At 71.3% G+C, this 451202-nt stretch carries 419 protein-coding genes, 3 tRNA genes, 1 pseudogene and 1 riboswitch (2 of these 424 running past the window's edge); of the genes and pseudogenes, 157 read left to right on the top strand and 266 right to left on the bottom strand.

Annotated features, from left to right (window positions below; all coding sequences use genetic code 11):
• The 3 genes from ACIQOE_RS18625 to ACIQOE_RS18615 form a co-directional block, all read right to left on the bottom strand.
• On the bottom strand, positions 1 to 667 hold the start of the coding sequence (locus ACIQOE_RS18625) for an ATP-binding protein (protein WP_401412408.1). The gene continues 1853 nt to the left of window position 1, outside the view; 667 of the gene's 2520 nt are visible here — the first part of the coding sequence; it begins with the start codon at positions 665 to 667; the stop codon falls past the left edge of the window.
• A gap of 320 nt (positions 668 to 987) precedes the next feature.
• Positions 988 to 1311 (bottom strand): STAS domain-containing protein, encoded by a 324-nt coding sequence (locus ACIQOE_RS18620; protein ID WP_007499006.1) that lies wholly within the window; start codon positions 1309 to 1311, stop codon positions 988 to 990.
• A gap of 161 nt (positions 1312 to 1472) precedes the next feature.
• Positions 1473 to 2321 (bottom strand): 3-hydroxyacyl-CoA dehydrogenase family protein, encoded by an 849-nt coding sequence (locus ACIQOE_RS18615; RefSeq protein ID WP_351321981.1) that lies wholly within the window; start codon positions 2319 to 2321, stop codon positions 1473 to 1475.
• A 281-nt stretch (positions 2322 to 2602) separates the two neighbouring features.
• Between ACIQOE_RS18615 and ACIQOE_RS18610 the strand changes: the two genes are divergently transcribed.
• Positions 2603 to 3175 (top strand): cob(I)yrinic acid a,c-diamide adenosyltransferase, encoded by a 573-nt coding sequence (locus ACIQOE_RS18610; RefSeq protein ID WP_351936886.1) that lies wholly within the window; start codon positions 2603 to 2605, stop codon positions 3173 to 3175.
• A 32-nt stretch (positions 3176 to 3207) separates the two neighbouring features.
• Here ACIQOE_RS18610 and ACIQOE_RS18605 read toward each other — a convergent pair whose 3' ends face one another.
• Genes ACIQOE_RS18605 through ACIQOE_RS18590 form a run of 4 tightly spaced genes read right to left on the bottom strand, consistent with a single transcriptional unit; the run spans position 3208 to position 6019 of the window.
• Positions 3208 to 3408 (bottom strand): hypothetical protein, encoded by a 201-nt coding sequence (locus tag ACIQOE_RS18605; protein WP_351936887.1) that lies wholly within the window; start codon positions 3406 to 3408, stop codon positions 3208 to 3210.
• Positions 3408 to 3809 (bottom strand): hypothetical protein, encoded by a 402-nt coding sequence (locus tag ACIQOE_RS18600; protein WP_365556430.1) that lies wholly within the window; start codon positions 3807 to 3809, stop codon positions 3408 to 3410. The genes ACIQOE_RS18605 and ACIQOE_RS18600 overlap by 1 nt, the downstream gene beginning before the upstream one ends.
• Positions 3810 to 3860: 51 nt before the next feature.
• Positions 3861 to 5327: a HAMP domain-containing sensor histidine kinase gene (locus ACIQOE_RS18595; protein WP_365556432.1), complete on the bottom strand. Its 1467-nt coding sequence runs from the start codon at positions 5325 to 5327 to the stop codon at positions 3861 to 3863.
• Entirely contained in the window at positions 5324 to 6019 is a 696-nt protein-coding gene (locus tag ACIQOE_RS18590) for a response regulator transcription factor (RefSeq protein WP_365556434.1), read from the bottom strand. The genes ACIQOE_RS18595 and ACIQOE_RS18590 overlap by 4 nt, the downstream gene beginning before the upstream one ends.
• A 202-nt stretch (positions 6020 to 6221) precedes the next feature.
• On the opposite strand from ACIQOE_RS18590, the gene ACIQOE_RS18585 reads away from it, so the two are divergent.
• Positions 6222 to 8045, top strand: coding sequence for a glycoside hydrolase family 18 chitinase (locus ACIQOE_RS18585; protein ID WP_351321969.1), 1824 nt, complete (start codon positions 6222 to 6224; stop codon positions 8043 to 8045).
• 59 nt (positions 8046 to 8104) lie between these two features.
• Here the strand turns inward: ACIQOE_RS18585 and ACIQOE_RS18580 are convergent, their stop codons facing one another.
• The 26 genes from ACIQOE_RS18580 to ACIQOE_RS18455 form a co-directional block, all read right to left on the bottom strand.
• On the bottom strand, positions 8105 to 8551 hold the full coding sequence (locus tag ACIQOE_RS18580) for a DUF2550 domain-containing protein (protein ID WP_351321967.1): 447 nt from the start codon (positions 8549 to 8551) through the stop codon (positions 8105 to 8107).
• A gap of 129 nt (positions 8552 to 8680) precedes the next feature.
• The gene (locus tag ACIQOE_RS18575; protein WP_351321965.1) at positions 8681 to 9055 is read right to left on the bottom strand and encodes a F0F1 ATP synthase subunit epsilon; all 375 of its coding nucleotides are present in this window, start codon (positions 9053 to 9055) and stop codon (positions 8681 to 8683) included.
• Between the two features lie 114 nt (positions 9056 to 9169).
• Complete coding sequence (gene atpD / locus ACIQOE_RS18570; RefSeq protein WP_351321963.1) at positions 9170 to 10606, bottom strand: F0F1 ATP synthase subunit beta; 1437 nt, start codon at positions 10604 to 10606, stop codon at positions 9170 to 9172.
• Positions 10606 to 11526 carry a F0F1 ATP synthase subunit gamma gene (locus ACIQOE_RS18565; protein ID WP_351321961.1) on the bottom strand — a complete coding sequence of 307 codons (921 nt, stop codon included), beginning with the start codon at positions 11524 to 11526 and terminating at the stop codon, positions 10606 to 10608. Before ACIQOE_RS18565 ends, atpD begins: the two co-directional genes overlap by 1 nt.
• Before the next feature lie 21 nt (positions 11527 to 11547).
• On the bottom strand, positions 11548 to 13137 hold the full coding sequence (gene atpA, locus ACIQOE_RS18560) for a F0F1 ATP synthase subunit alpha (protein ID WP_351321959.1): 1590 nt from the start codon (positions 13135 to 13137) through the stop codon (positions 11548 to 11550).
• Positions 13138 to 13270: 133 nt separating this feature from the next.
• A complete protein-coding gene (locus ACIQOE_RS18555; protein WP_351321957.1) occupies positions 13271 to 14086 on the bottom strand; it encodes a F0F1 ATP synthase subunit delta in 816 nt (271 codons plus the stop codon).
• Entirely contained in the window at positions 14083 to 14628 is a 546-nt protein-coding gene (locus ACIQOE_RS18550) for a F0F1 ATP synthase subunit B (RefSeq protein WP_351321956.1), read from the bottom strand. Before ACIQOE_RS18550 ends, ACIQOE_RS18555 begins: the two co-directional genes overlap by 4 nt.
• A gap of 37 nt (positions 14629 to 14665) precedes the next feature.
• Positions 14666 to 14914, bottom strand: coding sequence for a F0F1 ATP synthase subunit C (locus tag ACIQOE_RS18545; RefSeq protein ID WP_067003022.1), 249 nt, complete (start codon positions 14912 to 14914; stop codon positions 14666 to 14668).
• A gap of 73 nt (positions 14915 to 14987) precedes the next feature.
• Positions 14988 to 15824 carry a F0F1 ATP synthase subunit A gene (gene atpB, locus ACIQOE_RS18540; protein WP_351321953.1) on the bottom strand — a complete coding sequence of 279 codons (837 nt, stop codon included), beginning with the start codon at positions 15822 to 15824 and terminating at the stop codon, positions 14988 to 14990.
• A gap of 210 nt (positions 15825 to 16034) precedes the next feature.
• On the bottom strand, positions 16035 to 16448 hold the full coding sequence (locus ACIQOE_RS18535) for a hypothetical protein (protein WP_362645279.1): 414 nt from the start codon (positions 16446 to 16448) through the stop codon (positions 16035 to 16037).
• Between the two features lie 324 nt (positions 16449 to 16772).
• Positions 16773 to 18137 carry an MraY family glycosyltransferase gene (locus ACIQOE_RS18530; protein WP_351321948.1) on the bottom strand — a complete coding sequence of 455 codons (1365 nt, stop codon included), beginning with the start codon at positions 18135 to 18137 and terminating at the stop codon, positions 16773 to 16775.
• Between the two features lie 124 nt (positions 18138 to 18261).
• Positions 18262 to 19530 (bottom strand): serine hydroxymethyltransferase, encoded by a 1269-nt coding sequence (glyA, locus tag ACIQOE_RS18525; protein WP_401412401.1) that lies wholly within the window; start codon positions 19528 to 19530, stop codon positions 18262 to 18264.
• Positions 19531 to 19614: 84 nt separating this feature from the next.
• Entirely contained in the window at positions 19615 to 20298 is a 684-nt protein-coding gene (locus ACIQOE_RS18520) for a protein-tyrosine-phosphatase (RefSeq protein ID WP_351321944.1), read from the bottom strand.
• Positions 20295 to 20942, bottom strand: a complete 648-nt coding sequence (locus tag ACIQOE_RS18515) for an L-threonylcarbamoyladenylate synthase (protein ID WP_351936900.1) — start codon at positions 20940 to 20942, stop codon at positions 20295 to 20297. The genes ACIQOE_RS18520 and ACIQOE_RS18515 overlap by 4 nt, the downstream gene beginning before the upstream one ends.
• Before the next feature lie 79 nt (positions 20943 to 21021).
• Entirely contained in the window at positions 21022 to 21861 is an 840-nt protein-coding gene (gene prmC, locus ACIQOE_RS18510; protein WP_351321940.1) for a peptide chain release factor N(5)-glutamine methyltransferase, read from the bottom strand.
• Between the two features lie 72 nt (positions 21862 to 21933).
• On the bottom strand, positions 21934 to 23010 hold the full coding sequence (gene prfA, locus ACIQOE_RS18505; RefSeq protein ID WP_362645272.1) for a peptide chain release factor 1: 1077 nt from the start codon (positions 23008 to 23010) through the stop codon (positions 21934 to 21936).
• A gap of 108 nt (positions 23011 to 23118) precedes the next feature.
• Positions 23119 to 23343 carry a 50S ribosomal protein L31 gene (gene rpmE, locus ACIQOE_RS18500; protein ID WP_030672379.1) on the bottom strand — a complete coding sequence of 75 codons (225 nt, stop codon included), beginning with the start codon at positions 23341 to 23343 and terminating at the stop codon, positions 23119 to 23121.
• Between the two features lie 203 nt (positions 23344 to 23546).
• Positions 23547 to 24683: an LCP family protein gene (locus ACIQOE_RS18495; RefSeq protein WP_365556442.1), complete on the bottom strand. Its 1137-nt coding sequence runs from the start codon at positions 24681 to 24683 to the stop codon at positions 23547 to 23549.
• Positions 24684 to 24900: 217 nt separating this feature from the next.
• Positions 24901 to 26712, bottom strand: a complete 1812-nt coding sequence (locus ACIQOE_RS18490; protein ID WP_401412397.1) for a trypsin-like serine protease — start codon at positions 26710 to 26712, stop codon at positions 24901 to 24903.
• A gap of 136 nt (positions 26713 to 26848) precedes the next feature.
• The gene (gene rho, locus ACIQOE_RS18485) at positions 26849 to 28870 is read right to left on the bottom strand and encodes a transcription termination factor Rho (protein ID WP_351321931.1); all 2022 of its coding nucleotides are present in this window, start codon (positions 28868 to 28870) and stop codon (positions 26849 to 26851) included.
• A 404-nt stretch (positions 28871 to 29274) separates the two neighbouring features.
• Positions 29275 to 30204: a homoserine kinase gene (gene thrB, locus ACIQOE_RS18480; protein ID WP_351321929.1), complete on the bottom strand. Its 930-nt coding sequence runs from the start codon at positions 30202 to 30204 to the stop codon at positions 29275 to 29277.
• A 333-nt stretch (positions 30205 to 30537) separates the two neighbouring features.
• Positions 30538 to 31596 (bottom strand): threonine synthase, encoded by a 1059-nt coding sequence (thrC, locus tag ACIQOE_RS18475; RefSeq protein WP_351321927.1) that lies wholly within the window; start codon positions 31594 to 31596, stop codon positions 30538 to 30540.
• A gap of 6 nt (positions 31597 to 31602) precedes the next feature.
• On the bottom strand, positions 31603 to 32895 hold the full coding sequence (locus ACIQOE_RS18470) for a homoserine dehydrogenase (protein ID WP_351321925.1): 1293 nt from the start codon (positions 32893 to 32895) through the stop codon (positions 31603 to 31605).
• A gap of 180 nt (positions 32896 to 33075) precedes the next feature.
• Complete coding sequence (lysA, locus tag ACIQOE_RS18465) at positions 33076 to 34467, bottom strand: diaminopimelate decarboxylase (protein ID WP_401412394.1); 1392 nt, start codon at positions 34465 to 34467, stop codon at positions 33076 to 33078.
• Between the two features lie 16 nt (positions 34468 to 34483).
• Positions 34484 to 35470: an ArgS-related anticodon-binding protein NrtL gene (nrtL, locus tag ACIQOE_RS18460; protein ID WP_351321921.1), complete on the bottom strand. Its 987-nt coding sequence runs from the start codon at positions 35468 to 35470 to the stop codon at positions 34484 to 34486.
• 420 nt (positions 35471 to 35890) lie between these two features.
• On the bottom strand, positions 35891 to 36478 hold the full coding sequence (locus tag ACIQOE_RS18455; protein WP_351321919.1) for a response regulator: 588 nt from the start codon (positions 36476 to 36478) through the stop codon (positions 35891 to 35893).
• A 98-nt stretch (positions 36479 to 36576) separates the two neighbouring features.
• On the opposite strand from ACIQOE_RS18455, the gene ACIQOE_RS18450 reads away from it, so the two are divergent.
• Positions 36577 to 36648: transfer RNA gene (locus tag ACIQOE_RS18450), tRNA-Arg, on the top strand.
• A 213-nt stretch (positions 36649 to 36861) separates the two neighbouring features.
• Here ACIQOE_RS18450 and ACIQOE_RS18445 read toward each other — a convergent pair.
• The 14 genes from ACIQOE_RS18445 to ACIQOE_RS18380 all read right to left on the bottom strand — a co-directional run bounded on the left by ACIQOE_RS18445 (position 36862) and on the right by ACIQOE_RS18380 (position 45549).
• Positions 36862 to 37206 carry a hypothetical protein gene (locus ACIQOE_RS18445; protein ID WP_401412391.1) on the bottom strand — a complete coding sequence of 115 codons (345 nt, stop codon included), beginning with the start codon at positions 37204 to 37206 and terminating at the stop codon, positions 36862 to 36864.
• A gap of 112 nt (positions 37207 to 37318) precedes the next feature.
• Positions 37319 to 38206, bottom strand: a complete 888-nt coding sequence (locus ACIQOE_RS18440) for a nuclease-related domain-containing protein (RefSeq protein WP_401412389.1) — start codon at positions 38204 to 38206, stop codon at positions 37319 to 37321.
• 107 nt (positions 38207 to 38313) lie between these two features.
• Entirely contained in the window at positions 38314 to 39687 is a 1374-nt protein-coding gene (locus ACIQOE_RS18435) for a tyrosine-type recombinase/integrase (protein WP_401412387.1), read from the bottom strand.
• A complete protein-coding gene (locus ACIQOE_RS18430) occupies positions 39684 to 39854 on the bottom strand; it encodes a helix-turn-helix transcriptional regulator (RefSeq protein WP_384489325.1) in 171 nt (56 codons plus the stop codon). The genes ACIQOE_RS18435 and ACIQOE_RS18430 overlap by 4 nt, the downstream gene beginning before the upstream one ends.
• A 16-nt stretch (positions 39855 to 39870) precedes the next feature.
• Positions 39871 to 41235, bottom strand: a complete 1365-nt coding sequence (gene repSA, locus ACIQOE_RS18425; RefSeq protein ID WP_401412385.1) for a replication initiator protein RepSA — start codon at positions 41233 to 41235, stop codon at positions 39871 to 39873.
• The gene (locus ACIQOE_RS18420) at positions 41228 to 41413 is read right to left on the bottom strand and encodes a hypothetical protein (RefSeq protein WP_401412383.1); all 186 of its coding nucleotides are present in this window, start codon (positions 41411 to 41413) and stop codon (positions 41228 to 41230) included. The genes repSA and ACIQOE_RS18420 overlap by 8 nt, the downstream gene beginning before the upstream one ends.
• A 90-nt stretch (positions 41414 to 41503) precedes the next feature.
• Positions 41504 to 42064: a GGDEF domain-containing protein gene (locus ACIQOE_RS18415; protein ID WP_401412381.1), complete on the bottom strand. Its 561-nt coding sequence runs from the start codon at positions 42062 to 42064 to the stop codon at positions 41504 to 41506.
• A 92-nt stretch (positions 42065 to 42156) separates the two neighbouring features.
• Positions 42157 to 42483, bottom strand: a complete 327-nt coding sequence (locus ACIQOE_RS18410) for a SpdD-like protein (protein WP_401412379.1) — start codon at positions 42481 to 42483, stop codon at positions 42157 to 42159.
• Positions 42484 to 42507: 24 nt separating this feature from the next.
• Positions 42508 to 42663 carry a hypothetical protein gene (locus ACIQOE_RS18405; protein ID WP_401412377.1) on the bottom strand — a complete coding sequence of 52 codons (156 nt, stop codon included), beginning with the start codon at positions 42661 to 42663 and terminating at the stop codon, positions 42508 to 42510.
• Between the two features lie 11 nt (positions 42664 to 42674).
• Positions 42675 to 42866, bottom strand: a complete 192-nt coding sequence (locus ACIQOE_RS18400; RefSeq protein WP_069764280.1) for a mobile element transfer protein — start codon at positions 42864 to 42866, stop codon at positions 42675 to 42677.
• Between the two features lie 19 nt (positions 42867 to 42885).
• Entirely contained in the window at positions 42886 to 43569 is a 684-nt protein-coding gene (locus ACIQOE_RS18395; RefSeq protein ID WP_401412375.1) for a DUF2637 domain-containing protein, read from the bottom strand.
• On the bottom strand, positions 43569 to 43754 hold the full coding sequence (locus ACIQOE_RS18390; protein WP_401412373.1) for a hypothetical protein: 186 nt from the start codon (positions 43752 to 43754) through the stop codon (positions 43569 to 43571). Before ACIQOE_RS18390 ends, ACIQOE_RS18395 begins: the two co-directional genes overlap by 1 nt.
• An 83-nt stretch (positions 43755 to 43837) precedes the next feature.
• Positions 43838 to 45193, bottom strand: a complete 1356-nt coding sequence (locus ACIQOE_RS18385; RefSeq protein ID WP_401412370.1) for an FtsK/SpoIIIE domain-containing protein — start codon at positions 45191 to 45193, stop codon at positions 43838 to 43840.
• Between the two features lie 2 nt (positions 45194 to 45195).
• Entirely contained in the window at positions 45196 to 45549 is a 354-nt protein-coding gene (locus ACIQOE_RS18380; RefSeq protein ID WP_401412368.1) for a hypothetical protein, read from the bottom strand.
• Positions 45550 to 45761: 212 nt separating this feature from the next.
• Here ACIQOE_RS18380 and ACIQOE_RS18375 point away from each other — a divergent pair, with 212 nt between their 5' ends.
• Together ACIQOE_RS18375 and ACIQOE_RS18370 are read left to right on the top strand one after the other, a co-directional pair.
• Positions 45762 to 46436: an XRE family transcriptional regulator gene (locus ACIQOE_RS18375; RefSeq protein ID WP_401412366.1), complete on the top strand. Its 675-nt coding sequence runs from the start codon at positions 45762 to 45764 to the stop codon at positions 46434 to 46436.
• A gap of 34 nt (positions 46437 to 46470) precedes the next feature.
• Positions 46471 to 46941, top strand: coding sequence for an NUDIX hydrolase (locus ACIQOE_RS18370; RefSeq protein ID WP_401412364.1), 471 nt, complete (start codon positions 46471 to 46473; stop codon positions 46939 to 46941).
• On the opposite strand, the gene ACIQOE_RS18365 is transcribed toward ACIQOE_RS18370, so the two are convergent.
• Entirely contained in the window at positions 46929 to 47489 is a 561-nt protein-coding gene (locus ACIQOE_RS18365) for an HD domain-containing protein (RefSeq protein ID WP_401412362.1), read from the bottom strand. The two genes, ACIQOE_RS18370 and ACIQOE_RS18365, sit on opposite strands and share 13 nt — an antisense overlap.
• A 629-nt stretch (positions 47490 to 48118) precedes the next feature.
• Between ACIQOE_RS18365 and ACIQOE_RS18360 the strand changes: the two genes are divergently transcribed.
• The 7 genes from ACIQOE_RS18360 to ACIQOE_RS18330 all read left to right on the top strand — a co-directional run bounded on the left by ACIQOE_RS18360 (position 48119) and on the right by ACIQOE_RS18330 (position 56373).
• Complete coding sequence (locus tag ACIQOE_RS18360; RefSeq protein WP_401412360.1) at positions 48119 to 50092, top strand: hypothetical protein; 1974 nt, start codon at positions 48119 to 48121, stop codon at positions 50090 to 50092.
• Complete coding sequence (locus ACIQOE_RS18355; RefSeq protein WP_401412358.1) at positions 50089 to 50688, top strand: hypothetical protein; 600 nt, start codon at positions 50089 to 50091, stop codon at positions 50686 to 50688. The genes ACIQOE_RS18360 and ACIQOE_RS18355 overlap by 4 nt, the downstream gene beginning before the upstream one ends.
• A gap of 159 nt (positions 50689 to 50847) precedes the next feature.
• The gene (locus ACIQOE_RS18350; protein ID WP_401412356.1) at positions 50848 to 51792 is read left to right on the top strand and encodes a hypothetical protein; all 945 of its coding nucleotides are present in this window, start codon (positions 50848 to 50850) and stop codon (positions 51790 to 51792) included.
• Between the two features lie 75 nt (positions 51793 to 51867).
• Positions 51868 to 53205, top strand: coding sequence for a hypothetical protein (locus tag ACIQOE_RS18345; RefSeq protein WP_401412354.1), 1338 nt, complete (start codon positions 51868 to 51870; stop codon positions 53203 to 53205).
• Between the two features lie 498 nt (positions 53206 to 53703).
• On the top strand, positions 53704 to 54513 hold the full coding sequence (locus ACIQOE_RS18340) for a hypothetical protein (RefSeq protein WP_401412352.1): 810 nt from the start codon (positions 53704 to 53706) through the stop codon (positions 54511 to 54513).
• Positions 54485 to 55339 carry a hypothetical protein gene (locus tag ACIQOE_RS18335; RefSeq protein ID WP_401412350.1) on the top strand — a complete coding sequence of 285 codons (855 nt, stop codon included), beginning with the start codon at positions 54485 to 54487 and terminating at the stop codon, positions 55337 to 55339. Before ACIQOE_RS18340 ends, ACIQOE_RS18335 begins: the two co-directional genes overlap by 29 nt.
• Before the next feature lie 224 nt (positions 55340 to 55563).
• Positions 55564 to 56373, top strand: a complete 810-nt coding sequence (locus ACIQOE_RS18330) for an IS5 family transposase (RefSeq protein WP_401412348.1) — start codon at positions 55564 to 55566, stop codon at positions 56371 to 56373.
• Positions 56374 to 57070: 697 nt separating this feature from the next.
• Here the strand turns inward: ACIQOE_RS18330 and ACIQOE_RS18325 are convergent.
• The 10 genes from ACIQOE_RS18325 to ACIQOE_RS18280 all read right to left on the bottom strand — a co-directional run bounded on the left by ACIQOE_RS18325 (position 57071) and on the right by ACIQOE_RS18280 (position 64285).
• On the bottom strand, positions 57071 to 58453 hold the full coding sequence (locus ACIQOE_RS18325) for a PIN-like domain-containing protein (protein WP_401412346.1): 1383 nt from the start codon (positions 58451 to 58453) through the stop codon (positions 57071 to 57073).
• 254 nt (positions 58454 to 58707) lie between these two features.
• Positions 58708 to 59517, bottom strand: coding sequence for a transposase family protein (locus ACIQOE_RS18320; RefSeq protein ID WP_401412344.1), 810 nt, complete (start codon positions 59515 to 59517; stop codon positions 58708 to 58710).
• 150 nt (positions 59518 to 59667) lie between these two features.
• Positions 59668 to 60153, bottom strand: a complete 486-nt coding sequence (locus tag ACIQOE_RS18315; protein ID WP_366498736.1) for a hypothetical protein — start codon at positions 60151 to 60153, stop codon at positions 59668 to 59670.
• 298 nt (positions 60154 to 60451) lie between these two features.
• Positions 60452 to 60721: a hypothetical protein gene (locus ACIQOE_RS18310; protein ID WP_401412342.1), complete on the bottom strand. Its 270-nt coding sequence runs from the start codon at positions 60719 to 60721 to the stop codon at positions 60452 to 60454.
• Positions 60722 to 60997: 276 nt separating this feature from the next.
• Entirely contained in the window at positions 60998 to 61501 is a 504-nt protein-coding gene (locus ACIQOE_RS18305; RefSeq protein ID WP_401412340.1) for a hypothetical protein, read from the bottom strand.
• Entirely contained in the window at positions 61489 to 61779 is a 291-nt protein-coding gene (locus ACIQOE_RS18300; protein WP_401412338.1) for an Ada metal-binding domain-containing protein, read from the bottom strand. Before ACIQOE_RS18300 ends, ACIQOE_RS18305 begins: the two co-directional genes overlap by 13 nt.
• Positions 61776 to 62519, bottom strand: coding sequence for a 2OG-Fe(II) oxygenase (locus ACIQOE_RS18295; RefSeq protein WP_401412336.1), 744 nt, complete (start codon positions 62517 to 62519; stop codon positions 61776 to 61778). Before ACIQOE_RS18295 ends, ACIQOE_RS18300 begins: the two co-directional genes overlap by 4 nt.
• Positions 62516 to 63232, bottom strand: a complete 717-nt coding sequence (locus tag ACIQOE_RS18290) for a methylated-DNA--[protein]-cysteine S-methyltransferase (protein ID WP_399012115.1) — start codon at positions 63230 to 63232, stop codon at positions 62516 to 62518. Before ACIQOE_RS18290 ends, ACIQOE_RS18295 begins: the two co-directional genes overlap by 4 nt.
• Positions 63229 to 63720 carry an RNA polymerase sigma factor gene (locus ACIQOE_RS18285; protein WP_401412334.1) on the bottom strand — a complete coding sequence of 164 codons (492 nt, stop codon included), beginning with the start codon at positions 63718 to 63720 and terminating at the stop codon, positions 63229 to 63231. The genes ACIQOE_RS18290 and ACIQOE_RS18285 overlap by 4 nt, the downstream gene beginning before the upstream one ends.
• Before the next feature lie 49 nt (positions 63721 to 63769).
• On the bottom strand, positions 63770 to 64285 hold the full coding sequence (locus ACIQOE_RS18280) for a methylated-DNA--[protein]-cysteine S-methyltransferase (RefSeq protein ID WP_365556500.1): 516 nt from the start codon (positions 64283 to 64285) through the stop codon (positions 63770 to 63772).
• Between the two features lie 235 nt (positions 64286 to 64520).
• On the opposite strand from ACIQOE_RS18280, the gene ACIQOE_RS18275 reads away from it, so the two are divergent.
• The 6 genes from ACIQOE_RS18275 (at position 64521) to ACIQOE_RS18250 (ending at position 70608) form a co-directional block, all read left to right on the top strand.
• Positions 64521 to 65714: an FAD-dependent oxidoreductase gene (locus tag ACIQOE_RS18275; RefSeq protein ID WP_365556502.1), complete on the top strand. Its 1194-nt coding sequence runs from the start codon at positions 64521 to 64523 to the stop codon at positions 65712 to 65714.
• Between the two features lie 10 nt (positions 65715 to 65724).
• Positions 65725 to 66027: a (2Fe-2S)-binding protein gene (locus tag ACIQOE_RS18270; protein WP_401412331.1), complete on the top strand. Its 303-nt coding sequence runs from the start codon at positions 65725 to 65727 to the stop codon at positions 66025 to 66027.
• A complete protein-coding gene (locus ACIQOE_RS18265; RefSeq protein ID WP_401412329.1) occupies positions 66017 to 67474 on the top strand; it encodes an FAD-dependent oxidoreductase in 1458 nt (485 codons plus the stop codon). Before ACIQOE_RS18270 ends, ACIQOE_RS18265 begins: the two co-directional genes overlap by 11 nt.
• 174 nt (positions 67475 to 67648) lie before the next feature.
• Positions 67649 to 68557: a dihydrodipicolinate synthase family protein gene (locus ACIQOE_RS18260; protein WP_401412327.1), complete on the top strand. Its 909-nt coding sequence runs from the start codon at positions 67649 to 67651 to the stop codon at positions 68555 to 68557.
• Positions 68558 to 68687: 130 nt separating this feature from the next.
• A complete protein-coding gene (locus tag ACIQOE_RS18255) occupies positions 68688 to 69689 on the top strand; it encodes a proline racemase family protein (RefSeq protein ID WP_363014121.1) in 1002 nt (333 codons plus the stop codon).
• A gap of 187 nt (positions 69690 to 69876) precedes the next feature.
• Positions 69877 to 70608 (top strand): GntR family transcriptional regulator, encoded by a 732-nt coding sequence (locus ACIQOE_RS18250; protein ID WP_401412325.1) that lies wholly within the window; start codon positions 69877 to 69879, stop codon positions 70606 to 70608.
• Between the two features lie 98 nt (positions 70609 to 70706).
• Here ACIQOE_RS18250 and ACIQOE_RS18245 read toward each other — a convergent pair whose 3' ends face one another.
• Positions 70707 to 71702: a Ku protein gene (locus ACIQOE_RS18245; protein WP_401412323.1), complete on the bottom strand. Its 996-nt coding sequence runs from the start codon at positions 71700 to 71702 to the stop codon at positions 70707 to 70709.
• A 75-nt stretch (positions 71703 to 71777) separates the two neighbouring features.
• On the opposite strand from ACIQOE_RS18245, the gene ligD reads away from it, so the two are divergent.
• Positions 71778 to 72659 carry a non-homologous end-joining DNA ligase gene (gene ligD / locus ACIQOE_RS18240; protein ID WP_362646505.1) on the top strand — a complete coding sequence of 294 codons (882 nt, stop codon included), beginning with the start codon at positions 71778 to 71780 and terminating at the stop codon, positions 72657 to 72659.
• Between the two features lie 35 nt (positions 72660 to 72694).
• Here ligD and ACIQOE_RS18235 read toward each other — a convergent pair whose 3' ends face one another.
• Complete coding sequence (locus tag ACIQOE_RS18235; protein WP_401412320.1) at positions 72695 to 73498, bottom strand: nuclease-related domain-containing protein; 804 nt, start codon at positions 73496 to 73498, stop codon at positions 72695 to 72697.
• Between the two features lie 176 nt (positions 73499 to 73674).
• Between ACIQOE_RS18235 and ACIQOE_RS18230 the strand changes: the two genes are divergently transcribed.
• The 9 genes from ACIQOE_RS18230 (at position 73675) to ACIQOE_RS18190 (ending at position 82742) form a co-directional block, all read left to right on the top strand.
• On the top strand, positions 73675 to 74106 hold the full coding sequence (locus ACIQOE_RS18230; protein WP_390632281.1) for a protein phosphatase: 432 nt from the start codon (positions 73675 to 73677) through the stop codon (positions 74104 to 74106).
• Positions 74107 to 74217: 111 nt separating this feature from the next.
• Positions 74218 to 74940 carry a hypothetical protein gene (locus ACIQOE_RS18225; protein ID WP_362646500.1) on the top strand — a complete coding sequence of 241 codons (723 nt, stop codon included), beginning with the start codon at positions 74218 to 74220 and terminating at the stop codon, positions 74938 to 74940.
• Positions 74937 to 76166, top strand: a complete 1230-nt coding sequence (locus tag ACIQOE_RS18220) for an ATP-binding protein (RefSeq protein WP_365574009.1) — start codon at positions 74937 to 74939, stop codon at positions 76164 to 76166. The genes ACIQOE_RS18225 and ACIQOE_RS18220 overlap by 4 nt, the downstream gene beginning before the upstream one ends.
• A 328-nt stretch (positions 76167 to 76494) precedes the next feature.
• Entirely contained in the window at positions 76495 to 77856 is a 1362-nt protein-coding gene (locus ACIQOE_RS18215; RefSeq protein ID WP_351321852.1) for an FtsW/RodA/SpoVE family cell cycle protein, read from the top strand.
• A 26-nt stretch (positions 77857 to 77882) separates the two neighbouring features.
• The gene (locus ACIQOE_RS18210; protein ID WP_401412551.1) at positions 77883 to 79340 is read left to right on the top strand and encodes a penicillin-binding transpeptidase domain-containing protein; all 1458 of its coding nucleotides are present in this window, start codon (positions 77883 to 77885) and stop codon (positions 79338 to 79340) included.
• A 113-nt stretch (positions 79341 to 79453) separates the two neighbouring features.
• Entirely contained in the window at positions 79454 to 80392 is a 939-nt protein-coding gene (locus tag ACIQOE_RS18205; protein WP_351936608.1) for a diiron oxygenase, read from the top strand.
• Positions 80393 to 80556: 164 nt separating this feature from the next.
• The gene (locus tag ACIQOE_RS18200; protein ID WP_365556523.1) at positions 80557 to 81210 is read left to right on the top strand and encodes a TetR/AcrR family transcriptional regulator; all 654 of its coding nucleotides are present in this window, start codon (positions 80557 to 80559) and stop codon (positions 81208 to 81210) included.
• A gap of 10 nt (positions 81211 to 81220) precedes the next feature.
• Complete coding sequence (locus ACIQOE_RS18195) at positions 81221 to 81505, top strand: hypothetical protein (protein ID WP_351321844.1); 285 nt, start codon at positions 81221 to 81223, stop codon at positions 81503 to 81505.
• Positions 81506 to 81608: 103 nt separating this feature from the next.
• Positions 81609 to 82742 (top strand): NlpC/P60 family protein, encoded by a 1134-nt coding sequence (locus tag ACIQOE_RS18190; RefSeq protein WP_401412315.1) that lies wholly within the window; start codon positions 81609 to 81611, stop codon positions 82740 to 82742.
• 112 nt (positions 82743 to 82854) lie between these two features.
• Here ACIQOE_RS18190 and ACIQOE_RS18185 read toward each other — a convergent pair whose 3' ends face one another.
• The 6 genes from ACIQOE_RS18185 to ACIQOE_RS18160 form a co-directional block, all read right to left on the bottom strand.
• Complete coding sequence (locus ACIQOE_RS18185; protein ID WP_365574000.1) at positions 82855 to 83100, bottom strand: hypothetical protein; 246 nt, start codon at positions 83098 to 83100, stop codon at positions 82855 to 82857.
• A gap of 90 nt (positions 83101 to 83190) precedes the next feature.
• Positions 83191 to 84444 (bottom strand): styrene monooxygenase/indole monooxygenase family protein, encoded by a 1254-nt coding sequence (locus tag ACIQOE_RS18180; RefSeq protein WP_365556527.1) that lies wholly within the window; start codon positions 84442 to 84444, stop codon positions 83191 to 83193.
• 15 nt (positions 84445 to 84459) lie between these two features.
• The gene (locus tag ACIQOE_RS18175) at positions 84460 to 85095 is read right to left on the bottom strand and encodes an ATP/GTP-binding protein (protein ID WP_351321836.1); all 636 of its coding nucleotides are present in this window, start codon (positions 85093 to 85095) and stop codon (positions 84460 to 84462) included.
• The gene (locus ACIQOE_RS18170; protein ID WP_399012144.1) at positions 85076 to 85498 is read right to left on the bottom strand and encodes a DUF742 domain-containing protein; all 423 of its coding nucleotides are present in this window, start codon (positions 85496 to 85498) and stop codon (positions 85076 to 85078) included. Before ACIQOE_RS18170 ends, ACIQOE_RS18175 begins: the two co-directional genes overlap by 20 nt.
• Positions 85495 to 85998, bottom strand: a complete 504-nt coding sequence (locus ACIQOE_RS18165; RefSeq protein WP_351321832.1) for a roadblock/LC7 domain-containing protein — start codon at positions 85996 to 85998, stop codon at positions 85495 to 85497. The genes ACIQOE_RS18170 and ACIQOE_RS18165 overlap by 4 nt, the downstream gene beginning before the upstream one ends.
• Positions 85995 to 88895, bottom strand: coding sequence for a nitrate- and nitrite sensing domain-containing protein (locus ACIQOE_RS18160; RefSeq protein ID WP_401412312.1), 2901 nt, complete (start codon positions 88893 to 88895; stop codon positions 85995 to 85997). The genes ACIQOE_RS18165 and ACIQOE_RS18160 overlap by 4 nt, the downstream gene beginning before the upstream one ends.
• Positions 88896 to 89301: 406 nt before the next feature.
• Between ACIQOE_RS18160 and ACIQOE_RS18155 the strand changes: the two genes are divergently transcribed.
• The gene (locus ACIQOE_RS18155) at positions 89302 to 90090 is read left to right on the top strand and encodes a hypothetical protein (protein WP_365556531.1); all 789 of its coding nucleotides are present in this window, start codon (positions 89302 to 89304) and stop codon (positions 90088 to 90090) included.
• A gap of 11 nt (positions 90091 to 90101) precedes the next feature.
• On the opposite strand, the gene ACIQOE_RS18150 is transcribed toward ACIQOE_RS18155, so the two are convergent.
• Positions 90102 to 90593 carry a MarR family transcriptional regulator gene (locus ACIQOE_RS18150; RefSeq protein WP_363014144.1) on the bottom strand — a complete coding sequence of 164 codons (492 nt, stop codon included), beginning with the start codon at positions 90591 to 90593 and terminating at the stop codon, positions 90102 to 90104.
• A 277-nt stretch (positions 90594 to 90870) separates the two neighbouring features.
• On the opposite strand from ACIQOE_RS18150, the gene ACIQOE_RS18145 reads away from it, so the two are divergent.
• A complete protein-coding gene (locus ACIQOE_RS18145) occupies positions 90871 to 91677 on the top strand; it encodes a lysozyme (protein WP_401412308.1) in 807 nt (268 codons plus the stop codon).
• 70 nt (positions 91678 to 91747) lie between these two features.
• On the opposite strand, the gene lon is transcribed toward ACIQOE_RS18145, so the two are convergent.
• Positions 91748 to 94171 carry an endopeptidase La gene (lon, locus tag ACIQOE_RS18140; protein WP_351321823.1) on the bottom strand — a complete coding sequence of 808 codons (2424 nt, stop codon included), beginning with the start codon at positions 94169 to 94171 and terminating at the stop codon, positions 91748 to 91750.
• 256 nt (positions 94172 to 94427) lie between these two features.
• The gene (locus ACIQOE_RS18135) at positions 94428 to 95261 is read right to left on the bottom strand and encodes a rhomboid-like protein (RefSeq protein ID WP_401412306.1); all 834 of its coding nucleotides are present in this window, start codon (positions 95259 to 95261) and stop codon (positions 94428 to 94430) included.
• A gap of 257 nt (positions 95262 to 95518) precedes the next feature.
• Here ACIQOE_RS18135 and ACIQOE_RS18130 point away from each other — a divergent pair, with 257 nt between their 5' ends.
• The 4 genes from ACIQOE_RS18130 to ACIQOE_RS18115 all read left to right on the top strand — a co-directional run bounded on the left by ACIQOE_RS18130 (position 95519) and on the right by ACIQOE_RS18115 (position 102333).
• Positions 95519 to 96217, top strand: a complete 699-nt coding sequence (locus tag ACIQOE_RS18130) for a spermidine synthase (protein ID WP_351321819.1) — start codon at positions 95519 to 95521, stop codon at positions 96215 to 96217.
• A gap of 110 nt (positions 96218 to 96327) precedes the next feature.
• Positions 96328 to 97068 carry a response regulator transcription factor gene (locus tag ACIQOE_RS18125; protein WP_351321817.1) on the top strand — a complete coding sequence of 247 codons (741 nt, stop codon included), beginning with the start codon at positions 96328 to 96330 and terminating at the stop codon, positions 97066 to 97068.
• Entirely contained in the window at positions 97065 to 98171 is a 1107-nt protein-coding gene (locus tag ACIQOE_RS18120) for a HAMP domain-containing sensor histidine kinase (protein WP_351321815.1), read from the top strand. The genes ACIQOE_RS18125 and ACIQOE_RS18120 overlap by 4 nt, the downstream gene beginning before the upstream one ends.
• A gap of 325 nt (positions 98172 to 98496) precedes the next feature.
• Positions 98497 to 102333, top strand: a complete 3837-nt coding sequence (locus ACIQOE_RS18115; RefSeq protein ID WP_365556535.1) for a multifunctional oxoglutarate decarboxylase/oxoglutarate dehydrogenase thiamine pyrophosphate-binding subunit/dihydrolipoyllysine-residue succinyltransferase subunit — start codon at positions 98497 to 98499, stop codon at positions 102331 to 102333.
• A gap of 70 nt (positions 102334 to 102403) precedes the next feature.
• Here the strand turns inward: ACIQOE_RS18115 and fxsT are convergent, their stop codons facing one another.
• The 7 genes and pseudogenes from fxsT to ACIQOE_RS18080 all read right to left on the bottom strand — a co-directional run bounded on the left by fxsT (position 102404) and on the right by ACIQOE_RS18080 (position 115266).
• On the bottom strand, positions 102404 to 105364 hold the full coding sequence (gene fxsT, locus ACIQOE_RS18110; RefSeq protein WP_351321811.1) for an FxSxx-COOH system tetratricopeptide repeat protein: 2961 nt from the start codon (positions 105362 to 105364) through the stop codon (positions 102404 to 102406).
• 97 nt (positions 105365 to 105461) lie between these two features.
• Positions 105462 to 106109 (bottom strand): aKG-HExxH-type peptide beta-hydroxylase, encoded by a 648-nt coding sequence (locus tag ACIQOE_RS18105; protein WP_401412549.1) that lies wholly within the window; start codon positions 106107 to 106109, stop codon positions 105462 to 105464.
• Between the two features lie 876 nt (positions 106110 to 106985).
• A pseudogene (locus ACIQOE_RS18100) lies at positions 106986 to 108146 on the bottom strand (FxsB family cyclophane-forming radical SAM/SPASM peptide maturase); the annotation flags it as partial.
• Between the two features lie 184 nt (positions 108147 to 108330).
• Positions 108331 to 108543, bottom strand: coding sequence for an FxSxx-COOH cyclophane-containing RiPP peptide (gene fxsA / locus ACIQOE_RS18095; protein ID WP_399012159.1), 213 nt, complete (start codon positions 108541 to 108543; stop codon positions 108331 to 108333).
• Positions 108544 to 108572: 29 nt separating this feature from the next.
• The gene (locus tag ACIQOE_RS18090) at positions 108573 to 111980 is read right to left on the bottom strand and encodes an SAV_2336 N-terminal domain-related protein (protein WP_401412303.1); all 3408 of its coding nucleotides are present in this window, start codon (positions 111978 to 111980) and stop codon (positions 108573 to 108575) included.
• 7 nt (positions 111981 to 111987) lie between these two features.
• On the bottom strand, positions 111988 to 113010 hold the full coding sequence (locus ACIQOE_RS18085) for an AAA family ATPase (protein WP_399012164.1): 1023 nt from the start codon (positions 113008 to 113010) through the stop codon (positions 111988 to 111990).
• Positions 113011 to 113121: 111 nt separating this feature from the next.
• Entirely contained in the window at positions 113122 to 115266 is a 2145-nt protein-coding gene (locus ACIQOE_RS18080) for a trypsin-like peptidase domain-containing protein (RefSeq protein WP_401412301.1), read from the bottom strand.
• Between the two features lie 262 nt (positions 115267 to 115528).
• Here ACIQOE_RS18080 and ACIQOE_RS18075 point away from each other — a divergent pair, with 262 nt between their 5' ends.
• A complete protein-coding gene (locus tag ACIQOE_RS18075; RefSeq protein WP_351321803.1) occupies positions 115529 to 115708 on the top strand; it encodes a DUF6104 family protein in 180 nt (59 codons plus the stop codon).
• Between the two features lie 37 nt (positions 115709 to 115745).
• Here the strand turns inward: ACIQOE_RS18075 and ACIQOE_RS18070 are convergent, their stop codons facing one another.
• The gene (locus ACIQOE_RS18070) at positions 115746 to 115988 is read right to left on the bottom strand and encodes a hypothetical protein (RefSeq protein WP_401412299.1); all 243 of its coding nucleotides are present in this window, start codon (positions 115986 to 115988) and stop codon (positions 115746 to 115748) included.
• Between the two features lie 244 nt (positions 115989 to 116232).
• Here ACIQOE_RS18070 and ACIQOE_RS18065 point away from each other — a divergent pair, with 244 nt between their 5' ends.
• Together ACIQOE_RS18065 and ACIQOE_RS18060 are read left to right on the top strand one after the other, a co-directional pair.
• Positions 116233 to 117084, top strand: coding sequence for a DUF4097 family beta strand repeat-containing protein (locus ACIQOE_RS18065; protein WP_401412297.1), 852 nt, complete (start codon positions 116233 to 116235; stop codon positions 117082 to 117084).
• Between the two features lies 1 nt (position 117085).
• A complete protein-coding gene (locus ACIQOE_RS18060) occupies positions 117086 to 118159 on the top strand; it encodes a helix-turn-helix transcriptional regulator (RefSeq protein ID WP_351321797.1) in 1074 nt (357 codons plus the stop codon).
• A gap of 91 nt (positions 118160 to 118250) precedes the next feature.
• Here the strand turns inward: ACIQOE_RS18060 and ACIQOE_RS18055 are convergent, their stop codons facing one another.
• Entirely contained in the window at positions 118251 to 119216 is a 966-nt protein-coding gene (locus tag ACIQOE_RS18055) for a zinc-binding dehydrogenase (protein WP_401412294.1), read from the bottom strand.
• Positions 119217 to 119476: 260 nt separating this feature from the next.
• Positions 119477 to 120709 (bottom strand): NADP-dependent malic enzyme, encoded by a 1233-nt coding sequence (locus tag ACIQOE_RS18050; RefSeq protein WP_351321793.1) that lies wholly within the window; start codon positions 120707 to 120709, stop codon positions 119477 to 119479.
• 584 nt (positions 120710 to 121293) lie between these two features.
• On the opposite strand from ACIQOE_RS18050, the gene ACIQOE_RS18045 reads away from it, so the two are divergent.
• Genes ACIQOE_RS18045 through ACIQOE_RS18035 form a run of 3 tightly spaced genes read left to right on the top strand, consistent with a single transcriptional unit; the run spans position 121294 to position 124008 of the window.
• Positions 121294 to 122250, top strand: coding sequence for an ABC transporter substrate-binding protein (locus ACIQOE_RS18045; RefSeq protein WP_401412292.1), 957 nt, complete (start codon positions 121294 to 121296; stop codon positions 122248 to 122250).
• A gap of 31 nt (positions 122251 to 122281) precedes the next feature.
• A complete protein-coding gene (locus ACIQOE_RS18040) occupies positions 122282 to 123211 on the top strand; it encodes an amino acid ABC transporter permease (RefSeq protein ID WP_362643819.1) in 930 nt (309 codons plus the stop codon).
• Positions 123208 to 124008, top strand: coding sequence for an amino acid ABC transporter ATP-binding protein (locus ACIQOE_RS18035; RefSeq protein ID WP_351321787.1), 801 nt, complete (start codon positions 123208 to 123210; stop codon positions 124006 to 124008). Before ACIQOE_RS18040 ends, ACIQOE_RS18035 begins: the two co-directional genes overlap by 4 nt.
• A 62-nt stretch (positions 124009 to 124070) precedes the next feature.
• On the opposite strand, the gene ACIQOE_RS18030 is transcribed toward ACIQOE_RS18035, so the two are convergent.
• Positions 124071 to 124841, bottom strand: coding sequence for a class I SAM-dependent methyltransferase (locus ACIQOE_RS18030; RefSeq protein ID WP_401412289.1), 771 nt, complete (start codon positions 124839 to 124841; stop codon positions 124071 to 124073).
• 100 nt (positions 124842 to 124941) lie between these two features.
• Between ACIQOE_RS18030 and ACIQOE_RS18025 the strand changes: the two genes are divergently transcribed.
• Complete coding sequence (locus ACIQOE_RS18025) at positions 124942 to 125589, top strand: CGNR zinc finger domain-containing protein (RefSeq protein WP_351321783.1); 648 nt, start codon at positions 124942 to 124944, stop codon at positions 125587 to 125589.
• Here ACIQOE_RS18025 and sodX read toward each other — a convergent pair.
• The gene (gene sodX / locus ACIQOE_RS18020) at positions 125475 to 125927 is read right to left on the bottom strand and encodes a nickel-type superoxide dismutase maturation protease (RefSeq protein WP_365574222.1); all 453 of its coding nucleotides are present in this window, start codon (positions 125925 to 125927) and stop codon (positions 125475 to 125477) included. The two genes, ACIQOE_RS18025 and sodX, sit on opposite strands and share 115 nt — an antisense overlap.
• A gap of 145 nt (positions 125928 to 126072) precedes the next feature.
• Between sodX and sodN the strand changes: the two genes are divergently transcribed.
• Entirely contained in the window at positions 126073 to 126468 is a 396-nt protein-coding gene (gene sodN / locus ACIQOE_RS18015) for a superoxide dismutase, Ni (protein ID WP_055634112.1), read from the top strand.
• A 77-nt stretch (positions 126469 to 126545) separates the two neighbouring features.
• On the opposite strand, the gene ppk2 is transcribed toward sodN, so the two are convergent.
• Genes ppk2 through ACIQOE_RS18000 form a run of 3 tightly spaced genes read right to left on the bottom strand, consistent with a single transcriptional unit; the run spans position 126546 to position 128875 of the window.
• A complete protein-coding gene (ppk2, locus tag ACIQOE_RS18010; RefSeq protein ID WP_362643820.1) occupies positions 126546 to 127442 on the bottom strand; it encodes a polyphosphate kinase 2 in 897 nt (298 codons plus the stop codon).
• A 33-nt stretch (positions 127443 to 127475) separates the two neighbouring features.
• Positions 127476 to 127706, bottom strand: coding sequence for a hypothetical protein (locus tag ACIQOE_RS18005; RefSeq protein ID WP_351321779.1), 231 nt, complete (start codon positions 127704 to 127706; stop codon positions 127476 to 127478).
• A gap of 14 nt (positions 127707 to 127720) precedes the next feature.
• Positions 127721 to 128875, bottom strand: a complete 1155-nt coding sequence (locus ACIQOE_RS18000; protein ID WP_351321777.1) for an inorganic phosphate transporter — start codon at positions 128873 to 128875, stop codon at positions 127721 to 127723.
• A gap of 103 nt (positions 128876 to 128978) precedes the next feature.
• On the opposite strand from ACIQOE_RS18000, the gene ACIQOE_RS17995 reads away from it, so the two are divergent.
• From ACIQOE_RS17995 to ACIQOE_RS17970, 6 genes are all read left to right on the top strand, one after another.
• Positions 128979 to 129377, top strand: a complete 399-nt coding sequence (locus ACIQOE_RS17995; RefSeq protein WP_351321775.1) for a helix-turn-helix transcriptional regulator — start codon at positions 128979 to 128981, stop codon at positions 129375 to 129377.
• A gap of 113 nt (positions 129378 to 129490) precedes the next feature.
• Entirely contained in the window at positions 129491 to 129859 is a 369-nt protein-coding gene (locus ACIQOE_RS17990; RefSeq protein WP_390632113.1) for a hypothetical protein, read from the top strand.
• Position 129860: 1 nt separating this feature from the next.
• Positions 129861 to 131174, top strand: coding sequence for a tetratricopeptide repeat protein (locus ACIQOE_RS17985; protein ID WP_401412284.1), 1314 nt, complete (start codon positions 129861 to 129863; stop codon positions 131172 to 131174).
• The gene (locus tag ACIQOE_RS17980; RefSeq protein WP_351321769.1) at positions 131155 to 131673 is read left to right on the top strand and encodes a Clp protease N-terminal domain-containing protein; all 519 of its coding nucleotides are present in this window, start codon (positions 131155 to 131157) and stop codon (positions 131671 to 131673) included. Before ACIQOE_RS17985 ends, ACIQOE_RS17980 begins: the two co-directional genes overlap by 20 nt.
• 50 nt (positions 131674 to 131723) lie before the next feature.
• On the top strand, positions 131724 to 132140 hold the full coding sequence (locus ACIQOE_RS17975) for a VOC family protein (protein WP_351321767.1): 417 nt from the start codon (positions 131724 to 131726) through the stop codon (positions 132138 to 132140).
• A 32-nt stretch (positions 132141 to 132172) separates the two neighbouring features.
• Positions 132173 to 132913 carry a VOC family protein gene (locus ACIQOE_RS17970; protein WP_365556555.1) on the top strand — a complete coding sequence of 247 codons (741 nt, stop codon included), beginning with the start codon at positions 132173 to 132175 and terminating at the stop codon, positions 132911 to 132913.
• On the opposite strand, the gene ACIQOE_RS17965 is transcribed toward ACIQOE_RS17970, so the two are convergent.
• From ACIQOE_RS17965 to ACIQOE_RS17950, 4 genes are all read right to left on the bottom strand, one after another.
• Positions 132910 to 133263, bottom strand: a complete 354-nt coding sequence (locus ACIQOE_RS17965; protein WP_362643825.1) for a DUF952 domain-containing protein — start codon at positions 133261 to 133263, stop codon at positions 132910 to 132912. The genes ACIQOE_RS17970 and ACIQOE_RS17965 overlap by 4 nt on opposite strands.
• A gap of 10 nt (positions 133264 to 133273) precedes the next feature.
• Positions 133274 to 133486, bottom strand: coding sequence for a hypothetical protein (locus ACIQOE_RS17960; protein ID WP_399012183.1), 213 nt, complete (start codon positions 133484 to 133486; stop codon positions 133274 to 133276).
• 192 nt (positions 133487 to 133678) lie between these two features.
• Positions 133679 to 134782, bottom strand: coding sequence for a family 2 encapsulin nanocompartment cargo protein polyprenyl transferase (locus ACIQOE_RS17955; RefSeq protein ID WP_401412281.1), 1104 nt, complete (start codon positions 134780 to 134782; stop codon positions 133679 to 133681).
• 113 nt (positions 134783 to 134895) lie between these two features.
• Positions 134896 to 136302, bottom strand: coding sequence for a family 2B encapsulin nanocompartment shell protein (locus ACIQOE_RS17950; RefSeq protein WP_351321759.1), 1407 nt, complete (start codon positions 136300 to 136302; stop codon positions 134896 to 134898).
• 347 nt (positions 136303 to 136649) lie between these two features.
• On the opposite strand from ACIQOE_RS17950, the gene ACIQOE_RS17945 reads away from it, so the two are divergent.
• Complete coding sequence (locus ACIQOE_RS17945; protein ID WP_401412278.1) at positions 136650 to 137240, top strand: N-acetylmuramoyl-L-alanine amidase; 591 nt, start codon at positions 136650 to 136652, stop codon at positions 137238 to 137240.
• A 33-nt stretch (positions 137241 to 137273) separates the two neighbouring features.
• Positions 137274 to 138155, top strand: coding sequence for a pyridoxal-phosphate dependent enzyme (locus tag ACIQOE_RS17940; protein WP_365556561.1), 882 nt, complete (start codon positions 137274 to 137276; stop codon positions 138153 to 138155).
• A gap of 22 nt (positions 138156 to 138177) precedes the next feature.
• On the opposite strand, the gene ACIQOE_RS17935 is transcribed toward ACIQOE_RS17940, so the two are convergent.
• Positions 138178 to 139773, bottom strand: a complete 1596-nt coding sequence (locus ACIQOE_RS17935; protein WP_365556563.1) for a Na+/H+ antiporter — start codon at positions 139771 to 139773, stop codon at positions 138178 to 138180.
• A gap of 61 nt (positions 139774 to 139834) precedes the next feature.
• Here ACIQOE_RS17935 and ACIQOE_RS17930 point away from each other — a divergent pair, with 61 nt between their 5' ends.
• From ACIQOE_RS17930 to ACIQOE_RS17920, 3 genes are all read left to right on the top strand, one after another.
• A complete protein-coding gene (locus tag ACIQOE_RS17930) occupies positions 139835 to 140095 on the top strand; it encodes a UBP-type zinc finger domain-containing protein (RefSeq protein ID WP_351321751.1) in 261 nt (86 codons plus the stop codon).
• 271 nt (positions 140096 to 140366) lie between these two features.
• Positions 140367 to 140780: an anti-sigma factor gene (locus tag ACIQOE_RS17925; protein WP_006136266.1), complete on the top strand. Its 414-nt coding sequence runs from the start codon at positions 140367 to 140369 to the stop codon at positions 140778 to 140780.
• A 17-nt stretch (positions 140781 to 140797) separates the two neighbouring features.
• On the top strand, positions 140798 to 141871 hold the full coding sequence (locus tag ACIQOE_RS17920) for an RNA polymerase sigma factor SigF (protein ID WP_351321748.1): 1074 nt from the start codon (positions 140798 to 140800) through the stop codon (positions 141869 to 141871).
• Between the two features lie 21 nt (positions 141872 to 141892).
• On the opposite strand, the gene ACIQOE_RS17915 is transcribed toward ACIQOE_RS17920, so the two are convergent.
• Positions 141893 to 142270 carry a hypothetical protein gene (locus tag ACIQOE_RS17915; RefSeq protein WP_351322209.1) on the bottom strand — a complete coding sequence of 126 codons (378 nt, stop codon included), beginning with the start codon at positions 142268 to 142270 and terminating at the stop codon, positions 141893 to 141895.
• A 198-nt stretch (positions 142271 to 142468) separates the two neighbouring features.
• Between ACIQOE_RS17915 and ACIQOE_RS17910 the strand changes: the two genes are divergently transcribed.
• Together ACIQOE_RS17910 and ACIQOE_RS17905 are read left to right on the top strand one after the other, a co-directional pair.
• Positions 142469 to 143437 carry a diacylglycerol kinase family protein gene (locus ACIQOE_RS17910; protein WP_351321746.1) on the top strand — a complete coding sequence of 323 codons (969 nt, stop codon included), beginning with the start codon at positions 142469 to 142471 and terminating at the stop codon, positions 143435 to 143437.
• 320 nt (positions 143438 to 143757) lie between these two features.
• Positions 143758 to 144015, top strand: coding sequence for a WhiB family transcriptional regulator (locus ACIQOE_RS17905; RefSeq protein ID WP_010353616.1), 258 nt, complete (start codon positions 143758 to 143760; stop codon positions 144013 to 144015).
• 187 nt (positions 144016 to 144202) lie between these two features.
• Here the strand turns inward: ACIQOE_RS17905 and ACIQOE_RS17900 are convergent, their stop codons facing one another.
• Positions 144203 to 145669 carry a PAS domain-containing sensor histidine kinase gene (locus ACIQOE_RS17900; protein ID WP_351322207.1) on the bottom strand — a complete coding sequence of 489 codons (1467 nt, stop codon included), beginning with the start codon at positions 145667 to 145669 and terminating at the stop codon, positions 144203 to 144205.
• Between the two features lie 572 nt (positions 145670 to 146241).
• Here ACIQOE_RS17900 and nagB point away from each other — a divergent pair.
• Complete coding sequence (gene nagB / locus ACIQOE_RS17895) at positions 146242 to 147027, top strand: glucosamine-6-phosphate deaminase (RefSeq protein WP_401412273.1); 786 nt, start codon at positions 146242 to 146244, stop codon at positions 147025 to 147027.
• Positions 147028 to 147115: 88 nt separating this feature from the next.
• Here the strand turns inward: nagB and ACIQOE_RS17890 are convergent, their stop codons facing one another.
• The 4 genes from ACIQOE_RS17890 to ACIQOE_RS17875 form a co-directional block, all read right to left on the bottom strand.
• A complete protein-coding gene (locus ACIQOE_RS17890; protein ID WP_399012194.1) occupies positions 147116 to 148600 on the bottom strand; it encodes a glycoside hydrolase family 3 protein in 1485 nt (494 codons plus the stop codon).
• Positions 148601 to 148609: 9 nt separating this feature from the next.
• Complete coding sequence (locus ACIQOE_RS17885) at positions 148610 to 149446, bottom strand: carbohydrate ABC transporter permease (protein WP_351321740.1); 837 nt, start codon at positions 149444 to 149446, stop codon at positions 148610 to 148612.
• Positions 149443 to 150417: a sugar ABC transporter permease gene (locus ACIQOE_RS17880; protein WP_351321738.1), complete on the bottom strand. Its 975-nt coding sequence runs from the start codon at positions 150415 to 150417 to the stop codon at positions 149443 to 149445. Before ACIQOE_RS17880 ends, ACIQOE_RS17885 begins: the two co-directional genes overlap by 4 nt.
• A 176-nt stretch (positions 150418 to 150593) precedes the next feature.
• Complete coding sequence (locus ACIQOE_RS17875) at positions 150594 to 151880, bottom strand: extracellular solute-binding protein (protein ID WP_351321735.1); 1287 nt, start codon at positions 151878 to 151880, stop codon at positions 150594 to 150596.
• A gap of 358 nt (positions 151881 to 152238) precedes the next feature.
• Between ACIQOE_RS17875 and ACIQOE_RS17870 the strand changes: the two genes are divergently transcribed.
• From ACIQOE_RS17870 to ACIQOE_RS17845, 6 genes are all read left to right on the top strand, one after another.
• Positions 152239 to 153003, top strand: coding sequence for a GntR family transcriptional regulator (locus ACIQOE_RS17870; RefSeq protein ID WP_351321733.1), 765 nt, complete (start codon positions 152239 to 152241; stop codon positions 153001 to 153003).
• A 123-nt stretch (positions 153004 to 153126) separates the two neighbouring features.
• Positions 153127 to 153399, top strand: coding sequence for a DUF3311 domain-containing protein (locus ACIQOE_RS17865; protein ID WP_351321731.1), 273 nt, complete (start codon positions 153127 to 153129; stop codon positions 153397 to 153399).
• The gene (gene mctP / locus ACIQOE_RS17860) at positions 153396 to 155024 is read left to right on the top strand and encodes a monocarboxylate uptake permease MctP (protein WP_351321729.1); all 1629 of its coding nucleotides are present in this window, start codon (positions 153396 to 153398) and stop codon (positions 155022 to 155024) included. The genes ACIQOE_RS17865 and mctP overlap by 4 nt, the downstream gene beginning before the upstream one ends.
• A gap of 104 nt (positions 155025 to 155128) precedes the next feature.
• Positions 155129 to 155635 (top strand): GNAT family N-acetyltransferase, encoded by a 507-nt coding sequence (locus tag ACIQOE_RS17855; RefSeq protein WP_362643839.1) that lies wholly within the window; start codon positions 155129 to 155131, stop codon positions 155633 to 155635.
• A gap of 45 nt (positions 155636 to 155680) precedes the next feature.
• A riboswitch (cobalamin riboswitch) is annotated at positions 155681 to 155813 on the top strand.
• Between the two features lie 126 nt (positions 155814 to 155939).
• Positions 155940 to 158306: a ribonucleoside-diphosphate reductase subunit alpha gene (locus tag ACIQOE_RS17850; RefSeq protein WP_365556572.1), complete on the top strand. Its 2367-nt coding sequence runs from the start codon at positions 155940 to 155942 to the stop codon at positions 158304 to 158306.
• Entirely contained in the window at positions 158306 to 159319 is a 1014-nt protein-coding gene (locus ACIQOE_RS17845; RefSeq protein WP_351321723.1) for a ribonucleotide-diphosphate reductase subunit beta, read from the top strand. The genes ACIQOE_RS17850 and ACIQOE_RS17845 overlap by 1 nt, the downstream gene beginning before the upstream one ends.
• Here ACIQOE_RS17845 and ACIQOE_RS17840 read toward each other — a convergent pair.
• Positions 159232 to 159492 carry a hypothetical protein gene (locus tag ACIQOE_RS17840; RefSeq protein ID WP_351936660.1) on the bottom strand — a complete coding sequence of 87 codons (261 nt, stop codon included), beginning with the start codon at positions 159490 to 159492 and terminating at the stop codon, positions 159232 to 159234. The genes ACIQOE_RS17845 and ACIQOE_RS17840 overlap by 88 nt on opposite strands.
• A 93-nt stretch (positions 159493 to 159585) precedes the next feature.
• Here ACIQOE_RS17840 and ACIQOE_RS17835 point away from each other — a divergent pair, with 93 nt between their 5' ends.
• Complete coding sequence (locus ACIQOE_RS17835; RefSeq protein ID WP_362179087.1) at positions 159586 to 160551, top strand: helix-turn-helix domain-containing protein; 966 nt, start codon at positions 159586 to 159588, stop codon at positions 160549 to 160551.
• 37 nt (positions 160552 to 160588) lie between these two features.
• Here ACIQOE_RS17835 and ACIQOE_RS17830 read toward each other — a convergent pair whose 3' ends face one another.
• The 10 genes from ACIQOE_RS17830 to ACIQOE_RS17785 all read right to left on the bottom strand — a co-directional run bounded on the left by ACIQOE_RS17830 (position 160589) and on the right by ACIQOE_RS17785 (position 170768).
• Positions 160589 to 161968: a cytochrome P450 gene (locus tag ACIQOE_RS17830; protein ID WP_351321717.1), complete on the bottom strand. Its 1380-nt coding sequence runs from the start codon at positions 161966 to 161968 to the stop codon at positions 160589 to 160591.
• Positions 161965 to 163050, bottom strand: coding sequence for an epi-isozizaene synthase (gene cyc1 / locus ACIQOE_RS17825; RefSeq protein ID WP_351936663.1), 1086 nt, complete (start codon positions 163048 to 163050; stop codon positions 161965 to 161967). The genes ACIQOE_RS17830 and cyc1 overlap by 4 nt, the downstream gene beginning before the upstream one ends.
• Positions 163051 to 163344: 294 nt before the next feature.
• Positions 163345 to 163995 carry a peptide deformylase gene (gene def / locus ACIQOE_RS17820; protein WP_351321715.1) on the bottom strand — a complete coding sequence of 217 codons (651 nt, stop codon included), beginning with the start codon at positions 163993 to 163995 and terminating at the stop codon, positions 163345 to 163347.
• Positions 163996 to 164147: 152 nt separating this feature from the next.
• Complete coding sequence (locus tag ACIQOE_RS17815) at positions 164148 to 165128, bottom strand: hypothetical protein (protein WP_351322203.1); 981 nt, start codon at positions 165126 to 165128, stop codon at positions 164148 to 164150.
• Positions 165129 to 165242: 114 nt separating this feature from the next.
• Complete coding sequence (locus tag ACIQOE_RS17810; protein WP_399012458.1) at positions 165243 to 166658, bottom strand: HD-GYP domain-containing protein; 1416 nt, start codon at positions 166656 to 166658, stop codon at positions 165243 to 165245.
• Entirely contained in the window at positions 166559 to 167878 is a 1320-nt protein-coding gene (locus tag ACIQOE_RS17805) for an HD-GYP domain-containing protein (RefSeq protein WP_399012206.1), read from the bottom strand. The genes ACIQOE_RS17810 and ACIQOE_RS17805 overlap by 100 nt, the downstream gene beginning before the upstream one ends.
• Positions 167879 to 168023: 145 nt before the next feature.
• The gene (rsrA, locus tag ACIQOE_RS17800; protein ID WP_351321709.1) at positions 168024 to 168344 is read right to left on the bottom strand and encodes a mycothiol system anti-sigma-R factor; all 321 of its coding nucleotides are present in this window, start codon (positions 168342 to 168344) and stop codon (positions 168024 to 168026) included.
• A complete protein-coding gene (gene sigR, locus ACIQOE_RS17795) occupies positions 168341 to 169024 on the bottom strand; it encodes an RNA polymerase sigma factor SigR (protein WP_351936678.1) in 684 nt (227 codons plus the stop codon). The genes rsrA and sigR overlap by 4 nt, the downstream gene beginning before the upstream one ends.
• Positions 169025 to 169280: 256 nt before the next feature.
• Positions 169281 to 169913 (bottom strand): alpha/beta family hydrolase, encoded by a 633-nt coding sequence (locus tag ACIQOE_RS17790; RefSeq protein ID WP_399012209.1) that lies wholly within the window; start codon positions 169911 to 169913, stop codon positions 169281 to 169283.
• 39 nt (positions 169914 to 169952) lie between these two features.
• Entirely contained in the window at positions 169953 to 170768 is an 816-nt protein-coding gene (locus ACIQOE_RS17785) for an SOS response-associated peptidase (protein ID WP_365556582.1), read from the bottom strand.
• Positions 170769 to 170971: 203 nt separating this feature from the next.
• On the opposite strand from ACIQOE_RS17785, the gene ACIQOE_RS17780 reads away from it, so the two are divergent.
• From ACIQOE_RS17780 to ACIQOE_RS17765, 4 genes are all read left to right on the top strand, one after another.
• On the top strand, positions 170972 to 171685 hold the full coding sequence (locus tag ACIQOE_RS17780; protein WP_351321701.1) for a M50 family metallopeptidase: 714 nt from the start codon (positions 170972 to 170974) through the stop codon (positions 171683 to 171685).
• Positions 171686 to 171852: 167 nt separating this feature from the next.
• Positions 171853 to 173205 carry a 3-phosphoshikimate 1-carboxyvinyltransferase gene (aroA, locus tag ACIQOE_RS17775; RefSeq protein WP_362643848.1) on the top strand — a complete coding sequence of 451 codons (1353 nt, stop codon included), beginning with the start codon at positions 171853 to 171855 and terminating at the stop codon, positions 173203 to 173205.
• Positions 173206 to 173216: 11 nt separating this feature from the next.
• Positions 173217 to 174227 carry a ribosome small subunit-dependent GTPase A gene (rsgA, locus tag ACIQOE_RS17770; protein ID WP_351321697.1) on the top strand — a complete coding sequence of 337 codons (1011 nt, stop codon included), beginning with the start codon at positions 173217 to 173219 and terminating at the stop codon, positions 174225 to 174227.
• A gap of 76 nt (positions 174228 to 174303) precedes the next feature.
• A complete protein-coding gene (locus ACIQOE_RS17765) occupies positions 174304 to 174627 on the top strand; it encodes a multidrug efflux SMR transporter (RefSeq protein WP_351321695.1) in 324 nt (107 codons plus the stop codon).
• Between the two features lie 112 nt (positions 174628 to 174739).
• Here the strand turns inward: ACIQOE_RS17765 and ACIQOE_RS17760 are convergent, their stop codons facing one another.
• Positions 174740 to 175345 (bottom strand): helix-turn-helix domain-containing protein, encoded by a 606-nt coding sequence (locus ACIQOE_RS17760; protein ID WP_351321693.1) that lies wholly within the window; start codon positions 175343 to 175345, stop codon positions 174740 to 174742.
• Between the two features lie 251 nt (positions 175346 to 175596).
• Here ACIQOE_RS17760 and hisN point away from each other — a divergent pair, with 251 nt between their 5' ends.
• From hisN to ACIQOE_RS17745, 3 genes are all read left to right on the top strand, one after another.
• Complete coding sequence (hisN, locus tag ACIQOE_RS17755) at positions 175597 to 176397, top strand: histidinol-phosphatase (RefSeq protein ID WP_362643850.1); 801 nt, start codon at positions 175597 to 175599, stop codon at positions 176395 to 176397.
• 182 nt (positions 176398 to 176579) lie between these two features.
• Positions 176580 to 176972: a cyclic nucleotide-binding/CBS domain-containing protein gene (locus ACIQOE_RS17750; RefSeq protein WP_401412263.1), complete on the top strand. Its 393-nt coding sequence runs from the start codon at positions 176580 to 176582 to the stop codon at positions 176970 to 176972.
• A 117-nt stretch (positions 176973 to 177089) separates the two neighbouring features.
• On the top strand, positions 177090 to 177509 hold the full coding sequence (locus ACIQOE_RS17745) for a Fur family transcriptional regulator (protein ID WP_351321687.1): 420 nt from the start codon (positions 177090 to 177092) through the stop codon (positions 177507 to 177509).
• 180 nt (positions 177510 to 177689) lie between these two features.
• Here the strand turns inward: ACIQOE_RS17745 and ACIQOE_RS17740 are convergent.
• The 4 genes from ACIQOE_RS17740 to ACIQOE_RS17725 all read right to left on the bottom strand — a co-directional run bounded on the left by ACIQOE_RS17740 (position 177690) and on the right by ACIQOE_RS17725 (position 183024).
• A tRNA-Met gene (locus tag ACIQOE_RS17740) sits at positions 177690 to 177763 on the bottom strand.
• An 84-nt stretch (positions 177764 to 177847) separates the two neighbouring features.
• Entirely contained in the window at positions 177848 to 179674 is a 1827-nt protein-coding gene (locus ACIQOE_RS17735; protein WP_365556588.1) for a tetratricopeptide repeat protein, read from the bottom strand.
• A gap of 259 nt (positions 179675 to 179933) precedes the next feature.
• A tRNA-Met gene (locus ACIQOE_RS17730) sits at positions 179934 to 180007 on the bottom strand.
• Between the two features lie 41 nt (positions 180008 to 180048).
• Positions 180049 to 183024 carry a UPF0182 family protein gene (locus ACIQOE_RS17725; RefSeq protein WP_401412545.1) on the bottom strand — a complete coding sequence of 992 codons (2976 nt, stop codon included), beginning with the start codon at positions 183022 to 183024 and terminating at the stop codon, positions 180049 to 180051.
• Between the two features lie 169 nt (positions 183025 to 183193).
• Between ACIQOE_RS17725 and ACIQOE_RS17720 the strand changes: the two genes are divergently transcribed.
• A complete protein-coding gene (locus ACIQOE_RS17720) occupies positions 183194 to 183742 on the top strand; it encodes a PPA1309 family protein (RefSeq protein ID WP_351321683.1) in 549 nt (182 codons plus the stop codon).
• A gap of 106 nt (positions 183743 to 183848) precedes the next feature.
• Here ACIQOE_RS17720 and ACIQOE_RS17715 read toward each other — a convergent pair whose 3' ends face one another.
• From ACIQOE_RS17715 to ACIQOE_RS17700, 4 genes are all read right to left on the bottom strand, one after another.
• The gene (locus ACIQOE_RS17715; protein WP_362643854.1) at positions 183849 to 184946 is read right to left on the bottom strand and encodes a PDZ domain-containing protein; all 1098 of its coding nucleotides are present in this window, start codon (positions 184944 to 184946) and stop codon (positions 183849 to 183851) included.
• Positions 184947 to 185006: 60 nt separating this feature from the next.
• Positions 185007 to 185171: a hypothetical protein gene (locus ACIQOE_RS17710; RefSeq protein ID WP_351321679.1), complete on the bottom strand. Its 165-nt coding sequence runs from the start codon at positions 185169 to 185171 to the stop codon at positions 185007 to 185009.
• A gap of 117 nt (positions 185172 to 185288) precedes the next feature.
• Positions 185289 to 185750 carry a molybdenum cofactor biosynthesis protein MoaE gene (locus ACIQOE_RS17705; RefSeq protein ID WP_351321677.1) on the bottom strand — a complete coding sequence of 154 codons (462 nt, stop codon included), beginning with the start codon at positions 185748 to 185750 and terminating at the stop codon, positions 185289 to 185291.
• Between the two features lie 109 nt (positions 185751 to 185859).
• Complete coding sequence (locus tag ACIQOE_RS17700) at positions 185860 to 186972, bottom strand: SDR family oxidoreductase (protein ID WP_351321675.1); 1113 nt, start codon at positions 186970 to 186972, stop codon at positions 185860 to 185862.
• A gap of 193 nt (positions 186973 to 187165) precedes the next feature.
• Between ACIQOE_RS17700 and ACIQOE_RS17695 the strand changes: the two genes are divergently transcribed.
• A complete protein-coding gene (locus tag ACIQOE_RS17695) occupies positions 187166 to 188608 on the top strand; it encodes a zinc-dependent metalloprotease (RefSeq protein WP_351321673.1) in 1443 nt (480 codons plus the stop codon).
• Positions 188605 to 189126, top strand: a complete 522-nt coding sequence (locus ACIQOE_RS17690) for an NUDIX hydrolase (RefSeq protein WP_365573931.1) — start codon at positions 188605 to 188607, stop codon at positions 189124 to 189126. Before ACIQOE_RS17695 ends, ACIQOE_RS17690 begins: the two co-directional genes overlap by 4 nt.
• Before the next feature lie 63 nt (positions 189127 to 189189).
• On the opposite strand, the gene ACIQOE_RS17685 is transcribed toward ACIQOE_RS17690, so the two are convergent.
• From ACIQOE_RS17685 to ACIQOE_RS17670, 4 genes are all read right to left on the bottom strand, one after another.
• Positions 189190 to 189945: an AIM24 family protein gene (locus ACIQOE_RS17685; protein ID WP_365556595.1), complete on the bottom strand. Its 756-nt coding sequence runs from the start codon at positions 189943 to 189945 to the stop codon at positions 189190 to 189192.
• A 17-nt stretch (positions 189946 to 189962) separates the two neighbouring features.
• Complete coding sequence (locus ACIQOE_RS17680) at positions 189963 to 190643, bottom strand: AIM24 family protein (RefSeq protein WP_351321667.1); 681 nt, start codon at positions 190641 to 190643, stop codon at positions 189963 to 189965.
• A gap of 11 nt (positions 190644 to 190654) precedes the next feature.
• Positions 190655 to 192307, bottom strand: a complete 1653-nt coding sequence (locus ACIQOE_RS17675; protein WP_362643857.1) for a TerD family protein — start codon at positions 192305 to 192307, stop codon at positions 190655 to 190657.
• A gap of 135 nt (positions 192308 to 192442) precedes the next feature.
• The gene (locus ACIQOE_RS17670; protein WP_351321663.1) at positions 192443 to 193039 is read right to left on the bottom strand and encodes a M48 family metallopeptidase; all 597 of its coding nucleotides are present in this window, start codon (positions 193037 to 193039) and stop codon (positions 192443 to 192445) included.
• A gap of 226 nt (positions 193040 to 193265) precedes the next feature.
• Here ACIQOE_RS17670 and ACIQOE_RS17665 point away from each other — a divergent pair, with 226 nt between their 5' ends.
• Both ACIQOE_RS17665 and ACIQOE_RS17660 read left to right on the top strand, forming a co-directional pair.
• Positions 193266 to 194471 (top strand): TOMM precursor leader peptide-binding protein, encoded by a 1206-nt coding sequence (locus ACIQOE_RS17665; RefSeq protein ID WP_401412256.1) that lies wholly within the window; start codon positions 193266 to 193268, stop codon positions 194469 to 194471.
• Positions 194464 to 195900 (top strand): ABC1 kinase family protein, encoded by a 1437-nt coding sequence (locus ACIQOE_RS17660; RefSeq protein ID WP_401412254.1) that lies wholly within the window; start codon positions 194464 to 194466, stop codon positions 195898 to 195900. The genes ACIQOE_RS17665 and ACIQOE_RS17660 overlap by 8 nt, the downstream gene beginning before the upstream one ends.
• Positions 195901 to 196060: 160 nt before the next feature.
• Here the strand turns inward: ACIQOE_RS17660 and ACIQOE_RS17655 are convergent, their stop codons facing one another.
• From ACIQOE_RS17655 to ACIQOE_RS17640, 4 genes are all read right to left on the bottom strand, one after another.
• Positions 196061 to 196387: a hypothetical protein gene (locus ACIQOE_RS17655; RefSeq protein WP_351321657.1), complete on the bottom strand. Its 327-nt coding sequence runs from the start codon at positions 196385 to 196387 to the stop codon at positions 196061 to 196063.
• Positions 196384 to 196752, bottom strand: a complete 369-nt coding sequence (locus tag ACIQOE_RS17650) for a WhiB family transcriptional regulator (protein WP_351321655.1) — start codon at positions 196750 to 196752, stop codon at positions 196384 to 196386. The genes ACIQOE_RS17655 and ACIQOE_RS17650 overlap by 4 nt, the downstream gene beginning before the upstream one ends.
• Positions 196753 to 196925: 173 nt before the next feature.
• A complete protein-coding gene (locus ACIQOE_RS17645; protein ID WP_351321653.1) occupies positions 196926 to 197246 on the bottom strand; it encodes a hypothetical protein in 321 nt (106 codons plus the stop codon).
• Between the two features lie 165 nt (positions 197247 to 197411).
• Positions 197412 to 199607 (bottom strand): ATP-dependent DNA helicase UvrD2, encoded by a 2196-nt coding sequence (locus tag ACIQOE_RS17640; RefSeq protein WP_401412251.1) that lies wholly within the window; start codon positions 199605 to 199607, stop codon positions 197412 to 197414.
• 180 nt (positions 199608 to 199787) lie between these two features.
• Here ACIQOE_RS17640 and ACIQOE_RS17635 point away from each other — a divergent pair, with 180 nt between their 5' ends.
• Positions 199788 to 200030 (top strand): mycoredoxin, encoded by a 243-nt coding sequence (locus tag ACIQOE_RS17635; RefSeq protein ID WP_351939913.1) that lies wholly within the window; start codon positions 199788 to 199790, stop codon positions 200028 to 200030.
• 60 nt (positions 200031 to 200090) lie between these two features.
• Here the strand turns inward: ACIQOE_RS17635 and ACIQOE_RS17630 are convergent, their stop codons facing one another.
• From ACIQOE_RS17630 to ACIQOE_RS17605, 6 genes are all read right to left on the bottom strand, one after another.
• A complete protein-coding gene (locus ACIQOE_RS17630; RefSeq protein ID WP_401412248.1) occupies positions 200091 to 200726 on the bottom strand; it encodes a class I SAM-dependent methyltransferase in 636 nt (211 codons plus the stop codon).
• Between the two features lie 16 nt (positions 200727 to 200742).
• Positions 200743 to 201687, bottom strand: coding sequence for an NAD(+) diphosphatase (gene nudC, locus ACIQOE_RS17625; protein ID WP_362643862.1), 945 nt, complete (start codon positions 201685 to 201687; stop codon positions 200743 to 200745).
• A gap of 155 nt (positions 201688 to 201842) precedes the next feature.
• Complete coding sequence (locus tag ACIQOE_RS17620; RefSeq protein WP_401412246.1) at positions 201843 to 203246, bottom strand: dipeptidase; 1404 nt, start codon at positions 203244 to 203246, stop codon at positions 201843 to 201845.
• Positions 203247 to 203256: 10 nt separating this feature from the next.
• A complete protein-coding gene (locus ACIQOE_RS17615; RefSeq protein WP_401412244.1) occupies positions 203257 to 206760 on the bottom strand; it encodes a UvrD-helicase domain-containing protein in 3504 nt (1167 codons plus the stop codon).
• Between the two features lie 46 nt (positions 206761 to 206806).
• Entirely contained in the window at positions 206807 to 210100 is a 3294-nt protein-coding gene (locus ACIQOE_RS17610) for an ATP-dependent helicase (protein WP_401412242.1), read from the bottom strand.
• Positions 210101 to 210393: 293 nt separating this feature from the next.
• Entirely contained in the window at positions 210394 to 210780 is a 387-nt protein-coding gene (locus ACIQOE_RS17605; protein WP_365556608.1) for an MGMT family protein, read from the bottom strand.
• A 162-nt stretch (positions 210781 to 210942) separates the two neighbouring features.
• Between ACIQOE_RS17605 and ACIQOE_RS17600 the strand changes: the two genes are divergently transcribed.
• The 3 genes from ACIQOE_RS17600 to ACIQOE_RS17590 all read left to right on the top strand — a co-directional run bounded on the left by ACIQOE_RS17600 (position 210943) and on the right by ACIQOE_RS17590 (position 217278).
• Positions 210943 to 213738 carry a lysylphosphatidylglycerol synthase domain-containing protein gene (locus tag ACIQOE_RS17600; RefSeq protein WP_365573911.1) on the top strand — a complete coding sequence of 932 codons (2796 nt, stop codon included), beginning with the start codon at positions 210943 to 210945 and terminating at the stop codon, positions 213736 to 213738.
• A 317-nt stretch (positions 213739 to 214055) separates the two neighbouring features.
• Entirely contained in the window at positions 214056 to 215597 is a 1542-nt protein-coding gene (locus ACIQOE_RS17595; protein WP_351321615.1) for an alpha/beta hydrolase, read from the top strand.
• A 133-nt stretch (positions 215598 to 215730) separates the two neighbouring features.
• The gene (locus ACIQOE_RS17590) at positions 215731 to 217278 is read left to right on the top strand and encodes an alpha/beta hydrolase (RefSeq protein WP_401412239.1); all 1548 of its coding nucleotides are present in this window, start codon (positions 215731 to 215733) and stop codon (positions 217276 to 217278) included.
• A 59-nt stretch (positions 217279 to 217337) separates the two neighbouring features.
• Here the strand turns inward: ACIQOE_RS17590 and moeZ are convergent, their stop codons facing one another.
• From moeZ to ACIQOE_RS17530, 12 genes are all read right to left on the bottom strand, one after another.
• On the bottom strand, positions 217338 to 218516 hold the full coding sequence (gene moeZ, locus ACIQOE_RS17585) for an adenylyltransferase/sulfurtransferase MoeZ (protein WP_351321611.1): 1179 nt from the start codon (positions 218514 to 218516) through the stop codon (positions 217338 to 217340).
• Between the two features lie 63 nt (positions 218517 to 218579).
• Entirely contained in the window at positions 218580 to 219329 is a 750-nt protein-coding gene (locus tag ACIQOE_RS17580; protein ID WP_401412237.1) for a spherulation-specific family 4 protein, read from the bottom strand.
• A complete protein-coding gene (locus ACIQOE_RS17575) occupies positions 219317 to 220276 on the bottom strand; it encodes an NAD-dependent epimerase/dehydratase family protein (protein ID WP_351321607.1) in 960 nt (319 codons plus the stop codon). The genes ACIQOE_RS17580 and ACIQOE_RS17575 overlap by 13 nt, the downstream gene beginning before the upstream one ends.
• 178 nt (positions 220277 to 220454) lie before the next feature.
• Positions 220455 to 221780, bottom strand: a complete 1326-nt coding sequence (locus ACIQOE_RS17570) for a hypothetical protein (protein ID WP_401412234.1) — start codon at positions 221778 to 221780, stop codon at positions 220455 to 220457.
• Positions 221777 to 223507, bottom strand: a complete 1731-nt coding sequence (locus ACIQOE_RS17565; protein ID WP_365573901.1) for a glycosyltransferase — start codon at positions 223505 to 223507, stop codon at positions 221777 to 221779. Before ACIQOE_RS17565 ends, ACIQOE_RS17570 begins: the two co-directional genes overlap by 4 nt.
• 268 nt (positions 223508 to 223775) lie before the next feature.
• Positions 223776 to 225368 (bottom strand): dipeptide ABC transporter ATP-binding protein, encoded by a 1593-nt coding sequence (locus tag ACIQOE_RS17560; protein WP_401412232.1) that lies wholly within the window; start codon positions 225366 to 225368, stop codon positions 223776 to 223778.
• Positions 225365 to 226363, bottom strand: a complete 999-nt coding sequence (locus tag ACIQOE_RS17555) for an ABC transporter permease (protein ID WP_365556621.1) — start codon at positions 226361 to 226363, stop codon at positions 225365 to 225367. Before ACIQOE_RS17555 ends, ACIQOE_RS17560 begins: the two co-directional genes overlap by 4 nt.
• A complete protein-coding gene (locus ACIQOE_RS17550) occupies positions 226360 to 227397 on the bottom strand; it encodes an ABC transporter permease (RefSeq protein ID WP_401412230.1) in 1038 nt (345 codons plus the stop codon). Before ACIQOE_RS17550 ends, ACIQOE_RS17555 begins: the two co-directional genes overlap by 4 nt.
• A gap of 4 nt (positions 227398 to 227401) precedes the next feature.
• The gene (locus ACIQOE_RS17545) at positions 227402 to 229120 is read right to left on the bottom strand and encodes an ABC transporter substrate-binding protein (RefSeq protein ID WP_401412228.1); all 1719 of its coding nucleotides are present in this window, start codon (positions 229118 to 229120) and stop codon (positions 227402 to 227404) included.
• A gap of 165 nt (positions 229121 to 229285) precedes the next feature.
• Complete coding sequence (locus ACIQOE_RS17540; protein ID WP_351321593.1) at positions 229286 to 229378, bottom strand: Ms4533A family Cys-rich leader peptide; 93 nt, start codon at positions 229376 to 229378, stop codon at positions 229286 to 229288.
• A gap of 56 nt (positions 229379 to 229434) precedes the next feature.
• A complete protein-coding gene (locus ACIQOE_RS17535) occupies positions 229435 to 230916 on the bottom strand; it encodes a DUF3152 domain-containing protein (RefSeq protein WP_401412226.1) in 1482 nt (493 codons plus the stop codon).
• A 7-nt stretch (positions 230917 to 230923) separates the two neighbouring features.
• Positions 230924 to 231916 carry an alpha/beta hydrolase gene (locus ACIQOE_RS17530; RefSeq protein WP_351321589.1) on the bottom strand — a complete coding sequence of 331 codons (993 nt, stop codon included), beginning with the start codon at positions 231914 to 231916 and terminating at the stop codon, positions 230924 to 230926.
• Positions 231917 to 232152: 236 nt separating this feature from the next.
• On the opposite strand from ACIQOE_RS17530, the gene ACIQOE_RS17525 reads away from it, so the two are divergent.
• The 4 genes from ACIQOE_RS17525 to ACIQOE_RS17510 all read left to right on the top strand — a co-directional run bounded on the left by ACIQOE_RS17525 (position 232153) and on the right by ACIQOE_RS17510 (position 234017).
• Positions 232153 to 232383: a hypothetical protein gene (locus ACIQOE_RS17525; protein WP_351321587.1), complete on the top strand. Its 231-nt coding sequence runs from the start codon at positions 232153 to 232155 to the stop codon at positions 232381 to 232383.
• Between the two features lie 166 nt (positions 232384 to 232549).
• Positions 232550 to 233191, top strand: coding sequence for a TetR/AcrR family transcriptional regulator (locus ACIQOE_RS17520; protein ID WP_351321585.1), 642 nt, complete (start codon positions 232550 to 232552; stop codon positions 233189 to 233191).
• Positions 233192 to 233343: 152 nt separating this feature from the next.
• Positions 233344 to 233571: a DUF3107 domain-containing protein gene (locus ACIQOE_RS17515; protein ID WP_046730492.1), complete on the top strand. Its 228-nt coding sequence runs from the start codon at positions 233344 to 233346 to the stop codon at positions 233569 to 233571.
• A 173-nt stretch (positions 233572 to 233744) separates the two neighbouring features.
• Positions 233745 to 234017, top strand: a complete 273-nt coding sequence (locus ACIQOE_RS17510) for a hypothetical protein (protein ID WP_351321583.1) — start codon at positions 233745 to 233747, stop codon at positions 234015 to 234017.
• 92 nt (positions 234018 to 234109) lie between these two features.
• Here the strand turns inward: ACIQOE_RS17510 and ACIQOE_RS17505 are convergent, their stop codons facing one another.
• On the bottom strand, positions 234110 to 234856 hold the full coding sequence (locus tag ACIQOE_RS17505; RefSeq protein WP_351321581.1) for a ferritin-like fold-containing protein: 747 nt from the start codon (positions 234854 to 234856) through the stop codon (positions 234110 to 234112).
• A gap of 548 nt (positions 234857 to 235404) precedes the next feature.
• On the opposite strand from ACIQOE_RS17505, the gene ACIQOE_RS17500 reads away from it, so the two are divergent.
• Positions 235405 to 237894: a DEAD/DEAH box helicase gene (locus ACIQOE_RS17500; protein ID WP_401412223.1), complete on the top strand. Its 2490-nt coding sequence runs from the start codon at positions 235405 to 235407 to the stop codon at positions 237892 to 237894.
• 98 nt (positions 237895 to 237992) lie between these two features.
• Entirely contained in the window at positions 237993 to 238889 is an 897-nt protein-coding gene (locus tag ACIQOE_RS17495) for an alpha/beta fold hydrolase (protein WP_401412221.1), read from the top strand.
• Positions 238890 to 239013: 124 nt separating this feature from the next.
• On the opposite strand, the gene ACIQOE_RS17490 is transcribed toward ACIQOE_RS17495, so the two are convergent.
• The 3 genes from ACIQOE_RS17490 to ACIQOE_RS17480 are packed head-to-tail and all read right to left on the bottom strand — an operon-like array spanning position 239014 to position 241742.
• Positions 239014 to 239475 (bottom strand): VOC family protein, encoded by a 462-nt coding sequence (locus ACIQOE_RS17490; RefSeq protein ID WP_365556635.1) that lies wholly within the window; start codon positions 239473 to 239475, stop codon positions 239014 to 239016.
• Positions 239472 to 240158 carry a CatB-related O-acetyltransferase gene (locus tag ACIQOE_RS17485; RefSeq protein WP_365556637.1) on the bottom strand — a complete coding sequence of 229 codons (687 nt, stop codon included), beginning with the start codon at positions 240156 to 240158 and terminating at the stop codon, positions 239472 to 239474. Before ACIQOE_RS17485 ends, ACIQOE_RS17490 begins: the two co-directional genes overlap by 4 nt.
• Before the next feature lie 27 nt (positions 240159 to 240185).
• Positions 240186 to 241742, bottom strand: coding sequence for an FAD-dependent monooxygenase (locus tag ACIQOE_RS17480; protein WP_365573880.1), 1557 nt, complete (start codon positions 241740 to 241742; stop codon positions 240186 to 240188).
• A 124-nt stretch (positions 241743 to 241866) separates the two neighbouring features.
• Between ACIQOE_RS17480 and ACIQOE_RS17475 the strand changes: the two genes are divergently transcribed.
• The gene (locus ACIQOE_RS17475; protein WP_365556641.1) at positions 241867 to 242436 is read left to right on the top strand and encodes a TetR/AcrR family transcriptional regulator; all 570 of its coding nucleotides are present in this window, start codon (positions 241867 to 241869) and stop codon (positions 242434 to 242436) included.
• On the opposite strand, the gene ACIQOE_RS17470 is transcribed toward ACIQOE_RS17475, so the two are convergent.
• Positions 242433 to 243335, bottom strand: a complete 903-nt coding sequence (locus ACIQOE_RS17470) for an NYN domain-containing protein (RefSeq protein WP_351322195.1) — start codon at positions 243333 to 243335, stop codon at positions 242433 to 242435. The genes ACIQOE_RS17475 and ACIQOE_RS17470 overlap by 4 nt on opposite strands.
• A gap of 161 nt (positions 243336 to 243496) precedes the next feature.
• Here ACIQOE_RS17470 and ACIQOE_RS17465 point away from each other — a divergent pair, with 161 nt between their 5' ends.
• Positions 243497 to 243649: a hypothetical protein gene (locus ACIQOE_RS17465; RefSeq protein WP_351321575.1), complete on the top strand. Its 153-nt coding sequence runs from the start codon at positions 243497 to 243499 to the stop codon at positions 243647 to 243649.
• A 127-nt stretch (positions 243650 to 243776) separates the two neighbouring features.
• Here ACIQOE_RS17465 and ACIQOE_RS17460 read toward each other — a convergent pair whose 3' ends face one another.
• From ACIQOE_RS17460 to ACIQOE_RS17450, 3 genes are all read right to left on the bottom strand, one after another.
• A complete protein-coding gene (locus ACIQOE_RS17460) occupies positions 243777 to 244382 on the bottom strand; it encodes a MarC family protein (protein ID WP_401412217.1) in 606 nt (201 codons plus the stop codon).
• Positions 244383 to 244523: 141 nt separating this feature from the next.
• Entirely contained in the window at positions 244524 to 245381 is an 858-nt protein-coding gene (locus tag ACIQOE_RS17455; protein WP_362643881.1) for a PHP domain-containing protein, read from the bottom strand.
• A 206-nt stretch (positions 245382 to 245587) separates the two neighbouring features.
• Positions 245588 to 246229, bottom strand: a complete 642-nt coding sequence (locus ACIQOE_RS17450) for a DUF6758 family protein (RefSeq protein WP_351321569.1) — start codon at positions 246227 to 246229, stop codon at positions 245588 to 245590.
• Positions 246230 to 246411: 182 nt separating this feature from the next.
• Between ACIQOE_RS17450 and ACIQOE_RS17445 the strand changes: the two genes are divergently transcribed.
• The gene (locus ACIQOE_RS17445; protein ID WP_401412214.1) at positions 246412 to 247647 is read left to right on the top strand and encodes an MFS transporter; all 1236 of its coding nucleotides are present in this window, start codon (positions 246412 to 246414) and stop codon (positions 247645 to 247647) included.
• Between the two features lie 43 nt (positions 247648 to 247690).
• Here the strand turns inward: ACIQOE_RS17445 and ACIQOE_RS17440 are convergent, their stop codons facing one another.
• A complete protein-coding gene (locus ACIQOE_RS17440; RefSeq protein WP_351321564.1) occupies positions 247691 to 248287 on the bottom strand; it encodes a suppressor of fused domain protein in 597 nt (198 codons plus the stop codon).
• A 491-nt stretch (positions 248288 to 248778) separates the two neighbouring features.
• Between ACIQOE_RS17440 and ACIQOE_RS17435 the strand changes: the two genes are divergently transcribed.
• Together ACIQOE_RS17435 and ACIQOE_RS17430 are read left to right on the top strand one after the other, a co-directional pair.
• Entirely contained in the window at positions 248779 to 249909 is a 1131-nt protein-coding gene (locus ACIQOE_RS17435; RefSeq protein WP_351937402.1) for a magnesium and cobalt transport protein CorA, read from the top strand.
• 9 nt (positions 249910 to 249918) lie between these two features.
• Positions 249919 to 250431 (top strand): hypothetical protein, encoded by a 513-nt coding sequence (locus tag ACIQOE_RS17430; protein ID WP_351321560.1) that lies wholly within the window; start codon positions 249919 to 249921, stop codon positions 250429 to 250431.
• 18 nt (positions 250432 to 250449) lie between these two features.
• On the opposite strand, the gene ACIQOE_RS17425 is transcribed toward ACIQOE_RS17430, so the two are convergent.
• Positions 250450 to 251181: a hypothetical protein gene (locus ACIQOE_RS17425; RefSeq protein WP_351321558.1), complete on the bottom strand. Its 732-nt coding sequence runs from the start codon at positions 251179 to 251181 to the stop codon at positions 250450 to 250452.
• Positions 251182 to 251380: 199 nt separating this feature from the next.
• Between ACIQOE_RS17425 and ACIQOE_RS17420 the strand changes: the two genes are divergently transcribed.
• Genes ACIQOE_RS17420 through ACIQOE_RS17410 form a run of 3 tightly spaced genes read left to right on the top strand, consistent with a single transcriptional unit; the run spans position 251381 to position 254445 of the window.
• Positions 251381 to 252682 carry a magnesium transporter MgtE N-terminal domain-containing protein gene (locus ACIQOE_RS17420; RefSeq protein ID WP_363016309.1) on the top strand — a complete coding sequence of 434 codons (1302 nt, stop codon included), beginning with the start codon at positions 251381 to 251383 and terminating at the stop codon, positions 252680 to 252682.
• Positions 252672 to 253268 carry a DUF1003 domain-containing protein gene (locus ACIQOE_RS17415; RefSeq protein WP_362643886.1) on the top strand — a complete coding sequence of 199 codons (597 nt, stop codon included), beginning with the start codon at positions 252672 to 252674 and terminating at the stop codon, positions 253266 to 253268. Before ACIQOE_RS17420 ends, ACIQOE_RS17415 begins: the two co-directional genes overlap by 11 nt.
• 43 nt (positions 253269 to 253311) lie before the next feature.
• Positions 253312 to 254445 (top strand): Mrp/NBP35 family ATP-binding protein, encoded by a 1134-nt coding sequence (locus ACIQOE_RS17410; RefSeq protein WP_365556653.1) that lies wholly within the window; start codon positions 253312 to 253314, stop codon positions 254443 to 254445.
• A 114-nt stretch (positions 254446 to 254559) separates the two neighbouring features.
• On the opposite strand, the gene ACIQOE_RS17405 is transcribed toward ACIQOE_RS17410, so the two are convergent.
• The 4 genes from ACIQOE_RS17405 to sigE all read right to left on the bottom strand — a co-directional run bounded on the left by ACIQOE_RS17405 (position 254560) and on the right by sigE (position 257794).
• Positions 254560 to 255231 carry a hypothetical protein gene (locus ACIQOE_RS17405; protein ID WP_351321550.1) on the bottom strand — a complete coding sequence of 224 codons (672 nt, stop codon included), beginning with the start codon at positions 255229 to 255231 and terminating at the stop codon, positions 254560 to 254562.
• 224 nt (positions 255232 to 255455) lie between these two features.
• Positions 255456 to 255908, bottom strand: a complete 453-nt coding sequence (locus ACIQOE_RS17400) for a sec-independent translocase (protein ID WP_351321548.1) — start codon at positions 255906 to 255908, stop codon at positions 255456 to 255458.
• Positions 255909 to 256130: 222 nt separating this feature from the next.
• Positions 256131 to 257081, bottom strand: a complete 951-nt coding sequence (locus ACIQOE_RS17395; protein WP_351321546.1) for an anti-sigma factor — start codon at positions 257079 to 257081, stop codon at positions 256131 to 256133.
• Complete coding sequence (gene sigE / locus ACIQOE_RS17390) at positions 257078 to 257794, bottom strand: RNA polymerase sigma factor SigE (RefSeq protein WP_351321544.1); 717 nt, start codon at positions 257792 to 257794, stop codon at positions 257078 to 257080. The genes ACIQOE_RS17395 and sigE overlap by 4 nt, the downstream gene beginning before the upstream one ends.
• A 235-nt stretch (positions 257795 to 258029) precedes the next feature.
• Here sigE and ACIQOE_RS17385 point away from each other — a divergent pair, with 235 nt between their 5' ends.
• A complete protein-coding gene (locus tag ACIQOE_RS17385) occupies positions 258030 to 258728 on the top strand; it encodes an O-methyltransferase (protein WP_351322193.1) in 699 nt (232 codons plus the stop codon).
• Between the two features lie 87 nt (positions 258729 to 258815).
• Here ACIQOE_RS17385 and ACIQOE_RS17380 read toward each other — a convergent pair whose 3' ends face one another.
• A complete protein-coding gene (locus ACIQOE_RS17380) occupies positions 258816 to 258983 on the bottom strand; it encodes a DUF3117 domain-containing protein (protein WP_004950282.1) in 168 nt (55 codons plus the stop codon).
• Positions 258984 to 259362: 379 nt separating this feature from the next.
• On the opposite strand from ACIQOE_RS17380, the gene ACIQOE_RS17375 reads away from it, so the two are divergent.
• Complete coding sequence (locus tag ACIQOE_RS17375; protein ID WP_401412209.1) at positions 259363 to 260166, top strand: enoyl-CoA hydratase/isomerase family protein; 804 nt, start codon at positions 259363 to 259365, stop codon at positions 260164 to 260166.
• A 51-nt stretch (positions 260167 to 260217) separates the two neighbouring features.
• On the opposite strand, the gene ACIQOE_RS17370 is transcribed toward ACIQOE_RS17375, so the two are convergent.
• Positions 260218 to 260847, bottom strand: a complete 630-nt coding sequence (locus ACIQOE_RS17370; protein ID WP_401412207.1) for a DNA-3-methyladenine glycosylase I — start codon at positions 260845 to 260847, stop codon at positions 260218 to 260220.
• A complete protein-coding gene (locus ACIQOE_RS17365; RefSeq protein ID WP_351321539.1) occupies positions 260844 to 261203 on the bottom strand; it encodes a DivIVA domain-containing protein in 360 nt (119 codons plus the stop codon). The genes ACIQOE_RS17370 and ACIQOE_RS17365 overlap by 4 nt, the downstream gene beginning before the upstream one ends.
• A gap of 165 nt (positions 261204 to 261368) precedes the next feature.
• Here ACIQOE_RS17365 and folP point away from each other — a divergent pair, with 165 nt between their 5' ends.
• Complete coding sequence (gene folP, locus ACIQOE_RS17360; RefSeq protein ID WP_351321535.1) at positions 261369 to 262229, top strand: dihydropteroate synthase; 861 nt, start codon at positions 261369 to 261371, stop codon at positions 262227 to 262229.
• Between the two features lie 72 nt (positions 262230 to 262301).
• Here folP and ACIQOE_RS17355 read toward each other — a convergent pair whose 3' ends face one another.
• Positions 262302 to 263060 carry a TIGR00730 family Rossman fold protein gene (locus tag ACIQOE_RS17355; protein WP_365556662.1) on the bottom strand — a complete coding sequence of 253 codons (759 nt, stop codon included), beginning with the start codon at positions 263058 to 263060 and terminating at the stop codon, positions 262302 to 262304.
• A 104-nt stretch (positions 263061 to 263164) separates the two neighbouring features.
• Positions 263165 to 264244: a succinyl-diaminopimelate desuccinylase gene (dapE, locus tag ACIQOE_RS17350; RefSeq protein WP_401412204.1), complete on the bottom strand. Its 1080-nt coding sequence runs from the start codon at positions 264242 to 264244 to the stop codon at positions 263165 to 263167.
• Positions 264245 to 264390: 146 nt separating this feature from the next.
• On the opposite strand from dapE, the gene ACIQOE_RS17345 reads away from it, so the two are divergent.
• Positions 264391 to 265338, top strand: coding sequence for a heavy metal transporter (locus ACIQOE_RS17345; protein ID WP_365556666.1), 948 nt, complete (start codon positions 264391 to 264393; stop codon positions 265336 to 265338).
• A gap of 282 nt (positions 265339 to 265620) precedes the next feature.
• Complete coding sequence (locus ACIQOE_RS17340) at positions 265621 to 266118, top strand: ATP-binding protein (RefSeq protein WP_362643895.1); 498 nt, start codon at positions 265621 to 265623, stop codon at positions 266116 to 266118.
• 250 nt (positions 266119 to 266368) lie between these two features.
• Here the strand turns inward: ACIQOE_RS17340 and ACIQOE_RS17335 are convergent, their stop codons facing one another.
• Together ACIQOE_RS17335 and fdxA are read right to left on the bottom strand one after the other, a co-directional pair.
• On the bottom strand, positions 266369 to 267463 hold the full coding sequence (locus tag ACIQOE_RS17335) for a bifunctional succinyldiaminopimelate transaminase/glutamate-prephenate aminotransferase (protein ID WP_401412542.1): 1095 nt from the start codon (positions 267461 to 267463) through the stop codon (positions 266369 to 266371).
• A 138-nt stretch (positions 267464 to 267601) separates the two neighbouring features.
• Positions 267602 to 267922 carry a ferredoxin gene (gene fdxA, locus ACIQOE_RS17330; protein WP_007495984.1) on the bottom strand — a complete coding sequence of 107 codons (321 nt, stop codon included), beginning with the start codon at positions 267920 to 267922 and terminating at the stop codon, positions 267602 to 267604.
• A gap of 140 nt (positions 267923 to 268062) precedes the next feature.
• On the opposite strand from fdxA, the gene ACIQOE_RS17325 reads away from it, so the two are divergent.
• Together ACIQOE_RS17325 and ACIQOE_RS17320 are read left to right on the top strand one after the other, a co-directional pair.
• On the top strand, positions 268063 to 269067 hold the full coding sequence (locus ACIQOE_RS17325; RefSeq protein WP_401412201.1) for a GNAT family N-acetyltransferase: 1005 nt from the start codon (positions 268063 to 268065) through the stop codon (positions 269065 to 269067).
• Positions 269068 to 269110: 43 nt separating this feature from the next.
• On the top strand, positions 269111 to 269998 hold the full coding sequence (locus ACIQOE_RS17320) for a transglutaminase-like domain-containing protein (protein WP_351318962.1): 888 nt from the start codon (positions 269111 to 269113) through the stop codon (positions 269996 to 269998).
• A 40-nt stretch (positions 269999 to 270038) separates the two neighbouring features.
• Here the strand turns inward: ACIQOE_RS17320 and ACIQOE_RS17315 are convergent, their stop codons facing one another.
• From ACIQOE_RS17315 to ACIQOE_RS17280, 8 genes are all read right to left on the bottom strand, one after another.
• The gene (locus ACIQOE_RS17315) at positions 270039 to 270653 is read right to left on the bottom strand and encodes a response regulator transcription factor (protein ID WP_351318960.1); all 615 of its coding nucleotides are present in this window, start codon (positions 270651 to 270653) and stop codon (positions 270039 to 270041) included.
• Positions 270650 to 271849 (bottom strand): histidine kinase, encoded by a 1200-nt coding sequence (locus ACIQOE_RS17310; protein ID WP_365565290.1) that lies wholly within the window; start codon positions 271847 to 271849, stop codon positions 270650 to 270652. The genes ACIQOE_RS17315 and ACIQOE_RS17310 overlap by 4 nt, the downstream gene beginning before the upstream one ends.
• Before the next feature lie 5 nt (positions 271850 to 271854).
• Positions 271855 to 272595 carry an ABC transporter permease gene (locus tag ACIQOE_RS17305; RefSeq protein ID WP_351318958.1) on the bottom strand — a complete coding sequence of 247 codons (741 nt, stop codon included), beginning with the start codon at positions 272593 to 272595 and terminating at the stop codon, positions 271855 to 271857.
• Positions 272592 to 273536, bottom strand: coding sequence for an ABC transporter ATP-binding protein (locus ACIQOE_RS17300; RefSeq protein ID WP_365573853.1), 945 nt, complete (start codon positions 273534 to 273536; stop codon positions 272592 to 272594). The genes ACIQOE_RS17305 and ACIQOE_RS17300 overlap by 4 nt, the downstream gene beginning before the upstream one ends.
• Before the next feature lie 141 nt (positions 273537 to 273677).
• Positions 273678 to 275981 carry a hypothetical protein gene (locus ACIQOE_RS17295; RefSeq protein WP_401412198.1) on the bottom strand — a complete coding sequence of 768 codons (2304 nt, stop codon included), beginning with the start codon at positions 275979 to 275981 and terminating at the stop codon, positions 273678 to 273680.
• Between the two features lie 156 nt (positions 275982 to 276137).
• A complete protein-coding gene (locus ACIQOE_RS17290; RefSeq protein ID WP_351318952.1) occupies positions 276138 to 276554 on the bottom strand; it encodes a DUF6113 family protein in 417 nt (138 codons plus the stop codon).
• Positions 276551 to 277444 (bottom strand): N-acetyl-1-D-myo-inositol-2-amino-2-deoxy-alpha-D-glucopyranoside deacetylase, encoded by an 894-nt coding sequence (mshB, locus tag ACIQOE_RS17285; protein ID WP_401412195.1) that lies wholly within the window; start codon positions 277442 to 277444, stop codon positions 276551 to 276553. Before mshB ends, ACIQOE_RS17290 begins: the two co-directional genes overlap by 4 nt.
• Before the next feature lie 80 nt (positions 277445 to 277524).
• Entirely contained in the window at positions 277525 to 277719 is a 195-nt protein-coding gene (locus ACIQOE_RS17280; protein WP_351318948.1) for a hypothetical protein, read from the bottom strand.
• A gap of 189 nt (positions 277720 to 277908) precedes the next feature.
• On the opposite strand from ACIQOE_RS17280, the gene ACIQOE_RS17275 reads away from it, so the two are divergent.
• Positions 277909 to 280029: a prolyl oligopeptidase family serine peptidase gene (locus ACIQOE_RS17275; RefSeq protein WP_401412193.1), complete on the top strand. Its 2121-nt coding sequence runs from the start codon at positions 277909 to 277911 to the stop codon at positions 280027 to 280029.
• A 245-nt stretch (positions 280030 to 280274) separates the two neighbouring features.
• Here the strand turns inward: ACIQOE_RS17275 and ACIQOE_RS17270 are convergent, their stop codons facing one another.
• Genes ACIQOE_RS17270 through ACIQOE_RS17250 form a run of 5 tightly spaced genes read right to left on the bottom strand, consistent with a single transcriptional unit; the run spans position 280275 to position 285870 of the window.
• On the bottom strand, positions 280275 to 281360 hold the full coding sequence (locus tag ACIQOE_RS17270; RefSeq protein WP_365565247.1) for a dipeptide ABC transporter ATP-binding protein: 1086 nt from the start codon (positions 281358 to 281360) through the stop codon (positions 280275 to 280277).
• Positions 281341 to 282327 (bottom strand): ABC transporter ATP-binding protein, encoded by a 987-nt coding sequence (locus tag ACIQOE_RS17265; protein ID WP_401412191.1) that lies wholly within the window; start codon positions 282325 to 282327, stop codon positions 281341 to 281343. Before ACIQOE_RS17265 ends, ACIQOE_RS17270 begins: the two co-directional genes overlap by 20 nt.
• 8 nt (positions 282328 to 282335) lie before the next feature.
• Positions 282336 to 283316 (bottom strand): ABC transporter permease, encoded by a 981-nt coding sequence (locus ACIQOE_RS17260; protein ID WP_399012288.1) that lies wholly within the window; start codon positions 283314 to 283316, stop codon positions 282336 to 282338.
• Complete coding sequence (locus tag ACIQOE_RS17255; protein ID WP_351318938.1) at positions 283309 to 284232, bottom strand: ABC transporter permease; 924 nt, start codon at positions 284230 to 284232, stop codon at positions 283309 to 283311. Before ACIQOE_RS17255 ends, ACIQOE_RS17260 begins: the two co-directional genes overlap by 8 nt.
• A gap of 6 nt (positions 284233 to 284238) precedes the next feature.
• The gene (locus ACIQOE_RS17250) at positions 284239 to 285870 is read right to left on the bottom strand and encodes an ABC transporter substrate-binding protein (RefSeq protein WP_365573838.1); all 1632 of its coding nucleotides are present in this window, start codon (positions 285868 to 285870) and stop codon (positions 284239 to 284241) included.
• Between the two features lie 543 nt (positions 285871 to 286413).
• On the opposite strand from ACIQOE_RS17250, the gene ACIQOE_RS17245 reads away from it, so the two are divergent.
• The 5 genes from ACIQOE_RS17245 (at position 286414) to ACIQOE_RS17225 (ending at position 292480) form a co-directional block, all read left to right on the top strand.
• Positions 286414 to 287403, top strand: a complete 990-nt coding sequence (locus ACIQOE_RS17245) for an ABC transporter permease (RefSeq protein ID WP_399012290.1) — start codon at positions 286414 to 286416, stop codon at positions 287401 to 287403.
• Positions 287404 to 287485: 82 nt separating this feature from the next.
• Entirely contained in the window at positions 287486 to 289243 is a 1758-nt protein-coding gene (locus ACIQOE_RS17240) for an ABC transporter substrate-binding protein (RefSeq protein WP_365565256.1), read from the top strand.
• A gap of 100 nt (positions 289244 to 289343) precedes the next feature.
• Positions 289344 to 290324, top strand: a complete 981-nt coding sequence (locus tag ACIQOE_RS17235) for an ABC transporter permease (RefSeq protein WP_351318930.1) — start codon at positions 289344 to 289346, stop codon at positions 290322 to 290324.
• A gap of 48 nt (positions 290325 to 290372) precedes the next feature.
• Positions 290373 to 291410: an ABC transporter ATP-binding protein gene (locus tag ACIQOE_RS17230; RefSeq protein ID WP_351318928.1), complete on the top strand. Its 1038-nt coding sequence runs from the start codon at positions 290373 to 290375 to the stop codon at positions 291408 to 291410.
• A gap of 26 nt (positions 291411 to 291436) precedes the next feature.
• Entirely contained in the window at positions 291437 to 292480 is a 1044-nt protein-coding gene (locus ACIQOE_RS17225) for a dipeptide ABC transporter ATP-binding protein (RefSeq protein ID WP_351318926.1), read from the top strand.
• A gap of 139 nt (positions 292481 to 292619) precedes the next feature.
• Here ACIQOE_RS17225 and ACIQOE_RS17220 read toward each other — a convergent pair whose 3' ends face one another.
• On the bottom strand, positions 292620 to 293516 hold the full coding sequence (locus ACIQOE_RS17220; protein ID WP_401412540.1) for a hypothetical protein: 897 nt from the start codon (positions 293514 to 293516) through the stop codon (positions 292620 to 292622).
• Entirely contained in the window at positions 293516 to 293923 is a 408-nt protein-coding gene (locus ACIQOE_RS17215; protein ID WP_401412185.1) for an ATP-binding protein, read from the bottom strand. The genes ACIQOE_RS17220 and ACIQOE_RS17215 overlap by 1 nt, the downstream gene beginning before the upstream one ends.
• A gap of 197 nt (positions 293924 to 294120) precedes the next feature.
• Here ACIQOE_RS17215 and ACIQOE_RS17210 point away from each other — a divergent pair, with 197 nt between their 5' ends.
• From ACIQOE_RS17210 to ACIQOE_RS17200, 3 genes are all read left to right on the top strand, one after another.
• Positions 294121 to 294972: a helix-turn-helix domain-containing protein gene (locus ACIQOE_RS17210; RefSeq protein ID WP_401412183.1), complete on the top strand. Its 852-nt coding sequence runs from the start codon at positions 294121 to 294123 to the stop codon at positions 294970 to 294972.
• 7 nt (positions 294973 to 294979) lie between these two features.
• Positions 294980 to 295183 carry a DUF397 domain-containing protein gene (locus ACIQOE_RS17205; protein WP_401412181.1) on the top strand — a complete coding sequence of 68 codons (204 nt, stop codon included), beginning with the start codon at positions 294980 to 294982 and terminating at the stop codon, positions 295181 to 295183.
• A 63-nt stretch (positions 295184 to 295246) separates the two neighbouring features.
• Complete coding sequence (locus ACIQOE_RS17200; RefSeq protein WP_401412179.1) at positions 295247 to 295987, top strand: class I SAM-dependent methyltransferase; 741 nt, start codon at positions 295247 to 295249, stop codon at positions 295985 to 295987.
• Here ACIQOE_RS17200 and ACIQOE_RS17195 read toward each other — a convergent pair.
• The 7 genes from ACIQOE_RS17195 to ACIQOE_RS17165 form a co-directional block, all read right to left on the bottom strand.
• Positions 295984 to 297093 carry an oligopeptide/dipeptide ABC transporter ATP-binding protein gene (locus ACIQOE_RS17195; protein WP_365565265.1) on the bottom strand — a complete coding sequence of 370 codons (1110 nt, stop codon included), beginning with the start codon at positions 297091 to 297093 and terminating at the stop codon, positions 295984 to 295986. The genes ACIQOE_RS17200 and ACIQOE_RS17195 overlap by 4 nt on opposite strands.
• Before the next feature lie 13 nt (positions 297094 to 297106).
• Positions 297107 to 298168 (bottom strand): ABC transporter ATP-binding protein, encoded by a 1062-nt coding sequence (locus ACIQOE_RS17190; RefSeq protein ID WP_351318918.1) that lies wholly within the window; start codon positions 298166 to 298168, stop codon positions 297107 to 297109.
• 21 nt (positions 298169 to 298189) lie between these two features.
• Positions 298190 to 299170 carry an ABC transporter permease gene (locus ACIQOE_RS17185; protein ID WP_399012460.1) on the bottom strand — a complete coding sequence of 327 codons (981 nt, stop codon included), beginning with the start codon at positions 299168 to 299170 and terminating at the stop codon, positions 298190 to 298192.
• Positions 299171 to 299271: 101 nt separating this feature from the next.
• Positions 299272 to 301083 carry an ABC transporter substrate-binding protein gene (locus ACIQOE_RS17180; protein WP_365565268.1) on the bottom strand — a complete coding sequence of 604 codons (1812 nt, stop codon included), beginning with the start codon at positions 301081 to 301083 and terminating at the stop codon, positions 299272 to 299274.
• An 89-nt stretch (positions 301084 to 301172) separates the two neighbouring features.
• Positions 301173 to 302207, bottom strand: a complete 1035-nt coding sequence (locus ACIQOE_RS17175) for an ABC transporter permease (protein ID WP_351318914.1) — start codon at positions 302205 to 302207, stop codon at positions 301173 to 301175.
• A 663-nt stretch (positions 302208 to 302870) separates the two neighbouring features.
• Positions 302871 to 304778 carry a translational GTPase TypA gene (gene typA / locus ACIQOE_RS17170; RefSeq protein WP_351318912.1) on the bottom strand — a complete coding sequence of 636 codons (1908 nt, stop codon included), beginning with the start codon at positions 304776 to 304778 and terminating at the stop codon, positions 302871 to 302873.
• A 158-nt stretch (positions 304779 to 304936) separates the two neighbouring features.
• The gene (locus ACIQOE_RS17165) at positions 304937 to 307111 is read right to left on the bottom strand and encodes an ABC transporter family substrate-binding protein (protein WP_401412176.1); all 2175 of its coding nucleotides are present in this window, start codon (positions 307109 to 307111) and stop codon (positions 304937 to 304939) included.
• 375 nt (positions 307112 to 307486) lie between these two features.
• Here ACIQOE_RS17165 and ACIQOE_RS17160 point away from each other — a divergent pair, with 375 nt between their 5' ends.
• The 4 genes from ACIQOE_RS17160 to ACIQOE_RS17145 all read left to right on the top strand — a co-directional run bounded on the left by ACIQOE_RS17160 (position 307487) and on the right by ACIQOE_RS17145 (position 311390).
• A complete protein-coding gene (locus ACIQOE_RS17160) occupies positions 307487 to 307777 on the top strand; it encodes a hypothetical protein (RefSeq protein WP_351318908.1) in 291 nt (96 codons plus the stop codon).
• 70 nt (positions 307778 to 307847) lie between these two features.
• Positions 307848 to 308669, top strand: coding sequence for a hypothetical protein (locus ACIQOE_RS17155; protein ID WP_362643918.1), 822 nt, complete (start codon positions 307848 to 307850; stop codon positions 308667 to 308669).
• A gap of 16 nt (positions 308670 to 308685) precedes the next feature.
• On the top strand, positions 308686 to 310617 hold the full coding sequence (locus ACIQOE_RS17150; RefSeq protein ID WP_365573814.1) for a fumarate reductase/succinate dehydrogenase flavoprotein subunit: 1932 nt from the start codon (positions 308686 to 308688) through the stop codon (positions 310615 to 310617).
• Positions 310614 to 311390 carry a succinate dehydrogenase/fumarate reductase iron-sulfur subunit gene (locus ACIQOE_RS17145; protein ID WP_365565279.1) on the top strand — a complete coding sequence of 259 codons (777 nt, stop codon included), beginning with the start codon at positions 310614 to 310616 and terminating at the stop codon, positions 311388 to 311390. The genes ACIQOE_RS17150 and ACIQOE_RS17145 overlap by 4 nt, the downstream gene beginning before the upstream one ends.
• Here ACIQOE_RS17145 and ACIQOE_RS17140 read toward each other — a convergent pair.
• Entirely contained in the window at positions 311365 to 312354 is a 990-nt protein-coding gene (locus ACIQOE_RS17140) for a phosphotransferase family protein (RefSeq protein WP_401412173.1), read from the bottom strand. The genes ACIQOE_RS17145 and ACIQOE_RS17140 overlap by 26 nt on opposite strands.
• On the bottom strand, positions 312351 to 313439 hold the full coding sequence (locus ACIQOE_RS17135) for a glycoside hydrolase family 18 protein (RefSeq protein ID WP_401412171.1): 1089 nt from the start codon (positions 313437 to 313439) through the stop codon (positions 312351 to 312353). Before ACIQOE_RS17135 ends, ACIQOE_RS17140 begins: the two co-directional genes overlap by 4 nt.
• 79 nt (positions 313440 to 313518) lie before the next feature.
• Here ACIQOE_RS17135 and ACIQOE_RS17130 point away from each other — a divergent pair, with 79 nt between their 5' ends.
• Positions 313519 to 314997 (top strand): hypothetical protein, encoded by a 1479-nt coding sequence (locus tag ACIQOE_RS17130; protein WP_401412169.1) that lies wholly within the window; start codon positions 313519 to 313521, stop codon positions 314995 to 314997.
• A gap of 369 nt (positions 314998 to 315366) precedes the next feature.
• On the opposite strand, the gene ACIQOE_RS17125 is transcribed toward ACIQOE_RS17130, so the two are convergent.
• The 6 genes from ACIQOE_RS17125 to ACIQOE_RS17100 all read right to left on the bottom strand — a co-directional run bounded on the left by ACIQOE_RS17125 (position 315367) and on the right by ACIQOE_RS17100 (position 321910).
• Complete coding sequence (locus tag ACIQOE_RS17125) at positions 315367 to 317955, bottom strand: SpoIIE family protein phosphatase (RefSeq protein ID WP_365563171.1); 2589 nt, start codon at positions 317953 to 317955, stop codon at positions 315367 to 315369.
• Between the two features lie 250 nt (positions 317956 to 318205).
• Positions 318206 to 318619, bottom strand: coding sequence for an ATP-binding protein (locus tag ACIQOE_RS17120; RefSeq protein WP_351318892.1), 414 nt, complete (start codon positions 318617 to 318619; stop codon positions 318206 to 318208).
• 203 nt (positions 318620 to 318822) lie between these two features.
• Entirely contained in the window at positions 318823 to 319242 is a 420-nt protein-coding gene (locus tag ACIQOE_RS17115; protein WP_365563173.1) for a (deoxy)nucleoside triphosphate pyrophosphohydrolase, read from the bottom strand.
• A 32-nt stretch (positions 319243 to 319274) separates the two neighbouring features.
• Positions 319275 to 319475 (bottom strand): SPOR domain-containing protein, encoded by a 201-nt coding sequence (locus ACIQOE_RS17110; protein WP_351318888.1) that lies wholly within the window; start codon positions 319473 to 319475, stop codon positions 319275 to 319277.
• Between the two features lie 302 nt (positions 319476 to 319777).
• Positions 319778 to 320530, bottom strand: coding sequence for a GntR family transcriptional regulator (locus tag ACIQOE_RS17105; protein ID WP_351318887.1), 753 nt, complete (start codon positions 320528 to 320530; stop codon positions 319778 to 319780).
• A gap of 147 nt (positions 320531 to 320677) precedes the next feature.
• Positions 320678 to 321910, bottom strand: a complete 1233-nt coding sequence (locus tag ACIQOE_RS17100) for a DUF4190 domain-containing protein (RefSeq protein ID WP_401412165.1) — start codon at positions 321908 to 321910, stop codon at positions 320678 to 320680.
• Between the two features lie 185 nt (positions 321911 to 322095).
• Here ACIQOE_RS17100 and ACIQOE_RS17095 point away from each other — a divergent pair, with 185 nt between their 5' ends.
• Positions 322096 to 323268 (top strand): serpin family protein, encoded by a 1173-nt coding sequence (locus ACIQOE_RS17095; RefSeq protein ID WP_399012297.1) that lies wholly within the window; start codon positions 322096 to 322098, stop codon positions 323266 to 323268.
• A 55-nt stretch (positions 323269 to 323323) separates the two neighbouring features.
• Here ACIQOE_RS17095 and ACIQOE_RS17090 read toward each other — a convergent pair whose 3' ends face one another.
• Genes ACIQOE_RS17090 through ACIQOE_RS17070 form a run of 5 tightly spaced genes read right to left on the bottom strand, consistent with a single transcriptional unit; the run spans position 323324 to position 332254 of the window.
• A complete protein-coding gene (locus ACIQOE_RS17090; protein WP_401412162.1) occupies positions 323324 to 326320 on the bottom strand; it encodes a glycoside hydrolase family 2 TIM barrel-domain containing protein in 2997 nt (998 codons plus the stop codon).
• Between the two features lie 37 nt (positions 326321 to 326357).
• Complete coding sequence (locus ACIQOE_RS17085) at positions 326358 to 329084, bottom strand: alpha-mannosidase (RefSeq protein WP_401412160.1); 2727 nt, start codon at positions 329082 to 329084, stop codon at positions 326358 to 326360.
• A 23-nt stretch (positions 329085 to 329107) separates the two neighbouring features.
• Positions 329108 to 329914, bottom strand: a complete 807-nt coding sequence (locus ACIQOE_RS17080) for a carbohydrate ABC transporter permease (protein ID WP_401412538.1) — start codon at positions 329912 to 329914, stop codon at positions 329108 to 329110.
• 50 nt (positions 329915 to 329964) lie between these two features.
• The gene (locus tag ACIQOE_RS17075; RefSeq protein WP_401412158.1) at positions 329965 to 330912 is read right to left on the bottom strand and encodes a carbohydrate ABC transporter permease; all 948 of its coding nucleotides are present in this window, start codon (positions 330910 to 330912) and stop codon (positions 329965 to 329967) included.
• Between the two features lie 7 nt (positions 330913 to 330919).
• The gene (locus tag ACIQOE_RS17070; RefSeq protein WP_351318875.1) at positions 330920 to 332254 is read right to left on the bottom strand and encodes an ABC transporter substrate-binding protein; all 1335 of its coding nucleotides are present in this window, start codon (positions 332252 to 332254) and stop codon (positions 330920 to 330922) included.
• A gap of 247 nt (positions 332255 to 332501) precedes the next feature.
• On the opposite strand from ACIQOE_RS17070, the gene ACIQOE_RS17065 reads away from it, so the two are divergent.
• Positions 332502 to 333503: a LacI family DNA-binding transcriptional regulator gene (locus tag ACIQOE_RS17065; protein ID WP_351318873.1), complete on the top strand. Its 1002-nt coding sequence runs from the start codon at positions 332502 to 332504 to the stop codon at positions 333501 to 333503.
• A gap of 180 nt (positions 333504 to 333683) precedes the next feature.
• Here ACIQOE_RS17065 and ACIQOE_RS17060 read toward each other — a convergent pair whose 3' ends face one another.
• Positions 333684 to 334907 carry a hypothetical protein gene (locus tag ACIQOE_RS17060; RefSeq protein ID WP_365570996.1) on the bottom strand — a complete coding sequence of 408 codons (1224 nt, stop codon included), beginning with the start codon at positions 334905 to 334907 and terminating at the stop codon, positions 333684 to 333686.
• On the bottom strand, positions 334904 to 336064 hold the full coding sequence (locus tag ACIQOE_RS17055) for a ThiF family adenylyltransferase (protein WP_351318869.1): 1161 nt from the start codon (positions 336062 to 336064) through the stop codon (positions 334904 to 334906). The genes ACIQOE_RS17060 and ACIQOE_RS17055 overlap by 4 nt, the downstream gene beginning before the upstream one ends.
• Positions 336065 to 336274: 210 nt before the next feature.
• On the opposite strand from ACIQOE_RS17055, the gene ACIQOE_RS17050 reads away from it, so the two are divergent.
• The gene (locus ACIQOE_RS17050; RefSeq protein WP_365570990.1) at positions 336275 to 337594 is read left to right on the top strand and encodes a M14 family zinc carboxypeptidase; all 1320 of its coding nucleotides are present in this window, start codon (positions 336275 to 336277) and stop codon (positions 337592 to 337594) included.
• 112 nt (positions 337595 to 337706) lie between these two features.
• On the opposite strand, the gene ACIQOE_RS17045 is transcribed toward ACIQOE_RS17050, so the two are convergent.
• From ACIQOE_RS17045 to ACIQOE_RS16980, 14 genes are all read right to left on the bottom strand, one after another.
• A complete protein-coding gene (locus ACIQOE_RS17045) occupies positions 337707 to 338537 on the bottom strand; it encodes an enoyl-CoA hydratase/isomerase family protein (protein ID WP_351318865.1) in 831 nt (276 codons plus the stop codon).
• A complete protein-coding gene (locus tag ACIQOE_RS17040; protein ID WP_351318863.1) occupies positions 338534 to 339781 on the bottom strand; it encodes a cytochrome P450 in 1248 nt (415 codons plus the stop codon). The genes ACIQOE_RS17045 and ACIQOE_RS17040 overlap by 4 nt, the downstream gene beginning before the upstream one ends.
• A gap of 89 nt (positions 339782 to 339870) precedes the next feature.
• On the bottom strand, positions 339871 to 341244 hold the full coding sequence (locus tag ACIQOE_RS17035) for a cytochrome P450 (protein ID WP_351318861.1): 1374 nt from the start codon (positions 341242 to 341244) through the stop codon (positions 339871 to 339873).
• Positions 341245 to 341252: 8 nt separating this feature from the next.
• Complete coding sequence (locus tag ACIQOE_RS17030) at positions 341253 to 341813, bottom strand: ATP/GTP-binding protein (RefSeq protein WP_351318859.1); 561 nt, start codon at positions 341811 to 341813, stop codon at positions 341253 to 341255.
• Between the two features lie 5 nt (positions 341814 to 341818).
• Positions 341819 to 342208, bottom strand: coding sequence for a DUF742 domain-containing protein (locus ACIQOE_RS17025; protein ID WP_351318857.1), 390 nt, complete (start codon positions 342206 to 342208; stop codon positions 341819 to 341821).
• On the bottom strand, positions 342201 to 343028 hold the full coding sequence (locus tag ACIQOE_RS17020) for a roadblock/LC7 domain-containing protein (RefSeq protein WP_365571051.1): 828 nt from the start codon (positions 343026 to 343028) through the stop codon (positions 342201 to 342203). The genes ACIQOE_RS17025 and ACIQOE_RS17020 overlap by 8 nt, the downstream gene beginning before the upstream one ends.
• Positions 343029 to 343048: 20 nt before the next feature.
• Positions 343049 to 344146, bottom strand: a complete 1098-nt coding sequence (locus tag ACIQOE_RS17015; RefSeq protein ID WP_401412153.1) for an ATP-binding protein — start codon at positions 344144 to 344146, stop codon at positions 343049 to 343051.
• A 689-nt stretch (positions 344147 to 344835) separates the two neighbouring features.
• A complete protein-coding gene (locus ACIQOE_RS17010) occupies positions 344836 to 347016 on the bottom strand; it encodes a DEAD/DEAH box helicase (protein ID WP_401412151.1) in 2181 nt (726 codons plus the stop codon).
• 63 nt (positions 347017 to 347079) lie between these two features.
• On the bottom strand, positions 347080 to 347694 hold the full coding sequence (locus ACIQOE_RS17005) for a hypothetical protein (RefSeq protein WP_399012303.1): 615 nt from the start codon (positions 347692 to 347694) through the stop codon (positions 347080 to 347082).
• Complete coding sequence (locus ACIQOE_RS17000; protein WP_399012304.1) at positions 347691 to 348353, bottom strand: hypothetical protein; 663 nt, start codon at positions 348351 to 348353, stop codon at positions 347691 to 347693. The genes ACIQOE_RS17005 and ACIQOE_RS17000 overlap by 4 nt, the downstream gene beginning before the upstream one ends.
• Before the next feature lie 33 nt (positions 348354 to 348386).
• Positions 348387 to 349742 (bottom strand): hypothetical protein, encoded by a 1356-nt coding sequence (locus ACIQOE_RS16995; RefSeq protein ID WP_399012305.1) that lies wholly within the window; start codon positions 349740 to 349742, stop codon positions 348387 to 348389.
• A 33-nt stretch (positions 349743 to 349775) separates the two neighbouring features.
• Positions 349776 to 350093: a hypothetical protein gene (locus ACIQOE_RS16990; RefSeq protein WP_401412148.1), complete on the bottom strand. Its 318-nt coding sequence runs from the start codon at positions 350091 to 350093 to the stop codon at positions 349776 to 349778.
• Positions 350094 to 350328: 235 nt separating this feature from the next.
• Positions 350329 to 350742 carry a DNA-binding protein gene (locus ACIQOE_RS16985; protein WP_401412146.1) on the bottom strand — a complete coding sequence of 138 codons (414 nt, stop codon included), beginning with the start codon at positions 350740 to 350742 and terminating at the stop codon, positions 350329 to 350331.
• The gene (locus ACIQOE_RS16980) at positions 350724 to 351008 is read right to left on the bottom strand and encodes a hypothetical protein (protein WP_399012308.1); all 285 of its coding nucleotides are present in this window, start codon (positions 351006 to 351008) and stop codon (positions 350724 to 350726) included. The genes ACIQOE_RS16985 and ACIQOE_RS16980 overlap by 19 nt, the downstream gene beginning before the upstream one ends.
• Positions 351009 to 351338: 330 nt before the next feature.
• Here ACIQOE_RS16980 and ACIQOE_RS16975 point away from each other — a divergent pair, with 330 nt between their 5' ends.
• Positions 351339 to 351920 carry a Uma2 family endonuclease gene (locus ACIQOE_RS16975; RefSeq protein ID WP_401412144.1) on the top strand — a complete coding sequence of 194 codons (582 nt, stop codon included), beginning with the start codon at positions 351339 to 351341 and terminating at the stop codon, positions 351918 to 351920.
• 87 nt (positions 351921 to 352007) lie between these two features.
• Here the strand turns inward: ACIQOE_RS16975 and ychF are convergent, their stop codons facing one another.
• Entirely contained in the window at positions 352008 to 353096 is a 1089-nt protein-coding gene (ychF, locus tag ACIQOE_RS16970; protein WP_351318849.1) for a redox-regulated ATPase YchF, read from the bottom strand.
• 334 nt (positions 353097 to 353430) lie between these two features.
• On the opposite strand from ychF, the gene ACIQOE_RS16965 reads away from it, so the two are divergent.
• Positions 353431 to 353820 (top strand): DUF6542 domain-containing protein, encoded by a 390-nt coding sequence (locus ACIQOE_RS16965; protein ID WP_401412142.1) that lies wholly within the window; start codon positions 353431 to 353433, stop codon positions 353818 to 353820.
• Between the two features lie 51 nt (positions 353821 to 353871).
• Here the strand turns inward: ACIQOE_RS16965 and ppgK are convergent, their stop codons facing one another.
• Both ppgK and ACIQOE_RS16955 read right to left on the bottom strand, forming a co-directional pair.
• Positions 353872 to 354621 carry a polyphosphate--glucose phosphotransferase gene (gene ppgK / locus ACIQOE_RS16960; protein WP_351318844.1) on the bottom strand — a complete coding sequence of 250 codons (750 nt, stop codon included), beginning with the start codon at positions 354619 to 354621 and terminating at the stop codon, positions 353872 to 353874.
• 76 nt (positions 354622 to 354697) lie between these two features.
• On the bottom strand, positions 354698 to 355711 hold the full coding sequence (locus ACIQOE_RS16955; RefSeq protein ID WP_401412140.1) for a 4-hydroxy-3-methylbut-2-enyl diphosphate reductase: 1014 nt from the start codon (positions 355709 to 355711) through the stop codon (positions 354698 to 354700).
• Positions 355712 to 355816: 105 nt separating this feature from the next.
• Here ACIQOE_RS16955 and ACIQOE_RS16950 point away from each other — a divergent pair, with 105 nt between their 5' ends.
• From ACIQOE_RS16950 to ACIQOE_RS16935, 4 genes are all read left to right on the top strand, one after another.
• The gene (locus ACIQOE_RS16950; protein ID WP_401412138.1) at positions 355817 to 357187 is read left to right on the top strand and encodes an APC family permease; all 1371 of its coding nucleotides are present in this window, start codon (positions 355817 to 355819) and stop codon (positions 357185 to 357187) included.
• Positions 357188 to 357221: 34 nt separating this feature from the next.
• Positions 357222 to 358430: an exodeoxyribonuclease VII large subunit gene (gene xseA, locus ACIQOE_RS16945; RefSeq protein ID WP_351318838.1), complete on the top strand. Its 1209-nt coding sequence runs from the start codon at positions 357222 to 357224 to the stop codon at positions 358428 to 358430.
• A gap of 37 nt (positions 358431 to 358467) precedes the next feature.
• The gene (locus ACIQOE_RS16940; protein WP_351318836.1) at positions 358468 to 358707 is read left to right on the top strand and encodes an exodeoxyribonuclease VII small subunit; all 240 of its coding nucleotides are present in this window, start codon (positions 358468 to 358470) and stop codon (positions 358705 to 358707) included.
• Positions 358708 to 358862: 155 nt separating this feature from the next.
• A complete protein-coding gene (locus tag ACIQOE_RS16935) occupies positions 358863 to 359453 on the top strand; it encodes a malonic semialdehyde reductase (protein ID WP_401412135.1) in 591 nt (196 codons plus the stop codon).
• A 70-nt stretch (positions 359454 to 359523) separates the two neighbouring features.
• Here the strand turns inward: ACIQOE_RS16935 and ACIQOE_RS16930 are convergent, their stop codons facing one another.
• The gene (locus ACIQOE_RS16930; RefSeq protein ID WP_401412133.1) at positions 359524 to 360048 is read right to left on the bottom strand and encodes a DUF4245 domain-containing protein; all 525 of its coding nucleotides are present in this window, start codon (positions 360046 to 360048) and stop codon (positions 359524 to 359526) included.
• A gap of 125 nt (positions 360049 to 360173) precedes the next feature.
• On the opposite strand from ACIQOE_RS16930, the gene glpX reads away from it, so the two are divergent.
• Positions 360174 to 361208, top strand: a complete 1035-nt coding sequence (glpX, locus tag ACIQOE_RS16925) for a class II fructose-bisphosphatase (RefSeq protein ID WP_351318830.1) — start codon at positions 360174 to 360176, stop codon at positions 361206 to 361208.
• 84 nt (positions 361209 to 361292) lie between these two features.
• Here the strand turns inward: glpX and ACIQOE_RS16920 are convergent, their stop codons facing one another.
• A complete protein-coding gene (locus ACIQOE_RS16920; RefSeq protein ID WP_350781383.1) occupies positions 361293 to 361676 on the bottom strand; it encodes a WhiB family transcriptional regulator in 384 nt (127 codons plus the stop codon).
• A gap of 152 nt (positions 361677 to 361828) precedes the next feature.
• Entirely contained in the window at positions 361829 to 362530 is a 702-nt protein-coding gene (locus tag ACIQOE_RS16915) for a DUF1707 domain-containing protein (RefSeq protein WP_362644011.1), read from the bottom strand.
• Positions 362531 to 362874: 344 nt separating this feature from the next.
• Between ACIQOE_RS16915 and ACIQOE_RS16910 the strand changes: the two genes are divergently transcribed.
• Positions 362875 to 364545: a fumarate hydratase gene (locus tag ACIQOE_RS16910; RefSeq protein ID WP_351318826.1), complete on the top strand. Its 1671-nt coding sequence runs from the start codon at positions 362875 to 362877 to the stop codon at positions 364543 to 364545.
• Between the two features lie 70 nt (positions 364546 to 364615).
• Here the strand turns inward: ACIQOE_RS16910 and ACIQOE_RS16905 are convergent, their stop codons facing one another.
• Positions 364616 to 364993 carry a hypothetical protein gene (locus ACIQOE_RS16905; RefSeq protein WP_401412130.1) on the bottom strand — a complete coding sequence of 126 codons (378 nt, stop codon included), beginning with the start codon at positions 364991 to 364993 and terminating at the stop codon, positions 364616 to 364618.
• Positions 364994 to 365174: 181 nt separating this feature from the next.
• On the opposite strand from ACIQOE_RS16905, the gene ACIQOE_RS16900 reads away from it, so the two are divergent.
• The 3 genes from ACIQOE_RS16900 to ACIQOE_RS16890 all read left to right on the top strand — a co-directional run bounded on the left by ACIQOE_RS16900 (position 365175) and on the right by ACIQOE_RS16890 (position 369747).
• Positions 365175 to 366560 carry a class II fumarate hydratase gene (locus ACIQOE_RS16900; protein ID WP_351934409.1) on the top strand — a complete coding sequence of 462 codons (1386 nt, stop codon included), beginning with the start codon at positions 365175 to 365177 and terminating at the stop codon, positions 366558 to 366560.
• 84 nt (positions 366561 to 366644) lie between these two features.
• Positions 366645 to 367358: a DUF402 domain-containing protein gene (locus ACIQOE_RS16895; protein ID WP_351318820.1), complete on the top strand. Its 714-nt coding sequence runs from the start codon at positions 366645 to 366647 to the stop codon at positions 367356 to 367358.
• Positions 367359 to 367662: 304 nt separating this feature from the next.
• Positions 367663 to 369747: a SpoIIE family protein phosphatase gene (locus tag ACIQOE_RS16890; protein WP_351318818.1), complete on the top strand. Its 2085-nt coding sequence runs from the start codon at positions 367663 to 367665 to the stop codon at positions 369745 to 369747.
• A 95-nt stretch (positions 369748 to 369842) separates the two neighbouring features.
• On the opposite strand, the gene ACIQOE_RS16885 is transcribed toward ACIQOE_RS16890, so the two are convergent.
• Positions 369843 to 372263, bottom strand: coding sequence for a transglycosylase domain-containing protein (locus ACIQOE_RS16885; RefSeq protein WP_401412127.1), 2421 nt, complete (start codon positions 372261 to 372263; stop codon positions 369843 to 369845).
• A 276-nt stretch (positions 372264 to 372539) separates the two neighbouring features.
• Between ACIQOE_RS16885 and ACIQOE_RS16880 the strand changes: the two genes are divergently transcribed.
• The 5 genes from ACIQOE_RS16880 (at position 372540) to ACIQOE_RS16860 (ending at position 377423) form a co-directional block, all read left to right on the top strand.
• Positions 372540 to 373457 carry an SPFH domain-containing protein gene (locus ACIQOE_RS16880; protein ID WP_351318814.1) on the top strand — a complete coding sequence of 306 codons (918 nt, stop codon included), beginning with the start codon at positions 372540 to 372542 and terminating at the stop codon, positions 373455 to 373457.
• Positions 373454 to 373708, top strand: coding sequence for a hypothetical protein (locus ACIQOE_RS16875; protein WP_351318812.1), 255 nt, complete (start codon positions 373454 to 373456; stop codon positions 373706 to 373708). Before ACIQOE_RS16880 ends, ACIQOE_RS16875 begins: the two co-directional genes overlap by 4 nt.
• 162 nt (positions 373709 to 373870) lie before the next feature.
• Entirely contained in the window at positions 373871 to 374395 is a 525-nt protein-coding gene (locus tag ACIQOE_RS16870; protein ID WP_351318810.1) for a PadR family transcriptional regulator, read from the top strand.
• A complete protein-coding gene (locus tag ACIQOE_RS16865; protein ID WP_351318808.1) occupies positions 374392 to 375081 on the top strand; it encodes an ABC transporter ATP-binding protein in 690 nt (229 codons plus the stop codon). The genes ACIQOE_RS16870 and ACIQOE_RS16865 overlap by 4 nt, the downstream gene beginning before the upstream one ends.
• Positions 375078 to 377423, top strand: a complete 2346-nt coding sequence (locus tag ACIQOE_RS16860; RefSeq protein ID WP_401412124.1) for an ABC transporter permease — start codon at positions 375078 to 375080, stop codon at positions 377421 to 377423. Before ACIQOE_RS16865 ends, ACIQOE_RS16860 begins: the two co-directional genes overlap by 4 nt.
• Positions 377424 to 377435: 12 nt before the next feature.
• On the opposite strand, the gene ACIQOE_RS16855 is transcribed toward ACIQOE_RS16860, so the two are convergent.
• Positions 377436 to 378431, bottom strand: coding sequence for a LysR substrate-binding domain-containing protein (locus ACIQOE_RS16855; protein WP_365563235.1), 996 nt, complete (start codon positions 378429 to 378431; stop codon positions 377436 to 377438).
• Between the two features lie 172 nt (positions 378432 to 378603).
• Here ACIQOE_RS16855 and ACIQOE_RS16850 point away from each other — a divergent pair, with 172 nt between their 5' ends.
• On the top strand, positions 378604 to 379155 hold the full coding sequence (locus ACIQOE_RS16850; protein WP_351318802.1) for a peroxiredoxin: 552 nt from the start codon (positions 378604 to 378606) through the stop codon (positions 379153 to 379155).
• A gap of 1 nt (position 379156) precedes the next feature.
• Entirely contained in the window at positions 379157 to 379696 is a 540-nt protein-coding gene (locus ACIQOE_RS16845) for an alkyl hydroperoxide reductase (RefSeq protein WP_401412121.1), read from the top strand.
• A 24-nt stretch (positions 379697 to 379720) separates the two neighbouring features.
• On the opposite strand, the gene ACIQOE_RS16840 is transcribed toward ACIQOE_RS16845, so the two are convergent.
• From ACIQOE_RS16840 to ACIQOE_RS16820, 5 genes are all read right to left on the bottom strand, one after another.
• Positions 379721 to 381082 carry an AI-2E family transporter gene (locus tag ACIQOE_RS16840; RefSeq protein ID WP_401412119.1) on the bottom strand — a complete coding sequence of 454 codons (1362 nt, stop codon included), beginning with the start codon at positions 381080 to 381082 and terminating at the stop codon, positions 379721 to 379723.
• Between the two features lie 139 nt (positions 381083 to 381221).
• Positions 381222 to 381905 carry a transglycosylase SLT domain-containing protein gene (locus ACIQOE_RS16835; RefSeq protein WP_351318796.1) on the bottom strand — a complete coding sequence of 228 codons (684 nt, stop codon included), beginning with the start codon at positions 381903 to 381905 and terminating at the stop codon, positions 381222 to 381224.
• Between the two features lie 456 nt (positions 381906 to 382361).
• On the bottom strand, positions 382362 to 383687 hold the full coding sequence (locus tag ACIQOE_RS16830; RefSeq protein ID WP_351318794.1) for a PhoH family protein: 1326 nt from the start codon (positions 383685 to 383687) through the stop codon (positions 382362 to 382364).
• A 409-nt stretch (positions 383688 to 384096) separates the two neighbouring features.
• Complete coding sequence (locus tag ACIQOE_RS16825) at positions 384097 to 384870, bottom strand: isoprenyl transferase (protein WP_351318792.1); 774 nt, start codon at positions 384868 to 384870, stop codon at positions 384097 to 384099.
• An 877-nt stretch (positions 384871 to 385747) separates the two neighbouring features.
• Positions 385748 to 386575: a class I SAM-dependent methyltransferase gene (locus ACIQOE_RS16820; RefSeq protein ID WP_401412116.1), complete on the bottom strand. Its 828-nt coding sequence runs from the start codon at positions 386573 to 386575 to the stop codon at positions 385748 to 385750.
• 52 nt (positions 386576 to 386627) lie between these two features.
• Here ACIQOE_RS16820 and ACIQOE_RS16815 point away from each other — a divergent pair, with 52 nt between their 5' ends.
• Entirely contained in the window at positions 386628 to 387149 is a 522-nt protein-coding gene (locus tag ACIQOE_RS16815; RefSeq protein ID WP_365563248.1) for a DinB family protein, read from the top strand.
• Positions 387150 to 387158: 9 nt separating this feature from the next.
• On the opposite strand, the gene ACIQOE_RS16810 is transcribed toward ACIQOE_RS16815, so the two are convergent.
• The 5 genes from ACIQOE_RS16810 to ACIQOE_RS16790 are packed head-to-tail and all read right to left on the bottom strand — an operon-like array spanning position 387159 to position 390952.
• A complete protein-coding gene (locus tag ACIQOE_RS16810; RefSeq protein ID WP_362643998.1) occupies positions 387159 to 388037 on the bottom strand; it encodes an LLM class flavin-dependent oxidoreductase in 879 nt (292 codons plus the stop codon).
• 57 nt (positions 388038 to 388094) lie between these two features.
• On the bottom strand, positions 388095 to 388751 hold the full coding sequence (locus ACIQOE_RS16805; RefSeq protein WP_401412114.1) for a hypothetical protein: 657 nt from the start codon (positions 388749 to 388751) through the stop codon (positions 388095 to 388097).
• 1 nt (position 388752) lies between these two features.
• Positions 388753 to 389382 carry a hypothetical protein gene (locus tag ACIQOE_RS16800; RefSeq protein WP_401412112.1) on the bottom strand — a complete coding sequence of 210 codons (630 nt, stop codon included), beginning with the start codon at positions 389380 to 389382 and terminating at the stop codon, positions 388753 to 388755.
• Positions 389379 to 390644: a hypothetical protein gene (locus tag ACIQOE_RS16795; protein WP_401412110.1), complete on the bottom strand. Its 1266-nt coding sequence runs from the start codon at positions 390642 to 390644 to the stop codon at positions 389379 to 389381. The genes ACIQOE_RS16800 and ACIQOE_RS16795 overlap by 4 nt, the downstream gene beginning before the upstream one ends.
• The gene (locus tag ACIQOE_RS16790) at positions 390641 to 390952 is read right to left on the bottom strand and encodes a hypothetical protein (RefSeq protein ID WP_351318778.1); all 312 of its coding nucleotides are present in this window, start codon (positions 390950 to 390952) and stop codon (positions 390641 to 390643) included. The genes ACIQOE_RS16795 and ACIQOE_RS16790 overlap by 4 nt, the downstream gene beginning before the upstream one ends.
• A gap of 138 nt (positions 390953 to 391090) precedes the next feature.
• Between ACIQOE_RS16790 and ACIQOE_RS16785 the strand changes: the two genes are divergently transcribed.
• Positions 391091 to 391453, top strand: coding sequence for a DUF192 domain-containing protein (locus ACIQOE_RS16785; RefSeq protein WP_401412108.1), 363 nt, complete (start codon positions 391091 to 391093; stop codon positions 391451 to 391453).
• 21 nt (positions 391454 to 391474) lie between these two features.
• Here ACIQOE_RS16785 and ACIQOE_RS16780 read toward each other — a convergent pair whose 3' ends face one another.
• The 14 genes from ACIQOE_RS16780 to ACIQOE_RS16715 all read right to left on the bottom strand — a co-directional run bounded on the left by ACIQOE_RS16780 (position 391475) and on the right by ACIQOE_RS16715 (position 402748).
• Positions 391475 to 392104: an OmpA family protein gene (locus ACIQOE_RS16780; protein ID WP_351318774.1), complete on the bottom strand. Its 630-nt coding sequence runs from the start codon at positions 392102 to 392104 to the stop codon at positions 391475 to 391477.
• Between the two features lie 7 nt (positions 392105 to 392111).
• The gene (locus tag ACIQOE_RS16775) at positions 392112 to 392696 is read right to left on the bottom strand and encodes a hypothetical protein (RefSeq protein ID WP_365563265.1); all 585 of its coding nucleotides are present in this window, start codon (positions 392694 to 392696) and stop codon (positions 392112 to 392114) included.
• 35 nt (positions 392697 to 392731) lie between these two features.
• Positions 392732 to 393379, bottom strand: coding sequence for a pilus assembly protein TadG-related protein (locus ACIQOE_RS16770; RefSeq protein ID WP_365563267.1), 648 nt, complete (start codon positions 393377 to 393379; stop codon positions 392732 to 392734).
• Complete coding sequence (locus ACIQOE_RS16765) at positions 393379 to 393564, bottom strand: hypothetical protein (RefSeq protein WP_351318768.1); 186 nt, start codon at positions 393562 to 393564, stop codon at positions 393379 to 393381. The genes ACIQOE_RS16770 and ACIQOE_RS16765 overlap by 1 nt, the downstream gene beginning before the upstream one ends.
• A gap of 102 nt (positions 393565 to 393666) precedes the next feature.
• Positions 393667 to 394422, bottom strand: coding sequence for a response regulator (locus tag ACIQOE_RS16760; protein WP_401412102.1), 756 nt, complete (start codon positions 394420 to 394422; stop codon positions 393667 to 393669).
• 23 nt (positions 394423 to 394445) lie between these two features.
• Entirely contained in the window at positions 394446 to 395654 is a 1209-nt protein-coding gene (locus ACIQOE_RS16755) for a sensor histidine kinase (protein ID WP_401412099.1), read from the bottom strand.
• A gap of 21 nt (positions 395655 to 395675) precedes the next feature.
• The gene (locus ACIQOE_RS16750) at positions 395676 to 396563 is read right to left on the bottom strand and encodes a DUF5936 domain-containing protein (RefSeq protein WP_401412097.1); all 888 of its coding nucleotides are present in this window, start codon (positions 396561 to 396563) and stop codon (positions 395676 to 395678) included.
• 12 nt (positions 396564 to 396575) lie between these two features.
• Positions 396576 to 397520: a type II secretion system F family protein gene (locus ACIQOE_RS16745; protein ID WP_351318760.1), complete on the bottom strand. Its 945-nt coding sequence runs from the start codon at positions 397518 to 397520 to the stop codon at positions 396576 to 396578.
• A gap of 3 nt (positions 397521 to 397523) precedes the next feature.
• Entirely contained in the window at positions 397524 to 398861 is a 1338-nt protein-coding gene (locus tag ACIQOE_RS16740; protein WP_401412095.1) for a CpaF family protein, read from the bottom strand.
• 18 nt (positions 398862 to 398879) lie between these two features.
• Positions 398880 to 399218, bottom strand: coding sequence for a TadE/TadG family type IV pilus assembly protein (locus ACIQOE_RS16735; RefSeq protein WP_401412093.1), 339 nt, complete (start codon positions 399216 to 399218; stop codon positions 398880 to 398882).
• The gene (locus tag ACIQOE_RS16730; RefSeq protein ID WP_351318754.1) at positions 399215 to 399544 is read right to left on the bottom strand and encodes a pilus assembly protein; all 330 of its coding nucleotides are present in this window, start codon (positions 399542 to 399544) and stop codon (positions 399215 to 399217) included. The genes ACIQOE_RS16735 and ACIQOE_RS16730 overlap by 4 nt, the downstream gene beginning before the upstream one ends.
• Before the next feature lie 230 nt (positions 399545 to 399774).
• Positions 399775 to 401037: an AAA family ATPase gene (locus tag ACIQOE_RS16725; RefSeq protein ID WP_351318752.1), complete on the bottom strand. Its 1263-nt coding sequence runs from the start codon at positions 401035 to 401037 to the stop codon at positions 399775 to 399777.
• 12 nt (positions 401038 to 401049) lie between these two features.
• On the bottom strand, positions 401050 to 401754 hold the full coding sequence (gene cpaB, locus ACIQOE_RS16720; RefSeq protein ID WP_351318750.1) for a Flp pilus assembly protein CpaB: 705 nt from the start codon (positions 401752 to 401754) through the stop codon (positions 401050 to 401052).
• 61 nt (positions 401755 to 401815) lie between these two features.
• Positions 401816 to 402748: a hypothetical protein gene (locus ACIQOE_RS16715; RefSeq protein WP_362643987.1), complete on the bottom strand. Its 933-nt coding sequence runs from the start codon at positions 402746 to 402748 to the stop codon at positions 401816 to 401818.
• 202 nt (positions 402749 to 402950) lie between these two features.
• Here ACIQOE_RS16715 and ACIQOE_RS16710 point away from each other — a divergent pair, with 202 nt between their 5' ends.
• The gene (locus ACIQOE_RS16710; protein WP_351318748.1) at positions 402951 to 404675 is read left to right on the top strand and encodes a glycoside hydrolase family 18 protein; all 1725 of its coding nucleotides are present in this window, start codon (positions 402951 to 402953) and stop codon (positions 404673 to 404675) included.
• A gap of 129 nt (positions 404676 to 404804) precedes the next feature.
• Here the strand turns inward: ACIQOE_RS16710 and ACIQOE_RS16705 are convergent, their stop codons facing one another.
• Positions 404805 to 405725, bottom strand: coding sequence for an MEDS domain-containing protein (locus ACIQOE_RS16705; RefSeq protein WP_365563281.1), 921 nt, complete (start codon positions 405723 to 405725; stop codon positions 404805 to 404807).
• Between the two features lie 383 nt (positions 405726 to 406108).
• Here ACIQOE_RS16705 and ACIQOE_RS16700 point away from each other — a divergent pair, with 383 nt between their 5' ends.
• Positions 406109 to 407458 carry a M14 family metallopeptidase gene (locus ACIQOE_RS16700; protein WP_399012323.1) on the top strand — a complete coding sequence of 450 codons (1350 nt, stop codon included), beginning with the start codon at positions 406109 to 406111 and terminating at the stop codon, positions 407456 to 407458.
• 219 nt (positions 407459 to 407677) lie between these two features.
• On the opposite strand, the gene ACIQOE_RS16695 is transcribed toward ACIQOE_RS16700, so the two are convergent.
• The 5 genes from ACIQOE_RS16695 to ACIQOE_RS16675 all read right to left on the bottom strand — a co-directional run bounded on the left by ACIQOE_RS16695 (position 407678) and on the right by ACIQOE_RS16675 (position 412333).
• On the bottom strand, positions 407678 to 408331 hold the full coding sequence (locus ACIQOE_RS16695; protein ID WP_401412089.1) for a hypothetical protein: 654 nt from the start codon (positions 408329 to 408331) through the stop codon (positions 407678 to 407680).
• A 64-nt stretch (positions 408332 to 408395) separates the two neighbouring features.
• Positions 408396 to 409874: a gluconate:H+ symporter gene (locus tag ACIQOE_RS16690; protein ID WP_351318740.1), complete on the bottom strand. Its 1479-nt coding sequence runs from the start codon at positions 409872 to 409874 to the stop codon at positions 408396 to 408398.
• 123 nt (positions 409875 to 409997) lie between these two features.
• Positions 409998 to 410411: a RidA family protein gene (locus tag ACIQOE_RS16685; RefSeq protein WP_351934484.1), complete on the bottom strand. Its 414-nt coding sequence runs from the start codon at positions 410409 to 410411 to the stop codon at positions 409998 to 410000.
• Positions 410412 to 410423: 12 nt separating this feature from the next.
• Positions 410424 to 411185: an IclR family transcriptional regulator gene (locus tag ACIQOE_RS16680; protein ID WP_351318736.1), complete on the bottom strand. Its 762-nt coding sequence runs from the start codon at positions 411183 to 411185 to the stop codon at positions 410424 to 410426.
• Positions 411182 to 412333, bottom strand: coding sequence for a sugar kinase (locus tag ACIQOE_RS16675; protein ID WP_401412536.1), 1152 nt, complete (start codon positions 412331 to 412333; stop codon positions 411182 to 411184). Before ACIQOE_RS16675 ends, ACIQOE_RS16680 begins: the two co-directional genes overlap by 4 nt.
• Positions 412334 to 412515: 182 nt before the next feature.
• Between ACIQOE_RS16675 and ACIQOE_RS16670 the strand changes: the two genes are divergently transcribed.
• Both ACIQOE_RS16670 and ACIQOE_RS16665 read left to right on the top strand, forming a co-directional pair.
• Positions 412516 to 413841 (top strand): alanine racemase, encoded by a 1326-nt coding sequence (locus tag ACIQOE_RS16670; RefSeq protein ID WP_401412085.1) that lies wholly within the window; start codon positions 412516 to 412518, stop codon positions 413839 to 413841.
• 8 nt (positions 413842 to 413849) lie between these two features.
• Entirely contained in the window at positions 413850 to 415457 is a 1608-nt protein-coding gene (locus ACIQOE_RS16665; RefSeq protein ID WP_351318730.1) for a D-aminoacylase, read from the top strand.
• A gap of 16 nt (positions 415458 to 415473) precedes the next feature.
• Here the strand turns inward: ACIQOE_RS16665 and ACIQOE_RS16660 are convergent, their stop codons facing one another.
• Positions 415474 to 416325: a serine protease gene (locus ACIQOE_RS16660; protein WP_365563298.1), complete on the bottom strand. Its 852-nt coding sequence runs from the start codon at positions 416323 to 416325 to the stop codon at positions 415474 to 415476.
• 221 nt (positions 416326 to 416546) lie between these two features.
• The gene (locus ACIQOE_RS16655) at positions 416547 to 417227 is read right to left on the bottom strand and encodes a hypothetical protein (RefSeq protein ID WP_401412082.1); all 681 of its coding nucleotides are present in this window, start codon (positions 417225 to 417227) and stop codon (positions 416547 to 416549) included.
• Positions 417228 to 417374: 147 nt separating this feature from the next.
• Here ACIQOE_RS16655 and ACIQOE_RS16650 point away from each other — a divergent pair, with 147 nt between their 5' ends.
• The 6 genes from ACIQOE_RS16650 to ACIQOE_RS16625 all read left to right on the top strand — a co-directional run bounded on the left by ACIQOE_RS16650 (position 417375) and on the right by ACIQOE_RS16625 (position 423700).
• Entirely contained in the window at positions 417375 to 418586 is a 1212-nt protein-coding gene (locus ACIQOE_RS16650) for a pyridoxal phosphate-dependent aminotransferase (RefSeq protein WP_351318724.1), read from the top strand.
• A gap of 84 nt (positions 418587 to 418670) precedes the next feature.
• Entirely contained in the window at positions 418671 to 419078 is a 408-nt protein-coding gene (locus ACIQOE_RS16645) for a hypothetical protein (protein WP_365563303.1), read from the top strand.
• Between the two features lie 188 nt (positions 419079 to 419266).
• Positions 419267 to 420343, top strand: coding sequence for a hypothetical protein (locus ACIQOE_RS16640; RefSeq protein ID WP_351318720.1), 1077 nt, complete (start codon positions 419267 to 419269; stop codon positions 420341 to 420343).
• A gap of 30 nt (positions 420344 to 420373) precedes the next feature.
• Positions 420374 to 421573 carry a toxic anion resistance protein gene (locus tag ACIQOE_RS16635; protein ID WP_365563409.1) on the top strand — a complete coding sequence of 400 codons (1200 nt, stop codon included), beginning with the start codon at positions 420374 to 420376 and terminating at the stop codon, positions 421571 to 421573.
• Entirely contained in the window at positions 421570 to 423111 is a 1542-nt protein-coding gene (locus ACIQOE_RS16630) for a substrate-binding domain-containing protein (protein WP_401412079.1), read from the top strand. The genes ACIQOE_RS16635 and ACIQOE_RS16630 overlap by 4 nt, the downstream gene beginning before the upstream one ends.
• Positions 423098 to 423700: a hypothetical protein gene (locus tag ACIQOE_RS16625; RefSeq protein WP_365570909.1), complete on the top strand. Its 603-nt coding sequence runs from the start codon at positions 423098 to 423100 to the stop codon at positions 423698 to 423700. The genes ACIQOE_RS16630 and ACIQOE_RS16625 overlap by 14 nt, the downstream gene beginning before the upstream one ends.
• A gap of 281 nt (positions 423701 to 423981) precedes the next feature.
• Here the strand turns inward: ACIQOE_RS16625 and ACIQOE_RS16620 are convergent, their stop codons facing one another.
• Positions 423982 to 425826, bottom strand: a complete 1845-nt coding sequence (locus tag ACIQOE_RS16620; protein ID WP_401412077.1) for a phosphoenolpyruvate carboxykinase (GTP) — start codon at positions 425824 to 425826, stop codon at positions 423982 to 423984.
• A gap of 354 nt (positions 425827 to 426180) precedes the next feature.
• On the opposite strand from ACIQOE_RS16620, the gene ACIQOE_RS16615 reads away from it, so the two are divergent.
• The 4 genes from ACIQOE_RS16615 (at position 426181) to ACIQOE_RS16600 (ending at position 429985) form a co-directional block, all read left to right on the top strand.
• The gene (locus ACIQOE_RS16615; RefSeq protein WP_351318712.1) at positions 426181 to 426897 is read left to right on the top strand and encodes a hemolysin III family protein; all 717 of its coding nucleotides are present in this window, start codon (positions 426181 to 426183) and stop codon (positions 426895 to 426897) included.
• A gap of 113 nt (positions 426898 to 427010) precedes the next feature.
• The gene (locus tag ACIQOE_RS16610; protein WP_401412075.1) at positions 427011 to 428591 is read left to right on the top strand and encodes an MFS transporter; all 1581 of its coding nucleotides are present in this window, start codon (positions 427011 to 427013) and stop codon (positions 428589 to 428591) included.
• Entirely contained in the window at positions 428588 to 429229 is a 642-nt protein-coding gene (locus ACIQOE_RS16605; RefSeq protein WP_351318708.1) for a TetR family transcriptional regulator, read from the top strand. Before ACIQOE_RS16610 ends, ACIQOE_RS16605 begins: the two co-directional genes overlap by 4 nt.
• A 33-nt stretch (positions 429230 to 429262) precedes the next feature.
• Positions 429263 to 429985, top strand: coding sequence for a Mut7-C RNAse domain-containing protein (locus tag ACIQOE_RS16600; RefSeq protein WP_365563313.1), 723 nt, complete (start codon positions 429263 to 429265; stop codon positions 429983 to 429985).
• Between the two features lie 13 nt (positions 429986 to 429998).
• Here ACIQOE_RS16600 and ACIQOE_RS16595 read toward each other — a convergent pair whose 3' ends face one another.
• From ACIQOE_RS16595 to ACIQOE_RS16570, 6 genes are all read right to left on the bottom strand, one after another.
• Positions 429999 to 431342, bottom strand: a complete 1344-nt coding sequence (locus tag ACIQOE_RS16595; RefSeq protein WP_365570900.1) for a UDP-glucose/GDP-mannose dehydrogenase family protein — start codon at positions 431340 to 431342, stop codon at positions 429999 to 430001.
• A 115-nt stretch (positions 431343 to 431457) separates the two neighbouring features.
• Positions 431458 to 432699, bottom strand: a complete 1242-nt coding sequence (locus ACIQOE_RS16590) for a nitrous oxide reductase family maturation protein NosD (RefSeq protein WP_401412072.1) — start codon at positions 432697 to 432699, stop codon at positions 431458 to 431460.
• Positions 432696 to 434630 (bottom strand): right-handed parallel beta-helix repeat-containing protein, encoded by a 1935-nt coding sequence (locus ACIQOE_RS16585; protein WP_401412070.1) that lies wholly within the window; start codon positions 434628 to 434630, stop codon positions 432696 to 432698. Before ACIQOE_RS16585 ends, ACIQOE_RS16590 begins: the two co-directional genes overlap by 4 nt.
• A gap of 4 nt (positions 434631 to 434634) precedes the next feature.
• Positions 434635 to 435921, bottom strand: coding sequence for a glycosyltransferase family 2 protein (locus ACIQOE_RS16580; RefSeq protein WP_351318698.1), 1287 nt, complete (start codon positions 435919 to 435921; stop codon positions 434635 to 434637).
• Between the two features lie 328 nt (positions 435922 to 436249).
• Positions 436250 to 438295, bottom strand: a complete 2046-nt coding sequence (locus ACIQOE_RS16575; RefSeq protein WP_365570891.1) for a thioredoxin domain-containing protein — start codon at positions 438293 to 438295, stop codon at positions 436250 to 436252.
• Positions 438296 to 438458: 163 nt separating this feature from the next.
• On the bottom strand, positions 438459 to 440495 hold the full coding sequence (locus tag ACIQOE_RS16570) for an N-6 DNA methylase (protein ID WP_401412067.1): 2037 nt from the start codon (positions 440493 to 440495) through the stop codon (positions 438459 to 438461).
• A gap of 521 nt (positions 440496 to 441016) precedes the next feature.
• Here ACIQOE_RS16570 and ACIQOE_RS16565 point away from each other — a divergent pair.
• From ACIQOE_RS16565 to ACIQOE_RS16550, 4 genes are all read left to right on the top strand, one after another.
• Positions 441017 to 441289 (top strand): hypothetical protein, encoded by a 273-nt coding sequence (locus tag ACIQOE_RS16565; protein WP_362643965.1) that lies wholly within the window; start codon positions 441017 to 441019, stop codon positions 441287 to 441289.
• Positions 441286 to 441693, top strand: coding sequence for a PIN domain-containing protein (locus ACIQOE_RS16560; protein WP_401412065.1), 408 nt, complete (start codon positions 441286 to 441288; stop codon positions 441691 to 441693). The genes ACIQOE_RS16565 and ACIQOE_RS16560 overlap by 4 nt, the downstream gene beginning before the upstream one ends.
• A 245-nt stretch (positions 441694 to 441938) precedes the next feature.
• Positions 441939 to 442337, top strand: a complete 399-nt coding sequence (locus tag ACIQOE_RS16555) for a hypothetical protein (protein ID WP_351934519.1) — start codon at positions 441939 to 441941, stop codon at positions 442335 to 442337.
• A gap of 93 nt (positions 442338 to 442430) precedes the next feature.
• Positions 442431 to 445631: a tetratricopeptide repeat protein gene (locus ACIQOE_RS16550; protein WP_365563328.1), complete on the top strand. Its 3201-nt coding sequence runs from the start codon at positions 442431 to 442433 to the stop codon at positions 445629 to 445631.
• 6 nt (positions 445632 to 445637) lie between these two features.
• Here the strand turns inward: ACIQOE_RS16550 and ACIQOE_RS16545 are convergent, their stop codons facing one another.
• Positions 445638 to 445877 (bottom strand): hypothetical protein, encoded by a 240-nt coding sequence (locus tag ACIQOE_RS16545; RefSeq protein WP_365563330.1) that lies wholly within the window; start codon positions 445875 to 445877, stop codon positions 445638 to 445640.
• The gene (mca, locus tag ACIQOE_RS16540) at positions 445870 to 446751 is read right to left on the bottom strand and encodes a mycothiol conjugate amidase Mca (protein WP_351318682.1); all 882 of its coding nucleotides are present in this window, start codon (positions 446749 to 446751) and stop codon (positions 445870 to 445872) included. The genes ACIQOE_RS16545 and mca overlap by 8 nt, the downstream gene beginning before the upstream one ends.
• Positions 446752 to 446889: 138 nt before the next feature.
• Between mca and ACIQOE_RS16535 the strand changes: the two genes are divergently transcribed.
• Together ACIQOE_RS16535 and greA are read left to right on the top strand one after the other, a co-directional pair.
• Positions 446890 to 447288 carry a DUF4307 domain-containing protein gene (locus ACIQOE_RS16535; RefSeq protein ID WP_351318680.1) on the top strand — a complete coding sequence of 133 codons (399 nt, stop codon included), beginning with the start codon at positions 446890 to 446892 and terminating at the stop codon, positions 447286 to 447288.
• A gap of 169 nt (positions 447289 to 447457) precedes the next feature.
• Positions 447458 to 447958, top strand: a complete 501-nt coding sequence (greA, locus tag ACIQOE_RS16530; protein ID WP_351318678.1) for a transcription elongation factor GreA — start codon at positions 447458 to 447460, stop codon at positions 447956 to 447958.
• 58 nt (positions 447959 to 448016) lie between these two features.
• Here greA and ACIQOE_RS16525 read toward each other — a convergent pair whose 3' ends face one another.
• The 3 genes from ACIQOE_RS16525 to ilvA form a co-directional block, all read right to left on the bottom strand.
• Entirely contained in the window at positions 448017 to 448796 is a 780-nt protein-coding gene (locus ACIQOE_RS16525) for an ABC transporter permease (protein WP_399012464.1), read from the bottom strand.
• A gap of 68 nt (positions 448797 to 448864) precedes the next feature.
• Positions 448865 to 449878, bottom strand: a complete 1014-nt coding sequence (locus ACIQOE_RS16520) for an ATP-binding cassette domain-containing protein (RefSeq protein ID WP_362643959.1) — start codon at positions 449876 to 449878, stop codon at positions 448865 to 448867.
• Between the two features lie 329 nt (positions 449879 to 450207).
• Positions 450208 to 451202, bottom strand: the 3' portion of a protein-coding gene (gene ilvA / locus ACIQOE_RS16515; protein WP_365563338.1) for a threonine ammonia-lyase. 235 nt of this gene lie beyond the right edge of the window; 995 of the gene's 1230 nt are visible here — the last part of the coding sequence; the start codon falls outside the window, past its right edge — the gene reads right to left on this strand; it ends in the stop codon at positions 450208 to 450210.

Below are 451202 nucleotides of genomic sequence, written 5' to 3'. Positions count from 1 at the left end.
ACGCGCACTCCGGGGTGGCGTCGACGAGTTCGTCGAGCCCCGCGCCGCCGAACTCGATGTCGTCGAGGACGACGACCGCGCCGATCTCCTGGACCAGGTCGAGGAGCTCCTCGTGGCCGGGGCGGTGCGCGGGGGCCTTGTAGACGGCGTGGAAGAGGTCGTGGAGCAGGTCCTCGGGCGTGCGGTGGAAGCCGTTGAGCCGGACCACGCCGTCGGGGGCGAGGTCCGAGCAGTCGTCGGCGACCAGGTCGAGGAGCGCGGTGCGGCCGGAGCCCGCGGGGCCGGTGAGGCGTACGGACCGGCCGCGGGCGAGGAGCCGTACCAGGCGTTCGCGGTCGTCCTGGCGCTCCAGGAGCGGCACCTCGGGGCGGGCCGGGCCCGGCGGCACCGGCGGCCGGGCGGCGCGCTCGTACTCGGCGCGCTCGGCGGCGGTGCGCTTCCGCGGCCGGGCGGGGCGTTCGGTCGGCGGGCAGGGTTCTATCTCGCTGCCGTCGACCGGGTTCACGGTCAGCAGGAAGTCGCCGGAGACCAGCCGTGCCGTGCGGACGAGCGGCGGCGTGCTCTGGCCGAAGTCGTTGGTGAGGGATTCCCTCGGCGGGCGCTGGCGCGGCGCATGGCCGTCGCCTTCCTGACCGTACGCCTCGGGTCCCGGGTTGATCGGGTCCATAGGTTCCTAGCCCCCCAAAAGCGTGGTGTGCCGTGAATGCGGGCCCCTCCCGGCCTGTTGCACACTGCGCTGTCGCTTCTGGTCCGGGCCCGCGCTCGAAGGGTGGCAAGGCAGCGGGCGACCGAACCCTAAACCTTCGCACAGTATCTACGACAGACCGGGGTACCGCGCCGTCCAAGACATCACGGTCTCGTGAGGATTGCGCCTGACATGCGCTTGTGCGCGGTCCGTCCGGGTCTCCCCCGCCGCCCGGTCCACGCCCTGTCCCACCCGTTCGCCGCCGCACACTCGGGTCCGGCCGCACCGCCCCTGTTCCGGTGTCACACCCGGGGCAGCGACTCCACCCCGATGCCCCCCTCGATCGCCAGGATCCGGTGCAGGCGGGTGGCCACCAGCAGGCGCTGCATCTGCGGCGGCACGTCGCGCAGTACCAGGCGGCGGCCGCAGCGGCCGGCCCGCCGGTGCGCCCCCATGATCACCCCGAGTCCGGTGGCGTCCCAGGAGTCCAGCTCGGACAGGTCCAGCACGAGATCGCCGACTCCGTCGTCGACGGCCGAGTGCAGGACCGTGCGGGCGTCCGCCGCGCTGCGTACGTCGAGGCGGCCCCCGACGACCAGCTCGGCGTGGTCGCCCCTGATGTGCATATGCGCTCCCCGAGAGTGCGTGCCCTACTCCGTGAAAAGTGATGTCCGGTGATGCAACCTCTGACTGCTTTCGACGGTCAGAGGTTGCCATCTGTAAGCGAACCGATACCGAATTCACCCCCGAGAGTGAAACTCCCGGGATGTGTGCGTTTCCGGAACGGTCAGTACGTGTAAAAGCCCTGCCCGCTCTTGCGTCCGATGTCACCGGCGTCAACCATCCGGCGCATCAGCTCCGGCGGCGCGAACTTCTCGTCCTGCGACTCGGTGTAGATGTTGCCGGTGGCGTGCAGCAGGATGTCGACGCCGGTGAGGTCCGCGGTGGCCAGCGGGCCCATGGCGTGGCCGAAGCCCAGCTTGCAGGCGAGGTCGATGTCCTCGGCGGTGGCGACGCCCGACTCGTACAGCTTGGTGGCCTCGACGACGAGCGCCGAGATCAGCCGGGTCGTCACGAAGCCGGCCACGTCGCGGTTGACGACGATGCAGGTCTTGCCGGTGGACTCCGCGAACTCCCGCGCGGTGGCGAGGGTTTCGTCGCTGGTCTTGTAGCCCCGGACCAGCTCGACGAGCTGCATCATCGGCACCGGCGAGAAGAAGTGGACGCCGACGACCCGCTCGGGGTGCTCGGTGGCCGCCGCGATCTTGGTGATCGGGATGGCGGAGGTGTTGGAGGCGAGCACGGCGTCCGGGCGCACGATCTTGTCGAGCGCGCGGAAGATCTCGTGCTTGACCTCCAGCTTCTCGAAGACGGCCTCGACGACGATGTCGGCGTCGGCGACCGCATCGAGGTCGGTGGTGGTCGTGATCCGGGCCAGGGCCGCGTCGGCGTCGTGCGCCTCCAGCTTCCCCTTGCTCACGAACTTGTCGTACGAGGCCTGGATGCCTCCGACGGCACGGTCCAGCGCCTCGTCCGTGACGTCCCGCAGGACGACGTCCCAGCCGGCCTGTGCGGCGACCTGGGCGATGCCGGAACCCATCAAGCCGGCACCGATGACGGCAAGTTTCCGTGCCACTCCGCTCCCCTTACACGCTGTTGAGGTATGCCTCTTGGGCGGGACCCTAGCGCTCGTGAGGGGCCGGGAAACCCGGTAAGTAATGCGTGTCACGGTCTCAGGGCGTGAGACAACCGTCACGTCCGGTCAGCCGTGCCCCACGGCGGGGTCCGTTCCCGGCCGGGTACGGGCCGGTGGGGCGACATCTCGGGGCACTTCACTCGCAGTCGGTCCCGCGACACCTCTCGTGACGGTGGGCACACGCGTGTTCCCGGCCGCCGCCGCGTAACTACGCTGGCCGTATGGTCAATCTGACGCGCATCTACACCAGGACCGGCGACCAGGGCTCCACCGCTCTCGGGGACATGAGCCGGGTCGCCAAGACCGATCTGCGGATCTCGGCGTACGCCGACGCCAACGAGGCGAACGCGGCCATCGGCACGGCGATCGCGCTGGGCGGGCTGGACGAGGAGGTCGTCACGGTGCTCACCCGGGTGCAGAACGACCTGTTCGACGTCGGCGCGGACCTGTGCACGCCCGTGGCCGAGAACCCGGAGTTCCCGCCGCTGCGGGTCGAGCAGTTCTACGTCGACAAGCTGGAGGCGGACTGCGACCGCTTCAACGAGCGTCTGGAGAAGCTCCGTTCGTTCATCCTGCCCGGCGGCACCCCCGGCGCGGCCCTGCTCCACCAGGCCTGCACGGTGGTGCGGCGGGCCGAGCGGTCGACGTGGGCCGCGCTGGAGGTGCACGGGGAGGTCATGAACCCGCTGACCGCGACCTACCTGAACCGGCTGTCGGACCTGCTGTTCATCCTGGCCCGGACGGCCAACAAGGACGTCGGGGACGTGCTGTGGGTGCCGGGCGGGGAGCGCTGAGTCCGCGCGGTCCCCGCCCGGCCCCGGGCCGCTCAGCGGCCGGTGTCGTCCTGGGCCGCGTCCTTGTCCGCCTGCGCGACCGCGGACTCGGCCGCGGCGACCTTCTGCTGCATCTCGGAGTAGCCCGAGGGGGTCGCGGGAGCCTGCTGCGCGCTCCCGCCCCCGCCGTGGCCGCAGCCGACGCAGAGCGCCGCCAGGAGGGCGACCGCGGCGGCCGCCGTGCGCGGACGCATCAACTCGCCCCCGCCTTGTCGTCCCGGCACCAGGTCCGGACGTCGGCCAGGTCGCTCTTCCGCTTCTGGAGCGTGGGGACCAGGGACTTGCGGAAGGTCAGCCGGTCCTGGAGGTAGGTCGCGACCTCGCTCTGCCCGGCGGTCTTCGCGTCGTCCACCCGCTTCTGCAGGCGGGCGATCGAACCGCGCCGGTCCGCGCCGGCGTTCAGCCGCTTCAGCGCGCGGTCGATGCGCCGGTCGATCTTCGGGGCCCGCTTGCACAGGGCCTGCGCGCCGTCGCCGGCCGGTGTGGCCGCCGGGGACGGCGTGCCGTCGGCCGCCGCCACGCCGGTGCCGGTCGCCAGCAGTGCCGTCGCGGCCAGCCCCACGAGGAGGGTGCGCCGCTTTCGTCGTACGTCCATGTCTGCCTCCGTTCCCCGGGCGGTCCCGTGGCCCGCCCGACGCGACGGAGGCTAGGGACCGTCTTTGGGGAAACTCTGTGACCGGTTTGTCCCGGCTGTGTGGATCAGCCAGTCGCGGTGTGCGGGCAGGTCGCCGCCGGTCCTGGGCATCCGTATCCGAAAGCGCGCGCCGGTGCCGTCCGGGCCGTCGGTGACCGTGGCCCCGCCCCCGTGCAGTGCCGCCTGCTGGGCGACCAGGGTGAGGCCGAGCCCCGAGCCGGTGCTGGCGGGTCCGCGCCGGAACCGTTCGAAGACCCGGCCCCGCTCCTCGGCCGGCACGCCGGGCCCGTGGTCGTCGACGGTGATCACGACCTCTGCCCCCGTGTCCCGCAGGCCGACCGCCACGCGCGCCCGGCCGTCCGCGTCCCGGCCGTGGGCCAGCGCGTTGGCCAGCAGGTTGTCGAAGAGCAGCCGCAGGCCCGGTTCCCAGCCGTGGACCGTGAGCCCGGCGGGCGCGTCGACGGTGATCAGCGCGTCCGGGGTGCGCCGCCTGGCCTCGGCCGCCGCCGCGTCGGCGACCTCGGTGAGGTCCACGGTCCGCAGTGCGTCCGCCTCCACCAGGTCGCCGCGCCCCAGTTCGCGGAGCATCACCAGCAGCCCGAGCAGCCGGGCGTGCTCGTGGCGCAGGTCGGTGACGACCTCGGTGCGGTCCGGCTCGGCGAGGCCGGGGTGCGCGGCGAGGATGTCGAGGTTGGTGCCCATGCTCATCAGCGGGGTGCGCAGTTCGTGGGCGGCGGCCGCGGAGAAGGAGCGGGCGGTGTCCAGGGCCTCGGCGGTGCGCGCGGTCTGTTCGTCGTAGCGGGCGAGGACCGTGTGGAGGGTGGCGGCCAGGTCGTCGACCTCGGTGACGCCGGACGGTTCGTGGCGCAGCCGGGTGGCGCTGGTGCGCGGGTCGAGACCGGCGGTACGGCGGCGGAGCCGGCGCAGCGGGCCGGTGGCGCCGGTGGCGACGGCCCAGGCGAGCAGGCCGGAGACGGGCGCGGCGAGCAGGGTGGTGGCGAGCACGCGGCGCCGGACGAGGCGGAGCTGGGCCTGGTCGGCGGCGTTGGGCGCGAACACCCACAGGGTGCCCGTGCCGCGGGCGGTGGTGAGCGGCCGGGCCAGGGCGCGCCAGCTGGTGGCGCCGTCCCGGACGGTGACCGGGGCAAGGGCCGCCCGGTCCGGCAGCCGGACCGAGGCGTCCGGCTGCGGGCCGCCGCTGAAGGTGCCGTCCGGCCCGACGACGCGGACGCCGACGTCCAGGGCCGAGCTGAACAGCTGCCGTTCCCTGGTGTCGGCCGCCTTGGGCCGGCCGCCCGCGCTGGCCCGCAGCAGGGCGCGGGCGTCCGGGGCCACGGCGGCGGCCCGGGAGCGGAGGTGGTCGTCCTCGGCGCGGTGCAGGTCGTGGTCGACGAGCCGGAGCAGCAGCCAGCCGGAGGCAAGCACCAGCAGCGGCACGGTCACCCCGACGGCGAGTCCGATGCGGGTGGAGAGCCTCATGCCTCCTCCCGCAGTACGAAGCCGACGCCGCGCACGGTGTGCACCAGCCGGGGCCGGCCGTCCGCCTCCAGTTTGCGGCGCAGGTAGCTGACGAAGGTGTCGACGGTGTCGGTGCGCACGTCGAAGTCGTAGCCCCACACCCGGTCCAGGAGCTGGTCCCGGGTCAGGACGAGGCCCGCGTTGCGGGCCAGCACCTCCAGGAGTTCGAACTCGCGGCGGGTCAGGTCCAGCGGCCGCCCGTCCCGGGCCGCGGTGCGGGCCGCCGGGTCGATCACCAGACCGGCCACCCGCAGCGTCTCCCGTCCGGTGGGCGGCCGGCGGCGCAGCAGGGCGTGCAGGCGCAGCACGAGTTCCTGCAGGGCGAACGGCTTGACCAGGTAGTCGTCGCCGCCCGCCTGGAGGCCGGCTATCCGGTCGGCGGTCTCGTCGAGCGCGGAGAGCATCAGGACGGGCAGGTCCCGGCCGTCGGCGCGGAGCCGTTCGCAGACCTCGATGCCGCTCATGCCGGGCATGGAGACGTCGAGGACGAGCACGTCCGGCGGGGCGTCCCGGATCTCGGCCAGGGCTCCCGGGCCGTCGTCCGCCGTGCGCACGGCGAAGCCGCTCAGCCGCAGGCCGCGTTCCAGGGAACGCCGGATTGCCGCGTCGTCGTCCACCACCAGCACGGCTCCCGGACGGTCCGCCTCGCCCATGCCCGCCTCCCTCGCTCGGTGCGGGCCAGCGTACGGTCCCGGTCCGCGCGGGCCGCCGGCCGGGCGGGCGGCGGCGACTTCACGCCCACTTCTCCAGGAGTGGTCCAGACCTATTGACCGGTGGTCCAGACCTTTCTATTCTCGCGGCACTGTGGGTGCGAAGGCTCAGTCGCGCCCCCCAACTCCCCATAGGAGGCGCAGGATGCGCTTCAGACACAGAGCCGCGGCCGGGTTCGCGACCCTGTTGCTCCCGCTGGCCGGCCTCGTCGGTCTCGCGGGCCCCGCCCAGGCCGCGACGACCGCCACCGCGACCTACACCAAGACCCAGGACTGGGGTACCGGCTTCGGCGGTCAGTGGACCGTCAAGAACACCGGCAGCACGTCCATCAGTTCCTGGACCGTCGAGTGGGACTACCCCTCCGGCACCTCGGTCACCTCCGCCTGGGACGCCGACGTGACGTCCTCGGGCACCCACTGGACCGCCAAGAACAAGTCCTACAACGGCACCCTCGCCCCGGGCGCCTCGGTCTCCTTCGGCTTCAACGGCGCGGGCTCCGGCTCCCCGAGCAACTGTCAGCTCAACGGCGCCAGTTGTGACGGCGGCACCACGGTACCCGGGGACTCGGCGCCGTCCGCGCCCGGCACCCCGACGGCCTCCGGCGTCACCGACACCTCGGTGAAGCTGAGCTGGTCGGCCGCCACCGACGACAAGGGCGTCAAGAACTACGACGTGCTGCGCGACGGCAAGGTCGTCTCCACGGTGACCACCACGTCGTACACCGACACCGGTCTCACCGCCGGCACCGACTACTCCTACACCGTGCAGGCCCGCGACACCGCGAACCAGACCGGACCGGCCAGCGGCGCGGTCGCCGTGCACACCACGGGCGGCACGACCACTCCCCCGCCCACCGGCAACAAGGTCAAGCTCGGCTACTTCACCGAGTGGGGCATCTACGGCCGCAACTACAACGTCAAGAACCTGGTGACGTCCGGCTCGGCCGCCAAGATCACGCACATCAACTACGCCTTCGGCAACGTGACGAACGGCCAGTGCGCGATCGGCGACTCCTACGCCGACTACGACAAGGCGTTCACCGCCGACCAGTCGGTCAGCGGCGTGGCCGACACCTGGGACCAGCCGCTGCGCGGCAACTTCAACCAGCTGCGCGAGCTGAAGGCCAAGTACCCGAACATCAAGATCCTGTGGTCCTTCGGCGGCTGGACCTGGTCCGGCGGCTTCGCCCAGGCCGCGGCCAACCCGACCGCCTTCGCCAACTCCTGCTACAACCTGGTCGAGGACCCGCGCTGGGCCGACGTCTTCGACGGCATCGACATCGACTGGGAGTACCCGAACGCCTGCGGTCTCTCCTGTGACACCAGCGGTGCCGCGGCCTACAAGAACCTGATGCAGGCCCTGCGCGCCAAGTTCGGCTCCAACAACCTGGTCACCGCGGCCACCACCGCGGACGGCACCTCCGGCGGCAAGATCGACGCCGCTGACTACGCGGGCGCCGCCCAGTACGTCGACTGGTACAACGTGATGTCGTACGACTTCTTCGGCGCCTTCAACGCCCAGGGTCCGACCGCCCCGCACTCCCCGCTCACCACCTACACCGGCATCCCGACCCCCGGCTTCACCACGGCGGACGCGATCGCCAAGTTCAAGTCCAAGGGCGTCCCGGCGAGCAAGCTGCTGATCGGCATCGGCTTCTACGGCCGCGGCTGGACCGGCGTCACGCAGGCGGCACCGGGCGGCTCGGCGACCGGTCCGGCGCCGGGCACCTACGAGCAGGGCATCGAGGACTACAAGGTCCTCAAGACGTCCTGCCCGGCCACCGGCACCGTCGCGGGCACGGCGTACGCCTACTGCGGCACCAACTGGTGGTCCTACGACACTCCCGCCACGATCGCCGGGAAGATGAGCTGGGCCAAGTCCCAGGGACTCGGCGGCGCGTTCTTCTGGGAGTTCAGCGGTGACACGAGCGACGGCGAACTGGTGAGCGCCATCAACTCGAACCTGTAGAGAAAGCCCGGAGGGACTTCACCCTCTCCCGGACGACGTCCGGGAGAGGGTGAACGCGGTTACGCCACATTCACCCTCTGTCCGGGCGGGGCCGCTTCCAGCCACGCGAGGAATCCGGTCAGCGCGTCTTCGCTCATGGCGAGTTCCAGGCGGGTGCCCCGGTGGACGCAGGTGAGGATCACCGCGTCCGAGAGCAGCGCCAGTTCCTCCTCGCCCTCCGGGAGCCGGCGGCCGGCCACCTCGATGCGGTCCCGCTCCAGGACCCGGCGCGGACGGTAGGCGTAGGAGAAGACCCGGTACCACTCGACGCTGTCGCCGTTGTAGCGCGCGACGCCGTAGCTCCAGCCCTTGCCGCCGGTGTCCGCCTTCTCGGGTACGTCCCAGCGCAGCGAACAGTCGAAGGTCCCGCCGGAGCGCTGGATCAGCCGGCGCCGCAGCCCGAACAGGAAGAGTCCCACCACCACGAGCGCGACCACGATTCCGCACACAGTCAGAGCGAGGACCATCGGCACCGACCTCCTCGTCTCCTAGGTAATGGAACGTAAAAAGACCCAGATCTACCTCAGCCGCGGCTGGGACCGGATGGCTCCGGTCCCAGCCGCGGCTGAGTCAGTTCAACGCATACGCGCAGTGTGTCAGCGCGACGTCGCCGCCCGCAGACGGACGTCGGCGCGTCGCTCGGCGGTGGCGTCGCCTTCCGCCTTCGCGCGCTCCAGCTCCCGCTCCACGCGCTGGACGTCGATCTCGTCCGACAGCTCGGCGATCTCGGCCAGCAGCGACAGCTTGTTGTCCGCGAAGGAGATGAAACCGCCGTGCACCGCGGCGACGACCGTCCCACCTTCACTCGTACGGATGGTCACCGGGCCCGACTCCAGCACACCCAGCAGCGGCTGGTGACCGGGCATGACGCCGATGTCGCCGGACGTGGTGCGCGCGACGACCAGGGTGGCCTCGCCGGACCAGACCTGACGGTCGGCGGCGACCAGCTCGACATGCAGCTCAGCAGCCAAAGGTGGCTCCTCGGGTCACCACCCGGTGGGATCACCGGGTGTTGGATACAAGTCTAATGGGCGTGGGTGAGGGGGCGGGACGCGCCCGCCCCCTCACACGAACTCAGAGCGAGTTCAGGAGACGCCCAGCTCCTTGGCGTTGGCCTTGAGGTCCTCAATGCCACCGCAGAGGAAGAACGCCTGCTCCGGGAAGTGGTCGTACTCGCCGTCGATGATCGCGTTGAACGCGGCGATCGACTCGTCCAGCGGCACGTCCGACCCGTCGACGCCGGTGAACTGCTTGGCGACGTGGGTGTTCTGGGACAGGAAGCGCTCCACGCGACGGGCACGGTGGACGACGAGCTTGTCCTCCTCGCCGAGCTCGTCGATACCGAGGATCGCGATGATGTCCTGGAGGTCCTTGTACTTCTGGAGGACCGTCTTCACCCGCATGGCGGTGTTGTAGTGGTCCGCCGCGATGTAACGCGGGTCCAGGATCCGGGACGTGGAGTCCAGCGGGTCCACGGCCGGGTAGATGCCCTTCTCGGAGATCGGACGGGAGAGAACCGTCGTCGCGTCGAGGTGGGCGAAGGTGGTGGCCGGGGCCGGGTCGGTCAGGTCGTCCGCGGGGACGTAGATCGCCTGCATCGAGGTGATCGAGTGACCACGGGTCGAGGTGATGCGCTCCTGGAGGAGACCCATCTCGTCGGCCAGGTTCGGCTGGTAACCCACCGCGGAGGGCATCCGGCCGAGCAGGGTCGACACCTCGGAACCGGCCTGCGTGAAGCGGAAGATGTTGTCGATGAAGAACAGCACGTCCTGCTTCTGCACATCGCGGAAGTACTCCGCCATGGTCAGACCCGCGAGGGCCACGCGCAGACGGGTGCCCGGGGGCTCGTCCATCTGGCCGAAGACGAGGGCGGTCTTGTCGATGACGCCCGAGTCCGCCATCTCCTCGATGAGGTCGTTGCCCTCACGCGTGCGCTCGCCGACACCGGCGAACACGGAGACACCGTCGTGGTTGTTGGCGACGCGGTAGATCATCTCCTGGATGAGCACCGTCTTGCCGACGCCGGCACCACCGAACAGACCGATCTTTCCACCCTTGACGTACGGGGTGAGAAGGTCGATGACCTTGACGCCGGTCTCGAACATCTCGGTCTTCGACTCGAGCTCGTCGAAGTTCGGCGCCTTGCGGTGGATGGACCAGCGCTCGCCGTCGTACTGCTCGTCGACGTTCAGCACCTCGCCGAGGGTGTTGAACACCTTGCCCTTGGTGAAGTCGCCGACCGGGACGGTGATGCCGTCGCCGGTGTCGGTCACCGGGGCCTGGCGGACCAGACCGTCGGTGGGCTGCATGGAGATCGTGCGGACCAGGCCGTCACCCAGGTGCTGGGCGACCTCCAGGGTCAGCGTCTTCTTCTCGCCGGCGTTGGCCGGGTCGGACACCTCGACGTGCAGGGCGTTGTAGATGTCCGGCATCGCGTCGACGGGGAACTCCACGTCGACGACCGGGCCGATGACCCGGGCGACGCGGCCCGTGGCCGTCGCGGTCTCAACAGTGGTGGTCATTAGCGGTCACTCCCCGCGGTCGCGTCGGCCAGGGCGCTGGCGCCACCGACGATCTCGCTGATTTCCTGGGTGATTTCGGCCTGGCGGGCCGCGTTGGCAAGCCGGGAGAGCGTGTTGATCAGCTCGCCCGCGTTGTCGGTCGCCGACTTCATCGCGCGCCGCGTGGCGGCGTGCTTCGAAGCTGCCGACTGGAGAAGCGCGTTGTAGATGCGGCTCTCCACGTAGCGCGGCAGCAGGGCGTCGAGGACGTCCTCCGCCGAGGGCTCGAAGTCGTACAGCGGAAGGATCTCGTCGCCCTTGGCGGCGCCCTCCTCCGCGACCTCTTCGAGGCTGAGCGGCAGCAGCCGGTCGCCGAGCGCCGTCTGCGTCATCATCGACACGAACTCGGTGAAGACGATGTGGAGTTCATCCACGCCGCCGTCCGCCGTCTCGGTCTCGATGGCCTCGATCAGCGGCGCCGCAACCTTCTTGGCGTCCGCGTACGAGGGCTCGTCGGTGAAGCCCGACCACGACTCCGCGACCTTGCGCTCGCGGAAGGTGTAGTGGGCCAGACCGCGGCGGCCGACGATGTACGTGTCGACCTCCTTGCCCTCGGCCCGCAGCCGCTCGGTCAGCTGCTCGGCGGCCTTGATGGCGTTGGAGTTGAAGGCGCCGGCCAGACCGCGGTCGCTCGTGAGGAGCAGGACCGCGGCGCGGGTCGGGGTCTCCGCCTCGGTGGTCAGCGGGTGCTTGGTGTTCGAACCCGTGCCGACCGCCGTGACCGCGCGGGTGAGCTCGGTCGCGTACGGCGCGGAGGCCCGCACCTTGCGCTGCGCCTTGACCACACGCGAGGCGGCGATCATCTCCATCGCCTTGGTGATCTTCTTGGTCGCGGTGACGGATCGGATGCGACGCTTGTAGACCCGGAGCTGGGCTCCCATGAGTCAGGTCCCTTCCTTACGTCACTTGGCCGAGGCCGGGGCGTCCTCGCCGAGAAGCTTGCCGTCCGAGGTCTCGAACTGCTTCTTGAACTCGGCGATGGCGTCGGCGACAGCGGTGAGGGTGTCGTCCGACATCTTGCCGCCCTCCTTGATGGAGGTCATGAGGCCCTGCTCCTTGCGGTGCAGGTGCTCAAGGAGCTCCTTCTCGAAGCGGCGGATGTCGGAGACCGGGACGTCGTCCATCTTGCCGGTGGTACCGGCCCACACGGAGACGACCTGGTCCTCGGTCGGCATCGGCTGGTACTGAGCCTGCTTCAGCAGCTCGACCAGGCGGGAACCACGCTCCAGCTGCGACTTCGACGCGGCGTCCAGGTCGGAACCGAAGGCGGCGAACGCCTCCAGCTCGCGGTACTGGGCCAGGTCCAGACGCAGACGGCCGGAGACCTGCTTCATCGCCTTGTGCTGCGCGGAACCACCGACTCGGGAGACGGAGATACCGACGTTCAGCGCGGGGCGCTGACCGGCGTTGAACAGGTCCGACTCCAGGAAGCACTGGCCGTCGGTGATGGAGATGACGTTGGTCGGGATGAACGCCGAGACGTCGTTGGCCTTGGTCTCGACGATCGGCAGACCGGTCATCGAACCGGCGCCCATCTCGTCGGACAGCTTGGCGCAGCGCTCCAGCAGACGGGAGTGCAGGTAGAAGACGTCACCCGGGTAGGCCTCACGGCCCGGCGGGCGGCGCAGCAGCAGGGACACGGCGCGGTAGGCGTCGGCCTGCTTCGAGAGGTCGTCGAAGATGATGAGGACGTGCTTGCCGTCGTACATCCAGTGCTGGCCGATGGCCGAACCGGTGTACGGCGCCAGGTACTTGAAGCCGGCCGGGTCGGACGCCGGGGCGGCGACGATGGTCGTGTACTCCAGCGCGCCGGCCTCTTCCAGGGCGCCACGCACGGAGGCGATGGTCGAGCCCTTCTGGCCGATGGCGACGTAGACGCAGCGGACCTGCTTCTTCGGGTCGCCCGAGCGCCAGTTGTCGCGCTGGTTGATGATCGTGTCGACGGCCAGGGCGGTCTTGCCGGTCTGGCGGTCGCCGATGATCAGCTGACGCTGGCCGCGGCCGACCGGGGTCATCGCGTCGACGGCCTTGTAGCCGGTCTCCATCGGCTCGTGCACCGACTTACGGGCCATGACGCCGGGAGCCTGCAGCTCCAGGGCGCGGCGGCCGGACGTCTCGATCTCGCCGAGGCCGTCGATCGGGTTGCCGAGCGGGTCGACGACGCGGCCGAGGTAGCCCTCGCCGACCGCGACGGAGAGGACCTCACCGGTGCGCTGCACCGGCTGACCCTCCTCGATGCCGCTGAACTCACCGAGGACGATGGCGCCGATCTCGCGCTCTTCCAGGTTGAGCGCGAGGCCGAGGGTGCCGTCCTCGAACTTCAGCAGTTCGTTGGCCATGGCCGAGGGCAGGCCCTCGACCTTCGCGATGCCGTCGCCGGCAAGGGTGACCGTACCGACCTCCTCGCGCGAGGCCGCGTCCGGCTTGTACGACTGGACGAAGTTCTCCAGCGCGTCCCGGATCTCCTCCGGCCGGATCGTGAGCTCCGCCATCTGGGTTCCCTGCTCTCCTTGTTGGGCCCGAAGTTTCACTTGGGGGGTCTGGGGGCGACCCCCAGGATTCTTCATGTACGGCCCAACCCGGGCCGCCGTAAGTACGTACTGCTTGTTCTCGACTACCGAGGTGCTAGCTCGCCATGCGGCGGGCCGCGTCCTCCAGCCGGTCCGCGATGGAACCGTTGATGACCTCGTCACCGACCTGCACCCGGATCCCGCCGACGACCTCGGGGTCGACGTCGAGGTTGAGGTGCATCGTGCGGCCGTAGAGCTTCGCGAGGGCGGCGCCCAGGCGTCGCTTCTGCGGTTCGCTCAGCGGCACCGCCGAGGTGACGACGGCGACGACGCGGCTGCGGCGCTCCGCGGCCAGCTTGGAGAGGGCCTCCAGGCCCGCTTCCAGGCTACGTCCCCGCGGCGCGGTCACAAGGCGCGTGACCAGACGCTCGGTGGCGGGCTTGGCACGTCCGCCGAGCAGCCGGTGCACCAGCTCGGTCTTGGCCGCAGCGCCGGCCTTGCGGTCGGTGAGGGCGGCGCGCAGCTCGGTGCTGGAGGAGACGATCCGGCCGAACCGGAACAGCTCGTCCTCCACGTCGTCCAGCGTGCCCGACTTCTCCGCGGCCGTCAGATCGGCGACGGACGCCAGCTCCTCCAGCGCGTCCACCAGGTCGCGGGGCTGCGACCAGCGGGACCGGACCATGCCGGTGACCACGTCGGCCGTGTTCGCGCCGACCTGGCCGCCGATCAGGCGCCGGACCAGCTCGGCCTTGGCCTCGCCGGACTGCGCCGGGTCGGTGAGGACCCGACGCAGGCCACCCTCGCGGTCGAGCAGCGTGGTGACGGCCGCCAGCTCGTCCGCGAGCCGCGTCGCGTTCACGGACGGCGAGTCCGTCAGCGCGTCGAGACGCTCCCGTGCGGCTGCCAGTGCCTCGCGGCTCGCTCCGTTCATCGGGCCGCCTCGGCCTTCTCCTCAAGCTCGTCGAGGAAGCGGTCGATCACGCGGCTCTGCCGGGCGTGGTCCTCGAGGGACTCGCCGACGAGCTTGCCGGCCAGATCGGTGGCCAGGTGGCCCACGTCCTGGCGCAGCGACTGCGCGGCGGACTTGCGGTCGGCCTCGATCTGGGCGTGACCGGCGGCGACGATCTCCTCACGCTGACGCTGGCCCTCGGCCCGCATCTCGGCGATGAGCGTGGCGCCCTGCTCCTGAGCCTCCTGGCGCAGGCGCGCGGCCTCGTGCCGGGCCTCGGCCAGCTGCGCCTTGTACTGCTCAAGGACGCTCTGGGCCTCGGTCTGCGCGGCCTCGGCCTTCTCGATACCGCCCTCGATCGCCTCGCGGCGCTGCTCCAGAACCTTGTTGATGTTCGGAAGGAGCTTCTTGGCGAGGAAGCCGAAGACGATGACGAAGGCGATGAGGCCGATGACGAGCTCTGGGATCGGCGGGATGAGGGGGTTTTCGGCCTCCTCCGCCGCCAGCTGAACCAGGGGGCTCATATCTGTGCCTTTCGTCTAAACGTGCGCTGCGGTCGGGTCAGGAGGCCGGGTAGACGAACGGCATGACCAGACCGATCAGGGCGAGCGCCTCACAGAAGGCGAAGCCGAGGATCTGGTTGGCGCGGATCAGGCCGGCCGCCTCGGGCTGGCGGGCGAGGGCCTGGGTGCCGTTACCGAAGATGATGCCGACGCCGACGCCCGGGCCGATCGCGGCGAGGCCGTAACCGATGGAGCCGAGGTTGCCCTTGATCTGGACAGCGGCCAGGGTCTCGTGCAGAACGGACATGCCGGTTCTTCCTTCTCTTTCAATGACCGGTGGGGGTTGGCCACCGGATGTCATGGGCGGACAGACAGGGCGCTCAGTGGGACTCGGCGAGCGCACCCTGGATGAAGCTGCAGGTCAGCAGTACGAAGACGTAGGCCTGAACAGCCTGGATGAAGAGCTCGAAGGCGGTCATCACGATGACCATCACGAACGACACCGCGGAGTAGGCGATGCCGATGCCGTTCAGCATGTACCAGCTGGCGATCGTGAAGAGCAGCAGCAGGGTGTGGCCGGCGAACATGTTCGCGAAGAGTCGGACGGCGTGGGTGAAGGGCCGCACGAGCAGGTTCGAGAAGAGCTCGATCGTCATCGACAGCGGCAGCACCGCGCCGAGCGACTTGTCGTAGCCGGTGAAGTTCTTGAACGCCCCGACGAAACCGTGCCTCTTGAAGGTCAGCGAGACCCAGGTGATGTACACCAGGCCGGCCAGGACGGCGGGGTAGGAAATGATCGCGGTGACGGGGAACTGGGCGAGCGGAACGATCGACCAGAGGTTCATCACCCAGACGAAGAAGAACAGCGAGACGACGAACGGAACGTACTTCTCGCCTTCCTTCTTGCCGATGGTCTCGTAGACGACACCCCGCCGGACGAAGTCGTAGCCGGCCTCGGCGACCATCTGGAGCTTGCCCGGGACGACCTTCGGGCGGGCGAAGGCGGCCCAGAAGAAGGCCACGATGATGATCGACCCGAGCAGCGCCAGCAGCATCGTCTTGTTGAAGTACACGTTGCTGTCGCCGTCGCCGAAGAGCGGCTTGAACAGGAACGAGTGCAGGCCCGGAGCCGGGAAGCCACACCCGTCGAACAGGTGGCAGCTCGTGTCGAAAGCGAGCGTCTGCGTCGGGTCAGCACTCACCGCGGGCTCCTTCATCGTGGCGCATGGGTACGGCAACCTCGTTGTGTCGGCGCGGCGCACGGCCGCGGTTCGGCACGGGACTGGTGTTACGGATGTGGGGGCGGCTGGGGGGCATCTCGCCTCGCGATTGAGCAGGCGTCAGCTCAGATGCCCGCGCCCGCGATGCCGCAGTTGGCACCGGACGATAGCAGCATCTCCCGTGCGGCTTTATCCCGGGCCTACCTCTCACGACGGCTGCCCGGTCTTGTCGGGCTCGACGTAGAGGATCTTGGCCTTCATGTGGGCGCGGGTCTGGGCTGCGATCCAGGTGAGTGTGGCGATCACGAGCACGAGGGCGAAGGCCCGGGGATTGAACAGCGTCGTGTTCTTGAACGCGGCCATGAAGACGACCATCAGCAGCAGCTGGGCCGCGTAGAGCATCAGGCCCATCATCATGAAGAGCTGCGGAGCCGATTTGGCGGTGCGCTCCAGAACGAAGAGACCGAGCCCCATGAAGAAGGTCACGAGCACCGTCGCGACGACCGCCCCGATCGCTCCCTTGCCGCCCGCGACGATCGCGCTGACGACGGCAGCGAGCACGCCGACGGCGGCCGTGGGTACGGCGGCCTGGGCCAGATTCCGGGCGTCATTGGACGGCATGGCGGCAACTCCGCTTTCACAGGGGGGCAGGTGTCGTCATGGACGAGCGTAGTCCCGGCCGGAGGGTCGAAGTCCTCACGCCAATGGACCATCGCACTCGGGTCCTTCGGCTCTGTCCGGGGTTCTCGTGAACCGTATCACAAACTATTTGATGAGGTCTTTACCTGGTAGGTGTGCTCGCTGTCACACATGAGAGTGAACATGCCCGTCTGAGCGAAAACCGAGCCGTTGTGTCTGGTATTAGGGGCCTTTGCACCCCCACGGCTTGGCAATGCTCTAGTCAGATTCTTACCTTGCGAGGGTCTGCGTAAGGTCTGCGCGGGGTCAACGCGAGGTTTCGGACGTGTGCCGGGCAGGCATGCGCGAGCGGTGTCCCAGGGCGGTCGCGCCGTTGACCCGGGCGGCACCCGCGGGCACCGGAGCGCGGTGCTCCTCGCACGGTTCCCCGTCCTTCGCCGGCGCACCGGTGACGTCCTCCTCGGCGCCCTCCGCCGTCGCCTCGGCGGCCTCCGGGGCGGCCCCGCGGCGCCGGTAGCGCGGCGGCACGAACCGCTGGGCCCACACCGGCACCCGCGGCGTGAACCGCGGCAGCAGGAGCAGCCCCAGACCGATCGCGCTGAGGAAGACCACCCCGAGCACGATCCACATGGACGCGGAGTTCACCGAGTACGCCAGCGCCCCGAAGCCGATCAGCGCCGACCAGAAGTACATGATCAGCACGGCCCTGCTGTGCGAGTGGCCGATCTCCAGGAGCCGGTGGTGCAGGTGCCCGCGGTCGGCCGCGAACGGCGACTGGCCGCGCCAGGTGCGCCGCACGATCGCCAGCACCAGGTCGGCGGCCGGCACCGCGATGATGGTCAGCGGCAGCAGCAGCGGGATGTAGACCGGCACCATCTGGTGGACGGCGTTGCGCTCGGAACCGGCGAACAGGTTCATCACGTCCGGGTCGACCTGGCCCGTGACCGAGATCGCGCCGGCCGCCAGCACCAGGCCGATCAGCATCGAGCCGGAGTCGCCCATGAAGATCCGGGCCGGATGGAGGTTGTGCGGCAGGAAGCCCAGGCACATGCCCATCAGGATCGCCGAGAACAGCGTCGCCGGGGCGGCGGCCTCGATGCCGTACGAGTACCAGATCCGGTAGGCGTACATGAAGAACGCCGCGGCCGCGATGCACACCATGCCGGAGGCCAGGCCGTCCAGACCGTCGACGAAGTTGACCGCGTTGATGGTGATGACGACGAGCGCCACCGTCAGCAGGGTGCCCTGCCACGGGGTCAGGGCGACCGTGCCGACGCCCGGGATGGGCAGCCACAGGATGGTCAGACCCTGCATGACCATGACGCCCGCGGCGATCATCTGACCGCCCAGCTTGATCAGGGCGTCGATCTCGAACTTGTCGTCGAGCACGCCGATCAGCCAGATCAGGGCCGCGCCGGAGAGCAGCGCCCGCGGCTCGTTCGACTTCTCGAAGACCTCGTTCAGGTTGGTCATGTGGTCGGCGACCAGCAGACCCGCGCACAGCCCGAAGAACATCGCGATCCCGCCGAGCCGCGGAGTGGGCTCCCGGTGCACGTCACGCGCCCGGATCTCCGGCATGGCCCCGGCCACGATCGCGAACTTCCGCACCGGCCCTGTCAGCAGATACGTCACCGCGGCCGTGATGCAGAGCGTCAGCAGGTATTCACGCACAGGCTTCCCCACAGGTCTCGCTGGCCATCACAGCCCACACCCTAGCGACGCTCGCATATGTATGGGGACTTCCGGGTAGCGACGATGGTTGCACGTGTGCCTGTAAGGCGGGCGTACAACGGCTCTACGACGCTGCGCCTACCCCGTCCCCACCGGGGTACGGCGGAAATCTACCTGTGAGCTCCCGCACCTCCTCACGCACCCTCCCCCCGTCCTGCGCACCGCGCAGCACGTCCGCCAGCAGCACCGCGATCCGCTCCATCTCCGCCGCCCGCATGCCCTGCGTGGTCACGGCGGCGGTGCCGAGCCGCAGGCCCCGCGCGTCCCCGTGCGGCAGGGCGCAGCTGTCCAGCACCAGGCCCGCGGCGGCCAGCCAGCCCCGTGCGGTACGCCCGTCGACGCCCAGCGGGGCCGGGTCGGCGGTGATCAGATGGGTGTCGGTGCCGCCGGTGGTGACCGTCAGCCCCTGCTCCGCGAGCGCGGCCGCGAGGACCCGCGCGTTGGCGACCACCTGGTGGGCGTAGACGGCGAAGGCCGGTGTCGCCGCCTCACCGAACGCGACCGCCTTGGCGGCGATGGTGTTCATCTGCGCGCCGCCCTGTGTGAAAGGAAACACAGCGCGGTCCAGGCGCTCGGCCAGCTCGGGCGCCCCGCACAGGAGCATCCCGCCGCGCGGCCCGCGCAGCACCTTGTGCGTGGTCGCGCACACCACGTCGGCGTAGGGCACCGGGTTGGGCGCCGCGCCTCCCGCGACGAGCCCGATGGGATGGGCGGCGTCGGCGATCAGGTAGGCCCCGACCTCGTCGGCGACCTCGCGGAAGAAGGCGTAGTCGATGTGGCGGGGATAGGCGATGGAACCGCACACGATCGCCTTGGGCCGCCGGCCGCGGGCCAGCGCCCGCACCTGGTCGTGGTCGATGAACCCGCTCTCCGGGTCGACCCCGTACCCGACGAAGTCGAACCAGCGCCCGGAGAAGTTGGCCGGTGAGCCGTGCGTGAGGTGGCCGCCGTGCGGCAGGCCGAGCGCGAGGACGGTGTCCCCGGGACGCAGCAGCGCGGCGTAGGCGGCCAGCACCGCGGACGATCCCGAGTGCGACTGGACGTTGGCGTGCGCGGCGCCGAACAGGGCCTTGGCGCGGTCGACGGCGAGCCGTTCGGCGACGTCCACGATCTCGCAGCCGCCGTGGTGCCGGGCGCCCGGGTACCCCTCGGCGTACTTGTTCGCGAGCGGCGAGCCGAGCGCGGCCAGCACGGCCCGGGAGGAGAAGTTCTCGGCGGCGATCAGCTGCAGCGACGTCGACTGCCGGGCCAGCTCCCCGAGCAGGATCTCCGCCAGCTCCGGGTCCTGCCGCCGCAGCGGATCGGCCTCGACGAGGGTAGGGCTGACCGGCATGGCGGGCTCCGGGCGGTCGACGGTGACGTACGTCCAATGTAGGCCCGGGGTGAGCGGGGTGCGCGGTGTGTTCGGCGCCTCGGGCTACATCCGCGCGGGGACGCCGGTCAGCGCCGTGACCACGGGGTCCAGCGCCTCGTGTATCTCGTCGCCGATGGAGCGGAAGAACGGCAGCGGGGCGCCGTACGGGTCGTGGACCTCGTCCGCCTCGGCGGTGGGGGCCAGCAGCCAGCCGCGCAGCGCGGCCGCCGCACGGACCAGCGCACGGGCGCGGACGACCACGCCCTCGTGCAGCGGGGGCAGCGTCGCCGGGTCGATCGCGCGGACCAGGCGCGTGAACTCCTTCAGCGTGAAGGTGCGCAGGCCCGCCGAGTGGCCCATGGAGATGACCTGCGCGCGGTGGTCGCGGGTGGCGGTCAGCACCAGGTCGGCGCGGATGACGTGCTCGTCGAGCAGCTCCCGTCCGGTGAACCCGGTCGCGTCCGCGCCGAAGTCGGCGAGGACCGCTTCCGCGTTGGCCTCCATGGGGGCGCCCTCGTGCCCCCAGGTGCCCGCGCTCTCCACGATCAGCCCGCCGCCCAGGAAGGTGCCGAGCCGGTCCGTCACGAGATGGCGGGTCAGCCGCTCGGTGATCGGCGAGCGGCACACGTTGCCGGTGCTGACGTGGAGGATGCGGAAGCTGTCCCGCGGAAGCCCCACGAACGTGGTCGTGATCTCCGCCGCGCGCTCCCCGTTGCCTATGCCACGCCCCGCGTCAGGGGCTGTCAATTCGCCACCTCGAGGTCGGGTACGACCTTGCGCAGCTCCTCCGCCGAGATCGCGCCGGCACGCAGCAGCAGCGGCACGTCACGGGTGACGTCGACGATCGACGAGGGCACGTTGCCCGGGGTGGGGCCGCCGTCGAGGTACACGGAGACGGAGTCGCCGAGCATGTCCTGCGCCGCGTCACAGGTCTCCGGGGAGGGGTGGCCGGTGAGGTTGGCGGAGGAGACGGCCATCGGGCCGACCTCGGTGAGCAGTTCGATGGCGACCGGGTGCAGCGGCATGCGCACGGCGACCGTGCCCCGGGTGTCGCCGAGGTCCCACTGCAGGGACGGCTGGTGCCTGGCGACCAGCGTGAGGGCGCCCGGCCAGAACGCGTCGACCAGTTCCCAGGCCAGCTCGGAGAAGTCGGTGACGAGCCCGTGCAGCGTGTTCGGGGAGCCGATCAGCACCGGAGTGGGCATGTTGCGGCCCCGGCCCTTGGCGTCGAGCAGGTCGGAGACCGCCTCCGCGGTGAACGCGTCGGCGCCGATGCCGTAGACCGTGTCCGTGGGCAGCACCACCAGTTCGCCCCGGCGGACGGCGGACGCGGCCTCGCGCAGACCCGTCACGCGGTCGGTCGCGTCATTGGTGTCGTATCGCCGTGCCATGTCTAGCGGGCCTCCTCGTACACGAAGTACACGTGCTTCCGGGACTCCCGGGGCTTCCGGGAGGGGGTCTGGCGGGTGCTCACGGCAGCGCCTTGCGGGCGGTCGCGAAGCGGGGGCGGTTGTTGAGGTCCGGGTGGTCGGCCGCGTCGGCCCAGCCCCGCTCCTCGGTGAAGATCCACGGCACCTGGCCGCCCTGGGTGTCGGCGTGCTCGATGACGACGACACCGCCGGGGCGCAGCAGCCGGTGCGCGGTGCGTTCGATGCCCCGGATCAGGTCGAGGCCGTCCTCGCCGGAGAAGAGGGCCAGCTCCGGGTCGTAGTCGCGGGCCTCGGGAGCGACGTACTCCCACTCGGTGAGCGGGATGTACGGCGGGTTGGAGATGACCAGGTCGACCTGGCCGTCGAGGTCGTGGAAGGCGTCCAGGGCGTCTCCCTGGCGCAGGTCGACCCTGGAGCCCGCCACGTTCTTGCGGGTCCACTGGAGCGCCTCCTCGGACAGCTCCACGGCGTGCACGCGCGAGCGCGGGACCTCCTGGGCGAGGGCGAGCGCGATGGCGCCGGAGCCGGTGCACAGGTCGACGATGCACGGCTCGACGACGTCCATGGCGCGCACGGCGTCTATGGCCCAGCCGACCACCGACTCGGTCTCCGGGCGGGGCACGAAGACGCCCGGCCCCACCTGGAGTTCGAGGTAGCGGAAGTAGGCGCGCCCGGTGATGTGCTGGAGCGGCTCGCGCTGCTCGCGCCGGGCGATGACCTCCCAGTAGCGGGCGTCGAAGTCGGCGTCCTTCACGGAGTGCAGCGCGCCCCGCTTCACGCCGTGCACGAACGCGGCGAGCTCCTCCGCGTCGTTGCGCGGCGAGGGCACGCCGGCGTCGGCCAGCCGCTGGGTGGCCTGGGCCACCTCGGCGAGCAGCACGCTCCGGGGGCTTGGGGGTCGCCCCCCAAAATCTTGCTGCACGCTGGTCCTCCGTGTAGTAACTGGTACCTCTTACGCAGCGGCCAGCTTCGCGGCCGAGTCCGCGTCGACGCAGGCCTGGATCACGGCGTCGAGGTCGCCGTCCAGGACCTGGTCCAAGTTGTACGCCTTGAAGCCGACCCGGTGGTCCGAGATGCGATTCTCCGGGAAGTTGTACGTGCGGATCTTCTCGGAGCGGTCGACCGTGCGGACCTGGCTGCGCCGGGCGTCGGCGGCTTCCCTCTCCGCCTCCTCCTGCGCCGCGGCGAGCAGCCTGGAGCGCAGGATACGCAAGGCCTGCTCCTTGTTCTGCAGCTGGCTCTTCTCGTTCTGGCAGGAGGCGACGACTCCGGTGGGCAGGTGCGTGATGCGCACCGCGGAGTCGGTGGTGTTGACCGACTGGCCGCCGGGTCCTGAGGACCGGTAGACGTCGATCCGCAGGTCGTTCGGGTTGATCTCGACGTCGACCTCCTCGGCCTCCGGGGTCACGAGGACACCCGCCGCCGAGGTGTGGATACGGCCCTGCGACTCGGTCGCCGGCACGCGCTGCACGCGGTGCACGCCGCCCTCGTACTTCAGCCGCGCCCAGACGCCCTGGCCGGGCTCGGTCGCGCCGTTGCCGCCCTTGGTCTTCACGGCGACCTGGACGTCCTTGTAGCCGCCCAGCTCGGACTCGGTGGAGTCGATGATCTCGGTCTTCCAGCCGACGCGCTCGGCGTACCGCAGGTACATCCGCAGCAGGTCGCCGGCGAAGAGCGCGGACTCGTCGCCGCCGGCGCCGGCCTTGATCTCCAGGATCACGTCCTTGTCGTCGGACGGGTCCCGGGGCACCAGCAGCAGCCGCAGCTTCTCGGTCAGCTCGTCGCGCTGCTTGTCCAGCTCCTTGACCTCGGCGGCGAAGTCGGGGTCGTCGGCGGCCAGTTCACGCGCGGTCTCGATGTCGTCGCCGGTCTGCTTCCAGGAGCGGTACGTGCCGACGATCGGGGTGAGTTCGGCGTAGCGCTTGTTCAGCTTGCGCGCGTTGGCCTGGTCGGCGTGGACCGACGGGTCGGCGAGCTTCTTCTCCAGGTCGGCGTGCTCGACGACGAGTTCCTCGACGGCCTCGAACATTTTTGGGCTCCTGATACTGCGGGCGGAAGGGAAGGCGGGCGACCAAAAACGCCGGTCCCGGGCGCGCCCCCGGAGGGACACGGCCGTGGACCGGCGAAATGGGGCTCGCTACTTCTTGGAGCCGGCGGCAGCCTTGCCGAAGCGGGCCTCGAAGCGGGCCACACGGCCACCGGTGTCGAGGATCTTCTGCTTGCCCGTGTAGAACGGGTGGCACTCGGAGCAGACCTCAGCCCGGATGGTGCCGGACTGGATGGTGCTACGGGTGGTGAACGACGCGCCACAGGTGCAGCTGACCTGCGTCTCGACGTACTCGGGGTGGATGTCGCGCTTCAAGGTGTCTCCTAGATTTCGGGAGGGCACCGGGTCGCCGCCGCGGGATGCGGAGCGTGAACCGGGGCCGACGTACCAGTCTGCCAGGGCTGGCCGTATCTCCCAAAACCGGGGGGCTTGGATCTTTATTCCGGGGGGCGGGGCGGGGGTGCGCCCAAGGGGCGGGGACGGATGCGTCGTACGCGAGTGCGGGCGGCGCCGCGCCCTCACGACGACGTGACGACCCCCTTGGCCTCTCCCGTCGCCGTGCCCTTCGTCGCGCTCGCCGGGATCGGCCGGTCCTTCTTCAGGGCCGTCCAGACCTGCTTGGCCTTCGCCTCGGCCACGATCACCCGGTTCGGGTCCGACGGGTCGTACTCGACCGGCATCGTGACCATGTGCATGTTCTTGGAGTCGATGGACTTCAGGCCGTTCGCGAAGTCGACCAGGGAGTTCACCGAGCCCAGGTCGGAGTCGGTGGTGACCGTCTTCGTCGCGGTGTCCGCCAGGTCGAACAGCTTCTTGGGGCTGGTGAAGACGCCCACCTGCTTGACCTGCTCCATCAGCGCCTTCACGAAGGCCTGCTGGAGCTGGATGCGGCCCAGGTCGGAGCCGTCGCCGACGCCGTGCCGGGTACGGACCAGGCCGAGCGCCTGCTCACCGTCGAGGGAGTGCTTGCCGGCCTTGAGGTCGAGGTGGCTCTGCGGGTCGTCGATGGCCTTCGTCGTGGTGACCTCGACGCCGCCCAGCTCGTCGACGAGCTTCTGGAAGCCGGAGAAGTCGACCTCCAGGTAGTGGTCCATACGGACACCGGTCATGGCCTCGACGGTCCTGACCGCGCAGGTCGCGCCGCCGGTGGAGTACGCCGAGTTGAACATCACGCCGGTGGCGGCGGAGTGGCTGGTGCCCTGCGCGTCCTTGCAGGCGGGACGGTCGATCAGGGTGTCCCGCGGGATGGAGACCACGCTGGCCCGCTGGTGCCCCTTGTACACATGGACGATCATCGCCGTGTCGGACCGTGCGCTGCCGTCGTCGGTGCCGCCGCCGAGCTTCTTGTTGCCGCCGGAACGGGTGTCCGAGCCGAGGACCAGGATGTTCTCGGAGCCGTTGTCGGCCTTGGCGGGCCGGTCGGCGCCCAGCGCCTGGTTGATGTCGACGCTCTTGATGTTGCCGTTGAGCTTGAAGTACAGGTAGCCGAAGCCGGTGCCGCCGAGCACGAGGACGCCGGCCGCCGTCCAGGCCGTGACGAGCAGCGCCTTGCGCCCCCGTCCCGGAGGCTTGCGACGGCGCCCCTTGCCGCTGCGGCCGGGGACGTTCGGGCCGGTCCCGGGTATGCCGGGTTCCGATGTGCTCTCGGCGGACATGTGCTCCTCTGCTCTCCTACGACCGTTCGCGTACCCCCTGCTGTCAGGGTCAGGCCCGGCGTACCGGGAAATCAGTACGTACCGGACCATCGTCGCTCCGCCTGGTCAGACGGCGAAACTCGGGACAGGGTTGCACAACGCAGTGTGCCCACCGCGTCGGGCGATGGGCACACTGCGTAATCGGGCACGGTGAGCGAACCGTCGCTCACCAGGCGTTTCAGCCGAAGATGTCGTACTGCTGGAATCCGGTGCCGAGCGACTTCCTTGTGCCGAAGATCTCACTGGTCGCCTTGCCGGTACCCGGGTAGAGGTACAGCGTGCCGGCGGTCGTGCGGGCGACCAGGTCGGCCCTGCCGTCGCCGGTCATGTCGCCGACCGCGGCGAGGGTGTTGAAGCCGGTCCAGCCGGAACGGACCTTCACCCGGGCCGAGAAGAGGCCGGTGCCGGACTTGCCGGTGCCCTTGTACAGGTAGAGGTCGCCGCCGCTGCTCTTCCGGGCCAGCAGGTCGGCCTTGCCGTCGCCGTTGAAGTCGCCGACGCCGCGCAGCTGGTTGTACTGGCTCCAGCCGCCGCCGACGCGGACACGGGCGGCGAAGGTGCCGTTGCCCTTGCCCGGGTACAGCCACAGGACGCCGGAGGAGTCCTCGGAGAGCACGTCGGGCAGGTAGTCCCCGGTGAGGTCACCGGGGATGACGGTGGCCTTGCGGGTCTTCCAGTTGGTGAAGAGCTTCGTCTTGACCCACGAGCCGTCGGTCTGGGCGCTGTTCAGTGCGAAGTGGTACCAGTAGACGTCGCCGGTGGAGGCCATCCGGTAGACGAGGTCCTGGAAGCCGTCCCGGTTGAGGTCGGCCTGGAGCACGAGGTTGGCGCCGGTGAAGTCGCCGCGGGCCGTCCGGGTGGCGAGCGAGGTGCCCTTGGAGTCCAGCTCGTAGCCGACGCGGGTCGACGACTTGCGCGCGAACAGGTCGGCCTTGCCGTCGGTGTAGCTCAGGTTGGAGTCGGCGATCTGCGCGTAGGCGGCACCGGCGTAGGTGCTGACCTTCGTGAAGACGGGGTAGGCGCCCTTGGCGACACAGTCCTCGACGCCCCAGGAGACGACGCCGACGACGCGGCCCGCGACGACCAGCGGACCACCGGAGTCGCCGTTGCAGGTGGTGGTCGTGCCGGTGTCGGAGCCGGTGGCGGCCTTGCCGACGCAGACCATGTGGCCCTTGACGAAGTCGGTGCTGCCGTAGACGCCGTTGCAGGTGGTGTCGGACTGGACCGGCAGTGTGGCCGTCTTCAGCGTCCCGGAGATGTCGTCCGTGGTGGAGGTGGTGCGGCCCCACCCGTAGACCTTGGCGCTGGTGTTGGTCTTGTAGGAGGTCGTGTCGGTGTTGGTCGTCATCCGGATCGGCGTGGCCTTGACCGGGGCGGCCAGGGTGAGCACGGCGATGTCGTTGTTGGGAGCGCCGTGGGCCGACACGGTGTACGACGGGTGGTTCCACTGCCGCAGCACACCGGAGACGGTGCCGCCGTGCAGGTTGGCGCTGCCGTCGGCGTTGGTGGTGGGCAGCGACGCGGTGCCGGTGACCACCGCGGAGTCGGTGGTGCTCCACTTGAAACCCTTGACGCAGTGCGCGGCCGTCAGGATCTTCGTGGGCGAGATGACCGAGCCGCCGCAGAAGAAGCCGACGTCGTCACTGGTGCTGGCAGTGCCCTTGTCGTCGTAGTACCAGAGCTGGGCCATCCACGGCGCCGAGGCGATGGTGGCCGTACCGCCACCGATGATCTTCGGCGAGACGGCCGAACCGCTCGCGGTGGCGGTGTGCTTCTTCGTGGTCTTGCTGTCGGCGGTGACCGCACGGGCGATCCGCTTGTTCAGGGCTGCCTGCGACGGCGCGCTGACCGGCGGTCCCCCCGTGACCGCCGGCCCGGTGTCCGCGCTCGCGGACGTCGAGATCAGTGCCGCGACCGCCGCCGCGGCGACGGGCAGCGCGAACCGTATCCGGCGTCTGTGCCGACCGCTCCCGGACGTGGGTGTACCCACTTAAGTCCCCCCTCGGGATCAGGAATTCGAAATTCGATCAACAGACCGAAGGGCGAGATCGTACACCGGGCCGGACAACGCCAGAAGCCGTCCCCCAGCGGGGGACGGCTTCCGTTTATGGAGATCTGCGAAGGCGTCAGTCGCCGTTGCCCGGCGTCGGGGTCGTCTTCTGGATCTGCATCAGGAACTCGACGTTCGACTTCGTCTGCTTCATCTTGTCGAGCAGCAGCTCGATCGCCTGCTGCTGGTCGAGCGCGTGCAGCACCCGGCGCAGCTTCCAGACGACCGCGAGCTCCTCGTTGCCGAGCAGGATCTCTTCCTTACGGGTGCCGGACGCGTCGACGTCCACCGCCGGGAAGATGCGCTTGTCGGCGAGCTTCCGGTCGAGCTTGAGCTCCATGTTGCCGGTGCCCTTGAACTCCTCGAAGATCACCTCGTCCATGCGGGACCCGGTGTCCACCAGGGCGGTGGCGAGGATCGTCAGCGAACCGCCGTCCTCGATGTTGCGGGCCGCACCGAAGAAGCGCTTCGGCGGGTACAGGGCCGTCGAGTCGACACCACCGGACAGGATGCGGCCGGAGGCCGGGGCGGCGAGGTTGTACGCACGGCCCAGACGCGTGATCGAGTCGAGCAGCACGACGACGTCGTGGCCCAGCTCCACCAGACGCTTGGCGCGCTCGATGGCGAGCTCGGCGACCGTGGTGTGGTCCTCGGCCGGACGGTCGAAGGTCGAGGAGATGACCTCGCCCTTGACCGACCGCTGCATGTCGGTGACCTCTTCCGGACGCTCGTCGACCAGGACGACCATCAGGTGGCACTCGGGGTTGTTGTGCGTGATCGCGTTGGCGATCGCCTGCATGATCATGGTCTTGCCGGTCTTCGGCGGGGCCACGATCAGACCGCGCTGGCCCTTGCCGATCGGCGACACGAGGTCGATGATCCGCGTGGTCAGCACGCCCGGGTCGGTCTCCAGACGGAGCCGGTCCTGCGGGTAGAGCGGCGTCAGCTTGTTGAACTCCGGTCGGCCGCGGCCGTGTTCGGGCGCCATGCCGTTGACGGAGTCGAGGCGGACCAGCGCGTTGAACTTCTCGCGGCGCTCGCCCTCCTTCGGCTGGCGGACCGCACCGGTGACGTGGTCGCCCTTGCGCAGGCCGTTCTTGCGGACCTGGGCGAGGGAGACGTACACGTCGTTGGGACCCGGCAGGTAGCCGGAGGTCCGGATGAACGCGTAGTTGTCGAGGATGTCGAGGATGCCCGCGACGGGGATCAGGACGTCGTCGTCGGCCACCTGCGGCTCGGCGCCGCCCATCTCGTCACGGCCGCGACGGCCACGGCGGTCGCGGTAGCGGCCGCGACGGCCACGGCGGCCGCCGTCGAAGTCGTCGTCGTCCTGCGGGCCGGTGTTGCGGTCCTGACGGCCGCCGCCCTGCTGCTGCGGCTGCTGCCGGTCGCGGTCCTGACGGTCCCGGCCGCCGCCCTGGCCGCCCTGGCCGCCGCCCTGCTGGTCGTCGCCCTTGCCGCGCCGGTCGCGGTCCCGGCCGCGGTCACGGCGGTCCCGGCGGCCACGGCCCTCGCCGTCGGCGTCGCCCTGCGGCTGCGCGGCGGACGTCTCGCCCTTCGCCTCGCCCTTCGCCTCGGCGACGACGGTCTCGGCACCGCTCGCGGTGGGGCTGCCGGCCTCCGCGGTGGCCCGGCGACGGCGGCGCTCGGCCGGCGCGTCGTCGGCGCCGCGCTCGGCGTCGCCCGTGCGGCCGGCGGGCTGGCCGGGGATCTCGATCTGCTGCTGGGCCACGGCCTGCTCGGCCGGGGCCGCGGCCTGCTCCGCCTTCTTCTCGGCGCCCTCGTCACCCGTACGGGCCTTGGAGGTCGCCCGGCGCTTCGGCTTGGTCTCGGCAGCGCTCTCGGCGGCCTTGGGGGCGCCGCCACCGGCCTGCGCCTCCTTGATGACCTCGATCAGCTGGCTCTTGCGCATCCGCGCCGTGCCCCTGATGCCGAGGCCGGATGCGACCTGCTGAAGCTCGGCCAGCACCATGCCCTCGAGGCCGGTACCGCGGCGCCGCCGGGAGCCGGCACCGGCGGCAGGCGCGGAGGCGTCCGTGGCGGGCGCGGCAGCGGTCTCCTCGACACGTGCGCCCATCAGATCGGTGGTGTCGCTCACGAAGGGTCCTTCCCTGGAGCGGACGTCGGCCTGTCTGGCTCGGCGACCGGTTGTGCTGTCCGGCTGCGGTCCTTGCTGTGTGGACCGTGCCGGGGCGGTGGTCCGCCTAAGCGGCGGAGAGAATTTCTGATGACGGCGCTTCCTCAGCCGTGGCACCCGGTGTCACGAGGCGTGGTAGCACCAATTCCGGAGCGTGCCCAGCGGCCCGCTCAGTGTCCGCGTACGACGTACTGCCCAGGTACGGCATTCGAGACGCTGAGTGGCTTGGGAGACTCCCGGAAGAATGTCTGTCCCGGACGGGGACACGAAGCACCTCGCCATGGTGAGGTCGGGTGCAGACTTGAGGTTAACACTACCGGATCCAACAAACATTCCCCCTCTCCAAATCCGGCAACCGTGTGCGGTCACATGTCACTGGCGGGCGCGAGCGGCAGCACGCTCGCTCCCTGGACGTCGAGGTTCAGCCGGTTGGCGGCCCAGTCCGCGCCCGCCAGGGCCTCGACCTTGTCGGCGCTCGCGGCGTCGACCAGTGCCATGACGGTGGGTCCCGCGCCGGAGATCACGGCCGGGATCCCGTCGGCGCGCAGCCGCTCCACCAGTGCCGCGCTCTCCGGCATGGCCGGGGCGCGGTACTCCTGGTGCAGCCGGTCCTCGGTGGCCGGCAGCAGCAGCTCGGGGCGCCTGGTGAGGGCCTCGACGAGCAGCGCGGCACGGCCCGCGTTGGCGGCGGCGTCGACGTGCGGCACGGTGCGCGGGAGCAGTCCGCGCGCGGTCTCCGTCAGCACCGGCTTCCCGGGCACGAAAACCACCGGAACGATGGAATCGGCGGGCTGCATCCTGATCGCCCGGGCGGCGCCGGACTCCATCCAGGAGAGCGTGAAGCCGCCCAGCAGACAGGCCGCGACGTTGTCGGGGTGGCCCTCGATCTCGGTGGCGAGTTCGAGGAGCGCGGCGTCGTCGAGCCGGGCCTCTCCGCCTATGGTCACGGCTCGCGCGGCGACGATGCCCGCGCAGATGGCGGCGGAGGAGGAGCCCAGGCCGCGGCCGTGCGGAATGCGGTTGGCGCACACGATCTCCAGGCCGCGGGGCTGTCCGCCGAGCAGGTCGAAGGCGGTGCGCAGGGAGCGTACGAGCAGGTGGCTCTCGTCACGCGGCAGCGTCTCGCTGCCCTCACCCGCGATGTCGATGTGCAGCCCGGAGTCGGCCACCCGGACGACCACGTCGTCGTAGAGCCCCAGCGCGAGGCCCAGGGCGTCGAAGCCCGGACCGAGGTTGGCGCTGGTGGCAGGGGTGCGCACCCGGACGGCGGCGGCGCGGAACGCTGGACCGGCCATCGCTCGATGACTCTCCTTGAGCTGCGTGATGGTCGAATGACACTCGATAGGTACCGGAGGGAACCTCGGGCCGCGCGGAGGCGGCACGGCACCGCGCCGTATGCGCAGGCATATGCAGCGGGCGGTTTCGGTACAGCCTATCGAAGGAAGGTTCTGTGGCGACATAGGGCGCACAGGAGGCGCACGATGCGTGTCGTAAGCCCCTCGTGCCCCCTCCCTAGGGACTCCGCCGTTTAGGACGCCCCGGTCCGTCCACCGGTTGCCCGGCGAGGGCGGGGCGAGGGTTGCCCGAGCGCCGCTCAAGCGGTTCCCGGGCAACCCTCCAGCGGTTCTCTAGCCGAGCCCGAGCCGTTCGGCGGCGGCGGCCGCGTCGACGGGGACGGTGACCGGCTGCGGAGCGCCGGCGACGGCCCAGTCGGGGTCCTTCAGGCCGTTGCCGGTGACCGTGCAGACGATGCGCTGGCCCGGGTCGACCTTGCCCTGTTCGGCGGCCTTGAGCAGACCGGCCACGGAGGCGGCCGAGGCGGGCTCCACGAAGACGCCCTCCTGCGCGGCCAACAGCCGGTAGGCGCGCAGGATCTCACGGTCCGTCACCTCGTCGATGAACCCCTCGGACTCGTCCCGGGCCGCGAGCGCGAACTGCCAGGAGGCGGGGTTGCCGATCCGGATCGCGGTGGCGATGGTCGAGGGGTCCTTGACGATCTCGCCGCGGACGATCGGGGCGCTGCCGGAGGCCTGGAAACCCCACATCCGCGGGGTCCGCGCGCAGACGCCGTCGGCGGCGTACTCCTTGTACCCCTTCCAGTACGCCGTGATGTTGCCCGCGTTGCCGACCGGCAGGACGTGGATGTCGGGCGCGTCGCCGAGCATGTCGACGATCTCGAAGGCGGCCGTCTTCTGCCCCTCGATGCGTACCGGGTTCACCGAATTGACCAGCGCCACCGGGTAGTTCTCGCTCAGCTTGCGGGCGAGGGTGAGGCAGTCGTCGAAGTTGCCGTCGACCTGGAGGATCTTGGCGCCGTGCACGAGGGCCTGGCCCATCTTGCCGAGCGCGATCTTGCCCTGCGGGACGAGCACGGCCGAGACCATGCCCGCGCGCACGGCGTAGGCGGCCGCGGAGGCGGAGGTGTTGCCGGTGGAGGCGCAGATGACCGCCTGCGCGCCCTCCTCCTTGGCCTTGCTGATCGCCATGGTCATGCCGCGGTCCTTGAAGGACCCGGTCGGGTTCGCGCCCTCCACCTTCAGGTGGACCTCGCACCCCGTGCGCTCGGAGAGCACCTGCGCGGGCACGAGAGGCGTGCCGCCCTCGCGGAGCGTCACGACCGGCGTGGTGTCGGAGACGGGCAGCCGGTCCCGGTACTCCTCGATGATTCCGCGCCACTGGTGGGTCATTGCTGGTTACTCTCCTTCAACCCGCATGATGCTGGCGACACCCCGCACGGTGTCGAGCTTGCGCAGCGCCTCGACGGTCCCGGACAGGGAGGCGTCGGAGGCCCGGTGGGTGACGACGACGAGGGAGGCCTCGCCGTCCTTGCCGGTCTGGCGAACCGTATCGATGGAAACCCCGTGCTCGGAGAACACGGTGGCGACCTGGGCAAGAACACCCGGTTTGTCGGCGACGTCGAGGCTGATGTGGTAGCGCGTGACGACATCGCCCATCGGCGACACGGGCAGGGCGGCGTACGCCGACTCGCCGGGCCCCGTCGCCCCGCTGAGCCGGTTGCGGCAGACGGCGACCAGGTCGCCGAGGACCGCGGAGGCGGTCGGGGCGCCGCCGGCGCCGGGACCGTAGAACATCAGCTGACCGGCCGCGTCCGACTCCACGAACACCGCGTTGTAGGCGCCGCGCACGGACGCGAGCGGATGGGTCAGCGGAATCATGGCGGGGTGCACGCGGGCCGTCACCGAGCCGCCGTCCCGGGCCCGCTCGCAGATGGCGAGCAGTTTGATGGTGCAGCCCATGTTCTTGGCGGAGGCGAAGTCCGAGGCGGTGACCTCGGTCATGCCCTCGCGGTAGACGTCGTCCAGGCGCACCCGCGAGTGGAAGGCGATACCGGCGAGGATGGCGGCCTTGGCGGCCGCGTCGAAGCCCTCGACGTCGGCGGTGGGGTCGGCTTCCGCGTAGCCGAGGGCGGTGGCCTCGTCGAGGGCCTCCTGGTAGCCGGCGCCCGTCGAGTCCATCTTGTCGAGGATGAAGTTGGTCGTGCCGTTGACGATCCCCAGCACCCGGTTGACCTTGTCGCCGGCGAGGGACTCGCGCAGCGGCCGGATCAGCGGGATGGCACCGGCGACGGCGGCCTCGTAGTAGAGGTCCCTGCCGTGCTGCTCGGCGGCCGCGTGCAGGGCGGCGCCGTCCTGGGCGAGCAGCGCCTTGTTGGCGGAGACCACCGAGGCGCCGTGCTCGAAGGCGGTGGTGATGAGGGCGCGGGCGGGCTCGATGCCGCCGATGACCTCGACGACGACGTCGATGTCGCCCCGCTTGACCAGGGCGGTCGCGTCCGTGGTGACCAGCGCCGGGTCGATGCCCTCACGCACCTTGGAGGGCCGTCGTACAGCGACACCGGCCAGCTCGACGGGGGCACCGATGCGCTGGGCGAGGTCGTCGGCGTGCGTCGTCATGATGCGCGCCACCTCTGAGCCGACTACCCCACAGCCCAGCAGCGCCACCTTCAGCGGACGCGTACGCATCATCCGACCTCGTTTCCTCATACCGTCTACGGTTGGACCAGTCTCACTCACCGGACGGGAGTTTCTACCCTTCGTCCGGATCGTGAGACATCTATTTCATTGTGCGGCGGCACCGGACAGGAGATCTTCCGCCGGTATCCCGGCGGCATCCCGCGGGTATCCCCGCCGGTCCCTCCGGCCGTGTCAGCCGACGTCGAGACGGAGGAGGTCGTCCTCCGTCTCGCGGCGGACGATGACCCGCGACTCGCCGTCGCGCACCGCGACCACCGGCGGCCGCAGCACGTGGTTGTAGTTGCTCGCCATGGACCGGCAGTACGCGCCGGTGGCCGGTACGGCGATCAGGTCACCCGGTGCCAGGTCGCCCGGCAGGAACGCGTCCTTGACGACGATGTCCCCGCTCTCGCAGTGCTTGCCCACCACCCGGGCGAGCATCGGCTCGGCGTCGCTGGTCCGGGACACCAGCGCGACGCTGTACTCGGCGTCGTACAGCGCGGTCCTGATGTTGTCGGACATGCCGCCGTCGACGGAGACGTACGTGCGCAGCCCGTCCAGGGGCTTGACGGTGCCGACCTCGTAGAGCGTGAAGGCGGTCGGACCGACGATGGCCCGCCCCGGCTCCACGGAGATCCGCGGGGTGCGCAGCCTGGCGGCCTCGCACTCGCGCGTCACGATCTCGGTGAGGGCCTTGGCGATCTCGTGCGGCTCCCGCGGATCGTCGTCGCTCGTGTACGCGATGCCGAGCCCGCCGCCCAGGTCGATCTCGGGCAGTTCGACGCCGTGCTCGTCACGGATGTCCTTCAGCAGCCCCACGACCCGGTGCGCGGCGACCTCGAAGCCGGACATGTCGAAGATCTGCGACCCGATGTGCGAGTGGATCCCGATGACGTCGAGCCCGTCGAGCTGCAGCGCCCGCCGCACCGCCTCGGCGGCCTGCCCGCCGGCCAGCGGGATGCCGAACTTCTGGTCCTCGTGGGCGGTGGCGATGAACTCGTGCGTGTGGGCCTCGACGCCGACGGTGACACGGATCTGCACGCGCTGGCGCTTGCCCCGGGACTGGGCGATGTGGGCGACCCGCACGATCTCCTGGAAGGAGTCGAGGACGATCCGCCCGACGCCGGCCTCGACCGCCCGCTCGATCTCCCGCGTCGACTTGTTGTTGCCGTGGAAGGCGATCCGGTCGGCGGGCATCCCGGCGGACAGGGCGGTGGCCAGCTCGCCGCCGGAGCACACGTCGAGGTTGAGCCCCTCCTCGTGCAGCCAGCGCACGACGGCCCGGGACAGGAAGGCCTTGCCGGCGTAGAAGACGTCGGCGTCCGGACCGAAGGCGGTGCGCCAGGCACGCGCCCGGGCACGGAAGTCGTCCTCGTCGAGGACGTAGGCGGGGGTGCCGATCTGCTCGGCGAGGGTCTTCACGTCGACACCGCCGACGGTGACGACCCCGTCGGCGTCCCGCCCGACGGTCTGGGCCCACACCTTGGGGTCGAGCGAGTTCAGGTCGGCGGGCGGAGCGGCGTAGTGCCCCTCGGGCAGGACGTCGGCGTGACGGGGCCCGGCGGGGTGCGCGGAACGGCTCATTGCTCTTTGGGCTCTCTCAGAGGTGATCGGGTGCGTCGATGCCGAGCAGGGACAGGCCGCCGGCCAGCACCGTCCCGGTGGCTTCGGCGAGGGCGAGCCGGGCACGGTGGGCGACCGAGGGTTTCTCGTCGCCGCGGGGCAGCACGGTCGGCAGGAACGGCAGGGCGGCATCGGCGACGGTGACGAGATGCCGGGCCAGCCGGTCGGGAGCGCGGTGGGTGGCCGCGGCGGTGAGGATGCGCGGGTAGTCGGCGAGGGCGGTGACGAGGGCACCGCAGGCGCCGGGCGCGGCGGGCACGTCACCTGGTTCGGCGCCGAAGCCGAGCCGTCCCGCACCGCGGCCGACGGCCCGTGTCCTGGCGTGGGCGTAGCGCACCCGGAAGAGCGGGTTGCTCTCGCGCTGCACCAGGTGGTCGGCGGTGATCCTGGGCCGGTCGTGGGCGGCGGGGTGCAACAGGGCCCACTGGGCGGCGTCGGGCCCGAGCGGCGCCGGGTCCTCGGGCGCGGGCACGGGGCGCAGGCTGACGGGCTCGCCGTGCCCGACCTCACCGCGCCCGCCCTGGGTCGCGACGATCCGTACGACGGCGTCGGCGACGACCTCGGCCCGGACGTCGTACGGCACCCGCAGCGCGACCACCTGCCCGGCGAGGGCGTCACCGTGGCCGTAGCCGGACCCGAGGGCGCGGATCTCCGCGACCAGGGTCGCGGTGGGGGACGCGGCGGGGCTGAGGCTGATGTTGAGGAACCCGGGCCCGGTGACGACCACGTCGGCGACTCCGTCGGCCGCCACGAGACGCGGCGCCAGGATCTCGGCGACGCGCAACGGCGACTGCCCGGCCGGGCGGGCCAGCTGCAGCGCGATGTTGGTGGCGTAGTCCCCGCACCCACCGGGCCCCGGCACCGTCACCACGGCCCGCTCCGGCACCCTCACACTCAGCTCCCCCTCATCGACGGCACACCGCACCGCGCACAGCACGGTACGGGAGAGCTCGACGGGGGTCACGGGACAAGCGTAGGGGAGGAGGGGGTGGGGCGGTCGACCTGATTTGGGGGCTTGTCCGGGATGTGGACGGTGGGGGGGTGGGGGCTTTGGTTGGGGAGGGTGGCGGTGGGGGTGGGGTGGGTTCGTGTGCGGGTTGGCGGAGGGGTTCGCGGAGGGGGCTGGGGGGCTGGGGGGGGCTGACTCGGTGAAGACCGCCGCGGGATTTCAGCGCGGGCACGCGGACAGGCAGGCACGCGGATACGCGGGCGGACTCGCTTCGGCCCCGGAGGCAGATTCAGCGGGAACCCACCGGCGAGTCACCTCGGGCTCAGGGGTGGGGTCATCCGGAACCGAACCTACGGAGCGATTCGCCTCGGACCCATGGGACCCATCGGACCCATCGGACACACCGGGCTCATCGAACTCACGAGGGGGGCTGATTCAGTGCGGGCTCACGGGCTGATGCGGCGGCCGAACGGAACCGCCCCCCGCCCGCTCCCCCGACACCCCGACGTCATCGCTGCCGCCACCGTCTCCCCGGCGCGCCCGCCCCTCGGCCTCCGCGTCTGCCTCCCTGTCCGAGTCCGACTCGGCCGGCCGCCTGAGCTCCATCAACTCCCGGACGAGCCGTACAAGTTCCGAGGGCTCGAAGGGCTTGGCGAGGAAGGCGTCGACACCGGCGTCGAGGCCGCTCTCGACCTCGTACTGAGTGCAGGCGCTGACGATGGCGAGCGGAAGGTCCTGGGTGCGAGGGTCGGCCCGGAGCAGAGCGGCGGTCCGCAGACCGTCGAGACGGGGCATGACGACGTCGAGGGTGATCACATCGGGCTGCACCTGATGAACGACATCCAGACACTCGGCACCATCGGCCGCGGTCACGACCTCGAGACCCTCCAGTTCGAGATTGACCCTGATCAGCTGGCGGATGACCTTGTTGTCGTCCACAACAAGCACCCGACCCGACGCCCCTGGCACAACTCGAGAGTAGGTCCGGACCGGCCACCGCGTCCGGGTTTTCCCGACTTCCACCCCACGCGGGCGCCCACCCCGGCAAACCCGTTCCTGATCACCCCGACCGAGCTGGTAGTGTTCTACCCGTCGCCGCGAGCAACAGCTCAACGCCAGACGCCCCCGTAGCTCAGGGGATAGAGCAACGGCCTCCGGAGCCGTGTGCGCAGGTTCGAATCCTGCCGGGGGCACCCCTTATGAGGTGCCCAAAGACCCCGTCACCAGCGGAAACGCTGAGGCCGGGGTCTTCTTGCATGTGCAGGCGTATGCGGCCTGAAGCGGCCGTATGTCGGGGTCCGTGGACGAGGCGTGGACGGGATCTTGGAGCATCGCCGCAGGTGAGCCTGCGAAACGGCGAGGCCCCCCAGGCAGTTCACCACCGGATCTCGTACGCGACTCAGCGATCACCCTTGGGTCTCGCGAACCAGGGTGCCGTCCCCTTCGTAGAGCTCCAGGGAGTACCTCAGACCGCAGCGGCGGAGTACGCCGTCGAGCTCGTCAAAACGCTGCGGGTCGACAACACCGTTCAGCAGAACGTCCGGGCCATCAATCGGGGCGATCTCTAGCTGGCACCAGCTGGTTTCGACCTCGCAGTCGTGCCAGGAAGACGACCTGGAATCCCACCCCGCCTTCACGAAGTGCTGGGCCACCGCAGAGGCATCCCGGCAGCTGCGCAGAACCCCGCATACGTTGTTGCCGACCTCCGCCCACTCCGGATCGAGCTTCTGGCCATCGTCGGATATGTCCATGCCGGAAGTATGGAGCCCCGGGCCGCGTGCGATCACTTGTATTCGCGCGGCAGTTCCTCGATACGCCGGTTGGCGACGTCCTGCCGTCCGTCGAGGCACTTCGCGTAGCGGGTCAGCTCCTTCGTGTCGCAGCCGGCGGGAACTGGCTCCAGGCCTGGCGATGGCGAGCAACGCTGTACACCTGCTCGACCCGCTCGGCCGTCAGCACCCCTGAAAGCGGCGCCAGTGCCGCTACCTCGCGCTCCCGGTACACGCGCACGCTGAGCTGCGTGGCGACCACCTTCAAGTCGGTCACGCCGACGAAGACGAGCATCGGTTCCACCGGTACAGGAAAGCCGCAATAGCGCTCAAGCACTCGGGCTACCCGCTTGGCCTCCGCCCGGCTCTTGCGCGCGTAGGGCGCCGGCTTTCCACGATCGACCTTCACGGAGTCGTCGCCGACCCATACAGCCCTTTTGTGATGGTGCTTCGTATTGATGCTGAACACGCCACCGGGCCCGATCAGCAAGTGATCGACATCCACCTTGTCGGCCAGGGGAATGGAGTGCAGGACCCGCCACCCGTGACGCGCCAGGCGGTTCAGCTCGGCTCCCACCCTCTGCTCCCCCGCCAGTCCCTTCCGCCAGGAGTCCCACTCGGTGGGGCGTCGCAGGAGCTGTGCGACCACTTGCTCGATCAGGCTTGGCCCGGACTTGTCGAGCAGGTCTCGGAGAGACTCGCCGGGGCGGTTGGCGGACAGGTCGTCGGCCGTCGTCAGAGGCGGTAGCGGCGGCAGCCGCTCAGCCTCGGGCGTCCTGGGCGTCTTCTGTGGCGGAGCCGGTTCGGAGTTGTTCTGTAAGTGGTCTGTCAGTACGGCGATCACGTCGTCGCGGTACTCGGCGACCAGGACCGTGATGTCCCCCGTCTTCGCATCCGCCCAGCCGACCGCCGCACCGTCAGGCAAGTTGGCATACAGGCGATCATATCCGTACCGCTTCCAGCGCGTGACTTTCAGCTCCACGAGTCCCCCCTCGTCCGCTCTCGACTCGAAGCGTCGCAGCAGGTAGGGCGCAAAACGAGAGAGGCCCCGGACAAGTTGCCCGGGGCCTCGATGGGGTGCAGCGTGTCTCACTCGTACTCGCGAAGCAGGTCCTCAATCCGCCGGTTGCCGACGTCCTGCCGTCCGTCGAGGCACTTCGCGTAGCGGGTCAGCAGGACCTCGACGCTGTTGCCGGCACGCTCGGCCACCTCAGTCGGGTCGACACCGGCGTTGAGCCACGTCGACAGCGCTGAGTGCCGAAGGTCGTACGGCCGACTCGCGAGCGGCGAGGAGGCGGCGGACGGCGGGAGCGCGAGGAGCCGGGCTTCCTGCCAGACGCGGTAGTACGTCGAGGAGGGGACGACCGAACCCTTCTCGCTGAAGAAGAGCCGTCCGTCTTCCGCCGTGCCGAAGGTCTCCAAGTGCTCGCGGAGTGCGGCGACGAGATGGGGCGGGATCGGCACCCGCCTGACGTCCTCGCTCGGCCGGTTCTTCAAACCGCGATCGTCGTGGGTCTCCCCCGAGTCGGTCCACTGCTTGCCGACCGACGGACGAGTCCGGTGGAGCAACGCCGATCCCCAACCCTGTTCGGGGAGGTTCAGGTCCGTCTCGACGAGGCCGATCGCTTCAGCCGGCCGGAGACCGCCGAAGTACATCGCAGCGAAGAGTCCCACCAGGCGCCGACCACGGGCTCGCCGGTAGCCACCCACGTAGGAGACGGCCGCCAGGAGATTCCGAGCCTGCTCGGGGTTGGCGACAACACGAGGGTCGACCTGGTTGGAGACCTTCGGCTTCTGCCAGCGGACCGCCGTGATCGGGTTCTCGCGCAGCTCCCCCAGGTCGACCGCGTAGTTGGCAGCGTTGACGAGAGTCCGCCGCTTGCGCCGCACGGTCTCGGCTGCCGCGGCCGTGCCGTCGAGCTTGAGTTTCAGTGAGTCCAGCACCGCACGCGCCGTAGCCGGTTCAGCGAGATCTGCGAGCGGTCGCGACGCCTTCGACACCCAGTGAAGGACATTCCGTACGTCGTCCGGGACGTCTCGGTCGTCAGGCCCCGGCAAGACGAAGGCCCAGCTGCGGAGCGCCTGGCGGATGGCCTGATCGGACGGCCGCCCAGCCCGCTCGCCAAGGAGTTCCACGGTCACACTGGTGAGCGATTCGTTGATGCCGTTGCGCGTATTGGGGGCTGCATGAGGCCATTTCATGGCGAGGTACCGGAGGGCGAAGTCGTACCAGGTCACAGCCGACTTCTTCGGTTCCATCGAGTCCGGAAGCCCGGATGTCTTGTCGAATTCCTCGCCGTCGCGCATCGCCCGCATGAGCTTCGCGCGATAGTGATCAGCGAGTGCCTTCGTGCGGAATGAGTCGGAGAAGACGTTGCCCGCAACAGACCATCGGACGCCATATGAGGGCGTTTTCGTATCACGCTTTCGTACAGCCCAGACCTTCACGTCGAGAGACTTCACGCAGCGGCCTCCAGCTGCCGCAGCCACGTGGCGAAGTCACTCCGCCACACTCGCAGCTCCCCGTTGGGCAGCTTGAACGCGGCCGGCCCGTACCCCAGCTCACGCCAGCGGTAGAACGTCCGTCGAGACACTCCGCCAAGCTCGCTAAGGATCTGCGGGACGGTCATCAGCTCGTCTTTCACGTCAGGCTCCTTCCAGAGCGGAGAGTTCTTCGCGGGCGGTTTCACGGTTGTGTTGGAGGTCGCGGGCGATGGTGGCGGCGAGGGCGGATTCGCCGGGGGTGTGGCCGTGGCCGGCGTACTCCCAGTCGGCGAGGACGAGGACGGTGTCCGGCTCGCGGTCGTCCAGGCCGAGGGCTTGGCGTTCCTGTGCGGCGCGGAAGTCGGCGCGGGCCTGGCGGAGCTCCCCGAGGGTGGTGGAGTAGCGGCGGGACTTCGAGGAGAAGTGGCCGCGGAAGCCGAGCATGTGAGCCCACGCCCACAGGCGCCGTTCCGGGTAGAGCGGATCGAGCTGCTTGCACGCTTCGATGAGGCGGCGGGTGTGGTCGGGGATCTGGTGGCGGTCGAGTTCGGCGAGTTCGCCGATGCGGCGGTCCAGCGTGCCGGTGTTCTCGGCCGCCTTGGTGGCGTACTTGGCGACGTAGGAGGCCACGGCCTGTTCGGTGATGTCGGAGCCGTCGCCGAAGGCCATCACGGGGCGGACGTCGAGCTGGGTGCCCCACCGGAAGGTGCGCGCCGGCTGCGTGTCGGCGGCCGGGGCGGAGACCGAGGTGTAGGAGTGCTCGGCGGCCGCGCGGATGGCGTCGGAGAGAAGGCCGACGCTCGCCCAGGACGGCGGCAGGGTGTCTGGGCCGTCCGCTCCGTCGATGCGGATCACGGCGTGGAAGTGCAAGGCGCCACGCTTTTGGAACTCGGCGACCTTCCCGTAAGAGAGCCGGGCCGACTCCTTCAACTCCCGCTGCGACAGGCCGGCGCGGGCAGCGATCTCACGGCGGAGCCGATTGGTGAAGCGCTGCCACAGGTCGCCCACGTGGTTGTTGAACAGAATGGCGCCCGCGTAGTCGTACGTCTCCGGATCGAGGGCCGTGCCAAGCGCGGGGTCGGCAGCGGGGTGACGGGTGCCGCAACGGCAGACGCCTCGGTCGGGGCGATTGTGCACGGGGCCGAAAGACGGGGCGGTGAGGGTGGCGAAGACCCGGGGGTGATCGCGGACCGCGGACGGAATGTCGCGGCGGTCGTCTCCGGCGAGGCCCGCGCGGATGAGGTGGTACGTGTCGCCCGCATACGTCCAAGCGCAGGAGGGACAACGGGAGGCCCGCCGGTTACCGCACGCGACCCGCAGCCGTCCGCCCGGCTCACTCTCGGTCGAGTAGTGGTGGAGTGTCTGGCCGGTGGTCTTGTCCTTGCTGAGGGTCCACCCGGTGAGGTGGACGGGGTCGGCGCAGCCGCCCGTGCGGCGGATCTGCTCGTGCCAGCGGTCAAAGTCATCGGCTGAAGCCACCCTCAGCAGGTCGCCGAGGGTGGTCGGGTCGAGGAGCGCGTCAGACACGAGCACCCTCCCGGGCGGGCGAGCGGCGAGCGGTTCCGGTGCCGTGGCAGGCGGGGCAGTAGGCCGTGATGGTCCGCAGGTGGCCGTTCAGGTCGCGGCCGCCGAGGGTGATGGCGGCAGAGCCGAAGCCGTCGCAGTTCGGGCAGATCCGGGACGGCGGGCGGGTGCGGTGCGTCATGCTGGTGGTTCCTTTCGATTGCGGTTGGAAGGGGCCGGACCGTCCGGGCGGCGGCGATGCTTGGCGGCTTGTGCGCCGCCCGGAGGCCGGTCAGTGAGAGGTGGGGCGGGCTCCGCGACGGCCGGGGTGCCCCTTGGCCGCGTACATGGCGGCATCAGCGGCCGTGAGCGCTTCCGGCAGCGCAGGGCGGGGCAGGTCGGCCAGGTGGCAGACGCCGACCGACGCGGCCAGGGGAAGGATCTGGCCGTGATGTGTGAACGGGCGGTTCAGGTCTTGGATCAGCTCACCCATGCCGGGCTCGCCGTGCCGGCGGGTGGCGACGGCCACGAACTCGTCTCCTCCGAAGCGGCCGGCGACACCATGACGCCCGCACCAGTCGGTAAGGCGGGACGCGGCTACGACGAGGGCGGCGTCACCGGCGGCGTGGCCATGGGTGTCGTTGAGGGACTTGAAGTCGTCCAGGTCGATCAGGAGAACCAAGGCGTCGCGGTGCCGGCGGATGGTGCGCTGAGCACGGGCAGTCCATCCAGCGCGGGTATGCAGACCTGTCAGCGGGTCGCGACGGGCGGTGGCCAGGCGTTGGGTCAGCAGCCCGGAGTGGGCGGCCCAGCCGATCAATGGCAGGGCTAAGGCGAGCGCGTGCGTGTCCACGGGGTATCTCCTCTGCTGCGGTTGGAGGTTGAGCGGACCGTCCGGTCAGCGGCGGTGCTTGGCGGCTTGTGCACTGCCGGAAGGCGTGCCTTTCAGCGGCGTGTCTGTCCGGTGCTGAGCGAGCGGATGACCAGGGCGCAGATGGCGACGGACGCGGCCGTGATGGCGATCGCGAGGAGCATCGAGACCAGGACGGCGCCAACGACCAGGACCACGGCGGTTCCGCTGCCGACGAGGGCGATGACGGCTCCGGGGGTGAGCTGCACGGCTGGCCGCGTCGGGACCGGAGCCGGAGAGATGATCGGGGCGGGCGTGAAGTGCTGCGGGGTCTGCTGGATGACGGCGGTCGGCTCGACGACCGCGGGCGGGGTGATGTGGCCGGTGGGCTGGGGCATGGTCGGAACCTTGGGGCGGAACATGGCGGGGTCTCCCTTCGCGGGTGGTTACTTGATGGCGCTGTCGATGACGGGGGCGAGCAGGCTGTCGGCGAGGAGGTATCCGCCGAGGAGGAGGACGGCGACGAGCCACCAGGGCGGGCGGACGAGCTTGACGCCGAGCCAGCCGACGACGATCAGGGCGAGCCAGAGCGGGACCTGCACGGGGTGTCTCCTCAGCGGGCGGTGCAGCGGTGGGTGCGGGCGGCGAGCTGGGCGGCGGACTGGCTGGAGTAGTCGGCGGACCATCCGCAGCGGTCGTTGGTGCACACGGCGGCGTGTTTGGTGTGGCCGTGGCGGTCGCGGTGGGTGCCGATCTGCACGGGGCCGATCCGCATCACGGAGTGGAAGTGGTCGCGGGCAGGCACGACGGGCTCTCCTTTCAGGTCAGGTGAGTTGGGCGGCGATGGCGTCGGCGAGGTGGGGCGGGACGCCGAGGCGGGCGCGGAGGGTGTCGGTGTCGATCGGGGAACCGGTGCGGGTGTGGTGGTCGGCGGCGAGCCTGCGGGCGTGGTCGACCAGCGCGGCCGGGACCGGCGGACCGGACGACACCGCGGACAGGGCCGGGGGTGCGAGGGCGGGGGCGTCTTCGGCAGGGGTGGCGATGGGAGCGGGCTCCAGCCGCGGTGCGGGGACGGGTTCCGCCGTGACCTCTGCTGCGGAAGCCGGGGCGTCGGGTCCCGGCCCGACCGGCTCCGCGGCGTCGGCGGTGTGGGAGTGGGCGAGGAGGGTGCCGCCGAGGAAGGCGAGGGCGGGCCATCCGGCGATGCCGAACCGCAGCCAGGCCGGCGGGTGGGCGAGGTCGAGGAATCCGGCGGTGGCGACGTTGGCGCCGAGCGAGGCGAACAGGGCGATCAGGAACCAGCACCAGGCCAGCCGGGACGGCCCGTCGCTCCGGAGCCGCCGCCAGGCAGCGACCAGGAGCAGGTCCACGGAGACGGGGTAGGCCCAGCCCTTCCAGCCGGTCTGTCCGGCGGCGTCGGCGAGTTCGTGGAGGTGGGCGAAGGAGAGGGCTCCGGCGATGACGGCCTGGACGAGGACGGCGTCCACGCGGAACGCGGGGCGGGCCATCACGCGCCGCCGGCGGGGTCGTAGCCGGGCGGGAACATGCCCGGCGGCGGCTCGGGCAGCGACGCCGCAAGCGACGGGCCGATGGTGTCGATGAACAGGTCGTCGGCGCCGGGCATGTCCGCGTAGAGGGCCAGGGCGCCGAGCATCAGCACGGTGCGGTGGAAGTCCTCGATGTGCTCACACATGGGAGTCGATCTCCCTTCTTTGGAGGCATGGAGGGGGTAGGGACCTGGCACGAGAAGGTCGCGCCCACCAAGGGCGGGAGGACTCAGACGGTCGCGGGAGCGGCCTTGGCCAGCGGCTCGCAATCCGGTGCCGGGATGCCGACGACGGGCCGGAACGGCGCCAGCGCGGGCAGGTCCGGGGTACGGTCTGCGTGCTTGTTGCAGAGGTTCACGGCCTGGCGCAGCGTGGTGTGCGGGGCGCGGATACGGGTCCAGCCGCCGGAAGAGTCGCCGGTCACGGCGATGCCGGGGGTCTCGGTCGGGATCTGGATCGCGGCCAGGACCGCGTCCGGGGCGATGTCACCGAAGGCCATGTTCGCGGAGGATTCGTCGTTGACGCGGTGCGCGGTGCGGCCGGTGAGTTGGGCCCGCAGCATCGTGATGCCCTTGCCGAGTTCGGAGCCGAAGCGCTGCCCGCAGATCTCCAGATAGATGCCGGCGGCCCGGCCGAGCTGGGCGAGCCGCACCAGGGCGGTGATGATCCGGTCCCGGCGCTTCTCCTCGTCCTTCGTGGCGAAGAGGGCGAGTTCGGCGACCTCGTCCACCAGGACCACGATCGGCACCGGGCGCAGGTGGTCGGGGAGGTCCCAGATGTCGGCGGCGATCTCCGCATCCGGCACGTTCACCGTGATCCGCTGCTCAGCCCGGATCACCTGGTAGACGTCCGCCATGTGGGAGACGAGGGCTTCGAGGAGATCAAGGGCGGCGTCCGGGTTGTCGGCGAGCGCCGAGAACCGGCGGGCCAGCGGGAAGAGTTCCACACCCTGCTTGCAGTCGATGCCGACGAGTGCGACGTCCATCGGGGCGAGGCCGGCGACCAGGTTGCGCTGGTAGACGGACTTCCCCGACTCCGTGGCACCAAGGGTCAGCCCGTGCGGGACGGCACGGTAGTCGCGGTAGTACACGGCACCGTCCTCGCGCAGGGCGACCGGAACCCGCATCGGCGTCGGATCGGTCCTCGCGGGCATCTGGACCCGCTTGAGGACGTCGTAGCCGGTCATCCGCACCTCCACCACTCCCGAGCGCAGCTCACGGGAGGTGACGCCGTACATCGCGAAGGAGTGGCGGAGCCGGTCACAGGAGGCGGACACGTCGAAGGCGTCCTGCCCGGGACGGAGCTTGAGACGCAGCACCAGGCCGGTCCGGGTGGGCCGCAGGCGCAGGATGCGCGGGGCACGAGACTCGGGGACGGGCCGGTTGGCGAGACGAGCCATGGCCAGCCGCCAGCGCGACGGCGGCACCGTAAGCCCGCACGCGTCCATCACGGAGGTGTACTGGAACAGGACCCGCACCGCGGCGAAGACAGCACCGAAGGCCAGCCAGTACCAGGCGGGGCGCCGCCACCGCAGGATCACTGCGGCAGCGACGACCAGCACCAGGGCGACCGTTAACGCGGTCATGATCAGGCCGCCTTCGACGTCGAGCCGGCGGCGGCGAGCGAGGTGACGGCGACCGCGCGGAACGCGATGCCGTGGCGCTTCTGCCCGTTGAAGTCGTTCTCCCACGCCGAGGCGACCAGGCCCGTCAGGGCAACCGGGGTGCCCATGGTCAGGTCCTCGGAGACGCCCGGCTGCGGAACGGTGAGCTTGAGGATCTCCACTTCGTCGGGCGTGGAGAACATGACCTCCACCGTCATCAGCGTGACGCCGTCCTTGTCGAGCGCGATCTCACCGGTCCGGCGGTCCTTGACCTTCGGCTGCGGAGCCTTGGCGACCATCACGGTCGCGTTCGTGGTGTCCACGGGAATCTGACGCATCGTCTTGTCCTCTGCTGTAGGCGCCTGTTGACCGACTCCGGTCGGTGAGATCAGGAGACAGCGAAAGGAGGTGGACACATCACGGCCCGCGTGGACGTTCAGGGACGTCTGAGCTATCGTCAAAACGTCCCTAGAACGTCCGAGAGAGGGCAACCATGGCGAACGAGCGACTGCGTGCAGCGATTTCAGCGAAGGGCGAGACAATCCAGTCCATGGCTCAGCACGTCGAGGTCGACCCCAAGAGCGTGGAACGGTGGATCACAACCAACCGCACACCCCACCGTGGACACCGCTGGAAGGCCGCGAAATTCCTCGGCGTCGATGAGGTCTATCTCTGGCCCAGCGTCGAGAAGCAGGCCGAGACAGCGAGCACGTCCGAGCTGATCACGTACTACCCGCACCGGGGCGCGGTGCCGGCCGCACTGTGGTCATCACTCATCGGGAAGGCGACGGACCAGGTGGACATCCTCGTGTACGCCGGATTGTTCCTCTTCGACAACCACCCGGACCTGCCGTACGAGCTGGCCGATAAGGCGAAGGCCGGCGCGCAGGTTCGGGTTCTCCTCGGGGATCCGGACTCGGAGATGGTCCGCCAGCGCGGGGAGGAGGAGGGCATAGGCGATGACTTGGCGGCACGCGCCCGGATCACGCGGCGGTACCTCGAACCGGCGATGAAGACGCCGGGCGTCGAGGTCCGACTGCACGACACGATCCTCTACAACTCGATCTACCGGTTCGACGAGGACGTATTGGTGAACCCGCACGTGCTCGGAGCGCCCGCCGGGCAGAACCCGGTACTGCACTTCCGCTACATCCCGGGCGCCCGCACGTTCCGGCACTACATGAGGAGCTTCGACTACACCTGGGAGCGCAGCCGGACCGCATAGCTCAATGACGCGCCCGCCGTGCAAGGCTGGAGTCATGGCCCGCATCGACTACATCAACGATCCGAACGCCCCGAAGGCGAACAACATCGTCCCCTCCGTCACCGCCGTGGCGCGCAACAAGGCTGGAGAGGTCCTGCTCATCCACAAGACCGACAACAACCTGTGGGCCCTGCCAGGCGGCGGCGTCGACGTCGGCGAGTCGGTCGCTGACGCCGCGGTGCGGGAGACCAAGGAAGAGACCGGCTTCGACGTCGAAGTGACGGGCTTGGTCGGTCTCTACACCGACCCCGGCCACGTCATGGCCTACGACGACGGCGAAGTCCGGCAGCAGTTCTCGATCTGCTTCACGGCCCGGATCACCGGGGGCGCGTTGCGCACCAGTAGCGAGAGCAAGGAGGTGGCGTTCGTTGACCCGAGCAGGCTGGACGAGCTGAACATCCACCCGTCCATGCGGATGCGGATCGAACACGGGTTGGCCGGCCACGCAAAGCCCTACATCGGCTGATGAACCAGCCGGGCACGAGTCCGCTCGACGGCACCCTTGAGGTATGGCTGCGCCTTGCTGATCGCGTTGTGTACTTCGCTGCCCGGTTCGTAGCGGACGAGGATCTCGTCAATGCGGGTGTCGAAGGCGAAGGGCTGCCCAGCCGGGCCCGTCGTCATGTCTGCCGTGATCAACGCGTCCAGCACCGGCGAGTCTTCCCGCTCGTAGACAGCCAGCTCCGCGGTGAGTCCCCGTTGCTCCGCCTCGTACACGGCACCGGAATGATGGGCCACAAGCCGTACGAGGCGTGTGGGCGCACCCAACCTTTCCAGATAGCGCGCGCCATCGATGGGGTGAAAGCCGGTGTCGCGCAGCTCGGGGGCGTAGCCAATGTCGTGCAGCCACGCGGCTGCGACGAGGAGATCCCGATCGTCCTCAGTCACAGCCCCCGCGACGTCTTGCGCCCGAGCGGCCACGGCCTGGGTGTGCAGCCAACGATTCCCGAGCGGAGGGAGTAGGGACTCAGCGAGATCTGCTGCCCCTTGGGGTGTGTCCAGCGCAGAAGGCATAAATGGAACGGTAGCCGAGACGAGTACGGCGCCGACAGGCCACGGCCCCCGGTTCATGATCGCGGCGCGGTAGAACTTTCCCTACTTCATCAAGCCCGCGCACGGCGCGGGTGCGCGCCGCCTGTACGGCGGGGCCGCCGCCCTGTCTTCGCCAGCGGCGGCCCCGCCCGGCGGCGCGCTGGCGGCAGCGGGCATGAAGTGGGGACACCCTCTGTGGCCGGGGCGGCCGGCTCCACGGCTTTAGGCAGCCACTTCGGGGCGAGCCTCGAAGATCATGGCCCCAACGTCGTGCTTTAACGGGCAGGTCCACAGACTGCCCGACGCGCCGGAAGCTTACGGGGCCATGATCACTCGCCCCAAAGCAGCTCCAGCCCAAAGCCGTTCCACCGACCGCTCGGCAAGCTGCAGCAGCGTTGCCGGTTCCCCCCTCGGCTCAGGGCGTACCACCAACTGGTGTACGACCTCGCCGTTTCACCCCCCATCAGCAGTGGGAAGGGCAGTACCGTCTACACGTCCCAACGGCGCAGTGCCGCCCCACAGTTGCCATGATGGGACAGACACGCACCAGGCCCCGGACACGGCAAGCTGACCGACATGGCACGGCTCTACAGGAAATAATGAGGGAGATCATGAGCGGAAAGAGGTATCTACCGGCTATCGAGCATATCGAGATCAGGGACCTTTCCCTGTACAAAAATAAACCGGTCGTGAATACAGAGGTAAGCAACGGCGTTTTCTGTCTAGCGGGAGCCAATGGACTAGGGAAGTCGTCATTCTTGGCAGCAGTTAGCTTTGGACTTACAGGAATCGTCGCCGAACCCGGGCGGAAGTTTACCCTCACTCAAGATTTCCATCAAGAAAACCTGCAATACTCGAGTAAGTACTTCAGTGGGCGCGTGGATGAACTGCAGCGAAGCACTGCCGAGATCACACTTACGTTCTCAGTCGGCACCAACCGCTATGAAATCACTAGAAACCTTTTTGAGCCGGAAGCTCTCGCCCAGCTTTCCATTTTGACCGCAGAGGGTCAGCAGGTTGCGCAGGAATGTACGGACGACAAAGCGAGGCATCTAGCCTACGCAAAACAGCTAACAGCCGACTGTCGACTCGGATCATTCGATCAGTTCGTCTTCCTCCAGCACTTCATTTTGACTTTTGATGAACGTCGAGAGCTGCTGTTCTGGAACAGTGCCGCTATCAATCCTGCACTCTACCTAGCTTTTGGGCTTGACCCAAATGACGAGATTCGCGCGTCTGAGCTTGGAAGTCTCATCAGTAAAGCGGACTCAAACGCCCGAAACGCTCAGTGGCAATCGACTAACGCCCGCAAAAGGCTCGAAGAACTCGGTGGAGGGGAGATCGAAGAAGACCTCGAATACGTCAGCCTCCTCCAGGAACATCAACAACTTGTTTCAGATCTGAATAAGAAGAGTGACACTCTAAGTCAATTGCAGGACGAAGAGAATGACGCACGCATCCGCTTGGCAGAGTTGAGTGCTACGCATCATGAGCTAAGGACCCGTTACGACGAGGAATTTACAAACCGATTGACCGACCATGCGGATGTACGCATGCACCCCACTGTCCGAAGCACCCTCACTACAGGCACATGCTCCGTATGCGGCAGTTCCGGGCATAGCGTCATGGCAGAGATAGAGCGAAAGATAAAGTCACATAGCTGCCCCTTGTGTAGTTCCGACCTACCGACAGGGAAGCCGAGCAGTGCCTCGATGGAGAAGCTAAAGGAGCTGGATGATCTACTGAACGAAAACCAAGAGAAGATCGATGGTCATCGATCACGAATCAATCGTCTCCGCGATGAAGTCCAAACCGCTGCTGAAGCATTTCAGGTTGCCAGGACAGCTGCCGAAGCATTCGAGCGCGAAAACGATCGCATCTTGCCTAAGGCGCCCTCGCCCGGTAATGAGGGGCTGGAAGAACAGCGTCGTGTGATTGAAGCCGAGCGTCAAGCAGCCATCCGGCGACGGGACGAATCACGCAGCCGTCGTGACGCCTACCGAGCACAGCTGGCTCCAATTCAGGGCGCCATGACGCGCGCCTGGAGCGATGCGGAACTCAAGTTTGTACCTCTCTTCAGGGACCTCGCTAAACAGTTCCTGGGCCTTGACTTGGACGTCTTCCTGGAGAAGACGTCGCCAACCCGGCACGGGCTAGGCCTCGTGGTCCAGAACGAGCGTCGCCGACGCACGACCGAGCTGTCAGAAAGCCAGCGGTTCTTCCTCGACATCGCGCTGAGGATGGCTTTGGTCCAGCACATGACCGAGCCTGACTCAAGAGCAACCATCTACGTCGACACCCCGGAGGGTTCGCTTGACATCGCTTACGAAGCGCGGGCCGGCAAGATGTTTGGTGAGTTCGCGATTCGTGGCTTCAACATCATCATGACCGCAAACATCAATGCCAGTCAGCTACTGGTCAGGCTGGCTGAAGTCTGTACGGCTGAGTACATGAAGCTAGTACGGATGACTGATTGGGCGCCTCTCACTGAGGTGCAAGCAGACGAGGAGATCCTGTTCGACAAGGCATACAGCGCAATCGAGCAAACGTTGGCTGCCAGCCAGACAGGAGCGCGGACACCGTGACCAACATTCATCCTGAGGCAGCCTTCGACTCCCTGACCATATGTAGTGAGCTGCAGCAAGTCACAAAAGGCGCGACAGAGAATGAGATACATCTCTTTGCCTATCTTTCCTGCCTGCTGTTCGTCTACAAGGGATCTCCGCCTAGTGAGTGGCGCTACCAGTTCATAGCAACGCCCTCCGTAGCGCCCTTCAGTGTCGATATATCGGCTGCTATTACCGAGCTTTGCCGTATCGGTTACCTGGAAGAGGGGACACAAGGGATTCAAATAACGGACCTGGGAAGGGATGAGCTCGAGTCCTTTTCTGGATTGTCCATTCTCGCACGGCGAACACCATACCTCGAGGGTGCTTGCGGAAGTACACTCGTCCTACCGCTACCCTCGGTGACTGAATCCATTTCTGCGGAACCACAGTTGCACAAAGCGCTCGAACTCTCTAGCACACGTCCGCTACTGGACGAGATAGGCAGAGAGGCCATTCTGGACCACTTTGAGGCACTGAGTAGGGCAGTTCCCGAAGCCAGCGACCTCATGGTGCCGGCAGTCGTATGGCTTGAATATCTCGCCTCGACTATTGCGCCCGCAGCAGAGCGTTGATTCAACCGTAGAGTTTCGCAGGGGTGGGAGAAAGACATGCGAGTTGACATCGATGCGATGTCAGATTTCGCCGAACGAGCTTACGTTGTTCACATCACTAGGGAGCTGGGTCGCCCAGGAGCCATAGCTCTACGCCGCACACTGCAAACCGTTCGGCAGGTGCACGATGCCATCTCGTCTGAACGTCTAACCGCGGGCCTAACCGTGATCTCCCCGATTGGAGAGTTCAGCTCACCCAGAGTCGACCTAGCACGAATCTTCGCAGATGCACGTGAACTGACGGGCTGGCATACCAATCGAGCACTGACGGTGCTAGACACGCAAGACGGCTCCCTAATGGCTTGGCCCGAACCAATCAGCATCGGCGATATAGCAGGATCGTACGTCGCTTACAGATACTCGGGATACCAGCAAGAGGAGTTGGTGACGCCAAAGCAGCGTCACCCCGTCACGCCGTACGCGAACTTCGCTAGCACCTTCGCCATTCCCTACTTCCTGGACCTGCGTGAAGCTCTGACGCAATATGGATATATGTGCATCAAAGAGGCCCAGTGTGACACTTTTTCTCAAACATGGAGAAGCGGGGCTCGGATATCCTTCAAACCCAAACCGGAAATGCACATGCGTCGCTCGCTTCAGCGACATCTACGAGCCTCTCTAAGGGATCACCGTTCTGTCGAAGTGATGCCTGAGCAGAACGTCAATGAGACGCGTCCAGTCGATATCAAAGTTCACTGGGCCTCTTCTAATCGCATCGCATTGATTGAAATCAAATGGCTAGGCGTCAGTTACGAGGACGGGAAGCCTAGACCCACTCAGTACTTTCCCGAATCTCGGGCTGTCGAGGGTGCCGAGCAGCTCGCTACGTATCTGGATCTCTATCACAAAGAATCGCCCGAACATGAAGCACGCGGCTATTTGACCGTCGTCGACGGCCGCAGGCGACGAGTGCGGGAGGACACTCAATCCATAAACAGGGAAAACGGATTCCACTATCAGTATGCGGAGATCACTTACCCTCCCGATGTACTGGCTAGACCCGATTTCGCACCTCCCGTCCGGCTATTCTGTGAACCTGTCATCACCGCAGATGACGACCAATAGAGCTTCTGACAGAGTGTGATAAAATCCGGTGTTGACTTTCAGGAAAACCGCTTGACTCGCATAAAGGTGGAACCGATGGCATTGGCCGGTGCGGTCGAAACGCATTACAAGCAGCTGGAGCAGGCTTGGCGTGTCTCCGACCGGTCAGATGTCTACGATCGCCTCGTCGTACCTAACGGTAATAGCGCCGAACCGTTCCATCGTTGGTTCCACCTGAAGGAAGCCTTCTCAGCGCGCCTGCTGGGCCAAGTAATTAGTGACACCAGCCTCACACAACGGGACTCACTGCGGATCCTCGACTGCTTCTCGGGATCAGGGACGACAGTGGTTAGTGCTAGCGCGCTCGCACAGGACTATTCCGAAGGCATTCACGTCGAGGCTATCGAGCATAACCCTTTCTTGCACCTCGTATCCGAAGCCAAGGCCGCCGCCTGTTTGGCCGACACAGTGACTGCAGAAAAGCTCAGCAGAGCTTCGGAACAAATAATTCGGTCGGCCTCTCACATCACTGATGATCTACGGTTGCCAGGTCTATCAACCTTCTCGCGTGAGGGATACTTTGAGCCTGCTGACCTGCGCCAGCTTGTATCGTTGCGTGATGCGGTAGCGAGTCTCGAACCAGGTCTGATCAGGAATTTGGCACTGCTTGCCGCTGCAGCTTGCGTTGAGCCGGCGAGCAGGCTGCGGCGAGATGGTCGAGCCCTGCGTTTCTCGCCTAATAGAAATCCCCGCAGCCCGCGCGAAGAGTTCCAGCGCAGAATCTCCATGATGGTGGAGGACATTAAGGGGGCACCGTTTCTAAACGCGTCTTCATATGTCCATCGAGGCGACGGCCGAAGGCCGCTCGACTACACCACGAGTCGCGAGTTTGACTTGGTTATTTTTTCGCCGCCATACCCAAATAATATTGACTATACCGAAGTCTATAAAATGGAGGCCTGGTATCTGGAACTCTTCACAGATGAGAGTTCCTTTCGACAGCATCGCTTGACTACTGTGCGCAGCCACCCGAGTGTCAAATTTGCCGAAGAGTACGAGTACATGACCGATAATCACTCGGTTGCGGTGGAGGAATTGCTTGCACCTCTTTTGGCCGCCATTCCATCGGATCGATATGCAACAGGCAGGAAGCAGATAGTTCGGGGGTATGCCGACGATATGTTGCAGGTCCTGAGCCAATCACGCTCTCTTATTCATGACGAAGGCAAGCTCGCATTCATTGTCGGAAATTCCGTACACGGTAACGGGGAATCGAGTTTTGTAATCGCTGCGGACTTGATAATGTCTCGTTTGGCCGAACTAGCTGGCTGGCGCGTTGACGAAATCAAGATCGCACGTAAGCTACTCCGCCGAGGAGTTGCATCCCCGTTTCTAAGAGAAAGTGTCGTCGTGCTCTCGCCTGACCTTCGCTAGTTGAGCGCTCTGGCAGCACAGCGTGGGCGCCCTCCTGTGCTCACCATGAAGTCGCGCACAAACCGCCAGTGGACTATCCATGGACGGGGCCACGTTCCGCCGGGCGTCGACGGGCCGGTGACCTGCGAATACGTCCGAGACTGAAGCCCCCTCCGGAGCCGTGTGCGCAGGTTCGAATCCTGCCGGGGGCACTCCAGCTTAGACAGCGTGATCTAGGCGCTGATCAGCAAGAGTGCCAAACACGAAGACCCGGACTCAGTCCCACTGAGTCCGGGTATTCGTCGTTGTGTGTCACTGATCGCGAGTGAGTGGCGAGTGAGGGCCGGAGGGCCCCAGCGCCCATCGCGCGCCCGGACCCCCGCCCCGTGCAACCAACGCTGACTGCACGGCCCGAGATCGGGCGACAGGGAGCCGCTGTGTCAGGCGCCAGCGTGGGGCACACTGTGGTCCGATCCGCACCTACGCATCACGCCACGGGACTCGAATGCTCTTCGCGAAATGACTGACCAGATCACACATCAGTTTGAGGCTTTCCTTCAGCGCATCACACTTTCAGACAGCGAGAAACGAAACGCCCTAGAACAGGGACAGCGTCTCTCACGAAGAATCGAGCAGCGCTCCGAGGTTCGAGAGTGTCTGATCACGGGATCGATGGTCAGATCTACAGCCATTCGAAAATTCTCGGATGTCGACATCCTGGCTGTCATCGAACCCAAAGATCAACTTGCCCATTCAGAACCCTCCGCACTGGTCTCCGCCGTCGCACAGATGCTGCGAGGTATGGGGCCGGACGTGCAGGTATCCGAGAACGCTGTCCGCGTCACGCATATTGACGGCGGAGTCGTCGATGTCCTCGCCTCAGTGCACCTCGGAGTCAACAGCGAGGGTGACGAAGAGTATCGGATCCCAACCGCTCGCCAGGAAGGTTGGGAAATATATGCACCTGAAGCGCAGAACAGAAGAATCCGGGAGGCCACCAAGCTCCTCGGGGAGGATTTCAAGCGACTGATCCGCCTGTGCAAGTGGTGGAGCAAAACACACGGCCAGCCGATTGCGTCTCACGAGATCGAACTTGCCGCCTACAGGACGTTCCCCCAGGCGATTCCAGAACTCTCGCGGGCAGTAGTCGAGTTTTCCGATTCCATCAGACATCAGACCGACGGAAGCTCACTAACGCAGGCAGCATTGCTGAACTTCAACAGGCTAGCTCGAGATGCCTACGGCAAGCAGACCTCGGGCGATATCCAGAAATCGAGCGAGCTATGGGGGAGAGTGTTCGGTGACGGATTCACAGCTGTCATCACTTGAGGTCATCGGCCTGGCAGATGACCAGCTCGTCAAGGCAAACAAATACTACAAGTGGAGCCGCAGACTACCTATCGCCACCTTCGCCTTGAGTGTAGTTTCCATCTTTATTTCCAACCCATACACCTACATCCCTGCACTGCTGGCTCTTGCCGTACAGGTCAGCTCGTGGCTGGCCCGAGACAAGGCGGGCAGTCTCCACAGTGCTGGCGAAGAGGGGAGGACCCACGGACTCTCCCTAAATGCACTTGGCACACCAGCAGAACGGCTTGAGCTCAACAAATGGCTCAGCCGCGTCACCCCCAGAATGCCCAGTCAAGCAACAGAGCCAGCCACATCAGACTACTACGCAAGCAACGCACCGGTTGGACTGCGAAGACTCTGTGACAACATCCAAGAAAATGCCTTCTGGAACATGCATCAATACCAGAAGACGGCGGCCCATTACACTCGACTCCTTTGGGTATTTTCCGGGGCAACGCTTGCCATGATTCTTATCGCGATCCCACTCACCTCTGGGGATGGCAACCTCGTTCTCGCCCGGATCCTGGTGGCTGTTCTAGCGTCCGGTGCAGCACTGACTCAATTCGGCGAAGTTCGGTCCTGGAAATCTGCCGAGGCCAAAAGCGAGCGTCTCGACATTCGCCTCGACTCCCTAGCCTCACTCTCCGAGGAGGAACTGAGGGAGGGAAAGCTCGGTACGATCCTTGCCATCTACGGTGACTATCGAGTCACCACGGCTGGCGCGCCTCCAATTCCCAAATGGATGTACGACCGCGAAAGGGATCGCCTAAACGACCTCTGGGCTAGGCGGGCAGACTCCACATAGCAGAAGAGGGAGATGATGGCGACCACCCAAGGGAACTCGAAATCTAGAGGGTCGCCATTATCCAACTATTTACACTCGCTCGGCCCATCCCATAGCTCGTTCAATTTTCTCATTGTTGACTTCTTCATGGCCGTCGATGCAGCCCTCGTAGAGCTCGTAACACGATCTTGCTGAGGTGTGCTGGTCGGGCGTGACCAGCGGGCCTATTCCGCCGTTCGTGGGGTGTGGGGAACCGGCCGTGGATCGTGGACGAGGCACTGTGGGCACTGATCGAGCCGTTGCTGCCGCCCTGGCCGACGAAGGCCCCCGGGCCGAAGCCTGTCGATGACCGGCTGTGCCTGCAGGGCATCCTGTACGTGCTCTACAACGATGTCAGCTGGCAACTGCTGCCACTGGAGCTGGGCTTCGGCTCTGGCCAGACCTGCTGGCGCCGGCTGAGCCGGTGGCGCGAGGCCGGTGTCTTCGAGAAGCCGCACCATCTCCTGCTCGCCGAGCTGAACGCGGCCGACGCCCTCGACTGGACCCGGGCCTGCGTGGATGCCTCCCACATCCGCGCGAAAAAAGGAGGCGAGGCCACCGGCCCGTCGCCGGTCGACCGCGGGAAGACGGGTAGTAAGCACCACCTGATCTGCGACGGCCATGGCACCCCGTTCAAGGTGATCACCACCGCGGCCAACGTCAATGACGTCACGCAGACTATGGCCCTGGTCGACGGCGTCCCGCCGGTCGCTGGGAAGCCCGGTCGACCCCGCCGCCGGCCCGACGCCTTGCTCGGCGACAAGGGATATGACAGCAACCCCAACCGGCGCGAGCTGCACAGTCGCCGGATCCTGCCAGTGATCTCCCGCAAGGGTGCCCCGAACATCAAGGGCCTGGGCAAGCTCCGCTACGTCGCCGAACAGACCTTCTCACCCCTGCACCACTTCAAACGCCTGGCCGTGCGCTGGGAACGACGCCTCGACCTGCACGACGCCTTCGCCTCCCTTGTCTGCGGCCTCATCTGCTGTAGGCGCCTCAAGAAGACCCGTCGATGATCACGATGCGGGCCTACACGCCCCAGCCGTGAACCCGCCATCGAATCTTCAGGCGGGCGATCATCCACCCTGACCGCCCAAAGCGTGTCGTCGTAGCTGCAGGAAGCATCCAGGCCGAACTCCGCCTCCCCCAACGCCTCAGCCCCCGATTCGTCGTGGAGGACCGCAGGCAAAGGCGCGTTGAGGAGAAGCTTCTGGCGGCGGATGTCAGCAAGGCTCCTGTCCTGGCAGAGGAGGATTCGACCGATGCCATCCCGCAGAGCGAAATCGGCCCAGATGCGAGGTAGGGAGACCTCAGCGACGTACGAGATGACCGCTCCGCTCTCGCCATCCCTGTGAAGCCGCCCGCAGTTGCCACAGACGTACAGCGACGAGAACGACGCTTCCACGGCACGCTGCCGCTCCTGAGTGTCGAGATCGGCAGGAGCAGGCCAGGCGATCTGGTCGAAGAGCTCGTCAGGGACGAGCCGGAACTGCTGACCTGGGTTGTGGGAACCGCTGAAGATGTTGCCGCATCCACACTTGAAGCCGCCCAAGTTCCTCCCCTTCGAAGCGTTTCTACCAGGTCGACAGCGAGTTCGGGACGGAAGCCTCCCCGTGGCCGTTTGGCCGGCATCTGCTCAATCACCGCCTACAAGTCATGGTCCACGATCACATCTGGCTGCCCAGGGCCCCGACAAGATCGTGTTACGAGCTCTTAGGACTTGCCGAAACTTTCGCTCCTAGCTTCTCCGCTGTCTCGGGTCTGCCACAGGTCTCCTCCCTCGTACATGCTCCGGAGCAGGGGAATCACCCCGCTGGGAATGCGGAACCCCTTCGCCCAGGAAGGGTCGACGGCGTGGCCGTAGACGGTGGTGAGCAGGAACGGCTCTCCTCCTGTCAGCACACCCATCGCTTGTAGATCCCTGGACAGGGTGCCGATCGGTTGGGTGAAGCCGCGGAGTCTGCGTGTCTCGTCGTAGCCGGCAAGCTCGTACACTGTCTCCCGGTCTACAAAACCGCCGTTTGCCGCAGCTGCAACGATTGCTTTGACTCGGGATGGGTAGCGCCTCATCAGCTCGTCCATGAACGTTGCCAGCGACTCCGCCGTCCAGGCTTCATCTTCGGAGTCTTTGTCAGTCGATGCCTCGCCCAGTTGCTCCAGGTCGCGGACGGAGCCCTCGTCCACGTTCAGTTCGAGGAGTTCTTTGGCCCAGCGGAGCAGTTCGCTTGGAGTGAGCATGTAGAGTCCCACCCCGGCCTGCTCCTTCAGTTCCTGGAGGAGTTCGGCACGGGGACGAGGCGGGATGTCGTATCCGCGGTTGGTCCACCAGTCCTTCTTCACGTCCCCCGTGACCAGTAGAACGTCGCACCCGCGGTCCCGGGCCTCCGCCATGAGCTGTACCCACACAAGGTAGTCACCGGCAGCTAGCTCGGGTTCCTTGGTGCGGAAGTCCTCGTGCCCCGGCGGTATCCCCTCGTCGGCGCGCTCCTGCGCCTCTTTCACGGCCTTGTCGTATTCGTCGGGCCGCAGCGGCTCGCCGACCCGGCCGTGCAGAAGCGGTTCAAGAGCGTTGAGAACCGGGTCAGTGTGAGTGGTGGCAGTCTCCTTGAGTGCGTCACACTCGGCCTGAGCCCGGATGAACTTTTTGAGGCTGTCGGCCGCTTTGGCGAGCTCGCTCAGGTCTCGGTCAGTCCGCTCTCCAGCCTCTTCGTTGTCCTTGAGTTGGACGGCGGTCAACCAAGTGGTCACTGCTGTCCGGGCCGCGTTGACTGCCTTATCGAGCGTGGCGCTCGCCTCATTGGCCTTGGTCGCGTGGTGATGGCGTATTGTCGGCGACTCGCGGTTACGCCAGAACTCCGTGAGCACCTGGTGTGGAATCCACAGGCGCTCGCGAAGCCTGACGAGGGCGGCAAGGGTGTCTCGGCGGGTGCTCTCGTTCGAGCGGTAGAGGTTAAGCAGCACATTGGTGTCAAGCACGACCAGACCGGAATCGAAGATCCTCTTGTAGTCGGCGCGGAGTGGGCTGCGATGGGCCTCGTCGCAGTCGAAGACGCCCCGGACTTGAGGCTGGTCGGACGTGGTGTGCACTGCTGCCATGAAACGCTCCCCTGAGGTCCTAGGGCGCATCAGCCCTCCCCGGCTGGGTGCGCGGGGGAAAGTCTAGGACCGGATCGAGCCACTGCGTCCGAGGAATCAGCAGCGGTTCCGACACACCGGACGTCTGCCGATCACCGAGCGTCAAGGCTAGTCATCCGACACGGTCCACAGCGAAGTACCTATGGGACCGAGCAGCGTCCAACCGACCTGTCAGGCAAGGCCATCAGGAGTGACTGAGGTCTTCTCAACGGTGATCATTTCCAAATTCCGTTGAGGACGAGGGCTGCTCGGGCGATGTCGCCGATTCGACTAGGGCTGAGCGTCACGTACTGCAGGGTGCGCCAACGCTGCTTGAGCTCGGCTGCAGTGCGCTCTCCAAGGGCCCGGACGTGCCGCAGCAGGGCGTTGAACATGCGGGTATCGACATGAAGTGCCTTTTCAGACTTGCCTCTTGGGTGACGGACCGGGATGCGGATGCCGATGCCCGCGCCGATGTAGCCCTTGTCCGCCAGCGTCGGCAAGCCCTCGGTCGCCGCCTTGTAGAGGGCCGGCAGGGCATGCATACGGGCGGCGGTGATGTCCGGTATGGAGCCGGGTTCGACGTCGGAAACCCACAGCGGGGTGCCGTCCGGGGCGGACAGGAACTGGATGTTGCCGCCGAACGCCTTGTGCTTCTGGCTGAACCACAGGCCGTTGCCGTTCTCGCGAACGCCGGCGAGCCGGTCCGACTCGATCAGGGTGCCGTCCAGGATCACGTGCGCCATGCCCTCGCGCTGGCAGCGGGTCAGGACCTCGTGCAGGTCGGGGGCCTGGTCGGCGAGGACGGTTATGCCCTCGTGCAGGTAGCGGTAGCCGGTGGCCTGGGAGACACCCGCGTCGCGGGCCAGGCAGTGCACGCACCCGCGCTCGCGGAACCAGCGCAGCACCAGCACCGCCTGCCGGAACGGGCCCAGCGCCCGCGACCTGCGCGGCGTGCCGATCCGGTGGCGGTGGGCGGCGAGCAGGCGGGCGAGGTACTCGACGATGTGGCGCGGGACGTCAAGCGTGGCAGCATAGGTGACCAACGTGAGGCCTCTGGTTGAGCGTAAATGATCTTGTAGTGGACCTGTCCTACCAGGGGCTTCACGTCTACTCGCCGCCGGGTGATGCCCAGACGACCCGTCAGAACCATCCGGGATCAAGCCGCTTCACGCAGATCAATTCGTTGAGAAACCTCACTGGGCGGTTTGAGCTGATCCCGGCAGGGAGAGCGGTCCTGCACTGATCGCACCCTGGTGCGAAACGTTGAGCTGTCGGAACACCCGCGTTGCGGCTCCCACCCACTGCGGGACCGGCACGCCCGCTGCAGTCGCCTGCCGGGCGGTCTCCTCAGCCACAGCAGTGCTGAGGTCTCGGTACCAGATCAACTTGTCAGACAGCGATGCGGCAAGGTCGGACTGATCCACCACCTTCCGGGCCAGAACCCGGTCAACCCTGACCAGGAATTCGAGAAACACGCCCAGGTGCTGATGCTCATTGAGCAACCCGAATGTCTCCCCGGCATAGTAATCGGCGTCTCCGGGATACCAGAACCCACCAGCAAGGGCCGCCGCAGTGACGGTGCCGTCCTCCAATTTGCGCCTGGTCTTCGAGACCGAGACCCGATGTTCCATGAAGGAAGCCGACAGGAACTCTTCCACGAGGGCCTGGGTCAGCGCCATGCGCTGAGTCTGACGAGTCGTCCATAATGAGACGAGAAATCCCGCTATCCCACCGAGTAGCGCTCCCAGGAGCGTCGAAAGAAACGCCGCCACGTCAGCCTCCTTACTGAAGCGAGAAGGGGGCGAGCGAGCCTACAGCCGGTGCGTGAGGAGTGACGTGGACTCCCTCGCTGTCGCACTGTACGGGAGGACCGGCGATCGGTTGAAGGTCTCGCTGCAACTGGCCCCCTGGCGGCCCGCGGCGGGCTTGGAGCGACAGCGTCGGCGCAGAACGGCTACTGCCACCGGCCACACCGGCTCAAGTTACGGAGGCCTCCGCACGCAGGAACTCCAGGGCGGTCTCGGTGTTCCGCGACAGCTTGAACACGCTGTCCAGCACCAACCGCTCCTCGGCCCACGAAGCGAACACCTTCCGCCGCGGCTCGACCTCGTCCCACGTCGGTTCCCGGGAGCCCTCGATCCCCCGGGACCGGCCCTCCACCCGCACCAGGAACACCCTGATCAGAGACCTGCGCGCACTCGGCGAGCGCACCGCCGCCGAACTGAAGGAACGCTGGCGCGCCCTCAAGCACGTCACCCTCAGCCCCAGCCGCATCGGCGACATCGCCCGAGCCGCACTCGTACTCAACAGCCAATGGAAAAGATCACCGCTGAGAAAACCTCACTCACCTCATTGTGTTAGCCGTTCTTAACCCAACGACGCTGCCAGGCATGGAGTTACAACTTTCTCTACTGGTTCAAGCTGGCTCCGCTGCGCGCTGCGCTCCTGCCTTCGGCCCGGTCTGCGCGCGCTACGCATGGGACCGCCTGTGTGGGGTGGCGGACGGTCAGTCAGCCGGCCGGTTTAGGTGTGTATGAGGACGTCGTTCGTCACCTTCCACCTGGTGCCGTCGGCAGCTGCTCCTGTCAGGCCGTTCAAGTAAGGGAGGCCTACGAGGGTCAGGGTGTGGGGGGCGGCGAGGGCGGCGGTTGCGAGGGTGTGGGTGGGGGGCCATGGGGTCGACCACAGGAGCCGTCTGGTCATCTGGGCCCAGCCGGTCGCGGGGCCGGTCATCACCCAGAGGTCCGGGGCGGGGGCGACGAAGCGGGTCGCCTGGCGGAGCCAGGAGGCGGCCGTCTCCGGCCAGGTGATCGTGGCCAGGGTGATGCCGCCGGCGCGGGTCCAGGTGGAGTCGATTCTGCGCGCGGTCGCCAGGGCGTGCGGGGTGCGGCCGGAGCCGATCACCAGGGTGCGGGCGCGGCGGGCGTGGGCCAGTGCGATGACGGCGGCGATCTCGGCGGGCGTGGCCATCGGGTCCGGGTCGTGGGTTGCCGGGGTCGGGAGGAGGGGGCTGGTCAGGGAGTCCATCGTTCGCCGTTCTCCTGTGCGGTCTTCCATGCCCGGTAGCGGTCCTTGCAGCAGGCCCCGCAGGGGCGGAAGCCCGCGGCGACCGCCGTGGCCTCGTCGGCGAAGAAGACCCGCTGGTGCGCGTAGCCGCTGCGGGCGAGGGCGCGCAGCGCGGTGGGGCAGTCCAGCCGGCCGTAGATCCTGGAGCCGCGGTGGCCGCCCCAGAGACCTTTCGTCGGGGACCGGTACGGCCGGCCGGTCGCGTCCAGCAGGGTGTACGTCTTCGCCGGGGCGGTCATGCGGCGTCGTGGAAGACGAGGGCGAGGGTGTGCCGTTCGCCGGAGCGGATGGCGGAGACGCCGTGCCGGACCGGCGCGGCGGACCATCCGCGGGTGGACCTGACGGGGCGGTCGCGGGTGGTGAAGAGGTAGCCGTGGCCGTGCGGCAGCAGGGTGGCGGTGCCCCGGGACTGGGCGCGTGGGCGCTGTTCCAGCAGCAGGAACTCGCCGCCCGTGTGGTCCACTCCGGGCTCGTTGAGGTTGATCACGACCTGCAACGGGAACACGAGGTCGCCGTACAGGTCGCGGTGCAGGGCGTTCCAGTCCTTCTCGCCGTAGTGGAGCAGGATCGCCGTGGACTTCGTCTGGCCGGCGTCGTGGCACATCCGCAGCCACTCGTCGAGCGAGTCCGGCCACGGCGCGGGCCTGCCGAGTCTGTTCCACCAGTCTCGGGCGATGGGCAGCAGCCGCGGGTACAGGGCCTGCTTGAGGCGTTCGACCGGTTCCGGGTACGGCGTGTCGAAGTACCGGTACCGGCCCTCGCCGAAGCGGTGGCGGGCCATGTCGACCGTGCTGCGGAACGGGCCGTCCTGCTCGTACAGACCCCTGATCTCGACGGTCTCCTCCGGGGTCAGGAGTTGTGGCAGGAGGGCGCCGCCGTACTCGTCGATCTCCGCGGTGATCGCCTGCCAGTCGGTGGACTCGACCCGGTCGTGCCAGCGGTCCGTGCCGCTTGCCGCGGGCGTCTTCTCGGTGTTCATGCCGTCGCCTCCAGGTTCAGCAGCGCGGTCTTGGCTTCCAGTCCGCCGACGTAACCGCCGGGTGTGCCGTCGGTGCGCAGGACGCGGTGGCACGGGACGACGATCGGCAGCGGGTTGGTCGCGCAGGCGGTGCCCACCGCGCGTACCGCCTTGGGGTTGCCGACCAGCTCGGCCATGTCCCGGTAGCTGCGGGTCTGGCCGTACCCGATCTCGGGCAGACGGGTCTGTACGAGGCGCCGGAAGCCGCGGGAGAGGGAGAGGTCCAGCGTGAGGTCGAACGCCTGGCGGTGGCCGGCGAAGTACTCGTCGATCTCTCGTGCCGCCTCGTCCAGGCGGCCGGGGACGCGCAGGATGCGCGGGCTGAGCTTCTGGCCGAGGGTCTCCAGGACCCGGTCGTGGTCCTCCCTGGCGTACGCCACGCGGACCAGGCCCTGCGGGGTGGCGGCCAGCAGCAGCTTGCCGACCGGCGAGTCGACGGTGGTGTAGGCGACGTCCACGAGGTCGGCGCGCTCGGCCGCCCGCTCCAGGCGGCGGTGGAGCCGGCCGAGCGTGTCGGCGTCCACGTGCGTCGACAGCAGCGAGGTCATGTCCTCGTCGTCGCGGACCGCACGGGCAGCTTCTTCGGGGCGGGCAGCTTCTTCGGGGCGGGTGGCGGCATCGGGGCGAGCGACGTCCTCGGGGCTACGGCCGTCGGCGGCGTGAATGGCGTTCATGATGGCGCTCCTTTCGTGATCGCGGCCGGGTAGTTCTTCCTGAGGTTCCTGAGGCCGTCCGCGGCGGCTCTGCGGGCCGCGTCGGTGGTGCCGCCGAGGATCTCCGCGATCTCGGCGTACGCGAGTCCCGCCACGTAGCGGTAGGCGACGGCCTGGCGCTGTTTGGCCGGGAGGCCTTTCACCGCGGTCCACAGGTCGGCGTCTGCGGACTCCGGGATGCCCTGTCCCGTCGGCTCCTCCGGGACCTCGTCGACCGGCAGCGGGTTCCTCTTGCCGACGCGCAGCACGTCGATCGCCTTGCGGTGCGCGATCGTCACCAGCCAGGCCTCGACGTTCGCGGTCTCCGGCAGGCCGGGATAGGCTCGCAGGGCGGACAGGAAGGTCTCCGACCACGCGTCGTCCGCGTCGTGCGGGCCGAGGACGACCCGGCAGACGCGCAGCACGGTCGCTCCGTGCTCCGCGACCACACTCTCGAACGGTTGTTTCATGTCCATCCCAGGGAAGACGTGCCGGTGGTGGCGGACGCGCGCGGCGGTGTCAGAACAGCCGCCCGGCGCCGGCCGCGGACGGTTCTTCGAGCTCCAGCAGCGCCCGTTTGTGCTCCAGGCCGCCCGCGTACCCGGTGAGGGAGCCGTCGGAGCCGACGACGCGGTGGCACGGTACGAGGATGCACAGCGGGTTGGCGCCCACGGCCTGGCCGACGCGTTGCGCGAGGGCGCGGTCTCCGAGCTGCTCGGCGATGCGGCCGTAGGTGGTCGTGTCGCCGCACTGGATGCTCTTCACGATCTCCCAGACCGCGAGCTGGAACGAGTCGCCCTCGGCGGCGAGCGGCAGGTCGAACCGCCTGCGCCGTCCCGCCAGGTAGTCGAGGAGCTGGCGTGCCGCCTCGTTCAGCAGCGGGTCCGTCGCGTCGGTCACCTCGGGGCCGAACGTCTCCCGCGCGGGGCGGCGGGCGTGCCGCCTGAAGTACACGCCGGTGATCGTCTCGCCTTCGGCGACGAGCGTGACCGGCCCGAGGCGGGTCTCGATCACGAGGTGTCGCGTGCTGCTCATCCCACGTCTCCCATCTCCTGTCCCCCGTCTTCTGACCGGTAGACGCGGGCGGCCCGTGGAACGTGAGATCCGCGGCCGTCCTTCCTGGCGCGCGCTTCGAGGGCGCCGCCCCGGATCCTCGCCCGGTGGTGCCGCGATGGCCCGGCGTCGGCCCGTGCGTGCGGCGTGTTCGCGCGGTGCGCGCGGTACGTGCGGTGCCATTCCCCAGGAGTGGGATATGTGACATAGTACTGGCGTGAGCAAGCGACTGACCTGCGATGTCGTGGTCGTCGGCGCCGGGATGGTGGGGGCCGCCTGTGCTCTGTACGCGGCACGGGCCGGTCTCGACGTGGTGGTCGTGGACCGCGGACCCGTGGCCGGCGGGACCACCGGAGCCGGCGAGGGGAACCTCCTCGTCTCCGACAAGGAGCCCGGTCCCGAGCTGGACCTCGCCCTGCTGTCCGCGCGGCTGTGGGCCGAACTGGCCGAGGAGTTCGGGACGGCCGTCGAGTACGAGGCCAAGGGCGGGCTGGTCGTCGCCTCCTCGGCGGACGGACTCGCCGCCCTCGAACGGTTCGCCGACGCGCAGCGCGCCTCCGGCGTCCTCGCCGCACCCGTCGGCGCCGACGAGCTGTACGGCCTCGAACCCCGGCTCGCCCCAGGCCTGCCCGGCGCCGTGCGCTATCCGCAGGACGCCCAGGTGATGCCCGCCCTGGCCGCCGCCCGGCTGCTGCGCGCCTCGGGTGCCCGGGTCCTCACCGGCCGTACCGTGACCGCCGTACCGCGCACCGCGGACGGCGCGGTGCGCGGAGTCCGTACCGACCGGGGCGACGTCGACGCGCCCGCGGTCGTCAACGCGGCCGGTACCTGGGGTGCCGACATCGCCGCGCTGGCGGGCACCCGGCTCCCGGTCCTCCCGCGCCGCGGCTTCGTCCTCGTCACCGAGCCCCTGCCGCGCCTGATCCGCCACAAGGTGTACGCCGCCGACTACGTGGCCGACGTGGCCAGCGACTCGGCCGCCCTGCAGACCTCGCCGGTCGTGGAGGGTACGGCCGCGGGCCCGGTGCTGATCGGCGCGAGCCGCGAACGGACCGGTTTCGACCGGACGTTCTCGCTGCCGGTCGTACGGGCGCTGGCGGCGGGCGCGACCCGGCTGTTCCCGTTCCTCGCGGACGTCCGCGCCACCCGCGCCTACCTCGGTTTCCGCCCGTACCTGCCCGACCATCTGCCCGCCATCGGCCCCGACCCGCGCGTCCCCGGCCTGCACCACGCCTGCGGCCACGAGGGCGCCGGCATCGGGCTCGCCACCGGCACCGGTCACCTGATCACCCGGGCGCTGACCCGCGACGACCCGTACGAGGAGCGGGAGTTCGCGGCCTTCCGTCCGGACCGCTTCGCCTCCGGCGACACCGATCACCGTCCCGCACCAGGACCCCGACCAGCCGACTAGAGGAGACCGCGTGCGCTCACCCCTGGAACTCGCCGACGCCCAGCCGGGTCCGGCGTTCACGGTCACCTTCGACGGGCGGGAGATCCCGGCCTGGCCGGGCCAGACCGTCGCCGCCGCGCTCTGGGCGGCCGGGGTCACCTCCTGGCGCAGCACCCGGAGCGAGGGCCGCCCCCGCGGTGTCTTCTGCGGCATCGGCGTCTGCTTCGACTGCCTGGTGACCCTCAACGACCGCCCGAACCAGCGGGCTTGCCTGGTGCCCCTGCGGCCCGGGGACGCGATCCGCACCCAGGAGGGCACGGTTCATGGCGGCTGACCGGCCGCGTCTCGCCGTGATCGGCGCCGGGCCGGCCGGGCTCGCGGCCGCGATCGCCGCCGCCCGCGGCGGGGTCCGGGTCACGCTCGTCGACGCTGCGGCGGAGGCCGGCGGCCAGTTCTACCGGCGGCCCGCCGGCGAGTTGCGTGCCCGGCGGCCGCAGGCGCTGCACCACCAGTGGCGGACCTGGGTACGGCTCCGGGACGCCCTGCGGGACGAGGTACGGGCCGGGACCATACGACATGTGACGGATCATCATGTCTGGCTGGTGGAAAGGCTGGACGACGGGTTCGCCGTGCACGCGCTGCTCGGGCCGGCGCAGGAGGAGGGCGTCTCCGTGCGCGCCGACGGCGTCCTGCTGGCCACCGGCGGTTACGAGCGGGTGCTGCCCTTCCCCGGCTGGACCCTCCCCGGAGTCGTCACCGCGGGCGGCGCCCAGGCCATGCTCAAGGGCTCCCTCGTGGTTCCCGGGCGCACCGCCGTCGTCGCCGGTACCGGCCCGCTGCTGCTGCCCGTCGCGACCGGCCTGGCCGCGGCCGGCGTCGAGGTGGCCGCGCTGGTCGAGTCGGCCGGTCCGGGAGGGGCGGTGCGGCAGGCACGCGCGCTGGCCGTCCAGCCCGGCAAGGTCGTCGAGGCCGCGATGTACGGCGCCCGGTTGCTGCGGCACCGGGTGCGCACGCTCGTCCGGCACACCGTCGTCGAGGCGCACGGCACCGGCCGGGTGGAGGCGGTCACCGTGGCCGCACTGGACGGCGCCGGGCGGGTCAGGCCCGGTAGCGGACGCCGGATCGGCTGCGACACCCTCGCCGTCGGCCACGGCATGCTCCCGCACACGGACCTCGCCGAGACGCTGGGCTGCGCCCTCGACGGCACGGCGGTCCGCGTCGACGCCGAGCAGCGCACCGACGTCCCCGGCGTCTGGGCGGCGGGCGAGACCACCGGTGTCGGCGGCGCCGCCCTCTCCCTCGCCGAGGGCCGGATCGCGGGCCGGTCCGCGGCGGCCCGGCTGCGCGGCACCGAACCGGATCCGCGGACCATGACCACGGCCGCCCGGAGCCGGGACCGCTCGCGGGAGTTCGCCGCCGCGCTCGACACCGCGTACGGCCCGCCCGCCCGCTGGACCGAGCTGGTCACCGACGACACCGTGGTCTGCCGGTGCGAGGAGGTGACCGCGGGCGCGGTCCGCGAGGCGGTCGGAGAACTCGGCGCCGGTGACGTGCGGACGGTGAAGCTGCTGACGCGGGCCGGGATGGGCTGGTGCCAGGGGCGGGTGTGCGGGCCCGCGGTCGCCGGGCTCGCCGGGTGCGCACCCACGCCCTCCCGGCGGCCGTTCGCCAGACCGGTGCCTCTCGGAGTACTGGCGGCCACCGGCGAACCTTCCGACGCCGGAGGCCGGTATCCGGACGACGACGGCTACGGAGACGAAGACGGCGACGGCGACGGTTGAGCCGCCGGCACCGCTCGTGGCGCGCACGACCACCGGATGCGGGACGGCGGGAGCGGCCCGCACACCGCGATCCCACACCGACCCCACCCCGGTCCGCAGCCCCGCCGGCAATGCAATGTCACACCCTATTCACCCTCGCCCCCTCGACTTCACCCTCGACGAAAAGGGACCCACATGACCGCCCCGCAGAACACCGGTACCGCCCGGCCCTGGCACGGCGTCCTCGTCGCCACCGCCCTCCCCCTCCGCGCCGACCTGTCCGTGGATCACGGCCGGTACGCCGAGCACTGCGCCTGGCTGGTGGCGAACGGCTGCGACGGTGTCGTACCGAACGGCTCGCTCGGCGAGTACCAGACGCTCACCGCCGAGGAGCGCGCCAGGGTCGTGGAGACGGCCGTGGCCGCCGTCGGCGGGGAGCGGGTGATGCCCGGTGTCGCGGCCTACGGCTCGGCCGAGGCCCGTCGCTGGGCCGAGCAGGCGCGGGACGCCGGCTGCGCGGCCGTCATGCTGCTGCCGCCCAACTCCTACCGTGCCGACGAGCGTTCGGTGCTCGCCCACTACGCCGAGGTCGCGCAGGCGGGCGTCCCGGTCGTCGCGTACAACAACCCCGTCGACACCAAGGTCGATCTGGTGCCGGAGCTGCTCGCCCGGCTGCACGGCGAGGGGTACGTCCACGCCGTCAAGGAGTTCTCCGGCGACGTCCGCCGCGCCTACCGGATCGCCGAACTCGCCCCGGACCTTGATCTGTTGATCGGTGCCGACGACGTCCTCCTGGAGCTGGCGATCGCCGGGGCCAAGGGATGGGTGGCCGGCTACCCGAACGCGTTGCCGCGCGCGTGCGTCGAGCTGTACCGGGCGGCCGTCGACGGCGACCTCGGGACCGCCAAGAAGCTGTACGAGCAGCTGCACCCGCTGCTGCGCTGGGACTCCCAGGTGGAGTTCGTGCAGGCCATCAAGGTGTCCATGGACATCGTCGGGCGGTCGGGGGGACCGGTCCGGCCGCCGCGGATGCCGCTGCTGCCCGCGCAGGAGGCCGCCGTGCGCGCCGCCACCGAACGGGCCGTGGCCGCCGGACTCGCCTAACCGCCCGACCCGGCGGGCCACTTGGCCACGCGACCGCGCGAGCACGCGACCACGCCGATCCCCCCGCCCACGCCGACCAAACCCACGAGCCCGACCAGGCCGACCAGGCCGATCCACCAGGAGCATCGTCATGCGCAGCACACTCGTCCTGCACGCCGTCGACTCGCACACCGAGGGCATGCCCACCCGCGTGATCACCGGCGGGATCGGCACCCTGCCCGGCGCGACCATGAACGAGCGGCGGCTGTACTTCCGTGAACACCGCGACGACATCAAGCAGTTGCTGATGAACGAGCCGCGCGGGCACGCGGCGATGAGCGGCGCGGTCCTGCAGCCGCCGACCCGGCCGGACTGCGACTGGGGAGTCGTCTACATCGAGGTCTCCGGCTATCTGCCGATGTGCGGGCACGGCACGATCGGCGTGGCCACCGTGCTGGTGGAGACCGGCATGGTCGAGGTCGTCGAACCGGTCACGACGATCCGGCTGGACACCCCGGCGGGTCTCGTCGTCGCCGAGGTGGCGGTGGAGAACGGGGCGGCCCGGCACGTCACCCTCGCCAACGTGCCGTCCTTCGCGGTGGGCCTCGACCGCGAGATCACCCTCGCCGACGGGCGGACGGTGACGTACGACCTGGCGTACGGCGGCAACTTCTACGCCATCCTGCCGCTGGACGCGTTCGGCCTGCCCTTCGACCGGTCCCGCAAGGAGGACATCCTCCGGGCCGGCCTCTCCCTGATGGAGGCGATCAACGCGAAGGAGGAGCCCGTCCATCCGGAGGACCCGTCCATCCGCGGCTGCCACCACGTCCATCTCGTCGCGCCCGGCGCCACCGCCCGGCACTCCCGGCACGCGATGGCCATCCATCCCGGCTGGTTCGACCGCTCCCCGTGCGGCACCGGTACGAGTGCGCGCATGGCCCAGCTGCACGCGCGCGGCGAACTCCCGCTCCGCACCGAGTTCGTGAACGAGTCCTTCATCGGGACCCGGTTCACCGGCCGGCTCCTCGGCACCACCGAGGTCGCCGGCCGTCCCGCCGTGCTGCCGAGCTTCACCGGCCGCGCCTGGATCACCGGTACCGCCCAGTACCTGCTCGACCCGACCGACCCGTTCCCGACCGGCTTCGTCCTCTGACGCCGGTCCGGACCGGGAACGAGGACGGGCCCGGCGGCAGGGTCCTGAGCGGCGTCCGGGCGGGGGATACTGGTGGTGCGTGACATTGCACAGTGCGCCGACAAGCCGCCCGTGCGCCTCCCCCACCGCGGACCCCGCCGCACCCACCGTCCGAGGAGGCCGCCCGTGCCGTACGAGGAGACACCCCATGCCCGCCGCCCAGCACCGCTCGTCCGCCGCCGTACCGGCGCTGCCGACCCTCGGGGGCAAGAAGAGCAGCTACCGGGAGCGGGTCGCCGACGCCCTGCGGGCCGCGCTGATCGCCGGTGAGCTGCGGCCGGGCGAGGTGTACTCCGCGCCGACGCTCGCCGCCCGCTTCGGCGTCTCGGCGACGCCGGTGCGCGAGGCCATGCTGGACCTGGTCAAGGAGGGCCTGGTCGACACCGTCCCCAACAAGGGGTTCCGGGTCACCGATGTGTCCGAGAAACAGCTGGACGAGTACACCCACGTCCGTGCGCTCGTCGAGATCCCGACCGTGGTGGAGCTGGCCAGGACCGCCGACCCGGTCTCGCTGGAGGCGCTGCGCCCGGCCGCCCGGGAGATCGTCCGGGCCGCCGTCGCCGGTGACCTGGTCGCCTACGTCGACGCCGACACCCGCTTCCACCTCGGCCTGCTGGCGCTCGCGGGCAACGCCCACCTCGTCGAGGTGGTCGGGGACCTGCGGGGGCGCTCCCGTCTGTATGGCCTCACCGCGCTGCTGGAGGCGGGCCGCCTGCTGGCCTCCGCCGAGGAGCACCTCGAACTGCTGGACGCGCTCGTGGCCCGCGACGAGGAGGCGGTACGCGAGGTCATGACCCGCCACATCGGACACGTCCGCGGCCTCTGGGCCGCCCGGCAGCCCCGTCCCGACGCCCAGGAGAGCCGTCCCGACGCCCGGTAGACCCGTCCCGACGCCACCGGGACGGCGGCGGCCCACGCCGACGACCCACGCCGACGACTCACGCCGACGGCCGCGCGGAGCGTCACGCGATGGACGCGTCACGCGGTGCGTTTGCGGGGCGCGGTCTTGCGCGCGGTCGTCTTCTTCGCGGTCCCCTTGGCGGTCGCCACCGTCTTCTTCGCGGCCGTCTTCCCGGCCGCGGCCGTCTTCCCGTTCGCCGTGGTCTTCTTCGCCGCCGTCTTCTTGGCCGGTGCCTTCTTCGCCGCCGTCTTCTTCGCGGCCGCCCGCCGGGGCATCGGCGTGACCTCGGCGTCCTCGCCCCGCGACTCCTTCGCCGCGCGCACGCTCTTCTCCAGGGCCGCCATCAGGTCCAGGACCTTGCCGCCCGTCGCCGGTTCGGGAGTCTCCGGCGGGGCCTCGCCGGCCGCCTTCGCGGCGATGACCTCCTCCAGGGCCGTCCGGTACTCGTCGTGCAGGTCCGCCAGGTCGACCTCGCCGAGGGTGTCCATCAGGGCGTCCGCGAGGTCCAGCTCCTTGTCGCGGACGGTGACGTCGACGTCGGGGGCGACGCCCTCCGGGGCGCGGACCTCGTCCGGCCAGAGCAGGCCGTGCATGGCGATGGCGTCGCCGACCACCCGGAGCATGCCGAGCCGCTCCCGGCCGCGCAGCGCGTACTTGGCGATGGCCACCTTGTGGCTGCGCTTGAGGGCCTCGCGCAGGAGGGTGTAGGGCTTGGCGGCCGGTGCGCCGCTCGCCGCGAGGTAGTAGGCCGCGTCCATCTGGAGCGGGTCGATCCGGTCGGCCGGGACGAAGGCCACGATCTCGATCGTGCGGGCGGTGGGCAGGGGCAGGTGGGAGAGGTCGTCGTCGGTGATCGGGATGATCGTGCCGTCGGCGTCCTCGTACCCCTTGCCGATCTCGGACTGGGTGACCTCGCGGTCCTCCAGCTCGCAGAACTTCCGGTAGCGGATCCGGCCGTTGTCCTCGGCATGGACCTGCCGGAAGGAGATCGCGTGGCTCTCCGTGGCGTTCACCAGCTTGATCGGGATGCTGACGAGCCCGAAGGAGATCGCGCCGTTCCAAATGGATCGCACCTGCGGATTCCTTCCGTCCGGCGGCCGTCCGAAGACCTTCGCTTGCGTGAGCGGTTTGTATGAGATTGTCATCGTATGACGCCGATCACGGAGGTGGACGGGCGGAGGGTCGCGCTCAGCAATCTGGAGAAGGTGCTGTATCCCGCGACCGGGTTCACCAAGGGCGAGCTGCTGCACTACTACGCGACGGTCGCCGAGGTCATGCTGCCGCATCTGCGCGGCCGGCCGGTGTCCTTCCTGCGCTATCCGGACGGGCCGGACGGGCAGGTCTTCTTCACGAAGAACGTGCCGCCGGGTACGCCCGACTGGGTCACCACCACCGAGGTCCGCCGGTCGGACGGGGCGGCCCGGATGGTGCTGGTGCAGGACCTGGCGAGCCTGATGTGGGCGGCGAACCTGGTCGCCGAGTTCCACACGCACCAGTGGCGGGCGGACACGCCGGACGAGGCGGACCGGATCGTCCTCGACCTGGATCCCGGGGCTCCGGCGACGGTGGTGGAGTGCTGCGAGGCCGCGCTGTGGCTGCGAGACCGGCTGGCCGCGGACGGGATCGAGGCGTACCCGAAGACGGCCGGGTCGAAGGGGCTGCACCTGCTGGCGGCGGTGCGCGGGGCGTCGAGCGAGCGGGTCAGCGAGTACGCCAAGGAGCTGGCCGTGGCGGCGGAGCGGGCGCTGCCGCACCTGGTGGTGAGCCGGATGACGCGGAGCCTGCGGCCGGGGAAGGTGTTCGTGGACTGGAGCCAGAACGCGGGGCGGAAGACGACGGCGACGCCGTACACCGCGCGGGCGCGGCGGGAACCGGCGGTCTCCACGCCCGTGACCTGGGAGGAGGTCGCGGGGTGCGGGCGCGCGGCGGACCTGGTGTTCCTGGCCGGGGACGTCCCGGCCCGCGTCGAGCGGCACGGCGACCTGCTGGCACCGCTGCTGGACCCGGCGCGCGCGGCCTCACTTCCGTGAGGACGAGGCACCGCCGGAGGGAGGCGGGCCGGTGGTCACAGCCTGGCCCAGGTGGAGCGGTCGCGGGCCGTCGCGTGCAGGGCCTCGACGTCGGCCGGCTTGAGGACTCCGCCCAGCCGGGACAGGTCCTGGAGGTCCTGGTCGCGCAGGACGCGGACCTCGCGGGGCGGGGCCGTGAACCGGACGTCCGCCGGTTCGGTCAGCGCCAGCACCGGGCGGACCTCGGCCGTCAGGGCGTACGAGGCCCGGTCGGCGGCCGAGCGCAGGACGCGCAGCAGCGGCCGGGGATCGCGGCGGCCCAGCGTGACCATCGGGTCGGCGATCAGGACCCGCTGCTTGCGGGCGTGCAGCGCGTGCACGCAGAAGAGGCCGCCGGGGCCGATCAGCAGGTGGTGAAGGCGGTCGCCGCCGGGCAGCGGGACGGAGTGCAGGACGTGCCAGCCGGCGCCGTCCAGGCGGTCGAGGGCGTCGCCGACGGTCTGCTCGGCGGCCAGGGCGCGGCGGCGCGGGTCGGGGCGCAGCCGGTGGGCCGGGCCGGGATCCCGGTCGAGGGCGACCAGCAGCGCCTCGCCGGGGCGGTTGGGCGCGAGGTCGTCGTCGGGGTGCAGGCTCAGGCGCGCGAGTTCGGCGGGCGTCGGCACGGGCGGCGGGCCGACCGTGACCGGGCCGGTCAGGAACGGCCGGAGGGTTTCGAGCACGTCGTCCCGGCGCTCCTCGCTGAGCAGGTTGACCCGGGCCGCCTCCCGGTCGTACCAGGCGACGTTCCGTCCGTCCGGATGGCAGACGTACAGCCGCTCCCGGCCGTGGCGCCAGGTCGGCACGACGCGCAGTCCGCTCATTGCGACATCACCCCTCGACCATGGGAACAGGCGGGGTGCTCCGCGGGCAAGAACCCGGCTACCTTTGACGAGGGGTTGGCGCGCGCAGCGGGGAGGCGCCGGTGCGGATACGCAGTGGGCGGTACGACGTCCCGGTCCCGGACAGTCCGTGGAGCGAGGTGCTGCCGGGGCTGTGGATGGGCGGTCACGAGTTCCGGGGGCAGGCCGGGGAGCCGGAGCCCGTCGTCGTACGGGACGAGTTCGATCTGGTGCAGAGTCTGCTGCGGCTGCCCGGGCACGGTCCGGACGCCGGGGTGGAGCACCAGGTGTGGCCGATTCCCGACGGGCCGCTGGACGGGACCCAGCTGGCGGGTGTGATGCGGCTCGCCACGGCGGCCAGTGAGGCCCTGGACGCGGGGCGGTCGGTGCTGGTGCGCTGCTGGAGCGGGTACAACCGGTCGGGGCTGGTGGTCGCCCAGGCGCTGGTGCACCGGGGGCGCACGGCCGAGGAGGCGATACGGCTGGTCCGGGACCGGCGCTCGCCCTGGGCGCTGCACAACGAGCTGTTCGTCGCCTACCTGCGCGCCGGTCTGTCGACCGCCCGGCTGCTGGAGGAACTGGCCGAGTAGCCTCTCCCCTGCACCGGCCGTCCCAGCCGCAAAAAGGACTTCCATACGAATCTGCTAATAAGGTGTACGGGGCCTCGATACCCGCAAATCCCCCAACCGCCCAGGAGCAGCGTGCCCACCCGTCGTCCCTTGCGTACCGCCCTCGCCGCGGCCGCCGTCGCCCTGCTGGCCACGGCGGCCGCCGGCTGCGGCGACTCCGGCGGACTCCAGGAGGCCGGAGCCACCCCGACCGCGGTCAGCCCGGTGAAGCTCTGGCCCGACCTGCGGCCGGCGTCCAGTCCTGCCTGGCCCTACGACGAGGGCAGCGCACGGACCGTGAAAGGCGTCACGGTCCCCGGCGACGACATCCGCGAGGTCGACCCGGTGGCCGTCGTACGGGCGGAGATCGCCGCGAAGACGGCGGACTACGGGTCCAAGGGCGCCTACCACGAGACGGTGAACCGGATCCAGCAGTGCACGGCCGGGGGCGGCGGGACGGGGTGTCCGCTGCTCACGCCGTACTACCGGGATCTGACCGGGGACGGGCGGGACGAGCTGACGCTCGGCTTCCGGCTGTACCCGACCAACCAGACCGCGCTGCGCGTGTACACCGTCGAGAACCACCGCCTGGTGCAGGTGCTGGAGGACGACGACGCGATCATCGGCGTCGAGCTGGCCGGGCGCGCGGTCATCGTGCGGTCGCCGGCCGGGATCAGCGGGTACGAGTACCGGACCACCTGGGAGTGGGACCAGGAGCGGAAGGCGATGGTGTTCTCCCGGGACGAGTTCCTGCGCACCGGCAAGGCGCGGCACAGCCACGCGCCGGTGCCCTCGGCGTCCGCGGGCGCGCGATGAGGCTGCCGCGCCGGGCCGGGACGCTGGCGGTGAAGTCCGCCGCGTTCATCACGGTGATGTGCTGTGCGCTGGCCGCGCTGCTGGGCGGGCTCGTGCACGTGTCGGTCACCGATCAGACCGTCGCGCAGGCCCGCGACCAGGCGCTGTCCCGGCTGGCGGACGCGACGACCGCGTACGAGGCGGGCGACGCGCTGGTGCCGGGCTCGGCGATCGATCCGGCGGGGCTGCCGTCGCGGCTGCGGACGCTGGCGGCGGCCGGAAAGCGCGGCACGATGGTCGCCAAGGACGACGGCCGCCCCACGATGTGGGCGGCGGGCCCCGCGGACCACGGCCGGGCGCTCGCGGTGGCCGTCGACTACTCGCAGCAGGCCCGTACGATCGCGGGCCTCGACCGCTCCATCCTCTGGTCGTCGGTGCTCGCCATCGGGGCGACGCTGCTGGTCGGCGCGTTCGCGGTGACCCGGGTGACCCGGCGGCTGCACGGCACCGCGCGGGTGGCGCGGCGGATCAGCGCCGGGGACCTGGACGCGCGGGTGCACGATCCGCGGACCAAGGATCCGACCCGGCCGCAGGACGAGGTGGCCGCGGTCGCCGCGGCGCTGGACGGCATGGCCGCGTCGCTGCAGAGCAAGCTGCTGAGCGAGCAGCGTTTCACCGCGGACGTGGCGCACGAGCTGCGGACGCCGCTGACCGGGCTGCACGCGGCGGCGGAACTGCTGCCCGAGGGCCGGCCGACGGAACTGGTGCGGGACCGGGTCGCCGCGCTGCGCACGCTCACCGAGGACCTGCTGGAGATCTCCCGCCTGGACACCGGCCGGGAGCTGCTGGAGACCGACACGGAGGCGCTGGGCGCGCTGGCCGAGCGGGTGGTGCGGGCCTCGGGGACGGAGACCGAGGTGAAGGTCGTGCGGGACGTGTGGGTGGAGACGGACCGGCGGCGGCTGGAACGGGTGCTGGGCAACCTGGTCGCCAACGCGCACCGGCACGGGCGGGCGCCGGTGGTGCTGACGGTGGAGGGCAAGGAGGTCACCGTCCGGGACCACGGGGGCGGTTTCCCCGCGTACCTGGTGGCGCACGGGCCCCAGCGGTTCCGCACGGAGGGCGGGAGCAAGGGGCACGGGCTGGGGCTGACGATCGCGGCCGGGCAGGCGGAGGTACTGGGCGCGCGCCTGTCGTTCGGAAACGCGATCGACGGCGGCGCGGTGGCGGTACTGACGCTCCCCTAGGGGTGGCACGGGGACACGTTCGCGGCCGCGAGCCCGCGGGGGCCGTTCGCGCAGTTCCCCGCGCCCCTAACACCCTGAAGGACCGCGGGGAACTGCACGCCAACCCCCTCCCGCCCTGAAGGGGCGCGGGGAACTGCGCGACAAGCCCCCACCGGCCGGCGCATCCCACACCTCCCCGACCATCCCCCACCCTGAAGGGGCGCGAGGAACTGCGCGACAAGCCCCCACCGGCGGGTGCGCGCCACACCTCCCCGGCCGCCCCACCCCACGCCACGCTGGCGCAAGCCAACACAGCACGCATCTCGCACGATGTGGGTAAGTTCCGGACATGACCAAGGCCGGAACCACCCTCACGGCACCCGCGGCCCCGGCCGCCGCCGTACGTCTCCCCCGGCGCCGCGGCATCGAACTCGCCCTGATCGTGCTGGCCGTCCTGCTCTCCGTGTACGGATACTGCGCGGTCGGCCTGGCCAGGACCGGCACCGTCCCGCCCGGTGCCGCGGGCTACGGCGCCGGTCTCGGCGTCCTCGCCCTCGTCGCCCACCTCGCCGTACGTTTCCGCGCGCCCTACGCCGACCCGCTGCCGCTGCCCATCGGCGTCCTGCTCAACGGACTCGGCCTGGTCCTCATCTACCGGCTGGACCTGCAGACACCCGGCGACCGGGCGGCCCCGGCCCAACTCGTCTGGTCCACCCTGGGCGTCGGCCTGTTCATCATGGTCGTGCTGATGCTGCGCGACCACCGCCTCCTCCAGCGCTACTCCTACGTCTGCGTGGCCGCCGCGCTCGTCCTGCTGCTGCTCCCGATCTTCTTCCCGGCCGTCAACGGCGCCCGGATCTGGATCAGGATCGCCGGATTCTCCATCCAGCCGAGCGAGTTCGCGAAGGTGCTGCTCGCGGTGTTCTTCGCCGCCTATCTCGCCGCCAACCGCAACGCCCTCGCCTACGCCGGCCGCCGGCTGTGGTTCATGCAGTTCCCGACCGGGCGGGTGCTCGGGCCGATCGTCACCATCTGGCTGGTGAGCGTCGGTGTCCTGATCCTCGAACGCGACCTGGGCACCTCGCTGCTCTTCTTCGGCCTCTTCGTCGTCATGCTCTACGTGGCCACCGGGCGCACCGGCTGGATCGCGGTGGGGCTGGTGCTCGCGGTGCTCGGCGCGGTCGCCGTCGGCCATCTGGAGCCGCACGTGCACGGCCGGATCGAGGACTGGCTGCACCCCTTCGCGTCGATCGACGCCGGGCAGGGCCCGAACCAACTCGCCCAGTCGCTCTTCGCGTTCGCGGCCGGCGGGATGATCGGCACCGGCCTCGGCCTCGGCCACTCGATCCTGATCGGCTTCGCCACCAAGTCGGACTTCATCCTGGCCACCGCGGGCGAGGAACTCGGCCTGGCCGGACTGTCGGCGATCTTCCTCCTGTACGGGCTGCTCGTCGAGCGCGGCTACCGGGCCGGCCTCGCCCTGCGCGAGCCCTTCGGCCGGCTGCTCGCGGTCGGCCTGGCCTCGATCGTCGCGCTCCAGGTCTTCGTCATCGCGGGCGGGGTGACCGGCCTGATCCCGCTGACCGGCATGGCGATGCCGTTCCTCGCCCAGGGCGGCTCGTCGGTGGTCACCAACTGGGCGATCGTGGCGCTGCTGATCCGGGTGAGCGACTCGGCGCGCCGCCACTACGACGGGCGGGTGGCCCCGTGAGCCGGCGCGACCGCCAGAACACCGGCATGGCCAAGTACATCCGGCGGGCCCGTGCCTTCTGCGCCCTGCTGCTCCTCGCCCTGCTCGTCAACGCGGCCCGCGTCCAGGTGGTCCGCGCGCACGCCTACGACGAGAACCCGGCCAACCGCCGGACCAGCATCGCCCGTTACGGCCTGCCGCGCGGCGACATCCTGGTCGGCGGCGAACCGGTCACCGGCTCCCGGGACAGCCGGGAGCAGCTCCGTTACGAACGCACCTACCCGCAGGGCCCGTTGTACGCGCCGGTCACCGGCTTCGCCTCCCAGCTGTACGGCACCACCTTCCTGGAGCACGCCGAGGACGCCCTGCTCTCCGGCACCGACCCGATGCTGGCGCCGTTCCCGCTGTGGAACGACACCAGCAGGAAGCAGTACCCGGGCGGGAACGTCGTCACCACCCTGAACCGGTACGCCCAGGAGGCCGCCTACCGGGGCCTGGGCTCCCGCAAGGGCGCGGTGGCCGCGATCGAGCCGTCGACCGGCCGGATCCTGGCCCTGGTCTCCACCCCGTCGTACGACCCCGCGGAGCTGTCCGGCAACGGTGCGGCGGTGACCGCGGCCTGGGCGCGCCTGAACGGCGACCCGGAGAAGCCGATGCTCAACCGTGCGGTGCGGCAGACGTATCCGCCGGGGTCGACGTTCAAGGTGGTCACCGCGGCGGCGGCGCTGGACACGGGCGTGATCACCGACCTGGACGCGCCGACCGACTCCCCCGACCCCTACCGGCTGCCGGGCACCACGACCCGGCTGACCAACGAGGCGGAGGGCTGCGCGGACGCCTCGCTGCGGGTGGCGTTCGCGTGGTCCTGCAACACGGTCTTCGCCAAGCTGGGTGTGGACGTGGGGGTCGCGGGCATGACGGCGACGGCCCAGGCGTTCGGCTTCAACGACCAGGGTCTGCGGGTCCCGTTCGCCGCGGTGCCGAGCACCTTCGACACGAGCGTGGACCGGGCGCAGCTGGCGCTGTCGTCCATCGGGCAGTACAACACCCGCGCCACTCCGCTGCAGATGGCGATGGTCGCGGCGGCGGTGGCCAACGGCGGGATGGCCCGGCCGCCGTACCTGGTGGAGCGGACCCTGCGGCGGACCGGCGAGACGGTCGCCACCGGCGGTGCCGGGTCGGTCCGGCAGGTGATGAGTCCCGCCACGGCCGTCCGGATGAAGGAGCTGATGACGGACGTGGTCCAGGAGGGCACCGGTGCCAACGCGGCGATCCGGGGCGCCACGGTCGGCGGCAAGACCGGGACCGCGCAGCACGGCGTCGGCAACACCGGGCTGCCGTACGCCTGGTTCGTGTCCTGGGCGCAGGCGGACACCGACGTGGAACCGAAGGTCGCGGTGGCGGTCGTGGTGGAGGACGCGGCGGCCGACCGGGCCGACATCAGCGGCGGCGGGGACGCGGCACCGATCGCGCGGGCGGTGATGCGGGCGGTGCTGGGGCTCTGAACCGGGGTAGACGCGGAGTCAACAAGTCGTGCGCGGGGGATTGACCGTCTTGCTGACAAGCGGTCTTATAAGAACGGACGACGACACACCCCCGGTGACGAGGTGAGGGAGCCATGACGACCCTGACGGATGCGGACGCGGTCGACGGACTGCGCGACGCGCTCGGCCTGCTCAAGGACCGCGAGCAGGTGGCCGAACGGCTGCTCGTCTCCTCCGCGAAGCACTCCTTCGACCCGGACAAGGAGCTGGACTGGGACGCGCCCTTCGAGGAGGGCAAGTGGTTCTGGCCGCCGGAGCTGGTGTCGCTCTACGACACCCCGATGTGGAAGCGGATGTCCGAGGAGCAGCGGATCCTGCTCTCCCAGCACGAGGCCGCGGCCCTCGCCTCCCTCGGCATCTGGTTCGAGCTGATCCTGATGCAGCTGCTGGTACGGCACATCTACGACAAGTCGGCGACCAGCGCGCACGTGCGCTACGCGCTCACCGAGATCGAGGACGAGTGCCGGCACTCGAAGATGTTCGCGCGCCTGATCGCCCGCGGTGACGCACCCTGGTACCCGGTCGGCCGGGCCCACCTGAACCTGGGCCGCCTGTTCAAGACGATCTCGACCACGCCCGGCTCCTTCACGGCCACGCTGCTCGGCGAGGAGGTCCTGGACTGGATGCAGCGGCTGACCTTCCCCGACGAGCGGGTGCAGACGCTGGTCCGCGGGGTCACGCGGATCCACGTGGTCGAGGAGGCCCGGCACGTGCGGTACGCCCGCGAGGAGCTGCGCCACCAGATGCTGACGGCACCCCGCTGGTCCCAGGAGTTCACCCGGCTCACCTCCGGCGAGTTCGCTCGGGTGTTCTCGGTGGCCTTCGTGAATCCCGAGGTCTACACGAACGTGGGTCTTGACCGGCGGGAGGCGGTGGCGCAGGTCCGGGCGAGCGGGCACCGGCGGGAGGTCATGCAGAACGGCGCGCGGAAGCTGACGGACTTCCTGGACGACATCGGCGTCCTGCGCGGAGCCGGCCGGCGGCTGTGGAAGAGCTCCGGGCTGCTGGCCTGAGCGCGCGGCACGGCCGGGCGGCGCCGCCCGCGAGCACCCGCACCCCTCGGGCCACCGCACCGGCCCGCCCGGAGGGGTGCGGGCCCGCTGCCACCGCCGCCGGCCGCGCACCCGGCCGACGACGCACCGGCCGGCGCCTCCCGCACACCGGCTACCCTGCGACCATGACCCCGTCGGCCGCCACCCCCGCCTACCGCCGGCTGTCCGTCGAGGAGCGGCGCAGCCAGCTCCTCGAAGCGGCCCTCTCCCTCTTCGCCCACCGCGTCCCCGAGGACGTCTCCCTGGACGACGTGGCGGAGGCGGCCGGAGTCTCCCGCCCCCTGGTGTACCGGTACTTCCCGGGCGGCAAGCAGCAGCTCTACGAGGCCGCCCTGCGCTCGGCCGCCGAGGAGCTGGAGCACTGCTTCGACGAACCCCGCGAGGGCCCGCTGGTGCCCCGCCTCTCCCGCGCCCTGGACCGCTACCTCGCCTTCGTCGACCAGCACGACGCCGGCTTCAGCGCCCTGCTCCAGGGCGGCAGCGTGGTGGAGACCTCACGGACCACGGCCATCGTGGACGGCGTACGGCGGGCCGCCGCGCGGCACATCCTCAGCCACCTCGGCGTCGCCGACCCCGGGCCGCGGCTGCGGATGACGGTCCGCATGTGGATCACCGCCGTCGAGGCGGCGTCCCTGATCTGGCTCGACGAGGACAAGCAGCCGCCCGCCGGCGAACTGCGGGACTGGCTGGTGGACCAGTTCGTCGCCGTCCTGAGCGTGACCGCGCGCCGCGACCCGCAGACGGCCGCCCTCGTCGACGCCCTCGCGGCGGATGACTGAGACTGGTGGCGTGAAGAGTCAGGACACCCCCTTCGAGGGCGGCCCCATGGACGGGCGCGTGCTCCCGGTGCTGCTCGGTATGACCGGCCACCCCCCGAAGACGTACCGCATCCCGGTCCCGGACCCGGACGGCGGCCCGCCCACCGTGCTGGTCTACCGGCGCGTCCCGCGCGGGCACGGCAAGCGCCTGGGCCTGGCCCAGGGCTGGAAGTACGCGTACGACCCGACCGGCAAGGGCGGCGCCTCGGGTCCGAAGTGGCCGTGGTCGAAGAAGCCGTACGACACGGAAGGGTGAATCGGCTGGTCCGATGAGCCCACCGGCACTGCACAGATCAAGCCGACATGTCTGATTATCACGACGCGGAACGGACGGACCGTCCCGTGTCGGAGGTGATGACGTGTCAGGAAGGTTCCTGCGCCTGGCCTGTACGGCAGCGGTGGCGGCCCAGGCCGTCCTCGCACCCGCGCCGGTGGCCGCCGCACCCGCGGTGCCCGTCCCCGAGCGGCCCGTGGCCGAGCTGCTGACCGACCTCCAGCAGCGGTACCGGCAGGCGGAAGCGGCCACCGAGACCTACAACGCGACCGAGGAGCGGCTGAAGCGCCAGCGCGCCGAGGTGGACCGGCTGGACGACGAACTGGCCGGGTCCCGGCGCTCCCTGCACACCAGCGAGGCCGCCGCCGGCCGGCTGGCCCGGCAGCAGTACCAGAGCGCCACCGGGCTCTCCCCGTACCTGCGGCTGCTCCTGGCCCGCGACCCGCAGCACGCGCTCGACGAGGGCCACGTCATCGGACAGCTGGCGCGCGAGCGGGCCAGGACGGTGGACCGGCTGGCGGACGACGAGAGGAAGCGCTCCGAGCTGACCCGGCGGGCCCGCACCGCGCTGGACACCCGGCTCGCGCTCGCCGCACGGCAGAAGGAGCAGCGCGACGAGGTGCGGGCCCGGCTCGCGGACGTGGAACGGATGCTGGCCGCCCTCACCCCGGACCAGCTCACCGCCGTGGCCGGCCTGGAGCAGGCGGGCGTCACCGCGGCCCAGCGCCGGCTGACGACGTCCGGTGCGCTCGCCGCCACCACACCGCCGCCCTCCCGGGAAGGCGACCGCGCGGTGCGCTACGCGGTGGACCAGCTGGGCAAGCCCTACCGGTGGGGCACGGCGGGACCGCTGTCGTACGACTGCTCGGGGCTCACGCAGCAGGCCTGGGACCACGCGGGCACGGCCATCCCGCGGACCAGCCAGGAACAGTGGTCCGGCCTGCCGCACATCCCGCTGGCCGACCTGCGCCCGGGCGACCTGGTCGTCTACTTCCCCGAGGCCACCCACGTCGCCCTCTACCTCGGCGACGGCAAGGTGGTCCAGGCCCCCCGCCCCGGCGCGCGGATCAAGGTCTCCCCCATCGCGGCCAACCCCATCCTGGGCGCGGTCCGCCCGGACCCGAGGGCACGCCCCCTGGCCCGCTACACACCCCCGAAACTCCCGCCGTCGGCCGCCCGGGGCCCGGACGACGGCTACCGCCCCACATCGAACCTCTGATCGCGGGCGGCGTCGGCCGGGGAGGCCTTCCGGACTCACGTCAGGGAAGGCCCGGGGCCGGCCACCGGGAGACGCCCGTAAAGTCCACCGCGCGAAGCACGCGGGTCCGGAGCTACCGCCCCAGGGTCCGGGACTCCTTCGCCTCGGCCTTCGCCCGCAGTGCGAGCGCCTTGGGGGAGTCCCCGTAGAACCACCACGTGTACCAGGTGATCGCGGCGAACAGCGCGGCGAAACCGACCGCCCACGGCACGATCCCGGCCGGCGAAGTACCCAGGACCATCCAGAACACGACAAGTCCGCAGACCGAGGCGGCGCCTCTGGCCGCGGCGACAAGGGTGCGTCTCAAACGATTCGACATGCGGCGCACTGTACGACCCCCGCCGATCAAGCGACCGAGCCGGCCCTGCGCCGACGGGGGACGACGGCCGGAACACCGACCGGAAGCCGGTCAGGCCCCCGAGATCGACGCCAGGTAGGCGTTCGTCTTCTCCGGTTCGTAGAAGAAGTTCTCGAAGTCGGCCGGGTCGTTGAAGGCGTTGGCGAAGCGGTCGGCGGCGGGCTGGAGCTGGCCGGCGGCGCCGATCAGGTTGAGGATGTGCTCCGGCGGCGGGGCGAGCATCGCGTTCGTCCACTTGGTGACGTGCTGGGCGGTGTCCCAGTAGCGGTCGAAGGTCTGCCGCATCCAGGGCTCGTCGAACTCCTTCTCGCCGTGTTCGAGGATCGAGGCGAGATAGGCGGCGGCGCACTTGGACGCCGAGTTGGAGCCCTGGCCGGTGATCGGGTCGTTGGCGACGACGACGTCCGCGACGCCGAGGACCAGGCCGCCGCCGGGGAGGCGGCCGACCGGGTTGCGGACGGTGGGCGCGTAGCGGCCGGCCAGCGTGGCGCCGGCGTCGGTCAGTTCGGCCTTGGTGGCCCGCGCGTACTCCCAGGGGGTGTAGCGCTCCATGAGACCGAGGGTCAGGGAGAGGTGCTCCGAGGGGTCCTTGACGCCGTTGAAGACGTCCAGCGGGCCGCCGGGTACGCCCTCCCAGAAGAGGATGTCGGCCGGTCCCGAGGTGGTCAGGGTCGGCATGACGAAGAGTTCGCCGACACCGGGGACCAGGTTGCAGCGGACCGCGTGGAAGTCCGGGTGCTCGGGGCGCGGGGCGAGGCCGTGCACGTAGGCGACGGCGAGGGCCCGCTGCGGCTCCGTGTACGGCGAGCGGGAGGCGTCCCTGCCGAACATCTGGACCAGTTCGCCCTTGCCGGCCGAGACCAGCACCAGGTCGTAGGCGCGGGCGAAGTAGTCGAGGTCGCCGACCGCCGCGCCGTGGATGACCAGCTGGCCGCCGCGCTGGGCGAAGGTCTCCATCCAGCCGGCCATCTTCACCCGCTGGTCCACCGACTGCGCGTACCCGTCGAGCCTGCCCACCCAGTCGATCGCGCGGGCCGCGGGGCCCTCGCCCCAGGAGCCGGGGGCGGCGACCGAGACGCCGAGTCCTTCGATCTTCGGGGCCTGGGACTCCCAGAAGTTCAGCTGGAGATCGCGCTCGTGCTGCAGTGCCGTGTGGAACATGCACTGCGTCGACATGACCCGGCCGGAGCGGATCTCGTCCGCGGTCCGGTTCGACATCAGGGTGACCTCGTAGCCGTGCGACTGGAGGCCAAGGGCGAGCTGGAGGCCGGACTGTCCGGCCCCCACGACGAGTATCTTCCGCATACGGGGACCGTTCTCCTACTCGGGTGTTTCTTCCAGCGCGTGGGCGACCAGGGACAGCAGCGTCTCGATCACCGGGACACGGCGGCGGGCATCCATGATCATTACAGGTATGTTCGACGGGATCGTCAATGCCTCGCGCACGTCGTCGGGTTCGAAGCGCTCGCTGCCGTCGAAGTGGTTGACCGCGACGACGTACGGCAGCCCGCAGCTCTCGAAGTAGTCCAGCGCCGGGAAGCAGTCCTTCAGCCGCCGGGTGTCCGCGAGGACGACGGCCCCGATCGCGCCGCGCACCAGGTCGTCCCACATGAACCAGAACCGCTGCTGGCCCGGCGTGCCGAACAGGTAGAGCACCAGGTCGTCGTCGAGCGTGATGCGGCCGAAGTCCATCGCCACGGTGGTGGTGAGCTTGCCGGGCGTGGCGGTGAGGTCGTCGGTCTCCGCGCTGGCCTCGGTCATCAGCGCCTCGGTCTGCAGGGGCGTGATCTCCGAGACGGCGGTGACCATGGTGGTCTTGCCGACGCCGAAACCGCCCGCCACGACGATCTTCGTGGCGATGGGGGCGCGGCTGCGGTCCGTCTGCCAGGACCGCTCTTGCTCCTCCCCGTCGAGGAGCGGGGCGACGCCGGAGGCGTCAGAGACGGCGTAGTCCACTCAGCACCCTTTCCAGCAGAGCGCGGTCCGGACGGCCCACGCCGTGCCCGGTCCCCGTTCCGTACACACGGATCTTTCCCTGGTCCGCGAGGTCACTGAGCAGGACCCGGACCACACCGAGCGGCATCTTCAGCAGCGCGGCGATCTCGGCCACCGTACGCATCCGGCGGCACAGTTCGACGATGGCCCGCATCTCCGGCATGACCCGGGTGTTGAGGGAACCGTTCGTCAGTTCCTTGCGCTCCTCGGGGGCCTCCAGCGCGGCCACGAAGGTCTCCACGAGGAGCACGTGGCCGAAGCGGGTACGGCCGCCGGTGAGCGAGTAGGGGCGGACGCGGGCGGGCTTGCGTTCGCCGCCGCGCACCGGGAGGTTCTGCCTGCGGTTCTTCGGCGCGCTGCTCATCGGCCGCTCCTCGTCGCGTCTGCCTCCAGGGACTTCCTCAGCTCACTGCGGAGTTCGGGGGTCAGGACGTGACCGGCGCGGCCGACGAACAGCGCCATGTGGTACGCCACGACGCTCATGTCGCACTCCGCGGAGCCGTGGACGCCGAGCAGCGAGCCGTCGCTGATGGACATCACGAAGAGGCTGCCCTCGTCCATCGCGACCATCGTGTGCTTGACGCCGCCGAAGTCCATCAGCCGGGCGGCGCCGATGGTCAGGCTGCCGATGCCGGAGACGACGGTGGCGAGGTCGGCGGCGGAGCCGCGCGGGCCGGTGCGGGCGGCCCCGCGGGCCTCCCTGGCCTCCTCGTTGCGGCCGGGGTCGGAGGAGAGCAGGAGCAGACCGTCCGAGGAGACGACGGCGACCGACTGGATGCCGGACACCTCTTCCACCAGGTTGCTCAGCAGCCAGTGCAGGTTACGGGCCTCACTGCTCAGTCCGAAGGTACTGGGCGCGGTCAACTGCTTGCCTCCTCGACTGTGCCCCCCGTTGCTTCACCGGATGCGGGTGATCCGGGTACGGCTGATGCGGTGCGCGGCACCTGGTTCTGGCCGGTCTGTTCGGCGATCTCCGCCTCGACGTCCCGGCGGCCGGCGTCGGCGCCGCTGCGGAAGCCGCCGAGCCTGCGGCGCAGGGCGTCGGCGTCGACACCGGTACCGCGCTGGCGGGGGGCCGGAGCGGTTGCGGTGATCTTGGGGGTGCGCTTGGGCAGGCCCTTGCTGGTGACCTGGTCCTCGTCCTCGCCGCCGTCGCCGGGGGCACCGTCCGTGCGGGACTCGGTGCCGGGGGCGGGCAGCGGACGGGAGTGCTCCTCGGCTCCGCCGGCGTCGTTCCAGGCCGCGGGTGCCGCGGGTGCCGCCGGGACGGCGGGCTCGCCGGCGGCGGGCGCGGGGATCGGCCGGGCCGGGGCCTCGGTGTCGGCGGGGTGCGACCGGTGGTCCTCGGCCGCGGCCGGCCGGGGCTGCTCCCGGTCCGCCGCGGGCGCCGGGCCCTCCAGGTCGGGGAGCAGCAGCTCCATCGTCGTCTCGGCGGGGGTCTCGGCCGGGGCCTTCGGGCGGGCCGCCGATTCCGGGGCCGCCGCCGTCGAGGCGTCCGCCTGCTCGTGGGCGGGGTGCTCGTCGGCGTCGCGTACGGCCTGCTCCGCCAGCAGCACCAGGGGGTCGCCGGACTTCGGGCGGGCCGGCAGGACGTTGGAGTTGGCCTCCGCGTCGGCGCCGGGGAGAGAGAAGTGGTGCGGGCCGCCGGGCGCCGTCGTGGCCGGGGGGACCGCCGTCGCGGGGGCCGCGGCCAGCAGCGGCTGGGGCAGCACCACGACCGCCGCCACCCCGCCCTGCTTCTGCTCGCGCAGCTGCACCCGGACGCCGTGCCGGTGGGCCAGGCGCGCCACGACGTAGAGGCCGAGGCCGAGACCGTCGGCGCCCTCCTGGTCGTAGGGCGACTCCGGGTCGAAGTCGGCGAGGCGGCCGTTGAGGCGGACCAGGCGGTCGGCGGTCATGCCGATGCCCTCGTCCTGCACGGAGAGCATGACCTCGCCGCTCTCCAGCAGCCAGCCGGAGATCTCCACGGGTACGTCGGGCGGCGAGAACGAGGAGGCGTTCTCCATGAGTTCGGCCAGCAGGTGGCTGAGGTCGTCGGCGGCGAAGCCGGCCACGTGCGCGTGCGGGGGCAGCGCCGAGATGCGGACCCGCTCGTAGCGCTCGATCTCGCTGACCGCCGCGCGCACGACGTCCACCAGCGGGATCGGGCCCGCGTGCTGCTGGACGTGCTCGGTTCCCGCGAGGACCAGCAGGTTCTCGCTGTGCCGGCGCATGACGGTGGCGAAGTGGTCGAGCTTGAAGAGGGTGGCCAGCCGGTCGGGGTCCTGCTCGCGCTCCTCCAGGCCCTCGATGACGGCGAGCTGCCGCTCGACCAGGCCGAGGGTGCGCAGCGCGAGGTTGACGAAGGTGCCGCCGATGCTGGTGCGCAGCCGCTCCAGCTGGTCGCCGGCGTCGGTCAGCTCGGCGCGCAGTTCCTCGCGGGCGTCGGCCATCTTCTGGCGCTGGCCGACCAGGTGCTTGCGGTCGGTCTCCAGGGTGGCGATGCGGTCGTACAGCTCCACGGAGTGGGCGTGCAGGGCGTTGACCGAGCGGACGACCTGGGCGAACTCGTCGTTGCGGCCCGTGAAGGTGATCGGTTCCGCGGTGCGCGGGTCCTCGGCCTCGGCCAGCCGTGCCGAGCCGCGGCGGAGCACGGACAGCGGGCGGGTGAGGGTGCGGGCCATGGCCGTGGCGATGCCCACCGCCACCAGCATCAGGGCGCCGACCACCGCGACCCGGATCTCCAGCGCGGTGACGTCGTCGTCGCGGAGCGCCGCGAGGTCCTTGGTGCGGCGGTCGTAGAGGGCGGACTCGGTGCCCCGCATCAGGTCGACCCGGGCGGACAGCGCCGCGTCCAGCTTCTTGGTGCCGGTGGCGAGGTCGTCGTCGGAGAGGGTCGGCTGGTCGGTGAGGGCGGCCAGGTACTTGTCCGCGCTGTTGACGTCGTTGCCGGTGACCGTGGAGTCGTAGGACTCGACCGCTGCCTCGGGCGCGGTGTCGCGGAAGTCGGCGAGGGCGGCGTCGGCGCGCAGCCTGGCCTGCTGCGCGGCCGCGGTGAGGGCGTCGCGCTGCTTGCGGTCGGCGTCGGAGGTGGTGGTGCTGGTGGCGGGCAGACCGGTGAGCGGGTCGATCGTGGTCTGGGTGGAGCTGGGGATGTTCAGGGCCGCGAGCAGGAGGCCGCGGGCGGCGGCGGACTGCTGGACGGCCGAGTCCAGCTCGGCGAGCGCGTAGGCGCCGGAGCCGGCCCGCGGGGGCGTCTGCTCGGCGAGTTCGCCGGCGAGGCGGTGGAGTTCGGTGATGGTCCGGGTGTAGGCCTCGTGCGCCTGCAGGGCCGTGCTGCGGCCGGTGAGCGCGGACCGGCGGACGGCCGCGATGCCGTCGAGGTCGGTGCGCAGCCAGCCCGGGATGCCGGTGTCCGCCCGCAGGTCCTCGACCTGGCGGTCGACCCGCGCGCCGCGGTCCTGCGAGGGCGCCTTGGACTTGGGCCGGCCCGCCGCGACGTAGGAGGTGACCTCGTCACGTTCGTCGGCGAGCGAGTGGGCCAGGGCCAGCGCGTCCTGGGTGCGCCCGGCGAGGGTCACCAGGTCCTGCGAGTCGCTCAGCTGCCCGGAGGCGGTCAGCAGGGCCGGGGCGCCGGCTCCCGCGATCGCCGCGGCGACCACCGCCACGGCCACGATCAGCCGGGTGCGGACGTGCTTGCGGCGGCCGGTGCCGACGGGAGCGACGGCGCCCGTGTCGGAGGCCGTCTTCTTGCCTGTGCGCCGAGGCCGCGTCTTCTGCACCGGTGCTCGCACTCCTGAACTCGTGTACCAAGGGGCCGGGTGGCACTCCGTCATAATCCCCGGCATGTCGGTGCCAAGTGGTGCGCGTACCCGGTACTGCACCCGTTATGTAGGTCCCCGACCCTCCCAGCGCCGGTGGGCGGCGGTTCGGCATCGCCTCAGTCGCCACCCGAAGGAGTGAACATCGGAGGGGAGTTGGCGGGCAAGTTCCGCCGGACTGTGCCGGGGCCTTTTCCGGCGGGCCGGTTGGACGCGGAGGTCAGGCTTTGGCAGTATTCGCCGACACGCCTTCCCGGAGTACGCCATTCCTGCCCAAAGCAGGCGGCTGACCTGCGGTGCTGCGTGAATTCCCGGACGGTTGCCAGCCTTTGGCGAAGATCGTGAAGGGGTCGTGCAGACTGGCCGGATGCGTACGGAAGTCGTTTCGGAGCCAGGCACCCCCGACCGCCCCAACGAGGACTTCGCCGGTGTCGGAGTTCCCGCCTCGGGACAGGGGGGTTGCCTGATCGTCCTGGACGGCGTCACCCCGCCGGTGGGCGGCACCGGGTGTCTGCATTCCGTCCCCTGGTTCACCGCGCGGCTCGGCGGTGCGCTGACCGAACTGACCGTTTCGGCAGCAGATCTGACACTGCGGGACATCCTCGGGCGGGCGATCCGGCGCACCGCGGACGCCCACGGTGACACCTGTGACCTTTCTCACCCGCGCACGCCCCAGGCGACGGTCGTCCTGGCCCGCTGGACCGCGCAGGCCCTGGAGTACCTCGTCCTGTCTGACTCCGCGCTGCTCCTGCGCTCCCCGGACGGCGCGGTCACCGCGGTCCTGGACGACCGGCTCGACCGCCTCCCGCGCTCCTCGCTGGCCTCGGACGCGATCGCCGACGCCACGGTCCGCAACAAGGAGGGCGGCTTCTTCACGGCCGCCGCCGATCCCTCGGTGGCGGCCCGTGCGGTGACCGGGAGCCTGCCCCGGGACCGGGTCGGCGCGCTCGCCGCCCTCACCGACGGGGCGACCCGCTGGACGGAGAAGTTCCGCGAGGGCGACTGGGCCGCCCTCTTCGAGGTCGTGGCCGAGCGGGGCGCGCGGGCGCTGGTCGACCGGGTGCGGGAGCTGGAGGCGGCGGACCGGCAGGAGCGGGCGTTCCTGCGGCGGAGCAAGACGCACGACGACGCGACGGTGGTGTACGTCGAGTTCTGACGCGCCGGCGGCTACTTCTCCATCACACCGTTGAGCTGGTGGAGCAGCCGGGCCAGTTCGGCGACCTCCCGGCGCGGCCAGTGGGCGAGCTGGCTGACGTACCGGCCGCGGCGGGCCTCGCGGACCGTGCCGACCCGGCGCCGGCCCTCGTCGGTGAGGGCGACCAGCCAGGCGCGGCCGTCGGCCGGATCGGGTGCGCGGGTGATCAGCCCGAGCTCCTCCAGGGCCCGCAGCTGGCGGGACATGGTGGCCTTGCCGACGCCGATGTAGGCGGCCAGTTCGGTGGCGCGCTGGCCGCCGCACTCGTCGAGCCGGACCAGCAGGCCGTAGGCGGCGGTCTCCAGGTCGGGATGGACCTCGCGGGCCATCTCTCCCTGGTTGGCGCGGGCCCGGCGCAGCAGCACGGTCAACTCGCGTTCCAGGGTGAGGAATTCCTGGTCCGCACCGGTCGGCGTCAGCCCGGTGGCGGCGCGCAGTCCGTCGCCCTTTTCGTCGTCGTGCACGTCAGCACCCCTGATCGGTTTCGCAGTCCTGAAAGTTTCCGTCAAACCCCGTCGTCGCCGCAGCTCGCCAAGTATTCCGCAGGCGTAGACCAACGGCAGCCGCCGGACCCCCTTCCCCGGCGTCCGCGGCCTGCGTAGCGTCTCCGGCAGGCAAAAAGATGGCATGCCCACGCCACCGGCCCGCGTCACGCCGTGTGACCCCGCGTCGTGTCGCGCCCCTCGCACCGGCCGTCTCTGGCATATCTGGGAACCCCACCTCACCCCACGGAGGCACGTCATGCCCGTGCACAGACCCGCCCCCACTCTCCTCACCGGACTGCTCGCGCTCCTGGTCGCGGCGGTCTCCCCGATCCCGGCCCACGCCGACTCGGCCGCCCCCGCGCGCGGTTCGGCGTACATGGGCATGGGCGTCCTGGCCCACGACGGCCAGGGCGGCACGCCCAAGAGCAGCGACGCCGCCCAGACCGAGGGCGTCGACGTCTCCGGCCACCAGGGCAACGTCGCCTGGCCGACCCTGCTGAACAGCGGGGTCAAATGGGCGTACACCAAGGCGACCGAAGGCACGTACTACACGAACCCCTACTTCGCCCAGCAGTACGACGGCTCCTACGACGTGGGCATGATCCGCGGCGCGTACCACTTCGCGACCCCGGACACCACGAGCGGCGCCGCCCAGGCGAACTACTTCGTCGACCACGGCGGCGGCTGGTCCAAGGACGGCAGGACCCTGCCCGGCGCCCTCGACATCGAGTGGAACCCGTACGGCGCCGCCTGCTACGGCAAGTCCACCGGCGCGATGGTCAGCTGGATCTCCGACTTCCTCAAGACCTACCGGAAGCGCACCGGCCGGGACGCCGTGATCTACACGGCCACCAGCTGGTGGAAGGACTGCACCGGCAACTACGGCGGTTTCGCCGCCGCCCACCCCCTGTGGATCGCCCGGTACGCCTCGGACGTGGGCACGCTGCCCGCCGGCTGGTCCTACTACACGGCGTGGCAGTACACGTCGTCAGGACCGACCGTCGGGGACCACGACAAGTTCAACGGGGCCCTCGACCGGGTGGTCGCGCTCGCCAACGGCTGACGCCGCCCGGCAGCCCGAAGGCCCGGGCCTCCTCGCGGGGACCCGGGCCCTCCTCCTCCGGCAGCGTCCGTCACGCCGCTGCCGGAACCTCCGGCGCCGCGCCCTGCGTGGCGGGCGCGAGCGCCAGCTCCAGGACCTGCCGGACGTCGGTGACGGCGTGGACGTCGAGCTTGTCCAGCACCTCCGCCGGGACGTCGTCCAGGTCGGCCTCGTTGCGCTTGGGGATGATGACGGTCTTCACCCCGGCGCGCTGGGCGGCGAGCAGCTTCTGCTTCACGCCGCCGATGGGCAGCACCCGGCCGGTCAGCGAGACCTCGCCGGTCATGGCCACGTCCGTGCGGACCAGGCGTCCCGACAGGAGGGACGCGAGGGCCGTCGTCATGGTGACGCCGGCGCTCGGGCCGTCCTTGGGCACCGCGCCCGCCGGGAAGTGGATGTGCACGCCCCGCTCCTTCAGGTCGCCGACCGGGAGTTCCAGTTCGGCGCCGTGCGAGCGGAGGAAGGACAGGGCGATCTGCGCGCTCTCCTTCATCACGTCACCCAGCTGACCGGTGAGGGTCAGACCCGCCGCGCCCGTCTCCGGGTCGGCCAGCGACGCCTCCACGAAGAGGACGTCGCCGCCCGCTCCGGTGACCGCGAGACCGGTCGCCACGCCCGGGACCGCCGTACGGCGCTCGGCCGGGTCCTGGGCGGACTCGGGCACGTGGTGCGGACGGCCGATCAGGCCCCGCAGGTCCGCGTCCGTGATCGTGAACGGCAGCTCCCGCTCCCCCAGTTCGTGCTGGGCCGCGACCTTGCGCAGCAGCCGGGCGATCGACCGCTCCAGGGTGCGCACGCCCGCCTCCCGGGTGTACTCCCCGGCGAGCTTGCGCAGCGCGCTCTCGTCGAGGGCCACCTCGTCCGTGCCGAGTCCGGCCCGCTCCAGCTGGCGCGGGAGCAGGTGGTCCCGGGCGATGACGACCTTCTCGTCCTCGGTGTAGCCGTCCAGGCGGACCAGCTCCATCCGGTCGAGCAGCGCCTCCGGGATGGCCTCCAGGACGTTGGCGGTGGCCAGGAAGACGACGTCCGAGAGGTCGAGTTCGACCTCCAGGTAGTGGTCGCGGAAGGTGTGGTTCTGCGCCGGGTCGAGGACTTCGAGCAGGGCGGCCGCCGGGTCGCCCCGGAAGTCGGACCCCACCTTGTCGATCTCGTCCAGCAGGACGACCGGGTTCATCGAACCGGCCTCCTTGACCGCACGGACGATCCGGCCGGGCAGCGCGCCGACGTAGGTACGGCGGTGACCGCGGATCTCGGCCTCGTCCCGGACACCGCCGAGGGCGACCCGGACGAACTTCCGGCCCATCGCGTGCGCGACGGACTCACCGAGCGAGGTCTTGCCGACACCGGGCGGGCCGACGAGCGCCAGCACGGCACCGCCGCGCCGCCCGCCGATGACCCCGAGCCCCCGGTCGCTGCGGCGCTTGCGCACCGCCAGGTACTCGGTGATCCGCGCCTTCACGTCCTCCAGGCCGGCGTGCTCGGCGTCCAGGACCGCCTTGGCGCCCTGGATGTCGTACGCGTCCTCGGTCCTCTCGTTCCACGGCAGTTCCAGGACCGTGTCCAGCCAGGTCCGGATCCACGAGCCCTCGGGCGACTGGTCGCTGGACCGCTCCAGCTTGTCGACCTCCTTGAGGGCGGCCTCGCGGACCTTCTCCGGCAGGTCGGCGGCCTCCACCCGGGAGCGGTAGTCGTCGGACTCCTCGGCCGAATCCTTGGAGTTCTCGCCGTTCAGCTCGCGCAGCTCCTTGCGGACCGCTTCGAGCTGGCGGCGCAGCAGGAACTCGCGCTGCTGCTTGTCGACGCCCTCCTGGACGTCCTTGGCGATCGTCTCGGCCACGTCCTGCTCGGCGAGGTGGTCGCGCAGCTGCTGGGTGGCGAGCTTCAGCCGGGCCACCGGGTCGGGGGTCTCCAGCAGTTCGATCTTCTGGTCGGTGGTCAGGAACGGCGAGTAGCCGGAGTTGTCGGCGAGCGCCGAGACGTCGTCGATGGCCTGCACCCGGTCCACGACCTGCCAGGCGGCGCGCTTGCGCAGCCAGGCGGTGGCGAGGGCCTTGTACTCCTTGACCAGTTCGGTGACGTGACCGGGCACCGGATCCGGGACGTTCTCCTCCACGCGGGTGCCCTCGACCCACAGGGCGGCACCCGGGCCGGTGGTGCCGGCGCCGATGCGGACGCGGTACCGGCCGCGGATCAGCGCGCCGGGGTCGCCGTCGGCCAGCCGGCCGACCTGCTCCACGGTGCCGAGCACACCGGTGCCCGGGTAGGTGCCGTCGACCCGCGGGACCAGCAGCACCCTGGGCTTGCCGGGCTCGTTGCGGGCGGCGGCCTGGGCGGCCTCCACGGCGGCACGTACATCGGGGTCCTTGAGGTCCAGCGGGACCACCATCCCGGGCAGCACGACCTCGTCGTCGAGCGGCAGCACAGGGAGGGTGAGTGATGCGGACGTCGAAGCCATGATCTCCCCTTCGGCATTGAACTTGAGCTATGCCGACTCAATGCATGTGAGCCACTGAATGTTCCCGGGGGTGCGTTCGCTGTGAGCGATCGCCCGCTGACCTGCCGACACCGCCAGAACACCGACCGCCGCACCCTGATTCCGCGCCGGCCCACGGCGCCCCCGAAGGGGCGCGGGGAATCGCGCGACACGCCACGGTGGCGCGGCACGGTCCATGCCGGCCGAGTCCGCACCGCCCCGGCAAGGGCACCGGCGGTCAGGAACCGGCGGCGCGCCCGGCCCCGGAGACGTCGGCCGCCAAGGACTCCGCGTGTTCGCGGTGCCAGCGGCGCACCACGGGCCACAGGGCCGTCCCGATGGACAGCGAGATCAGGTGCCCCCAGTTGGTCATCGGGTCCTGGAAGGCGACCAGGTCCATGACGAGGCTGTAGCCGACCAGGGCCAGCAGCGGCCGCCCCAGCCAGGGGGTGAGCAGGCCGCACAGGGCGCCGACCCCGGCGGCCACGCCGTAGCTGATGCCGTAGTCGAGGCGGTGCAGGGAGGTGCCGGGGAGGTGGCCGGCCAGGACGGCCAGGCCCACCGGGACCTCGGTGGCGAGGGTGGCCAGCACGTGGCCCGCCAGGAAGACGAGGATCGCCCGGGCCCCGCCGATCCGCCGTTCCAGCGCGGTCAGCACGAGCACGAAGGCGAGCGCGTACGGGGACAGCAGGCCGCCCGCGACCCACAGCGCGCTGGCCAGCAGGACGAAGACCGGGGTGCGTGACAGGTGGGCGACGTCGGTGCTGGAGTCCTGGTAGACGGCGTGCAGCAGGCCGGGGCCCGCGTACTCGGCGAAGAGCGAGGTGAGGGCCAGGAGCAGCGTGTAGAAGAAGGTGACCGGCGTGCCGGCGGGCGTGGGCAGCAGCCGCCAGGGCCGCAGTGCCGGGACGGCGCGCGGGATCGCCACCGCCGGGAGGGCGAGGAGCGGGCCGCGCTGCCGCGGCACCCCGTCCAGCAGGACGGCGGCCTCCGCGGCGGGCACCGGTGGGGGCGCGCCCGCGGGAACGGGCTGCGGCACGGGCGGCGACGCGGCCCCGGCGGTCCGTTCCACGGTCGGGTGCTCCTTCCGTCTCACCTCGCCAGCCTTCGCCGTCCCCCGAGCGGCTGTCTATGACCGAAGCCACCCGGCGAGCGATTCACAGGATTTTCTGAAGAACCGTGCGGCGTTGCGAGGAACCATACGAGCCGCCCGCGGCCGCCCACGGGCGCGAAGCGCCGGGCGGCCCCTCGAACGAGTGACACCCGGGCGACCGTCCGACACCCGTAATTCGCGTGGCCGCAAAGCCGCGTTGGGGCAGGATGGCCGGCATGGCGGACATCATCGACAGGACCTCCGCGGACGACGGCCCACCCGTGGTCCTGGACCGGCGCGAGGGGCCGTACGGCGAGGTGGTGCTGCGCAGGCACGGCCGGCTGCTGCAGATCATCGCCAACGGCTGCTTCCTGATGGACACCTCCGACGGCCGCTCGGAGCGGCTGCTCGTGGACGCGGCCCGGGACGCGCTGGACGGACGCGCCGAACCGGCCGTGCTGATCGGCGGGCTGGGCGTCGGGTTCTCGCTGGCGCACGCCGCGCGGGATCCCCGCTGGGGCCGGATCACGGTGGTGGAACGGGAGCCGGCCGTCGTCGGCTGGCACCGGGACGGCCCGCTGTCCCCGCTGTCCGCGGGCGCGTTGGCGGACGCGCGCACGGAGATCGTCGAGGACGATCTCGTCACGTACGTCAATGAGACTTCCGACACATTCGACGCGCTGTGCCTGGACATCGACAACGGACCGGGCTGGACGGTCGACGAGGACAACGAGGGCCTGTACTCACCGGTCGGACTCGCAAGCTGTGCAAGGGTGTTGGAGCCGGGCGGGGTGCTCGCCGTGTGGTCCGCCCAGCCCTGTGCCGCGTTCGAGGAAACCTTGCGGAATGCCGGGTTCAAACAGGTGCGTACCGAAGAGATCCCGGTTGCCCGGGGCGTTCCGGACGTCGTTCACCTCGCCGTCCGCCCTGGATAGCGGGTGCGCCGCCTGTCCCCGTAGGGTGCATCCCTGACGCGGATCATTCAAGCGTCAATCGCAGTCATGGGATCACCCCACTGGTTCCGGAAAGCACACAGGGGCGGGCGATGGAGCAGACACACACCTCCCACAACGGCACGGCGACGGCTTCTCCGGGCGCCCAGCGCCGGGTTCTGGTCGTCGAGGACGATGCCACGATCGTCGACGCCATCGCGGCCCGCCTGCGCGCCGAGGGATTTCTCGTGCAAACCGCGGGCGACGGCCCGGCGGCCGTCGACACCGCCGAGGCCTGGCAGCCCGACCTGCTGATCCTCGACATCATGCTGCCCGGCTTCGACGGCCTGGAGGTCTGCCGCCGTGTGCAGGCCCAGCGGCCGGTGCCGGTGCTGATGCTCACCGCGCGCGACGACGAGACCGACATGCTGGTGGGCCTCGGGGTCGGCGCCGACGACTACATGACCAAGCCGTTCTCCATGCGGGAGCTGGCGGCCCGGGTGCACGTCCTGCTGCGCCGGGTGGAGCGGGCGGCCGTCGCGGCCTCCACGCCCCGGTCCGGCATCCTGCGCCTCGGCGAGCTGGAGATCGACCACGCGCAGCGCCGGGTGCGGGTGCGCAGCGAGGACGTGCACCTCACGCCGACCGAGTTCGACCTGCTGGTGTGCCTGGCCAACACCCCGCGCGCGGTGCTCTCCCGCGAGCAGCTGCTCGCGGAGGTCTGGGACTGGGCGGACGCCTCGGGCACCCGCACGGTCGACAGCCACATCAAGGCGCTCCGCCGGAAGATCGGCGCCGAGCGGATCCGCACCGTGCACGGTGTGGGCTACGCACTGGAGACACCGACGCCATGACCGCCGGGCCGGCCGGACCGAGAGGTCCCGGGGAGGAACCCTGGGGCACCGTGCGCCCGTTCTCGATCAAGACCAAGCTCGGCGCCCTGGTCGTCGTCTCGGTCCTGATCACCACGGGCCTGTCGATGATCGCGGTGCACACCAAGACGGAGCTGCGCTTCATCACGGTCTTCTCGATGATCGCCACCCTGCTGATCACGCAGTTCGTGGCGCACTCGCTCACCGCGCCGCTGGACGACATGAACGCGGTGGCCCGGTCCATCTCGCAGGGCGACTACACGCGCCGGGTGCGCGAGCACCGCCGGGACGAGCTGGGCGATCTGGCCGAGACGATCAACGTCATGGCCGACGAGCTGGAGGCCCAGGACCGTCAGCGCAAGGAGCTGGTGGCGAACGTCTCGCACGAGCTGCGCACGCCCATCGCGGGCCTGCGGGCCGTCCTGGAGAACGTCGTCGACGGGATCGCCGAGCCGGACACCGAGACCATGCGCACAGCCCTCAAGCAGACCGAGCGCCTCGGACGGCTGGTGGAGACCCTGCTGGACCTCTCCCGCCTGGACAACGGCGTCGTACCGCTGCGGCAGCGCCGCTTCGAGGTGTGGCCGTACCTGTCGGGCGTGCTCAAGGAGGCCAACATGGTCGCCGGGGCGCGCGGCCTGGCCTCGAACTCCGGCAGCCACACCCGTACCGACGTCCATCTGCACCTGGACGTCTCGCCTCCGGAGCTGACGGCGCACGCCGACCCGGAGCGCATCCACCAGGTGGTGGCGAATCTCATCGACAACGCGGTCAAGCACAGCCCGCCGCACGGCCGCGTGACCCTGAAGGCACGGCGCGGCCGTCAGCCCGAGTCGCTGGAACTGGAGGTCCTGGACGAGGGCCCCGGGATCCCGCGCTCGGAGTGGCACCGCGTCTTCGAGCGCTTCAACCGGGGGGCCGTACGACGGCCGCACGGGCCCGGCAGCGACGGCGGCACGGGGCTCGGGCTGGCGATCGCCCGGTGGGCGGTGGATCTGCACGGCGGCCGGATCGGCGTGGCCGAATCCGAGCGGGGCTGCAGGATCATCGTCACCCTCCCAGGGCTTTCCTCCGTGCCAAGTTGACGTAAAGTTCGATCCGGAGCCTCAAGATCGATCTGTGGTCCGGCGGCCGTCCGCTCAGCGGGGCCGGTGTGAGCAGGCGCGGTCTCCGCGCACGTCGTGGCAGGTACCGGCGCGAGGCGATCTCGGGCACGGCTGAGCCATGCCCGTTTCTGTCCTCTCCTAGCGGAACCACGCTTGTTTCCCGCCATTTCAAGCCCCGAAACACGCTTTCCGGTGTGACTTACACGACGATGAACGGGCCCGACCTGACCTTCACGGTCTTGGAGGCGTAGCCTTTATTCCCGCTGTCCATCACCTTGTGAAGCGGAAGAGGGCGGTTGCCGCCGTGTCGCCACAGTCCCCCAGTAACTCGAGCATCTCGACCGACGCAGACCAAGCGGGCAAGAACCCCGCAGCCGCGTTCGGACCGAACGAGTGGCTCGTCGACGAGATCTATCAGCAGTACCTCCAGGACCCGAATTCGGTAGACCGTGCCTGGTGGGACTTCTTCGCCGACTACAAGCCGGGGGCGCCCGCCGCCTCGGCTCCGGCGGGTACCGCGGCCGCGGGGGCCGCGGGCACCACGACGCCCGCGCAACCGCAGGCGCAGCAGGCGGCGGCTCCGGCCGCGCCGGCTCCCACCACGCCCGCGCCCGCCGCTCAGGCTCCCGCCGCGCCCGCCCAGGCCGCTCCGGCCGCGCAGGCCGCGCCCCCGGCCGCAGCGCCCGCTCCGGCGCCCGCGAAGCCCGCAGCCGCGGCTCCTGCCGCCGCGAAGCCGGCCGCCGCGAAGGCCGCGCCCGCCGCCGCGGCGCCCGAGGGTCCCGAGCTGGTCACCCTGCGTGGCCCGGCCGCGGCCGTCGCGAAGAACATGAACGCCTCGCTGGAGCTGCCGACGGCCACCTCGGTCCGCGCGGTCCCGGTGAAGCTGCTGTTCGACAACCGGATCGTCATCAACAACCACCTCAAGCGCGCCCGGGGCGGGAAGATCTCCTTCACGCACCTGATCGGCTTCGCGATGGTGCAGGCGATCAAGGCCATGCCGTCGATGAACCACTCGTTCGGCGAGAAGGACGGCAAGCCGACCCTGGTCAAGCCGGCCCACGTCAACCTGGGCCTGGCCATCGACCTGGTGAAGCCCAACGGCGACCGCCAGCTGGTCGTCGCGGCCATCAAGAAGGCCGAGACGCTGAACTTCTTCGAGTTCTGGCAGGCCTACGAGGACATCGTCCGTCGCGCCCGCGACAACAAGCTGACGATGGACGACTTCACCGGCGTCACGGTCTCCCTGACCAACCCCGGCGGCCTCGGCACCGTCCACTCGGTCCCGCGTCTGATGCCCGGCCAGTCGGTCATCATGGGCGTCGGCTCCATGGACTACCCGGCGGAGTTCCAGGGCACCAGCCAGGACACCCTGAACAAGCTCGGCATCTCGAAGGTCATGACGCTCACGTCGACCTACGACCACCGGGTCATCCAGGGCGCCGCCTCCGGAGAGTTCCTGCGCCAGGTCGCGAACCTCCTCCTCGGCGAGAACGGCTTCTACGACGACATCTTCGAGGCCCTGCGCATCCCCTACGAGCCGGTCCGCTGGCTCAAGGACATCGACGCCTCGCACGACGACGACGTCACCAAGGCCGCCCGTGTCTTCGAGCTGATCCACTCCTACCGGGTCCGCGGCCACGTCATGGCCGACACCGACCCGCTGGAGTACAAGCAGCGCAAGCACCCCGACCTGGACATCATCGAGCACGGCCTCACCCTGTGGGACCTGGAGCGCGACTTCGCCGTCGGCGGCTTCGCCGGCAAGTCGATGATGAAGCTGCGCGACATCCTCGGCGTGCTGCGCGACTCGTACTGCCGCACCACCGGCATCGAGTTCATGCACATCCAGGACCCCAAGCAGCGCAAGTGGATCCAGGACCGCGTGGAGCGCCCGCACTCCAAGATGGAGCGCGAGGAGCAGCTGCGGATCCTGCGCCGCCTGAACGCGGCGGAGGCCTTCGAGACCTTCCTGCAGACGAAGTACGTCGGCCAGAAGCGCTTCTCCCTGGAGGGCGGCGAGTCCGTCATCCCGCTGCTCGACGCGGTGATCGACTCCGCGGCCGAGTCGCGTCTCGACGAGGTCATCATCGGCATGGCCCACCGCGGCCGCCTGAACATCCTCGCGAACATCGTCGGCAAGTCGTACGCGCAGATCTTCCGCGAGTTCGAGGGCAACCTCGACCCGAAGTCGATGCACGGCTCCGGCGACGTGAAGTACCACCTGGGCGCCGAGGGCACCTTCACCGGCCTGGACGGCGAGCAGATCAAGGTCTCGCTGGCCGCCAACCCGTCCCACCTGGAGACGGTCGACCCGGTCATCGAGGGCATCGCCCGCGCCAAGCAGGACGTCATCAACAAGGGCGGCACGGACTTCACCGTGCTGCCGGTGGCGATCCACGGCGACGCGGCCTTCGCGGGCCAGGGCGTGGTGGCCGAGACCCTGAACATGTCGCAGCTGCGCGGCTACCGCACCGGCGGCACGGTCCACGTCGTCATCAACAACCAGGTCGGCTTCACCGCGGCCCCCGAGTCCTCGCGCTCCTCCATGTACGCCACCGACGTGGCCCGCATGATCGAGGCCCCGATCTTCCACGTGAACGGCGACGACCCGGAGGCCGTGGTGCGCGTCGCGCGCCTCGCCTTCGAGTTCCGCCAGGCGTTCAACAAGGACGTGGTGATCGACCTCATCTGCTACCGCCGCCGCGGTCACAACGAGTCGGACAACCCGGCCTTCACCCAGCCGCTGATGTACGACCTGATCGACAAGAAGCGCTCGGTGCGCAAGCTCTACACCGAGTCCCTCATCGGTCGCGGCGACATCACCCTGGAAGAGGCCGAGCAGGCCCTGCAGGACTACCAGGGCCAGCTGGAGAAGGTCTTCACGGAGGTCCGCGAGGCCACCTCGCAGCCGGCCGCCTCGGACGCGCAGGCGCCGCAGGACGGCTTCCCGATCGCCGTTCCGACGGCCATCTCCACGGAGGTCCTCAAGCGGATCGCCGAGTCCCAGGTCAACATCCCGGACTACTTCACCGTCCACCCGCGTCTGCTGCCGCAGCTGCAGCGCCGGGCGGCGATGATCGAGGACGGCACGATCGACTGGGGCATGGGCGAGACCCTCGCCATCGGCTCGCTGCTGATGGAAGGCACCCCGGTCCGGCTCTCCGGCCAGGACTCCCAGCGCGGCACCTTCGGCCAGCGGCACGCGGTCCTCATCGACCGCGAGACCGGCGCCGACTACACGCCGCTGCTGTACCTGTCCGAGGACCAGGCCCGCTACAACGTCTACAACTCGCTGCTCTCCGAGTACGCGGTGATGGGCTTCGAGTACGGCTACTCGCTCGCCCGTCCGGACGCGCTGGTGATGTGGGAGGCCCAGTTCGGCGACTTCGCCAACGGCGCCCAGTCGGTCATCGACGAGTACATCTCGGCGGCCGAGCAGAAGTGGGGCCAGACCTCCGGCGTCACGCTGCTGCTCCCGCACGGCTACGAGGGCCAGGGCCCGGACCACTCCTCGGCCCGCATCGAGCGCTACCTCCAGCTGTGCGCGCAGAACAACATGACGGTGGCCATGCCCACCCTGCCGTCGAACTACTTCCACCTGCTGCGCTGGCAGGTGCACAACCCGCACCACAAGCCGCTGATCGTCTTCACGCCGAAGTCGATGCTGCGTCTGAAGGCGGCGGCCTCCAAGGCGGAGGAGTTCACCAGCGGGCAGTTCCGCCCGGTCATCGGCGACGACTCGGTGGATGCGGCCGCGGTCCGCAAGGTCGTCTTCTGCACCGGCAAGGTCTACTACGACCTGGAGGCCGAGCGGCAGAAGCGTGGCGTCACGGACACCGCGATCATCCGCCTGGAGCGGCTGTACCCGCTGCCGGGTGCGGAGATCCAGGCCGAGGTCAACAAGTACCCGAACGCCGAGAAGTACCTGTGGGCCCAGGAGGAGCCGGCGAACCAGGGTGCCTGGCCGTTCATCGCGCTCAACCTGATCGACCACCTGGACCTGGCGGTCGGCGCGGACGTCCCGGCCGGCGAGCGGCTGCGCCGCATCTCCCGCCCGCACAGCTCCTCCCCGGCCGTCGGTTCCGCGAAGCGGCACCAGGCGGAGCAGGAGCAGCTGGTGCGCGAGGTGTTCGACGCCTGAGCCGTCGGCACGACACCGAAGGGCCCGGCCCCCGTCACGGGGGCCGGGCCCTTCGGCCTTCCGGCCCGCCTCAGCTGGCCTGCGGTTCGAAGTCCCAGTAGGGGCGGTTGCGGGAGCGGGCGGAGACGGTGTGGACGTGGTGGCTGCCCAGTGTCTCCTCCAGGTCCGCCAGGGCGTCCCGCTCCGTCTTCTCGGCCTCCGGCCGGGAACCCAGTGCACGCAGGTCGGCCGCGTAGGCGACCCGGGCGGAGAGGGTGAGCGGGTGGGTGCGGCCGAGGGATCCGACGGCCCGCTCGATGGTGTACCGGCTGAGTTCGGCGGCGGACTCCGCATCGCCCACGAGGCTGCGCGTCGCCGCGGCGTTGATGGCGCAGCCCAGTGTGTAGGGATGGCTCTCGCCGACGGCCGCGGTCATGTCGGCCAGGGCCTGTTCGATCAGGTCGTGCGCTTGGTCGCGCTCTCCCACCGCCCGCAGGACCAGGGCCTTGTTGGCGCGGGCTCCGACGATGAACGGGTGCCCCTCCGGGAGCAGTTGCCCGTAGCGCTCCAGGACGGAGTCGCCGGTCTCGCGGGCCAGGTCGATGTTGCCGTGCTCACGGTGGAAACAGCTGTGGCTGACGCCCGCGGCGAGCGTGAGGAGGTTCCAGTCGCCCAGCTTGCGTTCGAAGCCCACCAGGACCTTCGCGAGGAGTGTTCCGGCCGCCGCGCGATCTCCGGCACGCAGCTTGCAGAGGGCCAGGTTGTGCTCGGCGCGCAGGGTGTCCTGGTGGGTCTCGCCCACGACCAGCCGGTACTCGCGCACGTTCCTGGCCTGGATGGACTCGGCCTCCGTGTAGCGGCCCAGCAGCCTCAGCCCGATCGAGTACGACACCTCGGAGAACAGCGTCCACAGGTGACGGCCCTTCAGCACGATCCGGCGCTGCTCCAGCGTCCACCGGTCGATGTCCACGGCCTCCTGGTACCGGCCCACCAGGCGCAGGGCGAAACCCAGGTTGTTCAGCGCGCTGAGGGTCCGGGCGTCCTCCTCGCCAAGGAGGTCGCGGTAGGTGGAGAAGAGCTGCTGGTTCAGGGCCAGGGCCTCGCCGTAACGGCCCTGGCCGCCCAGGTCGGCGGCGAGTCCGCTCAGGACACGCAGGTAGTCGAGGTCCTGTTCGCCCCGCTCCTGGCGCAGCCGCTCGGCCGCGGCCCGTTCGAAGTCCTCCGCCTCCCGCAGACTCCCGGTCGCCCGCAGCAGGTTGGCGTACTGGTGGGTCAGGTCCCAGATCCGCGGATGTGATCCGCCCAGCAGCTCGCCCCAGGAGTCGAGGGCCAGCCGGGCGAGTGTCCGGCCGGCCTTGTACTCGCCCGCGAAGTACATATAGCTCAGGCAGTTGAGGACGAGGTTCTGCACCTTGCGGTCCGTGCTGCCGAAGACGTCGGCGTACCTCAGGTGCGGGACGAGTTCCGCGTAGGCCTCCCAGTTGCGGGTGTCGGTCGGACGGCCCGGGTCGGCCTCGGCCAGCGCTCGCCGCACCACGTCGAGGAACTCCCGCCGGTCCTCCTCCGGCATGTCCCTGCCGACGACCTGGTGCACCATCCTGTGCAGGTACACCGACTCGCCGGCCGACGGCGCCACGTCCGTGCCGACCTCGTGGGACTCCAGACGGACCACGGAGTACTGGCGCAGCTGGTTGATCGCCTTGTTCCACAGCAGCGGATCGTCCAGCAGCCCGGTCAGCTGTTCCGGCAGGTCGTCGTGGGACATCTCGCGCAACAGCCGCACGGGGACGTAGCCCGGCGCGAAGAACGTGCACAGGCGCAGCAGGTCGACGGATTCCGGGACCGTCTCCCGCAGCTTGTTCAGCAGGATCGACCACGTGGTCTGGAAGGCCATCGGGAAGTCGGCGGACACCCGGACCACGTCGTTGTCGACGCCGTCCTCCAGGAGTGCGATGTACTCCTCGACGGACAGGTCCGAGTCGTTCAGCCAGCCGGCCGTCTGGTCGAGCAGCAGCGGCAGGTCCTCCAAGGCGGCGGCCAGCCGGTCGGCGTCCGGTTCCGACAGCCGCGGGGCGCGGCGCCGGATGAAGGCGATCGACTCCTCCCGGTCGTAGACACCCACGGGCAGCAGATTGCTGTTGTGCTCTCCCCATTCCGGGTTGAGGGAGGTGATGACGACATGGCCGGGCCCGCCCGGGACCAGGTCCCAGATCTGTTCCGGCTCGTCAGTGCCGTCCAGGATCAGCAGCCAGCGGGAGAAGGGGGTGCCCCGGCGCAGCGAGTCCCGGACCGCGCGCAGCCGCTCGCCGTACGCGTCGCCCGTGGACAGACCCAGTTTCGGGGCGAGTTCGGCCAGCAGGCGGCGGAAGGAGACCCTACTCTCCGCGTCGACCCACCAGACCACGTCGTACTCGGAGGCGAAGCGGTAGACGTACTCCGCGGCCAGCTGGGTCTTGCCCACCCCTGACATGCCGTACAGCGTCAGCACGCCCGCGCCCGGCTCGCTGTCCTGGAGGAGCTGGTACGCCTCGTTCAGCAGTGCCTCGCGGCCGGTGAAGCGGGTGTTGCGGCGTGGCACTCCGCCCCATACGTCGGGCATCGCGGCGGGGAAGCGGGGGCCGTGGCGGCCCTCGTCCGGCGGACGGCCCTCGTCCGGCAGGTCCAGCCGGTCCAGCAGCCGCCGTTCCGCCTCGTCGGCACCCATGTTGGTCAGGTCGGCCGGCGCCAGCGCGGCGACGGCGGTGGGGACGGGCGTGCCGCTGACGGAGACCGCGGCGAACTTGTCGGCGTTCGGTACGACGACCTCGCGCAGTGCGGCGACCCACTCCGCGGGGGTGAAGGGACCGAGCTGGAAGTAGTGCTCGCTCACCAGGATGAGGACTCGTCCCGGCGCGAGCGTGAGGCCGCGCAGGAGGTCGGCCGGGGTCTCCTGTGCAGCGGAGTCCCAGCGCACATAGACGACCCGGACACCCCGCCGCTCCAGCCTGTCCCCGATCCACGCCGCCCAGGCCCGGTTGAACGGGGCGAAGCTGATCGTGATCGTCTGCCTCACGAGCCCCCTCTCGGTCGCCCCCGGATCGCGAGAAATCGTAGGGCCTCCACGCGGTTCTCCGATAGGCCGCCGACGCGGACGGTCGACGGGCCCGTCCTCAGTCCCGCGGGTGCCCGGGCACCGGACCGTGCCGCCGCGTCCACAGGTCGCGCGCCGCCGCCACGGACGCTTCCGCCCGCACGGTGTGTCCGCGGGGCGCCGGGAACTCGTCCATCCGCTCGTGGGTGGCGACGAGCTGGTCCACGAACCGGCGTCCCGCCTCGGTGAGATCGGGGGATCCGACCAGCGCCGGCAGTGCGGCCGCCACCTGCGCGCGGTAGCGCGCGTGCTGCGACCAGGCGGTCTCGCGGTGGCCCGGGCGCTCGGCCCGGAGCGCGCAGCGCTGGAAGAAGTCTGCCAGCGCCAGATGCGAGTACACGCCCTGCAACAGGCCGTCGTACGGCCGTGGATCCGGGCGCCAGGGTGCGAAATGGCGTTCCCGCGGCCCGGCGTGGTGCAGCTGCAGCAGGTCGCTGAGCGCGGAGAGCTTGGTGTGCTGGAGTTCGTGCACGATGGTCGCGGCGAACGTCGCCGGAGTCGGCGGGGTACTGCTGAGCAGCGCGCCGAACGCCTCCCGGCGGGTGCCGCTGCACGTTCCGATGCTCTCGGCGTCCGGCCTGGACCGCGGCGGTTCGGTGAGAGGTACCAGGCAGCGCAGCAGGGTGACGGCTTCGGCCGTCCGGTGGCCGCCGCCCAGGCGCAGCATGTCGGCGGTTCCCGACCAGGCCTCCCACCAGCTCTTCCGGCCCGCCTCGTCGAGCGCCGTCGGGTAGCTCAGTTCGTGGTGGCGCGGGTCACCGTGCAGGGCGCGGTAGGGGTCGAGGTCGTCCAGTGGCATGGGCGGCCCGTCGGGCAGCAGGCCGGGCAGCGCATACGCGGGTGTCCAGCCCGGCGCCACGGACCAGGCGCCGATGCCGTCCTCGACCTGGACCGCGACCTCCGCGGCGCCTTTCTGACGCAGGGTCATCCGACCGTCCGCGCACGCCACGTCGACCGGGTCCGCTCCCGCTCCGGCCGTGCGCAGCGCCCCCAGCGACGGCAGCACCAGCACTCCGTCGCGGGGCGTCAGCCGTACGGCGAAGGAGACCCCGGCACGGGCGGCGGCCGCGGCGGCCAGGGCGCCGAAGTGGGCGAGCTCGCGGCCGAGTCCTCGGACGCGCCGCTCGTTGACCGGCCCGGCCTCCGGTCCCAGAGCACGCAGGCACTCGCGGATCCAGGGGCCTACCAGGGGATGGAGGAGACGGGCGCGGGCGGGGGTCGTCGCGTAGGCCGGCGACGGGTTCACCCGGTCTCCGGCCGGGAGCGCACGGTCGGCCTCCTCCAGCAGCTGCCAGTCCTCCCGCATCCGCTCCCGGGCGCCGGCCGGGAGCACCGACGCGTCCGCTCCCTCGACCGTGTCGAGCAGCGCGCGCAGCAGGAGCAGGCGGCGGGTGTCCTGGTCGCGCACCAGCAACGCCAGGGTCTCGGCATCGCCTTCGGTGCGGCCGAGCGCGGCCAGGGAGCGGTCCGGAAGTTCGGGGAACAGCACGGGCAGGGCCCTCTCCTCGGACGGCGACACCACCGGGACGGGTGCCGGGGGGACGGGGGCCGTCGCGGCGGCCCCGGCGAGCCGTTGGTGCACATGCCGGATGAAGCGCTGCAGGTCGGCGCAGTACACGGAGGGGTTCGTGAAGCCGTGCCCGGCCCGGTAGCGGTGGGCGTAGTGGCCGCCGCCGCAGACGTCGAGCAGAGGGCAGGCCCGGCACTGTGCGCAGAGCGTCGCCGCGCCCGCCTGCCGGGCCGCCACCCCGGGGTGCCGCAGCGCGTCGTCGAAACCGTGCCGGAACACGTCGAGGCCGGTGGCGGCGGCTCCCTCGTAGGCGGACTTCAAAGAGTCGACCTGTTCGATGGACCCGTCGGTCTCCACCACGACCGCGTCGAACGGGGCGAGCCCCAGCGACTCGGTGGCGGCCGGCAGACCCAGCAGCAGTGCGATGCATTCCTCGAACAGCCGTACCCGTACGTCCCGGCGGCCGGATCGCCACCAGCGGTCGAAGACCGCGCAGAGCCAGTCGCCGTAGCGTGTGGCCTCCAGGTGCGGCGGCGGCGCGGACCAGTTGCCGTGGGGCAGGAGCAGGTCGAGGGCGGGCGGGCGCAGGGCGAGCAGGGACTCGTACGTCTCCACCGGGTCGAGGGCTGGATCGACGACCATGAGGATCCCCGCGTAGGCGTCGGGGAAGGAGTCGGCGACGAGCCGCGCCCCGCGCGAGGCGGCCGGCCAGGAAGGGCGCCCAGCATGGTCGACGCGGCGGGCGTTGTGCGCGGCGAGCCCGCCATCCAGGCTGATGCCGACCTTGATGCCGTGCCGGGCCAGTGCCGTCATCCGTTCCACGGTGAGGAGGGTGGCGTTGGTCTGGACGGTGGCGTGGACCGCGCAACCGGACGGAACGCGCTCGCGTACGAGACCGGTGAAGCGGACCAGCGTGCCGACCCCGGCCAGCAGGGGTTCGCCGCCGTGCAGGACGAGCGAGAGGGCTGTCAGGGCGTGGTCGCGGGCGTGCTCGGCGATCCGGTCGGCCGTGCGGTCGAGAACCGTGGCCGGTGCCGCCGCCGGGCGTTCGCGCCAGGTGTGGTCGGGACCTTCGTACAGGTAGCAGTAGCGGCAGGCCAGATTGCAGCGGCCGTGCACCTTGACGATGAACTGCCGGAACGGGGAGGGCCCGTTGCCGCCCTCCCCGCCGCCGGTGACAGCCTCCGCGGACAACGCCGGTCACCCCCCGCCCGCCCGGCCGGACCCGTCGTCCGGCTGAGCACACGACACTCCCTTCCCAACGGGCCGCGGACCACAAACACCGGGCGTCGCCGACGTGCGTCTCCTGGTGGCCGGTCCGGCGGCCCCACGGGTGAGGCGACGTCGGCTCCCCGTGGTCCGGTCCGCCGGACCGGTTCTAGAACGCGTTGTTGAACCCCCACAGCATTTCGGTCGGCCGAACCGCGCGTTGCGTCAGCTCCGCGAGCACCTGGCGCAGCACCGGATGGTCCACCCTTTTCAGTTCCCCGAGGTCCAGGTCCAGCAGGTCCGGCAGCGGCTCCGTCGCCCCGGCCGGTTCGGCCGGGTCTGCCGGCTCGGCCTCCGGCAGGGACCGGTTCCGTGCATCCACCCCAGGCTCCTCTCACATCGTGCTGTCGCTCAGCCCCGCTCCAGATCGGCCAGTCGCTGTGCCGTCTGTCGCGCGGTGGGTTCATCGGTGCCCACCCAGCCGTCGGGCAGCCGAGACCACTCCGTGCGGGCTGACCGATAAGCGTCGCGGGCGGCCCGGGGGCGGGCGGCCGCCTCGTAGGACATACCCTGCCAGTGATGCGCCTGCGCCCTCAGTTCCAGGGCTTCCTGGCGCGCGCGGACCGATCCGGCGTCCGCCTCCGCGGTGCGCGCCGCCTCGGCGGCGAAGCGGAACGCGGTGACCGCCTCGTCGAGGCGGGAGGCGCGCTCCAGGATCCGGTGCGCCTCGAACCGGACACGGCCCAGTTCGAGCCAGTACCGTGCGGACAGCAGCGGGTCCTCGGCCTCGGCGGCCGCCAGCCCCAGCAGGTGTTCCGCCTCCCGGAGATCCACACGGTCGCCCTCGACCCGGAAACGGAGCATCAGGGCCCGGCCGAGCAGGAATCGGCGGGGCGCGAGTTCGATGCTGCCCGAGGGTGTCTCCGCACAGCACTCGCGCAGCACCTGGATCCCCCGGACCAGCGGCGGGAGGGAGAGCCGACCCGTCTCCGCGGCCGTCTGCCGGAGCAGGGCCTCGCCCCACTCCGCGAGGATGCCCGCATGCGCCGGCGCGTCCCTTGGCACTCCGCCGGCCGCCTGCGCGAAGCTTTCGGCCGCCGCCCGCAGTTCCCGCTGCTCCCCGGACCCGGCATGGCGTGCCGTCGCGATCCGTCCCGCCCTGATCCGCAGCTCCGCGCGTGTCTCCCGCCGGTGGGTGAGGGCCAGGCCTTCCTCGACGCGCTGTCCGGCCTCGTCCAGATCACCGCCCGAGATGAGCAGCGCGTCGACCAGGTCGAGCAGGGCCCGGACGCGGTCCTCGCCGGATCCGAGCCCCACGCCGGCCGTGCCGCCGTCCGTCTCGCTCTCCACCGCGGTGCGCAGCAGGCGGGCACCGCGGTCCGCGTAGGCGCGGGCCTGTTCGCGGTCGCTCGTCGCGCCGGACAGCCGCAGCAGCAGACGGCCGTGGGCCAGCGGTAGTTCGGGCGGCCGACGCCGACGGTCCGGCCAGGCGTCGTCGAAGCTCTCCAGGATGCCGACCGCGCTCTGCAGCAGCGCGCTGTCGCCGCCCAGTCTCCACTGCGCCTCCAGCGCGCCGACCCGCTCCAGCGTCAGCCGCAGCGCCTCCCCCTCGTCGAGCCCGGGTGCGCCGCAGGCGACGCGGTACTCCCGGTCGACGCGGCGCAGCAGGTCGAGCGCGCCCGCCCGGTCGCCGCGCCGCCCGTGGTCGGTGGCGGCGGCGCGCAGCACCCGGGCCAGGACGGCCCTCTCGCGCCGGGCGTGCGGGTCGAGCACGGCGCGCCGCGCCGCGGCTTCGGCCTCGCGGAGCAGGGCGGCGCCGCCCTGCACCTCCCACAGGCGCAGGGCGCAGTTGGCGTACTCGGCCCACAGTTCGGGGTCCGCCGCCGTCGGCGCCTCGTGCTCGGCCGCCCCGCGCAGCAGTCGTACGGCGTCGATGAGGTCCTGCACCATGCCGTCGGCGTCGAACCGGGCCACCAGGTCGCGGGCCCGGCTCACGGCCCGGTGGACGGGGCGTTCGCCGCGGTGCGTGGCGGTGTCCCGGCCGTAGGAGCGGAACTGTTCGGGCAACGGCATGAAGCGTTCCAGGACCCGGGCGGCGACCTCGGCGAAGGGCTGCGGGACCAGAACCGCCTCGCCGTCGCCGGACCCCACCGGGCCTCCCCCGGTGTCCGGCGGCCTGTACGGCGAGCCGGTGCCCCGGCCGCCGCTCTCGCCGCCGAGTTGGACGAGGGCGAGGGCCGGGAAGTTGACGCCGCCCCTGCGGAAGCGCTGCTCGACGTACTCCGAGCAGTGTTTGAGGACGAGGGCTGCCTCGTCGCGGCCGAGCAGGGCGAGCAGGGCCCGCTGCACCTCGGGGGCCATCTCGTACCACTGGGCACCGTCCATGCCCTGGCGACCGGGGTCCACGCGGACGCTGGTCACCAGGCCGTTGAGCAGTACCTCAGCGAGGTCGGAGGGGCCGGAGTCCGGCAGCATGGCCCGCTGCACCAGTTGCATCACCGGCAGGCAGAGCGGGGCGGCGGCCAGGTAGACGGCGAGCCGCCCGGCGCGCGGCGAGGCGGTGGCGCGGAACCTGCCGATCAGCTCGGCCGGCGGCAGGGCGGGACCCTGACGGGACGGCGGTCCGGCCGGCTGGTCGGCGCGCACCCAGCCCACCGCGCCGCGGACCGGTCCGCCGATGCCGGACAGCAGTCTCGCCCACGACCCGAGGGCCACCGGCTCCGGCGGCAGCACCGGTACCGGTACCGTGCCCGGGCCGCCCGTGAGAATCCCGTCCGAGGTGCGCACCCGCAGCACGCCGGCCCCGCCGATCGTCTCGCCCCGGCTCAGCTCGCCGAACCTCACCTGCAGCCGGGTGCGCTTCCACATCCGCTGCGGCAGCGGCTGGAGCACGGCGACCGGGCCCTGCCGGGACAGGTGGTGCAGCAGCCGGTGGGCACAGCCGCTGCGCCACACCGGTCCCACACAGTCGCTGACCAGTACGGTGATCCGGCGGCCTGTCGGGTCGCTGAGCCGGTCGGTGTGGTGCAGCGGGGCCGCGTGTGGGTCCGCGCTGCGGCTGACCACGGCCGTGCCGTCGGGCCCGGTGTGCAGATGGCTGACCTGGATGTCGCCGAAGGCGCCCAGTTGGCCGAAGACCTGGACGAGTTCGTCGAACATCCGGTCCCAGACCCGCATGGAGGTGGAGGCCTCCATGACGAGCTGGAGCTGGGCGTCGCCTCGGGTCACCGCGCGGTACACGGGCAGGATGAGGCCGCCTGCCCGGGCGCTGCGCTCGGCGGTCGCCGTCTCGTCCAGTTCCGCGCGCAGCGGTGGCGCCGCGCTGCGGTAGGCCTGCAACGGCCTGAGCGCGCGCTGGAGTTCGAGTGGCGCGGGCAGGGCGGGCGCGGCGGGCACCCGGAGCGGCGTTCCGGCGATCCGTCCGCTGCCCCGGCCGTTTCCCGCGTCGTGCCGCTGCGGAACAGGGTGCAGCGACAGCCGGCGGTCGGCACCGGCGGGCACCGCCGGCCGGGCCGCGTCGCCTGCGTTCGGGGGCGCGACGGCCGCGTGCGGGCCCTGCTGGGCCGTCCCGGACCCTTCGGCCACCGCTCTCGGCGGACCGGGGCGCGCCGTGGCGCCCGGTCCCGGAGGACCGCCCGGCCCCGCCCCGGCCGCGGGGCGGGCCCACCGGGCCAGCCAGAGGGCGTCGCCCAGCCCCTCCGGCCCAGGGTCGAGCCCGGCCTCCCGCAGCCTGCGGACGAGTTCGGTCAGGGGCCCCTCGGAGCCGGGCGGGTCCGGGTCGGCCGGGGCGGGGCCGTGGCGGGAGGTCGCGTCCGGCATCAGCAGCTCACCTCGGGCGGTCGAGGCGCTGGATGAGCAGGTCGGCGAGGCGGTCGCGGCCGGGCGGGGCGGCCGAGTCGGTGAGGTAGATGGCGTTCAGCAGCTGGTCGGTGGCAAGGAGTTCGCTGCGGGAGCGCTCCAGGAAGCTGTTGATCAGGTCGTCGCCGGTCCTGGCCGCCTCCTCGCCGAGGTGGGCGCGGACGAAGGTGGCGAGGCGGGCGTGGTCCGGGCGGCCCAGCTCGAGGTGGATGCAGCGGCGCAGCAGCGGGGCCGGGAACTCCCGTTCGCCGTTGCTGGTCAGGACGACGAACGGGAAGGCACGGCAGCGCACCCGGCCGTCCCGGACCTCGGCCTTGGTGCCGTCCGCGGTGAGCACATCGGCCGCGCCGTCCGGCAGCCGGTCGACGATCCGCTGCAGCTCGGGTATCGCGAACTCGCCTTCCTCCAGCACGTTCAGGAGGTCGTTGGGCAGGTCGATGTCGCTCTTGTCGAGTTCGTCGATCAGCAGCACGCGCGGGGTGTCGGCGGGGAGCAGCGCGGTACCGAGCGGGCCGAGGCGGATGTAGCTGCCGACCGCCTCGGTGGCACCCGGACCGCCGCCGGCCGCACCGTACCCGCCCTGCGCCGCGATCTGGACGTCCTGCAGGCGGGCGATGGCGTCGTAGTGGTACAGGCCGTCCTGCAGGGTGGAGCGGCTGACGATGTTCCAGCGCAGCACCTCCCCCAGCCCCAGTTCGTACGCGACCGAGTGGGCGAGGGTGCTCTTGCCGGTGCCGGGACTGCCGGTGACCAGGAGCGGGCGGCGCAGGTAGAGCGCTGCGTTGATCATCTCCAGCTCCTCGGCGCCGGGCCGGTGGAGTTCGGCCAGATGCCGGTGCGCGCCGAGTCTGCGGTCCTGGGATCCGTCGCCGTCGTCCGGCGTGTCCCGGCCGGAGAAGTCCCGCCAGGGGGGCGGCGGAGGCAGGCGGTTCATCCCGTCGTGGGGTTCGCCCGCGCCACGGTAGATGAGCCACTCACTGGATTCGGTCATGTCCGGCCCTCGTCGTCACTCGTCCGTCCCGTCCCCAGGGCAGCCGTCGAACCTGCTTCACGTTATAGACCCTCGGCAGCCCGGGTAAGGGCCTCATCTCGGTGCGGGAGTTCACGGCGCCTCCAGCAAGTCGTCGGTACCTGGCAGGGGTTGGTCCGGATCGTCGTAGAGCAGAGCGACGCCTCTGGCCCAGGACGACTCCGTCGGTCCCCGGCCCATCCGCTCGCGCAGACCGTGCATCAGTGCGGGCAGTTCGGCGGCACCGTCCGCCTCGTCGACGGTCGTCCGTGCTCCGCGGTGGAACTCGCCGCACGGGATGTCGGACGGCCGTCTGCGGCGGCGCCACAGCACCACGCCGTATCCCGCCCGGATGATCCGGCTCAGTGCGGAGCCGTCCTCCTCGTCGTACCGGTCGTCCTCGCGGCACAGCACCGGGACGACGGCGGCCGGGAGGCTCCGCAGCACCGACAAGGGCGGCACCGGCCGGTGCCCGGAGTCCCCGGAGTCCAGGATCTCGGCGCGGGCCCCGCCCCGGCCGTGCGCGTCGTGCAGCCGGCGCCAGCGTTCGCGCCGTGCGAAGTCCTCGTCGTAGGGGAATCCGGCGCCGTGGCCGTCGTCCTCGCCGGGCAACTGGTCGCGGTCCGCGCAGCGGACCAGCACCGGCCGTTCGCCGCCCAGCGGATCGGCGCCGGGCCGCAGCCGCCACTCGTCCACCGGCAGGTCGAGCAGATGCTGCGGCAGTGCGGCGTACAGGGCGACGGGCCGGCCGGGCTCGTCGCAGCGTCGGAACGCCTCGGCGAGCGGCCCGGCGAGACGGGCGGCCAGGTCGGCGAGTCCGGCCCCTTGCCCCTCGTCGAGCCGGGTCACCTCGCCGTCCGGTCGCACCGTCGCGATCGACCAGTCGCAGTGTTCGGGGTCCCAGGCCAGATGGTCGATCTGGAGCTGGACGGAGAGCCGGGTGGCGAACCGGCCCGGTTCTCCCGCCGGGCCGCCGGTCCGGTACCCGGCGCCCGGTTCGCCTCCGCGCAGCCGGTCGTCCAGGTGGCGGGCGCGTCTTCGGGCGAGTTCGCCGCGCGGGCCGCTGCCCAGCGGAGCAGCGGCCCGCATGATCCACTCCCACAGGGCCTGTTCGGCGTCGAGCGTGTGGGGCGTCGCGCGGCGCTCGGCGGTCATCACCCGCATCGCGTACTCGACGACCAGCGGGAGCGTGCCGCCGTGCCGCACGTTCTCGTAGAGCGCGCCGAGGCCGTCGCGCCAGCCGCGCGGGGCGGGCGACAGCGCGGGCAGCCGGAAGTCCGGCAGCGACTGGAGGATGTCGAGCAGACCACGGGTGCTGTCCGGTGGTGACAGGTCGGCGAGCCGGCCGAGCAGGTCGACCCGCTCGTGCGGGCTCAGCACCCGGCCGGGCCGGGCGCCCAGTTCGGCCTGTACGTCGGTCCACGTGGGCCGCTCGGAGGCACCGGGCAGCTGGCGGTCGCGGTGGTAGCGGTCGTGGGCGTGGCAGACGGTCTGGTAGAGGTCGTCCGGGTCGGGGCCGGAGCGGTTCGGGTCGTCCCGGTGCGGATCGTACGGCGGGGCGCCGGCCGCCACGGGAAGGGTGCGCAGCCGCTCGATGCCGATCGCGGTGCCGTCAGCCCCCTGCTCCGCGCCCGTCCTCAGTACGCCGACGACCTCGCCGCGCACCGGGTCGATCACGGGCGCGCCGGAGACGCCGCGCGGGAGCTCGTCGCCGCCGAGCCGCAGTCGGGCGCCGGCCGACCAGCCTCCGACGGTGCCGTGCACCGGCAGGAATCCGTCGATCGGCCGCGGCTGTCCTCCGACGGTGCCCCATCCGGCGTAGTACACCCGCCCCTCGGCGTAGTGCGGCACCGGTCGTTCGGAGACGTAGAGACACTGGTGCTCCACCGGCTCCCGCAGCCGGACGAGCGCCAGGTCCGGGTCGGGCCAGTCGTCGGGCCCGGCGTGGGCGGCACGTTCCGGAAGGGTCGCCGCCACCCGGCCGGGTACGGCGTACGGCCCTCCGAGGCGACCGGCCGGGCAGACCACGGTGACCTCGCCCCCCTCCCCGCCGCGGATGACATGGGCACAGGTCAGCACCCAGTTCGGCGCGATGAAGAAGCCGCTGCCGAGGAACTCCTGCCGGGCATACCCGGCACCTGCGCGGTGGATGCGTACGGTGGCCGCCCTCGCGAGGTCGCGCAGGGCGTGCGTCGCAGCCCGCCCGCCGGCCCTGCTCCCGTCACCCGGGCCCGTCACTCCGGGCCCCCGCTGCCCGCCCTCCGGCCTCCGCCGGGCCCCGAGAGCCACGTGGTGTCCTGTGCCATACGTGCCCCGCCCCCTTCGCCGCCCCTCACGAACGGGAAGACGTCGTCGTCCCCGTCCGCCCCAGCCACGGGAAAGGAGTCCTTCCCCCGCCGGCCGAGCCCTACCCGTCGCCGACGGCACCCTTTGCCGTCCGCCTAGGCTGGTAGACGCCCATCACCGGGCACACACCCATGCAGGCAGCAGGAGAGCACCCATGTACTTCACCGACCGAGGCATCGAGGAACTGGAGAAGCGGCGCGGCGAGCAGGAGGTCACCTTCGAGTGGCTCGCGGAGCAGCTCCGCACGTTCGTCGACCTGAACCCCGACTTCGAGGTCCCGGTGGAGCGCCTGGCCACGTGGCTGGCGCGGCTGGACGACGAGGACGAGGAGTAGGACACCGGGGGCGGCCCTCCCCGCCCCCGCACCGCGGTCAGTCCCGCGGGAAGACCGTCTCGTACGACAGCTCCAGCACCCCGTGCACCATCAGCACCGCCCCGGCGGCGGTCCAGCCCAGGCTGCGCCGCCGTGCTCCCCAGGCGGCGGCCGGCAGCCCCACCGCCATCTCGGCCAGCGCCAGCCGACGGGCCCTCGGCATGCCGTCCTCGCCCGTCCGGGTCCGCGCGCCCGCCTCTGGAGGCCATGAGCGGGCGCCCCGGTGTTCCTCGGTCGCCATGGAGACACGGTAAGCACTCCGGCCCCTCGGCGCCCGACATGCGGCTCATGGCGCCCGATACGGGCTTTCGCGCGGCCCCGCCCGCCCTCCCCGCGGTCAACCGCACGCCCGGCCGGTGACACGAAAGGGTGTCTTGACTTCCGGCGGCCACGATATATCGTGTTTACGGAAGACGCGATATGGCGCGAACCGTGCCGGCGTGTTCGTATCCAGCCGCCATGCCCGACCGAGGGAGGCCCGCACCATGTCCGAGTGGTCCGTCGCTGAGCCCAGGAAGCTCAACTTCGACACGCCCGTGCACGACCTGCACGTGCGCATCGTCAACGGAACAGTCAACGTCGTGGGCACCGACGAGGGTTCCGCCCGCCTGGAGGTCTCCGAGATCGAAGGCCCGCCCCTGATCGTCACGCACCAGGACGGCACCCTCACGGTGGCCTACGACGACCTGCCCTGGAAGGGCTTCCTGAAGTGGCTCGACCGCAAGGGCTGGCGGCGCAGCGCGGTCGTCTCGCTGACCGTGCCGGCCGGCACCCGGGTGGAGGTGGGCGTGGTCGGCGCCGCCGCCGTCGTCTCCGGGATCAACGGCCCGTCGGTGGTCAAGGGCGTCACCGGCGACACCACCCTGGTCGGACTCGCGGGCGAGGTCCGCGCCGACACCGTCTCCGGGAACCTGGAGGCCCAGGCCGTCACCGGCGACCTGCGGTTCAACTCCGTCTCCGGGGACCTGACCGTCGTCGAGGGCTCGGGCTCGGCCGTGCGCGCCGACTCGGTCAGCGGCTCCATGATCGTCGACCTGGATCCGGACGGCCCGACGGACGTCCGGCTGACCAGCGTCTCGGGCGAGATCGCCATCCGGCTGCCGCACCCGGCCGACGCCGAGGTCGAGGCCAACACCGCGAGCGGCACGATCTCCAACGCGTTCGACGGACTGCGGGTGCACGGCCAGTGGGGCGCCCACAAGATCACCGGCCGCCTCGGCGCGGGCAACGGCAAGCTCCGCGCCACCACGGTCTCCGGCTCCATCGCCCTGCTGCGCCGCCCGCCCAAGGAGGACGACGAGACGGCCGGCGGCGCAACCGACAAGAAGGTGCTCTGACATGCCTCCCGTCTTCGCTCACGGCCGTCTCCGTCTCTACCTGCTCAAGCTGCTGGACGAGGCCCCGCGCCACGGCTACGAGGTGATCCGCCTCCTCGAAGAGCGCTTCCAGGGCCTGTACGCACCCTCGGCCGGCACCGTCTACCCCCGCCTGTCCAAGCTGGAGGCCGAGGGCCTGGTCACCCACACCACCGAGGGCGGCCGCAAGGTCTACGCCATCACCGACGCCGGCCGGGCCGAACTGGCCGACCGCAGCGGTGAGCTGGCCGACCTGGAGCTGGAGATCCGTGAATCCGTGGCCGAACTGGCCGCCGAGATAAGGGCCGACGTCCGCGGCGCGGCCGGTGATCTGCGCCGCGAGGTGCGCGCGGCGGCCTCGGAGGCCCGGCGCGGCGGCACGACCGGGAGCGGCGCCGGGGCCGGGGAGTTCGGCGATCTCGGCGACAAGGAGTCCTGGCGGGCCGCCAAGGAGGAGATGCGGCGCGTCAAGCAGGAGTGGAAGGAACAGGCCCGCCGCGCCAAGGACGAGAGCCGCCGGGCACGTGACGAGGCCCAGCGGGCCCGCCGCGCCGCCCAGGAGGCGCAGACCCGGGCCCGCGCCCAGGCCCAGGAGGAGATGCAGCGCATCGCCCACCGGGTGCAGGAACACGTCCAGGACCACTTCGCACGCGGTGACTGGCCGACCGGGGTCCGCGAGGGCCTGACCGAACTCGCCAAGGAGTTCGGCGAGTTCGGCAAGGACTACGGCAAGGGGTTCGGCAAGGACTTCGGCTTCGGCGGCCGCACCGAACCGCAGCCGGGAGCCGGCCCGGACCTCCGCAAGGAGGCACCGGCACCGGAGTACGCGCAGACCCCGGAGGACTTCCCGGCGCAGTACGTCCCCGAGTGGGCGCACGGCGAGGGCACCGGCGATCCGGCCCGCGATCTGGACCGGCTCCTGGACCGCTTCCGCGACGACATCCGGGACGCGGCCCGCGACCACGGCGTCACCGCGGAGCAGCTCGACGACACCCGTCGCCACCTGTCGACGGCGGCGGCCCGCATCGGAGCGCTGCTGCGCGGCCCCAAGCCCTGAGGAAGCCCTGAAGAAGGCCTGCGGAAGCCCTGAAGAAGGCCCGAGGAAGGCCCGAGGGGAGCCGGAGTGCCGGCTCCCCGTTCCTCCCGGCTCAGGAAGCGGTCAGGACGATCTTCCCGAACTGGTCGCCGGACTCCAGCCGCTGGAAGCCCTCCCGGGCCCGGTCCAGCGGGAGCAGCTCGTCGATGACGGGGCGCACTCCGGTGGCGGCGCAGAAGGCGAGCAGGTCCTCCAGCTCGTCCTTGGTCCCCATGGTCGAGCCCACGACCTTCAGTTCGAGGAAGAAGATCCGGGTCAGCTCGGCGTGCGAGGGCCTATCGCCGCTGGTGGCGCCGGAGATGACGATCGTGCCGCCGGGCCGCAGCGACTTCACCGAGTGGGACCAGGTCGCGGCGCCGACGGTCTCGATCACCGCGTCCACCCGCTGCGGCAGCCGGGCGCCCGGTTCCACCGCCTCGACGGCGCCGAGTTCCAGGGCCCGCTTGCGCTTGGCCTCGTCCCGGCTGGTGGCGAAGACCCGCAGACCCGCGGCCTTGCCGAGCACGATGGCCGCGGTGGCGACCCCGCCGCCCGCGCCCTGCACGAGGACCGAGTCACCGGGACGGACGCCCGCGTTGGTGAACAGCATCCGGTACGCCGTCAGCCAGGCGGTGGGCAGACAGGCGGCCTCCGCGAAGGACAGCTCCCGGGGCTTGGGCAGGATGTTCCAGGTGGGGACGGCGACCCGTTCGGCGAAGGTGCCCTGGTAGCGCTCGGTGAGGATGGAGCGGGGTTCGTGCGGCCCGACCCCGTGGCCGCTCTGCCCGATCACGGAGTGCAGGACGACCTCGTTGCCGTCCGCGTCGACACCCGCGGCGTCACAGCCGAGGATCATCGGCAGCCGGTCCTCCGGGAGGCCGACGCCGCGCAGGGACCAGAGGTCGTGATGGTTGAGGGAGGCTGCCCGGACGTCGACGGTGCTCCAGCCGGGCCGGGCCACGGGGGCGGGACGTTCCCCCAACTCAAGGCCCAAGAGCGGCTGGTCGCGGTCGATTCGGGCGGCGTAGACGGCGAACATGGGACCGACGATAGGTTCCCGGGGCCGAGGGCGAAACCGGGGGCCGCTGTGACACATCCCCTCTTGCGCACCGCGCCCCGCAGGGACGTGGGGAACTGCGCGCTCCCCCGTCCGCCGGCGGCCGCCGGCGGCTCGCCGTCCCGGTGCGGGGAGCCCGCGGGCGGCAGCGCCCGGGGCACCACGGCGACCTCGCGGTCACCCGCACGGGTGGCGGGTGGACAGGGAAATGGCCCCGCCCCGGAAGGGCGAGGCCATTCGGGTCATCGCCGGGCGACTCCTTCGGCCCGTGCCGCCGCGGCCACCGCCGCGGTCACCGCCGGGGCGACCCGCTCGTCGAACGGCGACGGGATGACGTAGTCGGCGGCGAGATCGTCACCGACGACCGAGGCCAGCGCCTCCGCCGCGGCGATCTTCATCCCCTCGGTGATCCGGGAGGCCCGCACCTGGAGCGCGCCCGCGAAGATCCCGGGGAACGCCAGCACGTTGTTGATCTGGTTCGGGAAGTCCGACCGCCCGGTGGCGACGACCGCCGCGTACTTGTGGGCGACGTCGGGGTGCACCTCCGGGTTCGGGTTGGCCATGGCGAACACGAAGGCGCCCTCGGCCATGGAGGCGACGGCCTCCTCCGGGACCGTACCGCCGGAGACGCCGATGAAGACGTCGGCGCCGGCCAGCGCGTCCTCCAGGGTGCCCTTGAGCCCGGCCTTGTTGGTGAACCCGGCGACCTCGCGCTTGACGGCGGTCAGGTCGTCCCGGTCCACCGAGATGACGCCCTTGCGGTCGGCCAGAGCGACGTCCCCGATACCGGCCTCGACCAGCATCTTGGCGATGGCGACCCCGGCCGCGCCGGCTCCCGAGATCACCGCCCGCAGCTGGCCGATCTCCCGGCGGCTGAGCCGCGCCGCGTTGCGCAGCGCCGCCAGCGTCACGACGGCCGTGCCGTGCTGGTCGTCGTGGAAGACCGGGATGTCGAGCCGCTCCTGGAGCTTGCGCTCGACCTCGAAGCACCGCGGTGCCGAGATGTCCTCCAGGTTGACTCCGCCGAACGAGGGAGCGAGCCGGACGACGGTCTCCACGATCTCGTCGACGTCGGTGCAGGCGAGGGCGATCGGGACCGCGTCCACGCCGCCGAACTGCTTGAAGAGGATGGCCTTGCCCTCCATCACGGGGAGGGAGGCCTCGGGACCGATGTCCCCGAGTCCGAGCACGGCCGTGCCGTCGGTGACGACGGCCACGACGGACGACTTCCACGTGTAGTCGTTGACCAGCTCGGGCTGTTCCGCGATCGCGGTGCACACGCGCGCGACTCCGGGCGTGTACGCGAGGGAAAGGTCGTCCTTGTCACGGATCGGCACGGTGGCCTGCACGGCCATCTTGCCGCCGCGGTGGAGCGCGAACGCCGGATCGAAGGAATCGAGGGGCTCGGCCCCTGCGTCCTGGTCCGAACTGCCCGGCGTGTTGTCGCTGCGAGGATTGACGATCTCCGCTGCCACTTGTCTTACCCCTTAGGTATGCATGGTTGAGGGTCGGCCGCTCCCGGTGAGGGAGCGGACGGGCACCGCGCAGGGCCCGATGACTGATACGCACGAGTGGCACGTACGAGCACCTGCGCGACGGGCGCGCCGCACACGCGCCCTGGAGCCCCGGATGAGGGGTGTAAAGAACCTTCTTACCGGACGGATGCCACCCGCGACGAGTCGAATAGGCGCAAGGTCACATCACGGATGTCGTAGGTACCCGACAGATGAGCGGCGCGAGCGACCGGCAGGCGACCGTGGAGCGGGGTCCGGGATGAACCGGCGGTGAACCGAAGATCTTCCGGCCGAAGGGCCGGCTTCCCGCAGATGTGCGGGGCGGTGGGTCGGGGAAGGTCCTGCCCGACGCGTTCCGGGGGTCACCCGTTATCCGATTTTGACATCGTGACACACCTGTATGGAGCAATCCCAATGGCAGGATGCCGTAAACCCACGAGGTCGCGACACCCGATGGTGTGTGTTTCCGTCGACCCATCGGCATATCGACATATCAGGCACATCGGTATATCGGCTTGTTCAACCCACCGCCGGAGGAACCCACCATGACCGCTAGCTCCACCCGTCGTACCACTGTCGCGCGCTCCAGGACCGCAGCGGTCGGTGCGATCGCGGTCGCAGGCGCCCTGATCCTCACCGGCTGCGGTGACCAGACGGACAAGGGCAGCGACTCCGGTTCCTCCTCGTCCTCGGCCCCGCTGGCGAGCAAGCTGCCGGACAGCATCCGCAAGGCCGGTGTGATCAAGGTGGGTTCGGACATCGCCTACCCGCCGGTCGAGTACATGGAGGGCGGCAAGGCCGTCGGTGTCGACCCCGACATCGCCGACGCGCTGGGCAAGCAGCTGGGCGTGAAGTTCGACTTCCAGAACGGCAAGTTCGCCCAGCTGATCGTGGGTCTGCAGTCCAAGCGGTTCGACATGGTGATGTCGGCGATGAACGACACCAAGGACCGTCAGAACGGCATCGACTCCGACACCGGCAAGAAGGTCGGCAACGGCGTCGACTTCGTCGACTACTTCACCGCCGGCACCTCGATCCTCGTGCAGAAGGGCAACCCGAAGGGCATCAAGACCCTGGACGACCTGTGCGGCAAGGTCGTCGCCCTGCAGCAGGGCACCACCTCCGAGGGCATCGCCAAGGCGCAGAGCACGAAGTGTACGAAGGACGGCAAGAAGGCCATCACCCTGCAGACCTTCGACACCGACCCCGAGGCGCTGCTCCGGCTGAAGCAGGGCGCGTCCGTCGCCGACCTGAACGACTTCCCGGTCGCGGCCTACAACGCCAAGACCTCGGGCGGCGGCAAGGACTTCGAGGTCGTCGGCGACCAGATCGAGGCCGGCCCCTACGGCATCGCCGTCACCAAGGAGAACACCCAGCTGCGTGACGCCCTGCAGGCCGCCCTCGACGCCATCGTCAAGAACGGCGAGTACGCCAAGATCCTGGCGAAGTGGAACGTCACGCAGGGCGGGGTCACCGAGTCGAAGATCAACGGCGGCTCCTGAGCACCCCGGGCAAGACTGAAGGGCTGACCCTGTGACTGACACGGTCGACAAGACTCCGGCGCCGTCGGTGCCGCCGGAGCAGATCAAGGCCATCCCGGTGCGCCACTACGGCCGCTGGGTGGCCGGCGCCGCCGTCATCGCCGTCCTGGTGCTGATCGGCATCGCGTTCTCCAACGCGAACATCAACTACGGCATCATCCCGGACTATCTGACGGACGGGACCATCCTGTCCGGCGTCTGGCACACGCTGTACATCTCGGTGCTGGCGATGGTCCTGGGCCTGGTGCTCGGCATCATCCTCGCGGTGATGCGGATGTCCTCGAACCCGGTCACCAGCACCGTGGGCTGGCTGTACGTCTGGTTCTTCCGCGGCACTCCGGTGCTGGTGCAGCTGCTGCTCTGGTACAACCTGTCCCTCGTGTTCCCCATCCTCAACCTGGGGTTCTACAAGGACGAGATGAACCAGGTGATGACGCCGTTCCTCGCGGCGCTGCTGGGTCTCGGCCTGAACGAGGCCGCGTACATGTCGGAGATCGTCCGGGCCGGCATCCAGTCGGTCGACGAGGGCCAGACCGAGGCCTCGCACGCGCTGGGCATGACCGGCGGCCAGACGCTGCGCCGGGTGGTCCTGCCGCAGGCGATGCGGGTGATCGTGCCGCCGACCGGCAACGAGTTCATCAACATGCTCAAGACCTCGTCGCTGGCGTACGCGGTGCAGTTCAACGAACTGATCAAGCGCGCCCAGGACATCTCCAGCACCTCGCTGGCGGTCGTGGAGATGTACTTCGTCGCGTCGATCTGGTACCTGATCCTCACCAGCGTCTTCAGCGTCGGCCAGTACTACCTGGAGCGCCGTTACGCCCGCGGTTCGACGCGTAACCTGCCGCCGACGCCGTTCCAGCGGCTGCGCAAGAACCTCCGACTGTTCGGTTCGTTCCGCCGCCCGGAGGTGGCCCGATGACCGGTCTCGCCAAGGACATCACCCCGCCGAGCAGCGGCGCCCCGATGGTCAAGGCCGAGGGCGTGCACAAGTCCTTCGGTCTCGCGCACATCCTCAAGGGCATCGACCTGGAGGTGCTGCCGCGCGAGGTGTTCTGCCTGATCGGCCCGTCCGGCTCCGGCAAGTCCACGTTCCTCAGGTGCATCAACCACCTGGAGAAGATCAGCGCCGGCCGGCTGTACGTGGATGGCCAGCTGGTCGGCTACCGCCAGCAGGGCGACAAGCTCTACGAGCTGAAGGAGAAGGAGGTCGCGGCGCAGCGGCGGGACATCGGCATGGTGTTCCAGCGCTTCAACCTCTTCCCGCACATGACGGCGCTGGAGAACGTCATGGAGGCGCCGGTCCAGGTCAAGCGCGAGGCCAAGGCCGTGGCCCGGGAGCGCGCGGAGCGGCTGCTGGACCGGGTGGGTCTCGGCGACCGCAAGGGCCACTACCCGGCGCAGCTCTCCGGCGGCCAGCAGCAGCGCGTCGCGATCGCCCGCGCGCTCGCCATGCAGCCGAAGCTGATGCTCTTCGACGAGCCGACCTCCGCGCTCGACCCGGAGCTGGTCGGCGAGGTGCTGGACGTGATGCGGGACCTGGCCGAGGACGGCATGACGATGATCGTCGTCACCCACGAGATGGGGTTCGCCCGTGAGGTCGGCGACAGCCTGGTCTTCATGGACGACGGCGTGGTGGTCGAGTCCGGCCACCCGCGTGACGTGCTGACCGACCCGCAGCACGACCGCACGAAGTCGTTCCTGTCGAAGGTGCTGTAGCGCGCACGACGCGGAAGGGGCGGTACGAGGATGCTCGTACCGCCCCTTCCGCGTTCACGCGTTCACCGGACCGCGAGCAGCAGCGTGTCCGAGGGCGAGCACCACACCGGCCTGGCCTCCGCGAAGCCCTTCTCCCGCAGCACCCGCGCGTGCCAGGCGGGCGGCGGCACGTCGCCGTCGGCGTGCTCGCCGTAGATCTCGAACCGGCGGGCGGTCGGCCCGGCCAGTACCGGGTCCTGCGCGGCCAGTTGCCACCACTGGGCCCAGTCGAGCGCCCCCGCCGCCTTGGCCTGATCCATCCGCAGGTGACGCTGCGCCCGTTCCGCCGCGTTGATCCGGGGCGTGCTGTCGTCGATCATGTGGTCCGCGTTCATGAAGACACCGCCGTCGCGGACGAGTTCCGCGATCTGACCGTAGAGGGCCGCGAGGGGTTCGCTGTGCAGCCAGTGCAGGGCCGTGGCGGTCAGGACCGCGTCGTACGAGTCGTACGGCAGCTTCGTGCGCCAGCCCGGGTCCTTGAGGTCGGCGGTGACGAACGTGGCCCGCTCGTCGCCCGCGAAGGTGCCCTCGGCGATGGTGAGGAGGGCCGGGTCGAGGTCGACGCCGACGCTCACCGCCGCCGGGAAGCGGGCGAGCAGCCGGGCGGTGATGGTGCCGGTGCCGCACGCGAGGTCGAGGATCCGCGGGGCCGTGCCGACGAGCGCCTCGACCATGTCGAGCATGATCCGGAAGCGATCCTCCCGGTCCGGCATGTACCACTCCTGCTGCCGGTCCCAGCTCTCCTGCCAGGCCCGCCAGTCCGCCCCGGTCGTGGCCGTCTGCGCGTCCGTCATGGCAACCCTCCGCCGCATGAGTCACGTAATACCCTGGATGCACGACCGGCTGTTACCCGACCGCACCACTGACCGTAGAACACCCCCGTAAGGACTACAAGTGGAACTGGCCTATTACTCGGATTACGCCGTCCGACTCGTCAACAGCGAGGAACCGGTCCGGGGCAAGGACTCCCTGACCTCGGTCGAGGCCGTCCGCGACCTCTTCGGGGTCAACGCGTCGGCGGCCCGCCGCGCCACCGACGCCGACGTCACCCGCTTCCGCTCGGTACGGGGCCGGCTGCGCGCCGTCTTCGAGGCGGCCGACCAGGGCGACGAGACGCTCGCCGTCGACCTGCTGAACTCGCTCCTGCTCGAATTCCCGGTCTCGCCGCAGATCTCCGGCCACGACCACCGGGACGAGGACGACCGCCCGCTGTGGCACATGCACCTGGCCGACCACCCCTCCAACGTCACCGCGGGCTACGCGGCGATCGCGGCGATGGGCCTGGCGTTCCACCTCACCGAGTACGGCGTCGACCGGCTCGGCCTGTGCGAGGCGCCGCCGTGCCGCAACGCCTACCTCGACACCTCCACCAACCGCTCCCGGCGCTACTGCTCGGACCGCTGCGCGACCCGCGCCAACGTGGCCGCCTACCGGGCCCGCAAACGCCTGGAGGCGGACCGGCCCGAGCGGCTCGAACGGTCGGCGAGCACCGGACGGGCCGCCGAGAGCGCCCAGCGCGCCAGCGCCAGCGGCGACCGCTGACCGGCCCTGAGCGGCCGCCAGCGGAACAGGGCACGGCCGAGGATCAGCTCCTGGGGCACGGTCCCGTAGTCCGTGCTGTCGCCGCCCGCGAACGCGTTGTCCCCGAGCACCCACCAGCCGCCCTCGCGCGGCTCCACGGCCCGCTTGACGACCAGCAGATCCTGCTGGAAGGGGTGGCGCAGGACGACCACGTCACCGGCCCTGACCCGGGCCCCGTACCGGACCAGGAGCTGATCCCCCTGGTACAGCGTGGGCACCATCGACGGGCCGGTCACCACGGCCAGTCCGAAGGGCGCGGCGCCCCTCCCCCGCTCGGTCTCCTGCGACAGCTCCGGCATCGCCGGCACCTCCCCGGTCCGTTCCTCCACCAGTCTCAGTCTGACCCTGGACTTTTGTCCTAAGCCCATGGGGGCACTCGCGAAATCAGGCTTCCCAGGGAGTAATGTCCCACCTGAGAAGACGATCACGAGGAAGGAATGCTCCATGCTTTCCCGCCTGTTTGCCCCCAAGGTCAAGGTCAGCGCGCACTGCGACCTGCCCTGCGGCGTGTACGACCCGGCCCAGGCCCGCATCGAGGCGGAGTCGGTGAAGGCCGTGCAGGAGAAGATGGCCGCCAACGACGACCCGCACTTCCAGGCGCGCGCCACCGTCATCAAGGAGCAGCGTGCCGAGCTCGCCAAGCACCACGTCTCGGTGCTCTGGAGCGACTACTTCAAGCCCCCGCACTTCGAGAAGTACCCCCAGCTGCACGTGCTGGTGAACGACACCCTGAAGGCCCTGTCCGCCGCCAAGGCGTCCACGGACCCGAAGACCGGCGAGAAGGCCCTGGAGCTCATCGCCGAGATCGACAAGATCTTCTGGGAGACCAAGAAGGCCTGACCTTCTCCGCTCCCCGAAGGGGCCGGCCGGATCTCCGGCCGGCCCCTTCGCGGTCCGGCGGCCCCTTCGCGGTTCGGCTAGCGGTGGTCGTCCTCGCCGGCCTCCAGGAGGCCCGCCGCCGCGCCCACGATCCGCGGGTCCGGGCTGCCGACGACCTCCTCGTCCTTGTTGGCGTAGTCGAAGCGGGCCAGGACGCTGCGCATGGCCTCCACGCGCGCCCGCTTCTTGTCGTTGCTCTTGACCACCGTCCAGGGGGCGTACTCGGTGTCCGTCTCCCGGAACATCGTGACCTTCGCGGCCGTGTAGTCGTCCCAGCGGTCCAGCGAGGCCAGGTCCATCGGGCTGAGCTTCCACTGCCGTACCGGGTCGACCTGGCGGATGGTGAACCGGGTCCGCTGCTCGCCCTGCGAGACGGAGAACCAGAACTTCACCAGGTCCACCCCGTCGTCCACCAGCATCCGTTCGAACAGCGGGGTCTGGCGCATGAAGCGCCGGTACTCGTCGTCCGAGCAGAAGCCCATGACCCGCTCGACGCCGGCCCGGTTGTACCAGGACCGGTCGAAGAGGACGATCTCACCGGCCGTCGGCAGGTGCTGGACGTAGCGCTGGAAGTACCACTGGCCGCTCTCGCGCTCGGTGGGCTTCTCCAGCGCCACCACGCGCGCCCCACGGGGGTTCAGGTGCTCCGTGAAGCGCTTGATGGTGCCGCCCTTGCCGGCCGCGTCCCGTCCCTCGAAGACGATGACGATCCGGCGGCCGGTCTCCTTGATCCAGGTCTGCAGCTTCAGCAGTTCGATCTGCTGGAGCCGCTTGTGCCACTCGTACTCCTTGCGCTCCATGCGCTGCGGGTACGGGTAGTTCTCCCGCCAGGTGTCGATCGGGGATCCGTCCGGGCGGATGAGCACGGGGTCGTCCGGGTCGCTGTAGTCGACCTTCAGGTCGGCCAGGTCGGACAGCAGGTCCGGCGTCGTCATCCAGTCCTCCTCAGCGGTGTGGGGGTCGGCGGGTCAGTGGAACTGCGGGACGATCAGGTAGATGCCGTACGCCACCACGGCCGCGCAGGCCAGGAAGCACAGCCCCGCCTGGGCGGCGCCCACGGTGCTGGTGCCGCCCCGCTCCTTGGCTCCCTCGTGGCGGGCGAGCCCGAGGACGCCGAAGGCGAAGACGACCACCACTGCGAATGTAACTCCGATGCTCACCGCGGTGACCTCGCCGAGTGCGGTCCAGTCGATGTTCACGGGTACTCCCTCGGTCAGGCGGCGGTGCCGACGTTGGACGGGGGCGTCGTGCGGACGGCGACCTCGTGGCTGTCGTTGACGTTCTTCGCGTCGATCGGGTTGCGGCGCGACAGCAGGACGATGCCGGTCGCGAGCGCGGCGCCGACCAGCGCCACCACGACCGTGCCGAAGTTGCCGCCGTGCTTGACCGCGGCCGCGGAGACGCCGCCGACCAGCGCGGCGCACGGCAGGGTGACCAGCCACGCGGCCACCATCCGGCCCGCGATGCCCCAGCGGACCTCCGCGAGCCGCCGACCGAGGCCCGCGCCCAGGATGGATCCGGAGGCGACCTGCGTGGTGGACAGGGCGAAGCCCATGTGGGCCGAGGTCAGGATGACGGCCGTGGAGGCGGTCTCCGCCGCGAAGCCCTGCGGGGACTCGATCTCGGTCAGGCCCTTGCCCATGGTGCGGATGATCCGCCAGCCGCCGATGTAGGTGCCGAGCGCGATGGCGAGACCGGCGCAGAAGATCACCCAGACCGGCGGGCCCGCGTCGCCCGGGAGCGCGCCGACGGAGATCAGGGTCAGGGTGATGATGCCCATGGTCTTCTGGGCGTCGTTGGTGCCGTGCGCGAGCGAGACCAGCGAGGCGGAGCCGATCTGTCCGAGCCGGAAGCCCCTGGTCACCGATCCCTCGCGGCCGCGGGCGGTGAGTCGGTACGCGCAGTACGTCGCGATCAGCGCGGCGACGCCCGCCACCACCGGCGAGGCGAACGCCGGGATGATGATCTTCTCGAGGACCTTGTCGAAGTGGACCGCGCCGGAGCCGGCGCCGACCCACACGGCGCCGATCAGACCGCCGAACAGGGCGTGCGAGGAACTGGAGGGCAGTCCGACCAACCAGGTGAGGAGATTCCACAGGATCGCCCCGACCAGCCCCGCGAAAATCATCGCCGGGGTCACCTTCGCGTCGTTCACGATGCCGCCGGAGATCGTCTTGGCGACCTCCGTGGAGAGGAAGGCCCCGGCCAGGTTCAGCACACCACTGATCAGGACGGCCGTCTTCGGTCTGAGCGCACCGGTGGCGATGGACGTCGCCATCGCGTTCGCCGTGTCATGGAACCCATTGGTGAAGTCGAAAGCCAGTGCAGTGACGATCACGACCGCCACGAGGAACGTGATGTGGTCCATTCCTCAATGCAAACAAGCGCGGGCCAATGGCGCGCGAACCGGAGGCAAACGACGGTTCAAGAACACCGGTCCGGGTGCGGGACGTGCATGCGATGCTGAGGCCATGACCCTGGAGGACCTGCGGCGGCTGCGCCGGGCGCGCGACCGCATGGACCGCGAGTACGCCGAACCGCTCGACATGACCGAGCTGGCACGGACCGCCCTCATGTCCCCGGGGCACTTCCAGCGCAGCTTCCGCAAGGCCTTCGGCGAGACGCCGTACAGCTACCTCATGACCCGGCGGGTGGAACGGGCCAAGGCGCTGCTGCGGCGCGGCGACCTCACGGTGACGGAGGTGTGCATGACCGTCGGCTGCACCTCGCTCGGCTCCTTCAGCTCGCGCTTCACCGAACTGGTCGGGGAGACGCCGAGCGCCTACCGGGCGCGGGACCACGAGGAGAGCACGGCGATCCCGTCCTGCGTGGCCCGCACCTTCACCCGGCCCCGTCGCCGTCCGTACTGACCGGGTCACGTTCCGCCGCCACCGCCCTAGACTGACCGTCACGGCCGACAGCGCCGCCCGGCGCGTGCCCGTGCGCGCGCCGGGCGGCGTCCGTGCACGCATCGGGGGAAATCGTGGCAACTGCAATCATCTGCGTCCTGGGTCCCGCACCGGTCGCGGACGCCGAGTCGCTGGCCGACTGGCTGCGCGGCGAACCCGCGCTCGCCGGCCGGGTCCGGCTGAGCGGTGCCGCCCCGGCCGAGGGCCACCTGGGCGCGCCGCTCGACACGGTGTCCGTCCTGCTGGGCGCGGGCGGCCCGCTCACCGTGCTCGCCTCCTGCCTGCGCGCCTGGATCACCCAGCCGCGCCGCAGCGACGTGAGACTGACCGTCCGGCACGAGCACGGCCCGGCCGTGGAGATCGACGCCCGGCGGGTCGGCCGCGAGGACGTGGCCGAGATCCTGCGCCAGGCCCTGGAGGAGCGGCCGGAACGGGACGGCTGAGGTGAGCCTGCCCGACCCGCACCGCTCCCGGGTCGTCCTGATCGGCGCGAGCCGCTACTCGGACCCGGCCCTGCCCGACCTGCCGGTCGTCGCGCGCACCGTCACCGATCTCGCCGCGCTGCTCACCGAACCCCGCTACCGGCTCGTCCCCGAGAGCCACTGCACGGTGCTGCTCGACGACGGCGACCTGCGCACGGTCGGCGACCGGCTGCGCGCCGCCGTCGCCGGCGCCGAGGACCTGCTGCTGGTCCACTACGCCGGTCACGGCCTGGTCGCGGGCCGCCGCCACACCCTGTACCTGGCGCTGCCCGACAGCCGCTGGGAGGCACCCGAGTTCAACTCCCTTGAGTACGACAAGCTGCGCGACGCCGTCCTCGACTCGCCCGCCAGGACCAAGGTGGTGGTCCTGGACTGCTGCTTCTCCGGCCGGGCCGTCGGCGACCCGCTCAGCGGCGGCGGGCGGATCGACCGGCTGGAGGTGGCCGGCACCTACGTGCTGACCTCCGCCCAGCGCGACCAGGTGGCCCTCGTCCTGCCCGGCGAGGAACACACCGCGTTCTCGGGCCGGTTGATCCGGCTGCTGCGCGAAGGAGTCGTCGGCGGGCCCGAGTTGCTGACGGTCGACGACCTCTTCCGCCGGCTGAGCGCGGTCATGGCCGCCGAGGGCCTGCCCACTCCGCTCAACCGGGGCGCGGGCACCGCCGGTTCGGCCGTCCTGGGCGTCAACCGCGCGTTCGGCGCCACCGCCGGACCCGCACTGCGCCGCCGCCACGCGGCCGCCGTCGAGCGGGGCCGGGCCGGGGACTGGACCGGAGCCGCCGCGCTGCTGCGGGACGTCGTCGAGGAGCAGACCCGGATCCTGGGCGCCGAGCACGAGGACACCCTGCGCGGCCGCCAGTCCCACGCGCACAGCACCGGCGGCGCCGGAAGTCCCGCGGAGGCGGCCGGGCTGCTGCGCCCGCTCCTCGCCGACCAGCTGCGGCTGCTCGGCCCCGACCACCCGGACACCCTGCGCACCCGGCAGTTCCTCGCCGTGAACCTGGGCGAGGCCGGGCACCGGGAGGAGGCGGTCGGACTGCTCCGGGCGCTGCTCGCGGACCGGGGGCGGGTGCTGGGCACGGACCACCCGCACACCCTGCGGACCCTGCACCTGCTGGCCCGCAACCTGGCGTTCGCGGGCGAGCGTGCGCAGGCCCTGGTGCTGCTGCGGGAGGTGGTGACGGCCCGGGAGCGGCTACTCGGCCCGGACCACCCGCACACCCTGCGGGCCGCCGCGGACCTGACGGAGGTGAGCCGTGTACGAGAGGTTCAGTGACCGGGCGCGGGACGTCGCCGACCTGGCCCGCCGGCGGGCACGGGCGCTCCGGCACTGGTACGTCGAGCCCGGCCACGTCCTGCTGGCGCTGCTCGACGACGGCGACGCCGAGGTCCTGCGCCAGCTCGGCGCACCCGCCGAGGCGCTGCGCGCGGCAGTGACCGAGGCCCTGGGCGACGGCACCGTCGAACCCGGCGAGCACCTGCCCCTGAGCGGTGCGGCCGGCGGCGTGTTCGAACGGGCGCCGCGGGAGGCCGACCGGCTCGGCCACCGGCTCGTGCAGCCCTTCCACCTCCTGCTCGCCCTGCTGGCCACCGCGGACCCTCTGCTGACGGACGTCCTCGCCAGGACCCGGGCCGACCCCGGATGCCCGGCCGCGTCCCGCACCGCCCCGGCCGCGCACGTCGCCGAGCCCCTCGCCACCACCGCGGACCTCCGCCCTCCCGGCCCGCCGGTACCGCCCGCCGGGCACGACCCCTACGTCTGGGCGATGAGCTGAGGGCGTCAACCGGTGGGGCACGACCGGTCGTTTCCTCCTAGCCTGACCTCATGGACGTAAAACTCGCGCAGTGTTTCATCGCCGTCGACGACCATGACAAGGCCCTGGCCTTCTACCGGGACGTCCTCGGTCTGGAGGTCCACAACGACGTGTCGTTCGAGGGGATGCGCTGGGTGACCGTCGGCTCGCCGCAGCAGCCGGGCGTGGAGATCGTGCTGGAGCCGCCCGGCGCCAACCCGGACGCCTCCCCCGCCGACCGGCAGGCCATGGCCGAGCTGCTCGCCAAGGGCATGCTCCGCGGGGTCATCTTCTCCACCACCGACTGCGACGCGCTCTACGAGCGGGTGCGGGAGCACGGCGGTGACGTGATCCAGGAGCCGACCGACCAGCACTGGGGTGTACGGGACTGCGCGTTCCGGGACCCGGCGGGCAACCTGCTGCGCTTCACCGAACACCGGGACCGGTAAGCCCCGAAGGCAGCCCCTCTACGATCCCCTCCATGACCATCCGCTGGACGTACGCCTTCGCCGACCGGCCCGCCGCGCACCTCGCCGCCGCCCACGCCTTCTGGACGGCCGTCACCGGCACCTTCCTGTCCGCGCCCCGCGGGGAGGACGACGAGTTCGTGACGCTGCTGCCGGCCAACGGCGTCGACGCCTGCGTCAAGGTCCAGGGCGTCGACGCGGGCCCCGGCGGAGCCCACCTGGACCTGTGCGCCGAGGACGTACCGGGCCTGGTGAAGCGGGCCCGGGAGCTGGGTGCCGAGCCGGTCGCCGAGCACGAGGGCTGGGCCGTCCTGCGCTCGCCCGGCGGCCAGGCGTGGTGCGCGGTGCCCTGGCAGGGCGAGTCGGTACGGCCGCCGGTCGTCGCGGGCAGCCGTCTCGACCAGGTCAGCCTCGACATCCCGCCGTCCGCGTACGAGGCGGAGACCGCATTCTGGTCGGAGCTGACCGGCTGGGACCTGCTGACCGGTTCGCTGCCGGAGTTCCGGGTGCTCAGGCCGCCGGCCGGGCTGCCCGTACGGATCCTGCTCCAGCGGCTCGCCGAGGAGCGGCCCGCCACCGCCCACCTCGACCTGGCCTGCGCGGACATCGCGGCGACCCGCGCCCGGCACGAGGAACTCGGCGCGGTGCACGTGGCCGACGGCCGCCACTGGACGGTGCTGCGCGACCCGGCGGGCGGCCTCTACTGCCTGACCGGCCGGGACCCGGAGACGGGCGGCCTGCCGGCCGGGACCTAGGGCTGGTCCGGCTCGGCCCGGGGCCAGGGTTCCACGGCCACGACGGCCGGGACCGGGATCGGTCCGTACACGTGCGGGAACTCCTCGCCGTCCGGGTCCACCGCCTCCCACTTCACCGGCACGCCGACCCGCGCCGGGTCCACCACCAGCACCACGAGGTCGTCGGGTCCGTCGTAGGAGCCGTACAGGAACGCGGCGATGCGCGGGAGCTGGTCGCGGGTGGAGCAGTGGATGAAGCCCTCCTCCTGGAGGGTGCGGCCGCGGGTGGACAGCTCGTAGCGGCCCCGCGCGCGGGCGTCCTCCCACAGGGAGCGCTCGGTGATGTGCAGGATGTTCGGAAGTGCGGTCATGCCGTCCACGCTAGGGCGTCGGCGGCTCCGTGCCGTCCTGGGACTCGGGTGCCGGGGGCGGGGCCGGCGGCCGCTGCTCCTGGCGTCGGTTCCCGGCGCAGTCCGGGTGGCGGCAGGGGCCCGGTCCCCAGACGGGGACCCACGCTCCCAGCGTCTTGTGCCGGTGCACCACTGCCTCGACGGTCCGCCCGCACACGGGACAGACCCGGTCCTGGCCGTCCATGTCTCCAGCCTAGGCCGAACCGGCGGGATCCGGCGGGGGCCCGGTGCCGGGCGGCCCGGTGCCGGGCGGCCAGGTGCCGGGCGGAAAACGGCGGGCCCCGCACGTCGTGGGGATGTGCGGGACCCGTTGAGCCGGAGCCCCCGGGAGCCGTGCGGGGTCAGGAGCCGCGCGGTTCCGGGGGTTCCGGGGTCTTCACCTGCTGCGCCGGGTCACGAACTCGGCGAGCGCGAGCAGGCCGCCGGCCGACTCGGGGTCGGGGACGGCACGGGCGAGTTCCTGCATCGCGCGGGCCATCCGGTCGGCGGCCTCGGCCTGCGCCCAGTCCCGGCCGCCCGCCCGCTCCACGGCCAGCGCGGTGCGGGCGATCTCGTCGGCGTCGGCCGGGACCCGCGGCCCGGCGTAGAGACCGGCGAGTCCCTCGGCGGCCGGGTGGCCGGAGGTGAGCGCCGCGACGACCGGCAGGGACTTCTTGCGGGCCGCGAGGTCCGCGCCGGCCGGCTTGCCGGTGCGCCGTGGATCACCCCATATCCCGATGACGTCGTCGATCAGCTGGAAGGCGAGCCCGGCCTGCCGGCCGAACGCGTCGAGCGAGGCCACCTCGTCCGCCGCCGCCCCCGCGTACAGCGCGCCCAGGGCGCAGGCGGAGCCGAGCAGCGCGCCGGTCTTGGCCTCGGCCATGACGAGCACCTCGTCGAGGGTGACCTCGCCGGGGGCCCGGTCCTCCATGGCCGTGTCCGCGTGCTGGCCGGCGCAGAGTTCGAGGACGCACTGCGCGAGCCGGACGGCGGCGGGGCCGGACGCCGGGTGCGGGTCCTCGGCGAGGAGCCGCAGGGCCAGCGCCTGCAGGGCGTCCCCGGCGAGGATCGCGCCGGGGACGCCGAACACGGTCCACGCGGTGGGCCGGTGCCTGCGGGAGGTGTCCCGGTCCATGACGTCGTCGTGCAGCAGCGTGAAGTTGTGCACCAGTTCCACCGCGGCGGCGGCCCGGACGGCCCGCGTGTGGGCCCCCGGTCCGCCGAGCGCGTCGGCGGCGGCGAGGACGAGCGCGGGCCGGACGGCCTTGCCCGCGTCGCCGTCCGCCGGCGAACCGTCCGCGTGCTCCCACCCGAAGTGGTAGCGCACGATCCGCCGGATCGCACCGGGCAACGAGTCGACCGCCGCGTGCAGTTCGGGGTCGACGGACGCCCGTGCACGCTCCAGTACGGCCGCCGCCTCGGCTCCGTCCGATGACTCGGCCCGCTCCGGTGCCGCCTCCGTCGCATGCTGTTCCTGGCGCTCCGTCACGAACTCGGCCATGGCCTCCCCCTCGCGGAGTGCGCACGCGGTGGCGTCTGCGCCCCGGCTTCGCACGTACCCCGAGGGTGTACCCGCCCCGGAGGGCGGGGACACGGCCGCGAAGTGCGGAAACGTCACCTCCAGCGGCCGATCTCGACGTTCTCCAGTACGCCGAGCGCGTCGGGGACCAGGACGGCCGCCGAGTAGTAGGCCGTGACCAGGTAGTTGATGATGGCCTGCTCGTTGATGCCCATGAAGCGCACCGACAGGCTCGGCTCGATCTCGTCCGGGAGACCGGACTGGCGCAGGCCGATGACGCCCTGGTCGTCCTCGCCCGTACGCATGGCGATGATCGAGGTGGTCCTGGCGTCGGAGACCGGGATCTTGTTGCACGGGTAGATCGGGACGCCGCGCCAGGTCGGGATGCGGTTGCCGCCGACCTCGACGGACTCGGGGACCAGTCCGCGCTTGTTGAGCTCACGGCCGAAGGCGGCGATCGCGCGCGGGTGGGCGAGCAAGAGCTTGGTGCCGCGGCGGCGGCTGAGCAGCTCGTCCATGTCGTCGGGGCTGGGCACGCCGTCGTGCGGCTGCAGCCGCTGGTCGTACTGGCAGTTGCTGAGCAGGCCGAACTCCGGGTTGTTGATCAGCTCGTGCTCCTGGCGCTCCTTCAACGCCTCGACGGTCAGCCGCAGCTGGTGCTCGGTCTGGTTCATCGGCTGGTTGTAGAGGTCGGCGACCCGGGTGTGGATGCGCAGCACGGTCTGGGCGATGCTCAGCTCGTACTCGCGCGGCCGTGCCTCGTAGTCGACGAAGGTGTGCGGGATCTCGGGCTCGCCGCTGTGGCCGGCCGCGAGGGCGACCTCCTTCTCGCCGAACTTGTTGGTGCGCTGCTCGGGGATCGCGCGCAGCTGCTGCAGGTGCTCGCGCAGCGAGTCGGCGCGCTCCGCGACCTGTTCGAAGTCCTGCCGGGACAGGGTCAGCACGGTGCAGGCCGTGTCCGCGCGGGCGGTGTACTCCCAGATGGCGTCCGGGTCGATCAGGCCCTGTTCGCCGAAGTGCGCGCCGTCGGCGAGGACGCCGAGCACCGCGTCGTCGCCGTACGGGCCGGTGCCGATCTTCTCGACCCGGCCGTGGGCCAGCAGGTAGACCTCCTCCGCCTGGCTGCCGAACGAGGCGATGACCTCGCCCGCGGCGAAGTCGCGCTGCCGGCAGCGCTGTGCCAGCTCCCCCAGCACCTCCTGGTCCTCGTACGACCGCAGGACGGGCAGTTCGCCCAGCTCCGCGGGGATGACCTCGACCCGGTCCCCGGTCTTCAGGAACGTGATACGGCCGTCGCCGACCGTGTAGGTGAGCCGCCGGTTCACTCGGTACGTGCCGCCCTGGACGTCCACCCAGGGCAGTGTCCGCAGCAGCCAGCGGGAGCTGATCTCCTGCATCTGGGGTGCGGACTTGGTCGTGGTGGCCAGGTTCCGCGCGGCCGCGGTGTCCAGGGACTGCTGCGGCTTGCCCTGGTCCGTGCGGACCTCTTCGCCTACCGACATAAGGAAATGCCCTCCCATACCTGCACGGACGCCGAACTGCCCGCGCATCGGTCTCGTCGGCCACCCTGTCATCACGGAACGTGCCGGGACCATTACCCGAAAGAGCGGGAATAGATCATCGAACAAGTGGGCATGCCGGGCGAATAGTCACACGGCAGACCCGCGATATGGCGACTTGTCCGGATCGGCTCGCACGCGATCCGAACAGCCGCGAGGGAGCGGGCCCGGCCCCGCGGACCGGGTAGGAGGTCCGGCACGAGGCCGGCACGAGCAGGCACGAGCAGGCACGAGCGGGCACGAGCAGGCAGGGACGAACACCGGCAGGCACGGAAGCGAAGGAGGCGGTCATGGCCCCACCCATGTCCGCGGACGCCTTCCTCGACGCGTTGCGGAGCGAGGGCGTCACGGTCGTCGAGGTCGGCGACTGGAGGGAACACAACCGGAACCACAAGGGGCCCTGGGGCCCGGTCCACGGCGTCATGATCCACCACACGGCGACCCGCGGCACCGCGCACACGGTCCGGATCTGCCGCGACGGCCGCCCCGGCCTCCCCGGCCCGCTCTGCCACGGCGTCATCGCCAAGGACGGCACGGTCCACCTCGTCGGCCACGGCCGCGCCAACCACGCGGGAGCGGGCGACGACGACGTGCTGCGCGCCGTGATCGCCGAGAAGGCGCTGCCCCCGGACGACGAGGCGAACACCGACGGCAACCGGCACTTCTACGGCTTCGAGTGCGAGAACCTGGGCGACGGCGAGGACCCGTGGCCCGAGGCCCAGCTGGAGGCGGTCGAGAAGGTGGCCGCGGCGGTGTGCCGGCACCACGGCTGGACCGAGCGGTCGGTGATCGGCCACCGGGAGTGGCAGCCGGGGAAGGTGGACCCCCGCGGTTTCACGATGGACTGGCTGCGCGGCCGTATCCGGGACCGGCTGAAGTGACCGCGCGCCCGCGCTCCGGGCGACAATGACGGCGTGACCAGCGCCGACATACTCGCTCCCCGGCTCCCGTCCCCGCTCCAGGAGGTGGCGGACGACCGGTTCGCCCGCCGCGGCGTCCGGCTCCTGCTCAAGCGGGACGACCTGATCCATCCGGAGCTGATCGGCAACAAGTGGCGCAAGCTGGTGCCGAACATCGAGGCGGCGGCCGGGCGGCCGGTGCTCACCTTCGGCGGGGCGTACTCCAACCACCTGCGGGCGACGGCGGCGGCCGGACGCCTGCTCGGCTTCCCTGCGGTGGGCGTGGTCCGGGGCGAGGAACTCGCCGGCCGGCCGCTGAATCCCTCGCTGGCCCGGTGCGCGGCCGACGGCATGCGTCTGCACTTCGTCGACAGGTCGACGTATCGGCGCAAGAGCGAGCCGGAGGTGCTGGCCGCGCTCGCCCGCGCGGCCGGGGCGGCGGACGCGTACGTGGTGCCCGAGGGAGGCAGCAACGCGGCCGCGGTGCGCGGGTGCCGGGCGCTGGGCGAGGAGCTGCGCGGACGGGCGGACGTGGTGGCGGTCGCGTGCGGGACCGGCGGCACGCTGGCCGGGCTCGCCGCCGGGCTGGACGCGGGGCAGCGGGCGCTGGGGGTGCCGGTGCTGCGGGGCGGGTTCCTGGCCGCGGAGACGGAGCGGCTGCAACGGGACGCGTTCGGGTCGCGGCGCGGGCACTGGTCGCTCGACGAGCGGTTCCACTTCGGCGGGTACGCGCGCACGACGCCCGAACTGGACCGCTTCGCGCGGGACTTCGAGGACCGGCACGGGCTGGCGGTGGAGCGGCTGTATGTCGCCAAATTGCTGTATGGCCTTGTCGAGCTGGCCGCTGCGGGCCGGTGGCCGCGCGGCACCCGGCTGGCGGCGGTGATCACCGCCTGACCGGGGTCTTCGTCGCGGATCCTCAGGCGGTCTCCCGGTAGGCGGCCGCCTCCTCCAGGTCCAGCCTGCGCAGCAGGGTGCGGAGCATCTCGTCGTCGATGTAGCGGTGGTCGCGGAGGCGGACGAAGACCTCGCGCTCGGCACTGATCATGTCGCGGGACAGCCGGCGGTAGGTGTCGTCGACCGACTCGCCGGTGACCGGGTTGGTCTGGCCGAGGCGTTCCCAGACGGCGTTGCGGCGGCGTTCCAGGACCGCGCGCAGCCGGTCGGCGAGCGGCGGCGGCAGTTCGTTGCTCTCGTCGGACAGGAGTTCGTCGAGGCGGCTCTCGGCCGCGCGGGACGCCTGCGCCTGGGCGTTGGCCTCGGCGAGGGTCTCGGCCTGGACGTCCCGGGCCGGGAACTTCATCAGCCGGATCAGCGGGGCCAGGCTGAGGCCCTGCACCACCAGGGTGCCGATGACGGTGGTGAAGGTGAGGAACAGGATCAGGTTGCGCTGCGGGAAGGGGCTGCCGTCGTGCAGGGTGAGCGGGATCGAGAAGGCGATGGCCAGCGAGACGACGCCGCGCATGGCGGCCCAGCCCTCGACGACGGGCGTTCTCCAGGTGAAGTCCCCCTCCCGCTCGCGGATCCGCCGGAACAGCAGACGCGGCACGACGGCCGCCGGGTAGATCCACACGAACCGGGCCGCGACCACGACGAGGAAGAGGGCGAACGCGTACCAGCCGGCGTCGATGCCCCGATAGGCGCCGAGCCCCTTCAGGACGACGGGCAGTTGCAGTCCGATCAGCGCGAAGACCGCCGACTCCAGCAGGAACGCGACCATCCGCCACACCGCGTCCTCCTGGAGACGGGTGGCGAAGTCGACCTCCCAGGCGCGGTGGCCCAGGTAGAGGGCGACCACCACGACCGCGAGCACGCCGGAGGCGTGGACCTGCTCGGCGACGCCGTAGGCGACGAACGGGATCAGCAGCGAGAGCGTGTTCTGGAGGAGGGGCTCCTTGAGGTGGGTGCGCAGCCAGTGGATCGGCACCATCAGCACCAGCCCGACGAGCACACCGCCGATCGCGGCCACCAGGAACTCGCCGACCCCGTGCAGCCAGGAGGCGCCCTCGCCGATGGCGGCCGCGACGGCCACCCGGTAGGCGGTGATCGCGGTGGCGTCGTTCAGCAGGGACTCGCCCTGGAGGATCGTGGTGAGCCGGGACGGCAGGCCGACCCGGCGGGCGATGGCGGCGGCCGCGACGGCGTCCGTGGGCGCCAGCACCGCGCCCAGCGCCAGTGCCGCGGGCAGCGGCAGGCCGGGCACGATCACGTAGGCGGCCCAGCCGACCACGAAGGTCGCGAAGAGCACGTACCCGACCGACAGCAGCGCCACGGGACGCATGTTGGCCCGCAGGTCGAGATAGGAGCTCTCGGTGCCCTCCTTGTACAGCAGCGGCGGCAGCACCAGCGGCAGCACGATCTCCGGGTCGAGCGTGTAGTCGGGAACCCCGGGAATGTACGAGAGGGCGAGTCCCACGGCGACCAGCAGCAGGGGCGCGGGCACCGGGGTGCGCCGCGCCGCTCCGGCGACCGTCGCGCTTCCCGCCACCAGCAACAGCAGTGGCAACACGTCCATGATCCTCGCCCGCCCTCATTTTTCGCGCGGCCACCCGCACACCCGTCGTAATCTGGCAATCATGAAACAGTGCACGCATGCCGGCGCGCTGCCGCACCCCGAACCCCGACCGCTGGACGAGACCTGCCCGGAGTGCCTCTCGCAGGGCTGGCACCCCGTTCAGCTGCGGCTCTGTCTGACCTGTGGCCATGTCGGCTGCTGCGACTCGTCACCGGGAAGACATGCGACAGGGCACCACGAGTCGTCCGGTCATCCCGTGATGCGGACCTTCGAGCCCGGCGAGGACTGGCGCTGGTGCTTCGTGGACCACGTCCTCGTGTGAGACTGCACTACGGCCGCTGAAGACGGCCGTGGCGACGGTTCGACGGTTCGACGCCGGGGTACGTCAACCCGGCGCGCGCTCTTCCCAATTGGGCGAGCCGGACCCCTAGACACGGAGCGTATCCACAGGTTTACTGTGAGTGACGCCAGGGGGTTGGGGTCCCGGGACAGAAAAGTTCGGAGCGCGGTAGCGTCACCGCTGAACCACGTTGTGCGTTACCCCGGGGGGCGACCCTCGGCCCCGAAATGCTTGTACCACCATGGAGGTGAGGGTGTCCCAGATCGCAGGCGAGCCCGCGACCCAGGACTTCGTGGAAGTCCGGCTGCCGGCTGCGGGTGCCTACCTGTCGGTGCTGCGCACGGCCACGGCCGGTCTCGCCGCCCGCTTGGACTTCACCCTGGACGAGATCGAGGACCTGCGCATCGCGGTGGACGAGGCCTGCGCGATCCTGCTCCAGCAGGCCGTTCCCGGCTCGGTGCTCAGCTGTGTCTTCCGCCTCGTCGACGACTCGCTGGAGGTCACGGTCTCCGCCCCGACCACGGACGGCCACGCCCCTTCGCGCGACACCTTCGCCTGGACCGTGCTGTCGGCCCTCGCGGGCAAGGTCTCGTCGGCCGTCGACGAGGACAGGACCGTGTCGATCAGCCTCTACAAACAGCGCGGCGCGGGACCCGGGCCGGCGTGAGGAACGGGGACGGGCCGGTGCGGGACGAAGAGCGCGGCACACGGGAGATGCCGGCCGGGGGCGAGGACCCCGAGGCCGGCTCCCGCCGCATGGCTGACGGCATCGACGGCATCCCGGAACAGGCCAGGCCGCATCCGGAGGAACCCTCCGCGCGCGCCGGGCTGGACGGTGCCGTGCAGAGCGCGCCCCCGGCCGGACGGAACGGGGCCCCGGCTCCTGACCGGGCCGGGGCGAAGGCTCGCGGAAGGGCGACGGGCGGGACGATGAGCGAGCACGAGCGATACGCCGAGGACGAGGCGCTGGCCGCCGAGGTCGTACAGGCGACCCAGCACGGCCCTCAGGACCGCAGCGGGGCGCGCGCCATGTTCATCGAGCTGCGCAAGATGAACGACGGCAGCCCGGAGTACGCGGAGCTGCGCAACAAGCTGGTCCGGATGCACCTGCCGCTCGTGGAGCATCTCGCGCGCCGGTTCCGCAACCGCGGCGAGCCGCTGGACGACCTCACCCAGGTCGCCACGATCGGCCTGATCAAGTCGGTCGACCGGTTCGACCCGGAGCGGGGCGTGGAGTTCTCCACGTACGCCACCCCGACCGTGGTCGGCGAGATCAAGCGGCACTTCCGCGACAAGGGCTGGGCGGTGCGCGTGCCGCGCCGGCTGCAGGAGCTGCGCCTCGCGCTCACCACCGCCACGGCGGAGCTGTCCCAGCAGCACGGCCGCTCCCCGACCGTCCACGAACTGGCCGAGAAGCTCGCGATCTCGGAGGAGGAGGTCCTGGAGGGCCTGGAGTCGGCCAACGCCTACTCCACGCTGTCCCTGGACGTCCCCGACACCGACGACGAGTCCCCGGCGGTGGCCGACACGCTCGGCGCCGAGGACGAGGCGCTGGAGGGCGTCGAGTACCGCGAGTCCCTCAAGCCGCTGCTGGAGGACCTGCCGCCCCGCGAGAAGCGGATCCTTCTCCTCCGCTTCTTCGGCAACATGACGCAGTCCCAGATCGCCCAGGAGGTCGGCATCAGCCAGATGCACGTCTCCCGCCTGCTGGCCAGGACCCTGGCCCAGCTCCGCGAGAAGCTGCTCGTCGAGGAGTAGCCTCCGGCGTCCGGGGCCCGATCAGCCGCTGCGCCCCGGTCCCTTGATCCCCAGGGCCCGGGTCGTGGCCGAGTTGACCAGCAGCACCAGCGACGTCACGGCCACCACGGCCAGCACGATCCCCGCCGGGATGGCCACGCTGTCGGCCTGCAGCAGGTTGTAGGCCACCGGCAGCGCCATGATCTGCGTGATCACGGCGGGGCCCCGGCTCCAGCTCCTGCGCAGCAGCAGCCCCCGCGCGGCCAGGAGCGGCAGCAGCGCCAGCACGAGCACGGTGATGCCCCCGGTGACGGCCTGCCCCCGGTCGTCCGGCGACCCGGTGAACCCGAGGACGAGCATCCACACCCCGCCGACCGCCAGCGCGAGCCCCTCCAGCCCGCTCAGCGCGGCCGCGTACATCAGCCGCCTCGGACGGGGTTCCTCGGTCACGTCGGTCTTCTCAGCCGCAGGCGCATCACTCACGGCAGAAGGGTAGCCCTCGCCCGAAAACACCGGCCCCGCCCCGCGGGGTCACGTGTTCAGGCTCACGCCCCTTTCTCTTACCGGATCCCTAACACGGCCTGGGCCGGGTACTTCCCAGTAGGTACGCTGCAATCCATGCGTGCACTTCTCGTGGTCAATCCGGCGGCAACCACCACAAGCGCACGTAGGCGCGACGTCCTGATCCACGCGCTCGCGAGCGAGGTCGAACTGGAGGCCGTCACCACCGAGTACCGCGGCCACGCCCGTGACCTGGGCCGGCAGGCCGCGGAGAGCGAGGACATCGACCTGGTCGTGGCCCTCGGCGGCGACGGCACGGTCAACGAGGTGGTCAACGGCCTGCTCCACGCGGGCCCCGACCCGGACCGGCTGCCCGGACTCGCGGTCGTGCCCGGCGGCTCCACCAACGTCTTCGCCCGCGCCCTCGGCCTGCCGAACGACCCGGTCGAGGCCACCGGCGCCCTGCTCGCCGCGCTGCGCGAGAAACAGGAGCGGCTCGTCGGCCTCGGCCTCACGGCGGGCACCCCCGGCACCGCCGACGAGGCGGTACCGCCCCGCTGGTTCACCTTCAACGCGGGCCTGGGCTTCGACGCCGGCGTGGTCGGCCGGGTCGAGCAGCAGCGCGAGCTGGGCAAGAAGTCGACGCACGCACTGTATGTACGACAGGTCGTACGGCAGTTCTTCGGTGAGCAGCACCGCCGGCAGGGCACCATCACCCTCGACCGGCCCGGCGCCGACCCGGTCACCGATCTCGTGGTGGCGATAGTCTCGAACACCTCGCCCTGGACGTATCTCGGCAATCGCCCGATGTACACGTCGCCTAAGGCCTCGTTCGATAAAGGCATCGACGTACTCGGTCTCAGCCGCCTGTCGACCGCCGCGGTTGCCCGGTATGGCACCCAGTTGCTCACTTCGTCCCCCGAGCGCGGACCGCACGGCAAGCACGCCGTCTCCCTGCACGACCTGGACCAGTTCACCTTGCATTCGAAGGTCCCCCTCCCCCTTCAGATGGACGGCGACCACCTAGGACTGCGTACGAGCGTGACGTTCACAGGCGTACGCCGCGCACTGCGTGTGATTGTGTGAGCGGAACGGGCCAAAGTCCTTTCACTCGAACGTTTAGGCCAGGATCCACCCCATGGAAGTACGGCTGTGACCCAGTCGACACCGAGGAATCAAAAAAAACTTTCCGGAAGGGGTTGTATCCGTCGCTGAGGTTTGCGAGGCTCTACGTGGCGGTCGGGACAGCCCGCAACACCGGCGTCCGCTGATCACCGGAATCCCCCTTCAACTCACAGGACCCCTGCCAGGGAACCTGGCGGTCGGCCCTTCACTTGTTGAGGGATTCGTGAAAGCGTTCACATTCACAAGCAACGTGCATGTAATACCAAGGAGAGGTAGCAGCCATGGACTGGCGTCACAACGCCGTTTGCCGCGAGGAAGACCCCGAGCTCTTCTTCCCCATCGGCAACACCGGTCCTGCGCTGCTGCAGATCGAGGAAGCCAAGGCCGTCTGCCGTCGCTGTCCTGTCATGGACCAGTGTCTGCAGTGGGCGCTCGAGTCCGGCCAGGACTCCGGCGTCTGGGGTGGTCTCAGCGAGGACGAGCGTCGCGCGATGAAGCGCCGTGCCGCCCGCAACCGGGCCCGTCAGGCCACCGCCTGACAGTCCCACCCCTGGTGACAGCCTGAGCTTGGCGGCGCGTACAGCGAGTACGCATCTCCCGCCCCCGAGCCGCAGCGCGCAGTACCCACGATGCGCTTAGTACGAGCAGCAACGAGCGAACGGCCCCGGACCCACCAGGTCCGGGGCTCTTTGCTGTGCCCGGCGGGCCCAAGTGCCCTGGGCCGCCCTACTTCTGCGGCTGCACCGGCACGTCGAGGATCACCCGGGTGCCCCGCTCCGGCGCCGGCACCATGTCGAACGTGCCGCCCAACTCGCCCTCCACCAGCGTTCGTACGATCTGCAGACCGAGGTTGCCCGAGCGGTGCGGGTCGAAGCCCTCGGGCAGACCGACGCCGTCGTCCTGGACGGTGACGAGGAGCCGCGCCTCCTTGGTGGTGCCGCCGCGGACCGCCGAGACCTCGACGGTCCCGGTCTCCCCCTCGCGGAAGCCGTGTTCGAGGGCGTTCTGCAGGATCTCGGTGAGGACCATCGACAGCGGGGTGGCCACCTCGGCGTCGAGTATGCCGAAGCGTCCGGTGCGCCGGCCGGTGACCTTGCCCGGCGAGATCTCCGCGACCATCGCCAGCACGCGGTCGGCGATCTCGTCGAACTCCACACGCTCGTCCAGGTTCTGGGACAGCGTCTCATGGACGATCGCGATCGAGCCGACCCGCCGGACGGCCTCCTCCAGGGCCTCCCGGCCGCGCTCGGACTCGATCCGGCGGGCCTGCAGGCGCAGCAGCGCGGCCACCGTCTGGAGGTTGTTCTTCACCCGGTGGTGGATCTCCCGGATGGTCGCGTCCTTGGTGATCAACTCGCGCTCTCGCCGCCGGAGTTCGGTGACGTCGCGGAGGAGCACCAGGGAACCGATGCGGGTGCCCTTGGGCTTGAGCGGGATCGCCCGGAACTGGATCGCGCCGTCGCTGGACTCGATCTCGAACTCGCGCGGCGCCCAGCCGCTGGCGACCTTGGCGAGCGCCTCGTCCACCGGGCCGCGGGTCGGGGCGAGTTCGGCCGTGGTGCGGCCCAGGTGGTGGCCGAGCAGGTCGGAGGCGAGCCCGAGGCGGTGGTAGGCGGAGAGGGCGTTCGGGGAGGCGTACTGCACGATGCCGTCGGCGTCGAGGCGGATCAGTCCGTCGCCGACCCGTGGCGAGGCGTCCATGTCGACCTGCTGGTTCGGGAAGGGAAACGATCCGGCAGCGATCATCTGCGCGAGGTCGGAGGCGCTCTGGAGGTAGGTCAGCTCCAGCCGGCTCGGGGTGCGCACGGTGAGCAGGTTGGTGTTGCGGGCGATGACCCCGAGGACCCGGCCCTCACGCCGTACCGGGATGGACTCGACCCGTACGGGGACCTCCTCCCGCCACTCCGGGTCGCCCTCGCGGACGATCCGGCCCTCGTCCAGGGCGATGTCCAGCATCGGGCGGCGGCCCCGCGGGACCAGGTGGCCGATCATGTCGTCCTGGTAGGAGGTGGGACCGGTGTTGGGGCGCATCTGCGCCACCGAGACGTAACGGGTGCCGTCCTCGGTGGGGACCCACAGGACCAGGTCGGCGAAGGAGAGGTCGGAGAGCAGTTGCCACTCCGACACCAGCAGATGGAGCCACTCGAGGTCGGAGTCGTCGAGGGCGGTGTGCTGGCGGACCAGTTCGTTCATGGAGGGCACTCTGCGAGCGTACCCGCGGGTCTGTTGATGGCCTAAAAGCGCCCGGAGACACCCGCGGGCCGCGGCGCCTGGGAGGGACCCTCAACCCTCCCGGCACCGCAGCCCGGAGCAGCAACGGCCACGGGGTGTGCGGTCCCGATCGGCCGAAGGTGAGGACCCGGGGCAGTCAGGGCAGAGAGCTCCGGTTCCTCGGTCCGTCCTCCTGTGCGGGGAAGACGGAAGAGTGCGACTGCGTCGTACGGTCCCGCCGTACTCCTTCAGTCCTCGTACGCAATTGTGGACTAGACCACGGTGTGTGTCCATGCGTTGGAGACTGTTCACAGTCGATGCGATCGCAGCGTAGCCCGCCGGAGGCGGCCGTGGGGCCCGATGGGGCGTGGCATTTTCCGACACCCCGGCATACAGGCGGGATTTTTCCTTGATTCACCCGTTCTGACGTATTCGCGTAACCTCACACTTGTCCCCTTTTCCCTGCGCACGCTCCCCGGGTGACGGGGGCGGGTTCTGTTAGATTGGTCCCATCGGATTGGTCTAAACCACATAGACAGAACGGCAGGCCCAGCGTGGAAGTTGTCATCGTTCCGGACGCCGCCGCGGGTGGCGAGCTCATCGCCGAGGCCATGGCCCAGCTGCTCCGCCGCACACCGGACGCGCTGCTCGGGGTGGCCACGGGCTCGACCCCGCTGCCCATCTACCAGGCGCTCGCGGCCAAGGTGCGGTCCGGTGCCGCGGACACCTCGCGGGCCCGCATAGCCCAGCTCGACGAGTACGTGGGGCTGCCGGCCGAGCATCCGGAGTCGTACCGGTCGGTGCTGCGGCGCGAGGTGCTGGAGCCGCTCGGGATCGGGATGGACGCGTTCCTCGGCCCGGACGGCGCCGCCGAGGACGTGCAGGCCGCCTGCAAGGCGTACGACAAGGCGCTGGCGCAGGCGGGCGGCGTGGACCTGCAGCTGCTCGGGATCGGGACCGACGGGCACATCGGCTTCAACGAGCCGTGCTCGTCACTGGCCTCGCGGACCCGGATCAAGACGCTCACCGAGCAGACCCGGGTGGACAACGCACGCTTCTTCGAGGGGGACATCACGCAGGTCCCGCACCACGTGATCACCCAGGGGATCGGGACGATCCTGGAGGCGCGGCACCTGGTGCTGCTCGCGACGGGCGAGGGCAAGGCCGACGCGGTCGCGGCGACCGTGGAAGGACCGGTCGCCGCGGTGTGCCCCGCGTCGGCGCTGCAGTTGCATCCGCACGCCACGGTGGTGGTGGACGAGGCGGCCGCGTCCAAGCTGAAGCTCGCGGACTACTTCCGGCACACGTTCTCCAACAAGCCCGCCTGGCAGGGGATCTGACGGACCCGCCCGGCCGGTGCGGTGCGCCGCGGACCGGCCGTCGCGCGGTTCCTCCCCCGGCCTCCGGCCGGGGGTACCCCCAGCGCCCCTAACGGGGCGCGATCACCTCGGCCGCCGCCGTGCCGCACACCCGCGCCGCACCGTGGGTCGCGATGTGCAGGGCGCCTCGGGCCGGGGCCTGAGGGACGCCCATCTCCACCACGATCGTGTCGGGGCGGGATCCCAGGAGCACGTCCAGGGCCGCGGTCATCCAGGGGTGGCGGTGCTCGTCACGGAGCACCGCCACGATCCTGCGGTCGCCCGCCGCCGCCAGGGCCTCCTGGCCCGCGTGGTCGCCCGTGAAGCCGGCCGTCTCCGTGCCGGGCAGGCGCTGGGCCAGTTCCGCGGCCACGCCCCACGGGGTCTCGGTGCCCACCGCGATGTTCGACACCGGGGTGAACACGGCCACGAAGGGGGCCTCGGCCAGCGGCGGGCAGGGGTCGACGCGCGTCACGTCGAGCGCGCGGCGGGCCGCGACGAGGCCGATGTCCGTGGCCGCGGCGCCGGAGCCGGTCCGGTGGGTCGTCGCCGTCCAGCGCGCCAGTGACCGCACCCGGTCCGCCGCCTGCGCGAGGCGTTCCTCGGGGAGTTCACCGGAGCGGACCGCCTCGACCAGGGCGTCGCGCAGCCGTCGTACCGTCTCCTCGTCGGCGAGGCCGCCGCCCACGCAGATCGCGTCGGCTCCGGCGGCGATGGCCAGCACGCTGCCGTGTTCGATGCCGTAGGTCGCGGAGATGGCCTGCATCTCCATGCCGTCGGTGACGATCAGACCCTCGTAGCCGAGTTCGCCGCGCAGGAGGTCGGTGAGGACGGTGCGGGAGAGCGTGGCAGGCCGGGCCGGGTCCAGGGCCGGGACCAGGATGTGCGCGCTCATCACGGCACGGGTGCCGGCGGCGATGGCGGCCCGGAACGGGGCCAGCTCCCGGGCGTGCAGGACGTCGGCGGCGGCGTCGATGCGGGGCAGCGCGAGGTGCGAGTCGACGGCGGTGTCGCCGTGCCCGGGGAAGTGCTTGGTGCACGCCGCGACTCCGGCCGACTGCAGGCCGGTGACGTAGGCCGCCGTGTGGCGGGCGACCAGGTCCGGGTCGGCGCCGAAGGAGCGGACGCCGATGACCGGGTTGGCCGGGTTGGAGTTGACGTCGGCGGACGGCGCCCAGTTGAAGTTCACCCCGCAGGCCGCCAGCCGGCGGCCCAGTTCGAGGGCGACCTCGCGGGTCAGCTCCGTGTCGTCGACGGCGCCGAGGGCGTGGTTGCCGGGGAAGGAGGAGCCGGTGTGCACCTCCAGCCGGGTGACGTCGCCTCCCTCCTCGTCGATCGCCACCAGGACGTCGTCCCGCTCGGTGCGCAACTGCGCGGTGAGGGCGGCGAGTTGTTCGGGCGAGGTGATGTTGCGGCCGAACAGGCCCACGGCGGCCAGGCCTTCGCCGAGCCGGCGCAGCAGCCAGTCGGGGGCGGTGGTGCCGGTGAAGCCGGGCTGGAGGACCGTCAGCGCGTCGCGCGTGAGTGTGTCCGTACCGCTGGCGAGTGTCGTCATCGGGTGGCGTTATCCCTTCACGGCGCCCGCGGTCAGGCCCGCGGCCATCTTGCGCTGGACGAGGAGGAAGAGGACGACGATCGGCACGGCCATCATCGTGGAGCCGGCCATCATCGGGGCGTATTCGGTGCCGTGCTTGGTGGTGAAGTTGGCGAGCCAGACGGTCGCGGTCTGGTGGTCCTGGCTGAGCAGCATCAGGGCGTAGAGGTACTCGTTCCAGGCTTGGATGAAGCCGTAGACCGAGGTGGCGACCAGGCCGGGGGCCAGCAGCGGGAAGACCACGCGGACGAAGGCGCCGGTGCGCGAGCAGCCGTCGACCATCGCGGCCTCCTCCAGCTCCTTCGGGATGTTGACGATGAACCCGCGCATGGTCCACACCGTGAACGGCAGGATGAAGGTCAGGTAGGTGATGATCAGGCCGCTGAGCTTGTCGTACTGGTCCAGGTCGTTCAGGAGCAGGAAGACCGGGATGATCATGGCGACCAGCGGGACCATCTGGACCGCGAGGATGCCGACGATCACGACCTTGCGGCCGCGGAAGGCGAACCGGGAGATGGCCAGGGCGGCCAGCAGGCCGATGACCATGCCGATCGCGACGACGGACAGCGAGACGATGAGGCTGCGGCCCACCGGGCCCCAGAAGTCGGCGATGTCCAGGGCGCGGCGGAAGTTGGACAGGGTCAGGCCCGTGGGCAGCAGGCTCGGGTCCGGGTCGATGGCGTCCTTGGCCGGCTTGAACGCCGTGTTCAGCATCCAGTAGACGGGGAAGCCGATGACGACGAAGACGAGCAGGCCGAGGACGTTCCAGCCCAGGCGCGGGCCCCTGCGGGTGGCTGCGGTGCTCATTCGACCTCTCCGATCTTCAGCATCTGGCGCATGTACACGGCGACGACGCCGAGCAGGAGGAGCACGGTGAGCAGGGCGATCGCGGAGCCCTGTCCGTAGTTGTTGACCACGAAGGCGCGGTCGTAGGAGTACGTCGTCAGGAGCTGGAACTCGGGCTCGGGGTGGCCGCCGCGCATCACGAAGACCTGCGGGAAGACGCCCATGTCCCAGATGACCGAGAGGGTCGTCAGCATCACGATGATCGGCTTGAGGATCGGGAGCGTGACGTAGCGGAAGACGCCCCAGGCGCCCGCGCCGTCCAGGCGGGCGGCCTCCTCCAGCTCCGCCGGGACCTGGGTCAGACCGGCGCTGAGCGTGATGACCACGAAGGGCACCGCTCCCCAGACCACCAGGAGCATGATCACCGCGAGTCCCTCGGGACCGCTGGCGAACCAGTTGTGGCCGATCAGCTCGACTCCGGGGATCTTGCTGAGCAGGGCGTTGAGGATGCCGTAGTCGGAGTCGAAGAGCCACTTGAAGAGCGTGGTGGCGACGATGACCGGCATGCCCCAGCTGGCCACCAGCACGATGTTGACCAGGGTCTTCACCCAGCCGGAGACCCGCTGCAGCAGAAGGGCGATGAGCATACCGACGACCATGGTGAAGACCACGCTGCCGACGGCGAAGATGATCGTGCGGAGCACGACCTGCCAGAACTCGGTGTCGCCGAGCACGTCGGAGAAGTTCCCGAACCCGACCCACTCGGCGGACTTGAAGCCCCACAGCTGGGACTGCCCGAACTCCTGGAAGGAGAGGGTGACCAGCCGGTAGAGGGGGTAGCCGAGCACCAGCCCGAGGATCGCGAGACAGGGCGCGAGCAGCAGCCAGGGGACGGCGGGCCCGCCGGAGCGCCGGTCCGTACGTGGTCGGTGCGGGGAGTCCGGTGGAGGTGCCGGCACCTTGGCGGGTGTGGTCGTGTCTACGGCACTCATCGCGTGCTCCTCAGCAGTTCAAGAAACGTCGGGTGGCGCGCCCCCGTGGGGGCGCGGGGAACTGCGCCAACAGCCCCGCGCACCCGCGGCGGCCGCGCAGCCCAACGCGGCACTCTCTTGGTGGAACTCACCCGCCGGGCCTGACCCCCCGTCGACCAGGCCCGGCCGGATGGCGACTACTTGGTGTTGATGACCTTGTCGATCGCGGCGTCCGCGGTCTTCGCGGCGGCCTCCACCGACTGCTTGCCGGTACCGATGTTCTGCAGCATGGTCTGCAGGACCTGGGCCTTCTCGACCTGGCCCCAGCCCGGCGCCATCGGGACGAACCAGTTGGACTCGGCCGCGGTGGCCGGCACCTCGGTCGCCGGGTCGCTCTTCAGCGTCGCGAGGTCGGTCTTGTTGTTGGGCAGGTTGCCCTTGGCCATCAGGCCCTTCTGGCCGGAGGGACCGGTGAACGCGTTGATCCACTCGGCCGCGACGCCCTGCGCCTTGGACTTCACCGGGATGGCGAGGTCGGAACCGCCGAGGAAGACCGGCATGTTCTTGCCGGACGGGCCGGGCATCACGAAGTTGACCAGGTTGTCCTTCAGCTTGCCGCCCGTCTTGTCGTTCTTCGGGTCGGCCGCGGTGGCGCCTTCCCACGCGGCACCGAAGATCATGGACGACTTGCCCTGGCCGTAGACGATGTACCGGTCGGACTCGTCCTTGGTCTTGTCACCGTGCATGTACTTGTCGATGACGTTCTTGAACTCGTTGAGGCCCTTGAGGGACTCGGGCGAGGAGAGGTTGCCCTTCCACTGGCCGCCGGACTCCGCGGCGATGGAGCCGCCGGCGTCGTAGACGAAGGACATGGCCGCGTACCAGTCACGGGTGGGCTGGTACCAGGCGCTGAACTTGTCGCCTTCCTTCTTCTGGATCTTGTCCAGGTCGGCGGTCAGCTCGGTGTAGGTCTTCGGCGTGGTCTTGATGCCGGCCGAGGCGGCGATGTCCTTGCGCCAGTTGGCGACGCGGCCACCGGCGTAGTACGGCACGCCGTAGGTCTTGCCGTCGTAGGTGACCGAGGCCTTGAGGCCGTCGAGCCACTGGCCGGAGTTGGTGAACTGGGAGGCCTCGACGGGAGCGAAGGCGCCCTTCACCATGTAGCCGAGCATCTCGGTGTTGCCCATCTCGACCACGTCGGGGGCCTTGTCGGTGGCGAGGACGGCGTCGAGCTTGGTGTTCTTGTCCGGCCAGCCGTAGTACTCGTGCTTGATCTTGATGCCGGGGTGCTTCTTCTGCACGGCGGCGTCGGCGGCCTTCACCAGGTCGGGCCAGTTGTTCTGGGCGTCCACGGTGAGCCAGACGGTCAGCGCCTTGGCGTCCGCCCCCTGCGCCTTGTTGTCGTCCTTGTTGTCACTGCCACACGCCGCGATGGAGACGACCATGCCCGCGATACCAATCGCGGCTATCAGCTTGCGCTTCACGCCACCCTCCTCAGGGATGCCACAAACCCCCCTGCCTCCCCGCACGAGCGTTGGGCCGGGACCTGGACCAATGGTGTAGACCAGTGCGGGAAGCTTGGCCCAGACCAGCAGGCCTGTCAAGGGTGGTCGAATGGGCTCCGACCAGCCGTTATGCGACCTACATATGCAGGAACCTTTAAGTAAGAAGCCCTCGAAAATCCCCGGGGCGGACGAGACAATTCCGGTAGACCACTCACGTGGTGGACTAGACCAAAAGAGCCCGCGGAGGTATACAGAGGGGATCACGCAGCGTGCAGGGGGTGTCCCGGTACGCTGCCGTGCCACGAAGTGGCCGGATCAGGAGCCGGGAAGGCGGAGCATGAGCACCGACGTCAGCAGTGCGGAGAACGAGAGCGGGACAGCCGTCCGTACCGCGCGCGTGCCCAAGTACTACCGCCTGAAGAAACACCTCCTCGAGATGACGGAGACACAGGCCCCCGGCACCCCGGTCCCGCCCGAGCGCACGCTGGCCGCCGAGTTCGACACCTCCCGCACCACCGTCCGCCAGGCCCTGCAGGAACTCGTGGTCGAGGGCCGCCTCGAACGCATCCAGGGCAAGGGCACCTTCGTGGCCAAGCCGAAGGTCTCCCAGGCGCTCCAGCTCACCTCCTACACCGAGGACATGCGCGCCCAGGGCCTGGAGCCGACCTCGCAGCTGCTGGACATCGGCTACATCACCGCCGACGACCGCCTCGCGGGACTGCTCGACATCACGGCCGGCGGACGCGTGCTGCGCATCGAGCGGCTGCGCATGGCCAACGGCGAGCCCATGGCCATAGAGACCACCCACCTGAGCGCCAAGCGCTTCCCGGCGCTGCGCCGCTCCCTCGTCAAGTACACGTCCCTCTACACCGCCCTCGCAGAGGTGTACGACGTCCACCTCGCCGAGGCCGAGGAGATCATCGAGACCTCGCTGGCCACACCGCGCGAGGCCGGCCTGCTCGGCACCGACGTGGGCCTGCCGATGCTGATGCTCTCCCGGCACTCGCTGGACCGCGACGGCCAGCCGGTGGAGTGGGTGCGCTCGGTGTACCGCGGCGACCGCTACAAGTTCGTGGCCCGCCTCAAGCGCCCGCAGGACTGACAGCGGGCGCCCTTCACAGAATCGACATACCGATAGCCGGACGGCTACTTCCGCTCCGGTGACGCCGTGACCTAGATTGCCTGCGCGTTACACAGGCGAACGGTGAGGGGACGGAGCCGCGGTATGTCGGATGTACCTGAAGTGAGTCAGCCGGTGGTGACACCGATACGCGTGGTCATCACCGTCTGCCTCGTCGCGCCCTTCGTGGCGATGCTGTGGGTGGGCTCCTACGCGAAGACGGACCCGACGTTCATCGGGATCCCGTTCTTCTACTGGTACCAGATGCTCTGGGTGCTGATCTCCACCGCGCTCACGATGACCGCGTACCAGCTGTGGCAGCGCGAGCAGCGCGCCCGCAAGGCGGCCGCCGGTACGGACGGGGGTGCGCAGCGGTGAAGGACGGTGTGAACGGCGTCGCGCTCGGCGTCTTCATCTTCTTCTTCCTGGCCGTCACGGTCATGGGATTCATGGCCGCGCGCTGGCGCAAGGCCGAGAACGAGCACTCGCTCGACGAATGGGGCCTGGGCGGCCGGTCGTTCGGCACCTGGGTGACCTGGTTCCTGCTCGGCGGCGACCTGTACACGGCGTACACCTTCGTCGCCGTACCGGCGGCGATCTACGCGGCGGGCGCGGCCGGCTTCTTCGCGGTGCCCTACACGATCCTCGTCTACCCGCTGATCTTCACGTTCCTGCCCCGTCTGTGGTCGGTCTCCCACCGGCACGGCTACGTGACGACCTCGGACTTCGTGCGCGGGCGCTTCGGCTCCAAGGGACTCTCGCTGGCCGTCGCCCTGACCGGCATCCTGGCGACGATGCCCTACATCGCGCTCCAGCTGGTCGGCATCCAGGCGGTCCTCGACGTGATGGGCGTCGGCGGCGGCGACGGCACCAACTGGTTCGTGAAGGACCTCCCGCTGCTCATCGCCTTCGGCGTGCTGGCGGCCTACACCTACTCCTCGGGCCTGCGGGCGCCCGCGCTCATCGCGTTCGTGAAGGACGGGCTGATCTACCTCGTCATCGCGGTGGCGATCATCTACATCCCGATCAAGCTGGGCGGCTTCGACGACATCTTCGCCAAGGCCGGACACGCCTTCGCGCAGGTCAATCCGGCCACCGGCAAGCCACGCGGCGCGCTCGCGCCACCCGAGGCCGGCCAGTGGACCTACGCCACCCTGGCCCTGGGCTCCGCGCTCGCGCTGTTCATGTACCCGCACTCGATCACCGCGACGCTCTCCTCCCGGAGCCGGGACGTGATCCGCCGCAACACCACGATCCTGCCGCTGTACTCCCTGATGCTGGGCCTGCTCGCGCTGCTCGGCTTCATGGCCATCGCGGCGGGCATCAAGGTCACCAACGGCCAGCTGGCCATCCCCCAGCTGTTCGAGGACATGTTCCCGGACTGGTTCGCGGGCGTGGCCTTCGCGGCGATCGGCATCGGCGCCCTGGTCCCGGCGGCCATCATGTCCATCGCGGCCGCGAACCTCTTCACCCGCAACATCTACCGGGACTTCATCAAGCCGGACGCCACGCCGAAGCAGGAGGCCAAGGTCTCCAAGCTCGTCTCGCTGCTGGTGAAGGTCGGCGCGCTGGTCTTCGTCCTCACCATGGACAAGACGGTCGCCATCAACTTCCAGCTGCTGGGCGGCATCTGGATCCTGCAGACCTTCCCGGCCCTGGTCGGCGGCCTGTTCACCCGCTGGTTCCACCGCTGGGCGCTGCTGGCGGGCTGGGCGGTGGGCATGGTCTACGGCACGGCCGCGGCCTACGGCGTGGCCTCCCCCACCCAGAAGCACTTCGGGGGCTCGGCCAAGGAGATCCCCGGCATCGGCGAGATCGGCTACATCGGCCTGACGGCGTTCGTGATGAACGTGGTGGTCACGGTGGTCCTGACGTTCGTCCTGAAGGCCCTGAAGGCCCCCGAGGGCATCGACGAGACGACGCCGGGGGACTACACGGCCGACGCCGGCGACCCGGGCGTGGAGAAGGAACTCCCGCCGGCCGTCGCGGAGGGCGCCCACTAGGACGCGCCCTCCAAGGGGCGCGGGGAACGCCACCGCGCACGACCCGCAGCGGGCCGCCGAAAAGACGTCACGTCGGCGGCCCGCCGTCGTACACACTCCTGCGCATGACGATCCGCATCCGCGAAGCGCGGCCCGCCGAATACGGCGTCCTCGGCGAACTGACGGCCCAGGCCTACCTCAAGGACGGCCTCCTCGACTTCGGCGAGAGCGACTCCTACCTGACCGAACTGAGGGACGTGGCGAAACGGGCGGCCGCGGCCACCGTTCTCGTCGCCGTGGCCGACGACGTCCTCCTGGGCGGCGTGACCTTCGTCCCGGGGCCCGGCCCGATGGCCGACCTCGCCGCCGCGGACGAGGCGGAGATCCGCATGCTCGCCGTCGACGGCGCCGCCCGCGGCCGGGGCGCCGGCGCCGCGCTCGTCCGCGCCTGCGTCGAGCGCGCACGCGCCCTCGAAGGCTGCGGGAGGATCGTGCTGTCGACGCAGCGCACCATGGAGTCCGCCCACCGGATCTACGCACGCCTCGGCTTCGTCCGCACACCCGAGCGGGACTGGAATCCCTTGCCGCAGCTGGACGGCATCACTCTCCTCACCTATGAGCTGACACTCTGACACCTCCGCGACACAACATGTGGGGGTGCTACCGCGACCCGGCACTAGATGTATGCTCATGCTCGCTGTCGCCGCAGGGGAATCCGGTGCGAATCCGGAACTGTCCCGCAACGGTGTACTTGCGCACATCTGTGCGCGAGCGTCAGTCCGAGGACCTGCCGACAGCCGACGCCCGGCCGTCCGGCCCGGGTGTTCCGACGTCCGGGCCTCGTGGAGTGGGCCGGGGACGCGACACGCGTGCGTGCGCCCGTGTGCTGCCCCCTGCCCTCCGCCAGGCCCCGAGCCGAGCGAGGGAGAGCCCCACGTGACCATCGCGCCAGCCGAACCGGCTTCAGCGACCACCTCTGTGGACGAGGACGGTCCCGGCACCGCGTTGCTGCGGACCCTGACCGGGCTGACCGCCGACCTCCCCGACGCCGACCCCGGCCGGGTCGCCGCCGCCGCGCTGCGCGGCCGCTCGGCGCGGGCCGACGAGGCGGAGCTGCGCGAGCTGGCCACCGAGGCGGCCGCCGGTCTCATCTCGGAGGACCCCGCCTACTCCCGGCTCGCCGCCCGGCTGCTGACGATCTCCATCCGCGCCGAAGCCGCCTCGCAGGGCGTGACGACCTTCACCGAGTCCGTCGCCGTCGGCCACCGCGAGGGCCTCATCGCGGACCGCACCGCCGACTTCGCGCGCCTGCACGCGGCCCGCCTGGACGCCCTGGTCGACCCGGCCGCCGACGACCGCTTCGGCTACTTCGGCCTGCGCACCCTGCACAGCCGCTACCTGCTCCGGCACCCGATCACCCGCAAGGTCGTCGAGACCCCGCAGCACTTCATGCTCCGCGTCGCCGCCGGCCTCGCCGAGGACGACACGGCCCGCGCCCTGGACGAAGTCGCCGCGCTCTACGGGCTCATGAGCCGCCTCGACTACCTGCCCTCCTCCCCCACCCTCTTCAACTCCGGCACCCGGCACCCCCAGATGTCGTCCTGCTACCTCCTGGACTCCCCCAAGGACGAGCTGGACTCCATCTACGACCGCTACCACCAGGTGGCCCGGCTCTCCAAGCACGCAGGCGGCATCGGCCTCTCCTACAGCCGCATCCGCTCCCGGGGTTCGCTGATCCGCGGCACCAACGGGCACTCCAACGGCATCGTGCCGTTCCTCAAGACGCTCGACGCCTCGGTCGCCGCGGTGAACCAGGGCGGCCGGCGCAAGGGCGCGGCCGCGGTCTACCTGGAGACCTGGCACTCCGACATCGAGGAGTTCCTGGAGCTGCGCGACAACACCGGTGAGGACGCCCGGCGCACGCACAACCTGAACCTCGCGCACTGGATCCCGGACGAGTTCATGCGCCGGGTCAACGCCGACGGGCAGTGGTCCCTGTTCTCCCCCGCCGACGTGCCCGAGCTGGTGGACCTGTGGGGCGACGAGTTCGACGCGGCCTACCGCGCGGCGGAGAGCCGGGGCCTGGCGCGCAAGACCATCCCGGCCCGGGACCTGTACGGCCGGATGATGCGCACCCTCGCGCAGACCGGCAACGGCTGGATGACGTTCAAGGACGCGGCCAACCGCACCGCCAACCAGACCGCCACCCCCGGTCACGTCGTCCACTCCTCGAACCTCTGCACGGAGATCCTGGAGGTCACCGACGACGGCGAGACGGCGGTCTGCAACCTGGGGTCGGTGAACCTCGGCGCGTTCGTCGACACCGCGAGCGGTGACATCGACTGGGAGCGGCTGGACGAGACCGTGCGCACCGCGGTCACCTTCCTCGACCGGGTCGTCGACATCAACTTCTACCCGACCGAGCAGGCCGGCCGTTCCAACGCCAAGTGGCGTCCCGTGGGCCTGGGCGCCATGGGTCTCCAGGACGTCTTCTTCAAGCTGCGGCTGCCGTTCGACTCCGCCGAGGCCAAGGCGCTCTCCACCCGGATCGCCGAGCGGATCATGCTCGCCGCGTACGAGGCCTCCGCCGACCTCGCCGAGCGCGGCGGCCCGCTGCCGGCCTGGGAGAAGACCCGTACCGCGCGGGGTGTGCTGCACCCGGACCACTTCGGTGTCGAGTTCACCTGGCCGGAGCGCTGGGCGGCGCTGCGTGCGCGGATCGCGACGACCGGGCTGCGCAACAGCCTGCTGCTGGCGATCGCGCCCACCGCCACCATCGCTTCGATCGCGGGTGTCTACGAGTGCATCGAGCCGCAGGTCTCGAACCTCTTCAAGCGCGAGACGCTGTCCGGCGAGTTCCTCCAGGTCAACTCCTACCTGGTGCGGGAGCTCAAGGACCTCGGCGTCTGGGACGCCCGCACCCGTGAGGCGCTGCGCGAGGCCAACGGCTCGGTGCAGGACTTCGCGTGGATCCCGGCCGACGTGCGGGCGCTGTACCGCACGGCCTGGGAGATCCCGCAGCGCGGTCTGATCGACATGGCCGCGGCCCGCACGCCATACCTGGACCAGGCCCAGTCCCTGAACCTGTTCCTGGAGACGCCGACCATCGGCAAGCTCTCCTCGATGTACGCGTACGCCTGGAAGTCGGGCCTGAAGACGACGTACTACCTGCGTTCGCGCCCGGCGACCCGGATCGCCCGCGCCGCGCAGGCCCAAGCCACCGTTCCCGCCCAGCAGACGGCCGTCGAAGACGCGGTCGCCTGCTCCCTGGAAAACCCCGAGTCCTGCGAGGCCTGCCAGTAATGACCACCCAGAAGAAGAACCTGCTCGACCCGGGCTTCGAGCTGACTCTGCGCCCGATGCGCTACCCCGACTTCTACGAGCGCTACCGGGACGCCATCAAGAACACCTGGACCGTCGAGGAGGTCGACCTCCACTCGGACGTCGCCGACCTCGCCAAGCTCAGCCCCTCCGAGCAGCACCTGATCGGCCGGCTGGTGGCGTTCTTCGCGACCGGTGACTCGATCGTGGCGAACAACCTGGTGCTGACGCTGTACAAGCACATCAACTCCCCCGAGGCGCGGCTCTACCTGAGCCGTCAGCTGTTCGAGGAGGCCGTGCACGTCCAGTTCTACCTGACGCTGCTGGACACCTATCTGCCCGACCCGGAGGACCGCACGGCCGCGTTCGCCGCGGTGGAGAACATCCCCTCCATCCGCGAGAAGGCCGAGTTCTGCTTCCGGTGGATGGACTCGGTGGAGAACCTGGACCGGCTGGAGTCCCGGGCCGACCGCCGCCGCTTCCTGCTCAACCTGATCTGCTTCGCCGCGTGCATCGAGGGCCTGTTCTTCTACGGCGCCTTCGCGTACGTCTACTGGTTCCGCAGCCGGGGTCTGCTGCACGGTCTCGCCACGGGCACCAACTGGGTGTTCCGCGACGAGACGATGCACATGAGCTTCGCGTTCGACGTGGTCGACACGGTCCGCAAGGAGGAGCCGGACCTGTTCGACGACGAACTCCGCCAGCAGGTCACCGACATGCTGCGGGAGGCCGTCGAGGCCGAGCTGCAGTTCGCCCGTGACCTGTGCGGCGACGGCCTGCCCGGCATGAACACGGACTCGATGCGCCAGTACCTGGAGTGCGTCGCCGACCAGCGGCTCGGCCGCCTCGGCTTCGCTCCGGTGTACGGCTCGGAGAACCCGTTCTCCTTCATGGAGCTGCAGGGCGTTCAGGAGCTGACGAACTTCTTCGAGCGGCGGCCGTCCGCGTACCAGGTCGCGGTGGAGGGCACCGTGGACCTGGACGAGGACTTCTGAGCCTTCTGAGCCATCGGGGTCTCCCGCTCTCCGCGGTCCTCGTGGGCCTCCCTGATCTGCCGGTCGATGCGCCTGTCGCGCAGGACGCCGAGCACGGACGGGAGGGCCATGAGGACCAGGATCCCGAGGACCAGGACCATTCCGACGAGACCTTCGATCTGGTTTCCGTTCATGGACACCACTGTCCCGCCGGATGCTCCTTACCGTGAGTGGCAGCACTGCCACACACCCTCGAATTACTGCCATCGGCGAGGCACACTGGCAGCATGCTGACGAACGTGGCCGCGGTGCTCCTGGACGGTGTGCATCCCTTCGAGCTCGGAGTGGTGTGCGAGGTCTTCGGCCTCGACCGCTCCGACGAGGGGCTGCCGGTGTACGACTTCGCGGTGGTCTCGGCGGAGGGGCCGTCGCTCGCCACGCATGTGCCGGGCCTGACGGTCGCCACGCCCTTCGGCCTGGACCGGCTGGAGGAGGCGGACCTGATCGCGGTGCCGGCGGCCGACTCCAACGTCGACCGGGAGTACCCGCCCGAGCTGCTCGACGCGCTGCGCCGGGCCGTGGACCGGGGCGCCCGGGTGCTCAGCGTCTGCTCCGGCGTCTTCGTGCTGGGCGCGGCCGGACTGCTGGAGGGCCGCCGGTGCGCCGTGCACTGGCGGCACGCCCGGCTGCTGGCCCGCCGTTACCCGCGCACCCGGGTCGAACCGGACGTGCTGTACGTCGACGAGGACCCGGTGATCACCTCGGCGGGCACCGCGGCCGGCATCGACGCCTGCCTGCACATCGTCCGCAAGGAACAGGGCCCCGAGGTCGCCCGGAAGATCGCCCGGCGGATGGTGGTGCCCCCGCACCGGGACGGCGGACAGGCCCAGTACATCGAGCGCCCGCTGCCCGAGGGCCCCTGCGACACCGTCGGCGAGGTGCTGGCCTGGATGGCGGAGCACCTCGACGAGGAGGTCACCGTCGAGCAGCTGGCCGCCCGCGCCCTGATGGCCCCGCGCACCTTCGCCCGACGCTTCCAGCAGGAGACCGGCACCACGCCATACCGCTGGATCCTGCGGCAACGGGTGCTGCTGGCGCAGGAGTTGCTGGAGGGCACCGACGAGACGATGGACGCCGTCGCGGGCCGCGCGGGCTTCGGCACGGCGGCCGCGCTGCGGCACCAGTTCGTGAAGGAGCTGGGCACCACGCCGAACGCCTACCGGCGCGCGTTCCGGGGCCCGCAGGCCGCCTGAGCGCGCGCCGGTATCAGGACTCGCCGCCGGGGGCAGGTCACCAGGGCACGGGCGTGAGCAGCAGCCGCTGCGGGCGCAGGGTGATGCCCACCCGGGTGGAGTCATCGGACCCGGGGACCTGTTCGAAGCGGTACCGGGCGCACAACGCCGCTGTGATGAGGCTCAGTTGGGTCATGGAGAAGTGGTCGCTCGGGCACTTGCGGTTGCCGACGCTGAAGGGGCTCATGGCGTACTTCGGCACGTCCTGGGCCCGCTCCGGAAGCCAGCGGTCCGGGTCGAAGTCGAGGTGCGCGTCGTAGGAGCGGGCGTCGCGCTGGATGGCGTAGGGGCTGTAGACGATGTCGGCGCCCGCCGGAATGCGATAGCCGCCCAGCTCGGTGTCGGCCTTGGCGCGGCGCGTCAATATCCATACGGCGGGCCGCAAACGCATCGCTTCGACGACGACATTGTTGGTGTGCGCGAGCCGCCGAACGTGCTCGAATCCAACCGGTCGACCTCCTGTCACGGATTCGACCTCGGCGCGCACCTTCTCGGCCTGTTCCGGGTGTTCGGCGAGGACCTGGAGCAGCCACATGATCGTGGAAGCCACAGTTTCGCTGCCGGGTGTCAGTATCGCGACGACCTGGTCGTGGATCTCCTGTTCCCCGATGGGCTCGCCATTCTCGTCCTTCGCCGCGAGCAATGCTGTCAGCAAATCGTCCGGCTTTTGACCAGATGCCCGGCGCTCGGCGACGATCTCGTCGACGAGGAGATGCAAATCGGCCAGGGCCCGGTTGAATTCGCGGTTGGCCGGCAACGGCAGCCGGTACAGCGGACCGAGTGGTACGACCATCCGCCGGTACATACCGCGGAAGACGCTCGAGAGGTCGACGCTCAGCCGCTCCGCGCGCTCGTCCATGTACTCGCCGCGCAGCAGGCACCGGGCGGCGATGCGGACCGCGACCCGGAAGGACTCCGAGGTGCAGTCGACGGTGTCGCCGGGCTGCCAGCGCCCGGTCAGCGCGTGCGCCTCCTCCTCCATGATCGGGCCGTAGTCGGGGATCGCGGCGAGGTTGAACGCGGGCTGGATGGTGCGGCGCTGGCGGCGGTGGCGGGGCCCGTTGGCGGTGGCCACGCCCTCCTTGCCGAGCAGTCCCTCCAGGGACTCCCAGAGCGGGCCGGCGATGATGAAGTCGGGGTTGAGGGCGAGGGCCCCGGTGAGCGCCGGGGTGGTGACGGCGTACACCTCCTTGGGGCCGAGGCGCAGGCGCACCAGGTCGCCGTCGGCGCGCAGCCGGGACATGAAGGCCAGCGGGTCGCGGGCCAGCCGCCAGCCGTGGCCGAGCATCGGGACACCGCCGCCGGCGAGGGGCGGTTCGCGCAGTTCACCGTGTTCGGAAGCCTCCGCGGTCGCGGGCTTCACGGACTCGACGGTCATTTCTCACCTGCCGCTTCGTTGTTGACGTACGGGGGCGTGGACCGGTCGTCCCAGCTGTCGACCATGTACCGGCCGGATTCGTGGTGGAACCAGTAGACGGAGCTGAACCAGTTCCGCATATTGGCCACGCAGGCCAGGACCGCGGCACCGAGTTCCTTTCCGCGCACGGTGCCGTCGTCGAGCTGTTCGGCGAATCGGTGAGCGGTCCGCTCGGCGGCCAGGAATTCGGTGATGCATTCCTCGACGCGTCGCCTGACTTCTTCGACCGCCTTTTCAAGGCTCATTCCCTCGTGGGTGACGAGGGAGATTCCGAGATTGTGCACCTCGTCGCCCGCTATTTCCTTCGGAAGCGAGCAGAGGTCGTTGTACCAGGCGGCGAATTCCTGGCTGAGCAGGGCCGGCCTGCGGTATGCCGGATTCTTGCGCACGGCGTCCGGGAGTTCGGTCCCCGCGCTCGGCTCCAGGAGGTCCGTCCATATCCAGTGGGCGAAGGTGAGGCGCCGCAGCGCGAGGTATTCCTCGACCTGCGGGACGTATCCCGTGGTGCGGTTGCGGTACTCGCGGTCGTAGGCCTCGATCACCTCGTGGAAATGCCGGGCGAACCGCTGGTTCCAGGTGTCCGGCAGAAACGCGTACAGCCGCGCCACGCTGTCCGCGAACCCCGCGACCAGGGTGTCCGGGTGGTGCAGGTGGTGCAGCGGAGCATCGAGGGCCGTGTGCAGGCGGAACCGCAGCCTTCGCCAGTCGGCCGCCCGGCCGTGCACGACGTCACGGTCGTGCCGGTCGTCCCAGACGAAGAACCAGGCGCTGTAGTCGCATATCGCCTGGATCACCTCGTCGGAGGCGCCCAGGTAGTACCCGGCCATGAGGTCCGTGTAGCAAAGGCCGTCGGCATATTCACGCACCTTGTCGGCAGGCATCAAGCGTTTTTCCAGCAGCCAGAGGCGGGTCTTCTCCTGGAGCTGTGGCCAATACGGATGCAGGCGCCGAGGAAACCCGTCCTCGATCACGGGCAGGGCGAGTTGTGGTGGAACCGCGATCGCCGTCGGCGTCGATGTGGTGCTGTGTGAGAAAGCGTGCACGAACATACCCCTCTCAGCCGCCAGGTACGCACACCCCTCCCGCTGTGCCGGGCGTGCGCCGTTGCGTATCCCCGCACTTCCCATTCAGCACCACAACTGACCGATCTGGGAACGGATTTGCTTCTTTCACTACCCCCCAGTGCCGAGAATCTCCCCTTGTGTGACTGATTAGGGTTCGCTAGGGGCGCACAAAGGATCGAATGTACGACGGACAGGCGAACGAGTCCGACCGGACATGACGAACGCCTGGCCGGAGACCCTCCCGACCAGGCGTCACCACTGCCCTCGTCCGTCTCAGTCGTTGGCGACCACGGGGTAGCGGGGCTCGTTCTCGGCCATCTGCCGCAGCGCGTCCTTGCGCTCACGCTTGGAGAGCCGGTCGATGTAGAGGTACCCGTACAGGTGGTCCGTCTCGTGCTGCAAACACCGAGCGAAGTAGCCGGTGCCGCGCACCTTGATCGGGTTGCCCTGCTCGTCCTGGCCGGTGACCTCGGCGTAGTCGGGGCGGGCGAGCTGCGCGTAGGCGGTGGGCACCGACAGGCAGCCCTCGTTGCTGTCGTCCAGGCGCCGCTTGTCCGCCGGCAGGTCGACCAGCTTCGGGTTGCACACCACACCGACGTGCCGGGCGCCCTCGTCGTCCTGGCAGTCGTAGACGAAGACCTTCAGGTCGACGCCGATCTGGTTGGCGGCGAGGCCGACGCCCTCGGCGGTCCGCTGGCTGGCGAACATGTCGGCGACCAGCTGCGCCAGCTCGTCGCCGAACTCGGTGACGTCCTTGCACTCCTTGTGCAGCACCGGGTTGCCGACGACGGTGATGGGCCGCGAGGTCCCCCGCGCACGCCAGGCGTTCTCGCGCTCCTCGGTTCCCTCGGTGTCGACGACGAACCCGTCGTCGTCCACGGGGAGCACGCCCGCGTGCTGCTGATCGGTGTCCTGCTGCGCCATGACCGACGTAAGCCTTCCTGGATGTAACAAGGGGGATGTTGCTGATACAGGGTACGGGGAGCGCCCCGCCAGGGGCGCGGGACTGCATCTGATGTCGGCTGCCGCCGCGTGGGCGCGATCAGCCCCCACCCGGGCGTACCCGGAAGGCGGCCTCAGCAGACCTCTTCAAGGTCCCGCCAGTCCCGGGAGTCCGGGCTGTCCGCGACCCACCCGTCCAGCAACCCCCTGACCAGCGGGGCCGGCGCGGCCACTCCGCACTCCCGCTCCGGCACCCACAGCTGCCCGTCCGTCCGGTGGCCGAGCGGTCCCGGATGCCCCGGCTCGCTGTGGTCGTGGGGGTCGAGGTGCACTCCGTCGCCCTCGTCGGACGGCATCCGCGACTCGGAGCACATCCGGCACAGCAGCCGCACCGAGGAGGACCAGTCCTCCGCGGCGAACCCGGCGTCCCCGGCCAGCTGCTCCAGCGCGTCCCGGTCCGCCTCGGTCGCCGCCTCCAGCAGCACCACCCAGGTCGGCACCGGCGACGGCGCCCACAGCTCGATCTCGTCGAAGACGGGGTACGCGTGCCCGGTCGCCGTGGTCCGCTCGCCGTGCGGGACCCCGTCGTGCAGTACGACCTCGCCCCAGCGCCGCCCGGACGACGGCAGCGGGATCGACTGCACCTCGATGCGGGCCGGGTCAAGGCGCCGGCCCCAGACCACCTCGGCCTCCCCTTCCGGGGACAGCCGTACGGCGGCGCTGCCCAGGTCCATGCCGTCCGGCTCGCCGGAGACGGTGGCACCGCCGGGCACCCGCAGCCCGTAGGCCTGCCAGGCCCGCCGGGCCAGCGGCCAGTCCTGGAGGGCGGTCGCGGCGATCCCGACGTTCCACCAGTCCGGCGCCCCGGCCTCCCGGTCCAGGAGCGCCACCGCCCGCAGTCCGGCGGCCCGCGCCTGCTCCCAGTCGTGCCGGAACTTGTGCAGCAGGGCGAGGTTGAACCAGGACTCGGAGAGCCAGGGTTCCAGGTCGGCGGCGCGTGTCAGCAGTTCGCCCGCGTCCTCGTACCGGCCGTCGCCGATCAGCGTGAACGCACGGTCGGTGGCCTGCCGCCAGGAGGCGGAGGGCCGGTGCCGTCCCTTGCCGAAGATCCTCACGATTCCCGCCTGCCAGTTCCATTTCCGCACAGTGGGCTGGCTTGTGCCCCCGGACATCACCCTCTCCCTCGCATCCAACCACGGACGGGTGGAGGGCCGCTCATTACCCATGGGTTACCCAGCCGCGCGCAGGGTCAGACAGTCTCTGGAGAGCACGCGCGCCAAGGACTCCACGACCTCGGGAGCGTAGTCCCCCGCGGTGGCCAGCCGTAACTCCTCGAGCGCCGTCAACGGCCCGCCGGGCCCCGAGTCCCGGGCCTTCTCCTCGTACGCGTTGACGACCCGGACGATGCGCGCGGCGAGCGGCTGCTCCCGGTAGGGGTCGGCCTGCCGCTCCACGACCACGGCGACCGCCCCGGCCACTCCGGTCTGCCGCACGACGGCTCCGCCGAGCAGGGCGATCCGGCGCTGCTCGGCCGGCGGCAGGACGGCCGTGGCCCCGGCCGGCACCGGGTCGACCAGGCTCAGCTGGCCGATGTCGTGCATCAGCGCCGCGTACTCCAGCACGGTGAGCTCGGCGCCGGACAGTCCCAGGTCACGCCCGACGGCCCGGCTCAGCACGGCCACCCGCCGGGCATGGCCGGCCGGGGTGTACCCCGCGATCTCGGTGGCCCGGGCCAGGGAGGCGATGGTCTGCCGGTAGGTGGTCCGCACGGCCGCGTACCGGCGCAGCGCGAGCTGGGTGAGCAGGAGGGGCAGGCAGAAGACGGGCAGCGCCCACAGGCCGACGACGGCCACGGCCAGGGCCATGACCGCGCCGGTGGCGCAGACGGCGGACCCGATGCCGAGCAGTCCGCGCAGTTCGTCGCGGAGCAGCGGCCCGAAAGGCCAGCCGGTCCGCGAGCGCGCCTGCGCGGCGGCGAGCACGGCGTCGCACAGCGCGGTGAGCACCAGCAGCGCGATCAGCAGCAGCGCATACGCCGGTCCGCTCCAGTGCTTCAACACGCCCCTGCTGTAGAGGGGTTGGAAGCAGACGGCGGCGAAGCCGACGGTGAGCGCGCGGCGGGCGAGACGGTCGAGCGTGGGCCGGCGGCCGTCGGCGATGTGGGACACGCTGCCGAGCAGCGAGGCCGCGCAGACCACGGTGACGACCTGGAAGGCCCCGTCGTGCGTGGCGGCCCCGCCGTCGGCGCCCAGCAGCGCGTAGGCGAGTCCTCCTGCGGCCGCGAGCGGGGCGTCCTCCCGGGCCGCGACGCCGGTGCGCCGGCTCAGCTCGCCGACGGCGACGAGTCCTCCGAAGGCGAGCGCGATCCGCCGGTCGGCCAGCCCCTCCCAGAGGGTGCCGGCGAGGCAGCCGAGGGCGAGCAGGAGCGCGGCGGCCCGGATGCCGGCGAGGACGGCGGGGACCCGCTCCGGCTCCCGGAGGTCCGGGAGCGCTCCGGTGGTCCCGGCGGCGGTCCGCGCCGGGGCGAGCGAGGGGTCGTGGGTCGTCATGGGGTGCCCCGGCCGACGCTCTGGGCCGCGCCGTGCGGACGGCGGACGGCGGACGGGCCGGCCGCGGGGTCGTCGGCGGTCACCGCGGGGTGCCAGCCCTGTCTGGCCAGCGCGCGGTCCAGCGCGTCGACGGCCTCGGTGTCGAACTGGCGGCCCGCGCAGCGCCGTAGCTCCCGCACCGCCGCCGCGACCGGCCGGGCGCGGCTGTAGGAGCGGGTCGAGGTCATCGCGTCGAAGGCGTCGGCGACGGCCACCACGCGGGCGGACTGCGGGATCTGACTGCCGGCCAGGCCGTAGGGGTAGCCGCTGCCGTCGATGCGCTCGTGGTGGTGGAGGATCGCCGCCCGTGCCTCGCCGAGGAAGGAGATCCCGCGCACCATCTCGTGGCCGTACTCGGGGTGGAGCTGGATGATCCGCCGTTCCTCGGGGGTGAGCGGTCCGTCCTTGCGCAGCAGCCGGGTCGGGACGCCGAGCTTCCCCACGTCGTGCAGGATCCCGGCGAAGCGGAGCACCTCCACCCGCTCGTCGTCCAGGCCCAGCTCGCGCGCGATCATCACGGAGGCCTGCCCGACGCGTTCGCTGTGCCCGCGGGTGTAGCCGTCCTTGATGTCGACGGCCTGCACGAGCGCGCGGATGGTGGCCTGGTGGGCGGCCCGTTCCCGGTGGTACTGGGCGAAGGCCCACCAGGAGACGCACATCGGCAGGAGCACGAGCAGCGCGGCGACGGGACCGAAGGGGCTGCGCCACAGCACGGCCATCATCAGGCCGGCCAGCCCGTGCACCCCGATCGGCGCGAGGGAGCGGGAGAGCAGCCCCCGCCAGGCCCGGCGTGCCGGTACGCGCTCGGCGAGGGCGAGGATCCCGCCGTCCAGCAGGGCGAGGACCCCGCAGAACGCCAGCACCGCCGCCGCGCACGGCAGCAGCGCGTAGGGAAAGTCGCACCCCGCCACGGAGTCCCGGCCGCCCAGGGCCCGGTGGACCTGTCCCGCGCTCCACACGGCGAGAGTCAGTTCGGCGGCCCGCCAGATCCGCCGGAGGGTGCGCGGGCGCTGCTCGACGTGCGAGAGGAGCGCGCCCGGCAGGGCCACCAGCGCGGCGGCGGACGGCGGCAGCAGGAACGCGCCGGCGAGCAGCACCGGGTAGAACGTGCCGTCGAACCGCCGTCGTACGACGTGCTCGCAGGACGCGTACAGCGCGGCCAGCAGGGCCACCGCCCACCACGTCGTCCGCAGGCCGGGCAGCGGGAGCAGGCAGCACACGGCGCCGAGGGCGGCGCACGTCACGTACGCGCGCGCCCGTGCCGGTACCGCCTCCATCGCGCCCTCCCCCGACCATGCCTGTCCAGGCTCCGGAGCCTAGGCGGCGGCCGGAGGGTCCGGGGGTGATGAGCGGAGGATTAGCACATTCGGGTGACGGACCACCGGTGGCGGAACCGTCCGGCGAGGCGCGCCGGGTGCGCGCTCAGCGCTCCTGCGGGGCGACCGGAGCGGGCTCGGCGGCCGTGACGTCGTGCTCCGGGACGGCCTGGCCTGAGCGGATCAGGTCCAGCCGGCCCAGGACCTTGGCCCGCAGGTCGGTGGGCACGTCGTCATGGCCGCAGCACCGCTTGACCAGCTTCTTCACGGCCTCCTCCAGCCCGTACTTCTCCAGGCAGGGGGAGCACTCGTCGAAGTGCTGCTTGAACTTGACGCGATCGACGTCCGGCACCTCGCTGTCGAGGAACTCGTACAGATGATCGAGTACCTCACTGCAGTCCGTCTCGTGCGGCTCTCCGCAGCTCATGAGCCCGAGCCTTTCGCTTCGTTCGACTCTCCGGCGCCGGCCGGGACGAGTCCGCGCTCACGCGCGTAGTCCTCCAGCATGCCGCGCAGTTGACGGCGGCCCCGGTGCAGCCGGGACATCACCGTACCGATGGGTGTCCCCATGATGTCCGCGATCTCCTTGTACGCAAAGCCCTCTACGTCGGCGAGGTAGACGGCGATGCGGAATTCCTCGGGGATCGCCTGCAGCGCTTCCTTCACGTCCGAGTCGGGCAGGTGGTCGAGCGCCTGCGACTCCGCGGAGCGCAGACCGGTCGACATGTGCGACTCGGCACGGGCGAGCTGCCAGTCCTCGATCTCCTCGGCCGCGGAGCGCTGGGGTTCGCGCTGCTTCTTGCGGTACGAGTTGATGAAGGTGTTGGTGAGAATGCGGTACAGCCACGCCTTGAGGTTGGTGCCCTCACGGAACTGGTGGAAGGACGCGTACGCCTTGGCGTAGGTCTCCTGCACCAGGTCCTCGGCGTCGGCCGGGTTGCGTGTCATGCGCAGCGCGGCCGAGTACATCTGGTCGAGGAACTCCAGCGCGTCCCGCTCGAAGCGCGCGGTGCGCTCCGAGGTCGACTCCGCGCTCGTGCCCTGGCCCTCGGGCAGCTCCGCCTGGCCGTCGTCGGTCCCTGCGTCGGTACCGGTGACCGGACCCACCTCCTCAAGATCCAGGGCGGGACCGAAACCGATCCCACTCGACTCGGAGGATAGAACACGACCCGTGCCTGCCGCCGCTCGAATGGGAGCGGTCTTGGCCGCGTGCAGCACTGTCCAGTCCAGGTCAGCGCTGCTGCTGCGGCTCGGGCATACGGTCGAACCCATGCGGCGGACTTCCTCTCCTTCGGCGTCGGCGCTGGTGCCCCAGCACTTCTGTCCGCCTCAACAGTGGTCCGCCGCGCAACATTCCCGGGCGTCACCCGAGTGACGCGGCCCATGCGACGACCGCGTCCGTGATGATGGTCACTGCCCCTTCCGGCGTGATGTCTGCCCTTTTGGGCACGGCGAAGCCGTGATCGGCGTCCGGCACCTCGACGAGGGTGTATCCGCCGTCCGGGAACTCGGCCGGCTTCCCGAACGGGTCCTTCCCGCCCTGCACGACGAGCGTGGGCACCCCGGCCCCCAGCAGTTCCTCCGCCCGTGACTTCTCGGGCCTGCCGGGCGGGTGCAGCGGGAAGCTCAGCGCGAGGACGGCCGCTGCGCCCAGCTCCCGCGCGGTACGGCAGGCGACCCGGGCGCCGGCGCTGCGGCCGCCCGACACCACCGGCAGGCCCGGTGCGGCGAGCGCGGGCCACACGCCCCGCCAGCCCGCATCGAGCGTCCTGGGCGCCGGGGCGACCTTCCGGCCGGCCACCCGCCAGGGCTGTTCGACGAGGGCCACGCTCACGCCGTGGCCGGGCAGGGCCGCGGCGAGCGCCCGGAGGTCCCGCGCCTCGACTCCGCCGCCCGCCCCGTGGCCCAGCGCGAGCACCAGCCGGGCCCGCCGAGCCTCGTGCCAGGTGACGCGGGCGTCCCCCGCCTCCGTACCGACGATCTTCGAATGGGTCACGGGAGAAGGGTAGAAGCCGCGGGGCCGGAAGCGGGCGGGCTAGAAGAGCGTGCTCTCCTCGGGCGCGGCCAGTTCCGTCAGCAGCTCGGGGCCGTTGTTGCGGACGTTGCTGACGGCCGTGGCGACCGGATAGGCGCGCATCAGGCCCTCCGGCGGCGGGGCGAGCAGCGAGCGCAGGTCCTCGGCGTCGGTGCGGGCCGGGTCGAGCCAGGCGTCCCAGCGGTCCGGGGTGAGCATCAGCGGCATCCGGGGGTGGATGTCGGACAGCGACCGCGGGCCCTCGGCGGGCGCCACCGCCAGCGGCGAGGTCTCCGCCTCCGTGGTGATCACCGAGCAGGTGACCCACCAGGCCAGCGGGTGCTCGTCGGGCAGCGTCCGGTCGCGCCAGAACTCGTACAGTCCGGCCATGGCGAACACCGAGCCGTCGGCGGGGAGCACGAAGTACGGCTGCTTGCGCGGCCGCTTCTTCTTTCCCTCCACTTCGAGCTCCCGCTCGTCCTTGGCGGTGACCCACTCGTAGTAGCCGTCGGCGGGCAGGATGCAGCGGCGGGTGGCGAAGGCGCGGCGGTACGACGGCTTCTCGTGCACGGTCTCGGCACGCGCGTTGATCATCCGGGCGCCGCCCTCGGGCGACTTGGCCCAGGACGGCACCAACCCCCACTTGAGCCTGCGCAGCTGACGGACCGGCCGCCTGTCGTCGGCGTCCTTGAGCGGCCGGTCGAGGACGGCGTAGACCTCCTTGGTGGGGGCCACGTTGTAGTCGGGCTCCAGAGTCTCCTCGGGCTCCCACTTCTCGACCTCGAAGATCTGGGCCAGGTCCTCGGGCCCACGACTCGACGCGTACCGTCCGCACATCTTCACAACCCTACATTTCACTCCCAGGACTGAAGCCGGGACGGCGGAACAGGACTGAGGACGGGACGGCTGGACCCGCGCCGGACCGCCGGCCGGGCCGGTGCCGGGGACGGCGGCCCGTTCCCGTCCGTTGTCATCCCGTCCGCACATGCATACGTGCCACACTGCCGACTCCGTACGACGAGAGGGAACGACCGCAGACCATGGACACCAGCACAGCGACCTCTCTCTGGGACGAGCTGACCGGCTCCCAGCCCGACCCGGACCTGTGGGTGGTGGTCGCCACGCTCGCCGCCGCGGCCGCCGTGGTGGTCCCGCACTCCGTGTGGCGGATAGCCCGCAACACGATCACGATCGCCCACGAGGGCGGCCACGGCCTGGTCGCCCTGCTCACCGGCCGCCGGCTGACCGGCATCCGGCTGCACTCCGACACCAGCGGCCTGACGGTCAGCCGGGGCAAGCCGCACGGCCTGGGCATGATCCTCACCGCGGCGGCCGGCTACACCGCGCCGCCGCTCCTGGGCCTGGGCGGCGCGGCCCTGCTCGGCGCCGGCCGCATCACCCTGCTCCTGTGGGTCGCGACGGCCCTGCTCATCGCGATGCTGGTGATGATCCGCAACGCGTACGGCGTCCTGACGGTGTTCCTGACGGGCGGCCTGTTCCTGCTGGTGTCCTGGCTGGCGGGGCCGCAGGTGCAGGCGGCCTTCGCCTACGCGGTGGTCTGGTTCCTGCTGCTCGGCGGGGTGCGCCCCGCCTTCGAACTCCAGGCGAAGCGCTCCCGCGGCGGTGCCGGCGACTCGGACGCGGACCAGCTGGCGCGGCTGACCCATCTCCCGGCGGGCGTCTGGCTGTTCCTCTTCCACACGGTCTCGCTGTGCTCGCTGATCGGCGGCGGCCGCTGGCTGCTCGGCGTGTGAGCGGAGCGGCTCGGCGCACACCGGCCGGGCCGGCCCGGCAGGCCCCGGGGCGGTGCCGGCCCGCAGCCGTGCCGAGCGGACCCGGCGAACCCTCCACCGTCCCGCACCCGCCGGGCGGCCCGTCCCGCGGAGCGCCCGGCACCCCGGCCGCGCACTAAAGTGACCCCATGGCCGCAAACCCCACCGCACCTACCGCCCTCTGGCCCGCCCCGCACGCGCGCGGAGCCGTCGACGCGACGGTTCACGTGCCCGGGTCCAAGTCGGTCACCAACCGCGCCCTGGTCCTCGCCGCCCTCGCCTCCGAACCCGGCTGGCTGCGCCGCCCGCTCCGTTCCCGCGACACCCTGCTGATGGCCGGCGCCCTGCGCGCGATGGGCGTCGGCATCGAGGAGACGGTGTCCTCCAGTTCCTCCGGCGCGGGCGGCACCGAGGGCTGCGGCGAGGCCTGGCGGGTGATCCCCGCGGGGCTCCGCGGGCCCGCCACCGTCGACGTCGGCAACGCGGGCACGGTGATGCGTTTCCTCCCGCCCGTCGCCACCCTCGCGGCCGGCGACATCCGCTTCGACGGCGACCCCCGTTCCTACGAGCGCCCCCTGCACGGCGTGATCGACGCCCTGCGCGTCCTCGGCGCCCGGATCGACGACGACGGCCGGGGCGCGCTCCCGCTGACGGTGCACGGCGGCGGCGCCCTGGAGGGCGGTCCGGTGTCGATCGACGCCTCGTCCTCCTCGCAGTTCGTGTCGGCCCTGCTGCTCTCCGGGCCGCGGTTCAACCAGGGCGTGGAGGTCCGCCACGTCGGTGCCTCGCTCCCCTCGCTGCCGCACATCCGGATGACCGTCGACATGCTGCGCGCGGTCGGCGCCCAGGTGGACACCCCGGAGTCGGGCGGTGAGCCGAACGTCTGGCGGGTCACCCCGGGCGCCCTGCTCGGCCGGGACCTGACCGTCGAGCCGGACCTCTCCAACGCCCAGCCGTTCCTGGCCGCGGCGCTGGTGACGGGCGGCAGGGTGCTGATCCCGGACTGGCCGTCGCGCACCACCCAGCCGGGTGACCGGCTGCGCGAGATCTTCACCGAGATGGGCGGTTCCTGCGAACTGACCGACCACGGCCTGGAGTTCAGCGGTTCCGGCCGGATCCACGGCATCGACGTCGACCTCGGTGACGTCGGCGAGCTGACTCCGGGCATCGCGGCGGTCGCCGCGCTCGCCGACTCCCCCTCGACCCTGCGGGGCGTGTCCCATCTCCGCCTCCACGAGACGGACCGGCTGGCCGCGCTCACCAAGGAGATCAACGAGCTGGGCGGCGACGTCACCGAGACCGCCGACGGCCTGCACATCCGCCCGCGCGCGCTGCACGGCGGCGTCTTCCACACCTACGAGGACCACCGCATGGCCACCGCCGGTGCGATCATCGGCCTGGCCGTGGAGGACGTGCGGATCGAGAACGTGGCGACCACGGCGAAGACCCTGCCGGACTTCCCCGACCTGTGGACCGGGATGCTCGGGAGCGACGGGGCCTAGGGGCGTACGACATGCGCCGCTACGGCAAGCACACCGACGAGGACGACATCCGCCAGCGTCCCAACCGCAAGGGCACCCGGCCGCGTACCCACATCCGCCCGGCCCACGAGGACGCGGCGGAGGGCATGGTCCTCACCGTCGACCGGGGCCGGCTGACCTGCCTGGTCGAGGACCGGACGGTCCTGGCGATGAAGGCCCGCGAGCTGGGCCGCAAGGCCGCGGTGGTGGGCGACCGGGTGGCCCTGGTCGGTGACCTGTCCGGCAAGAAGGACACCCTGGCCCGGATCGTGCGCATCGAGAGCAGGACGTCGGTGCTGCGCCGCACCGCCGACGACGACGATCCGTTCGAGCGGGTGGTCGTCGCCAACGCCGACCAGCTGGCGATCGTCACGGCCCTGGCCGACCCGGAGCCGCGCCCGCGCCTCATCGACCGCTGCCTGGTGGCGGCCTTCGACGGCGGTCTCACGCCGCTGCTGGTCATGACCAAGTCGGACCTGGCCCCGCCGGACAAGCTCCTCGAACTCTACGGCGACCTGCAGATCCCCTACGTGGTCACGAGCCGCGAGGAACTGGAGACGGGGGACGCGGCCCGGGTGGTCCAGGAACACCTGGACGGCAAGGTCACGGCGTTCGTCGGCCACTCCGGCGTCGGCAAGACGACCCTGGTGAACGCCCTCGTCCCCGAGGACCTGCGGCGCACCACGGGTCATGTGAACGCGGTGACCGGCCGCGGCCGCCACACCACGACCTCGGCCCTGGCCCTGCCGCTCACCGGCGACGACGGCTGGGTCGTCGACACCCCGGGCGTCCGCTCCTTCGGGCTGGCGCACATCGACCCGTCCCGGGTGATCCACGCCTTCCCGGACCTGGAGCCCGGCACCGAGAACTGCCCGCGCGCGTGCAGTCACGACGAGCCGGACTGCGCACTGGACGCGTGGGTCGCCGACGGTCACGCGGACCCCGCCCGCCTGTACTCCCTGCGCCGTCTCCTGGCGACACGCGAGCGCAAGGAAGGCGACTGACCACCGCGTTGTTTGTGCTGACCCGAGTTCGGTAAGTGCATAATCGCACCGAGCTGGACTTACGGGAGGACGGCACATGGCGTGGCTGCTGGTGATCGTGGCCGGAATTCTGGAGACCGGCTTCGCCGTCTGCCTCAAGCTCTCCCACGGCTTCACGCGCCTGTGGCCGACGATCGCGTTCGCGTCCTTCGCCCTGGGCAGCTTCGGCCTGCTGACCCTGTCCCTGAAGAAGCTGGACGTGGGCCCGGCGTACGCGGTGTGGACCGGCATCGGAGCGGCCGGCACGGCGATCTACGGCATGATCTTCCTGGGCGACCTGGTGTCCACCCTGAAGATCATCTCCATCAGCCTGGTGATCGCGGGCGTGATCGGCCTCCAGCTGTCGGGCTCCGCCCACTGACCCGCCTCCGGAGAAGAGCGCACCGCACCGGCTGACCCCGCCTCCGGAGAGGGTGCACCGCACCGGCTGACCCCGCCTCCGGAGAAGGTGCACCGCACCGGCCGCCGTGAGCTCACACCGGCTGTCGCGAAAGCACCCCCCGCACCAGCTCCGCCACCCCGCCCTCGCCCGGTGGCGCGGCCACGCACGACAGCGCCAGCCGGACCACCAGTTCGCAGGACCGGGCCAGCTCGCCGTTCCCCCGCGCCGCGCCGCCGCCCGCCAGCACGACCACCGCGCGGTCCCGCACGAGCTGCACGAAGTCCCCCGGGGAGGGCAACGGGCCGTCCGCCCTCCGCTGCGCCGGCACCGCCGAGGAGGACGGCACCGCGGTCAGCGCCGGCGTCGGCAGCCGCTCGCTCCAGCAGCCCGTCAGCATCGCCCGTACCAGCACGTTCTCCCGTGCCGCCGCGGCCGTCCACTCGGCCGTCGCCGTCAGCCGCTCGCGTGCCTCGGTGTGGCTGACCAGCGCCCGCTCCACCCCCGCGAGGTACCCGTCGGCCTCCCGGCGCACCAGCGCCCTGGCCAGGCCTTCCTTGCTGCCGAACTCGTTGTACAGCGTCTGCCGGGACACCCCGGCCGCCGCGGCCACGTCGACCATCCGCACGGCGGCCCACGGGCGTCGGGCGAGCGCCGTGTAGGCGGCGTCCAGCAGGGATTCCCGGGCTGCAGGCATCATCGCCTCCTGGGGCGGACGGCTCTGCGCTCAGATTTGACGCGTACGAACCCACTGTCAAGGGTTCGCGAAGGTGCCGGGGGGCGCCCTTCGGCCAACACGCGCGGGCGCCCCCGGGCCGCCACGCGCGCGTCCCGGACGCCCCGCTCCCCCGCCCGGACACCCGCCGTGTCCGCGGCCTCCCCGCGACATCCCCCGTATCCGCCCCGTCCCCGTGTAGCCCCGCGCCCGCCCCGGCAGATAGCGTTCGTCACATGCCGGACTACCACGATGACCTGCGGCTCGCCCACGTGCTCGCGGACGCCGCCGACGCCGCCACCATGGACCGCTTCAAGGCCCTCGACCTCAAGGTCGAGACCAAGCCGGACATGACCCCGGTGACCGAGGCGGACAAGGCGGCCGAGGAGCTGATCCGCGGTCAGCTGCAGCGGGCCCGTCCGCGGGACGCGGTCCTGGGCGAGGAGTACGGCATCGAGGGCACCGGCCCGCGCCGCTGGGTGATCGACCCGATCGACGGCACCAAGAACTACGTCCGCGGGGTGCCCGTCTGGGCGACCCTGATCTCCCTGATGGAGGCGGCCGAGGGCGGCTACCGGCCGGTCGTCGGCGTGGTCTCCGCGCCCGCGCTGGGCCGCCGCTGGTGGGCGGCGCTGGGGCACGGCGCCTACACCGGCCGCAGCCTCTCCTCCGCCACCCGCCTGCAGGTCTCCAAGGTCTCGAGGCTGTCCGACGCCTCCTTCGCCTACTCCTCGCTGGGCGGCTGGGAGGAGCGCGGCCAGCTCAACGGCTTCCTGGACCTGACCCGTGACGTGTGGCGCACGCGCGCGTACGGCGACTTCTGGCCGTACATGATGGTCGCCGAGGGGTCGGTGGACCTCTGCGCCGAGCCGGAGCTGTCCCTGTGGGACATGGCGGCCACCGCGATCGTCGTCACGGAGGCCGGCGGCACCTTCACCGGTCTGGACGGGCGTCCCGGCCCGCACAGCGGCAACGCGGCCGCGTCCAACGGCCTGCTCCACGACGAGCTGCTGTCGTACCTCACCCAGCGTTACTGAAACGGTCTTCTGAGGCAGAACGGGGCAGACGCGCCAGCACATATGAGCGCGTGCGCCCTCAATTGGCTACCCGCACCCCCTTGTTGACTCCTGCTTTACCTGCCACCCTGTGAGAACCCCCACTTTGTGAACTTGTGAATCGCTGAACTATCTCCGCGGTTCCCTAGGAGGTGGCACCTTCCATGCTCGTCCGTGACGCCATGAGTACGGTGGTCCTCACCGTCGGCCCGGCCCACACGCTCCGCCAGGCGGCCGTCCTGATGTCCGCGCGCCGCGTGGGCGCGGCGATCGTCCACGACCCGGACGCCGGCGGCATCGGCATCCTCACCGAACGCGACATCCTGGACTCCGTCGGCCTGGGCCAGAACCCGGACACGGAACCCATCCACGCCCACACCACCAACGACGTCGTGTTCGCCGCCCCGACCTGGACCCTGGAGGAGGCGGCGCGGGCGATGGCCCACGGCGGCTTCCGCCACCTGATCGTGCTGGACGGCGGCGAACCGGCCGGCATCGTCTCGGTCCGCGACATCATCCGCTGCTGGGTCGGTGCCCGCGCGCCGCAACCCGCCTGACACCCCCGCCGCCGCCCGTCCATCAGCCGCTCCGGTATTGGACTCAGTCCAATTCGAGCCCCACTCCAAAGTCACACCCGTTCGGGAAATGGTCGGCCTGCTGTTAGGCTGGATGCCATGAGTGACCTTCTGGATCGGCTGCGTGGACGCGGATGGCGGATGACCGCGCAGCGACGCGTCGTGGCCGAGGTCCTCGACGGCGAACACGTCCACCTGACGGCCGACGAGGTCCACGCCAGGGCCGTCGTCAAGCTGCCGGAGATCTCCCGGGCGACCGTCTACAACACGCTGGGCGAGCTGGTCTCGCTGGGCGAGGTCCTGGAAGTCTCGACGGACAGGCGCGCCAAGCGGTACGACCCGAACGCGCACCAGCCGCACCACCACCTGGTCTGCGCGCGCTGCGGCTCGATCCGGGACGTCCACCCGACCGGCAACCCGATGGCCGACCTTCCCGCCTCGGAGCGCTTCGGCTTCACGGTCTCCGACGTCGAGGTGACGTACCGCGGCCTGTGCCCGGACTGCGCGGCCAGCGCCTGAGAAACGTTCCCGAAGGCCCCGGCACCCTCGTGGTGCCGGGGCCTTCGTGTCGGCTCTCGCTGCCGTGGCCCCCTGCCGGGAAGAGCCCCTGCCGGGAAGAGCCATGTCCGGGAAACACGCCATGTCCGGGAAACACCGAGGGCCGGAACCCGTTTCCGGATTCCGGCCCTCGGCCTTCAGTAGCGGGGACAGGATTTGAACCTGCGACCTCTGGGTTATGAGCCCAGCGAGCTACCGAGCTGCTCCACCCCGCGTCGATGAACAGAACATTACGTGAGGCACGCGAGAAGAAGCAAATCCATTACCGGCACCCCGCCTGGCCTGCGAAAAGAGGCGGGTCAGGCGGACAGCTCCTCGCGCAGCGCGTCCCGCAGCCGCCCGGCCCGCTCACTGACCTCGGCCGGTCCCAGCGCCACCGCCCGGTCCGCCCACCGCTGCCCCTCGGCCAGCTCGCCACGACGCGCGTAGACCAGGGCCAGCCGCAACGCCGCCCGCCCGTGCCCCGCGTCGGCGGCCCGCTGCCACCACACGGCGGCCTCGGGCTCGCTGCCCTCCCGGGCCAGCAGCAGCCCCAGGTTGAACGCGCCGTTGCGCGACCCGGCCTCGGCCGCCGTCCGGTACCACCGCGCGGCCTCCACCACGTCCCCGCGGCCGGCGGCGAGCATCCCGACTCGCACCTGGGCGCGCCGGTGCCCCTGCGAGGCGGCCCGCTCGTACCACTCCTCGCACTCGCTCTTGGTGTGCACCGACGGCTCGCCCAGCTCGTGCTCGGAGACCTTCGGCCGCCGCGCGTCGAGCACGGCCGCGAGCCGGTAGGCGCCCTCGGCGCTGCCGCCGCCCGCGGCGCACCGCAGGTGCCGCTCGGCGGCCGCCTCGTCGCCCTCCCGCAGCCGGGCGATGCCGACCTGGAGTGCGGCCTCGGTGTGCCCGGCGGCGGCCGCCTGCTCGTAGCAGCGCAGCGCCACGCGGTCCTCGCCCCGCCCCGCGTACAGGATCCCGAGGTTGAACGCGGCGTCCACGCTGCCGGCCTCGGCGGCCTTGGAGAACCACGGCTCGGCACCGGCGGTGTCGCCGACCTGGAGCAGCAGGACGGCGAGCGCGTTGGCCGCCTCCCGGTGTCCGGCGTAGGCGGCCCGGCGGTACCACTGCTCGGCCTGCGCAGTCCGCCCCTGCTCGGCGCAGAGCAGGGCGAGGTTGTACGCCCCGTTGTCGTCGCCCGCGTCCATCGCCGCCCGGTACCAGCGCTCGGCGGTCTGTGTCTCGCCGCGCTCGGCGTGCAGCGCGCCCAGGGCGTTGGCGGCGTTGCCGTCGCCGTCCTGGGCGGCCCGCAGCCACCACACGGCGGCGCTCTCGGTGTCCCCGGCGTCGCGCAGCAGGAAGCCGAGCGCGCAGGCGGCGCGGGCCTCGCCGTCCTTGGCGGAGGTCAGGTACCAGCGTCCGGCCTCCTTCAGGTCGCCGCGCCGCTCCAGGATCGCCCCGAGGTGCAGCGCGGCCCGCCGGTGGCCGCGGGCGGCGGCCTGCCGGTACCACTGCTCGGCCTCGGCGGCCGCGGCGGCGCTCTCGGCGCCGGTACCGGCCTCGGCCCCGCTCTCCCCGTCGCCCGCGCCGCGGTCCAGCGCCCGCGCCAGCCGGTAGGCGGCCTCGCGGTGCCCGCGCTCGGCGGCGGCCCGCATCCAGTGGCCGGCGTGCGCGTCGCCGCGGTGCTCCAGCAGGTCGGCGAGCGCGTAGGCGCCGAGCGGGTGGCCCTGCTCGGCGGACTGGCGCAGCCAGTACTCGGCGGCGGGTTCGTCCCCGCGCTCGCGGTGGTGGCGGCCGAGCGCGTGGGCGGCCGGCGCGGAACCGGCCACGGCGGCGATCCGCCACCACCCGGCGGCCTCGTCGGGATAGCCGCGCTGGTGCAGCAGGACACCCAGGTTGTTGGCGGCGGCCCGGTCGCCGGCGGCCGTGGCGGCACGCAACTGCGGCTCGGCCCCGTCGAGGTCGCCGCGGCGCAGCAGCAGCGCGCCGAGGACACTCATCGACTCCACGTCACCGGCTTCGGCGTGGAGCCGGTGACGTGCCTCCTCAGCGGCCTCAACGGCCTCGTCGCGGGTCGGCTCCTCGCCCGAAGGCTGCACAAATCGCCCTGTCTCGAACAGAGTTGCCTTGTCCCCCATAACGTCCATCGTCGCACCACCTGCAACCTGGGTACATCCGGTATAGCGCAACCCGTGAGGTCACTTCAGCGTTTTGTCGACATGCCCACAGAACGACAAGTCAAACACATCCGGCCCAACTCCCCACCGCGGCGCGGCGGTCGCGCGCACCGGTACATGCGTTCGCCGCCCGTCCGGTCACCGGCAACCGCGGGACCGGGCGCGGCCTACCGCGCGTCCGCACACCACGAAGGCCCGGATCCAAAAGGATCCGGGCCTTCGACTTCAGTAGCGGGGACAGGATTTGAACCTGCGACCTCTGGGTTATGAGCCCAGCGAGCTACCGAGCTGCTCCACCCCGCGCCGTTGTGGTGAAACCGTACCACGGCGCGGGGCGGTCCTGATCATCCGCCCGGTCCTGAGCCACCGCTCGGGGTCGGGCTCGCGTCGGCACCCGGGCTCGGGCTGCCGCTCGGCGAGGCGCCGCCGCCGGTCCCGCCCGCCTTGGACTGCGCCTCCTCGGCGCGCCTGAGCGCGTCCTGGAGCTGGTCCTGCGCCTTGCCGTACGCCGTCCAGTCGCCCTTCTTCATGGCCTCCTGGCCCGCCTCGAAGGCCTTCTGGGCGTCGTCGAGCGCCTGCCGGACCGTCGGGTTGGAGGACTCCGGCGGACTGGTCGTCCCGGTGTCGGAGGATCCGGTGTCGGAGGATCCGGTGTCCGAGGACCCGGTGTCGGTGCCGCCCGACCCGAAGACCTTGTCGAGGGCCTCCCCGAGGGTGTTCTCGAAGACGGTCTTGCCCTCGTAGGTGACCAGCACCTTGCGCAGCAAGGGGTACTTGACGCCGGCACCGCGGACGTAGACCGGCTCCGCGTAGAGCAGGCCCCCGTCCAGCGGCACGGTCAGCAGATTGCCGTACTCGACCTCGGAGTCGCCGCCCTTCAGGAGTTTGATGGCGGCCGCGATCTCCTGTTCGGAGTTGAACTTGCTCTGGACCTGTTTGGGTCCGTCGACCGTCGTACTCGTCGGCAGTTTCAGGATTCTGATCTTGCCGTAGTCCTTCGAACCGGCCTCGGAGTCCACCGACATGAACGCGCTGAGGTTGTCCCGGCCGTTGGGCGTGAACGTGGTCGAGAGCGAGAACGTCTGCGCGCTCTGGTCCGGCATCTTCATGCTCAGGTAGTACGGCGGCACCGCGTCGCCCGACTTGTTGGTCGGGTCGTCGGGCACCTGCCACACCTCGCTGCCGGTCAGGAACGTCTGGGCGTCCGTCACGTGGTAGCGGGTGAGCAGTTCGCGCTGCACCTTGAACAGGTCCTGCGGGTACCGGAGGTGGTCCATCAGGTCCTGCGAGATGGCGTTCCTGGGCTGCACGGTGCCCGGGAAGGCCTTCATCCAGGTCTTCAGCACCGGGTCCTCGGTGTCCCACTGGTAGAGCTTGACCTGGCCGGAGTACGCGTCCACGGTCGCCTTCACCGAGTTGCGGATGTAGTTGACCTGGTTCTGCTGGGCCACCACCGCCCGCGAGTTGTTGGTCGCGGTCAGCGAGTCGGCGGTGGTGTCGCCGAGGGTCGTGCGCGAGGCGTAGGGATAGCCGTTGGACGTCGTGTAGGCGTCGACGATCCACTGGATGCGGCCGTCCACCACCGCCGGGTAGGCGTCGCCGTCGATGGTCAGCCACGGGGCGACCGCCTCGACCCGCTCCTTGGGCGTGCGGTTGTACAGGATCCGCGAGCCCTCGCCGATCGCGCCCGAGTACAGGATCTGCGGCTCGTTGAACGCCACCGCGTACGCGGCCCGGTTGATCGGGCTGGAGAGACTGACCCCGCTCTTGCCCGCGTAGCTGGTGAGCTTCTCACCGTTGTCGTCGGAGTAGTCGATCTCCTTCTGGGGACCGCCGACGATCGAGTAGGTGTTGGTCTTCTCGCCGTAGTAGACGCGCTGTTCGTACGTGCCCAGGTCGCCCTGGGACGGCAGGTCGGACTCGGTGAAGACCGGCTGGCCCTGGTCGTCGGCCTCGGTGCCCTTGGCGGCGACCACGCCGTAGCCGTGGGTGTAGCGGAAGTGGTCGTTGATCCAGTTGTTCTTCGGGATGCCGGCCAGGTTCAGCTCACGCAGACCGATGACGGTGTCCTGGACCTTGCCGTCCTTGGTGTAGCGGTCCACGTCCAGATTGGTGGGGAACGCGTAGTAGTTCCGCATCTGCTGGAGTTGCTGGAACGTCGGCGACACGATGTTCGGGTCCATGATCCGGATGCTCGCCGTGCTGTCGACGTCGTCCCGGAGCTTGGTCTTGTCCGTCGTCGTGCTGGTGCCCTTGTACTCGGTGACCTTGGTGTCGTCGATGCCGTACGCCTCGCGGGTCGCCTTGAGGTTCTTCTGGACGTACGGGGCTTCCTTGGCCTGCTCGTTGGGCTGGACCTGGAACTTCTGGACGATCGCCGGATAGAGGCCGCCGATGAGGATCGCCGACAGGACCATCAGGCCGAAGCCGATGACGGGCAGTTGCCAGGTGCGCCGCCACAGGGTGGCGAAGAACAGCAGCGCGCAGATGACGGCGATGCAGAACAGGATCGTCTTGGCCGGCAGGTACGCGTTCGCGTCGACGTACCTGAGGCCCGTCCAGTTGCCGGTGGCCTTGAAGTCGCTGGACTTCACCGCCAGTCCGTAGCGGTCGAGCCAGTAGGCGACCGCCTTGAGCGCGACGAAGAGGCCGAGCAGCACCGAGAGGTGACCGGTCGCGGCACCGGTGGCGCGCGCGCCGGGGCTGGTGACCCGAAGCCCGCCGTACAGGTAGTGGGTGAGCGCGGCGGCGATCAGCGAGAGGATCGCGGTGGCGAAGCCGAAGCCCAGCAGGAACCGGTACCAGGGCAGGTCGAAGGCGTAGAAGGAGACGTCGAGGTGGAACTGCGGGTCCTTCTGGTGGAAGGGCACGCCGTTGACCCACATCAGCCAGGTACGCCACTGACCGGCCGCGGAGGCACCGGCGATCAGCCCGACCAGTGCGGTGACCGCGAGCAGCAGCCAGCGCTTGTACGGCGCGATGCCCATCCGGTAGCGGTCCAGGCTCTGCTGCTCCATCGACATGGCGCTCAGCGGCGGCCTGAGCCGGTGCGCGAGCCAGATGTTGAAGCCCACCGCGGCGGCCATCAGCAGCCCGAAGACGAAGAACAGGCCGATCTTCGTCCACAGGGTGGTGGTGAACACCGAGGAGTAGTGCACCGACCGGTACCAGAGCCAGTCCGTCCAGAAGCCCGCGAACATGGTGAACGCCATGCCGAGCACGGCAAGGACGCCCAGGGTCATGAGCAGGGTCCGGACGCGCCGGGACGGGCGGCCCGCTCTCATCCGCGGCCCCGTCGGGCCTCCGCCGCGGTCCGGCATCTGGAAAGCCAAGGTGCGCACCTCGAAGTTCGCTGTTTGTCCGCTGTTGTCGCGTCAGGCCCCCTTGTCCGCGGACCCGACGTGGCCCCCCGTGATCGTGGGGGCACACCTATGCAACTTACTCACGACTTACTCGGTTCCCGATTCCGGCCATGAACGAGGCAGGATTGTGACCATGTCCAACACTCCCATGGCAGCGAACCCGCTCACCCGGGCCGTACTCGAGATCGACGAGTACGCCTCCGGCCTCGGCTGGGACCAGCCCGCTCGCCTCTTCGCCCTCGTCGACACCGCGCGGCTGCGCACCCAGGAACCGGCTCTGGCCGCCCAGCTCGGTCTGGAGGACGAGTCCGCGACCACCGGCCTGACCCCGATCGAGCAGGACGAGGTGCCGACGGACAAGGCGCTGGACGAGTTCCTGGGCACCATCGCCTGGCCGGACGCGGTGGTCGGCTGCGCGCTCACGGTGGAGCGGCTGATGCTGCCGCCGTCCGCCGAGAAGCAGGTCCCGGAGGGGCTGAGCGAGGGCAGGCTGGCCTCGTGGGTGGCCCAGCACCCCGACCGCCAGGAGGTCCGGATGACGGTCGCCGTGCTGCGGGACGGCTCCCGCGACGCGGCGGTCCGGCTGCGCGAGAAGGACTCGCCGACCGAGGTCCTCACCGGACCCGACCTGGTTCCGGGTCTGGCGGAGGCGCTGAGGGCCACGTTCGCGGACTGAGCCGCCGTACGCGGCCCGCGCACGACGCCGGGGGCGCCCCGCACGACGCCGGGGGCGCCCCTCGTCAGGAGGGGCGCCCCCGGGTCCTCAGGGCCTCTTTGCGGCGTCAGCCCTTGGCGCTGCACTTCGGCAGGGCGCCGGTGTCCCCGGCGCGGATGTCCTTGAGGGCGCCGAGGGCGTCGTCGATCGTCTTGACCTTGACCAGGGTGAGCCCGCTCGGCGTGTCCTTGGCCGCCTCGGCGCAGTTGTCGGCCGGGGTCAGGAAGTACTGCGCGCCCTTGTCACGGGCCCCGATGGTCTTCAGGGAGATGCCGCCGATCGGGCCGACCGTCCCGTCGTCGGCGATGGTGCCGGTGCCGGCGACGAACTTGCCGCCGGTGAGGCTGCCCGGGGTGAGCTTGTCGTAGATGCCGAGCGCGAACATCAGGCCGGCGCTCGGTCCGCCGACGTCGGCGAGCTTGATGTCGACGGAGAACGGGAACGTGTGGTCGGTCCCGGCCGAGATCCCGACGATGGCCCGCTTCTCGCCGGCGTCGGTGGAGGCGGTCGTCCGCACGGTGATCTTCTCGGTCCTGGTGGCCGTCTTCTTCGCCTTCTCGGCGGCGGCCTGCTCCTTGGCGGGTACGACCGTGAAGACGACGTCCTCGCCGGGCTTGTGCTTGGTCACCAGCGTGGCGACGTCGGCGGGCTGCTTCACCGCCGTGCCGTCGACGTCCTCGATGACGTCACCGGCGTGCAGCCTGCCCTCGGCGGGCGAGTCCTTGAGGACCGTCGAGACGATGACCCAGGACTTCACCGGGACGCCCAGTTCCTTCAGGGCGGCGACCTTCGCGCTCTCCTGGGACTCGCTGAACTCCTCGGCGTTCTCCTGGGTGGACTGCTGCTCGGTCTTGCCGTCCGGGTAGAGCGTGTCGTGCGGCACGACCTTGGTGTCGTGGGAGAGCCAGCCGTAGACGGCCTCCACGAGGTTCATCTTGTAGTCGGCACTGGTCACCCGCACCGTCGTCATGTTCAGGTGCCCGGAGGTCGCGTAGGTCTTGTGACCGGAGATCTGCAGCACCGGCTCGCCGCCGTGGTCCCCGAGCGTGTTCACGGTCGGGCCGGGGGACATCTCCGAGTACGGCACGTTGATGAGCACTCCGGCGCACAGGAGCGCGATCAGCATCAGAGTGGAGGCGAGCATCGTCGCGGTGCGGCGTGGCATGCAAAGACAGTACGGGACGCGTCTGTCAGCGCACCGTCAGGGCCACCCGTCGAGGCCGGCTCAGCCGCCGGAGTGGGACCGCTCCATCGCCTCGCGGAACCGCGCGTACCCGTCGAGTTCGGGCCCGTCGCTCCGCGTCCTCCTGGTCCGGTTGGCCCAGCTTCCCCACAGACCGGCCACGACCGCGGCGACAAGCGGAATCAGCAGCCAGACAAGCGCCCCCATGCCGACCTCCCAACCCCTATGACCGTCCGCGACTGACTGATCAGCAGATTAATCATCCGCTCTGACAACGCTCACGCGGGGGGTACGGTTACGCAACCGGAGCCCGGACAGGTGTTCTCAGCAGGCGCCGACCCATTCCTCCGTGCCGTCCGAGAACGTCTGGTGCTTCCAGATGGGCACTTCGTGCTTGATGTCGTCGATCAGCTTCCGACAGGCTTCGAAGGCATCCCCGCGATGCGGACACGACACGCCGACGACCACGGCGAGATCACCCACCCGCAGGTCGCCCACCCGGTGGACCGCGGCCAGCGCCCGCACCGGATACTCGGCGACGACCTTCTCGGCGATCCGCCGCATCTCGCTCTCGGCACTGGGATGACACGAATAGCCGAGCGCGTCCACGTCGGCGCCCCCGTCGTGGTTGCGCACGGTCCCCACGAAGAGCGCGACGCCGCCGGCCGCGTCGTCCCCGACGGCCGCGAAGACCTCGTCCACGGACAGCGCGCTCTCCCGGATCCCGATCAGCTTGACGGGATCGTCGGCACCCAGTTCACCGGGATGATCGTTCACAGCAGCCATACCCCCATCGTGCCGCACGCGCGGGACGACACGGAATGCGCCCGACCAACGGCACGCGCGCGGGTGCGTTTGGAGACTCCTACGACTGAGGGCCCCCGGCGGGCCGGGGTCAGATCCGCCGCCGGGCCTTCCTGGCCCGCCGCACCACGGCCGCCGCGCCCAGCAGCGCGACCGTCGCGCCCGCCGCGCCCGCGGCCGTCGCGTCCTTGCGGCCGAGTCGCCGGCCGGCCACCGTGTGCCGCCCGGCCGCCTCCTCCAGCAGCTCGGCGAGCACCTCCTCGTTCGTCCACGCCGGCCGCCAGCCGGCGTCGTGCAGCCTGCTGCCGCTCACCACCCACGGGTACATCGTGTAGGCGAGGTCACCCGCGGGCGACGGCGTCAGCCCGATCCGGTGCAGCCGGGCCGCGGCGCCGAGCGCCACCGCCGACGGCAGCTCCATCCGCCGGATCCCGCTGAGCTCCTCGACCTCCTCCTGCTCCAGCCAGCCGTCGCAGCCGACCGCGAGTTCCCCGTCGACCTGCTCCAGCACGGCGCACTCCAGCGCGCTGCACAGGTCCTCGACGTGGCAGAACTGCCAGGCCGGCCGCGAACCGGCGACGACGAGCAGGCGGGGCGACTCGAAGTACCTGGTCAGCGCGGTGTCGGTGCCTCCGACGAGCACCGCGGGGCGCACGACGGTCACATTGAGGCCGGGGTGCGCGCGGGGCGCCCGGCGCGCGAGCCGCTCGATCTCCAGGAGGTCGCCGACGCCGGTGGCCTCCGCGGTGGCGCGCAGCTCCGCGTCCTCCGCCAGCGGCAGCTCGTTGTCCGGGAGCGCGCCGTAGACCATCGCGGAGGTGCAGAGCACCACGCGGTGCACCCCGGCGGCGGCGGCCGCGGTGAGCACGGTCTGCGTCCCCCGCACGTTGTAGGCCGTTCGGGCGGCGGGATCCGTCTCCAGATCCAGGTCGAGTGCGAGATGCACCACCACGTCGGCCCCGCGGAGCTTGTCCGCGATGGCCGGATCCCGTACGTCGAGGATGTGCCACTGGGCGTCCGCGCACTCCCCGCGCCGCTCGTCGATGGCGATGACCTGCTTGATCTCCCCGGACGCGGCCAGCCGCTCGGTGAGCAGCGCGCCGACCCCGGTCGCGGCGCCGGTGACGGCGACGACGGGCCCGCGCACGGCGGCAGGGGTTGACGGGTTTCGCGCTGCGCGAACCTGCGGATCTGGGGAACTCACCGGGCGTCTCCAGCGGTTGTCTTCAGTACGAGCGTGAGTGACGCGTACGTACCAGGTGGCATCCATCCTGCCGCAGGCCGACTGTCGGCGAAGCACCGAGGCCCGATCGGGCCGGGGTGTCTACGCTGGGTGGTGTTGTCGGGCAGCCGCGCCGCCGGGAGAGAACCGGTGGCCTTACCAGCCGAGGATTCCCGTGAGTGACACCCCATTCGGTTTCGGCCTTCCGCCGGAGGAGCCGGAAGACGGCGACGAGGGCAAGAAGAAGGACCAGCAGAGCGGTGGTGGGCTGGGACCGGCCAACCCGTTCGGTTTCGGCACACCGGGGGCCGGCGGCCCCGGCGCCCCGGGCGCCGACAATCCGTTCGCCGCCATGTTCGGTTCGCTGAACCCCACCGACCTGGGCGCGGCCTTCCAGCAGCTGGGCCAGATGCTCTCGTACGAGGGCGGCCCGGTGAACTGGGACATGGCCAAGCAGATCGCCCGCCAGACGGTCTCCCAGGGCACCTCCGACGGTGTCAAGGACGCGAGCGTGGGCCCCTCGGACCGCACGGCGGTCGAGGAGGCGGTCCGCCTCGCCGACCTGTGGCTGGACGACGCGACGTCGCTGCCGTCGGGGTCCGGCTCGGCCGTGGCGTGGTCGCGCGCGGAGTGGGTCGAGGCGACGCTGCCCGCCTGGCAGGAGCTGGTCGACCCGGTCGCCGAGCGGGTCGGCGCCGCGATGGGCGACGTGCTGCCGGAGGAGATGCAGGCCATGGCCGGCCCGCTGATCGGCATGATGCGCTCGATGGGCGGCGCCATGTTCGGCACGCAGATCGGCCAGGCCGTCGGCGTGCTCGCTGGCGAGGTCGTCGGCTCCACCGACATCGGCCTGCCGCTCGGCCCGGTCGGCCGGGCCGCGCTGCTCCCGGCGAACATCGAGGCGTTTGGCAAGGACCTCGGCGTGCCCAAGGAGGAGGTGCGGCTGTATCTCGCGCTGCGCGAGGCGGCCCACCAGCGCCTGTTCGCGCACGTGCCGTGGCTGCGCTCGCACCTGTTCGGCGCGGTCGACGGGTACGCGCGCGGGATCAAGGTCGACACGGCCAAGCTGGAGGACGTGGTCGGCCAGTTCGACCCGCAGAACCCCGAGCAGCTGCAGGACGCGCTCCAGCAGGGCATGTTCCAGCCCGAGGACACACCCGAGCAGAAGGCGGCCCTGGCGCGCCTGGAGACCGCGCTGGCCCTCGTCGAGGGCTGGGTCGACGCGGTGGTCCACGCGGCGGCCAAGCCGCGCCTGTCGTCCGCCGACGCGCTGCGCGAGACCCTGCGCCGGCGCCGGGCCACGGGCGGTCCCGCGGAGCAGACGTTCGCGACGCTGATCGGCCTGGAGCTGCGCCCGCGCCGGCTGCGCGACGCCTCCCGCCTGTGGGCGTCGCTGACCGACGCGCGCGGTGTGGACGGCCGGGACGGCCTGTGGGCGCACCCGGACATGCTGCCGACCGCCGGCGACCTGGACGACCCGGACGGTTTCGTGCACCGCGAGCAGCTGGACTTCTCCGAGCTGGACAAGATGCTCGGCGAGGCGGCTCAGAAGCCGGACCTGCACAAGCCGGACGCGCGCAAGAAGGACGACGAGGCAGAGGGCGACGGCACCGAGTGAACCTGTACGACGACGCGGTCCTCGTCCTGAAGGAGTACGAGGGCCAGGACGAGCTGCGCCAGGCCTATCTGGACCATCTCGCGGCACACCCGGACGGTCTGTGGAAGGCGTGTCACGCCGGCCATGTCACGGCGAGCGCGGTGGTCGTCGACCCCGAGCACGGCCGGGTGCTGCTGACCCTGCACAAGAAGCTGCGGATGTGGCTGCAGATGGGCGGCCACTGCGAGCCGGGCGACGCCACGCTGGCCGCGGCGGCGCTGCGGGAGGCGACCGAGGAGTCCGGGATCCCCGGCCTGACCCTGCTGCCGGGCGGCCCGGTGCGCCTGGACCGGCACGCGATTCCCGCGCCGTGCCACTGGCACTTCGACGTCCAGTACGCGGCCGTGGCCCCGCCGGGCGCCGCGCACGCGGTCAGCGACGAGTCCCTCGACGTCCGCTGGTTCGCCTACGACGAGGTCGCGGACGTCGCCGACGAGTCGGTCGTACACCTGCTGGAAGCGGCCCGCGCCCGGCTGTGAGGCACACGCGGGGACAGGGGTGAGGGGCGTCCGCCGATGCGGGCGCCCCTCAGCCGTGGGCCGTCAGCTCCAGACGTTGCCCTGGTTCATTCCGCGCGCGCCCTGCTGCCCCATCCCGAACTGGGCGGCGAGACCCTGACCGATCTGGGCGCCCTGCGGCGGGAGCAGTTCACTCGGCTGGACCAACGCGAAGCCACTTCCCATGAAGCTCAGCTCCCAGCCCTCCCCGGTGTTGCCGCGGCGCCGCCACACGCCCGAGGAATGCGTCTGGGCCTGCATCTGGACGCGCAGCCCGGTGGACCAGGCGACGATCGCGTCGGCGTCGCAGTTCACGTACTTGTCGGGGGTGACCTGCATCAGCAGCGGCGCGCCCGAGGTCATCAGCGCGACCTTGCCGTGGCCGGTGATGTTGAGCTGGTACTTCCCGGAGCCGGAGATGCCGTAGAGGCTGTCCACCGCCACCACCTCGTGGTGCAGCGAGGAGTCCATGGCGAGGACGTAGCCGCTGTCCACGGTCAGCCCGTCCGGTTCCACGTCCACCACGTGGACGTGCTGGGCGAGGTTGGCCAGGTAGACCGTGCCCTGCCCGTGGCAGCGCATCAGGTCCAGTCCCTCGCCGGTGTACGCACGCGCGCGTGCCTGGCCGCGGCCCTGGTACTCGGCGTCGAACTCGACGAGACCCTGGTAGGCGACCATGGTGCCCTTGCGGGCGAGGACGTCGTCGTGGCCCTCCAGGACGACCCGCAGCATCTGCTTGTTCTGCAGGCTGTAGCGGTCCTGGGCCTGGGAGTCGTTGAAGGCGAAAAGCGGGCTCTGCATGATGGTCTGGCTCCCCCTCAGCCCCGGAAACGAAGGCGGTCGGTGCTGTCCTCGCTGGGCTGGACGACGACGATGCCCTGCCCGGAGAAGGCCATCTGGTAGGCCTCGCCGCTGCCCCGGCCGATCAGGGACTGCGCCTTGAAGCTGCGCTTGCCCTTCACCTTGAGGTTGGGCGACCAGGCGACCAGCGCGTCCGGGTCGACGTACGTCTCGTCCTCGCCGCCGCCGCAGTCGACGACGATCGGCTTGCCCCGGGAGGTCAGCGCGACCCAGCCCTGCCCGGAGATCTTGGTGTTCCACAGACCCTGCCCGGCGAACTTCGCGAGCCCCTTGACCCGCTCGACTCCCCACGTCAGATGCGCGTCGAAGGCGAGCAGGTTGGTGGCGTTGACGGAGATCCCGTCGCCGTCGAGGTTGATGACGACGACGTTCGCGCCGTAGTCGGCCAGGTAGAGCAGGCCGTCGCCGGAGCACTTCATCAGGGGAGCGCCCTCGCCGGTCATCCAGTCCCGGGCGATCTGGCGGACGGCCGGCGGGTTGGGCTCGTACTGGACGAAGCCCTCGTAGGCGACCATCGACCCCACGCGCGCGAGGAGGTCGCTGCCGGTCTGCATGGCGACCTTCAGCATGTGGTCGCCGTGGTTCTCCATGCGGGCGGTGACGGGTGCGGGGGCGTAGCCCGCGAGCGGCTGGTTCATGACGGGCTCCCTCAGACCTCGTACGGCTGGACCACGATGAAGTTGCCGGGGGCGCCCCGGAACTGCAGGTTCACGCTCTCGCCGGTGTCGCCCGGATAGGCGTTGCGGCGCATCCGGACCTGGCTGGAGACGATCACCTGGGAGGCCGCCGACCAGGCGACCACGGCGTTGCAGTCGGCGAACGTGGTCGGCGTCACGGGGAGCACGACGGGCGTGCCGTGCGTCTTGACGACGATCGTGCCGGTGCCCTGGAACTGCATCGTGAACAGCGCGCCGCCGGGGATGCCGTGGCCCTCGATCCGGCGGACCTCGTACTGCAGGCTCTCGTCGAAGGCGAGGACGCTCTCGGCGGAGACGCAGATCGCGTCCCCCTGGAGCTCGATGGGGTGCACGTTCGTGGAGTTCTCGGCGAAGAACACCTGGCCCTGGCCGGTGCAGCGCATCAGCTGCATCTCCTGGCCGGTGGCGTTGCCCACGATCCGGCCGGCGAATCCGGCGCCCTTGTAGCTGAAGTCCACCTTGCCCTGGTAGAGCACCATGCTGCCCTGCCGGGCCAGCACGGGCTGGCCGCCCATGCCCAGGTCGACACGGATGAGCTTGCTGTTCTGCGGGGTCCAGCGCTGCCCGGTGGGCGTCTCCTTGAACTTCTGGAGGGCCGCGCCCACACCGGCGCCGCCCGCGGGAGCACCCTGCGGCACCCCGTAGGTCTGCTGGCCGGGGACCTGCCCGAACGGCGGCTGCTGGCCGTAGCCCGGAGGCGGGCCCGGGGCCTGCGGCGGCTGCGGGTACCCGGGCAGCGGGGCCGGGGGCTGCGGGGGGCCGGGGGGCTGGCCGTAGCCGGGCGGCATCGGCGCGTTCGGGGCGGGCGGGCGGCCGTACGGCGCGGGGGCCGGGGCCGGAGGCGGCACGGTGCCGGGGCCGGGCGGGGCCAGCGGGGCGATGACGGTGGGCGCGCCGTGCACGTTCGGGACCGGCGTGGGCCCCGGCGCCGGGGGCGGGGTGAAGCCCTGGGGCGCGGGCGCGGGAGGTGCCGGGGCCGGGGCGGGCGCGGCCGGGGCGGCGAACGCGGGCGGCGCGAAACCGGGCGCGGACCCGGCCTGCGACGGCTGCGGCTCGGGCGCGGCGGGCGCCTCCTCCTCCATCACCTCGCCGCCGAAGTTCTTCAGCAGCGCCTCGAGACCGCCGTCGAAGCCCTGGCCGACGGCGGCGAAACGCCAGACGTCCTTGAGGTAGAAGTCGCCGAGCATCACGGCGCGTTCGGTGGAGAACTCCGAACCGTCGAAGGAGTAGCGGGCCACCTCTTCGCCGCCCGCGACGATCCGGAGGTATCCGGGTCCGACCTGCGACATCTGCCCGGCGCCGTCGAGGGTCGCCGTGAAGGCCAGCTTCTGGATCTGCGGCGGGATCCGGTCCAGCGTGACCCGGAAGGACTCCGTGTCGCCGGCCTGCGCACCCAGCAGCTGGATGGACTCCTCGGGTGACTTCGGCTGGTTGAAGAAGACGAAGTACCGGTCGTCCGAGAGCCGTTCGTCGGCGTCCAGGCCGAAGCAGCTGATGTCGAAGGACAGTCCGGGCCCGGCGATCTGCACACCTACGTACAGATCCGTGCCCGCCGTCAGGTCACTGATCCTGGCCTTGTGGCCGCGTTGGAATTCCCTGGCCATACGCTACGACCGTCCCCCATCCCGAATGCGAGTGCGTCGCGCCAGGCTAACGGCTAACCCGGACATCGGCGGACGTCGGTACAGACCCGGTACACAACCGGACCCCTCGGTCACGGGGGCGTGCCGCGGGGCGGGTCACTCGTCGCGGGCGCCGGGCGGATGGGGCAGCCGGTCGGCGGCGACCACGCCTTCGAGGTAGCCGCGGGCCCGCTCGGTCCGCGGATACGCCTCCAGGAGCCGCCAGAAGTCCGGGCCGTGGCCGGGCACCAGCAGATGCGCCAGTTCGTGGCAGAGCACGTAGTCGACGACGTACTCGGGCATGCCCTGCAGCCGGTGCGAGAGGCGGATGCTGCCCTCGGCGGGGGTGCAGGAGCCCCAGCGGGTGTTCTGGTTGGTGACCCAGCGCACCGATGCGGGGCGGGCCCGGCCGTCGAAGTACTGGGCCGACAGCCGCTCGGCGCGCTCGGACAGCTCGGCGTCGCCCAGCACCCGCTTGCTCTCCTGGGCGGCGAGCTTGTTGAGCATGACCGTGACCCAGCGTTTCTCCTCCGCCTCGGACATCCGGGCGGGGATCAGCACGACGGTGCGATCGCCCTCGCGGTACGCGGAGACCGTCCGGCGGCGCCGGGCGCTCCTGCGCACCTCGATCGCGCTCACCCCCAGGCCGCTGGGCGGCTGACTCGTCAGGCTGCGCGGTGGTTTTCCGGCGCGGTGCAGTGGGTCGGCGGGCACGCCCCGACGTTACCCGCTGCACACCAGGGAAGTCCCGGGTCCGGGACGGTTCGACGCCGATCCCCCACCATGCGTCTGATTTGTACGACGAATACTCACCACCTGTGGACAACTTTCGGCGTCCGCCGGCCGGGGCGGGCATGCTGGCAGTCGTCGGGCGGAGCGTGACCGGCTCCACCGGCGGACGGGATCTTCCACGACCTTTCGGCAGCCACGGGGGACTGTCATGCATCCACGGGTGAAGACCGCGCTCCGGCGCGGCTGGCGCGACCTCGACACCGTGCAGTTCGGGATGACCCCGGCGCACGCGATGACCCTCGGGCCGATGGACATCGCGACCGGCGGCTTCCTCGACCTGCTCGACGGCGCCCGCGGGCTGCCGCTGCTGCGTGCCGAGGGGCGCCGCATGGATCTTCCGGACGGACATGTCGACGCGCTGGTGGAGCGGCTGTCCCGGGCCGGGCTCGTCGAGGACGCGCACGGCGGCGGACCGGCCGCGGCGGCGCTGCGCGCCAGACCGGAGGTCCTGGACCGGCTCGGTCCCGATCTCGCGTCGCTGTCCCTGCTCACTCCGGATCCGGGCGGCGCGCTCGACCGGCTGGCGGCCCGGCGCGCCCTGCGCGTGCAGGTGCGGGGCGCGGGCCGGGTCGGCGTCACGCTGGCCGCGCTGCTGTCGGGCGCGGGCGTCGGCGAGGTCGACGTGCGGGACGTGGGCCGGGTCCGGCCGTGGGACGTGGCGCCGGGCGGCCTGCCCGCGGAGTCGGTCGGCGAGCGGCGCGACGCGGCCGCCCGCCGAGCGGTCCGCCGGGCCGCCCCGGACCGCCCGCCGCGCCGCCAGGCCCCGGACGGGCCGGAGCCCGGCCTGTCCCTGGTGGTCATCGCCCCGCGTGACGACGTCCTGGTGCATGCCCCGGACGCGGAGGCCGCCGAACCGCTCATGGCCGCCGGGACACCTCACCTCTACACGGGAGTCGTGGAGGGCACCGGGGTCGTCGGCCCGCTCGTGCTGCCCGGCGGGACCGGCTGCGCGCGCTGTCTGCACGAGCACCGCACGGACCGGGACCCGGCCTGGCCTCGCCTGGTCGCCCAGTGGCGGTCCGGGCGGCCCCGCCGGGCGGGGGCCTGCGACCTGACCCTGGCCACGGCCGTGGCGGGACTGGCCGCCGCGCACACCCTGGCCTTCCTCGACGGGGAGTCGCCGTCCGGTACGGGAGTGCGCTGGGAGGCGTCCGTGCCGGCTCTGCACTGGCGGGCGCGGCCGGTCCGGCCGCATCCCGCATGCCCGTGCGGCTCGGCGGAGAAAGCTAAGGGGGAGCACGCATCAACCGACGGGGCACGGCACGCGACAATGGTGGTGCAACGGCCGTCGGCGGAGCGCGGCGAGCGCACGGACGCCGCGCGGCCGACTGGGACTTGGAGGGCGCATGTCTGATCTTCCCCGGAAAGCGGTCACCCGGACCGCCAAGCTCGCCGCGCTCCCGCTCGGCATCGCCGGCCGGGCGACCTGGGGTCTGGGCAAGCGCATCGTGGGTGAGTCGGCGGAGATCGTCGGCCGCGAACTGCAGCAACGGACCGCGGAGCAACTCTTCAAGGTCCTGGGCGAGTTGAAGGGCGGGGCGATGAAGTTCGGGCAGGCCCTGTCCGTCTTCGAGTCCGCCCTGCCCGAGGAGGTCGCCGGCCCCTACCGGGCGGCCCTCACCCGGCTCCAGGAGGCCGCCCCGCCGATGCCGGCCGCCACGATGCACGCGGTGCTCGCCGAGCGGCTCGGCGAGGACTGGCGGGAGCTGTTCCTGGAGTTCGAGGAGAAGCCCGCGGCGGCGGCCTCGATCGGACAGGTGCACCGGGCGGTGTGGCACGACGGCCGGGTGGTCGCGGTCAAGGTGCAGTACCCGGGAGCCGGCGAGGCACTACTGTCCGACCTGGGGCAATTGAGCCGCTTTGCCCGTCTGCTGGGTCCGCTGATCCCGGGCATGGACATCAAGCCCCTGATCACCGAGTTGCGTGACCGGGTCTCCGAGGAGCTGGACTACGCCCTGGAGGCCCAGGCCCAGACGGCGCACGCGGAGGAGTTCGCGGACGACCCGGACGTGGTGGTCCCGGCGGTGGTCCACCAGTGCGAGCAGATCCTGATCACGGAGTGGATCGACGGGATACCGCTCTCGGAGATCATCTCGGAGGGCACCCAGGAGCAGCGCGACCGGGCCGGTCAGCTCCTGGCGCGGTTCCTGTTCTCGGGCCCGGCCCGCACCGGCCTGCTGCACGCCGACCCGCACCCGGGCAACTTCCGCCTGCTGCCCGGCGGGCCCAAGGACGAGGAGGAGTGGCTGCTGGGCGTGCTGGACTTCGGCACCGTCGACCGTCTCGCGGGCGGCCTGCCCGCTCCGATCGGCGACTCCCTGCGGATGACGCTGGACGGCGACGCCGAGGCGGTCTACGAACTGCTGCGCGCCGAGGGCTTCGTCAAGGACTCCATCGAGCTGGACCCCGAAGCGGTCCTGGACTACCTGCTGCCGATCATCGAGCCGGCGCAGGTAGAGGAGTTCACCTTCACCCGGAACTGGATGCGCAGCCAGGCGGCCCGTATCGCCGACCCCCGCAATCCCGCCTACCAGCTCGGCAAGCAGCTCAACCTGCCGCCCGCCTACCTGCTGATACACCGGGTGACGCTGAGCACCATCGGCGTGCTGTGCCAGCTGGGCGCGACGGTGCGGCTGCGGGAGGAACTGGAGGGCTGGCTGCCCGGCTTCGTCCTCGAAGAGGCCATGGAAACGCAGGACGGGGAAACGCAGGACGCGGAAGCCGACGGCGCCTCGGACGCCGAAGCGGCGGAGGCGGCGGAGGCGGCCGTCGAGGTCCAGTAGCGGGACGGCCGGGCGAGGCGGCAGCGCGGGACGACCGCTCCGCGGCGCGCGGTTCGGCGGGGACAACGCACCGCGGGGGCCGGTCCGTTCGGCCGGACCGGCCCCCGCGGGAAGCTTTCGCCTCCCTCAGCCGGGAGGCCACCGCTTCAGGTGTTCGGGATCACTGCATGACGGCCATGGCGAGCGCACGGCGGGCGCGCATCGAGGCGCGCTCGGCCCGGCGCTGCATCCGGCGGGCGGTCGCCAGGCGCACGGCCCGGCTTTCCCGCTCGGCCTCGTGCAGTCGCTCGTGCATATGCGCACGAGCCAGGGCTTCTGGGATGAGTTGCATTTCGCGGGTCCTGTTCTGACGCGAACCGGTGGTCGTACCGGCGGGAGTGAAGTCTGGGATCGCGGAGCCGGCGGGCTCGCTGGTGGACGGCTTCATCGGGGCCTGCTTCTTGGGATCGTGCGTGAGGGGACGGTCGATCGTTCCGTGGATGTTCATGCCGAGACCGGGTTCTTGCGCGGGCGGCCACGCGGCCGCTTGCGAGCGACGACGACACCCTGGACGAACAGCTCGCCACCCCAGACGCCCCAGGGCTCACGCCGCTCCTTGGCGCCGGCGAGGCAGGCCTCGATCAGCGGGCAGGTGCGGCAGAGGGACTTGGCGTACTCGACGTCCGCCGGCGACTCCGCGAAGAAGACCTCCGGGTCGTACGAACGGCAGGGGACGGGTACGCCGAGGTTCTCGATGGCGTCGTCGAGCGCAGTGAGCGCGGTGAGGGGGATCAAGGCGGAGTCCTCCGTGGAGCCGGGCGGCGGGTTCGTTTGGGAAGGCGGTACGGACGGGGCGTGCGCTTCGAGTTGCACGGCTGTTGTTCCTCGTCTGGTCGTGCCGGTCGGGTGGGACCGGTTGGCGGCTGGTACCGGGTGCTGCTCGTGCCCGAGGCTCCTTCGCCGTTCGTCCCTGTGACGGGGACAAACAGAAGGGCCGCGGATCCCGGGTGGGGTTCCGCGGCCCTGAAGGCGCCGGCCTGATCGAATCAGGCTGGATCACTCCAGGGTTCTGGCCCACGGAAGGCCCACATCAGGTGGTGCTGCGTCGTCTGCTTCCGGCTTCCGGCACCGGCTGCCGTAAAGGCATAGGCCTGGGCCCGTGCCACTACTGCTTCCAGTGCCTCGGTCGGTCGCTCGTCGCGCTCACGGACGGGAAGGCCCGCGAGAGAGACGGAGGAGGACGCCGGACGCACGGCGGGAATGCCGGACAGACCGGTGCCCAGGTTCGAGACGCCGAGCATGCACGCGGAGACGGCCGAGAGATCGGTCATTTTGGCCGCGCTGATGGTGGTCTTGATGCTGATCACTGGACTCGCCTCCTCTCGGCGTCTTCGGGGGACTGGGACGAACCAGTCCGCTCGGATATGCAAGTACAACACGGAACCGGGCCTTCGAGAAGGCCGCCGCTTCCGTGCCTAGAACCTATGGGGATTGCCGGGGCATGCGCAAACTATTTTTTCGACGAGTTGGCATCAGTCACCCTCCACGGCTCCGCCGGGCTGCCGACCTGCGCAGATGGCCAGAACATCGGCGCCGTAACGGTTGAGCTTGCGCATGCCGACACCGGGGATCCGGGCCAGCTCGCGGTCGTCGTCCGGGGCGTTCTCCGCGATCGCCATCAGGGTCCTGTCGGTGAAGACGCAGAAGGCGGGCTGGCCGCTGAGCCGGGCCTGGTACGCACGCCACTCCCGCAGCCGCTCGTAGAGACCCTCGTCCATGTCGGACGGGCAGTCGTCGCAGCGCATCAGCTTCATCTCGCCCGCGTCGGTGAGGGTGCGGCCGCAGACCCGGCAGCGGGCGGGGGTGCGGCTCGCGCGCCGGGGCGCGGCCACGGGGCCGGCACCGGCCCCGCGTTCGACTCCCCCGATGCCCGCGCCCGCGCCGCGGCCGACGGTGCCGGTGGAGCCGGGGCGCAGCCCGTCGAGGAAGCGGCTGGGCCTGCGGCCGGGGCGGCCTCCGGGGGTGCGGGAGAGGGACCAGGAGAGATGGAGCCGCTCCCGCGCGCGGGTCACACCCACATAGAGGAGCCGGCGTTCCTCCTCGATCTGTTCGTCGGTCTTCGCATAGGTGATCGGCATCATCCCCTCGGCGACACCCACCAGGAAGACGACGTCCCACTCCAGGCCCTTCGCCGAGTGCAGGGAGGCGAGGGTGACGCCCTGGACGGTCGGGGCGTGCTGGGCGCCCGCGCGCTCGTCGAGTTCCGCGACGAAGTCGGCGAGGGTGGCGGCGGGCCGGGCGGCGGCCACGTCCCGCGCCAGGTTGACCAGGGCGGCCAGTGACTCCCAGCGCTCCCGGACGGCGCCGGAGCCGGCCGGCGGTTCGGTCGTCCAGCCCTCCCCGGAGAGGACCGCGCGCACCTGGGAGGGCAGGTCGACGGTGTCGTCGAGCAGCGCGTCGTTGCCGCCGAAGCGGGCCGCGGCACGCAGGGCGACTCCCGCCTTGCGCACCTCGGGCCGGTCGAAGAACCGCTCGGCGCCGCGCAGCTGGTAGGGCACGCCGGCGTCGGCGAGGGCCTGCTCGTAGATCTCGGACTGGGAGTTGGTGCGGAACAGGACGGCGATCTCGGCGGCCGGGACCCCGGCGGCGACCAGCTCCCGGATCCGGCGCGCCGCGCCCTCCGCCTCGGCGGGCTCGTCGGTGTACTCGGTGTGGACGGGCTCGGGTCCCGCGGGACGCTGGGAGACCAGTTCCAGGCGGTGGTCGGCGGCGCGGCCGCGGGCCTGGGCCAGCAGGCCGTTGGCGAGGTGGACGACCTGGGGGGTGGAGCGGTAGTCGCGGACCAGCTTGACGACGGTGGCCCCGGGGTGGCGGGTGCGGAAGTCGAGCAGATGGTCGGGAGTTGCGCCTGTGAACGAGTAGATGGTCTGGCTGGCGTCGCCGACCACGCACAGGCTGTCCCGGTCGCCGAGCCACAGTTCCAGCAGGCGCTGCTGGAGGGGGCTGACGTCCTGGTACTCGTCGACGACGAAGTGCTGGTACTGCGCGCGGACCTGGTCGGCGATGTCGTGCCGGTCCTGCAGCACGGCGACAGTGAGCAGCAGGACGTCCTCGAAGTCGATGACCCCGCGGTCCCGCTTGAGGTCTTCGTAGACCGAGTAGATCTGGGCGATCTCGGCGGGGTCGCGGGGGGATTCGCGGCCCGCCTTCGCGGCGGCGGGCGGGTAGTCGGCGGGGACGGTCTGGGTGACCTTGGACCATTCGATCTCGCCGGTGATGTCACGCAGCTCGCCCCGGTCCAGCCGGATGCGGCAGGCGGCGGCCGCGTCGGCGACCAGCTGGATCTTGCGGTCGACGATCCGCGGCAGCGAGCCGCCGATGGCTTTCGGCCAGAAGAACTGGAGCTGGCGCAGCGCGGCCGAGTGGAAGGTGCGGGCCTGCACGCCCTGGGCGCCGAGCTGGCGCAGCCGGCCGCGCATCTCCCCGGCGGCGCGGTTGGTGAAGGTGACGGCGAGCACGCTGGACGGCTGGAGGATGCCGGCCCGCACCCCGTAGGCGATCCGGTGGGTGATCGCCCGGGTCTTGCCGGTCCCGGCTCCGGCCAGCACGCACACCGGCCCGTGCAGGGCGGTCGCCACTTCGCGCTGCTCGGGGTCGAGCCCGTCGAGCACCGCGTCCGCGGAGTCCGGAACCTGCGGGAAGAGGGAGGAGTGCGTTGCTGGTGTCACACGGCCATGCTGCCAGGTCGCCGGAGACCGCCGTGCGAGTTGTCCACAGGCGGCCCCTCGCAGTCGTACTTATGCGGCGGGCGTCACGCGGGGCGGGCGGGGGGTGCGGGAATGACGGGCGGGCCGCGTACGTTCCAGTCCTGCACGATTTTCCCGACCTGCCGAAGGAGCGCGAGCGAGATGCAGGGCACTGTGACGATGTACAGCACCACGTGGTGCGGCTACTGCCGTCGGCTGAAGAGCCAGATGGACCGCGAGGGCATCGCGTACACCGAGATCAACATCGAGCAGGACCCCGATTCGGCCGCGTTCGTGGAGAAGGCGAACGGCGGGAACCAGACGGTCCCGACGGTGCTCTTCGCCGACGGCTCGACGCTGACGAACCCTTCGCTGGCCCAGGTCAAGCAGAAGATCAGCGCGTAAGCGCCCCGCGCGTTCCACGCGGTGCCCTCGTGCGCCTTACCAGGCGGCCCCCGGCTTCGGTCAGGGGCCGTCTTCGTGTGCGCCGCCCGGCTTGTCCCACACGAGGGTGTAGCGCCACAGCAGCCGGCGCCGGTACCGGCGGCCGGGAAGCAGGTGCGCGGTGGCCCGCCGGACCTCTCTCCAGTTCATGATCGGATTCTCGACGGGCATGCCGGAGGGTCCCTGTCCGGTGCGGCGGCCGCGCGCACGCAGTGCTCCGGCCCCGGCGAGCGCGCATCCGCCGATCACCCGGTCCAGGAGGCCGCGGTCGTGGGCCATGCCGACGACGACCAGCCGCCCGCCGGGCGCGACCAGCCCCGTCAGCCGGCCGATCGCGTCGTCGAAGGGGACGTGGTGGACGACGGCGACCGCGCTGACGAAGTCGTAGCCGCCCTCGGTGAGGAGCGCGCCGTCGAGGAAGTCGCCCTCCAGGAAGGTGACGTTCCGCGGGACGTCCCGTTTCCTGGCGTGCCGGATCATCTCCGGTGACCGGTCCACGCCGGTCACCGACGCCGCCCTGGTCGCGAGCCCGGCGGCCAGCAGGCCGTCGCCGCAGCCGACGTCCAGGGCGGAACGGCAGCCGTCCGGCACCGCGTCCAGCACCACCGGGTGGTAGTGGACGTTGTGGTTCCAGTAGGTGTCGTGGGTGTCGGTCATCGGCCGGTCCGCCGTCTCAGACGAAGCTCCTCGTCGGCAGCGGCTTGCCGTACCACATCTCGATCAGGCGGGCCGCGATGGAGATCCCGTACGGCGGCAGCACCTCGCCGGAGTCGAAGGCCTCGCCCAGCTCGTCGCGGGAGAACCAGCGGGCCTCGTGGATCTCGTCGCCGTCGACGTTGATCTCGGTCGACGTCGCGCGGGCCATGAAGCCGAGCATCAGGCTGGACGGGAACGGCCAGGGCTGGCTGGCGACGTACTCGACGGGGCCGACGGCGACTCCGGCCTCCTCGAAGACCTCCCGGCGCACGGCCTGCTCGATGGACTCGCCGGGCTCCACGAAGCCCGCGAGGGTCGAGAAGCGGCCCTCGGGCCAGTGCACCTGGCGGCCGAGCAGGATGCGGTCGTCCTCGTCGGTCACCGCCATGATCACGGCCGGGTCGGTGCGCGGGTAGTGCTCGGCGCCGCAGGCGGGGCACCGGCGGATGTGACCGGACGCGGCGATCACCGTGCGCTCGCCGCACCGGGAGCAGAAGCGGTGGGTGCGCTGCCAGTTCTCCAGGCCCACCGCGTGCACCATCAGGCCCGCGTCCCGCGGCGACAGCAGCAGGCCGGCCTCGCGCAGGCCGGCCGGGCGCGCGGACTGGTCGATACGGCCGGGCAGCGCGTCCTTCTGGAGCGCGAAGTAGCTGACGCCGTCCTCGTCGGTGCCCAGGAAGTAGCGGTGCGCCTCGGTGAGCGGGGCCTCGAAGGAGGGGGTCATGACGAGCTCGGTACGGCCGTCGGACGTCTCGTCGATGAGGACCTGGCCGCCGGAGACCACGAAACAGCGGGTGTCGGGGTGGCTCCACGCCGCCGCGAGCCAGGCCTCGTCGAGCCGGTGGTGGGCTGCGCGGTCGATGCCGCTCGGGGCGGTGAGCGAGATGGGTCGGTCGGCGGTGTGGTCGGTCCAGGTGGTCACGGGTGCTTCCAACTCCCCCAGTGCAACGGATGTTTCAGCGGGCGGTTCAGCGGGACGAAGGGCGGGAGGAGACCGGGTCGGGCGGGTACGGGGCGGGCGGGGCGGTCCTTCCAGTGTGCCCCGCGCGCGCCACCGCTCCGGACGGCGCGGACGGGTCAGGGGGCACGGCGCCAGTTCTCGGCCAGGTCACCCCACAGGTAGGCGCTGGTCTCGACGCCCTTGAGGAGAAGGTCCAGCTCAACCTTCTCGTTCGGGGCGTGCCAGCCGTCCGAGGGCACCGAGATGCCCAGGAACAGAACGGGTGCGCCGAGGACGTCCTGGAGGTCCGCGGCCGGTCCCGAGCCACCCGAACGTGTGAACCTGACCGGTCCTTCGAAGGCGCGGCCCATGGCGCGGACCAGCGACTGCAGGGCCGGGTGGTCGAGCGGGGTCAGACAGGGGCGGGTGGCCGGCAGGAAGGTGATCTCGGCGCGGATCCCGGCGGGGATCCGCTCGGTGGCCCAGGCGCGGACGGCCTTCTCGATGTGGTCCGGCTCCTGGCCCGCGACCAGCCGGAACGACAGCTTGGCCATGGCCGAGGACGGGACGATCGTCTTGCTGCCGGGGCCCTGGTAGCCGCCGCCGATGCCGTTGACCTCGGCGGTGGGCCGGGCCCAGACGCGCTCCAGGGTGGTGTGCCCGGCCTCGCCCTCGGTGGCGTGGGAATGCGCCTCGCGCAGCCAGCCGTCCTCGTCGAACGGCAGCTCGGCCCAGAGCCGCCGCTCGTGGGCGTCGAGTTCCATGACGCCGTCGTAGAAGCCGGGGATCGCCACGCGCGCGTGCTCGTCGTGCAGCGCGGCGACCAGGCGGGCCACGACGGTGGCGGGGTTGGGGACGGCGCCTCCGAAGGCGCCGGAGTGGATGTCCTGGTCGGGACCGTGCAGGACGATCCCGCACTCGACGAGCCCGCGCATCCCGGTGCACACCGTGGGGGTGTCCTCGGACCACATGCCGGTGTCGGAGACGATCACGACGTCCGCGGCGAGCCGGTCCGCGTGTTCCTCCACGAGCGCGCGGAAGTGGGGGGAGCCGGACTCCTCCTCGCCCTCGACGAGCAGCTTCAGGTGGACGGCGGGCGCGGTGCGGCCGGTGGCGGCGAGGTGGGCCCGGACGCCGAGTGTGTGGAAGAACACCTGGCCCTTGTCGTCGGCGGCACCGCGCGCGTACAGGCGGTTCTCCCGGACGACCGGCTCGAAGGGGTCGCTGTCCCAGCCGTCCTCGCGGGCGGCGGGCTGCACGTCGTGGTGGCCGTAGACGAGGACGGTGGGTGCCTCGGGGTCGCCCGCGGGCCATTCGGCGAAGACGGCCGGTGCGCCCGGTGTCTCCCAGACCTCGGCGGTCGGGAAGCCGGTTCTGGCCAGTTCGGCGGCGAGCCAGTCGGCGCTGCGGCGGACATCGGCGTCGTGTTCGGGCTGGGCCGACACGGAGGGGATGCGCAGCCACTCGGCGAGGTCGTCGAGGAAGGCGGCACCGTGCTGCTCGATGTACGCGCGGACGGCGCTGTCCGGGGTCTGGCTCATGGTCACGAGCCTATCGGCCCGCGCCGGCTTCCTCGGCGGGCGGTTCGTCACACTCGGCCCGCCCGGCCGCCCGTCCGGCGATCAGTCTTTCCAGGGCCGCCCGGTCCGGCAGGCCCTCCGGCCGTTCGACCTCGCCGGTGCGGACGTGGACGAAGGCGGCGGTCACCGACTCGGGAGGCACGCCCTGCTGCTCGGCCCAGCCGATCCGGTAGACCGCCAGCTGGAGCGGGTCGGCGGGACGGGTCCGGCTGGTCTTCCAGTCGACGATCTCGTACGTCGCCCCGTCGCCGTGCCCGGTGCGGTAGACGGCGTCGATCCGGCCGCGGACGATCCGCCCGGCGAGGGCCAGCTGGAAGGGAGCCTCCACGCGGTAGGGCGTGCGGCGGGCGTACTCGGTGCGTTCGAAGGCCTCCTTGAGGGCTTCGAGGTCGCGTTCGTCGGCGATCTCGGCGTCGCTTCCGGGCAGCTCGTCGGGTTCCAGCATGGGCAGGGTCAGCTCTTCGAAGCGGGTCTCGACCCATGCGTGGAAGCGGGTGCCCCGGCGTGCGGCCGGTTGCGGAGGGCGCGGCATGGGGCGCGCGAGTTCCTGCGCGAGCCCGTCCGGGTCCTCGGCCAGCCGCATCAGCTGGGTGGCGGAGAGCGTCGCCGGCAGGGGTACGTCGGTGACGCCGCGGCGGGCGCGCAGCAGCTCGCCGGTGAGGGCGTCGAGGTCCCGGTCCCAGGAGGCGATGGCACGGGCCTCCTCGGGGGTGACGCCGCTCTCCTCGGGGGCGCTGCGCGGTTCCGGGCTGCGGGTCCGCTCCGGCGGGGCCGTGGGCGGGCGTCCGGCGGGCGTGGCCTGGTGCGGGAGCACGGGGCGGTCGGCGCTCAGGGACTCCCAGTCGGCGGCGTCCTGGTCCGGGACGTCGTCCTCGTAGGGGTCGGGTTCCTCGTCGTCGGGCGGCGGGGGCCAGTCCGGGTCCTCGTGCCCGGCGGGGTCGTGACCGGCCGCCGGGCGGCCGTCCTGCTGCGCCGTGAGCGCGTCCAGGTGCGCGAGGACGGTCTCGGCGGCGGCCCGGCGGCGGGCGAGGGCGGCCTCGTCGAGGGGCAGCGGCCACACCTGGTCGTCGCCGGCCGTGTGCAGGGCCGGGTTCTCCTCGTCCTCCTCCGGTTCGTCGGCCCAGGCCTCGATCTCGCCGTACCCGGCGGCGCAGTGGTCGTACAGCGCTTGGAGGAAGTCGGAGGGGCCGCGCGGCCTCTTCTGGCTGGGGCCCCACCAGTGGCCGGAGCCGAGCAGCAGGGAGCGGGGGCGGGTGAAGGTGACGTAGCCGAGGCGGAGCTCCTCGGTGTGCTGGTGGTCCTTCATCGCCTCGTGGAAGGCCTTCATGCCGCGCGAGTCCCAGGCCTCGACGTCGGGCAGGGTGTCGCTGTCGCCGCGCAGGGCGTGCGGGAGCACCTTGGCCTGGGCGGTCCACTTCTCGCGGCCCTGCCCGCTCGGGAAGGTGCCCTTGACCAGGCCGGGAACGACGACGACATCCCATTCCAGGCCCTTGGACCGGTGCGCGGTCAGCACCTTGACGGTGTTCTCGCCGCCGGGCAGGGCGTTGTCGAGGCCCTTCTCGTACTGGGCGGCGGTGCGCAGGAAGCCGAGGAAGGCGAGCAGGGTCGCCTCCTGGTCGCCGGACGCGAAGGAGGCGGCGACGTCCAGGAAGTTGGAGAGCGTCTCGCGGCGGCGGGCGGCCAGCGCGTGCGGGGAGGCGGACAGCTCCACCTCAAGGCCGGTGACCGCGAGGACCCGGTGCAGGACGTCCATCAGCGGGTCGGACAGGGAGCGGCGCAGTTCGCGCAGTTCGGTGGCCAGGCGGGCGAAGCGCACGCGCGCGTCCGGTGAGAACGGCAGGCCGTCGTCCGGCCGCTCGGCGTCGAGCGGCAGTTCGAGGAAGGTGTCCAGGGCGTCCGCGAGCGATATCACCTCGGCCGGGTCGACCCCTTCGACGGCCTCAGCGAGCCTGCGGTCCGGGTCGTCGGCGTCCCCCACGCGCGCGTGGGAGACCAGCAGCCGGGCGCGGCGGCCCAGGAGGGCGAGGTCACGGGGGCCGATGCGCCAGCGCGGTCCGGTCAGCAGCCGGACCAGGGAGGCGTTGGCTCCGGGGTCCTGGAGCACCTCGCAGACGGCGACGAGGTCGGCGACCTCGGGCAGGTGCAGCAGCCCGGAGAGGCCGACCACCTCGACCGGGACGTCCCGGGCGACGAGCACGCCCTGGATCTCCGCGAAGTCCGTGGCCGTACGGCACAGGACGGCGATCTCGCCGGGTGCGGTGCCGGTGCGGACGAGGTGGGCGACGGACTCGGCGATCCAGTCCATCTCGTCGGCGTGGGTGGGCAGCAGGGCGCAGCGGACCGTGCCGTCGCGCTCCGCGCCCGGGGCGGGCCGCAGGGCCGCGACGCCCGCGTGCAGGGCGCGCAGCGGCTCGGCGAGGCAGTTGGCGAGGTCGAGGAGGCGGCCGCCGCTGCGGCGGTTCTCGCTGAGCGCCTGGCGGGTGGCGGGGCTCCCGTCGGCGTGCGCGAAGTGCTCGGGGAAGTCGTCGAGGTTGGCGACGGAGGCGCCGCGCCAGCCGTAGATGGCCTGGCAGGGGTCGCCGACGGCGGTGACGGGGTGGCCGGTGCCCGCGCCGAACAGACCGGCGAGGAGGACCCGCTGGGCCACCGAGGTGTCCTGGTACTCGTCGAGGAGGACGATCCGGAACTCCTCGCGCAGCAGCCGGCCCACGTCGGGGATGCCGGCAAGTGCGGCGGACAGCGCGATCTGGTCGCCGAAGTCGAGGAGGTCCCGCTCGCGTTTGGCGGTGCGGTAGCGCAGGACCAGTTCGGCCAGCTCGCGGCGGGCGGCGGCGGTCTCGGGGACCTTGCGCAGGTCGGCGTTGCCGAGTTTGACGGACGCGAGGGTGTCGAGCAGTCCGGCGTCCCAGGCGCGCAGGTCCTCGGCGCGCACCAGGTGCTCGGAGAGTTCGGAGTCGAGGGCGAGCAGGTCGCCGACCAGGTCGGCGAAGGAGCGGGTGAGGGACGGGTAGGGGCCGGGTGCCTCGCGCAGCACGCGCGCGGCGAGCTGGAAGCGGGTCGCGTCGGCGAGCAGCCGTGAGGAGGGCTCCAGGCCGATGCGCAGGCCGTGGTCGGCCAGCAGGCGGCCCGCGAAGGCGTGGTACGTCGAGATGACCGGCTCGCCGGGCGGACGGTCCGGATCGATGACGTCCGGGTCGGTGACGCCCGCCCTGACCAGCGCCGTGCGGACGCGTTCGGCGAGTTCGCCGGCGGCCTTGTTGGTGAAGGTCAGCCCGAGGACCTGTTCCGGGGCCACCTGCCCGGTGCCGACCAGCCAGACCACGCGGGCCGCCATCACCGTCGTCTTGCCCGATCCGGCTCCGGCCACGATCACCTGCGGGGCGGGCGGCGCGGTGATGCAGGCCGTCTGCTCCGGGGTGAACGGGATGCCGAGGAGCTCTTTGAGCTGCTCGGGGTCGGTGATGAGGGCGGACATGACGGAAAAGGCTAACGGCGGGCACTGACAATCGGGGAACCGGCGCTCACTCCACCACGTGCCGTCCCTCGGGCCGGGCGCTGCACGACGCGCGGAAGGCGCAGTGCGTGCAGTGCTGGCCGGTGGTCGGCGTGAAGCGTTCGTCGAGGACCTTGCCGGCGGCGGTGGCCAGCAGGTCGCCGACCCACTCCCCCTCCAGCGGTTCCTGGGCCTGCACCTTGGGCAGGGTCTCGCCGCCGTCGCGCCGGGCGGCGCCCTGGCGCAGGTGGACCAGCTCGGCGCCGCCTGCCTCGGGGCGCACGCCGTCGAAGGCGTCGTCCACGGCGCCCTCGCGGACCGCGAGCTGGTAGACGGCCAGCTGGGGATGGCGGGCCACCTCGGCGGCGCTCGGGGCCTGCTTGCCGGTCTTGAAGTCGACGACGTAGGCGCGGCCCTCGCCGTCCGTCTCCACCCGGTCCATCTGGCCGCGGATGCGGACCTCGTAGTCGCCGGCTTCGAGGCTGACGTCGAAGTCCTGCTCGCTGGCCACGGGCGTGCGCGCGGTGCGGTCCAGGACGTGCCACTTCAGGAAGCGTTCGAGCGCAGCGCGCGCGTTGCCCTTCTCCTGCTCCGACTTCCAGGGGGCGTCGAAGGCGAGCGCGTTCCACACCGAGTCCAGGCGTTCCATGAGGACCGCGAGGTCGGCCGGGGTGCGTCCGGAGGCGACCTCGTCGGCCAGGACGTGCACGACGTTGCCGAAGCCCTGGGCGGTGGTGGCGGGCGCGTCCGCCTTCACCTCCCGGCCGAGGAACCACTGCAGGGCGCAGGTGTTGGCGAGCTGGTCGAGGGCGCTGCCGGAGAGCACGACGGGCTGGTCGCGGTCGCGCAGCGGCACCTTGCTCTCGGTCGGTTCGAACATGCCCCACCAGCGGTAGGGGTGGGCGGAGGGCACCAGCGGGCGGCCGTCCTCGTCGGCGAGCGCGGCCAGCCGGGCCAGGCGCCGGGCGGCGGCCTCCCGGAGCGTGGCGGACGCGCGCGGGTCGACCGTGGTCGCGCGCAGCTCGGCGACGAGCGCGGCCACGGAGAGCGGGCGGCGGGGCCGTCCGGTGACGTCCTGCGGCGTGACGCCCAGCTCGGTGAGGAACCGGGAGGGCTGGTCGCCGTCGTCCGCGGGGGCCTTCACCGCGGTGACGACGAGGCGATCACGCGCGCGCGTGGCGGCGACGTAGAACAGGCGGCGCTCCTCGGCGAGGAGCGCGCCCGGGGTGAGGGGCTCGGCCAGGCCGTCGCGGCCGATGCGGTCGGCCTCCAGCAGCGAGCCGCGGCGGCGCAGGTCCGGCCACAGGCCTTCCTGGACGCCGGCCACGACGACCAGGCGCCACTCCAGGCCCTTGGAGCGGTGCGCGGTCAGCAGGCGGACGGCGTCGGGGCGGACCGCCCGCCCGGCGAGGGTGTCGGCGGCGATGTCCTCGGCCTCGATCTCGGCCAGGAAGTTCAGCGTGCCCCGGCCGCCGCCGCGCTCCTCGGCGCGGGCGGCGGTGGCGAACAGCGCGCAGACGGCGTCCAGGTCACGGTCGGCGTTGCGGCCGGCGGCGCCGCCGCGCCGGGCGGCGCGCTCCAGCCGCGAGGGCCAGGGTGTGCCGTTCCACAGGTCCCACAGCGCCTCCTCGGCCGTGCCGCCGCCCGCCAGGCGCTCCCGGGCCTTCCCGAGCAGCGCGCCGAGCCGCTGCGCCCCGCGCGCGTACCCGGGGTCGTGGACGGCCAGCCGTCCGGGTTCGGCGAGGGCCCGGGCGAGCAGGTCGTCCGAGGGCGGCGGCAGCGCGTTGCCGGCCGCGCGTTCCTCGTCGCGCAGGGCGCGGCCGAGGCGGCGCAGGTCGGCGGCGTCCATGCCGGCGAGCGGGGAGGCGAGCAGGGTGAGGGCGGTCTCGGTGGGGAGCCAGCAGGCGTCCTGGTCCGGGTCGTGCGCCGCCTCCGCCTGTGCCACCGCCCGGAGCGCCGTCAGCAGGGGCGCCACCGCCGGTTCGTGGCGCAGCGGAACGTCGTCGCCGTCGATGTCCAGGGGGACGCCCGCCGCGGTCAGGGCGCGGCGGACCGTCGGGATGGTGCCGGCTCCGGCGCGCACCAGGACGGCCATGTCGCTCCAGCGCACGCCGTCCTCCAGGTGCGCGCGCCGCAGGATGTCGGCGACGTTGTCCAGCTCGGTGCCGGGCGTCGGGTACGTGTAGACCTCGACGGAGCCGCCCTCGCGCGTGGGGGCCGGTTCGCGGTGGGCGCGCACCGTGTCGCCGGGCAGCCGGGTCAGCGGCATCCGCCGGGTCAGCAGGCGGGTCGCGGCCAGCAGGCCGGCGCCGGAGCGGCGGGCGGTGCGCAGCACCGCGACCGGGGCGGGGCTCCCGTCCGCGCGCGGGAAGGCGGACGGGAAGTCGAGGATGCCGTTCACGTCGGCGCCCCGGAACGTGTAGATCGACTGGTCCGGGTCGCCGAACGCGACCAGCGTGCGGCCGCCGCCGGCCAGCGCGTGCAGGAGCCGCACCTGGGCGGGGTCGGTGTCCTGGTACTCGTCCACGAACACGGCGTCGTAGCGGCCGGCCAGGTCCAGGGCGACCTCGGGGCGCCGGGCGAGCAGTACCGCGCGGTGCACGAGTTCGGCGTAGTCCAGGACGCCCTGGAGGTCGAGGACGTCGAGGTACTCGGCGAGGAAGGCGGCCGCGGCCCGCCAGTCCGGTCGGCCGATGCGGCCGGCGAAGGCGTCCAGGGCGGCCGGGTCCAGGCCCAGTTCGCGGCTGCGGGCGAGAACCGCGCGGACCTCGTCGGCGAAACCGCGGGTGGTCAGGCAGGCGCGCAGGTCGTCGGGCCAGCGCACCGGGTCGAGGCCGAGCCGCTCCAGCTCGGCCTGGCCGGCCAGCAGCTCGCGGACGGTGACGTCCTGCTCGGGGCCGGAGAGCAGCCGCAGCGGGTCGACGAACAGGCCGCTGTCCTGGTGGGCGCGGACCAGGGCGTAGCAGTACGAGTGGAAGGTGGTCGCCCGGGGTGCGCCGGCCGTGCCGACGCGCAGGGCCATGCGGTCGCGCAGTTCGACGGCCGCCTTGCGGCTGAAGGTCAGCACCAGGATCCGTTCGGGGTCGCCGCCGCGGGCGATCCGGGCGGCCACCGACTCCACGAGCGTGGTGGTCTTCCCGGTGCCGGGGCCCGCGAGGACGAGCAGCGGGCCGGCCGCGTGGTCAACCACGGCGCGCTGCGCGGCGTCCAGTGGAGGGGGATCCGAAGCGGCCACGGGAGTCCGCACCAGCCGGTAGGCGCCACGGGTCCCCTGTCGTACCGGGAGGTGCGACAGGCGCCTGGTGGAGGAAGAGGAGCTCACGTGGTTCGCCGGTCCTGGTGGGTGTGCTGGTTGGCTCGCGGTCGCGCGGGCAGTGCGGGGGCCGTGGGGTGAGCGGGACTCGCGCAGCCGACGCTACGCCGAGAAACCGGTCGGAAGCAGGGCTTCCGATTGTTCCCGTCCGCCTCGGGCGGCACGTTGTCCCCGTCCGCCCCGGACGGCACGCGTGGCTCGTGCGCCCCCCGTCCCACGAACGTACGTCATGCCACGGACGTCCCGCGTGTCCCTCGAACGGGCCACAGGTTCCCCCCAAGGGCCCCGGATGGCGGAAGCTGTCAGGTGTGAGCCCCCGAGTCCGCGCCGCCGTCCCACCGCGCCCGCTTCATGTCGAGCCGCGGCAGGTGGCCCTGAGCGGCCCTGCTCGCCTCCTTCAGCGCGGTGCCCTCCACGCGGTAGTGGTCCAGGGCGGTCAGCTCGTGCCCCGGCAGCAGCACCCCGTCGGCGCGCACCACCCGCCACCAGGGCACGGAACCGCCGTAGAGGGCCATCACCCGTCCCACCTGGCGGGGCCCTCCCTCCTCCAGCCACTCCGCGACGTCGCCGTACGTCATCACGCGCCCGGGCGGGATCCCCTCGGCCACCTCCAGGACCCGCTCGGCGTACTCGGGCAGCTCGTCCGCGTACCCCTCTCGGGTGTCCTCGGGAAGGCTCTGCTCGCTCATTCGTCCCATCCTGCCGCACCCCACCGACAACCGGGCACGGCCCGCGACGGCTCTCCGCCTCGCCCCCGTGCGACGCTTGGGGCAGACTGTGCGCCCCCGCATCTGCACCCTGATGCCCTCGTGTGTCGGTGGGGCATGCCACCATCGTGCGGGCGGTGACTGGTGATACGAGATCAAGAAGAGACGACCGAGCAGCAGGGCGTGCACCCCGACGGAGCGGCGGGCAGCCCTGCCGCCGGCGCACGCCCGGACGCCGGGCGACCGGGCACCGCACCGTCTGACTCCGCCGGCCCGCACGCCGCGGAACCGGACACCGGACACCCGAAGCCCGCCGTCGAACCCGACGCCGCCCCCGACGTCTCCGAGGCGGAACACGTGCCGGACGACATCCACACCGACGAGGTGGAGGGCGACGAACCGCTGCTCCCCGCGCGCGTGCACCGCCCCTCCGACCTCATGCGTCTGCTGGTCGGCGTGCTCGCCGTCGCCGTGCTGCTCGGCATCGCCGCGTTCGCGCACGGCACCACCTCCGGGCTCGAACAGGACATCAACAAGGGCACCGGGCAGGCGCCCGACCTGCTGATCAAGATCGCCGGGCTGGCGTCCAGCATCGCGATCCTGCTGGTGCCGGTCGCGTTCGCCATCGAGCGGCTGATCAAGCGGGACGGGCTGCGCATCGCCGACGGCGTGCTCGCGGCCGTCCTCGCCCACGGTGTGACCCTCGCCACCGACCTGTGGGTCGCCCGGGCCGCGCCGGGCTCGATCCAGGAGGCGCTCACCCAGCCCTCCCCCGGTGACGTGCACGCCCTCACCGATCCGGTGCACGGCTACCTCGCGCCCGTCATCGCCTACATGACGGCCGTCGGCATGTCCCGGCGGCCCAGATGGCGCGCGGTCCTGTGGATCGTGCTGACGCTCGACGCGTTCTCCATGCTGGTCACCGGCTACACGACACCGTTCTCGATCATCCTGACGGTGCTGATCGGCTGGACCGTCGCCTACGGCACGCTCTACGCGGTCGGCTCGCCCAACGTGCGCCCGACCGGCCGGACCCTGCTGGCGGGCCTGAGGCACGTCGGCTTCCACCCGGTCGGCGCGGCCCGCGAGGAGACCCTGGACAGCGAGAACGGCGACCGGGGCCGGCGCTACTTCGTCACCCTGGAGGACGGCCCGCCGCTGGACGTCACGGTCGTCGACCGGGAACAGCAGGCCCAGGGCTTCTTCTACCGCGCGTGGCGCAACCTGACGCTGCGCGGCTTCGCGACCCGCTCCAGCCTGCAGTCGCTGCGCCAGGCGCTGGAGCAGGAGGCGCTGCTGGCGTACGCGGCGATCGCGGCCGGCGCCAACGCGCCCAAGCTGATCGCCACCTCCGAGCTGGGCCCGGACGCCGTGATGCTCGTCTACGAGCACACCGGCGGCCGCACCCTCGACTCGCTGGCCGACGAGGAGATCACCGACGACCTGCTGCGCAACACCTGGCACCAGGTGCAGGCGCTCCAGTCGCGCCGGATCGCGCACCGCAGGCTCGCGGGTGACGCCATCCTGGTGGATCGTTCCGGCAAGGTGATCCTCACGGACCTGCGCGGCGGCGAGATCGCGGCCGGCGAACTGCTGCTGCGGATGGACGTCGCCCAGCTGGTCACCACGCTCGGCCTGCGGGTCGGTGCCGAGCGCGCGGTGGCCTCGGCGGTCGGCGTCCTCGGGCCCGACGCCGTCGCCGACTGCCTGCCGATGCTCCAGCCGATCGCGCTCACCCGCTCCACGCGCGCGACGCTGCGAAGACTCGCCCGGGAACGCGCCCAGCGCGAACGCGACGCGGTGCTGGAGGCGTCCCGGCAGGCCAAGCAGGCCCGCGCCGAGGAGGCCGAGAAGCCCGACAAGAAGACGGTCCGCGCCGAGCAGCGGGCCGAGAAGCGGGCCCTGGACGACGCGCTGGAAGAGGCCCGCGAGGAGGACCTGCTCACCCAGATCCGGCACCAGGTGCTGCGGATCAGGCCGCAGGCACCCGTCGAGCCGGCCCGCCTGGAGCGGGTCCGGCCGCGCACGCTGATCAGCGTCTTCGCCGGCGCGATCGGCGCGTACTACCTGCTGACCCAGCTCACCCACATCGAGTTCGGACCGCTGATCGCCAACGCCCAGTGGGGCTGGGTGATCGCCGCGGTGCTGTTCTCGGCGCTGAGCTACGTGGCCGCCGCGATGGCGCTGCTCGGATTCGTGCCCGAGCGGGTGCCGTTCGTGCGGACCGCGGCGGCGCAGGTCGCCGGGTCGTTCGTGAAGATCGTGGCGCCCGCTGCGGTCGGCGGGGTCGCCCTCAACACGCGCTTCCTGCAGCGCGCCGGGGTGCGCCCTGGGCTCGCGGTGGCGAGCGTCGGGGCCTCGCAGCTGTTCGGGCTCGGCTGTCACATCCTGATGCTGCTGTCCTTCGGCTATCTGACCGGCACCGAGAAGACCCCGTCGCTGTCTCCGTCCCGCACCGTCATCGCGGGCCTGCTGACCGTCGCCGTCCTGGTGCTCGTGGTGACCTCGGTGCCGTTCCTGCGGAAATTCGTCTCCACGCGCGTGCGGTCGCTCTTCGCCGGCGTCGTCCCGCGCATGCTGGACGTGCTGCAGCGGCCGCAGAAGCTCGTCACCGGCATCGGCGGCATGCTGCTGCTGACCGCCTGCTTCGTGATGTGCCTGGACGCCTCCATCCGCGCCTTCGGCGACGAGGGCACCTCGCTCAGCATCGCCAGCGTCGCGGTCGTCTTCCTCGCCGGGAACGCGCTCGGGTCCGCGGCTCCGACCCCGGGCGGTGTCGGCGCGGTCGAGGCGACCCTGACCGTCGGCCTGATCGCCGTCGGTCTCCCCAAGGAGGTCGCGGCCCCCGCCGTCCTGCTGTACCGGCTGCTGACCCTGTGGCTGCCGGTCCTGCCCGGCTGGCTGGCCTTCAACCACCTGTCCCGCAAGGGAGCGCTCTAGGGCCTGTCTGACAATTCCCGTCTGCCGCGCGACGCCATGCACGCACTCTCGCCGCACCGGGCGCAGACCCAAGTACATCCAGTACGAGGGTCCACGCCCGGCACGCCGAGAGCACGCACCTGACGCCGCGCGGCCGCCCTCCGGGCGACGACGGGAATTGTCAAACAGGCCCTGGGCCGAGTTGCCGCGTCCCGAGCCACGCCGGCGGATCGCCGGCCGCCCCGGCTCTCGCGGGATGCGGCACCGCCGTTCCGGGGGCGTACCTCGTACGGCCCGCGCCCCGCGCGCGTGACCGCCCGCGACCTCAGGATGGGAGCATGCCGAAGCCCATCCGGATCCGTGCCGCTGCCCTGACGACCGCCCTGGTGCTGTCCTGCCTGACGGCCGGATGCAGCGACGGCGCCGGGAGCGGGGATCTGACGACGCAGAAGCTGGACTGGAAGGCCTGCCCGGCCCCCGACGAGGCCGAGGGCGGTGGCGGCATCCCCTCGCCGCTGCCCGGCGGCGGGGCCTGGCAGTGCGCGACCATGAAGGCGCCGCTGGACTGGTCGAAGCCGAAGGGCGCCACCATCGGCCTCGCGCTGATCCGCGCCAAGGCCAGCGGCGCCGCGGACGACAGGATCGGCTCCCTGATCTTCAACTTCGGCGGCCCCGGCGGCAGCGGCGTCACCACGCTGCCCGCGTTCGGCGAGGACTACGCCGCCCTGCGCACCCGCTACGACCTCGTCAGCTTCGACCCGCGCGGGGTCGGCCGCAGCGACCCGGTCGAGTGCGAGAACGACGAACAGCTCGACGACTACTTCCAGCAGGACGCGACGCCCGAGACCAGGGCCGAGCGCACCCAGCTCATCAACCGCACCAAGCAGTTCAACGCCGCCTGCGAGAAGAACTCCAAGACCGTCCTCCCGCACGTGCGCACCACCGACGCGGCCCGCGACATGGACCTGATGCGGCAGGTCCTCGGCGACCGGCAGCTGCACTACTTCGGCATCTCCTACGGCACCGAACTCGGCGGCGTCTACGCCCACCTGTTCCCGAAGAAGGTGGGCCGGGCCGTCCTCGACGGCGTCATCGACCCCACCCAGGACCCCGAGCAGAGCTCGCTGGGACAGGCCAAGGGCTTCCAGCTCGCGCTCGACAACTTTGCCGAGGACTGTACGTCCAAGGTGACGGAGTGCCCGATCGGAGACACCCCGCAGGACGTGAAGAACCGTATCGCCAAGCTCCTCGCGGACCTCGACAAGAAGCCGATCCCCGGGATCCTCCCCCGCCAGCTGACCCAGACCGCCGCCACCAACGGCATCGCGCAGTCCCTGTACTCCAAGGACTTCTGGGAGTACCTCACCGAAGGACTCGAAGAGGCGTACGACGGCGACGGGAAGATCCTGATGCTGCTGTCCGACTCCATGAACGGCCGCAGCCAGAACGGCGAGTACAGCAACATCACGGCGGCGAACATCGCCATCAACTGCGCCGACGAGAAGCCCCGCTACACCGCCGACTACGTGCTGCAGAAACTGCCCGAATTCCGCGCCGCCTCCCCGCTGTTCGGCGACTACCTCGCCTGGGGCATGGTCAGCTGCACCGACTGGGCGGTGCCGGGCGCCGCCGACCATCCCGACGTCAGCGCGCCCGGGTCGGCGCCGATCCTGGTCGTGGGCAACACCGGCGACCCGGCCACGCCGTACGAGGGCGCGCGGAAGATGGTGGAGTCGCTGGGGAAGGGCGTCGGGATCGAGCTGACGTACAAGGGGCAGGGGCACGGGGCCTACGACAGCAAGAACAAGTGCGTGCAGTCCACCGTGAACGACTACCTGCTGCAGGGGCGGACACCGAAGGCCGGCAGCGTCTGCACCTGACCGCACCGAGCTGCGAAACCGCAGGTCAGAAGGTTTTCCACAGGCCGCGACGGGCCTCGCTGGATCCGCCTACTATGACCTGACCGCTTTCCGCGACGATCCTGCGGAGAGCCTGTGAGGGGGGTGTGCGCGCATGGCGCGTTCCGTACGGTGGGCGGCCGCTGTGGCCGCCGGGTTGCTCGTGGCCGGATGCGGCGGCGGATCGTCCGACGGGGCCGGGGACAAGGGGCGGACACCGTCCGCTCCTCCGTCGTCCGCCGCCTCCGTCCCCGCCGTACTGCCCGCCGCCCTGACCTCCCAGAAGCTCGACTGGCACCGCTGCGCGGCCACTTCGGACGCCGCCGCGCCCGGCGACGAGTGGCGGTGCGCGACGCTCAAGGTGCCACTCGACTGGTCCAGGCCGGACGGGAAGACGATCGGGCTGGCACTGATCCGGGCGAAGGCGACCGGAGGTCCGGGCAAGCGGATCGGCTCGCTGCTGTTCAACTTCGGCGGTCCCGGCGGCTCGGGCGTCTCGATGATGCCGTACTACGCAGGTACGGCCGCCGCCCTGCGCCAGCGGTACGACCTGGTCAGCTGGGATCCGCGCGGCGTCGGCGCCAGCGAGGGGATCCGGTGCCGCAGCGACAAGGACCTGCGGTCCGCCGAGTCCATCGACGCCACTCCGGACACGCCGGCGGAGGAGACGGCGTACTTCCAGGACGCCGCCGACTTCGGCAAGGGCTGCCGGGCGGCGGCCGGCGAGCTGATCGCGCACGTCTCGACGACCGACACGGCCCGGGACATGGATCTGATGCGCCAGGTGCTCGGCGACACCGAGATGCACTACTTCGGCATCTCGTACGGCACCGAACTCGGCGGCGTCTACGCCCACCTGTTCCCGAAGAAGGTGGGGCGGCTGATCCTGGACGCCGTGGTCGACCCGGCCGCGGACACGGTCGGCCACGCGAAGAACCAGGCCGAGGGCTTCCAGCGGGCGCTGGACGACTACCTCAGGTCCACCGGCCAGGACCCCGAGCGGGGTTCACGGAAGATCGCGGACCTGCTGAGGAAGCTCGACACGGACCCGCTCCCGACGTCCTCAGGGCGCAAGCTGACCCAGGCCCTCGCGGTCACCGGCATCGTCCTGCCGCTCTACAGCCAGGACGGCTGGCCGACGCTGACCGGCGCGCTGCGGGCGGCCGAGGACGGCGACGGCTCGGAGCTGCTGTCCCTCGCGGACCGGTACAACGAACGCGACTCCTCGGGGCACTACGGCACGACCGGGCACTCCCAGCGGGTCATATCGTGCCTGGACGACAGGCAGCGGCCCACTCCCGCCCAGGCGAAGAAGCTGCTGCCCGACTTCGAGAGGATCTCGCCCGTGTTCGGCGACTTCCTGGGCTGGGACACGGCCGGCTGGTGCCACGACTGGCCGGTGGCCGGGCAGTACGACACCCCGCAGGTGAGCGCGCCGGGTGCGGCGCCGATCCTGCTGGTGGGCAACACGGGCGACCCGGCGACCCCGTACGAGGGGGCGCGGCGGATGGCCGACGAACTGGGCAAGGGGGTCGGCGTCGAGCTGACCTGGAAGGGCGAGGGCCACGGCGCGTACGGCAGCGGCAGCGACTGCGTGGACTCGACGGTGAACGCCTACCTGCTGGCGGGCACGGTCCCCGAGGACGGCAAGGTCTGCTCATGACGGAGGCGGGGGTTCCGGGTGCCTGCCGCACCCGGAACCCCCGCCCGCCGGGACCTCGGTCAGTAGACCGGCTTGTCCGGCTCGATCTGGTTGACCCAGCCGATCACGCCGCCGCCCACGTGCACGGCGTCCGCGAAGCCCGCGGACTTCAGGACCGCGAGGACCTCCGCGCTGCGGACACCCGTCTTGCAGTGCAGGACGATCTTCTTGTCCTGGGGCAGGCCCCCCAGGGCGGTGCCCATGAGGAACTCGTTCTTCGGGATCAGCTTGGCGCCCGGGATGGAGACGATCTCGTACTCGTTCGGCTCGCGGACGTCGATGATCTCGATGTTCTCGCCGTCGTCGATCCACTCCTTGAGCTGCTTGGGAGTGATCGTCGAACCGGCGGCCGCCTGCTGGGCCTCCTCGGAGACGACGCCGCAGAATGCCTCGTAGTCGATGAGCTCGGTGACGGTCGGGTTCTCGCCGCAGACCGCGCAGTTCGGGTCCTTGCGGACCTTGACCTGGCGGTACTGCATCTCCAGGGCGTCGTAGATCATCAGTCGGCCGACGAGGGGCTCGCCGGTGCCGGTGAGGAGCTTGATGGCCTCGGTGACCTGGATGGAGCCGATGGACGCGCACAGCACGCCCAGCACGCCGCCCTCGGCGCAGGAGGGGACCATGCCCGGCGGCGGGGGCTCCGGGTAGAGGCAGCGGTAGCAGGGACCGTGCTCGGACCAGAAGACCGACGCCTGGCCGTCGAAGCGGTAGATCGAACCCCATACGTACGGCTTGTCGAGCAGCACGCAGGCGTCGTTGACCAGGTAGCGGGTGGCGAAGTTGTCCGTGCCGTCGACGATCAGGTCGTACTGGCTGAAGATGTCCATCACGTTCTCGGCCTCGAGCCGCTCTTCGTGCAGGACCACGTTCACGTACGGGTTGATGCCGAGGACGGAGTCACGGGCGGACTCGGCCTTGGAGCGGCCGATGTCGGCCTGACTGTGGATGATCTGACGCTGCAGGTTCGACTCGTCGACCTCGTCGAACTCCACGATGCCGAGGGTGCCGACACCGGCCGCGGCGAGGTACATCAGCGCCGGCGAACCCAGCCCGCCGGCGCCCACACAGAGCACCTTGGCGTTCTTCAGCCGCTTCTGCCCGTCCATCCCGACGTCCGGGATGATCAGGTGGCGGGAGTACCTGCGGACCTCGTCTACGGTGAGCTCAGAGGCTGGCTCGACCAGGGGTGGCAGCGACACGGGGACTCCGTTGATCGGTCAATCACTACAGTTGTTCTCCGTGTAACACTGCCACGCCCTTCTTCATTCCGAGACACCCGTCCCGACCCGCGAGACGATGTCGTCCCAGTAGCCGGGCATGTTCTCCCAGGGGTCCACGCGGCCGCCGTGGTCGGTGCGGTCGGTGAAGTAGATGGTCGAGGCGCCCTGCCAGCGGGCGATGCGCAGCGCCTCGTCGAGGTGGCCGCGGGGCACGCCGTGCACGAAGTGGCAGAAGCGGTCCGGCGGATAGTCCGCGGTCCACTCGGCGACGTGCGACCAGCGGTAGTCGCCCCACGAACCGGCGAAGGTGACCAGTTGGTCGGCGTTCTCCGCGTGGCCCGGATGGGGGTGGGTGCCGTGGCCGAGGACGATGTGGGGCCGGTCACCGATGGTGCGGAGCGTGGCGACCGCGCGGCGGATGCCGGGGAGCGCCGTGCGTTCGCCGGGGCAGCGCTCCAGCAGGAAGCCGTCGACGCGGTACCAGTCGTGGTAGCGGCGGGCGTCCTGGACCAGGTCGCCGTGGGGACGGGCGCCGTAGGTGGCGTCCAGGCGGCCGAGGACGCGGACGCCCGCGTTGCGGAGCCGGCCTGCCGCTTCCAGGCAGTGCGGGTCGGGGCGGCTGCCGGGTCCGTTCGCCACGTTCAGGACGACCCAGTGCAGGGGGGTGCCCGGGCGGGTGAGTTCGGCCCACTGCGCCGGGGCGAGGAGGGGGTGGGCGTAGCCCGGGACGCCGAGGGCGGTCCGGACGCCGGTGGGCGCGGCGCCCGGCCTGGTGCCGGTCAGATGCGGCACGCCGCCTCCATCCAGATGTCCGCGAGGGACTCCTCGAGGTTGATACGGGGACGCCAGCCGAGCCGGTCGCGGGCGCAGCGCACGTCGGCCTGCTGCCAGCTGCCGCAGCCGTCCGGGTACGGATAGGCGACCGGGGCCGTGTGGTCGGGGTCCAGCCGGGGGTGGCCGATGGGGCTGCGCAGCGGGCCGGGCGGGCCGTCGAGTTCGTGCAGGGCACCGCCGTATCCGGCGACCCGGGCGAGGACGGCGGCGGCGTCGCGGAGGCGGACGGCGCGGCCGGAGCCGATGTTGATGACGCCCTGGGCGGCGGAGAGCGAGGCCGCGTGGACGGCGCGGGCCACGTCGCGCACGTCGACGAAGTCGCGCTGCACGCCGAGGCCGCCGAGTTTGAGTTCGCCGTCGCCGGACTGCATGGCGCGGCGCATGGCCTCGGCGAGCCGGCCCAGCGGGGAGCCGGCCGGGGTGCCGGGTCCGGCGGGCGAGAAGACCCGCAGGACGACGGCGTCCAGGCCGGAGCCGAGGACCAGTTCGGTGGCGGCGAGCTTGCTGACGCCGTACGGGCCGCCGGGGCGGGGTACGGCGTCCTCGGCCGTGGAGGAGCCGGGCTGGCTCGGGCCGTACTCCGCGCTGCAGCCGACCTGCACCAGGCGGGCGCCGCAGCCGCTGCGGCGCAGGGCCTCGCAGATGGTGGCGACGGCGACGGTGTTGTGCCGGGTGAGTTCCCGGGCCCCGCCGCGGGTGGCGCCGGCGCAGTTCACGATGACGCCCGGGTGGACCGCGTCGAGGAAGCGGGTGAGGGCACCCGGGCTGCCGGTGGCGAGGTCGAAGCGGACGTCGGCGTCGTCGCCGCGGCCGAGTGCGGTGAGCTGGACCGCCGGATCGGCGAGCAGCCGGTCGGCGACGAAGCGTCCGAGGTATCCGTTGGCTCCGATCAGCAGAACCCTCATCGCGTGGCTCCCGGGGTGTGCGCTCCGGCGACTCCGGTGGTTCCGGACGCTCCGGGTCCGGGTCGGGAGGTGGTCATCTGGCGGTCTCCTTCAGGGGGTGGTGCGGTTTTCTCCGGCGGGGTGCCGGGCGCCTGCCGCCGCGGCGGGACGGGGCGGGCGAAGCGGAAGGGGGTTCGTCTCACCGCGGGTCTCCCGGCGGCGCGTGGGCCGGGGCCCGGGTGAGGGTGCGGGTCGCCCGGACCAGCAGGACCAGGGCCGCTGCGCCGCAGACGAGCGCGGGGACACCGCCCGTGCCCCAGGCGCCGGTCAGGGCGTCGACGGGGCTCGCCAGGAAGGCGCAGCCGGGGAGCCGGCCGGCCAGGACCAGGCCGACGGCGGCCGCTTCGCCGGCGGCGGCGAGGGCGAGGGCGGTGCCCTGGGGCACGCGGTGGACGGCGAGCAGGCGGGCGAGCAGCAGGAGGGCGCCGAGGGTGAGGGCCTCCGGGTAGCCGGCCGGTTCGTCCAGGACGGCCGCGCACAGGGCGAGCAGGGCGGTGAGGGCGCCCAGGCAGAGGGCGGACGTGCCGAGCAGCAGCGGCCGCACGGCACCGGCGAACTCCGCCAGGCCCCGGCTGGCCGCGAGCCTGCGGCGGGCGGCGGCGGTCAGGAGGTGGACGCTCCAGGCGGCCGGGGCGAGGGCCAGGGCGAGGGCGAGGACGGGCGCGGTGGTCACCGGCCAGGGGCCGTGCGCGGCGCCGGTGGGCAGGCCGTCGGGGCCGCCGTCCAGGACGGCACGCAGGAGGCCGTTGCCGAGGAGGGCGTAGGCGAGGAGCCAGCAGGTCCACGCACGGGTGCCGGGCGCGAGGTGCCGGAGGGGGGCGGGCGCGGCGAGCGCACCGTGGCGCAGGGCCGCGCGCACGGCCAGGGCGACGGCGAGCAGGCCGACGGCGGCCGTCAGGAGGCGCGGGCGGCCCCCGGTGAGCCGTACGCCGGTCACCACCGCGGCGCCGACCGTGCCCGGCAGGAGCGGGAGCAGGATCCGGCCGGCGCGGACGCGGGGCGCGGGCGGCGGTGGCTGAGCGGGCGGCTGCCGGTCGCCGTCGCCGTCGCGGGGCACGCGCGCGTACAGCTCCTCGGCGAGGGAGAAGACGTCACGGTGGCGGAAGCGGGCGGCGGTCCGGTCGGTGACGCCGTGTGCTTCGAGCCCGGCCGCGATCTCCAGCGGGTCGACGGCCTGCTCGCACAGTGCGCGGTGGCGGTGCAGCAGGGCTTTCACGGGGTCGGCGGCGCCGCGGCGCGGGGCGGGCGCGCGGCCGGCCGTGGTGGTCCGGGTACGGGTCCGCGCGGCGGTCGCGGCCGTCCTCGCGGACCCGGTCCGGGACGGCGTGCCGTCCTGACCCTCGTCCGCCGGGTCCAGGAGCCATTCCTCCGAGCGCGCGTCCCAGGCGTCGGCCCCGCCGGGGCGGCCCGGCCGGTCCTGGCCGCCCGGTCCGCCGTGCACGGCGCCGCCCTCGTCGCCGTTCACCGGGCGGCCTCCGGGGCCGTGACCGGGGTGGCCCGCACCGGGGCCGGTCTCGGCGGGACGCCCAGGGCCCAGCCGGGTCCGCCCCGGCCGGCGACGCGGGTCGTCGGGCCGGTCCAGCGGCCGGGTACGTGGGCCTCGGCGGGAGCGGCGAACGGCAGCGGCTCACCCGCCTCGTCGAGGACGACCCGGCGCACCGGGCAGTGCGAGACGATCTCCAGGTAAATGCCGTGAAATGCCGCGATGTTCTGCTCGACGGTGAACAGTTCGAGCGCTCGGGCACGCGCGGCGGCTCCGAGGCGCTCACGGCGCTCGGGGTCGCGCAGCAGCGCCACGCACGCCTCCGCGAGCGCCCGCGGGTTGCGCGGCGGGACGACGAGGCCGGTGCCGCCGATGACCTCCACCACGGCACCGACGTCGGTGGACACGGTCGCGCGGGCGCAGAGCATCGCCTCGGCGAGGCCGACCGGGAAGCCCTCGACGACGCTGGAGAGGACGACGACCGATCCGGACGCGTAGGCGTCGGCGAGGGTCGGCGCCTCCGGTCCGCCGATCTCCTCGAAGGCGACCGGGTTGTCGCCGACGGCGTGCGCTCCGTCCGCCTCGTCCGGGAAGAGCTGGGCGGCGAGCGCCTTGCAGTGACCGAGGTAGGCCAGGCCCTCCGGTCCCGACGGGGCGCCCACGACCCGCAGCCGCGCCTTGGGCTCCTCCTTGCGGACCTCCGCGAAGGCGTGCAGCAGTGACACCAGGTCCTTGGCGGGCTCCGTGCGGCCGACCCACACGAGGGTGTCCGGGTCGGCCCGGTCCGGGGCCTCGCCGACCTCGGTGAAGCGGCCCGCCTCCAGTCCCGGGTGGACGGTGCGGATCCGGGAGCGGTCGGCACCGCAGCGCTCCTGCCAGCGGCGGGTGTGCGCGTTGCCGGGGGTGATGATCGCGGCGCGGCCGTAGACCTCGGCGGCGAGCCGGCCGTGGAAGGCGGCGAGCAGGGTGCGCACGGCCGGGCCGGCCGTCTCGGGGCCGGCGGCGAGGTAGTGGGCGCGCAGCGGCACCCCGTACTCGGTGACCAGCAGCGGCACGTCGCTGAAGTGCCGGGCGAGCAGGCCGGGCAGGGCGGCGGGGCCGCCTGCGGTGGCGTGGCAGAGGTCGGCGGCGCCGAGTCCGTCGTCGCCGTACCAGTCCAGCGAGAGGGGGCGCAGGGCGCGTTCGAGGTGGGCGGCGACGGCGAGCAGGTCCGGCACGCGCGCCGCGCGCGCCGCCGCGGGCGCGCCGGGCGTTCGGCAGGCGTGCTCCAGCGTGCGCACCGCGCTGTCGGAGCGGAGCGCGCCGGCCAGTCCGCCCTCGTCGCGGGCGAGTTCGGCGAGTCCGTAGAGCGCGCTGCCGAAACGGTCCGCCATACGACCGGAGCCGTCCGGGCCGTCCGAGGCGTCCGCGTCCTGCGCGCCGTCGGACCCGGACCCGGCAGGGCCGCCGACGCCGGAACCGGCGCACAGGACGGCCGCCAGCTCCCCGTAGCTCTCGACGAAGCGCCGGCGCGCACGCCGGCCGTACGCGGGCCCGTCCTGCTCGGCGGTCCACAGGGGGGCCGTCCGCACCCGGCTGACGTGCGGCGGCAGCGGCAGCCGGCCCTCGTCCTCCTGTCGCCTGCTGCGGCTGAGCGCGTAGAGGTCGAACTCGTGCTGCCCGAGCCCGCGCACGAGCCGGTCGCACCAGAGTCTGGCGTCACCGCTCACATACGGATAACCACCCTCCGTAAGCAGTCCGATGCGCACGTGTGCACCCCCGATCGATCTCCCGTGTGGGGAGCCACCGTTGCTCCGGCGGCTCGCAGCGGGACGAACGTATGCGGACAAGGCGGTGGCGCGATGGACGGTTGTCCATCGCGCCACCAAAAGGGGTGAACGGTCGTAACTTTCCCGTGCGGGACGCGTTCGGTCGCGCTAAGAGATCAGGCGGCAGCGAAACGTCACCTCGGGAGGGCGCGCGCGAGCTGCTGAAACGTCACGCCGACGCCAGTTCCCGCCGGGCCGTCCGGCGCCGGGCGGCCACCTCCGGGTCGAGGGCCGGTACGGCGGCCAGGAGTTGCCGGGTGTAGGGGTCCCGCGGGCTGTCGTAGACCTCGTCGGCGGGGCCCGCCTCGACGATCCGGCCGCGGCGCATCACCGCGACCCGGTCGCTGACCTGCCGGACCACCGCGAGGTCGTGCGCGACGAAGACCAGCGCCAGGCCGAGTTCCCGCTGCAGCTCGCCGAGCAGGGCGACGACCTGGGCCTGGGTGGTGACGTCCAGCGCGGAGACCGGCTCGTCGCAGACGATGACGCGCGGGTCGGCCGCGAGCGCCCGCGCGATGCCCACGCGCTGGCGCTGACCACCGCTGAACTCGTGCGGATAGCGCTCGTAGTGCGCCCCATCGAGCCCCACGCGCTCCAGCAGTTCGATCACCCGCCGCCGGACGGCGGTCCGGTCCCGTTCGCCCCGCGCGCGCAGCGGGTCGGCTATCGACTCGCCGACGCTGCGCCGCGGGTTGAGGGAGGACACCGGGTCCTGGAACACCATCTGGACGTCCGGCCGCACGCCCGCGCGCGCGTGTCCGTCGTACCGGATCTCGCCGGCCGTCGGCTCCAGCAGTCCGACCAGCATCCGGCCGAGCGTCGTCTTGCCGCTGCCGCTCTCGCCGACGATGCCGAGGGTCTCGCCCCTGCGGACGGTCAGCGACACGTCGTCCACGGCCGCGAACGCCGCCTTGCCGCGGCCGAACTCGCGCCGCAGCCCGGACGCCTCCAGCACCACCTCCCCGGACGCCTGCGAGGGCGCGCGCACCGCGTCCACGCGCGGGACGGCGGAGAGCAGTTCGCGGGTGTACGGCTGCGCGGGCGAGCCGAGCACGGCGGCGACCGGGCCCTGTTCGACGACGCGTCCGTGCCGCATGACCAGCACCTCCTCGACGCTCTCGGCGGCGACGCCCACGTCGTGGGTGACGAGCAGCAGGCCCATGCCGGTCTCCTCGCGCAGGGTGTGCAGCAGGTCGAGGATCTGGGCCTGCACGGTGACGTCGAGGGCGGTGGTGGGCTCGTCGGCGATCAGCAGGCCGGGCTCGCAGGCCAGCGCCATGGCGATCAGCGCGCGCTGGCGCATGCCGCCGCTGAACTCGTGCGGACGGGACCGGGACCGGCGCGGCGCGTCCGGGATGCCCACCCGGTCCAGGACCTCCACGGCACGCGCGCGTGCGGCCCGTCGTGACACGCGCGTGTGCACGCGGTACACCTCGGCGATCTGGTCGCCGATCGCGTAGTACGGGTCGAGGGAGGACAGCGGGTCCTGGAAGACCATCGCGGCCCTGGCGCCGCGCAGCCGGCGCAGTTCCTCCTCGGAGGCCGCCTGCACGTCGGTGCCGGCGACCTCGATCGTGCCGCCGACCCGCGCGCCCGTGCCGCGGTGCAGCCCGAGCAGGGCGGAGGCGACGGTGGACTTGCCGGAGCCGGACTCGCCGACCAACGCCAGGGCGCCGCCCGCGGCCAGGTCGAAGGAGAGTCCGTCGACGGCCCGCAGGTCGCCGAACTCGACGGTCAGATCGGTGACTCGGACCAGACTCACGTCAGTACCACCCGTCGGTCGGCCACCGCGTACAGCACGTCCGCGACGGCGTTGGCGAGGACCACGAAGAAACCGATGACCAGGACCATGCCGACGACGACGGGCAGGTCGACCACGGTGACCGCGTGGACGAGTTCCTGGCCGATGCCGGGGAGGCCGAAGAGGGTCTCGATGAGGACGGCGCCGCCCACGGCGCTGCCGAAGTCGTTGGCGTTCAGGGCGATGATCGGTGCCAGGGCGCCGCGCAGGGCGTGCCGGCCGACGATGGACCGTTCGCCCACGCCGTACGCCCGGAAGGTCCTGATGTGGTCCTCGGCGAGCGTCTCCAGCATCGACGCCCGTGTCATGCGCGCGAAGTAGGCCGCCTCGGCGAGCGCGAGGGTGAACCACGGCAGCAGCAGGTTCCAGGCCCACTGCTCGGGGTCGTCCGAGAAGGGGACGTACTCCGGGAACGGCAGCAGTTCCAGCTGGCCGCAGACCACGATCATCAGGACGAGCCCGATCACGAAGACCGGCGTCGACATGCCCGCCAGGGTGAGTCCGGTCAGGGCGCGTTCGGTGAACCGGCCGCGCCGCCAGGCGGAGAGGATGCCGGTGCCGACCCCGAGGACCAGCCAGAGCACCATGGCGCCGATCACCAGGGACAGGCTGACCGGCAGCTTGGTCAGGATGATCCGGGTGACCTGCTGGTCGCTCTGGTAGGAGAGGCCGAGGCAGGGTGCCGAGCAGTGCGCGACGGACGTGCCGGTGGAGAAGTCCTGGCCGGCGAAGACGCCTACCAGGAAGTGCCAGTACCGCAGGTACAGCGGGTCGTCGAGCCGGAGCTGCTGGGAGACCTGGTGCACCTGTTCCGGCGAGCAGCGCGGGCCGCAGGTGATCTGCGCGACGTTGCCCGGGGTGACGTAGAAGACGACGTAGACGATCACCGAGATGGCCAGCAGGGTGATCACCGCGCCGACGGCACGGCGCAGCGCGAATCCGGCGAAGCCGGTCATGACGAGGTCTCCTTCGCGGTGGCCGCCTTCGCCGTCTCCGTCGTGCCGGGCGCCTTCGCCTCCTGCTTGCGGCCCGTGCCGACGCGCAGCCGGGAGGCCGAGCGCGGGTCGAGGGCCGTGCGGATGCCGTCGCCGAGCACGGTGAGCGCGAGCACGGTCACGAACAGGGCGCCGGCCGGCAGCAGCAGGTACTGCGGGGCCGCCTGGTACCAGATGTCGGCCGAGGTCAGCATCTGTCCCCAGGACGGGGTCGGGGGCTTGACGCCCACGCCGAGGAAGGACAGCGAGGCCTCGATGGAGATGTTGGCGGGCACCATGAGCGCGGCGTAGGTGATGACGGGCGCGGCGAGGCCGGGCAGGAGTTCCCGGCGGGCGATCCGCCAGGTGCTCCAGCCGCTGAGCCGCGCGGCGGCCACGTAGTCGAGGTTCTTCAGGGAGAGCGTCGCGGCCCGGCTGATCTTGCCGATGGTGCCCCAGGCGACGAACCCGATGATGAGCGAGACGAGGACCGGCCGCGGGAAGCCCGCGGGCACGACGGCCAGCAGCGCCAGCGCCATGATGATCAGCGGCATGGCGACGATGATGTCGGTGACCCGGCTGAGCAGTTGATCGACCCAGCGGTTGCCGAGCGCGGCCGTGACGCCCACGACGACACCGAGGACGACCTGCACGGTGGTCGCGGCCAGCGCGACGCCCAGGGAGACCCGGGCCCCGTACACCAGCCGCGCGAACAGGTCGCGCCCGGTCTGCGGTTCGACGCCGAGCCAGTGGTCGCCGCTGACGCCGCCGAAGGAGCCGATCGGGACGCCCCCGCGCGCGGAGTCGACGAGGGACGGGTGGTAGGTGGTGGGGTCCTGGCCCTCGATGGCGGTGAGCAGCGGCGCCGCGAGGGCGACCAGGACGAGCAGCGCGACGACGCCGGCCGCGACGAGGGCGGCGCGCCGGGTGCGCAGCCGCCGCCAGAACTGACGGGCCCCCGAGGCCCCCGAGGCGGGCGCCTCGGGGGCCTGGGCGGCGAGAAGTGCCTCGCTCACGGCGTTACTTCACCGCGACCTGGGAGATGTCCAGGACGCCGGTCCAGTCGCTGATCACGACGTTCTTGATGTCCTTGCCGACCAGCCGCTTGTAGACCGGGTGGAACAGCGGCACGGTCAGGGCCTGCGCACCGATCTTCTTGTCCAGGGCGCCCCATCGCTGGGCGGCGGCGTCGAGATCGGTCAGCTTGTTGATCGCGTCGATCTCGGCGTTGACCGATGCGTCGTCGAGCTGGGCCGAGTTGAAGTTGGCGCCGTCCTTGACGATCTGCCGGCCGTCGAAGATCGGGGCGAGGAAGGGGCCGCCGGAGGGCCAGTCGGCACCCCACGCGGCGAGGAAGAAGCCCGGCTCGGTCTTCACGTCGTGGATCGTGTCGGAGTAGGTGTTGTCCTCCAGGCCCTGGAGCTTGACCGTGATGCCGGCCTTCTTGAGAGCGTCCTGGACGGCGGTCGCGATCTCGGGGCTGGTCCTGAAGTTCTGGGCGTTGTCGTGGGTCAGCGTGACGGTGAGGCCCTTCGGGTAGCCGGCCTCCTTCAGCAGTTCCTTGGCCTTGGCCGCGTTGCCGGTGTCGCCCGCGGGGAAGAGGTCGTAGGGCGTGTGGCCGAAGGACTTCTGGTCGGGCAGGTAGGTGGTGGCGGGCTCGGCCAGCGCGCTGCCGCCCGCCGCGTTGACCACGGAGGAGCGGTCGATCGCGTACGAGATCGCCTGGCGCACCTTGGCGTTGTCGAACGGCTTGACCTTCGGGTTGAAGGCTATGTAGTTGGTGTAGCCGAAGTGCCCGGTGCCGACGCGTGAGGCGAGTTCCTTGTCGCCGGTGACCTTGGCCAGTTCGGCCGGGCCGAGGTTGGTGTCCGTGGTGACGGCGGCGGCGTCCGTGCCCTGGGACGCCGACAGCCGCTGGTTGATCACCGAGGAGTCGAGCCCGGACTTCACGTCGATCCGGTCCGGGTAGGCCTTGCGCTGGTCGTCGACGGCGGCGGACCAGTTCGTGTTCCGCTCCAGCACCAGGTGCTCGCCGTCGTTCTCGTTCTTCACGACCTTGTAGGGGCCGGACGAGACCGGGTGCTCCTCGTACCTGGTGCCGGTGTCCTTGGCCTTCGGAACGGGCGTGAACTGCGTCTGCGTGGCCAGGTAAGGGAACTCGCCCTCGGGCTTGTTCAGGTGGAAGACGATCGTGCGGCTGTCCGGCGTCTCGATCGCCGAGAGGCCCTTCTTGTCCTTGTACGGCCCCTGGTAGCCGGCGGCGCCCGCCAGCCAGTCCCTCAGGTAGGGCGCGCCGCCGGAGAGTTCGGGGGCGAAGGAGCGCTCGATGCCGTACTTGATGTCGGCGGACGTGATCGGCGTCCCGTCCTCGAACTTGAGGCCCTTCTTCAGGGTGTACGTCCACACGGTCGCGTTCTGGCTCGGGCGCCCGGTGTCGGTGGCCAGGTCGGGGACGACCTTGGAGCCGGCCGCGCCGTTCGCGCGGTTGCGGGTGGTGAGCGTGCGGAAGACCAGGGAGGGCACGTTGCCGCCGCCGGAGGTGTACAGGCGGGCGGGGTCGAAGTCCGACTGCGGGTCGGAGTTCAGGACCGTGAGCGTGCCGCCCTTGTGCGGCGCGGAGTCGCCACCGGAGGCCTTGGCATCGTTGTCCTTCGGGCCGCAGGAGACGGCGCCCGCTGCCACGACCAGGCTGACGGATGCCACGGCCATGCGGCGCGTTACGGCGGACGGTTGACGCATCGGAATGACGACCTCTCGGAAGGCGTGTCTCGATCGGTGAGACAGATTGACGAGGAGTGAGACGGAAGTGAACACACGTCCGCCCGGGCGTCAGGCCGTCGAGAAAGCCGTGACACGGTCACGGCGGAAAGGAGAGATCGCGACGCGAACGCCCGGGGGCGAAGGTCAGCGACAGTGGATGTCGGCCACGCAGAGCGCGGTCACGCCGATGAGCGCCAGCTCGATGGCGGCGCGCGCGGAGGCGTGAAGGGACGACATGCCCAGAAATATGTATGAACTTTCTGCCCATGTCAATGTGACGTATGAGCCACCTGTCAACTCTTGGGGAACGGCCAGGCGTTGGGCAGACAGTGGATGCCGTCGTGGTCGAGGAACTTGGTCTGCTGCTGCATGACCGGCGCGAGTTCGCCGTCCTTGTCGCAGGTCACATGGCCGTAGCCGAGCCGGTGGCCGACCTCGTGATTGATCAGCATCTGCCGGTAGGCGTGGATCTTGTCACCGTACGTCCTGCTGCCCTGGGCCCACCGGTAGGCGTTGATCATGACGCGTTCGGTGGAGGCGGAGTCGCACGACACGTTGTCCTCGGTCGTGTCAAGACCGGACTTCGCGCACCACTTGGCGGTGGTTCCCGGACTGGCCAGGGTGATCACGAAGTCGGGGCGCCCGGAGGAGACCCGCGCGAAGGTGCGGGCGCCGTCGTGGGCCCAGCTGCGCTCGTCGTTCAGCGTCTTCTGCACGGCCGCGGCGAACAGTTCGCCGTCCAGGCCCAGTCCCCGCTCCACGTCGACGCGGTAGGTGTACTTCCGTCCCGTGCCGGGTGCCTTGGCGGTGCCGGGCACGGCGTCGAACTTCCCGGACCCGGTCAGCTCGGCGCCGAGCGGGTACTTCTCGCCCATCGCCTGCTCGTAGGAGAGCGCCGCGACGTGGGGCGAGGCGGAGACGGACGGCGTCGTACGGCCGTCGCCGCGCGAGGCGGGGCCGTCGGTGGTCCGTGTCTCGCCGGCGGCCGCGCGGGAGCCCGCGGAGCCGTCGCGGCCGTCGGCGACCTGCCCGGCGACGATCACCGCGAGCACGGTGGTGACGGCGGCGGCCGCGACGCCGGTGAGGGCGCGCCCCTTGCCGCCCCTGGGCTGCGCGGGTTCAGCGGCGGACGCCGGGTCGCCGCCGTCGCCGTCGGAGCCGTCGCGGTCGTCGGAGCCGTACGGCTCGGAGGCGAGCGCGGAGGTGTGCGGGCCCGCGGCCGGGCCCGTGGAGGGTGCGGACGTCCTCGCGCGGCGGGCGCCGGGGAGCGGCGTGAAGACGTCGACGTCCTCGGTGAAGGCGTCGACGTACTCCTGCCGCGGCCCTCCGGGCACGTCCCGCCGCTGCCGCGGTACCGCCGGCCCGGCGGCGGCCGGTCCGCCCACCTGGCCCCAGCCGCCGCCCGCCTCACGCTGTTCGGGATGGCCGCCCCGGACCCGGGGCACACCGCGGGCGGGCGTCCCGTCGCCGAAGCGCGGCACCCCGTGCGCCGGGGTGCCGTCGGACGGCCGGGGCACTCCGCGCGCGGGCGTTCCGTCGCCGAGGCGTGGCGTCCCGCGCGCGGGGGTGCCGTCGGGCGGTCGCGGGGAGCCTCCCGGGGGCGTGCCGTCCCGGCGGCGCGTGAAGCCGGGCGGAAGGTCCTGGGCCGGGCGGGGCACCCGGACGGCGCCGTCGCGTCCGGCCGTGCCCGGGTCCGTGTTCCGTGCCGCTTCTATGCCGCTGGTGTCCGCGGCCTCGCCCTTGGGTGCCGGTCCGCGGCGGCTGTGGCGTCCCACTCGGTCCTCAGCCCCTCGCGCCCGGCGCGCCGTCGCCGGCGCCCCGCTCGTCGGTGTCCGCGAGGAGTTCGCGGAAGGCCCCAGCCACCGTCTCCGGGTACTCCATCATCGCCACGTGCCCGGCGTCCGGCATCGACAGCAGCCGGGCGTTGCGGAAGGTGCGCGCGGCCTTCGGGGCCATGCGGTAGCCGACCAGCTGGTCGCGGCCGCCGTAGATCAGCAGGGTCGGGGCGAGGACGCGCTCGGCCTGCCGCCAGAGCCCGTGCTGCCCGCCCAGCGTGTAGGCGTTGACGATCCCGCGCGCGGAGCGCGCCATCGCGTCCCAGAAGTACGGCAGCCGCAGCCGCCGCTCCAGCTCCTGCACCGCGTGCTCGAACGCCTCGGGCGAGACCCGGCCGGGGTCGCCGTAGCAGAGCGCCAGCACGCCGCGCACCCGCTGTTCGGCGGTCCACTTGCCGGTCGTGCGGGTGAGCAGTCCGGCGACGCCGGGCAGGCCGAGCAGCACCGTCGGCACGGCCGTGCGCTGCACGCGCAGTTCGGGCAGGGCAGGTGAGACGAGCGTCAGCGTGCGGACCAGGTCGGGGCGTACGGCGGCGACCCGGGTGCTGACCGCGCCGCCGAGCGAGTTGCCGAAGAGGTGGACGGGACCGCGGCCGAACGCGTCCAGGTAGCGGATGATCGCGCGCGCGTGCCCGGTGACCGAGTAGTCGCCGTCGTCCGGTGGCGGGGAGTCGCCGAAGCCGGGCAGGTCGACCGCCTCGCCGTCCACGACGTCTTCGAGCCGCTGCATCAGGTCCGACCAGTTCTGCGAGGAGCCGCCCAGTCCGTGGACGTACAGCGCGGGCGGCAGACCCGCGCGCGCGGACGGCCTGGACCGGATGCTGAGGGTGACCCCGGGCAGCCCCACCGACCGCAGCCGCTCGCCCTCTGCGATCCTGACGGCCGCCGCCTCGGGGAGCACGCTGGTCGGCGGCACGGACGGCAGCTCGGTCGAAGACATGCGCCAATGTTACGAGACGATCACACCGTGATTCGTGTGTTCGCCGTCACAGAACCGGCCGGGCGAGCCGCGGTCGCGCGGCCCTCGGGCCGGCCCCGGCGTCCGGCGACGCGGACCGTGCGGCAGGCCGTCCATTGCATAGCGTCCGCATCCGGTGTCTCCTACGCTCGATAAGAGGGCACCCGTTCCTGGCCGCCCTGCTTCTGCCAGGGACATTCGATGGAAGGGAGCCCACCATGGCCTATGAACCCACCGACCCCGACGTGCTCGACGACCTGCAGCCCGAGGCGCAGGACGCCCCGGAGATCGACGTCGAGGCGCCGGAGGGCGACGCAGCGGAGCAGCAGACGGATGTCGCGCCGTCCCGTGACGACCCGCTCACCGGAGTGGCCGAGGACCGCGCGAACGAGGCCGACCTCATCGAACAGGCGCGCGTGGTCTCCCTCGACGAGGACGACTACCGCTGACCGCGCGGGCTCCGGCGGGGCGGCTCGGTCCGTCCGCATTTCCCGGTGCGGCTTTCGCCGCCGTCCGGTACGTGAAATTCTGCGCTCGCACCGCGCACAGCACGGTTACCGAAAAGTACGATGGCCGAGCGGCGTAATCCGCACGTGGACGATTTTGGGAGGCGGCGTGACAGCCATCGAGCAGACAGAGGCGGCGCGCCCGCGGGGCACGCGCCTGCCGCGCCGTGCCCGTCGGAACCAGTTGCTGGGCGCCGCCCAGGAAGTCTTCGTCGCGCAGGGGTACCACGCGGCGGCGATGGACGACATCGCCGAGCGCGCGGGAGTCAGCAAGCCGGTGCTCTACCAGCACTTCCCGGGCAAGCTCGATCTCTACCTGGCCCTGCTGGACCAGCACTGCGACGCCCTGATCCACGCGGTGCGCGGCGCGCTCGCCTCGACGACCGACAACAAGCAGCGCGTGCGGGCGACCATGGACGCCTACTTCGCGTACGTCGAGGACGACGGCGGCGCCTTCCGGCTCGTCTTCGAGTCCGACCTGACCAACGAGCCCGCGGTGCGGGAGCGCGTCGACAAGGTCACCACCGAGTGCGCCGAGGCGATCTGCGAGGTGATCGCGGAGGACACCGGCCTCTCGCGTGCCGAGTCGATGCTGCTGGCCTCCGGCCTCGGCGGCCTCGCCCAGGTGGTGGCGCGCTCCTGGCTGCACAGCGACCGGAGCGTGCCGCGCGACCAGGCGGTGCAGCTGCTGGCGTCGCTGGCCTGGCGGGGCATCGCCGGGTTCCCGCTGCACGGCATCGACCACCACTGAGGCGGTCGCGGCTCCCGCGGGGACGGCATTCCCGTTCGGTGTTCGCTCCTGGCGTGCCCGCCCACAGCGTGTACGTCCCCTCACCGGGCTAATGTGTGCTGCGTACGGCGCGGAAGGTCGCGCACTTCACTGACCGTCGGAGGGACATAGCCGTGGAGGTCAAGATCGGCGTGCAGCACGCGCCCCGCGAGATCGTGCTGGAGAGCGGTCTGAACGCCGAGGAGGTCGAGCGCCTCGTCGCCGACGCCCTGGCCGGCAAGTCGCAGGTGCTGTCCCTGGAGGACGAGCGCGGCCGCAAGGTGCTGGTCCCGACGGACCGCCTGGCGTACATCGAGCTCGGCGAGCCGACGGTGCGCAAGGTGGGCTTCAGCGCGGTCTAGCCACAGCAGCGCGGAGGGGCCCGGCGGACACACGTCCGCCGGGCCCCTCCGTCGTGTCCGCCCTCCACATCCGGCGCACAAGTCACCCACAGGGGAGGATTGCATTCCGCAGGTCACGGGTATGACCGCCTACGACCGTGAAGCACCGGCCGGCCGTGGGAGGGACCCTCGTGATGCTGCTGGAAGTCCTTGGATCCGCACTGCTCGGCGTGGCCCTGTCGTGGGCCGCCGCCGGGCGTCTCGCCCATCGCCTTCCGGCCCGTCCGCTGGTGTTCTGCACGGGCGTCGCGGGTGCCCTCTTCGGCGACTTCGTCACGCACAGCGCACTCGGTCCCGGCACGGTCCTGGTGAGTCTGCTGGGCGCCGCGATCGTCGCGGCGGCGTCCCTGTCGCTGCTGCTCCGCCCGGCCGGCCGCCACCTGCGCCGACGATCGATCCCGGCGTAGCGCCGAGCGCCGCCGCCACGGGATCCACCGCCCCGGAACGCCGCGCGACCGCCCGCCTTTGGCCGCGGTCGCGCGACTCCGGGTTCCGGGTACTAGGCGGCCAGCCCCAGCGCCGCCATCCGCTTCGTGTGGGCCTCGGTGATCCGCGAGAACATCCGCCCGACCTCGGCGAGGTCGAAGCCGTCGGCCACCCCGCCCACCAGCATGGTCGACAGCGCGTCCCGGTCGGCGACCACGCGCTGGGACTGCGACAGCGCCTCGCCCATCAGCCGCCGCGCCCACAGCGCCAGCCGGCCCCCGACCCGCGGATCGGCGTCGATGGCCGCCCGCACCCGGTCCACGGCGAAGCCGGCGTGCCCGGTGTCGTCCAGCACGGCCAGCACCAGTTCACGCGTGTCCGAATCCAGGCGGGCCGCGACCTCGCGGTAGAAGTCACTGGCGATCGAGTCGCCCACGTACGCCTTGACCAGGCCCTCCAGCCAGTCCGAGGGCGCCGTCTGACGGTGGAAGCCGTCCAGGGCGGCGACGAACGGCTCCATCGCCTGGGTCGCGTCCTCGCCGATCTCCGTCAGCCGGTTCCGCAACCGCTCGAAGTGCTGGAACTCCGAGGACGCCATCTTCGCCAGCTCGGCCTTGTCCGCCAGCGAGGGCGCCAGCTTGGCGTCCTCCGCGAGACGCTCGAACGCCGCGAGCTCGCCGTACGCGAGGGCGCCGAGCAGGTCCACGACCGCGGCACGGTACTGCGGGTCCGCGGCCGCCCGCGCCCAGTCCTGGGCGGCGACACCGGTCGGTTCGGCGGAGGCGGTCTCAGGCTTGTCAGAGCTCGTCATGAAGCGCACAATAGCCCGCCCGCCGCCTCCGGGAACCCCCGGGAACCCCGAGGAAAGCCCCCGGAAAGCCCGGACAAGTGAGCGGGAAGCCGCTGGTCAGCCACTGTGACTACCACGACGTGACCGAATCGGCCATCACATGTGCACGATTCCGGGGTATGGTGGTAATGCGCCTGCTGGTACGCCGTCGCATTCGGACGTACCTCGACAGGCCGCACGTATGAGGATGCCCGGTCGGTGGCCCGATCGGCTCCGACCCGACAGCCCTCCCGGCGCGTACGGCACATCGCGTACGACGACCGGAGGGACACCTCAGCGGTACGAGCGCTAGAGCGTCGGCAGAGGTCCCGTGTCATACGGCGTGCCCCACAGGCCCGCTCGTAAGGCAGCCGACGTCCCCCGGCACGGTCCGTCAAAGACCCCCGCGCTCGCCTCGGACCGCGATACACAGAAGAGGCAGCACCCTGACTACGACGTTTCGAGAACTCGGGATCCTTCCCGAGACCGCCGAGGCCCTGGAAGCCGTCGGCATCATCAACCCCTTCCCCATCCAGGAGATGACACTCCCGGTCGCCCTGTCCGGCACCGACGTCATCGGCCAGGCCAAGACCGGCACGGGCAAGACCCTCGGCTTCGGTCTGCCGCTCCTGGAGCGCGTGACCGTCCCCGCCGACGTGGAGGCGGGCCGCGCGGCCCCCGAGGCCCTCACCGACGCCCCGCAGGCGCTCGTCGTCGTCCCCACGCGCGAGCTGTGCACCCAGGTCACCAACGACCTGCTCACCGCCGGCAAGGTCCGTAACGTGCGCGTGCTCGCCATCTACGGCGGCCGGGCCTACGAGCCGCAGGTCGAGGCCCTGAAGAAGGGCGTCGACGTGGTCGTCGGCACCCCGGGCCGGCTCCTCGACCTCGCGGGCCAGAAGAAGCTGAACCTGAAGCACATCAAGTCGCTCGTCCTGGACGAGGCCGACGAGATGCTCGACCTGGGCTTCCTGCCCGACGTCGAGAAGATCATCAACATGCTTCCGGCCAAGCGCCAGACCATGCTGTTCTCGGCGACCATGCCGGGCGCGGTCATCGGCCTCGCCCGCCGGTACATGAGCCAGCCCACCCACATCCGCGCCGCCGCGCCGGACGACACGGGCGCCACCGTCGCGAACATCGCGCAGTTCGTCTACCGCGCGCACTCCATGGACAAGCCGGAGATGGTCGCCCGGATCCTCCAGGCCGAGGGCCGCGGACTGGCGATGATCTTCTGCCGGACCAAGCGCACCGCCGCCGACATCGCCGAGCAGCTCCAGCGCCGCGGCTTCGCCTCCGGCGCCGTCCACGGCGACCTGGGCCAGGGCGCCCGCGAGCAGGCGCTGCGCGCGTTCCGCAACGGCAAGGTGGATGTCCTCGTCTGCACCGACGTGGCCGCGCGCGGCATCGACGTCGAGGGCGTCACCCACGTCATCAACTACCAGTCCCCCGAGGACGAGAAGACCTTCCTGCACCGGGTCGGCCGTACCGGCCGCGCGGGCAACTCGGGTACGGCGATCACCTTCGTCGACTGGGACGACATCCCGCGCTGGCAGCTCATCAACAAGGCGCTGGAGCTCGGCTTCCACGAGCCGGTGGAGACGTACTCGACCTCCCCGCACTTCTTCGAGGAGCTGAAGATCCCGGCGGGCACCAAGGGTGTCCTGCCGCGGTCGGAGCGCACCCGCGCCGGGCTCGACGCGGAAGAGGTGGAGGACCTGGGCGAGACCGGCGGCCGCGGTGGCCGCGGTCGCGGTGGCCGGGGCGACCGTGCCGAGGCCCGCTCGGAGGAGCGGGAGCGTCCGGCCCGCAGCCCGCGCCGCCGTCGTCGCACCCGCTCGGGCACCTCCCTGGACCAGGCGGCCGGTACGCCGTCCTCGACGCCGTCCGCCGAGTCCGCGCCGACCGCCGCCGAGTCCGTCACGGCGTCGGAGCCCGCGGGCACCCGCACCCCGCGCCGCCGTCGTCGTACGCGCGGCGGGGCGTCGGGCGAGCCGGTGGCCGCCGCCGCGCCGCGGGCCGTGACGCCCGAGACGGTCGTGGAGACCGTCGAGGCCGTGGTGGAGGCCGTGGAGGCCGTGGCGGAGTCCGTCGCCGCGGAGAAGCCGCGTCGCCGCCGTACCCGCAAGGCCGCGGAGGCCGCGGTGACGCCGGCCGCCGAGGTCACGGAGTCCGCGCCGGAGCCCGTCCGGGCCGTCGAGACCGTCGAGGCCCCGGTGACGCCGGTCCGCCGCCGTACCCGCAAGGCCGCCGAGCCGGCCGAGGCAGCCGTGACCGCGGCCGAACCCGTGGTCGCGGAGGAGCCGAAGCCGCGCCGCACCCGCAAGGCGGCAGCCGCCGCCGAGACGGTGGCGGACACCGCCGAGGCCACCGAGGCCAAGCCGCGTCGCACCCGCAAGACGGCAGCCGCCGCCGAAGCGGCCGTCGACACCGCCGAAGCCACCGAGGCCAAGCCCCGCCGCACCCGCAAGACCGCGGCCACCGCCCCCGCGGTGACCGAGGCCGCGGCCGACACCGAGCCGGCCAAGCCGCGCCGCACCCGCAAGACGGCAGCCGCCGCGGAAGCGGCCGTCGACACCGCGGAGGCCACCGAGGCCAAGCCGCGCCGCACTCGGAAGACGGCGGCCGCCGCCGAGACGGTGGCGGACACCGCCGAGGCCACCGAGGCCAAGCCGCGCCGGACCCGCAAGACGGCAGCAGCCGCCGAAGCGGCCGTCGACACCGCCGAAGCCACCGAGGCCAAGCCCCGCCGCACCCGCAAGACGGCAGCAGCCGCCCCCGCGGTGGCGGACACCGCTGAGGCCACCGAGGCCAAGCCGCGTCGGACCCGCAAGGCGGCAGCCGCCGCCACCGCTGCGGGCATCCCGGCGCAGGCCAGCGAGGAGCCGGAGGCCAAGCCGAGGCGCCGTACCACCCGCAAGGCGGCCGAGTCCGTCGAGGCGGTCGGCCCGGCCGACGCCGTCGAGGCGGAGGCGAAGCCGAAGGCCCGCAGGACCCGGAAGGCCGCCACGGCGGCACCGGAGGCCTGAGCACCTCACCGAACGGCCCGGCCCACCCCGTGTGGGCCGGGCCGTTCGGCGTTCCCGGCCCCGCTGCCGGCCCGACGACCGCCGGATAACCTCTCCCCATGAGCAGGCCTCGCACCTTCGCCCCGCCCGCCGGTGCCCGCGCGTACGCGCTCGCCACCGCACGCGGTGAGTTCGCCGTCGTCGACTCTCCCGCGGCCGCCGGGGCCGAGCCCGGAGGGACCGCGCTGCTGCTGCCCGGATACACCGGCAGCAAGGAGGACTTCACCTTCCTGCACGAGGCACTGGGTGCGCGGGGCTACCGGACCGTCGCCGTCGACGGACGCGGCCAGTTCGAGTCGGACGGCCCTGCCGACGACGAATCGGCCTACGCCCAGGAGGAGTTGGCGCGTGACGTGCTCGCGCAGTCGGCCGCGGTGAGCGACGGCGGGCCCGTGCATCTGCTGGGGCACTCCCTCGGCGGCCAGATCGCGCGCGCGGCCGTCCTGCTCGACCACACGCCCTTCCGTTCGCTGACGCTGATGTCCTCGGGTCCGGCGCAGATCTCCGTGCCGCAGCAGCAGCGGGTGAAGCTGCTGCGGGACGCGCTGGCGGTGCTGCCGATGGCCGAGGTGTGGGAGGCCATGCAGGCCATGGAGGCGCCGGAGGAGCTGACGGAGCCGGACGAGGGCGGCCGCGCGGACCAGGCGGATCTGCGGCGCCGCTGGCTGGGCAACAAGCCTGCCCAACTCCTCGCGGCCGGGCGCCAGTTGTGCACCGAGCCGGACCGCGTCGAGGAACTCGCCGCGGTGCCGCTGCCGTTCCACGTGCTGTCGGGGGCGCGGGACGACACCTGGCCGCTGCCGCTGCTGGACGACATGGCGCTACGGCTGCGCGCGCACCGGACGGTCGTCGACGGTGCCGACCACTCCCCCAACACCGACCGCCCCGCCCCCACCGCCGTGGCGATCGCCGACTTCTGGGACGGCACGGACGACCGGCGGCGGACCGCCGGCTAGCGCACCCGCCGACCGGAACCGCACCGGGGGCGTCACCCGGGCCGGGGCCTTTCTCTCAGATCATCGGATCGTTGGTCCGGGTGTGTCGTTGACTGATGCTCAGCGGGCGCGGACGGAGCCGGTGTCACGAAGAGGTGGGCCGCGGTGGCGAGGGTGACGTGCCGGCGCCGCTCCCGGGGTCTGCGGAGGGGTGGCCCGGGGGCGCCAGGCTGCGCAGGACGCAGAACTCGTTGCCCTCGGGGTCCGCCATCACCACCCAGTTGCGGCCCGGCCCCTGGCCCACGTCCGCGGTGGTGGCGCCGAGGGCCTGCAGCCTGGCCACCTCCTGGTCGGTGGAGGCGTCGATCGGGGTGATGTCGAGGTGGAGCCGGTTCTTGCCCCTGCGGCCCTCGGGCACCCGGATGAACAGCAGGGTGGGTGGCATCTGCCGGACCCGGACCGCCTCGACGGTCGGCTCCCAGGAGGCGATCTCGACCTTGTCCTCGCGCCGTTCGATCACCTGGAAGTCCAGGGCCGCGCACCAGAAGGCTGCGAGCCGCTCGGGGTCGTGGCAGTCGACGACCAACTCCATGAACCTGCTCGTCATGACGCTCCGTCCGGTGCCGGGAGGGTGAGGGGGAGGGGCTCGCGGCCGGGCGCCGCGGCCTCCAGTTCGTCGACGGTGCCGGACATGACCGTGCGCAGGTGGGCGGTGAGGTGCGGCAGGGGCCAGTCCCACCAGGCCAGGGCCAGCAGGCGGTCGACGTCGGCGTCGTCGTGGCGGCGTCGCAGCAGCCGGGCGGGGTTGCCGCCGACGACGCCGTAGTCGGGCACGTCGTCGACGACCACGGAGCCGGCGGCGACGATCGCCCCGTGCCCGATCCGTACCCCGGGCATCACCACGGCCCCGTAACCGAGCCAGACGTCGTTGCCGATGATGGTGTCACCGCGCCCTGGCAGGCCGGTGAGGAGGTCGAAGTGGTCGGCCCAGGAGCCTCCCATGATCGGGAAGGGGAACGTCGAGGGGCCGTCCATCCGGTGGTTGGCGCCGTTCATGAGGAACCGCACGCCCTCGGCGAGTGCGCAGAACCTCCCGATGACGAGTTTCTCGGGCCCGTAGTGGTAGAGGACGTTGCGGGACTCGAAGGCGGTCGGGTCCGTCGGGTCGTCGTAGTAGGTGAACTCCCCCACCTCGATCAGGGGGGATGTCACCAGCGGCCGGAGCAGCACGACCCGGGTCTGGTCGGGCATCGGGTGGAGCACGGTCGGGTCGGCGGGTGCGGGTGGCATCGGTGGTGGTTTCCTCTCGGGGCGGGGTCAGGCGTGGTCGGGGCGTTCGGGCACGTCGGGGGCGCCGAACCAGTGGGCGAGCGCCGCGCGCAGGGCCGGGGCGGCGCTGTCGGTGGGTTCCCCGACGGCCGCGGCCCAGGCGACGTGCGCGTCCGGGCGGACCAGGACGGCGTCGGCGGTGCGGTCCGAGGTGGCGGTGGTGCGGACGTCGACGCGGGAGCCCCAGTCCGCTGCCGCGCGGCGGAGGTCCGGGCGGTCGGCGAGGTCCAGGAGGACGGGCCGCGCGGTGGGCATGAGGCCGCCCCCACCCGCCGTCGCCGGGTCGGCGGACGCGGCGGGGCCGGGGAGGAACCCTCCGGCCATCGGGTGGTGCCCGGGCGGCCCCGGCACCGGGTGGCGGACGTCGGCTCCGGCGACGAGTGCCGCGGTGCGGCGCAGCGGCTGTTCGTCGGTGAGCAATTCCTGGACGACCTCGCGGAGCGCTTCGGCGGCGGGGTCGGTTCCGCGGCGCAGCGCCACCTGGGCCCGGGCGTGGAGCATGGTGCGGTCGTTGGCGGAGTGCCGTTCGTCGTGATAGCTGTCCAGCAGGCCGTCGGGGGCCTGGCCATGGAGGGCGACGGCCAGTTTCCAGGCCAGGTTGACGGCGTCGAGCATGCCCGCGTTGATCGCCACGCCGGTGGCCGGGAAGAGGTGGGCGGCGTCACCGGCCAGCAGGATCCGCCCTTTCCGGTACTGCTCGGCGTGCCGCGCCTTGAAGGTGAACCGCGACAACCGGACCGCCTCGCGCACGGGGATCCCCGCGCCGAGGACGCGGTACAGGCTGTCCTGGAGTTCGGCTGGGGTCATCGGGGTGTCGTCGTCGTACTCGTCGGCCTCCTCCTCGACGGTGTAGAGGGAGACCACGGGCGAGCCGGGCGACGCGCCGACCCCGAGGAGGCCGCGCTCCGTCCGGGTGAAGCCGCCGCGGACCGCGCCGAGACGGGGGACGTCGAGGTCGCCGTTGCCGTGCACGGTCACCGTGTCAGGGAGGATGACCTGGGCCAGCCGGTTGACCTCCGGATAGGAGGTGCCGGGGAAGGCGATGCCGGCTCCGTCCCGGACGGGGCTGCGGGCGCCGTCACAGCCCACCAGGTAGGCGGCGTCCACCCGGTACGGCCCTTCCGGGCCGAGAACCTCGGCGCTGACGCTCCTCCCGTCCTGCCGAACGCCGGTCACCCGGTGCCCGCGGCGGACCTCGGCCCCGAGTTCGGCGGCGCGTTCGTCCAGCAGTTCCTCCAAGCGCTGCTGCGGGAGGGGCAGGGCGCGCAGCGGAGGGTCGGCGAGCCCCGTCAGGTCGAGGTGGATGCCGCCGAACGGGAACCTCGGGGCCGGGGACGGGCCGGGGCAGGCGGCCTCGAACCGTTCCAACAAGCCGCGGTGGCGCAGCAGTTCGAGGATCTGTCCCCCGATGCCGCCCGCCTTCGGGGTGTTCCCACGGACGGCCCGCTGCTCCAGCACCAGGGTGTGCACCCCGGCCAGGCGCAGTTCGCAGGCCAGCGTCAGCCCGGTCGGGCCGGCGCCGACGACAATCACTTCAGCATCCATGCGCTCTCCCTGCCGGTGCGGCTCACACAGGAACGGCACGTGCCGTGCCGTTCCGTCCACAGCAAAGTGCACCCTCCGGGAGTTCGTCAAGTACGGCACGTGCCGTGCCGTTAGCATGGGGGTCATGACCGACTCCCCCCGCGGCTCCGCCCGTACCGAGGCCATCATGCGGACCGCCCTGGAAGTCGGCCGGGAGATCGGCTACGCGAAGCTCAGCATCGAGGCGGTCGCGGCCCGGGCCGGCGCGGGCAAGCACACCATCTACCGCAGGTGGCCGTCCAAGGGCGCGCTGCTCCTCGACTCCCTGCTCCACCTGAACGAACCCGACCTCGACTACCCCGATACCGGAGACGTCGTCGCCGACCTGCGCACCCAGATCCACGCGGCCGTCGACCTGCTGGGCAACCCGCCTTTCGGACCGCTGTACCGGGCCCTGATCGGCGAGGCCCAGCACGACCCCCGCCTCGCCGCCGAGCTCAACGAGCGCTTCATCACCCCGCAGACCGACAAGACCGTCGCCCGGCTGCGGAAAGCCCGGGACCGGGGCGAGCTGTCCCCCGCCTTCGACCTGGACCTGGCCATGGCCGTCCTCTCCGGCCCGCTCTACTTCCGCTTCCTCATCACCCAGGAACCCCTGACCCACACGTACGTCGACCGCCTCCTGCGCGCGCTTTTCGACGGCATGGGCGCCTAGTACTGCGTCTGGAGGTGCTCCCAGAAGCCGTCCCGCAGGGCCCGGCGCAGGTCGGCCTGGCCGCGCAGGGAGTACTGGAGCAGGCCCTCGGCCTCCACGAGGAGGTCCTGGTCGACCGGGCCCGGCAGGTAGGGATGGCCGGGCAGCAGCTCGACGAGTGCCTCGCTGCCCCGGGAGGACAGCCACTTCGCGGCGATCTGCGCGCCGACGAACCGGACGTCCTCCCGGCTGGGCCGGGCCCCGCCCGCCTCGTAGGCGTGCGCGGTGCGCCGGGACACGTACGGCTTGAAGAACTCCAGGTCGAGGGTGCGCTGGCTGTCGACCTCCCAGAGCAGCGGCTCGGCCTGGTTGCGGCCCTCCGGCGCCTCGATGCCCCACAGATGGACGCGGGCGCCGTAGCCCTGGGCCGCCTCGACCGCGGAGACCAGGTCCTCGTCGCCGCCGAGCAGGGCCGCGTCGCTGATGGCGCGGTGCCGGGCGAGCGATTCCAGGTCCGTACGGATCAGGGAGTCGACGCCCTTCTGCTGGTTGTTGGCGTTGAGGTTGCCGAGCCGGACCTTGACGTCGGGCAGCTCGGCGATGGTCTGCTGCTCGGCGGTGTGGATGCGGCGGCGGGCGCCGTCGTACCAGTAGACGCGCAGCAGGCGGCTGTCCGCGAAGATCTGGCGCGCCTTGTCGATGAGCGCCTCGATAAGCCCCTCGGCGTCGAGGTCGAAGGCGCGGCGGTCCTCCGTCCCGGCGACGAGCCGGCCCGTGGCCGCGTAGAGGTAACCCGCGTCGACGAAGATCGCGTGCGTCGAAGGCGTCTTCGCCACTTCGGCAAGCATGCGGGTGAGCAGCTCGTTCGTGCGATCGATGCGGGCCTTGAGGGCGGCGAGGTCGTCGTTCATCGCCTCCATTGTCCCGGCGGTCACGCTGCGAACACAACCGGTCCCGGTCAGTCTCCCGAAGGACTCTTACCGGTCGGTAATTAGGCGTTCGAAAATTTTCTTTAGCGTAGGGAATGTTTGTAACACGCAAGTCGTTGACTGGAAGGAACACGCGACGAAGGGAGAGGCTCATGCGCTTCGAAATCAGGCGACTGGACGAAGTCGACGGCACCACCGTGGACTGCACCGTCGTGGACGCCGCCTCCGTCAACAGGATCGTCCAGCAGGCCGCCGCCGTCGGGCAGCGCCTGTGGATCCGACCGGCCGAGAACCAGACTGCGTAACACGACACGACACGACGAGACACGACGACGGACGACGACTCACTGACGCGCGGAGCACCGCACAGTCTTCGGAACCCCCGTACGGCACGACGCCGTACGGGGGTTCCGCGTTCCGCCTCCGGCCCGGCTACGCGCCCTTGATCACCTGGGTGACGCCGTTGATGATCTGCTGCACGGCGATCGCGGAGAGCATCATGCCCGCGAGCCGCGTCACCAGGACCACACCGCCGTCCTTGATGACCCGGATGATCAGCAGCGAGTAGCGCATCACCAGCCACAGCACGACATGGATGGCGAGGATCGCGACCCACACGGAGACCTGGGAGGAGAAGCTGTCCGCCTTCTGCACCGCGAGGATGACGGACACGATCGCGCCCGGCCCCGCCAGCAGCGGCATGCCCAGCGGCACCAGCGCCACATTGACGTCCTTGGTCTGCTTCGGCTCGTCGTTCTTGCCGGTGAGCAGGTCGAGCGCGATCAGCAGGAGCAGCAGCCCGCCGGCGATCATCAGCGCGGGCACGGAGACGTGCAGGTAGTCGAGGATCTGGTGGCCGAGGAGCCCGAAGACGGTGATCACGCCGCCCGCCACGCAGACGGCCTGGAAGGCCATCCGGCGCTGCACCTTGGCGGGCCGGCCGGAGGTGAGGGCCAGGAAGATCGGGGTGATCCCGGGGGGATCCATGATGACGAAGAGGGTCAGGAAGAGGGAGCCGAAGACGGCGACGTCGAACATGCGTGAGCCTTGTGCGTAGGGCGGCGCTGCGCGCGGTCGTGCCGCAGGCCGGTGGGAGTCACCGCGCGCGGACGGGCACGGCCCGGGGAGCGGGCGGGCCCGGCGGGGGCGCGGGAAGTCGGTCGGGGAGGGGGGCGGGCCTCAGCGTCCGCCGGTCCCCGGGACGGGGAACGCACCGGTGGACCGGCGCGTGATCTCCCCGTACACCTCGGGGTCGGTCGTGTACTCGCCCAGCGCCACCGTCTTGCGGCTGCCGTGGTAGTCCGAGGAGCCGGTGACCAGCAGCCCCAGCTCCGCGGCCAGCCCGCGCAGCCGGACCCGGGTCTCGGCGTCGTGGTCCATGTGGTCGACCTCGATGCCGTCGAGGCCGGCCGCGGCCATCTCGGCGATCGCCCGCTCGGGCACCGTGCGCCCGCGCTTGGCGGCCGCCGGATGCGCGAACACGCACACTCCGCCGGCCTGCTTGACCAGCCGGATCGCCGTGAAGGGGTCCGTCTCGTGCTTCTCCACGAAGGCCCGGCCGCCGTCGGCCAGCCACTCCTGCGTGAAGGCGTCGCTCACGGTCGGCACGACACCGGCCTCGACGAGCGCGGAGGCGACGTGCGGCCGTCCCACGGAACCGTCGCCGGCGATCCGCCGCACCTGCTCCCAGGTGACCGGCACGCCCAGCTCGTTCAGCTTGGCGACCATGCCCTGGGCCCGCGGCACCCGGTCGTCCCGGACCAGCTCGCGCTCGGCGAGCAGGTCGGGCTCCTCGGGGTCGAAGAGGTAGGCCAGCATGTGCAGGGAGACGCCGTCGAGACGGCAGGACAACTCCGCCCCGGTGACCAGGGTGAGCCCCTCGGGCAGCGCGGCGACGGCCTGCGCGTGGCCCCGGGTGGTGTCGTGGTCGGTCAGCGCGACGACGTCCAGTCCGGCGGCGGCCGCGTTGCGGACCAGCTCGGCCGGGCTGTCCGTACCGTCGGACGCGGTGGAGTGGCAGTGCAGATCGATGCGCACGACACGGACTCCAGGCGGGACGGGACGGAAGGGACGCGTCAAGGATAACGGGCGGCGCCGGATGCCCTGTCACACCCGAACGGCGCCGGCGCCCCGTACAGGAAGCTCACAGGCACCCGTCGGCCGCGGCGTGCCGGGGCCCGTCCGGGACCCGCCCCGGCACGCCGACGGCACCTCGCCGAACCGATCCGCCGGGGAACGGGAGCCTAGGGCTCCAGCAGCCGTGGCGACAGCGCGCCGCACGGCACCAGGTCCACCTCGGCGCCCGCGTCCCGCAGGTCCGTGAGCACCAGCTCGTCGTACATCAGCAGCCCGGTCTGCTCGGGCCAGACCACCGCCCAGAGCCACATCCCGCGGGCCTCGCCCGCGAAGACCGCCCGGTCGGCCGGGGCCCCCGACACGTGCCACAGCGGCGTCGGCCGTCCGGCGGCGAGCACCTTCGCCTGCGGCGGCTTCTCCACGTCCATCGTCGGCCCGGGGTCCGGTCCGTCGACGCCCGCGTACCGCGCGCCGAGACCGACTCCCAGCTCCTCGGCGACCAGGATCATCTCCCCTATGCCGCCGAGCGGCGCGGGTCCGGAGCAGGCGACGGCGCTCGCGCGGCCGCCGCTGCGGTCGTCACCGGCACAGGCCACGCCCGTGAACAGCCAGCCGACCGGCAGCGGCCAGGGCATCCACACCGGCACCTGGGTGCGGTGCACCACGACACCGAGGGCCTCGACGCTGGGCGGGATCACGGGCTGTACCGGATGCACGGTCCCGTGCGCATCGCACTGCCAGGTGTCGGCGAAGAGACCGGGAGCCCTGACCCGGCCACCACACTTCGGGCAACTGGGTTCGCCCCTCATAGGGCCCCACGGTCCTACCCCGGATCCCCCACGTCAAGGACGATCACCCGTCCGGGCGGAAGCGGTCACCGGACGGAGTTAGATGTATGTTGCATTAATTAGCTGCCCTAACTTACTATGTGTAAAAGCCAACTACATCTGCGCGAGCAGCGGCGACCGGACGACAGCGACGGAGGAAGCGCATGACAGGGCCGGCAGACCCGTTCGAGACGGGAACGGGCAGCATCCTGCGGCAGCCGAAGGCCGTATGGGCGACGGCGGGCGCGTCCGTCGTCGCCTTCATGGGCATCGGACTCGTGGATCCGATCCTGCCCTCGATAGCCAAGGGCCTGGACGCCACCACCAGCCAGGTCTCGCTGCTCTTCACGTCGTACTTCCTGATCACCGCCGTGGCGATGCTGCTCACCGGCTTCGTCTCCAGCCGGATCGGCGGCCGCCGCACGCTGCTGCTCGGCCTCGCCTTCGTGGTGGTCTTCGCCGGCCTCGCCGGCACCTCCGACACCGTCGGCCAGCTGGTCGGCTTCCGGGCAGGCTGGGGCCTCGGCAACGCCCTGTTCGTCTCGACCGCCCTCGCGGTCATCGTGGGCGCGGCGGCCGGCGGCAGCGCGGCGGCGATCCTGCTCTACGAGTCCGCGCTCGGCCTCGGCATGGCCTGCGGCCCGCTCCTGGGAGCCGTGCTCGGCAACATCAGCTGGCGCTACCCGTTCTTCGGCACGGCCACCCTGATGGCGGTCGGCTTCCTGTGCATCGCCGCGTTCCTCAAGGAGCAGCCGAAGCCCGCGCGCAGGACCTCGGTCCTCGACCCGGTCAGGGCGCTCGGCCACGGCGGTCTGGCCTCCGTCGCCGCCTCGGCGTTCTTCTACAACTACACGTTCTTCACCGTGCTGGCCTTCACCCCGTTCGTCCTGGACATGACCCCGTACCGCTCGGGTGCCGTGTTCTTCGCCTGGGGTGTGCTGCTGGCGCTCTTCTCGGTGGTGGCCGCCCCGCGCATGCAGCGCCGCTTCGGCTCGCCGAAGGTGCTCGGAGGCTCCCTGGTGCTGCTCGCCGCCGACGTGGTGGTGCTCGGCTACGGCGGCCACACCGCCGCGATCGTCTGCACGATCCTGTCCGGCGCGTTCATCGGCGTGAACAACACCGTCTACACCGAACTGGCCCTCGGCGTGTCGAACGCGCCGCGGCCGGTGGCGAGCGCGGGCTACAACTTCGTCCGCTGGTTCGCCGCCGCGGCCGCGCCCTACTTCGCGCCGAAGATCGAGGAGTGGACCGACGTCCACGTCCCGTTCGTGGTGGCGGCGGTCACCGCCGTGCTGGGCGCGGCGGTGGTCCTCGTACGGCGGAACGCGCTCACGCACGAGGCGGCGCGGGCGCAGCCCTCGCACGCCACCGAGGACGGCGTCGGCGTCTTCGCCAACTGACCGGTCCGAAAGGCCTCTTGGTGAGCTTGCTCACCCCGGCGCGTCAGTCCAGCGGGACCGAGACGCGGTGCGGATCCCGGAGGTCCGTGCCGCCCGCGAGCCAGCGCTCCTGGAGGGCCTGGGCGCCGTGCACGCGTTTCCAGGCCGCCTCGTTCGGGGTCATCGGCAGCAGCGGCAGGAACCGCACGGGATCGAGCGGCGCGTCCAGCACCAGGTCCTCGACGAGTCCGCCCGGCTCGCCGACCAGGACCGAGGTGAAGGGCGCGCCGGGCCAGAGCGGGCCGCCGACGTCCAGGGACGCGCCGGGCGCCACGATCAGACCCTCCACCTGCGGGGACGCGGCCAGGACGGCGAGCGCGCGCAGCACCTTGTCGGTGTCGGCAAGACCCGCACGGACCGACAGGACCAGTTCGGCGCGCGGCCCCTGGACGGGGTCGGCGAGCGTCGCGGTGGGGTCGGTCATGGGGTGGGCCGACATGCCGAGCGTGGCGTAGCGCAGGACGTGCTCGCCCCGCAGATCCTCCTGGAAACGGAGCACCTCGATGCGGTCCGTACCGAGGAAGGTGACCGCCGCGCGCGCGTCCGGTTCGCCCAGCGCGGTGGTCAACCGGGCCTCGACCAGAGGAAGAACTTCAGCCATGCCGTGAGCATAGAACTCGTCAGTACCGGGCAAAGCAGCGCCTTGACACCAAGGGCTGCTGCTACTCTGGCCGCGGCGGTTCGGGGCAGCACGCAGAGCGTCGCGGTCAGGCCCCGACGCCACGAGAACTCCCTTACGAGGGACCGGCTGGAGGAGGTGGGGCTGTCATGGATCGAAGTCACCCGTGCAGTACCACTCGCTCTTCCGCCCGCTGATTCCGTCTACTGGTCGGCTGCCGCCTTCACGTTCGCGTTGTCGTTCGGAAGAGCACTGTGTTTTCGCTTTCGCTTTCCTGATCCCTTTGACCGGTCCGTCCGGGCCTGTCTGGATCCGTTCGTCTGATCCGAATCAGTAGCGAAGTCGCCACCGCAACGGTGCGGTGCTCCCCGCTTTGTGGACGTGCCAAACATCCGCAGTCAGGACGTCCCCATTCCGGGTAGTTCCACCCGTTCGCCGCGGTCTTCCGCTGCTTGTCGCGAAGGAGCCTGCCCATGTCGATGATCCGCGACCTCCGTGCCGTGGTCCGCCCGACCCGCCCCTCCCAGCGCAAGAGCCTGCGTGCCGACACCGGCGCGTACGACACCACCCGCGACCCCGCCACGCCGTCGGCCGTCGTCGACTGCGCGGTCTACCGGGACGGCGCGCGCATGGAGACGCCGCGCCCGCTGAGCCCGCAGGAGGCGATGCGCCAGGTGCGCCGCGACGGCGGGTTCGTGTGGATCGGCCTGCACGAGCCGACGGAGGCCGAATTCGCGGGCATCGCCAGTGAGTTCGGGCTGCACCCGCTGGCCGTGGAGGACGCCGTCCAGGCCCACCAGCGCCCCAAGCTGGAGCGCTACGACGACTCCCTGTTCACGGTCTTCAAGACCATCCACTACGTCGAGCACGACCAGCTCACCGCCAACAGCGAGGTCGTGGAGACCGGCGAGGTCATGTGCTTCACCGGCCGGGACTTCTTCATCACCGTCCGGCACGGCGGACAGGGCTCGCTGCGCGCGCTGCGGCACCGCCTCCAGGACGACCCCGAGCTGCTCGCCAAGGGCCCCTCGGCCGTGCTGCACGCCATCGCCGACCATGTCGTCGACGGGTACGTCGCGGTCGCCGACGCCGTGCAGGACGACATCGACGAGGTGGAGACCGAGGTCTTCACGCCCGGCCGCCGGGGCGGCGTCTCGCGCGGTGTGGACTCCGCGCGCATCTACCAACTCAAGCGCGAGGTGCTGGAGTTCAAGCGTGCGGTGTCGCCGCTGCTGCGCCCCATGCAGCTGCTGAGCGAGCGCCCGATGCGGCTGGTCGACCCCGACATCCAGAAGTACTTCCGGGACGTCGCGGACCACCTCGCCCGCGTCCAGGAGCAGGTCGTCGGCTTCGACGAACTCCTCAACTCCATCCTCCAGGCCAACCTCGCCCAGGCGTCGGTGGCGCAGAACGAGGACATGCGGAAGATCACGTCCTGGGCCGCCATCATCGCCGTACCGACCATGGTGTGCGGCGTGTACGGCATGAACTTCAAGTACATGCCCGAGACGCACTGGCGGTTCGGCTACCCGGTGATCATGGGCATCACGATGGTCATCTGCCTCGGCATCCACCGCACCCTGAAGCGCAACGGCTGGCTCTAGGCTGGGCGCATGACACGTCAGCTGCTCGACCGGGCCCTCGTCGAGGAGGCCACCAAGAAGTCCGGCCTCGTCTGGGTCCGCGGCGCCGGGGAGGCGGCCGCGCGCGCGGTGTGGCACGCCTGGGCCGACGGAGCCGTGTGCCTGGTCGGTGACGGCAGTGAGCAGCCGTTGCCCGGACTGGCCGACGGCGGCTCGGCCGAGGTGACCGTCCGCAGCAAGGACAAGGGCGGCCTGCTGGTCGTCTGGACGGCGGCGGTGACGGAACTGTCCGCCGGCTCGCCCGAGTGGGACGCGGCGGTGGCGGAGCTGAAGGGCAAGCGCCTCAACGCACCCGACGGCGAGGCCATGACGGACCGCTGGGCGCGGGAGTGCCGGGTGCTGCTGCTGCGCCCGACGGGAGCGACGCAGCCGCTGCCGACCGGCAGCCTGGCGGCGCCGCCGCTGCCGTCCCCGGCCACGACCAGGAACCCGGTCCCGGCCGCCCTGCCGAAGCTCCTCGCCCGGCGCGGACGGCGCGGGTAGCCCCTCGCCGTGTCGCCGTCACGACGTCGGCAGCTGCTTGCCGTAGTCGACCGTGTCGCCCTTCTCCGGCTCGGTGACGCTGAAGGACCGGCCCCAGTCGGTGAAGGTGAGGGTGCCCGCTCCGCCGGCGCGCTCCAGACGCAGCGGATACGGCTTGCCCTTCAGCGAGACGTCCAGCGTGCCGCCGGAACCGCCGTCGCCTGCGATGCGGATGGTCGGGGTGCCCGACTGCTCGTGGTGACCGGCGGCCGAGAGCGAACCGTGCAGGGTCAGCAGGCCGGACAGCAGCAGGTCCTTGTCCGTGAAGCCGCTGAACTTCTTGTACGACGGGTCGCCCTGCGGGACCTTCACGTACTTGCCGTCGAGCGTGCCGGCCGCGCTCGTGTCGCTCCCGTCGGCGTGGTTCCAGAAGTCGGCGTCGGCCTGCAGGTACAGCGTCTCGCCCACCCGGAGCAGATGGAAGGTCGAGCCCTTGGAGGTGACCGACCCGTCACCGCCGTCCGCGTTCAGCCGCATGTCCAGTTCGTAGGTACGGCCGCTGGTGACCACCGTCCCGGCCAGCCGCACCGTCGCCACCGAGGCGGCCGCCGCGCGGGTCTTCGTCTGGATGACGTCGGGGGCCAGCTTGCCCACCCCGTTCGTACCCGCGTCCGGATCCTCGCTGCACCCGGTGAGGAGGGCCAGCGCGCACATCGCGGTCACCAGTGCGGCGCGGCGGGTACGGCCTGGGCCCGGAGCAATCGCGGTCACCGACGGGGCCACCTTTCTGACGGGTCCGGCACGGCGTACCGCAGCGTACCGGTGCCCCGGCCGCCCGGCGGAGCCAGTCCGTCCGGACCGCTCACCAGGGCGTATCCGATCGGTACGGGCTAGCCTGAACCCCACCGAGCAGGCGAAAGACACAGGAAAGCGGCCAACGGGAACGTCGGCGGGACAAGGAGGCGGAACCATGGCAGGCGGGACTCCCCGGATCTTCGTCTCGCACCTCGCCGGCATCGCCGTCTTCGACCCCAACGGCGACCAGGTGGGACGCGTCAGGGACCTCGTCGTCATCCTGCGCGTCGGCCGCAAGCCCCCGCGGCTGCTCGGCCTGGTCGTCGAACTCTCCACCCGGCGCCGCATCTTCCTGCCCATGACCCGGGTCACGAGCATCGAGTCCGGCCAGGTCATCACCACCGGCGTGCTCAACGTCCGGCGCTTCGAGCAGCGGCCCACCGAGCGCCTGGTCTTCGGTGAACTCCTCGACCGCCGGGTCCGGCTGGCGGACACCGGCGAGGAGGTCACCGTCCTGGACCTGGGCGCCCAGCAGCGGTCGGCCCGCCGGGAGTGGGAGGTCGACCGCGTCTTCGTCCGCAAGGGCCGCACCGGCACCTTCCGGCGCACCCGGGGAGAGTCGCTGACCGTCGAGTGGTCGCAGGTCACCGGGTTCTCGCTGGAGGAGCACGGCCAGGGCGCGGAGAGCCTGCTCGCCACCTTCGAGCAGCTGCGCCCCGCCGACCTCGCCAACGTCCTGCACCATCTGTCCGCCAAGCGCCGCGCCGAGGTGGCCGCCGCCCTGGACGACGACCGCCTGGCCGACGTGCTCGAAGAGCTGCCCGAGGACGACCAGATCGAGATCCTCGGCAAGCTGAAGGAGGAACGGGCGGCGGACGTCCTGGAGGCCATGGACCCGGACGACGCGGCCGACCTGCTCGCCGACCTCCCCGAGGAGGACAAGGAACGGCTGCTGAGCCTGATGCAGCCGGCGGACGCGGCCGAGATGCGGCGGCTGATGTCGTACGAGGAGCACACGGCCGGCGGACTGATGACGACCGAGCCGATCGTGATGCGGCCCGACTCCACCGTCGCCGACGCCCTGGCCCGGGTCCGCAACCCCGACCTGTCCCCGGCCCTCGCCGCCCAGGTCTACGTCTGCCGGCCGCCCGACGAGACCCCGACCGGCAAGTACCTGGGCGCCGTCCACTTCCAGCGCCTGCTGCGCGACCCGCCGTACACCCTGGTCAGCTCGCTGCTCGACGACGACCTGCAGCCGCTCGACCCCGAGGCCACGCTGCCGATCATCGCCGGGTTCTTCGCCACGTACGACATGGTCGCGGCGCCCGTGGTCGACGAGACGGGGTCGCTGCTGGGCGCGGTGACCGTGGACGACGTCCTGGACCACATGCTGCCCGACGACTGGCGGGAGACCGAGTTCCACCTCGACGAGGACGAACCGGCGCCGGAGAAGGAGGCGGGGGCCCATGGCGCCTGACCGCGAGGGCGCACGGGAGCGCACACCGTCGGGCGCCACCGCGGCCACCCGGCCGCGCGGGGTCCGTATGGACCAGCCGCGGCCGCCCAGGCGGCGGATCGTGCCCGAGTGGGACCCGGAGGCCTTCGGCCGGCTCTCCGAGCGCATCGCGCGCTTCCTGGGCACCGGACGGTTCATCGTCTGGATGACGTTCGTGATCATCGTCTGGGTGCTGTGGAACATCTCGGCGCCCGGCGGACTGCGGTTCGACGAGTACCCGTTCATCTTCCTGACCCTGGCCCTGTCCCTCCAGGCCTCCTACGCGGCCCCGCTGATCCTGCTCGCGCAGAACCGGCAGGACGACCGCGACCGGGTCAACCTCGAACAGGACCGCAAGCAGAACGAGCGGTCCATCGCCGACACCGAGTACCTGACCCGGGAGATCGCCGCGCTGCGCATGGGCCTGGGCGAGGTGGCGACCCGGGACTGGATCCGCTCCGAGCTCCAGGACCTGCTGCGGGACATGGACGAGCGGCAGAACGGGGACGGCGCGCGCGGCGTATTCCCGGCAGAACGGTCGGCGGGGCGTGACGTAGACGACCGGTGAGGGGCGTTATAGGGGCCGTGCGCGTCGCCGTACCATCGTCCTTATGGCTAGCGAAGACGCGGTGCGCGAGGCACTGGCGACGGTGAACGACCCGGAGATCAACCGACCCATCACCGAACTGGGGATGGTCAAATCGGTGGAGATCGGGGAGGACGGCGCGGTCGCGGTCACCGTGTACCTGACGGTCTCCGGCTGCCCCATGCGGGACACGATCACCCAGCGCGTCACCGACGCGGTCTCGGGGGTCGACGGCGTCACCCGGGTCGACGTGACCCTGGACGTGATGAGCGACGAGCAGCGCAAGGAGCTGGCCTCGGCGCTGCGCGGCGGCCAGACCGAGCGCGAGGTGCCCTTCGCCAAGCCCGGCAGCCTCACCCGTGTCTACGCGGTCGCCTCCGGCAAGGGCGGTGTCGGCAAGTCCTCGGTGACGGTCAACCTCGCCGCCGCGATGGCCGCCGACGGTCTGAAGGTCGGTGTCGTCGACGCCGACATCTACGGCCACTCGGTGCCGCGCATGCTCGGCGCGGACGGCCGTCCCACCCAGGTCGAGAACATGATCATGCCGCCGTCGGCGAACGGCGTGAAGGTCATCTCGATCGGCATGTTCACCCCGGGCAACGCCCCGGTGGTCTGGCGCGGCCCGATGCTGCACCGCGCCCTCCAGCAGTTCCTCGCGGACGTGTACTGGGGCGACCTCGACGTCCTGCTGCTCGACCTGCCGCCCGGCACCGGTGACATCGCCATCTCGGTCGCCCAGCTGGTCCCGAACGCCGAGATCCTGGTCGTGACGACGCCTCAGCAGGCGGCCGCGGAGGTCGCCGAGCGGGCGGGCTCCATCGCGGTGCAGACCCACCAGAAGATCGTCGGCGTGGTCGAGAACATGTCGGGCCTGCCCTGCCCGCACTGCGGCGAGATGGTCGACGTCTTCGGCACCGGCGGCGGCCAGGCGGTCGCCGACGGCCTCACCCGCACGACGGGCGCGAACGTCCCGGTCCTCGGCAGCATCCCGATCGACGTCCGCCTGCGCGAGGGCGGCGACGAGGGCCGGCCGGTCGTGCTGACCGACCCGGAGAGCCCGGCGGGCGCGGCCCTGCGCGGCATCGCGGGCAAGCTCGGCGGACGGCAGCGGGGCCTCTCGGGCCTCTCCCTGGGCATCACCCCGCGCAACAAGTTCTAGGGCCGGGCCCCCCGGCCCTCCTCGGGGGCGCGGGGAACCGCGCGAACGGCCGCGACGCACCCGCACCGCACCCCCGAGGCGAAGGGGCGCCACGAACCATCGGCGCCCCTTTCCTCACGCGTACTCGGCGACGTCCTTGATCACCGCGAATCCGAGGCCGTACGCCGACATCCCCCGGCCGTAGGCCCCCACGTGCACGCCCTGCGCCGTGGACCCGGCGAGCACCCAGCCGAACTCCGACTCCCGGTAGTGGAAGGGCGTGGCCACCCCGTCCACCGGAAGCGACAGCGTGGACCACTCCGGCCCGCTCAGTTCGTCGGCCAGCTCCCACGCCGTCTCGGTCTGCTGGTCCAGCCAGTCGTCCCGCAGGCTGTGGTCCATCTGGCCCGGCCAGGTGAAGGAGAGCAGCCCGACCCCGGCCAGCCAGGCGGCCGAGGAGACCGACGTGGCCTCCAGCAGCCCCGTCCCGTCGGCGCTCCTGCGGGACGGATTCGCCGCGACGGTCACGACCACCGCGAACTTCTCCCTGGGTTCACCGACGGACGCGGCCAGGTGCTCGTTGCGCACCGACGGCTCGTCCCCGTGCCCGATCGACCCGTGCTCCACGGCGCCGTCGGCCGCCACTCCCACCTGCATCAGCCAGCGCGGCCCCGTGAACGCCTCGTCGAGGCCGTACCAGGGGAAGGGCGCCTGCAGGTAGCCGTCGACCGTGCGCCGGGCGGAGAGGACCTGCTGTCCGTTCTCCGCGGCCGGCGTCTGTTCGCCCACCCGACTTGTCGTCTCCATCTGCCCGGACGCCTCCTAGTTCTCGTCGGTCCGGGGCGGCCCGCCCCCCTTCGGGCGCACTCGTCCGGTCCGCACAACAACTCGGCAGCATAGCCACACCGCTGGGACCAGCAGCGAAACCGCCCGTCGCGTGGGTCGCGCGGGCGGCGGGATCAGGCCGCGCACGGCGCGCACACGGTATGAAACGCGTCACGTGCGCCACGCGGGCGAAGGGGCCGTACGGCTCAGGTGGCGTCCGCGTCGAACGGCGGACGGTCGTCCTTGCCGGGGTCCTCGGGCTTCTTGGACATGTCGATGCGGCCACCTGTCGTACCCGAACCCGAACCCGTGCCCGCGGACGAGGAGGAGTCCGACTCGCGGCCGTGCACCGCGTCCGTGACCTCGGCCATCTCCTTCTTCAGGTCGAAGCCGTTGCGGATCTCCTTGAGACCCAGCTCCTCGCTGTCCAGGTGCTTGCGGACGAAGTTCTTGGGGTTGAGGTCCTCGAACTCGAAGTCCTTGAACTCCGGTCCCAGCTCCTGGCGGATGTCCGCCTTGGCGCTCTCCGAGAACTCCCGGATCTTGCGGATGGTCCGCATCACGTCCTGGATGACCTTCGGGAGCTTGTCCGGACCGAAGACGAGCACGGCGAGCACGACGATGGTCGCCAGCTCTAGTGGTCCTATGTCATTGAACACCTGAAGCTCCTTGCGATGTCCTCGGTCCTCGGCCCTCCGGTCGCTGGTGCGGTGTTCCGTGGTCCGGGCCGGGTCCACGGTACCCGGCCGACCTGTCCGACCGGTACCGTCCCGAGGTGTCCGGCTGTGCGTGTACGACCGGTTTTCCAGGTTGTTTGCCTAGTCCGGGCACGAATGCGGTCCGGCCTGTGACGTTTCCGTCAGTTCCTGTCCGGCCGTTGGTCAGCGGGCCGCGCGGGAGGGCGGAGCGGAGGCCGTGTCGGTGACGGGCGCGGCGAGCAGGGCGGCGCCGGTCGCCTCCGGGGTGCCGGTCCACGAGGTGAGGGCGGGCGGCGGACCGGCGGTCAGCGGCCGTATCAGCGGGGAGACGGCGGCCGCGCCGGCCAGCACGGGCGCGGTCAGCTCCCGCAGCGTCTTCTCGCCGGCGCCCGGGGCGGGCACTCCGGGCAGCAGCGGCGCGGAGACCGAGGTGGGCGCCGCGGTGGTGGCGGAGCCGGCCAGCGCGCCGGAGGACAGCAGCGGGGTGAGCGAGCGGCGGCGCTGCGCGTCGGCGGCGCCCGCGGTACTCGCGCCCGCCGTACCGGCCGGGGCGACGCTGCCGCCGCCGCTGCCGCCGCGGGCGTCGGCGGCCGGGGAGCCGGGCAGTCCGGCGGTGACCCCGCCGAGCGCGACGGCGGCCAGCGAGACCGCGCCGGCGGCGGCGAACGCGAACCGCATGCCGCGCGAGGCGGAGCGCTCGGCGTCCGGGCGGCCGACGGGATGGATCCGGAAGCCGCGGCCCGCGGTCACGGCCGGGTCGTGCGGGTGGGCCGGGACGTAGCCGAACTCGAAGCGGTCCTCCTGGCCGAGGCCGAAGACCCCGCCGTCGGACCGGCGTCCGGGCAGGCCCGCTCCGCCGAACGGCGAACCGTCGCCGTCGCCGCCCCCGGGCAGCCCCTGGAGGCGAGCCAGGAAGCTCTCGGAGGGCGGCGGTGGGGCGGCCTCGGCGAAGACGTTCTTCAGGGCGCGCTGGGCGTCCGCCTCGGCCTTGCACCTGGCACAGGTGGCCAGGTGGGCCAGGACGCGCTCACGCGACTCGTGGCCGAGTTCTCCGTCCACCAGGGCGGAGAGCCGGTCTCCCAGGTGCTGCTCGGCGAGCTGCGGCTCGGCGGGTTTGGGTCGTGAACCACTCACGCGGACGCGCCCCCTCCCCCCAGTGCGGGAACACGGGGAACGAAGGAGCGGCGCTCGGCCCTGCGGGCCTCCGGGGAGCGGTGCGCGAGGGCCTTGCGCAGCTGGGAGCGGCCGCGGTGGATCCGGGAGCGGACCGTGCCGAGCTTGACGCCGAGGGTCGCGGCGATCTCCTCGTACGACAGACCCTCGATGTCGCACAGGACGACGGCGGCGCGGAACTCGGGCGCGAGGGTGTCCAGGGCCTGCTGCACGTCGGCGTCGAAGTGCGCGTCGTTGAAGGCCTGGGACGGGGTGGGCTCGCGGCTGGGCAGGCGCTCGGCCGCGTCGTCGCCGAGGGCGTCGAAGCGGATGCGCTGCTTGCGGCGGACCATGTCGAGGAAGAGGTTGGTCGTGATGCGGTGCAGCCAGCCCTCGAAGGTGCCCGGCGAGTAGGTCGACAGGGAGCGGAAGACGCGGACGAAGACCTCCTGGGTGAGGTCCTCGGCGTCGTGCTGGTTGCCGGTCAGACGGTAGGCCAGGCGGTAGACGCGGCCGCTGTGCGTGCTGACGATCTCCTCCCACGTGGGCGGAGTCCATGCCTGCCCGTCCGCGTCGGTGGAGAAGGTCGCGGTCCGGTCCTCGCCCGGGGCGAGCACATCGGCGTGGCTGGGGTCAGCAGCGGTGTCGTTCACGGATTTCGGCCTGCCCGCCGATCCGAGGAAGCGCCGAAGCACTCCTCCCCGATCCCCGGGTACGGCCGCACCTCCCCTGTCGGCTCTGGTGGTGTCCAGTGGAGCCCCTACCATAGCCACCTCGCCCGTTAGCACCGGATAAGCGGTTTTACGAGAATTTGATCTCGGCTCGTACGGCTCGTCCTGCCGCACCTGCGGCTGGTCGGCCACCGTCCCGTCGTCGTGATCCATTCGTGTCCCCCCGCCCTGTCTTCCATCCCTCTAAACGCCTGGTCCCATCAGCAGGTTCCCGGCACCAACGGATACAGTCACGCCCAGGCAACCACGGGGACAGGAGAGGGTCATTACCGGCAACCGGCAGACGAGCTGGGCGTTCGCCGACGCCTTTGTCGCCGAGGACGAGGCACTGCGCTGGGCCCGGGACCGGGCCCGCGACGCGGGGCTGCGCTCGGTGTCGCCCGGCACGGGTGCCGCGCTGCGACTGCTCGCCGCCTCCGTGGACGCCAAGGCCGTCGCCGAGATCGGCACCGGGTGCGGGGTGTCGGGGATGCATCTGCTGCACGGGATGCGCGCGGACGGGGTGCTGACCACCGTCGACCCGGAGCCGGATCACCAGCAGTTCGCCCGGCAGGCCTTCCGCGCCTGCGGCTTCGCCAGCAACCGGGCCCGTTTCATCCCGGGCCGCGCCCTCGACGTGCTCCCCCGGCTCGCGGACGCGGGGTACGACCTGGTCTTCTGCGACGGCGACCGGCAGGAGTACTCCGACTATCTCGCTGAATCGTTGCGCCTGCTGAGGCCGGGTGGCCTGGTGGTCTTCGAGGGCGTCTTCGCCAACGGCCGGACGGTCGACTCGGGTCCGCAGCCGACCGAGGTGCTGCGGCTGCGCGAGCTGCTGCGCACGGTGCGGGAGAGCCCGGAGCTGCTGCCGTCGCTGCTGCCGGTGGGCGACGGCCTGCTCTGCGCCGTCAAGCGCTGATCCCGCCGGGGAAGGACCGGGGGTACGGCAGCGCCCCGGCACCGCATACGATGCCGGGGCGGCCGAAAGGGTATGGTCGCTGACGCCTCAGACGACGACGTTCTTGAGGGCGTCGGCGAGCGCCGCGGCCTCGTCAGGGGTCAGCTCGACGACGAGCCGACCGCCGCCTTCGAGCGGAACGCGCATGACGATGCCCCGCCCCTCCTTGGTCACCTCGAGCGGGCCATCACCCGTCCGCGGCTTCATGGCCGCCATGCTGGTTCCCCTTCCTGAAAACAGCTCATCGTCTGCCGACGGCCCACGAGGGCACGCGCGATCCTGGCGGGACACGCGGCACCGGCATCGAACACATTGCTTCCAGGCCATTATCCCGCATCTCAGGACCCGATGACCAACATCAGTCGGCATCGCTTGGGCAACGCGCGCGAGCAAAACCACCCAATTCGGCGATGTGACTGCGATACTGCGCCACCCCGCGTCCTTACGCCGACCGAGTAGGCTCCTTTTTTCTTTGACGCAGGTCACACGACGGGTCCGGTCCCGGGGCGATGATCTCCGCCATGCTGTCCTTCGGACGCCGGCGTACCGAGCGGTACGCGGGCCGCGACGACGCAGACGACGGAGGGGACGCACCATGACCGACACCGTGCTCTACGAGGTGGGCGACGGACTCGCGACGATCACGCTGAACCGCCCCGAGGCGATGAACGCGCTGAACATCGCGACGAAGGCGGCGCTCAGGGACGTCGCGCGGGAAGCGGCCGCCGACCCGGCGGTCCGCGCGATCCTGCTGACCGCCGCAGGGGACCGGGCGTTCTGCGTGGGCCAGGACCTCAAGGAACACATCACGCTGCTCGCGTCCGACCGGGAGACGGGCGCGGGGCAGACGATGACGACGGTCCGGGAGCACTACAACCCGATCGTCCGGGCGCTGGCCGGGGCGCCGAAGCCGGTGGTGGCCGCGGTGAACGGCGTCGCCGCCGGTGCCGGCCTCGGGTTCGCGCTGGCCGCGGACTACCGCGTGGTCGCCGACACCGCCGCCTTCAACACCTCGTTCGCCGGGGTCGCGCTGACCGCGGACTCCGGGGTCTCGTGGACGCTGCCGCGGGTGGTGGGTCCTGGCCGGGCCTCCGACCTGCTGCTGTTCCCGCGGAGCATCAGCGCGCAGGACGCGTACGAGCTGGGCATCGCGAACAAGGTCGTACCGTCCGCCGAGCTGCGGGCCGAGGGCGAGAAGATCGCGCGGAAGCTGACGGAGGGGCCGACGGCGGCGTACGCGGCGCTGAAGGAGGCCGTCGCCTACGGGCTCACGCACTCCCTGGACGAGACCCTCGACAAGGAGGACGAGCTGCAGGCGCGGGCCGGTGCCTCCGAGGACCACGGGATCGCCGTGCAGGCGTTCGTGAACAAGGAGAAGCCGAAGTACCTGGGACGGTGACGGTCCGCGGGAACCGCGGGCGCGGGCCGCGCGGTTCCTTCCCGGGTGCCGTTATCGGGCGCGTCTGCTGGAGCACGCCGCCAGGTGGTCGTCGACCAGGCCGCACGCCTGCATCAGGGCGTACGCCGTCGTCGGGCCGACGAAGCGCAGGCCCCGCTTCTTCAGGGTCTTGGACAGGGCCGTCGACTCGGCGGTCACCGCCGGGACGTCGGCGGTGCTGCCCGGCACCGGGTACGCACCGGGGTCCGGGGCGAACGACCAGATCAGCTCGTCCAGTTCACCGGGCGCCCAGTCGGCCAGCACCTTCGCGTTGGCCATCGTGGCGTCGACCTTGGCGCGGTTGCGGATGATCCCGGGGTCGGCCAGCAGCCGTTCCCGGTCCTCGTCGGTGAAGGCGGCGACCTTCTCGATGCGGAAGCCGGCGAAGGCGGCCCGGAAGCCGGGGCGGCGGCGCAGGATCGTGATCCAGGACAGGCCGGACTGGAAGGCCTCCAGGCTGAGGCGTTCGTACAGGGCGTCGTCGCCGTGGACCGGGCGGCCCCACTCCTCGTCGTGGTAGGCCACGTAGTCCTCGGCGGACAGCGCCCAGGGGCAGCGCAGCCTGCCGTCCGGCCCGGCCACGGCCGCTCCGGCCGCGGCGGTGGGGTCGGTCGGGTCGGTCGGGTCGGTCGGGTCGGTCACGGCCGGTCCTCCGGCGCGGGCTTGTCCAGCGAGGTGTGCCCGGGGTGCGGCGCGGTCCGGGCACCGGCGAGCGTGGACTCCAGGTCGGCGATCCGGGCGTCGCGTTCGGCGAGTTCGGCGCCGAGGCGGCTGAGCGCGTCGTCGACGTCGGCCATCCGGTAGCCGCGCGGGGCGAGCGGGAAGCGCAGGCTCTCCACGTCGGCGCGGTCGACCGGGCGGTCCGGGGGCAGCGGGTCCTGGAGGCGCTCGGGCGCCACCTCGGTCAGCGGGGCGCTCTCCCCGCCGCTCACCACGGCGAGCGTGACCGCGGCGACCACGACCGCGAGCGCGACGACCAGGAACAGGAACATAACCATCGCGGTGGCCCCCAGGCTCGGTGAAGCTCGGTGCGTACTCGTGGTGCCGAGTGCGCCTAGTGTGCTCGGTGACGAATGTGTCTGTGTCCGATCGTGCCATGCGAGTCTGACAGTCAGGGGCGCAGGCGGTCGTACCGAGGGACTCACTACGAGAGGTCACAGGCGATGCTCAGGCTGGGCAGGCGGGAATTCGCGCCGCACGAACCGGTGATCATGGCCATCGTGAACCGGACACCGGACTCCTTCTACGACCAGGGGGCGACCTTCCTCGACGAGCCCGCGCTCGCGCGCGTGGAGCAGGCGGTCGCCGAGGGAGCCGCGATCGTCGACATCGGCGGCGTGAAGGCCGGGCCGGGCGAGGAGGTCACGGCCGAGGAGGAGGCGCGGCGGACCGTCGGGTTCGTCGCGGAGGTGCGCAGGCGGTTCCCGGACGTCGTGATCAGCGTGGACACCTGGCGGGCGTCGGTCGGCGAGGCCGTCTGCGAGGCCGGTGCGGACGTGCTGAACGACGCGTGGGGCGGGGTCGACCCGGGGCTCGCGGAGGTCGCCGCGCGGTACCGGGTGGGGCTGGTGTGCACGCACGCGGGCGGGGCGCGGCCGCGGACCCGGCCGCACCGGGTGGCCTACGACGACGTGATGGCGGACGTGCTGCGGGTGACCCTGGGGCTCGCCGAGCGGGCCGTCGCGCTGGGGGTGCCGCGGGAGTCGGTGATGATCGATCCCGGGCACGACTTCGGGAAGAACACGCGGCACAGCCTGGAGGCGACGCGGCGGCTGGACGAGATGGTCGCGACCGGGTGGCCGGTGCTGGTCTCCCTGTCCAACAAGGACTTCGTGGGCGAGACGCTGGACCGGCCGGTGAAGGAGCGCGTGATCGGCACGCTGGCGACGACGGCGGTGTCGGCGTGGCTGGGCGCGCAGGTGTACCGCGTGCACGAGGTGGCGGAGACCCGTCAGGTGCTCGACATGGTCGCGTCGATCGCGGGCCACCGCCCGCCGGCGGTGGCCCGGCGGGGCCTGGCCTAGAGCGCCTTGCGGAAGAGTCCCGCGGCCCGCGGGTCGGCCCGCGCGGGTGCGCGCGGACCGGTCCGGCCGGTGCTAGCGGGCCGCTTCCTTGGAGACCAGGGCGACCGCTTCGTCCACGTCGTCGGTCACGTGGAACAGGAGCAGGTCCTTCTCGCTCGCCTTGCCCTGGGCGACCAGGGTGGTGCGCAGCCAGTCCACCAGGCCGCCCCAGTACGCGCTGCCGAACAGCACGATCGGGAAGCGGGTCACCTTCTGGGTCTGGACGAGGGTGAGCGCCTCGAAGAGTTCGTCGAGGGTGCCGAGGCCGCCGGGCAGCACCACGAAGCCCTGCGCGTACTTGACGAACATCATTTTCCGCACGAAGAAGTAGCGGAAGTTCAGGCCGATGTCGACGTAGGGGTTCAGGCCCTGCTCGAAGGGCAGCTCGATGCCGAGGCCGACCGAGACGCCGCCCGCCTCCAGGGCGCCCTTGTTGGCCGCCTCCATGGCGCCGGGGCCGCCGCCGGTGATGACCGCCCAGCCGGCCTCGACCAGGCCGCGGCCCAGCCGCACGCCCGCGTCGTACTCCGGCGAGTCCGCAGGCGTCCGCGCCGAGCCGAACACGCTGATCGCGGCCGGGAGTTCGGCGAGCGTGCCGAAGCCCTCGATGAACTCCGACTGGATGCGCAGCACCCGCCACGGGTCCGTGTGGACCCAGTCGGAGGGACCGCCCGCGTCCAGCAGCCGCTGGTCCGTCGTGCTCGCGGTCACCTGACCGCGCCGTCGGAGGACCGGTCCCAGGCGCTGCTCGTCCGGCGGCACCTTCTTCCCCTCGGGGTTCCCGGTAGCCATATGTGCGCTCCCTCCGCTTGCAGGTGTATCCGCCCCAGCGTAGATCCACCCGGGTTACCGGCGCGGGACGTCGGCATGTCCGGTGCGCAGCGCCCCCGTGTGGCTCAGCGGGTCAGCCAGGCGCGCAGCCGCTCCTCGCCCGCCAGGATCTTCCCCGTTTCGACCTTTTCATCCTTCTTGTGCGCCAAGTGCGGATTGCCCGGTCCGTAGTTGACCGCCGGGATGCCGAGGGCGGAGAAGCGGGAGACGTCGGTCCAGCCGAACTTGGGCATCGGGGTGCCGCCGACCGCCTCGATGAAGGCCGCCGCGGCCGGGTGCGAGAGGCCGGGCAGCGCGCCGGGGCTGTGGTCGTCCACGACGAACTCGGCCACGCCGCAGCCGGCGAAGACCTCGCGGACGTGCGCGAGCGCCTCCTCCTCGGAACGGTCCGGGGCGTAGCGGAAGTTCACGGTGACCACGCACGCGTCGGGAATCACGTTGCCGGCCACCCCGCCCGAGATGCCGACGGCGTTGAGGCCCTCGCGGTACTCCAGGCCGTCGATGACCGGCCGGCGCGGCTCGTAGGCGGCGAGCCGGGCGAGGACCGGGGCGGCCGCGTGGATCGCGTTGGAGCCCATCCAGGAGCGCGCGGAGTGGGCCCGCTCGCCGGTCGTCCTCAGCAGGACCCGCAGGGTGCCCTGGCAGCCGCCCTCGACCTCGCCGTCGGACGGCTCCAGCAGGACCGCGAAGTCGCCGGCCAGCCACTCGGGGTGCGCCTCGGCGACGTGCCGGAGGCCGTTGAGGTGGGCGGCGACCTCCTCGTTGTCGTAGAAGACGAAGGTCAGGTCGCGGTTCGGGGCGGGGACGGTGGCCGCGATGCGCAGCTGGACGGCGACGCCGGACTTCATGTCGCAGGTGCCGCAGCCCCACAGCACGCCGTCCTCGTCCAGCCGGGACGGCACGTTGTCCGCGATCGGGACGGTGTCGATGTGGCCGGCCAGGATCACGCGCTCGGCACGGCCGAGGTCCGTCCGGGCGATCACGTTGTTGCCGTACCGGTCGACCGTCAGGTGCGGCAGGGCGCGCAGCGCGGCCTCGATCGCGTCGGCGAGCGGCTTCTCGGTGCCGCTCTCCGAGGGGAAGTCGACGAGCCGCGCGGTCAGCGCGGCCGCGTCCAGCGTGAGGTCAAGGGAGGTGTCGGCCATGGCCCCGACCCTAGCGCGGCACGGCTGAGAGGGGTTTCACAGGCTTGGCGACGGGGGGTTGAGCCGCTCGTACTCTCCAGTATGTTGTACGCGTGCCAGAGCCGTCCCCCACCCGCCCCACGCGTCGCCGCCGTGCCCTGCGTTTCATGTCGGGTTTGCTCATCCTGTGTGCCGTCGCGGCGTACCTGGTCGTCCAGTACGTCACGGGCGGCGGTGGCGCCGAGGGCTGCAAGGTCGTCTCGGGCCGAAGCGACCGCCAGTCGTACGACTTCACGCCCGAGCAGGCGGTGAACGCGGCGACGATCGCCGCCGTCGGCACCGGGCGCGGCATGCCCGAGCGGGCGGTGGCCATCGCGCTGGCGACCGCCATCCAGGAGTCGGGGCTGCGCAACATCGAGCACGGCGACCGGGATTCGCTGGGCCTGTTCCAGCAGCGGCCCTCGCAGGGCTGGGGCACCGAGAAGCAGATCCTGGACCCGGCGTACGCGGCGGGCATGTTCTACGCGCACCTGGCCAAGGTGCGCGACTACCGGACCCTGCCGCTGACGGTGGCCGCGCAGCGCGTGCAGCGCAGCGGCTTCCCGGAGGCGTACGCCAAGCACGAGAACGACGCCACGCTGCTCGCCGCGGCCCTGACCGGGCAGGCGGCGGCCACGCTGACCTGCGACGGGCGTCCGGCGGCCGTCACCGAGGCGACGGCGACGGGCCCGGACGCGGTCCGGACCGCGCTGGTGCGGGACTTCGGGCGGGACGCGGTCGAGGAGGCCGGCGCGGAGGTGAACGGCACGTCCGCGAGTTCGCCGACACCGACGCCGAGCGTGACCTCGACGGCGCACGGGCGGACCGTGACCGTTCCGGTGCCGGAGGGCCAGAAGAAGGACAGGTCCGGGCGCACCGAGAGCGAGCGCGGCTGGCAGCTGGCGCACTGGGCGGTGGCCAACTCCTCGGCGCTGCACATCCAGCGGGTGTCGTACGCGGGCCAGGAGTGGTCGGCCGGGAGCACGGACAGCCGGTGGCAGCCGGCGCCCGGTCCGCAGGGCACGGGCGGAGCGGAGAAGTCCGCCGGGTCGGTGCGGATCGTGACCGGACAGTAGTTCGGCGTTTCCCTCCGGCGGGTCGGCCGGGACGCTTCGCGCTCTCGGCGCACCCGGGTTTCCGAACGGCCGCTCACGCCTGCCCGCCCGCCGTTGGCAGCACGGGGACGTAAGGATTCTGCGGGCCTCGGGAGGGGTTCCGCCACCGGGACTCTTTGCCCGTTTTTATCCACACCCGATAATGCGATGCGTTATCAATTCTTTACCTGGGGCCTCCGCAACCTTCGCGGGCTTCGAGCGGTAGTCACGGCGATCGTGTTCCCTCCCGTCGAATGGAGCATCATGTCCCTCCCCCTGACCCGCCGGATCGCCCGTGCCGCGCTGCTCGTCGCAGCGGGAGCGGCCGCCGGGGTCGGTGCGGCCGGCTCCGCCGGCGCGGCCCCGAGCCTGCCGGCCGCCACTCCGAACCTGGGCGGCCTGAGCGCCCTGGACGGAGCGAGCGTCGGCAACACCGCCGACAGCGCGGCGCAGAACGTGACCGGGACCGTCGGCCACACCGGCGGCCGGACGGTCGAGTCGGCGCTGCCGGCCGCGGGCAGGACCGGCGGCAAGGCCGTCAAGGTGGCGGCGCCGGTGGTGCAGCACGCCGCCGGTGACGCGGCGGGCTCGGCGGGCGGCCTGCTCGGCGAGACGGCGGCCACGGCGACCAAGGGCGGGCTGCCCACGCAGGGCCTCACCAAGGGCGGCCTGCCGGCGCAGGGCCTCACCAAGGGCGGGCTCCCGGCGCAGGGCCTCACCAAGGGCGGGCTGCCGGTCAAGGGCCTGCCGATCGGCGGCTGACCCGACGCTGTACGCGCAGGGCCCCGGGGTTCGCCCCGGGGCCCTGCTCTTCGTGTGCCGTCGGTGCACCGCCCTAGGGCGTGTTGCGAAAGTCCCGTCGTTCGCCCGGAGGGCGGGCCGCGCGGCGTCAGGTGCGTGCTCTCGGCGTGCCGGGCGGAAGTCCTCGTACTGGATGTACTTGGGCTTTCGCCCGGTGCGGCGAGAGTGCGTGCATGGCGTCGCGCGGCAGGCGGGACTTTCGCAACACGCCCTAGGACAGGCGGGCCACCGCCGCCCGGACACGCTCGTCCGTCGCCGTCAGGGCCACGCGTACGAAGGTCCCGCCCGCCTCGCCGTAGAAGTCGCCCGGTGCCACCAGGATGCCGAGTTCGGCGAGGTGGGCCACCGTCTGCCAGCAGGGCTCGTCCCGCGTCGACCACAGATAGAGGCTCGCCTCGCTGTGCTCGACCCGGAAGCCGTGCGCCACCAGTGCCTCGCGCAGGAGGGTGCGGCGGGCCGCGTAGCGCTCCCGCTGCTCCTGGACGTGGGTGTCGTCGGACAGGGCCGCCACCACCGCCGCCTGCGTGGGCGCCGAGGTCATCATGCCGCCGTGCTTGCGGATCTCCAGGAGCGGGCCGAGCACCGCCGGGTCGCCGGCCAGGAAGGCCGCGCGGTAGCCCGCCAGGTTGGACCGCTTGGACAGCGAGTGGACGGCCACGATGCCCTCGTAGGAGCCGCCGTTCACGTCCGGGTGCAGGACCGAGACCGGGTCGGCCTCCCAGCCCAGTTCGAGGTAGCACTCGTCCGAGAAGACCAGGACGCCGTGGGCGCGGGCCCAGGCCACGATCTCCGTCAGCTCGGACGCGGAGAGGACCCGGCCCGTCGGGTTGGACGGCGAGTTCAGCCACAGGAGCTTCAGGTTCGCCGGGTCCAGCTCGCGCGGGTCCTCGTAGACCTCGTACTCGGCGCGGGCCAGCCGGGCGCCGACCTCGTACGTGGGGTAGGCCAGGCGCGGGTAGGCGACCTTGTCGCCGGGGCCGAGGCCGAGCTGGGTGGGGAGCCAGGCGACGAGTTCCTTGGAGCCGACGATCGGCAGGACGTGGCGGTGGGTGACGTCACGGGCGCCCAGGCGGCGCCCGACCCAGCCGGTGATCGCGTCGCGCAGCGCCGGGGTGCCCCAGACCGTCGGATAGCCGGGCGAGTCCGCCGCGTCGATCAGGGCCTTCTGGATCAGGTCGGGGACCGGGTCCACCGGGGTACCGACGGAGAGGTCGACGATGCCGTCCGGGTGCGCCGCTGCCGTCTTCTTGTACGGCTCCAGCTTGTCCCAGGGGAAGGTGGGCAGGCGGTCGGAGACTGCGGACACGGTCACGGGCTCACTTTCTTCGGTACGGCCGGTCCTGCGACCGGCACGGCAAACGCCTCGGTCCCGCAGGCGCCGATCGGGTGCGATCAGGCCGTACGGGACCGAGGCGGCACGGTGGTGCGGCGGGCCGCCGTACGGCTACTCGGCCTGCGGGGGCAGCGCGGCGACGAAGGGGTGGTCGCGCTCGATGAGGCCCAGCTTGCTGGCGCCGCCGGGGGAGCCGAGCTCGTCGAAGAACTCGACGTTGGCCTTGTAGTAGTCCTTCCACTCCTCCGGAGTGTCGTCCTCGTAGAAGATCGCCTCGACCGGGCAGACCGGCTCACAGGCACCACAGTCAACGCATTCGTCCGGATGGATGTACAAGGACCGCTGGCCCTCGTAGATGCAGTCGACCGGGCACTCCTCGATGCACGCCTTGTCCTTCACGTCGACACAAGGCTGCGCGATGACGTAGGTCACGCTGTCGTTCCTCCTCGATTGGGCGCCGGCGGGCCTCGGTAGGCTCCGCCGCCTGGCGCGCGGGAGCGCGGCGTCGTCGATGCCCGCCCCTAGTATCTCCGTTCTCGGGCATGATCCGAACAGGAGGGGTGAACTGACCAGTGGAAATCTCGGCCGCAGGACGCTTCGAGGTCCGTATCACCGCTGCTGACGTGGGCAAACGGGTCTCCGTGCGCCGTTTGGCCGGAAATGGCCCCGTCGGGGAGAAGTTCACCGACACGGTGGGTGTTCTCACATCATGGGACGACGACGGCACGCTGACGATCACGCGGCGGGACGGCGAAATCGTCCGGATACCCGCGTCCGCGCTGGTGGCCGCCAAGGTGGTGCCGGCCGCCCCGGCGCGCCGCCGGGGACCGGCGGCGACGTACCGCGAACTCGCGCGTGTCGCCTCGCGCGGCTGGCCGGCGCTGGAGAGCGAGCCGCTCGGCGCGTGGGAGCTGCGGGCCTCCGGAGGGTTCACCCGGCGGGCGAACAGCGCGCTGCCGACGGGCGATCCGGGGCTGCCGCTCGACGCCGCCCTGGACGCCGTACGGCGGTGGTACGGCGACCGTGGGCTGCCCGCGTACGTGCAGACCGCGACCGGCGCCGAGGGCACCCAGGAGCTGCTCGGCGCGGAGCTGGAACGGCGCGGCTGGGTGCGTGAGGTGAGCGCCGAGCTGTGGACCGGGAGCCTGGCGCCGGTGGCGGACCGGGCCGAGGGCGCCGGTGTGCTGCTCTCCCGGTCGGCCGACGAGGCCTGGCTGGCGCGCTACCAGCGCAAGGGCGTCAGCGAGGTCGCGCTGCGGGTGCTGACCGCGGGGCCGTCCGTGTGGTTCGCGACCGTTCGCGGCGAGGGCGCCCCGGCGGCCATCGGGCGGCTGGTGGTGGACGGCCGGTGGGCCGGTTTCGCCGCCGTCGAGGTCGATCCGGCGCTGCGCCGCCGGGGGCTGGCCCGCGAGGTCATGGCCGCGCTCGCCCGGCGGGCACTGGAGGAGGGCGCCTCGGCGGCCTGGCTCCAGGTGGAGACGGACAACACGGGAGCGCGGGCGCTGTACACCGGGCTGGGGTTCGGCGCGCACCACGCGTACCACCACTACAGGGCGCCGGGAGCGGACGGCCGCTGAGGCCGCCGCGGTACGGGACGTCCCGGAAGGGCACGAAAGAGCTATGCACCCCTCTGTTCCAGATCCGGATCCGGCACCGCGCGCGCGACTGCGACCGCCGGCACCGGAACGGGCCGCCGACATCGGCCGCCGGTTCGGCGAGGAGGTGCGCTCCGAGCGGCCCGACCTGGCGACGCTGTGCCTGCTGCTGGGCGCGGCGGCCGACGGCTCGCTGGACGAGGCCGGCCTCGACGCGGCCCAGATGGAACTGGACCGGCTGGCCGGGCAGCTGCCGTACCGGCCGGGCGGACCGCTCGCCTGGGCCACCGCGGCCCACCGCCTGCTGGGCGACCGGACCGGCTTCCACGGCACCGCCTCCGACTACCGTCGCCTGGAGTCCTCGCTGCTGCACGAGGTGCTGCGGCGGCGGCGCGGGCTGCCGATCCTGCTGTCCGTGGTCTGGCTGGAGGTCACCCGGCGGGCCGGGGCACCGGTGCACGGGGTCGCGCTGCCGGGGCACTTCGTGGTCGGTTTCGGGCCGGCCGAGGAGCAGGTGCTGGCCGATCCGTTCGCCGGCGGGCGGGTGCTGAGCGGGGCGGACGCGCGGACGCTGGTGGAGGGGGCGACGGGGGTGCCGCTGGAGCCGGCGATGCTGGAACCGGCCGATCCGCTGGACGTCCTGCGCCGGATCCTGAACAACGTGCGGGCCTGGGCGGCGGCCCGGCCCGAGCGGTCGGACGTGGGCCTGTGGGCGGTGGACCTGTCCCTGCTCATGCCCGCGCACCCGGCCAGGCTGCGCTACGACCGGGCCCGGCTGCTGGTGCAGCGGGGCGACTTCACGGACGGCGCCGACGAACTGGACGAGTACGCCGGGCTGATCGACGCGGTCGACGAGAGCGCGGCGGAGAAGGTGCGGGGCGAGGCACGGGCGGCCCGCGCCCGGCTGAACTGACCTGCCCCGCGCGCCCCTTCCGCGCGGGCCCGCCGGTCCGCTACAGCCAGCCCTTCTCCCGCGCGATGCGGACCGCCTCGGCCCGGTTGCGGACCGCCAGCTTCTGGATGGCCGTCGAGAGGTAGTTGCGCACCGTCCCCTGCGAAAGGTGCAGGGCCGCGGCCAGTTCGGCGTTCGTGGAGCCGTCGGCGGCCGCGCGCAGGACCTCCCGCTCGCGGTCGGTGAGGGGGTTTGCGCCCTCCGCGAGGGCCGCCGCCGCCAGCGTGGGATCGATGACGCGCTCGCCTGCCAGGACCTTGCGGACCGCCGCGGCGAGCTGGGCGGCGGGGGCGTCCTTGACCAGGAACGCGTCGGCGCCCGCCTCCATCGCGCTGCGCAGGTAGCCGGGCCGCCCGAAGGTGGTCAGCACGACCAGCTTCACGGCCGGCAGCGCCTTGTGCAGCCGGGCCGCCGCCTCGATGCCCGTACAGCCCGGCATCTCGATGTCGAGCAGGGCGACGTCGACGGCGTGCTGCCGTGCGGCCGCCAGCACCTCGTCGCCGCGCGCGACCTGGGCCACGACCTCGATGTCGTCCTCCAGGCCCAGCAGGGCGGCGAGCGCCTCACGGACCATCGACTGGTCCTCGGCGAGGAGGACCTTGATCGTGCTGCTCATGCCCCGGATCCTACGGCCCCTCCGGTGCCGAGCGGGACCCGGGCGACCAGCCGGAAACCCCGCTTCGCACGGCCCGCCTCCAGCGTGCCGCCGGCCTTCTCCAGCCGCTCGGTGAGCCCGGTGAGACCGTTGCCGGGGCCCGTGCCCGAGCCGCCCGAGCCGTTGTCCTCCACGGAGAGTTCGAGGACCGGGCCGTCCAGGGTCTGACGGCGCAGTACCTCCACCGTGCAGGCGCTCGCGCCGCTGTGCCGTACGACGTTGGTGACCGCCTCGCGCAGCGCCCACGCCAGGGCCGCCTCGCCCTCCTCCGGCACTCCGGTGAGGTCCGGCTCGGCCGGCACCTCGGCGGTGACGGCGGCCGCGGTCAGGGCCACCTGGGCGCCCGCGAGTTCGGCGGCGAGCCGGGGGCGCCGGTATCCGGAGACGGCCTCCCGGACGTCCACCAGGGCCTGCCGGCTGACCTGTTCGATGTCGGAGACCTGCTGGGCCGCCTTGTCGGGGTGGCCGGGCAGCATCCGTCCCGCCAGCTCGCTCTTCAGGGTGATGAGGGAGAGCGAGTGGCCCAGCAGGTCGTGCAGGTCCCGGGCGAGGCGCAACCGCTCCTCGTTGGCGGCCAGTTGGGCGACGGTGGCACGGGCCTTGCGCAACTCGATCGTGGTGGCGACCAGTTGCCGTACGCCGATCATGGAGTAGCCGATCAGGAGCACCACCAGGAACAGGCCCCAGGCCTCGTCCAGGTCGTGGTGGTACCAGCCCGCCAGCATCATGGCCGCGGTGTTCAGCGGGATCGTCCAGTAGGCGATCCGCAGCGGGAAGGTCACCCCGCACATCACGGAGACGTACACGAACAGACCGAACCAGGAGCCGCCGAGGCCGAAGGCCAGGGCGATCGCGAGCGCCCCCTCGACGGCGATCGCCGCGTCGACGATCCAGCCCCGGAAGGGGCGGCCCATGGAGCGGAAGACGATGGCCAGGTAGATGCCGACGAAGGCCGCCAGGCCCGCCCAGCCGGCCGCGGTGGCCGCGCTGCCGTGGTGGCCGGCGGCCAGGTCCTGCGCCGGGGAGGCGAGATAGATCAGCCATGGCAGGACCCACACCATCTTGCGCACTGCCTCGCCCCGGCTGCGGGGCGGCTGGCCGATGCGCACCAGCCGGTCCCCGCGCGTCCGCTCGTCGGGCCAGGGGCCTTCCGTCATCGTGCTCACGCCTTCAGCGTGTCCTTCCGGTACAGCCAGGCCGCGCCGCCGACGAACAGGGCGAAGAAGACGACGAGGATGGCGATGTCCTGGGTTTTCGGGGCCTGGCTCTGCTCGATGGCCCGTCCCAGTGCAGCGTACGCGTGCGTGGGCAGCCACTTCGCGATGTCCTGGAGCCAGGTCGGGAAGGACGAGGAGGGCCACCACAGGCCGCCGAGGATCGACAGGCCGAAGTAGGTGATCATCGTGATCGGGCGGACCGCGTCCCCGGAGGCCAGGTAGCCGATGGCCACGCCGAGCGCGGCGAAGACCAGGCTGCCGGCCCAGATGGCGCCGGTGAGCGCGAGCCACTGCCAGGCGTCCAGCCGTACGTCCTTCACCGTCGCGGCGATCACGAAGACGACCACGATGGACGGCAGGCTGACCACGGCGGCGCTGGCGGTCTTGGCGAGGACGTAGCCACGGCCGGGCAGGGTGGTCAGGCGCAGCTGCCGCACCCAGCCGCTCTCCCGCTCCTTGGCGATGCGCTCGCTGTTGCCCATCAGGACGGCGGTCAGGGCGCCGAAGGAGGCCATGGAGACCATGACGTAGGCCGCCACCGAGAGCCCCGTGTCGTCGACGGTCTGGCTGGTGTCGCCCTGGCTGGCGACCAGCAGGAAGATGATCGACGGGTAGATCACCGAGAAGAACAGGAACTTGCGGTTGCGCAGGGCCCGCGCGAGCTCCAGCTTGATCAGCGCGTTCATGACTGCGTGGCCTCCTTGGCCTCCTCGGCCTCCGTGATGGCGACGAAGGCCTGCTCCAGACCGAGCCCGGCGACTTCGAGGTTGTGCGGGTAGACACCGAGGCCGTAGAGCGCGTGGACGGTGGCGTCGGCGTCGGTGGACTGGATGCGGATCGTCTGGCCGGAGATGTCGACGGCCGTCAGGAAGGGCAGCGCCCGCAGCGGCGCCTCGTCGATGTCGCCCTCCAGGTCGAAGGAGATCCGCCGCGCGCCCGCCTTCGCCTTGATCTCGGCGGCGGTCCCGTCGGCCAGCAGCCGCCCGCGGTGCAGCACCAGCACCCGGTCGGCGATGGCGTCGGCCTCTTCGAGGTAGTGGGTGGCGAACAGGACGGTACGGCCCTGGTCGGCCTGGTCGCGCATGGTGGCCCAGAACGCCTGGCGGGCCGAGACGTCCATGCCGGTGGTCGGCTCGTCCAGGACGATCAGGTCGCTGTCGCCGGCGGTCGCGAGCGCGAACCGGACGCGCTGGGACTGGCCGCCGGAGAGCTTGTTGACCTTGCGGTCGGCGATCTGCGAGATGCCCGCGCGGGCGAGGACGTCGCTGACCTTGTAGGGCTTGGGGTGCAGCCGGCAGGCGAGCTGCACGAGTTCGGCGACCGTGACCTCGTCCATCAGGCCGCCGCTCTGCAGCATCGCGCCCACCCGGCCGGCGACGATGGCCTCCCGCGGGCTCGTGCCGAACACGGTCACCGCGCCGGTGTCGGCCTGCTTGAGGCCGAGCAGCAGGTCGAGCGTGGTCGACTTGCCCGCGCCGTTCGGCCCGAGCAGGGCCACGGTCTCCCCCGGGTGCAGCCGCAACGTGAGCCCGTCGACGGCCCGCACCTTCCCGTACGTCTTGCTCACCTGGTCGAACCCGACCACCACCGGGGTGTCGGTGGCGGTGGTCGCCGCTGTCGTTGTCATGTCTCCATGCTGACGGCCGGGCCGGGTCCTGGAGCAGTGCCGACCGTCCACAGTGCCGTATGACAGATGTCATCCGCCGGGCGTGACACACGAAGAAGGGGCGCCCGGTGTGCACCGGGCGCCCCTTTCTTCGGGCCGGACTCAGCTCGGGTCGGTCGCGATGACCCCGACCCGCTCGGCCGTGGTCTTGCCGACCAGCGCCTTGCGCAGCGCGGAGGCCACGTCCTGCGGGGTGACGGCGGTCTTCTGCCCGGTGCCGCGGGTGATCAGCACGCCGTCGAAGGTGGCGCCGTACGCCTTCTTGAGGGCGTCGAGGTCGTACGTCTCCACCAGCTTGCCGCCGACGGCCTTGAAACCGAGGATCTTCGGCAGCGACACCGCGCCGAACGGGATGCTGTGCACCGCGTCCGTGCGCACGATGACGTTGGCGGACATCGCCGGCTGAGCGAAGTCCTTCATCTCGCGGTCGACCTCGGCATTGGAGACCGTCGGCTGCACGGTGGCCGTCGGGACGGAGACCGCGGAGGCGGTGCCCGTCTCCACCATCGACTCGTACGCCTGCTCGACGGCCTTCGTGGAGCCGGCCGCGTCGATGCCCTTGCCGGCCTTGCCGTAGACCGCGACGGCCTTGCCGCCGGTGAACTTGATCGTGCCCTCGGTGGCCGAACCCGAGCCGCTGCCCAGGCCCTTGAGGGCGGCCTGGAGCTTCTCCTCGTCGGTGGGCATGCTCGGGTCGACGACCCGCTTCTGCCCGAACAGGGAACCGATCACGGAGACCGGGTTGTAGTCGCTCTTGGCGGCCTCGTCGACGGTGGCCTGCATGTCGAACTGCAGGCCCGCCTGGGACGGCGGCAGGGCGACGGCCTTGCCGTCGACCGACAGCTTCAGCGGCTTGTTCACCCGCGGGCCGAACGCGTCGGTGAGCTTCTTGACGGCGTCGTCCCGGGTGCCGCCGCCGATGTCGACGCCGAGCACCGTGGTGCCCTTGGGCACGTCGGAGTGGTTCATCAGGAGCCCGGCACCGTAGGCGCCGAGGCCCGCGACCACCACGACGCCGACGAGCAGCGGCAGTTTGCCGCGCTTCTTCTTCGCCTTCGCCTTGGCCTTGGTCTGGGCCGGCGGCGGCGTGACCGGCGTGGGCAGCTTCGGAGGCGTGTGCGGCTGCGGTCCGTCGCCCGGGGCGCCCGGCGCGAACGGGGAGTTCACGCCCGGCGGCACGACCGGGATACCGCTGGTGACGGTGTGTCCGGAGACGTTGTCCGCCGGAGATCCGTAGCCGGGCATGCCCGGTTCGGGGGCGGGCTTCTGCGGGGTGAGGATCGCGGTGTCGTCGCTCAGGCCGCCGCCGGGGCCGAGGCCGGAACCGGCGGGGGCGGTGCGCACGCCGGGTCCGGCCTGGGCGGAACGGCCCGCGGGGCCGCCGGGGCGGGTGCCGGGACCGGCCGGGCCGCCCGGCGCGCCGAACGGCTCGCCGCCGGCCGGGGCCGCGCCGCCGGTGACCGGCGGGATGAACGGGCCGTCCCCGGTGACCGGGCCGCCGGTGGGGCCCGCCGGGCCCTGCGGGCCGCCGGCACCGCCGGGACGGCCGGTGCCGTTGAAGCCGCTCGGGCCGCCGGGGCCGGCCGGGCCGCCGCCGGGCGTGCCGGAACCGGTCTGGGCGCCGTTCTGGCCGTCGTTCTCGGAGAAGTAGGGCAGTTCGTCCCGCCGGGGCTCGCCGGGGCCGCTCGCGCCGCCGCGGGGGCCGCCGAGCGGGCCCGCGGCGAGCGCCTCGGTCACGTCGAAGGATCCGGTGCCGCCGCCGTGGCCGGGGGCCACCGGGCCGCCGGTGGCGCCCGTGGGCAGCCCGGCGCCGTTGGTGGAGCCGGGCCGGGACGTGCCGGGCACGCTCATCGAGCCGACGACACCGCCGGGACGGCCGCCGTTCGTCCGCGGGGCACCGGGGGCACCGGGGGTGCCGGGTGCGGCCGGGGCGGTGGGCGGCGCGGCCGGCGAACCGCCGGGCGCGCCCGCGCCGTTGGCGGCGCCGCCTCGCTGACCGCCCTTGGCGGGACCGGACTTGCGCGGCGCGAACCAGTCGCTCTGCTTCTCGCCGGGACCGGGCGCGGGCGGCGCGGTCTCGGCGGGCGGCTCGACGCCGCCGGCGGACGGGGCGGCGCCCGTCGGCTGCGCGTGCGTGCCCGTCTCCTCACCGGCGCCGGCGTCGGCGTCGGTGACGGGGGTGCGGACGACCACCGGCGGAATCGGCCGGGATCCGGGGATGTTGATCCGGATCCGGGTCGTCAGCGTGGTCTCGGTCCTTCGTTCCTCCGGCTGCGCGGCCGGCCGGCCGGCGCCCGTCCCGTCGTCGGAAGCCATGGGGGTCCCGTACGGCGGCGTGCCCGAGGGGTAAGCGGCTCCCCCGTGCCCGTCGGGCCCGGAGGAAGGAGTGTCAGTTTCACGACTCAAGGCAGGTTCTCCCGGTTGGCTCCACCGCCCGTACGACCTTGCTGCGGGCGGCTCGGCGGCGCGCACCACCATACTGGCCACTTCTGGCGCTTATCCCATGACCGCTGGGGAAACCCACACCGGACTCGCACGCGCGCCGTACGGCGAAGTGGTACGTCACTTGCCAAGTCGGGCGGGATCCGCGTCGGGTTGCCGCCCCAAACCTATAGTGGCGCAGATCACAGCCAGCGCCATACCGCCGAGCAGGAAGAGGTAGGAACCGCCTCCCGCGCCGAACAGGAAGTCGCCCTCGGGTCTGCTGGCGGTGAGGAAGATGACGGCGACGACCCAGCCGAACGCGGGCGCCACGGCCCCCGAGCGGCTGCCCAGCGCGCGCGCTCCGCCGACGAACAGCCCGGCGGCACCGGCGAGGGCGAGCAGCAGGCCGCCGGGGAACCAGGCGGCCTGGACGAGGGCCCCGGCGACGCCGACGGCCACGCCGAGCACGGCCAGCCCGAGCAGGGCGGCGAACCGTCCGACGGAGGGGAACTGCAACGGTTGCGCGAGCATCGAGCCGCGTCCGGCGGAACTCATGACGCCTCCTGGACGGGCAGGCCGAGACCGGCGAAGAGATCGCTCTCGCGCCCGGCGCCCGGTTCCGCGCCCGCCAACTCGTAGTACTCGGTGGTGAACACGGGCTGCGCCAGTTCGTTGGAGAGCGCGAAGCAGGGGGCGCCGTGCGGTGCCATCTCGATCTGGGTGGCGTGGGCCGCCATCGCGGCGGTCTTCGCGCCGGCGTACGCCGTGCCGTCGATCGCGGTGGTGATCCGGCCGTCGTCGACCACGCCCGGCACGTCGTCGAGGGTGGCGGCCTTCTCGAACGGGAGGCCGGGCAGGTCGTCGTGGAGCCGGGCGAAGGCGGCCTCGGCGACCGCGCGCGGGACGCGGTTCCAGTAGACCTTGGCGACACGGTGGCCGGCGTCGGCGGCCAGCTCGACGGCCCGTACGGCGACGCGGTGGGCCTGGATGTGGTCCGGATGGCCGTACCCGCCGTTGTCGTCATAGGTGACGACGACCTGGGGGCGGGTCTCCAGGATCACCTCGGCCAGGAGTCCGGCCGCCTCGTCGACGTCGGCCTGCCAGAAGCAGTGCGGGTCCTCGTTGTCGGCGGTGCCCATCATGCCGGAGTCCCGGTAGCGGCCGGGGCCGCCGAGCAGCCGGACGTCACCGACGCCCAGCTCGCGCATGGCGGCGACCAGCTCGCCCCGGCGGTGCTCGCCGAGCGCGGGACCGGTCAGGTGCCGCAGCCGGGGCGGGATGACCTCGCCGCCCTCGCCGAGGGTGCAGGTGACAAGGGTCACCTGGGCACCCTCGCGCGCGTAGCGGGCCATGGTGGCGCCGTTGTTGATCGACTCGTCGTCCGGGTGCGCGTGCACCAGCAGCAGACGCCGGGCGGGTAGCGGCCGGGCGGGCGGTTCCGTCATGTGCCCAGCCTACGAAACGCCACCGGTGACGCCACGCAGCCCCGGTCGACGAGGCCGACCGGGCCGGACGGCGGCGGGGGTCAGAACTTGATGCTGCCGATCATGCTGGCGACGTTCGTCGTCAGATCGCTGATCGTCGGCGCGATGGTCGAGGAGGCGAGATAGAAACCGAGCAGCATGCAGACGACCGCATGCCCGCCCTTCAGACCCGACTTCTTGATCAGCAAGAAGACGACGATCGCCAGCAGCACTACCGCCGAAATCGAGAGTGCCACGGCGGCTCACCTCCAAAGATCCCAGGGACGCGGGGGGTTCGGGTATGGGGGTTGTAGATCGGTACAGCACATCCATGCGCAAGCCAGCAGGTTCATACCCACTCAGCGGTAGTGATCATAACTATGCGTGCTCGCGCATCGCTCGGCGCACGGCCGCACAAGGGGGCGCATGGCCAATATGGTCAGGGCATGAAGACCGAGGCTGTCTCATTCCCCCGCCGGCACGCCCGCACCCAGCGTTTCACGCTCGGCGCGCCGCGCGCGTTCACCGTGGCCCCCGACGGCTCCCGGGTGGCGTTCCTGCGCTCCGGATCCGGTACGGACCGGGCCAACTCCCTGTGGATCCTGGACGTTCCGAGTGGTGAGGAGCGCCTGGCGGCCGACCCGCGCACCCTGCTCGGCGGTGCCGACGAGCACCTCTCGGCACAGGAACGGGCCCGCCGCGAACGCAGCCGCGAGGGCGGTGCCGGCATCGTCGGCTACGCCTGCGACGCGGCCCTTGAGCTGGCGGCTTTCGCCTTGTCAGGGCGGCTTTTCACGGCGGAGCCGAGGTCCGGCACGACGCGTGAACTCACGGTCCCCGGACCGGTGATCGACCCGCGCCCCTCCCCCGACGGCCGCCTGATCGCGTACGTCACTGAGGGCGCCCTGCGGGTCGTGGGCGCCGACGGCGAGGACGACCGGGCCCTGGCGGAACCGGAGTCGGAACAGGTCACCTACGGATCGGCCGAGTTCATCGCGGCCGAGGAGATGGGGCGTTCGCGCGGCTTCTGGTGGTCGCCGCGGTCCGACCGGCTGCTCGTGGCCCGCGTGGACGACACGCCGGTACGGCGGTGGTGGATCGCCGACCCCGCCCACCCCGGGCGTGAGCCACATCATGTCGCCTACCCGGCCGCGGGCACCGACAACGCCGAGGTACGGCTGTTCGCCTACGACCTCGAAGGGGGGCGCACGGAGGTCTCCTGGGACCGCGCACGCTACCCGTACGTGGCGCATGTGCACTGGTCAGAAGCGGGTGCTCCGCTGCTGCTCGTGCAGGCGCGGGACCAGCGCAGCCAGCTGTTCCTCGCGGTCGACCCGGCCTCCGGCGCGACCCGGATGGTGCACGCCGACGAAGATCCAACATGGCTTGAACTGTTCGGTGGAGTGCCCTGCTGGAGCCCTTCGGGACACCTGGTCCGGATCGCCGACGAGGGCGGCGCCCGGGTCCTCGCGGTGGGCGAACGCCCCCTCACGGGTGCGCAGTTGCACATCCGTGCGGTTCTCGACGTGACCGCCGACGACGTGCTGGTCTCCGCGTCCGCGGGCGAGGAGGCCGAGTCCCCCGAGATCGGCGAGGTACACGTCTACCGCGTCAACGAACTCGGCGTGGAGCGCGTGTCGCAGGAGCCCGGCGTGCACACGGCCGTGCGCGCCGGAGGCGTGACCGTTCTGGTCTCCACGGCGCTGGACACTCCGGGCGCGCGCGTCCAGGTGCTCCGTGACGGAAAACATCTGGCAACTGTCACGTCGCACGCCGAAGATCCCGGTTTGTCCCCGCGCGTGACCCTCACCGAGGGGGGCGCACGCCGAATTCCGTGCGCCGTGCTTATGCCACGGGACTACCACGGGGACACTCCCCTTCCGGTTCTGCTCGACCCCTACGGCGGTCCGCACGGCCAGCGCGTGGTCGCCGCCCACAACGCCCACCTCACCTCCCAGTGGTTCGCCGACCAGGGCTTCGCCGTCGTGGTCGCCGACGGGCGGGGCACCCCCGGCCGCTCGCCGGCCTGGGAGAAGGCCATCAAGGACGACGTCGCCGCGACCGTCCTGGAGGACCAGGTCGACGCCCTCCGGGCGCTCGCCGCCGACTTCCCGCTCGACCTGTCCAAGGTGGCGATCCGGGGCTGGTCCTTCGGCGGCTACCTCGCCGCGCTCGCGGCCCTGCGCCGCCCGGACGTCTTCCACGCGGCGGTGGTGGGCGCCCCGGTGACCGACCTGCGCCTGTACGACACCCACTACCAGGAGCGCTACCTCGGCGACCCGGGCGAGCAGCCGGAGGTGTACCGGCGCAACTCGGTGATCGACGACGCGGGCCTGGTCGACGCGGCCGAGCCGCACCGGCCGATGATGATCATCCATGGGCTGGCGGACGACAACGTGGTGGTGGCCCACTCGCTGCGCCTGTCCAGCGCCCTGCTGGCCGCGGGCCGCCCGCACGAGGTGCTCCCGCTGTCCGGCGTGACCCACATGACCCCGCAGGAACAGGTCGCGGAGAACCTGCTGCTGCTCCAGCTGGACTTCCTCCGGCGCGCTCTTGGACTCGGCTGAGCAACAGCGCTCCACAGAGCACCGCAGCCAATAATCGAGGAACCACGACGAAGCACCGGCCAGATCCGCGAGAGCGGCGCCGGTTCAGGCGTAAAAAGGGGCAACGGGCCGGGACGACATGGCGCGTCCCGGCCCGTTTACGGCACCCGCACGGCCGTACGCTGATTACAGTGCCGCGTCCGTATATCGGGACCGGGTCGGCGAAGTTGCCTGTGTGTTAACGCGATTGTCCCGGATATCTCCCGCTATGCACCCCCGTCGGCACGGCCGTCCGGTGCTTCCCCGGCCGGCTCCTCGGGCGGCACCACCTGCTTCTCCTCCGCGAAGTGACAGGCCGAGTCGTGCGCCGCCGGACCCGGCACCGAGCGGAACACCGCGGGCACCGCCAGCACCGGCACCTCCACCACGCACCGCTCCTCGGCCTTCCAGCACCGCGTGCGGAACCGGCACCCCGACGGGATGTTCGTCGGCGACGGCACGTCCCCGCTCAGGATGATCCGCTCCCGGCGCTCCCTCGCTTCCGGGTCGGGCACCGGTACCGCGGAGAGCAGGGCCTGGGTGTACGGGTGGGTCGGATGCTCGTAGATCTCCTCGTCCCTGCCGATCTCCACGATCCGGCCGAGGTACATCACCCCGACCCGGTCCGAGATGTGCCGGACGATCGACAGGTCGTGCGCGATGAAGACGTAACTCAGGTCGAAGTCGTTCTGGAGCCGGTCGAGCAGGTTGATCACCTGGGCCTGCACGGAGACGTCCAGCGCGGACACGGGTTCGTCCGCGACGATCACCTCGGGCCGCAGCGCCAGCCCCCGCGCGATCCCGATCCGCTGCCGCTGGCCGCCGGAGAACTGGTGCGGATAGCGGTTGATGTACTCGGGGTTGAGACCGACGACGTCCAGGAGCTCCCGGACCCGTTTGCGCCGGTCGCCCTTGGGAGCCGCCTCGGGGTGGATCTCGTACGGCTCGCCGATGATGTCGCCCACGGTCATCCGGGGGTTGAGGGAGGTGTACGGGTCCTGGAAGACCATCTGGATGTTGCGCCGGACCGCCTTCAGCGCCCGCCCGCTCAGCCTGGTGATGTCCTCGCCCCTGTACTTGATCAGCCCGGCCGTCGGCCGCTCCAGGTTGACCAGCATCTTGGCGACCGTCGACTTGCCGCAGCCGGACTCCCCGACGATGCCGAGGGTCTCCCCCCTGCCGAGCACGAAGTCGACACCGTCGACGGCCTTGACGGCACCGATCTGTTTCTTGATCAAGATGCCCTGGGTCAACGGGTAGTGCTTGACCAGTCCGCTCACTTCGAGGATCGGATCAACCGTCGTGTCGGCCATCGAGGCACTCCCTCCAGAAGTGGCAGGCGCTGCCCCGGTGCCGGTCCACCTCGTACAGCGGTGGCTCGTCGGTGCGGCACACGTCCCGGGCCATCGGGCAGCGCGGGCTGAAGGCGCAGCCCGGAGGGATGTTCATGAGGTTGGGCGGCAGGCCCTTGATGGCGTAGAGCTCCTGGCCCTTCTGGTCCAGGCGCGGGATGGAGTCGAGGAGCCCGCGCGTGTACGGATGCGCGGGCGCCTTGTAGATGTCGTGCACCGGCGCGGACTCGACGATCCGTCCCGCGTACATCACGGCGATCCGGTCGGCGACGTCCGCGACCACGCCCAGGTCGTGGGTGATCAGGATCAGTCCCATGCGGTACTCGCGCTGCAACTCCGCCAGCAGATCCATGACCTGGGCCTGGACGGTGACGTCCAGCGCCGTGGTCGGTTCGTCGGCGATGACGAGCGCCGGCTCCAGGGCCAGCGCCATCGCGATCATGATGCGCTGGCGCATGCCCCCGGAGAACTGGTGCGGATAGTCCCGCACCCGCTGGGCGGCGCCCGGGATCCGCACCCGGTCCATCAGCTCGACCGACCTGGCCCGCGCGTCCTTGCGGGACATCCCCCGGTGCACGACGAACATCTCGCCGAGCTGGTCGCCCACGCTGAGCACCGGGTTGAGCGCCGACAGCGCGTCCTGGAAGATCATGGCCATCCCGGCGCCGCGGATCCTGCGCCGCTCCTCCTCCTTGAGCTTCAGCAGGTCCTGCCCCTGGAAGAGGATCTCGCCGCCGCCGATCCGCCCCGGCGGCACGTCCAGGATCCCCATCACCGCCTGGGCCGTGACCGACTTCCCGGAGCCGGACTCCCCGAGGACGGCCAGCGTCTCGCCGGCGTCGACGGCGTAGAAGACCCCGTTGACCGCCTTCGCGATCCCGTCCCGGGTCCGGAACTCCACGTGCAGGTCGCGCACTTCGAGCAGCACGGCGGCGCTCACCTCAGCTTCGGGTCGAGGGCGTCGCGCACCGCGTCGCCGAGCATGATGAAGGCCAGGACGGTGAGCGCGAGGGCACCGGAGGGCCACAGCAGCGCGTGCGGGGCGTTGCGGATGTAGGGCGAGGCCGCGGAGATGTCGATGCCCCAGGAGACGCTCGGCGGTTTCAGGCCGACGCCGAGGTAGGACAGGGTCGCCTCCAGGGCGATGTACGTGCCGAGCGCGATGGTGGCCACCACGATCACCGGGGCCACCGCGTTGGGCGCGATGTGGCGCAGCAGGATCCGGGAGTTGGAGGCGCCGAGGGCGCGGGCGGCCTGGACGTAGTCGTTCTGCTTGGCGGTGATCACCGAGCCGCGGGCGATCCGGGAGATCTGCGGCCAGCCCAGCAGCACCATGAACCCGATGACCGGCCAGACGGTGTTGCTGGTCACCACGGACAGGAGGACGAGACCGCCGAGGACGACCGGGATCGCGAAGAAGACGTCGGTGACCCGGGAGAGCAGCGAGTCCCAGAACCCGCCGAAGAAGCCGGCCAGTCCGCCGAGCACCGACCCGAGCAGCGCGACCCCGAGCGTGGCGCAGACGCCGACGGTGACGGAGGCGCGGGCGCCGTAGACGGTGCGGGTGTAGACGTTGCAGCCCTGTCCGTCGTACCCGAAGGGCGCGCCCGGCCCGGCGCCGTCCTGGGACTTGGCGAGGTCGCACGTGAGGGGGGAGCCGGAGGCGATCAGGGACGGCCACAGGGAGATGACGACGAGAAAGAGGATGACGAGGGCGGAGACGACGAAGACCGGGTTGCGGCGCAGGTCCCGCCAGGCGTCGGACCAGAGGGAACGTGCCTCCTCCGACGGGCCGGTGCCCGGCGGGCCGCCGGGCGTCCGCTCCAGCGTCTGCGCCTCGCTCGCCGCCAGGTCCATCGCCCCGCCCATGCCCGTGCCCGCGATGGCCCCCTCCTGTTCGTACGGCTGCTCAGGCATAGCGGATCCTCGGGTCGAGTACGGCGTAGAGCAGGTCCACCAGCAGGTTGGCCACCAGGAACACCAGGACCAGCACCGTCACGAAGCCCACCACCGTCTGGGTGTTCTGGCGGAGGATCCCCTGGTACAGCTGGTAGCCGACGCCGTGGATGTTGAAGATCCGCTCGGTGACGATGGCACCGCCCATGAGGGCGCCGATGTCGGTGCCGATGAAGGTGACGACCGGGATGAGGGAGTTGCGCAGCAGGTGCCGGGTGATGACCCGGTGCCTGGGCAGCCCTTTGGCGATCGCCGTACGGACGTAGTCGCTCCGCTTGTTCTCGGCGATGGAGGTGCGGGTCAGCCGGGTGACGTAGGCGAGCGACACGGAGGCGAGGACGAGCCCCGGCACGATCAGCTCGCCGAAGGTGGCCTCCGGTGAGACGGACGGCTTGATCCAGCGCCATTCCACGCCCAGCAGCAGCTGGAGCAGCAGGCCGGTGACGAAGGTCGGTACGGAGATGACGACCAGGGTCGCCAGCAGCACCCCGGTGTCGACGGGCCGTCCGCGCCGCAGGCCGGTCAGTACGCCGAGCGTGATGCCGACGACGACCTCCAGGACGATGGCCACGATCGTCAGCCGGATGGTGACCGGGAACGCGGTGGACATCAGCTCGGTGACCGGCTGCCCGTTGAACGCCGTACCGAAGTCGCCGGTGAAGACGTTCCCCATGTAGGTGAGGTATTGCTGCCACACCGGCTTGTCGAGTCCGAACTCCCTCTTCAGCTGGGCGGCGGTCGCCGGGTCGCAGGCCCGCTCCCCGCACAGTCCGGCGATCGGGTCGCCCATGACGTTGACCATCAGGAAGATCAGCAGCGTGGCCCCGACGAACACCGGGATCATCTGGAGCAGCCGCCGGACGACGTAGCGCCCCATGCCGGGTCAGCTGACCTTGATCTCGTTGTACACCGGGACGCTGAACGGGTTGAGGGCCACGTTCGAGAGCCGCTCGGAGTAGCCGGCGCTGCCGTTCTGGTACCAGAGCGGAATGGCGGCCATGTTGTCGCGGACCACCCCCTCGGCCTTCTGGAAGGTGGAGACGGCCTTGGCGGTGTCGGTCTCGGCGTTGGCCTGGTCGACGAGCTTGTCGAAGTCCTTGTTGGACCACTTGCCGTCGTTGGAGGAGGCGTTGGTGTAGTACAGCGGCTGGAGGAAGTTCTGGATGAGCGGGTAGTCCATCTGCCAGCCCGCGCGGAACGGCCCGGTCATCTTGTGCTGGCCGATCTGGTTGCGGAAGTCGGCGAAGGTGCCGACCGGGTTCCCGACGCACGCCTTGTCGTTGCCGAGCGCGTTGTTGATGGAGTTGCACACGGCGTCCACCCAGGTCCGGTGCGAGCCGGTGTCGGCGTTGTACGTGATCTTGAGCTGTCCGCCGGGCAGCCCCCCGCCCTCCTGGATCAGCTTCTTGGCCTGCGCCGGGTCGTAGTCGCAGGCGCTCCCGCACAGCCCTTCCTTGAAGCCGCCCGCCGCGCCGAGCACCGGGGAGGTCCAGTCGGTGGCCGGGGTGCGGGTGTTCTGGAAGATGGTGTCGGTGATCTGCTTCCGGTTGATGGCCATGGACAGCCCGGTGCGGACCTTCTCGGACCCGTTCTTGTTCCAGGCGCTGTCGTAGTAGGGGAAGGCGAGTGTCTGGATGATGCCGGCCGGGGTGTTGATGTAGCGGCCGCCGAGGTCGCTCTTGACGTTCTTCAGCTGGGCGGCCGGAATGTCGTCGACCAGGTCGAGGTTGCCGGCGATCAGGTCGGTGTAGGCGGTGTCGCTGTCGGTGTAGACCTTGAGCGTCACTCCATCGTTGCGCGCCTTGTCCGCACCGGGGTAGCCGTCCCACTTCTTCAGGGACATCTGCGATCCCTTGGTGTACGACTCGATGGTGTACGGCCCGTTGCCGACCGGCTGTTTCAGCCAGCCGGCGTGGTCGGTGAAGAAGGTCCGGGGCAGCGGGGCGAAGGCCGCGTAGCCGAGGGTGTCGGGGAAGCTGGAGAACTTCTGGTTCAGCTTGACGGTGAAGGTCTTGTCGTCGACGGCCTTCAGGCCGGAGAGCGCGTCGGCGCTCTGGCCGCCGCTGTCGGGGTGGACCTTGTCGTACCCCTCGATGTAGCCGAAGAAGTAGGCGTTCTTCTGGTTGTTCTTGAGGCTCGCCCCGTAGTTCCAGGCGTCGACGAAGGAGCGGGCGGTGATCTTCTCGCCGTTGGAGAAGGTCCAGCCGTCCTTGAGGGTGATCGTGTAGTTCTGCGAGTCACTGGTGTCGATCTTCTGGGCGAGCATGTCCTGGGCCTTGCCGGTCTTCGGGTCGTACTTCTTCAGACCCCGGAAGATCATGTCGAGGACCTTGCCGCCCTGGACCTCGTTGGTGTTGGCCGGCTCCAGGGGGTTCTGGGGGTCGCCCCAGGAGGAGCTGAGCACGCCGCTGCCACCGCCGCCGCCTCCACCGCCGTTGCCGCCGCCGCAGGCCGTGGCGGCGACTGCCGTCACCACCGCGCAGGCCGCCCATCGGGCGTGCGTGGCTGAGCGCATGGCGTGCCTCCTCCGTGAAGGGTGATCAGTGATTGGTGCACTACCGGTCAATATCGACTCAATCGGTAGATACCGCTCACCCACTGCCCCGAACGGCGGCCCCCCGGACCCTCCACGCCGACCTTTAGGGGGACACGTCACCCGATTGCGGATGCCCCCGGGAGCCGCTTGAGGATCTTGACCGAAGGGCGCAATGGATCTCCGCGCAACGATGCCGAAACGTTGGATTCCAACCCGTCGATGTACGGATTTCGGCACATCAGCGTCCGCATAACGAACTCATTGCCCGTTTGGCCCGATTGGCCCGAACTAAAGCACGGATCGATCACGAGGTGCTACCCGCGTAGCTACGGAATGGTCAAGTACAGGCAAAGAAGGCAAAGAGAAACCCAAGCCGACCGAGATTTTATTGACCGTGAATGAATTGCGTTGAAAAAGTCCGGCATAGCCCGTAGGGGAGCGCCCTGCGGAGTCACTCAGACCCTCCCTTGGGCCAGGAGCACCATGACCCCCCCAACTCCATCCGCGGCTGCCCCGCTCGAGGTGACCGACGAGACCGAGAAGAAGTCGAACGCTTCGGACGGCTCGAAGGGCAGCGAGAGCAGGTCGCCGGGCCGCCTTGCCTGGAAGCGCTTCAAGCGCGACCGGACGGGCGTTATATCCGCTTACGTCGTGATCTTCTTCTTCGCGATCGCGATAGCGGCCCCGCTGATAGCGAAGCTGTACGGCAAGAACCCGTACACGACGTACGCCAGTGACCGCCCCGAGCTGCTGGACGCCTTCTCGTACCCGGCGGGCCCGAACGGCGGCATGAGCTCGGAGTTCTGGTTCGGCATCGAGCCGCAGCTGGGCCGGGACGTCTTCACGTTCCTGCTCTACGGCATCCGGACCTCGCTCGGCATCGCCGTCGCCGCGACCATCCTGACCTGCGTGGCGGGCGTCGTGATCGGCGTCACGGCCGGCTACCTGGGCGGCAAGACCGACTACCTGGTCAGCCGGATCATCGACATCGTCCTGTCGTTCCCGTCGACCCTGTTCTTCATCGCCTTCATGCCGGTCGTCTACGGCCTGTTCGTCGCCCCCGACGACAACGTGCCGACCTGGCTGATCGCCGTCTCGCTGATCGTCGTGCTGTCCGCCTTCGGCTGGGCGTCCATCGCCCGTCTGCTGCGCGGCCAGGTACTCGGCCTGCGCGAGCGGGAGTTCGTCGAAGCGGCCAAGGTCACGGGCGCGTCTCCGATGCGGATCGTGTTCAAGGAGCTTCTGCCCAACCTGTGGACTCCGATCATCATCCAGTCCACCCTCATGCTGCCGGCCTACGTGACCGCCGAGGCCGGTCTGGCCTTCCTCGGCGTCGGCATCACCGATCCGACCCCGGACTGGGGCGTCATGATCGGGCGAGGTGCCCAGTTCTACTCGCAGGACTTCACCTTCATGCTCTTCCCGGGCCTTTCGATGGTGATCTTCGTCCTCGCGTTCAACCTGCTCGGTGACTCCGTGCGCGACGCGCTCGACCCGAAGTCCAAGCGGTAGCCCTCCAGCTCCATCCGGCCCGGTTCAACGACGTCCGGCTGGTACCGACCGTTCCGAATTGACCCCTACAGGCAGGCTCGACATGTCTTTTTCTCGTAGAAACTTCCTCATCGCGACCGGTGTGGCCGCGGCGTCCACCACCGTGTTGAGCGCCTGCAGCAGCGGTGACGGGAACAAGAACGCGTCCACGGTCCCCTCCGTCTCCAACGCGAAGACCATGAACATCCCGGTCGGCACCAAGGCCGACTCGACCGGTCCGGCCCCCGAGGTCGCGGGTGCGGTCAAGGGCGGGACCATCTACTCGCTCGACCAGTTCGACATGGACCACCTGGACCCGGCCCAGATCTACGTCTCCACCGAGGGCGCCATCACCCGCCCGATCCTGCGCGGTCTGACCGGCTACAAGATCGACGACAAGGGCGGCGCCACGCTCGTCGGCGACGTCGCGACCGACGCCGGCACCGTGAAGGACGGCGGCAAGACCTGGTCGTTCACGATCAAGGAAGGCATCAAGTGGGAGGACGGCTCCGAGCTGTCCATGGACGACGTCCGCCACTCCTTCGAGCGCCTCTTCGCCACCTTCGTCACCGAGGGTCCCCGCTACGTCCAGCAGTGGCTGGTCGGCGGCGACAAGTACAAGGGCCCCTACAGCGGCAAGAAGCTCGCCTCGATCGAGGTCTCCGGCCGGACGATCACGTTCACCCTGAACGAGGCCCGCGGTGACTTCAACTACACGCTGGCCATGCCGGGTTACGGCCTGGTGCCGAAGAAGCACGACACCAAGGAGGCGTACGACAAGCGTCCGTACTCCCTGGGCCCCTACAAGATCGAGAGCCGTAGCGTCGGCAAGTCGCTGACCTACTCGCGCAACGAGCACTGGGACGCGGCCACGGACCCGATCCGCAACGCCTACCCGGACAAGTTCGTCTTCCAGTTCGGCTTCCAGCCGGTCGCCTCCACGGACCGCTACATCGCGGACAAGGGCAACGACCAGTACTCGATGTCGATCTTCAACGAGGTCGCGGCCGAGCGCATCGCCCAGGTCCTCACGAACGCCAAGCTGAAGCAGCGCGTCCTCACCCAGGTCGACACGGTCACGTACTACTGGCCGATCAACATGACCCGCGTCAAGGACCTCAAGGTCCGCCAGGCGATCAACTGGGCGTGGCCGCACCAGCAGCTGCAGACCATCCGCGGCGGCCGCTCGACCAGCGAGCTGGCCACCACGATCCTCAGCCCGGTGACCCCCGGCTACAAGAAGTTCGACCTGTACGGCGTGACCACGAAGCCGGGCGGCAACGCGGCCAAGGCCAAGTCCCTGCTGAAGGAAGCCGGCAAGGAGGGCTACAAGCTGGTCATCGCGTACCAGCAGTCCGACAACGCCGTGAAGCAGGCCGTGGCGATCAAGAACGCCCTGGAAGAGGCCGGCTTCGAGGTCGTCAACAAGCAGATCGACAAGACGACCTTCTACACCCAGATCGGCAAGATCGACAACGAGTACGACCTGTTCGCGGCCGGCTGGAGCCCGGACTGGCCGAACGGCTACTCGGTCTTCTACCCGTGCTGGAGCGGCAAGAACATCGGCGACGGCCGGAGCAACTACGCCCAGCTGAACGACCCGAGCGTGAACAAGGCCATCGACGCCGCCGCGAAGCTCACCGACCCCGAGGCGGCCAACAAGGCCTGGGGCGCCGTCGACAAGCAGATCATGGAGCTCTCCGCGGTGGTCCCGGACTACCACTCCATCCGTAACTGGATGTACGGATCCAAGATCGGCAACGTCGTGTACGACGCGGGCAACACCTGCATCGCGCTCACGAAGCTGTACGCCAAGAAGTAAGCACGTCAGACCCGGGGGGGCGGCCAGGATCCTGGCCGCCCCTGCGGCCCACCCCCCTCTACCCCCGGCGACGGCGCCCCGTCCGGAAAGTCACGGCCCCATGTTCCGCTTCCTTGTCCGCCGAGTTCTCGGCGCGCTGATCATCCTGTTGATCATCAGCGCCGTCACTTTCTGGCTCTTCTATGCCATTCCGCGTGACCCCGCCACCATGTCCTGCGGCAAGAACTGCACGCCCGACATGCTGGCCCAGATCCGGAAGAACCTGGGCATCGACCACCCGGTCCCGGTGCAGTACTGGGAATGGCTCAAGGGTGTCTTCGTCGGCCGCGACTTCGCGGGCTTCGGACACTGCGAGGCTCCCTGCCTCGGCTACTCGTTCGCCAACCGCGAGCCCGTCCTCGGCACGATCATGGACCGGCTCCCGCTGACCCTCTCGCTGGCCTTCGGCTCGGCCGTCGTCTTCCTGATCTTCGGCATCGGCACCGGCATGCTCGCCGCCGTCAAGCAGGGCAAGTGGCAGGACAAGGTGGCCAGCTCGGCCTCGCTGGTGGCCTCCTCGCTCCAGATCTACTTCGTCGGCTACGTCGCGATGTACTTCCTGGTCGCCAAGCTCGGCATCCTGGACAACCCGTCGTACACGCCGCTCACCGAGAACCCGATCGAATGGGCTTCCGGCCTGCTGCTGCCGTGGCTGGTGCTGGCGCTCATCTGGACCGCGAACTACACCCGTATGACGCGCTCCCAGCTGGTCGAGACGCTCAGCGAGGACTACGTCCGCACCGCGCGCGCCAAGGGCCTGACCCGACGGAACGTCTTCTTCCGCTTCGCCTGGCGCGGCGCCATGGGCCCGATCGTCACGATCTTCGGCATCGACCTCGCCACCCTCATCGGCGGCGCGATGATCACCGAGTACACCTTCAGCCTCCAGGGCGTGGGCCGTCTCGCGGTCGACTCCGTCGAGAAGAGCGATCTGCCTATGCTGCTCGGTGTCACCCTGCTGGCGGCCGGCGCGATCGTGGTCTTCAACATCATCGTGGACGCCGTCTACGCCCTCATCGACCCGCGGATCCGGCTCGCCTGACCTCCGCCCCACCCCCGACCTCTCGCATCACCCCCCAGGAGCGTCACCGTGACGAGCACCGATCAGCAGCCGTTCCTCTCCGTCAAGGACCTCAAAGTCCACTTCTCCACCGAGGACGGCATCGTCAAGGCCGTCGACGGGCTCAGCTTCGACCTCGTCAAGGGCCAGACACTCGGCATCGTGGGCGAGTCGGGCTCCGGCAAGTCCGTCACCAACCTGACGATCCTGGGTCTGCACGACCCCGCCCGCACCCAGATCGACGGCGAGATCCTGCTCGACGGCCGGGAGCTGCTCACGGCCTCCGAGCGGGAGATGGAGAAGCTGCGCGGCAACAAGATGTCGATGATCTTCCAGGACGCGCTGGCCTCGCTGTCGCCGTACCACACCATCGGCACCCAGATCGCGGAGACCTACCGCAAGCACACCGGTGTCTCCAAGAGGGAGGCGCGGGCGCGCGCGATCGAGATGCTGCGCCGGGTCGGCATCCCGCAGCCCGACGTCCGGGTGGACGACTACCCGCACCAGTTCTCCGGCGGTATGCGCCAGCGCGCGATGATCGCGATGGCCCTGGTCTGCGACCCCGAGCTGCTGATCGCCGACGAGCCCACCACGGCGCTCGACGTGACCGTCCAGGCGCAGATCATGGACCTGCTGAAGGACCTCCAGCAGGAGTTCGGCACGGCGATCATCTTCATCACCCACGACCTCGGTGTCATCGCCGACATCGCGGACGACGTGCTGGTGATGTACGGCGGCCGGTGCGTGGAGCGCGGCACCAAGAAGCAGGTGCTCGGCGCGCCGCGGCACCCGTACACGCTGGGCCTGCTCAACTCCATGCCGAGCCTGGACGGACCGGTCGACGTCCCCTTGTCGCCGATCCCCGGTTCGCCGCCGTCGCTCCTCAACCCGCCGACCGGCTGCCGCTTCCACCCGCGCTGCGCGTTCGCGGAGAAGGTGCCCGGCGGACGGTGCTCCAGCGAGCGCCCGCTCCTCGACGTGGTGGAGGGCCGTGGGTCCGCCTGCCACCTGGAGCTGAGCCAGCGCGACGAACTCTTCGCCGACTACGCCGCCACCGGCCACAAGTGACGGACACGAGACGGGATTTCACGACCATGAGCAACACCACCCCCCTCCTGGACGTCTCCGGGCTGACCAAACACTTCCCGATCAAGGGCGGCTTCCCGATCAAGCGGACCGTCGGCGCGGTGCAGGCCGTGGACGGTCTGGACTTCCAGGTCGCCGAGGGCGAGAGCCTGGGCCTGGTCGGCGAGTCCGGCTGCGGCAAGTCGACCACCGGCCGGCTGATCACCCGCCTGCTGGAGCCGACGAGCGGCAAGATCTCCTACCGCGGCCAGGACATCACCCACGCCGGGCGACGACAGCTGGCGCCGGTCCGCTCCGAGATCCAGATGATCTTCCAGGACCCGTACGCTTCCCTCAACCCCCGTCAGACGGTCGGCAAGATCATCGCGGGCCCGATGGAGATCAACGGAATCAACCCGCCCGGCGGGCGCGAGAACCGCGTGCGTGAGCTGCTGGAGATCGTCGGCCTGAACCCGGAGCACTTCAACCGCTTCCCGCACGAGTTCTCCGGCGGCCAGCGCCAGCGCATCGGCGTCGCCCGCGCGCTCGCCCTTGAGCCGAAGCTGATCGTCGCCGACGAGCCGGTCTCGGCCCTCGACGTCTCGATCCAGGCCCAGGTCGTGAACCTCCTCCAGAAGGTTCAGAAGGAACTGGGCATCGCGTTCGTCTTCATCGCCCACGACCTCGCGATCGTGCGGCACTTCTCGCAGCGCGTCGCGGTGATGTACCTCGGCAAGATCGTCGAGATCGCCGACCGCGAGGACCTGTACGACAACCCGCGCCACCCCTACACCCGGGCCCTGCTGTCCGCCGTGCCCGAGGCGACGGTGGACGAGGTGCCGCGCGAGCGGATCCGTCTGGTCGGCGACGTCCCGTCCCCGATCAACCCGCCGTCCGGCTGCCGCTTCCGCACCCGCTGCTGGAAGGCGACGGACAAGTGCGCGTCGGAGGCACCGCCGCTGGTCCAGGCCGAGGGCAACAAGCCCGGCCACCTGACCGCGTGCCACTACCCTGAGGTCCGGGACATGATTCCCGCCCCGCGCCTCTCCAAGGACCCTGAGGCAGCGGCCTGACACACCCCTTTCGTCAGCCGCCGCCTGCGGAACGGACCTTCTCCGGCCCATTGACCCGAGCCCCGAACGTCCGCTCCAGGGGAGCGAAGGCCCGCACCTTCCCCGGTGCGGGCCTTCCTCATGCCTCGGGTCCTGACGGTCACTCCTCGCCGAAGAGCTCGGCGGCATCGGTGACATGCACAGCGCGCTGGGCCAAGGCTTCGAGCCTGTCCAGGTCGGTGCAGGCATGCACCCTCTCCCGCACGGACTCCGTCACCGTGAGCCCACGCCATTCCAGGAGCCGCAGAACCATCTCGGCGCGCTCCTGCAGCCGGCCCTCCTCACGACCTTCCTCACGGCCTTCCTCACGCACCTGCTCCGCCAGCGGGTGTCGCCAGAAGTACTGGATCGCCGTCATCAGGTCCCTCCACATCTGCTTGGCCTGGGGATCGACCAGGCACGAGTCGACGAACTGCACGAAGACCGCTGCGCTGTCACGGTCGATGGTTTTCAGGGCGGCTGCCAGCGATTCCAGTATGGCCGGGGCCTGCCTGCCCCGCCCATGCGTCATCGCCGAAAGTACCGCAAGGGGTACGTCGCTCTCGGCGTCCCTCACATCCGCGATCACCGGCACGTTGTCCGGCCCCAGCACCAGCGGACGCACCGTCAGCGACTCCCACCCCCGCAACCCCAGCTGAATCGGCCGCGCCGCCCACCGCGCCGTCGCGCTGCTCTGCGTGATCACGATGAGCACCGGCTCGCACCGGTACTTCTCGTACAGGTACGACAGGTAGTACGGCCAGCTCCCCCGCTTCCGCTCGTCCGCCTTCCCCTGGGACTCGACCACGAGGAGATACGTCCCCTCGTCCGTCTCCGCCCGCAACAACGTGTCCACCCGGCGCTCGACCGGCTCGATCTCCGTCAGGTCCACGTTCATCGCCACGATCTCCCGCGGCTCCGGAAACGGCACCCCCAGCACCCGCTGCAACGCGTGCGTCAGCAACCCCGGATCCTTCTGGAAGATCCGGTGCAACGCCTCGTGCGACGACCCCACCATCACGCCACCCCCAACTCGCACCACACGTACTTGCCCCGTTGCCCGAACCGGCCGGACGGCTGCCAGCCCCAGGAGTCGGCACACGCCCCCACCAGCCCCAGCCCCCGTCCCACCTCTTCGAGACCCGCCACCGTCTCCGACGAACCCGGCGGCTCGGGGGGCACGGGGTCCGTGTCCCATGCCCCGATCCACACGACGCCGTCCGGGGAAAGCCGCGCTCTGAGCGCCGCCGGCCCCTTCGTGTGCCGCACGGCATTGGAGACCAGCTCCGCCGCGAGCAGTTCCGCCGTGTCGACGAGGCCGATGAGTCCGTGCATCGTCAGGATCAGACGCAGGGTCCGACGAGAGATCGTGACCGCTCTCAGATCGTTGGGGATGTACAGCGTATAGTCCCAGGTTTCGGGCATACGGCATCGACTCCGGTCGGTTGAAGGGGATTTCACGCACGGTGGCATCGCCGCACGGGAGGGCGCGGTGCACTTCCACTGCGTGTGCGTTGCGTCACCGACAGTAGGGGCCAATTTTGGTACCACGCAAGCCATTGCCATAATCTGACCCTCGAACGAGTCACCGGCTCACAGCAGCCGGGATGGAGGGGGAGGCCATGCCACGCAGGCAGCAGGCCACCGCACGGCAGCAGCGACTGGGCGCCGAGCTCCGCAAACTTCGCGAGGCCGCTGGACTCAGAGGTCGTGACGCCGCGGAACTGCTGGGCACGGACTCCGCCCAGGTGAGTCAGCTTGAGGCCGGTCTCGCCGGCGTCAGCGAGACTCGCCTGCGCCGCATCGCGGCTCACTACGCCTGTACGGACCAGGAGTTGGTCGACGCCCTCGCCGAGATGGCCACCGATCGGACGCAGGGATGGTGGGAGGAATACCGAGGAAGCCTGCCTTCGCCATTCCTCGACCTGTCAGAACTGGAGTACCACGCCTCCTACCGGTGGGATGTGGAGTTCCTGTTCATCCCCGGGCTTCTCCAGACCGAGGACTACGCCCGAGCGCTCTTCTCGTCCCGCGTCCCCCAACTCTCCGACGAGGAGAGGGAGCTGCGTGTCCGGCACCGGATGCAGAGGCGGGTCATCCCGGAGAGGGCACATCCCATGCCCTACCAGGCCGTGATCCATGAGGCGGCGCTTCGCATGATGGTGGGCAGCCGGGCCGCCTCGCGATCCCAACTCGCCCAGGTCCTAGAGCTCTCCGGAGCCGAGAGCACGACGGTCCGCGTGATCCCCTTCACCCTGGAACACCTCATCGACGTGGGTGCCGCCATGGTGTACGCCGGTGGAGCCGTCCCGAGATTGGACACCGTCGTCCGCGACGGCCCCCACGGTACGGGCTTCGTCGACTCCGAAGCGCAACTCGGCGTCTTCCGAACGCATTTCCGTAGATTGGAGTCGGCATCACTCGACCCCGGGCGGTCGCGTGACTTCATCCACAGGCTGACGAAGGAGCTGTGAGGCGCTCATGACCGACCTCGGTACCTGGCGCAAGTCGTCCTACTCCGGCGGCGGTGACGGCAACGCCTGCGTCGAGATCGCCCACGGCCCCACCCGCATATCCGTCCGCGACTCCAAGTCCACCCCCGCCGGCGTCACCCTCACCTTCCCCGCCGCCGTCTTCGCCCCGTTCCTCGACGCGCTCAAATCGCGTGGCTTGAAGATGAGTTGACAGAAGGTCAAGAAGAAACCCTTTCCTGACCCTCCGTTCAACATCATGTGACAGACTGCCGCGGTGGTCGATCACTCGTTCGCGGATCTTTCACTCGCCGCGCTGTACGACAGACTCAACCCGTGGGGGCCGGGTGACGACTTCTACCTGGATCTCGTCATGGCCGCCGGCTCCGTGCTCGACGTCGGCTGCGGCACCGGGCGGCTGCTGCGGCGGGCCCGGGAGGCCGGGCACGAGGGGCGGCTGGCCGGGCTCGATCCGGCGGCCGCGATGCTCGTGCAGGGGCGGCGGGCCGAACCGGGCGTCGAGTGGATCCTCGGCGATCTGCGGACCCGGCTCTGGGACGGCGCCGGCTTCGACCTGGTCGTGATGACCGGTCACGCCTTCCAGGTGCTGCTGGGCGACGAGGAGGTGCGCACCGCGCTGGCCGCCGTGCGGCGGGCCCTGACCCCCGCCGGCCGGTTCGTCTTCGAGACCCGCAATCCCGGCGCGCGCGCCTGGGAGAGGTGGACGCCGGACCGCGTGTACGACGTCACCGACGCGGACGGCCGGGCGATCCGGGTCTGGCACGAGGTCGAGGGCCCCCCGGCCGGGGAACGGGTGACCTTCACCGAGACCTACGACGGCGCCCCGTGGCCCGAGCCCCGGGTGTGCCGCGCCACGCTGCGTTTCCTCGGCCCGGAGTCCCTCGCCGGCTTCCTCGCCGACGCCGGCCTGCGGATCACCGAGCAGTACGGCGACTGGTCCCGGGGCCCGCTCACCTCGACGAGCCCCGAGATCATCACCGTCGCACAGCCGGCCTAGTTCTCCTCCTCCAGCGCCACCAGCGCCGGGTCCAGGACGATGTCCTCGTCCCTGGCCTCGGTGGTCGGCTCCTCCGGGAAGTGGCAGGCCGTCAGGTGGCCCGCCCGGTTGCCGGAGATCTGGACCAGCGGCGGCTCCTCGGTCGCGCACTTGTCCGTCGCCTTCCAGCAGCGGGTGCGGAAGCGGCAGCCGGACGGCGGGTTGATCGGGGACGGGACGTCGCCGGCCAGCCGGATCCGCTCTCGGCCCGCCGCGCTCCGGTCGGCCGAGAGGTCGACCTCCGGCACCGCCGAGAGCAGGGCGTGGGTGTAGGGGTGGCGGGGGCGGTTGTAGATGGACTCCCGGTCACCGACCTCGATGATCTTGCCGAGGTACATCACGGCCACGCGCTGCGAGAAGTGCCGCACGATCGCGAGGTCGTGGGCGATGAAGAGGAAGGCGATGCCCAGTTCCCGCTGGACCTCCTGGAGGAGGTTCACGACCTGGGCCTGGATCGAGACGTCGAGCGCCGAGACCGGCTCGTCGGCGACGATCAGCTTCGGCTCCAGGGCGAGGGCGCGGGCGACGCCGATGCGCTGGCGCTGGCCGCCGGAGAACTCGTGCGGGAAGCGGTTGAAGTGCTCCGGGTTCAGGCCGACGATCTCCAGGAGTTCGCGGACCCGCTTCTCCCGGCCGCCCGGCGGGTTGATGCCGTTGATCTCCATCGGGCCGGAAATGATCTTTCCGACCGTCTGCCGCGGGTTCAGCGACGAGTACGGGTCCTGGAAGATCATCTGGATCTCGGACCGGATCGGCGCCAGCTGCTTGCGCGAGGCGTGGCCGATCTCCGTTCCGCGGTACGTGATCGTGCCGTCGGTCGGCTCCAGCAGCCGGGTGACCAGCCGGCCGGTGGTCGACTTGCCGCAGCCGGACTCGCCGACCAGCCCGAAGCTCTCCCCCACCCGGACGGTCAGGTCGATGCCGTCCACGGCCTGGACGTGCCCGACCGTCCGCCGGATCGGGAAGCCGCCCTTGACCGGGAAGTACTTGGTCAGCCCGGAGACCTCCAGCAGAGGTTCTCCGACGGCGGCCTCGCGCTGGGCCGGAAGGATCGTGTCCTGGGTCATGACGTGTCGTCTCCTAGCCCAGTCGGGGCTTGATCTCTTCGATGAAGATGGTCTGCTTCTGCTCCGCCGTGAGGTGGCAGGCCGAGGCGCGGTCGGGGGCCAGCAGCGGGCGTTCGGTGACGCAGCGGGCGCCGCCGACCCGGTCCTGGAAGGTGCACCGCGGGTGGAAGCGGCAGCCGGACGGCGGGTTCAGCAGCGAGGGCGGGGTGCCGGGGATCGGGCTCAGCGGGGTGCCGAGGTCGGAGTCCAGGCGGGGCATGGAGTTCAGCAGGCCCCAGGTGTACGGGTGCTGAGGTGCCCGCAGGACCTCGTCCACCGTGCCGCGTTCCACCGCGCTGCCCGCGTACATCACCATGATGTCGTCGGCCATGTCCGCGATCACGCCGAGGTCGTGGGTGATGAAGACGATGCCCGATCCGAACTCCTGCTGCAGGTCCTTGAGGAGGTCCAGGATTTGGGCCTGGACCGTCACGTCCAGAGCGGTGGTCGGCTCGTCGGCGATCAGCAGGTCGGGGTCGCAGACCAGGGCCATCGCGATCATCGCGCGCTGGCGCATACCGCCGGAGAACTGGTGCGGGTAGTCCTTCGCCCGTGCCGCCGGGTTGGGGATGCCCACCTTGGCGAGCATGTCCACGGCCCGGTCCCAGGCCGCCTTCTTCGAGGCGCCCTTGTGCTTCATGAACGGCTCGGCGATCTGACGGCCGACCGTGTAGTACGGCGACAGCGCGGTGAGCGGGTCCTGGAAGATCATGGCGACCTTGTTGCCGCGCAGTTTCTCCATCTCGGATTCCCTGGCGGTGGTCAGCTCCTTGCCGTCCAGCACGATCTCACCCTCGACGGTGGTGAACTGCGGGTTGTGCAGGCCGAGGATGGTGAGGTTGGTGACGGACTTGCCGGAGCCCGACTCGCCGACGATGCCGAGCGTCCTGCCGCGCTGCACGTCGAACGACAGCCCGTCCACGGCCCGGACGACACCGTCCTCGGTACGGAAACTGACGTACAGGTCCCGCACGGAGAGGAAGGCGCCCGCGTCGGCCGGAGCGGGGGCGCCGGCGTCCTTGGTCAAAGTGGTCACGACGGTTCTCCTCTTACCCGGCTAGGCCAGCCGGATGCGCGGGTCGATGAACGCGTACGCCGCGTCGACGATGATGTTGAACAGAAGGATCATGCTGGCCGAGAAGAGCATCACGCCCAGCAGCAGCGGAAGGTCGCTGAAGAACACGGACTGCACGGCGAGCTGGCCGAGGCCCGGCAGGCCGAAGGTGTACTCGGTGATGATGGCACCGCCGAGCAGGGCGCCCAGGTCGATGCCGAAGATGGTGACGATCGGGATCAGCGAGCCGCGTCCGGCGTACCGGAAGAAGACGTACCGCCGGGACATCCCCTTCGCGCGGGCCGTGCGCACGTGCTCCTCCTGGAGCTGTTCGATCATCGACGAGCGCGCCATACGGGTGTACTGCGCGGCGAAGATCGTGGAGAGCACCACCCAGGGGATGATCAGGCCGCCGAACCAGGAGACCGGGTCGTCGGTGAAGTTGTTGTACGCCGGCTTGTCGAACCAGTGGGTCTGGTAGACGAGGATGGCCAGGGCGAGCGGGCCCAGGAAGTAGATCTGCATGGAGCTGAGCACCATCGCACCGGCGGTCGCCGTCTTGTCGATCAGCGTGCCGCGCTTCCAGGCGGCCGCGAGTCCCGTGCCAAGCCCGATGAGCAGGAAGAAGAACGCACCGCCCAGCGTGAGGGAGACGGTGGTGGGCAGCCGGTCCAGAAGCGTCTGCCAGACCAGGTCGTTGGTGTGGTACGAGTACCCGAAGCAGGGGGCGGGGCAGGGCCCCTGGTCGAACTGGTTGCTCCCCAGCACCAGGTTGTGCAGGAAGATCCCGTACTGCTCGGGAATGGACTTGTCCAGGCCGAGCACATGATGGATGTTGGCGATGGCCGTCGGGTTGCACGTCTTTCCGCACATCAGCAGCGCCGGGTCGCGGGGCACGCCGAAGAACAGCAGGTACGTGACGATGCTCAGCAGGAAGAGGATGACGATCGCACTGAGGGTCCGGCGGACGAGGAAGCGCAGCATGAGGGGGCAGCTCTCAGACGTCAACGGGCCGGGCGGTACCCGGCACGCCGCCACCCGCGGGGAGTGGACGGACGTACCGGGTACCGGGCCTACGGCAGTGGTTACTTGATGTACAGGCGACGCGGGTCGATGCCGCCGATGACGTTGTCGTAGACGAGGCCGCCGACCTTGGAACCGGCGATCTGGGTCTGCTTGTAGTACGTGGTCGGGACGACGTTGATGGCGTCCTTCACGATGTACTGGTCGAGCTTCTCCCACTCGGCCGCGGACTTGGCCGGGTCGGTGATCTTGTTGATGCGGTCGATCTCGCTGTTGACGTGGTCGTCGTTGATGTGCGAGTAGTTCGGCGAGCCGTCGGCGATCGCGCGGCCGTCGTACAGCGGCGGGATCACGGTCGAGGACGACGGCCAGTCGGCGCCCCAGGCGGACGAGTAGATGTCGTAGTTGTTGTTGACCTTGCCGATGTTGTCGTAGTACGTCTCGGCCGGGATGTCCTGGCGCTGGACGTTGAAGCCGGCCTTCTGCAGGGCCGCGGCGATGGCCGTGGAGATCTGCTGGCCCTCCGGCGTGTTCTGGTAGCCGTAGGTGAGCTTCATGCCGACCTTGCCGGCCTCCTGCAGCAGCTTCTTGGCCTTGGCCTGGTCACCGCCGGGGTTCTTCTTCTTGCCCCACGGGTCGAAGGAGGCGTCGTAGCCGCTGACGGTCGGGGAGATCAGACCGCCGGCGACCTCCATGGCCGCGTTGCCGCCGTAGGCGCGCACGATCGGGGAGACCGGCAGCGCGTACGCGATGGCCTCGCGGACCTTCTTGTCCTTGAGGGGCGCGTGCGACTGGTTGATGTTGATCTGGCCCACGTACGGCTGGTAGCCGGAGACCGTGCGGCCCTTGAGGGTCGAGTCGGCGAGGACCTTCGACAGGTTGCCCGCGTCGACCTGGTTGTTGAAGCTGATGCCGGTCTGGTCGGTACCGCTGTCCGCGAGGAGCGCCTTGGTGGACGTCTCGAACTGCTGGTTGAACGTGAAGTCCATCTCGTCCAGGTACTGGTGACGGATGGGGTCGGTCTTCGGGTCCCAGTTGGTGTTCTTGACGAGGACCATCGACTTGCCGGACTTGAACGACTGGATCTTGTACGGGCCGCTCGTGACCGGGTTCTTGTCGTACTTCGCCTGCGTGTCACCCTTCTTCGACACCACCGCGTAGCCGGCCATGGCCAGCGCGTACGGGAGGTCGGGGTGGGGCGACTTGAAGTGGAAGACGATGGTCTTCGCGTCCGGCGTCTCCAGGACGCTGTCCGGCAGGTGCTTGCCCTTGTACGGACCGTCCGGCAGCAGCTTGCGGTAGTCGGCGCCCGCGGTGTCCGCCAGCCACTGCTGGAGGTAGGTGGGGCCCTGGTTGATGAACGGCGCGAACAGCCGCTCGTAGGTCTGCCGGAAGTCCGCCGAGGTGATCGGCGTGCCGTCGGCGAACTTGATGCCGTCCTTGAGGGTGTACTTCCAGGTCTTGCCGCCGTCGGTGGTGGTGCCGGAGTCGGTGGCCAGGTCACCGACGACCTCGTGGCCCACGCCCTTGTCGTCGGTCGACTTGTACCCGGTCAGGCCTCTGTGGATCAGCGTGGCGAGCGAGCCCTCGTCGGAGACGTAGATCTGGCCCGGGTCGAGGTGCGCGTAGGAGTCGCGCTGGAGCACCTCGAGCTTGCCGCCGGTCTTCGCTCCCGGCACCTCGGCCGCAGGGCCTGTCGAGTCCGACGCGTCGCCGAACTTGATGGACGCCTGCTGCGCCTGGGCATTCTTCTGGTCCTGCTTCTTGTCGTCGCCGCCGGTATCGCTGCCCCCCTTGCTGCAACCCGTGAGCACGAGAGCTCCGGCCGCGAGCACTGAGAGCGCCGAGTACGCCTGGCGTCCGCCCCTACTCATCACTGAATTTCCACCTATCTCTGGTGTCACCGGTACACAACGGGATATGCCGTGCGGTATTTCGGGCTCGGACGCCCACCCTGCGTCGGTCAGCGAGCCGTCTTCGGATCGAAGGCGTCACGGACCGAGTCCCCGAGCAGGTTGAAGGCCACGATGAAGATGATCATCGAGACACCGGGGAAGAACATGTAGGTGATGTCGTTCACCTGGACGAGCTCGGTGGACGCCTTGGCGAACATCTGGCCCCAGTCCGGGGTGGGTTCGACGATGCCCACGCCGAGGTAGGACAGGCCCGCCTCCGCGGTCACGAACCCCGGCAGCATGTAGGTCGCCTGGACGAGGATCGGGGTGACGACGTTCGGCAGGATCTCCTTGCGGATGATCCGCCAGGGCGAGGCCCCGCTGACTCGGGCCGCCTCGATGAACTCGCGTTCCCGCAGGGCGAGTGAGGTACCGCGGAGGATGCGGGCGAGGCCCATCCAGCCGAGGAACCACTGCACCAGGATCAGGGCCAGCACCCGTACGTAGATGGGCGTCTCGTCGCGCGGGCTGACGAAGAGCGAGACCACCACCGGCATGCTGGCGATGAAGAACAGCTGGGCCGGGAAGGCGAGCAGGAAGTCGATGACCCGCCCGATCCAGTAGTCCGTCTTCCCGCCGAGGTAGCCGGCCGCGACGCCGAGCAGGATGCCGGTCAGCACCGTCGCGAGCGTCACCACCACGGAGATGGTCAGCGAGGTGCGGATGCCGTAGATGAGCTTGGTGAACACGTCGTAGCCGTTGCCCGGTTCGAGGCCGAACCAGAAGTCGCTGCTGATGCCGCCGTTGGGCTGCACCGGCACGCCCGCGCTGTCGAAGAGTTCGGGACGCTCGTCCGCGTACACGGTGTACGGGTTCTTGCCGTACAGCATCGAGATGAGCGGCGCGAGCACGGCGATCAGGAAGAAGAAGCCCACGACGTAGGCCGAGAGCACGCCGGTGCGGTCGCGCTTGAAGCGCATCCACATCAGCTGGCCGGGAGAGCGGCCTTCCAGCTTCTTGGCCTCGGTCTTGGTGTCGGGCTGCGGCCCGCCGTCGATGACGGCCGGCCTTCCGCCACCCTCAATGTCCGTAGGACTGGTCACAGTTCGTCCAATTCACAGGTCTGGGTGCGCCGAACCGGCGACCGGCATGGGGGAGCACGGCCGCGGGGGGCAGGATCCGAAGGCGTGTCAGGTCTTCCCGGGGCTTCCGGGAAACCCACAGCCGGACGCGCGTAGGCGAGCGACGGCGCTACGCGGCCGGCCGGTTCCTCAGAACCAGCCGCCGGACGAACAAGGGCATTCGGGAACGGACGACGATGGAACCCACCTGGTGCTTGTGACACTGCACATGGGACCCCTCCTCATGACTTCACGTGTTCACCAACTGGAGAGGGCATCTGTCTTCCCTCCGACACCCCTGACGGAGGGTCAGACGCCCCCTGGTGCTCGTGAGTCGGCGCTGTCCCCACAGCGCGAGACCCATTGACCCGAGCGGTACGCGGCTAACTATCTGCCATGCGCCAGGTGTCGACCACTGTCTTTAAATCTCAATTCAGTCACAGCTGATGCCAACTTCTTCCGAAAAATGGACAAACTGTTCGACGGGAGAAGGCCGCGAAACGGACTTGTTACATGGCTATCGGGCGAGGATCTCCGCATTTCGGACACTGGCCGAACACCGCTCCTTCGCCGTCCTCGGAAAAAGGGTTGCAAAAAGCCCGGGTGCCCCCATGATGGGGGCACCCGGGCTTCGGTGTCCTGCGATCAGCCGTGCTTGGCGCGGCTGGCGGTGCGGCCGCGCTCCTTCTGGTCGAGCACGACCTTGCGGATGCGAACGGCCTCCGGGGTCACCTCGACGCACTCGTCGTCACGGCAGAACTCCAGCGACTGCTCCAGGGAGAGCTTGCGCGGCGGGACGATCGCCTCGAACGAGTCGGCCGACGACGACCGCATGTTCGTGAGCTTCTTCTCCTTGGTGATGTTCACGTCCATGTCGTCGGAGCGCGAGTTCTCGCCGACGATCATGCCCTCGTACACCTCGGTGCCGGGGTCGGTGAACAGCACGCCGCGCTCCTGGAGGTTCGTCATCGCGAACGCGGTGACGGCGCCGGAGCGGTCGGCGACGAGCGAACCGTTGTTACGGGTCGTCAGGACGCCGAACCACGGCTCGTGGCCCTCGTGGATGGAGTGGGCGATACCGGTGCCGCGCGTGTTGGTCAGGAACTCGGTACGGAAGCCGATGAGGCCGCGGGACGGGACGACGAACTCCAGCCGGACCCAGCCGGAGCCGTGGTTGGACATGTTGTCCATCCGGCCCTTGCGGACGCCCATGAGCTGCGTGACCGCGCCCATGTGCTCCTCGGGGACGTCGATCGTCATGCGCTCGACCGGCTCGTGCACCTTGCCGTCGATGACCTGGGTGACGACCTGCGGCTTGCCGATGGTCAGCTCGAAGCCCTCACGGCGCATCTGCTCGACCAGGATGGCGAGGGCCAGCTCACCACGGCCCTGGACCTCCCAGGCGTCCGGACGCTCGGTGTCCAGCACGCGCAGCGAGACGTTACCGATCAGCTCACGGTCCAGGCGGTCCTTGACCTGGCGGGCGGTGACCTTGCGGTCCTTGACGGCCGACTTCGCGTCGGCGCCCTTGCCGGTGCCGCCACGGCCGACCAGCGGCGAGGTGTTGGTGCCGATGGTCATCGAGATCGCGGGCTCGTCGACCGTGATCAGCGGCAGCGGGACCGGGTTCTCGGTGTCGGCGAGGGTCTCGCCGATCATGATGTCCGGGATACCGGCGACCGCGCAGATGTCGCCCGGCCCCGCCACCTCGGCGGGCTTGCGGGTGAGCGCCTCGGTCATCAGCAGCTCGGTGATGCGGACGTTGGACATCGTGCCGTCACGCTTGATCCAGGTGACGGTCTGGCCCTTGCGCAGCTCGCCCTGCTCGACCCGGAGCAGCGCGATACGGCCGAGGAAGTTGTCGGCGTCCAGGTTGGTGACGTGCGCCTGGAGCGGGGCCGTCTCGTCGAACTCGGGAGCCGGGACGTGGGACAGGATCGTGGAGAAGAACGGCTCCAGGCTGTCGCTGTCCTGCGGGACCGTGCCGTTCTCCGGCTTGGTGAGCGAGGCCACGCCGTCACGCGCGCAGGCGTAGACGATGGGGAACTCGATCTGGTCCTCGTCGGCGTCGAGGTCGAGGAAGAGGTCGTAGGTCTCGTTGACGACCTCGTCGATGCGCGAGTCGGGGCGGTCCGTCTTGTTGATGCACAGGATGACGGGCAGCTTGGCCTGGAGGGCCTTGCGCAGCACGAAGCGGGTCTGGGGCAGCGGGCCCTCGGACGCGTCCACGAGCAGCACGACCGCGTCCACCATCGACAGACCGCGCTCGACCTCGCCACCGAAGTCGGCGTGGCCCGGGGTGTCGATGATGTTGATGGTGACGACGTCACCACCGTCCTTCGGGTGGTACTTCACGGCCGTGTTCTTGGCCAGGATCGTGATGCCCTTCTCACGCTCCAGATCGTTCGAGTCCATCATGCGGTCGTCGAGCGACTCTGCGGCGTGCGCGGCGAAGGCGCCGGCCTGCTTCAGCATGGCGTCGACCAGGGTCGTCTTGCCGTGGTCGACGTGGGCGACGATGGCGACGTTGCGGATGTCGTGGCGCGTGGCCATGAAGGCTTATCTCCCGGAGTTGAGGAAGGCCGGCGCGTACTTCGGTGTTACGCGGACCCTGCCGGGCTGAACACGCCACGGCCTCACCCCATGGTACGGGCACGAACCAGCAGCGGCTCGCCAGGCCGCCCCCGGGAGCGGGCGGAGCCCCGCCGCGCCTACTTCGCGGCCGGGCTCTGCGACGGCTTGGCGCCCTTCTTCAGGAATCCCATGTCCTGGTACACGGGCGTCTGGAAACCGAAGGCGCCGACGTTCACCAGGTCCTTCCTGGCCCCGACGATCTGCGGCCGCTGGTAGAGCGGCAGCGAGCCGGCCGCCGCCCAGATCCGGGAGTCCGCCTTCCGCAGCAGCCCGTCCGCCTCGTCCTCGTCCAGCGTGCCGAGCGCCTGGTCGAAGAGCTGGTCGACCTGGTCGGTGCCGACCCGGGTGTAGTTCTGCTCGACGTTCAGCGACCCGTCGGCGGCCGGTACGGGCTTGGCGTAGATCGGCCGCGCGTCGGTCGCCGGGAACGCCGACGACGGCCACGAGTACAGGGCCAGGTCGTACTGGCCGGACGCGATGTGGTCCTTGAAGTAGCTCTCGTCGGAGACCTTGGTGATCTCGGACTGGATGCCGACGGCGGTGAGCATCTGCCGGATCCGCTCGGCGACCTCCTGGAGCGTCTGCGACCCCGGTCCCGACGGCAGCACGAACCGCAGGCTCAGCGCCTGGCCGTCCTTGGCCAGCGGCGCCGCCGCGGCCTGCGGCCCCTGGGGGGCGGCCGTGCCCTTGGGCGCGTAGGCCCCGGGAGCCCCGTGGGCGTGGTCCTTCTGGTGGTCGCGGGTGTCCTTGCCGTCGGGCGACTCGGGGCTCTTGTCGTCCTCCCCGACGATGTACTGCCCGTCGCTCCCGCCGTCCCCGGACTCGTCGTCCTTGTCGCCCTTGCCGGCCTTGTCGCCGTTCCCGGTCTGCGCGCCGGCCGCCTTGTCCGCGGCCTTGACCGGTCCGCCGGCCACCCAGCCCGCGTCGGCGAGCAGGGCCTGCGCCTCGTGGGTGTCGAGGCCGCCGAGCGTCCCGCTGCCGTCCGCGTAGGCGGCCTGCCCGGACAGGGCGACGTGGCTGCCGACCGGCACCGCGGGCAGCCCGAGCGGGGTGAGCACCAGCTTGGCGAGGGTCTGCCGGTCGAGGGCGCGTGCCACGGCCCGGCGCACCCGCTCGTCGGCGAGGGGGCCCTCGGAGCCGTTCAGGGCGAGCTGCGTGTAGGCCGGCTCCAGGGACTTGCGGACCTGGACGTCCCGCAGCTCCTGCTGCTCGTCCAGCCACTTCGAGATGCTCTTGCGGAGCTTCTTGGGCCCCTTGGGCAGGTGCTTGCCGTCCATGCCGAGGGTCAGGGCCAGGGAGCGCAGCTTCTTCGCGGAGGTCTTCCCCGCGCCCTGCAGCGGAGCGCCGCCGCTGCCCTGGTCGCGTCCGGCGCTGGTGATCCGCTGGGCCTCGGAGGCGTCGATGTCGGCGACGTCGACCGTGCCGGCGGCGAGCGCGGTGGCGCGCTTGTCCCGGTCCACGGCGTGCAGGTCGATCTCGTCGAGCTTGGCCGGGCGGCCCCACCAGCGCGGGTTGCGGGTGAGGACCACGTCCTTCTTGGCGGTGTCGACCTTGTCGACCTTGAAGGGGCCGGCGGAGAGGGCGAGCTTGCGCCGGGCGCCGTCGTTGAAGGCGTCCGGGGTGCCCATGACCTCCTTGGGGTAGAGCGGCGAGAACAGCGACTTCCAGTCGGTGTAGGGCCGCTCGAAGGTGACCCGGACCTCCAGGTCGTTGGCGCCGCGCTCGATCTTGGCGATGCGGTCGTAGCCGGCGTTGCGGGCGGTCCAGTAGGCGGAGTCCTTGCCGGACAGGGCGCGCCACTGGGCGGCGAAGTCGGCCGCGCCGATCTCCCGGCCGTCGCTCCAGACGGCCTGCTGGTTGAGCTTGTAGAGGACGACCTGGCGCGGCTCGGTCTCGATGACCTTCGCGGACTCCAGGTAGTCGGGGTCGCGGACCGCGCGGCCGGTGGCGTCGACGGTGAACATCGACGGCAGGACGGCCTGGGCGACCCGGGTGGTGCCGGCGTCGGCGTCGGCCTGGAAGGTGTTGAGCGTCTCCGGTACGGCGTCCACGGCCCACTTCAGGGTGCCGCCCTCGGCGACCGCGTCCCGGGCGGCCGCCGCGACGTCCTGCCCCGCCAGCGGCTTGCTCCCCTCGTCGTCGGAGCCGCAGCCCGCGAGGAGGGGCACGGCGAGCGCGCCGGCGGCCAGGAACGTGACGGAACGCGTGACCGCACTGCGGCCAGGCCTGGGTCCGACGCCGTGGTGGGACATCTCTGCTACCTCCGGGAGGCCCGGTGACACGGGTGGGGTCTGTTCACCTTTGGGGGTATTTAGGAGTTGATCACATGTACGTCAGAAGTACGGACCCACTGAAAGGGACGGGGTCCGCCGGGCGGCCACGACACGGCCGCGGGCGCCGCCAAAGCCCACCCGTGCGGCCCAACGCCCGCCCGCGCGGGACGGCCCGGCGACACCGCCGCGGCGTCCGTCCCGGCGCGCCCGGAGCGTGAGCGGGCGCGCGCCGCGGGTGTGCAATCCGCCAATCCCTGCACACGCCTTCACACCGGCAGGTGTGACGCGCAACACTCGCAGGCGCATGAACGTTGCCGCCTTGGACACCGAAGTCCGCGGAAGTGAGGTCACGTCATGTCCGTGCACGACGACCTGACGTCAGTACAGCGCTGTCTGGACGACCTGAACCGGTCCGTCGGCCGCCTGGAGCAGCAGCTCGGGCGCAGCGGGCTGGAGATGCGCCGCGTCCGCGCCGACGCCGATCACCTGCGCGAGAGCGTCGCGCTGCTGCGGGAGGCGGCCAGCACCCGCGCCCCGGTCAAGCGCCCCGAACTCGTCACCATCTCCGACGACCCCTACGACATCAACCTGTGGACGGACACGGACGACGAGGGTCTCGGCGCCCGCGACCGGCGCGCCCCGTAGGAGGCGTTCCGGCCCCGCCGACAGGCGTGCTGCCCGCAGGCCCCGCCCCCGAACCGACCGGAGTCATCCATTGGCCACTGGTACGGAACCACATCCGAACAGCGGCGGCGTACGCGCCCGTACGCGCGCCGCGATCTCCGCCCCGCACCTGCGGACCGACCGCTGGTGGCTGGCGCCCGCCGTCACCGCGGCCGGTCTGTTCGCGTTCATCGTCTACTCGACGTGGCGGGCCTTCGCGAACGCCGACTACTACGCGGCGCCGTACGTCTCGCCGTTCTACTCGCCCTGTCTGGCCGAGAACTGCAAGGCCATGCCCTCGGGCCCCAACGCCGACCTGTTCGGCGGCTGGTGGGCGGTCTCCCCGGCGATCATCATCCTGGTCTTCCCGCTGGGCTTCCGGCTGACCTGCTACTACTACCGCAAGGCGTACTACCGCAGCTTCTGGGCGTCCCCGCCGGCCTGCGCGGTGGCCGAACCGCACGCGAAGTACTCCGGTGAGACCCGCTTCCCGCTGATCCTGCAGAACCTGCACCGGTACTTCTTCTACTTCGCCCTGCTGGTCGCCTGCGTGCTGACCTACGACACGGTGCTGTCCTTCCGCGACTCCCACGAGAACTGGGGCCACATGGGGCTGGGCACCCTGGTCTTCCTGGCCAACATCGTGCTGATCTGGGCGTACACGCTCTCCTGCCACTCCTGCCGGCACATCGTCGGCGGGAAACTCAAGCACTTCTCCCAGCACCCCGTGCGCTACAAGGCGTGGCAGTTCGTCGGCAAGCTCAACAACCGGCACATGCAGCTCGCCTGGGCGTCGTTGGTGAGCGTGGCGCTCGCCGACTTCTACGTCTACCTGCTCGCGTCCGGTGTCTTCGACGATCCGCGATTCTTCTAGTGAGTGGGGCCTTCTGATGGCAGCGGTGGAGCGGCAGCAGTGGGACGTCGTGGTCGTCGGAGCCGGCGGCGCCGGACTGCGCGCCGCGATCGAGGCCCGCGAGCGGGGTGCCCGCACGGCGGTGATCTGCAAGTCGCTGTTCGGCAAGGCGCACACGGTGATGGCCGAGGGCGGCATCGCGGCGGCCATGGCCAACGCCAACGAGCACGACAACTGGCAGGTCCACTTCCGCGACACCCTGCGCGGCGGCAAGTTCCTCAACCAGTGGCGGATGGCCGAACTGCACGCCAAGGAGGCCCCGGACCGGGTCTGGGAGCTGGAGACCTGGGGCGCCCTGTTCGACCGCACGAAGGACGGCAGGATCTCCCAGCGCAACTTCGGCGGCCACGAGTACCCGCGTCTGGCGCACGTCGGCGACCGCACCGGCCTCGAACTGATCCGGACCCTCCAGCAGAAGATCGTCTCGCTCCAGCAGGAGGACCGCGAGGAGACCGGCGACTACGAGTCCCGGCTGAAGGTGTTCCAGGAGTGCACGGTCACCCGGATCCTCAAGGACGGCTCGCGCGTTTCCGGCGTCTTCGCCTACGAGCGGGAGACCGGCCGTTTCTTCGTCCTCGAAGCGCCCTCCGTGGTGGTCGCGACCGGCGGCATCGGCAAGTCCTTCAAGGTGACGTCGAACTCCTGGGAGTACACCGGCGACGGGCACGCGCTCGCCCTGCTGGCCGGGGCGCCGCTGCTCAACATGGAGTTCGTGCAGTTCCACCCGACCGGCATGGTCTGGCCGCCGTCGGTGAAGGGGATCCTGGTCACGGAGTCGGTGCGCGGCGACGGCGGGGTGCTGCGCAACTCCGAGGGCAAGCGGTTCATGTTCGACTACGTCCCGGACGTCTTCAAGGAGAAGTACGCCGAGTCCGAGGAGGAGGGCGACCGCTGGTACGAGGACCCGGACCACAACCGGCGTCCGCCCGAACTGCTGCCCCGCGACGAGGTGGCCCGCGCCATCAACTCCGAGGTGAAGGCGGGCCGCGGCTCCCCGCACGGCGGGGTCTTCCTGGACGTGTCGACCCGGATGCCGGCCGAGGTGATCCGGCGCCGGCTGCCCTCCATGTACCACCAGTTCAAGGAGCTGGCGGACGTCGACATCACCGCGGAGGCGATGGAGGTCGGGCCGACCTGTCACTACGTGATGGGCGGGATCGCGGTGGACTCCGACACGGCGGCCGCGCGCGGGGTGCCCGGACTGTTCGCGGCCGGCGAGGTGGCCGGCGGGATGCACGGCTCCAACCGGCTCGGCGGCAACTCCCTGTCCGACCTGCTGGTGTTCGGGCGCCGGGCGGGCTGGCACGCGGCCGACCACGCGGCGGGCCCCGGCGCCCGCCCGCGCGTGGACGACGAGCAGGTCGACGCGGCGGCGGCCGAGGCGCTGCGGCCGTTCTCGGCCGAGGGCCAGGATCCGGACGCCGGCCCGCCGGAGAACCCGTACACCCTCCACCAGGAGCTCCAGCAGGCCATGAACGACCTGGTCGGCATCATCCGCCGGGAGGGCGAGATGGAGCAGGCCCTGGAGCGGCTCGCCGCGCTGCGGGTCCGGGCCCGCCGGGCCGGGGTGGAGGGCCACCGCCAGTTCAACCCGGGCTGGCACCTGGCCCTGGACCTGCGGAACATGCTGCTGGTCAGCGAATGCGTGGCGCGGGCGGCCCTGGAACGCACCGAGTCCCGCGGCGGCCACACCCGCGAGGACCACCCGACGATGGACCGCCGCTGGCGCCGGATCAACCTGCTCTGCCGGCCGGCCGGCCCGGCGCACGGCCCGGAGGCCGCCGACCCGGAGAGCGGCCGCATCGAGCTCGTCCGTGAGACCACCGAACCCATCCGCGCCGACCTGCTCGCCCTCTTCGAGAAGGAGGAGCTGGTCAAGTACCTCGCCGAAGAGGAGCTGTACGAATGAGCGGCTACACGGCCCGTTTCAGGGTCTGGCGGGGCGACGCCGAGGACGGCGGCCTGGAGGACTTCGACGTCGAGGTGAACGAGGGCGAGGTGGTCCTGGACATCATCCACCGCATCCAGGCCACCCAGGCCAACGACCTGGCGGTCCGCTGGAACTGCAAGGCGGGCAAGTGCGGTTCGTGCTCGGCGGAGATCAACGGCCGCCCGCGCCTGATGTGCATGACCCGGATGTCCGTCTTCGAACGGGACGAGACCCTCACGGTCACCCCGCTGCGGGCCTTCCCGGTCATCCGCGACCTGGTCACGGACGTCGGCTTCAACTACCAGAAGGCCAGGGAGGTCCCGGCGTTCGTGCCGCCCGCCGGAGTGGGCCCCGGCGAGTACCGGATGTTCCAGGAGGACGTGGACCGCTCGCAGGAGTTCCGCAAGTGCATCGAGTGCTTCCTGTGCCAGGACACCTGCCACGTGGTGCGCGACCACGAGGAGAACAAGACGGCGTTCGCCGGGCCGCGCTTCCTGATGCGGGTCGCCGAGCTGGACATGCACCCGCTGGACGCGGCCGAGGCGTCCGGCCTGGACCGCAAGCGCACGGCCCAGGACGAACACGGCCTCGGCTACTGCAACATCACCAAGTGCTGCACGGAGGTGTGCCCCGAGGGCATCCACATCACCGACAACGCGCTGATCCCGCTGAAGGAGCGGGCCGTGGACCGCAAGTACGACCCGCTGGTGTGGCTCGGCTCGAAGATCAGGAGGCGTCCCGCAGGAGGCTGAGCACCTGCCGGAGGTTGGACTCGGCGATGTCCCGCATCGGTTCGCGGTCCGGGAAGTCGCCGTCCAGCAGCCTGAGCGGCCCGGCGACCAGGTTGAGGTGCATCGCCAGCCGGTACAGCGCCATCCGGTCCTCGTCCAGCTCGGCGGTGCGCAGCACGTCGTAGGCGGGCCCGAAGCGCAGCCTCAGGAAGACGTGCTCCCATTCGGCGTCGAAGTACATGAGGCCTTCGATGTCGATGAGCGCGGGATCGCCCTCCTCGGTCACCAGGACGTGGTCCGGGCCGAGTTCGCCGTGCACCAGGGAGGCGCTGTCGCGCGGCCGCACCACGTCGTGCAGCTCCCGGATCCGCTCCGCCAGCGGCCGGGCGACCTCCCGCACCCGGGGGTCGCGCCCGGCCAGTTCCTCGACGTCGCGCACGGCGCGGTCCGCGACGACCTGCTCGCAGGAGCTGCCGAGCGGCTTGCCGCCCTCCTCGACCAGGGCGGCCTTGCCGTATCCGGGGGCGGTGCACTCACGGAGCACGCCGAGCGTGCCGGCCAGCCGGGCCAGCGGCACCCGGGCCGCGCCGGGATCGCTGCGCAGCAGCGTCTCCAGGCTGCCGCCGCGGACGTCCTCGACGACCGCCGCGAACACCGGCAGGTGCTCGGCCTCCTCGTCGGCGAACAGCAGTCGCGGGGTGCGCACGCCCAGCTCGGTCAGCCGGTCGTGGGCCGACAGGAAGAGACCGAGCCCGGAGGCGTGCGCGAACGGGTCGCGGATGTCGGCGTCGGCGGGACCCCAGTAGTCCTCCTGCGGGGACCAGACGTAGGCGATCGCCGTCCTGCCGTTGTCCAGGGCGAGCCGGTAGACGCCTTTCTTGGAGCCACCGCGCAGCCGGGTGACGGTGGCGGGGGCACGGCCGAGCGCCTCGCGGGCGAGCGGGGCGAGGTCGTCACGGGTGAGGTGGGCACGAGCGGTTGTCATGACGTACGGACCCAGTCCTTCCGATAAGAGGTCCAGTCATCCTCGGTGGCGGCGAAGTCGACGTAGAGGGCGACGCCGAAGGTAGCGCGATCCGCGTCCGTGCGGGACAGTCCCAGCCGAACCCCTCGCACGGCGGCCGGCACGGTCTCCGCGTGCGCCCAGTGCCCGAAGCGGTTCTCGTGGTAGAAGGGCAGACCCATCAGCAGGTCGGTGCCCGGCGGGGTGACCTCCAGCGCGAGGCTGGTCTGCTGCGCGACGTATCCGCCGTACAGGCTCGGCAGCGGCTGCATCGTGTCGTACGACATCACCGCGATCTGGTCCACGCGGCGCGCGACCTGCCCGAAATACTCCTGTGACCACCATTTGGGATGGCCGGTGACAGTACCCCAGAAGGAGTGAAAGGCGGGGAGCGGGTCGATCTGGTGTGCGGCGACGGACAGCAGCGGGGTGACCGGCCGCAGCGCGTCCAGGAGGGCCAGGAAGTCGCGGTCACCGGAGTGCATCGGCTCCAGGTCGAAGTGGACCCCGTCGAAGCCGGCGGCGATCACCTGCCGGGCGGAGGCGACGACGGCGGCCCGCGTCCCCGGCATCTCCAGATGCATGGCGTCCGGCTTCTCGGGGGCGATCTCGTCGCCGAGCCAGGCCTGGACGCGGACGCCGGGCAGTTTTCGATGCACGGCCGTTATCAGCCAACGGGCCTTGGGGTAGTCCGATCTGGGCAGCGTGCCGTTGTGTTCCAGTGGTCCGGCATGGACGTAGAGGTCGCGTATGCCGGTGTCCGCGAGCCGGGCGGCGAGGGCGGTGACGTCGGCGTCGGTCCTGCGGCCGTCGACCCAGGCGTGGCCGAGCCAGAGGGCGTCCTTGCCGCGGGTGCCGGTGCCGGGTCGCGGGTCGCCGGTGTAGTTGACGCGGAGGGCGGTCTCGGCGGTGAGGAGAGGCAGGACCAGGACCAGGACGGCGGCGATCACGATCCGCCTGAGCCGGCGGATCCGGACGCTCCTCCTGCGGACGCCGGGCGCCGGCGACGCGCCCTCACCGCCCTCCGGGGCCTCCTCCTGCCGTACCGGTCCGGATTCCGTCGCCATCGGCCGTCCTCCCGTCGTCGTCGCCCGGCCGTCCTCGCCCCGGTCGCGGTGCCGGTCTGCTGCCCATACGCTCCGGAATGTGACGTCATCCTTGATCCGGGGCCGTCCGAGGCACGCCACCGGCCACATAGGGGTGCGGGTGGGGCACGCCGTGCTGGGCGGGGTGACCGGGGCGGTCTGGCTGGTGTTGCCGTTGATGACGACCCACGCCGAAGATCCGGTTCCCGCGGCGGCGCGCGAGCCGGTCGCCGCGGCCCGGGCGGACGGGGCGGCCGGCTCCGACTACGTCATGCCGCTGGTGGCGGTGGCCGCCGCCGGTGCGCTCGGCGGCTACGGGTACGTGCGGCGGGTACGGCGGTCCCGCACCCGGACCACGCCCGGCATCGTCCCCGTCGTCCCGCCGGTGCCCTCGCCCGCCGACGTCGAGCGGCAGGCCCGCGCCGCGCTGGTCCTCGCCGACGACTGCGTGCGCACCAGCCGCGAGGCGCTCGGATACGTCGACGGCGGCGAGGACGTGGCACAGGCGGTGCGGGCGGCCCGGGCCGAGCTGTCCGCCGCGTTCGCGATATGGCGGCGGTACGAGGAGGGGATACCCGCGGACGGCGCCGCCCGGCGGCAGGCGCTGGCCGGGGTGGTGGGGCGGTGCGCGGAGGCGGGGCGGCAACTGGACGCGGCGGCGGAGGGGTTCGACGCGGCGTGGGACGCGGGGGACGCGCTGGCGGTGGCCGAGAGGCGGTTCCGGGAACTGGCCGCGCGGACGGCCGGGGTGGCGGACGCGCTGGCCCAGGCCGCCGGACGGTACGGGAACGGGGCCGTCGGCTCCGTGGTGGGGTACGTCGAACAGGCCAAGGACCGGCTGGTGTTCGCGACCGGGCGGCTCAACCGGGCCCGCCGGGACGCCGACTCGGGCGACGGCGAGGGGGCGCGCCGTCAGGTGCGCGCCGCCGAGGGGGCGGTGGCACAGGCCGGGGTGCTGCTGGGCGGGGTGACCCGGCTCGCGGCGGACCTGCGCGGGGCGGCGGGGCTGCTGCCGGCCGCGCTCACCGGGGCGGAGGCCGAACTGGCGGGCGTCCGGGGGACCGCCTCGGCGTCCCGCCTGTCCCACGCCGACACCGTGCTGGCCGCGGTGCGCGAGGAGCTCACCGGCGGCCCGTACGACACGCTGGACGCGCTGCGCCGGGTGGTGCGGGCGGTGGAGGGCGCCGGGGGCGGCCGGTCGGGGGTGATCGCCGCCGGGGCGGAGCTGGTGGCGCGGAGCGCGCTGGGGGCGGCGGACGACTTCGTGGGGGTGCACCGGGGGGCGGTGGGGGCGGAGGCGCGGGCGCTGCTGGCGGAGGCGCGGCGGGCGGCGCCCTCGGACGCGGACCGCCTGGCGCGGCGGGCCCGGGAGCTGGCGGAGCGGGACGTACGCGCTCACGGCAACCCGTACGCCGGGGAGGCGACCCATGAGAGCGGGCTCGCGGGCGCGGTACTCGGGGGTGTGCTGCTCGGCGAGGAGGGGGACGGGGGGCCGGTGGTGACGTTCGGCGGCCCCGAGACACGGGTGCGACTGGGCTGACGCCCACCCGACCGACCACCGGACGCCCGCCGGGGTCGTCCACGCGGGTTCCCCGCGCCCCTGAGGGGGGTTCCGGTCGTCCCAACGGTGCAGCACCGTCGTGGCCGCTCGCGCAGTTCCCCGCGCCCCTGACGGGGGTGACGGTCGTCCCAACGGTGCGGCACCATCGTGGCCGCTCGCGCAGTTCCCCGCGCCCCTGACGGGGCGCCCCGTCAGGGGCGCGGGGAACTGCGCGAGCAACCCCCATGGCCCTGCACCCGTGGACCGGGGCGAGGCACCCCCCTGAAGGGGCGCGGGGAACTGCGCGAACAGCCCCCGCGGCGGCGCACCCGCGAACAGACCGTGACCACTCGCGGGCGACCCGTGTGGTCAGAACAGGCTCAGCAGGGCCTCCGCCGGGTCGGTGAGGCCTGTTTCGCCGTCCGGGAGGGGGAGTTCGAACCACACCGTCTTCCCGCGGGGCGTCCGCCGCGAGCCCCACGCCGCACTCAGCAGCCCGACCAGCTGAAGCCCCCGCCCGCCCTCGTCGGTGTCACGGGCGCGCCGCCGCCGCGGCTGGACCAGGCCGGAGTCCCACACCTCGCACACCAGCGTCCGGTCGAGCAGCAGCCGTAGCCGTATCTCCCCCTCGCCGTACCGCAGCGCGTTGGTGACCAGCTCGCTGACCAGTAGCTCGGCCGTGTCGACCAGCGGCTCCAGGTCCCAGCCGAGCAGCCGGCCGCGCGCGTACTCCCGGGCGCGGCCCACGCTGCGCGGCTCGCGCGGCAGCGTCCAGTCGCCGACCGACTCCGCGGGCAGCCCCTGGACACGTGCCATCAGCAGCGCGATGTCGTCCTCGCCGTGGTGCGTGTCGAGGGTGTTCAGGACGTGGTCGCAGACGTCCTCGAGGGGCTGCGAGGGGTCGGTGAGGGCTCCGACGAACGCCTGGAGCCCCTCGTCCAGGGGATGGTCGCGGGACTCGACGAGACCGTCCGTGTAGAGGGCGAGGAGCGCGCCCTCGGGGAGTTCGACCTCGACCTCCTCGAAGGGCTCGCCGCCGACGCCGAGCGGCATGCCGGGCGGCACGTCGAGCATCAGCGCGTCCTCGCCCGGTTCCACCAGGACCGGCGGCAGGTGGCCGGCGTTGGCGAACGTGCAGCGCCGGGTGACGGAGTCGTAGACCGCGTACACGCAGGTGGCCAGGTAGACCTCGGAGAGGTCGGCGTCGCGGGGCTGGCGGCCCGTCCGGGTGGCCTGCTGGACCCCGCCGGGGGTGCCGAGGCCGCGGGCGATCTCGTCCAGCGCCGAGAGGACCTCGGCCGGTTCGAGGTCGAGCAGGGCCAGCGTGCGCACGGCGGTGCGCAGTTCGCCCATGGCGACGGCGGCGCGCAGGCCGCGGCCCATGACGTCGCCGACCACCAGCGCCGTGCGGTGGCCGGGGAGTTCGATGACGTCGAACCAGTCGCCGCCGACCTCGGTCGCCGCGTTGCCCGGCAGGTAGCGGCAGGCGATGTCCAGGCCGGACGCCTCGGGGTCGCCGGGCGGCAGCAGGGACCGTTGCAGTATCAACGCGCGTTCGTGCTCACGGCGGTACAGGCGCGCGTTGTCGATGCAGACCGCGGCGCGTGCGGCCAGTTCGACGGCCAGATCGCGGTCGCGGTCGCCGAACGGCTCGCTGCCCTTGGTGCGGGCGAACTGGGCGAGGCCGACGACCGTGTCGTGGGCGACCATCGGCACGGCGAGGGTGGACTGGACGAGCCCGCCCTCCTCGGCCGGCACGTGCTGCGGGCGGGCGGTGCGCAGGGCGTCCGCGCACGGCGAGTTGAAGGGGTAGTGGTGGACCGCGCCGACGGCGACGGGGGCGCCGCCGCCCACGAAGGGCGCGTCGGAGACCGCGCTGGCGAACGCGACCCGGCGCAGCTCCGCGCTCCCGTCGGAGTGGCCGGGCGGCCGCTCGTCGCCCGCGAGCAGGCCCTGGTAGAGGTCGACGGTGGCGAGGTCGCAGAAGCCGGGCACGACCACGTCGAGGAGTTCGCGGGCGGTGGTCTCCAGGTCAAGGGAGTTGCCGATGCGGGCGCCCGCCTCGTTGAGGAGGGCGAGATTCCGCCGGGCCGCGGCGGCCTCGCGGGCGGCGGCACGGCGGGCGGTGATGTCCAGGCCGAGCCAGGCGATGCCGATGGGACGGCCGGTGCCGCTGTGCACCCGGTAGAGGTTGATGGACCAGTGCCGGCGCTCCTCGGAGCCCGGCACGAAGCCCGTGACGTGCATGTCCGTGATGGAGTTGCCGGTCTCCAGGACCCGTCGCAGGGTGGCCGCGACCCGGTCGGCCTCCGAGCGCGGCAGGTAGTCGTGGACGCCCTTGCCGCGGTGGTCGTCGGGGGTGCCGCCGAAGATCGAGGAGAACCGCACGTTGGCGCGGCGGATCCGCAGGTCGGGGTCGATCAGCAGGAAGCCGAACGGAGATTGACCGAATATCGACTGCGAGGCGGCGAGGTCGGTCTCGATGCTGCGCAGGGTGCGGACGTCGACCACTATGCAGACGGCGGCGTTCTCGCCCTCGGCGGTGCGGGTGGGCATGACGTAGACCTCGGCGAGGCCCTCCTCGCCGCGCTCGCCGTCCGCCGTGTCGGGCATCCGGAAGGGGACCACGCCGGTCCACTCCCGTCCGTCCAGGATCTCGGCCATCTTCCGCTGGCCGTGTTCGCGCAGGTCCGCGTCGACGAACGCCTCGATGGGATCCATGCCGACGGCACGCTCGGCGGAGATGCCGAAGAGCTGCTCGGCACGCAGGCTCCACTGGTCGACCAGGCCGCCGGCGCCGATGGAGAACGAGGCGACCTTGATGTAGTCGTAGATCGAGCCGGGTGGGCTGCTCTGCCACACGGCGTCGCCCGGGGCCGCGGTCGCCTCCGCGGTCCCTGCCCTCGCGCCGTCCGACGGGTCCTCGGACTCCGTGGCCTCAGCTGGTATCTCGCTCACGCGAACCGTCCCCTCCAGCTCACCGCATCCGGCACCGGTCACCGGAGGCGGCTGCCCGCAGTATCCAGCACTACGGCGCCGCCTGACACGGTGTTCACGATCACAGCACGGTCCCGACGATTTCCGGACCGGGCCGTGACAACACTTCCAGTCTTCTAACCAGGGAACACGCCCTCGAACCACCCGTTCCGGCACCCGTTCTCCGGCCACTCCCGAGAGTGGACGACGTAGCACTGCGTGTACACCCCGTTCACGCCGTCCCGGGGACCGCCAGCTCGAACCAGACGGTCTTGCCGGTGCCGCCGGGCCGGGTTCCCCAGCTCCGCGAGGACCCGGCGACCAGTTGGAGGCCGCGGCCGCTCTCGTCGTCGGGGCCGGCGGCGCGCTCGCGGGGCGGGTCCGGGAGCGGGTCGGAGACCTCCACCCGGAGGGTATCGGCGAGGTCGGCGGGGCGGACCAGGCGGACGCCGATGGGGCCGGTGGCGTGTCTCAGCGAGTTGGTGACCAGCTCGCTGACCAGCAGGGCGGTGATGTCGGCGAGGGTGCCCAGGCCCCAGCCGGTCAGTTGGTCACGGACCGCGGTCCGGGCCGTGCGCACGGCACCCGGTTCCGCGGGAAAGGTCCACTCGACAGTGCCACCTTCGGTGTCGATCACACCGATCACTTCCCAGTCGCTTCCCCGGTGACGAGCCCGGACCTGTCCGGTTTCATGGGGTTAATGGGCACATACCCGATTACTGGGGGCCAGTACCGCGCGGGAGGGTGCACTGTGGCACGAACGGCTTACGCCGGCGGGCGAGCGCCCCGAGGGGCGGGGAGCCGCGGACACCGGGCCGCCGCGGGCGCGCGGCGGCCGGCCGCACGCCCCTATCCGGCGGTGTTCCGCGCCGCCTCCAACAGGCCGGCCACCTCGCGCACGGCCGGTACGTCCTGGTCGAGCCAGTCCACGTCCCAGAGTTCGTCCCGGGTCAGCCAGCGCAGGTCGTCGTGGTCCTGGAGGGGTTCGGGGGCGGCGGAGGCGGGGTGCAGGCGGGCGGCCCACACCCGCAGGACGTACGGCTCCCGCAGCGGCCACTCCCCCGGCACCCGGGCCACGGCCTCGGCGGCCACGCCCAACTCCTCGCCAAGTTCGCGCACCAGGGCGGCTTCGGGGCTCTCGCCGGGCTCCACCTTGCCGCCGGGCAGCTCCCAGCGGCCGGCCAGGTCCGGGGGCGCGCTGCGGCGGGCGGCGAGCAGGCGGCCGGCGTCGAGCAGGGCGGCCGCGACCACCACGATCCGTTCACTCATGACCCGGAGCCTACGGGGAGGCGGTGCGGGCCTCAGTTGCGCGTGGCGTCCCCGCTGCCGTTGGCGAAGCCGATGCGCTCGACCCAGTAGAGCTGCTTGTGCCCGCGGTCGTCGAGGCTGTCGGCGATCTTCTGCGCCTCGGCACGGGTCGCGTACCGGCCGACCCGGTAGCGATTGCCGTTGTCGTCCTGCCGTATGACGAGCCACGGGAGAGAGACCGTGCCTTCCGTCATCGCGCCCCTCCGTCTCTCCCGGCTCCCGCAAGTCCCCGCCCAGCCAAGGAAACCGCACTCCGCATATGCCCGAGCGTACGCCTAACCTTCACGCAGCGAATACGCCTTTTCACAAAGAGGTACGCAACCAGCCAGAACGGCGGGGGCGCACGATGACGAGTGCGCCGTGCGCAGAGGCGGTGTCCCGCGTCGCGGGCATGCCGTGGAGAGGCCGGACCACCTGGGAGAACGGCCGGATCGCGTCGGCCGGGTCAGGATCCCGACAGAGACGGTGAAGTCGTCAACTACCGCGAGGGTGTGCGCTACTTCACGGGCAGGTGGTACGCGGCGCGGTAGCGGTCGGCCGGGATGACGACGTCCGCGGTCTCCACCGCGCGGCCGGAGGCGTAGTACGTCCGCTGGATCACCAGGACCACGTGGCCGGGGACGCCGCCCAGGGTGAGCAGTTCCTCGGCGAGGCCGGGGCGGGCGCCGACCTCCTCGGTGACGTTGTCCACGATGACGTCGATGGCCCGCATCCGCTCGACCACGCCCATGCCGCCCAGGGGGCCCTCCTCGGGCAGCATCACGGGGGTGCGGCCGGTGACGGCGAGGGGCTCCCAGGAGGTGGAGAGCATCATCGGCTCGCCCGCGTCCCGGAACAGGTAGCGGGTGCGCATCACCCGGTCACCGGTCTGGATGCCGAGCCGGTCGGCGATCACGGCACCGGCCACGGCCTGCTCGCTGCTGGACTCCCAGGTGCCGCGCGCGGCCGCCTCCGACTGCTCCTGCCGGAACGGGGTGGCGCCGCCGACCGGGCGGAACCCGGAGCGGGCCACCCGCCGGGGCACCGGCCGCTCCCGCACGTAGGTGCCGGAGCCGGAGCGGCCCTCGACCAGCCCCTCGGCCATCAGCACCTTGCGGGCCTCCAGGGCGACGGTGTCGGAGACGCCGTACTCCTCGCGGATGCGGGCCTGGGAGGGCAGCCGGGTGTGCGGGGGCAGCGAACCGTCGGCGATCTTCTTGCGGAGATCACCCGCGACACGCAGATACGCCGGCTGTTCACCGAAAGTCACTGGCCGCTCCCATCAGGTTGTACAGACAGCAACAGCCTGGCAACCGTGGGTTCCGCCATGCAAGCAAAGGCCAGAGAATCACTCGATGTGATGACATGCGGCCGGGGAACGCTTTACGCAGGCACTTTCTCCCCGCTATGGCCGTGATCACACCTGCATGCCGGAGCCACTTCCCTCGCCCCCGGAGTCGCCGCCCCCGTCCTCGTAGGCGGGCGGGACCGTGAAGAGGCCCAGAGCATCGCGTACCGTCACCGCACGGTGCGGATCGATCAGTTTGTACCCCTTGTCGTAGTGCACGTAGAAGGTGTCGGCATCCGGTGCCTTCGCGGCCTCGGCCCACTCGGCGCGCGCCTTGTCCAGGCCGGCGGCGAGGGCGCGGACCGGCTGCTCGGTCCGCGCGGACCACTCGTACGAGCGCAGCATCGCCGCCTGCTTGCCGAGCGCCGTGGACACCCGGCCCGCCCACGCCTTGTTGCCGGGCAGGTCGTCCTCGACGTACGCGGAGTCCGGCGCGGTGTCCAGGGCGGCGTTCAGCAGGTGCGCGGCCTTCAGGTAGGCGACCTGCTCGGGGGCGTAGGAGTCGGCGTCCGCGTGGTAGGAGCTGGTGAGCTTCCTGCCCTTCGTGGCGCTGCCGAAGGCGCAGACCACGCTGCGGTCGCCGGTGGCCCAACTGTCCTCGCTGGGCGTGAAGTAGTACACGGCGACGTCGTCGGGGACGGCCCACAGGTCGAAGGCGTAGGTGTCCTCCAGGGCGTAGCAGCGGCGGTCCGCGGAGGCGCCGGACGCGTCGTCGCCCGGGTAGCCGGTGCCCTTCAGGTCGTAGGTGGCGAAGACCTCGGCGTCGTGCGGGTCGTCGCAGGCGACGTGCGTGACGTGGCTGACCAGGTCGCCGGTGAGGGTGCCGCCGGGGGTGTCGAAGCAGTCGCCGGTGGACAGCGACAGGCTGGAGCTCTCGCTCGCGCCTTCCTTGACGCCCTTCCAGAAGTCGCCGGCGCCGCCGGTCGCGAGCGCCGCCACCCACAGGGCGAGCCCGACCGCGGAGAGCAGCGACCCGACGACCGCCATCGCCCTGCCGCGCTCACCGCGCCTGCGGATCTGTCCCAGGGCGACCAGTCCCAGCACCAGCCCGACCCCCGGCAGGCAGCACAGCAGCCCGAGCACGAGGGAGGCGATGGCGAGGCCGTTGACGGGCGCCGGCAGGGTGTAGGGGCCGTAGCCCTCCCCCCAGGGCTGGTACGGCGACGGGTAGGGCAGCTGCGGCCCGTAGGGCCCCTGCGGGTACTGCGGCTGCGGGTACTGCGGGTACTGCGCCGGGCCCGCCTGGGGCGGCTGGTAGGGCCCTTGCGGCTGCTGGGGGCCGGGGGGCGGAGGTATGGACACCGGTACCGTGCTTCCTGAGGGGGCGTCTGGCCGCGTGTGACGGACGGCTGAACTGACGTACGACTGCGCGCATCGTAAGCGCGCCGCGAACGGGGGCGGAACGAGGGCGGGCGCCGCGGGCGCGCACGTCAGCGTCCGGGCCGGTCCCTGCCGCCACCGGCCGAGTACTCCTGGGAGGACGACGAATGAACGAGACCGTCGGCGCCGTCAACGCGCTCACCGCGGCGTGGGCGCAGCGGACCAGAGGGGGCACGGTCTTCTCGGCCGCCGGCGTCTGGCCGCTGCTGGCCTTCCTCGCCGACGGCGCGGAAGGCACCGCCCGGGACGAACTGACCCGCGCGGTCGGCCTGCCGCCCGACCAGGCCGCGGCCGGTGCACGGGAGTTACTGGCCGGGCTCGCCTCGATGCACGGTGTCGGGGCGGCCCTGGGACTGTGGACCGACCGCGCGCTGGAGCTGCGCGAGCCGTGGGCGGCCGGACTGCCCGCCGACGCGCACGGGGTGCTCGGCGCCGATCCCGCGGCCTCCCAGGAGGCCCTGGACGCCTGGGCGGCCCGGCGCACCGAGGGGCTGGTCGACCGGATGCCGGTCACGCTGACCGAGGGCGCGCGCATGGTGCTGGCGACCGCGCTGGCCCTGCACACCGACTGGCGGCAGCCGTTCGAGGAGACCGTGCTGCGGCCCGGCACCGGACCCTGGCAGGGCCGTACCCTGGCCGGCCTGCGCCGCAGCAGCGTGCGCACGGACCGGATCGGGGTGACCGCGGGCCCGGACGGACACGTCACCACGGTGAAGGTGCCCGGCGGCAACGCCCTCGACGTGCATCTGCTGCTCGGCGAGGAGGGGATGGCGCCCGGACAGGTGCTGCGGACCGGGATAGCCGTCCTGGAGCGCGCGCTGCCGGTGACGAGCGGCGGCGCGCTCCCGTACGGGCAGGCGGGGCCCGGCGTGACCGTGGAGCGGCAGCCGTCGGCGACCCCGGACCCGGTGCGGCTGGACGTGACGACCGTCGGGTTCCAGGTGCGCGCGGACCACGATCTGCTGCACCTGCACGGCCTGTTCGGCCTCTCGACGGCCGCCGGCACCCGCGAGGGCCACTTCCCCGGCATCAGCGCGGCGCCGCTGGCCGTCGGTGCGGCCGGGCAGTCCGCGGTCGCGGAGTTCGGACCGCTGGGCTTCCGGGCCGCCGCGGTGACGGCCGTACTGGCGGCGCCGGGCGGCGGTCCGCCGCGGTACGGGCACGAGTCGACCGTCGTACGGACCGTCTTCGACCGCCCGTTCGGCTTCCTCGCCGTGCACCGCGACAGCCGCCTGGTCCTGACGGCGGGCTGGGTCACGGACCCGACGCCGGCCGGCTGACCGCCGCCGCGGGCCGGACGTCCGCACACGGCGGTCGCCGTGTGCGGACGGGGCGTCACCTCGCGTGCGGGGCGCTGCCGGTGATGCGCAGCCGGAGCGTGCGGGCCTCGGGGCGCAGGGCGAACTCCGGCCACACGTCAGGGCCGCAGGCCCGGGAGCCGAGTCCGTGCTGGGCCGCGTCGATGATCAGGTGGCTGGTGGCGGACTCCGGGAGCTCGTGGGGATGGGCGGCGCGGGCGAGCTGCTGGGGGGTGTGCCGGGCCAGGGTGAAGCCGGGGCGCCGTCCCCGGGTGTCGGGCAGCGCCGTCAGGTGCAGCACCTCCGTGCCGGCGCTGGTCAGCGTGAGCCGGCGCAGCCCGGAGCGGTGGCCGGTCTCCTGCGGGCGGGCGTAGCCGGCCGCGAGGTCCTCGACGGCGGCGGAGAAGCGGCCGGTGCGGGCCGCGCGGAGGCTGTCCGGGTACGACTCGTGCGGGCCGAGGCCGAACCAGTCGGCGCCGTCCACCGGGGCGGTCCCGTCGGGCAGTTCGAAGCGCACGCCGACCCGCGGCCACACCGTCCGCCAGCCGCGGGCGGGCTCGATCTCCACGCGCAGTTCCAGCTCGCCGTCCTCGACGGACCACACCGACTCCACCGTCACCGACAGCGCGGAGTGCGCGGCGGAGACCCGGTCGACGGTGCGCAGGGCGTTTGCGGTGCGGGCCACCGCGATCCGCCGCGTGGTCAGCCGGTCGAGTCCGTCGCGGCGCCACAGCTGGGCGCTGGAGACCTCCGGCAGGGCGTCGTCGCTGCCCTCCAGCCGGTCCGAGGTGCCCTCGTCGTTGTCGGTCGGCGCCCGGAACAGCTCCAGGCGCGGACCGGTCACGGCGCGCCCGGCGAGCCGGGTCAGGGAGCCGCCGGTGAACTCGGCGATGCCGAGGGCGAACGTGCCCTCGTCCGGCAGCCAGCCGGTCAGGCGCCGGCCGGCGGGCACGGGCCGCCGCACCGAGCGGTCCTGCTGGGCGGTGGCCACCTCGTGTCCCGCGGGCGCCCAGGCGGTCTCGGCCGCCAGCACCGCCTCGATTGTCAGCCAGGTCTCGGCGTCCGGCGCGACCGGGACGGCCGGCAGCGGCACCCGCGCCGACTCGCCCGCGGCCACCGGTGCGACCTCCAGGTCGCCGGAGGCCACGACGGTGCCGTCGTGCTCGACGCGCCAGCGGAAGGCGAGGTCGGCGGTGTCCGCCGAGTGCCGCAGGTTGGTGACGGCGAGCCGGTCGCCGTCGAAGGCGAACCGGATCGGCTGGACGACCGCCTTGAACTCGTGCAGGCCCGGCGTCGGCACGTCGTCGCTGAGCACCATGCCGTCCATGACGAAGTTGCCGTCGTGCACGACCTCGCCGAAGTCGCCGCCGTAGGCGTAGTACGGCGTGCCGTCGGCGGTCCTGGCCAGGATGCCGTGGTCGCGCCACTCCCAGACGAACCCGCCGTGCAGCCGGGGGTGGCGGTGGACGAGTTCCTCGTACTGGTCGAGCGCGCCGGGCCCGTTGCCCATCGCGTGGGCGTACTCGCACAGCAGGAACGGCTTGGTGCGCTGGCGGGCGCCCTGGGCCGGGGTGCAGCCCAGCAGCGGGGCGTCGGAGCCGTCGGTGCCGATCTGCTCGGCCTCCGGCACCGTCGCGTACATCCGGGAGTACACGTCGGTGTAGTCGCCGGTGTAGTCGCCCTCGTAGTGCACGGGGCGCTCGGGGTCGCGGGCGTGCGTCCAGGCCGCCATGGCGGCGAGGTTGACGCCGGTCCCGGCCTCGTTGCCGAGCGACCACATCACGACGCCGGGGTGGTTCTTGTCGCGTTCCACGGTCCGCTCGATGCGGTCCAGGCAGGCCGCGCGCCAGGCCGGGTCGTCGGTCGGGTTGCCGGTCCAGTCGCCGTCGTTGTCGAAGCCGTGGGTCTCCAGGTCGCATTCGAGGACGACCCAGAAGCCGAGTTCGTCGGCCAGGTCCAGCAGCCGGGGGTGCGGCGGGTAGTGGCTGGTGCGGATGGCGTTCACGTTGAACCGCTTCATCCGGGCCAGGTCCTCGCGGGCGTGCGCCTCGTCGAAGACCCGGCCGCGCTCGGGGTGGGCCTCGTGCCGGTTCATGCCGTGGAAGACCACCCGGCGGCCGTTGACCAGGAAGCGGTCGCCGCGGATCTCGACGGTGCGGAAACCCACCCGCAGGGTGACGGTCTCGGCGGCCGAGGAGACGGTGGCGTCGTACAGGCAGGGCTCTTCGGCCGACCACGGCCGCACGGCGGCGACCTCGACGGGCGCCACGTCGGACGCGGTCCGCCAGACCTGCTCGACGCCCAGTTCGGGGACGCGCAGGGTGACGGGGAAGGCGCCCGGGTCGGCGGTGATCTCCGCCTCGATCCGGCCGCGCCCGTCGTCGTACCCCGTCCGCAGCCAGACGTCCTCGATGCCGCCGGCCGGGCGGGCGAGCAGGGTGACGTCCCGGAAGATGCCGGGCAGCCACCACTGGTCCTGGTCCTCCAGGTAGCTGGCCGCCGACCACTGGTGCACCCGGACGGCGACGACGTTGTCCTCCCCGGGGCGGACCGCGGACGTCACGTCGAACTCGTGGGCCAGCCTGCTGCCGCTCGCGCTGCCGATCTCGACGCCGTTCACCCACACCTTGAACAGCGACTCGACGCCGTCGAAGCGCAGCAGCACCCGCTCGGCGTCCGACCAGCCGCCGGGGAGGCCGAAGCGGCGGCGGTAGTCGCCGGTGGGGTTCTCGTCGGGGACGTGCGGCGGGTCGATCGGGAACGGGAACTGGATGTTGGTGTAGATCGGCCGGCCCCAGGCGCCGTCGCCCTCCAGCACCCAGTGCGCGGGCACCGGTATGCCCTCCCAGCCGTCGTCGTCGAAGCCGGCGGCCGCGAAGTCCTCGGCGACGGCCGCGGTCGGCGACAGCCGGAAGCGCCAGTCTCCGTTCAGCGAGAGGGCGGGGGCGTCGGAGTGCAGCCACGAGCGGGCCGGGCGCAGGGCGCCACGCCAGGGGGCGGTGTCCGATACGTACGCGGAGTGCTCGGAGGGCAAGGGTTCACAACTTTCTGCGTGAGGGGGTGTGGTGCCGCTAGCGGAGGACGACGGTGCGGATCTCCCAGGGTCCGAGGGCGAGCGTGAGCCCGTCCTCGGTGACCGGCTCGGCGCCGGCCGGCCGGCCGAGCAGGTCGACGGTGGTGGCCTCGGTGAAGTCGCCGGTCACCCGGACCTCCGACGCGGTGTCCCGCAGCGCCGCCAGCCGTACCTCGGTGCCGGGCCCGTGCTCGGGGTCGGTGATCCGGCGGATGGCGGAGACCTCGACGTCCCGGCCCTCGACCCGCAGTCCGGTGGCGTCCGGGGGCAGCGGGCCGCCGCCGGGCGCGGTGCCGCGGGCGACCAGGACGCCGGCCCGGAACTCCTCGGCGAGCGCGACCGCGTCCGCGTCCCGCCAGCCGCCCGCCGAGGGCAGCACGGCGATCCGGTTCTCGATGCGCATGCCCAGGTCCTGGGCACCCGGGACGGGGATCTCGCTCGCCGCGGGTTCGTCGCGCAGCGGGTGGATGTTGACGCTGATCGAGCCGATGGCGCGCAGCAGGGTCAGGGCGAGGGCGCGGCCGTCGTCGACGAGTTCGTACTCGGTGGTGTGGTCGAGCAGGACGGTGGCCGGGCCAGCCGACACGAAGGAGCCGGCCGGGAAGGTCGGCAGCGGGTACTCGCCCCAGCCGCCCTCGGCGGTCAGCCCGCGCTCGGTGACGGCGAACTGCCCGGCCGACGCGGAGACGGTGACGGGTGCGGGCAGCGGCACGTGCAGGCGCAGCCGGTGGTCGGCGCTGCCGTTGAGGAACGCGGTGGAGATCCGGACGAACGGCTCGCCGGCGCGGACCTCGACCTCCATGTCCACGGGCGTCGCGACGGTGTCCGCGGCGCGCCGGTCGCGGTCCCCGGCGGCGAGCGCGGCCGGCCAGTCGTAGACGCGGGTGACGCGGAGCCTGGCCCGCAGCGGGCCGCGGTCGAGAAGTTCGACGCCGACCCGGGACGGCTCGGACACCAGGACGTCGTGCGCCGGGGGCGCGTAGTTGTAGCTGTCGCCGCGGTCGCCGCCGTCGGCCAGGCGGCCCACGCCGGTCAGGACGGTGCCGTCGGCGCCGGTCACCTCCAGGGTGCCGTCGGCGGCCACGGTGACCTCGACCAGGCCGTTGGCGAGGCGGTCCGCCGTCGCCGTCACCGGCGGCACGGCCGGGGCGGCGGAACGGCCGGCCGGACCGACCCGGAAGGCGGCGAGGCCCGCGGGCGGCACGGGCACGGCGGCCAGGGCGGTGGTCCGGGCCTCGGCCAGGGTCAGCACCCGCCACTCCCCCGGGTGCGCGGCCGCCGCGGCGGCGACCTCGCCGCGCAGCGTCATCAGGTCGAAGGCGCCTGCCGGCGCCTCGGCGAGGTGGAAGACCAGGGAGTTCGGGGTGAGGTCGTAGCGGTCGATGAGCAGGCCGAACAGCTCGCGGCGGTGGATGCGGCGCAGTACCCGCTCCAGCTGCGAGGCGTCGAGGCGTTCGTCGCTGAGGACGGTCGGCGCCTCGGAGATCCGCTGGACGGGGTGGACCGTGCCGTCGGCGGTGGTCGCGACCAGGTCCCGGCCGTCCGGGGCGGCGACGACGTCCACCTCGACCAGGGCGGTACGGGGCACGGGCAGCGGGTTGGCGACCAGGTGCGCGTCGCTCGGCACCAGGGCGGCGCGCTCGGCGAGGGCCGCGTCCCGGACCGCCCGCGCGGTCTGCGCGGCCTCGGCGAGGCGGGCGGCGACCTGGTCGCAGGTCTCGTCGGTGCCGGAGCCGACCACCGAGTCGTGCGCGGTCGACTCGATGATCTTGTGCCAGGCGAGGTCGAGGAAGTGCGACTCGTCGCGCCGGGACCACAGCGCGTTCATCCGCTCGGCGTGGTCGACGGTCCGCTCGGCGAGCGCCATCCGCTGCTTGAGCCCGAGCCGCACGGAGAGCACGCCCGGCAGGATGTTGCCGCGCACGTGGCTGCGGAGTTCACCGGTGACGACGGCGCTCACCTCGTCGCGGACGTGCCCGCGCAGGTACTCGTCGAGGGTGGCGACGGTGATCGGCCGCTGCTCGCCGGAGGCCTTGCGCAGCCAGTCGGCGAGGTCCGGGTGGGGTGCGTTGTGGTCGGTGCCGGCCATGGCGAGCAGCGGGTCGCCGCCCCAGCGTCCGGCGGTCTGTTCGGCGTACTCGGCGAGCGCCTCCCGGATCCGGCCGGGCACCAGCAGGACGTCGAGGCCGTTGTCGTACCCGTCGAAGAGGAACTCGGTGCGCACCTCGGAGCCGTCGGGGGCGCGCCAGCGGAAGGCGTGGCCGCCGACCGAGCCGGGCACCCCGCGCCACAGGGCCGCGTGCGCGATGCCGGCCCGCGCCAGGATCTGCGGCATCTGCGCGACGTGGCCGAACATGTCGGGGAGGTAGCCGATGGGCATGGCCCCGCCGAGGCGCTCCGCCGCCGCCCAGCCCATCCGGAGGTTGCGGACGATGGTCTCGCCGGTGCACAGGAACTCGTCGAGCAGGATCAGCCAGGGCCCGACGGCCAGCCGGCCCTCGCGGACCAGGGCGGCGACCCGGTCGCGGTTCTCCGGGCGCATCTCCAGGTAGTCCTCGACGGCGGCCATCTGCCCGTCGACGGTGAACCGGAAGTCCGGGTCGGCGTCGGCGGTGGCCAGCACGGTGTCGAGGGCCGTGACGAGGCGGTGCCGGAACACCTGGAACGGCTCGTACCACTCGCGGTCCCAGTGGAAGTGGGGCACGAAGACGGCGGAGTCGGGCATGACGGGGGGCACCTTCCGGGTGGTCACTTGAGGGAGCCGGCGGCGAGGCCGGTCCGCCAGAAGCGCTGGAGCAGGATGAAGACGATGATCACGGGCACGATGGAGACCAGCGAGCCGGTGATCACGGACTGCTGGAGGAGCGGGGCGCGGGCGGTCTGGCCGTTCCACTCGTACAGCCCGAGCGTGATCGGGAACAGGGACTCCTTCTGCAGCATCACCATCGGCAGGAAGAAGTTGTTCCAGATGGCCACGAACTGGAACAGGAAGATGGTCACCAGGGCCGGTGTCATCAGCCGGAACGCCACCGAGAAGAACGTCCGGAACTCGCCCGCGCCGTCCAGCCGCGCCGACTCCAGGAGTTCCTGCGGGACCGCCGCGTTGGCGAAGATCCGCGCGAGGTAGACGCCGAAGGGGCTGACGATGCTGGGCAGCAACACCGCGAAGTAGGTGTTGACCAGCCCGGTCGCGGAGAACAGCAGGAACAGCGGCAGGGCCAGCGCGGTGGTGGGCACCAGGACGCCGCCGAGGATGACGGAGAACAGGAACTCCCGGCCGCGGAAGCTGAACTTGGCGAGCGCGTAGCCGCACAGCGCGGAGATCAGGGTGCCGACGGCCGCGCCCAGCACCGCGTAGATCACGGTGTTCAGGGCCCAGCGGCCGAAGATGCCGTCGCTGCGGGTGAACAGGACGTGCAGGTTGTCGAAGAGGTTGAAGTGCGAGAACGCCAGGCCGTTGGTGGTGGCGAGGTCGCCCTGCGGCTTGGTCGCGGCGACGACCAGGAAGTAGACCGGCAGCAGGAAGTACACGGCCAGCAGCAGCATCAGGCCCATGACGGCGGTCCGGCTGACGCGGCTCTCTTTGCTCACGGAGGGGTGGTTGCTCACAGTCCGGCCTTCTTCGAGGTCAGTCGCATGAACCCGAAGCTCAAGACGAAGGTGATGACGGCGATGACGACGGAAATGGCGGCTGCCTGCTGGTAGTTGTTCCCGGAGGCCACCGTGTAGGCGAGCATGTTCGGGGTGAACGTGCTGGAGATGTTCGAGGAGATCTGGCGCAGCACGGCCGGTTCGGCGTACAGCTGGAGGGTGCCGATGATCGAGAACACCGTCGTCAGGACGATCGACGGGGCGATGATCGGGACCTTGACGCGCCAGGCGATCGTCCAGTTGGAGGCGCCGTCGAGCTTGGCGGCCTCGTAGAGCTCCTGCGGGATCGACTGGAGCGCCGAGAACATGATCAGCATGTTGTAGCCGGTCCACAGCCAGGTGGAGACGTTCGCCGCGGACCACAGCACGGCACCGGGGCCGAGGAAGTCGGGGTGCAGCCCGACGCCGTTCAGCAGGTCGACGACCGGGCTGAGCTGCGGTGAGTAGAGGTACGACCACATGATCGCGGCGATCACGCCGGGCACCGCGTACGGCATGAACGCGACGATCCGGAAGAACCCCTTGGCCCGCAGCAGCGGGGTGTCCAGGAGCAGCGCGATGATCAGGGCGACGAACAGCATGACCGGCACCTGCACGATGCCGAACAGGCCGATGCGGCCGATGCTGGACCAGAACTCGTGGTTCTGGAAGACCTGGACGTACTGCTCGAAGCCGCCGAAGGCCGTGTACGAGGTGCCGTACTGCCCGCCGCTGCGGCGCACCACCCGGAAGCTCTGCCACAGCGCGTAGCAGACCGGAACCAGGTAGAAGAGCAGGAACGGCAGGAAGAACGGGGTGACGAAGGCGGCGACGGTGCCCAGGCGGGGGCCGCCGCCGTCACGACGACGGCGGCTCCCGGACGGCGGCACCGCGCGGCTCGGGCGGGTCGCGATGTCGGTCATACGGCGGTCACTTGCCCGCCTCGGCCGGGATGGCCTGGTCCTTCATCGACTTCAGCGCGGCGGCCTGGGCGGCGGCGAGCGCGTCGGTCAGGGTGCCGTCACCGGCGGCGGCCTTGGCCATCGCGTCCTGGAGCGCGAGGTTCACGGTCTTCTGGGTGGGACCCCAGCTGAAGCTGGTGTCGATCTTCTTGGACGAGTCGGCGAACACGTCGAAGATCTTCTCGTTGCCGTAGTACGGCACACCCTTGGACAGCGCCGGCAGCTTCAGCCCGTCGTTCGCCGCCGGGTAGAGACCGCCCAGCTCGTTCTCCATGGCCAGCGCCTGCGGGTCGCTGTTCAGCCAGGTGTTGAACTCGACCGACTCGTAGAGGTGCTTGCTGCCCTTCATGAACGCGACGGTCGAGCCGCCCCAGTCACCGGAGGCGCCTCCGCTGCCCCAGGTCGGCATCGGGACGATCGACCACTTGCCCGCCTGCTTGGGCAGGTTGTCGCGGAACATGCTGTAGCCCCAGGCGGCGCCGACGTAGCTGGCGACCTGGTCCTTCTGGTACGCCGCGTACATCTGCGTGGACCCGTTGGCGAGGTCGGTGCGCACCAGCTTGCCGGAGATCAGCTTCTGCCAGTACTCGGCGACCTGCCTGCTCTTGTCCGACTCGACGCTGACCTGCCACTTGCCGCCGGAGTAGCCGTACATCTCGGCGCTGTTCTGCCAGAGCAGGCCGTTGAACCACTCGGCGTTGTTCGGGTCGAAGAACGTGATGTCGAGCTTGGGGTCCGCCTTGTGCAGCTTCTCGGCGGCCGTCGCGTACTCGTCCCAGGTGGTGGGGACGGCGACGTCGTACTTCTTGAAGATGTCGGTGCGCACGAACAGGGCCATCGGGCCGGTGTCCTGCGGGAGGGCGAACACACCGGTGCCGCCGAAGCTGGTCTGCGACCAGGTCCACGGCACGAACTTCGACTTGGCCGCGGTGGCCGCCTTGCAGGCGGAGGCGTCCACGAAGGCGTTCTGGGTGCGCAGGTTGGGCAGCTCGTCGTAGCCGACCTGGGCCAGGTCCGGCGCCTTGTCCGCCTTGAGCGCGTTGCCGAGGGTGCCGTACTGGTCGTTGGAGATGTTCTTGGTCTCCACCTGGACGTCCGGGTGCTGCTTGTTCCACAGCGCGACGACCTTGTCCATGCCCGGGACGGTGTTCCAGTACTGGAGGGTGACCTTGCCCTTCGCGGGTGCGCAGGACGAGGCGGACGCCTTGTCCGGCGAACCGGACGAGGAACACCCGGCGAGTACGACGATGCCGGCCGTGGCGACCGCGACGGCGAGGCGGGTGCGAGTGACTGTGCTGGTCATGTCTTCCGTTCCAGAGATCGCCTGGCGAGGGTCGGCAGGCGGGTCGACGTTGACACCTGGAGGCGGATGCCTTCTGGTTGGAATCAGGTTCCGTGAGCGGTAACGTGAGCGCTCACGGGAGCGGTAACGGGAAGTGATTGGGAGTCTGAACTTCGGCCCGCCGGAGTGTCAAGACTCAAAACGTCGGACCCGGCATACTCGGTGTCCCTGCGACGCGGCCGCGTCGGCAACTGCACGGAGGTGAGTGATGGCGCCGTCGGGGACCGGACCCCGCAGGGTGACGATCGACGATGTGGCCGAAGCCGCGGGAGTGTCCCGGCAGACCGTGTCACGCGCGCTCAACGACAAGGGCGAGATCGGCGTCTCCACCAAGCAGCGCGTCCTGGACGCCGCCCTCGCGCTCGGCTACCGGCCCAGCCGGTTCGCCCGGGGGCTGGTGAAGCAGGACACGGTCAGCGTCGGACTGGTGATCCCCGACCTGCTCAACCCGTTCTTCACCGAGGTCGCCGCCGCCGCGCTGGACGCGGCCCGGGGCCGCGGCTGGCACGTCGTGGTGTACGACACCGGTGACCGCGTCGAGGAGGAGCGGGGCACCCTGGAGGTGATCGCCTCCCAGGTGGACGCCGTGGTGGGCTACCTGAGCCTGGCCGAGGACGAGATCGCGCGGCTCACCCGCGGGCTGCCCGTCGTGCTCATCGACCGCAAGCGTCCCACCGAGCGGTTCAGCTCGATCCGGATCGACGGCGAGGCGGGCGTGCACACCGCGATACGCCACCTGACCCAGGCCGGGCACCGGCACATCGGCATGCTGGACCACGCCGAGCGCTCCGAGCCGAGCATCCGGCACGAGTGGTTCGACACCGCGATGTCCGCGTGCGCGCTGGACTCCGGTTCGGTGGCCCGCGCCGACCAGAGCGTGGAGGGCGGGGAGCGCGCGCTCCAGGAACTCCTCGCCCGGCATCCGCACCTGACCGCCGTGTTCACGTTCAACGACATCATCGCCATCGGCGCGTTGCGGGCCGCCCGCCGGCTCGGCCGCCGGGTCCCCGGCGACCTGGCCGTGCTCGGCTTCGACGGCCTGGGCCTCGGCAGCCTGGTCGAGCCGGCGCTGACCACGGTGGCCCTGGACACCCGCCGCCTCGGCGCCCTCGCCGTCGAGCAGACGGCCCGGCTCCTGACCGGGGCCGGCCCCCTGCGCCCCGACGAGCTGACGGTGGGGGCGGAACTACGACTGCGCGAGTCGGCGTAGCCCTCCGGGGGGGACGGATGGGCGGTCGTCGGGTGGCTGCGGGCCGGTGGGGGCCGTTCGCGCAGTTCCCCGCGCCCCTTGAGCCAGAACAGGTGGGCCCGCCTTCTTGGGGGCGCGGGGAACTGCGCGACAAGCCCCCACCGGCCCGCGGCGAATCGACGACCGCACATCCGCCCCCCCTCACGCGGAGCGCCTGCGGCGGTTGCGCCAGTGGGTGACCAGCCACAGGACGTTGACTCCGCCCAGGACGATCAGCACGGCAGCCGAGTCGGCGTTGCGCGCGAGGCCATGGCCGGGGCCCAGCCCCCGGGCCGCCCTGATCAGCAGGGTGAGGTCGGCGGGCAGGGTGACGGCGGCCATGAACGCCAGGCAGGCCGCCGTGCCGGCCACCAGCACGACGCTGTAGAGGCGGACGGCGCGCCGCTCGTGCGGAGGCAGCCCGGCGCTCGGGTCGGCGGTCCCGGCGGAGCGCCGGACGCGCAGCAGCCGCCGCAGCCGGTGGCGGGCGTAGGCGAGGCCGTCGCCGTACAGGTTCCGGCAGCCGGTGACGTCCTGGAGGACGAAGTAGAGGTCCGTGCGCGTGAACACCATGCACTGGAAGGGCAGCGGCAGCAGGGCCAGCAGCAGGACCGCGGCCAGCACCCGGTGCAGCGTCGTCGCCGTGTCCGTGAGGGCGAGGACCGGCACCAGGGCCGAGGCGACCGACAGGTTGAGGGCGATGCCCGCCAGGTAGGCCGTCAGCCGGTGGCGGCGGGGGGCGAGTTCGATGCCGCTGATGTCGGTCTGCATGACGAGGAACTGCAGCCGGGTGCCCAGCCGCATCCGCCCCGGCACGCCCGCGGCCCGCGCGGTGACCAGGTGGGCCAGCTCGTGGGCGAACAGCAGCGCCCACCCCACCGCCGCCCCGGTGACCAGGACCAGGCTGCCGTGCGGGCTCCACAGCAGGTCGCGGTAGCAGGGCACCAGGTCGGGACGGCGGACCAGGATCCCCGCGGCGGCCGGCGGCAGCAGGACGGCGAGCACCGCGAGCGCCGGGTGCAGGACGAACCGGACCGCGCCCGGACGCAGCCACGGCAGGGACGCCCGCGCCGGTACGGCGTCCGGCACCGGACGGTCCCCGATCCGCGCCACGAACCCCAGCGCGGCCAGGTCCCGCACGAAGTCCTCGACGTCGAGTTCCTCGCCGGTCTCCGCGCGCAGCCGGTCCGCGGTACCGGCCACGCTCACGCCGCGGCCGAGGAGCTCCACCGCTCGGGCGCCGGCCGCGGGCAGGGCGACGAAGGTCCGGGTGGCCATACGACCCACGATCCACTCGTCGCGGTCCCGCCGGATCCCGAGGTCGTGCAGCAGGACCCGGGCCGACGGCTCGATCAGGGGCCGGTCCTTCGCCGCGGTCCCTCTCACGCGGACTCCCCGGGCGTCGGGGCGGCGCCGCAGGCGGGACAGTCGGGGCGGCGCACCGCGCGCTGCATGACGGGGTCGCCCGGCAGCATGAGGTTGAGACCGAACCGGCATCCGGGTCCGACGGGCGGGATCCCGCACAGCAGCATCAGCGCGGCATGGGCCAGCAGGCTGCCGGACAGGCCGGCGGTCACCGCGTTGACGGGGTTCCACGGCATGCGGGGTGAGGCGGCCTCCTCGTCCTGGCCGGGCGCGAGCCGCAGATCGCGCCGCTCGGCCTCGGCGGCGCGCAGGCACTCCCAGCACGCGCCCCGGCCGGGTCTGAAGACCCCGACGCTCACCAGCGGGCCGCGGTACCCGGCCTCCGCCCACGCCGTGCCGGTGGCCAGGCAGACCTCGTTGGCCCACCTGCGGATCACCGCGGGGCGGTCGGCGGCCAGCAGCAGCACGTCGTACCGGGCGCCTTCCGCACCGTTCGCCAGCAGTTCGCTCAGGTCCGCGGGCCCGCGCACCTCGCGGCGTTCGCCGGTGACCGTCGCGTCCGAGTTCAGGGCGCGCAGGGCCGCCAGCGCGGCGTCGATCTTCGGGGTGCCGAGGTCGCGCTCGCCGAAGAGGGTCTGCCGGTTGAGGTTGGACAGCTCGACGACGTCGGGTTCCACGCAGTGCAGCCGGCCCACCCCGGAGGCCACCAGGTCGCGCGCGGCGGCCCCGCCGGTGCCGCCGACGCCGACCAGCAGCACCCGGGCCCTGCGCAGCAGCAGTTGCGGCTCCCAGGCGCTCTCCCGTGGCCGGAGGTCCATCCAGCGCAGCAGGGTCATGCCCCGGCCGTACCGTTCGCGTTCGCGATCGGACAGTTCCGCGGGCGGCGCGGCGCCGGCGTCCTCCACGTACCCGGCGGCGGTGAGGTCCGTGACGGCCTGGGCGATGTCCGGGTCAGGGAGCCGCAGTCCCGGATGGCGGCGGCCGACCTCGGCGACGAGGTCCGCGGCGCTCCGGGTGCCGTCCATCGCCTCGACCAGGGTCCACACCCAGCCGTCGGGATCCTTGACCTCGGCGCCGATGCCGTGCACGACGCTGCCGATCCGCACATGGCCGTCGACGGTCCGGTAGGCCCGGTGCTCCGGCTTGATCCGAGGCCGCCGCATCGCGGGTACGGTCATTTTCGCGCCAATCTCCTGAATCTCAACTCGCCTGCGCATCAAGGGCGTTGACAAGGGTTACCGGTAGGGCGAACGGTGGCAAGAGGACGTCGTCACAGCACGCCACGGCCACCGTCGGGAGGAGCTGGCATGCCGAACAAGATCGAGATACGGCCGCTGGACAAGAAGGAGACCACCGGCGACAGCGGTGGCAACGGCGGCAGCTGACGGGTGCCGACGCCGGACCGCTGCCTCACGGTCGCGGAGGTCGCCGACGCGGCGCAGCGGCTGGTCTCCCGGTTCCCCGGGGCCGGCCGGCTGCGCCGGATCGGCATGTCCCGGGCCGGCCGCCCGCTCCTGATGCTGTCCGTGGGACACGGTCCGCGTCACGTCCTGGTGGTCGCCCGGCCGCACCCCGACGAGCCGGTCGGCGGCTCGACCGCGATCGCCCTGGCAAAGCGCCTCCTGCACGGTCCCACCGGGCCGCGGGCGCGCGAGGCTGCGGCGACCGACCTGTCCCAGGTCACCTGGGACATCGTCCTGTGCCTCGACCCGGACGGCGCGGCGCTGAGCGAGGGCATCGAGGCGGCGACGGCCCGCCGTGACCACACCCCGGCCGACTACTACCGCGCGGCCTTCCGTCCGGTCGCCGCCGAACAGCCCGAGTGGGCACCCATCGAGTCCCGCCGGCTCCCGGAGAGCCAGGCGCTGTTCGACGTCATCGAGGACGTACGGCCGTTCCTGCAGTGCTCGCTGCACAGCGTCGAGGCGGGCGGCACCTGGGCCCAGCTGACCCGACCCCTGCCCCGGTTCGGCGCGGCGTTCCAGGACTCCGCCGCGCTGCTCGGCATCCCGCTCCAGCGCGGCACGTTCGACGCCCTGTACTGGGAGAACCCGGACCCGGGCGTCTACGTCCTGCCGCCGCCGCGGGACACCGCCCGGCTGGCGGCCGGGTCGGAGAACATCGGCGCGTCGACGTGGTGCGCGCCCGGACGGTACGGCGGGGTCACGGCGATCGTCGAGGTCCCGATGTGGGCGACCGGCCTGGCCGACGACCCGGCCCCGCATCCGGCGGCCGGCGCGGTACTGCGCGAGCTGTCCGCGCTGGTGCGGGACGGCGGACGCCAGGTGACCGCCGTCCTCGACAAGGCGCGGCCCTTCCTGCCGCCGGCCCGGGACAGCGCGCCCAGACGCGTGCTGGAGTGGATGGCCGACGGTCTCTACGACCTGGTCGCCGGCTCCTGGGAGCCGCTCGCCCGGCAGGCGGACGGCGATCCCGGCGGGCTGACGACGGCCCAGGTCTGCGCGCTGGACGTGGTGGCCCGGCGCCAGCCGCTGCGCGCCGCGGGCCTGCTGCTGCGGCTGCTCGCGGCGGCGGACGACCCGGCCGCGCCGGGTCTCCACCGCGACCTGGACGACCTGTTCACCGCGTGGTCCGCGGACTTCGAGCGGACCTTGCGGCTGCGCCGGGTGCCGGTGCGCCGGCAGGTCGCCCACCAGACCCGTACGGTCCTGGCGGCGGCCGGCAGCGCGCTGGCCGCCGTCCGGTGAGGCTCCGCGGGGCCGGGTCGCGGAGTCCGGGGCGACCGGCCGCCCCGGCGGACGGCCGCACTCCGCACCGGGGCGCACGTCCCTGGCTGACGTCCTGTGCCGGTGTCCTTCGCTAGGTGGCGGTGCGGGGCTGGGTGAGCTGGGCGGCGAACAGGTGGGCGTCGAGCAGGGCGGTGTCGGCCGTACGGGCCGCCTTCGCGTAGCCGGTGAGCATGCGTTTGGTCAGGACGAGCGCCTGGGGCGATCGCCGGGCGAGGGGTCTGGTCCAGGCCGCGACGGCGTCGTCCAGCCCGTCGAGCGGGGCGACCTTGTGCAGGAGGCCGAGGCGGTGGGCCGTGTCGGCGTCGAATTCGTCGCAGGTGAGCATGAGTTCGCGGATCCGGGAGGCACCGGCCTCGGCGACCAGGCGGCCCATGGCGCCGCCCCAGGCGGGGGCGAGTCCGAGGCCGACCTCCGGCATGCGGAACCGGCAGCTGTCCGCTCCCGCGCGCAGGTCGCAGTAGGCGGCGAGGGCGAGGCCCGCGCCGACGACCCTGCCGTGCAGCCGGGCGACGGTGACGGCGTGGGTGTTCTCCAGGGCCTGGCACAGCCGCTGGGCCTTGTCCGCGATCCGCCGCACCGAGGTCCCGGTCGGATCGGCGGCCAGGGCGTCCTGGAACTCCCCGCGGTCGGCGCCCAGGCAGAAGTCCTCGCCCAGCGAGGAGAGCACCAGGATGCGGATGTCGGGCTGGTCGTGCAGGCCGTCGAGGACGGCGATGAGCGCGTCCACGGTGGCGGCGCCCAGGACGTCGTCCCGGGTGGCCGGATCGAGCCGGACGTGGAGGACGGGGCCGGACCGGGTGAGCGACAGGGGCGCGGGCGCGGGCTCGGGACCCGACGGCCGGGCGTGCTCAGGGGCGGCGTCGGGCATCGGTACGGTGGCGGATATTATTGGCGAGTTCATGTCAGTGATACATCCAGGTTCAACAGGCGCCTGAACGCCACCCGGGACGCCATCGCGGGACGGCGGACCAGGGTGAGCCGGGGCAGACGGGCGATCATGTGGCGCAGCAGGGCCTGCGCCTCCAGCCGGGCGAGCGGGGCGCCCAGGCAGTAGTGGATGCCTCCGCTGAAGGCCAGGTGGGACGGCCGGCGCCGCGGGTCGAAGGAGTCGGGACCGGAGAACCGGGCCGGGTCGCGGTGGGCGGCACCCACCATGAGGTGGACCATCTCGCCGGCGCGGACCTCGGTGTCCTCCAGGAGACAGTCCGCGGAGGCGACCCGGCTGATCACGTGGGTCGGCGGGTCGTGGCGCAGGGTCTCCTCGACGAACGCGGGCACGAGGTCCGGGTGTTCGGCGAGCAGACCCCAGCGGTCCGGGTCCTCGACCAGCAGGAGGGTCATGGTCGACAGCAGGGTCGCGGTCGTCTCCAGGGCCGCCAGCAGGACGAACAGGGCGAGGAAGTAGACCGCCTCGTCGGCCTTGTCGCGGTCCGGCTCCAGCTCGTCCCAGGTGCGGATCCACCGGGAGACGGGATCGTCGCCGGGACGCCCCCGCCGCTCCCGCACGAGGTCGAGGAAGTAGGCGCGCAGCTCGGCCATGGCGGCGTCCGAACGGGCCAGCTGGCTGGCGTTCGGCAGCAGTTCCTGGGTGAAGACCTGGTCGTGGGTCAGTTCGCGCAGACGGGGCCAGTCCGCGCTCGGCAGCCCGAGCCAGTCGCCGATGGTGGCCACCGGCAGCTCGTCGCTCACCAGCGCCGCGAAGTCGGCCTCCCCCTCGCGCAGGCGCTCGTGCAGCGTGTCGAGGAGCCGTTCGACCACCTGGTCGACCCGGCGGCCGATCCGGTCGACGGTGGAGCGGTCGAAGCTGCCCGCCGACCGGCGCACCCGGGTGTGCTCCGGCGGGTTGAGCGCGGGCAGCGTGCGGCTGATCTCCCGGGAGGAGGGAGCGCTCCAGCGGGTGCGCGCACCCTGCCGCTCCCGCCACGCGGTGTCCGGTTCGAGCCAGGCGCCGTTGCGCAGTACCTGGTCGCAGGTGCCGTAACTGGTCACGAGGTGACCACCCCAGGGCGCGGGGCTGACCGCGCCGCGCGCCCTGAGTTCTGCGTAGATAGGGAAGGGATCGGCCTGTCCTTCAGCCGTCCGAAGACGGGAGAACAGGGAGATGACGGCCCGACGGTCCACTGACGGAGTCGTGACACTCCCCACGATGACGGCTCCTTTCTGCCAGCCGCCATCCGTACCCGCGGAATGATTGAAGCATCCAATAACACAGTGCTTTCGTAGGGTTACTTACGTCACTCGCCATTCACCCAGGCACGGAAGCGGCTGAACAGACCGCCCTTCGGGCGCGGCGCGGCGTGCGACGGACGGCCGGCCTGGGCCTGCTGCGCGTAGGCGGCCGACTGCGCCGTCACGGCGGGGGCCGGTGCCACGGGCCTGGCGCCGGCCGCGGGCGGCACGGTGCGCGGGGTGTAGCGGATGGGCACGGTCACCAGCGAACGGCTCCACGGCGTCGGCACCCAGGCCAGGTCCTTGAACGGGACGCGCATCTCGACGTCGGGCAGCCGGTTGAGCAGGGACTCCACGGCGGTGGCCGCGATCATGAACGCCGGGTCCTTGGCCGGGCAGGCGTGCGGGCCGGCGCCGAAGGCCAGGTGGGCCTTGGAGCTGAGCTTCTCGCGGTGCTCGGTCAGCCGCGGGTCGGTGTTCGCGGCCGCGAAGGAGATCAGCACCGGGTCGCCCGCCCGCAGGGTCCGGTCGCCGAGTTCGACGTCCTGGGTGGGGTAGTGGCCCGCGTAGTTGGCGATCGGCGCGTAGTTCCACAGCGTCTTCACGACCGCGTCCTCGACCGGCAGGCCGGTCGGCCAGTCGTCGTTGAGGTACAGCGCGGTGCTGGTGCCGATCGCGGCGGACAGCGGCGCGGTCCCGCCGGAGAGCAGGGTCACCAGCTGGTGCAGCACCTCCTCGTCGGTCAGCCGGGCGGAGTGCACCATCAGCCGGGTGGTGAGGTCCTCGCCGGGCTCCCGGCGCTTGAGGGCGATCAGCTCGGCCAGCGCGCCGCCCAGGGTCTCGTCGGCACCCGGGGTGCCCTGGAAGATGCCGGTGATGCCGGCGATGACCCGGTCACCGATCTCGGGCGGGCAGCCGAAGAGGTCGCCGAAGACCAGCAGGGGCAGCGGCTGGGCGTAGGCGGACATCAGCTCGGCCTGGCCGAGCGCGTCGGAGCTGAACCGGCTGATCAGGTAGTCGGCCGACTGCTGGGTCAGCCGCACGAGCCGGCCCTGGTCCACGGTGGCCAGGCTGTCCGTGACCGCCTGCCGCAGCCGGGCGTGCGCCGCGCCGTCGCTGAACAGGGCGTTGGGACGGTAGCCCATCATGGGCAGCGCCGGGCTGTCCGCGGGCACCCGGCCCTCGTTCAGGGCGTTCCAGCGGCGCGAGTCGCGCACGAACAGGGTCGGGTTCTGCAGGATGTACAGGCCGGCGTCGTAGCTGGTCACCAGCTCGACGTCGACGCCCGGCGCGATCTCCACCGGGGCGCTCGGCCCCTGGGAGCGCAGCCGGGTGTAGGTGCTCTCGGGGTCGGAGCCGAACTCCGTCCCGTGCAGCGGAACGTTGCCGTGCGCGGGGCAACCGGCCGGTATCCCGGCGGGGTCGTAGGGCTGTTGCATGCTGGCTCCTAGCCGAGTGAGGACAAGAGGTGCTTCACGAGCGTGATGAGTGCCTGCATCGAGGAGTCCTGGTCACGGACGTCGCAGTCGATGACCGGGGTCTCCTCGGAGATGTTGAGTGCCTCGCACACCTCGGTCAGCGGGAACTGGCTCTTCCCGTCGAAGGTGTTGACGCCGATGACGTAGGGCAGGCCGAACGCCTCGACCAGGTCCAGGACCGGGAACGTCTCCTCCAGCCGGTCGGGGTCCACCAGGACCAGCGCGCCCAGCGCACCCCGGGACAGCCCCTCCCACATCTGCTTGAACCGCTCCTGGCCGGGGGTTCCGAAGATGTAGAGGACCAGGTCCTCGCTGAGGGTCAGACGCCCGAAGTCCATCGCCACGGTCGTGGTCGTCTTGTCCGGCGTCTCGGAGAGGTCGTCGAGGCCCTCGCTGGCCTCGGTGATCTCCTCCTCGGTCTGCAGCGGCTCTATCTCGGAGACACTTCCGATGTATGTGGTCTTCCCGACCGCGAAGTGGCCCACGACCAGGACCTTCACGGAGCGGGAGACGTCGGGATCCAGATACACGGGATTTACGCTCCGGTTCGAATTCGCATCAGGCCGTCGAGCACGGCGGTGAGCAGGACGGGGTCGTGGCGTTCGGCGTGGGGCACCGGATTCCGCACGTGGATCAGGCCGTCCTCGGCCATCTGCGCCAGCAGGATGCGGATGATGCCCAGGGGCAGTTGCGTGTGCGCGGCGACCTCGGCCACCGACAGGAAGCCGACCTCGATCAGTTCCAGCACCGTACGGGCTTCCGGGGCCAGCGTGCGGGCCGTCGCCTGCGCGCCGTCCTGGGCCGTGATGATGGTGGTGTGCTCGTACTCGCTGTCGCGCGGCAGTGCGCGCCCCTGCGCGATGACGAAGAGGGGGACTAACGGGGCCGTCAGCTCCAGCTCGCCGTCCAGGTCGTCGTCATGCATCGCCCGTCCTCCCTCCCCGAGCGCCCGTCCCCGCGACGAGCGCGGGCATCGTGTCGCTCAGACGTACGGTGAACTCCTCGATGTCGCAGCCGTGTTCGGCGGCCGCGGCGAGGAAGGCACCCTCACCGGCCGCGATCAGGAACACCCAGCCGTGCTCGAACTCGATGACCGTCTGGATCCATTCGTCGTCCTGCTGCCCGCCCGCGAACGGCGCGGTCGCCCGGCTGTAGGCGTGGATGCCGGTCATGGCGGCCGAGATGGTGTCGGCGAGGTTCCTGCCGATCCCCGCGCTCGCGCCGCGCGGCAGACCGTCCGCGCCGAGCAGCAGGGCGTGCAGGGCGCCCGGCACCGAGGCCACCGCCTTGTCCAGTTCCGCGAGGACGAAGACCGACCCGCCCTCGCCGTCCCGCTGTGCCGAGGGTCCGTGGCCGTCCTCGGCCGGGTCGCCCGCGGTCACCCGCGGCGGGGCCGTGAGGTTGTTGCCCAGCCGCGAGACCAGCCGGTTCATACGGAACGAGAGCTGCTCCATGTCGACGTCGGGCTCAGCGGCGGCCGCCAGGTAGGCGCCCTGCCCGGCCCCGATCAGGAACACCCAGCCGTGCTGGAACTCGATCACGGTCTGGATCCACCGCCGGTCCTGCGACGGTCCGGCGAAGTGGGCGGTGGCCCGGCTGAGCGACTGCATGCCCGCCATGGCGGCGGAGATGGTGCGCACGTCCTGGCCGGTCAGTCCGTCCGTGGACCCGCGCGGTATGCCGTCCGCGGACAGCACCACGGCGTGCCGTGCCCTCGGCACGTTGTCCACGATGTCCTGGACCATCCAGGACAGGTCTGGCGTACTCATGCGTTTTCGGACCCTCCGGGCTGCGGGGCGTCAAAGGAGGCCGTGTCCCGCGCGGTCTGCGTACCGCGCTGCAGGGCGGCCAGGCTGCCGGGGCCGCGCCGGACGCTGCGCCGGGGCGCCTGCTCCGTGCCGGCCGGCACACCGGTGGGCGACATGCGCGAGCCGCGCTTCGGCAGGCCGCCCGCCGTGCGCGCCGGCTTGCCGGTCTCCACCGGCCGGATGCTGCTCACGGGGGCCTCGGAGGCCGGCGGCAGGGTCTCGTCCATGGTCCACAGCTCCTCGGGCAGCAGGACGACGGCGCGCACGCCGCCGTACCGGGAGACGCCGGTGACATCCACCGTGAAACCGTGCTGACGGGCGATCAGGCCGATCACCGGGAAGCCGAACTTCGGCTGGGTGCCCAGCTGGGACAGCCGGGCGACGTTCTCGCCGGAGAGCAGGGCGGTCGCCCGCTGCCGGTCCTCGTCGCCCATGCCGACACCGGCGTCGTCGATGACGATGCACAGGTTCTTCTGGACCTGGCGGAACGTGACCTCGATCGGCGCGTCCGCCTGCGAGAAGCTGGCAGCGTTGTCGAGGAGTTCGGCGACGGCCAGGGCGACCGGCGCCACGGCGGAGGCCTTCAGCGCGATGCCGCTCGGCTGCATGATCTCGACCCGCTGGAAGTTGCGGATCTGGCCCTGGGCGCTGCGTACGACGTCGTACACGCTGGCGGGCTGGTTGCGGCGGCCCAGCGGCGCGCCGCACATGACCGCGATGCCCTGCGCCTTGCGGGCCATCTGGGCGTTGGCGTGGGTGATGTCCATCAGGTCGGACAGGACCGCGTGGCCGCCGTACTCACGCTGGACGCCGTCCAGCAGGGTGGTCTGTTCGGCCGCGAGGCTCTGCAGGAAGCGGGCCGCGCCCTTGAGGACCGCCTTGGTGTTCTCCTCCGCGGCCTGCTCGGCCTCGCGGATGACACCGTCCTGCTCGTCCCGCAGCTTGACCAGGTCGACCTGCGCCCGGTCCAGTTCTCCCTGGGCGTACCGCAGGCGCGCCTCCAGCGCGGCCTCGGACTCCCTCTTCCTCCTCCCCAGGGCTCTGCTGCGGAGCATGAGTGCGACGACTGCGGCTATGGCTATCGCCGCTATCGCAACCAGGCACCAAAGAAGCACGTCTTGAGTCATGGAAACCTTTCCCGGCGCGTGGCATGTAGGCGTCGACGGGGACGCCTCGCAAGGATCCGCAACCCGTCCGGGGGACTGCATGGCTGATGGATGCGGAGGGCTCACCGCGTTCGCCCGCAGGGTCTGAGCAAAAGTGGATCAAGGTCGCAGACGGCGGAATGCTATCACCGTCAACTCCAGTATCAGAGTTCACCCTTTCGGGCTTCACAGGGTCAACATGACCACGCTCGACGGGCGTTGACGCAGCGTCGGCTGAGCGCCCTCGCACCGGTCGGAGCGGGCCCGGCAGGCCCCGCCGCACCGGCCCACCGGCCTCGATCGCCAGGTCACGGCCTCGACCACGCCGACGGTCCCACCGGCCCGGCGGGCCGCGCCACACCCGGCCCCGGCACCGGCGGAGCCGCCGGACCCGCACCGGCCGACCCCACCGCCCCCTCCCCCGGCCCCCCGCGCGAATCGGCGGACCAGCGCACAGAAGACCCCAAAGCCCCTGTGAAACTCCCGGCCGACCGGAATGCCGGACGGGCGCGCACCGGGTGGGCGAGGCGGGTCGGCGCCCGGCGTGGGGGGGGCCGCCCCCGCGGGCGGCGGCCCCCGCCACGCTCACTCCACCGCGTTCACTCCGCCGCCGCGACCTTCTCGTCCGCCATGCCCAGGCGTGCCTGTTCCTCCTCGACGATCCGGCGGGCCAGCTCGGTGTCCGACACGTCGACCGCGTCCGGGGTGGACTCGGCCACGGCACTGCGGCGCGCGTAGGCGTCGAACAGGCGGGTCTTCTCCTCCAACATCTTCACCAGGCGTTCATCCACGCCCCCGGTGGCGAGCAGCCGGTGCACCCGGACCGGCCTGACCTGGCCCATGCGGTGGGCGCGGGCGATCGCCTGGTGCTCGACGGTCGGCTTGATCTGCGGTTCGCAGATGACGACGACGGAGGCGGCCTGCATGTTGAGGCCGACACCGCCCGCCTGGATCTGCGCCAGCAGCACGGCCGGTCCCTGGACCCCGGCGAAGTCGTCGACGATCTGCTGCCTGCGTCCCGCCGCCACGCTCCCGGTGAGCGGACCGAACACCGGGGCACCGGCGGCGGATCGGGCGACGAGCGCCGCCTGCACCACCGCCAGCACGTCCTTGAAGTAGGAGAAGACGACCGTCTTCTGCCCGGTCTCGCCGGCCTCCTGGACGATCTCGCGGAGCCGGTCCAGTTTGGCCGACTTCTCCGGGCGCGTGTACGCGGCCCTGCGCATCGCCATGAAGTTGCCCGCGCGCACGGCCTCGCGGTACGCCTCCTCGTCCGAGGCGCTCAGCTCCTCCCACTCGTCGGTGCGCTGCAGGCTGGGGAGTTCCGTCAGGACGTCCTCCTGGTTGCGCCTCAGGTAGACCGGGGCGACGGCCTTGCGGAAGGCGACCGATCCCGCCAGGGCGTCCCGCTCGCCCAGGGCGTCCGCGACCCCTCGGTCGAGCATCCGGACCAGGTTGCGGAACTCCACGACCCGGTTCTCCATGGGCGTACCGGTCATGAAGAGGCTGCGGTCGCAGCGCTCCACCCACTGCGCGACCGACCGGGACCGCTTGGCCGCCGGGTTCTTCACGGTGTGCGCCTCGTCCACGACCAGCAGCCCGACCTCGCCCTCGGCGGGCGCCGGGAAGCCGCGCAGCGCGTCGAACGTGGTCACCCCGACTCCGCCCCGCTCCCGCCAGTCGGCGAAGGCGTCGTGCCGGTCGGGTCCGTGCAGCACCGTGACCTTCAGGGCGCTGCGGGCCTCGATCTCCCGGGTCCAGTTCACGAGGACGCTCGCCGGGCAGACGACCATGAAGTGGCTGCGGCCCTCGGCGGCCAGGTGGGCCAGGACGGCGATCGCCTGGATGGTCTTCCCCAGACCCATCTCGTCGCCGAGTACGACCTTGCGCTGGGCGAGCGCGAACCGGGCGCCGAACGCCTGGTATCCGCGCAGGGAGACCCGGCGGTGCGAGTCGTCGAGGTGCTGGGTCCGCACCCGCTCGGCGATCTCCTCCGGCAGGAAGCCCTCGGCGGCGGCCGTGTCGGGCGACCGGCCGGAGATCTCGGCGAGCAGGCCGTAGTAGTCGGCGGAGCGGAGTTCGAAGTCCACCCAGGCGGCGACGTCGGACGAGGGTCCGCGCAGCAGGTCCACCGAGGCCTGGGCGAGCAGCTCGGGCAGACCCGCGCGTTCCGCCTCGTCGGCCAGGGAACGGATCTCCTCGACCGCCGCCAGGGCACGCGCCCGCTTCTCCGGGCCGGCCAGCAGCATCCTGAGACGCCCGGCGGCGGGTCTCGCGTCGGCCAGCAGCGGCCCGAGCCGTTCCGACAGGGCCGTGGCCCGGTCCAGCGCGCGCCGGGCGTCCGGTCCCGCTTCCACCAGGACCTGCAGCGCCCTGACGAGCGCGGTCGTGCTCGGCTCCGGCCGGTCCACGTCGATGTGGACGGCCACCGTCTCGTGCACGGCCTCGGAGAGCCGGCGGGCCGCGGCGAGCATCTGGTCGACGGTGCGCTGCCCCACTCCGGGAATCTGCCGCAGCCGGTAGGGGCCCGCGTCGAGGACATCGCCCACCGTGCGCAGGCCGCTCTTCTCCACGTGCCCGAGCCGCAGGCGGCCCTCGGTGACGTCCTGGAGCCGGGCGACGGGTATGGCACCGAGCTCCCGCCGCACCGCCGCGTCCTGGATCGGGCTCAGCGCCGCCCGCACCGCCTCGACGGCCCTGCCGTGATCGCCGGCCACCGCCTGCGCCGCCTCGACCAGCCGCACCCCCCGAGCCACCGCATCCCGCTCACCCCGCCCCACCCGTCCGCCCCTCCCAGAACCGGACCCACCGGCCAGAACCAGTGCGTCTCGGCCGCTCGTCGTCTACTCCCAGTGCAACGTCCGGGCCACAGTGTCGAACAGCTCCACCATCTGATCCGCGAGCGGATCGACCGGAGTGGAGAAGGTCAGCATCAGCCACCGCTCACTCGCGGGAATCGGTACGTAGTACGTGACGGTCGTCGTAGGCATGGTGTTGCCGAGTTGCGTCCGAGGATCCCCGTCTTCTCTGCGCCGGGACCGTACCGCCGTGCCGGCCGCCGGAAGCTGCGCCACTCCCACCTCGCCGCACCCGCCCAGGTCACCGCCGGCCAGGTGCTCCGCGAGCTCTCCGGCGTCGGAGGTGCGCGGCCACTGATCCGGTGCCGGGACACTGACCAGCAGTGAGGAAGCAAGCGGTACCGGGCCCACGGAGAGCGTGGACAGATACAGCTCGGTGCCCCCGATCTTGTAGGCGTCCTTCGCCTTCCGCTGGATGTCCCGCATGAGCTGCTTCTTGAGGTGCGGCGCGTTGTCCACACCACGGAACGTCAGGTCCGCGAGGGCCACGATGGCACGGTCGCGGTCGTCCGGTGGATCGAGCGGGAGCTGAAACCAGCCGTCCGGCACGACGACCCGGTAGTCCTGGGGCGGCGAGGAGAACTGCTCTGCCGTCTTCATTCGCCCCCTCCGTCGGCCGGGGTCGTCAGGCCCCCTGTGGAGAGCAGAGTGATCCGCATGGACCGCACGGCCTCGTCGGTCAACTCCGTGATCTCTTCCGTACGCGCGATCTTCTCCCACGTCACCGTGACAACGACCAAGGTCGCCATGCCAGGCGGAAAGACGGCGTAGCGAATGAATTCGGTGAGCTTCCGGCCGAATCCGAGCCTGCGCTTCACTTCCAGCATGGACTGGACCCGGATCGCGGGTCCGGCGGCCAGATCGAGGCGGGCGATCTGCGGCTCACCGGTGACCCGGGCATTCCCCCACTCCAGCAGAAGGGGGGTGACCTCCTCGGCGGTGGGCCGGGGAACGCCCTCATCGCCGTAGCCCTCGACCATGAGGCCGGCGAGTGCCTCTCCCGTCTCCGTGTAGTACGCCGCCGCGAGGACCGGCACATCAGTGTTCAGGCTCACGGCCCGTTCGACCATGTCGTCGAAGACCGCGCTCTTCTCGATCTCCAGGCCGAGTGGGTTGAGGTGGTTCACCACCTCGGTGGCCAGGGCCTTGGCCTCTGCCTTCGTGCCTTCCTGAAGCGTCAGGTCGATCCAGCCGGGCTGAAATTCGAAGACACACTCGAAGGTTTCTGCCAGCGGGGCACCGTCGCTGGATGCGGTCACGTCTCTCCCTTCCAGCGGAGCATGGTCGTCCGCTCAGCCCAGGAGCGGGTCGAGGTTTCCGTCCAGGCCCAGCCCGCCCAGCGTAATGCCGGCTCCGACGACCGACATGCGACTGGCGGTTCGCGAGATCCGATTCAGCGCGTTGGTGTCAAATTGTCCCCCCAGCGCCGCCGTTCCCATCTTGACCGACTTGAGGTCGGACGCCACACCCGGATCAGCCATCGAAAAGGACTTGGGAATTCCCTTGAGCAGGCTTCCGCCGCCTCGCGCGCGGAACTCATTCAACGCCTGGTCGTAGTTCCCGCTTCCGGGCTTCAGAGCCTTGAGGTTGTCACTCCAGACCCCCTTGGAGAACGGCTCGGTGAAGGGCTCCTTGAGGGAATTCCAGACATCACCCTTGTCCAGCTCGAACCGCTTCCCGGACAGCCGCCGAAGGTTCCTGTTGGCCCGGCCTACCTGACGGGCGGTGCGCGCAGCCCCAGCCCTGCCCAGCTTGCCCACCGCACCCTTGGCGAACTTTCCAGCGATCTTGGAGAAACCCTTGCCGACCCCCATCATCAAGAACCCGAGGGCGGCCATGCCCAGGTCCATCCACTCCGCGTTTCCCTGCAGCACTTGGACGAAGGTCGCGATGAAGTTGATGAGGGTCGCGATCATCGCAATCGCGCCCAGGACACCGGCCAGCGCCTGTCCGATCACCGGGATCCAGCCGACAACGAGGGACAGGATGCCGCAGACCGTGGCAACCCAGGATGTGATGTCGGCGATGTCCTTGACCAGCGTGTCCCAGAAGCCGTCTTTCAGGGAGTCGTGGTTGATGATGGCGTCGACGGAGTCGGCCGCGCGCCTGGCCGCGTCATCACGGATCCTCTTGGCCTGGTTGATTTTCTCGCGGGCGGCCTCGATCTCGTCCTTCGCCGCATCCCGCTTCGACTCGTAGTCCTGACGGTCCTTGTCGGCGTCTTCTTTCTTGTGCCCCCTGCCGGACAGACCGTCCAGGCTTCTCTGCGCGGCTCCCCTGCGCTCCTCGGCATCCTGGCCGTCTTTGAGGGCAGCGTCGGCGATCTCCTGGGCACGGTTGAGATCCGAGGCGTAATTCCGGGGGCCGGCGTGCAGCTTGTCCTCGTAGCCACCGCCCTCCTCGACCACAGTAGAGCCGATGGCCGTCGCCGCGGTGTCGTACCGCCTGAGAGCGGCCTCCAGCTTCTTGACGTTGCCTGTCGCCTTCTCCCGGAACTCCTTTCCCGCCTTGCTGTCCCAGGCGTCGACCTCGGCAACTGCCTTGAGGTTCTTGATCTGGCGCTCGAGTTCCTCGGCCGTCTTGCGCAGAGTCCTGCCCAACGACGCCAGCCGGTCGGGGTCTCCGGGAATCGGGTCGCTCTCCGCCACCGGATGCCAGTCGCGTGGCCTGCCTCCCACGGCCTACTCCCCCTTTCCCGTCGGATCCTGGGAGCTTCGGACGGCCTCGGCCAGCTGGTGGTCGATGTCTTCGTAGGCTTTCGCAGCCGCCTTCGCGATACTCGCCAGCGCGTCGACCTCCCCGGTCAGCTTCTCTCTGCTGATCTCCCAGTTGTCGGCGAAGTCCTTGAACTTGTCGGCGAGATGCTCGTCACCGAAGTCGTCCGAGTAGTTCTCGAGTTTCCCGATCCCGTCGAACGCCTTCTTGATGCTGCTCAGTCCCCGGCCCATGCTCTCGATGACATCGAGATCAAGCCGTTGGTGATCGCCTTCGCCGGCCACAGCGCCCCCATGATGTCGATCCACCCGCCTCGTGTCCGATGGCATACACCGGCCGTCCGCATGAGCAAAGATCTCACGAGTGGGCCGTCGGAATGCCCCACGCTCCGACGCCGCGGCGGACGGCGGCCATGACGAATCCTGACTGGTCATAGATGAGTTGGGGCACATTGACGTGTGACACGTCAGAGGGGCGGTGCGACAACCGGTGGGAGCGGTGAGCTGCGTGCCGGATGGATCACACCGCCACGAGCCGGACCCGCTCGCCGCGCAGTTTGGCCATGTCGTCAATATCGGAAGTCAGCATGACCACGGGGCGGTGCTGTCGCAGCGCGGCCTCGGCGACGGCCGCGTCGATCGCGTATTTGTGCCCGTGCAACCCCGCATGCGTCAGCAACAGCGAGGCCGCCCTCGCCTCCTCGTCACCGACCGGGACCACTCGCAGCCCGGAGAGCACCCAGTTCAGGCGGGACGTGTTCGTGCGGGCGTGGGCGACCTCGATGATGGTGAGCGCACTGATCACGACGTCCATGCCGCGCGAGCGCGCCTCGGCGATCAGAGCCACCACCTGCTCGTCGTCCGCGAGCAGCTTCGAGAGCCCCTCGCTGTCGAGGACCAGCGTCCCTTCGTGACTCAGCCTGCGGCGGGCCACTCGGCCTCCTCGGCGAACACCTCGTCGAAGACCTGCCGCGCCCGCTGCCGAGCCGGCTCGGAGACCGGGCCCTTACGGCTCTCGTAGTCGGCCAGGTACTCGTCCAGGATCTGCCCGCGCAGCTCACGCTCGACCGCCTCGGCGATGAACGCGGAGAACTCCCGCTTGCCCACCCGCGCACGGATCGCCTCCGCGGTCCCCTCCGGCAGCGACAGGCTCACCCGCGTCGCCGGGCCTTCCCCGATGCCGTACGTCGTCTCACCCATACATCGAGTGTGTCAAACGAGTAGGAAAAGTGCCACGGACCGCATCCGCCCGGCTCCCGAGTCGTGGACGTCCAGGACGGTCCCGGCGCGGGAAATTCCAAGGGTCCGACCCCGAGGGGGTCGGACCCTGTGCCGGCACCTCAGCCGGTCACACGTTGAACCGGAACGTCCGGGACAGCCAATCCCACCTGCGAAAACGTCATTTGGGCCGGGTCAAGTCAGCACAGAATCAGCACGGGCGGCAGAGGCTCCGGCGGGTGGGGACAGGAGGGTGGCTCCACCGTCCGCGATCTCGTGGCCCGGACCACCCCGAGTCGCTACGGTTGAGCCATGACCGCACTGCCCGACTGGATGCGCCCGCCTCGCGCGGAAGGCTGGTACGCGGAGGACTTGGACCACCTCCCGGAAGCACCACGCCACACCGAGCTGATCGACGGAGCCCTCGTCTTCATGATGTCCCCTCAGCGGTCGTGGCACGGCCGTCTCGTCACCGCGCTGACCACCGCACTCATGGCGCAGGCACCGACGGGCATCGAGGTCGAGCGGGAGATGACGATCCGCCTCGACGCCCGCAACCGCCCCGAGCCGGACCTCCTGCTGACAGACCTCCCCTACGATCCCGACCGCACCTGGTACGCCCCGGAAGACGTGAAGCTCGTCGTGGAGGCGGTGTCGCCCGAGTCCGCGCACCGGGACCGCACGGTCAAGCTCCGCAAGTACGCCGAGGCCGGCATCCCGCACTACTGGTGCATCGAGGACGAAAGCGGCGCTCCCGTCGTCCACGTCTACGAACTCGACGAGCCGACCGGCGTCTACGCGCCCGCCGGTATCTTCCGGGGCACGCTGAAGCGCCCGGTGCCTTTCGAGATCGGCCTGGACCTCGACGGACTCACCCCGCCGCGGAGCGACTAGGAGTCGGCGTCGAGCCGCCGCGGAAAGGCAGAGGGGCCGAGTTCCGGCGAACTCGGCCCCTCTGACCGCCGGACGGTGGCCGTCCGGTCACACGTTGAACCGGAACTCCACCACATCCCCGTCCTGCATCACGTACTCCTTGCCCTCCATGCGCGCCTTGCCCTTCGCGCGGGCCTCGGTGACCGAGCCGGTCTCGACCAGGTCGTCGAAGGAGATGACCTCGGCTTTGATGAAGCCCTTCTGGAAGTCCGTGTGGATGACGCCGGCCGCCTCCGGGGCCGTGGCGCCCTTCTTGATGGTCCAGGCGCGGGACTCCTTGGGACCGGCCGTGAGGTAGGTCTGCAGGCCCAGGGTGTTGAAGCCGACGCGGGCCAGGGTCGCGAGGCCGGGCTCCTCGGCGCCGACCGACTCCAGCAGCTCCAGGGCGTCCTCCTCGTCCAGCTCGGCGAGGTCCGCCTCCAGCTTGGCGTTGAGGAAGATCGCCTCGGCCGGGGCGACCAGGGCACGCTGCTCGGCCTTGAAGGTGTCGTCGGTCAGCTCGTCCTCGTCGACGTTGAAGACGTAGAGGAAGGGCTTGGTGGTCAGCAGGTGCAGGTCGTGCAGGAGCTCGGCGCGCTCCGAGCCCTGGAGGAGGCCCTGGGAGAACAGGGTATCGCCCTTCTCCAGGATCTCCTTGGCCTCCTCGACGGCCTTGACCTTCGGCGCCACGTCCTTCTTGATCCGCGACTCCTTCTGGAGACGCGGCAGGACCTTCTCGATCGTCTGGAGGTCGGCGAGGATCAGCTCGGTGTTGATCGTCTCGATGTCGTCCTTCGGCGAGACCTTGCCGTCGACGTGGACGACGTTCTCGTCCTTGAAGGCCCGGATGACCTGGCAGATCGCGTCGGACTCACGGATGTTCGCGAGGAACTTGTTGCCCAGGCCCTCGCCCTCGGAGGCGCCGCGCACGATGCCCGCGATGTCGACGAAGTCGACCGTCGCCGGGAGGATCCGCTGCGAGGAGAAGATCTCGGACAGCTTGGCCAGGCGGGCGTCGGGGACGCCGACCACACCCACGTTGGGCTCGATCGTGGCGAACGGGTAGTTGGCCGCGAGCACGTCGTTCTTGGTCAGGGCGTTGAACAGGGTCGACTTGCCGACGTTGGGCAGGCCGACGATTCCGATCGTGAGCGACACGTTGCGACTTCCCGTAGTGAGTGGGTGAGTGAGCCGGAGGCGGCCTGTGCCGGCGGGCCGGCCGATCCACCAGTTTACGGGGTTCACCGGCCCGGGCCGGCGGCCGCGTCGAACACCTGGACACGGTCCGCTCTTCGGCTTGGTTTCGGCGTGTCTGGTCTGCGATTCGGCACATTAACCGACCTAAGTTGGTCCGGTGGAGCATCACAGGACCCGTCCCCGACAGCACGGACAACGCCGTGGCGCCCCCCGACCACCCGTGCCGCCGCAGGCGGGACGGCGGCCGGCCCCGGCCGAACGCCGGCCTGCCCCGCGCGGCGGCCGCCCGGCGCCGGTGGCCGCGGCGACCGGCCCGCGGCTCACCGGTCTGGGCGGCGGCCTGTTCTGCGCCACCGCGATGTTCCTGCTCGGCTTCCTGGACGACCTGCTGTTCGGGGCGTCCCTGACCGTCTACGGCGTGCTGTCCCTGCCGGTGTGCGCGCTGACCGCGCTGTGGGTGCGCGGGAGCGATCTGCTGACCGCCCCCGTCGTCGTCCCGATCGCGTTCGCCGCCGGCCTGCTGACCGTCTCCGACGACGGCGGCGGCGGCTTCCTGGGCGGTGTGATGGGCCTGGTGACGGCCCTGTCCACGCAGGCCGGCTGGCTCTACGGCGGCACGCTGGTCGCCGGGGCGATCGTCGTCGTACGCCGGATCCGGCTGATCCGGCGGAGACGCCGGGGCTGACCCGCGGGCCGTCCCCGGGCCGTCACCCGGCTCCCCGCGGGCCGTCCGCGGCTACCTGGCGTGGTCGGACGCGCGCATCGCCGCGCCCACGATCCCCGCGTTGTTCTGCAGCTGGGCCGGGACGATCTCGGCCCTGATGCCCTCGATGAGGGGCAGGAACTTGTCGGCCTTGCGGCTGACGCCGCCGCCGATGATGAACAGCTCCGGGGTGAACAGCATCTCGACGTGGGCGAGGTACTTGGTGACCCGGCGGGCCCAGTGCTCCCAGGTGAGGTCGTGGTCCTCCTTGGCCTTGCTGGACGCCTTCTTCTCGGCGTCGTGGCCGTCCAGCTCCAGGTGGCCCAGCTCGGTGTTGGGGACCAGCTCGCCCTCGGTGAACAGGGCGCTGCCGATGCCGGTGCCGAAGGTGAGCAGGATGACCACGCCCTTGCGGTCCCGGCCCGCGCCGAACTTCATCTCGGCCACGCCCGCCGCGTCCGCGTCGTTGACCACGGTCACCGGCAGGCCGCCGAGCCGGTCGCTGAAGAGCGTGCGGGCGTCGGTGTCGATCCAGCTCTTGTCGACGTTGGCCGCCGTGCGGATGTGCGTGCCGTCACTGATCACCCCGGGGAAGGTGAGCCCGACCGGGCCGGTCCAGCCGAAGTGGTCGATGACCTGCTTGACCCCGTCGGCGACGCCGTCGGGCGTCGCCGGGTGCGGGGTGAGCACCTTGCAGCGCTCCTGGGCCAGGTCGCCCTTGTCCAGGTCCACGGGAGCGCCCTTGATCCCGGAACCGCCGATGTCCACGCCGAAGATCTGCATGGCTCCACGTTACGTGGGTCCACTGACCGTCACGACGCCGGACCGTCGCGCGGTCACACCGTCGTACGAGCGCCGCTCACGCGCCGGCGCCGCTGCCGCCGCGCTCGGCGACCAGGGCGGCCGCCTCCTCGCGCAGGTCACGGCGGAGTTCCTTGGGCAGCGAGAAGGTGATGGACTCCTCGGCCGCCTTGACGATCTCCACGTCGCCGTAGCCGCGCTCGGCGAGCCACTCCAGGACCTCCTCGACCAGTACCTCGGGCACCGAGGCGCCGGAGGTGACGCCGACCGTGGTGACCCCGTCCAGCCAGGCCTCGTCGATCTCGGCGGCGAAGTCGACCAGGTGGGCGGCGCGGGAACCGGCCAGCTTGGCGACCTCCACGAGCCGCTTGGAGTTGGAGGAGTTGCGGGAGCCGACCACGATGACCAGGTCGGCCTCGGCGCCCATCTGCTTGACGGCGAGCTGGCGGTTCTGGGTGGCGTAGCAGATGTCGTCGCTCGGCGGCGAGATCAGCTGCGGGAACTTCTCCTTGAGCGCGTCGACCGTCTCCATCGTCTCGTCGACGGAGAGCGTGGTCTGGGAGAGCCAGACGACCTTGGACTCGTCGCGGACCTCGACCTTGGCCACGTCCGCCGGGCCGTCGACGAGCTGGATGTGGTCGGGGGCCTCGCCGGAGGTGCCGATGACCTCCTCGTGGCCCTCGTGGCCGATCAGGAGGATGTCGTAGTCCTCGTCGGCGAACCGGACGGCTTCCTTGTGGACCTTGGTGACGAGCGGGCAGGTCGCGTCGATGGAGGCGAGGCGGCCGCGCCGGGCCTCCTCGTGGACGATGGGGGCGACGCCGTGCGCGGAGAACATCACGATGTTCCCCTCCGGGACCTCCTCGGTCCGCTCGACGAAGATCGCGCCCTTCTTCTCCAGGGTCTGCACGACGTACTTGTTGTGCACGATCTCGTGCCGGACGTAGATCGGGGCCCCGTACTGTTCCAGGGCTTTCTCGACGGCGATCACGGCGCGGTCCACACCCGCGCAGTAGCCACGGGGGGCGGCGAGCAGGACACGGCGGCCAGGCGAAGCAGTCATGGCACCCATCGTAAGGCCGCGTTCGGGGGCTCAGAGATCGCGTCCCGGTGACGGTCCCGGTAAGACTGGCCGAAGACCGGAGCAGGGTGCGGCGCACGTCCGCGGGAGGCACTGATGTCCGAGACCGGTACGGCGACGGCGCCGCAGCCCGGAGCGGGCGAGCGGCACCGGCTGCGGCGCTCTCTCGGCTTCCGGGACCTGGTGGTCTACGGGCTGCTGTTCATCGCCCCGATGGCACCGGTCGGCGTCTTCGGCACGCTGGACGCCACCTCGCACGGCGCGGTGGCCCTCGTGTACGTCGTGGCCACGGTCGCGATGGCGTTCACCGCGTTCAGCTACGCGCAGATGGTCCGGGTCGTCCCGCAGGCGGGCTCGGTCTTCGCCTACGCGCGCGTGGCGCTCGGGAGGGAGGCGGGGTTCGTCGCGGGCTGGATGGTGATGCTGGACTACCTGCTGATCCCGGCCGTGGCCTACCTGTTCTCCGGGATCGCGATGAACGCGCTGGTGCCGGAGGTGCCCCGGTGGGTGTGGACGGCGCTGGCCGTGCTCGTCACGACCCTGCTGAACCTGAAGGGGGTGCGCGCGGCCGCCGTCATCGGCTTCCTGGTGCTCGCCCTGGAGATCGTCGTGCTGCTGGTGTTCGTGGTCTCGGCGCTCGTGGTGCTCGCCCGCGACGGCGCGCAGCGCGGGGTGTGGTCGCCGTTCACCGGGGACGGCACGCAGGGGGCGTTCGCGCCGGGCGCGGTGGCGGGCGCGGTGTCGGTCGCCGTCCTGTCGTATCTCGGCTTCGACGCGATCGCCTCGTTCGCCGAGGAGGTCACGGGCGGTTCGGAGCAGGTCGCGCGGGCGGTGCTGTGCTGTCTGGCGCTGGCCGGTGTGCTGTTCGTGGCGCAGTCCTACCTGGTGGCGCTGCTCGATCCGACGACGTCCGCGCAGCTGGCGGCCGATCCGGTCCGGCAGGGGCCGGCCTTCTACGACGCCGTGGACGCGTCGGTGGGCAGGTGGCTGCACGATCTCGTCGCCGTCAGCAAGGCGATCGGGGCGGCGTTCGCCGCGCTGGCCGGGCAGGCGGCGGCCGGCCGGCTGCTGTTCGCGATGGCGCGGGAGCGGCGGCTGCCGCGCGCGCTGGCCGGGACGAGCGGCGGGGTGCCGCGGGCCGCGCTGCTGTGTGCGGCGGTGGTCACGCTGGTGGCGGCGGTGTGGGCGGCCCGGCGGGGCGACGGCATGGACAAGCTGGTGTCGGTGGTGGACATCGGGGCGCTGTCGGCGTTCACGCTGCTGCACGCGAGCGTGGTGAGCTGGTTCGTGGTGCGCCGCGCGGGCGGCGAGGTGCGCTGGTGGCGGCACGCGGTGGTGCCGGTGGCGGGCGCGGCGGTCACGGTCGCGGTGATCGTGGCGGCGTCCGGGGCGGCGCAGGCGGTGGGCGCGGTGTGGCTGGCGGCGGGGCTGCTGACGGCGGCCGCGCAGCGCCGGTTCGCGGGGTGACGGGGCTGTCGGTGGGCGCCGTTACGCTCGGCGCATGGCTTTGAACACGTCTGTCGAAACGCCGCTGCCCGTCGGCGAGGTGTCCCGGCTGATCGGCGGGTGGATCGACCGGCTCGGTGCCGTGTGGGTCGAGGGGCAGATCACCCAGCTCTCCCGGCGGCCGGGTGCGGGCGTGGTGTTCTTGACGCTGCGGGATCCGTCGTACGACATCTCGATCGCCGTCACCTGTTACCGGCAGGTGTTCGACGCCGTCGCCGATGTGGTCGGGGAGGGTGCGCGGGTCGTCGTGCACGCGAAACCGGAGTGGTACGCGCCGCGGGGGCAGCTGTCGTTGCGGGCGGCGGAGATCAGGCCGGTCGGGGTCGGGGAGCTGCTGGCGCGGCTGGAGGCGCTGAAGAAGGCGCTGGCCGCCGAGGGGCTGTTCGCCGCCGGGCGGAAGAAGCCGCTGCCGTTCCTGCCGCAGCTGATCGGGCTGGTGTGCGGGCGGGCCTCGGCCGCCGAGCGGGACGTGCTGGAGAACGCCCGGCACCGGTGGCCCGCGGTGCGCTTCGAGGTGCGGAACGTGCCGGTGCAGGGCGTGCACGCCGTGCCGCAGGTCGTGCAGGCGGTGAAGGAGCTGGACGCGCTTCCGGAGGTCGACGTCATCATCGTGGCGCGCGGCGGTGGCAGCGTGGAGGATCTGCTGCCGTTCTCCGACGAGCAGCTGGTGCGGGCGGTCGCCGGGTGCCGTACGCCGGTCGTGTCCGCGATCGGGCACGAGCCCGACACCCCGCTCCTCGACTACGTCGCCGACCTGCGGGCCTCCACTCCGACCGACGCCGCCAAGAAGGTCGTGCCGGACGTCGGGGAGGAGCTGGAGCGGGTGCGGATGCTGCGGGACCGGGCCCGGCGGTCGGTGGACGGGCTGGTGGCGCGGGAGGAGCGGGGGCTGGCGCACGCGCTGGCGCGGCCGGTGATGGAGGATCCGCACCGGATGGTCGACGAGCGGGCCGATCATGTCGCCTCGCTGGTGGACCGGGAGCGGCGCACCCTCGGGCATCTGCTCGACCGCGCCGACTCCGAGCTGACGCACACGCACGCGCGCGTGGTGGCCCTCTCCCCCGCGGCCACGCTGCGGCGCGGGTACGCCGTGCTGCAGAAGGACGACGGCCGGGTGGTGCGGGATCCGGCGGACGTCGGGCCGGGCGAGGCGTTGCGGGCGCGGGTCGCCGAGGGCGAGTTCACGGTGCGGGCCGACGGCTGACGCCGGGCCGTACCAGTCGATCGAGAAAGGTCAGTGCATGAGCAGCAGGACGGATGAGGCCGCCCTCTCGTACGAGCAGGCGCGGGACGAACTGATCGAGACGGTGCGGCGGCTGGAGGCCGGCGGGACGAGTCTTGAGGAGTCCCTCGCGCTGTGGGAGCGGGGCGAGGAGCTGGCCCGGGTGTGCCGGCGGTGGCTGGAGGGGGCGCGGGCCCGGCTGGACGCGGCGCTCGCCGAGGAGGAAGAGGAGGCGGCGGGCGACGCGGAGGAGGAGTGAGTCCGGTGGTGTGAGCGGGCCGCGGCGGTGGGGCGGACCACCGGATTCCGACCGTCGTTGAAAGTTGAACCTTCACGGCGTATGGTCGGTGCCGTCAGCCTATCCGGACCGCGGTCCGGATTGCACGGATCGCGATCTTCAGGAAGTTCGACATCATGTCTCTCGTTCTCGACGCCGCCGCCCAGGACCTGCTGTTCCGCGAGGCCCGCACCGCCAACACCTTCACCGACGAGCAGGTGACCGACGAGCAGGTCCAGGCGATCTACGACCTGGTCAAGTACGGCCCGACCTCCATGAACCAGTCGCCCCTGCGGGTGGTCCTGGTCCGCTCCGCCGAGGCCCGCGAGCGCCTGGTGCAGCACATGGCCGAGGGCAACCAGAAGAAGACCGCCACCGCCCCGCTGGTCGCGATCCTCGCCGCGGACAACGAGTTCCACGAGGAGCTGCCGCAGCTCTTCCCGCACTTCCCGCAGGCCAAGGACGCCGTCTTCGGCGACCGCGCGGTGCGCGAGAAGAACGCCGCCCTGAACGCCGCCCTCCAGGCCGCGTACTTCATCGTCGGCGTCCGCGCCGCCGGTCTCGCCGCCGGTCCGATGACCGGCCTCGACTTCGCGGGCGTCCAGAAGGAGTTCCTGGACGACGACCACACCCCGCTGATGGTCGTCAACATCGGCAAGCCGGGCGAGGACGCCTGGTTCCCGCGCTCCCCGCGCCTGGCCTACGACGACGTCGTCACGACCGTCTGAGCAGCCCCGCACGCGTGAGAGGCCCCCGGCACCGTCGCCGGGGGCCTCTCGCGTCGGTCGCGACGGCGGGTCAGGACATCTTCAGCGCGGCGGCCATCTTCGTCAGCTGGGTGAAGGAGGCGGTGCCGGCCACCACCGTCGTGGAGCCGGGCGTGTTCTCCAGCACCAGCGCCTCGTAGCGGCCGCCGGCGTAGTGCGTCCACGTGCGGTCGCCGATCGTCTCGGTGCGCTTCGTGGCGGTCGCGCCCTGGCTGGCGTCCGTGATGAAGTCGGCGGGCTTCTGAGTCGACTGCTCGATCTGGACGTACTGACCGTCGGGGGTCTGGTAGCCGAGGTGCCAGCGGTCGCCGTCCTCGCCCTGGAAGCGGACCGAGGTGGCCTTCCAGTCGGCGGGCAGGCCCTCCGGCGCCGCCACCGGGTAGGCCGCCGCCCGCCGGGCCGTCAGCAGCTCGACCCGGTAGTCGACCCGCTGGATGTCGGGAGCGTGATCGTCATGCGGGACGAGCAGGTAGATGAAGCCCGCCGCGAGGCCGATCAGGGCCAGGGAGAGGATCATGTCCCGGACCGTCTTCTGCTTGCCGTTCGTACCTGCCACGCCCTCTATCGTCGCAGGTGCCCGTCGCGCTCATCCGTGGGGTCCCCTGCTCATTTTGTCGGCCTGGGGATAGAGTCGACGGGAACCCTCATCCGGCCGTCGTCGTATCAGAAAGGTGCGCTCCGATGACCGAGCATCATCACTTGCCGTCCGAACTCGATGTCCCCTCCGAGGCCCCCGACCGCAACCTCGCCCTGGAACTCGTCCGCGTGACCGAAGCCGCCGCGCTGGCCGCCGGCCGCTGGGTGGGCCGCGGCGACAAGAACGGCGCCGACGGCGCCGCGGTTCGCGCGATGCGGACCCTCGTCTCCACCGTGTCGATGAACGGCGTGGTCGTCATCGGCGAGGGTGAGAAGGACGAGGCCCCGATGCTCTTCAACGGAGAGCGCATCGGCGACGGGACCGGGCCCGAGGTCGACATCGCCGTCGACCCGATCGACGGGACCACGCTGACCGCCAAGGGCATGCCCAACGCGATCGCCGTGCTGGCCGCCGCCGAGCGCGGCGCCATGTTCGACCCGTCCGCCGTCTTCTACATGGACAAGCTGGTCACCGGCCCGGACGCGGCGGACTTCGTCGACATCGACGCGCCGGTCTCGGTCAACATCCGGCGCGTGGCCAAGGCGAAGCGGGCCGCCCCGGAGGACGTGACCGTCGTCATCCTCGACCGGCCGCGGCACGAAGGGATCATCCAGGAGATCCGCGAGGCCGGCGCCCGCATCAAGCTGATCTCCGACGGTGACGTCGCCGGGTCGATCTACGCGCTCCGCGAGGGCACCGGCGTCGACATGCTGCTCGGGATCGGCGGCACGCCCGAGGGCATCATCTCGGCGTGCGCCGTGAAGTGCCTGGGCGGGACCATCCAGGGCAAGCTGTGGCCCAAGGACGACGAGGAGCGGCAGCGGGCCCTCGACGCCGGGCACGACCTGGACCGGGTGCTGACCACCGAGGACCTGGTGACCGGGGAGAACGTGTTCTTCGTCGCCACCGGGATCACCGACGGCGAGCTGCTGCGCGGTGTGCGCTACCGCTCGGAGACCGCGCTGACCGAGTCGATCGTGATGCGGTCGAAGTCGGGCACGGTCCGGAAGATCGACTCCGAGCACCGGCTGCGCAAGCTGCGGGCGTACAGCTCGGTGGACTTCGACCGGGCGAAGTGACGCCTTTGGCCCCGCGCCCCTGAGGGGCGCCGCTCCTCGGGCCCGTCAAAAGGGCGCCCTCTGTGCGGAGAGGGCGCCTTTTCGTCAGCCCGCCTGCGCTATGCGGTTCGCCGCCGTCGCTCGCGCCGCCTTCTTCAGCTCCATGTCGCGGCGCCTGCGCCGGGCCAGCACCACGCGGCGCTCCGCCGCGGTGAGGCCGCCCCAGACGCCGTACGGCTCGGGCTGGAGCAGCGCGTGTTCGCGGCACTCGACCATCACCGGACAGCGGGCGCAGACCCGCTTGGCCGCCTCCTCGCGGGACAGCCGGGCGGCGGTGGGCTCCTTGGACGGTGCGAAGAACAGGCCAGCCTCGTCGCGCCGGCACACCGCCTCGGTGTGCCAGGGTGCGTCTTGGTCCCTGTCCCGCACTGGCACCCGCTGGGCCGGCACGGCAGCTACCTGCAGGGACGAATGCGGCGGTTGCAGCACGGTCTACTCCTGACGACGGCTTCGCGAGCGAGAGACGATGCAGCAAGGCCTACCCGCTGTGCGCGGGCCTATGCACAGCGTCCCCAACGGCCGCCGCGCCGCGGCCTGTTCACGACCCCGGGCGCCTTCGGCCCGGCCGCGATTCGCGTCCGTCAACGGTCCAGGTGTTTGCGCAACTTCCTGTCGACCTTGTCCTGGACCCGGTCGAGGATGTCCTCGATGAACTTCCCGCGCTTGGGCCGCGCCTCCACGTTGCCGAGCACGGCCCATCCCTCGACGTAGACGACCGGCGCGTCGGCGTCCACCGAGTCGCGGGTGTCCGCCTCGAAGTTGCCGAGCACGCCGCCGCCGGTGCCGCGCAGCGACACGTTCTCCGGGACGCGGATCTGGACGTCGCCGAAGACCGAGAACGCCCTGATGACGACCTGCTGGTACTCGAAGATCGCCTCGGTGAGGTCAAGCTCGACGGAGCCGAAGACCGCGTAGGCGTGCAGCCGGCGGCCCGCCCGCCAGCGGCCCCGGCGGCGGGCGCTGCTGAAGACGGCCACCACGTTGCTGTCCGGCTCGACGGGGATCGCGCCGGGCGTCGGCCGGGGCGGTACCGGCGTGTAGCCCGCGGCGGCCGGACGGGCGTGGGCCGCCGGCAGGTCCCGTATGAACACCTCCAGCTCGCCCACCGTCTTGGCGCTCAGCACGCCTTCCACGCGCTCGGCGTGCTCGTCGGCGGTCAGGCGCCCCTCGGCGAGGGCCTCCCGCAGGATGTCGGCGATGCGGTCACGGTCGGCGTCCGAGGCGCGCAGCTCGGCGACCGGCGTCCCGGCGCGCTCCTGCGGGGTCTGCTTCTGAAGGTCCACGGCAGCAGGGTACCGAAACGCGATAGATCGCGACTAGGGCCTGTCTGGCAATTCCCGTCGTCGCCCGGAGGGCGGCCGCGCGGCGTCAGGTGCGTGCTCTCGGCGTGCCGGGCGTGGACCCGCGTACTGGCCGTACTCGGGTCTGCGCCCGGTGCGGCGAGAGTGCGTGCATGGCGTCGCGCGGCAGACGGGAATTGCCAGACAGGCCCTCGGGGTGTGGACGACCTCGGGCGTGTCGAACTGAGCCTTACCTCACAGGCTCCCGGTCCGAGGCAGGTTCTACGCTGGACAGCGCCCGCCGACGTCGACGGGCAGCCGTCCGTCAGAGTGAGGAATGGGCTGAGATGCCTGAGTTCGCGTATACCGATCTGCTTCCCCAGGGCGAGGACACCACGCCGTACCGGCTGGTGACCTCCGAGGGCGTGTCCACCGTCGAGGGGCCGGACGGGCGGACGTTCCTCACGGTGGAGCCGGAGGCGCTGCGCAAGCTGGCGGAAGAGGCGATCCACGACATCCAGCACTACCTGCGCCCCGCCCACCTGGCCCAGCTCCGCCGGATCGTCGACGACCCGGAGGCCTCGGCCAACGACAAGTTCGTCGCGCTCGACCTGCTGAAGAACGCGAACATCGCGGCGGCCGGCGTGCTGCCCATGTGCCAGGACACCGGCACCGCGATCGTCATGGGCAAGCGCGGACAGAACGTGCTGACCGAGGGCGGCGACGAGGCGGCGCTGAGCCGCGGCATCTACGACGCCTACCTGAACCTCAACCTGCGCTACTCGCAGATGGCTCCGCTCACCATGTGGGAGGAGAAGAACACCGGCTCCAACCTGCCGGCCCAGATCGAGCTGTACGCGACCGACGGCGGCGCCTACAAGTTCCTCTTCATGGCCAAGGGCGGCGGCTCGGCCAACAAGTCGTTCCTCTACCAGGAGACGAAGGCCGTCCTGAACGAGGCCTCCATGATGAAGTTCCTGGAGGAGAAGATCCGCTCGCTCGGCACGGCCGCCTGCCCGCCGTACCACCTGGCCATCGTCGTCGGCGGCACCAGCGCCGAGTACGCGCTGAAGACCGCGAAGTACGCCTCCGCGCACTATCTGGACGAGATCCCGGCCGAGGGCTCGCCGCTCGGCCACGGCTTCCGGGACAAGGACCTGGAGCAGAAGGTCTTCGAGCTGACGCAGCGGATCGGGATCGGCGCGCAGTTCGGCGGCAAGTACTTCTGCCACGACGTGCGCGTGGTCCGGCTGCCCCGGCACGGCGCGTCCTGCCCGGTCGCCATCGCCGTGTCCTGCTCCGCGGACCGGCAGGCCGTCGCGAAGATCACCGCCGAGGGCGTCTTCCTGGAGCAGCTGGAGACCGACCCGGCGCGGTTCCTGCCGGAGACCACCGACGAGCACCTGGACGAGTCGGCGGACGTGGTGAAGATCGACCTGAACCAGCCGATGGACACGGTCCTCGCCGAGCTGACGAAGTACCCGGTCAAGACCCGGCTCTCGCTCACCGGCCCGCTGGTCGTCGCCCGCGACATCGCGCACGCCAAGATCAAGGAGCGGCTGGACGCGGGCGAGGAGATGCCGCAGTACCTGAAGGACCACCCGGTGTACTACGCCGGTCCTGCCAAGACTCCCGAGGGATACGCCTCCGGCTCCTTCGGTCCCACCACGGCCGGCCGTATGGACTCCTACGTGGAGCAGTTCCAGGCGGCGGGCGGCTCCAAGGTGATGCTCGCCAAGGGCAACCGCAGCAAGCAGGTCACCGACGCGTGCGAGGCGCACGGCGGCTTCTACCTCGGCTCCATCGGCGGCCCGGCGGCGCGGCTCGCGCAGGACTGCATCAAGAAGGTCGAGGTCGTCGAGTACGAGGAACTCGGCATGGAGGCGGTCTGGAAGATCGAGGTCGAGGACTTCCCGGCGTTCGTCGTGGTGGACGACAAGGGCAACGACTTCTTCCAGGACCCGGCCCCGGCCCCGACGTTCACGACCATCCCGGTGCGCGGTCCCGGCCTGGCGTAGTTCCCGGAGTGCGGCGGCGGCACGTCGGGCCCCCGCCGCACTCGGCCGTCCCGTTCCCGGGACCCGGCGGTCAGTAGGGCATGCAGCCGAACCAGTTCACCGTGGCGCCGGACTTGGTGAAGCCCATGCACCGCACGGTCCTGTCGTGCTTCGTCGCGGTTCCCGTGACCGGGCTGTCCGCGTAGTCCGTCTTGTGCCGGCGCTCCACGAGGGTGTCGACCTCGACGCGGTACCAGCGCTTCCCGCCCGGGGACGGCACGCTGCAGCCGCGGGCGGTGATGTTGCGGCTGGGATCGCCACTCCAGACCGGCCGCTCGGCGCGGTCGCAGTGGGCACGGTGCGAGCCGCCGCTGGCGGCCGCCGTTCCGGCTCCCGCGCCCAGCAGGGTCGCCGTGCCTATGGACACCGCCGCGATGGCGCCGAGCAGACCCTTGGGAGTGAAGTTCATCGGTCGGTCCTCCTGCCAGCCGTGGCGCCGGCGGGAGTCGCCGGTCACCTTGGGCAGATAGTCACACTTATCCGTGATGTCCGGCTCGGCGAGGGAGGACGCAGTCCCCCGACCCGGTGACGTCGGTGGTGCCAATGCAGCAGACCGGAACAACCGCGTCACCCCGATCGCTGATACCTGCATGAGCGACTACCGCATCGAACACGACTCCATGGGCGAGGTCCGGGTCCCGGCGCACGCCAAGTGGCGGGCCCAGACCCAGCGGGCCGTCGAGAACTTCCCGGTCTCCGGGCAGCGGATCGAGCGCGCGCACATCGAGGCGCTGGCCCGGATCAAGGGCGCGGCGGCCAAGGTGAACGCCGAGCTGGGGGTGATCGACGAGGACATGGCCCGGGCGATCCAGGACGCGGCGGGGGAGGTCGCCGAGGGGACGTGGGACGAGCAGTTCCCGGTGGACGTGTTCCAGACCGGGTCGGGCACCTCGTCGAACATGAACACCAACGAGGTCCTCGCGACGCTGGCGACCGAGCGGCTCGGGCGCGAGGTGCATCCCAACGACCACGTCAACGCCTCGCAGTCGTCGAACGACGTGTTCCCCTCGTCCCTCCACATCGCCGCCACCGCCGCCGTCACGCGGGACCTGATCCCGGCCCTGGAGCACCTCGCCGCGTCCCTGGAGCGCAAGTCGGCCGAGTTCGCCGACGTCGTGAAGTCCGGGCGGACCCACCTGATGGACGCCACGCCGGTGACCCTGGGACAGGAGTTCGGCGGGTACGCGGCGCAGGTGCGGTACGGCGTGGAGCGGCTGCGGGCCTCGCTGCCCCGGCTGGCCGAACTGCCGCTCGGCGGGACGGCGGTGGGCACCGGGATCAACACCCCGCCCGGGTTCGCCGCCGCGGTGATCGAGGAGGTCGCGCGGGTCACCGGGCTGCCGTTCACCGAGGCCCGCGACCACTTCGAGGCGCAGGGCGCGCGGGACGGGATCGTGGAGACCAGCGGGCAGCTGCGGACGATCGCGGTCGGCCTGACGAAGATCGCCAACGACCTGCGGTGGATGTCCTCGGGGCCGCGCACCGGGCTCGCCGAGATCGCGCTGCCGGATCTGCAGCCGGGGTCCTCGATCATGCCGGGCAAGGTCAACCCGGTGATCCCGGAGGCCGTCCTGATGGTGTCCGCGCAGGTCATCGGGAACGACCAGACCATCGCGGTGGCCGGGGCTGCCGGCAACTTCGAGCTGAACGTGATGCTTCCGGTCATCGGCAAGAACGTGCTGGAGTCCGTCCGGCTGCTCGCCAACGTCACGCGGCTGCTCGCCGACCGGACCGTGGACGGCATCACCGCGCACCGGGAGCGGGCCCGCGAGTACGCCGAGTCCTCCCCGTCCGTGGTCACGCCGCTGAACAAGTACATCGGGTACGAGGAGGCCGCCAAGGTGGCCAAGAAGGCGCTGGCGGAGCGCAAGACGATCCGCCAGGTGGTCATCGAGGGCGGGTACGTCGAAAAGGGCGATCTGACCCTCGCGCAGCTGGACGAGGCACTGGATGTCCTGCGGATGACGCGGCCGTAACCGCGTGCGAACGTTTCGCGCCGCCCGGCCAGAACCGTGACGTCCACCGCAGCGTCGTATGCCCATGGCACCTAATATCTGTGCATGGCAGACGGTGGAGCGGTGAGACGCGTGACGCGCGGGGAGACGGGCGGTGCGGCCGGCGGCGGAGCCGGGTTCTGGGCCCCGGGGAGCCAGATCCTGTGGCGGTACCGGGAGAACGCCGGGCAGGGTTTCCACATCGCGCGCCCCGTCACCGTCGTCCGCGACGACGAGGAGCTGCTGGCCGTCTGGCTGGCCCCCGGCACCGAGTGCGTCCGGCCCGTCTTCGCCGACGGCACGTCGGTCGCCGAGGAGCCGCTGGAGTCCCGCTACACCAAGCCGCGCACCGTCCGGCGCGGCCACTGGTTCGGCACCGGCGTGCTGAAGCTGGCCAGGCCCGGTCTGCCCTGGTCGGTGTGGCTGTTCTGGGAGCCGGGCTGGCAGTTCAAGAACTGGTACGTCAACCTCGAACAGCCGCTGGCCCGTTGGGACGGCGGAGTCGACTCCGAGGACCACTTCCTCGACATCTCCGTGCACCCGGACCGCAGTTGGCGCTGGCTCGACGAGGACGAGTTCGCCCAGGCGCAGCGGGACGGCCTGATGGACGCACAGACGGCCGAACGGGTGCGGGCGGCGGGCCTGTCCGCGGTGGCCGCCGTCCGGGCCTGGGAGGCCCCGTTCTCGGACGGCTGGCAGCACTGGCGCCCGGACCCGTCCTGGGCGGTACCGTCGCTGCCGGAGGACTGGGACCGTACGCCCGCGCACGTGTCCACATGAGACCCTTGATGCGCCCCCGGTACACAACCGTAGGATCGTCCTCCGCAAGGGCGCGCTGAGCACAACTCCCGGAGGATGTCCGGGCTTGACCGAACGTCACCGAGGGGCGGCAGGACGTGAGCGAGGGGTACGAGGGCGGCACCGGCGAGCGGGGCGTGGCCCCCAGATCGTTCGCCGGCGGCACGGGAACAGCCTGCGGCCGCGCCGGAATTCCGTTCCCGGGGCACGTAATCCGGGTATCGGAGTCTCGGCGGGACCACCTGCGCGCCCGGCGCGCAGCCCCGGACGGACGGATGCGACACGCGTGACGGAGCACCCCACCTCTTACGAGCGCCCCCAGCCGGGCGCCGACCCCGCTCAGGCCCGCGGGGCGCTCCTGCGTACCCCGCAACCGCCACCGCAGGCACAGCCCCGCCCGTCCGGCGCCACCGCCTTACCGGCACAGGCCCGCGCGGGCGAGACGCCCACCGGCCCCGGTACCAGCACGTCCGAGGAGCACTCCGTCAACGGCCCCGAGCACGCCCAGCCCACCAGCGCTGAGCCCGACCCGCACCGGCCCCGCCCCACCGCGGAGGGGATCCCGCCGCAGCCCGGCGCCGAGCAGGAGCGGGTGACGGGCGCGGGCTCCGCCGAGCGCCGCACCGGACGCGGGCTGCCGCCCGGCCGGCCGATGCCGATGCGCCGGGACGGCGACCGGCTGCGCTTCGTGGGAGCCGCGACCCGCCGCATCGCCCGGGGCATCGACCTGGACGAGATCGTGATGGGGCTGTGCCGGGCGACCGTGCCGACCTTCTCGGACGCGATCCTGGTCTATCTGCGCGACCCGCTGCCGGTCGGCGACGAGCGGCCGGTCGGCCCGGTGGTGCTGCGGCTGCGCCGTACCGACCGGATCCCGGAGGAACGGGACACCGACGGCTTCCCGCCGCTGCCCGCCCCGGAGCCGGAACCGGCCGACATCGGCCTGTCCGCGCTCACCGCGGAGCTGTGCGAGGTACGGCCGGGCGGCGCTCTGAACGAGGTGCTGCGGGGTGTGCGGCCGGTTTTCGCCGACTCCCCCGCGGCGCGCTCCGCGCTGCCCGAACTCCTCGGCGAGGGCGCCGACGCGCTGGTCCCCGGCGGACAGCACGCGATCCTCGCCCCGCTGCGCGGCCGGCGCCGGGTGATCGGCGCGGCGGTGTTCCTGCGCCGCCCGGAGCGGCTCGCCTTCGAGGCGGACGATCTGCTGGTCGCCGCCCAACTGGCCACGCACAGCGCGCTCGGCATCGACAAGGCGGTGCTGTACGGCCGGGAGGCCTACATCGCCGACGAACTGCAGCGGACCATGCTGCCCGAGCACCTGCCGAGCGCCACCGGCGTGCGGCTGGCCTCGCGCTACCTGCCGGCCGCCGAGACCGCGCGGGTCGGCGGCGACTGGTACGACGCGATCCCGCTGCCGGGCAGCCGGGTGGCGCTGGTCGTGGGCGACGTCATGGGCCACTCGATGACCTCGGCGGCCATCATGGGGCAGCTGCGGACCACCGCGCAGACGCTGGCGGGCCTGGACCTGCCGCCGCAGGAGGTCCTGCACCACCTGGACGAGCAGGCGCAGCGGCTGGGCACCGACCGGATGGCGACCTGCCTGTACGCGGTGTACGACCCGGTGTCGCACCGCATCACCATCGCCAACGCCGGTCATCCGCCGCCGGTCCTGCTGCACCTGGGCGGTCACGCCGAGGTGCTGCGGGTGCCGCCGGGGGCGCCGATCGGGGTCGGCGGGGTCGACTTCGAGGCCGTCGAGCTGGACGCGCCGGCCGGGGCGACGCTGCTGCTGTACACCGACGGTCTCGTGGAGTCCCGGCTGCGGGACGTGTGGACCGGTATAGAGCAGCTGCGCGAGAAGCTAGCCGCGACCGCGCAGCTGACCGGCCCGGATCATCCGCCGCCGCTCGAAGCGCTGTGCGACGAGGTGCTCGACATGCTCGGGCCCGGTGACCGCGACGACGACATCGCGCTGCTCGCGGCCCGGTTCGACGGGATCGCGCCGAGCGACGTGGCGTACTGGTTCCTGGAGCCGGAGGACGCGGCGCCGGGCCGGGCCCGGCGGCTGGCCCGGCGGGCGCTGGCGCGCTGGGGCCTGGAGGAGCTGACGGACTCCGTGGAGCTGCTGGTCAGCGAGGTCGTGACGAACGCGGTGCGGTACGCGTCCCGGCCGGTGACCCTGCGGTTGCTGCGGACCGACGTGCTGCGCTGCGAGGTCGGCGACGACGTGCCGCAGCTGCCGCGGCTGCGGCAGGCGCGGGCGACCGACGAGGGCGGCCGGGGCCTGTACCTCGTCAACAGACTGGCCAGACGGTGGGGAGCGACCCGGCTGAGCACCGGCAAGGTCGTCTGGTTCGAGCTGAACCGATAGCGCCGCAGGGGTTCAGGCCGCGCCCCCAGGAGGTTGCGCTCCTCGGGGGACGCGGGGAACGTGCGTCGACGGCCGCCACCGGACCGCCCGGACGACTACTGGAAGTCGTCCGCGGCCGGGTCCAGCGGATTGTCCGTGATGCCGCCCGTCGGGCTCTGGCTCGGCGAGTTGGACGGCGAGTTGGACGGCGGCGCCGACGTCGTCGCGCTCTGGCTCGGCGAGTTCGACGGTGTGTCCGACGGCGGCGCGGACTTGGTCGGCGTCTGGCTCGGCGTCTCGGACGGCGTCTCGGACGGCGGCGCGGACTTCGACGGGGACTCGGTCGGCTGGACGGCCGCGCCCAGGTCGGTGTTCAGCTCGAACTTCTGCTTCTTCGTGACGCCGAAGGTGTACGTCGCCCAGATCTGCGCCGGGTACCCGCCGCCGTTGATGCGGCCGGTGCCGGGGATCAGACCGGTGGCGCCGGTGAGGGACACCTGGCTGTGCTTCTTGTAGTCCTCGCCGAACAGCCCCACCGACGTCACCAGGTCGGGCGTGTAGCCGGTGAACCAGGCCGACTTGTTGTTGTCGGAGGTACCCGTCTTGCCGGCCACCTGCTGGCCCTTGCGCAGCGGGTTCTGGGCGACCGACACCTTGGCCGTACCGTCGTCGACCACGCCGGTCAGGACCGAGGTCACCTGGTCGGCGGCGCTCTCGCTGATCACCGGGTCGCCGATCGGATTCGGCGGATCGACCGTGCGGCCGGTCTTCTCCGCCGACGCGAGGATGGTCGGGGTGACCTTCTTGCCGTGGTTGTCGAGGGTGGCGTACACCCCGGCCATCTCCAGCGGGCTCGCGCCCATGGAGCCGAGGGTCTGCGCGGGCACCGCCGGCAGGTTCGTGGTGTCCAGGCCGAGGTCGTCGGCGACCTTCATCACGTTCTTCATGCCGACGTCGACGCCCATCTGCGCGAACACCGAGTTGACGGACTTGTTCATCGCCGTCTGCACGGTGATGTCGCCGTAGTCGGCGTCGTCCTCGTTCGGCGGCGAGAAGGCGATGTCGCTGCCCTTGACCGGACGGCCGCTGGTGCCGTCGTAGACCGTGTTGGCGTTGATCTCCTTGCCGTCCTGGGTCTTGGCGTCCTGGTCCAGTGCCGCGGCGAGGATGATCGGCTTGAAGGTCGACGCCGGCTGGTAGTCGGCGCGGGTGGCGTTGTTCGTGTAGTGCTTGTAGTAGTCGATGCCGCCGTACAGGGCGACGATCTTGCCCGTCTTCGGGTCCACGGAGACGGCGCCTGCCTGGACGTTCTTGTCGACCGTCCGCTTCTTGCCGTCGAGCTTGCCGGTGAGCTGGCCCTGGACGGCCGCCTCCAGCTTGGCCTGCCGCTTCGGGTCGATGTTGAGGGTGATCGTCCAGCCCTGGTCCACGACCTGGGCCTCCGCCTCGGAGCGGGTGAGGCCCTGCTTCTTCATCAGCTGGTTCTCCAGCTGGGTGTTGGCCAGGTCGACCAGGTAGCCCTTCTGGCCCTCCAGTCCTGAGGCGGCCTTCGGCTCCTTCGGTACCGGGAACTTCATGGTGTCGCGCTTGGTCTTGTCCAGCCAGCCCTGGCCGACCATGTTGTTCAGGGTGTAGTTCCAGCGGTCCTGCACCAGCCTCTTGCCGATGGGACCCGCCACCGCCCAGTCGTACTGGCTCGGCGCCTGGAGCAGCGCGGCCAGATAGGCGCCCTGCTGGACCGTGAGGTCCTGGGCGTCGACGCGGTAGTAGGCCTGGGCGGCGGCCTGGATGCCGTAGGCGCCCCGGCCGTAGTAGCTGGTGTTGATGTAGCCCGCGAGGATCTCGTCCTTGGACTTCTCGCGGTCCACCTTCAGGGAGATGACCAGTTCCTTCAGCTTGCGCGTGACGGTCTGGTTCTGGTCCAGGTAGTAGTTCTTGACGTACTGCTGGGTGATCGTCGAACCGCCCTGGGTGCCGCGGCCCCGCGCCGTGTTGTACAGGCCGCGGGCCATGCCCTTCAGGTCGATGCCGTTGTCGCTGTAGAAGGACTTGTTCTCCGCGGCGACGAAGGTGTGCTGGACGTCCTTCGGGACCTTGGACAGGTCCACGATCTCGCGGTTGACGGTGCCCTTGCGGGCCAGGACCGAGCCGTCGCTGTACTTGTAGACGTTGCTCTGCGTCTGCGCGAGGGAGTTGCCCGCGGGGACCGACACCATCATGTACAGCACGATGAAGCCGCCGATGCCGAGCAGGCACAGGCCGAGGAAGGTGCCGAGCACCTTCTTCCAGGTGAAGAGCCGGCGTATGCGGCCCTTGGCGGCCTTGCCGTCCTTGGCGGAGCCGCCCTTGGCCGCGGCCTTGCGGCGCTCCGCGCGGGTGCCGCCCTCGGCCTGCGGGGCCCGGACGGTCCTCGTGGTGCCGCCGGGCGACTCGAGTATCTCGGGCGTCCCGGGTGCGGCCGGCGGCGACGAGCGGCGTCCGGGCGCGGCGCGGCGGCCGCCGCGCTGTCGCGCTTTTCTCTCTTCCGCTCGTCCCATGAGTCCGTCTGCTCCGCTTCGTCTCGGCTGTCACACGTGTGTACGGGCATCACACAAGTACGTGGCTCAGGTCAGCTCCGAAAGCTAACACCGCTCTCTATGACAAAGAGCAGACGATCCACCCTTTACGGACGTGACAATCAGCACCCCGCTCCAACGGAACCGACGAGCGGGAGGCACCGAGGGTTGCCTGGACGAATAAAGTGATATCACTTGGATAGAACGAAGCTAGACAGAGCACGTCCGTGCCGCAGCCCGTCACCCCAGGGGGAGACCATGTCCGTCCACGACCCGTCGGCGACCGCCGACGTACCCGAGATGCCGGCCCCGCGCGTGCGGGAGTCCGTCGCGCACAGCATCGGCGGCGGACTCGCCCTGCTGCTGGGCCTGGTGGGGCTGATCGCCGCCGCCGCGCTGTTCGTCGCCGCGTCCGTGAACCCCGGTTTCGCGGCCGGAGGCGTCGTCGTCCTCCTCGCCTCCGTCATCGCGATGCGCGGCCTGAACACGGTGGCGCCGGGCGAGGCGCGGGTCGTCCAGCTCTTCGGGCGGTACCGGGGCACGATCCGGCAGGACGGACTGCGCTGGGTCAACCCCTTCACCTCGCGCACCAAGATCTCCACCCGGGTCCGCAACCACGAGACCGCCGTCCTCAAGGTCAACGACGCCTACGGCAACCCGATCGAACTCGCCGCGGTCGTCGTCTGGAAGGTCCAGGACACCGCCCAGGCCGTCTTCGAGGTCGACGACTTCACGGAGTTCGTGTCCACGCAGACCGAGACCGCCGTCCGGCACATCGCCATCGAGTACCCGTACGACGCCCACGACGAGGGCGGCCTCTCGCTGCGCGGCAACGCCGAGGAGATCACCGAGAAGCTGGCCGTCGAGCTCCAGGCGCGCGTGGAGGCGGCCGGGGTGCGGGTCGTGGAGTCGCGGTTCACGCACCTCGCGTACGCTCCCGAGATCGCCTCGGCGATGCTCCAGCGGCAGCAGGCCGGCGCGGTGGTGGCCGCGCGGCGGCAGATCGTGGACGGCGCGGTGGGCATGGTCGAGGCGGCGCTCGCGCGGATCGCCGAGCAGGGCATCGTGGAACTGGACGAGGAGCGCAAGGCGGCGATGGTGTCCAACCTGATGGTGGTGCTGTGCGGGGACCGGGCCCCGCAGCCGGTGCTCAACACCGGGACGCTGTACCAGTGACCGACTCGCCCGAACAGGCGCCGCGGCGCCGGCCGCAGCAGCGCAAGCAGGTGCTGCTGCGGCTGGACCCGTCCGTGTACGACGCGCTGGCCCGGTGGGCCGGGGACGAGCTGCGGTCGGCCAACGCGCAGATCGAGTTCCTGCTGCGGCGCGCCCTCGCGGAGGCGGGCCGGCTCCCGCGCGAGACGGGCCCCCTCCCCCGCCGCGGCCGCCCGCCGGGCGGCTCCGCCCCGGAGTCCCCGCCCGCCTGAACCACCGCGCACCCCCCGCGGCGGCCCCGGCCGCGAATCCCCGGCACCGGGCTGTCGCACAACCGTGACAATCGGCTCCCAACTGGGCGTTCGCACACCCCGCCATGATCTACACACTGTGCGTATACATGGTGGGTATACACCGTGTGTAGAGTTCCGCTCATGTCCATCGGTCACACCCTCCTGGGGCTCCTGGAGTCCGGCCCGCGCCACGGTTACGACCTCAAGCGGGCCTTCGACGAGAAGTTCGGTCACGACCGGCCGCTCCACTACGGCCAGGTCTACTCGACGATGTCCCGCCTGCTGAAGAACGGGCTCGTGGAAGTCGACGGCATCGAGGCCGGCGGCGGCCCCGAGCGCAAGCGGTACGCCATCACCGACGCGGGCGTCACCGACGTCGAGAAGTGGCTGGCGACTCCGGAGAAGCCGGAGGAGTACCTCCAGTCGACCCTGTACACCAAGGTCGTGCTCGCCCTGCTCACGCACCGCGAGGCCGGTGACATCCTCGACCGCCAGCGCTCCGAGCACCTGCGCAGCATGCGGATCCTGACCGACCGCAAGCGCCGCGGCGACCTCGCCGACCAGCTCGTCTGCGACCACGCCCTCTTCCACCTGGAGGCGGACCTGCGCTGGCTGGAACTGACCGCCGCCCGTCTCGACAAGCTCCGCACGGAGGTGACCAAGTGACCGCTCCCGCCGGTTCGCTGCTCGCGGCCGAGGACCTGCACAAGGCCTACGGTCCCACCCTCGCCCTCGACGGGGCCGGGTTCTCGATACATCCGGGCGAGGTCGTCGCCGTGATGGGGCCGTCCGGCTCCGGCAAGTCGACCCTGCTGCACTGCCTCGCCGGCATCGTGCCGCCCGACTCCGGCTCGATCGTCTACGCCGGACGCGAGATGGCCACCATGAGCGACACCGAACGCAGCGCCCTGCGCCGCAGCGAGTTCGGGTTCGTCTTCCAGTTCGGCCAGCTGGTGCCCGAGCTGACCTGCGTGGAGAACGTGGCGCTGCCGCTGCGGCTGAACGGCACCTCCCGCAAGGAGGCCGAGCGCAAGGCGCTCGGCTGGATGCAGAAGCTGGAGGTCGACGACCTGGGCCGCAAGCGGCCCGGCGAGGTCTCCGGCGGCCAGGGGCAGCGGGTCGCGGTGGCCCGTGCGCTGGTGACCGAGCCCCGGGTGCTCTTCGCCGACGAGCCGACCGGCGCGCTCGACTCCCTCAACGGCGAGCGCGTCATGGAGCTGCTGACCGACGCGGCCCGCTCCACCAACGCGGCCGTCGTCCTCGTCACGCACGAAGCCCGGGTGGCCGCCTACTCGGACCGCGAGATCGTCGTACGCGACGGCAAGTCCCGGGACATGGAGCGGGCGGTATGAACGTCAGGCAGTGGTGGAGGGACCTGGCCCTGGGGGTCCGGTTCGCCTTCGGAGGCGGACGCGAGGGCTGGTTCCGGGCCACGCTGACCGCCATCGGCGTGGGTCTGGGGGTGGCGCTGCTGCTGCTCACCACGGCCATCCCGAGCGCGCTGGCCGTACGCCACCAGCGGGACGTCGCACGGGCGGACTACACGTACGTCTACCACCCCGTGAAGCCGAGCGAGAAGACGTTCGTCATCGCGGACATCGACACCCCGTACCAGGGCCGCGACATCCGCGGCCGGCTGATCCAGCGGGAGGGCGCGAAGGCACCGGTGCCGCCCGGGCTCACCCGCTACCCGGCCACGGGCGAGATGGCCGTCTCGCCCGCGCTGAGGCGGCTGCTGGACTCCTCCGACGGAACCCTGCTGCGCGCCCGGCTGCCGTACCGGATCACCGCCACCATCGCCGAGAGCGGACTGACCGGCTCGCAGGAACTCGCCTACTACGCGGGCTCCGACCGCCTCGCCGCCCACATCGACCCGCCCAACGTGGCCCGGCTCGACCACTTCGGCAGCCCCAGGTCACCGGACGCGGAGAGCGACCCGGTCCTCACCCTGCTGGTCCTCGTGGTGTTCGTGGTGCTGCTGATGCCGGTCGCCGTGTTCGTCGCGGCGGCGGTCCGCTTCGGCGGCGAGCGCCGTGACCGGCGGCTGGCCGCGCTGCGGCTGGTCGGCTCGGACGGCCGGATGGTACGGCGGATCGCGGCCGGCGAGGCGATGGCGGGCGCGCTGCTCGGCCTGGTCTTCGGCGTCGGCTTCTTCCTGCTGGGCCGGCAGTTCGCGGGCACCGCCGAGGTGTTCGGCACCAGCGTGTTCCCGAGCTACCTCAACCCCTCGCCGCTGCTGGCCGCGCTGGTGGCGGTGGCCGTCCCGGCGGCGGCCGTGCTGGTGACGCTGTTCACGCTGCGCGGCGTGGTCATCGAGCCGCTCGGCGTGGTGCGCACGGCGAAGCCCCGGCGGCGGCGGCTGTGGTGGCGGCTGCTGCTCCCGGTGGCCGGCCTGGTGGCGCTCCTCCCGATGATCGGGCAGGGCCGCGGCGGCGGCGACTTCAACCAGTACCAGGTCACCGGCGGTGTGCTGCTGCTCCTGGTCGGCGTCACGGCGCTGCTGCCCTGGGTCGTCGAGTCGGTCGTGGCTCGGCTCGGCCGGGGCGCGGTGGCCTGGCAGCTGGCCGTCCGCCGGCTCCAGTTGAGCAGCGGTACGGCGGCCCGGCTGGTCAACGGCATCGCGGTGGCGGTGGCCGGCGCGATCGCCCTCCAGATGCTCTTCTCGGGCGTCGAGGCCGACTACACCAAGCAGACGAGGAACGACCTCAACCGCGCCCAGATGGAGGTCCAGGTGCCCAGCGGTGTCGCGGTGCCCGAGGTGGCCGGCGCGATGAGCGGCACCAAGGGGGTCCGGAAGGTCGTCTCGATCGCCGACGGCGAGGCCGGCGACCTGAAGAAGGAACCGAAGCAGACCACCCAGGTGAGCGTGGGCGATTGCGCCTCGCTGCGGGAGGTCGCGCACCTGCCGTCCTGCCACGACGGCGACGCGTTCCAGGTGACGGGCTCCGAGAGCGACTCCCAGACGCAGGACCTGCTGAAGGCCGCCGAGAAGCACGGCAGGACGCTCTACCTCAACCCCTCCTACAGCGGCGACACCGACGGCGCTCCGGTCCGCTGGACGGTACCGGCCGCACTGAAGCAGGCCGGGACGCGTGAGGACCCCACCGGTTACGAGCGCGGCGGCTTCCTGCTCACCCCGGGCGCGCTGCCGGCCGGTGCCAGCACCGCGGTGCGGGGCGTGGTCTACCTCTCGGTCGACTCCGGAGTGCGGGACGCCAACGAGTACGTGATCAACACGGCGGCCCGGCTCGACCCGCTCATGCAGGCGCAGACGCTGACCTCGTTCGAGCGCAGCGGGCAGTTCGACTCGATCCGCACCGGGCTGTTCGTCGGCGCCGCCGCCGTCCTGGCGCTGATCGGCGCGAGCCTGCTGGTCGGTCAGCTGGAGCAGTTGCGCGAGCGCAAGAAGCTGCTGTCGGCGCTGGTCGCCTTCGGCACCCGGCGGCGCACGCTGAGCCTGTCGGTGCTGTGGCAGACCGCGATCCCGGTCGGGCTCGGGCTGCTGCTGGCCGGAGTGGTCGGGCTGACGCTGGGCTCGGTGCTGCTGAAGATGGTCGGCTCCACGGTGAGCGTGGACTGGCCCGGCGTGCTGGCGATGACCGGCTTCGGCGCGGCCGTCGTCCTCGCGGTGACGCTGCTGAGCCTGCCGCCGCTGCTGCGCCTGATGCGCCCGGACGGGCTGCGTACGGAGTAGCGGCCGGGAGGTCTACGCACCGGCGCCGAGTACCCGGACGGGCAGCGGCCGCAGCGCTTCGCGCAACGCGTCCGCCAGCTCCCGGTACTCGGCGCCGCGCGCTGCCCCGGCCCGCATCGCGAGGGCGATCCGGCGGCTCGGGGCGGGGTCGGCGAAGACGCCGGTGAGCAGCCGGTCGCTGCGGCTGGTCTCCACCTGGACGGCGGTGCGCGGCAGCAGGGTGCAGCCGAGGCCGCCGGCCACCAGCTGGACGAGGGTGGCAAGGCCCGCGGCCGTGGTGGTGACCGGCGCGCCCTCCCGCCGCCCGCCGCCCTTGGCCGAGGCACCGCGTCCGGCTCCTCTGAGTTCCCGGCCGGCCTCCCGGCAGATGTCCAGGGCCTGGTCGCGCAGGCAGTGCCCCTCGTCCAGGAGCAGCAGGTTCAGCTCCCGCAGCGCCTCGCGCGCGATGCCGGCCCGCCCGCCGAGCGGCTCGTCCAGCGGTGTGACGAGCACGAAGTCCTCGTCGTACAGCGGGAGTTCCACGACACCGGGGATGGCAAGGGGGACGGCGAGGAGCAGCAGGTCCAGGCGGCCGGCGGTCAGCCCGTCCAGCAGGCTTGTGGTCTGCTCCTCGTGGACCTGGAGGTCGAGGTCCGGGTACCGGTCGTGGACCAACCGCAGCACGGTGGGCAGCAGGTACGGCGCGACGGTCGGGATGACGCCGAGCCGCAGCGCGCCGGTGAACGGCGCCCGCACCGACTCGGCCTCCGCCAGCAGCGCCCGCACCTCCTCCAGGACGGCCGCGGCCCGCACCGCCAGCCGCTCACCGGCGGGCGAGAGCAGCACCTTGCGGGTGGTGCGCTCCAGGAGGGTGACGCCGAGCGTCTCCTCCAGCGCGGAGACGGCGCCGGACAGCGCGGGCTGGCTCATGCCCATCGCGGCGGCCGCGTCCCGGAAGTGGAGGTGTTCGGCGACGGCGGCGAAGGCGCGCAGCTGGGCGAGGCTGGGCTGACGGCGCTTGCCCCCCACGCCCGCACCGCCCCCCAGGGGATTACCCACAGCCACTGATAGCCACCTCCGATCAACCCGACCGAGTGTAGCTATTTCAAGAATCAATGCACCTTGTGCCACCATCGGCGGCGTCCAACCCATCGGAGGCGACCCCGCGATCCGGGGTGCTTCCGCGCTGCAAGGAGAGCGTGTGCTCACTGTCGGTGACAAGTTCCCCGAGTTCGAACTGACCGCCTGCGTCTCGCTGGAGAAGGGCAGGGAGTTCGAGACGATCACCCACAAGACCTACCAGGGTTGGAAGGTGGTCTTCGCGTGGCCCAAGGACTTCACCTTCGTGTGCCCGACCGAGATCGCCGCGTTCGGCAAGCTGAACGAGGAGTTCGCCGACCGCGACGCGCAGGTCCTCGGCTTCTCCGGTGACTCGGAGTTCGTCCACCACGCCTGGCGCAAGGACCACGACGACCTGCGCGAGCTGCCGTTCCCGATGATGGCCGACTCGAAGCACGAGCTGATGCGCGACCTCGGCATCGAGGGCGAGGACGGCTTCGCCAAGCGTGCCGTGTTCATCGTCGACCAGAACAACGAGATCCAGTTCTCCATGGTGACCGCGGGCTCGGTGGGCCGTAACCCCAAGGAGGTCCTGCGGGTCCTGGACGCCCTCCAGACGGACGAGCTCTGCCCGTGCAACTGGAGCAAGGGCGACGAGACGCTGGACCCGGTCGCGCTGCTGGCCGGTGAGTGAGGTGTCGCTCGACTCCCTCAAGTCCGCGGTCCCGGACCACGCCAAGGACCTGAAGCTGAACCTGGGCTCGGTCATCGGCAACTCCGAGCTGCCGACGCAGCAGTTGTGGGGCACGGTGCTGGCGACCGCCATCGCCTCCCGCTCCCCGATCGTGCTGCGCGAGCTGGCGCCCGAGGCGAAGGCGAACCTGACGCCGGAGGCGTACCGGGCCGCCAGGTCCGCGGCCGCGGTGATGGCGATGAACAACGTCTTCTACCGCACCCGCCACCTGCTCTCCGACCACGAGTACGGCACCCTGCGCGCCGGGCTGCGGATGAACGTCATCGGCAACCCGGGCGTCGACAAGGTCGACTTCGAACTGTGGTCGTTCGCGGTGTCCGCGATCAACGGCTGCGGGATGTGCCTGGACTCGCACGAGCAGGTGCTGCGCAAGGCCGGCGTCGACCGCGAGGTGATCCAGGAGGCGTTCAAGATCGCCTCGGTGGTCGAGGCCGTCGGCGTGACGCTGGACGCGGAAGCCGTGCTCGCCGAGTTCGAGTAGCCGGCCCCGTCCCGTGGACCCCGCTCACTCCGTGTGGGCGGGGTCCTCGGCTCTTGCGGGCACGGTCTCGGCGGGCACGGCGTCCTCGGCCGCCGGGCGGTCCGCTTCGGGCTGCTCCTCCTCGCCCTCGTACCGCTCGTCCGAGTACTGGCGCAGATAGCCGACCACCGTGTTGGTCACCGCCACCAGCGGTACGGCCACCACCGCGCCGCCGATGCCGGCCACCAGGCCGCCGGCCGCGACCGTGAGGACCACCGCGAGCGGGTGGACGCGGACCGCGCGGCCGAGGATGAACGGCTGCAGGATGTGGCCCTCGATCTGCTGCACCGCGAGGACGACGACGAGCGTCATGACCGCCGTGAAGACGCCCTGGGTGACGAGCGCGACCACCACCGCGAGCGCGCCCGAGGCGACCGCGCCGACCAGCGGGATGAACGAGAACAGGAAGATGAACACGGCCAGCGGGACGGCCATCGGGACGTCCAGGAAGTAGATGCCCAGGCCGATGAAGATGGCGTCGATGAGCGCGACCAGGACCGTGCCGCGGACGTAGGCGGTGAGCGTGCGCCAGGCGCGCGGGCCGGCGCCGGCCACGCCGTCGCGGGCGGCGGCGGGGACCAGCTTGAGGAACCACTGCCAGATGCGCGCGCCGTCGTAGAGCAGGAAGAGCGTGGAGAAGAAGACCAGCAGGATGCCGGTCAGGGCCTCGACGACGACCTGGACGCCCTCCAGGCCGAAGGAGGTGATCTGGTCGGTGTTGGCGCCGATCGCCTCGCGGAGGTTCTTGGCGATCTGGTTGATCTGCTTGTCGGTGACGTGGAACGGGCTCTTCAGCAGCCAGTTGCGCAGGTCGTCGATGCCGTTCTGGACCTGGTCGGAGAGCGTGTCGATGTTCTCCATGACCTGCCAGGTCACGAACCAGCCCATCAGGCCGATCACCACGAAGCCGGAGATGGCGGTGAGCGCGGTGGCCGGGCCGCGCGGCATGCCGTAACGGCACAGCCGGGCGACCGTGGGCTGGAGCAGGGCGGTGATCAGCAGCGCTATGACGAAGGCGAACACCACGAGTTGGACGGCGCTGATGACCCGCATCAGCACCCAGACGGTGCCGGCCAGCACCAGCAGCCGCCAGCCGGCCTCGGCGGCGACCCGTACGCCCCACGGGATGGCCGTGACGGGTTCGGGGCGGGGTGCGGGCTTGCGTACGGCCTTGGGGGCGGCGGCCGCCGGGGCGGGAACCGGAGCCGGAGAGGTCTGCGCGGGCACCGCCGGCGGCTCCGGTTCGGCGCGTTCGCGCTCCACCTCGGCGCGGCGTTCGTCCAACCGCTCGCCCATCTCGCTCAGTCCGGCGCCGAGCCTGCCGAGCCACTCGGGCACTCGCGACATGATCCGCTCTCTTTCCCCGTGTCTCCGGGTGCTCCTCACCACTCACCCCTGGAGTCGTTCGGTCCGACCGTACAGGGCGACAGCCCCTCCCCGTAGGACGGGGAGGGGCTGTCGAAGGTTGAGAGAAGCCGAACGGCCTCTAGTACCAGCTGTTCGCCTGCCAGAACGACCAGGCCTCGCAGGGGCTGCCGTACCGGGAGTTCATGTAGTTCAGGCCCCACTTGATCTGGGTGGCCGGGTTGGTCTGCCAGTCGGCGCCCACGGAGGACATCTTCGAACCGGGCAGAGCCTGGAAGAGGCCGTAGGCACCGGAGGAGGCGTTGACCGCCCGGTAGTTCCAGCCGGACTCGTGGCTCACGATGTTGCTGAAGCACTGGAACTGGCCGCCGGCGACCATCTGCTGCGCCATCGCCTGGATCTGCGACACGGAGTACGAGCTCTGCACCGCGAAGGTGACGGAGGAGCGGCTGGCCGCCTTCTTCGCCTCGGCGCGCTCCTTGGCTTCCTTCGCCGCCTGCTCGGCCTCGGCCTTCTTGGCGGTCGCGGCCTTGGCCGCCGCCACTCGGGCCGCCTGCTCGGCGTCCTTCTTGGCACTCGCGTCGGCCTGGATGGCCACGGCGTCGGCCTGCTGCGTCAGGGACGCGGTCTGCACCGTCGCCTGCTGTCCCGCGGGGATCTCCGCGAGCAGCGTGGTGTCGGCTGCCGTCGCCTCAGCGTCGTTGGGCTGTGCGACGCTGCCCGAGGCAACACCGACAACGCTTCCGACGGCGGTGACCGCGGTGGCCGAGGCCACTGCGAATCCCCGGACCGAAATCCGGCTCACACGGTTTCCTTCCAGCATCGCCCGCTTCGGTGACCCTGGCGGACGCAATCGTTCCCCTGACGCTGGCCTCCCAACTGCGGGGTCACGGGAGGCACGGGCCCGACGAGCGGCTCCCCGCTGGGGAACGCCGTGTGGTGCTCGGGCGGCATACGACGTCGCTATGGAATTAGCACTGGTGCTTCTGTGTTGCCGTACCTCCCCCACTACCTAAAGTGCGGGGGTACCCCCAGGGGTACAGGTGTGTCGTATGCGGGGCCTGACAGGAATGAGACTCTGCCGTAACCCGACGCCGGGTGGCAATTCCGAGTTGCGTGTGAAAGCTCACATCCCGTTTCCCCCTGGGGATTTCAGGAAACCCCCACGCACGAAGGCGCCGCCCGGCTAGGCTCTTCGCCTTTACCGGACGGCGCCAACGAGTGGGTTATCAGCCCAAGTTGGACACGGGGATCAGAGAGGTCACAGGGGCCCGTCCTCCAGCATTTCGGTCACAAGGGCGGCAATCTGGGACCTCTCGGACCGGGTGAGGGTGACGTGCGCGAACAGCGGATGGCCCTTCAGCTTCTCCACCACGGCGACGACACCGTCGTACCGCCCGACCCGCAGGTTGTCCCGCTGGGCCACGTCGTGGGTCAGCACCACCCTCGAATTCGCGCCGATCCGGGACAGAACGGTCAGCAGGACGTTCCGTTCCAGCGACTGGGCCTCGTCGACGATCACGAACGCGTCGTGCAGGGAGCGGCCGCGGATGTGGGTGAGCGGCAGCACCTCCAGCATCCCGCGCGCGGTGACCTCCTCGATGACGTCACGGCTGGTGACCGCCGAGAGGGTGTCGAAGACCGCCTGCGCCCAGGGGCTCATCTTCTCGGACTCGGAGCCCGGCAGATAGCCGAGCTCCTGCCCGCCGACCGCGTACAGCGGACGGAAGACCATCACCTTCTTGTGCTGGCGGCGCTCCAGGACCGCCTCCAGACCCGCGCACAGCGCCAGCGCCGACTTGCCGGTGCCGGCCCGGCCGCCCATCGACACGATCCCGACGTCCGGGTCGAGCAGCAGATCGAGCGCGATGCGCTGCTCGGCGCTGCGGCCCTTGATGCCGAACGCCTCCCGATCGCCGCGCACCACACGGACGTTGCCGTCGGCCGTCACCCGGCCGAGTGCCTTGCCGCGCTCGGACTGGATGGTCAGGCCCGTGTGCACGGGGAGGTCGGAGGCCTCCGGGACGTACACGTGCCCTTCCTCGAAGAGGATGTCCACCTGTTCGCCGGGGAGCGTCAGTTCGGACATGCCGGTCCAGCCCGAGGCGCCCGTGATGGCGAGCTCGGCGCGGTACTCCTCGGCCAGCAGGCCGACCGAGGACGCCTTGATCCTGAGCGGGAGGTCCTTCGACACGACGGTGACGTCGTATCCCTCGGCCTGGAGGTTGCGGGCCACCGCGAGGATGCGGGAGTCGTTGTCCCCCAGGCGGTAGCCGCTGGGCAGCACGCTGGGGTCCGAGTGATTGAGCTCGACACGGATGGTGCCGCCGAGGTCCCCGATCGGGATCGGAGCGTCCAGACGGCCGTGCCGGACCCGGTAGTCGTCGAGCAGGCGCAGGGCCTGCCGGGCGAAGTAGCCGAGTTCCGGATGGTGCCGTTTGGCCTCCAGTTCCGTGACCACCACGATCGGAAGCACGACCTCGTGCTCGTCGAAGCGGGTCATGGCGTTCGGGTCGGCCAGCAGGACGCTGGTGTCGAGAACGTAGGTGCGCCGGTCGGACTTGCGGCGCGTTGTGCTGGTCACCACGGAAGGACGTACCCCCTCGGATGAGGTCGGGGAGCGACGAAGAGGAGCTGGACCGGTTGACGGCCGCCCTGCACGGGCCGAAAACCGGCCCCCCGCTGCTTCTTCCGTGCCGTGACCGCACGGTCGGGCTGGTGCAAAGGGCCTCCCGGGCGGACGACCCCGAGTCGCCCGCTGAGATCCGATGCCCGTGGTTCGGGCATCGACCTGCTTGCGTTATGCCCTCGAACATGCGCCGCCATGCCACGGTCTGCAACGACGCGCAGGTGAACTCCGTGTTACTGACGCCCCGAAATGGGTGATTCACGCCTCATGAGCGCGGTGGGGTCATCCACCGTAGCCAGGGGGTCATCCAGCGTGGCGGCGGTGACGGGTGTCGTGTGCCGGGTCCCGGTCCGCCGTCACGGTGACGTCACCCGCCGTAGCGGCGGTGGCGGGCCGCGTAGTCCCGCAGGGCGCGGAGGAAGTCGACCTTGCGGAACGCGGGCCAGAAGACCTCGCAGAAGTAGTACTCGGCGTGCGCCGTCTGCCACAGCATGAATCCGGACAGCCGCTGCTCCCCGCTGGTGCGGATCACCAGGTCCGGGTCGGGCTGGGCACCGGTGTAGAGGTGCCGGCCGATCGCGTCGACGGTGACGGAGTCGGCGAGGTCCTCCATCGCGACGCCCTTGTCGTGGGCGTCGAGGATCATCGAGCGGACGGCGTCGGCGATCTCCTGGCGGCCGCCGTAGCCGATGGCGACGTTGACCAGTATTCCGTCGACGTGCGCGGTGGCCTCCTCGGCCTCCTTGAGCGCGTTCTGCATCGCGGAGGGCAGCAGGTCGGGGGTGCCGACGTGGTGGACCCGCCAGCGGCCGTCGGCGGCGAGGGTGCGCACGACGTCCTCGATGATGCCGAGGAGCGGGACCAGCTCTTCCTTGGCGCGGTCGAAGTTGTCCGTGGAGAGCAGCCAGAGGGTGACGACCTCGACGTCGGTCTCGGAGCACCAGCCGAGGAACTCCTCGATCTTCTCGGCGCCGGCCCGGTGGCCGTGCACGGTGCTGGATCCGGCGGCCTTCGCCCAGCGGCGGTTGCCGTCCATGATGACGCCGATGTGCTTGGGCACCTGAGCGTGGTCCAGGTGACCTTCCACCCGGCGTGCGTAGAGCCTGACGAGCAGGCCGCGCAGCTTGTCGCGCAGGTTCACTTGAGTCCGCCCCTCGTGTCTCGCTGCGGGGTTCCGCGGCCGAAGCCTACCCCTCCGGAAGTGGAGGGGAGCGCCGAGGGGGCTGGCGCGCAAGGGGGTTGGGGGCCGGGTCGCGGGGCGGCCGCCGGGCGCAGCCGGGCCGGCCGGGCGGGACTCGGCGCCTCGTCCGGAGCGCCGCGCGGAGGGCGTGCGAGAGGCGGGTGAAGACCCGGGACATAAAACGGGCCGGTCCGTGGGGGGGAGACGGACCGGCCCGAGGGGGGGTTTCCACCATAACCCTTTGTAAGTGATGCTGCGTGCATCGGCGTGCCACAACTACTCTCCGCAGTCGAACGGCGACACCGGAAGGGCTCGGAAACGCTGGATTCCGGGGCCTCGCGTGGCCGATTCACGGCGGAATCCCAGGAAAACTGGCGGCATTCGGGGAGATCAAGAGGGTTTGGGCCGTCTTGGGGCCGCCTCGGCGAGTTGCTCCCCCCGTCCCTCCGACGGGCTACCCCGGCCGCGAACGGCGGCTTGACGGGACCCCGCGGGGCGTTCCGGCACCGCGCAGCCCCCTCCACTGCGCGGTGCCGCCCGCGCAGCTTTGCTCACGCGAATTACCTTGAGCTGAACTTACGTGAGCCGGTGGGGTGATGCGGGCCGCCGGCGGTAACGATGTGAAAACGCTGTGGAAACGGAGGATGAACATGAGGGTCCGATGTTCGCGTATGCGCAGATCGCAGAAGTAGTGAACAACTTGACCCGATTGGGTGCGTAGTGTCCCGACATGCCCGGAGCCGATCTTCCGGGCCTCCCGGACGGCCCGCGCGGGCCCGTGGACTCGAACGGCAGTTCTTGGCCATTCTTCGGCACCTGGCATTGCAAGGCCGGTGGATCAGCGCCGGCGCTCCGGCTTGCGGGCGTCGAAGAGGTGCCTCGTGCTGTGCGCGACGAAGGGTCCCTCGGCCTCGATCCGCCGGTGCAGGGAGCGGAGCCGCGGCTCGTACTCCTCGACCGTGAAGCCGGGGACCATCCACACGACCTTGCGCAGGAAGTGCACGACGGCGGCGATGTCGTGGAACTCCATCCGCAGCCGTTCGGCCCGCAGGCTCACGACCTCCAGTCCGGCCGCCTCCGCCTCCTCGCGCTCCCGGCCCGGGTCCCGCGCGCCGCGGACCGCCTCCGGCTGCGGCCCGAGGAAGTACTCCACCAGCTCGAAGACGCTGGCGGGTCCGACGTGCTGCGCGAAATAGGTGCCGCCGGGCCGCAGCACGCGCGCGATCTCCGGCCAGTGCGCGCGCACCGGATGCCGGCTGAGCACCAGGTCGAAGGTCTCGTCGGCGAACGGCAGCGGGGCGTCCTCGGCTGCGGCGACGACCACGACACCGCGCGCGCCCAGCAGTGCGCCCGCCTTGCGGACGTTCGGCGGCCAGCCCTCGGTGGCGGCCAGGAGCCGGGGCCCGCGGGCGGTGCCGGCGCCCTCCAGGGTGCCGGCGCCCTCCAGGGTGCCGAGGGCGAGGTCCAGGACCTCTCCGCCGCCGGTCTGGATGTCCAGCGCGGCGGTGGCACCGGCCAGCCGTCCGCCGGCGGCGCGCGCATAGCCCCAGGAGGGACGCGCCTCGGTGGCCCGGCCCTCGAACCAGGAGAAGTCCCAGCCCTCGGTGGGCACGGCGGCGCCCTCGGCGACGAGGTCCTCGAAGCTGCGGTGCGTCTGCTCTCCCATGGTCCGCATGATCCCAGCGGAGTGTCGGTGCCCGCTGATAATTTCGCCCACCATGACGACGAGCGAGAGCGTGTACACCGCCGGCGAGAAGGACATCCTGCACACAAGCCTGGACCGGCACCGGGACGCGGTGCTGTGGAAGCTGGAGGGCCTGGACGACGAACAGCTGCGCCGGCCGATGACCCCGTCCGGGACGAACCTGCTGGGGCTGGTGAAGCATCTGGCGTCGGTGGAGTACGGCTGGTTCGTGGCGAGCTTCGGCGGCGAGGTCGAGCCCCTCTGGTTCGACCCCTACACGGACGACGACCTGACGGTCGGCCCCGGCGAGACGACCCGGCAGATCCTCGACTTCTACGGCCGTGCCCGCGCCGCGGCCGACGCGGTGATCACCGGACGGCCGCTGGACGCGCTGGGCCGGCCCGGCTGGCGGGACCACGAGGTCTCCCTGCGCTGGGTGCTGGTCCACATGATCGAGGAGACCGCGCGGCACGCCGGGCACCTCGACATCCTGCGGGAGCTGATCGACGGGGCCACGGGCGACCACCCCCGGGCGGCGCCCACCGGGACCGTGTGACCGGCCGGCTCACGGCACCAGCGGCCGGACCTCCTCGGCGGTGAACCTCACGAAGCCCTCGGGGTCGGGTTCGTCCCCGGTGGGCTGGAGGACGACGGTGTCGGCACCGGCCTCGGCGAGCCGCCGCACGGCCTCCGCGACGGCGCCTGCGTCACCGGCGACGCCGATTCCGGGCACCGACTCCCGCCCCTCGGCGGCGAGTTCGGCACGGAGCCGGGCGGCCGCGCCGGGCCCGGTGGCGGTCAGGAGATAGACGACGACCTCGTGCGGCTCGGCCGCGTCCCGCCCGGCGGCCGCCCGCCCCTCCTCGACGATCCGCCGGGCCCGGCGGACGCCGTCTGGCGAGGTGGAGGAGGTCAGCACGGTCCCGTCCGCGGCGGCGCCGGAGAGGCGGAGGGTACGGGGGCCCTCGGCGCCGGCGAAGACCGGGACGGGCCCGGCGGGCGGCCAGTCGAGGGCGACGTCGTCGAGCCGGACGTAGCGCCCGTCGACGGTGAGCCGCTCACCGCGCAACAGGGCGCGCAGGGCGTCGAGATGCTCGTGGAGCAGGGTCAGCGGGGACTCGGCACGGGCGCCGACCTGCCCCATCCAGTCCTGCACGCCGTGGCCGACGCCGAGGATCGCGCGGCCCGGGAACATCCGGTGCAGCGCGGCGGTCTCCATCGCGGTGACGGCGACGTTCCGCAACGGCACGGGGAGCAGCCCGACACCGATCCGCATCCGCTCCGACCAGGCGAGGGCGGCGGCAGCGGTGGAGATCCCACCCTCCCGGAAACAGTCCTCCCACAGCCACAACTCCTCGAGCCCGACGTCCTCCCCGACCCGGACGACGTCCCGAAGCCGCTCGGGGGGCAACTGGGGGCGGAACACGGCGCCTAGTGTGGTCATGGGGTGGGGTGTACCCGGGGGTGGGGGTGTCGCAACAACGTTCGCCGAAGACGCAGGTCACGGCAGGGCCGACTGCGGGTCGGGGAGGCGCACTCCCGCACGTCGGGCCCGTTCGAGGGCGGCGGGACTGGCCGCACCGGGATCGACATGGCCCCGCCCGTCCGTCGGCTGCCGGAGGATCACGTACAGGCGCCGCGGGCCGGGAACCGCGATGACGGCGGCAAAACGAGGGTCCCCGGCGAACAACACCTGGCCGGCCTGCGCGGTCTTCGGAGACGCGTAGCCACGCCCGAGGCGCCGCCTCCACCACATGGACCGGATGTGCACCTTCAGAATCAGCGGCGTCGTCTCGCCGGGCCGCTCAGGATCGGGGAACTTCAGCCAGACATCCCCGGCGGTCGCTCCGGGGATCTTCCCGATGCCGCTCTCCGGTTTCTCGAACACCTGCCACGGATAGGCACGCAGCAGCCGTCGCGTACGGAAGGCCCAGGAGATGTAAGCCGGTTGGAGAAACGCGCGGTAGAACGAGTAGAGCAGGGGCACGAAGAACAGCCACAGCGTCCAGGTGATCGACATGATCACATACCCGGCCAGCAGGCCCAGCCATACGGCCGGCCACACGATCTGCCCCAGGAACGCGCTGATGATCAGCTTTGCCCAGGCGCGTCGGGTAGCGGGGTCGTCCCAGGCCGTGGGGTGCTGCGTGGGAGGCATCTCAGTCCTTGTCGGGTACGCCACTGGATACGTCCGGAAGTGGATTCTCGAAACTGACCGTACCGGCGATGTCGGTGAGCAGGGCGCGATAGTGGCTCGCCTGCTCCGTGTGTGTCGTGGCCAGGGACAGGACGGCGATGCGTCTCCCGTCTGCGCAGGGAATGTACGCCGTGATCTGGAGCAGTCGGCACGCAACCGCTGGCCCGAGTTCCTGTGGCGCGGCCACACGCGTCTCCATCAGTGAACCCGGGCCGCAGGGCAGATCCAGGATCTCGACATGGTCCGCGTTGTCCGCTGCTCCGCAGACGGCGCGGGCCGCCAGGACACTGCGCGGGGCCCAGCGGGTGTCGCGCCAGGCCAGCGTGAAGAGCGACAGCAGCGGTCCGCCACCGCCCTCGTCGTCGGAATGCAGACCCAGACAACAGTGGACCGCACCGGCCTCCAGGAGCAGTTGGGCCAGCCGGAGAACGGGGCCGAGAGCCGCCGGCTGTGCCGTCGCCTCCTCCGGATCCCGGCCGACGGTCGTCAGCTCCTGCAGGGGCAGCGGGACAAATCCTGGCGGCAGGGCGAACCAGAGATCGGCATCCTCGCTCCGGGCCGAGTCATCGATCACGTACGGAGCACCGCTCATGTCGATTCACCTGCGCCGCGCAGCAGGAAGTGGAGCGCGCCCATGGTCGCCGGGGCATCGACGCCGAGGGTCCTGGGTCCGTCGAGGAGGCTCGTGACCGTCTTGGCCGCGTCATTGTCCAGAGTGTCAGCAAAGCTGCTGGTCACGCCATAAACGGCGGTCCCGGCTCCCAGGACCGTGGCCGGCTTGTCGATCTTCTCGACGAGCGGAGCCAGTCGCCCGCCGAACACCCTCGGGTGAGACAGGACGCTCACGGCGCCCTCTGCCGCGGCGGCCTCCGTCCTGATCGAGACGCCCACCGTCCTGATCGAGGTCCCCGCCCTGACGCCGGCCGCGGCGATCTTCTCCCCGAGGGTCAGCACCTCGTCCGTGTCGCGGGCCACCGCGGCCGTCGCGGACATCAGCTCGGGAGCCTTCATGGCTCCCTTGGCCACCGCCCCGAGCCCCGGCAGCATCCCCAGGAAGTCGCCCGCCGTGCCGAGCGCGTTGCCCCAGAAGTCGAGGTCCAGTTCCCCCTTGGTGAAGCCGTCCTTCAGGGAGGCCAGGACTTCGGGGTCGCTGACACGCAGGCCGAAGGCCATGCCGCTGAGGACGCCGGCCGCCAGGAACAGCATCCACGGGGCGACCGCCGTCAGGCCGAGCAGCGCGATCACGCCCAGTACGGCGGCGCACGCGCTGAGGATGTCCGGGAGGTTGTCCCCCAGCCAGTCCGTGAACCGGTCCCACGTGTCCGGCTCGTGCGGCGCCAGCCTGCGCGAGGCCGCGCCGATGTGCCGGGCCCGCTCGCGGGCGGTCGCCTCGTGCTCGGCCGCCAGACCGCGGGCCCGCTTCAGCACGCCGTCCAGGTCGTCTTGCGCCGCGGCGACCCTGGTGTCCGACCGGTCCGACGCCGGACCCTCGTGGTCCTGGGCACGCCGCAGCGCCGCCCTGGCGGCCTCGGCCTCGCCGTCGAGTCGCCTCGCGCGCCGCTGGAACTCCCCGAGTTCCCCGGCCCACAGGTCCAGTTGTCTCGCGGCCGCGTCGACGGAGTGCGCGCCGTTCTTCAGGTTGAGCGGCAGCGGACCGCCCTCCAGCTGCTCGCGGAACGCGACGGCCGCGTCGCCTTCCCAGTAGCTGCCGTCCATGAGCTTGCCGACCTTGGCGTGCGCCTTCTCCATCTCCTTCGCGCAGCCGGACAGCCTGCGGTGGAGGTCGCGCACCAGATCCGTGCTGCCGGGGGCGGGGTCGAAGCCGAGGTGCGGGTAGGGAGGGGCGACCGTCACGTGTCCGCGCTCTTCCGCCTCGCCTTGTCCAGCGCCCTCTGCAGGGCCACGTCCACCTCGTGGAAGTCGTCCCTGGCCTTCTTCGTGATGTCCGTGAGCCGGCCGATCTGTTCGGCGATCTCCCCGGCCCCGTACCGCCAGTCCTCCTGGAAGCGGTCACAGGCCTTGTCCAGGGCGTCCGTCCCCAGGCCGTCGACGCCCGGGACGCGCAATACCCTCTGCAGGGCCGTGAACGACTCCTGGGCCCTCTTCAAGTCTTTGAAGAGACGTCCGAGTTCCGTTCCGTCGACCTTCAGGCGCTCAGCCATGTGGATGCCTCGTTACGTGGGACTTCCACGCTATCCACGGGCCGTCGTGCGCATGCGCGTCCGACCGCGAGCATCACCCGTCCGTGTTGTGGATACGGTCGCTTCGGGGGACCCTGCGAGACGGACGAGAGGCAGGACATGAAGCGCTGGCGCGACGGGCGAGGACGGCTGGTCATCCACGGCGGCGGGGACCCGGTCACCGTCCCGCTGGAGATCGCCGCGTCCTACCGCGCCCGCACCAGGGGCCTGTTGGGCCGTGATTCGCTCGACGGGGCGCTCCTGCTCTCCCCCGCCGGCAGCATCCACACGTTCCGGATGCGGATGCCGATCGATGTGGCCTATCTGGACCGGCGCCTGACCGTCATCGCCGTCCGCACCATGCGCCCGGGCCTCCTCGGCCTGCCCCGGCTCCGCTCACGGCACGTGCTGGAGGCCGAGGCCGGGGCGATGGCGGGATGGGGGCTGGTCGCGGGGGCGCGGGTGTCGGTCGAGGCGGAGTAGCCGCGCCGCCGGCGTCTCCGCTCACTCCCCCGTCCTCGGGAACGTCACCTCCACCCGGCGGTTCTTCTTGCGGCCCTCCTCCGTGGAGTTGTCGGCGATCGGGTACTGCTCGCCGTAGCCGCGGACGTCGAAGGTGATGTTCGGGTCGTTCAGGTCCTGGTCGAGGACGCTCTGCACGGCGTTGGCGCGCTGGCGGGAGAGGACGTCGCCGTGGGCCGAGGAGCCCAGGTTGTCGGTGAAGCCGAAGACGCGCACCTGGGTGGCGTTCTGCTTCCTGACCTCCTGGGCGATCGTGTCGATGCGGGCCTTCGCCGCCGCGCTCAGCTTGGAGCTGTCCTTGCCGAACAGCACCTCGGCCTGGAGGGCGAACGTCACGTCCGCGTTGGTGTCCTCGCGGCGCTCGTCGCCGCTCTGGTCCTCGACGACCGACTTGATGTCCAGGACCTTGGGATCCGCGAGGGTGGCGCCTTCGGGGAGTTTGAGGTCGGGGTCCGTGGGGTCGATCTTCACGGGTGCGGAGGCGGAGGGCTCGGTGCCCGGCGGGACGCTCGGGTCGCCGCCGTCCGCGCGGGCGGTGGTCGCGCCGTGCAGGTTGGCGACCAGCAGGAGCGTCGCGGCGCCCAGGGTCAGGGGCAGGCGTGATGTGGTCACTTCGCCCTCACCCGGAGATCTGGATCGTGCCGCTGGAGAAGGTGGGGAGTTGGAGGGTGACCTCGGTGGTGTCGGCGGGCGGGGCGGGGAACTGCATGAAGACGGGGACGGTCTGGCCGGCGTCGACGTTGGTGATGCCGATACTGGTGAGCGGTCGGCCGTCCGTGTCCCGCAGGACGTAGTAGCGCTTCTTGCCCTTGGAGTCGACCAGCGTGGCCCCGCCGAACGAGAAGCCGTGCCTGGTGATCTCCGTTTCGTCGCCGCTGACCTGCGCGGGGATCACGACGGAGCCCGAACCGTCGTTCTTGAGGGTGCCGTTGACCGTGACGAACCCGCCCGAGTCCCGTTGGGCGGAGGTGATCTGGAGCAGCAGGCCGTCCGTGCCCCTGAGTTCGGCGAGCGGTGCCTGGGACTGCCCCTCCTGCGCACTCGGGTCCGATCCGCCGTCCTTGGATGCGGAGGCGGTCGTCCGGGGCTTGTCCGCCTTGTCGTCGCCTCCGCCGCCGCATCCGGCCACACCGAGGGCCAGACCGACCGTCACGGCCAACGCGACCGTCCCCCTGCGAGCCCTCGCAGTGAACCGAATGTCCATGGATCCCCTTCCTTCCTCACTCGTCGATTCGCTTGTCAGTCGGCCAGATGGACGTCGAAGAGGTCTTCGGGCTTGGGGAGATCCGTGAGGTGGCGCGGATCCAGGTCCCAGACGCCGCGGCCCCGGCAGGTGAGTTCGGGCAGCGGCCCGTCGTCGCCCGGGGAGGGGCTGGCGGAGGGGTCCGGCGAGGGGTCCGGTGAGGGGGTCGGAGACGGTGCCGGGGCGACGAACGTGCAGAGCGGCTCGATCACGGCCGTGGCCCGCGCCTGCGCCTTCATGTTCTCGGTGCCGGGTACGACGGAGTCCCCCACGGGCCTGTTGGTCCGTGCCCCGACCTCGTAGCGCAGCGGGCCTACCGCGTTGCAGGCCAAAGCGGTGGCGTCGTTCTGTGACAGGAGTTGGTCGGCACGCAGGCACGAGCCGGAGACCGGGGCGTTGCCCTCGAAGACGTCCTGCCACTTGGTCGGGTCGAGCACGTCCAGCAGCCACTGGTCGGTGAGTTGCCTGCGGGCGTCGATGGCCGCCGCGAGGGCCGCCGAGTCGGCGGCGGTCTGGGCGCTGTTCCGGTTCACCGCCGCCTGGCCGACCGCGAAGTAGGCGAACGCGAGAAAGAGCAGGCCTCCCACTACCGTGATGTAGATCGGGAAGGCCTGCCCTGAGTCGCCGTAACGGCGCGGACGCATCACACGATCTTGTTGATCTGCGCGGTGATCTTGGTGAGGATCGTCTGGCCGATGCTGGTACCCGTGACCGCCAGCACGATCGCCACCACCACCGCGATGATCCCCAGGTACTCGACCGCGGTCTGCCCCCGGTCGTCGGCGCGGCGCTGCAGCGCGACAAGCATCCTCAGCATCCGGTCGCTCATGGTGCTCCCCTCCGGGTTCGGTTCCGATCCTCGCACCGTACGGCGGAACATACCCGTCCGTGGAGGGTCCCAGGACCCAAATCCGGACCCAGTTCACCCTGTTCATTCTCCCGCCACCCCCAGCCACTTGGCCGTCGCCCGGGCGCGGGTGGTGGTGTGGAGCTTGGCGAAGATGCGGTTGATGTGGTTCTTGACCGTCTTCTCGCTGATGAAGCAGACGGCGGCGATCTGCTGGTTGGTCATGCCGGACGCGATGAGGTCCATGATCTCCGCCTCCCTGCTGCTCAGTTGAAACCGGGACTTCGATGACTGTCCCACAGGAGATTGCAGTCGCGAAAGGCCTTTGGGGAGAAAATGTGTTGGGAGGGCTGGAAGTTCGGACTTTGCGTGTGCAGTTGCAGGCTCTCTGATATGGGCCAGCAACGCGTTCGTCGCGGTCGGTGTGAAGTGCGGACGGCCGCCGCCCACGTCCCGTACCGCCTGCGCGAGCTGTGCTGTCGTGAATTCGCCGTGGACCAGGTAGCCGGCCGCGCCCAGGCGCACCGCCTCCTGCACGATCTCCGTCTCGTCGCTGTACGTCAGCATCATGACCGGGGCCAGCCGCACCAGGTGCGGCAGCGCGGACATGCCGTCGACGCCGGGCATGCGGACGTCGAGCAGGACCACGTCGGGACGGACGCGCAGGGCCGCCTCCCAGGCCGCGCGGCCGTCCTCGGCCTCCGCCACCACCGTGAGGTCCTCCTGCGCGCCGAGGACCGCCGTCAGACCCGCGCGGATCACCGGGTTGTCGTCGGCCACCAGGACGCGCAGGGGCGGGGGCGGCGGCTCCTCGCGCTCCGCGAAGGGGTGGTGCGGCATCGGGGGGCCTCCTCCCTGCTTCGTCATGTCAGCGGTACCTCCAGTCGGACCTCGGTGCCCCCGTCGGTGGTCAGCCGCAGCCGCGCGCCGATCGCCGCGGCGCGTTCCGTCATGCCGAGCAGGCCGAAGTGGCCGCCGCGGCTGAGGTCTTCGAGGCTCGTGCCCGGGGGCAGACCCCGGCCGTCGTCCCGGACGGTGACCACCAGGTGGGTGGGTGTGGTCTGGGCCCGCACGCCGACCTTCGTCGCCCGTGCGTGGCGGTAGGCGTTCTCCAGAGCCTCCGCCGTGATGCCCAGCACCTGGCGGCGGGCGGCGGGGGCGAGGGCGAAGGGGCCGGCGGGACCCTCGTAGACGGCGGGGAGCGCCGTACGGGTGGTGAAGTCGTCCGCCAGGGAACGGAGTTCCGTCAGTACGTCGGACGTGCCGGCGTCCGTCGCGGTCCGCAGGTCCGCCAGCAGGCCCCGGGACTCCTTGGCCGCCTCGCGGGCCGCGTCCGCGACGCGCTCCGCCTGCTGCCGGATCAGCGCCGGGTCCAGGCGGTCCGGGGACGCGGCGGCCGACTCCGCGAGACCGTCGGCGATCAGTGCGACGCCGTAGAGGGTCTTGGTCACCGAGTCGTGCATCTCGCGGGCCAGGCGGGCGCGTTCGGCGCTCACCGCCTCCGCGGCGGCCAGCCGGGCGCGGGTCTCGGTGAGGGCCTCGGAGGCGGTGCCGAATCGGAGCATCAGGGTGCGCAGGGCGGAGCCCATCGCGCCGGTGATCACGCACAGGCCGGGCAGCAGGAGGTAGTCCGCCACGCCGGTGTGGCGCTCCAGCGTCTCCTCCACGACCAGGAGGATCACGGACTGCAGCGAGGCGAAGACCGCCGCCCCGCGCCAGCTGTAGAGGAGGCCGGCCAGCAGCGGGGTGCAGACGCTGACGTAGGCGAGGGTCGTGTCGGGGCCGGCGGACACCAGGAGGAAGGAGCCGAAGAGGGTGTCGACGGCCAGCAGGCCGGGGTGGCGCAGGAGCAGCGGGCCGAAGCGCTGCCAGTCACGGAAGAGGACGTAGGAGGCCATGAAGGTGACGACCACCGCCGAGCCGACCAGGCGGGTGCCGAGGCCGGGGGTGGCGTTGAGGAGGGCGGCGGGGGCGGCCACGGCGATCATCGCGAGGCGGAAGCCGAAGACCTGGCGGCCCATCGCGCGCAGCGCCCGGATCTCGACCTTGCCGTCGTCCTCCCGTACGGTCATCGCCCTCACCCCCTCCCCCGGCTACTTCCCCGTGACCGACCCGAAGTCGACCCCGGAGCCCAGCAGCAGGCCGGCGGCCAGCAGCAGCATGGTGGCCGGGACCATGAACGTGGTGATCATCAGCGTGGCCCTCGGCACCGCGCGGGCCGCCTTGCGGCGGGCGTTCTGGGCGTCCGTGCGGCGCATGTCCTTGGCCAGGGCGACCAGGGTCTCGACGATCGGCGCGCCCAGTTCCTCGCCCTGCTGCAGCGCCGTGACGAACCTCGCCACCTGTTCGGAGTCGTTGCGGCGGCGGAGTTCGGCGAAGGCCTGGCGGCGGCTCATGCCGAGGTCCAGCTGGCGCAGGGTGATGCGCAGTTCGTCCGCCCAGGGGCCCTCGTAGTGCGAGGAGACCCGGTCCAGGGCCTGCCGGAAGCCGAGGCCGGCGCTCACCACCACCGCGAGGACGTCGAGGAAGTCGGGCAGGGTGCGTTCGATGACGTCCTTGCGGATCCGCATCGCCGACCAGATGCCGACCTCCGTCCAGAACGCGCCGAAGAGCAGGAGCAGGACGGCCACCAGCCACTGGCCGCGCAGGAGGAAGACCAGGAAGCCGACGGCGCCCAGCGCGCCGTAGACCGCGCGGCGGGCCGCGTACCGGTCGATGGTCAGGCCGCCGGGGTTGCCCGCGAGGTCGATCCTGCGGCGGTACTTGGCGACCGTGCGCGGGCCCATCAGCCGCAGCACGGCCGGGGCGTAGCGCATGCCCATCCGGTCGATGAGGGAGTTGGCGGCGCCGGTGCGGGTGGCGCCGACCTCCAGGGCTATCGCGAGGTCTGAGGGGAGTTTCGCGTCCGCGCGGTACATCCGGACGCCGGCGAAGACGCCCCAGACGCCGAGGGCCATCAGGAGGGCCAGAAGCAGTGCCATGGTCGCGGGCCCCTATACGTCGATGCGGCTGAGACGGCGGATGAGGACGAAGCCCACGATGTACAGGCCGAACGCGACCAGGACCGCGGCCTGTCCGAGGGCGGTGCCGGTCATGCGGTCCAGCGTGTCGCCCTTGACCCCGTTCATCAGGAACAGCGCGCCGATGCCGAGCGCGGGCACGGCGTACGACGTCATCGTCACCTGGGAGAGCTGGGTGCGGATCTCGCGCCGGGTCTCCTTGCGCTCCTCCAGGGTCTCGGTGAGGTTGCGCAGGGCGGAGACGACCTGGCCGCCCGCCCGGTTGGAGAGCACGAGGGTGGTGACCAGGACGACCAGTTCGCGGGAGGGCAGCCGTTCGGCGAGTTCGCCGAGCGCGTCCTCCATGGAGTGGCCGATCGCCAACTGGTCGGCGACCTTGCCGAGTTCCTGGCCGGCCGGGGCCTCCAGCTCCTCCGCCGCCATGCCGATCGCGGTGCGCAGGGCGAGACCGGCCTGGGTGGCGTTGGCCAGGATGCGGGCGAGTTCAGGGAGTTGGGCGATGAAGCGCTCGATGCGCTTCTGGCGCTGCCAGTTGAGGAACTGCACGGCGGCGAAGACTCCGAGGAGGCCGGCGATCGGGCCGAAGAAGGGGGCCAGGGCGGCCTGGCCGACGAGCCAGAGGGCCACCACGACGGCGAGCATGTAGACGAAGAACTCGCCGGGCGTCACGTCCAGGCCGGTCGCCGCGAGCCGGAGTTCCAGCCGCCTGCCGAGCCCCGTGCCGCGCAGCCGCCGGTCCAGGGTGCGGAAGCGGCGCCGGCGGCCGGCGGGCGGGGCCTGGCCGGTGTAGGAGAGCCGGTCCACCAGGGCGGCGCGCTGGGCCCGGCCGGAGGCCCAGGTGTGCAGGCCCACCACGGCCAGCAGGCAGGTCAGCAGGGTGACGCCGGTGGTGAGGACGACGAGGTCGTGGAGGGTCATGGCCTACCTCGCTTCTCGGGTGGTGAGCTGCTCGACGTGCTGGGCCACGCCGAAGGCCTGCGGGATCGGCTGGCCCGCCATGTAGAGGCGGTCGGCGGTGCGGCGCGGGAGCGGGAAGTACCGGAAGGCGCCGTGCACATGGCCGTCGTGGGTCATGGGCCGGGCCTCGAAGCGGGCCGTCGTCGCCAGCCGGTAGGGCTCGCTGCCGTGGCTGTCCAGTACGGCGATCTCGGTGATCCGGCGGGCGCCGTCCGCGAACCGGGTCAGCTGGACGATGACCTCGACCGCGCTGTTGATCTGGTCGTGCAGGGCGATGAAGGGGACCTCGACGTCCGACATGGAGGCCAGCGTCTGGAGCCGGGTCAGGGCGTCCTCGGCGCTGTTGGCGTGGACGGTGGCGAGCGAGCCGTCGTGGCCGGTGGACATGGCCTGGAGCATGTCCAGGGACTCGCCGCCGCGGACCTCGCCGACCACGATCCGGTCGGGGCGCATCCGCAGCGAGTTGCGGACCAGGTCGCGGATGGTGACCTGGCCCTTGCCCTCGACGTTCGCCGGGCGGGACTCCAGCCGGACCACGTGCGACTGCTGGAGCTGGAGTTCGGCGGAGTCCTCGATGGTGATGATGCGTTCGTGGGCCGGGATCAGCCCGGAGAGGGCGTTGAGCAGGGTGGTCTTCCCGGTGCCGGTGGCGCCGGAGACGATGATGTTGAACTTCGCCTGCACCAGGCCGGCCAGCAGGTACACCATGTGCTCGTCCAGCGAGCCGAAGCCGATCAGCTCCTGGAGGGTGAAGGAGCGCGGGAAGCGGCGGATGGTGAGGACGGGGCCGGTCAGGGAGAGCGGCGGGATGATCACGTTGACGCGTTCGCCGGAGGGCAGGCGGGCGTCCACCATCGGATTGGACTCGTCCACGCGGCGGTTGACGGTGGAGACGATCCGCTCGATGGTCTGCATCAGCTGGTCCGCGGAGGCGAACCGCAGCGGCAGCTGCTCCACCCGGCCGCCGCGCTCGACGAAGATCGCGTCGGCGCCGTTGACCATGATCTCGGTGATCGACGCGTCTTCGAGGAGCGGCTCCAGGATGCCGAGGCCGAGGGCCTCGTCGACGACCCGGCGGATCAGCTGGGAGCGTTCGGCGGTCGACAGCACCGGGCCCTCGCGGCTGATGATGTGCCCGAGGACGCGTTCCAGGCGGGCCCGGCGCTCGGCGGCGGCCAGCGCGCTCATCTCCGCGAGGTCGATCTCCTCCAGGAGCTTGGCCCGGTAGGAGGAGACCAGATGGCCGTCCTCACCCCGGCTGCCGTGCTCCTCGGGGGAGTTGATCCGTGCCCGCAGGCTCATGGTTGCCGTGCTCCTCGTTCAGTGGTCGACGGGCATCGTGGCGGACTTGGTGGCGTTGCCGAGGTCCGCCCAGAGGATCTTCGGGATGTGGACGGTGGCGGTGACGGTGACGGTGTCGCCGCCGCCGGAGGTCGCGCAGCTCACGCCGAGGCCGGCCGCGGCGGAGCAGGCGGCGCCGACGTCCTGCCGCAGCGAGGCGGCTCTGGCGCCGGCGCGGGCCGCCGTTCCGGCCTGTTCGGCGGCGTAGGCGACGGCGCCGAGCTGGATGCCGGCCAGGCCGACGATGAGCAGGACGGGGATGAACCCGAGGTACTCGACGGCCACTTGGCCCCTGTCGTGCCGTCCGCGGTGCGTCACTGCTTCACCTCCTCCACGGTGCCGGCGTGGCCGTGCACCGTGACGGGGAAGTCGATCGAGCCGGGGAAGAGGACCGGGACGCGCAGGTAGACGTCCGCGGTCACCATGCCGGTGCCGCCGCACTGTCTCACCTCGGCGCCCTGGCGCCAGGAGCCGGAGAGGTCCTCCAGGGCGGCGCGCTGACAGGCGGCGAACCGTTGTCCCGGCGGGACCGCCGTGCCGGCCCGCACGCCCTCGTCGGCGGCGTTCCCGGCGAGCGTGAAGGCGTAGCCGACGAGGACGGCCTGCCACATGAGCACCAGGGTGAGGATGATGATCGGGGTCATGCCGAGGAGCTCTATGGAGACCTGGCCGCGGTCGCGGGGGGAGCCGGTGGGTCGTGGGCCGGGTGCGGGCCGGTGGGGGCGGGTCGCGCAGTTCCCCGCGCCCCTTCTGGGCGCTTCCCCGCGGGGCCTGGCAAGGACGCACCCCGCTGAAGCGCGCCCAAGGGGCGCGGGGAACTGCGCGCTCGGCCCCCACACACCCGCACCCGTCCCACGGCCCGCCCCGCGCATCCTCACGGCAGCTCCTTCCGTCGCCGGAATCCGACCGCCGCCCGCTCCCCGCCGCGGGCCCGGGCCGCGGTCCGGCGCGGCACCGTGCCCTCCGCCGTGCGGACCAGGCCCAGCTCGCCCGCCAGGGCCCACAGCGCCTGCTTCACCGTGCTCCGGGCGTCCAGTTCGTGCATGCGCCCCGCGTCGACCGCGCCCTGGAGTTCCTTGAAGTTGGCGGGGATCGCCGTCCCGGCCAGCGCGGTGCCGGTGATCCGCTGGATCAGCGGCGGCTGGATCTCGGTCCCCCTGGTGTGCCGGTTGACCACCACCGTCGTCTCCTCGGCCTTGCGGATCTGCAGCCGGTCCCACATCCGCACCGTCCGCTTGGCGGCGCGTACGGCGACCACGTCGGGCGTGGTGACCAGGAGGGCCAGGTCGGCGGTCTCCACGGCCGCCGCGCCCGCGCCGCCGAGCTGGGCTCCGCAGTCGACGACCACGATCTCGTAGCGGGAGCGCAGGGCGCTGAGGATCTGGCGGGCGGCCCGGTCGGTGACCTCCTCACCGCGCTCGCCCTCGGCGGGCGCGAGGAGCAGGGCGAGCCCGGAGTCGTGCCGGAAGACGGCCTCGGCCATCACCCGGGGCGAGATGTCGCCCACGGCGGCCAGGTCGGCGACCGAGCGGCGGAACTGGACGTCCAGGTAGGAGGCGACGTCCCCGGTCTGGAGGTCGAGGTCGACCAGGGCGGTGGAGTGGCCGGAGGCCTGCGCGGCGAGGGCGACCTGGATCGCCACCAGGGTCGCGCCGGTGCCGCCCTTGGCTCCGCTGACGGTGACGACGGTCCCGCCGACGCCGGCGAACGCGTCGGCGCCGTGGCCGAGATGGCGCCGTACGCCGGTGGACCACTGGGCGACCGCCTGGACGCGGCCGGCCAGTTCCTCGTAGCTCATGGGGAGCCCGACCAGGCCGCGGGCGCCGGAGTCCATCGCGGCGGCGAACAGGCCGGGGCTGGTGTCGGTGGTGACGAGGACGACGCCGACCGCCGGGAAGCGCAGGGCGACCTCGCGGATCAGTTCCAGCGCCGGGACCGGGCCGATGCGTTCGTGGACGACGACGACCTCGGGGAGTTCGTCGACGGACTCGGCGGCGAACCGGGCCAGGGTGTCGACGAGTTGGGTGGAGTCGACGACGGGCGGCAGCGGTTCGCAGTCCGGGAGCTGGCTGAGCAGGGACATGAGGGAGCGGACGGCGTCCGCGTCACCGACGGCGGGGAGGATCCTGATGGGCATGCGAGGCGCCTCTCACTTGTCCGTCGCGAGTTCGTAGGTGCGGTCCTTGTCCGGCACCGTGGTGGTCGTGCCGGGCGCGACCAGGGCGAGCCGGACCCGCTGGGCGAAGGACTCCGCGTAGGTGAGGCGCTGGGCGTCGAGCGTGGACAGCGCGAAGGTGATGGGGACGGCGTCGCTGGGCTGCTGGTTGCGGTTGTCCGGGTCGACGTAGCTGAGCTGGGCGCCGACGTCCAGGACCCGGGCGTTGGTCACGACGATCTTCGACTGGTCGGGGTCGCTCTGCTGCTTGCCCTGGAAGGTGGCGTAGACGTTGACCAGCGAGCCGGGGGTGATCTTGCCGGCCACTCCGGTGGCCGCGTCGATCATGATCGCGACCTCCTGCTCGCCGGCCTTCAGGGCGGGCTGGTCCACGATCATGTCGGACTGGAGCAGGGAGCCCTTCTTCAGGGTGGTGACCGCGATCTTGCCCTGGATCGCGCCGAGGCTGGTGACGGCGTTGGCGGACAGCCACCGCTCGGGCATCTCGACCTTCTGGAACTGGTCGGCGCTCAGTGTCGTGTACGGCTTGACGTCCGACCGGACCTTGTACGCGGTGACCTTGGGGCCGACCTCGGACTTCGCGTTGTCGATGACCGAGAGCACGCCGGCGAACGCGCCGAGCGCGCAGATCACCGACAGGATCAGGAGTATCACGCCGCGGCGCTGACGGGAGTTCATGGACCGTGCGACCTCATCGGGGAAGCGGGGAAGTGGGGAACCGATCGGTGGGTGGTACGGGTCAGGCGGGCGCCGTCCGGTGTTCCAGCGCGCGGTGCGCGGGCGGGTCGTAGTCGGGCGGGGTGGCGGAGCAGAAGACGCAGCGGTCGCCGATGACGTCGATGCCGCACCAGTGGCAGCTGGTCTGCCGTACCGAGGTGACCAGTTGGTAGAGGACCGACAGGTCGGCGAGGTAGCTGGTGAACTCGATCATCCGGCCGGTGCCCCACCAGAGGGAGGACTCGGCCGGCAGCGGCGTCTCACGCAGCCCGTACGAGCCCCAGGACTTGGCGAGATCGCCGATCCACTCGGACTGCAGCTGGCCGCGGGCGACCAGCATCCAGGTGCTGAACTCGGGTCCGGTCAGGGTCGTGTCCGGGCCGACCCGGACCAGTTGCGGGACGGGATGGGCGACGACCGCGAACTGGGTGCCGGGCATCCAGGACTTGGCGTGCGCCTTGAGGGTGACCGGGACCCGGTCCAGCTTGGCGACCGAGCCGAGGACGGCGCCGGAGTGGATGTAGTGGGTGAGCAGCCGGCCGGCCGAGGCGAGGACGCCGGGGCTGAGGTCGCAGGAGGCCAACTGCCGCAGCTGGCGGGCCAGTACGGCGATGCCGAGGGGCGGCAGGTCGGGCCGGAACAGGGCGATCCGGTCGCTCTCCAGCAGGCCGCGCAGGGTGTGCAGGCGCCGCGTGACGGCGTCGGGCACGGCGGCGGAGCAGACGACGATCATGTGTCCGTGCTGTTCGAGGAGGGCCGTGACCTCGGCGAGGGTCTGGTCGAGGGGGCGCCGGTCCAGGTCCCGGAGCACGACCGCGGGCACGGTCCGCTCGTCCTGCACCGGCAGCGCCATGTCGGCGCTGGTCACGGCAATGGCAGTTGGCACGCGCAGCTCCCCGCTCTTCACACCCCGGCGGCCCACCGGTGTTACTCCAATGAGCCGGGACGACTTCATTGCGTGACTACCTCAGCACTGTAACCACGCCTCTGTGGCCGGAGAACAGCGTTTGTCCAGCTGTCTGGGATCCGTGACCATACAAGGTGCGCCAAATCGGGACAGGTTGAGCATATGTCCGGGGTCTGATCCGGTCAGCGGCGCGAGGGAATTTGGTCTGGACCTATTGACACGTGAATTGGTCTGGACCACCTTGATTGTCATGCCCAGACTCATCCCCCGACTCGTGTCCCGGCATGCCGGACAGCGAGGTATCCGAACCTGGTCTGCCGTGGCCGCGCTCGCCACGGCACTCGCGATGGCAGGCCTGGCCTCCTCCCCGGCCGCCGCGGCCGACGTCAACAACGTGAAGAACGCCGGCTTCGAGTCGGCCCTCGCCAACTGGACCTGCTCCGGGGCCAGCGGCACCACCGTCTCCTCCCCCGTCCACTCCGGCGCCGCCGCCCTGAAGGCGACCCCGGCCGGGCAGGACTACGCCCAGTGCAGCCAGACGGTGGCGGTGAAGGCCAACTCCACCTACACGCTGAGCGCGTGGGTCCAGGGTTCCTACACCTACCTCGGCGTCACCGGCACCGGCACCACGGACGTGTCGACCTGGACCCCGAACACGGCCTGGACGCAGCTGTCGACGACCTTCACCACGGGCGCCTCGACCACCTCGGTGACGGTCTGGACGCACGGCTGGTACGGCCAGGCCGCCTACTACGCCGACGACTTCTCGGTCTTCGGCCCCGACGGCGGCGGCGGTTCCGACCCGGCCCCGACCGTCCCCGCGACCCCGGCCGGCCTCGCCGTCTCCGGCACCACCTCGTCCTCCGCGTCGCTGTCGTGGAACGCGGTGTCGGGCGCGACCGGTTACAACGTCTACCGCAACGGCACCAAGGTCACCGCGGTCACCGGCGCCTCGGCCACGGTCACCGGCCTGGCCGCCTCGACGTCGTACTCCTTCCAGGTCACGGCGACCAACTCGGCGGGTGAGTCCGGCAAGTCGTCGGCGGTGACGGCGACCACGACGGCCTCCGGCGGCAACGGCGGCGGCACGCTGCCCAAGCACGCGGTGACGGGCTACTGGCAGAACTTCAACAACGGCGCGACCGTCCAGAAGATCTCCGACGTGCCCTCCTCCTACGACATCATCGCCGTCGCCTTCGCGGACGCGACCGGCACGCCGGGCGCGGTCAGCTTCAGCCTCGACTCGGCCGGGCTCGGCGGGTACTCGGTCGACCAGTTCAAGGCCGACATCAAGGCCAAGCAGGCGGCCGGCAAGAAGGTCGTCATCTCGATCGGCGGCCAGAACGGCACCATCTCGGTGAGCGACTCGTCCTCCGCGACGAACTTCGCCAACTCGGTCTACTCGCTGATGCAGACGTACGGCTTCGACGGCGTCGACATCGACCTGGAGAACGGCATCAACGCGACCTACATGTCGCAGGCGCTGCGCTCGCTGTCGTCCAAGGCCGGCTCGTCGCTGATCATCACGATGGCCCCGCAGACGATCGACATGCAGTCGACGTCCAACGGGTACTTCCAGACGGCCCTGAACGTCAAGGACATCCTCACGGTCGTCAACATGCAGTACTACAACAGCGGTTCCATGCTGGGCTGCGACGGCAAGGTGTACAGCCAGGGCTCGGTGGACTTCCTCACCGCGCTGGCCTGCATCCAGCTCCAGGGCGGGCTCAGCCCCTCCCAGGTGGGTCTGGGCCTGCCGGCGTCGACCAGCGCGGCGGGCGGCGGCTACGTCTCGCCGACGGTGGTCAACAACGCCCTGGACTGCCTGACCAAGCTCACCAACTGCGGTTCGTTCAAGCCGTCGAAGGCCTATCCCGACCTGCGCGGCGCGATGACCTGGTCGACGAACTGGGACGCGTCCTCGGGCAACGCCTGGTCCAACTCGGTCGGAGCGCACGTCCACGCACTGCCGTAACTCCTCCGACAGGCGCGGGGCCGCACCGATGCGCGGCCCCGCCGGGGACGGGATCCCACCACGCCGCTCCCGTCCCCGCGTGCGGGCCGCGACGCCCCCCATCGCCGCGGCCCGCACGGCACGCCCCGTTCACCCGTACTGGATCCTGATCCTCGCCCCGTCCCCGGCCGCGCCGTCCCGCACGTCGACGTACGCGCACACCTGCCGGGTGAACCACAGTCCGTGCCCGGGCTCGGGCTCGCCGTCCGCCGGCGGCACGAACCCGGCGAGCGGGTCCGCGACCGCCCGGCACAGCCGCAGCTCGCAGACGCAGGCGGGCGCCTCGCCCCAGGCGACGAAGTCGACGACCGGCCCGTGGGCGGCGGCGGCCGCCGCGACGGCCCGCGCGAACAGCTCCGCGTCCGCGGCCGCCAGCCCCTGCTCCCGCGACCAGGCGCCCACCGACTCCGCGGCCGCCAGCCGGACGACCGTCCGCGGCGGCGGCGCCAGCGGTACGGCGTCCAGCTCGCGCACCAGCACCGGCGGCTGTTCGTACACGCCGCTGCCCGGGTGGGCGCGGCGGGCCGCGTCCACGACGGCCGCTCCCGCCGTCCGGGTGTCGTACGCGCACAGGACGGTGGTGGCGAACGGCGCGAACAGCAGGTTGGCGAGCGACTCGTAGCGGATCCACTCGGCGCTCTCGCGCGCCGAACGCCCGGCCCGGCCCGCCCAGTCGGGCTCCATGACGAGGTGGATGCGGCCGCCGGGCCCGGCGTGCGCGGCGAGGAATCCGGCGCCCTGGGCCACGGCGTTGGCGGCGGTCCCGGTGTACCAGTCGGTGTGGTCGACGAACCCGACCTCCTTCGCGTCGGGGCCGAGCGCGTCCCGCAGGGCGGCCAGCAGCCCGGGGGCGGCGATCGCGACCGGCGGGGGCTCACCGGGCGCGGCGAGGCCCTCGGCGAGGAAGGGCAGCGCGGCCGCGACGAACGCGTCGTGCGAGCCGTACACGGCCATCCGGTGGTCGAAGCGCCCCTGGGGCGCGCCGGTGCGCGCGCTCGTGCTGGTGCTCATCGGGTCTCCTGTGCGTCAGCGCCGGGCGACACCCGGCGGCGAGCCGGGTGCCACGGCCCGGCCCCGGCGGCGCGCCGGTCCGCCCGCGACCGGCCGACCCCGTCCCGGCCGTGCGTCCGTCCGTGTGTCCACGGTCTCCCGCCGGACGGGTGACGCGCACCCCGGTGTCACGCGGGCGGGTGCACTTCGGTGGGGGTCTCCTGCGGTCAGGGGTAAAGGCGTAAACTGCGCGGCTTTTCGGCGCGGCCGGTCCCACGGCCGGTTTTACCATCTTGACCTGTTCATGTCATTCCTTGGACGATGAGCGGCACCCGCACAGCGTCCGCACGACAACTGCACAGATACGTCGCACTGAACCACCCCCACCTCCCCCAGGAGACTTCATGCGACTTCGCATGCGCGGCTCCGGCAGCCGCGGCCGGACCGCCGTACTCGGCGCCCTGCTGGCCCTCGCCCTCGCGGCCCCCGTCTCGGCGGCGGGCGGCCACGCGGCCGCGGACGGCGCGCGCCCGGCGCCGTCCTCCGCCGACGACGTCCGGCAGTACGAGATCCACCGGAGCACCACCCCCGTGACCCGCGCGGCCATCCAGCGGACCGGCGTCACCGTGGACGAGGCCGACGAGGAGACGGTGGTCGTCTCCGGACGGGCCTCGCAGATCGCCGCACTGAAGCGCCTCGGCTACGAGGTCACCCCGCTCGGCGCGGCCCCCGACCGGTCCACCGCCGCCGACGGACTGCGCCTGTTCGACTTCCCGACGGCCGACGCGAAGTACCACAACTACGCGGAGGCGAACGCCGAGATCGACCAGCGCATCGCCGCCTACCCCGCCATCATGAGCAAACGGGTGATCGGCAGGTCGTACCAGGGCCGGGACATCGTCGCCGTCAAGGTCAGCGACAACGTGGCGACGGACGAGAACGAGCCCGAGGTCCTCCTCACCTTCCACCAGCACGCGCGCGAGCACCTCACGGTGGAGATGGCGCTGTACCTGCTGCGCGAACTGGGCGCGGGGTACGCCACCGACTCCCGGGTGCGGAACATCGTCGACAGCCGGGAGATCTGGATCGTGCCGGACCTCAACCCGGACGGCGGCGAGTACGACATCGCCACCGGCTCCTACCGGTCGTGGCGCAAGAACCGGCAGCCCAACTCCGGCTCCTCGTACGTCGGTACGGACCTGAACCGGAACTGGAACCACAAGTGGGGCTGCTGCGGCGGGTCCTCGGGCAGCACCTCCGCGGAGACCTACCGGGGCGCGGCCGCCGAGTCGGCGCCCGAGGTGAAGGTCGTCGCCGACTTCGTGCGCGGCCGGGTCGTCGGCGGCAAGCAGCAGATCAAGGCCGGGATCGACTTCCACACGTACAGCGAACTGGTGCTGTGGCCCTACGGGTACACGACGGCCGACACCGCGACCGGGATGACCGCGGACGACGCGGCCGCCTTCAAGGCCGTGGGGCGCAAGATGGCGGCCAGCAACGGCTACACGCCGGAGCAGTCCAGCGACCTGTACATCACGGACGGATCGATCGACGACTATCTCTGGGGCACCCAGAAGATCTTCGACTTCACGTTCGAGATGTACCCGACGTCCAGTTCGTCGGGCGGGTTCTATCCGCCCGACGAGGTGATCGAACGGGAGACCTCCAGGAACCGGGACGCGGTGTTCCAGTTGCTGGAGAACGCGGACTGCATGTACCGGTCGATCGGCAAGGAGGCCCAGTACTGCGGCTAGGGCGTGTTGCGAAAGTCCCGTCGTTCGCCCGGAGGGCGGGCCGCGCGGCGTCAGGTGCGTGCTCTCGGCGTGCCGGGCGGAAGTCCTCGTACTGGATGTACTTGGGCTTTCGCCCGGTGCGGCGAGAGTGCGTGCATGGCGTCGCGCGGCAGGCGGGACTTTCGCAACACGCCCTAGGCGGCCACGGAACAGAGGCCGGGGCCGCCCGCCCGTGCCGGACTACTTCTCGTCGCGGACCTCGTCCTCGACCCGGTCTCCGGCCCCGGCACCGGTCTCGGTGTCGGCCTCGGTCTCGGCGTCGGCTTCCGTCTTCTCCTCCGGCTCCGGGGCGTCCGCCGCTTCCTCGCCGTCCTCGAAGTACGCGTCCAGGACGGCGTCCAGGTCGTCCTCCCACTCCTTGAAGCGGGACCGGGACGTCGCCTCGATCTCGATGGGGTACCAGCGGCGCTCCGGCGTGTGGACGGTGATCGTGAACCGCTTCCCGAAGCGCGGTGCCTCGGTCTCGATCGCGCCGATCTCGTCCCAGCGGAACTCGCAGTTCTCCTCGTCGAGGGCGAGGCGTACGCCCTGGCGGTCGGCCACTATCCGGGCGCGCCGGTCGGAGGCCTCGAAGCGGGGACCGCCGGCGGCCTCCTCCTCGTCGTCCTCGTCCGCCGTGGCGCCGTCCTTCGCGGCCCGGTCACCGGTCACGTCCCCGGCCGCGGACGCCGGTTCGGCCGTGTCCTGCACGTCCTCGGCCTTCTCCGCCCCGGCGGCCTCCGCCTCGGCGTCCGCCGGGCCGGCGGACACGGGCGAGGTGAGCCCGGGGATGAAGGCCGGGTCGAATCCGGCGCCTTCCAGGGGCTGGCTGTTGGCTCCTATGCGCTGCTCCACAGCGGGCAGTATGGTCCAAGAACCTGTGCCGGACACAGCCAGCCCCGACTTCGTTATCAGACGCCTACACGAACAGGCTGAGCACCGCCGCGACCGCGAACCCGGCCACCGAGAGGACCGTCTCCAGCACGGTCCAGGTCTTCAGCGTGTCGCGCTCGCTGATGCCGAAGTACTTGGCGACCATCCAGAAGCCGCCGTCGTTGACGTGCGAGGCGAAGATGGAGCCCGCCGAGACGGCCATGATGACCAGGGCGACGAAGGCCTGGGAGTGGTGGCCCTCGCTCAGCAGCGGGGCGACGATGCCGGCCGTGGTCACGATCGCCACCGTCGCCGAGCCCTGCGCGACCCGCAGCACCACGGAGATCAGGTACGAGAGCACGATCACCGGCAGGCCCACGCCGTGGAAGGTGTCGGACAGGGCCTGGGCGACCCCGCTCGCCTTCAGCACGGCGCCGAAGATCCCGCCGGCGCCGACCACCAGCAGGATGTTGCCGACCGGCTTGAGGGACGCGGTGGACACCGTCTCCAGGGACTTGCGGGACCAGCCGCGCCGGATGCCCAGCAGGTAGTAGGCGAGCACCAGCGCGATGGTGAGGGCGACCATCGGCGTACCGAAGAACTCGATCACCGAGCGGCCGGTGGAGGGGTCGAGCGCGATGGAGGAGAAGGTCGCGGCGAGGATCAGGACCAGGGGCGTGCCGATGATGGCGAGGACCGTGCCGAGCGCGACGGGCTTCTCCTGCGGCTCGACGCCGGACGCCCGCTGCTCGGCCAGCACGGCCTGCCTGGCCTCGTCGGCCGCCTCGACCATGTCCTGCGGTACGGCGACGAAGATCCGGCGGCCGATCCAGGCCGAGTACGCCCAGGCGGCCAGCACCGCGGGGACGCCGCAGACGACGCCCATGAGGATGACCCAGCCGAGGTCGACGTGGAGCAGGGCGGCGGCCGCCACCGGCCCGGGGTGCGGAGGCAGGAAGGCGTGGGTCATGGACAGACCGGCGAGCAGCGGGAGGCAGTACAGCAGGATCGACCTGCCGCCGCGCTTGGCGGCCGCGTAGACGAGCGGGGCCAGCACGAAGATGCCGACGTCGAAGAAGACCGGGATGCCGAAGATGAGTCCGGTCAGGCCCATGGCGAGCGGCGCCCGCTTCTCCCCGAAGAAGCCGAGGAGCCGTCCGGCCAGCACCTCGGCCCCGCCGCTGACTTCGAGGATCGCGCCGAGCATGGTGCCAAGACCGATGATGATCGCGACGTGGCCGAGGATGCCGCCCATGCCGGACTCGATGGTGGAGACGGCGTCCGAGCGCTGGACGGTGCCGAAGAGTTCGGTGACCGAGAGACCGGCCAGCAGGCCGACGGCTATGGAGACGGCGAGCAGGGCGACGAAGGGCTGCAGCCGCGCCTTGATGATGAGGAAGAGCAGCAGGGCGATGCCGATGGCGGCGACGGTGAGGAGACCGGCGGTGCCGTCGAGGAGGAGGAGCAGGCCTCCGGTGTGGGGTGGCGCGGCGGGTGCGGGAGCGGCGAGAGGCAGGGACGGCATGGGGGTCCTCTTCGTAGGAACATCGTGCTTTCGGGCAGGGGGGATCGCGGTACGGCGCCCGGGGCGGGCGCCGTACCGTGACCGGTGTGCGGTGTGCGGGCGGCGCGGAGATCGCGCCGGGGATCAGGCGTCGAGGACGGCGAGGGCGTCGATCTCGATGAGGAGGCCCGCGGGCAGCCCGACGTAGACGGTCGTGCGGGCGGCGGGCGGGGCGGTGAGGCCCTGCTCCTCGAAGTAGGTGTTGTAGATGCCGTTCATCTCGGCGAAGTGGTCGACGTCCGTCAGGTAGACGCGGATCATCATGACGTCGTCCCAGGAGGCGCCGCCCTCCTCCAGGATCGCCTTGACGTTGGCGAGGGTCTGGAGGGTCTGCTCGCGCAGCGTCGGGCCCGCCGGGGTCGGGGGCTTGCCCTCCTCGGCGGGCAGGAAGCCGACCTGGCCGGCGACCTGGAGGATGTTGCCCTTGCGCACGCCGTGGGAGAACTTGGCGGGCGGGGTGGTGTGGGTCGAGGGGGTGAGGGCGGTCTTCTCGGTCATCAGGGGGTTTCCTTAGGGGGCTTCCTTGATCGGGGTTCTGCCGGAGTACTCGCCGCTGATCGCGTCCGCGGTACGGCGCACCTGCGGGAGCAGGGTGAGGAGTTCGTCGGCGGTGACGACGACGTTGGGCGCGGAGACCGACATCGCGGCGACGACCCGGCCGTCGGCGCCGCGGATGGGGGCCGCGACGCAGTTGATGGACTCCTCGTGGCCACCGAGGTCGGTGGCCCAGCCCTGTTCGCGCACCTTGGCCAGCTCCTTGCGGAAGGCCTCCGCGTTCGGTGTCGAACGGGCCGTGTACATGGGGTAGTCGAGCTTGTCGGCGAGGGCCCGCCGCTCGGGCTCGGGCAGGTCGGCCAGGAGCAGCTTGGCGACGGCGGCCACGGTGATGGCCACCGGTTTGCCGATCCGGGAGTACATGCGCACCGGGTAGCGGCTCTCGACCTTGTCGATGTACAGGACCTCGCCCTCCTCGAACACCGCGAGGTGCACGGTGTGCCCGCAGGCCTCGTTGAGCCGGGCCAGGTGGGGGTGGGCGATCTCGCGGATGTCGAGGTTCTCCATGGCCTCCTGGGCGAGCGCGAAGAGCCGGGCGCCCAGGCGGTAGCGCTGGTCGGACTGGCGGTAGACGAGCCCGTGTTCGTGGAGGGTGCGCAGCAGCCGCAGCGCGGTCGACTTGTGGACGCCGAGGCGCTCGGCGACCCGGCCGAGGTCGGCGGGCCCCTCGGCGAGCAGCGGCAGGATGCTGAGCGCGCGGTCGACGGTCTGGCTCATGGGGTGCGTACCTCCTCTTCGGCCGGGTCGGCTTCGGTCCAGCCGGGGCCGAGTCGAAGTCTCTCCCACCGGCCGGTGTCCAGGACGGTCAGCCGGTCGGCGGTGTCGCGGGCGGGCGGCGGGGCGAGGTCGGCGGAGGCGGTCAGGGCGGCGGCGGCGAAGAGGTGGCCGAGCCGCAGCGTCCGCCGCAGCGGCAGGCCGCGCAGGATCCCGGAGAGGAACCCGGCGGCGAAGGCGTCCCCGGCACCGACGGGGGCGACGACGTCGACGACGGGGGCGGGTTCGAAGGTCCCCGCGGACGCGGACGCGGAGGCGGAGGCGGCCGGGATCTCACGCACCGGTGTCGGCACGCGCGCGGGTGCGTGGCGGTCCGCGGCCGCGCCGCCGGCCGCGACCGGCGCCCACGACACCGCTCCCGCACCTTCACCCTCGCCTACGCCTTCGCCCGCGCCCTCGCCCTCGCCCTCGCCGGAGACGAACGCCACCGCTCCCGCGGCCCCTTGCTTGACGACCAGCACCCGCGGTTCCGGCAGCAGCGCGCGGACCGCCCCGGGGCCGCCCGTCACCCCCCAGGCCTCCTCGGCCTCGTCCTCTCCGACGAACACGATGTCGGCGCGGCGCGCCAGTTCCAGCAGGACCTCCGGTCCCTCGCCCGAACCCCACAGTCCGCGCCGGTAGTTGACGTCGAAGGACAGCACCGGCCGGTCCGCCGCGGGAGCCGTCAGCTCCCGCAGCAGGTCCAGGCAGCCGCCGGACAGCGCGGCCGTGATCCCGGACAGGTGCAGCACCCGCCCCGCCCGTACGGCCGCCAGGTCCACCGTGCGTGCCGACATCGCGGACGCGGCCGACCCGGCCCGGTAGTAGGCGACCTCGTGCGCGTCCGTCGCCCGGTCCCCGGCGGTACGGAAGTAGACCCCCGTCGGCCGCGCCGGATCCCGTTCCACGTGCCGGACGTCGACGCCGTAGGAGGCCACCGTCTCGACGAGGTGGTCGCCGAACCCGTCCGTGCCGGCCCTGCTGACCCACCGCACGGCGTGGCCGGCGGCGGCCAGCGCGCACGCCACGTTGGACTCCGCGCCGCCGATCGCCCGGTCGAAGGACGGCACGTCGGCGAGGCGTCCCGGCCGGGTGGGCAGGAACGTGACCATGGACTCGCCGAGCGCGACGACGTCCACGCCGGCCACGACGTCAGCGGCGTCAGCAGCGTCCGCGGCGTCAACGGGATCCGTGGCCTTCACGATGGTCGTGGCTCCTCGTCGTATCGGGTCGCTGCGGGCTCCATTGACCCGGCGTTGGCGTGGATGTTAGACAGCGGTAAGCGATATACGCAATGGACGTTGCAGAGAATGCAACCGACTGGATCAGGGAGGCTTCCGTGTCCTTCGACACCGGCACCGACGCGCTCGCCCGACTCGCCGAGGAACGCGTCGACCACCGCTTCAAGGGCCTCCCGCCGGACGCCGACGGCCTGACGGTCGGCGAGCTGACCGCCCAGCGCCGCAACCTCTTCACGGACGGCTTCGCCACGCCCGTGCTGGCCCTCTCCGCCGAGCGCCTGGAGCACAATCTCGCGCTGATGGAGACGTACACCGCACGGCACGGCCTGGTCTTCGCCCCGCACGGCAAGACCTCCATGGCACCGCAGCTCTTCCGGCGCCAGATCGAGCACGGCGCGTGGGGCATCACGCTCGCCGTCCCGCACCAGGTACGGGTGGCCCGCGCCTTCGGCACCCGCCGGATCTTCCTCGCGAACGAGCTGGTGGACGCCCCGGCGCTGCGCTGGATCGCCGCCGAGCTGGAGCGCGACGCGGAGTTCCGCTTCGTCTGCTACGTCGACTCCGTGCGCGGCGCGGAGCTGATGGACGCGGCGCTGAAGGGGACCGGCTCCCGGCCCGTCGACGTCGTCGTGGAGCTGGCCGCAGGCGAGGGCGCCAGGACCGGCGTGCGCGGCGAGGCGGAGTGCGTGGCGGTCGCGGACGCGGTGGCCGCCGCGGAGACGCTGCGGCTGGTGGGCGTCGCCGGGTACGAGGGCGAGGTCCCGCAGGCCGACCCCGAGCGGGTGCACGCCTACCTGCGCCGGCTCGTCGGGCTCGCCGTGGACCTCGACGCGGCCGGGTACTTCGCCGGCACCGACGAGATCGTGGTCAGCGCGGGCGGCAGCGCCTGGTTCGACGCGGTCGCCGACGTCTTCGCCGGCATCCCCGCGCTCTCCCTGCCGGTGCTGAAGCTGCTGCGGTCCGGCGCCTACGTCTCGCACGACGAGGGCCGCTACCGCGAGGTCACCCCGTTCAACCGCGTCCCCGAGGAGGGCGCGCTGGAGCCGGCCTTCCGGCTGTGGGCGCAGATCGTCTCCCGGCCCTCGGCGGAGCAGGCCTTCGCCAACGCGGGCAAGCGGGACGCGGCCTACGACCTGGACCTCCCCTCCGCGCGGGCGATCCGCCGGGACGGCACCGAGCGCCCGGCGACCGGGGTGACGGTCACCGGCCTGTCCGACCAGCACGCCTGGCTCGCCACCACCCCCGAGGCCGACCTCCAGGTCGGCGACTGGGTGGGCCTGGGTCTCTCGCACCCGTGCACGTCGTTCGACAAGTGGCAGCTGATCCCGGTCGCCGAGGCGGACGGTACGGTCGTCGACTACGTCCGCACGTTCTTCTAGGAGGGGTCGTGGAGGATCTGGTCATCCGGGACGCCGACGTCGTCGACGGCAGCGGCGCGCCCTCCTACCGTGCGGACGTGGTCGTCGACGACGGCCGGATCACCGCCGTCGTCAAGGAGGCCGCGGCGGCGGGCTGCCAGCGCCCGCGCGCGGTGCGCGAGCTGGACGCCGAGGGCCTGGTCCTCTCCCCCGGCTTCATCGACATGCACGCCCACAGCGACCTGGCGCTGCTGCGCGACCCCGACCACAGCGCCAAGGCCGCACAGGGGGTCACCCTGGAGGTGCTGGGCCAGGACGGGCTGTCGTACGCCCCCGTCGACGACCGCACCCTCGCCGAGGTGCGCCGGGCCATCACCGGCTGGAACGGCCACGGCGACGACGTCGACTTCGACTGGCGCTCGGTCGGCGAGTACCTGGACCGGCTGGACCGGGGCATCGCCGTCAACGCGGCCTATCTGATCCCCCAGGGCACGGTCCGCGCGCTGGCCGTCGGCTGGGAGGACCGCGCCGCGACCCCGGCCGAGCTGGAGCGGATGCGCCGGCTGGTGGCCGAGGGCATGGAACAGGGCGCGGTCGGCATGTCCTCCGGTCTCACCTACACGCCCGGCATGTACGCCCCGGACACCGAACTGGCCGAGCTGTGCCGGGTGGTGGCGTCCTACGGCGGCTACTACTGCCCGCACCACCGCTCCTACGGGGCGGGCGCCCTGGAGGCGTACCGGGAGATGGTGGCGCTGACCCGGGAGGCGGGCTGCTCCCTGCACCTGGCGCACGCCACGATGAACTTCGGCGTGAACCGGGGCCGGGCGCCCGAGCTGCTCGCGCTGCTGGACCGGGCCCTCGCGGACGGCGCCGACATCACGCTGGACACCTACCCCTACACCCCGGGCAGCACGACCCTGGCGGCGATGCTGCCGAGCTGGGCGAACGAGGGCGGCCCCGACGCGGTCCTGGACCGGCTCGCGGACGACGGGACGGCCGAGCGGATCCGCCACCACCTGGAGTCGGTCGGCTCGGACGGCTGCCACGGCGTGCCCATCGAGTGGGACACGATCGAGATCTCCGGCGTGGCCGATCCGGCGCTGGCGGACTTCGTGGGCCGTACGGTCGAGGAGTCGGCGCGGCGGCGCGGCGAGCCTCCGTGGGCCACGGCCCGCCGCCTGCTGCTGGCGGACCGGCTGGCCACTTCCATCCTCCAGCACGTCGGCCACGAGGAGAACGTCCGCGCGATCATGCGCCACCGCGTCCACACCGGCGGCTCGGACGGCATCCTCCAGGGCAGCAAGCCCCACCCGCGCGCCTGGGGCACCTTCCCGCACTACCTCGGCCACTACGTACGGGAGTTGGGAGTCCTCACCCTGGAGGAGTGCGTCGCCCACCTCACCGGGCGCCCCGCGGCCCGGCTGCGCCTGCCGGACCGCGGACTCGTCCGCGAGGGCCACCGGGCCGACCTCGTGCTCTTCGACCCGGCGACGGTGGCGGCGGGCTCGACGTTCGAGAACCCGCGCAGACTCCCGACGGGCATCCCGCACGTCCTGATCGACGGCCGCTTCGTGATGGAGGACGGCCACAGGACGGACGTACTGGCCGGACGGGCCGTCCGCCGGACTCCCTAGCCGCCCTCGCGGAACGTCACGGCTTCGGCAGCGTGCACCCGCTCGCGTTCAGGTTGAGCACGTTCCCCGTCGTGAAGCACGCCGGGATGATGTACGTCTCCTCCGCGTAGTTGATGCCCTGCCGGACCGTGACGTTCCCGTTCGCGTCCACCTCGCACGGGTTGTCGACCGTGCAGCGCTGCCCGTCCTCGTTGCCGGTGTTGTTGACGGCGACGACCTGCCCGGTGGCGGTGTCGACCACCGGCGAACCCGAGGTGCCGCCGATCGTGTCGCAGGCGGAGGTGTAGCGGACCGAGTCCTTCCAGGTCCAGTCGCCCTCCTTCAGGCGGTACACGAACCCGTCGATGTTGCAGCTGTAGATCGTCTTCCAGTAGCCGGAGACGACCTTGATGGCGGTGCCGGCGACGGGGTGCGCGCTGCTGACGGTCAGCGGGCTGATGCCGTAGGAGCTCTTGATCGCCGCGTACGTCGTGGTGGTGCGGTAGATCGTGACGTCCGTGTCGGTCATCGTCGAGTAGACGACCCGGTTGGCGCGGAGCGTGGCGACCTTGGTGCCCGCGGAGTTCAGCAGGCCGAAGGTCCGGCTGGAGGACTGGTTGGTGATGACCTCGCCGGGGTCGGGGAACCCGGTCTCCAGGCAGTGGCCGTTGGTGAGCACGAGCGCCGGGTCGCTGTCCGCGGAGTTCGGGAAGCGTATGACGGAGCCGGAGCAGTTGCTGAGCGAGACGGTGCCGGCGAAGGTGACGGTCACCGCGGCGGCCGCCTTCGGCGGCGCGTCGGCCTTGGCCGCGGGTGCGGCGACCGCCGGTGCCACGCCCATCCCGGTGATGGCCAGGGAGGCGAGCGCGGCGACGAGAGGCTTGTTCATGTGGGGGTCCCCTCTATACGACGAGGGTGACCGGAGATCTTCCGGTCACCCGCATTATTGTCATGCACATTTTCAGCACAGGAGGATGAGGGGACAACACGCAGTTTCCGGCCGGACCTGCCGGGGCCTTCCGACCGGGATGACGGTGAATCACCGCTTCTGGTCGGCCCGTCGCACCGATCGCGCGGCGAACGGGACGTGGCCGGAAAACGGCCCGCCGCTCAGCGGTGGTGGCCGCCGCCCCCGCCGTGCCCGTGCCCCGGCCGCCAGGACCAGCCGCCCCCGGTGGACGGCGTGGGCGCCTGCGTCACCGAGGGCGTGGCGACGGCGGGGCGGGAGGGTGCGGGCGACGGCGGGGCGCTGGTGTGCGCGGGCGCGTCGGCGGACGGCGGGGCGCTGACCGGCGCCGTGGTTCCGGCGGCCGTCGACGCGGCCACGACCGGAGCCGCCGGTGCCGTGGCCTGCGTGGCCGAGGATCCGCTCGGACCCGCCTCGTCCGGTGTGCCGGCCGGTGTCCCGTCCGCCGCGGGCCGCGCGTCGCCGCGGCCGTCCCGCGCGCCGTCGGGCGACGCGGCGGGAGCGGGCGAGGAGGCGGGCAGCACGGCGAGACCGGCGATCAGGGCCGCCACGGAGGCGGCGCCCAGCGCGCCGACGGCGACCACGACCCGCTTCGACCGCCGGCCCGGCGTGTCGCGGGCGGCCCGCCGCCGCTCCGCCCGGCCCGGTCCCGGCTGCTCGGGAACGCCGGCGGAGATCCGGGGCAGCTCGCGCGTCTCGTCGTAGGCGTTGAGCCAGCCGTGCGCGGACGCCGGATCCCCGAACTCCTCGTACGCGGGGGCCGGTCCGCCCTCGGAGTGGTAGAGGCTGGCGGGTCCGGTCGCTTCGTCGGCAGGTCTCGGCATGGACGCGGATTCTAGGAGGGAAGGGGCCGACGAGACAGCTACCGGCGATAACAGGCCAAACCGTCGGCGCCCCGCGCGCGACGCTCCGTGTCTCACGTGGTGGAAAACACGACGCAACGAGCGTTACCGCACCGTAAGCTCACCGGCATGCAGGTGATCCAGTCGACCAAGCTCGCCAACGTCTGTTACGAGATCCGGGGCCCGGTTCTCGAGGAGGCGATGCGGCTAGAGGCGGCGGGACACCGCATCCTCAAGCTCAACACCGGCAACCCGGCCGCCTTCGGCTTCGACTGCCCGCCGGAGATCCTGGAGGACATCCTCCGCAACGTCTCCTCGGCGCACGGCTACGGGGACGCCAAGGGCCTGCTGGCGGCCCGGCGCGCGGTCGTCATGCACAACCAGACCCTCGGCATCGAGACCGACGTCGAGCACGTCTACATCGGCAACGGCGTCTCCGAGCTGATCGTGATGGCGATGCAGGGCCTGCTGGACGACGGCGACGAGGTCCTCGTACCGGCACCGGACTACCCCCTGTGGACGGCGGCCGTCTCGCTCTCCGGCGGCACCGCGGTCCACTACCGCTGCGACGAGCAGTCGGACTGGATGCCCGACCTCGCCGACGTCGAGCGCAAGGTCACCGACCGCACCAAGGCGATCGTCATCATCAACCCGAACAACCCGACCGGCGCGGTGTACGACGAGGCGATGCTGCGCGGGCTGACCGACATCGCCCGCCGCCACAACCTGCTGGTCTGCTCGGACGAGATCTACGACAAGATCCTCTACGACGGTGCCACGCACACCCCGACCGCGGCGATCGCCCCGGACCTGCTCACGCTCACCTTCAACGGCATGTCCAAGGCCTACCGGGTGGCCGGCTACCGGGTCGGCTGGATGGCCATCTCCGGTCCGCGCGCGCACGCCGACTCCTACATCGAGGGTCTGACGATCCTGGCGAACATGCGGCTGTGCGCGAACATGCCCGGCCAGCACGGCGTCGTGGCCGCGCTCAGCGGACGCCAGACGATCGACGACCTGGTGCTCCCCGGCGGCCGCCTGAAGGAGCAGGTGGACACCGCGTACGAGCTGCTCACCCAGATCCCGGGCGTGACCTGCGTCCGGCCCAAGGGCGCCCTCTACCTCTTCCCGCGCCTGGACCCCCAGGTCTTCAAGATCAAGGACGACCGGCAGATGGTCCTGGACCTGCTCCGGCAGGAGAAGATCATGGTCGTCCAGGGCACCGGCTTCAACTGGCCGGAGCCGGATCACTTCCGGGTGGTGACCCTGCCGTCGGTCGGCGACCTGCGGGACGCGGTCACCCGGATCGGCCGGTTCCTGGACGGCTACGGGCAGCCGTAGCCGGTCCACGCACGGTGAACAGGGTCAACTTTAGACGAGATCTAAGCTAGGATGGCTTCCTGACAGCACAGGAGGCCATCTCCCATGTACGAACCGATCCGCACCAAGTCGGTGCACAGCACGATGGCCGGTACGCCTTCCGACTTCCCCCACCGGACGCGCGAGGAGGAGCTGGACATCCAGCTCGCCGGACATCTCGCGGCGCTGCTCGCCGTCACGGACGAACTGCGCGGCCTCACGCCGTCCACGGACCTCGACGCCGCCGCGACCCGGCTGGCCGAGCAGGTGGCCAGGCTGCGGGGCGGACGTACGCCGGTCCGCGCGTCGCCGGCCACGGTCGGGCGGCCGGCACCCCTGCACGCACGCGCCCACGCGCTGGCCGGCCGTGCGCTGGTCGTCGCCGCGTCCCGGGCGGACACGGCGGCGGCGATCCTCGCGGCGGAGCGCATGGACGCCCACGCGGCGGCCACCGGACTCACCGTCACCGCCTGACCCGGGCGACCCGCCCCTTCCGACGGCCCCGGTCCGCGCGCCCCAACCCCGCGCGGACCGGGTTGCCACACCTCCCGCCGCGCCGTCGGCCGGCTCCCGTCCCGCCGTGGTAATCCGGGACGTCCGATTCACCCCCCGTTCACCCCCGTCGCCCAGGAACGTGGAGTTCCGCGAGCACGCTCCGGGGCGTGAGACGTATCGCGGGAATCGTCCTGGCGGTGCTGCTGATCGGTGGCGTGGTGGCTGCCGTCGTCGCGGGCCGGCAAGGGGACGACAAGGGCACGGCAACGAAGACCGTGCGTGGTGTGATCGGTTCGGAGAAGTCGGACTTCTTCGCCGATCCCGATGTGGTGAAGGCCCTCGCCGCCAAGGGCTACACCGTGCGGACGGAGGCGTCGGGGTCCTGGGCCATGGACGGCCTGGACCTGAAGGGCTACGACTTCGCGTTCCCGTCCAGTTCGGCGCCCGCCGACCAGCTGGCCGCGAAGTACCACGCCCGCCAGCCGCTGCCGAGGCCCTTCTACTCGCCGCTCGTGGTGGTCGCCCACCGCAGCGCCGCCGACGTGCTGGCGGCCAACGGCCTGGCCGTGCTCGACGGCAAGGGCAAGGGCACCCTGAAGATGGCCGCCTACCTGGACGCCGTGCGGCACGACCGGACCTGGCAGCAGCTCAAGGGGGCCACGGCGCACGGCGAGCTGACCGGGACGCTGTACATCACCAGCACCGACCCGGAGACCTCCAACTCGGGCGCCCTCTACCTCGCCGCCACCTCCTACGTCGCCAACGGCGGCCGGGTGGTGGCGGGCGACGCCGACATCACGAGGACGGCGCCGCTGCTGCACCAGCTCGTCAGCGTGCAGGGCGCCCAGCAGCCCAGCAGCGACTCGGTCTTCCGGGACTTCATCAGCGGTGCCGGCAACCCGCTGGTGTGCCTGTACGAGTCGCAGGTCGTCTCGCTGCTCGCCGAACAGCACGGCGCCGACGACCTGGTGGTGCTCTACCCGGACACCACGGTCAACAGCGACCACACGATCGTGCCGCTGGACGACGCCGGGCGGGGGCTCGGCGAACTCCTCAGCACCGATCCGACCCTGCGGGGGCTCGCCGTGAAGCACGGCTTCCGGCCCCAGGGCGACTCCGCCGAGTTCGTCACGGCCACCGCCGACCGGGCCGCGTACCTCAACCAGACACTGACCGGCGTCCGGCAGGCGCCCGTGCCCACCTCCGCGGTGCTGCACGAGATGGCCCGCCGGGCGCGCGGCTGACGGGGGGATCCTGTGAGCAACTTCGACAAGATGAGGCCGAGCGGCGGCGCGCACCCGCCCACGCTGAGCGGCGAGGACGTCTTCACGCTGACCCCGCCCGAGGCGGTCGCGCCGGTGCCGCGGGAGAAGGCGGGCGGTCTCGTGCCCGTCGACGAGGGCGTCCGCACCGACATGGCGCACCGGGCCTCCGTGTACGTCCGCGACCTCGCCGCCCTGGACGCGCGCTCCCCGGAGTTCGCGAGCAAGGTCGGCGAGATCACCGGGCTCGGCGCCGGCGAGATGCGCAGCGCCGCCTCGCAGTCCAACCGCATGCTGGAGCGGGCCGTCCGCAGCCTGCCCGACAAGGGCGGCGACGCCCAGGGCAAGGTGGCCGGATCGCTCGTCGAACTGCGCCGTGTCGTCGAGGACCTGGACCCGCGCGACCTGCCCGCGGGCAAGGGCCGCAAGTTCCTGTCCCGGCTGCCCGGCGGCAACCGGCTCCGCGACCACGTCGCCAAGTACGCCTCCGCGCAGGGCACGCTGAACAAGATCGTGGGCTCGCTGCGCGGCGGGCAGGACGAACTCCGGAGGGACAACGCCGCGTTGCAGACCGAGCGGGTCCGGCTCTGGGAGACCATGGGCAAGCTGCAGGAGTACGTCGTGCTCACCCAGGCCCTGGACAACGCCGTGGAGCAGCACATCGGCCGCCGCACCGACCCCGAGGAGGCCGACGCGCTCCGCGCGGACGTGCTCTTCCCGGTCCGGCAGAAGCACCAGGACCTGCTCACCCAGCTCGCGGTGTCCGCGCAGGGCTACCTCGCGATGGACGTCGTACGCCGCAACAACGACGAGCTGATCAAGGGCGTCGAGCGGGCCGCGACCACCACCGTGTCGGCGCTGCGGATCTCGGTGATGCTGGCCTCCGCGCTGGACAACCAGAAGAAGGTCATCGAGCAGGTCAACGCGTTGCGCGGGACGACCGAGGACCTGATCCGGGGCAACGCCGAGATGCTCGCCGGGCAGAGCGGGGAGATCCAGCGCATCGCCGCCGACCCGGCCGTCGGCGCCGAGACGCTGCGCGCCGCCTTCCAGCAGATCTACCGCACGCTCGACGCCATCGACACCTACAAGGTGCAGGCGACCGAGGTGATGGCGAACACCGTGCAGTCCCTCACGGACGAACTCCAGTCGGCCAGTGCCTACCTGGAGCGCAGCCGCTCCAAGGGCGTGCTGGAGGGCGGCCCGGCATGAACAGACGCCCGCTGCTGACCCTGCTCGCCACCGCCGCCCTGCTGACCGGGTGCACCTCCTCGGGGAGCCACCGCGCCGACGACGCCACCGCGCCGAAGCCGGGCACCCTGCGGGTCCTGGCCTCCTCCGAACTCAGCGACATGACGGCCGTCCTCGACCGGGTCCGCGAGGACACCGGCGTGACGATCCGCCCCACCTACATGGGCACCCTGGACGCCGTGGACCTGGTCGCCCAGGGCAAGGCGGACGGGAGGTACGACGCGCTGTGGCTGTCCTCCGACGACTACCTGCGGCTGCGCCCGGAGGCGGCGAGGAAGGTGGTCTCGGAGACCTCGGTCATGTCCAGCCCGGTCGCGATCGGCGTGAAGACGGCCACGGTCGCCTCGCTCGGCTGGAAGCCGGCCGACGTCACCTGGTCGCAGATCGAACAGGCCGTGGAGGGCGGCAGGCTGACCTACGGCATGACCGACCCGGCCCGCTCCAACTCCGGCTTCTCCACGCTGGTCTCGGTGGCGTCCGCGCTCTCCGGCGCCCAGTCGGCGCTCACCGACGCCGACGTGGCCAAGGCGACCCCGCGGCTGAAGAAGTTCTTCAAGGGCCAGACCCTGACCTCGGGCTCCTCCGGCTGGCTGGCCTCCGCCTACCGGCGGCGCGGCGACGTGGACGCCCTGCTCAACTACGAGTCGGTCCTCAAGGGCATCCCCGGCCTCACCGTGATCCGTCCCAGCGACGGCGTGATCACCGCGGACTACCCGTTCTCCTCGCTGGCCGCCTCCTCCGCCGGCACCCGCGAGGACGTCCGCCGGGTGACCGAGGACCTGCGGACCGCGGCCGTGCAGAAGCTGATCACGGACACCACGCACCGCCGCCCGGTGGTCGCCTCGGTGCCGCCCGCCGCCGGCCTCGACACCTCCCGCCGCCGCGAACTCCCCTTCCCCGGCAGCAGGTCGGTGGCCGACGGGCTGATCTCCGCGTACGAGAACGAACTGCGCAGGCCGTCCCGCACGGTCTACGTCCTGGACACCTCGGGCTCGATGGAGGGCGACCGGCTCGCCCGCCTGAAGAAGGCCCTGACCGACCTCACGGGCGACTTCCGCGACCGCGAGGAGGTCACCCTGATGCCCTTCGGCTCGGACGTGAAGGACGTCAGCACGCACGTCGTCGACCCGGCCGACCCGGACACCGGGCTGAACGCGATCCGCGAGGACACCGACGCGCTGCGGGCCGCCGGCGACACGGCCATCTACACGTCCCTGGAGAAGGCGTACGACCGGCTGCGCACCGACCGGGACACCTTCACCTCGATCGTGCTGATGACGGACGGCGAGAACACCACGGGCGCCAAGGCCGGCGCGTTCGACGCCTTCTACCGCGGCCTGTCGGCCGACCGGCGCAACATCCCGGTCTTCCCGATCCTGTTCGGCGACTCCTCCCCCGCCGAGCTGCGGCACATCGCCGACCTGACCGGCGGCCGCCTCTTCGACGCCCAGCAGGGCTCCCTGGACGGCGCCTTCGAGGAGATCCGTGGCTACCAGTAGGTTTCTCGGCTTCCTGGAGTCCCGCAAGAACCTCACCGGTTCGGCGGGCGGCCTCCTCGGCCTGGTCCTCACCTTCACCGGGGTGGCGGGCCCGTACTGGCCGGTGGTGGTGGCGGGTCTGTACGGCGCGGGCGCGCTGATCGCGCCGCCGGAGCGGCCGCCGCTGCCGGACTTCCCGACGCCGTCGGCCCAGTTGGAGGGGGTGCGGGCCGACTTCGGCAAACTGGAGACCTATCTGACGGAGGTCGGCCTGCCCGCCTCCGCCGGGGCCCGCCTCACCGAACTGACCGACCTGCTCACCGCGTTGCTGGACCCGGGCTGGGCGGCCGAACTGCTGGCCCAGGACCCGGAGGGCGTGCACGTGCTGTCCCGGACGGTACGGCAGGACATCCCCGAGGCCGTCGACAGCTTCGTCCGGACGAGATGGTGGACCCGCCTCACTCCCGGCCAGGAGCCCCCGGAGCAGCACTTGGAGCGCCAGCTCACCGTCCTCAAGGAGGAGGCGGAACGCCTGGCGGCAACCCTCAGGGACACAGAGGCCAGACGCCAGGAAACACACACCCGCTACTTGGAGGAGAGGGGCAACTGAAACGCCCCTTCAGGGGCGCTGGGGGTACCCCCGGCCGAAGGCTGGGGGAGGAACTGCGCGACCGGCCACGACGGCGCCGCACCCGACCACGCAACCCCCCACAGGCGAAGGCCCGCCGCCCCCGCCCCCGTCGGGGCGGACGGGAAGTGACGGGAACGACGGGCCGAGGGCCGCACACGCCGTTGTGCGCGGCCTCGCCGGTCTCACACCGCGGCCGGCCGTGACGATCGCTGGTCAGGGCACATCCCGAACCGGCCGCGGAGTCTTGGGGACAGCGGGACTCAGCCCAGGCGCTCCACCAGCGCCCGGTACTCGTCCCACAGCTCCTTCGGCGTGTGCTCGCCGAAGGTGTTCAGGTGGTCGGGGACCAGCGCGGCCTCCTCGCGCCAGATCTCCTTGTCGACGCTGAGCAGGAAGTCGAGGTCGCCGTCGGCCAGGTCGAGCCCGTCGGTGTCGAGGGACTCCCGCGTCGGCAGCACGCCGATGGGCGTCTCCACACCCTCCGCCTTGCCGTCCAGCCGCTCCACGATCCACTTCAGGACCCGCGAGTTCTCGCCGAAACCGGGCCAGACGAACTTGCCCTGGTCGTTCTTGCGGAACCAGTTGACGTAGTAGATCTTCGGGAGCTTCGCCTGGTCCTTGTCCTTGGCGACGTCAACCCAGTGGGCCATGTAGTCGCCCATGTTGTAGCCGCAGAACGGGAGCATCGCGAACGGGTCGCGGCGCAGCTCGCCGACCTTGCCCTCGGCCGCGGCGGTCTTCTCGGAGGCCACGTTGGCGCCCAGGAACACGCCGTGGTTCCAGTCGAAGGACTCGGTCACCAGCGGGACCGCGGTGGCGCGGCGGCCGCCGAAGAGGATCGCCGAGATCGGCACGCCCCGCGGGTCCTCCCACTCCGGCGCGATGATCGGGCACTGGGCGGCGGGGACGGTGAAGCGGGCGTTGGGGTGGGCGGCCGGGGTCTGGGACGCCGGGGTCCAGTCGTTGCCCTTCCAGTCGGTGAGGTGGGCCGGGAGCTCCTCCGTCATGCCCTCCCACCAGATGTCGTCGTCGTCGGTGAGCGCCACGTTGGTGAAGACCGCGTTGCCCCACAGCGTCTTCATCGCGTTGGCGTTGGTGTGCTCGCCGGTGCCGGGCGCGACGCCGAAGAAGCCGGCCTCGGGGTTGATCGCGTACAGGCGGCCGTCCTCGCCGAACCGCATCCACGCGATGTCGTCGCCGATGGTCTCGACGGTCCAGCCGGAGACGGTGGGCTCCAGCATGGCGAGGTTGGTCTTGCCGCAGGCGCTCGGGAAGGCGGCGGCGACGTACTTGGACTCGCCCTGCGGGGGCGTGAGCTTGAGGATCAGCATGTGCTCGGCGAGCCAGCCCTCGTCGCGCGCCATCACGGAGGCGATGCGCAGGGCGTAGCACTTCTTGCCGAGCAGGGCGTTGCCGCCGTAGCCGGAGCCGTAGGACCAGATCTCGCGGGACTCGGGGAAGTGCGAGATGTACTTGGTCTGGTTGCAGGGCCAGGGCACGTCGGCCTGGCCGGGCTCCAGCGGGGCGCCGAGGGTGTGCACGGCCTTCACGAAGAAGCCCTCGTCGCCGAGTTCGTCGAGGACGGCCTGGCCCATGCGCGTCATCGTGCGCATGGAGGCGGCGACGTAGGCGGAGTCGGTGATCTCCACGCCGATCGCGGAGAGCGGGGAGCCGAGGGGGCCCATGCAGAACGGGACGACGTACATCGTCCGGCCCTTCATCGCGCCGCGGAACAGGCCCTGTTCGCCCGCGAAGCTGTTTCCTTCTCCGGTAAAGATGGCCCGCATCTCGGCGGGGGCCTTCCAGTGGTTGGTGGGGCCGGCGTCCTTCTCCTGCTCGGAGCAGATGAAGGTGCGGTCCTCGACCCGGGCGACGTCGGTCGGGTCGGACGCGGCGTAGTAGGAGTGGGGGCGCTTGATCGGGTCGAGCTTCTTGAAGGTGCCCTTCGCCACGAGCTCTTCGCACAGTCGCTCGTACTCGGCCTCGGATCCGTCACACCAGACCACACTGTCCGGCTGCGTCAGTTCGGCGATCTCGTTGACCCACGAGATCAGTTCCTGATGTTTGGTGGGGATGACGGTGGGAGCCGCGATGTCGCGCGCCACGATTGCTCCTAAATGAGGGATTTTTTGATCTTCTGGTCCGCTGAGGACCTTGTCGCCCCGTGGGGGCTGCGACCCGGATGCTTCTCGTAGCCGCTCATCCGGTGCCGACCGCACTCATTTGATCCTCCGACTCGATCACCCATCTGTCCAGAGGGAGTCACAGATGAGCGACGTGAGGAAGGCCACGGTCGCGGGGTCGACCTGCGCTTCTTTGCGTCCACATTGAGTTCGCCTCAAGGTCTTTTTGCCCGGCGGGATGAGCGGGGCCGGGGCCCGTGAGACGATGACCACTCCAGGACCGTCATCGGCCGGGACTGATCCGTAACTTACGGTTCCGTAGGTACGATGCGGTCCATGACTGCGCCCGTCCCCGACGCGCCCTCGGATTCGCCGGCCGCCGGCCACGGCTCCAGTGCGCTCTCCTCCCTGTCGCACCAGGTCAAGCCCAAGTTGCGCGGCTGGCTGCATCTGGGCATGTTCCCGGCCGTACTCGTCTCGGGTCTCGTCCTCACCGCCCTCGCCGACTCGCCGCGCGGCCGCGTCGCCTGCGGGATCTACGTCCTGACGGCGTGTCTGCTGTTCGGCGTGAGCGCGCTCTACCACCGGGGCAACTGGAGTCCGCGCATGGACGGCGTGCTGCGCAGACTCGACCACGCCAACATCTTCCTGATCATCGCGGGCACCTACACCCCGCTGACCCTGCTGCTCCTGCCGGCCTCGAAGGGCCAGTGGCTGCTGTGGGGCGTGTGGGCCGCGGCCGCGGCCGGCATCGTCTTCCGGGTCTTCTGGGTCGGCGCCCCTCGCTGGCTGTACACGCCCTGCTACATAGCGATGGGCTGGGCGGCGGTCTTCTACCTGCCCGACTTCATGCGCACCGGCGGCATCGCGGTCCTGGTCCTGGTGATCGTCGGCGGCCTCCTCTACAGCGCGGGCGGCGTGATCTACGGCATCAAGCGCCCGAACCCGTCACCGCGCTACTTCGGCTTCCACGAGGTCTTCCACTCCTTCACGCTGGCCGCGTTCGTCGTCCACTACGTGGGGATCTCCCTGGTGGCCTACCAGCACGCGTAGTCCCGCTCCCGCTCCCGAAGCGGCCACGGCTCCCGAGCCGTGGCCGCTTTTTCCATGCCCTGACATCCGCTCCCCATTGACAGACACTACATTTTGAGAGCTACTCTCATTTCATGGCTACTGTCACTCAACTGGACGACACCCACCGCGACCCCCGCCGCTGGTGGGCCCTGGGCGCCCTGGTCGCGAGCATGCTGGTGCTCGGCTTCGACACGACGATCCTCAACGTGGCGCTCCCGACGATGGCCGGGGACCTCGGCGCCACCACCAGTCAGCAGCAGTGGATGGCCGACGCGTACGTCGTCGTCTTCGCCTCGCTGATGCTCCCCGCCGGACTCCTCGGCGACCGCTTCGGCCGCCGCCGGATGCTCGTCGCCGGCCTGGTGGTCTTCCTGGCGGGATCCCTGGTCGGCTCCCTCGCCGACGACGTGAACTGGGTGATCGCCGCCCGCACGGTGATGGGCGTCGGCGCGGCACTGGTGATGCCGCTCGCCATGTCCGTGCTGCCCTCGCTGTTCGGACCGCAGGAGCGCACCCGGGCCGTCGGCATCGTCTCGGCCGCCTCGGCGCTCGGCCTGCCGCTCGGCCCGATCATCGGCGGTTTCCTGCTCAACCACTTCTGGTGGGGCTCGGTCTTCCTGATCAACGTCCCGATGGCCGCCATCGGCATCACCGCCTGCGTCTTCCTGCTCCCCGAGACCCGCGACCCCGCCTCCCCCAAGGTCGACGTCCTGTCCACCGCGCTCACCGCGACCGGCCTGGGCGCCCTGATCTACGCGATCATCGAGGCCCCCGACCGCGGCTGGGGCGACCCGCTGGTCCTGGTCCTGCTGGCGGCCGCCGCCGCCCTCATCACGGGCCTGGTGCTGCGCGAACGCCGCGTCGGGCGCCCCATGCTCGACATGAGCCTCCTCGGCCACCGCGGCTTCCTGCTCAACACCCTCGCCGCGACCCTGGTCATGTTCGTGCTCTCCGGGCTGCTGTTCGTGCTGCCGCCCTACCTCCAGGCGGTCCTCGGCAACGACGCCTTCGGCACCGGCCTGCGGCTGCTGCCCATGATGGGCGGCCTGCTGGTGGCCGCGCGGGGCGCCGAGGCGATCGTCGCCCGCTTCGGATCACGCGCGGTGATCGCCACCGGCCTGGTCGTCCTCGCCTTCGCCGCGATCCTCGGCAGCCGTACGACCGTGGACTCCGGCTACGGCTACACCGCGCTGTGGCTGTCCGTCGCGGGCCTCGGCTTCGGCTTCTCCGTGGTCCCCGCCATGGACGGCGCCCTCGCCGCCCTGCCCGCCGACCGGGCCGGCAGCGGTTCCGGGCTGCTGATGACCACCCGCCAGGTCGGCGGCGCCATCGGCATCGCGCTGCTCGGCAGCCTGCTCGCGAGCACCTTCCGTGACCGCCTCGACGTGACCGGCCTGCCCGCCGGGCTCGGCCACACCGCCGGCGAGTCCGTGGTCGCCGCCCACCTGGTCGCCGCGAAGACCGGCTCGGCCCCGCTCGCCGCCTCCGCGGACGCCGCCTACGTCCACGGCATGGGCCTGGTCCTGCTGGTGTGCGGCATCGCCGCGCTGGCCACCGCGCTGCTGGCGGCCGCGTTCCTGCCGGGCGCCCCGGCCGCCCGGAAGACCACGGGGCAGGCCGACGGGAACGAGGACCGGACCGTGGCCCCCGCCACCACCCATGGCGGACAATGACCAGCATGACGGCACCGCACACCTCCTTCTCCCCGGCCGACAACCCCCGGCTCGGCCTGCGCGAGCGGAAGAAGATCAAGACCCGCGAGGCGATCCGCGAGGCCATGTACGCGCTGGTCGAGGAGCAGGGGTACGAGGCCACGACGATCGAGCAGATCGCCGAGCGGGCCGAGGTGTCGCCGTCCACCGTCTTCCGGTACTTCCCGACCAAGGAGGACATCGTCCTCACGGACGAGTACGACCCGCTGATCCTGGAGGAGCTCCGCGCCCGGCCCGCCGACGAGCCGTGGCCGGAGTCCCTCCGCCACGTGATGCACCGGGCGGTCGCCCTCGGCATGAAGGACGCCCACTCGGTGTCCCGGCTGCGCACCCGCCTGATGGTCGAGGTGCCCGCGGTGCGCTCCCGGATGATGGAGAGCATGTCGGAGACCGGCCGGCTGCTCTGCCAGGCCATCGGCGAGCGCACCGGGCGCGACCCGCACAGCCTGGAGGTGCGGGTCTACGCGATGTCCATCGTCGGCGGGCTGATGGAGACCTCCATGTACTGGGCGGAGCAGGACCACGCGCCCGAGTTCGAGACCCTCGTGGACCGCGCGCTGAACGTCATCGAACACGGGCTGCCGGCCGAAAAACCCTGAGGCCCCGGCCGCCCGGCGTGCCATCCTGACCAGGTGAACACCGTCGAGATCCGTGTCGAAGTCGCCCCCGAGCTGGCCCTGTTCGTGCCCCACGCCCGCCGCAGCGGCGCGCACCCGCTCGCCGTCGACGGCGTCTCCACGCTGGGCCACGTGATCGAGTCCCTGGGCGTCCCGCTCACCGAGGTCGGCGCCCTGGTGGTGGACGGCCGGGAGGTCCCGACCGGGCACGTCCCGGCGGCCGGCGAGTCGGTGGCGGTACGCGCGGTAAGGCGCCCGCAGCACGTCCCGGGCGCCCCGCTCCGCTTCCTCCTCGACGTCCACCTCGGCACCCTCGCCCGCCGGCTGCGCCTGCTCGGCGTGGACGCCGCCTACGAGTCCACGGACATCGGCGACCCGGCCCTCTCCGCCCGGTCGGCGGCCGAGAAGCGCGTGCTGCTCAGCCGCGACCGCGGCCTGCTGCGCCGCCGCGAACTGTGGGCCGGCGCCTTCGTGTACAGCACCGGCCCGGACGAGCAGCTGCGCGACGTCCTGGACCGTTTCGCCCCCGAGCTGCGCCCCTGGACCCGCTGCACGGCCTGCAACGGCCTGCTGCGCAAGGCGACCAAGGAGGAGGTGGCGGACCAGCTGAAGGGCGGCACGCAGAAGTCGTACGACGTCTTCGCGCAGTGCGCCGAGTGCGGCCGCGCCTACTGGAAGGGCGCGCACCACGAGCAGCTGGAGGCCATCGTGGAGCGCGCCCTCGCCGAGTTCGCCTGAGGTCCGGCGCAGGTCAGCTGCGGCCCAGCGCCCGGTACTCCCAGCCGGCCGCCCGCCACTCGGCGGGGTCCAGGGCGTGCCGGCCGTCCACGACCCGGCGCCGGTTCACCACGGCGCCCATGACCTCCGGGTCGATCTCCCGGAACTGCGCCCACTCGGTGAGCAGCACCACCACGTCCGCGCCGGCGGCGGTCGCGAGCACGTCGGTGCCGTAGGTCAGCTCCGGGTGCACGCGGCGGGCGTTGTCCATGGCCACCGGGTCGTAGACGGTCACCTGGGCGCCGGCCCGGTGCAGTGCGGCGGCGACGTCCAGCGCCGGGGCGTCCCGGACGTCGTCCGAGTCGGGCTTGAAGGCGGCGCCCAGCGCGGCCACCCTCGTGCCGGCCAGTTCCCCGCCGGCCAGCTCGCGGACCAGGTCCACGGTGCGGGCCCGGCGGCGCTGGTTGATCCCGTCCACCTCGCGCAGGAACGCCACCGCCTGGGCGACGTCCAGCTCCTCGGCGCGGTGGATGAACGCCCGGATGTCCTTGGGCAGGCAGCCGCCGCCGAAGCCCAGGCCCGGCTTGAGGAAGCGGCCGCCGATCCGGTCGTCGTAGGCCAGCGCCTCCGCCAGCAGGTGCACGTCGGCGCCGGCCGCCTCGCAGACCTCCGCCATGGCGTTGATGTAGGAGATCTTCGTGGCCAGGAAGGAGTTGGCGGCGACCTTGACCAGCTCGGCGGTCGGCAGGTCGGCGACCACCACCGGCGTGCCCTGGGCGATGACCGGCGCGAACGCGGCGCGCAGCCGCTCCTCCGCCCACGCGGACTCGGTGCCGAACACCAGCCGGTCGGGGTGCAGGGTGTCCTCCACGGCGAAGCCCTCCCGCAGGAACTCCGGGTTCCAGGCGAGTTCGACCAGGTCGCCGGCCGGGGCGGTGGCGCGGACCAGCTCCGCGAGCCGGGCCGCGGTGCCCACCGGCACCGTGGACTTGCCGACCACCAGGGCCCGGCGGCGCAGGTGCCGGGCCAGCTCCGTGACCGCGCCCTCCACGTAGGTGAGGTCCGCCGCGTAGGAGCCGGGCTGCTGCGGGGTGCCCACGCAGACGAAGTGGACGTCGCCGAACTCGGCGGCCTCCGCGAGGCTGGTGGTGAAGTGCAGGCGGCCCGATTCCTGGGCCTTGACCAGGAGTTCGGGCAGACCTGGCTCGAAGAACGGCACCCGGCCGGCTCTCAGCAGCTCGATCTTCGCGTGGTCCACGTCGACGCCGAGCACGTCGAAGCCGAGCGCGGCCATGCACACGGCGTGCGTGGCGCCCAGGTAGCCGGTGCCGATGACGGTGAGACGGGGCGTGCCGGTGCCGTCGTGAGAAGTGTCCATGATGCCTCCGAGAGGGGTTCCCGAGCAGAGAGCGCGCATGCCGAAGGCGCGCGTGGGTGAGGGAGAGGGACCGCGCCGGCGTGCGGGGCCCGGTCGCGTGCCGGGCCCCTCGCCGTCAGGAGGAGCAGGCGGTGTTGGCGAGGCCCTTCGCCGCCTCGGCGACCTTGTTGTCGCAGGCGACCTTGTTGTCCTCGACGGGCGCGAGGTGGAAGCCGTAGCCGGGGCCGTCCACCTGGGCGGTGTTGCCCCGGAACACGTTCCCGGTGCCCCAGCCGTCGAGGATCCGGTGGGTCTGGAAGCCGTCCTCGCGGGAGTGCCGGCCGACGTTGTCCTTGATCAGCCAGTTGTTTCCCTTGACGTCGACCCAGGAGTCGTTGTGCCCGCCGCTGAGCCCGGCGCCGTCGAAGGTGTTCCCGACGAGCGAGCCGCCCGTGGTGCCCTCCTTGATGTCGACGGACTCGGCGGTGGTGGCGCTGACGTGGTTGCCGCGGATGACGTTGTCGTCGCTCTTGTCGGGCTTGCAGTCGGTGACGGTGCACCAGTTGGACTCCGCCGAGCCGACGTAGATGCCCTCGCCGAACTTCTCCTTGCGCCTGCCGGTGTCCCGGACCGTGTTGTCCGCGACCAGGTTGCCGGAGCTGAAGTCGCGCAGGTGGATGCCCTCGTCGCCGATGTTCTCGACGGTCAGGCCCTGGACGACGGCGCCGTGCACGCGGTCGGCCATGACGCCCTTCTGGCCGTTGCGGACCGTGAAGCCGGTCAGCCGCCAATAGCTGGCACCGTCCAGGTGGAAGGCGTAGCCGCCGTCGACACCACCGGCGTCGATCACCGCGCCGGGCCCGCCGCACAGGACGATCGGCCTGGCCGCGGTGCCGGGGACGGAAGCGGTGAACCGGTCGTCGTACACCGCGTCCCGCATCCGGATGACGTCGCCGGGCCGTGCCTGGTCCAGTGCCTGGGCGAGGGACTTGGCGTCCCCGACGGTGACCGTGGCGGCCGGGCATCCCGCCGCTCCGGACCCGGTAGGTGCGGCGGTGCCGGACGCGTCGGGTCCGGGCGCCGGGTCGCCGGACGCCGTACCGTCCGGTGCCGGGGCCGCGGAGGCGGTCGCGGAACCGTCGGCGTCGTCCGAGGGCGTGGCCACCGGGATGGTGGGGCCCGCGTCGGGGCCCGCCCCGTACACCACGGCCGGGCCGTCCCCGGCGGAGGCGGCCACGATCAGCGCCACCACCGAGACCAGCAGGGCGGCCGTCGCCACCCACAGCGGCACGCCGCCCAGGACCCAGGTCCGGCGCAGCCGCCGCGCCAGCGGGGGCCGGGTCTCCGGGGTGCCGCCGTCGGGGATGTGATCGCTCATTCGCTCATCACCGGAACCTTGCGGCGGCCCGCCACGTCGATCTCGGCCGGGGGCGGGGCGGGCAGCGGCGCCTTGTCGGAGTACGGGTGGACGATCCGGCCGGCCCGCCCGTGACCGCGCCGCCTGCGCCGGCCCATGACGGCCGAGAACAGGATCAGCAGCAGGATGCCCGTCCACAGCAGGGTCATCGGGCTCGCGTAGTGCTTGACCCTGACCCAGAAGGAACTGGTGTCGTACCAGGCGAAGGTCTGGTTCTCCTTGATGTCGGTATCGCCGTGGGAGCGGCCGGAATCCAGCGCGCTGGGGCCCACCCCGCCGATCACGTTGAAGGAGACCGTCGTCCCGTCGACGGCGCCGACCAGGCTGACCCCGTGGTTGGTGGCGTCCTGGACGGTGTTGCCGCGTATCTCGGCGGCCGAGTCGCGCACGTACACGCCGGTCTCGGGACCGTCGATGATGTTGCCGGTGACGGTGGCGTCGCCGACGCCGTCGCGGACCGAGATGCCCTGCCGGTTCTGGCCGGTCAGGCGGTTGCCGGTGATGGACACCTTGTCCGCCTCCAGGCGGGCCACGATCCCCATGTCACCGCCTTCGATGCGGTTGTTCTGCACGCCGACGTCGAAGCCGCCCAGCACCTCGACGCCGTAGCGGCCGTTGTCCTTGGCCACGCTGTTGGCGACCGAGTTGGAGCCGTAGCTGTCGACGGCCTGGCCGGAGGCGGAGGGGCCGTCGGCGAGCGGCTTGCCGCTGAGGGTGTAGCCGTTGCCGCCGTTGCCCTCGGCGGTGGAGCCGCTGATGCGCACCTGCTGGGTGGCGCGGGAGAGGATGAAGCCGTCGCCGCCGTTGTCCTTGGCGACCGTGCGCTGCACCAGCGAGCTGGAGACGAAGCGGTGCAGCACCACACCGTCCTCCAGGCTGTCCTCGACGGTCGTGTCGCTGATCTCGATCCCGGTGGCGCTGGAGATGAAGATCCCGAAGGCGTTGCCGGTGATGGTCGAGTGGGTGATGGAGCCGGAGACGTAGGAGAGACCGCCGGTGGAGAACCGCGCGTCGGGGGTGGTCAGTTCCCCGGAGGGCATTGCGGTGACGTCTCCGCTGCCGGTGCCGTCGTCCTGCGCGTCGTCCTGCTCCCTGGCCCGCTCGCGTGCGGTCTTGCCGTGGATCTGGCCGGTGTCCTCCAGCGAGCCGGTGTTCGGCCGGTCGGTGCCGGTGAGGCTGAGCCCGCCGGTGCGGCCGCTCCAGAAGCCCAGGTCCGAGAGTTCGGCGTGGGTCATCTCGAACTGGCCGCCGATGGTGCGGACATAGGCGCGGCCGTCGCGGACGTCGGTGTCGGCCCGGTTGTCCTGCGGGTCCCAGCTGGTGATCTTCAGCGGCGCCTGGGCGGTGCCCTGGAGCGCCAGTTCGCCGCCGAAGGAGACGATGGAGACGAAGCCGGTGCGGTTGCTGGCCATCCGCAGGGTGAGGCCGCCCGGGTTGGACAGCTTCAGCTTGGCGCCGACGTTGAGGTAGATGTTCTCGGTCAGCAGGTACGAGCCGTCCTTGCGCCGCACGAAGGTCTGCGGGGCGAGTTTCAGCAGGTCGGCGATGGTGTAGGCGTTGCTGCGCTCGGTGAGCACCAGGGTGTACCCGTTGTCGGTGTCCAGCCGGTAGGGCACGGTCCACTTGGTGCTCTGCAGCGGTGCCACCGAGGTGAACGCCCGTACCTGGTTGAGCCGGTGGTCCTCGTCGGCGACCAGCGCGGCCTGCGTCTCGGCGTCCTCGGCGGCCAGTTTCCGCTTCGTGTCGCCGTCCCCGTCGGCGTGCGCCGCGGCGGAGGTGCCGAGCAGCAGCGTCGCCGCCGCCGCGAAGGCGCCGAGCAGCGCCGCCGTTCTGGCACCCGCCCGGCGCAGCCGGGCACCGGGGCCGGTGCGGGTCGTGAGCTGTGCTGACATGGCGTCAGATCACCTCCGGCTGGAGAGCGGAGTGGTTCTGACCGCCGCCGGACAGGGTCGAGGCGCTCTGGCCCTCGCCTCCGACACTGGTGGAACTGCGGGTGAGCCAGCCCTGCTTGTTCATGGTGACGAAGGCGTACAGCTTGATCGGCAGCGAGATCATGATGACCACGACGGCCGTGAGCGGCAGCAGCAGGATCTCCTGCGGGTGCCGGCGCAGGTGCGAGTAGCCGCGCACCGCGCGGCCCAGCATCAGCCAGACGAGGGTGAGGGCGATGCCGCGCGGGCTGAGGTCGAGGCGGCTCAGCAGCAGGTAGCCGAGGGCCATGCCCATGGTCACCGGGGTGAGCAGGATCTGCAGCACGGTGATCTTGGTGACCAGCGGGGCCCGCCACAGCCAGCCCTTGTAGAGCGCGGTGAGGTAGCACCGGTAGGAGTTGCGGCTCCAGCGCACGCGCTGCTTCACGAACGCCCGGAAGGACGACGGGAACATGGAGACCGCCCGCGCCGAGGACTGGTGCACCGTCCTGTAGCCGGAGGCGAGCACGAGCCAGGTCAGCCGGCCGTCGTCGCCCGCCACGCAGCGGCGGCCGAGGAAGAACTCGTTCTCCAGGTTCTCCAGGACCGGCAGGACCGCGGCCCGGCGGTAGGCGGCGGTACGGCCCGACAGGCAGGCCACGGCGCCGGCCCGGCCCATGGCGGGGACGTAGTCGTAGTAGCGGAGGTTGACCAGCCAGTCGGCTATGCGGCGCCAGACGCTGGTGGTGCGCTGGTAGACGTTCTGCTGGGTGCCCACGCCGCCGACCGCGGGATCCGCGAAGGGCATCTGCACGGCGTCCAGCAGCCCCGGCTCCCAGCGGGTGTCGGAGTCCACCAGGACCAGGAGCTCACCGGTGGCCGCGCGTATGCCGACCCCCAGGGCGGAACGTTTCCCTCGGTGTTCGAAGGCGAGCACCCGGACACGCGGGTCCTCCACCAGCGACAGCCGGTGCAGCACCTCGTGGTCCTCGACGTCCGGGACGATGATGATCTCGGCCGGATCCTGGGCCAGCCAGGTCTCCAGGCACTCCAGCAGGATGTCAGGGTCTTCCCGGTACGCCGGGACCACCACGGAGACACTGGTACGGAAGGTGTTGACGACCGGCTTGGCGAAGCGGGAGAGCACCGCCCGGTACAGCCAGAGCGCCCAGACGAAGAGTCCTGCGAGCCCCAGCGGCATCAGCTCTCGCCACGAAGTTTCCCCCACAGCCTCGACGATCCACGACCAGACCTGGTCGAAGAACTCGGACAATGTTGCGTTCTCCCCCCACATGACACGACTGCCTCGGTCCGAAAAGCGACAGAACCGGGCACTGTTCTCGCGATGCTAGGAGTTCATGGGTGAACGAGGATCACACAATGCGCGAACTTCAATCACAGAATCTTCACACAACGGCCGTCATGGGCGCCCGAAGTCGCCTGATGACCGCTGTGCGGGACCCCCGATTCCCCACTTGCTCCCCGGCCGTGACCACGCGTCACACGCGTCACAGCGCGAGGAGGATCATATGGGGATGATGTGAAGAGCACGAACTCTTCTGATAAATGACATGTTTCGGCGCATCGAGCGCCGGGAGACGTCAGCCGCCCAGCGCGGCCCTGAGCCGTTCCGGGTCGGTGGTCGGGGCGTCGCAGGTGAAGTTGCGGCAGACGTACGCCGCCGCCTCGTCGCCGACGAGCGGACGCCCGGCCAGCAACGGGAACTCCTCGCTCCCCGGCGTCCCCACGGCCACCACCGCACCGGGGGCCACACCCAGCAGCGCGGTGCGGTGCAGTGCGGCCAGGCGGCCGTCCCCCCGGTCAGGTCCGACGACCGCGATCTCCCGCGGGCCGTCGAGAAGCGCCTCGGCGACCGCGAGCCCCCAGCCGACGAACCGCGGGACCCGCGGCCCGAGCGTCCCGACGACGCCCAACGCCCGTTCGGCCGCGGTGCGATGGGGCTCCGAACCGGTGTGGGCCGCGTAGCCGAGCAGCGCGCCCGCGGCCGCGGTCCAGCCGGACGGCGTGGCGTTGTCGGTCGGGTCCTGCGGGCGCCGGATGAGCCGCTCGGCGTCGGAGGCGGTGTCGTAGAGGGCACCGGTCTCCGGGTCGGTGAACCCGGTCAGGACGTGGTCGAGGAGCAGCCCGGCGAACTCCAGCCAGACCCCCTCGCCGGTCACGGACGCGAGCGCGAGGAAGCCCTCGGCGACGTCGCCGTAGTCCTCCAGCACCCCCGCGTTGGCGCCGGCCCGGCCGTCCCTGCTGGTGCGGGCGATCCGCGCGTGGTCGTCGAGATGCAGCCGGACCAGGAGGTCCGCGGCACCGACCGCGGCCTCCACCAGGTCCGGCCGGTCGAAGTAGGCGCCGGTCTCGGCGAGCGCGGCGACGGCGAGCCCGTTCCAGGCGGCGACGACCTTGTCGTCCCGGCCGGGCGCGGGCCGCAGCGCCCGCGCCGCGAGCAGCCGCCGCTTGACCGACTCGACCTTCTCCGCGTCGAACACGACGTCCTGCTGCGGGAGTTGCAGGACCGACTGACCGTGCTCGAAGGTGCCGTCCGCGGTCACGCCGAAGTACCGGGCGGCGAGTTCGGCGTCCGCGCCGAGGATCTCGTCGAACTGCGCGGGCGTCCACACGTAGTACGCGCCCTCGACGTGCGCACCGGTCCCGTCGTCGCTGTCGGCGTCCAGGGCGGAGGCGAACCCGCCCTCCTCGGTGCGCAGTTCGCGGACCATGAAGTCGGCGGTCTCCAGCGCGACCCGGCGGGCCTGCTCCGACCCGGTGGCCCGCCACAGGTGGGCGTACACCCGGCAGAGCAGGGCGTTGTCGTACAGCATCTTCTCGAAGTGCGGCACGGTCCAGTCCCGGTCGACGGAGTACCGGGCGAAGCCGCCGCCGAGCTGGTCGTAGAGACCGCCGCGGGCCATGCGCTCACAGGTGTCCGCGGCCATCTGCAGGGCGCCCTCGGCGCCTGTCCTTGCGTGGTGGCGCAGCAGGAACTCGACGACCATGGACGGCGGGAACTTGGGAGCGCCGCCGAACCCGCCGCGCTGCGCGTCGTACTCGCGGGTGAGGCCGAGCAGGGCCTGCGCGAGTTCCTGCTCGCCGGGCGGCCGGGTGCCCTGGTGGCTGATCTCCCGCTCGGCGAGATCCCGCACGATCTTCCCGGCGACCTCGGCGACCTCCTCCCGCCGGTCCGCCCAGGCACTCCGCACGCCCTCCAGGACCTGCCGGAAGGACGGCATCCCGTGGCGCGGCTCGGGCGGGAAGTAGGTACCGAAGTAGAAGGGCTCGGCATCCGGCGTCAGGAACACGGTCATCGGCCAGCCACCCTGCCCGGTGGCGGCCTGCACGGCCTCCATGTACACGGCGTCGATGTCGGGCCGCTCCTCGCGGTCCACCTTGACGGAGACGAAGTGCTCGTTGAGGTAGTCGGCGGTGGCCCGGTCCTCGAAGGATTCGTGAGCCATCACGTGGCACCAGTGGCAGGCGGAATAGCCCACACTCAGCAGCACCGGCACCCCCCGCCGCTCCGCCTCCGCGAACGCCTCCGGCCCCCACGGCCACCAGTCGACCGGGTTGTCGGCATGCTGCAGCAGATAGGGCGAGGTCGCGTCACCGAGTCGATTCACGCTCGCCACCCTACTCATGCCGGACAACGGGACGGCCGCCGAAACGACGGCCGCCGCGGCGGTGCGGGCGCACATCAGCGCTCACCCTTGGACAGGGTCACGCCCTCCGGCCGCGCGGTCCGAGCAGCGCCCGCAGCAGCCGATGCCCGAGGTCTCCACGGGAAACGTGGCAGTCGCCCCCTCATTCCCTCAGGAAGCTGCTCAGTGCCTTGCTGCGGATGTCCCGCATCGCCGCCAACTGGTCCAGCAGCAAACGCTCATGGGCGTCGAGGCTCGACATGGCCTCCCCGATGGACCGCTGGGTGTCGAGATCCGGAAGGGCAACAGGCAGCATCCCGAGCACGTCGAGCGAGATGGTCTGCAGCGCGAGGCTCCCGGTCGCATGGGCGTCGAGCCACTCCTTCGCTTCGGGGCTGCGCAGGAACGCCGCCAAGTAGTGGGAGTCGACGGTGGCGGGAGGGACGATCACGAAACAGCCGGTGCCGCAGACCCAGCCCTGCTGTTCCTCACCCACCACGGCACACCGCCCCAGATCGCCGCGGCGAGCGACCACGACGTCACCCCGACCCAACCGGAAGCGGTCGAGCCGTTCGGCATGCTGCTCGGAGATGTACTTGATACCGTCCACGATGAAGCCGATGTTCGAGATGTCCTTCGGCATCACCACGGGAATCCCACCGATCTCCACATAGTCCTGGGCCCGCACCAGGCTCCCCGAAGGGCCGGCAAGCAGTCGCACGGGACGACCGCTTGCCGTTGATCCGCCGCTCACCACGTCCTTCAGCAGCAGGCTCCGGTATCCGACGCCGTCCCGCGCCAGCTGATCCTGTGCACCGGCGATCTGCGCGAGTTCCACTCCGTGTTCGGACGTCTCGCGGCTGCGCCGCTCGAAGTCGGCCAGCATGCCGCTCAGGTCCGCGGTCCCGCCGAGCCCGCTCTCCGTCCCGACATAGGTGCGCGGATCCAGGTTGCCCGCGTTCTCGATGAGTTCGGCGTAGGAGACCGATCGGGAGAACCCCGGCTCGTCCACTTCCTCCGAACCTCCGAGCCAGAGCCGGAAGCGATCCGCGATGCGGTCGACGTCCTCGCCCGACAACACGCGTGGCCGCTCCGACGACCGACTCCCCGTGCCGCGCGCGTCGATGAGGATCACGGAGTCGCTCCGGTAGGCCGAACGGGACCGCTGGCCTCGGCCGAGCACCCAGACGTGCACGGCGATGTTGGTGCCCGCGAAGAGGTGCGTCGGCAGCGCGACCACCGCGAGAACCGCCCCCCGAGCGACCATCTCGTGGCGGATCATCGCCTCCGCGCCTCCCGCCCAGGCCGCTCGCGCAGGCATCACGACCGCCGCGGTCCCGCCCTCCTTGAGCTGGGACCAGGCGAGCTGCAACCAGGCGAAGCTGCCGCTCGACTCCGGTGGTGCGATGAACCACTCACGCCCCCAGCCCTCGATCCGTTGATTGAACGGCGGATTGCTCAGCACGCGGTCCACCCGGCCCCGGCTCCGTAGCAGCGCCGCCGGATCAGCGGGTTCCACCTGCGGCATGCTCACGCCGTGCAGGGCGAGATTCAACGTGGCCGGTCCCACGTTGTCCCGATCCACCGCGTATGCCTCGAACGAGTTGTCATCGATCACCCCACGCTCGGCAAGGTGCCGGGCAGCAGCTGCGAGCACGCTTCCAGGACCACAGGCCGGATCCATGATCCGGTCCCCCGGACCCGGGTCAGCCAGATCGACCAGCAGATCGGCGAGCCCACGCGGCGTATAGAACTCTCCCCCCGGCAACGCCCCCTCCACCGCGTGCCGTTGGAGCAGCAGCTCACAGACGTCGGCCACCGCGGTCCCTTCGAGCCCGGGGGCCTCGTCCAGTGCCGCGACGAAAGCCGTCATCCAGGCGGCGTCGTCCGGTCCGTCCCCGAACTCCGGGACGGACGACCAGGGCAACGGGAAACCTGGACGGCGGACCGCCTCTTGCAGTGCCGCCCGCAGATCGGCCAGTGGGGAGAAACCGACGGCCGCCTCCGCCAAGGCGCGCCTCCATCGGTTCACGAAATTGACCTCGGGTCGGCCTTCCGCCCCCGCGTAGTCCGCCAGCACCAGAATCGCCAGCATCGCATCGAGGTCACCGGCCGTACTGCGGCCCCGCCGGTAGGGTGCGTACACCCGCCACAGCCGATCGGCGACCTCTGCTGCCGGGTCTGCCGCTTTCCCGATCATCGAACGCCCCTTCCTCGAAGTCCTTCTCGCCCTACTTCACCTGGCTGATGAAGTACGCCCCGGCACTGACTGAGATCAGCAGAGACAGTCGGAGTGTTGCTCCCGTGCTCTGCATCGCCTTGCCCAGCAGTTCGATGAATGCCTTCATGGTGCCCAGCCCCCTCGGTCGTATGTGCGCAGAAGTACTGCGCAAAGCTGGGCAAGGGCGTCGACTTCGCGTCGACCGCCTCTGCCCGGTCCGCTTCAGCGCCAGATTAGCGGCACACGGCGACACCCAAGCGGGTGTCGGCATGCCGGGCAGAAGCTCCACTGCTAGTTGCGCAGCAATGCTGCGCAGCTCCCCAAGGAGGCTCAATGCAGCTCCAGCCCCCGCCCTGCTCGACGGATCCGAGACGACAGCACGCCGACGACGAGGTCGGGGGTGACCCAAGTCACACACAGGAAGGTGACTGTGCGGCAGCGACAGGCGCAGACCATGAAGGGCCCGCACCATGTAATAGAAAGTGTCATACACTTCGGCCATGAAGCCGAACCGAGCCGGGACCACCGAGAACATCTCCGTGTCGATGCCCGCCGAGCTGGTCAGCGAGCTTCGCTCTCGAACCGGTCGCCGCGGGTTGTCCGGTTACATCACCGAGGCGGTCAGGCACCAGCTCGCCATGGACGGGCTCGCCGAGATCGTGGCGTCCCATGAGGAGGAACACGGCACGCTCACGGAGCAGGAGGTCGAAGCCGCTCGCCGTGAGCTGTTCGGGGACGAGAACGCCGGGGGCATGGAACGGGGCGCTGCGTGAAGGAACAGCCGGCCCGCTCGCTGGTGCTGGATTCCGAAGCGCTCTCCCTTCTCCTGCGCAGCGACCGCAGGATGGCGGCCCGTATCGAGGCGTCCCGGCAGCTCGGGGTCCCCGTCCTCGTGTCTGCGCTGACCATCGTTGAAGCTGTGCAGGAGAAGACCGATCTGGCGCGTCTGAAGTGGGTTCTCTCCCGGCTGCGGGTGGAGTCGGTCAGCCACGAGGATTCCCTGACCGCGGTCGCGCTGCTTCGGGACGCCGGCGGGCTGCACGGGCACAAGTACGCGATCGACGCCCTCGTCGCCGCGCTCGCGCTCCGCGTCCCTGCACCCGTGATCGTCCTGACCTCCGACCGCGACGACTGGTCGAAGCTCTGCGGTGGCCGGGTGATCATCAGAGAGGTCTGAACGCCGCCGACCACTGGGTTCGCCGTTCACCCCCACCAGCGCCGGGACGCGTACATCGCACCGCCGGCCCTCCCCGATGGCATCCGGCCCTCAGAGGCACCAGTCGATGGACTGTCAGCGTGCTGAAGCGGACAAAGCCAGGGCGCCCACGCCGGAGCACCCGTGTGACCCACGGCTCGCGTCCGCACGGAACAAGCCCGGAGGGCGGGGTGTTGGAGCGGGCGACGGCGAGGAAGGCGCGGAGGATGACGCGGACGAGGCGGCTGAAGCGGTGGGCACTGATCCTGCTCGGATCGTCCGCCGTGCTGCTCGTGCCGTGGATGGTGGTGCTGGCGCTGACGCTGCCCACCAGGACCGAGGTGCACAACTGGTCGCTGGCCTGGATCGGCCTGGACGTGCTGATGGCGCTCGGCTGCGCGGCCACGGCCGTGCTGGGGCTGCGCGGTGACGCCCGGGCCCGCCTGACCGCCTCGGCGACGGCGTCGGTCGCGGTCCTGGACGCCTGGTTCGACCTGACGACGTCGCCGGTCGGCACGGAACTGGTGGTGGCGGTGGGCAGCGCGGTCGCGGAGGCGGGCCTGGCCGCGGCGTGCGTCTTCCTGGCGCTGTCGAAGGGCCGGCACGGCGAGCCCGTGTCCCGGTAGTCCCCGCTCTTCGATGATCCGGCCCTCTCGCAACTTCGCGCTCTCCCAAGGACACTCTTAGGCAAGAGAGTTGCCGCTGGAGGGGGACGGGACATGCGGGACGCCCATCGGGCGGAAGCCGACCGGCTGCTGGTCCAGGCCGTGGAGGAGGAGGTACGCCGCTCCGGCGGCCGGACCGACGGACAACTGCTGCTGACACGGGCCCGCGGCGCCCTGGAGTCGATGGCGCAGACGGCCGCCGAGGAGTACGACGCCTACACCCGCGCTCTCGACGAGCAGGAGGCGGGCCGGCAGAGCTTCGGCCAGCGCTACGCCAGAGAGGGCGCCGGAACTCCCCTGCTGGTGGCGGCCGTCGCCGCCGTCGCCGCGGCCGTCGCCGACCTCTCCTTCGGCACCGGCGCGGGCCCGGCGCTCGGCGCGGGCGCGGCCGCCGGCGTGATCGGCGCGGCCGCCACGGTCGTCAAGGTCGCCGGCACCCACCTGCCCGCCGCCCACCACCAGGCGGGCGAGGCGGGACAGCCCGGCGGTCCCGAGCAGCTGCGTCTGCAGTGGCTGACCGCGCTGGAGGTGCGCGGCATCCGCCCGTTCCTCGACCAGCAGCGGGTGCTGAGCGCGTCCACGGGACCCAAGAAGCAGGGCCCGGGGCTGCGCGGCACGGACAAGAGCGCGGCGGCCCGCAGGCGCACGGTGCTCCAGCAGTCGTTCGGCCAGCTCCCCGATCCGGAGGGCCCGTTCGCCGGCCGTCACCAGGAGCTGGCGCGGATCCGGCAGTGGGCGCAGGCCGCGCGGGCGACCACGGAGACCCGCCCGACCGTGGTGGTCCTGCACGGGGAGCCCGGCTCGGGGCGTACGGCCCTGGCCGTCCGGGCCACCCACGAGCTGAAGGACTACTTCCGGGGCGCGGTGGTGGTGGACCTGCGCGGCGACACCGGCGGCGAGCCGCCGCTGCCCACCCGGGACGCGCTGCTGCACCTGCTGAACCGGCTGGGCGCGCCGCGTGAACAGCTGCTGTTCCGTGAGCGCTCCTCGGCCGACCAGCAGGTCAAACGGCTCGGCGAGCTGTACCACCAGCATCTGACCGGGCTGCCGGTGACGATCGTGCTGGACGACGCCTCGGACGCCGAACAGGTGCGCACGCTGATCCCGGAGCGGTCGGACAGCCTGGTCCTGGTCACCGCCCGGGAGCCGCTGGACCTGCCCGCGGACCTGCCTGCCTGGGTGCACCGGCTGCCGGTGACCGCGCTGGACGCGGCGGGCGCGGAGGAGCTGCTGGGCGCGGCGGGCGAGGACTCGTCGGGGCCCTACGACGCGCAGTCGGCCGAGCGCATCCGGGAGTTGTGCGGCGGGCTGCCGCTGGCGCTGCGGGTGGCGGGCTCGTCGCTGGGTTCGCGGTCACCGCTCCAGCTGGCGACGGACCTCGCCGCGTACGGGCCGGTCGAGCCGGTGGAGCGGGTGCTGTGGCTGCGCTACACCGACCAGTCGGAGACGGGACGGCGGCTGCTGCGCCGACTGGCGCTGGCGGGCCGGGCCTCGCTCGGGGCGGCGGCCGCGGCGGCCCTGCTGGCGACCGACGAGGCGGAGGCGGCCCGGCAGCTGGCGGCGCTCGCGCGGGCGGGGCTGATCGACCACGTCCGGGGCAGCCGCTACCGGCTGCACGACCTGGTCCGTGCCTTCGCGCAGGCCCGGCTCGCCGACGAGGAGGAGCCGGCCGACCGTACGGCGGCCCAGGAGCGGCTGATCGTCAACTACGGCGAGCTGGCCGACTCCGTGCTGCGGCTGGTGGACGGCAACATGTCGACCCGCTCGGACCGGTTCAGCCCGCACGGCTTCACCTCCCTCGACGAGGCGCTGCGCTGGCTGGACGACGAGTCGAGCTTCATCACGGCGGCGCTGCGGCACGCGGAGGGCGTCGACCAGGCGGCCGTGCAGAGCCTGCTGGGCGCCCTGTGCGACTACTGCCTGCTCCGCGGCGACCTGTACCGGCTCGGTGAGATCAGCGAGTTGGCGCAGGCGGTGGACCAGGGCCTGCTGGTGCGCTCGGTGCAGTGGCGTACCGGTATCGCGGCCCGGCAGCTGGGCGAGCTGGACAAGGCGCGCACCACCCTCACCTCGGTCGTGGACCTCTACATGGAGGCGCACCACGACGCCGGCGCGGCCCGTGCCCTGTGCTCCCTCGGGATCACCCTGCACCACCAGGGCAACCTCACCGAGGCGGCGGCCAGACTCCAGGAGGCGCTGGATCTCCAGGCGGCCCCTCAGCTGGCGACCGACCGGGCCTGGACGATGCACGCGCTGGCCGCGGTGCAGCGTGACCGCGCCCGGCTGCCGGAGGCGATGGACCTGCTCACCCGTTCGCTCGTGCTGCACCGGGAGGGCAACTCGGTGCACGGCGAGGCGTGGGCGTACTTCCAGCTCGGCCAGCTGGCGCTGCGGATGGGCGACGTACCGCGTGCGGAACGCGAGCTGGGGGCGGCGCTGGAGCGGTACGGCCGCACCCGGGACGCCCGCGGCGAGGCCTGGGCGCTGACCCAGCTGGCGCGGGCCCGGCTGGTGGACGGTGACGCGACCCCGGCGGTGGAGGCGCTGCGGCAGGCGGCCGCCCGGCACCGGGAGAACGAGGACGCGCGCGGCGAGGCCTGGACGGTCTACTACCTGGGCCAGGCCCTGGAGGAGACCGGCACGCTGGACCAGGCGGTCCGTGAGCTGGAGCGCTCGCGCACGATGTTCTCCCGGATGCGGGACGTGTACGGACTGGCCTGCGCCCGCCACCACTCGGCCCGGGCCACCCGGGACCAGCGGGCCGCCCAGACCGGTTCGCTGCGCAACTCCGGTTTCGCCCGTCAGCTCCTGGTCGACGCGCGCGCCGACTTCCAGCGCATCGGTGTCGTCCACGGCGAGGCCTGGACCTGTCTGGAGCTGGCCGTCGTGGACGCCGGCAACAACCGCACCCAGCAGGCCCTGGCCCTGTGCGACGAGGCGGCGACCCTGTTCGCGTCGTACGGCGACCGCCGCGGCGAGGACTGGGCCCGCTTCCTGCGCTGCACCCTGCTGCCCTACGCCGCGCCGGGCGGGGTGGAGGTGGGCACGGCGGTCGCCCAGGAGGAGCTGGCCCAGCTCTCCCGCGGCGCCCATCCGCTGCGCGACGAGAAGCTGGCCGAGTACGTCACGGCGTACGGCCTGCTGCTGGACCGCGGGATCGCCCTGGAGTCCGGCTGGCAGGCCTGGCGCCTGGGCATGGTGCCGAGCCGGCACGCCCGGGAGGTGATGGGAGTGCCGGTGCCCGACGCGTCCTGACGCCGGTCAGCTCTTGGAATCGGCCACCGTGGTCCCCGGGTCCGCCTTGGCGTCCGGGGACTCCTTGAAGTCGACCTTCCGCATGTGCTTGGTCATGGACTTCATCAGTCCCCAGACCGCCACGGCCATCACCGCGAAGACGATGAAGCCGAGGATGCCGGGGGTGACCTTGTTCTCGTCGACCTCCTTGGCGAGGGGGACGAGGTGCGTCAGTGCCAGATTTGCGCTTGCGCTCATGTCAGGCATTGTCGCGGATGCCCGCAAAGAGATCGTCCTCGGGGAGGGAGGTATCGACGAGCGACTTCGCGAGCTCGTACTCCTCGGTCGGCCAGACCTCCTTCTGGAGCTCCATCGGGACCTTGAACCAGCCGCCGTCGGGGTCGATCTGCGTGGCGTGCGCGATGAGCGCCTTGTCGCGGATCTCGAAGAAGTCCGCGCACGGGATGTGCGTGGTCAGGGTGCGCTCGGTGCGCTCCATCTCGCTCCACCGCTTGAGCCAGTCCCCGTACGGCGACTCCATGCCGCGGGCGAGCAGCGCCTCGTGCAGCGCCTCGGTGCGCGGGCGGTTGAAGCCCTGGTTGTAGTAGAGCTTCTGCGGCTGGTACGCCGGACCGAATTCACCCTCGGGGTACTTCTCGCGGTCGGCCGCGCCCTCGAAGGCCACCATCGAGATCTTGTGGGTCATGATGTGGTCGGGGTGCGGGTAGCCGCCGTTCTCGTCGTAGGTGGTGATCACCTGCGGGCGGAACGCGCGGATCTTGCGGACCAGCTCGCCGGCCGCCTTGTCGACGTCCTCCAGGGCGAAGCAGCCCTCGGGGAGCGGCGGCAACGGGTCGCCCTCGGGCAGACCCGAATCGACGAAACCGAGCCACTCCTGCTTGACGCCGAGGATCTCCCGGGCCTCGTCCATCTCCTTCTTGCGTACCTCGTGGATGTGCTCCTCGATGTACTGGTCACCCTGCAGCTTGGGGTTGAGGATGGAGCCGCGCTCCCCGCCCGTGCAGGTCACGACCAGCACGTCCACCCCCTCGGACACGTACTTCGCCATGGTGGCCGCGCCCTTGCTCGACTCGTCGTCGGGGTGGGCGTGGACGGCCATCAGTCGCAGCTGGTCAGTCAAGACTCAATCCTCAGTAAGTCGGCGCCCCGGTGTCTTCGGGTGCGATCGGCGCTTCTATAGTGACCGAATCGGGGGGCGAATAATTCCGGGGTCCGGGACCGGCAGGGTCCGGGCGGGATTCCTGCCAGGAGGACGATCATGAGTACCGCGAGTGCGCGGCTGCCCGAGGGCCGCTACGGCCGCTCCTCGGACGAGGCCGCCGACCGCAAGCTCAAGATCACCGGTGCCGTCCTGGGCGCCCTGCTGCTCGCCCTGGTCGGCTATTTCGCCTACCACTACGTGGTGAAGAGCGAGATCAGCGCGCAGGTGGTCACCTTCGACGCCTCGGCCTCCGCGGTCCAGGTGCACCTGGAGGTCCACAAGGACGCCGGTGCCTCCGGCTACTGCACCTTGCGCTCCCAGGCGGCGGACGGCTCCGAGGTGGGCCGGGCGGACTTCCGGTTCAACGGTCCGGCCACCGAGATCGACAAGGTGGTCACGCTCCGTACGACGGCCCGTGGCACCACCGCGGAGCTGCTGGGCTGCCACTCCGGCTGACACCGGCCATCAATCCGTGGGTCCTGACCTGCGTTGACATGATTCTGATGGCTTATGTCCTCCCCCTTATGCCGTTGAATTGTTAGGCTCGTGGTTTCGCCCTTCCGTGAAGGAACATGCTTCTGGGTAGGGCGATGCTTTGTATTCCCAGTACCGACGAGGAGCACCTGTGACCCAGACCAGCGAGAACGTCACCTGGCTGACCCAGGAGGCGTACAACCAGCTCAAGGCCGAGCTGGAGTACCTGTCTGGTCCTGCGCGCACGGAGATCGCCGCCAAGATCGCGGCCGCGCGCGAGGAGGGCGACCTGCGCGAGAACGGCGGGTACCACGCGGCCAAGGAGGAGCAGGGCAAGCAGGAGCTCCGTGTGCGCCAGCTGACCCAGCTTCTCGAGAACGCCAAGGTCGGCGAGGCTCCGACCTCGACGGACGGCGCCGTCGCGCCCGGCATGGTGGTGACCATCGCCTTCGACGGCGACGAGGACGACACCATGACGTTCCTCCTCGCCTCGCGGGAGTACGCCAGCTCCGATGTCGAGACCTACTCGCCGCAGTCCCCGCTGGGCACCGGTGTCATCGGGCACAAGGTGGGCGAGGACGCGGAGTACGAGCTGCCGAACGGCAAGAAGGCGTCGGTGAAGATCCTCAAGGCCGAGCCCTACTCCGGCTGACCCCCACGAACATCCGCCCCCGTCGTCCACGGACGCCGGGGGCGTCGTCGTTCCTCCGTCAGGCGGTGGCCGAGCGGTACTTGCGGACCGCGAGCGTCCGGAAGACCAGGATGATCGCGACCGACCAGATCAGCGAGGCCGCCACCGGGTGCTGCATGGGCCAGGCACTGGACGCGTTGAAGCCCGGCGGCAGGTTGCCGAACAGCTCGCGGGCGGCCTGGACGGTGGCACTGAAGGGGTTCCACTCCGCGATGTGCCGCAGGAACGCCGGCAGGTGGCTCGCGTCCACGAACGCGTTCGAGATGAACGTCAGCGGGAACAGCCAGATCAGACCGCCCGAGGTGGCCGCCTCGGGGGTGCGCACGGACAGGCCGATGAGCGCGCCGATCCAGGAGAACGCGTACCCGAGCAGCAGGAGCAGGCCGAAGCCGGCGAGCACCTTGCCGATGTTCTCGTGGGTGCGCCAGCCGACGATCAGTGCGACGACGGCCAGCACGACCAGGGTGAGCGCGGTCTGCACCAGGTCGGCGATGGTCCGGCCGGTCAGTACCGCGCCGCGCGCCATGGGCAGCGAGCGGAAGCGGTCGATGAGGCCCTTGTGCATGTCGTCGGCGATGCCGGCGCCCGCGCCCGCGGTGGCGAAGGTCACCGTCTGCGCGAAGATGCCCGCCATCAGGAACTCGCGGTAGGCCTGGGTGGAGGTGGAGGAGCCGACCTGGATCGAGCCGCCGAACACGTAGGTGAACAGCACCACGAACATGATGGGCTGGATGAGCCCGAAGATCAGCATCTCGGGGATCCGGGACATCCGGATCAGGTTGCGTTTCGCGACCACCATCGAGTCGCGGAAGGACTGGGTGACGGCGTTGCCCGGGGCGGCTACCCGCACGGTGTCGCTGACGGCACTCACTTCACGGTCTCCTTGCGGCTGTCCTTGCGGGTGTCCTTGCGGTCCGCCTCGCCGGTGTCCTCGGTCTTCTCCTCGGCCGTGTGTCCGGTCAGGGACAGGAAGACGTCGTCGAGGGTCGGACGGCGCAGCGCGATGTCGTCGATCTCGATGCCCCGGGAGTCCAGCTCGCGGATGACCTCGGCGAGCAGCTTGGCGCCGCCGGTGACGGGGACGGTGAGCTTGCGGGTGTGCTCCTCGACGGTGGTCTCCCCCTTGCCGAAGCCGCGCAGAACCTCGCCGGCGGTCGGGATGTGGTCGCGCTCGTGCACCACGACCTCGACGCGCTCGCCGCCGGTGCGGGCCTTGAGCTGGTCGGAGGTGCCCTGGGCGATGACCCGGCCGTGGTCGACGACGGCGATGTCGTGGGCGAGGTGGTCGGCCTCCTCCAGGTACTGGGTGGTGAGCAGCAGCGTCGTACCGCCGGAGACGAGCTGCTTGATGACCTCCCACAGCTGCTGGCGGTTGCGCGGGTCGAGGCCGGTCGTCGGTTCGTCCATGAACATCACGGGCGGCGAGACGACCAGGGCGGCCGCGAGGTCGAGGCGGCGGCGCATGCCGCCGGAGTAGGTCTTGGCGGGGCGGTCGGCGGCGTCGGTGAGGTGGAACTGCTCCAGCAGCTCGACCGCACGGGCCTTGGCCTGCTTGGCGCCCATCTGGTAGAGACGGCCCACCATCTGCAGGTTCTCGCGGCCGGTCAGGTATTCGTCGACCGCCGCGAACTGTCCGGACAGGCCGATGGAGCGGCGCACCGCGTCCGGCTGCCGGGCCACGTCCAGGCCCGCGACGACCGCCCTGCCGCTGTCGGGACGGAGCAGGGTCGTCAGGCAGCGGACGGTGGTGGTCTTGCCGGCGCCGTTCGGCCCGAGCAGTCCGAGGACGGTGCCTTCGGGGACATCGAGGTCGACGCCGTCCAAAGCCCTTACGTCACCGAAGGTCTTCACCAGGCCTTCGGCATAGATGGCGCCTGGCATATGAGTCTCCACGTCGTCGAGGATTCTTCGAGAAAGGCTAGGTATGCGCGCTTCGGGCCGCCTATGGTTTTCGCCAGTACGACGGCAGGCGGACGCGGCCCCCTCGCCATGCGACACACCATAACGCGATGTATCGCGTCCGTCGACAGATTTTCTCGAACGAGTGAATGAACGGGATCTGACCCGGCCGGCCTCACCGGCTCGCCGACTCACCCGCTCCTCCGTCGGGGGAAGCGGCCGGGAGCCGCCGGGTGCGCGGCGGTCCCGGCCGGCAGTCCCCGGTCGGCAGGCCCTGGCCGCTCGGCGGTGGCCGGGAGCGGCGGCCCGGGTCAGTCGATGACCGTGTAACCGGCCTCGCGGAGCGCGTGTCCGAGCTCGGTGCAGTGCACCGGGCCCTTCGTCTCCAGCTGCAGTTCGACCTCCACCTCCGAGAGCCCGAGCCGGGGGTCGGTCCGCACGTGGCTGATGTCCAGGACGTTGGCATCGGCGCCCGACAGCACCGCGAGGAGCGTGGCCAGGGCACCCGGCCGGTCGGTCAGCCGCAGCCGTACGGCCAGGTAGCGGCCCTGCGCGGACATGCCGTGCCGCAGCACCCGCTGCATCAGCACCGGATCGACGTTGCCGCCGGAGAGCACCGCCACGACCGGTCCCGCGAAGCCGCCGGGCTCGGCGAGCAGCGCCGCCACCGGCGCCGCACCGGCCGGTTCCACGACCAGCTTGGCCCGCTCCAGGCAGAGCAGCAGGGCGGCGGAGAGCCGGTCCTCGCCGACCGTGCGGACCTCGTCGACCAGCTCCTCGACCAGCGCGAACGGTACGTCGCCCGGCCGTCCGACCTTGATGCCGTCGGCCATCGTCACCGGCTGGTGCACCGAGACCGGGCGGCCGGCCGCGAGCGAGGGCGGGTAGGCGGCCGCGCCCTCCGCCTGCACGCCGATGATCCGCACGTCCGGCCTGATCGCCTTCACCGCGACCGCGATCCCGGCCGCGAGCCCGCCGCCGCCGACCCCGACGACGATCGTGCCGACCTCCGGGCACTGGTCCAGGATCTCCAGGCCGACCGTGCCCTGACCTGCGATGACGTCGGGGTGGTCAAAGGGGTGGATGAAGACCGCGCCGGTCTCGGCCGCGTACTCCTGGGCGGCGGCCAGGGTCTCGTCGACGACCTGGCCGTGCAGCCGTACCTCCGCGCCGTACTCCCGGGTCGCGCTGATCTTGGGCAGGGGCGCGCCGACCGGCATGAACACCGTGGCGTGCACGCCGAGCAGCGCGGAGGCCAGGGCCACGCCCTGCGCGTGGTTGCCGGCGCTGGCCGCCACCACCCCGG

Origin of the sequence: Streptomyces sp. NPDC091282 (assembly GCF_044757385.1) — a bacterium.
GTDB lineage: Bacteria > Actinomycetota > Actinomycetes > Streptomycetales > Streptomycetaceae > Streptomyces > Streptomyces gramineus.
The sequence above is the reverse complement of the archived record's forward strand: the minus strand, read 5'-3'. Positions and strand labels throughout refer to the sequence as shown.

Coding starts and splice junctions, on each gene's coding strand:
- ACIQOE_RS17995 (WP_351321775.1), top strand. CDS start 128,979: ATGACCCTGGAGGACCTGCGGCGGCTGCGCCGGGCGCGCGACCGCATG.
- ACIQOE_RS16725 (WP_351318752.1), bottom strand. CDS start 401,037: ATGCCCATCAGGATCCTCCCCGCCGTCGGTGACGCGGACGCCGTCCGC.
- ACIQOE_RS17930 (WP_351321751.1), top strand. CDS start 139,835: ATGAAACAGTGCACGCATGCCGGCGCGCTGCCGCACCCCGAACCCCGA.
- ACIQOE_RS16755 (WP_401412099.1), bottom strand. CDS start 395,654: ATGACCGTACGGGAGGACGACGGCAAGGTCGAGATCCGGGCGCTGCGC.
- ACIQOE_RS18550 (WP_351321956.1), bottom strand. CDS start 14,628: ATGAGCCCCCTGGTTCAGCTGGCGGCGGAGGAGGCCGAAAACCCCCTC.
- ACIQOE_RS17955 (WP_401412281.1), bottom strand. CDS start 134,782: ATGGCCGAGTTCGTGACGGAGCGCCAGGAACAGCATGCGACGGAGGCG.
- ACIQOE_RS16730 (WP_351318754.1), bottom strand. CDS start 399,544: ATGACCCCGATCATCATCCTCACCCTGGTGCTCATGTGGCAGGCCGTC.
- ACIQOE_RS18470 (WP_351321925.1), bottom strand. CDS start 32,895: ATGATGCGTACGCGTCCGCTGAAGGTGGCGCTGCTGGGCTGTGGGGTA.
- ACIQOE_RS16955 (WP_401412140.1), bottom strand. CDS start 355,711: ATGGGTGCCATGACTGCTTCGCCTGGCCGCCGTGTCCTGCTCGCCGCC.
- ACIQOE_RS18410 (WP_401412379.1), bottom strand. CDS start 42,483: ATGTTCCGCCCCAAGGTTCCGACCATGCCCCAGCCCACCGGCCACATC.
- ACIQOE_RS16690 (WP_351318740.1), bottom strand. CDS start 409,874: ATGCCGTCCCTGCCTCTCGCCGCTCCCGCACCCGCCGCGCCACCCCAC.
- ACIQOE_RS17635 (WP_351939913.1), top strand. CDS start 199,788: ATGCAGGGCACTGTGACGATGTACAGCACCACGTGGTGCGGCTACTGC.
- ACIQOE_RS16670 (WP_401412085.1), top strand. CDS start 412,516: ATGGACGTTGCAGAGAATGCAACCGACTGGATCAGGGAGGCTTCCGTG.
- ACIQOE_RS17075 (WP_401412158.1), bottom strand. CDS start 330,912: ATGACCGACATCGCGACCCGCCCGAGCCGCGCGGTGCCGCCGTCCGGG.
- ACIQOE_RS17485 (WP_365556637.1), bottom strand. CDS start 240,158: ATGCCACCCGCACCCGCCGACCCGACCGTGCTCCACCCGATGCCCGAC.
- ACIQOE_RS17275 (WP_401412193.1), top strand. CDS start 277,909: ATGAAGACCGAGGCTGTCTCATTCCCCCGCCGGCACGCCCGCACCCAG.
- ACIQOE_RS18390 (WP_401412373.1), bottom strand. CDS start 43,754: ATGTGTGAGCACATCGAGGACTTCCACCGCACCGTGCTGATGCTCGGC.
- ACIQOE_RS17080 (WP_401412538.1), bottom strand. CDS start 329,914: ATGGGCCTGATGCTGCTGCTGGCCGTGTACTTCCTGCTGCCGGTCTAC.
- aroA (WP_362643848.1), top strand. CDS start 171,853: ATGGCCGCAAACCCCACCGCACCTACCGCCCTCTGGCCCGCCCCGCAC.
- ACIQOE_RS17430 (WP_351321560.1), top strand. CDS start 249,919: ATGACACGTCAGCTGCTCGACCGGGCCCTCGTCGAGGAGGCCACCAAG.
- ACIQOE_RS18370 (WP_401412364.1), top strand. CDS start 46,471: ATGGCCCGCATCGACTACATCAACGATCCGAACGCCCCGAAGGCGAAC.
- ACIQOE_RS17785 (WP_365556582.1), bottom strand. CDS start 170,768: ATGTGCGGACGGTACGCGTCGAGTCGTGGGCCCGAGGACCTGGCCCAG.
- xseA (WP_351318838.1), top strand. CDS start 357,222: ATGGCTTTGAACACGTCTGTCGAAACGCCGCTGCCCGTCGGCGAGGTG.
- ACIQOE_RS17410 (WP_365556653.1), top strand. CDS start 253,312: ATGGCTAGCGAAGACGCGGTGCGCGAGGCACTGGCGACGGTGAACGAC.
- atpB (WP_351321953.1), bottom strand. CDS start 15,824: ATGAAGGAGCCCGCGGTGAGTGCTGACCCGACGCAGACGCTCGCTTTC.
- ACIQOE_RS17865 (WP_351321731.1), top strand. CDS start 153,127: ATGTCGGATGTACCTGAAGTGAGTCAGCCGGTGGTGACACCGATACGC.
- ACIQOE_RS18125 (WP_351321817.1), top strand. CDS start 96,328: ATGGAGCAGACACACACCTCCCACAACGGCACGGCGACGGCTTCTCCG.
- ACIQOE_RS17215 (WP_401412185.1), bottom strand. CDS start 293,923: ATGCCCGAAACCTGGGACTATACGCTGTACATCCCCAACGATCTGAGA.
- ACIQOE_RS16840 (WP_401412119.1), bottom strand. CDS start 381,082: ATGTCGCGAGTGCCCGAGTGGCTCGGCAGGCTCGGCGCCGGACTGAGC.
- ACIQOE_RS17490 (WP_365556635.1), bottom strand. CDS start 239,475: ATGACGAGCAGGTTCATGGAGTTGGTCGTCGACTGCCACGACCCCGAG.
- ACIQOE_RS17710 (WP_351321679.1), bottom strand. CDS start 185,171: ATGGGGGCGCTTGTCTGGCTGCTGATTCCGCTTGTCGCCGCGGTCGTG.
- mshB (WP_401412195.1), bottom strand. CDS start 277,444: ATGACGGAACCGCCCGCCCGGCCGCTACCCGCCCGGCGTCTGCTGCTG.
- ACIQOE_RS17405 (WP_351321550.1), bottom strand. CDS start 255,231: ATGGAGACGACAAGTCGGGTGGGCGAACAGACGCCGGCCGCGGAGAAC.
- ACIQOE_RS17750 (WP_401412263.1), top strand. CDS start 176,580: ATGCTCGTCCGTGACGCCATGAGTACGGTGGTCCTCACCGTCGGCCCG.
- ACIQOE_RS18375 (WP_401412366.1), top strand. CDS start 45,762: ATGGCTCAGCACGTCGAGGTCGACCCCAAGAGCGTGGAACGGTGGATC.
- ACIQOE_RS17320 (WP_351318962.1), top strand. CDS start 269,111: ATGCACCCCTCTGTTCCAGATCCGGATCCGGCACCGCGCGCGCGACTG.
- ACIQOE_RS16745 (WP_351318760.1), bottom strand. CDS start 397,520: ATGACCCTCCACGACCTCGTCGTCCTCACCACCGGCGTCACCCTGCTG.
- ACIQOE_RS18220 (WP_365574009.1), top strand. CDS start 74,937: ATGAGGCTGCCGCGCCGGGCCGGGACGCTGGCGGTGAAGTCCGCCGCG.
- ACIQOE_RS17240 (WP_365565256.1), top strand. CDS start 287,486: ATGTCTTTTTCTCGTAGAAACTTCCTCATCGCGACCGGTGTGGCCGCG.
- ACIQOE_RS17220 (WP_401412540.1), bottom strand. CDS start 293,516: ATGGTGGGGTCGTCGCACGAGGCGTTGCACCGGATCTTCCAGAAGGAT.
- cpaB (WP_351318750.1), bottom strand. CDS start 401,754: ATGAACTCCCGTCAGCGCCGCGGCGTGATACTCCTGATCCTGTCGGTG.
- ACIQOE_RS17005 (WP_399012303.1), bottom strand. CDS start 347,694: ATGAAGACGGCAGAGCAGTTCTCCTCGCCGCCCCAGGACTACCGGGTC.
- ACIQOE_RS18210 (WP_401412551.1), top strand. CDS start 77,883: ATGGCCAAGTACATCCGGCGGGCCCGTGCCTTCTGCGCCCTGCTGCTC.
- ACIQOE_RS18420 (WP_401412383.1), bottom strand. CDS start 41,413: ATGACGCACCGCACCCGCCCGCCGTCCCGGATCTGCCCGAACTGCGAC.
- ACIQOE_RS17885 (WP_351321740.1), bottom strand. CDS start 149,446: ATGAGCACCGCAGCCACCCGCAGGGGCCCGCGCCTGGGCTGGAACGTC.
- ACIQOE_RS18385 (WP_401412370.1), bottom strand. CDS start 45,193: ATGACCGCGTTAACGGTCGCCCTGGTGCTGGTCGTCGCTGCCGCAGTG.
- ACIQOE_RS16910 (WP_351318826.1), top strand. CDS start 362,875: ATGCCTGAGTTCGCGTATACCGATCTGCTTCCCCAGGGCGAGGACACC.
- ACIQOE_RS18035 (WP_351321787.1), top strand. CDS start 123,208: ATGACCGGTCTCGCCAAGGACATCACCCCGCCGAGCAGCGGCGCCCCG.
- ACIQOE_RS18555 (WP_351321957.1), bottom strand. CDS start 14,086: ATGAACGGAGCGAGCCGCGAGGCACTGGCAGCCGCACGGGAGCGTCTC.
- ACIQOE_RS17890 (WP_399012194.1), bottom strand. CDS start 148,600: ATGACGACACTCGCCAGCGGTACGGACACACTCACGCGCGACGCGCTG.
- ACIQOE_RS18075 (WP_351321803.1), top strand. CDS start 115,529: ATGTACTTCACCGACCGAGGCATCGAGGAACTGGAGAAGCGGCGCGGC.
- ACIQOE_RS17070 (WP_351318875.1), bottom strand. CDS start 332,254: ATGACCAGCACAGTCACTCGCACCCGCCTCGCCGTCGCGGTCGCCACG.
- ACIQOE_RS18215 (WP_351321852.1), top strand. CDS start 76,495: ATGACCAAGGCCGGAACCACCCTCACGGCACCCGCGGCCCCGGCCGCC.
- ACIQOE_RS18395 (WP_401412375.1), bottom strand. CDS start 43,569: ATGGCCCGCCCCGCGTTCCGCGTGGACGCCGTCCTCGTCCAGGCCGTC.
- ACIQOE_RS17540 (WP_351321593.1), bottom strand. CDS start 229,378: ATGTCGTCCCTTCACGCCTCCGCGCGCGCCGCCATCGAGCTGGCGCTC.
- ACIQOE_RS16705 (WP_365563281.1), bottom strand. CDS start 405,725: ATGAGCACCAGCACGAGCGCGCGCACCGGCGCGCCCCAGGGGCGCTTC.
- ACIQOE_RS16585 (WP_401412070.1), bottom strand. CDS start 434,630: ATGTCAGCACAGCTCACGACCCGCACCGGCCCCGGTGCCCGGCTGCGC.
- ACIQOE_RS17905 (WP_010353616.1), top strand. CDS start 143,758: ATGGACTGGCGTCACAACGCCGTTTGCCGCGAGGAAGACCCCGAGCTC.
- ACIQOE_RS17900 (WP_351322207.1), bottom strand. CDS start 145,669: ATGAACGAACTGGTCCGCCAGCACACCGCCCTCGACGACTCCGACCTC.
- ACIQOE_RS17960 (WP_399012183.1), bottom strand. CDS start 133,486: ATGGACGGCCAGGACCGGGTCTGTCCCGTGTGCGGGCGGACCGTCGAG.
- ACIQOE_RS16590 (WP_401412072.1), bottom strand. CDS start 432,699: ATGAGCGATCACATCCCCGACGGCGGCACCCCGGAGACCCGGCCCCCG.
- ACIQOE_RS18230 (WP_390632281.1), top strand. CDS start 73,675: ATGGGCGGTCACGAGTTCCGGGGGCAGGCCGGGGAGCCGGAGCCCGTC.
- ACIQOE_RS17260 (WP_399012288.1), bottom strand. CDS start 283,316: ATGCCTGAGCAGCCGTACGAACAGGAGGGGGCCATCGCGGGCACGGGC.
- ACIQOE_RS18300 (WP_401412338.1), bottom strand. CDS start 61,779: ATGACCGCCCCGGCGAAGACGTACACCCTGCTGGACGCGACCGGCCGG.
- ACIQOE_RS16605 (WP_351318708.1), top strand. CDS start 428,588: ATGACCAGCATGACGGCACCGCACACCTCCTTCTCCCCGGCCGACAAC.
- ACIQOE_RS18145 (WP_401412308.1), top strand. CDS start 90,871: ATGCCCGTGCACAGACCCGCCCCCACTCTCCTCACCGGACTGCTCGCG.
- typA (WP_351318912.1), bottom strand. CDS start 304,778: ATGGCCACGCGCCACGACATCCGCAACGTCGCCATCGTCGCCCACGTC.
- ACIQOE_RS17450 (WP_351321569.1), bottom strand. CDS start 246,229: ATGAGGGGCGAACCCAGTTGCCCGAAGTGTGGTGGCCGGGTCAGGGCT.
- ACIQOE_RS17630 (WP_401412248.1), bottom strand. CDS start 200,726: ATGACCGACACCCACGACACCTACTGGAACCACAACGTCCACTACCAC.
- atpA (WP_351321959.1), bottom strand. CDS start 13,137: ATGGCGGAGCTCACGATCCGGCCGGAGGAGATCCGGGACGCGCTGGAG.
- ACIQOE_RS18155 (WP_365556531.1), top strand. CDS start 89,302: ATGCGTACGGAAGTCGTTTCGGAGCCAGGCACCCCCGACCGCCCCAAC.
- ACIQOE_RS17480 (WP_365573880.1), bottom strand. CDS start 241,742: ATGGATGCTGAAGTGATTGTCGTCGGCGCCGGCCCGACCGGGCTGACG.
- ACIQOE_RS17595 (WP_351321615.1), top strand. CDS start 214,056: ATGCCGAAGCCCATCCGGATCCGTGCCGCTGCCCTGACGACCGCCCTG.
- ACIQOE_RS17950 (WP_351321759.1), bottom strand. CDS start 136,302: ATGTCGGTAGGCGAAGAGGTCCGCACGGACCAGGGCAAGCCGCAGCAG.
- ACIQOE_RS18185 (WP_365574000.1), bottom strand. CDS start 83,100: ATGTCGAATCGTTTGAGACGCACCCTTGTCGCCGCGGCCAGAGGCGCC.
- ligD (WP_362646505.1), top strand. CDS start 71,778: ATGACGCCGATCACGGAGGTGGACGGGCGGAGGGTCGCGCTCAGCAAT.
- ACIQOE_RS17415 (WP_362643886.1), top strand. CDS start 252,672: ATGGCGCCTGACCGCGAGGGCGCACGGGAGCGCACACCGTCGGGCGCC.
- ACIQOE_RS18495 (WP_365556442.1), bottom strand. CDS start 24,683: ATGTCCGCCGAGAGCACATCGGAACCCGGCATACCCGGGACCGGCCCG.
- ACIQOE_RS18360 (WP_401412360.1), top strand. CDS start 48,119: ATGAGCGGAAAGAGGTATCTACCGGCTATCGAGCATATCGAGATCAGG.
- ACIQOE_RS17705 (WP_351321677.1), bottom strand. CDS start 185,750: ATGGCTGCTGTGAACGATCATCCCGGTGAACTGGGTGCCGACGATCCC.
- ACIQOE_RS16900 (WP_351934409.1), top strand. CDS start 365,175: ATGAGCGACTACCGCATCGAACACGACTCCATGGGCGAGGTCCGGGTC.
- ACIQOE_RS17445 (WP_401412214.1), top strand. CDS start 246,412: ATGACAGGGCCGGCAGACCCGTTCGAGACGGGAACGGGCAGCATCCTG.
- ACIQOE_RS17095 (WP_399012297.1), top strand. CDS start 322,096: ATGAACGAGACCGTCGGCGCCGTCAACGCGCTCACCGCGGCGTGGGCG.
- ACIQOE_RS16685 (WP_351934484.1), bottom strand. CDS start 410,411: ATGACCGAGAAGACCGCCCTCACCCCCTCGACCCACACCACCCCGCCC.
- ACIQOE_RS16810 (WP_362643998.1), bottom strand. CDS start 388,037: ATGACCACACTAGGCGCCGTGTTCCGCCCCCAGTTGCCCCCCGAGCGG.
- ACIQOE_RS17235 (WP_351318930.1), top strand. CDS start 289,344: ATGTTCCGCTTCCTTGTCCGCCGAGTTCTCGGCGCGCTGATCATCCTG.
- ACIQOE_RS16760 (WP_401412102.1), bottom strand. CDS start 394,422: ATGCCGCACCACCCCTTCGCGGAGCGCGAGGAGCCGCCGCCCCCGCCC.
- ACIQOE_RS16820 (WP_401412116.1), bottom strand. CDS start 386,575: ATGGGAGAGCAGACGCACCGCAGCTTCGAGGACCTCGTCGCCGAGGGC.
- ACIQOE_RS17135 (WP_401412171.1), bottom strand. CDS start 313,439: ATGGCGACGGAATCCGGACCGGTACGGCAGGAGGAGGCCCCGGAGGGC.
- ACIQOE_RS17975 (WP_351321767.1), top strand. CDS start 131,724: ATGGACGTAAAACTCGCGCAGTGTTTCATCGCCGTCGACGACCATGAC.
- ACIQOE_RS18290 (WP_399012115.1), bottom strand. CDS start 63,232: ATGAACGCCATTCACGCCGCCGACGGCCGTAGCCCCGAGGACGTCGCT.
- ACIQOE_RS16785 (WP_401412108.1), top strand. CDS start 391,091: ATGAAGCGCTGGCGCGACGGGCGAGGACGGCTGGTCATCCACGGCGGC.
- ACIQOE_RS18340 (WP_401412352.1), top strand. CDS start 53,704: ATGACTGACCAGATCACACATCAGTTTGAGGCTTTCCTTCAGCGCATC.
- atpD (WP_351321963.1), bottom strand. CDS start 10,606: ATGACCACCACTGTTGAGACCGCGACGGCCACGGGCCGCGTCGCCCGG.
- ACIQOE_RS17910 (WP_351321746.1), top strand. CDS start 142,469: ATGCGTGCACTTCTCGTGGTCAATCCGGCGGCAACCACCACAAGCGCA.
- ACIQOE_RS18345 (WP_401412354.1), top strand. CDS start 51,868: ATGGCATTGGCCGGTGCGGTCGAAACGCATTACAAGCAGCTGGAGCAG.
- ACIQOE_RS17310 (WP_365565290.1), bottom strand. CDS start 271,849: ATGACGGAAGGCCCCTGGCCCGACGAGCGGACGCGCGGGGACCGGCTG.
- ACIQOE_RS18515 (WP_351936900.1), bottom strand. CDS start 20,942: ATGGCACGGCGATACGACACCAATGACGCGACCGACCGCGTGACGGGT.
- ACIQOE_RS17305 (WP_351318958.1), bottom strand. CDS start 272,595: ATGAACGCGCTGATCAAGCTGGAGCTCGCGCGGGCCCTGCGCAACCGC.
- ACIQOE_RS16800 (WP_401412112.1), bottom strand. CDS start 389,382: ATGAGCGGTGCTCCGTACGTGATCGATGACTCGGCCCGGAGCGAGGAT.
- ACIQOE_RS17845 (WP_351321723.1), top strand. CDS start 158,306: ATGACCACCCAGAAGAAGAACCTGCTCGACCCGGGCTTCGAGCTGACT.
- ACIQOE_RS16700 (WP_399012323.1), top strand. CDS start 406,109: ATGCGACTTCGCATGCGCGGCTCCGGCAGCCGCGGCCGGACCGCCGTA.
- ACIQOE_RS17745 (WP_351321687.1), top strand. CDS start 177,090: ATGAGTGACCTTCTGGATCGGCTGCGTGGACGCGGATGGCGGATGACC.
- ACIQOE_RS18325 (WP_401412346.1), bottom strand. CDS start 58,453: ATGGCAGCAGTGCACACCACGTCCGACCAGCCTCAAGTCCGGGGCGTC.
- ACIQOE_RS16860 (WP_401412124.1), top strand. CDS start 375,078: ATGAACGTCAGGCAGTGGTGGAGGGACCTGGCCCTGGGGGTCCGGTTC.
- ACIQOE_RS17780 (WP_351321701.1), top strand. CDS start 170,972: ATGGACACCAGCACAGCGACCTCTCTCTGGGACGAGCTGACCGGCTCC.
- ACIQOE_RS17715 (WP_362643854.1), bottom strand. CDS start 184,946: ATGCCACGCCGCACCGCGACGATGCTCGCCTCCACTCTGATGCTGATC.
- ACIQOE_RS18090 (WP_401412303.1), bottom strand. CDS start 111,980: ATGCCGGACGCGACCTCCCGCCACGGCCCCGCCCCGGCCGACCCGGAC.
- thrC (WP_351321927.1), bottom strand. CDS start 31,596: ATGACCCACCAGTGGCGCGGAATCATCGAGGAGTACCGGGACCGGCTG.
- ACIQOE_RS18610 (WP_351936886.1), top strand. CDS start 2,603: ATGGTCAATCTGACGCGCATCTACACCAGGACCGGCGACCAGGGCTCC.
- ACIQOE_RS16790 (WP_351318778.1), bottom strand. CDS start 390,952: ATGGCTGAGCGCCTGAAGGTCGACGGAACGGAACTCGGACGTCTCTTC.
- ACIQOE_RS17055 (WP_351318869.1), bottom strand. CDS start 336,064: ATGACCGTACCCGCGATGCGGCGGCCTCGGATCAAGCCGGAGCACCGG.
- ACIQOE_RS17355 (WP_365556662.1), bottom strand. CDS start 263,060: ATGGCTACCGGGAACCCCGAGGGGAAGAAGGTGCCGCCGGACGAGCAG.
- ppk2 (WP_362643820.1), bottom strand. CDS start 127,442: ATGACGACGCCGGACCTGCTGTCCGACCTGGCCGACCTGAAGGTCGAC.
- ACIQOE_RS18265 (WP_401412329.1), top strand. CDS start 66,017: ATGGCGGCTGACCGGCCGCGTCTCGCCGTGATCGGCGCCGGGCCGGCC.
- ACIQOE_RS17315 (WP_351318960.1), bottom strand. CDS start 270,653: ATGAGCAGCACGATCAAGGTCCTCCTCGCCGAGGACCAGTCGATGGTC.
- ACIQOE_RS17375 (WP_401412209.1), top strand. CDS start 259,363: ATGACCGACACCGTGCTCTACGAGGTGGGCGACGGACTCGCGACGATC.
- ACIQOE_RS18430 (WP_384489325.1), bottom strand. CDS start 39,854: ATGACCGTCCCGCAGATCCTTAGCGAGCTTGGCGGAGTGTCTCGACGG.
- rsrA (WP_351321709.1), bottom strand. CDS start 168,344: ATGAGCTGCGGAGAGCCGCACGAGACGGACTGCAGTGAGGTACTCGAT.
- ACIQOE_RS17760 (WP_351321693.1), bottom strand. CDS start 175,345: ATGATGCCTGCAGCCCGGGAATCCCTGCTGGACGCCGCCTACACGGCG.
- ACIQOE_RS16975 (WP_401412144.1), top strand. CDS start 351,339: ATGACCGCACTGCCCGACTGGATGCGCCCGCCTCGCGCGGAAGGCTGG.
- ACIQOE_RS16610 (WP_401412075.1), top strand. CDS start 427,011: ATGGCTACTGTCACTCAACTGGACGACACCCACCGCGACCCCCGCCGC.
- prfA (WP_362645272.1), bottom strand. CDS start 23,010: ATGTTCGAGGCCGTCGAGGAACTCGTCGTCGAGCACGCCGACCTGGAG.
- ACIQOE_RS17805 (WP_399012206.1), bottom strand. CDS start 167,878: ATGGAGGCGGTACCGGCACGGGCGCGCGCGTACGTGACGTGCGCCGCC.
- ACIQOE_RS16545 (WP_365563330.1), bottom strand. CDS start 445,877: ATGCCTGACATGAGCGCAAGCGCAAATCTGGCACTGACGCACCTCGTC.
- ACIQOE_RS16660 (WP_365563298.1), bottom strand. CDS start 416,325: ATGAACAAGCCTCTCGTCGCCGCGCTCGCCTCCCTGGCCATCACCGGG.
- ACIQOE_RS16525 (WP_399012464.1), bottom strand. CDS start 448,796: ATGGTGGTCGCGAAACGCAACCTGATCCGGATGTCCCGGATCCCCGAG.
- ACIQOE_RS17180 (WP_365565268.1), bottom strand. CDS start 301,083: ATGAGTAGGGGCGGACGCCAGGCGTACTCGGCGCTCTCAGTGCTCGCG.
- ACIQOE_RS17065 (WP_351318873.1), top strand. CDS start 332,502: ATGGCGCCGTCGGGGACCGGACCCCGCAGGGTGACGATCGACGATGTG.
- ACIQOE_RS18315 (WP_366498736.1), bottom strand. CDS start 60,153: ATGGCGCTGACCCAGGCCCTCGTGGAAGAGTTCCTGTCGGCTTCCTTC.
- ACIQOE_RS17830 (WP_351321717.1), bottom strand. CDS start 161,968: ATGACCGTCGAGTCCGTGAAGCCCGCGACCGCGGAGGCTTCCGAACAC.
- ACIQOE_RS18590 (WP_365556434.1), bottom strand. CDS start 6,019: ATGGGCGAGGCGGACCGTCCGGGAGCCGTGCTGGTGGTGGACGACGAC.
- ACIQOE_RS18070 (WP_401412299.1), bottom strand. CDS start 115,988: ATGGCGACCGAGGAACACCGGGGCGCCCGCTCATGGCCTCCAGAGGCG.
- ACIQOE_RS18105 (WP_401412549.1), bottom strand. CDS start 106,109: ATGCTGCGCCTGGGCGGCGGCCACCGGACGGCCGAAGCCGTCACCCTG.
- ACIQOE_RS17365 (WP_351321539.1), bottom strand. CDS start 261,203: ATGGTTATGTTCCTGTTCCTGGTCGTCGCGCTCGCGGTCGTGGTCGCC.
- ACIQOE_RS18130 (WP_351321819.1), top strand. CDS start 95,519: ATGGCGGACATCATCGACAGGACCTCCGCGGACGACGGCCCACCCGTG.
- ACIQOE_RS18620 (WP_007499006.1), bottom strand. CDS start 1,311: ATGCACATCAGGGGCGACCACGCCGAGCTGGTCGTCGGGGGCCGCCTC.
- ACIQOE_RS17015 (WP_401412153.1), bottom strand. CDS start 344,146: ATGCTCCGCAGCAGAGCCCTGGGGAGGAGGAAGAGGGAGTCCGAGGCC.
- ACIQOE_RS17675 (WP_362643857.1), bottom strand. CDS start 192,307: ATGGCCAGGGAATTCCAACGCGGCCACAAGGCCAGGATCAGTGACCTG.
- ACIQOE_RS17140 (WP_401412173.1), bottom strand. CDS start 312,354: ATGACAACCGCTCGTGCCCACCTCACCCGTGACGACCTCGCCCCGCTC.
- ACIQOE_RS16615 (WP_351318712.1), top strand. CDS start 426,181: ATGACTGCGCCCGTCCCCGACGCGCCCTCGGATTCGCCGGCCGCCGGC.
- ACIQOE_RS16570 (WP_401412067.1), bottom strand. CDS start 440,495: ATGATCGGGAAAGCGGCAGACCCGGCAGCAGAGGTCGCCGATCGGCTG.
- ACIQOE_RS17530 (WP_351321589.1), bottom strand. CDS start 231,916: ATGTCTTCGACCGAGCTGCCGTCCGTGCCGCCGACCAGCGTGCTCCCC.
- lysA (WP_401412394.1), bottom strand. CDS start 34,467: ATGAGCCGTTCCGCGCACCCCGCCGGGCCCCGTCACGCCGACGTCCTG.
- ACIQOE_RS17855 (WP_362643839.1), top strand. CDS start 155,129: ATGACGATCCGCATCCGCGAAGCGCGGCCCGCCGAATACGGCGTCCTC.
- ACIQOE_RS17835 (WP_362179087.1), top strand. CDS start 159,586: ATGCTGACGAACGTGGCCGCGGTGCTCCTGGACGGTGTGCATCCCTTC.
- ACIQOE_RS16750 (WP_401412097.1), bottom strand. CDS start 396,563: ATGGCACTGCTTCTGGCCCTCCTGATGGCCCTCGGCGTCTGGGGCGTC.
- ACIQOE_RS18060 (WP_351321797.1), top strand. CDS start 117,086: ATGCCTCCCGTCTTCGCTCACGGCCGTCTCCGTCTCTACCTGCTCAAG.
- ACIQOE_RS17680 (WP_351321667.1), bottom strand. CDS start 190,643: ATGAACCAGCCGCTCGCGGGCTACGCCCCCGCACCCGTCACCGCCCGC.
- ACIQOE_RS17440 (WP_351321564.1), bottom strand. CDS start 248,287: ATGGCTGAAGTTCTTCCTCTGGTCGAGGCCCGGTTGACCACCGCGCTG.
- ACIQOE_RS17615 (WP_401412244.1), bottom strand. CDS start 206,760: ATGTCCGCCCTCATCACCGACCCCGAGCAGCTCAAAGAGCTCCTCGGC.
- ACIQOE_RS16680 (WP_351318736.1), bottom strand. CDS start 411,185: ATGAGCCAGACCGTCGACCGCGCGCTCAGCATCCTGCCGCTGCTCGCC.
- ACIQOE_RS16550 (WP_365563328.1), top strand. CDS start 442,431: ATGCGGGACGCCCATCGGGCGGAAGCCGACCGGCTGCTGGTCCAGGCC.
- ACIQOE_RS17020 (WP_365571051.1), bottom strand. CDS start 343,028: ATGGTCCAGGACATCGTGGACAACGTGCCGAGGGCACGGCACGCCGTG.
- folP (WP_351321535.1), top strand. CDS start 261,369: ATGCTCAGGCTGGGCAGGCGGGAATTCGCGCCGCACGAACCGGTGATC.
- ACIQOE_RS16715 (WP_362643987.1), bottom strand. CDS start 402,748: ATGAAGTCGTCCCGGCTCATTGGAGTAACACCGGTGGGCCGCCGGGGT.
- ACIQOE_RS18065 (WP_401412297.1), top strand. CDS start 116,233: ATGTCCGAGTGGTCCGTCGCTGAGCCCAGGAAGCTCAACTTCGACACG.
- ACIQOE_RS17555 (WP_365556621.1), bottom strand. CDS start 226,363: ATGACCGGCTTCGCCGGATTCGCGCTGCGCCGTGCCGTCGGCGCGGTG.
- thrB (WP_351321929.1), bottom strand. CDS start 30,204: ATGGCCGGTCCAGCGTTCCGCGCCGCCGCCGTCCGGGTGCGCACCCCT.
- ACIQOE_RS18580 (WP_351321967.1), bottom strand. CDS start 8,551: ATGGTCCTCGCTCTGACTGTGTGCGGAATCGTGGTCGCGCTCGTGGTG.
- ACIQOE_RS17945 (WP_401412278.1), top strand. CDS start 136,650: ATGGCCCCACCCATGTCCGCGGACGCCTTCCTCGACGCGTTGCGGAGC.
- ACIQOE_RS16630 (WP_401412079.1), top strand. CDS start 421,570: ATGAACAGACGCCCGCTGCTGACCCTGCTCGCCACCGCCGCCCTGCTG.
- ACIQOE_RS17085 (WP_401412160.1), bottom strand. CDS start 329,084: ATGCCCGACTCCGCCGTCTTCGTGCCCCACTTCCACTGGGACCGCGAG.
- ACIQOE_RS17435 (WP_351937402.1), top strand. CDS start 248,779: ATGTCGATGATCCGCGACCTCCGTGCCGTGGTCCGCCCGACCCGCCCC.
- sodN (WP_055634112.1), top strand. CDS start 126,073: ATGCTTTCCCGCCTGTTTGCCCCCAAGGTCAAGGTCAGCGCGCACTGC.
- ACIQOE_RS16740 (WP_401412095.1), bottom strand. CDS start 398,861: ATGAGCCTGCGGGCACGGATCAACTCCCCCGAGGAGCACGGCAGCCGG.
- ACIQOE_RS17965 (WP_362643825.1), bottom strand. CDS start 133,263: ATGACCGCACTTCCGAACATCCTGCACATCACCGAGCGCTCCCTGTGG.
- ACIQOE_RS17475 (WP_365556641.1), top strand. CDS start 241,867: ATGACCGACTCCCCCCGCGGCTCCGCCCGTACCGAGGCCATCATGCGG.
- ACIQOE_RS18250 (WP_401412325.1), top strand. CDS start 69,877: ATGCCCGCCGCCCAGCACCGCTCGTCCGCCGCCGTACCGGCGCTGCCG.
- ACIQOE_RS16710 (WP_351318748.1), top strand. CDS start 402,951: ATGCCCAGACTCATCCCCCGACTCGTGTCCCGGCATGCCGGACAGCGA.
- ACIQOE_RS18445 (WP_401412391.1), bottom strand. CDS start 37,206: ATGGACATATCCGACGATGGCCAGAAGCTCGATCCGGAGTGGGCGGAG.
- ACIQOE_RS16885 (WP_401412127.1), bottom strand. CDS start 372,263: ATGGGACGAGCGGAAGAGAGAAAAGCGCGACAGCGCGGCGGCCGCCGC.
- dapE (WP_401412204.1), bottom strand. CDS start 264,244: ATGGCCGACACCTCCCTTGACCTCACGCTGGACGCGGCCGCGCTGACC.
- ACIQOE_RS17665 (WP_401412256.1), top strand. CDS start 193,266: ATGCATCCACGGGTGAAGACCGCGCTCCGGCGCGGCTGGCGCGACCTC.
- ACIQOE_RS17380 (WP_004950282.1), bottom strand. CDS start 258,983: ATGGCGGCCATGAAGCCGCGGACGGGTGATGGCCCGCTCGAGGTGACC.
- ACIQOE_RS17225 (WP_351318926.1), top strand. CDS start 291,437: ATGAGCAACACCACCCCCCTCCTGGACGTCTCCGGGCTGACCAAACAC.
- ACIQOE_RS17255 (WP_351318938.1), bottom strand. CDS start 284,232: ATGGGGCGCTACGTCGTCCGGCGGCTGCTCCAGATGATCCCGGTGTTC.
- ACIQOE_RS18200 (WP_365556523.1), top strand. CDS start 80,557: ATGACCCCGTCGGCCGCCACCCCCGCCTACCGCCGGCTGTCCGTCGAG.
- ACIQOE_RS16765 (WP_351318768.1), bottom strand. CDS start 393,564: ATGAGCGACCGGATGCTGAGGATGCTTGTCGCGCTGCAGCGCCGCGCC.
- ACIQOE_RS18380 (WP_401412368.1), bottom strand. CDS start 45,549: ATGCGTCAGATTCCCGTGGACACCACGAACGCGACCGTGATGGTCGCC.
- ACIQOE_RS16980 (WP_399012308.1), bottom strand. CDS start 351,008: ATGGGTGAGACGACGTACGGCATCGGGGAAGGCCCGGCGACGCGGGTG.
- ACIQOE_RS17250 (WP_365573838.1), bottom strand. CDS start 285,870: ATGCGCTCAGCCACGCACGCCCGATGGGCGGCCTGCGCGGTGGTGACG.
- ACIQOE_RS18605 (WP_351936887.1), bottom strand. CDS start 3,408: ATGCGTCCGCGCACGGCGGCCGCCGCGGTCGCCCTCCTGGCGGCGCTC.
- ACIQOE_RS16940 (WP_351318836.1), top strand. CDS start 358,468: ATGAGCAGCAGGACGGATGAGGCCGCCCTCTCGTACGAGCAGGCGCGG.
- ACIQOE_RS18565 (WP_351321961.1), bottom strand. CDS start 11,526: ATGGGAGCCCAGCTCCGGGTCTACAAGCGTCGCATCCGATCCGTCACC.
- ACIQOE_RS17725 (WP_401412545.1), bottom strand. CDS start 183,024: ATGCCGGACCGCGGCGGAGGCCCGACGGGGCCGCGGATGAGAGCGGGC.
- ACIQOE_RS17935 (WP_365556563.1), bottom strand. CDS start 139,773: ATGGACGTGTTGCCACTGCTGTTGCTGGTGGCGGGAAGCGCGACGGTC.
- ACIQOE_RS16565 (WP_362643965.1), top strand. CDS start 441,017: ATGAAGCCGAACCGAGCCGGGACCACCGAGAACATCTCCGTGTCGATG.
- ACIQOE_RS16905 (WP_401412130.1), bottom strand. CDS start 364,993: ATGAACTTCACTCCCAAGGGTCTGCTCGGCGCCATCGCGGCGGTGTCC.
- sodX (WP_365574222.1), bottom strand. CDS start 125,927: ATGCCGGAGCTGTCGCAGGAGACCGAGCGGGGGAGGGGCGCCGCGCCC.
- ACIQOE_RS17210 (WP_401412183.1), top strand. CDS start 294,121: ATGCCACGCAGGCAGCAGGCCACCGCACGGCAGCAGCGACTGGGCGCC.
- ACIQOE_RS18045 (WP_401412292.1), top strand. CDS start 121,294: ATGACCGCTAGCTCCACCCGTCGTACCACTGTCGCGCGCTCCAGGACC.
- ACIQOE_RS17605 (WP_365556608.1), bottom strand. CDS start 210,780: ATGAGCGAGCAGAGCCTTCCCGAGGACACCCGAGAGGGGTACGCGGAC.
- ACIQOE_RS18365 (WP_401412362.1), bottom strand. CDS start 47,489: ATGCCTTCTGCGCTGGACACACCCCAAGGGGCAGCAGATCTCGCTGAG.
- lon (WP_351321823.1), bottom strand. CDS start 94,171: ATGGCTTCGACGTCCGCATCACTCACCCTCCCTGTGCTGCCGCTCGAC.
- ACIQOE_RS16575 (WP_365570891.1), bottom strand. CDS start 438,295: ATGAGTAGGGTGGCGAGCGTGAATCGACTCGGTGACGCGACCTCGCCC.
- ACIQOE_RS18305 (WP_401412340.1), bottom strand. CDS start 61,501: ATGGACTCCCTGACCAGCCCCCTCCTCCCGACCCCGGCAACCCACGAC.
- ACIQOE_RS18085 (WP_399012164.1), bottom strand. CDS start 113,010: ATGACCGAATCCAGTGAGTGGCTCATCTACCGTGGCGCGGGCGAACCC.
- ACIQOE_RS16595 (WP_365570900.1), bottom strand. CDS start 431,342: ATGGACACTTCTCACGACGGCACCGGCACGCCCCGTCTCACCGTCATC.
- ACIQOE_RS17685 (WP_365556595.1), bottom strand. CDS start 189,945: ATGCAGAGCCCGCTTTTCGCCTTCAACGACTCCCAGGCCCAGGACCGC.
- ACIQOE_RS18205 (WP_351936608.1), top strand. CDS start 79,454: ATGACGACCCTGACGGATGCGGACGCGGTCGACGGACTGCGCGACGCG.
- glyA (WP_401412401.1), bottom strand. CDS start 19,530: ATGCCGGTCAGCCCTACCCTCGTCGAGGCCGATCCGCTGCGGCGGCAG.
- ACIQOE_RS16655 (WP_401412082.1), bottom strand. CDS start 417,227: ATGCCGAGACCTGCCGACGAAGCGACCGGACCCGCCAGCCTCTACCAC.
- ACIQOE_RS16770 (WP_365563267.1), bottom strand. CDS start 393,379: ATGCGTCCGCGCCGTTACGGCGACTCAGGGCAGGCCTTCCCGATCTAC.
- ACIQOE_RS17525 (WP_351321587.1), top strand. CDS start 232,153: ATGGCCTATGAACCCACCGACCCCGACGTGCTCGACGACCTGCAGCCC.
- glpX (WP_351318830.1), top strand. CDS start 360,174: ATGACCGAGCATCATCACTTGCCGTCCGAACTCGATGTCCCCTCCGAG.
- def (WP_351321715.1), bottom strand. CDS start 163,995: ATGGCGCAGCAGGACACCGATCAGCAGCACGCGGGCGTGCTCCCCGTG.
- ACIQOE_RS16520 (WP_362643959.1), bottom strand. CDS start 449,878: ATGCCAGGCGCCATCTATGCCGAAGGCCTGGTGAAGACCTTCGGTGAC.
- ACIQOE_RS16950 (WP_401412138.1), top strand. CDS start 355,817: ATGTCCGAGACCGGTACGGCGACGGCGCCGCAGCCCGGAGCGGGCGAG.
- ACIQOE_RS17160 (WP_351318908.1), top strand. CDS start 307,487: ATGTCCGTGCACGACGACCTGACGTCAGTACAGCGCTGTCTGGACGAC.
- ACIQOE_RS17655 (WP_351321657.1), bottom strand. CDS start 196,387: ATGAACATCCACGGAACGATCGACCGTCCCCTCACGCACGATCCCAAG.
- ACIQOE_RS17165 (WP_401412176.1), bottom strand. CDS start 307,111: ATGTCCCACCACGGCGTCGGACCCAGGCCTGGCCGCAGTGCGGTCACG.
- ACIQOE_RS17575 (WP_351321607.1), bottom strand. CDS start 220,276: ATGAGGGTTCTGCTGATCGGAGCCAACGGATACCTCGGACGCTTCGTC.
- ACIQOE_RS18545 (WP_067003022.1), bottom strand. CDS start 14,914: ATGTCCGTTCTGCACGAGACCCTGGCCGCTGTCCAGATCAAGGGCAAC.
- ACIQOE_RS18170 (WP_399012144.1), bottom strand. CDS start 85,498: ATGAGCAGCGCGCCGAAGAACCGCAGGCAGAACCTCCCGGTGCGCGGC.
- ACIQOE_RS17045 (WP_351318865.1), bottom strand. CDS start 338,537: ATGAACTCGCCAATAATATCCGCCACCGTACCGATGCCCGACGCCGCC.
- ACIQOE_RS18030 (WP_401412289.1), bottom strand. CDS start 124,841: ATGACGGACGCGCAGACGGCCACGACCGGGGCGGACTGGCGGGCCTGG.
- ACIQOE_RS16650 (WP_351318724.1), top strand. CDS start 417,375: ATGCAGGTGATCCAGTCGACCAAGCTCGCCAACGTCTGTTACGAGATC.
- ACIQOE_RS17470 (WP_351322195.1), bottom strand. CDS start 243,335: ATGGAGGCGATGAACGACGACCTCGCCGCCCTCAAGGCCCGCATCGAT.
- ACIQOE_RS18285 (WP_401412334.1), bottom strand. CDS start 63,720: ATGAAACAACCGTTCGAGAGTGTGGTCGCGGAGCACGGAGCGACCGTG.
- ACIQOE_RS17290 (WP_351318952.1), bottom strand. CDS start 276,554: ATGAGTTCCGCCGGACGCGGCTCGATGCTCGCGCAACCGTTGCAGTTC.
- ACIQOE_RS17970 (WP_365556555.1), top strand. CDS start 132,173: ATGACCATCCGCTGGACGTACGCCTTCGCCGACCGGCCCGCCGCGCAC.
- ACIQOE_RS17300 (WP_365573853.1), bottom strand. CDS start 273,536: ATGACAACGACAGCGGCGACCACCGCCACCGACACCCCGGTGGTGGTC.
- ACIQOE_RS18120 (WP_351321815.1), top strand. CDS start 97,065: ATGACCGCCGGGCCGGCCGGACCGAGAGGTCCCGGGGAGGAACCCTGG.
- ACIQOE_RS17150 (WP_365573814.1), top strand. CDS start 308,686: ATGGCAGCGGTGGAGCGGCAGCAGTGGGACGTCGTGGTCGTCGGAGCC.
- ppgK (WP_351318844.1), bottom strand. CDS start 354,621: ATGCAGATCTTCGGCGTGGACATCGGCGGTTCCGGGATCAAGGGCGCT.
- ACIQOE_RS16880 (WP_351318814.1), top strand. CDS start 372,540: ATGTCCGTCCACGACCCGTCGGCGACCGCCGACGTACCCGAGATGCCG.
- ACIQOE_RS18260 (WP_401412327.1), top strand. CDS start 67,649: ATGACCGCCCCGCAGAACACCGGTACCGCCCGGCCCTGGCACGGCGTC.
- ACIQOE_RS18295 (WP_401412336.1), bottom strand. CDS start 62,519: ATGAACACCGAGAAGACGCCCGCGGCAAGCGGCACGGACCGCTGGCAC.
- ACIQOE_RS17915 (WP_351322209.1), bottom strand. CDS start 142,270: ATGTACGCGGCCGCGCTGAGCGGGCTGGAGGGGCTCGCGCTGGCGGTC.
- ACIQOE_RS18055 (WP_401412294.1), bottom strand. CDS start 119,216: ATGTTCGCCGTCTACGCCGCCCGAATCGACCGCGACCAGCCGCTCTTG.
- ACIQOE_RS17840 (WP_351936660.1), bottom strand. CDS start 159,492: ATGAACGGAAACCAGATCGAAGGTCTCGTCGGAATGGTCCTGGTCCTC.
- ACIQOE_RS18235 (WP_401412320.1), bottom strand. CDS start 73,498: ATGAGCGGACTGCGCGTCGTGCCGACCTGGCGCCACGGCCGGGAGCGG.
- ACIQOE_RS17270 (WP_365565247.1), bottom strand. CDS start 281,360: ATGGCCGACACGACGGTTGATCCGATCCTCGAAGTGAGCGGACTGGTC.
- ACIQOE_RS17590 (WP_401412239.1), top strand. CDS start 215,731: ATGGCGCGTTCCGTACGGTGGGCGGCCGCTGTGGCCGCCGGGTTGCTC.
- ACIQOE_RS18000 (WP_351321777.1), bottom strand. CDS start 128,875: ATGGACCACATCACGTTCCTCGTGGCGGTCGTGATCGTCACTGCACTG.
- ACIQOE_RS17870 (WP_351321733.1), top strand. CDS start 152,239: ATGAGCACCGACGTCAGCAGTGCGGAGAACGAGAGCGGGACAGCCGTC.
- ACIQOE_RS17025 (WP_351318857.1), bottom strand. CDS start 342,208: ATGCATGACGACGACCTGGACGGCGAGCTGGAGCTGACGGCCCCGTTA.
- ACIQOE_RS16555 (WP_351934519.1), top strand. CDS start 441,939: ATGACGCGGACGAGGCGGCTGAAGCGGTGGGCACTGATCCTGCTCGGA.
- ACIQOE_RS17115 (WP_365563173.1), bottom strand. CDS start 319,242: ATGAGTGAACGGATCGTGGTGGTCGCGGCCGCCCTGCTCGACGCCGGC.
- ACIQOE_RS17500 (WP_401412223.1), top strand. CDS start 235,405: ATGACACTCCCGGTCGCCCTGTCCGGCACCGACGTCATCGGCCAGGCC.
- ACIQOE_RS17620 (WP_401412246.1), bottom strand. CDS start 203,246: ATGAGCCAGACCCCGGACAGCGCCGTCCGCGCGTACATCGAGCAGCAC.
- ACIQOE_RS16815 (WP_365563248.1), top strand. CDS start 386,628: ATGACGACGAGCGAGAGCGTGTACACCGCCGGCGAGAAGGACATCCTG.
- ACIQOE_RS17495 (WP_401412221.1), top strand. CDS start 237,993: ATGAGCAGGCCTCGCACCTTCGCCCCGCCCGCCGGTGCCCGCGCGTAC.
- ACIQOE_RS17195 (WP_365565265.1), bottom strand. CDS start 297,093: ATGACCCAGGACACGATCCTTCCGGCCCAGCGCGAGGCCGCCGTCGGA.
- ACIQOE_RS16645 (WP_365563303.1), top strand. CDS start 418,671: ATGTACGAACCGATCCGCACCAAGTCGGTGCACAGCACGATGGCCGGT.
- ACIQOE_RS17185 (WP_399012460.1), bottom strand. CDS start 299,170: ATGCTGCGCTTCCTCGTCCGCCGGACCCTCAGTGCGATCGTCATCCTC.
- ACIQOE_RS17510 (WP_351321583.1), top strand. CDS start 233,745: ATGCTGCTGGAAGTCCTTGGATCCGCACTGCTCGGCGTGGCCCTGTCG.
- ACIQOE_RS18280 (WP_365556500.1), bottom strand. CDS start 64,285: ATGAGCAGCACGCGACACCTCGTGATCGAGACCCGCCTCGGGCCGGTC.
- ACIQOE_RS17035 (WP_351318861.1), bottom strand. CDS start 341,244: ATGCAACAGCCCTACGACCCCGCCGGGATACCGGCCGGTTGCCCCGCG.
- ACIQOE_RS16935 (WP_401412135.1), top strand. CDS start 358,863: ATGTCTCTCGTTCTCGACGCCGCCGCCCAGGACCTGCTGTTCCGCGAG.
- ACIQOE_RS16675 (WP_401412536.1), bottom strand. CDS start 412,333: ATGGTCACGTTCCTGCCCACCCGGCCGGGACGCCTCGCCGACGTGCCG.
- ACIQOE_RS18180 (WP_365556527.1), bottom strand. CDS start 84,444: ATGCGGAAGATACTCGTCGTGGGGGCCGGACAGTCCGGCCTCCAGCTC.
- ACIQOE_RS16805 (WP_401412114.1), bottom strand. CDS start 388,751: ATGCCTCCCACGCAGCACCCCACGGCCTGGGACGACCCCGCTACCCGA.
- ACIQOE_RS17880 (WP_351321738.1), bottom strand. CDS start 150,417: ATGAGTGCCGTAGACACGACCACACCCGCCAAGGTGCCGGCACCTCCA.
- rsgA (WP_351321697.1), top strand. CDS start 173,217: ATGCGCCGCTACGGCAAGCACACCGACGAGGACGACATCCGCCAGCGT.
- ACIQOE_RS16635 (WP_365563409.1), top strand. CDS start 420,374: ATGAGGCCGAGCGGCGGCGCGCACCCGCCCACGCTGAGCGGCGAGGAC.
- ACIQOE_RS17340 (WP_362643895.1), top strand. CDS start 265,621: ATGTCCCTCCCCCTGACCCGCCGGATCGCCCGTGCCGCGCTGCTCGTC.
- ACIQOE_RS17345 (WP_365556666.1), top strand. CDS start 264,391: ATGTCGGGTTTGCTCATCCTGTGTGCCGTCGCGGCGTACCTGGTCGTC.
- ACIQOE_RS16895 (WP_351318820.1), top strand. CDS start 366,645: ATGGCAGACGGTGGAGCGGTGAGACGCGTGACGCGCGGGGAGACGGGC.
- ACIQOE_RS17735 (WP_365556588.1), bottom strand. CDS start 179,674: ATGGACGTTATGGGGGACAAGGCAACTCTGTTCGAGACAGGGCGATTT.
- ACIQOE_RS17465 (WP_351321575.1), top strand. CDS start 243,497: ATGCGCTTCGAAATCAGGCGACTGGACGAAGTCGACGGCACCACCGTG.
- ACIQOE_RS16535 (WP_351318680.1), top strand. CDS start 446,890: ATGAGTACCGCGAGTGCGCGGCTGCCCGAGGGCCGCTACGGCCGCTCC.
- ACIQOE_RS18255 (WP_363014121.1), top strand. CDS start 68,688: ATGCGCAGCACACTCGTCCTGCACGCCGTCGACTCGCACACCGAGGGC.
- ACIQOE_RS18600 (WP_365556430.1), bottom strand. CDS start 3,809: ATGGACGTACGACGAAAGCGGCGCACCCTCCTCGTGGGGCTGGCCGCG.
- ACIQOE_RS17420 (WP_363016309.1), top strand. CDS start 251,381: ATGGCAGGCGGGACTCCCCGGATCTTCGTCTCGCACCTCGCCGGCATC.
- ACIQOE_RS18595 (WP_365556432.1), bottom strand. CDS start 5,327: ATGAGGCTCTCCACCCGCATCGGACTCGCCGTCGGGGTGACCGTGCCG.
- hisN (WP_362643850.1), top strand. CDS start 175,597: ATGCCGGACTACCACGATGACCTGCGGCTCGCCCACGTGCTCGCGGAC.
- ACIQOE_RS17145 (WP_365565279.1), top strand. CDS start 310,614: ATGAGCGGCTACACGGCCCGTTTCAGGGTCTGGCGGGGCGACGCCGAG.
- ACIQOE_RS17110 (WP_351318888.1), bottom strand. CDS start 319,475: ATGACGGAAGGCACGGTCTCTCTCCCGTGGCTCGTCATACGGCAGGAC.
- ACIQOE_RS18585 (WP_351321969.1), top strand. CDS start 6,222: ATGCGCTTCAGACACAGAGCCGCGGCCGGGTTCGCGACCCTGTTGCTC.
- ACIQOE_RS17545 (WP_401412228.1), bottom strand. CDS start 229,120: ATGCGTCAACCGTCCGCCGTAACGCGCCGCATGGCCGTGGCATCCGTC.
- ACIQOE_RS17765 (WP_351321695.1), top strand. CDS start 174,304: ATGGCGTGGCTGCTGGTGATCGTGGCCGGAATTCTGGAGACCGGCTTC.
- ACIQOE_RS18535 (WP_362645279.1), bottom strand. CDS start 16,448: ATGCCGTCCAATGACGCCCGGAATCTGGCCCAGGCCGCCGTACCCACG.
- ACIQOE_RS16870 (WP_351318810.1), top strand. CDS start 373,871: ATGTCCATCGGTCACACCCTCCTGGGGCTCCTGGAGTCCGGCCCGCGC.
- ACIQOE_RS17205 (WP_401412181.1), top strand. CDS start 294,980: ATGACCGACCTCGGTACCTGGCGCAAGTCGTCCTACTCCGGCGGCGGT.
- ACIQOE_RS16775 (WP_365563265.1), bottom strand. CDS start 392,696: ATGGACATTCGGTTCACTGCGAGGGCTCGCAGGGGGACGGTCGCGTTG.
- ACIQOE_RS17460 (WP_401412217.1), bottom strand. CDS start 244,382: ATGTTCGACGTCGCCGTCTTCGGCTCCCTCTTCCTGACCCTCTTCGTC.
- ACIQOE_RS17660 (WP_401412254.1), top strand. CDS start 194,464: ATGTCTGATCTTCCCCGGAAAGCGGTCACCCGGACCGCCAAGCTCGCC.